Source organism: Aeromonas sp. S41-2 (genome assembly GCF_027705845.1).
Classification (GTDB): Bacteria; Pseudomonadota; Gammaproteobacteria; order Enterobacterales; family Aeromonadaceae; genus Aeromonas; species Aeromonas hydrophila.
In genome coordinates this window covers 57,200-518,572 of the sequence record NZ_JAPDCG010000002.1, presented here as the reverse complement: position 1 = coordinate 518,572, position 461,373 = coordinate 57,200, and the positions used below count along the sequence as shown (strand labels likewise).

Annotated in this window: 399 protein-coding genes, 5 tRNA genes, 4 pseudogenes and 1 riboswitch (2 of these 409 only partly in view); of the genes and pseudogenes, 185 read left to right on the top strand and 223 right to left on the bottom strand. The window is 60.3% G+C overall.

Annotation, left to right across the window (positions count from 1 at the left end):
* The 6 genes from rsxC to gloA all read left to right on the top strand — a co-directional run.
* Positions 1-69: the end of an electron transport complex subunit RsxC gene (rsxC, locus tag OKC44_RS06830; RefSeq protein ID WP_270811772.1), read on the top strand. Its footprint begins 2,487 nt before the window's first position; only the last 69 of its 2,556 coding nucleotides appear in the window; its start codon lies beyond the left edge, outside the window; it ends in the stop codon at positions 67-69.
* A 3-nt stretch (positions 70-72) separates the two neighbouring features.
* On the top strand, positions 73-1,125 hold the full coding sequence (gene rsxD / locus OKC44_RS06825) for an electron transport complex subunit RsxD (RefSeq protein WP_011706452.1): 1,053 nt from the start codon (positions 73-75) through the stop codon (positions 1,123-1,125).
* A 34-nt stretch (positions 1,126-1,159) separates the two neighbouring features.
* Positions 1,160-1,792, top strand: coding sequence for an electron transport complex subunit RsxG (gene rsxG / locus OKC44_RS06820; protein WP_011706453.1), 633 nt, complete (start codon positions 1,160-1,162; stop codon positions 1,790-1,792).
* Positions 1,793-1,808: 16 nt separating this feature from the next.
* Entirely contained in the window at positions 1,809-2,567 is a 759-nt protein-coding gene (locus OKC44_RS06815; protein ID WP_270811769.1) for an electron transport complex subunit E, read from the top strand.
* A 14-nt stretch (positions 2,568-2,581) separates the two neighbouring features.
* Entirely contained in the window at positions 2,582-3,223 is a 642-nt protein-coding gene (gene nth / locus OKC44_RS06810; RefSeq protein WP_017408071.1) for an endonuclease III, read from the top strand.
* 132 nt (positions 3,224-3,355) lie between these two features.
* Positions 3,356-3,769 carry a lactoylglutathione lyase gene (gloA, locus tag OKC44_RS06805; RefSeq protein ID WP_016351107.1) on the top strand — a complete coding sequence of 138 codons (414 nt, stop codon included), beginning with the start codon at positions 3,356-3,358 and terminating at the stop codon, positions 3,767-3,769.
* A 65-nt stretch (positions 3,770-3,834) separates the two neighbouring features.
* On the opposite strand, the gene OKC44_RS06800 is transcribed toward gloA, so the two are convergent.
* Both OKC44_RS06800 and OKC44_RS06795 read right to left on the bottom strand, forming a co-directional pair.
* Positions 3,835-4,710 (bottom strand): flagellar protein MotY, encoded by an 876-nt coding sequence (locus tag OKC44_RS06800; RefSeq protein WP_024944879.1) that lies wholly within the window; start codon positions 4,708-4,710, stop codon positions 3,835-3,837.
* A gap of 68 nt (positions 4,711-4,778) precedes the next feature.
* The gene (locus tag OKC44_RS06795) at positions 4,779-6,752 is read right to left on the bottom strand and encodes a methyl-accepting chemotaxis protein (protein ID WP_270811767.1); all 1,974 of its coding nucleotides are present in this window, start codon (positions 6,750-6,752) and stop codon (positions 4,779-4,781) included.
* Between the two features lie 148 nt (positions 6,753-6,900).
* Here OKC44_RS06795 and rnt point away from each other — a divergent pair, with 148 nt between their 5' ends.
* Positions 6,901-7,560 (top strand): ribonuclease T, encoded by a 660-nt coding sequence (rnt, locus tag OKC44_RS06790; protein ID WP_029300258.1) that lies wholly within the window; start codon positions 6,901-6,903, stop codon positions 7,558-7,560.
* Positions 7,561-7,807: 247 nt separating this feature from the next.
* Positions 7,808-9,130, top strand: a complete 1,323-nt coding sequence (locus OKC44_RS06785) for a Na+/H+ antiporter family protein (protein ID WP_065477001.1) — start codon at positions 7,808-7,810, stop codon at positions 9,128-9,130.
* Positions 9,131-9,496: 366 nt separating this feature from the next.
* Here OKC44_RS06785 and OKC44_RS06780 read toward each other — a convergent pair whose 3' ends face one another.
* The 4 genes from OKC44_RS06780 to ydiJ form a co-directional block, all read right to left on the bottom strand.
* A complete protein-coding gene (locus OKC44_RS06780; protein ID WP_026080084.1) occupies positions 9,497-11,392 on the bottom strand; it encodes a DEAD/DEAH box helicase in 1,896 nt (631 codons plus the stop codon).
* 180 nt (positions 11,393-11,572) lie between these two features.
* On the bottom strand, positions 11,573-12,034 hold the full coding sequence (locus tag OKC44_RS06775) for a hotdog fold thioesterase (protein WP_241417713.1): 462 nt from the start codon (positions 12,032-12,034) through the stop codon (positions 11,573-11,575).
* A gap of 126 nt (positions 12,035-12,160) precedes the next feature.
* Positions 12,161-12,649, bottom strand: a complete 489-nt coding sequence (locus OKC44_RS06770; RefSeq protein ID WP_017408064.1) for a hypothetical protein — start codon at positions 12,647-12,649, stop codon at positions 12,161-12,163.
* Positions 12,649-15,708 (bottom strand): D-2-hydroxyglutarate dehydrogenase YdiJ, encoded by a 3,060-nt coding sequence (gene ydiJ / locus OKC44_RS06765; RefSeq protein WP_270811760.1) that lies wholly within the window; start codon positions 15,706-15,708, stop codon positions 12,649-12,651. The genes OKC44_RS06770 and ydiJ overlap by 1 nt, the downstream gene beginning before the upstream one ends.
* A 169-nt stretch (positions 15,709-15,877) precedes the next feature.
* On the opposite strand from ydiJ, the gene OKC44_RS06760 reads away from it, so the two are divergent.
* From OKC44_RS06760 to OKC44_RS06750, 3 genes are all read left to right on the top strand, one after another.
* Positions 15,878-16,804, top strand: a complete 927-nt coding sequence (locus OKC44_RS06760) for a cation diffusion facilitator family transporter (RefSeq protein ID WP_011706465.1) — start codon at positions 15,878-15,880, stop codon at positions 16,802-16,804.
* Between the two features lie 314 nt (positions 16,805-17,118).
* A complete protein-coding gene (locus OKC44_RS06755; protein WP_270811759.1) occupies positions 17,119-18,654 on the top strand; it encodes a TerC family protein in 1,536 nt (511 codons plus the stop codon).
* A 188-nt stretch (positions 18,655-18,842) separates the two neighbouring features.
* A complete protein-coding gene (locus tag OKC44_RS06750) occupies positions 18,843-19,964 on the top strand; it encodes an alkene reductase (RefSeq protein WP_270811757.1) in 1,122 nt (373 codons plus the stop codon).
* An 88-nt stretch (positions 19,965-20,052) separates the two neighbouring features.
* Here OKC44_RS06750 and OKC44_RS06745 read toward each other — a convergent pair whose 3' ends face one another.
* Complete coding sequence (locus tag OKC44_RS06745; RefSeq protein WP_270811755.1) at positions 20,053-21,072, bottom strand: adenosine deaminase; 1,020 nt, start codon at positions 21,070-21,072, stop codon at positions 20,053-20,055.
* A gap of 214 nt (positions 21,073-21,286) precedes the next feature.
* On the opposite strand from OKC44_RS06745, the gene OKC44_RS06740 reads away from it, so the two are divergent.
* The 6 genes from OKC44_RS06740 (at position 21,287) to OKC44_RS06715 (ending at position 27,456) form a co-directional block, all read left to right on the top strand.
* A complete protein-coding gene (locus OKC44_RS06740; RefSeq protein WP_011706469.1) occupies positions 21,287-22,036 on the top strand; it encodes an HAD-IIA family hydrolase in 750 nt (249 codons plus the stop codon).
* Between the two features lie 69 nt (positions 22,037-22,105).
* Positions 22,106-23,680 (top strand): cation:proton antiporter family protein, encoded by a 1,575-nt coding sequence (locus OKC44_RS06735; protein ID WP_101149464.1) that lies wholly within the window; start codon positions 22,106-22,108, stop codon positions 23,678-23,680.
* A 125-nt stretch (positions 23,681-23,805) separates the two neighbouring features.
* Complete coding sequence (locus OKC44_RS06730; protein WP_017784880.1) at positions 23,806-24,174, top strand: cupin domain-containing protein; 369 nt, start codon at positions 23,806-23,808, stop codon at positions 24,172-24,174.
* A 193-nt stretch (positions 24,175-24,367) separates the two neighbouring features.
* Positions 24,368-26,032: an asparagine synthase B gene (gene asnB, locus OKC44_RS06725; RefSeq protein ID WP_024944497.1), complete on the top strand. Its 1,665-nt coding sequence runs from the start codon at positions 24,368-24,370 to the stop codon at positions 26,030-26,032.
* A 179-nt stretch (positions 26,033-26,211) separates the two neighbouring features.
* A complete protein-coding gene (locus OKC44_RS06720; protein WP_270811749.1) occupies positions 26,212-26,712 on the top strand; it encodes a thioredoxin family protein in 501 nt (166 codons plus the stop codon).
* 120 nt (positions 26,713-26,832) lie between these two features.
* Positions 26,833-27,456, top strand: a complete 624-nt coding sequence (locus tag OKC44_RS06715; protein ID WP_270811744.1) for a glutathione S-transferase family protein — start codon at positions 26,833-26,835, stop codon at positions 27,454-27,456.
* A gap of 78 nt (positions 27,457-27,534) precedes the next feature.
* On the opposite strand, the gene maiA is transcribed toward OKC44_RS06715, so the two are convergent.
* The 6 genes from maiA to OKC44_RS06685 form a co-directional block, all read right to left on the bottom strand.
* Positions 27,535-28,173: a maleylacetoacetate isomerase gene (maiA, locus tag OKC44_RS06710; protein ID WP_039214563.1), complete on the bottom strand. Its 639-nt coding sequence runs from the start codon at positions 28,171-28,173 to the stop codon at positions 27,535-27,537.
* A 72-nt stretch (positions 28,174-28,245) separates the two neighbouring features.
* Complete coding sequence (locus OKC44_RS06705) at positions 28,246-29,244, bottom strand: fumarylacetoacetate hydrolase family protein (protein ID WP_029302746.1); 999 nt, start codon at positions 29,242-29,244, stop codon at positions 28,246-28,248.
* Between the two features lie 11 nt (positions 29,245-29,255).
* Positions 29,256-30,416 (bottom strand): homogentisate 1,2-dioxygenase, encoded by a 1,161-nt coding sequence (locus tag OKC44_RS06700; protein ID WP_011706477.1) that lies wholly within the window; start codon positions 30,414-30,416, stop codon positions 29,256-29,258.
* Positions 30,417-30,463: 47 nt separating this feature from the next.
* Positions 30,464-31,561 carry a 4-hydroxyphenylpyruvate dioxygenase gene (hppD, locus tag OKC44_RS06695; protein ID WP_017408053.1) on the bottom strand — a complete coding sequence of 366 codons (1,098 nt, stop codon included), beginning with the start codon at positions 31,559-31,561 and terminating at the stop codon, positions 30,464-30,466.
* Positions 31,562-31,798: 237 nt separating this feature from the next.
* A complete protein-coding gene (locus tag OKC44_RS06690) occupies positions 31,799-32,467 on the bottom strand; it encodes an HAD family hydrolase (RefSeq protein ID WP_270811742.1) in 669 nt (222 codons plus the stop codon).
* A complete protein-coding gene (locus OKC44_RS06685) occupies positions 32,464-33,123 on the bottom strand; it encodes a TIGR01621 family pseudouridine synthase (RefSeq protein ID WP_044800257.1) in 660 nt (219 codons plus the stop codon). Before OKC44_RS06685 ends, OKC44_RS06690 begins: the two co-directional genes overlap by 4 nt.
* A gap of 86 nt (positions 33,124-33,209) precedes the next feature.
* On the opposite strand from OKC44_RS06685, the gene OKC44_RS06680 reads away from it, so the two are divergent.
* Positions 33,210-34,793: a GGDEF domain-containing protein gene (locus OKC44_RS06680; protein ID WP_270811739.1), complete on the top strand. Its 1,584-nt coding sequence runs from the start codon at positions 33,210-33,212 to the stop codon at positions 34,791-34,793.
* Positions 34,794-34,858: 65 nt separating this feature from the next.
* On the opposite strand, the gene OKC44_RS06675 is transcribed toward OKC44_RS06680, so the two are convergent.
* The 4 genes from OKC44_RS06675 to OKC44_RS06660 form a co-directional block, all read right to left on the bottom strand.
* Positions 34,859-36,412 (bottom strand): methyl-accepting chemotaxis protein, encoded by a 1,554-nt coding sequence (locus OKC44_RS06675; protein ID WP_219280127.1) that lies wholly within the window; start codon positions 36,410-36,412, stop codon positions 34,859-34,861.
* Between the two features lie 157 nt (positions 36,413-36,569).
* Positions 36,570-37,256, bottom strand: coding sequence for an AcvB/VirJ family lysyl-phosphatidylglycerol hydrolase (locus OKC44_RS06670; RefSeq protein ID WP_017408048.1), 687 nt, complete (start codon positions 37,254-37,256; stop codon positions 36,570-36,572).
* 9 nt (positions 37,257-37,265) lie between these two features.
* Positions 37,266-39,815, bottom strand: a complete 2,550-nt coding sequence (gene mprF / locus OKC44_RS06665; RefSeq protein WP_219313193.1) for a bifunctional lysylphosphatidylglycerol flippase/synthetase MprF — start codon at positions 39,813-39,815, stop codon at positions 37,266-37,268.
* Between the two features lie 477 nt (positions 39,816-40,292).
* Positions 40,293-41,918 (bottom strand): MCR-3-related phosphoethanolamine--lipid A transferase, encoded by a 1,626-nt coding sequence (locus OKC44_RS06660; protein WP_101150900.1) that lies wholly within the window; start codon positions 41,916-41,918, stop codon positions 40,293-40,295.
* 379 nt (positions 41,919-42,297) lie between these two features.
* Here OKC44_RS06660 and OKC44_RS06655 point away from each other — a divergent pair, with 379 nt between their 5' ends.
* Together OKC44_RS06655 and OKC44_RS06650 are read left to right on the top strand one after the other, a co-directional pair.
* Positions 42,298-43,074 carry a COG4705 family protein gene (locus OKC44_RS06655; protein ID WP_270811726.1) on the top strand — a complete coding sequence of 259 codons (777 nt, stop codon included), beginning with the start codon at positions 42,298-42,300 and terminating at the stop codon, positions 43,072-43,074.
* Positions 43,075-43,159: 85 nt separating this feature from the next.
* Complete coding sequence (locus tag OKC44_RS06650) at positions 43,160-44,374, top strand: MFS transporter (RefSeq protein WP_270811723.1); 1,215 nt, start codon at positions 43,160-43,162, stop codon at positions 44,372-44,374.
* Positions 44,375-44,445: 71 nt separating this feature from the next.
* Here the strand turns inward: OKC44_RS06650 and OKC44_RS06645 are convergent.
* Positions 44,446-44,533 (bottom strand) — tRNA-Ser (locus tag OKC44_RS06645).
* Positions 44,534-44,716: 183 nt separating this feature from the next.
* Between OKC44_RS06645 and OKC44_RS06640 the strand changes: the two genes are divergently transcribed.
* From OKC44_RS06640 to OKC44_RS06630, 3 genes are all read left to right on the top strand, one after another.
* Complete coding sequence (locus OKC44_RS06640) at positions 44,717-45,373, top strand: Bax inhibitor-1/YccA family protein (protein ID WP_016351136.1); 657 nt, start codon at positions 44,717-44,719, stop codon at positions 45,371-45,373.
* A 163-nt stretch (positions 45,374-45,536) separates the two neighbouring features.
* Complete coding sequence (gene yccS, locus OKC44_RS06635; protein WP_270811720.1) at positions 45,537-47,690, top strand: YccS family putative transporter; 2,154 nt, start codon at positions 45,537-45,539, stop codon at positions 47,688-47,690.
* Positions 47,691-47,710: 20 nt separating this feature from the next.
* The gene (locus OKC44_RS06630) at positions 47,711-48,055 is read left to right on the top strand and encodes a TusE/DsrC/DsvC family sulfur relay protein (RefSeq protein WP_011706490.1); all 345 of its coding nucleotides are present in this window, start codon (positions 47,711-47,713) and stop codon (positions 48,053-48,055) included.
* Between the two features lie 57 nt (positions 48,056-48,112).
* On the opposite strand, the gene OKC44_RS06625 is transcribed toward OKC44_RS06630, so the two are convergent.
* The 7 genes from OKC44_RS06625 to OKC44_RS06595 form a co-directional block, all read right to left on the bottom strand.
* The gene (locus OKC44_RS06625) at positions 48,113-48,913 is read right to left on the bottom strand and encodes an SPOR domain-containing protein (protein WP_039213273.1); all 801 of its coding nucleotides are present in this window, start codon (positions 48,911-48,913) and stop codon (positions 48,113-48,115) included.
* A gap of 74 nt (positions 48,914-48,987) precedes the next feature.
* On the bottom strand, positions 48,988-50,247 hold the full coding sequence (folC, locus tag OKC44_RS06620) for a bifunctional tetrahydrofolate synthase/dihydrofolate synthase (RefSeq protein WP_270811718.1): 1,260 nt from the start codon (positions 50,245-50,247) through the stop codon (positions 48,988-48,990).
* Between the two features lie 2 nt (positions 50,248-50,249).
* On the bottom strand, positions 50,250-51,113 hold the full coding sequence (accD, locus tag OKC44_RS06615) for an acetyl-CoA carboxylase, carboxyltransferase subunit beta (protein ID WP_011706493.1): 864 nt from the start codon (positions 51,111-51,113) through the stop codon (positions 50,250-50,252).
* Between the two features lie 119 nt (positions 51,114-51,232).
* Positions 51,233-52,042, bottom strand: coding sequence for a tRNA pseudouridine(38-40) synthase TruA (truA, locus tag OKC44_RS06610; protein ID WP_011706494.1), 810 nt, complete (start codon positions 52,040-52,042; stop codon positions 51,233-51,235).
* A 178-nt stretch (positions 52,043-52,220) separates the two neighbouring features.
* Positions 52,221-54,419 carry a FimV/HubP family polar landmark protein gene (locus tag OKC44_RS06605; RefSeq protein WP_270811715.1) on the bottom strand — a complete coding sequence of 733 codons (2,199 nt, stop codon included), beginning with the start codon at positions 54,417-54,419 and terminating at the stop codon, positions 52,221-52,223.
* A gap of 275 nt (positions 54,420-54,694) precedes the next feature.
* Complete coding sequence (locus OKC44_RS06600; protein ID WP_270811712.1) at positions 54,695-55,711, bottom strand: aspartate-semialdehyde dehydrogenase; 1,017 nt, start codon at positions 55,709-55,711, stop codon at positions 54,695-54,697.
* A gap of 142 nt (positions 55,712-55,853) precedes the next feature.
* Entirely contained in the window at positions 55,854-56,984 is a 1,131-nt protein-coding gene (locus OKC44_RS06595; RefSeq protein ID WP_270811709.1) for a 4-phosphoerythronate dehydrogenase, read from the bottom strand.
* A 323-nt stretch (positions 56,985-57,307) separates the two neighbouring features.
* Between OKC44_RS06595 and OKC44_RS06590 the strand changes: the two genes are divergently transcribed.
* Positions 57,308-58,054, top strand: a complete 747-nt coding sequence (locus OKC44_RS06590; RefSeq protein WP_270811706.1) for a phosphatase PAP2 family protein — start codon at positions 57,308-57,310, stop codon at positions 58,052-58,054.
* 71 nt (positions 58,055-58,125) lie between these two features.
* Here the strand turns inward: OKC44_RS06590 and OKC44_RS06585 are convergent, their stop codons facing one another.
* Positions 58,126-58,956, bottom strand: coding sequence for a MetQ/NlpA family ABC transporter substrate-binding protein (locus OKC44_RS06585; protein WP_043168457.1), 831 nt, complete (start codon positions 58,954-58,956; stop codon positions 58,126-58,128).
* Between the two features lie 444 nt (positions 58,957-59,400).
* Here OKC44_RS06585 and OKC44_RS06580 point away from each other — a divergent pair, with 444 nt between their 5' ends.
* The 8 genes from OKC44_RS06580 (at position 59,401) to OKC44_RS06545 (ending at position 67,454) form a co-directional block, all read left to right on the top strand.
* Positions 59,401-59,763, top strand: coding sequence for a VOC family protein (locus OKC44_RS06580; RefSeq protein WP_270811702.1), 363 nt, complete (start codon positions 59,401-59,403; stop codon positions 59,761-59,763).
* 60 nt (positions 59,764-59,823) lie between these two features.
* Positions 59,824-60,414, top strand: a complete 591-nt coding sequence (locus tag OKC44_RS06575) for a HEPN domain-containing protein (protein WP_044800289.1) — start codon at positions 59,824-59,826, stop codon at positions 60,412-60,414.
* A gap of 15 nt (positions 60,415-60,429) precedes the next feature.
* The gene (locus tag OKC44_RS06570) at positions 60,430-60,636 is read left to right on the top strand and encodes a hypothetical protein (RefSeq protein WP_080722256.1); all 207 of its coding nucleotides are present in this window, start codon (positions 60,430-60,432) and stop codon (positions 60,634-60,636) included.
* A gap of 250 nt (positions 60,637-60,886) precedes the next feature.
* A complete protein-coding gene (locus OKC44_RS06565) occupies positions 60,887-61,261 on the top strand; it encodes a hypothetical protein (protein WP_270811693.1) in 375 nt (124 codons plus the stop codon).
* A gap of 15 nt (positions 61,262-61,276) precedes the next feature.
* Positions 61,277-61,816, top strand: a complete 540-nt coding sequence (locus OKC44_RS06560) for an isochorismatase family protein (protein ID WP_270811691.1) — start codon at positions 61,277-61,279, stop codon at positions 61,814-61,816.
* 485 nt (positions 61,817-62,301) lie between these two features.
* Positions 62,302-64,176 carry a serine protease Asp gene (gene asp / locus OKC44_RS06555; RefSeq protein WP_045789489.1) on the top strand — a complete coding sequence of 625 codons (1,875 nt, stop codon included), beginning with the start codon at positions 62,302-62,304 and terminating at the stop codon, positions 64,174-64,176.
* 17 nt (positions 64,177-64,193) lie between these two features.
* Positions 64,194-64,652 carry a serine protease chaperone gene (locus tag OKC44_RS06550; RefSeq protein ID WP_270811686.1) on the top strand — a complete coding sequence of 153 codons (459 nt, stop codon included), beginning with the start codon at positions 64,194-64,196 and terminating at the stop codon, positions 64,650-64,652.
* A 420-nt stretch (positions 64,653-65,072) separates the two neighbouring features.
* Complete coding sequence (locus OKC44_RS06545; protein ID WP_270811684.1) at positions 65,073-67,454, top strand: beta-glucosidase; 2,382 nt, start codon at positions 65,073-65,075, stop codon at positions 67,452-67,454.
* A gap of 95 nt (positions 67,455-67,549) precedes the next feature.
* Here OKC44_RS06545 and OKC44_RS06540 read toward each other — a convergent pair whose 3' ends face one another.
* Positions 67,550-68,527 carry an AraC family transcriptional regulator gene (locus OKC44_RS06540; RefSeq protein ID WP_270812141.1) on the bottom strand — a complete coding sequence of 326 codons (978 nt, stop codon included), beginning with the start codon at positions 68,525-68,527 and terminating at the stop codon, positions 67,550-67,552.
* A 300-nt stretch (positions 68,528-68,827) separates the two neighbouring features.
* The gene (gene ppsA, locus OKC44_RS06535) at positions 68,828-71,206 is read right to left on the bottom strand and encodes a phosphoenolpyruvate synthase (RefSeq protein ID WP_270811681.1); all 2,379 of its coding nucleotides are present in this window, start codon (positions 71,204-71,206) and stop codon (positions 68,828-68,830) included.
* Positions 71,207-71,514: 308 nt separating this feature from the next.
* Here ppsA and ppsR point away from each other — a divergent pair, with 308 nt between their 5' ends.
* Positions 71,515-72,327 (top strand): posphoenolpyruvate synthetase regulatory kinase/phosphorylase PpsR, encoded by an 813-nt coding sequence (ppsR, locus tag OKC44_RS06530; protein WP_005302533.1) that lies wholly within the window; start codon positions 71,515-71,517, stop codon positions 72,325-72,327.
* 89 nt (positions 72,328-72,416) lie between these two features.
* On the opposite strand, the gene OKC44_RS06525 is transcribed toward ppsR, so the two are convergent.
* Positions 72,417-72,704 carry a hypothetical protein gene (locus OKC44_RS06525; protein WP_270811679.1) on the bottom strand — a complete coding sequence of 96 codons (288 nt, stop codon included), beginning with the start codon at positions 72,702-72,704 and terminating at the stop codon, positions 72,417-72,419.
* 362 nt (positions 72,705-73,066) lie between these two features.
* Between OKC44_RS06525 and OKC44_RS06520 the strand changes: the two genes are divergently transcribed.
* Positions 73,067-74,443, top strand: a complete 1,377-nt coding sequence (locus OKC44_RS06520) for an amino acid permease (protein ID WP_270811676.1) — start codon at positions 73,067-73,069, stop codon at positions 74,441-74,443.
* A gap of 246 nt (positions 74,444-74,689) precedes the next feature.
* Here OKC44_RS06520 and OKC44_RS06515 read toward each other — a convergent pair whose 3' ends face one another.
* The 9 genes from OKC44_RS06515 to OKC44_RS06475 form a co-directional block, all read right to left on the bottom strand.
* Positions 74,690-75,394, bottom strand: a complete 705-nt coding sequence (locus OKC44_RS06515) for an SIMPL domain-containing protein (protein WP_029300114.1) — start codon at positions 75,392-75,394, stop codon at positions 74,690-74,692.
* A 56-nt stretch (positions 75,395-75,450) separates the two neighbouring features.
* A complete protein-coding gene (locus OKC44_RS06510) occupies positions 75,451-76,008 on the bottom strand; it encodes a hypothetical protein (protein ID WP_270811669.1) in 558 nt (185 codons plus the stop codon).
* 86 nt (positions 76,009-76,094) lie between these two features.
* Positions 76,095-82,811 carry a retention module-containing protein gene (locus tag OKC44_RS06505; protein WP_270811667.1) on the bottom strand — a complete coding sequence of 2,239 codons (6,717 nt, stop codon included), beginning with the start codon at positions 82,809-82,811 and terminating at the stop codon, positions 76,095-76,097.
* A 265-nt stretch (positions 82,812-83,076) separates the two neighbouring features.
* Positions 83,077-85,002, bottom strand: coding sequence for an EAL domain-containing protein (locus tag OKC44_RS06500; protein ID WP_011706510.1), 1,926 nt, complete (start codon positions 85,000-85,002; stop codon positions 83,077-83,079).
* Between the two features lie 3 nt (positions 85,003-85,005).
* A complete protein-coding gene (locus OKC44_RS06495) occupies positions 85,006-85,728 on the bottom strand; it encodes a transglutaminase-like cysteine peptidase (RefSeq protein WP_270812139.1) in 723 nt (240 codons plus the stop codon).
* A gap of 158 nt (positions 85,729-85,886) precedes the next feature.
* The gene (locus tag OKC44_RS06490; RefSeq protein ID WP_270811665.1) at positions 85,887-87,203 is read right to left on the bottom strand and encodes a TolC family outer membrane protein; all 1,317 of its coding nucleotides are present in this window, start codon (positions 87,201-87,203) and stop codon (positions 85,887-85,889) included.
* 35 nt (positions 87,204-87,238) lie between these two features.
* A complete protein-coding gene (locus tag OKC44_RS06485; RefSeq protein ID WP_270811662.1) occupies positions 87,239-88,657 on the bottom strand; it encodes an HlyD family type I secretion periplasmic adaptor subunit in 1,419 nt (472 codons plus the stop codon).
* Complete coding sequence (locus OKC44_RS06480; RefSeq protein ID WP_016351166.1) at positions 88,650-90,794, bottom strand: type I secretion system permease/ATPase; 2,145 nt, start codon at positions 90,792-90,794, stop codon at positions 88,650-88,652. Before OKC44_RS06480 ends, OKC44_RS06485 begins: the two co-directional genes overlap by 8 nt.
* A 403-nt stretch (positions 90,795-91,197) precedes the next feature.
* On the bottom strand, positions 91,198-92,133 hold the full coding sequence (locus OKC44_RS06475; protein WP_270811659.1) for a TIGR01212 family radical SAM protein: 936 nt from the start codon (positions 92,131-92,133) through the stop codon (positions 91,198-91,200).
* 613 nt (positions 92,134-92,746) lie between these two features.
* On the opposite strand from OKC44_RS06475, the gene gltB reads away from it, so the two are divergent.
* Entirely contained in the window at positions 92,747-97,204 is a 4,458-nt protein-coding gene (gene gltB / locus OKC44_RS06470; protein WP_270811656.1) for a glutamate synthase large subunit, read from the top strand.
* A 12-nt stretch (positions 97,205-97,216) separates the two neighbouring features.
* The gene (locus OKC44_RS06465) at positions 97,217-98,632 is read left to right on the top strand and encodes an FAD-dependent oxidoreductase (protein ID WP_044800304.1); all 1,416 of its coding nucleotides are present in this window, start codon (positions 97,217-97,219) and stop codon (positions 98,630-98,632) included.
* 80 nt (positions 98,633-98,712) lie between these two features.
* On the opposite strand, the gene OKC44_RS06460 is transcribed toward OKC44_RS06465, so the two are convergent.
* From OKC44_RS06460 to soxR, 6 genes are all read right to left on the bottom strand, one after another.
* On the bottom strand, positions 98,713-99,474 hold the full coding sequence (locus OKC44_RS06460; RefSeq protein WP_029303878.1) for an amino acid ABC transporter ATP-binding protein: 762 nt from the start codon (positions 99,472-99,474) through the stop codon (positions 98,713-98,715).
* Positions 99,471-100,127 carry an amino acid ABC transporter permease gene (locus OKC44_RS06455; protein WP_196246059.1) on the bottom strand — a complete coding sequence of 219 codons (657 nt, stop codon included), beginning with the start codon at positions 100,125-100,127 and terminating at the stop codon, positions 99,471-99,473. Before OKC44_RS06455 ends, OKC44_RS06460 begins: the two co-directional genes overlap by 4 nt.
* A gap of 57 nt (positions 100,128-100,184) precedes the next feature.
* Positions 100,185-100,958, bottom strand: coding sequence for an amino acid ABC transporter substrate-binding protein (locus OKC44_RS06450; RefSeq protein WP_223952099.1), 774 nt, complete (start codon positions 100,956-100,958; stop codon positions 100,185-100,187).
* A 267-nt stretch (positions 100,959-101,225) separates the two neighbouring features.
* A complete protein-coding gene (locus tag OKC44_RS06445; protein WP_016351173.1) occupies positions 101,226-101,636 on the bottom strand; it encodes a nuclear transport factor 2 family protein in 411 nt (136 codons plus the stop codon).
* A gap of 9 nt (positions 101,637-101,645) precedes the next feature.
* Entirely contained in the window at positions 101,646-102,224 is a 579-nt protein-coding gene (locus OKC44_RS06440) for an O-methyltransferase (protein ID WP_206818070.1), read from the bottom strand.
* 68 nt (positions 102,225-102,292) lie between these two features.
* The gene (gene soxR / locus OKC44_RS06435) at positions 102,293-102,760 is read right to left on the bottom strand and encodes a redox-sensitive transcriptional activator SoxR (protein ID WP_270811642.1); all 468 of its coding nucleotides are present in this window, start codon (positions 102,758-102,760) and stop codon (positions 102,293-102,295) included.
* A gap of 66 nt (positions 102,761-102,826) precedes the next feature.
* Here soxR and OKC44_RS06430 point away from each other — a divergent pair, with 66 nt between their 5' ends.
* On the top strand, positions 102,827-103,822 hold the full coding sequence (locus OKC44_RS06430; RefSeq protein ID WP_270811640.1) for a questin oxidase family protein: 996 nt from the start codon (positions 102,827-102,829) through the stop codon (positions 103,820-103,822).
* A 19-nt stretch (positions 103,823-103,841) separates the two neighbouring features.
* Here the strand turns inward: OKC44_RS06430 and OKC44_RS06425 are convergent, their stop codons facing one another.
* The 7 genes from OKC44_RS06425 to OKC44_RS06395 form a co-directional block, all read right to left on the bottom strand.
* The gene (locus OKC44_RS06425; protein WP_162516484.1) at positions 103,842-104,276 is read right to left on the bottom strand and encodes a protease; all 435 of its coding nucleotides are present in this window, start codon (positions 104,274-104,276) and stop codon (positions 103,842-103,844) included.
* A gap of 64 nt (positions 104,277-104,340) precedes the next feature.
* Positions 104,341-105,384, bottom strand: a complete 1,044-nt coding sequence (locus OKC44_RS06420) for a M35 family metallo-endopeptidase (protein WP_270811636.1) — start codon at positions 105,382-105,384, stop codon at positions 104,341-104,343.
* Positions 105,385-105,653: 269 nt separating this feature from the next.
* A complete protein-coding gene (locus OKC44_RS06415; protein WP_270811633.1) occupies positions 105,654-106,292 on the bottom strand; it encodes a DUF2913 family protein in 639 nt (212 codons plus the stop codon).
* A gap of 99 nt (positions 106,293-106,391) precedes the next feature.
* On the bottom strand, positions 106,392-107,687 hold the full coding sequence (locus OKC44_RS06410; protein ID WP_016351179.1) for a DEAD/DEAH box helicase: 1,296 nt from the start codon (positions 107,685-107,687) through the stop codon (positions 106,392-106,394).
* A gap of 251 nt (positions 107,688-107,938) precedes the next feature.
* The gene (gene speG / locus OKC44_RS06405) at positions 107,939-108,472 is read right to left on the bottom strand and encodes a spermidine N1-acetyltransferase (protein ID WP_016351180.1); all 534 of its coding nucleotides are present in this window, start codon (positions 108,470-108,472) and stop codon (positions 107,939-107,941) included.
* 98 nt (positions 108,473-108,570) lie between these two features.
* A complete protein-coding gene (locus tag OKC44_RS06400) occupies positions 108,571-109,221 on the bottom strand; it encodes a DedA family protein (RefSeq protein WP_045527294.1) in 651 nt (216 codons plus the stop codon).
* 230 nt (positions 109,222-109,451) lie between these two features.
* Positions 109,452-111,035, bottom strand: coding sequence for a CHASE4 domain-containing protein (locus OKC44_RS06395; RefSeq protein ID WP_049045544.1), 1,584 nt, complete (start codon positions 111,033-111,035; stop codon positions 109,452-109,454).
* A 221-nt stretch (positions 111,036-111,256) separates the two neighbouring features.
* Between OKC44_RS06395 and OKC44_RS06390 the strand changes: the two genes are divergently transcribed.
* The gene (locus OKC44_RS06390) at positions 111,257-112,213 is read left to right on the top strand and encodes a hypothetical protein (protein ID WP_101616793.1); all 957 of its coding nucleotides are present in this window, start codon (positions 111,257-111,259) and stop codon (positions 112,211-112,213) included.
* Positions 112,214-112,437: 224 nt separating this feature from the next.
* The gene (locus OKC44_RS06385; RefSeq protein ID WP_270812137.1) at positions 112,438-113,301 is read left to right on the top strand and encodes a nuclease-related domain-containing protein; all 864 of its coding nucleotides are present in this window, start codon (positions 112,438-112,440) and stop codon (positions 113,299-113,301) included.
* Between the two features lie 45 nt (positions 113,302-113,346).
* Here the strand turns inward: OKC44_RS06385 and OKC44_RS06380 are convergent, their stop codons facing one another.
* The 5 genes from OKC44_RS06380 to dapB form a co-directional block, all read right to left on the bottom strand.
* The gene (locus tag OKC44_RS06380) at positions 113,347-114,600 is read right to left on the bottom strand and encodes a DUF1615 domain-containing protein (RefSeq protein ID WP_442865703.1); all 1,254 of its coding nucleotides are present in this window, start codon (positions 114,598-114,600) and stop codon (positions 113,347-113,349) included.
* Between the two features lie 92 nt (positions 114,601-114,692).
* Positions 114,693-116,351 (bottom strand): 2-isopropylmalate synthase, encoded by a 1,659-nt coding sequence (leuA, locus tag OKC44_RS06375; RefSeq protein ID WP_270811627.1) that lies wholly within the window; start codon positions 116,349-116,351, stop codon positions 114,693-114,695.
* 485 nt (positions 116,352-116,836) lie between these two features.
* Positions 116,837-120,073: a carbamoyl-phosphate synthase large subunit gene (gene carB / locus OKC44_RS06370; RefSeq protein ID WP_270811625.1), complete on the bottom strand. Its 3,237-nt coding sequence runs from the start codon at positions 120,071-120,073 to the stop codon at positions 116,837-116,839.
* A gap of 16 nt (positions 120,074-120,089) precedes the next feature.
* Positions 120,090-121,226 (bottom strand): glutamine-hydrolyzing carbamoyl-phosphate synthase small subunit, encoded by a 1,137-nt coding sequence (carA, locus tag OKC44_RS06365; protein WP_215783764.1) that lies wholly within the window; start codon positions 121,224-121,226, stop codon positions 120,090-120,092.
* Positions 121,227-121,914: 688 nt separating this feature from the next.
* Positions 121,915-122,727: a 4-hydroxy-tetrahydrodipicolinate reductase gene (dapB, locus tag OKC44_RS06360; RefSeq protein ID WP_270811621.1), complete on the bottom strand. Its 813-nt coding sequence runs from the start codon at positions 122,725-122,727 to the stop codon at positions 121,915-121,917.
* A gap of 310 nt (positions 122,728-123,037) precedes the next feature.
* Here dapB and OKC44_RS06355 point away from each other — a divergent pair, with 310 nt between their 5' ends.
* The 4 genes from OKC44_RS06355 (at position 123,038) to serA (ending at position 127,412) form a co-directional block, all read left to right on the top strand.
* On the top strand, positions 123,038-124,372 hold the full coding sequence (locus OKC44_RS06355) for a Na+/H+ antiporter NhaC family protein (RefSeq protein WP_016351189.1): 1,335 nt from the start codon (positions 123,038-123,040) through the stop codon (positions 124,370-124,372).
* Positions 124,373-124,504: 132 nt separating this feature from the next.
* Positions 124,505-125,104: a 5-formyltetrahydrofolate cyclo-ligase gene (locus tag OKC44_RS06350; RefSeq protein WP_270811620.1), complete on the top strand. Its 600-nt coding sequence runs from the start codon at positions 124,505-124,507 to the stop codon at positions 125,102-125,104.
* A gap of 185 nt (positions 125,105-125,289) precedes the next feature.
* On the top strand, positions 125,290-125,943 hold the full coding sequence (gene rpiA / locus OKC44_RS06345) for a ribose-5-phosphate isomerase RpiA (protein WP_270811619.1): 654 nt from the start codon (positions 125,290-125,292) through the stop codon (positions 125,941-125,943).
* Between the two features lie 236 nt (positions 125,944-126,179).
* Positions 126,180-127,412, top strand: coding sequence for a phosphoglycerate dehydrogenase (gene serA / locus OKC44_RS06340; RefSeq protein ID WP_024946386.1), 1,233 nt, complete (start codon positions 126,180-126,182; stop codon positions 127,410-127,412).
* A gap of 200 nt (positions 127,413-127,612) precedes the next feature.
* On the opposite strand, the gene OKC44_RS06335 is transcribed toward serA, so the two are convergent.
* Positions 127,613-127,993 (bottom strand): diacylglycerol kinase, encoded by a 381-nt coding sequence (locus OKC44_RS06335; RefSeq protein WP_011706544.1) that lies wholly within the window; start codon positions 127,991-127,993, stop codon positions 127,613-127,615.
* Positions 127,994-128,148: 155 nt separating this feature from the next.
* On the opposite strand from OKC44_RS06335, the gene OKC44_RS06330 reads away from it, so the two are divergent.
* A complete protein-coding gene (locus tag OKC44_RS06330; RefSeq protein ID WP_011706545.1) occupies positions 128,149-129,213 on the top strand; it encodes a 3-deoxy-7-phosphoheptulonate synthase in 1,065 nt (354 codons plus the stop codon).
* A gap of 6 nt (positions 129,214-129,219) precedes the next feature.
* Entirely contained in the window at positions 129,220-129,678 is a 459-nt protein-coding gene (gene aac(6'), locus OKC44_RS06325) for an aminoglycoside 6'-N-acetyltransferase (RefSeq protein WP_139389996.1), read from the top strand.
* Between the two features lie 21 nt (positions 129,679-129,699).
* On the opposite strand, the gene OKC44_RS06320 is transcribed toward aac(6'), so the two are convergent.
* The 3 genes from OKC44_RS06320 to OKC44_RS06310 form a co-directional block, all read right to left on the bottom strand.
* Positions 129,700-130,485 carry an ATP-binding cassette domain-containing protein gene (locus OKC44_RS06320; protein WP_270811606.1) on the bottom strand — a complete coding sequence of 262 codons (786 nt, stop codon included), beginning with the start codon at positions 130,483-130,485 and terminating at the stop codon, positions 129,700-129,702.
* Entirely contained in the window at positions 130,472-131,479 is a 1,008-nt protein-coding gene (btuC, locus tag OKC44_RS06315; protein ID WP_103828718.1) for a vitamin B12 ABC transporter permease BtuC, read from the bottom strand. The genes OKC44_RS06320 and btuC overlap by 14 nt, the downstream gene beginning before the upstream one ends.
* A 100-nt stretch (positions 131,480-131,579) precedes the next feature.
* Positions 131,580-132,311, bottom strand: a complete 732-nt coding sequence (locus tag OKC44_RS06310) for a substrate-binding periplasmic protein (RefSeq protein WP_029300033.1) — start codon at positions 132,309-132,311, stop codon at positions 131,580-131,582.
* Between the two features lie 113 nt (positions 132,312-132,424).
* Between OKC44_RS06310 and OKC44_RS06305 the strand changes: the two genes are divergently transcribed.
* The 4 genes from OKC44_RS06305 (at position 132,425) to OKC44_RS06290 (ending at position 136,150) form a co-directional block, all read left to right on the top strand.
* The gene (locus OKC44_RS06305) at positions 132,425-132,781 is read left to right on the top strand and encodes a DMT family protein (protein WP_005302630.1); all 357 of its coding nucleotides are present in this window, start codon (positions 132,425-132,427) and stop codon (positions 132,779-132,781) included.
* Positions 132,782-132,841: 60 nt separating this feature from the next.
* Positions 132,842-133,981, top strand: coding sequence for a type IVa pilus ATPase TapW (gene tapW / locus OKC44_RS06300; RefSeq protein ID WP_011706550.1), 1,140 nt, complete (start codon positions 132,842-132,844; stop codon positions 133,979-133,981).
* Between the two features lie 282 nt (positions 133,982-134,263).
* On the top strand, positions 134,264-135,535 hold the full coding sequence (gene glgC, locus OKC44_RS06295; RefSeq protein WP_011706551.1) for a glucose-1-phosphate adenylyltransferase: 1,272 nt from the start codon (positions 134,264-134,266) through the stop codon (positions 135,533-135,535).
* Between the two features lie 135 nt (positions 135,536-135,670).
* Positions 135,671-136,150, top strand: a complete 480-nt coding sequence (locus OKC44_RS06290) for a WbuC family cupin fold metalloprotein (protein ID WP_270811603.1) — start codon at positions 135,671-135,673, stop codon at positions 136,148-136,150.
* 100 nt (positions 136,151-136,250) lie between these two features.
* On the opposite strand, the gene OKC44_RS06285 is transcribed toward OKC44_RS06290, so the two are convergent.
* The 3 genes from OKC44_RS06285 to OKC44_RS06275 are packed head-to-tail and all read right to left on the bottom strand — an operon-like array spanning position 136,251 to position 139,046.
* Complete coding sequence (locus tag OKC44_RS06285; protein ID WP_011706553.1) at positions 136,251-136,493, bottom strand: FeoC-like transcriptional regulator; 243 nt, start codon at positions 136,491-136,493, stop codon at positions 136,251-136,253.
* Positions 136,490-138,763 (bottom strand): Fe(2+) transporter permease subunit FeoB, encoded by a 2,274-nt coding sequence (feoB, locus tag OKC44_RS06280; protein ID WP_270811601.1) that lies wholly within the window; start codon positions 138,761-138,763, stop codon positions 136,490-136,492. Before feoB ends, OKC44_RS06285 begins: the two co-directional genes overlap by 4 nt.
* A 55-nt stretch (positions 138,764-138,818) precedes the next feature.
* Positions 138,819-139,046: a FeoA family protein gene (locus tag OKC44_RS06275; RefSeq protein ID WP_005302641.1), complete on the bottom strand. Its 228-nt coding sequence runs from the start codon at positions 139,044-139,046 to the stop codon at positions 138,819-138,821.
* A gap of 119 nt (positions 139,047-139,165) precedes the next feature.
* Here OKC44_RS06275 and OKC44_RS06270 point away from each other — a divergent pair, with 119 nt between their 5' ends.
* From OKC44_RS06270 to OKC44_RS06240, 7 genes are all read left to right on the top strand, one after another.
* Entirely contained in the window at positions 139,166-139,495 is a 330-nt protein-coding gene (locus tag OKC44_RS06270) for a translation initiation factor (protein ID WP_005302642.1), read from the top strand.
* Between the two features lie 256 nt (positions 139,496-139,751).
* Positions 139,752-140,309, top strand: coding sequence for a TMEM165/GDT1 family protein (locus OKC44_RS06265; protein WP_010633534.1), 558 nt, complete (start codon positions 139,752-139,754; stop codon positions 140,307-140,309).
* A gap of 202 nt (positions 140,310-140,511) precedes the next feature.
* Complete coding sequence (locus OKC44_RS06260; protein ID WP_024945953.1) at positions 140,512-141,450, top strand: DUF2157 domain-containing protein; 939 nt, start codon at positions 140,512-140,514, stop codon at positions 141,448-141,450.
* Entirely contained in the window at positions 141,443-142,450 is a 1,008-nt protein-coding gene (locus OKC44_RS06255) for a DUF4401 domain-containing protein (protein WP_236766711.1), read from the top strand. The genes OKC44_RS06260 and OKC44_RS06255 overlap by 8 nt, the downstream gene beginning before the upstream one ends.
* Entirely contained in the window at positions 142,447-142,944 is a 498-nt protein-coding gene (locus tag OKC44_RS06250) for a GDYXXLXY domain-containing protein (protein WP_045527357.1), read from the top strand. The genes OKC44_RS06255 and OKC44_RS06250 overlap by 4 nt, the downstream gene beginning before the upstream one ends.
* Before the next feature lie 73 nt (positions 142,945-143,017).
* Entirely contained in the window at positions 143,018-143,764 is a 747-nt protein-coding gene (locus tag OKC44_RS06245; RefSeq protein WP_236766710.1) for a substrate-binding periplasmic protein, read from the top strand.
* 101 nt (positions 143,765-143,865) lie between these two features.
* The gene (locus tag OKC44_RS06240; protein ID WP_011706560.1) at positions 143,866-144,612 is read left to right on the top strand and encodes a substrate-binding periplasmic protein; all 747 of its coding nucleotides are present in this window, start codon (positions 143,866-143,868) and stop codon (positions 144,610-144,612) included.
* A gap of 62 nt (positions 144,613-144,674) precedes the next feature.
* Here the strand turns inward: OKC44_RS06240 and OKC44_RS06235 are convergent, their stop codons facing one another.
* From OKC44_RS06235 to OKC44_RS06225, 3 genes are all read right to left on the bottom strand, one after another.
* Complete coding sequence (locus OKC44_RS06235) at positions 144,675-145,688, bottom strand: sensor domain-containing diguanylate cyclase (protein ID WP_042862974.1); 1,014 nt, start codon at positions 145,686-145,688, stop codon at positions 144,675-144,677.
* Positions 145,689-146,026: 338 nt separating this feature from the next.
* Positions 146,027-146,176 carry a hypothetical protein gene (locus OKC44_RS06230; RefSeq protein WP_270811596.1) on the bottom strand — a complete coding sequence of 50 codons (150 nt, stop codon included), beginning with the start codon at positions 146,174-146,176 and terminating at the stop codon, positions 146,027-146,029.
* 197 nt (positions 146,177-146,373) lie between these two features.
* Positions 146,374-146,682, bottom strand: a complete 309-nt coding sequence (locus tag OKC44_RS06225) for a hypothetical protein (RefSeq protein ID WP_073350809.1) — start codon at positions 146,680-146,682, stop codon at positions 146,374-146,376.
* 1,366 nt (positions 146,683-148,048) lie between these two features.
* On the opposite strand from OKC44_RS06225, the gene OKC44_RS06220 reads away from it, so the two are divergent.
* Both OKC44_RS06220 and OKC44_RS06215 read left to right on the top strand, forming a co-directional pair.
* Positions 148,049-148,699 carry a hypothetical protein gene (locus OKC44_RS06220; RefSeq protein WP_236766709.1) on the top strand — a complete coding sequence of 217 codons (651 nt, stop codon included), beginning with the start codon at positions 148,049-148,051 and terminating at the stop codon, positions 148,697-148,699.
* A gap of 503 nt (positions 148,700-149,202) precedes the next feature.
* Positions 149,203-150,099, top strand: a complete 897-nt coding sequence (locus OKC44_RS06215) for a hypothetical protein (RefSeq protein WP_270811593.1) — start codon at positions 149,203-149,205, stop codon at positions 150,097-150,099.
* Positions 150,100-150,314: 215 nt separating this feature from the next.
* Here the strand turns inward: OKC44_RS06215 and cysS are convergent, their stop codons facing one another.
* Positions 150,315-151,691 (bottom strand): cysteine--tRNA ligase, encoded by a 1,377-nt coding sequence (gene cysS / locus OKC44_RS06210; protein ID WP_017782367.1) that lies wholly within the window; start codon positions 151,689-151,691, stop codon positions 150,315-150,317.
* Positions 151,692-151,881: 190 nt separating this feature from the next.
* Here cysS and OKC44_RS06205 point away from each other — a divergent pair, with 190 nt between their 5' ends.
* From OKC44_RS06205 to lpxH, 3 genes are read left to right on the top strand one after another with little or no spacing between them, the layout of a single operon-like run.
* Positions 151,882-152,379: a peptidylprolyl isomerase gene (locus OKC44_RS06205; protein WP_005302674.1), complete on the top strand. Its 498-nt coding sequence runs from the start codon at positions 151,882-151,884 to the stop codon at positions 152,377-152,379.
* Positions 152,369-153,088, top strand: coding sequence for a DUF4269 domain-containing protein (locus tag OKC44_RS06200; RefSeq protein ID WP_236766707.1), 720 nt, complete (start codon positions 152,369-152,371; stop codon positions 153,086-153,088). Before OKC44_RS06205 ends, OKC44_RS06200 begins: the two co-directional genes overlap by 11 nt.
* Positions 153,085-153,810 carry a UDP-2,3-diacylglucosamine diphosphatase gene (gene lpxH / locus OKC44_RS06195; RefSeq protein WP_236766706.1) on the top strand — a complete coding sequence of 242 codons (726 nt, stop codon included), beginning with the start codon at positions 153,085-153,087 and terminating at the stop codon, positions 153,808-153,810. The genes OKC44_RS06200 and lpxH overlap by 4 nt, the downstream gene beginning before the upstream one ends.
* A gap of 86 nt (positions 153,811-153,896) precedes the next feature.
* Here the strand turns inward: lpxH and netD are convergent, their stop codons facing one another.
* The 4 genes from netD to pdsA form a co-directional block, all read right to left on the bottom strand.
* Positions 153,897-154,850: an Nrf-like electron transfer protein NetD gene (netD, locus tag OKC44_RS06190; protein ID WP_236766705.1), complete on the bottom strand. Its 954-nt coding sequence runs from the start codon at positions 154,848-154,850 to the stop codon at positions 153,897-153,899.
* A gap of 48 nt (positions 154,851-154,898) precedes the next feature.
* On the bottom strand, positions 154,899-155,567 hold the full coding sequence (gene netC / locus OKC44_RS06185; RefSeq protein WP_113994343.1) for an Nrf-like electron transfer protein NetC: 669 nt from the start codon (positions 155,565-155,567) through the stop codon (positions 154,899-154,901).
* A complete protein-coding gene (gene netB / locus OKC44_RS06180; RefSeq protein ID WP_226031508.1) occupies positions 155,564-156,193 on the bottom strand; it encodes an Nrf-like electron transfer protein NetB in 630 nt (209 codons plus the stop codon). The genes netC and netB overlap by 4 nt, the downstream gene beginning before the upstream one ends.
* 149 nt (positions 156,194-156,342) lie before the next feature.
* Positions 156,343-156,954, bottom strand: a complete 612-nt coding sequence (gene pdsA, locus OKC44_RS06175) for a periplasmic diheme shuttle PdsA (protein ID WP_021469996.1) — start codon at positions 156,952-156,954, stop codon at positions 156,343-156,345.
* Between the two features lie 247 nt (positions 156,955-157,201).
* On the opposite strand from pdsA, the gene OKC44_RS06170 reads away from it, so the two are divergent.
* From OKC44_RS06170 to OKC44_RS06160, 3 genes are read left to right on the top strand one after another with little or no spacing between them, the layout of a single operon-like run.
* Positions 157,202-159,316 (top strand): OmcA/MtrC family decaheme c-type cytochrome, encoded by a 2,115-nt coding sequence (locus OKC44_RS06170; RefSeq protein WP_039214189.1) that lies wholly within the window; start codon positions 157,202-157,204, stop codon positions 159,314-159,316.
* 56 nt (positions 159,317-159,372) lie between these two features.
* Positions 159,373-160,344, top strand: a complete 972-nt coding sequence (locus OKC44_RS06165; RefSeq protein WP_236766704.1) for a DmsE family decaheme c-type cytochrome — start codon at positions 159,373-159,375, stop codon at positions 160,342-160,344.
* 11 nt (positions 160,345-160,355) lie between these two features.
* Positions 160,356-162,347 carry an MtrB/PioB family decaheme-associated outer membrane protein gene (locus OKC44_RS06160; RefSeq protein WP_236766703.1) on the top strand — a complete coding sequence of 664 codons (1,992 nt, stop codon included), beginning with the start codon at positions 160,356-160,358 and terminating at the stop codon, positions 162,345-162,347.
* A gap of 156 nt (positions 162,348-162,503) precedes the next feature.
* On the opposite strand, the gene OKC44_RS06155 is transcribed toward OKC44_RS06160, so the two are convergent.
* Entirely contained in the window at positions 162,504-164,585 is a 2,082-nt protein-coding gene (locus OKC44_RS06155; protein ID WP_236766702.1) for a methyl-accepting chemotaxis protein, read from the bottom strand.
* 548 nt (positions 164,586-165,133) lie between these two features.
* Between OKC44_RS06155 and OKC44_RS22190 the strand changes: the two are divergent.
* A pseudogene (locus OKC44_RS22190) lies at positions 165,134-165,898 on the top strand (PAS domain-containing protein); the annotation flags it as partial.
* Between the two features lie 87 nt (positions 165,899-165,985).
* Positions 165,986-166,423 (top strand): methyl-accepting chemotaxis protein, encoded by a 438-nt coding sequence (locus OKC44_RS22185; protein ID WP_370736470.1) that lies wholly within the window; start codon positions 165,986-165,988, stop codon positions 166,421-166,423.
* Positions 166,424-166,652: 229 nt separating this feature from the next.
* Here OKC44_RS22185 and OKC44_RS06145 read toward each other — a convergent pair.
* From OKC44_RS06145 to OKC44_RS06095, 11 genes are all read right to left on the bottom strand, one after another.
* Positions 166,653-166,739, bottom strand: a tRNA-Leu gene (locus OKC44_RS06145).
* Between the two features lie 41 nt (positions 166,740-166,780).
* Positions 166,781-166,854, bottom strand: a tRNA-Cys gene (locus OKC44_RS06140).
* Positions 166,855-166,888: 34 nt separating this feature from the next.
* Positions 166,889-166,964 (bottom strand) — tRNA-Gly (locus OKC44_RS06135).
* Positions 166,965-167,145: 181 nt separating this feature from the next.
* A complete protein-coding gene (gene pgsA, locus OKC44_RS06130) occupies positions 167,146-167,700 on the bottom strand; it encodes a CDP-diacylglycerol--glycerol-3-phosphate 3-phosphatidyltransferase (RefSeq protein ID WP_011706577.1) in 555 nt (184 codons plus the stop codon).
* Positions 167,701-168,012: 312 nt separating this feature from the next.
* The gene (gene uvrC / locus OKC44_RS06125; RefSeq protein WP_236766700.1) at positions 168,013-169,863 is read right to left on the bottom strand and encodes an excinuclease ABC subunit UvrC; all 1,851 of its coding nucleotides are present in this window, start codon (positions 169,861-169,863) and stop codon (positions 168,013-168,015) included.
* 188 nt (positions 169,864-170,051) lie between these two features.
* Complete coding sequence (uvrY, locus tag OKC44_RS06120; RefSeq protein ID WP_011706579.1) at positions 170,052-170,696, bottom strand: UvrY/SirA/GacA family response regulator transcription factor; 645 nt, start codon at positions 170,694-170,696, stop codon at positions 170,052-170,054.
* A 212-nt stretch (positions 170,697-170,908) separates the two neighbouring features.
* Positions 170,909-171,670 (bottom strand): 3-deoxy-manno-octulosonate cytidylyltransferase, encoded by a 762-nt coding sequence (gene kdsB / locus OKC44_RS06115; protein ID WP_236766699.1) that lies wholly within the window; start codon positions 171,668-171,670, stop codon positions 170,909-170,911.
* Positions 171,667-171,855, bottom strand: coding sequence for a Trm112 family protein (locus tag OKC44_RS06110; protein WP_011706581.1), 189 nt, complete (start codon positions 171,853-171,855; stop codon positions 171,667-171,669). The genes kdsB and OKC44_RS06110 overlap by 4 nt, the downstream gene beginning before the upstream one ends.
* A 121-nt stretch (positions 171,856-171,976) precedes the next feature.
* Positions 171,977-172,978: a tetraacyldisaccharide 4'-kinase gene (lpxK, locus tag OKC44_RS06105; protein ID WP_139388138.1), complete on the bottom strand. Its 1,002-nt coding sequence runs from the start codon at positions 172,976-172,978 to the stop codon at positions 171,977-171,979.
* Positions 172,978-174,747, bottom strand: coding sequence for a lipid A ABC transporter ATP-binding protein/permease MsbA (gene msbA, locus OKC44_RS06100; RefSeq protein ID WP_011706583.1), 1,770 nt, complete (start codon positions 174,745-174,747; stop codon positions 172,978-172,980). Before msbA ends, lpxK begins: the two co-directional genes overlap by 1 nt.
* 188 nt (positions 174,748-174,935) lie before the next feature.
* Entirely contained in the window at positions 174,936-177,227 is a 2,292-nt protein-coding gene (locus tag OKC44_RS06095; protein WP_269154149.1) for a DNA internalization-related competence protein ComEC/Rec2, read from the bottom strand.
* Between OKC44_RS06095 and OKC44_RS06090 the strand changes: the two genes are divergently transcribed.
* The 3 genes from OKC44_RS06090 to OKC44_RS06080 all read left to right on the top strand — a co-directional run bounded on the left by OKC44_RS06090 (position 177,165) and on the right by OKC44_RS06080 (position 179,802).
* Positions 177,165-177,683 (top strand): DUF2062 domain-containing protein, encoded by a 519-nt coding sequence (locus OKC44_RS06090; RefSeq protein WP_011706585.1) that lies wholly within the window; start codon positions 177,165-177,167, stop codon positions 177,681-177,683. The genes OKC44_RS06095 and OKC44_RS06090 overlap by 63 nt on opposite strands.
* A complete protein-coding gene (locus OKC44_RS06085) occupies positions 177,677-178,171 on the top strand; it encodes a DUF2062 domain-containing protein (protein WP_045527395.1) in 495 nt (164 codons plus the stop codon). Before OKC44_RS06090 ends, OKC44_RS06085 begins: the two co-directional genes overlap by 7 nt.
* Before the next feature lie 122 nt (positions 178,172-178,293).
* Complete coding sequence (locus OKC44_RS06080) at positions 178,294-179,802, top strand: helicase HerA-like domain-containing protein (protein WP_236766697.1); 1,509 nt, start codon at positions 178,294-178,296, stop codon at positions 179,800-179,802.
* Positions 179,803-179,878: 76 nt separating this feature from the next.
* Here OKC44_RS06080 and OKC44_RS06075 read toward each other — a convergent pair whose 3' ends face one another.
* The 3 genes from OKC44_RS06075 to OKC44_RS06065 form a co-directional block, all read right to left on the bottom strand.
* Positions 179,879-181,069, bottom strand: a complete 1,191-nt coding sequence (locus OKC44_RS06075; RefSeq protein WP_044799700.1) for an amino acid aminotransferase — start codon at positions 181,067-181,069, stop codon at positions 179,879-179,881.
* A 175-nt stretch (positions 181,070-181,244) separates the two neighbouring features.
* Positions 181,245-182,186, bottom strand: a complete 942-nt coding sequence (locus tag OKC44_RS06070; protein WP_179101314.1) for a hypothetical protein — start codon at positions 182,184-182,186, stop codon at positions 181,245-181,247.
* 213 nt (positions 182,187-182,399) lie between these two features.
* On the bottom strand, positions 182,400-183,473 hold the full coding sequence (locus OKC44_RS06065; protein WP_077095399.1) for a porin: 1,074 nt from the start codon (positions 183,471-183,473) through the stop codon (positions 182,400-182,402).
* Positions 183,474-183,855: 382 nt separating this feature from the next.
* Here OKC44_RS06065 and dinG point away from each other — a divergent pair, with 382 nt between their 5' ends.
* From dinG to OKC44_RS06050, 3 genes are all read left to right on the top strand, one after another.
* Positions 183,856-185,928 (top strand): ATP-dependent DNA helicase DinG, encoded by a 2,073-nt coding sequence (gene dinG / locus OKC44_RS06060; protein ID WP_236766657.1) that lies wholly within the window; start codon positions 183,856-183,858, stop codon positions 185,926-185,928.
* A gap of 173 nt (positions 185,929-186,101) precedes the next feature.
* Positions 186,102-186,761, top strand: coding sequence for a YccT family protein (locus tag OKC44_RS06055; RefSeq protein WP_017409874.1), 660 nt, complete (start codon positions 186,102-186,104; stop codon positions 186,759-186,761).
* Between the two features lie 84 nt (positions 186,762-186,845).
* Positions 186,846-187,742: a histone deacetylase family protein gene (locus OKC44_RS06050; RefSeq protein WP_236766656.1), complete on the top strand. Its 897-nt coding sequence runs from the start codon at positions 186,846-186,848 to the stop codon at positions 187,740-187,742.
* Between the two features lie 173 nt (positions 187,743-187,915).
* Here the strand turns inward: OKC44_RS06050 and OKC44_RS06045 are convergent, their stop codons facing one another.
* Positions 187,916-189,064, bottom strand: a complete 1,149-nt coding sequence (locus OKC44_RS06045; protein WP_202005297.1) for an MFS transporter — start codon at positions 189,062-189,064, stop codon at positions 187,916-187,918.
* Positions 189,065-189,436: 372 nt separating this feature from the next.
* Positions 189,437-190,387: a ribosome biogenesis GTPase YlqF gene (ylqF, locus tag OKC44_RS06040; RefSeq protein WP_016351290.1), complete on the bottom strand. Its 951-nt coding sequence runs from the start codon at positions 190,385-190,387 to the stop codon at positions 189,437-189,439.
* 331 nt (positions 190,388-190,718) lie between these two features.
* On the opposite strand from ylqF, the gene OKC44_RS06035 reads away from it, so the two are divergent.
* From OKC44_RS06035 to OKC44_RS06000, 8 genes are all read left to right on the top strand, one after another.
* Complete coding sequence (locus tag OKC44_RS06035; protein WP_045527414.1) at positions 190,719-192,110, top strand: alkaline phosphatase; 1,392 nt, start codon at positions 190,719-190,721, stop codon at positions 192,108-192,110.
* Positions 192,111-192,121: 11 nt separating this feature from the next.
* Entirely contained in the window at positions 192,122-193,528 is a 1,407-nt protein-coding gene (locus OKC44_RS06030) for an alkaline phosphatase (RefSeq protein ID WP_414429619.1), read from the top strand.
* A gap of 52 nt (positions 193,529-193,580) precedes the next feature.
* Positions 193,581-194,261: a hypothetical protein gene (locus OKC44_RS06025; protein WP_236766655.1), complete on the top strand. Its 681-nt coding sequence runs from the start codon at positions 193,581-193,583 to the stop codon at positions 194,259-194,261.
* A gap of 41 nt (positions 194,262-194,302) precedes the next feature.
* Positions 194,303-195,073, top strand: a complete 771-nt coding sequence (locus OKC44_RS06020; protein WP_414429618.1) for a substrate-binding periplasmic protein — start codon at positions 194,303-194,305, stop codon at positions 195,071-195,073.
* A gap of 231 nt (positions 195,074-195,304) precedes the next feature.
* The gene (gene rnk, locus OKC44_RS06015) at positions 195,305-195,700 is read left to right on the top strand and encodes a nucleoside diphosphate kinase regulator (protein ID WP_011706600.1); all 396 of its coding nucleotides are present in this window, start codon (positions 195,305-195,307) and stop codon (positions 195,698-195,700) included.
* A 189-nt stretch (positions 195,701-195,889) separates the two neighbouring features.
* Positions 195,890-196,480 carry a transcriptional regulator UhpA gene (gene uhpA, locus OKC44_RS06010; protein WP_011706601.1) on the top strand — a complete coding sequence of 197 codons (591 nt, stop codon included), beginning with the start codon at positions 195,890-195,892 and terminating at the stop codon, positions 196,478-196,480.
* Positions 196,477-197,997, top strand: a complete 1,521-nt coding sequence (uhpB, locus tag OKC44_RS06005; RefSeq protein WP_236766653.1) for a signal transduction histidine-protein kinase/phosphatase UhpB — start codon at positions 196,477-196,479, stop codon at positions 197,995-197,997. Before uhpA ends, uhpB begins: the two co-directional genes overlap by 4 nt.
* 27 nt (positions 197,998-198,024) lie before the next feature.
* Positions 198,025-199,353, top strand: a complete 1,329-nt coding sequence (locus OKC44_RS06000) for an MFS transporter (protein ID WP_215783683.1) — start codon at positions 198,025-198,027, stop codon at positions 199,351-199,353.
* Between the two features lie 4 nt (positions 199,354-199,357).
* Here OKC44_RS06000 and OKC44_RS05995 read toward each other — a convergent pair whose 3' ends face one another.
* Entirely contained in the window at positions 199,358-200,497 is a 1,140-nt protein-coding gene (locus OKC44_RS05995) for a GGDEF domain-containing protein (RefSeq protein WP_236766652.1), read from the bottom strand.
* A 501-nt stretch (positions 200,498-200,998) separates the two neighbouring features.
* Here OKC44_RS05995 and OKC44_RS05990 point away from each other — a divergent pair.
* The 3 genes from OKC44_RS05990 to OKC44_RS05980 all read left to right on the top strand — a co-directional run bounded on the left by OKC44_RS05990 (position 200,999) and on the right by OKC44_RS05980 (position 203,564).
* Entirely contained in the window at positions 200,999-201,787 is a 789-nt protein-coding gene (locus OKC44_RS05990) for a transporter substrate-binding domain-containing protein (protein WP_016351298.1), read from the top strand.
* 90 nt (positions 201,788-201,877) lie between these two features.
* On the top strand, positions 201,878-202,837 hold the full coding sequence (locus tag OKC44_RS05985; protein WP_041213497.1) for an amino acid ABC transporter permease: 960 nt from the start codon (positions 201,878-201,880) through the stop codon (positions 202,835-202,837).
* On the top strand, positions 202,821-203,564 hold the full coding sequence (locus OKC44_RS05980) for an amino acid ABC transporter ATP-binding protein (protein ID WP_236766651.1): 744 nt from the start codon (positions 202,821-202,823) through the stop codon (positions 203,562-203,564). Before OKC44_RS05985 ends, OKC44_RS05980 begins: the two co-directional genes overlap by 17 nt.
* Before the next feature lie 104 nt (positions 203,565-203,668).
* Here OKC44_RS05980 and OKC44_RS05975 read toward each other — a convergent pair whose 3' ends face one another.
* Complete coding sequence (locus OKC44_RS05975; protein WP_130633374.1) at positions 203,669-204,436, bottom strand: substrate-binding periplasmic protein; 768 nt, start codon at positions 204,434-204,436, stop codon at positions 203,669-203,671.
* Between the two features lie 229 nt (positions 204,437-204,665).
* Between OKC44_RS05975 and OKC44_RS05970 the strand changes: the two genes are divergently transcribed.
* Positions 204,666-205,505, top strand: a complete 840-nt coding sequence (locus OKC44_RS05970; protein WP_236766650.1) for a sterol desaturase family protein — start codon at positions 204,666-204,668, stop codon at positions 205,503-205,505.
* A gap of 85 nt (positions 205,506-205,590) precedes the next feature.
* On the opposite strand, the gene OKC44_RS05965 is transcribed toward OKC44_RS05970, so the two are convergent.
* The 9 genes from OKC44_RS05965 to tadA form a co-directional block, all read right to left on the bottom strand.
* Positions 205,591-206,991, bottom strand: coding sequence for a basic amino acid/polyamine antiporter (locus tag OKC44_RS05965; RefSeq protein WP_130632029.1), 1,401 nt, complete (start codon positions 206,989-206,991; stop codon positions 205,591-205,593).
* 9 nt (positions 206,992-207,000) lie between these two features.
* Positions 207,001-207,903: a homocysteine S-methyltransferase family protein gene (locus OKC44_RS05960; RefSeq protein WP_236766649.1), complete on the bottom strand. Its 903-nt coding sequence runs from the start codon at positions 207,901-207,903 to the stop codon at positions 207,001-207,003.
* Positions 207,904-208,172: 269 nt separating this feature from the next.
* Positions 208,173-208,715, bottom strand: coding sequence for a hypothetical protein (locus tag OKC44_RS05955; RefSeq protein WP_017409856.1), 543 nt, complete (start codon positions 208,713-208,715; stop codon positions 208,173-208,175).
* Positions 208,716-208,734: 19 nt separating this feature from the next.
* The gene (locus OKC44_RS05950; RefSeq protein WP_011706614.1) at positions 208,735-210,054 is read right to left on the bottom strand and encodes a hemolysin family protein; all 1,320 of its coding nucleotides are present in this window, start codon (positions 210,052-210,054) and stop codon (positions 208,735-208,737) included.
* Positions 210,055-210,246: 192 nt separating this feature from the next.
* Positions 210,247-210,957 (bottom strand): phosphate signaling complex protein PhoU, encoded by a 711-nt coding sequence (phoU, locus tag OKC44_RS05945; protein WP_005334097.1) that lies wholly within the window; start codon positions 210,955-210,957, stop codon positions 210,247-210,249.
* A 176-nt stretch (positions 210,958-211,133) separates the two neighbouring features.
* A complete protein-coding gene (pstB, locus tag OKC44_RS05940; RefSeq protein ID WP_011706615.1) occupies positions 211,134-211,952 on the bottom strand; it encodes a phosphate ABC transporter ATP-binding protein PstB in 819 nt (272 codons plus the stop codon).
* 109 nt (positions 211,953-212,061) lie between these two features.
* Entirely contained in the window at positions 212,062-213,711 is a 1,650-nt protein-coding gene (pstA, locus tag OKC44_RS05935) for a phosphate ABC transporter permease PstA (RefSeq protein WP_011706616.1), read from the bottom strand.
* 32 nt (positions 213,712-213,743) lie between these two features.
* Positions 213,744-215,981 carry an ABC transporter permease subunit gene (locus OKC44_RS05930; RefSeq protein ID WP_236766648.1) on the bottom strand — a complete coding sequence of 746 codons (2,238 nt, stop codon included), beginning with the start codon at positions 215,979-215,981 and terminating at the stop codon, positions 213,744-213,746.
* 206 nt (positions 215,982-216,187) lie between these two features.
* The gene (gene tadA, locus OKC44_RS05925) at positions 216,188-216,727 is read right to left on the bottom strand and encodes a tRNA adenosine(34) deaminase TadA (RefSeq protein ID WP_168755974.1); all 540 of its coding nucleotides are present in this window, start codon (positions 216,725-216,727) and stop codon (positions 216,188-216,190) included.
* A gap of 272 nt (positions 216,728-216,999) precedes the next feature.
* Here tadA and OKC44_RS05920 point away from each other — a divergent pair.
* The 4 genes from OKC44_RS05920 (at position 217,000) to aceA (ending at position 221,235) form a co-directional block, all read left to right on the top strand.
* A tRNA-Pro gene (locus OKC44_RS05920) sits at positions 217,000-217,076 on the top strand.
* A gap of 299 nt (positions 217,077-217,375) precedes the next feature.
* Positions 217,376-217,522: a hypothetical protein gene (locus OKC44_RS05915; RefSeq protein ID WP_162837656.1), complete on the top strand. Its 147-nt coding sequence runs from the start codon at positions 217,376-217,378 to the stop codon at positions 217,520-217,522.
* Positions 217,523-218,238: 716 nt separating this feature from the next.
* The gene (gene aceB, locus OKC44_RS05910; RefSeq protein WP_236766647.1) at positions 218,239-219,846 is read left to right on the top strand and encodes a malate synthase A; all 1,608 of its coding nucleotides are present in this window, start codon (positions 218,239-218,241) and stop codon (positions 219,844-219,846) included.
* Between the two features lie 75 nt (positions 219,847-219,921).
* Complete coding sequence (gene aceA / locus OKC44_RS05905) at positions 219,922-221,235, top strand: isocitrate lyase (protein ID WP_011706620.1); 1,314 nt, start codon at positions 219,922-219,924, stop codon at positions 221,233-221,235.
* Positions 221,236-221,484: 249 nt separating this feature from the next.
* Here the strand turns inward: aceA and hda are convergent, their stop codons facing one another.
* From hda to upp, 3 genes are all read right to left on the bottom strand, one after another.
* Entirely contained in the window at positions 221,485-222,186 is a 702-nt protein-coding gene (gene hda / locus OKC44_RS05900) for a DnaA inactivator Hda (protein ID WP_016351307.1), read from the bottom strand.
* A gap of 215 nt (positions 222,187-222,401) precedes the next feature.
* Positions 222,402-223,430, bottom strand: a complete 1,029-nt coding sequence (locus tag OKC44_RS05895; protein WP_236766646.1) for a DUF2066 domain-containing protein — start codon at positions 223,428-223,430, stop codon at positions 222,402-222,404.
* Positions 223,431-223,573: 143 nt separating this feature from the next.
* A complete protein-coding gene (gene upp / locus OKC44_RS05890; protein ID WP_005302745.1) occupies positions 223,574-224,200 on the bottom strand; it encodes a uracil phosphoribosyltransferase in 627 nt (208 codons plus the stop codon).
* A 175-nt stretch (positions 224,201-224,375) separates the two neighbouring features.
* On the opposite strand from upp, the gene purM reads away from it, so the two are divergent.
* The gene (purM, locus tag OKC44_RS05885) at positions 224,376-225,413 is read left to right on the top strand and encodes a phosphoribosylformylglycinamidine cyclo-ligase (protein WP_016351309.1); all 1,038 of its coding nucleotides are present in this window, start codon (positions 224,376-224,378) and stop codon (positions 225,411-225,413) included.
* Between the two features lie 32 nt (positions 225,414-225,445).
* On the top strand, positions 225,446-226,084 hold the full coding sequence (purN, locus tag OKC44_RS05880; protein ID WP_236766645.1) for a phosphoribosylglycinamide formyltransferase: 639 nt from the start codon (positions 225,446-225,448) through the stop codon (positions 226,082-226,084).
* Positions 226,085-226,202: 118 nt separating this feature from the next.
* Here purN and OKC44_RS05875 read toward each other — a convergent pair whose 3' ends face one another.
* From OKC44_RS05875 to OKC44_RS05855, 5 genes are all read right to left on the bottom strand, one after another.
* Positions 226,203-226,964: a Nif3-like dinuclear metal center hexameric protein gene (locus OKC44_RS05875; protein WP_236766644.1), complete on the bottom strand. Its 762-nt coding sequence runs from the start codon at positions 226,962-226,964 to the stop codon at positions 226,203-226,205.
* Between the two features lie 147 nt (positions 226,965-227,111).
* A complete protein-coding gene (locus OKC44_RS05870) occupies positions 227,112-228,455 on the bottom strand; it encodes a sigma-54-dependent transcriptional regulator (RefSeq protein WP_236766643.1) in 1,344 nt (447 codons plus the stop codon).
* A 61-nt stretch (positions 228,456-228,516) separates the two neighbouring features.
* Entirely contained in the window at positions 228,517-229,551 is a 1,035-nt protein-coding gene (locus tag OKC44_RS05865) for a sensor histidine kinase (protein ID WP_024944839.1), read from the bottom strand.
* A gap of 106 nt (positions 229,552-229,657) precedes the next feature.
* Positions 229,658-231,079 (bottom strand): sigma-54 dependent transcriptional regulator, encoded by a 1,422-nt coding sequence (locus OKC44_RS05860; protein WP_029303977.1) that lies wholly within the window; start codon positions 231,077-231,079, stop codon positions 229,658-229,660.
* A gap of 278 nt (positions 231,080-231,357) precedes the next feature.
* Entirely contained in the window at positions 231,358-232,230 is an 873-nt protein-coding gene (locus tag OKC44_RS05855; RefSeq protein WP_201355708.1) for a DUF2726 domain-containing protein, read from the bottom strand.
* A 211-nt stretch (positions 232,231-232,441) separates the two neighbouring features.
* On the opposite strand from OKC44_RS05855, the gene OKC44_RS05850 reads away from it, so the two are divergent.
* The 3 genes from OKC44_RS05850 (at position 232,442) to ppx (ending at position 236,579) form a co-directional block, all read left to right on the top strand.
* Complete coding sequence (locus OKC44_RS05850) at positions 232,442-232,954, top strand: glycine cleavage system protein R (RefSeq protein ID WP_201355707.1); 513 nt, start codon at positions 232,442-232,444, stop codon at positions 232,952-232,954.
* 75 nt (positions 232,955-233,029) lie between these two features.
* Positions 233,030-235,099, top strand: coding sequence for a polyphosphate kinase 1 (gene ppk1 / locus OKC44_RS05845; RefSeq protein ID WP_203091188.1), 2,070 nt, complete (start codon positions 233,030-233,032; stop codon positions 235,097-235,099).
* Positions 235,089-236,579 (top strand): exopolyphosphatase, encoded by a 1,491-nt coding sequence (ppx, locus tag OKC44_RS05840; RefSeq protein ID WP_236766642.1) that lies wholly within the window; start codon positions 235,089-235,091, stop codon positions 236,577-236,579. The genes ppk1 and ppx overlap by 11 nt, the downstream gene beginning before the upstream one ends.
* Before the next feature lie 64 nt (positions 236,580-236,643).
* On the opposite strand, the gene mgtE is transcribed toward ppx, so the two are convergent.
* The 14 genes from mgtE to OKC44_RS05770 form a co-directional block, all read right to left on the bottom strand.
* Positions 236,644-237,987: a magnesium transporter gene (gene mgtE / locus OKC44_RS05835; RefSeq protein ID WP_236766856.1), complete on the bottom strand. Its 1,344-nt coding sequence runs from the start codon at positions 237,985-237,987 to the stop codon at positions 236,644-236,646.
* A 120-nt stretch (positions 237,988-238,107) separates the two neighbouring features.
* Positions 238,108-238,277: riboswitch (M-box (ykoK) riboswitch) on the bottom strand.
* A 214-nt stretch (positions 238,278-238,491) separates the two neighbouring features.
* Positions 238,492-239,700, bottom strand: a complete 1,209-nt coding sequence (gene flgL, locus OKC44_RS05830; protein WP_102988367.1) for a flagellar hook-associated protein FlgL — start codon at positions 239,698-239,700, stop codon at positions 238,492-238,494.
* 4 nt (positions 239,701-239,704) lie between these two features.
* Positions 239,705-241,705, bottom strand: a complete 2,001-nt coding sequence (locus tag OKC44_RS05825; protein ID WP_236766641.1) for a FlgK family flagellar hook-associated protein — start codon at positions 241,703-241,705, stop codon at positions 239,705-239,707.
* Positions 241,706-241,708: 3 nt separating this feature from the next.
* Positions 241,709-242,800 (bottom strand): flagellar assembly peptidoglycan hydrolase FlgJ, encoded by a 1,092-nt coding sequence (flgJ, locus tag OKC44_RS05820; protein ID WP_236766640.1) that lies wholly within the window; start codon positions 242,798-242,800, stop codon positions 241,709-241,711.
* A gap of 44 nt (positions 242,801-242,844) precedes the next feature.
* On the bottom strand, positions 242,845-243,942 hold the full coding sequence (locus tag OKC44_RS05815) for a flagellar basal body P-ring protein FlgI (RefSeq protein ID WP_011706637.1): 1,098 nt from the start codon (positions 243,940-243,942) through the stop codon (positions 242,845-242,847).
* 8 nt (positions 243,943-243,950) lie between these two features.
* Complete coding sequence (gene flgH / locus OKC44_RS05810; RefSeq protein WP_236766854.1) at positions 243,951-244,622, bottom strand: flagellar basal body L-ring protein FlgH; 672 nt, start codon at positions 244,620-244,622, stop codon at positions 243,951-243,953.
* Between the two features lie 14 nt (positions 244,623-244,636).
* Positions 244,637-245,425 carry a flagellar basal-body rod protein FlgG gene (flgG, locus tag OKC44_RS05805; RefSeq protein ID WP_011706639.1) on the bottom strand — a complete coding sequence of 263 codons (789 nt, stop codon included), beginning with the start codon at positions 245,423-245,425 and terminating at the stop codon, positions 244,637-244,639.
* A 14-nt stretch (positions 245,426-245,439) separates the two neighbouring features.
* Positions 245,440-246,186, bottom strand: a complete 747-nt coding sequence (gene flgF / locus OKC44_RS05800) for a flagellar basal-body rod protein FlgF (RefSeq protein WP_011706640.1) — start codon at positions 246,184-246,186, stop codon at positions 245,440-245,442.
* Positions 246,187-246,321: 135 nt separating this feature from the next.
* Positions 246,322-247,656, bottom strand: coding sequence for a flagellar hook protein FlgE (gene flgE, locus OKC44_RS05795; RefSeq protein ID WP_146061381.1), 1,335 nt, complete (start codon positions 247,654-247,656; stop codon positions 246,322-246,324).
* Between the two features lie 10 nt (positions 247,657-247,666).
* Positions 247,667-248,395, bottom strand: a complete 729-nt coding sequence (locus OKC44_RS05790) for a flagellar hook assembly protein FlgD (RefSeq protein WP_011706642.1) — start codon at positions 248,393-248,395, stop codon at positions 247,667-247,669.
* 15 nt (positions 248,396-248,410) lie between these two features.
* A complete protein-coding gene (flgC, locus tag OKC44_RS05785) occupies positions 248,411-248,830 on the bottom strand; it encodes a flagellar basal body rod protein FlgC (RefSeq protein WP_011706643.1) in 420 nt (139 codons plus the stop codon).
* On the bottom strand, positions 248,830-249,228 hold the full coding sequence (gene flgB / locus OKC44_RS05780) for a flagellar basal body rod protein FlgB (protein ID WP_011706644.1): 399 nt from the start codon (positions 249,226-249,228) through the stop codon (positions 248,830-248,832). Before flgB ends, flgC begins: the two co-directional genes overlap by 1 nt.
* 63 nt (positions 249,229-249,291) lie before the next feature.
* On the bottom strand, positions 249,292-250,116 hold the full coding sequence (locus OKC44_RS05775; RefSeq protein ID WP_011706645.1) for a CheR family methyltransferase: 825 nt from the start codon (positions 250,114-250,116) through the stop codon (positions 249,292-249,294).
* A gap of 18 nt (positions 250,117-250,134) precedes the next feature.
* Positions 250,135-251,046: a chemotaxis protein CheV gene (locus OKC44_RS05770; RefSeq protein WP_011706646.1), complete on the bottom strand. Its 912-nt coding sequence runs from the start codon at positions 251,044-251,046 to the stop codon at positions 250,135-250,137.
* A gap of 222 nt (positions 251,047-251,268) precedes the next feature.
* Here OKC44_RS05770 and flgA point away from each other — a divergent pair, with 222 nt between their 5' ends.
* The 3 genes from flgA to OKC44_RS05755 all read left to right on the top strand — a co-directional run bounded on the left by flgA (position 251,269) and on the right by OKC44_RS05755 (position 252,698).
* Entirely contained in the window at positions 251,269-251,874 is a 606-nt protein-coding gene (gene flgA / locus OKC44_RS05765; protein ID WP_016351323.1) for a flagellar basal body P-ring formation chaperone FlgA, read from the top strand.
* A 90-nt stretch (positions 251,875-251,964) separates the two neighbouring features.
* Positions 251,965-252,285: a flagellar biosynthesis anti-sigma factor FlgM gene (flgM, locus tag OKC44_RS05760; RefSeq protein WP_011706648.1), complete on the top strand. Its 321-nt coding sequence runs from the start codon at positions 251,965-251,967 to the stop codon at positions 252,283-252,285.
* A complete protein-coding gene (locus tag OKC44_RS05755) occupies positions 252,285-252,698 on the top strand; it encodes a flagella synthesis protein FlgN (protein ID WP_041217323.1) in 414 nt (137 codons plus the stop codon). The genes flgM and OKC44_RS05755 overlap by 1 nt, the downstream gene beginning before the upstream one ends.
* Positions 252,699-252,755: 57 nt before the next feature.
* Here the strand turns inward: OKC44_RS05755 and yfcE are convergent, their stop codons facing one another.
* Together yfcE and OKC44_RS05745 are read right to left on the bottom strand one after the other, a co-directional pair.
* Positions 252,756-253,298 (bottom strand): phosphodiesterase, encoded by a 543-nt coding sequence (gene yfcE, locus OKC44_RS05750; RefSeq protein WP_236766639.1) that lies wholly within the window; start codon positions 253,296-253,298, stop codon positions 252,756-252,758.
* 10 nt (positions 253,299-253,308) lie between these two features.
* Positions 253,309-254,946 (bottom strand): peptide ABC transporter substrate-binding protein, encoded by a 1,638-nt coding sequence (locus OKC44_RS05745; RefSeq protein ID WP_236766638.1) that lies wholly within the window; start codon positions 254,944-254,946, stop codon positions 253,309-253,311.
* Between the two features lie 225 nt (positions 254,947-255,171).
* On the opposite strand from OKC44_RS05745, the gene OKC44_RS05740 reads away from it, so the two are divergent.
* Positions 255,172-256,077 carry a DMT family transporter gene (locus OKC44_RS05740; protein WP_029299790.1) on the top strand — a complete coding sequence of 302 codons (906 nt, stop codon included), beginning with the start codon at positions 255,172-255,174 and terminating at the stop codon, positions 256,075-256,077.
* An 11-nt stretch (positions 256,078-256,088) separates the two neighbouring features.
* On the opposite strand, the gene rsuA is transcribed toward OKC44_RS05740, so the two are convergent.
* Complete coding sequence (gene rsuA, locus OKC44_RS05735) at positions 256,089-256,781, bottom strand: 16S rRNA pseudouridine(516) synthase RsuA (RefSeq protein WP_016351327.1); 693 nt, start codon at positions 256,779-256,781, stop codon at positions 256,089-256,091.
* Positions 256,782-256,955: 174 nt separating this feature from the next.
* On the opposite strand from rsuA, the gene OKC44_RS05730 reads away from it, so the two are divergent.
* The gene (locus tag OKC44_RS05730; protein ID WP_101615498.1) at positions 256,956-258,152 is read left to right on the top strand and encodes an HD-GYP domain-containing protein; all 1,197 of its coding nucleotides are present in this window, start codon (positions 256,956-256,958) and stop codon (positions 258,150-258,152) included.
* On the opposite strand, the gene OKC44_RS05725 is transcribed toward OKC44_RS05730, so the two are convergent.
* Entirely contained in the window at positions 258,149-258,337 is a 189-nt protein-coding gene (locus OKC44_RS05725; RefSeq protein WP_024942451.1) for a hypothetical protein, read from the bottom strand. The two genes, OKC44_RS05730 and OKC44_RS05725, sit on opposite strands and share 4 nt — an antisense overlap.
* Positions 258,338-258,436: 99 nt before the next feature.
* Positions 258,437-259,087, bottom strand: coding sequence for a fructose-6-phosphate aldolase (gene fsa / locus OKC44_RS05720; protein ID WP_236766637.1), 651 nt, complete (start codon positions 259,085-259,087; stop codon positions 258,437-258,439).
* 128 nt (positions 259,088-259,215) lie between these two features.
* On the opposite strand from fsa, the gene OKC44_RS05715 reads away from it, so the two are divergent.
* From OKC44_RS05715 to OKC44_RS05695, 5 genes are all read left to right on the top strand, one after another.
* Positions 259,216-260,112: a glycyl-radical enzyme activating protein gene (locus OKC44_RS05715; protein ID WP_236766636.1), complete on the top strand. Its 897-nt coding sequence runs from the start codon at positions 259,216-259,218 to the stop codon at positions 260,110-260,112.
* A 52-nt stretch (positions 260,113-260,164) separates the two neighbouring features.
* On the top strand, positions 260,165-262,597 hold the full coding sequence (locus OKC44_RS05710) for a formate C-acetyltransferase/glycerol dehydratase family glycyl radical enzyme (protein ID WP_270811532.1): 2,433 nt from the start codon (positions 260,165-260,167) through the stop codon (positions 262,595-262,597).
* A 92-nt stretch (positions 262,598-262,689) separates the two neighbouring features.
* On the top strand, positions 262,690-263,436 hold the full coding sequence (locus OKC44_RS05705; protein ID WP_011706659.1) for a DeoR/GlpR family DNA-binding transcription regulator: 747 nt from the start codon (positions 262,690-262,692) through the stop codon (positions 263,434-263,436).
* 127 nt (positions 263,437-263,563) lie between these two features.
* On the top strand, positions 263,564-264,454 hold the full coding sequence (locus OKC44_RS05700; protein WP_270811531.1) for an EamA family transporter: 891 nt from the start codon (positions 263,564-263,566) through the stop codon (positions 264,452-264,454).
* Positions 264,455-264,575: 121 nt separating this feature from the next.
* Entirely contained in the window at positions 264,576-266,426 is a 1,851-nt protein-coding gene (locus OKC44_RS05695) for an extracellular solute-binding protein (RefSeq protein WP_270811528.1), read from the top strand.
* 114 nt (positions 266,427-266,540) lie between these two features.
* On the opposite strand, the gene OKC44_RS05690 is transcribed toward OKC44_RS05695, so the two are convergent.
* Positions 266,541-266,933 carry a DUF2750 domain-containing protein gene (locus OKC44_RS05690; RefSeq protein WP_005302792.1) on the bottom strand — a complete coding sequence of 131 codons (393 nt, stop codon included), beginning with the start codon at positions 266,931-266,933 and terminating at the stop codon, positions 266,541-266,543.
* 93 nt (positions 266,934-267,026) lie between these two features.
* Positions 267,027-267,584 (bottom strand): hypothetical protein, encoded by a 558-nt coding sequence (locus tag OKC44_RS05685; protein WP_029303994.1) that lies wholly within the window; start codon positions 267,582-267,584, stop codon positions 267,027-267,029.
* 250 nt (positions 267,585-267,834) lie between these two features.
* Here OKC44_RS05685 and OKC44_RS05680 point away from each other — a divergent pair, with 250 nt between their 5' ends.
* The gene (locus OKC44_RS05680) at positions 267,835-268,083 is read left to right on the top strand and encodes a TIGR02647 family protein (protein ID WP_011706664.1); all 249 of its coding nucleotides are present in this window, start codon (positions 267,835-267,837) and stop codon (positions 268,081-268,083) included.
* Here OKC44_RS05680 and OKC44_RS05675 read toward each other — a convergent pair.
* From OKC44_RS05675 to OKC44_RS05645, 7 genes are all read right to left on the bottom strand, one after another.
* Positions 268,070-268,375 (bottom strand): hypothetical protein, encoded by a 306-nt coding sequence (locus OKC44_RS05675; protein ID WP_171280817.1) that lies wholly within the window; start codon positions 268,373-268,375, stop codon positions 268,070-268,072. The two genes, OKC44_RS05680 and OKC44_RS05675, sit on opposite strands and share 14 nt — an antisense overlap.
* 121 nt (positions 268,376-268,496) lie before the next feature.
* Positions 268,497-268,706, bottom strand: coding sequence for a cold-shock protein (locus OKC44_RS05670; RefSeq protein ID WP_005331438.1), 210 nt, complete (start codon positions 268,704-268,706; stop codon positions 268,497-268,499).
* Between the two features lie 204 nt (positions 268,707-268,910).
* Positions 268,911-270,011 (bottom strand): dihydrolipoamide acetyltransferase family protein, encoded by a 1,101-nt coding sequence (locus OKC44_RS05665; RefSeq protein WP_171280818.1) that lies wholly within the window; start codon positions 270,009-270,011, stop codon positions 268,911-268,913.
* Positions 270,008-270,994 carry an alpha-ketoacid dehydrogenase subunit beta gene (locus OKC44_RS05660; protein WP_043158947.1) on the bottom strand — a complete coding sequence of 329 codons (987 nt, stop codon included), beginning with the start codon at positions 270,992-270,994 and terminating at the stop codon, positions 270,008-270,010. The genes OKC44_RS05665 and OKC44_RS05660 overlap by 4 nt, the downstream gene beginning before the upstream one ends.
* The gene (gene pdhA, locus OKC44_RS05655) at positions 270,991-272,082 is read right to left on the bottom strand and encodes a pyruvate dehydrogenase (acetyl-transferring) E1 component subunit alpha (protein WP_016351338.1); all 1,092 of its coding nucleotides are present in this window, start codon (positions 272,080-272,082) and stop codon (positions 270,991-270,993) included. The genes OKC44_RS05660 and pdhA overlap by 4 nt, the downstream gene beginning before the upstream one ends.
* Before the next feature lie 280 nt (positions 272,083-272,362).
* Entirely contained in the window at positions 272,363-273,388 is a 1,026-nt protein-coding gene (gene astE / locus OKC44_RS05650; RefSeq protein ID WP_270811519.1) for a succinylglutamate desuccinylase, read from the bottom strand.
* 275 nt (positions 273,389-273,663) lie between these two features.
* Positions 273,664-273,873, bottom strand: a complete 210-nt coding sequence (locus tag OKC44_RS05645; protein ID WP_011706670.1) for a DUF1127 domain-containing protein — start codon at positions 273,871-273,873, stop codon at positions 273,664-273,666.
* Positions 273,874-274,395: 522 nt separating this feature from the next.
* Between OKC44_RS05645 and OKC44_RS05640 the strand changes: the two genes are divergently transcribed.
* Positions 274,396-275,289: a DNA replication terminus site-binding protein gene (locus tag OKC44_RS05640; protein WP_270811517.1), complete on the top strand. Its 894-nt coding sequence runs from the start codon at positions 274,396-274,398 to the stop codon at positions 275,287-275,289.
* 134 nt (positions 275,290-275,423) lie between these two features.
* Here OKC44_RS05640 and OKC44_RS05635 read toward each other — a convergent pair whose 3' ends face one another.
* The 34 genes from OKC44_RS05635 to OKC44_RS05470 all read right to left on the bottom strand — a co-directional run bounded on the left by OKC44_RS05635 (position 275,424) and on the right by OKC44_RS05470 (position 319,340).
* The gene (locus OKC44_RS05635) at positions 275,424-279,266 is read right to left on the bottom strand and encodes a DEAD/DEAH box helicase (protein ID WP_270811515.1); all 3,843 of its coding nucleotides are present in this window, start codon (positions 279,264-279,266) and stop codon (positions 275,424-275,426) included.
* 214 nt (positions 279,267-279,480) lie between these two features.
* Positions 279,481-280,134, bottom strand: a complete 654-nt coding sequence (locus OKC44_RS05630) for a YceH family protein (RefSeq protein ID WP_043121705.1) — start codon at positions 280,132-280,134, stop codon at positions 279,481-279,483.
* A gap of 151 nt (positions 280,135-280,285) precedes the next feature.
* Positions 280,286-282,007: a PglL family O-oligosaccharyltransferase gene (locus OKC44_RS05625; RefSeq protein WP_270811512.1), complete on the bottom strand. Its 1,722-nt coding sequence runs from the start codon at positions 282,005-282,007 to the stop codon at positions 280,286-280,288.
* A gap of 59 nt (positions 282,008-282,066) precedes the next feature.
* The gene (locus OKC44_RS05620) at positions 282,067-283,029 is read right to left on the bottom strand and encodes an IS1595 family transposase (protein ID WP_270811511.1); all 963 of its coding nucleotides are present in this window, start codon (positions 283,027-283,029) and stop codon (positions 282,067-282,069) included.
* A 143-nt stretch (positions 283,030-283,172) separates the two neighbouring features.
* On the bottom strand, positions 283,173-285,260 hold the full coding sequence (locus OKC44_RS05615) for a YjbH domain-containing protein (protein ID WP_270811509.1): 2,088 nt from the start codon (positions 285,258-285,260) through the stop codon (positions 283,173-283,175).
* Positions 285,260-286,006, bottom strand: coding sequence for a capsule biosynthesis GfcC family protein (locus tag OKC44_RS05610; RefSeq protein ID WP_270811508.1), 747 nt, complete (start codon positions 286,004-286,006; stop codon positions 285,260-285,262). The genes OKC44_RS05615 and OKC44_RS05610 overlap by 1 nt, the downstream gene beginning before the upstream one ends.
* Positions 286,003-286,734, bottom strand: coding sequence for a YjbF family lipoprotein (locus OKC44_RS05605; RefSeq protein WP_270811505.1), 732 nt, complete (start codon positions 286,732-286,734; stop codon positions 286,003-286,005). The genes OKC44_RS05610 and OKC44_RS05605 overlap by 4 nt, the downstream gene beginning before the upstream one ends.
* A 30-nt stretch (positions 286,735-286,764) precedes the next feature.
* Positions 286,765-287,016, bottom strand: coding sequence for a hypothetical protein (locus OKC44_RS05600; RefSeq protein WP_073350927.1), 252 nt, complete (start codon positions 287,014-287,016; stop codon positions 286,765-286,767).
* Positions 287,017-287,112: 96 nt separating this feature from the next.
* Positions 287,113-288,078 (bottom strand): Wzz/FepE/Etk N-terminal domain-containing protein, encoded by a 966-nt coding sequence (locus OKC44_RS05595; protein WP_270811501.1) that lies wholly within the window; start codon positions 288,076-288,078, stop codon positions 287,113-287,115.
* A gap of 73 nt (positions 288,079-288,151) precedes the next feature.
* The gene (locus OKC44_RS05590) at positions 288,152-290,776 is read right to left on the bottom strand and encodes an SLBB domain-containing protein (protein ID WP_270811499.1); all 2,625 of its coding nucleotides are present in this window, start codon (positions 290,774-290,776) and stop codon (positions 288,152-288,154) included.
* Between the two features lie 139 nt (positions 290,777-290,915).
* Complete coding sequence (locus OKC44_RS05585; protein ID WP_270811498.1) at positions 290,916-292,004, bottom strand: LPS O-antigen chain length determinant protein WzzB; 1,089 nt, start codon at positions 292,002-292,004, stop codon at positions 290,916-290,918.
* Between the two features lie 47 nt (positions 292,005-292,051).
* The gene (rfbC, locus tag OKC44_RS05580) at positions 292,052-292,591 is read right to left on the bottom strand and encodes a dTDP-4-dehydrorhamnose 3,5-epimerase (RefSeq protein WP_270812129.1); all 540 of its coding nucleotides are present in this window, start codon (positions 292,589-292,591) and stop codon (positions 292,052-292,054) included.
* Positions 292,592-292,776: 185 nt separating this feature from the next.
* A complete protein-coding gene (gene rfbD, locus OKC44_RS05575) occupies positions 292,777-293,664 on the bottom strand; it encodes a dTDP-4-dehydrorhamnose reductase (protein WP_270811496.1) in 888 nt (295 codons plus the stop codon).
* Positions 293,664-294,689: a dTDP-glucose 4,6-dehydratase gene (gene rfbB / locus OKC44_RS05570; protein ID WP_270812127.1), complete on the bottom strand. Its 1,026-nt coding sequence runs from the start codon at positions 294,687-294,689 to the stop codon at positions 293,664-293,666. The genes rfbD (OKC44_RS05575) and rfbB (OKC44_RS05570) overlap by 1 nt, the downstream gene beginning before the upstream one ends.
* Before the next feature lie 252 nt (positions 294,690-294,941).
* Positions 294,942-296,903 (bottom strand): polysaccharide biosynthesis protein, encoded by a 1,962-nt coding sequence (locus OKC44_RS05565; RefSeq protein ID WP_270811494.1) that lies wholly within the window; start codon positions 296,901-296,903, stop codon positions 294,942-294,944.
* A 60-nt stretch (positions 296,904-296,963) separates the two neighbouring features.
* On the bottom strand, positions 296,964-298,139 hold the full coding sequence (locus OKC44_RS05560) for a DegT/DnrJ/EryC1/StrS family aminotransferase (RefSeq protein WP_270811492.1): 1,176 nt from the start codon (positions 298,137-298,139) through the stop codon (positions 296,964-296,966).
* Entirely contained in the window at positions 298,133-298,792 is a 660-nt protein-coding gene (locus OKC44_RS05555; RefSeq protein ID WP_270811490.1) for an HAD family hydrolase, read from the bottom strand. The genes OKC44_RS05560 and OKC44_RS05555 overlap by 7 nt, the downstream gene beginning before the upstream one ends.
* Positions 298,779-299,747 carry an ATP-grasp domain-containing protein gene (locus OKC44_RS05550; protein ID WP_270811488.1) on the bottom strand — a complete coding sequence of 323 codons (969 nt, stop codon included), beginning with the start codon at positions 299,745-299,747 and terminating at the stop codon, positions 298,779-298,781. The genes OKC44_RS05555 and OKC44_RS05550 overlap by 14 nt, the downstream gene beginning before the upstream one ends.
* Positions 299,737-300,336 carry a sugar transferase gene (locus OKC44_RS05545; protein WP_270811486.1) on the bottom strand — a complete coding sequence of 200 codons (600 nt, stop codon included), beginning with the start codon at positions 300,334-300,336 and terminating at the stop codon, positions 299,737-299,739. Before OKC44_RS05545 ends, OKC44_RS05550 begins: the two co-directional genes overlap by 11 nt.
* Entirely contained in the window at positions 300,333-301,562 is a 1,230-nt protein-coding gene (locus OKC44_RS05540; protein WP_270811484.1) for a glycosyltransferase family 4 protein, read from the bottom strand. Before OKC44_RS05540 ends, OKC44_RS05545 begins: the two co-directional genes overlap by 4 nt.
* Before the next feature lie 39 nt (positions 301,563-301,601).
* A complete protein-coding gene (wecB, locus tag OKC44_RS05535) occupies positions 301,602-302,738 on the bottom strand; it encodes a non-hydrolyzing UDP-N-acetylglucosamine 2-epimerase (RefSeq protein WP_270811483.1) in 1,137 nt (378 codons plus the stop codon).
* Positions 302,739-302,749: 11 nt separating this feature from the next.
* Entirely contained in the window at positions 302,750-303,859 is a 1,110-nt protein-coding gene (wbjC, locus tag OKC44_RS05530; RefSeq protein WP_270811482.1) for a UDP-2-acetamido-2,6-beta-L-arabino-hexul-4-ose reductase, read from the bottom strand.
* Positions 303,860-304,906 carry a polysaccharide biosynthesis protein gene (locus OKC44_RS05525; RefSeq protein ID WP_270811481.1) on the bottom strand — a complete coding sequence of 349 codons (1,047 nt, stop codon included), beginning with the start codon at positions 304,904-304,906 and terminating at the stop codon, positions 303,860-303,862.
* A gap of 25 nt (positions 304,907-304,931) precedes the next feature.
* The gene (locus OKC44_RS05520) at positions 304,932-305,933 is read right to left on the bottom strand and encodes a glycosyltransferase family 2 protein (RefSeq protein WP_270811480.1); all 1,002 of its coding nucleotides are present in this window, start codon (positions 305,931-305,933) and stop codon (positions 304,932-304,934) included.
* A 63-nt stretch (positions 305,934-305,996) separates the two neighbouring features.
* Positions 305,997-307,088 carry an O-antigen polymerase gene (locus OKC44_RS05515; protein WP_270811472.1) on the bottom strand — a complete coding sequence of 364 codons (1,092 nt, stop codon included), beginning with the start codon at positions 307,086-307,088 and terminating at the stop codon, positions 305,997-305,999.
* A 97-nt stretch (positions 307,089-307,185) separates the two neighbouring features.
* On the bottom strand, positions 307,186-308,010 hold the full coding sequence (locus OKC44_RS05510) for a glycosyltransferase (protein ID WP_270811470.1): 825 nt from the start codon (positions 308,008-308,010) through the stop codon (positions 307,186-307,188).
* The gene (locus OKC44_RS05505; protein ID WP_270811468.1) at positions 308,011-309,279 is read right to left on the bottom strand and encodes a flippase; all 1,269 of its coding nucleotides are present in this window, start codon (positions 309,277-309,279) and stop codon (positions 308,011-308,013) included.
* A gap of 65 nt (positions 309,280-309,344) precedes the next feature.
* Entirely contained in the window at positions 309,345-309,890 is a 546-nt protein-coding gene (gene rfbC / locus OKC44_RS05500) for a dTDP-4-dehydrorhamnose 3,5-epimerase (RefSeq protein ID WP_270811466.1), read from the bottom strand.
* Between the two features lie 62 nt (positions 309,891-309,952).
* Positions 309,953-310,831: a glucose-1-phosphate thymidylyltransferase RfbA gene (gene rfbA, locus OKC44_RS05495; RefSeq protein ID WP_270811464.1), complete on the bottom strand. Its 879-nt coding sequence runs from the start codon at positions 310,829-310,831 to the stop codon at positions 309,953-309,955.
* Between the two features lie 112 nt (positions 310,832-310,943).
* Positions 310,944-311,831, bottom strand: coding sequence for a dTDP-4-dehydrorhamnose reductase (gene rfbD, locus OKC44_RS05490; protein ID WP_270812124.1), 888 nt, complete (start codon positions 311,829-311,831; stop codon positions 310,944-310,946).
* A complete protein-coding gene (rfbB, locus tag OKC44_RS05485; protein WP_270811463.1) occupies positions 311,831-312,973 on the bottom strand; it encodes a dTDP-glucose 4,6-dehydratase in 1,143 nt (380 codons plus the stop codon). The genes rfbD (OKC44_RS05490) and rfbB (OKC44_RS05485) overlap by 1 nt, the downstream gene beginning before the upstream one ends.
* Before the next feature lie 604 nt (positions 312,974-313,577).
* Positions 313,578-314,987: an efflux transporter outer membrane subunit gene (locus OKC44_RS05480; protein WP_270811461.1), complete on the bottom strand. Its 1,410-nt coding sequence runs from the start codon at positions 314,985-314,987 to the stop codon at positions 313,578-313,580.
* Positions 314,980-318,129: an efflux RND transporter permease subunit gene (locus OKC44_RS05475; RefSeq protein ID WP_029299709.1), complete on the bottom strand. Its 3,150-nt coding sequence runs from the start codon at positions 318,127-318,129 to the stop codon at positions 314,980-314,982. Before OKC44_RS05475 ends, OKC44_RS05480 begins: the two co-directional genes overlap by 8 nt.
* Positions 318,130-318,146: 17 nt before the next feature.
* The gene (locus OKC44_RS05470; protein ID WP_029299706.1) at positions 318,147-319,340 is read right to left on the bottom strand and encodes an efflux RND transporter periplasmic adaptor subunit; all 1,194 of its coding nucleotides are present in this window, start codon (positions 319,338-319,340) and stop codon (positions 318,147-318,149) included.
* A 143-nt stretch (positions 319,341-319,483) separates the two neighbouring features.
* On the opposite strand from OKC44_RS05470, the gene OKC44_RS05465 reads away from it, so the two are divergent.
* From OKC44_RS05465 to OKC44_RS05455, 3 genes are all read left to right on the top strand, one after another.
* Complete coding sequence (locus OKC44_RS05465; protein WP_016351373.1) at positions 319,484-320,125, top strand: TetR family transcriptional regulator; 642 nt, start codon at positions 319,484-319,486, stop codon at positions 320,123-320,125.
* A 162-nt stretch (positions 320,126-320,287) separates the two neighbouring features.
* On the top strand, positions 320,288-320,881 hold the full coding sequence (locus tag OKC44_RS05460; RefSeq protein WP_270811458.1) for a class I SAM-dependent methyltransferase: 594 nt from the start codon (positions 320,288-320,290) through the stop codon (positions 320,879-320,881).
* A gap of 195 nt (positions 320,882-321,076) precedes the next feature.
* Entirely contained in the window at positions 321,077-322,255 is a 1,179-nt protein-coding gene (locus tag OKC44_RS05455; protein WP_043121647.1) for a dicarboxylate/amino acid:cation symporter, read from the top strand.
* A gap of 47 nt (positions 322,256-322,302) precedes the next feature.
* Here the strand turns inward: OKC44_RS05455 and OKC44_RS05450 are convergent, their stop codons facing one another.
* The 7 genes from OKC44_RS05450 to rnm all read right to left on the bottom strand — a co-directional run bounded on the left by OKC44_RS05450 (position 322,303) and on the right by rnm (position 327,914).
* A complete protein-coding gene (locus OKC44_RS05450; RefSeq protein ID WP_270811455.1) occupies positions 322,303-322,671 on the bottom strand; it encodes a glyoxalase superfamily protein in 369 nt (122 codons plus the stop codon).
* A gap of 113 nt (positions 322,672-322,784) precedes the next feature.
* On the bottom strand, positions 322,785-323,657 hold the full coding sequence (gene tesB, locus OKC44_RS05445; RefSeq protein ID WP_270811453.1) for an acyl-CoA thioesterase II: 873 nt from the start codon (positions 323,655-323,657) through the stop codon (positions 322,785-322,787).
* Between the two features lie 200 nt (positions 323,658-323,857).
* Positions 323,858-324,781, bottom strand: a complete 924-nt coding sequence (gene rluB / locus OKC44_RS05440) for a 23S rRNA pseudouridine(2605) synthase RluB (protein ID WP_011706718.1) — start codon at positions 324,779-324,781, stop codon at positions 323,858-323,860.
* Complete coding sequence (scpB, locus tag OKC44_RS05435) at positions 324,774-325,370, bottom strand: SMC-Scp complex subunit ScpB (protein ID WP_270811450.1); 597 nt, start codon at positions 325,368-325,370, stop codon at positions 324,774-324,776. The genes rluB and scpB overlap by 8 nt, the downstream gene beginning before the upstream one ends.
* A gap of 35 nt (positions 325,371-325,405) precedes the next feature.
* Positions 325,406-326,317: a segregation and condensation protein A gene (locus tag OKC44_RS05430; RefSeq protein WP_043158898.1), complete on the bottom strand. Its 912-nt coding sequence runs from the start codon at positions 326,315-326,317 to the stop codon at positions 325,406-325,408.
* On the bottom strand, positions 326,310-326,930 hold the full coding sequence (locus OKC44_RS05425) for an L-threonylcarbamoyladenylate synthase (protein WP_253626257.1): 621 nt from the start codon (positions 326,928-326,930) through the stop codon (positions 326,310-326,312). The genes OKC44_RS05430 and OKC44_RS05425 overlap by 8 nt, the downstream gene beginning before the upstream one ends.
* A 102-nt stretch (positions 326,931-327,032) precedes the next feature.
* A complete protein-coding gene (rnm, locus tag OKC44_RS05420) occupies positions 327,033-327,914 on the bottom strand; it encodes an RNase RNM (RefSeq protein ID WP_168756044.1) in 882 nt (293 codons plus the stop codon).
* Positions 327,915-328,351: 437 nt separating this feature from the next.
* Here rnm and OKC44_RS05415 point away from each other — a divergent pair, with 437 nt between their 5' ends.
* The 18 genes from OKC44_RS05415 to OKC44_RS05335 all read left to right on the top strand — a co-directional run bounded on the left by OKC44_RS05415 (position 328,352) and on the right by OKC44_RS05335 (position 342,452).
* On the top strand, positions 328,352-329,986 hold the full coding sequence (locus OKC44_RS05415) for an anthranilate synthase component 1 (protein ID WP_101613927.1): 1,635 nt from the start codon (positions 328,352-328,354) through the stop codon (positions 329,984-329,986).
* Positions 329,979-330,578 carry an aminodeoxychorismate/anthranilate synthase component II gene (locus OKC44_RS05410; RefSeq protein ID WP_005359135.1) on the top strand — a complete coding sequence of 200 codons (600 nt, stop codon included), beginning with the start codon at positions 329,979-329,981 and terminating at the stop codon, positions 330,576-330,578. The genes OKC44_RS05415 and OKC44_RS05410 overlap by 8 nt, the downstream gene beginning before the upstream one ends.
* Before the next feature lie 15 nt (positions 330,579-330,593).
* Positions 330,594-331,607, top strand: a complete 1,014-nt coding sequence (gene trpD / locus OKC44_RS05405) for an anthranilate phosphoribosyltransferase (RefSeq protein ID WP_005302896.1) — start codon at positions 330,594-330,596, stop codon at positions 331,605-331,607.
* Entirely contained in the window at positions 331,607-333,127 is a 1,521-nt protein-coding gene (gene trpCF, locus OKC44_RS05400) for a bifunctional indole-3-glycerol-phosphate synthase TrpC/phosphoribosylanthranilate isomerase TrpF (RefSeq protein WP_201355646.1), read from the top strand. Before trpD ends, trpCF begins: the two co-directional genes overlap by 1 nt.
* A gap of 80 nt (positions 333,128-333,207) precedes the next feature.
* A complete protein-coding gene (trpB, locus tag OKC44_RS05395; RefSeq protein ID WP_011706727.1) occupies positions 333,208-334,401 on the top strand; it encodes a tryptophan synthase subunit beta in 1,194 nt (397 codons plus the stop codon).
* Positions 334,398-335,204, top strand: a complete 807-nt coding sequence (gene trpA, locus OKC44_RS05390; RefSeq protein WP_201355645.1) for a tryptophan synthase subunit alpha — start codon at positions 334,398-334,400, stop codon at positions 335,202-335,204. The genes trpB and trpA overlap by 4 nt, the downstream gene beginning before the upstream one ends.
* A gap of 583 nt (positions 335,205-335,787) precedes the next feature.
* Positions 335,788-336,318 (top strand): hypothetical protein, encoded by a 531-nt coding sequence (locus tag OKC44_RS05385; RefSeq protein WP_148248293.1) that lies wholly within the window; start codon positions 335,788-335,790, stop codon positions 336,316-336,318.
* Between the two features lie 703 nt (positions 336,319-337,021).
* Positions 337,022-337,261 carry a hypothetical protein gene (locus OKC44_RS05380; protein ID WP_201355644.1) on the top strand — a complete coding sequence of 80 codons (240 nt, stop codon included), beginning with the start codon at positions 337,022-337,024 and terminating at the stop codon, positions 337,259-337,261.
* Positions 337,262-337,423 carry a DMP19 family protein gene (locus OKC44_RS22180; protein ID WP_353736700.1) on the top strand — a complete coding sequence of 54 codons (162 nt, stop codon included), beginning with the start codon at positions 337,262-337,264 and terminating at the stop codon, positions 337,421-337,423. It abuts the gene before it with no gap.
* A gap of 278 nt (positions 337,424-337,701) precedes the next feature.
* Positions 337,702-338,028 (top strand): DMP19 family protein, encoded by a 327-nt coding sequence (locus tag OKC44_RS05375; protein ID WP_101613925.1) that lies wholly within the window; start codon positions 337,702-337,704, stop codon positions 338,026-338,028.
* A 151-nt stretch (positions 338,029-338,179) separates the two neighbouring features.
* Entirely contained in the window at positions 338,180-338,398 is a 219-nt protein-coding gene (locus OKC44_RS05370) for a CPCC family cysteine-rich protein (RefSeq protein ID WP_101613924.1), read from the top strand.
* A gap of 674 nt (positions 338,399-339,072) precedes the next feature.
* Positions 339,073-339,492 (top strand): hypothetical protein, encoded by a 420-nt coding sequence (locus OKC44_RS05365; RefSeq protein WP_144034704.1) that lies wholly within the window; start codon positions 339,073-339,075, stop codon positions 339,490-339,492.
* A 216-nt stretch (positions 339,493-339,708) separates the two neighbouring features.
* Entirely contained in the window at positions 339,709-340,086 is a 378-nt protein-coding gene (locus OKC44_RS05360) for a DUF6896 domain-containing protein (RefSeq protein WP_101613923.1), read from the top strand.
* Between the two features lie 106 nt (positions 340,087-340,192).
* Positions 340,193-340,654, top strand: coding sequence for a DUF6678 family protein (locus tag OKC44_RS05355; protein WP_101613922.1), 462 nt, complete (start codon positions 340,193-340,195; stop codon positions 340,652-340,654).
* Positions 340,655-340,719: 65 nt separating this feature from the next.
* Positions 340,720-341,007 carry a hypothetical protein gene (locus OKC44_RS05350; RefSeq protein ID WP_101613921.1) on the top strand — a complete coding sequence of 96 codons (288 nt, stop codon included), beginning with the start codon at positions 340,720-340,722 and terminating at the stop codon, positions 341,005-341,007.
* A 178-nt stretch (positions 341,008-341,185) separates the two neighbouring features.
* Entirely contained in the window at positions 341,186-341,365 is a 180-nt protein-coding gene (locus OKC44_RS05345; protein ID WP_101613920.1) for a hypothetical protein, read from the top strand.
* Positions 341,366-341,467: 102 nt separating this feature from the next.
* On the top strand, positions 341,468-341,710 hold the full coding sequence (locus tag OKC44_RS05340; RefSeq protein WP_005302916.1) for a DUF3297 family protein: 243 nt from the start codon (positions 341,468-341,470) through the stop codon (positions 341,708-341,710).
* Between the two features lie 199 nt (positions 341,711-341,909).
* Entirely contained in the window at positions 341,910-342,452 is a 543-nt protein-coding gene (locus OKC44_RS05335; protein ID WP_101613919.1) for a beta/gamma crystallin-related protein, read from the top strand.
* A gap of 69 nt (positions 342,453-342,521) precedes the next feature.
* Here the strand turns inward: OKC44_RS05335 and OKC44_RS05330 are convergent, their stop codons facing one another.
* Positions 342,522-342,965, bottom strand: a complete 444-nt coding sequence (locus OKC44_RS05330) for an inhibitor of vertebrate lysozyme family protein (protein ID WP_101613918.1) — start codon at positions 342,963-342,965, stop codon at positions 342,522-342,524.
* Between the two features lie 182 nt (positions 342,966-343,147).
* Positions 343,148-344,359 (bottom strand): NupC/NupG family nucleoside CNT transporter, encoded by a 1,212-nt coding sequence (locus OKC44_RS05325; RefSeq protein WP_101613917.1) that lies wholly within the window; start codon positions 344,357-344,359, stop codon positions 343,148-343,150.
* A gap of 483 nt (positions 344,360-344,842) precedes the next feature.
* Here OKC44_RS05325 and OKC44_RS05320 point away from each other — a divergent pair, with 483 nt between their 5' ends.
* Positions 344,843-345,997: an ElyC/SanA/YdcF family protein gene (locus OKC44_RS05320; protein WP_211090001.1), complete on the top strand. Its 1,155-nt coding sequence runs from the start codon at positions 344,843-344,845 to the stop codon at positions 345,995-345,997.
* 192 nt (positions 345,998-346,189) lie between these two features.
* Here OKC44_RS05320 and cas5 read toward each other — a convergent pair whose 3' ends face one another.
* The 4 genes and pseudogenes from cas5 to OKC44_RS05300 all read right to left on the bottom strand — a co-directional run.
* Complete coding sequence (cas5, locus tag OKC44_RS05315; RefSeq protein WP_222850622.1) at positions 346,190-346,456, bottom strand: CRISPR-associated protein Cas5; 267 nt, start codon at positions 346,454-346,456, stop codon at positions 346,190-346,192.
* A gap of 875 nt (positions 346,457-347,331) precedes the next feature.
* Positions 347,332-348,831, bottom strand: coding sequence for a histone-like nucleoid structuring protein (locus OKC44_RS05310; RefSeq protein WP_239991373.1), 1,500 nt, complete (start codon positions 348,829-348,831; stop codon positions 347,332-347,334).
* Positions 348,832-349,223: 392 nt separating this feature from the next.
* Positions 349,224-350,428, bottom strand: a protein-coding gene (locus tag OKC44_RS05305; RefSeq protein WP_086008128.1) for an IS3 family transposase whose coding sequence is annotated in 2 segments (ribosomal slippage) — positions 349,224-350,110 and positions 350,110-350,428 — 1,206 coding nt in all. Because the reading frame shifts where the segments join, the coding sequence is not laid out codon by codon here.
* A 94-nt stretch (positions 350,429-350,522) separates the two neighbouring features.
* Positions 350,523-351,091 (bottom strand): annotated as a pseudogene (locus OKC44_RS05300) (transposase); the annotation flags it as partial.
* A 241-nt stretch (positions 351,092-351,332) separates the two neighbouring features.
* On the opposite strand from OKC44_RS05300, the gene OKC44_RS05295 reads away from it, so the two are divergent.
* Together OKC44_RS05295 and OKC44_RS05290 are read left to right on the top strand one after the other, a co-directional pair.
* A complete protein-coding gene (locus OKC44_RS05295) occupies positions 351,333-351,536 on the top strand; it encodes a helix-turn-helix transcriptional regulator (RefSeq protein WP_101613914.1) in 204 nt (67 codons plus the stop codon).
* Between the two features lie 373 nt (positions 351,537-351,909).
* Complete coding sequence (locus tag OKC44_RS05290) at positions 351,910-352,890, top strand: YagK/YfjJ domain-containing protein (RefSeq protein ID WP_225319273.1); 981 nt, start codon at positions 351,910-351,912, stop codon at positions 352,888-352,890.
* 267 nt (positions 352,891-353,157) lie between these two features.
* Here the strand turns inward: OKC44_RS05290 and OKC44_RS05285 are convergent, their stop codons facing one another.
* Complete coding sequence (locus tag OKC44_RS05285) at positions 353,158-353,967, bottom strand: DUF2877 domain-containing protein (RefSeq protein ID WP_016351398.1); 810 nt, start codon at positions 353,965-353,967, stop codon at positions 353,158-353,160.
* A gap of 252 nt (positions 353,968-354,219) precedes the next feature.
* Here OKC44_RS05285 and OKC44_RS05280 point away from each other — a divergent pair, with 252 nt between their 5' ends.
* The 6 genes from OKC44_RS05280 to OKC44_RS05255 all read left to right on the top strand — a co-directional run bounded on the left by OKC44_RS05280 (position 354,220) and on the right by OKC44_RS05255 (position 360,625).
* Entirely contained in the window at positions 354,220-354,885 is a 666-nt protein-coding gene (locus OKC44_RS05280; protein ID WP_101613913.1) for a cysteine hydrolase family protein, read from the top strand.
* Positions 354,886-354,979: 94 nt separating this feature from the next.
* On the top strand, positions 354,980-356,527 hold the full coding sequence (gene fdrA / locus OKC44_RS05275) for an acyl-CoA synthetase FdrA (RefSeq protein WP_103828451.1): 1,548 nt from the start codon (positions 354,980-354,982) through the stop codon (positions 356,525-356,527).
* Between the two features lie 8 nt (positions 356,528-356,535).
* Positions 356,536-357,948 (top strand): DUF1116 domain-containing protein, encoded by a 1,413-nt coding sequence (locus OKC44_RS05270; RefSeq protein WP_270811425.1) that lies wholly within the window; start codon positions 356,536-356,538, stop codon positions 357,946-357,948.
* Between the two features lie 2 nt (positions 357,949-357,950).
* Positions 357,951-358,907: a carbamate kinase gene (locus tag OKC44_RS05265; protein ID WP_113994569.1), complete on the top strand. Its 957-nt coding sequence runs from the start codon at positions 357,951-357,953 to the stop codon at positions 358,905-358,907.
* 62 nt (positions 358,908-358,969) lie between these two features.
* A complete protein-coding gene (locus OKC44_RS05260; RefSeq protein WP_103828454.1) occupies positions 358,970-359,365 on the top strand; it encodes an allophanate hydrolase-related protein in 396 nt (131 codons plus the stop codon).
* A 15-nt stretch (positions 359,366-359,380) separates the two neighbouring features.
* Positions 359,381-360,625, top strand: a complete 1,245-nt coding sequence (locus OKC44_RS05255; RefSeq protein WP_113994568.1) for a cytosine permease — start codon at positions 359,381-359,383, stop codon at positions 360,623-360,625.
* A 56-nt stretch (positions 360,626-360,681) separates the two neighbouring features.
* Here the strand turns inward: OKC44_RS05255 and OKC44_RS05250 are convergent, their stop codons facing one another.
* Both OKC44_RS05250 and OKC44_RS05245 read right to left on the bottom strand, forming a co-directional pair.
* Positions 360,682-361,515 carry a LysR substrate-binding domain-containing protein gene (locus OKC44_RS05250; protein WP_270812119.1) on the bottom strand — a complete coding sequence of 278 codons (834 nt, stop codon included), beginning with the start codon at positions 361,513-361,515 and terminating at the stop codon, positions 360,682-360,684.
* Between the two features lie 426 nt (positions 361,516-361,941).
* Positions 361,942-362,286 (bottom strand): helix-turn-helix domain-containing protein, encoded by a 345-nt coding sequence (locus OKC44_RS05245; RefSeq protein ID WP_016351406.1) that lies wholly within the window; start codon positions 362,284-362,286, stop codon positions 361,942-361,944.
* A gap of 271 nt (positions 362,287-362,557) precedes the next feature.
* Between OKC44_RS05245 and OKC44_RS05240 the strand changes: the two genes are divergently transcribed.
* The 13 genes and pseudogenes from OKC44_RS05240 to OKC44_RS05180 all read left to right on the top strand — a co-directional run bounded on the left by OKC44_RS05240 (position 362,558) and on the right by OKC44_RS05180 (position 369,257).
* A complete protein-coding gene (locus OKC44_RS05240; RefSeq protein WP_016351407.1) occupies positions 362,558-362,923 on the top strand; it encodes a hypothetical protein in 366 nt (121 codons plus the stop codon).
* Between the two features lie 17 nt (positions 362,924-362,940).
* Complete coding sequence (locus OKC44_RS05235; RefSeq protein ID WP_016351408.1) at positions 362,941-363,627, top strand: hypothetical protein; 687 nt, start codon at positions 362,941-362,943, stop codon at positions 363,625-363,627.
* Positions 363,628-363,711: 84 nt separating this feature from the next.
* Positions 363,712-364,275 carry a lecithin retinol acyltransferase family protein gene (locus tag OKC44_RS05230; protein WP_103828456.1) on the top strand — a complete coding sequence of 188 codons (564 nt, stop codon included), beginning with the start codon at positions 363,712-363,714 and terminating at the stop codon, positions 364,273-364,275.
* Between the two features lie 35 nt (positions 364,276-364,310).
* Positions 364,311-364,736, top strand: coding sequence for a DUF2787 family protein (locus tag OKC44_RS05225; RefSeq protein ID WP_016351410.1), 426 nt, complete (start codon positions 364,311-364,313; stop codon positions 364,734-364,736).
* Positions 364,737-364,746: 10 nt separating this feature from the next.
* Positions 364,747-365,175, top strand: a complete 429-nt coding sequence (locus tag OKC44_RS05220; RefSeq protein WP_016351411.1) for a hypothetical protein — start codon at positions 364,747-364,749, stop codon at positions 365,173-365,175.
* Between the two features lie 343 nt (positions 365,176-365,518).
* Positions 365,519-366,016 (top strand): RadC family protein, encoded by a 498-nt coding sequence (radC, locus tag OKC44_RS05215; protein ID WP_016351413.1) that lies wholly within the window; start codon positions 365,519-365,521, stop codon positions 366,014-366,016.
* Positions 366,013-366,555, top strand: a complete 543-nt coding sequence (locus OKC44_RS05210) for a hypothetical protein (RefSeq protein WP_016351414.1) — start codon at positions 366,013-366,015, stop codon at positions 366,553-366,555. Before radC ends, OKC44_RS05210 begins: the two co-directional genes overlap by 4 nt.
* 110 nt (positions 366,556-366,665) lie before the next feature.
* On the top strand, positions 366,666-367,172 hold the full coding sequence (locus tag OKC44_RS05205) for a hypothetical protein (protein WP_016351415.1): 507 nt from the start codon (positions 366,666-366,668) through the stop codon (positions 367,170-367,172).
* Positions 367,172-367,387 carry a hypothetical protein gene (locus OKC44_RS05200; protein WP_016351416.1) on the top strand — a complete coding sequence of 72 codons (216 nt, stop codon included), beginning with the start codon at positions 367,172-367,174 and terminating at the stop codon, positions 367,385-367,387. Before OKC44_RS05205 ends, OKC44_RS05200 begins: the two co-directional genes overlap by 1 nt.
* Positions 367,384-367,746 carry a hypothetical protein gene (locus tag OKC44_RS05195; protein ID WP_016351417.1) on the top strand — a complete coding sequence of 121 codons (363 nt, stop codon included), beginning with the start codon at positions 367,384-367,386 and terminating at the stop codon, positions 367,744-367,746. Before OKC44_RS05200 ends, OKC44_RS05195 begins: the two co-directional genes overlap by 4 nt.
* Positions 367,747-367,825: 79 nt before the next feature.
* The gene (locus OKC44_RS05190; protein WP_016351418.1) at positions 367,826-368,368 is read left to right on the top strand and encodes a hypothetical protein; all 543 of its coding nucleotides are present in this window, start codon (positions 367,826-367,828) and stop codon (positions 368,366-368,368) included.
* Position 368,369: 1 nt separating this feature from the next.
* Positions 368,370-368,690: a hypothetical protein gene (locus OKC44_RS05185; protein ID WP_115600526.1), complete on the top strand. Its 321-nt coding sequence runs from the start codon at positions 368,370-368,372 to the stop codon at positions 368,688-368,690.
* Positions 368,691-368,873: 183 nt separating this feature from the next.
* Positions 368,874-369,257 (top strand): annotated as a pseudogene (locus OKC44_RS05180) (type IV toxin-antitoxin system YeeU family antitoxin).
* Positions 369,258-369,290: 33 nt separating this feature from the next.
* Here the strand turns inward: OKC44_RS05180 and torD are convergent.
* From torD to torC, 3 genes are all read right to left on the bottom strand, one after another.
* Positions 369,291-369,950, bottom strand: coding sequence for a molecular chaperone TorD (gene torD / locus OKC44_RS05175; protein WP_024945044.1), 660 nt, complete (start codon positions 369,948-369,950; stop codon positions 369,291-369,293).
* A 99-nt stretch (positions 369,951-370,049) separates the two neighbouring features.
* A complete protein-coding gene (torA, locus tag OKC44_RS05170; protein WP_085735651.1) occupies positions 370,050-372,542 on the bottom strand; it encodes a trimethylamine-N-oxide reductase TorA in 2,493 nt (830 codons plus the stop codon).
* A gap of 27 nt (positions 372,543-372,569) precedes the next feature.
* Positions 372,570-373,736 (bottom strand): pentaheme c-type cytochrome TorC, encoded by a 1,167-nt coding sequence (gene torC, locus OKC44_RS05165; RefSeq protein ID WP_085735649.1) that lies wholly within the window; start codon positions 373,734-373,736, stop codon positions 372,570-372,572.
* Positions 373,737-373,881: 145 nt separating this feature from the next.
* Between torC and torR the strand changes: the two genes are divergently transcribed.
* On the top strand, positions 373,882-374,595 hold the full coding sequence (gene torR, locus OKC44_RS05160; protein WP_016351422.1) for a two-component system response regulator TorR: 714 nt from the start codon (positions 373,882-373,884) through the stop codon (positions 374,593-374,595).
* Positions 374,596-374,631: 36 nt separating this feature from the next.
* On the opposite strand, the gene OKC44_RS05155 is transcribed toward torR, so the two are convergent.
* Together OKC44_RS05155 and torT are read right to left on the bottom strand one after the other, a co-directional pair.
* Positions 374,632-375,036, bottom strand: coding sequence for a GFA family protein (locus OKC44_RS05155; RefSeq protein WP_016351423.1), 405 nt, complete (start codon positions 375,034-375,036; stop codon positions 374,632-374,634).
* Between the two features lie 37 nt (positions 375,037-375,073).
* A complete protein-coding gene (gene torT, locus OKC44_RS05150; RefSeq protein WP_043119178.1) occupies positions 375,074-376,120 on the bottom strand; it encodes a TMAO reductase system periplasmic protein TorT in 1,047 nt (348 codons plus the stop codon).
* 70 nt (positions 376,121-376,190) lie between these two features.
* On the opposite strand from torT, the gene torS reads away from it, so the two are divergent.
* Positions 376,191-379,004: a TMAO reductase system sensor histidine kinase/response regulator TorS gene (gene torS, locus OKC44_RS05145; protein ID WP_257703065.1), complete on the top strand. Its 2,814-nt coding sequence runs from the start codon at positions 376,191-376,193 to the stop codon at positions 379,002-379,004.
* Between the two features lie 6 nt (positions 379,005-379,010).
* Here torS and OKC44_RS05140 read toward each other — a convergent pair.
* The 7 genes and pseudogenes from OKC44_RS05140 to cyoA form a co-directional block, all read right to left on the bottom strand.
* Positions 379,011-379,515 (bottom strand): annotated as a pseudogene (locus OKC44_RS05140) (IS1595 family transposase); the annotation flags it as partial.
* Positions 379,516-379,624: 109 nt separating this feature from the next.
* Positions 379,625-380,986 (bottom strand): MFS transporter, encoded by a 1,362-nt coding sequence (locus OKC44_RS05135; RefSeq protein WP_045789370.1) that lies wholly within the window; start codon positions 380,984-380,986, stop codon positions 379,625-379,627.
* A gap of 189 nt (positions 380,987-381,175) precedes the next feature.
* Positions 381,176-382,072, bottom strand: coding sequence for a heme o synthase (gene cyoE / locus OKC44_RS05130; protein ID WP_045789369.1), 897 nt, complete (start codon positions 382,070-382,072; stop codon positions 381,176-381,178).
* A gap of 11 nt (positions 382,073-382,083) precedes the next feature.
* A complete protein-coding gene (locus OKC44_RS05125; RefSeq protein WP_005302933.1) occupies positions 382,084-382,413 on the bottom strand; it encodes a cytochrome o ubiquinol oxidase subunit IV in 330 nt (109 codons plus the stop codon).
* Positions 382,413-383,024, bottom strand: coding sequence for a cytochrome o ubiquinol oxidase subunit III (locus OKC44_RS05120; RefSeq protein WP_045789368.1), 612 nt, complete (start codon positions 383,022-383,024; stop codon positions 382,413-382,415). The genes OKC44_RS05125 and OKC44_RS05120 overlap by 1 nt, the downstream gene beginning before the upstream one ends.
* A 4-nt stretch (positions 383,025-383,028) precedes the next feature.
* The gene (gene cyoB, locus OKC44_RS05115) at positions 383,029-385,005 is read right to left on the bottom strand and encodes a cytochrome o ubiquinol oxidase subunit I (protein ID WP_045789367.1); all 1,977 of its coding nucleotides are present in this window, start codon (positions 385,003-385,005) and stop codon (positions 383,029-383,031) included.
* The gene (cyoA, locus tag OKC44_RS05110; RefSeq protein WP_080761608.1) at positions 385,005-386,075 is read right to left on the bottom strand and encodes a cytochrome o ubiquinol oxidase subunit II; all 1,071 of its coding nucleotides are present in this window, start codon (positions 386,073-386,075) and stop codon (positions 385,005-385,007) included. Before cyoA ends, cyoB begins: the two co-directional genes overlap by 1 nt.
* A gap of 609 nt (positions 386,076-386,684) precedes the next feature.
* Here cyoA and OKC44_RS05105 point away from each other — a divergent pair.
* Both OKC44_RS05105 and OKC44_RS05100 read left to right on the top strand, forming a co-directional pair.
* Entirely contained in the window at positions 386,685-388,610 is a 1,926-nt protein-coding gene (locus OKC44_RS05105) for an NAD(P)-binding protein (protein ID WP_024945054.1), read from the top strand.
* Positions 388,607-389,806 carry a cytochrome c gene (locus OKC44_RS05100; protein WP_045789366.1) on the top strand — a complete coding sequence of 400 codons (1,200 nt, stop codon included), beginning with the start codon at positions 388,607-388,609 and terminating at the stop codon, positions 389,804-389,806. The genes OKC44_RS05105 and OKC44_RS05100 overlap by 4 nt, the downstream gene beginning before the upstream one ends.
* A gap of 62 nt (positions 389,807-389,868) precedes the next feature.
* Here the strand turns inward: OKC44_RS05100 and OKC44_RS05095 are convergent, their stop codons facing one another.
* Both OKC44_RS05095 and OKC44_RS05090 read right to left on the bottom strand, forming a co-directional pair.
* A complete protein-coding gene (locus tag OKC44_RS05095) occupies positions 389,869-390,204 on the bottom strand; it encodes a DUF3634 family protein (protein WP_016351434.1) in 336 nt (111 codons plus the stop codon).
* Positions 390,205-390,326: 122 nt separating this feature from the next.
* The gene (locus OKC44_RS05090; protein WP_016351435.1) at positions 390,327-391,295 is read right to left on the bottom strand and encodes a nucleoside hydrolase; all 969 of its coding nucleotides are present in this window, start codon (positions 391,293-391,295) and stop codon (positions 390,327-390,329) included.
* Positions 391,296-391,578: 283 nt separating this feature from the next.
* Here OKC44_RS05090 and OKC44_RS05085 point away from each other — a divergent pair, with 283 nt between their 5' ends.
* On the top strand, positions 391,579-392,136 hold the full coding sequence (locus OKC44_RS05085; protein ID WP_044800412.1) for a HutD family protein: 558 nt from the start codon (positions 391,579-391,581) through the stop codon (positions 392,134-392,136).
* Positions 392,137-392,161: 25 nt separating this feature from the next.
* Here the strand turns inward: OKC44_RS05085 and OKC44_RS05080 are convergent, their stop codons facing one another.
* Complete coding sequence (locus tag OKC44_RS05080; protein ID WP_041217886.1) at positions 392,162-392,365, bottom strand: hypothetical protein; 204 nt, start codon at positions 392,363-392,365, stop codon at positions 392,162-392,164.
* 191 nt (positions 392,366-392,556) lie between these two features.
* Positions 392,557-392,997: an azurin gene (azu, locus tag OKC44_RS05075; RefSeq protein ID WP_016351438.1), complete on the bottom strand. Its 441-nt coding sequence runs from the start codon at positions 392,995-392,997 to the stop codon at positions 392,557-392,559.
* A gap of 329 nt (positions 392,998-393,326) precedes the next feature.
* Here azu and OKC44_RS05070 point away from each other — a divergent pair, with 329 nt between their 5' ends.
* Positions 393,327-394,367 carry an FAD:protein FMN transferase gene (locus OKC44_RS05070; protein ID WP_045789365.1) on the top strand — a complete coding sequence of 347 codons (1,041 nt, stop codon included), beginning with the start codon at positions 393,327-393,329 and terminating at the stop codon, positions 394,365-394,367.
* A gap of 156 nt (positions 394,368-394,523) precedes the next feature.
* On the opposite strand, the gene OKC44_RS05065 is transcribed toward OKC44_RS05070, so the two are convergent.
* Positions 394,524-395,729, bottom strand: a complete 1,206-nt coding sequence (locus tag OKC44_RS05065) for an MDR family MFS transporter (protein WP_045789364.1) — start codon at positions 395,727-395,729, stop codon at positions 394,524-394,526.
* Positions 395,730-396,054: 325 nt separating this feature from the next.
* Between OKC44_RS05065 and OKC44_RS05060 the strand changes: the two genes are divergently transcribed.
* The 9 genes from OKC44_RS05060 to OKC44_RS05020 all read left to right on the top strand — a co-directional run bounded on the left by OKC44_RS05060 (position 396,055) and on the right by OKC44_RS05020 (position 410,297).
* The gene (locus OKC44_RS05060) at positions 396,055-397,701 is read left to right on the top strand and encodes a tetratricopeptide repeat-containing response regulator (RefSeq protein WP_024945060.1); all 1,647 of its coding nucleotides are present in this window, start codon (positions 396,055-396,057) and stop codon (positions 397,699-397,701) included.
* Between the two features lie 54 nt (positions 397,702-397,755).
* Positions 397,756-398,718 carry an ion channel gene (locus tag OKC44_RS05055; RefSeq protein ID WP_247141295.1) on the top strand — a complete coding sequence of 321 codons (963 nt, stop codon included), beginning with the start codon at positions 397,756-397,758 and terminating at the stop codon, positions 398,716-398,718.
* 115 nt (positions 398,719-398,833) lie between these two features.
* Positions 398,834-399,640 carry an exodeoxyribonuclease III gene (gene xthA, locus OKC44_RS05050; protein WP_266140902.1) on the top strand — a complete coding sequence of 269 codons (807 nt, stop codon included), beginning with the start codon at positions 398,834-398,836 and terminating at the stop codon, positions 399,638-399,640.
* 338 nt (positions 399,641-399,978) lie between these two features.
* The gene (locus OKC44_RS05045) at positions 399,979-401,178 is read left to right on the top strand and encodes an efflux RND transporter periplasmic adaptor subunit (protein WP_266140929.1); all 1,200 of its coding nucleotides are present in this window, start codon (positions 399,979-399,981) and stop codon (positions 401,176-401,178) included.
* A 9-nt stretch (positions 401,179-401,187) separates the two neighbouring features.
* A complete protein-coding gene (locus OKC44_RS05040) occupies positions 401,188-404,316 on the top strand; it encodes an efflux RND transporter permease subunit (protein WP_016351445.1) in 3,129 nt (1,042 codons plus the stop codon).
* 181 nt (positions 404,317-404,497) lie between these two features.
* Positions 404,498-404,935, top strand: coding sequence for a hypothetical protein (locus OKC44_RS05035; RefSeq protein WP_065476668.1), 438 nt, complete (start codon positions 404,498-404,500; stop codon positions 404,933-404,935).
* A 283-nt stretch (positions 404,936-405,218) separates the two neighbouring features.
* Positions 405,219-406,751, top strand: a complete 1,533-nt coding sequence (locus tag OKC44_RS05030; RefSeq protein WP_266140903.1) for an efflux RND transporter periplasmic adaptor subunit — start codon at positions 405,219-405,221, stop codon at positions 406,749-406,751.
* Positions 406,748-409,876, top strand: a complete 3,129-nt coding sequence (locus tag OKC44_RS05025) for an efflux RND transporter permease subunit (RefSeq protein WP_266140904.1) — start codon at positions 406,748-406,750, stop codon at positions 409,874-409,876. Before OKC44_RS05030 ends, OKC44_RS05025 begins: the two co-directional genes overlap by 4 nt.
* Positions 409,877-409,934: 58 nt before the next feature.
* The gene (locus OKC44_RS05020) at positions 409,935-410,297 is read left to right on the top strand and encodes a copper-binding protein (protein WP_266140905.1); all 363 of its coding nucleotides are present in this window, start codon (positions 409,935-409,937) and stop codon (positions 410,295-410,297) included.
* Between the two features lie 118 nt (positions 410,298-410,415).
* Here OKC44_RS05020 and OKC44_RS05015 read toward each other — a convergent pair whose 3' ends face one another.
* From OKC44_RS05015 to OKC44_RS05005, 3 genes are all read right to left on the bottom strand, one after another.
* On the bottom strand, positions 410,416-411,204 hold the full coding sequence (locus OKC44_RS05015; protein ID WP_219305431.1) for a hypothetical protein: 789 nt from the start codon (positions 411,202-411,204) through the stop codon (positions 410,416-410,418).
* A 228-nt stretch (positions 411,205-411,432) separates the two neighbouring features.
* Entirely contained in the window at positions 411,433-413,127 is a 1,695-nt protein-coding gene (locus OKC44_RS05010) for a pyridoxal phosphate-dependent decarboxylase family protein (RefSeq protein WP_029299620.1), read from the bottom strand.
* 188 nt (positions 413,128-413,315) lie between these two features.
* Positions 413,316-414,332: a lipoate--protein ligase A gene (locus OKC44_RS05005; RefSeq protein WP_266140906.1), complete on the bottom strand. Its 1,017-nt coding sequence runs from the start codon at positions 414,330-414,332 to the stop codon at positions 413,316-413,318.
* 444 nt (positions 414,333-414,776) lie between these two features.
* Here OKC44_RS05005 and OKC44_RS05000 point away from each other — a divergent pair, with 444 nt between their 5' ends.
* The gene (locus OKC44_RS05000; protein ID WP_266140907.1) at positions 414,777-417,206 is read left to right on the top strand and encodes a diguanylate cyclase domain-containing protein; all 2,430 of its coding nucleotides are present in this window, start codon (positions 414,777-414,779) and stop codon (positions 417,204-417,206) included.
* Between the two features lie 60 nt (positions 417,207-417,266).
* Here OKC44_RS05000 and OKC44_RS04995 read toward each other — a convergent pair whose 3' ends face one another.
* The 5 genes from OKC44_RS04995 to OKC44_RS04975 are packed head-to-tail and all read right to left on the bottom strand — an operon-like array spanning position 417,267 to position 422,718.
* Positions 417,267-420,464, bottom strand: a complete 3,198-nt coding sequence (locus tag OKC44_RS04995; protein WP_266140908.1) for an efflux RND transporter permease subunit — start codon at positions 420,462-420,464, stop codon at positions 417,267-417,269.
* On the bottom strand, positions 420,457-421,494 hold the full coding sequence (locus OKC44_RS04990; RefSeq protein WP_266140909.1) for an efflux RND transporter periplasmic adaptor subunit: 1,038 nt from the start codon (positions 421,492-421,494) through the stop codon (positions 420,457-420,459). Before OKC44_RS04990 ends, OKC44_RS04995 begins: the two co-directional genes overlap by 8 nt.
* A gap of 36 nt (positions 421,495-421,530) precedes the next feature.
* Positions 421,531-421,977 (bottom strand): YeeE/YedE family protein, encoded by a 447-nt coding sequence (locus tag OKC44_RS04985; RefSeq protein WP_266140910.1) that lies wholly within the window; start codon positions 421,975-421,977, stop codon positions 421,531-421,533.
* A 13-nt stretch (positions 421,978-421,990) separates the two neighbouring features.
* Positions 421,991-422,404, bottom strand: coding sequence for a YeeE/YedE family protein (locus tag OKC44_RS04980; RefSeq protein ID WP_266140911.1), 414 nt, complete (start codon positions 422,402-422,404; stop codon positions 421,991-421,993).
* On the bottom strand, positions 422,401-422,718 hold the full coding sequence (locus OKC44_RS04975) for an ArsR/SmtB family transcription factor (RefSeq protein WP_130631995.1): 318 nt from the start codon (positions 422,716-422,718) through the stop codon (positions 422,401-422,403). Before OKC44_RS04975 ends, OKC44_RS04980 begins: the two co-directional genes overlap by 4 nt.
* 88 nt (positions 422,719-422,806) lie before the next feature.
* On the opposite strand from OKC44_RS04975, the gene OKC44_RS04970 reads away from it, so the two are divergent.
* The 3 genes from OKC44_RS04970 (at position 422,807) to OKC44_RS04960 (ending at position 424,715) form a co-directional block, all read left to right on the top strand.
* Positions 422,807-422,992 (top strand): YgaP family membrane protein, encoded by a 186-nt coding sequence (locus OKC44_RS04970; protein ID WP_039213421.1) that lies wholly within the window; start codon positions 422,807-422,809, stop codon positions 422,990-422,992.
* 416 nt (positions 422,993-423,408) lie between these two features.
* Positions 423,409-423,783 carry a hypothetical protein gene (locus OKC44_RS04965; protein ID WP_017410711.1) on the top strand — a complete coding sequence of 125 codons (375 nt, stop codon included), beginning with the start codon at positions 423,409-423,411 and terminating at the stop codon, positions 423,781-423,783.
* 203 nt (positions 423,784-423,986) lie between these two features.
* Positions 423,987-424,715, top strand: a complete 729-nt coding sequence (locus tag OKC44_RS04960; RefSeq protein WP_024945078.1) for an MgtC/SapB family protein — start codon at positions 423,987-423,989, stop codon at positions 424,713-424,715.
* A 76-nt stretch (positions 424,716-424,791) separates the two neighbouring features.
* Here OKC44_RS04960 and OKC44_RS04955 read toward each other — a convergent pair whose 3' ends face one another.
* The 8 genes from OKC44_RS04955 to grpE form a co-directional block, all read right to left on the bottom strand.
* Positions 424,792-425,817 (bottom strand): substrate-binding domain-containing protein, encoded by a 1,026-nt coding sequence (locus tag OKC44_RS04955; protein WP_266140912.1) that lies wholly within the window; start codon positions 425,815-425,817, stop codon positions 424,792-424,794.
* 27 nt (positions 425,818-425,844) lie between these two features.
* Positions 425,845-427,260, bottom strand: a complete 1,416-nt coding sequence (locus OKC44_RS04950) for a glycoside hydrolase family 32 protein (RefSeq protein WP_266140913.1) — start codon at positions 427,258-427,260, stop codon at positions 425,845-425,847.
* Positions 427,260-428,624 carry a sucrose-specific PTS transporter subunit IIBC gene (locus tag OKC44_RS04945; protein ID WP_266125234.1) on the bottom strand — a complete coding sequence of 455 codons (1,365 nt, stop codon included), beginning with the start codon at positions 428,622-428,624 and terminating at the stop codon, positions 427,260-427,262. Before OKC44_RS04945 ends, OKC44_RS04950 begins: the two co-directional genes overlap by 1 nt.
* A gap of 83 nt (positions 428,625-428,707) precedes the next feature.
* On the bottom strand, positions 428,708-429,664 hold the full coding sequence (locus tag OKC44_RS04940) for an aminoimidazole riboside kinase (RefSeq protein WP_266140930.1): 957 nt from the start codon (positions 429,662-429,664) through the stop codon (positions 428,708-428,710).
* 115 nt (positions 429,665-429,779) lie between these two features.
* Positions 429,780-431,270: a carbohydrate porin gene (locus tag OKC44_RS04935; protein WP_266140914.1), complete on the bottom strand. Its 1,491-nt coding sequence runs from the start codon at positions 431,268-431,270 to the stop codon at positions 429,780-429,782.
* A gap of 263 nt (positions 431,271-431,533) precedes the next feature.
* On the bottom strand, positions 431,534-432,676 hold the full coding sequence (gene dnaJ, locus OKC44_RS04930; protein WP_011706780.1) for a molecular chaperone DnaJ: 1,143 nt from the start codon (positions 432,674-432,676) through the stop codon (positions 431,534-431,536).
* A 254-nt stretch (positions 432,677-432,930) separates the two neighbouring features.
* On the bottom strand, positions 432,931-434,859 hold the full coding sequence (gene dnaK, locus OKC44_RS04925) for a molecular chaperone DnaK (protein ID WP_011706781.1): 1,929 nt from the start codon (positions 434,857-434,859) through the stop codon (positions 432,931-432,933).
* 303 nt (positions 434,860-435,162) lie between these two features.
* The gene (gene grpE, locus OKC44_RS04920; RefSeq protein WP_011706782.1) at positions 435,163-435,738 is read right to left on the bottom strand and encodes a nucleotide exchange factor GrpE; all 576 of its coding nucleotides are present in this window, start codon (positions 435,736-435,738) and stop codon (positions 435,163-435,165) included.
* A 269-nt stretch (positions 435,739-436,007) separates the two neighbouring features.
* Here grpE and nadK point away from each other — a divergent pair, with 269 nt between their 5' ends.
* The 9 genes from nadK to OKC44_RS04875 all read left to right on the top strand — a co-directional run bounded on the left by nadK (position 436,008) and on the right by OKC44_RS04875 (position 447,949).
* Positions 436,008-436,892: an NAD(+) kinase gene (nadK, locus tag OKC44_RS04915; protein WP_005303013.1), complete on the top strand. Its 885-nt coding sequence runs from the start codon at positions 436,008-436,010 to the stop codon at positions 436,890-436,892.
* A 111-nt stretch (positions 436,893-437,003) separates the two neighbouring features.
* Positions 437,004-438,668, top strand: coding sequence for a DNA repair protein RecN (gene recN / locus OKC44_RS04910; RefSeq protein ID WP_011706784.1), 1,665 nt, complete (start codon positions 437,004-437,006; stop codon positions 438,666-438,668).
* A 554-nt stretch (positions 438,669-439,222) separates the two neighbouring features.
* On the top strand, positions 439,223-440,116 hold the full coding sequence (locus tag OKC44_RS04905; protein ID WP_266140915.1) for a DHHA2 domain-containing protein: 894 nt from the start codon (positions 439,223-439,225) through the stop codon (positions 440,114-440,116).
* A 360-nt stretch (positions 440,117-440,476) separates the two neighbouring features.
* Complete coding sequence (locus OKC44_RS04900) at positions 440,477-440,917, top strand: universal stress protein (protein ID WP_011706786.1); 441 nt, start codon at positions 440,477-440,479, stop codon at positions 440,915-440,917.
* A gap of 215 nt (positions 440,918-441,132) precedes the next feature.
* Positions 441,133-442,296, top strand: a complete 1,164-nt coding sequence (locus OKC44_RS04895) for an efflux RND transporter periplasmic adaptor subunit (RefSeq protein ID WP_266140916.1) — start codon at positions 441,133-441,135, stop codon at positions 442,294-442,296.
* Positions 442,293-444,236 (top strand): MacB family efflux pump subunit, encoded by a 1,944-nt coding sequence (locus OKC44_RS04890; RefSeq protein WP_253626298.1) that lies wholly within the window; start codon positions 442,293-442,295, stop codon positions 444,234-444,236. The genes OKC44_RS04895 and OKC44_RS04890 overlap by 4 nt, the downstream gene beginning before the upstream one ends.
* On the top strand, positions 444,233-445,606 hold the full coding sequence (locus OKC44_RS04885) for an efflux transporter outer membrane subunit (RefSeq protein WP_266140917.1): 1,374 nt from the start codon (positions 444,233-444,235) through the stop codon (positions 445,604-445,606). The genes OKC44_RS04890 and OKC44_RS04885 overlap by 4 nt, the downstream gene beginning before the upstream one ends.
* A 171-nt stretch (positions 445,607-445,777) precedes the next feature.
* Entirely contained in the window at positions 445,778-446,584 is an 807-nt protein-coding gene (locus OKC44_RS04880; RefSeq protein WP_266140918.1) for a siderophore-interacting protein, read from the top strand.
* Between the two features lie 258 nt (positions 446,585-446,842).
* On the top strand, positions 446,843-447,949 hold the full coding sequence (locus OKC44_RS04875) for a 3-deoxy-7-phosphoheptulonate synthase (RefSeq protein ID WP_266140919.1): 1,107 nt from the start codon (positions 446,843-446,845) through the stop codon (positions 447,947-447,949).
* Positions 447,950-448,530: 581 nt separating this feature from the next.
* On the opposite strand, the gene OKC44_RS04870 is transcribed toward OKC44_RS04875, so the two are convergent.
* Together OKC44_RS04870 and OKC44_RS04865 are read right to left on the bottom strand one after the other, a co-directional pair.
* Positions 448,531-448,941: an H-NS family histone-like protein gene (locus OKC44_RS04870; protein ID WP_017410727.1), complete on the bottom strand. Its 411-nt coding sequence runs from the start codon at positions 448,939-448,941 to the stop codon at positions 448,531-448,533.
* A gap of 416 nt (positions 448,942-449,357) precedes the next feature.
* Positions 449,358-449,780: a GNAT family N-acetyltransferase gene (locus tag OKC44_RS04865; RefSeq protein WP_266140920.1), complete on the bottom strand. Its 423-nt coding sequence runs from the start codon at positions 449,778-449,780 to the stop codon at positions 449,358-449,360.
* 186 nt (positions 449,781-449,966) lie between these two features.
* Here OKC44_RS04865 and OKC44_RS04860 point away from each other — a divergent pair, with 186 nt between their 5' ends.
* A complete protein-coding gene (locus OKC44_RS04860) occupies positions 449,967-450,467 on the top strand; it encodes an SRPBCC family protein (protein ID WP_011706794.1) in 501 nt (166 codons plus the stop codon).
* A 76-nt stretch (positions 450,468-450,543) separates the two neighbouring features.
* Here the strand turns inward: OKC44_RS04860 and OKC44_RS04855 are convergent, their stop codons facing one another.
* Both OKC44_RS04855 and puuR read right to left on the bottom strand, forming a co-directional pair.
* A complete protein-coding gene (locus OKC44_RS04855; RefSeq protein WP_266140921.1) occupies positions 450,544-451,821 on the bottom strand; it encodes an NAD(P)/FAD-dependent oxidoreductase in 1,278 nt (425 codons plus the stop codon).
* A gap of 51 nt (positions 451,822-451,872) precedes the next feature.
* The gene (gene puuR / locus OKC44_RS04850) at positions 451,873-452,484 is read right to left on the bottom strand and encodes an HTH-type transcriptional regulator PuuR (protein WP_076360156.1); all 612 of its coding nucleotides are present in this window, start codon (positions 452,482-452,484) and stop codon (positions 451,873-451,875) included.
* Positions 452,485-452,794: 310 nt separating this feature from the next.
* On the opposite strand from puuR, the gene OKC44_RS04845 reads away from it, so the two are divergent.
* The 6 genes from OKC44_RS04845 to OKC44_RS04820 all read left to right on the top strand — a co-directional run bounded on the left by OKC44_RS04845 (position 452,795) and on the right by OKC44_RS04820 (position 459,248).
* Positions 452,795-454,258, top strand: coding sequence for an NAD-dependent succinate-semialdehyde dehydrogenase (locus OKC44_RS04845; protein WP_197918488.1), 1,464 nt, complete (start codon positions 452,795-452,797; stop codon positions 454,256-454,258).
* Between the two features lie 149 nt (positions 454,259-454,407).
* A complete protein-coding gene (gene gabT / locus OKC44_RS04840) occupies positions 454,408-455,697 on the top strand; it encodes a 4-aminobutyrate--2-oxoglutarate transaminase (RefSeq protein ID WP_266140922.1) in 1,290 nt (429 codons plus the stop codon).
* Positions 455,698-455,932: 235 nt separating this feature from the next.
* Positions 455,933-456,058, top strand: a complete 126-nt coding sequence (locus OKC44_RS04835) for a hypothetical protein (RefSeq protein ID WP_254902341.1) — start codon at positions 455,933-455,935, stop codon at positions 456,056-456,058.
* Positions 456,055-457,398 carry an APC family permease gene (locus OKC44_RS04830; protein ID WP_011706801.1) on the top strand — a complete coding sequence of 448 codons (1,344 nt, stop codon included), beginning with the start codon at positions 456,055-456,057 and terminating at the stop codon, positions 457,396-457,398. The genes OKC44_RS04835 and OKC44_RS04830 overlap by 4 nt, the downstream gene beginning before the upstream one ends.
* Positions 457,399-457,755: 357 nt before the next feature.
* Entirely contained in the window at positions 457,756-457,905 is a 150-nt protein-coding gene (locus tag OKC44_RS04825; protein ID WP_162837661.1) for a hypothetical protein, read from the top strand.
* Complete coding sequence (locus tag OKC44_RS04820) at positions 457,905-459,248, top strand: APC family permease (RefSeq protein ID WP_011706802.1); 1,344 nt, start codon at positions 457,905-457,907, stop codon at positions 459,246-459,248. The genes OKC44_RS04825 and OKC44_RS04820 overlap by 1 nt, the downstream gene beginning before the upstream one ends.
* 98 nt (positions 459,249-459,346) lie before the next feature.
* On the opposite strand, the gene OKC44_RS04815 is transcribed toward OKC44_RS04820, so the two are convergent.
* Positions 459,347-459,727 carry a hypothetical protein gene (locus tag OKC44_RS04815; RefSeq protein ID WP_043121510.1) on the bottom strand — a complete coding sequence of 127 codons (381 nt, stop codon included), beginning with the start codon at positions 459,725-459,727 and terminating at the stop codon, positions 459,347-459,349.
* Between the two features lie 248 nt (positions 459,728-459,975).
* Here OKC44_RS04815 and OKC44_RS04810 point away from each other — a divergent pair, with 248 nt between their 5' ends.
* A complete protein-coding gene (locus OKC44_RS04810; RefSeq protein WP_041218483.1) occupies positions 459,976-461,130 on the top strand; it encodes a sodium:phosphate symporter in 1,155 nt (384 codons plus the stop codon).
* A 156-nt stretch (positions 461,131-461,286) separates the two neighbouring features.
* A protein-coding gene (locus tag OKC44_RS04805) for an FKBP-type peptidyl-prolyl cis-trans isomerase (protein WP_016351483.1) crosses the window boundary here: on the top strand, positions 461,287-461,373 show its 5' portion. Its footprint extends 384 nt past the window's final position; the window shows 87 of its 471 coding nt (coding positions 1-87); it begins with the start codon at positions 461,287-461,289; the stop codon falls past the right edge of the window.

Here is a 461,373-nt window from a genome sequence, read left to right as displayed (position 1 = left end):
GCCCGCAAACTGGCGGCCGAGGCAGCAGCCCAGGCCTCTCCTTCTCCATCGACCGACAAGAGCCACTGATCCATGTTCAATATCGCGAGTGCGCCGTTTGCCCACAACCGCAAACAGACCCAAACCCTGATGTTGCTGGTGATCCTGGCCTGCCTGCCCGGTTTTCTGGCGCAGAGCTGGTTCTTTGGCTGGGGCACCCTGATCCAGATCCTGCTGGCGCTGGTCACGGCACTGGGCTCGGAGGCACTGGTGCTGCGCTTGCGCGGACGCCCCGTCAAACCGGCCCTGCTGGATGGCAGCGCGGCCCTGACCGCCGTGCTGATCGGTCTCTCCCTGCCGCCGCTGCTGCCCTGGTGGATGCTGGTGCTGGGCACGGCGTTTGCCATCATCATCGCCAAGCACCTCTATGGCGGGCTGGGTCAAAACCTGTTCAACCCCGCCATGGTGGCCTATGTGCTGCTGCTGGTCTCCTTCCCGGTGCAGATGACCAGCTGGCTGCCACCCTCCAGCATCGCCGCCTATGACATCGGCTTTGGCGATGCGGCCTCGGTGATCTTCACCGGCTTCAGCCTCGACGGTTACAGCATGGCGCAGCTCAAGCAGGGGGTGGATGGGCTGACCATGGCCACGCCGCTCGACACCCTGAAAACCGGGCTGACTCAGGGCCTCACCGCCGGCGAGGTGATGACCCACACCGTATTCGAAGGCTGGGGCGGCATCGGCTGGAGCTGGGTCAACCTCGGCTACCTGCTGGGCGGCCTGTTCCTGCTGCAGCAGAAGGTGATCAACTGGCGCATTCCGGGGGCCATCCTCGGCTCCTTGCTACTGGCGGCCACCCTGGGTTATCTGATGACCCCGGATGCCACCGCCACTCCCATGTTCCACCTGTTCAGCGGCGCCACCATGCTGGGGGCCTTCTTCATCGCCACCGATCCGGTGAGTGCCAGTACCACCCCGCGCGGCCGCCTGGTCTATGGCGTGCTCATCGGCGTGCTGGTCTATGTCATCCGCCGCTTTGGCGGCTATCCGGATGCCTTCGCCTTTGCCGTGCTGCTGGCCAACCTGTGCGTACCGCTGATCGACAGCCTGACCCGCCCGAAAGTCTACGGAGCCCGTCGCAAATGATCCTCGCGCACACCTCACCCTCAGGAATGATGCAATGTTAAAGAGCATGCGCAAAAACGGCGTCACTCTAGCCCTGTTTGCCCTCGCCTGCACCGCCGTGGTGGTGCTGACCAACGAGCTGACTCAGGGGCGGATCGCCCATCAGCAACAACTGGAGAAACTGCGCACCCTCTCCGCCCTGCTGCCGGAGGGGAGCTATGACAACGATCTGGTCGCCAGCTGCAAGCTGGTGCAGAGCAGACGCTATCTGGGCAGCGATCAAGCCATGCCGCTCTACACCGCGACCAAGCAGGGTGAAATCACCGGCTATGCGCTGGAAACCGTCGCCCCCGACGGCTACAGTGGGGCCATTCGCCTCATCGTGGGCACCGATGCCAAAGGCGCCGTGAGCGCGGTACGGGTGTTGGCCCACAAGGAAACCCCCGGCCTTGGCGACAAGATCGAGCTGAAGAAGTCGGACTGGATCAACAGCTTCGTCGGCAAGTTTCTCAGCCACGACAACGAGGCCAGCTGGGCCGTAAAGAAAGACGGCGGCGAGTTCGATGCCTTCACCGGCGCCACCATCACCCCCCGGGCCGTGGTCAAGGCGGTGAAGAACCTGTTGCTGCTGCAACAGGAGCACCCAGAGTTGCTGCGCGACGCCCCCGCCTGTGACGCCACCCCCTAACGCCGGAGCACAAGCTATGGAACAAGTCGATGTGATTGACGGGCAGAGCCCGCTCAGCGAGAGCAATGGCCGCCGCGAAGAACTCAAGGAGCTGATGCTGCAGGGGCTGTGGAAGAACAACTCCTCGCTGGTGCAGGTGCTGGGCCTCTGCCCCACCCTGGCGGTCTCCTCCACCTTCACCAATGCGCTGGGGCTCGGCCTTGCCACCATGGCGGTGCTGGTCAGCTCCAACCTCGCCATCTCGCTGGTGCGCAACCTGGTGCCCAAGGATATCCGCATCCCGGTCTACGTGATGATCATCGCGGCGCTGGTGACCAGCGTGCAGTTGCTGATGAACGCCTACACCTACGGCCTCTATCAGGCGCTTGGCATCTTCATCGCCCTCATCGTCACCAACTGCGTCATCATCGGCCGGGCCGAGGCCTATGCCTCCAAGAACCCGCCGCTGCTGGCGGCCCTCGACGGCTTCATGATGGGGCTCGGCTTTACCCTGGTGCTGCTGGTGCTGGGTGGGCTGCGCGAGATCATCGGCATGGGCACCCTGTTCGACGGTGCCGACCTGCTGCTGGGAGAGTGGGCCAAGTCACTGCGCATCGAGCTGTTCCACGCCGATGCCAGCCTGCTGCTGGCAATCCTGCCCCCTGGCGGCTTCATCGGTCTCGGCCTGATGATCGCCGGCAAGAACGCCATCAACGACTGGATGGGTCGCAAGCAGAGCGCCGAGAAGGCCCACTGCAGCGTGCCGGCCGCGGGTGCCCGCGCGACCCAGCTCTGAGCCAAGAGAGAGCCATGAACAATCAGAAACGTAGGCAGATACTGGAGCGACTGCGGGACGACAACCCCCACCCCACCACCGAGCTCAACTTCAAGACGCCGTTCGAGCTGCTGATCGCCGTGCTGCTGTCGGCACAGGCCACCGATGTCAGCGTCAACAAGGCCACCGACAAGCTCTACCCGGTGGCCAACACCCCCCAGGCCATGCTGGAACTGGGGGTAGACGGGGTCAAGGAGTACATCAAGACCATTGGCCTGTTCAACACCAAGGCCGAGAACGTCATCAAGACCTGCGCCATCCTGCTGGAGCGCCACGGCGGTGAAGTGCCGGAGAACCGCGAAGCCCTCGAGGCCCTGCCCGGGGTCGGCCGCAAGACCGCCAACGTGGTGCTCAACACCGCCTTCGGCTGGCCCACCATCGCCGTCGATACCCATATCTTCCGGGTCTCCAACCGCACCGGCTTTGCGGTGGGCAAGAACGTCGATCAGGTGGAAGAGAAGCTGCTCAAGGTGGTCCCTGCCGAGTTCAAGCTGGACGTGCACCACTGGCTGATCCTGCACGGGCGCTACACCTGTCTGGCTCGCAAACCGCGCTGCGGTTCCTGTATCATCGAGGACTTGTGCGAGTACAAGGAAAAGGTCTACCCGGAGAGCTGAACACGGCTGCCGGCTCGCAAGCGGCGCAGCCATGGCGCCGCTTCTGGCGAGCACCGGCTTGAGCCAAGCGCCGGTATCCGCTCCCCTGGGCGGCACCCATACCACAAGAACCACTACCCGGAGAATTGAGCAATGAGAATCCTGCATACCATGTTGCGCGTCGGCGATCTGCAACGCTCCATCGACTTCTATACCCGAGTGCTGGGGATGAAACTGCTGCGCAAGAGCGAGAACAGCGAATACAAGTACACCCTGGCCTTCGTCGGCTACGGTGACGAGAAAGATGAAGCGGTGATCGAACTCACCTACAACTGGGGTGTCAGCGAGTACGAGCTGGGCTCGGCCTACGGTCACATCGCGCTGGAAGCGGACGACATCTACGCCACCTGCGAGGCGCTGCGCGCCGCCGGTGCCAAGATCACCCGCGAGCCGGGCCCGGTCAAGGGCGGCACCACCGTCATCGCCTTCGTGGAAGACCCGGACGGTTACAAGATTGAGCTGATCGCCAAGAAGGATGCCGGCAGCGGCCTCGGCGACAGCGTCTAAACCAGCCCGATCCCCAGAAAAACCAAAAGAGCGCCAAGGCGCTCTTTTTTATGGATTCGTTTTCCTCAGATGGCGCCGTTGCGGCCCATGTTGATCACCACCCGCCGGTTCTTGGCACGACCATCTTCGGTTTCGTTGGAAGCGACGTGCTGCTTCTCGCCGTGCCCCTCCACCGAGATCTTGCCGGGTTCGATGCCCAGATCCACAAACACCTTCTTGATGGCATCGGCCCGTTTCTCGGAGAGCTTCTGGTTCGGCCAACGGCCGCCATAGCTGTCGCTGTAGGCATCGATCACCACCACGTCGATGCTCTTGTCCACCTTCACATACTCGCCGATCATCGCCAGCCGCCGCTTGGAAGCCAGCGACAGCTCGTCACTGTTCTTGTCATAGGTGAGCACGCTGAAGGCGATGTCGTTGAAACTGTAGGGCAGCAGGCCATTGAGGCAATCCACGAAGGCCTGATATTTGACCCGGAAGTTGACCGAGGAGAGCGAGACCCGCACCGGTCGATTCTGCCGATACCAGTCGCGGTACTGGAAGGTCGGCATGCGCCCCCCTTCCAGCTCGTCCAGCATGGTCCAGGCGGTCTGCCCCTCCACCAGCCCGTCAAACTGCTGGTAAAAGCGCAGCTGGCTCACTTCCCGCCCGGCGATGCCGGGGCGCCAGACCGGCGGCATGATGCCCAGGCTGACCGTCTGGGTCTGGGCCTGCTGGCGCAGCCCCTTGAGCTCGAAATCCAGATTGATCTTGCGACCGGCGCGGCTGACGAATGCCCCCGTACCCCAGTTGGGGATGGGGTGCTCGAGCCGGCACTCCACCTGGGTGTCGGAGGTCAAGCGCCAGACGGATTGATCCAGGCCGGCACCGAATTCGGTGACTCCCGCCTGTAACTGCATACTCACGGATATGCTGACCAACCCCAACATCCAAGCGTTCAACTGCCTGCCCTCCACACGATCTCAGGTTAGATATCGGCAGGGGCAGGACAAGCTTTAGGGCAAACCGATCAGTGGGTCGAGGCGGCGTCCATCAATTTGAAGCGGGCGATACGCCCCGCCAGCTCCCGCGCCAGCTGATCCAGCTCGGCGCTGTTTTGCTGCAGGGTTTCCGAGTGCTGGCGATGCGCCTCGTACACCTCGCGAATGGTCATCACGTTGTGCTGGATATCGTCGGTGACATAGCGCTGCTCCTCGGTAGCGGTAGCCACCTGGGAGGTCATGTCGCTCACCTTGCGCACCTCGTTGACGATGTCGGTCAGCTCGCTGCCCGCCCGCTTGGCCTCGGTCACGCTCAGCCCCGCCTGCTCGGTCCCCAGGTGCATGGCGGTGACCGCCTGATTGGCCCCCTGCCGCAGCCGCACCAGCATCCGCTCTATGTCGTCGGCTGCCTGCTGGGTGCGCGACGCCAGCGCCCGCACCTCTTCCGCCACCACTGCAAAACCGCGGCCGGATTCGCCGGCGCGGGCCGCCTCGATGGCGGCGTTGAGGGCCAGCAGGTTGGTGCGATCCGAGATCTGCTTGATGAGGTTGAGGGCCTCGCCTACCGATTCGGTGTCCTGATGCAGGCTGTCCACCAGCTGCTGGGTATCACTCAAGGTACCCGCGACCTGCTGGATGGCATCGATGGTCTGATCCACCTCTTTGTCACCCTGCCGGGCCCGGCCGATGGCCTGCTGGGTCGCCAGCGAGGTCTGGGTCGCGTTGCGCGCGATCTCGGCCACCGTCGAGGCCATCTCGGTGGCGGCCGTTGCCACCAGATCTACCTGGCCAAACCCCTTGGCCACCCCGGCGTTGACTTCGGCAATGACGTTGGCCGAGGCGGCGGCGCTGCGGGCCAGCACCTCGCAAGAGCGGCGCACCGCCAGCATCAGTCCCTCCAGATGTTCGAGGAAATGGTTCAGATCCCGCGACAGCGCACCCAGTTCATCACCGGATCGCCAGTTGACCCGCACCGTCAGATCGTTCTCCTGCACCAGTCGCTTGAAGGTATGGTGCAGGGCCATGAAGCCCAGGTGCAGATCCCGCACCACCCGCCAGCAGACGAAACTGGTGAGCAGCACGCACAGCAGGACTCCGGTGGCGGCCCACCAGAAGTCACTGGCGCTCTTCGCCCGCATCAGGTCAACCCGCTCGGACAGCTGCTGATAGAGGCGATCTTCGCTCTCCTTGAGCAGGCTGATCTTGTCGGTGCTCAAGGCAAACCAGGCCTCTGCATCCACCCCGAAGCCGCCGCTGGCCGCCTTGTCCAGCGCCAGCTTCTCCATGGCGGCCACCTTGCTCACCACCGGCGAGGCCAGGCTGTCGGCCAGCAGCTGACGCTGGGAGGGGCTCGCCACCGCCTGGAAACGCTCGAGATAGGTATTCTGGGCCGCCAACAGGGAGATGAACTGCTGCAACAGCACCGGTGTGAAGCTGTCGCGGCCGAACACGTTGCTCAAGGTTGCCCGCTCCAGCCCCATCCGCTCCTTGCTCTGCAAGAAGGCGGCATAGGCATTGGTCTGCAGCGCTATGGTGGCATCCCGGCTATTGATGCTGATCTGATCCACCACCGCCAGCAACTGGGTGATCATCCGGGTATAGAAGCTGACCTGCTCCGCCACCTCGACTCCCAGCGCACTGACCCGCTCGCGCATGGCGGTGAGCCCGGCCAGCTCCTGCTGCACCTCTTTGAGCGCCAGCAGGGCGGGATCCTCACGAAAGCGCTGCAGCAGGGTATCGACCTGCTTGCGCTGCGCCGGCAGGGCATCGCGGAACTTGTTGCCACCGGACCCCAGGAAGCCGGCCGACATGCCGCGCTCCTTTTGCAGCTCGTGGGCCAGCTGCGCTGCTTCCCGCACCACCGCCAGTGCAGCTTGGGCCTGACTCATCTCCTGCTCGACCCGATAACGCTCATAGACGTATCGGCCGGAGAAGAACAGCAAGGCCAGCAGTGGCAGGCAGACCACCAGCAACATCTTGTGCGCCAATCCCAGCTTCTTCATCGTTGCTCCCCATTCCATTGTTGAAGTGGTCAATTATAAGCCCGCGTATCGATAATAGAATCGGCCAGCGTGCCAATGGCGGCCGATGAGGGACAAAGGCCGGCTTTTTTGCCATAATGCCGCCTCATTTCACGCCGACCGAGATACCATGACCGACGCTGTTCACACCCTCAAGGGCCGTTTTCGTGGCTTTTACCCCGTCGTCATCGATGTTGAAACCGCCGGGTTCAATGCCAGAACCGACGCCTTGCTGGAAATCGCCGCCTATACCCTCAAGATGGACGAGCAAGGCTGGCTCGTGCCCGACCAGATCTTCCATTTTCATGTCGAGCCGTTTGAAGGGGCCAATCTGGAAAAAGCGGCGCTGGAGTTCACCGGCATCGACCCCTTCAATCCGCTGCGCGGCGCCGTCAGCGAGAAAGAGGCGCTGACCGAAATCTTCAAGGGCATCCGCAAGGGGATGAAGGAGCAGGATTGCGGCCGCGCCATCATAGTGGCCCACAACGCCACCTTCGATCACGGCTTCGTCATGGCCGCCGCCGAGCGGGCCGGCCTCAAGCGCAATCCATTCCATCCGTTTGCCACCTTCGACACCGCCGCCCTCTCCGGCCTGGCGCTCGGCCAGACGGTGCTGGCCAAGGCGTGCCAGAGCGCGCGCATTCCGTTTGACAATAAAGAGGCGCACTCCGCCCTCTACGACACCGAGCGCACCACCGAGCTGTTCTGTCATATCGTCAACCGCTGGAAGAGCCTGGGTGGCTGGCCCCCGGCCCACCCGGACGAGGTGGCCGACGACGCCAGCGAGTAACGACGCCCCCTTCCCAAGAGGCTGCCACGGCAGCCTCTTTTCTTGCGCCATCTGGTTTGACCAGGATGTCGAGAAAAGGTCCATCCAGCACCGTTTTTTACCTCTCCCGACTCATTACCTGGTTTGAACCGCCGGGAATGCTGTAGATAGGCCATTCACCTGATTTTTTACTCGACATTTGTCACATTTTTCGCAAACTAACTGCCTTTCACACGACAGACAGCAACACAAACTATAAGGAAAGCAAATGAATCCTGTTGTTATCGCGGTGGCGCTGATGCTGGTGCTCAGCCTGCTGCGGATCAATGTGGTGGTCTCTCTCGCCATCGGCGCCATCGTCGGCGGCCTGATCGGCGGTCTCTCCCTCGAGCAGACCCTCAGCACCTTCAGCGGTGGCCTGGGTGGCGGCGCCGAGATCGCCCTCTCCTACGCCATGCTGGGGGCCTTCGCAGTCGCCATCTCCCGTTCCGGCATCACGGATCTGCTGGCGCGCAAGGTGATCAGCCAACTCGGCAAGGATGCCAGCAGCTCCCGCATCCTCTGGGTCAAGACCCTGCTGCTCAGCTCGGTACTGGGGGTCTCCATCTCCTCCCAGAACCTGATCCCCGTCCATATCGCCTTCATTCCCATCCTGATCCCGCCGCTGTTGCACGTCATGGCCCAGATGCAGATCGACCGCCGTCAGGTGGCCTGCGTCATCACCTTTGGCCTGACCGCGACCTATATGCTGCTGCCGGTGGGCTTTGGCGGCATCTTTCTCAACAACATCCTGGCCAAGAACCTGATCGACAACGGCGTGCCGGTCGAGCACAGCCAGCTGCCGCTGGCCATGGCCATCCCGGTGCTGGGCATGTTCGTCGGCCTGCTGATCGCCGTCTTCTTCAGCTACCGCAAGCCTCGCCAGTATGATCTGGAGAAGATCCTGGCCGCCGAGCCGGAGACGGTCGATCTCAATCTCAACCACATCTGGGTCGCCCTGCTGGCCATCGCCGTGGCGCTGGGGCTGCAGCTGATGACCAACAGCATCGTGCTGGGAGCGCTGGCCGGCTTCGTCATTTTCACCTGTGGCGGCGTCATCAAGTTCCGCGAGAGCCAGGATGCCTTCACTCAGGGGGTGCGCATGATGTCCCTCATCGGCTTCATCATGATCTCCGCCGCCGGCTTCGCCGCCGTGATGAAAGAGACCCACGGGGTGGAGAGCCTGGTACAGGCCGTCTCCGGCATGATGGCGGGCCATAAGGGGCTGGCCGCCTTCCTGATGCTGCTGGTGGGCCTGCTTATCACCATGGGGATCGGCTCCTCCTTCTCCACCGTGCCCATCATCGCCACCATCTATGTGCCGCTGTGCCTGCACCTCGGCTTCTCTCCCCTGGCCACCATCTCTTTGGTCGGCACCGCCGGCGCCCTGGGGGATGCGGGCTCTCCCGCCTCCGACTCGACCCTGGGCCCCACCTCGGGTCTCAACGCCGACGGCCAGCACGACCATATCTGGGACAGCGTGGTGCCCACCTTCATCCACTACAACATCCCGCTTATCATCTTCGGCTGGATTGCCGCCATGGTGCTCTAAGCCCCTCAAGATGCATAAACATAAAAGGCGACCCCAGGGTCGCCTTTTTGCTGCCTTCACCGCGATGGCATAGGTCCGGACAAGTCAGCCCGGGCGCCCCTCTCAGCCTGCTCTTGCTACGGCCCCTTTTCCTTTTATGCTGACGCAGCTTGCACCAGCCATCGGCCATACCTGCACTTGCCCGCCTCTTCCTTTCAGCCCCATCCCATTTCACACAGCCAGGACGATGTCAGGCCAACCCATCGGCGATATCAAGGGTGCGCCATAAACTTACCCGTCCACATCCCCCCATGCGGCGCCTCCTGGTGAACGACGGGCAACAAAAAGGCCGCTCGATGAGCGGCCTTTTTAGCTAGCAGTCAGGGTTTAGCTGTCGCGGCGCTTGCCACCGAATTTGCGACCCTTGTCGAAACCGCCTTCACGGCGATCCTTGTTGAAGGGACGATCGCCCTGCGGACGGCGATCCTTGTTGAAAGGACGGTCGCCACGGAACGGACGATCACCACGGGGCGGACGGGGAGCAGTGTTGCTGCCGGCCGGCACTTCGGTGTAGCGGCTGATCTGCAGCGGACGCTGGCAGACACGGGCCTTCTTGATCACTTCCAGCACGTCGGCGCTCATGCCCTTGGGCAGATCGACGGTGGAGAAGTCATCGGCGATGTCGATGTTGCCGATGAAGCGGCTCTCGATGTTCGCTTCGTTGGCGATGGCACCCACGATCTGGCCCGGCTTGACACCGTGATGGGCACCCACGTCGACACGGTAGCGCTCCATCTCCACGTCCGGGTTGTCTTTGAGCGGACGCGGCTCCAGGGACGGCATGCGACGAGCCGGGCGATCGCCACGGTCGGCGAAATCACGGCCACCACGGTCGTTGAAGTCACGACGCTCGAAACCACCGCGATCGTTGCCGGCGTTGAACACCGGATCCGGAATGGAGTCATCCAGCAGCAGCGGTTGGTCGCCCTGTACCAGCTTGGCCAGTGCGGCAGCCAGCTCCAGCGGATCGGCAGAGTCTTCTTCGATCAGCTCGTTCACCAGGTTCACGTAGATCTCGAGCTCTTCGCCCATCATGGTTTCGCGGATGCGCTCCTTGAACTTGGCCAGACGGTGCTGGTTGATGTCCTCGGTGCTCGGCATCTTCATCGGCTCGATGGCCTGACGGGTTGCGTGCTCGATGGCGCGCAGCATGCGACGCTCGCGCGGTGCCACGAACAGGATGGCTTCGCCCTTGCGACCGGCACGACCGGTACGGCCGATACGGTGAACGTAGGATTCGGTGTCGTAGGGGATGTCGTAGTTCACCACGTGGGTGATGCGCTCAACGTCCAGACCACGGGCGACCACGTCGGTGGCGATCAGGATGTCCAGCTGGCCCTGACGCAGCTTGTCAACGGTACGCTCACGCAGCTTCTGCGGGATGTCACCGTGCAGCGCTTCACAGGCGTGACCACGGGCGGCCAACTTGCCAGCCAGTTCTTCGGCGGCGTTCTTGGTGCGTACGAACACCAGCAGGGCTTCGTAGGGTTCGACTTCCAGCAGACGGGTCATGGCGTCCAGCTTGTGCAGACCGGTCACCTGCCAGTAACGCTGGCGGATAGTGGTAGCGGTCGCAGTTTTGGAGGCGATCTTGATCTCTTTGGGCTGCTTCAGGTGCTTCTGGGCTACACGACGGATCTGCTCCGGCATGGTGGCGGAGAACAGGGCAACCTGACGACCGGCCGGGCACTGTTCCATGATCCAGTCCACGTCGTCGATGAAGCCCATGCGCAGCATCTCGTCCGCTTCGTCCAGCACCAGGGCTTTCAGGCCAGAGAGGTCCAGGTTCTTGCGACGGATCAGGTCCATCACACGGCCCGGGGTACCCACGACAACCTGAGCACCGCGGCGCAGAGCGCGGGTCTGGGTTTCGTAGGAGGCGCCGCCATAGATGGGCAGCACGTGGAAATCAGGCATGTGGTGGGCATAGCGTTGGCACGCTTCAGCCACCTGCAGAGCCAGTTCACGAGTCGGTGCCAGCACCAGGATCTGGGTGTTGCGGTTACCAGCTTCCAGACGAGACAACAGAGGCAAGGCAAAAGCAGCGGTCTTCCCTGTACCGGTTTGCGCCTGCCCCAGCAGATCGTGGCCCGCCATCAGGTGGGGAATTGCTGCGGCCTGGATGGGGGACGGGCGCTCATAGCCCACGTCCTGCAGCGCTTTCAGTACAGGCGCGGCCAGTCCAAGCTCACTAAAAAGGGGCAGTTGTTCGGTATCAGACATAGATTCTTCCAGATTAAGGCAGGCGGCTAACACCGCGGAATAGCAAAAAGGCGGCGATTATAGCGCCACTTTGTTCTGCTGTCTTGAAAAATGTGATAAGCCTCTCAAGACGTTGGCAATTATAGAGGGATCTTGCGACTATGGCTTGCTTATTTTTCACTCATGGTGCGTTATTGCAGATCACGCTTCGCCAGAGTCCTTGTCCCGCTTGTGTTTGAGCACCGCCATGGTCAACCGGCTGGTGCACAATAAACGACCACGTTCATCGCGAATTTCTATCTGCCACACCTGAGTCGTTGCCCCCAGATGCAGCGGCGCGCAGCGCCCCGTCACCACCCCTTCCCGCTTGGCCCTCAGGTGGTTGGCATTGACCTCCAGCCCCACACAATAACTGTCAGGCCCGACCGCCATGTTGGCCGCCAAGGAACCCAGCGTCTCCGCCAGCACCACGGAGGCGCCGCCGTGCAGCATGCCGAGTGGCTGATGGGTGCGGTGATCCACCGGCATGGTGGCCTCCAGCCAGTCGGGACCAAAGGCGGTATAGACGATGTCGAGGTGGGCCATCAGGGTGTTGCGGGAGCTGGCGTTGAGCCCTTCAAGGCTCATGGGCTTGCGCCAGATGGGACTGTTTTCTTGACTCATGGTGAGCGGACTCCTTGCGTGATCAACGGGTTATCACTGCGCCGTAGCGGCAAACCAGCAGTGTCGGCGAAAAAGGAGCAAAAAAAAAGATGCCCACGCCGGGGCATCTTGCATCGAGGTTGATCCTCACCAGGGATAGGTCACCCCTGGCCACTCGGCCCAGGGCTGGTCCCGCCCCGGCAGGCGCGGCGCGGGCCACTGCCATACCTTGCCGAGCCAGGCGCGCAGTTCGGCCTCCAGTTCGGCATCGGTGAGCGGCGCCTCGGCTACCTTCCAGAAGAAGAGCTCCACCGCCACCTCCGGCAACACCGAGGGATAGAGGTAAACCCCGCCCCAGAACTCGGGCTCCCGCGCCGGGCTCCAGAGGCCATAGGCAAAGGAGCGCTTGGCCAGGAACTCGGAGTGCTGCCACTCCAGATCGGCCTCGTGCTGGCTCAGGCTGAAATTGGCGGAGGGCCACACATCGTCCGGGCGAAACAGCTGATGAAGCTGCTCGCGCTCGCGCAGCATGGCGACGAACTCCACCACCGCCTGGGTCGGATTGACCGGCAGCAGCAGGAAGTGCGGGTGCCGATAGGCTTGCGGCACCCGAAACCGCTTGGGCAGGGTCAGCATCAGAGCAGTTCCAGCAGGGCCTGCAGCGGGTGCTTGAGCTTCTCCCCCTCCATCCGCTTGACCTGGCTGCGGCACGAGTAACCGGTGGCCAGACAGCGAGCTTGCGGCAGGCGAGCAAGGGGCTCGGCCCAGCTCAGACCATAGATCCCCTTGGAGTTCTCCACCTGTTTGGCGTCGTGACCATAAGTGCCCGCCATGCCGCAGCAACCCACCGACACCGGTTGCAGGGTGGCACCGAAGCGGCGGAACAGGGAACTCCAGTCACCGTGAGTTGACGGCTTGGCAGTCTTCTCGGTGCAGTGGGCGAACAGATACCAGGGCTCGGCGCTGGCGTCCGCTTCCCGCACCGGCAGCACTTCTGCCGGCAGGGAGAGCAGCCACTCCTGGGGCAGCAGCACCTGGAAGTCACCGCGGGCGGGGCCGAGCGCCTTCACGTATTCGTCCCGATAGCAGAGCACCAGGGAGGGATCGACCCCCACCATGGGGATGCCGAGCGCCGCCACCTTGTTGAGGAACTGGGCGCTGCTGGCAGCGGTACGGGCAAAGGCGCGCAGGAAACCCTTCACGTGCTGGGGCTTGCCGTTGGGCTTGAACGGCAGCAGATAGGGCTGCAGGCCGAGCTTGCTGGCGAGCTTCACCAGATCACGCACCACGGGGGCGTCGTAGTAGCTGGTGAAGGGATCCTGCACGATGAGCACCACTTTTTTACGCTGCTCGGGGCTCATGGCCTCCAGGCCCGGCAGGTCGAAATAGCGGGCGCGATGGTCGCGCAGCTCCTCGGCCAGGGTCGGTACGCTCAATAGCGGCACGTCCACCATGCCGATGCTCTTCTCGGTCGCCTTCTGGGCCCACTCCTTCTCGAGGAAGAAGTTGACCAGTTTCGGCGCCTTGGCCAGCAGGGGGGCGTAGCTTTCCACCGTGCCGACGAAGTAATCCTTGGGGCCGCGCAGATAGCGGCTGTGGTAGAGCTGCATGAAGCGGGCACGGAAGGTGGGCACATCCACCTTGATGGGGCACTGGCTGGTGCAGGCTTTGCAGGCCAGACACCCCTCCATCGCCTCCATCACCTCGTGGGAGAAGTCATACTCGCCGCGGGCGCGGGCCACCGTATTGCGGAACTTGTCGACGATCTGCTTGAAGCGCAGACCACCGCTTTGCAGCGCCACCTCCTCACTCAGCGGATCGAAGCCCTGCTGTGCCAGCTGGCGCAGCCATTCGCGCATCAGGCCGGCCCGCCCCTTGGGAGAGTGACGACGGTCGCGGCTGATCTTGACCGAGGGACACATGGGGGAGTCGGTCTCGAAGGTGAAGCAGAGACCATTGCCGTTGCAATCGAGGGCCCGGGTATAGCTGGTGCGCACCGCCAGCGGGATCTGGCGGTCGAACTTGCCGCGCTTGGGCCCATCCACCGACACCAGCTCGGCGCCGCTGCCATAAGGCATGCAGATCTTGCCCGGGTTGATGCGGTTGGCGGGGTCAAACGCCCCCTTGACCCGTTGCAGCTCCTCCCACAGCTCGCCGAAGAAGGCGGGGCTGTATTCGGAGCGAAAGCCCTTGCCGTGCTCGCCCCACATCAGGCCGCCATATTTGGCGGTGAGTGCCACCACCTGATCGGAGATGCGCCGCAGCAGCACCTCCTGCTCGGGGTCGCACAAGTCCAGCGCCGGGCGCACGTGCAGCACCCCGGCATCGACGTGGCCGAACATGCCGTAGTCAAGGCCGTGGGCATCGAGCAGGGCACGAAACTCCATGATGAAGTCGGCCAAGGATTCCGGCGGCACGGCGGTGTCTTCGGTGAAGGCCACCGGCTTCTTGCGCCCTTCGGCGTTGCCGAGCAGCCCCACCGACTTCTTGCGCATGGCGTAGATGGTCTCGATGCTGGCCAGGTGGTTGCACACCTGATAGCCGATGATCCCCGCCTCCCCCTTGGCCAGCAGGCCATCGATGCGCCGGCACAGCTCGGCCACCTTGGCCTTGTGCTCATTCTCGTCGGTGTCGGCAAATTCGACGATGTTGAGCCCCTGCAGATCCTTGCCCGGCACCTCCTGAATGAACTCTTTGACCGAATGCCAGATGATGTCGGCGCGGGCCAGTCCCAGCACCCGGGAGTCCACCGTCTCCACCGACAGCGCCTGGGCCTCTACCATAAAGGGGGCATTGCGCAGGGCCGACGGGAAGCTGTCGTACTTGACGTTGACGAGCGTGCGGTAGCACGGGATGGGGGTGATGTTGAGCCTGGCCTCGGTGATAAAGCCCAAAGAGCCTTCCGAGCCGCACAGCACCCGGCTGACGTCCAGGGTGTCGGTATCGGGTTGATAGAGGTGCTTGAGATCGTAACCGGTCAGAAAACGGTTGAGCTTGGGGAAGGTGGCTTCGATGTCGGCGCGCCGCTCGCGGCCGATGCGATAGAGGGTGCGATAGATCTCCCCCTCCCGGCTCTCCAGCGCCAGCTTGTCCGCCAGACGCTGGCCGGTCACCGGCTCGGTGGCCATGAGATCGCCGTTTTCCAGCACGGCTTTGAGGCCGAGCACGTGATCCGAGGTCTTGCCGTACACCAAGGAGCCCTGCCCCGAGGCGTCGGTGTTGACCATGCCCCCCAGGGTGGCGCGGTTGGAGGTGGAGAGATCCGGCGAGAAGAAGTAGCCGTGGGGCTTCAAATAGGCGTTGAGCTGATCTTTGACCACCCCGGCCTGGGCCCGCACCCAGCCCTCTTCCAGATTAATTTCCATGATCTGGTTCATATGGCGCGAGAGATCGACGATAATGCCGCCGCCCAAGGATTGACCATTGGTGCCGGTACCGCCGCCGCGAGGGAAGAAACTCAAGGTTGCGTACTCGGGCCCCTGGGCCAGCTTGAGCATCACCGCAATATCGTCCGCACTGCGCGGATAGAGAACCGCCTGAGGTACTACCTGATAGACGCTGTTATCCGTCGCCATCGCCAACCGGCTTGCATAAGACTTTTCGATATCACCACGAAATGCTGATCGCGCCAGCAACTCAAGAAACTGCAGGGTTGTAGGTGACAAACTGTCCTGGTAATCGAGTCTCGGGATCATGAATCCTTGTTCCCTTCCTTTGCTTGATGCCGGAACTCCGGCGACAACGACCGTTCGGGCCAGCCTCTTCGCGGGCCCCCGAACCAGTCCGCTCACATGTGAGCGGGCAGTATATCAGCTAGAAAACCGCTTGCGCGCGCAATCTTCACCATTTGAAAGGAGGACTTTTATGGCTCATTACAGCCATGTTATCAGTACGCTTATTCGCACCGAAAAACAGGCGCTGACCCTGTCGCTGTTTGGTTGCATCACCTTTGCCATTTTCGGGATCGGCTATGGCCTGTTCGTCGGTTCCAACGCCATCATGCTGGACGGCATCTTCACCCTGTTCAGCATGGGCATGACGGGGCTTGGGCTCATCACCGCCTACCTGGTTACCCGCCCCTCCGACGCCCGCTTTCAATACGGCTACGCCCACTTCGAACCCATCGCCAACGTCATCAACGGCACCATCATTCTGCTGCTCTGCCTGGCGGCACTCTACAACGGCCTCACCACCCTGCTGGCGGGCGGACGGGAGATCGATCTCGGCCACGCCCTCATCTATGCCGTCGTCTCCACCTTCTTCTGCGGCATCATCTACCGGGTCGAGGCCGACGTGGCCGAGCGGGTCAACTCCGAGCTGGTGCGGGTGGACTCCAAGGAGTGGCTGGTCGACACCCTGCTCAGCACCACCCTGCTCATCGGCTTCGTGGTCGCCATCGGCCTCGATGCCATCGGCTACGGCCACTACAACCGCTACATAGATCCAGTGCTGGTCTCGCTGCTGGCCCTGTGCGCCACCCTCATTCCCATCAAGGTGCTCGGTCGCAACCTGCGGGAAGTGCTGAAGATCGCCCCCAAGGGGGATGTCTCCCGGCTGGTGGCCAGCGAAGTCGAGGCCCTGCGCCTGCGCCATGGCATCGAGTGCTACAGCCATCTGGCGAAAAGTGGCCGCCGCTTCGATCTCGAACTCAACATTCTGGTGGCGCCAGGTCAGGAGTGGCCCGTCGAGCGCCAGGATGCCCTGCGCCAGGAGCTCTGGTCCCGCCTCGGCGATACCCTGGGAGACGCCTGGCTGTCGGTCTGCTTCACCCGCGAGAAACGCTGGCTGTAAGCCGCACGGCGGGGCTTGCCTGGCAAGCTCCGCCCGCTCCTGTCGCCCCGCTCGGTTAATACCCCTTTCCCCTGCGCTGCCCGCCCCCTCTTGCCAAATACGGGATTCCCGTTATCATCAGGGCTCACTTTTAACCCGAGGTTTTATTGCCCATCATGGACAATCCCCGAAGTTGCCCTTCGTTTCTTCCCGTCAAAGCCTATCTTTATCTGCTTAATCAGCGCCTCTGAATAACGCCATTGCCTTGCTGTCACTGCGGCCATCGTACGCCGTGCTTACTCTCTGCTCTGTCTGTTTTTTATTGAGGTCACTACATGGAATTGCTGCTGGATCCCCACATCTGGATCGGTCTGTTTACCCTGATCGTCCTGGAAATCGTGCTCGGGATCGACAATCTGGTCTTCATCGCCATCCTGGTGAAAAAGCTGCCCCCCGCCCAGCGGGACAGGGCCCGCGTCATCGGCCTGTCGCTGGCCCTGCTGATGCGCCTGGGGCTCTTGAGCGTGATGTCCTGGCTGGTCACCCTGACCACCCCCATTTTGCACCTGTGGGATCACCCCTTCTCCGGCCGGGACCTGATCCTGATGGGGGGCGGCCTGTTCCTGCTGTTCAAGGCCACCTCCGAGCTGCATGAGCGGCTGGAAGCCAAGCCGCCCGAGGACGGGCCGGTCGGCGTCTACGCCAGCTTCGGCGTGGTGATCACCCAGATCCTGGTGCTGGATGCCATCTTCTCGCTGGACTCCATCATCACCGCCGTCGGCATGGTGGAACACCTGGGCGTCATGATGGCGGCCGTGACCATCGCCATGCTGGTGATGGTATTCGCCTCCAAGCCGCTGACCCGCTTCGTCAACGCCCACCCCACCGTCGTGGTGCTCTGTCTGAGCTTCCTGCTGATGATCGGTTTCAGCCTGGTGGCGGAAGGGTTCGGCTTCCATATTCCGAAGGGTTATCTCTACGCCGCCATCGGCTTCTCGGTGCTGATCGAATTCTTCAACCAGCTCTCCCAGCGCAGTGCCGAGCGCCACGAGGCCAAGCAGCCCCTGCGCGAGCGCACCACCGCCGCCATCTTCAAGCTGATGGGCAGCAAGGCATATCAGGACCGGCCGGACGACGATCTGGACGCCCCCGCCGCCGAGCCGGTGAGCTTTGGCGAGGAGGAGCGCTACATGGTGACCGGGGTGCTGTCGCTGGCCGAACGCTCCATTCGCACCATCATGACCCCGCGCTCCGAGATGGCCTGGATCGACGTCAACGACTCCAACGACGAGATCCGCGCCCTGCTGCAGCAGGAGCCCCACAGCCTGTTCCCGGTCTGTGACGGCGATCTGGACGAGGTGATCGGGGTGGTCAAGGCGCGCGACCTGCTGTTTGCCCTCAACGAAGGACAATCCTTGAGCGAGCTGGCCAAGCAGAACGACCCCATCATAGTGCCGCAGACCATCAACGTGATTAAGCTGCTGGCGGAGCTGCGCCAGGCCAAGGGCAGCCTCATCCTGGTGGCCGACGAGTTCGGCGTGATCCAGGGGCTGGTGACCACCCATGACCTGCTGGAGGCCATCGTCGGCGAGCTGCCGGATGAAGATGAAACGCCGGACATCGTCCGCGATGGGGAAGGCTGGCTCATCAACGGCAGCACCAACATCCACCATGTGGAGCAGGTGCTGGAACACGAAGGGCTGGTGAGCGAGAGCGACGAGTACGTGACCCTGGCCGGCATGCTGCTCTCCCACTTCGGCACCCTGCCCGCCCCGGGCCAGCGGCTGCAACTGCAGCAGCTCGGCTTCGAGGTGGTCGAGGTGAGCGAGCGGCGCATCGAGCGGGTGCGCGTCATGCCGCTGGAGGCCTGACGCCATTGCGCGAACCATGCTGAACAAGGGGGCCTTGCTGGCCCCCTTCTTTATTCAGGCGCCTCCCCCTGCCACTCCCTCTTTTCACCATTGCTGTCATCAGCACAATTCTTTTCTGCAATTACCCCTCTTTTTCGCAAGGGATGCCGGCACTAGAGTGAGCCCATCATCACCATGAGGAATTCACCATGCACCACGATCACCTGTTCTGCCCCCTGCGTCTCGGCCAGCTGCACCTCAACAATCGCATCGTCATGCCCCCCATGACCCGCTCCCGCGCCAACCAGCCCGGTGACGTGGCCAATGCCATGATGGCCACCTACTACGCCCAGCGCGCCGGGGCCGGCCTCATCATCAGCGAAGGCACCCAGATTGACCCCATGGGCAAGGGCTACGCCTGGACGCCGGGGATCCACAGCGCCGAACAAGTGGCCGGCTGGAAGCTGGTGACCGACGCCGTCCACGCCAAGGGCGGCACCATGTTCGCCCAGCTCTGGCACGTGGGCCGGGTCACTCATCCCGACAACCTCGGCGGTGCCCAGCCCATCTCCTCCTCCGCCATTCAGGCGAAAGGGGTGCGGGTGTTCGTCGACAACGGCAGCGATGCCCCCGGGTTCGTCGAAACCGTCACCCCGCGCGCCATGACCCAGGCCGATATCGACGCGGTGGTGGGGCAGTTTCGCCAGGCGGCCCGCAACGCCATGCTGGCCGGCTTTGACGGCATCGAGCTGCACGCCGCCAACGGCTACCTCATCAACCAGTTCCTCGACTCCGAGTCCAATACCCGCACCGACGGCTACGGCGGTTCGCTGGAGAACCGGCTGCGCTTCTTGAAAGAGGTGACCGAGGCGGTCTGCAGCGAGATCGGGGCCGACCGGGTCGGGGTACGCCTCGCGCCGCTCACCACCCTCAACGGCACCGTCGATGCCAACCCGCAGGAGACCTACCTGGCCGCCGCCCGCCTGCTGGGCCGGCTCGACGTGGTCTACCTGCACATCGCCGAAGCGGACTGGGACGATGCCCCGCTGATGGCGGAAGGCTTCAAGCAGGGGCTGCGCGATGCCTTCCCCAACACCCTCATCTATGCCGGCAAGTACGACGGCGAGCGTGCCCGGGCGGCGCTCGAGGCGGGTTGGGCCGACATGATAGGCTTCGGTCGCCCCTTCGTGGCCAACCCCGACCTGCCCGAGCGGCTGCGCCACGGCTATCCGCTGGCCCCTCACGACCCGGCTACCCTGTTCGGCGGCGGCGAAAAGGGCTTGATTGACTACCCGACCTATCAGGCGGCCCCCCAGCCCCACACGGCCTGAGTCAAACCCGCCTAGTCATAACGAGACGCGCCCACCATCACTGGTGGGCGCATCGTTTTCTGCCTGTCATGCTTGCCGGCACCGCAGGTTAATGGAGGCTGACCCCGTAGCAGGCGGCGTAGCTTCTGATCTCCCGGGTCAGCCGCGCCTTGTCGGCCAGGCTCAGCCAGCTCGCCTCCACCGCGTTCAGTGACAAGCGGCAGAGCTGGTTCATGCTGGCCCCCAGCTCATGGGCCAGGGCGTGGAAGTTGGCATTCATGTAGCCGCCAAAATAAGCGGGATCGTCGGAGTTGATGGTGACGCACAGCCCCTGCTCCAGCAGAGCCAGTACGTTGTGGTGGGCCATCTTGTCAAACACCTTGAGCCGGGTGTTGGAGAGGGGGCAGACGGTGAGCGGCAGCCGGGTATCGGCCAGATAGCGCAGCAGATCGGGATCGTCGACGCAGCGCACCCCGTGATCGATGCGCCGCACCTCAAGCTCCCGGATGGCCTGCCAGATGTAGTCCGCCGGCCCCTCTTCGCCGGCGTGGGCCACCACCGGCAACCCCAGCTCGCGGCAGCGGGCAAAGACCCGGGCAAACTTGCTGGGCGGGTTGCCCTTCTCCCCCGAGTCGAGGCCGATGCCGTGAATGCGCGACAGAAAGGGAGTAGCCTGCGCCAACGTGGCAAAGGCATCCTCCTCGCTCAGGTGGCGCAAGAAGCTCATGATGAGCCGCCAGCTGATGCCAAACTCCCGCTCTCCGCGCTGCAGCGCCCGCTCGATGCCGCCCAGCACGGTGGCGAAGGGCACGCCGCGGGCGGTGTGGGTCTGGGGGTCGAAGAAGATCTCCACGTGCACCACCTTGTCGGCGGCGCAGCGTTCCAGATAGGCCCAGGTGAGGTCGAAGAAATCCTGCTCGGTGATGAGCACGCTGGCCCCCAGGTAGTAGAGATCGAGGAAAGATTGCAGACAGTCGAACTCATAGGCGGCGCGCACGCTGGCCACGTCGGGCCAGGGCAGGGCCACGCCGTTGCGCTGGCCCAGGGCAAACATCAGTTCCGGCTCGAGCGAGCCTTCGATATGGAGGTGCAGCTCCAGCTTGGGCAGACCGGCAATAAAGTTATCCATGATGACGGCTCCATCGGTTCACAGACAGCGGGACCAGCCAGTGGCAGAGCGGATCCCTCCCCTCTGTCGTTCATTGTGCACCTATCTCTGTTTATGGGGGAGACTTGTCATCAAACAGACTTATAATGGCGTCACAAAAACAACATAACTATCTGAAGAACTTGAGAGTTGGCGCAACTTTCCGCCGCCTCTTGCGCCTACACAAGGAGTCCCCATGAAGAAAAACGTCATCTGCGACATCGACGGCGTCATCCTGCACAACAACGATCTGGTGCCCGGTGCCGACCGCTTCGTCCACCGCCTGCTGGAGCAGGGCAGCAAGCTGCTGTTTCTGACCAACTACCCGGCCCAGACCCAGAAAGATCTGCAAAACCGCTTCCGCTCCGCCGGGATCGAGGTGCCGGAGGAGTGCTTCTACACCTCCGCCATGGGCACCGCCGACTTTCTCAAGCGCCAGGACGGCAAGAAGGCCTATGTGATCGGCGAAGGGGCGCTGACCCACGAGCTCTACAAGGCCGGCTTCACCATCACCGACATCGACCCCGACTTCGTGGTGGTGGGTGAGACCCGCAACTACAACTGGACCATGATGCAGCTGGGGGCCAAGTTCGTCGATCAGGGGGCCCGCTTCATCGCCACCAACCCGGATACCCACGGCCCCATGATGCACCCGGCCTGCGGCGCCCTGTGCGCCCCCATCGAGCGGATGACCGGCAAGAAGCCGTTCTACGTCGGCAAGCCTAGCGCCTGGATCATCCGCGCGGCGCTCAACCGGATGGAGGCCCACTCCGACGACACCATCATCATCGGCGACAACCTGCGCACCGACATTCTGGCGGGCTTCCAGGCCGGCCTCGAGACGGTGCTGGTGCTCTCCGGGGTGAGCAAGGTGGCCGACATCGACCGCATGCCGTTTAGACCGAACCACATCTTCGACTCAGTGGTGGATATCGACATCGTCTGATCCCTGCCGGCTGACGGGCCGGCCTGGCGCACGGCCCAGGTCGGCCTCGTTCCCCCTGAAGGACACGCAATGGAACCTGTCATGATCGCCGTGGCCTTCGGCTGCGGCATGCTGGTCAACCTCATCGGCCTGCCGCCCCTGCTGGGCTTTCTGGCGGCCGGCTTTCTGCTCAACGGCATGGGCTATCAGAACACCCCGGCCCTGAACGAAATTGCCGATCTGGGCGTCACCCTGCTGCTGTTCACCATCGGCCTCAAGCTCAACGTCAAGATCCTGATGCGGCGCGACGTCTGGGGCACCACCAGTTTGCACCTGCTGCTCTCCACCCTACTGTTCACCGTGGTGCTGCTGGTGTGCAAGGGGCTCGGGCTGGCGCTGGCCATGTCGCTGGACTGGCGGCTGGCACTGCTGCTGGGCTTTGCCCTCTCCTTCTCCAGTACCGTGTTTGCGGTCAAGGTGCTGGAGGAGCGCAGCGACATGAACGCCCTCTATGCCCGTCTCGCTGTCGGCGTGCTGGTGATGCAGGATCTGTTCGCGGTGGCCTTTCTGGCGGTCTCCAGCGGTCAGTGGCCCAGCATCTGGGCGCTCTGGATCCTGGGGCTGCCGCTGCTGCGCCCCTTGCTGCTGAAACTGCTGGAGCGGGCCGGTCACGGTGAGTTACAGGTGCTGTTTGGGATCTTCCTGGCGCTGGTGGTGGGAGCTGCCGGCTTCGAGGTGGTGGGGCTCAAACCGGATCTGGGGGCACTGGTGATCGGTATGCTGATCGCCTCCCACCCCGCCTCCGCGGGGCTGGCCAAGTCGCTGTTCAACCTCAAAGATCTGTTTCTCATCTGCTTCTTTCTCACCATCGGCCTCAACGGCCTGCCGACCCACGACACCATGCTGCTGGCGCTCGCGTTGGTGCTGGCCCTGCCGCTCAAAAGTGCGCTCTACTACCTGGTCTACAGCGGCGCCCACCTGCGGGTGCGCACCGCCCTGCTCTCCACCCTGGCGCTCACCAACTTCTCGGAGTTCGGTCTCATCGTCGCGGCCATCGCCGCCAAGGCGGGCTGGATCTCCCACGAGTGGCTGGTCGCCCTCTCCCTGGCGCTGGCGGCCAGCTTCATGATCTCGGCTCCCCTCAACGGCCAGAGCGAGCGCATTTACCATCGGCTCGGCAACTGGCTGCGCGGTATGCAGGCCACCACCCTGCACCCGGAGGACAGGCCCATCGAGCTCGGCGATGCCGAGGTGATCATCCTCGGCATGGGGCGGATCGGTCAGGGCGCCTACTTCGAGCTGGAGAACAAGTACGGCACCGTGATCCTCGGGGTGGAGAACGACAGCGAGAAGCTGCCCACCCTGCGCGCCCAAGGCATGAACGTGATCGAGGGGGACGCCACCGATACCGACTTCTGGGACAAGGTGCTGCTCTCCAACCAGGTCAACCTGGTGCTGCTGGCCATGCCTCACCACTCGGGCAACCTCTACGCCATCGAGAAACTGCGCAGCCACGGCTTTACTGGCAAGATTGCCGCCATCGTCCGCTTCGAGGACGACATCGCCTCCCTCAAGGAGCAAGGGGTGGATGCGGTGTTCAACGTCTACGACGAAGCGGGCAGCGGCTTTGCCCGTCACGTCATCAAACGGCTGCAGCCACGCTGACGGGCTGCGGCCCCCTTGGCAAGGGAGGCGCTATCGTTTACGTTATGCGCAACCTCGTTTAATAAAACGAACAATCAAGGGGCCTGGATGGCCCCGTTTTTTTTATCCCTTGCCAAGGAGGCAGCATGAAGACCCTTAACGACTGGATCCTGCTCGACCGCCACGAGGCGGCCCCCACCCCGCTGATGCCCGCCCCCGAGCGCCTGCGCGCCGGCAATCCGCGCCAGACGGTATGGAACCACTACTCCGACCCGAGCCAACAGTTTCACGTGGGCTTCTGGGCTTGCGAGCCCGGCCGCTGGGCCATCCACTACACCGAGCACGAATACTGCCAGCTGCTGGAAGGCGAGGCGGTGATCCACGATGGCCAGGGCGGCAGACTGCCCCTCAAGCCCGGCGATCAGTTCGTCATCCCGGCCGGCTTTGTCGGGGAGTGGGAGACCCTCACCCCCTGCCGCAAGCTCTATGTGATCTTCGAGCCCGCCGCGACTTGACGTTTGCGTCAACCCAGGCCGCCGTAGCCACCCTTTTTCAGGCCGACCGGGTTGACGTGTACGGCATGATTTTCTGCGGTTTTCCCGCTTGCAAAAGGTTTTTGCACTAGGCATTGTGATTGGCGAGGAATGTAAATGGAATTTCGAGCCCGAACGTGGGGGGCTCATATAAAAATCAAGAGGATTACCGCCAATGTGTTCTATTTTCGGCATTCTGGACATCAAATCCGATGCGGCCGCGCTGCGCAAATCGGCGCTGGAGATGTCCAAGCGATTGCGCCACCGCGGTCCTGACTGGTCCGGCGTCTACAGCTCCGACAAAGCCATTCTGGTGCACGAGCGCCTGGCCATCGTCGATCCGGGCAACGGCGCCCAGCCGCTCTACAACCCCGAGCGCACCCACGTGCTGGCCGTCAACGGCGAGATCTACAACCACAAGGAGCTGGAGAAGAACCTCAAGGTCGACTTCCAGTTCCAGACCCACTCCGACTGCGAGGTGCTGCTGGCCCTCTACAAGGAGAAGGGCCCGGCGTTTCTGGACGATCTCAACGGCATCTTCGCCTTTATCCTCTACGATGCAGAGCAGGATGCCTACCTGATTGGTCGCGACCACATGGGGATCATCCCCCTCTACACCGGCCGCGACGAGCACGGCAACTTCTACGTCGCCTCCGAGATGAAGGCGCTGGTACCGGTCTGCAAGAGCGTCGAAACCTTCCCGCCGGGACACTACCTGTGGAGCAAGGATGGCGAACTCAAACAGTGGTACAAACGCGACTGGATGGAGTACGGCGCGGTCGAGCACAACGTCAGCGACAAGGCAGAGCTGAAAGCCGCGCTGGAAGCGGCGGTCAAACGCCAGCTGATGTGCGACGTGCCCTACGGCGTGCTGCTCTCCGGCGGGCTGGATTCGTCCGTCATCTCCGCCATCACCAAGCTCTATGCCGCCCGTCGGGTTGAAGACGATGGCAAGAGCGAAGCCTGGTGGCCGCAGCTGCACTCCTTCGCCGTCGGCCTGGAAGGTTCGCCGGATCTCGCCGCCGCCCGCAAAGTGGCTGATCACCTCGGCACCATCCACCACCAGATCCACTTCACCGTGCAGGAAGGACTGGATGCCCTGCGCGATGTCATCTATCACCTCGAGACCTATGACGTCACCACCATCCGCGCCTCCACGCCGATGTATCTGATGGCCCGCTACATCAAGGCGATGGGGATCAAGATGGTGCTCTCCGGCGAAGGCTCGGACGAGTTGTTCGGCGGCTACCTCTACTTCCACAAGGCACCCAACGCCCGTGAGTTCCACGAAGAGAACGTGCGCAAGCTCGCCTCTTTGCACCTCTATGACTGCCTGCGCGCCAACAAGTCGATGGCCGCCTGGGGTGTCGAGGGTCGCGTGCCCTTCCTCGACAAGGAGTTCATGGACGTGGCGATGCGCCTGCAGCCTGCCGACAAGATGTGTGGCAAGGGCAAGATCGAGAAGCACATCCTGCGCGAAGCGTTCGAGGATCTGCTGCCCCACGAAGTGGCATGGCGCCAGAAGGAGCAGTTCTCCGACGGCGTGGGCTATTCGTGGATCGACAGCCTGAAAGCCATGGTCGAGGAAGAGGTGACGGATCAGATGTTCGAGGCGGCCGCCTTCCGCTTCCCCGTCAACACCCCGCTCACCAAGGAGGCCTACTTCTACCGTGCCATCTTTGACGAGCACTTCCCGCTGGAGTCCGCCGCCCGCACCGTGCCCTACGGCAAGTCGGTTGCCTGCTCCACCCCGACCGCGCTGGAGTGGGATGCCAAGTTCAAAGAGATGGCCGACCCGTCCGGTCGCGCCGTGATGGACGTCCACCAGCAGGGTTACTGATCTGCCGGCGACCTTCCTTGCCTGAATACCAAGCCCCTCCTGCGAGGGGCTTTGTTTTTTCCCGCCGACCCATTCCCGCTTTTTGCATAACAAGCGCCCATCTCGCCCTTGGCGGCCGGGCTCGCTCGTGTCACATTGTTGCGGCTTGGAAGCAACCACAACAACACAAGGAGCACGTGATGAACCGACTGCTATTGCCGCTGGTGCTTGGCACCGCCCTGTTTCATGGCGAGGCGTACAGCGCCGGCCACCTCTGGAGCCAAAGCCTGCCCGATTACAGCCAGGGCTATGACGAGCAGCGTGACCCGGCCCGCGATCTCGCCGCCGCCACCACCAAGGCCAGTGCCGAGGGCAAGAAAGTCCTGCTGCTGGTGGGCGGCGAGTGGTGCAGCTGGTGCCAGGAGATGAACCACTTTCTGGACCAAAAACCCGATCTTGCCAGTCAGCTCAACCGCACCTTCGTGGTGGTCAAGGTGAACGTCAGCAAGCAGAACAAGAACGAATCCTTCCTCAAAGGGTATCCCGAGTATCTGGGGGTGCCCCACTTCTACGTGCTGGATGCCAAGGGCAAGCTGCTCGAATCCTTCAACACCGGGCTGCTGGAGAAGGGTGACAGCTACGACGGGGAGAAATTCGGCAAGTTCATCGCCTTCTTCCAGCCCAAGACCACCCACGGCTGACTCGCCAATCGATGCAATCAGGGCCCTGCACGGTCAGTGACGGTGCTGGGCCTCGATGGCCTTGCAAGCAGGGGTTGTAGGCCTGCGGGAAGCCGGCCATCCCCCGACAAGGACGAAAAGATGTTACGGATACTGGGCAAAGCCTCCTCCATCAATGTGCGCAAAGTGCTGTGGACCTGCGCCGAGCTGGATCTCCCGTTCGAGCTGGATCAGTGGGGTACCGGCTTCAAGCCGACGGACACCCCGGCGTTTTTGGCACTCAACCCCAATGCCATGGTGCCGGTCATTCAGGATGACGACTTCACCCTGTGGGAGTCGAACACCATCATCCGCTACCTGGCGACGCGCTACGGCGACAACGCGCTCTATCCCGCCGAGGCGAGAGCAAGGGCCCGGGTCGATCAATGGATTGACTGGCAGGCATCGGACTTGAACAGCGCCTGGCGCTACGCCTTCCTGTCGCTGGTGCGGCGCTCCCCCCAGCATCAGGACAGCCAGGCCCTTCACGCAGCTTGCCTGCAGTGGTCTCACTGCATGGAGATCCTGGAGAGACAGCTTCAAGCAACCGGGGGATATGTGGCCGGCCCCCACTTCTCGCTGGCGGACATTCCCATCGGGCTGTCGGTCAACCGCTGGCTGGAGACGCCCTATGATCGTCCGCAACTGCCGGCCGTGAACGACTACTACCAGCGACTAGGCGAGCGGCCCGGCTTTCGGCGCTATGGCTGCAACGGAACGCCCTGAGGCGAACGGGAAGGGAGGGAGTTGGCAGAGTGAACACGGCAGGCCGGGCCGGGATGACCGGCCCCGGCCTGCCGTATATCAGGGCTGGGCATCCGGCTGCTGCTCTGGCGCGGCCTTGATAAAGGCCTGCAACTGCTCGCAGTTGGCGACGATGCGATTGATGGTGGGGTAGTCTTCCAGCGACATGTCGTAGCGGCGAGCGTTGTAGACCTGGGGCACCAGCATGCAGTCCGCCAGGGTCACCTCGTTGCCGACGCAATAGATGCCGGCGGTGGTCATCAGCAGCTGCTCCAGCGCGGTGAAGGTTTCGTCAATCCAGTGACGATACCACTCGTCGCGGTGTGCCTTGCCCTGCCCCAGCGATTGCTCCAGATAGTTGAGCACCCGCAGGTTGTTGAGGGGGTGGATGTCGCAGGCGATCATGTTGACGATCTGGCGTACCCGGGCGCGCTCCTGCGGGGCCGAAGGCATCAGCGGGTGGGCGGGATAGGTTTCGTCGAGATACTCCATTATGGCCACCGACTGACCCACCTGCACCTCGCCATCCACCAGAAACGGTACCAGCCCCTGGGGGTTGAGCCGGCGATAAGCCTTCTCGCGCTGCTCGCCCTGCCGCAGATTGACCGGATGCTGCTCATAATCGAGCCCCTTGAGCTGCATCACGATCCGTACCCGATAACTTGCCGATGAACGCCAATATCCAAACAACTGCAACATAATCTGTCCCTGTGTTGGCAGGTGCAAGGGCACCTGCCGCTCACCAGCCGGCCTCGTATCCATGCTGGCCCCTCACTTCGTCTGACTGGCCCCCGCCGGCGTGACCCGCTGCAAAATGGTGCCAAACAGACTCATCCCGTTGCGATCCTGCATCGCGATGGACACTGTATCACCAAAGCGCAGAAAGGGTGTAGTGGCTTGACCTGACTCGATAATTTCCAGCATTCGCAGCTCGGCGAGGCAGGATGAGCCACGGCTTCGGTCGTAGTTGGAGACGGTACCCGAGCCGATGATGCAACCCGCCCCGAGCGGCCGGGTCTTGGCGGCGTGAGCGATCAGCTCATAAAAGTTGAAGGTCATGTCCACCCCGGCGTCGGGAGCCCCGAACAGGGCGCCGTTGAGGTGGGTTTCGAGGGGCAGATGCACCTTGCCGTCGCGCCAGTCATCCCCCAGCTCGTCCGGGGTGATGGCCAGCGGCGAGAAGCTGCTGGAGGGCTTGGACTGGAAGAAGCCAAAGCCCTTGGCCAGCTCCCCCGGGATGAGGTTGCGCAGGCTGACGTCGTTGACCAGCATCAGCAGCTTGATGTGGCCGGCGGCCGCCTGCGGGCTGGTGCCCATCGGCACGTCGTCGGTGATGACGGCGATCTCCGACTCGAAATCGATGCCCCACTCCTCCGACCCCATCGGGATGGTGCCACGGGGCGGCAGGAAGCTGTCCGAGCCCCCCTGATAGATCAGGGGATCGTGCCAGAAGCTTTCTGGCATCTCGGCGCCGCGGGCCTTGCGCACCAGCTCCACGTGGTTGACGTAGGCGCTGCCGTCGGCCCACTGGTAGGCGCGCGGCAACGGAGAGAGACAGGCCGTCTCGTCGAACGGGAAGGCGTCGGCGCAGGCGCCATCGTTGAGCTGCTGATAGACGGCAGTCAGTTTGGGCGCCAGTTCGGCCCACTCGTCGAGGGCCGCCTGCAGGGTGGCGGCCAGCTGCGGCACGCGCACCGCGCGACTCAGATCGCGACTCACCACCACCAGGGCGCCGTCCCGTTTGCCATTGTTCAGGGTTGCCAGTTTCATAGGGATTCCTCTTATTTGCCGTTCGTGGCTGGCGTGAGTTCCGGGCGCAACCAGCTGGTGACGTAACGCGGGTTCTCTACCCCGTCACACAGGCTGCCGACGTTGAGCGCATCGCGGGTATCGAGCATCACCGCCACCTCGTCGGTGAACTTCTTGGCGTAAGCCTGACCCGCCGCAAATGCCTTGGGATGGGGACCGTGGGTGAACCCGGCGGGGTGGAAGGTGACCATACCCCGCTCGATATTGTCCCGACTGAAGAAATCCCCGGCGTGGTAGAAGAGCACCTCGTCGTAGTCGTCGTTGCTGTGGTAGAAGGGCACCTTGAGGGCGCCAGGATCGCTCTCGATGGGGCGCGGCACGAAGGTGCAGACCACGAACCGGCTCGCCACGAAGGTGGAGTGCGCCGAGGGCGGCAGGTGGTAGCGGTGGCTCATCAGCGGGCGGATATCCCGCCAGTTGAGGCGCACCACGCAGAGATCCCCGTGCCAGCCTTGTGCATCCAGCGGGTTGAAGGGCCAGGTGATGACCGACACCTGGTTGTGACGCTTCACCTGCAGCGACCAGGGGTTCTCATCCTGCTGGGCCAGGAAGCGCTCGTTGATGGCCGGCACGTCCAGCGCCGCCGGGTCGAAGATGGCGTGATTGCCCACCAGCCCCTTGTCCGGCAGCTGGTAGCTGTCGTTGGTCGCCTCGATCATCAGGATGAACAGGGGCGCCGTCGGCTCGATGCGCCACATGGTACCGCGGGGGATCACCAGGTAGTCGCCATCACGCAGGGTCAGATGACCGTAGTCGCAATAGAACTCGCCGCTTCCCTCGTGGATGAACAAAAGCTCGTCGCCATCGGCGTTGCGCACCAGAAACGGCATGGGCTCATGCAGGCGCCAGATGCGGTAGCGGCAGTGGGGGTTGCTCAGAATATCAGGCATCACCCAGGGGGAGAGGGAGCTCACCTCCTCGCCGAGGGCATTGAGATCGAACAGGCGCGGGCGCAGCGGCCCCTCCCAGTTGACCCAGTCGGTGGGGGCATGCTTGTGGTGCATGTGGGTGGCCGGCCCGAAAAAGCCGGAGCGGCCCAGTTCGCGCTCATAGATGGCCTGCTCGGGCAGGTCGGCATGAGCCTGGCGGGAGTGTGTCCCCTCCCGGTGGGGAAAGTTAATCCAGTTGCGCATCACCAACCTCCCTTGCTTGACAACCAACCCGCCCGTGGCGGTTCCCGTTACGCATCATTGAGCACCCCGCGGCGGATCTGATCCAGCTCGATGGATTCGAACAGTGCCTGGAAGTTGCCCTCGCCAAAGCCTTCGTTGCCCTTGCGCTGGATGATCTCGAAGAACACCGGGCCGATCACAGTGTCGGTGAAGATCTGCAGCAGGATGCCATCCTTGGTGGGGGAACCGTCGATCAGGATGCGCAGCTCTTTGAGCGCCGCCAGATCCTCCTGGTGCCCCTCGACCCGGCTGTCCACCTTCTCGTAGTAGGTGTCCGGGGTCGGCATAAAGCCGGTACCACGGCCACGCAGGGTGCGGATGGTGTGGTAGATGTCGCTCGACGCCATGGCGATGTGCTGGATCCCCTCCCCCTTGTACTGACGCAGGTACTCCTCGATCTGGGACTTGTCGTCGGAAGATTCATTGATGGGGATGCGAATTTTGCCGCAAGGGGCTGTCATGGCGCGGGAATGGAGCCCGGTCAGCTTGCCCTCGATGTCGAAGTAGCGGATCTCCCGGAAGTTGCCGATCCGCTCGTAGAAATTGGACCAGACATCCATGTTGCCGCGCTGCACGTTGTGGGTCAGGTGGTCAATCTCGTACAGCCCGGCATCCACCTCGGCCATGCGCGCCTGCCAGTCGGGATAGAAGACGAAGTCCACGTCATAGATGGAGCCCTTGTCACCGTAGCGGTCGACGAAAGAGAGGGTGCTCTCGCCGATGCCGTAGATGGCGGGGATGTTGAGCTCCATGGGGCCAATCTTGCCGACGAACGGCTTGGCACCCTTGCCGATGGCGTACTGCTGGGCCTTGCCGGCATCGCTCACCCGAAACGCCATGCCGCAGACGCTCGGCCCGTGCAGGCTGGCAAACTGCTCGGCCTGGGAGTGGGGCTCGGCATTGACCACGAAGTTGATGTCCCCCTGACGGTAGAGCCAGCACTGCTTGTGCTTGTGCTGCGCCACCTCGGCAAAGCCCAGCGAGACGAACAGCGCCTTGAGGGCGGCAATCCCTTTGGCATCCGGCGCCGTGTACTCGACGAATTCGAAACCATCGGTGCCGAGCGGATTGATGGTGTGAGTACGGGCAGAAGAAGTGGTCGTCATGATGCGCTCCTTGCGATTGACTGATAACGAAGAGGGTCACACCGGGGCGCTGCGGGCAGCCGCCACCGGCATTGTTAACAACTTGTTTCATTAGAGGTGGCGGCGCGGCGGAAGAGAAGGGGCGGCGTTCAGATAGTTTGCCGGGGGGGATGGTCAAAGGATGTAAATAGATTGTGACATTAAGGCCGCAGCCTTGTGGCGCGCTCGGTGGCGCCCCGCAAGGCTGTCAGCTTTGCCTTACAGGGACCAGTATCTGGGCTCGATACGGGGCAATGCCTGCCGCGCCTGTTGCAACCGCGCCGGGGTGGGATTGATGAGCCAGGCCGCCTGCCCCTCTGCCAGCAGCGGCAAGTCGTGCAGGCTGTCGCTCAGGGCCAGGGTGGCGCCGAGGGCGTGGATCCCGGGCAGGATCTTGTGGCGGCCGTGGCAGTAAAAACGCGGCATCAGGCCGCCGAGGCGATAGTGCATCCGCGAACCCAGAATGCGATGGGGCAGACGGCCGGGCAGTTGCTGATGCAGTTGCCCCCGCACCAGGGCGCGAGGGCTGGCGGAGAGCACCCAGCAGCGCAGCCCTTCGGCCAGCAGCAGGGCGCGCGCCTCACGAAACAGCCCAGGCCTCGTGCGGCAGTAGGCTCGCACCAGGCGTCGCCACCCCAGCGGCGACAGCCCGAGGGTGATGGCCCACCAGATCAGTGAAATGCCGCGCCGACGCTGGCTTGGCAGCAGATAGACCAGCCCGCCCAGCGCCATCACCGGCCACAGCAGCAGCGGCCAGATGCGGCGGCGCAGGATGAAACGCAGCAGCCCGGCATGGCTGTCATCCGGCGCCAAGGTGTCGTCAAAATCCGCCAGGATCCAGCCGCTGGCGGGCAGATCCGGCACGCCTGGCACTGTTGTCCCCTTCATTCGGCCAGCCCCGCGATGGCGGCGTGCAACTCGGGCAGCACAAACAGCGTTCCTTCGTCGGGTGGACAGACGAAGTCGAACGCCTCCCCCGCCAGGGTGAACGCGAGGCGCCAGGCGTGCAGATAGCCGCGATCGGCCGCCGTGCCGCCGTAGCGCTCATCCCCGAGGATCGGCGCCCCCACGCTCTTCAAGGCCACCCGGATCTGGTGAGTCTTGCCGGTTTGAGGCTTGATCCGGTAGAGCCGCAGACCCTCTCGCACCGAGACCGAATCGAACCAGCTGATGGCCGGGTTGTCCTGGCTGCGCGCCAGCATCCAGCTGCCACCCCGTCCCTTCTGCATGTCCCCCTTCACCCAGCCCTGCTTCTTCTTGGGCTTGCGATCGGAGAGGGCCAGATACTGCTTGCTCACTTCCCGCGCGGCAAAGGCCATGCTGAGGGCCCGGTTGGCCTCGGTGGTGCGCGCCAAGAGCACCAGCCCGGAGGTCATCTTGTCGAGCCGATGCACCGGATAGAGCAGCAGACCGGTGTCGGCCTTGACCCGGCTGACCAGCCCCGGATGGAGCAGACCTGCCTCGTCGGTCTCGTCATGCATGCCGAGCCCGGGCCCCTTGTTGATAACCATGAAATCTTTGTGCTGCGCTAGTATCCGGTACATCAATAACCCTTTAGAATGTTTTTAATTACAAGAACATGACCCTGCGGGGTCGCACCCCATGAACACTCAGAACAAGACTCGCACGGATGAAGAGATACCTGCTTTGGCTGCTGCTGATTGGCATCAGTCATGCTGTTCCCCTGCGGGCCAGCGAATCCACCCTTGAAGCGCCGGAGCGGGTCGTACTCCAGCTGCGCTGGCTGCATCAGCCCCAGTTCGTTGGCTATCACATGGCCAAGGCCAAGGGCTTTTATGCCAGTGCCGGGCTGGACGTCGAGATACGGCCCGGCGGCAAGGACATCAGCCCGGTAAAAGAAGTGCTGAGCGGGCGGGCCGACTTCGGGGTCGGCAACACCGAGGTGCTCACCAGCTACGCCAGCGGCCAGCCGCTGTTGGCACTTGCCAGCGTCTATCAGCACTCCCCGTCCATCTTTCTGGCTCGCCGTGACAGCGGCATTCTCACCGTTGACGACATGCGTGGCAAACGGATCATGATGTTTTCGGCCCATCAGGACGCCGAACTGCTGGCCACCCTCTTCTATCAGGGGCTCAATGAGCACCAGCTCATCCCGCTGCCCACCTCGGTCAATATCGAGGATCTCATCCAGGGCCGGGTCGACATCTTCAACGCCTACCTCAGCAACGAGCCCTTCTATCTGGAGGAGCGCGGCATCCCCGTCTCCGTCATCAATCCGCGCAACTACGGCATCGATTTCTACAGTGACATCCTGTTCACCACCCAGGCACAGGAGCGCGCCCATCCGGATCGGGTGGCCCGGTTTCGGGCCGCGAGCCTGGCGGGCTGGCGCTACGCCCTCGCCCACCCGCAAGAAGCCATCGCCCTGCTGCGCAAGGAGTATGGCGTCAACCGCAGTCAGGCCCACATGGAGTACGAGCTGCAGGTGAGCAAGGAGATGATCCAGCCGCTCTATGTGGAGATCGGGTATATGAATCCCGATCGCATGACCCACATCATGCAGCAGCTGGTCGAGATCGGGCTGGTGTCCAAGCCGGTCTCCTTGCACGAGTTTCTCTATCAAGCCCCTTCCGAGCAGTGGATCTTCTGGCGTCCCTGGTTCCTGCTGAGCCTGGCGGCCTGCGTACTGATCCTGCTGCTGGCCCTCTATCTATTGATGTGCAACCAGCGGCTCAATCGCGAAATCGCCCTGCGCCGCCAGCGGGAGGAGGAGATCTGGCAACTGGCCCGCCGCGACCCGCTCACCGGCCTGCCCAACCGGCTGAGCCTGATGGAGCGGCTCGATGCCCAGGTCAAGGGTCCGGCCCCCGGCTGCCTGCTGTTTTGCGACCTCGACGACTTCAAGCAGGTCAACGACAACTTCGGCCACAGCCAGGGCGACGCCCTCCTCTGCCAGCTGGCGGAGCGGATCAGCCGCAGCCTCGGGCCACAACACTTCTTCGCCAGACTGGCCGGCGACGAGTTCGTGCTGCTGTTGCCGGGCCATGAGCAGGCGCAGGCCGACGCCATCGCCGAGCAGATCAGGGTCACCATGCAGTCGCCGTTCGAGGTGGAAGGAGTTCCGCTGGCGGTCGGCATCAGCGTCGGCATCAGCCAGTACCAGCCGGGCTGGCGCGCCGAGCAGTGGCTGATCCAGGCCGACCGCGCCATGTACCACGACAAGGGGGCCCCGCTGGCTGAGTCCCCAGGCTGATCCAAACTCCGACAGCACAAGGCCACCCGCGGGTGGCCTTGTTGTTGTATGGATGGCAGCGGTGACTAGCCGAAGGTCTGCCCCAGGGACTTGAGCTGTCTGGCCTTGGTCAGCAGGATCTCGCTCGACTCGTCCACGTCGTGCATCTTGCTGCTGTTGGCATGGGAGTGCTGGGAGATGAGGTTGACGTTCTGGCTGATGTTTTCCACCACCGCCTGCTGCTCCTCCGCCGCCGCCGAGATCTGGGCCGAGAAGTCCATCACCAGCTCGATCTCCGTCAATACCTGATGCAGGCTGTCCGATCCCATCCGGGTCATCTCTACGCAGGCCTGGGTCTGTTGCAGGTTGTTCTGCATCATCCCCTTCCAGCCGTTCAGGGTGCGCTGGATCTGGCCGATGCTGCTCTGGATCTGTTCGGTCGCCTTGTGGGTGCGGGTAGACAGGGTGCGCACCTCGTCCGCCACCACCGCAAAGCCGCGCCCCTGTTCGCCGGCCCGGGCCGCCTCGATGGCGGCGTTGAGCGCCAGCAGGTTGGTCTGATCGGCAATGCCCTGAATTTCCCCCATCAGCACCCCGATGCGATCCGACTCGCTGGCCAGCGCCACCGCCGAGGCAAAGGCGTGCTCCGCCTCCTTCGCCAGATCGGTGATCTTGTGCTCGGTCTCGATCAACTGCTGATCCGTGTGCTGGCAGTGAGCCTTGGCCTCGGCAATCTGGCTGTTGGTGTCCTGGATGTTGCGGGCGATCTCCTGGGCCGTGCTCGCCATCTCGGTGATGGCGGCCGCCATCTGCTGGGTCTGGGCATCCTGCTCGGCGATGTCCGAACTCGCCTCGCTGGAGGCACTCTTCAGATGCACCGCCAGATCCTGCAGGGCGTGAGTGGCATCATCCACCCGGCCAAGCACGGTGCGAATACGGGCCTGCAGCAGCTTGATGTGAAAGTCGGCGATGGCGCTCGGCTCCTGACCCGAGTAGATGAGCCGGGTCAGGCTGTCGTACTCGCCGGCCAGTTGCTGCAGGTAACGGGGGGTGGTGATGAGTTCGTGGCGATAGAGCAGCCCCAGCAAGATCAGCGGCAGCGCCATGTAAAGCGCAGCCCAGCCGCCCAGTTGCACGGTGCCGAGCCAGCTCAGCGCCAGCAACCCGGCCACCGCGACCCCGTGGCGCAGCCGCGCCAGCGAAATCCTGGGCTTGCCGCCGCCCTGCTCCGCCGCCCGCAGCCGCGCATAGGTACGGGCTGCGATCTGCTTCATTTGCGGATCGGCCCGGCAGCGCACCGACTGGTAGCCGCTGATCTTGCCCTGCTCGAAGATGGGGGTGACGTAGGCATCCACCCAGTAATAACGACCGTCCTGGCAGCGGTTCTTCACCATGCCGCGCCATGGCTGGCCCTGCTTGAGTTTGCCCCACAAGTCGGCAAATGCCGCCTTGGGCATGTCGGGATGGCGCACCATGTTGTGGTGCTGCCCCACCAGCTCGGCCCGGCTGTAACCGGCGACCCGGCAGAAGTTGTCATTGGCGTAGGTGATCACGCCCCGCAGATCCGTGGTGGACACCAGCTGTTCATCAGCTGCGAAATCCACTTCCTGATCAACAAGATGGCCTTTTTGTTCGCGCATGTAGCCCCCACTCTTACGTTGTTGCTCAGTAGAGTGTTGGGAAGCAATCAGCGCCTGTAAAGGTCAATGCAAAAAGATTCTGACGGGGCGAGAACGGATCGGGCCGGCAAGAAATAATCATTGATTCAAATCAACATTTCCTGCCGACGCACGATATTTATTGCAGTGAAAGATGGCTGGCAATGGTCTTGAACAGCACCGGGTAGTCATCTTCGAAATGGTGCGAACCGGGCAGGGTCACCGTGGTCACGTTGGGCTGCTGCAAACGGGGACAGAGCCGCACCGGCGAGTCGTCATCCGCCCCCTGCACGCAGAGCATCGGCAGGGTGTGGATGGCGTTGACCTCGGGCTGGGTGGGATAGCTGCCCGCCTTATCGTGGGTCACCATGTCGCTGACGTGGATCTCGAAGTCGGAGGCGGTCGAAGGCGAGAGCATCACGGCCCCGACCAGGCTCTTGCGATAAGGTTCGGGCAACCGGTTGATGACGAAGGGCACTATCTCGGCACCAAAGGAGAAGCCCACCAGCAGCCAGCGCTGGCGCCCCCAGCGGGACTGGTAATCATCCAGGATCCGCACCAGATCGGCGGTGACCTGCTGTGGATCCTTCTTCTTCCAGTAGTAGGTGAGCGAGCTCCAGCCCACCACCGGCATGCCGTGCTGCTGCAGCTGGGCGCTGAGCCCCTTGTCCAGCGCCGCCCAGCCGCCGTCACCGCTCATGAACACCACCATGGGTGCGCTCGAGGCTTGCGCCACCGGCAGCTCCACCAACCCCAACTCCTCTTTCACCGGCGCGGCAGAGAGCGAAAAGGCGCAGCACGCCAGCAGCAATAACAGGATTTTCATGGCCGACTCCTATTTTTTGATGAGCCCGAACGGGCCTCGGCTGATCAGGGATATCAGGTTGGTCAGCACCCTCGGCAGCACCAGCTTGCTGGTACAGAGCAGGTAGCGCGGCTCCCAGTCCGGCGAGAACTTCTCCTTGTAGCGTCTGAGCCCCTGGAAATTGTAAAAACGGCTGCCCCGGGTGAAGATGGTGTTGCCAAGCCGGGTCCAGTAGCCGCTCAGGGGGTGATCGTTGAAACCGGACATGGGCGCCATGCCGAGGTTGAAGCTGGCGTAGCCCTCGGCCTTGCCCCACAGCAACAGCTCGACGAACAGGAAGTCCATGATGGGCGCCGTGCCCGTGTCCAGGCTGTAGCGCATCAGATCGATGGAGAGGCTCGCCTTGTTGTCGCTGACCCAGAGGTTGGCAAAACCGACGATCTGCCCCTCGTGACGCACCAGTGCGGCCGGACTCAGGCTGAGGTAGGTCGGCTCAAAGCTGCCCACCGAGAAGCCCTTCTCCTTGCCCTGCTTGCTCTGCAGCCAGGTGTCAGACACCTCTTTGAGGCGTGGCAACAGTGCAGGCACGCATTCAGGCGCCACCACCTCGAACGACAGCCCCTCCCGCTTGCCCTTGGCATGGCTCTGGCGCAGGTTGCGCAGCCGGCTGCCAGCCAGCTCGAAGGTCGCCAGATCGACGATGGCCTCCTCCCCCAGCTTGAACGGGATCAGGCCCAGCTCCAGGTAGAGCGGCAGGTAGCGGGCCGACACCTGGTAGAACACCGGGCTAGCATCGTGCTGATCGCAAAGCTCGCGAAACTGCCAGAGCAGCTCCTCGATAAGCTCAGGCTGACCGATGGGATCCCCCATCACGATCCAGCCATTGCCCTCGACGCCGTACATCAAAAACGCCTCGCCGCCGGGATGAAACAGCAGCGACTTGTCGCCAAGCTGGGCCAGGTAGCCATGACCGCCCCCCTCGCGCAGCACCAGGGCATGAGCGCGTGCCAGCTCCTCCGGCTCCGGCTTGCGCCCGGAGACCCGCAGCGGCGCCAGCAGCTGGGCCACCCCGACCACGGCCAGCACGGCCACCACGCTGCCCATGGCCCGTAGCCCCCGGGAGGCGGCGCCATGGGGCGAGAAGTGGAACCAGAGGGCGTGGTCATACTCCACCTGACGGTAGGAGAAGAGCAGCAGCCAGAGCGCCCCCAGCAGCACGGCCCCCACCGAGATGAGCCAGCCCGGAGTGAACTGGGCGTGCAGCAGGGAGCCCTTGCGATAGAACAGTGATCGGCAGGGAGTGATGATGAGCAGGAACAGCCCGAGCAGCAGGGCCGACTCCCAGTCGAACCCCTTGAGCAGGGAGAAGATCATCCCCAGCCCCAGCAGCAGCTGGGTGATGCGAAACGCCGCATCGTGGCGCCGGTAGAGGCTGCGGGCCAGCAGGATCAGTAGCACGCCGCTGACGCTGCCCAGCACATGGGAGAGCTCCAGCAGGTGCAGTGGCAATACCTGCAGGAACATCTCGATGCGTCCGCGCATGGTGGGGATCATCCCCGAGCAGAGCAGCAGGCTGCCCGCCGCGAACGCCCCCAGGCTGATCAGCGCCGGCAGGAACTCGCGCACCGCGGTCATGATGCCCTGCAACCGGCTCCAGCGCGCCTTCTGCTGCAGCAGCTCCTGGCTGGTGAACAGCAGCAGGGCGCACAGGAAGGGCAGCACGTAATAGATGCAGCGATAGAGCAGCAGGGAGGCCAGTAGCTTGTCCACCGGCAGGTATTTGGCCAGCAGCAGGCTCATGCTCGCCTCGAATACCCCGATCCCGCCGGGCACATGGGCCAGCACCCCGAGGAAGCTGGCCAGCACGAAGGCACTGAGCAGCACCGGATAGGAGACGCTGTCCGCCGGCAGCAGCACATAGAGCACGGCGGCGGCGGCCATCCAGTCCAGCAGCGCCACCAGCAGTTGCAGCAGCCGGGTTCTGAATACCGGCAACACCAGCTCGTGGTCACGCCAGACCAGCGCGGGCTTTGGCCAGAACAGATAGCCAAGCACCGCCAAGAGCGCCAGCCCACCCGCCACGTTGAGCAGCTGATCGGCCCACAGCGGCCAGTCCGGCAGCAAGGTGGTAGCCTGCCCCACCAGCAGTGCCGTGCCCCCCCAGGCCAGCAGGCCGAGGAAGAAGGTCACCGAGCAGAAGACGATGATCCTGGCCACCTCCCCGGTGCCGAGCCCCAGCGACGAGTAGATGCGATAGCGCACCGACGAGCCGGTCAGCAGGGCGAAACCCAGGGTGTTGGAGAAGGTGTAGGCGATGAACGAGGTGACCCCCACCTGCTGCCAGGGCAGCCGCTTGCCGAGGGCGTGCACCGCCAGCATGTCGTAGCAGCAAAGACAGGCATAGCTGAGCAGGGTCAGCAACAGGGCACCGCCCAACAGCGGCAGCGGCAAAGACCAGATGGCCAGCCGGATGTCGTGCCAGTGCCAGAGGTGAGTCAGACGATAGAGCACGGCCAGCGCCGCACCCAACAACAACAAGCTACATAACGGGCCTAACCAGATAAACAGATGACGCCGCATTGCCGATCCCTACCGACGCGAGGCCATGGCCATGCGCGTCACGTTGCTGAACATGGCCACCCGCAGCGGGAAGCACAGACTGCACTCCTTCGCGCCTTGGCCTTCAAATAGATGTGTTATGGGCCGTGGGCGGCGAACGGTCGGCACGGATGACATGGTCAGTTTGGCCCTGGCTGCCCGGAAAATGCCCCCGCCCAGCATGGCATCCCACTTTATATCGACTTTTTTGCAAAAGACGAGTCTTGCCCTCGAAATAAAATTACTCAGCTGCTGGCAGATTAATTCGCCGCTTATCCTGGCGGTCAGCCCCGCCACATCCCGTTGGCGAACAGCACAATTAATGAGCAGTGACATCATACACCAGATAACGTGCTTTACCCGACCCATCTGGTCAGGTTGGCAAGCCGCTCACGGGTCATCATCAGGCTGCGCCCAAATAAAAAGGGGAGCCAGGCTCCCCTTTATCTCAATATGGCGTTACTGCACGCTGCGACACTGGCTGAAGATATCCAGCTGCTGGTCATATACCGCCGTATTCACATCCCAGATCCCCAACATGGACGAGAACAGGTTGTCGTGGGAATAACGGGTATTGGCTGCCTTCTGCTGCAGACAATCGAGGTTCATCCCCTTCTCTTTGGAGAAACCGGGCGACATCCACACCTGCATGGGTACCCGGGTCTGATCATCTGGCGCAAACTTGTAAGGGGTGCCGTGCAGATAGAGCCCCAATGCCCCCAGTGACTCGCCATGGTCGGAAATATAGATCAGCGCCGTGTTGTATTTGTCTTCATATTTTTTCAGCCGTTCGATCATGCTGGCAATCACAAAATCGGTGTAGCGAATGGTGTTGTCGTAGGTATTCTCCAGCTCCTGATCGGTGCAGTTTTCGATATCGCTGCGCTGGCAATCCGGCAGGAAATGGCGATGCGACCCCGGATAACGCTTGTAATAGGTCGGGCCATGGCTGCCGATCAGGTGGAAGCCCACCAGCTTGTCCCCCTTCATGCCGGCCAGCTCGTCGTCCAGCCCCTCCAGCACCACCTCGTCATAGCAGGTGTTCTTGTCGCAGAACTTGGGGTGATCCTTGGGCTTGACCACCATGTTCGGCACCCGATCGCACACGCCCTTGCAGCCGCCGTCATTCTCCTTCCAGAAGATGGAGATACCGCTCTTTTGCAGCACATCCAGCAACCCTTCGCTGTTGCGGGCCTGGTTGCCGTCGAACTGGTTGCGCCCCATGTTGGAGAACATGCAGGGCACCGAGACCGCCGTCGCCGTGCCGCAGGAGCGCACGTCGTTGAAGGAGATGATCCCCGCCTGCTTGCTGGTGAAGGGGTTGGTCTCCTTGTGATAGCCGTTCATGGAGAAGTTCTTGCCGCGCGCCGTCTCCCCCACCACCAGGAACATCATGGTCGGCTTCTCCTTGCCGGCCACCCGCTTGGCGTCGTCGCCCATGCGCTGGAACGGCACCGGCTCCGCCAGATAGCGTTTGTAGAGATACTTGGTGGTGCTGTACATGTAGTTGGCCGGCGTGATCTCCCGGTTCAGCGTCTGGTTGTTGCGCCCGACCGAGGCATAGTCCTGATAGTAGGCCGCGGCGATGAGCCCCAATACCACCAGCGAGGCCAGCATGGAGAGGCCGCGCTGCAACAGGCCCTGATACCATTTGGCCGGATACTCTATCTTGACGAAGAACAGCAGTACCGCCGGCAGCACTCCGGCCAGCAATACCCAGACCACGATGGGCACGCTCAGGTAGGAGTAAGCCTCGCTCTGGTTGGTCTCAAAGATGTTCTGGATCATGTCGCCATCAAACAGCACCTTGTATTTCATCATGGTGTAGCTGGCAATGGCACCGGTGATAAACAGAAAGGCAAAGAAAGGCTTGATGAAATAACGCACAGAGAATGGCATGAATACAAAGTTCAATGCCGCTACCAATACGATGGGAATGGAGATGGCAAACCCGATTTTAAAATGCTCAAGCTGCGTCAATATCTCATAAAAATGCAGCAGAACTGGCCAGTTGAGCAAGAAGGCAAAGATAAATGCCAACAACAAAATAAATGGAACAATTCTTATTCTAAGAAAAGAAGGCATGCATATCTCCCTGTTACGCTTCTTTATTACACGTCGAAATAGCCGAACCAGAGTCGACACGCCGATATTTGGCGCCGGATAGTAACAGCGTGCTGAAAACACCAAATATACTATTTTCAAATATCCTCAATAATGTGATGTATATCAACAAGCATCAGCAAACCGACAGCCTAGCCGACGATACTTAAGGAAAAATTAAGATACCCGTGTTATGCAGTCGCTCAAAAAACAGTCACACATATACGACTCACCTCCCCGCCTGGCGCTCGCACCACTCTTTCTCAGACGACCGCTCGTCCTTAAGTTTTGCTTAAGACTGCTCGGCGAGGCTGTTCCCTGACGAGTCCTCGTCACACGACAGATGCGAGAGAGGGTTAACATGCACAACAGCAGCGCAGCAATCAGCAAGGTGCCAGCGATCACCCTGGCGTTCTGGGTCATCAAGATTCTGGCGACCACCCTGGGGGAGACGGGGGGTGACGCCGTCTCCATGTCGATGGAACTCGGTTATCTGGTGAGTACGGCCATCTTTGCCGTGATCTTTTTCGTGTCGGTCAGCGCGCAGATCGCAGCGACCTCCTATAACCCCCTCCTTTACTGGACCACCATCATCGCCACCACCACGGTCGGCACCACTCTGGCAGACTTTGCCGATCGCTCGCTCGGGCTGGGCTATGCCGGTGGTTCTACCCTGCTGCTGGCCTTGCTGATGGGCTCCTTCCTGCTCTGGTATCGGCTGCAGGGCAGCATCTCCACCGGCAGCATTACCACCCCGCGCACCGAGCTGTTCTACTGGGTCACCATCATGTTCTCCCAGACGCTGGGCACCGCACTGGGTGACTGGACCGCAGACGAGGCCGGCTTTGGTTATGCAGGCAGTGCCGTGCTGTTCGGCGGCATGCTGGTCGCCATCGTGGCAACCTACTACCTGACCCGGGTGTCGCGGACCCTGCTGTTCTGGGCCGCCTTCATTCTGACCAGGCCGCTGGGAGCCGTGGTGGGGGATTTTCTGGACAAGCCGCTCAGCAAGGGCGGGCTGGAGCTGAGCCGTTACTCCGCCTCCTTCACCCTGCTGGCCGCCATCGCCACGCTGGTGCTGATCTCCACTCTGCGCAACCGGCAACCGGTTCGGGCTCAACTCGATATCGAACAGTAATCACGCAGCAAGCCAGCCCGGCCGCCTCTGGGTCGCCGGGCTGGCTATGCTCTGTGGGAATTGATGCGAGGCAAGGCTCCCCCCGATGACGACAGGCAACAGACAAGACCCAGCCCCTCCCTCCCGCCGGATCCCGCGCGGGGTCTGGGTGCTGGGCTTCGTCAGCCTGCTGATGGACATCTCGTCCGAGATGATCCACAGCCTGCTGCCCCTGTTCATGGTAACTGTGCTCGGCAGCAGCGCCCTCACCATCGGGCTCATCGAAGGGATGGCGGAGGCCACGGCACTGGTGGTCAAGGTCTTCTCCGGCACCTTGAGCGACTATCTGGGGAGACGAAAGGTGTTGGCTTTGCTGGGTTACGGGCTGGGAGCCCTGACCAAGCCGCTGTTCGCCATCGCCACTGGCAGCGGGTTGATACTGACCGCCCGCCTGCTGGACAGAATTGGCAAAGGCATTCGCGGCGCCCCCCGTGATGCACTGGTGGCCGACCTCACCCCCCTTGAGCTGCGCGGCGCCGCCTTTGGCCTGCGCCAGTCCCTCGACACGGTCGGTGCCCTGCTGGGGCCACTGCTGGCCGTGGGATTGATGCTGCTCTGGCACGATGATTTTCGCGCCATCTTCTGGCTGGCGGTCATTCCTGGGCTGGCCTCGGTCACCCTGCTCGCCATCGGCCTGCGGGAACCCAGAGAGAGTGATGGGCGCGAGCGCCGCAACCCCCTGCGACGCGACAACCTGCGCCGGCTGGGTAAACCCTATCGCTGGGTGCTGCTGATCGGCACCCTGTTTACCCTGGCCCGCTTCAGCGAAGCCTTTCTGGTGCTGCGTGCCCAACAAAGCGGCATGGCGCTGGCGCTGGTGCCGCTGGTCATGGTGGCGATGAATCTGGTCTATGCCCTCAGCGCCTACCCGTTCGGCCGCCTCTCGGATCGCATGAGTCACCGCACGCTGCTGATCTGGGGATTACTGGTACTGATTGCCGCCGACCTGGTGCTGGCGGCCAGCACCCACTGGGGCGTGTTGCTGGCAGGGGTGATGCTGTGGGGCATTCACATGGGAATGACCCAGGGGCTGCTGGCCGCCATGGTGGCCGCCACGGCCCCGGCGGATCTGCGCGGCAGTGCGTTTGGCTTCTTCAACCTCGTCTGCGGCCTCGCCATGTTGCTGGCCAGCCTGCTGGCAGGCATGCTGTGGGACCATCTGGGCCCCGCCTTCACCTTTTACGCCGGCGCCGCCTGCTGCCTGCTCACCCTGCTGATACTCAGCAAATACCAGCCGCCGCCATCCACCACGGCACCATGACCCGAAAACACCGGCGGCCGGATAGCAAAAAGTCCCGGCAACCAAATTGGTTGCCGGGACTTTTCTAAAGATGGCGGAGGAGGTGGGATTTGAACCCACGGATGGTCGCCCATCGCCGGTTTTCAAGACCGGTGCATTCAGCCGCTCTGCCACCCCTCCGAACGGCGTGCATACTACGTCAGCCCCTTGTTCATATGCAATACATATTTGATTTGGGATAGTAGGGGGCAACAGGCTGGGGTGGGGCTTGAAATCAGCGCTCGTCATCCCGACATTCAGTGCATACAATGCGTTAACGAGGCGGATTGCCGCCTCACCCCGGAAATCAAGAGGACACCCAAGATGGATACCCGTTCTATCTATACCGGCACCCAGAGTGCCGCGCGCGATACCAACAAGGTACTGCGCAACACCTATATGCTGCTCTCCCTCACTCTTGGCTTCTCTGCCGTGGTGGCCGGGGTAGCCACCGTGATGAACATGCCGCCCCTGCACTGGGCCATCTTCCTCATCGGCGTCTACGGTCTGATGTTCCTGACCGAGAAGAATCGCGAAAACGGCATGGGGCTGGTGTTCACCTTCGCCCTGACCGGTCTGCTGGGCTACAGCCTCGGCCCCATCATCAACATGTACATGAACAACGGCGGCGGCGAGATCGTGATGACCGCGCTCGGCGGCACCGCACTCACCTTCTTCGGTCTGTCGGCCTATGCCCTGACCACCAAGCGTGACCTCTCCTTCATCGGCGGCATGCTGTTCGTCGGTTTCTGGGTGCTGCTGGTGGCCATGATCGCCAACATCTTCCTGCAGATGAGCGCCCTGAGCCTGGCCCTGTCTGCCATGTTCATGCTGTTCTCCTCCGGCGCCATCCTGCTGACCACCCAGCAGATCGTGCGCGGCGGCGAGACCAACTACATCTCCGCCACCGTCACCCTGTACGTCTCCATCTACAACATCTTCCTGAGCCTGCTGAGTCTGCTTGGCGGCAACCGCAACTAATCAAACACCCCGCTTCGGCGGGGTTTTTATTGGCACCTGTTTCTGTCAGGATAAGTTGTAAATCAAGGATATGAAGCGAAGTGGCCCTGATCCAAATCAGGGCCGTTTCGTTGTTGACCGGTTATGCTCTGGTTTTCGTTCCGCTCAAGGGTTGCGCTCTCCCATGCCCATGGATTTCTCTGGCCTGTTGCGCCGTTTGCTGACTGACAGTCATATCTATTTCGCCCTCAAGGTACTGCTGGCCATCATGGGGCTGCTTGCCTTCACCCTGGCGACCGGCGACATCCAGCTCACCGTGCTGCTCTCCCTCGGGGTGGTGGCCGGCGCCATCGCCGAGACCGACGACAGTCTGTGGGGCCGGGTCAAGAACCTCGCCATGACCCTGCTCTGCTTCCTGTTCGCCTCCCTGTGCGTGCAGTACCTCTTCCCCACGCCCTGGCTGTTCGCCCTGGGGCTCGCGGGCTCCACCTTTATCTTCGTGATGGTGGGGGCGCTCGGTCAGCGCTACGCCACCATCAGCTTCGGCTCCCTGCTCATCGCCATCTACACCATGCTGGGGGCCGCCAAGGCGCCGGATCTCTTCTATCAACCGCTGGCCCTCGGCGCCGGAGCACTCTGGTATGGTCTGGTATCGCTGGTCTGGCTCTGGCTGCTGCCCTACAAGACCCTGCACGAACAGCTGGCCCAGAGCTACTTTGCCCTCTCCCGCTATCTGCTGGAAAAATCCCGCTTCTTTCCGGCCGACGAGCACGGCGCCCAGGCCATTCGTCACAACCTGGCCCAGCTCAACATCAACCTGGTCAACGCCCTGACGCTCACCAAGTCGGCGCTCAACGCCCGTCTCAGCACCCGTCACCGGGCATCCCCCGAGCTGGCCAGCTTGCTGCGCCTCTACCTGCTGGCGCTGGAGATCCACGAGCGGGCTACCTCCAGCCACTACCCCTACAGCAAGCTGGAGGCCGAGCTCAAGCAGGGCATCGTGCTTGACGGCTTTCAGGAGGTGTTCCTGCAGCTCTCCGAGGCGTGTCAGCGGCTCGGCTACGCCATTCTGGTGCACAAGCCCTATGCCCACAACAAGCGCATCCACTGGACGCTGGAGGCCCTCGGCGACCAGCTGGAGTTCACCCACCTCAAGCAGCACTACCCGAAAACCCTGCTGACGCCGATGAAGTTTCTGCGCCGCAATCTGGCCAGCATCAACCAGCTGCTGCAAAGCGCCGAGGAGTTGCAAAATCCCGAGCAGGCCCCGCAGAGCCTGCCGCCTCTGGCCCGGCCCGCCCGCCTGCCGCTGCTGACCCAGCTCAAACAGCACCTCACCCCCAACTCCATGGTCTTTCGCCATGCCCTGCGGCTCTCGCTCGGGTTGGTGGTGGGCTATGGCATCCTGCAGGCGTTCCACCTGGACAAGGGTTACTGGATCCTGCTGACCGTGCTGTTCGTCTGTCAGCCGAGCTACAGCGCCACCCGTCGCCGGCTGGTACAGCGCATGCTCGGCACCTTCGCCGGCCTGCTGGTGGGGATCCCGGTGCTCTGGCTGTTCCCCGAATTGCACGTACAGCTGGTGGTGATGGGGCTGGCCGCCTTCCTGTTTTTCACCCAGGTGCGCAGCAACTACAGCGCCGCGGTCTGCTTCATCACCCTCTACGTGCTGATGGCGTTCAACCTGCTGGACGGCATCGGCTTCGCCATCCTGGGGCCGCGCATGCTCGATACCTTCCTCGGCTGCCTGCTCTCCTACGCCCTGGTGGCCTGGCTGTGGCCGGACTGGCAATACAAGCGGCTGCCGACCCTGATCGCCAATTCGCTCTCGGCCAACGCCCGCTATCTCTCGGCGGTGCTCGCCAGCCTGCAACAGCAGCGGGATGAGTCCATCGACTACCGGGTAGCGCGCAAGAGCGCCCATCTGGCAGACAGCGAGCTGGCCATGGCCTGGCAGAGCATGCTGGTGGAGCCGCAAAAGCGCCGTCGTTTTCTCGACCTCTGCTTCACCCTCACCTGGCGCAACCACGCCCTGCTCTCCTATATCTCGGCGCTGGGGGCCCATCGCGACAAGCTGGAGGCCATCGGCGAGCTGGGCGAGATCAGCCGTCACCTGAGCCACACTCTGGAGCGGGCTGCCGGTCACCTGGCGGGAGAGATGCCGGAGCAGATCGAGGGGCAGTGCCCGGTCATCACCCCGGACAGCAGCGAGGAGCAGCTGATGCTGACCCAGCAGCTCAACCTCATCAGCCAGCTGGCGGATGAGTTGCTCACCCTGGCCAACGAGAGCCGGTTGCTCACCCGGGAACAAGGCGCTACCATGCCCGCCCAATCCTGACAGGCCACAAGGAGCCCACCATGTCCGAGCATCACCAGCTGGAATTCAACGGCCAACTCATCGAAACCGATGCCAAGGGTTATCTGCTCAACAGCAACGACTGGAGCGAGGCGCTGGCACTGGTTCTGGCCGAGCAGGAAGGTATCGTGCTGGAGGAGCCGCACTGGGAAGTGGTGCGCTTCGTGCGCGCCTTCTATCTGGAGTTCAACACCTCCCCCGCCATCCGCGCCCTGGTCAAGGCGATGGAGAAGCAGTACGGCCCCGAGAAGGGCAACAGCCGCTACCTCTACAAGCTGTTCCCGGAAGGCCCCGCCAAGCAGGCCACCAAGATTGGCGGCCTGCCCAAACCGGTGAAATGCATCTAAAAAAATACCGCGCTCATCCAAGATGCAGCGCGGTATTTTTTTACCTTGTCGACCCTGTTAGGGGTTGTAAGCCACCACGGAACCACTCAAGCCGGTCATCTGACCGATGCGACTCTGCATGCCCTGCAGCTTGGCCTTGGAGACATCCGGTCCGATGAAGACCCGGTTGAGCTGACCCTGGACCGGCGTGCGCGGCGAGGTGTGCGCCGAGTAGCCCGCAGCCCGCAGCTTGCCCACCAGCGCATTGACGCTGTCTACGTTCTTGAAGGCGCCGAGCTGCAGGATCCAGCTGCCCTGGGCCGGTGCAGTAGCCGCTGGCGCCGGGGCAGTCGTTGTGGTCGGTTGTCCCATCTTGCTGGCGATGAGATCGTCCATCGACTTGATCTGGCCCGCCTGCGGCTTGTTCTCAACCGGTTTTTGCACCTCGACCGGCTTGGGCGGCACCACCTTGGGCTTGGGCTGCTCCACCGGTTTCTTGGCGATCACTTCAGGCTTGGGCTGGGGCTTGACCACTGGCGGAGTAACGGGCGGGGTCACCGGCTTGGCGGCCGGTTGTTGCACCGGCGGCTGGCCCTGCTTGGCCCCCAGGGTTACCGGCTCAGATACCTCCTCCACCTGCCACTGCTCGGCGGCAGAGGCCTGCTGCTGACTGGCCAGGTGCTCCGCCGGCAGGGTGCTGGCGGCCGATACCTGCAAGGCGGGCTTGGCGGGCTCCAGCTCCGGGCGCAGCGGGATCTTGGCAAACGCCTCTTCCTTCTGCTCCAGCTTGTGGCCGTCCATCAAATCCGGCAGAAAAATGACAACCAGGGCCACCAGGATGACGGTGCCCACCAGACGGTTTTGAAACTTAGAGGCCAAGTTGAATCCTACCTTTACGTAACTCAATATGCGATTTGGCTCCCCGCCAGAGGGCCGGGGAGCCGGGGTGTGGCCTAGACGGCGACACCCGCCAGAATGTCGGCAACAGTGTAAAACGAACCAAACACAATGACCATATCATCAGGACTCGATGCGGCCAACGCAGCAGCATAGGCCTGCCCCACGCTGTCAAAGGTGGTCGCCGGCCCCCGCTCGCTGCCAAGGGCGGCCGCCAGCTGGGCCGCGCTCGCCGCCCGCGGGCCGGTCAGACTGGCCAGATACCATTCACCGATGAGACCATCAAGCTCGGCGAGCGACCCCGCCATGTCCTTGTCCTTGAGCATGCCGACCACGGCGCGGCGCACGCCGGTGCAGGGCATCTTGCGCAGCTGGGCTGCCAGATAGGCGGCTGAATGGGGGTTGTGGGCCACATCGACGATGACCAGCGGCGCGCTTTGCAGTTGCTGCATCCGCCCGGCCAGCCGGGCATTGACCAATCCTTGCCGAATAGCCTCTTCCGGCAACGGCAGACCGAGGGACTCCAGCGCCGCCAGCACGGTGACCGCGTTCATCAGCGGCAGGGCCGGTTTGGGCAGGTCGCGCCACTGATGAAGGCCGTGATAATCCCAACCGGTGGCGTGCTCATCGCCACGAAAATCAATGCCGACCTGACGCAGGTAGGCACCGAGGCGGGCCGCCTCGCTGGCGATGGTGACGGGCGGATTGGGCTCACCGCTGATGGCGGGTTTGCCGGCGCGATACACCCCCGCCTTCTCCACCGCCACCGCCTCGCGGGTATCCCCGAGCCAGTCACAGTGATCGAGCGCAATGGAGGTGATCATGGCGACATCGGACTCCACCACATTGGTGGCATCCAGCCGACCGCCCAGCCCTACTTCCAGCAGCAGCACATCCGGCGCGGCGCGCCGGAACAGCCACAAGCCCGCCAGGGTGGCGAACTCGAAGAAGGTAAGGGCAATCTCGCCGCGGGCCGCTTCTACCTCAGCAAAGGCGGTGCAGTGATCGCTGTCGGCCAGTTCGGCCCCGTTGATCCGCACCCGCTCGGTGAAGCGCAGCAAATGGGGAGAGGAGTAGACGCCGACCTGGTAGCCGGCTTCCATCAGTATGCTGGCCGCCATGGCACAGCTGGAGCCCTTGCCGTTGGTGCCCGCCACCGTGATCACCTTGAACGGCTGTTGGGTAAGACCCATGCGGCGGGCCACGGCGCCGACCCGATCCAGCCCCATGTCGATGTTGACCGGGTGGATCTGCTCCAAATAAGAAAGCCAGTCGACCAGCGACCGGCTTTGGGATTGTTGCATGTTGGAACTCATCTTCACTCTTCGATGACGTGAGTATTCAGCATTTTGGCGAGCAGGCTGGCCAGACGGTTGCGCATCTCGCGGCGATCGATGATGAGGTCGATGGCGCCCTTCTCCAGCAGGAACTCGGAGCGCTGGAAGCCTTCCGGCAGCTTCTCGCGCACGGTCTGCTCGATGACGCGCGGACCGGCAAAGCCGATCAGTGCCTTGGGCTCGCCCACGTTGATGTCACCCAGCATGGCTAGACTGGCGGAGACGCCACCCATGGTGGGGTCGGTCAGCACGGAGATATAGGGCAGACCGGCCTTGGACAGACGGTCCAGCGCCGCACTGGTCTTGGCCATCTGCATCAGGGAGAACAGCGCCTCCTGCATGCGGGCACCACCCGAGGTGGAGAAACAGACCAGACCGCGACCTTCCTTGATGCTCTCCTCGACGGCGCGCACGAAACGGGCACCCACCACGGAGGACATGGAGCCACCGATGAAGGAGAACTCGAATGAACAGGCGACGACCGGCACCCCCTTGAGGGTCCCCTTCATCACCACCAGCGCATCTTTTTCTCCCGTCTCTTTCTGGGCGGCAGACAAACGATCCTTGTAGCGCTTGGAATCCTTGAATTTCAAGACATCCTGCGGCTCCAGCTCGGCACCGATCTCGGTGCGGCCCTGCTCGTCGAGAAAGCTCTCGAGACGGGCACGGGCGCTGATGCGCATATGATGATCACACTTGGGGCACACTTCGAGATTGCGCTCCAACTCTGCCCGGTAGAGCACCTGTTCACAAGCACTGCACTTGGTCCACACCCCTTCCGGAATGTTGTGACGACGAGGTGTAGTGATCTTGCTCTTGGGAAGGATCTTCTCAAGCCAGCTCATGGAATTCCTTAATGCTTTTGTGCCTGACAAAACGCATCGAGCCTAGATTGTTCAATGACTTAATAGCTCGATGGCAATAAATGACGGATCATTAAACCACAAATTTTCGGGGCCAGTTACTAAAAACTGGTCGTACCCGGTGCCGAGTCCGGCAGCCACAACGGGCCCAGCGGCATCTGCGGCAACCCCAGCTCCGCCGGGTAATCCACGTCCACCAGATAGAGTCCACCCGCCTTGGCAGTCGGACCTGCCAGGTTGCGATCCCGGGCTGCCAGCACCTCGGCAATCCACTCCACCGGCTGGAGCCCCTGCCCCACCAGCAGCAGGGAGCCGGTGATGTTGCGCACCATGTGATGCAGGAAGGCGTTGGCCTTGATGTCGAGCACGATATAGGGGCCGGAGCGGCTGACACACAGGTGCGTCACATTGCGCCAGGGGGTGTTGGACTGGCAGGCGACGGCCCGGAAGGTGCTGAAGTCGTGCTCCCCGAGCAGGCTCTGGCCCGCCTGGTGCATCAGATCGGCATCGATGGTTTCGTGGTAGTGACTGACGCCACTGCCGAGAATAGCCGGCCGGTAGTTGTGGTTGTAGATGACGTAGCGGTAGCGACGGGCGGTGGCGCTGAAACGGGCATGAAACCCCTCGTCTACCTGCTTGACCCAGCGCACGGCGATGTCCGGCGGCAGGTTGGAGTTGAGACCCAGGGTCCAGGCCCCTTCGGCGCGATTCGCATCGGTATCGAAGTGGATCACCTGGCCGGTAGCGTGGACACCGGCATCGGTGCGCCCTGCGCACTGGATGGAGACGGGGTGATTGGCGATCCGGCTGAGGGCCTTTTCCAGCTCCTCCTGTACGCTGATCACTTCGCGCTGACGCTGCCAGCCGAAATACCGGCTGCCGTCGTATTCAATACCTAGGGCAATTCGCATGGATAAACTTGTCTTCTGATGAAAAGGGGCGGTGAACGAAACGGGGCGGATTATACGCGTCTCGCCTCAAAAATCCCAAATAGCCGCGTCCAGGCCAGACCAGGCGCCAAAACACCGATGCCAAAAACAAGGGGCAGCCCATCGGCTGCCCCTGCTTTCATCACTATGCGCTGGCTCTCTAACCAAGGCGTTTGAGCAGCTTCTCGGCCTCGGCCCGTTGATGCTCGGTGCCCTGCTCCGCGGCTTCTTGCAGCAGTTCGCGGGCGCTATCCTTGTCGTCGATCTCGAGGTAGGCACGGGCCAGATCCAGCTTGGCACCCACACCGCCATCGTCGGCATCCACGTCAAACCCGGTGGACTCCGGCAGCACCTCGGGGAAGCCATCCAGCCCCACATCCAGCGAGAAGCCCTGATAGGGTTCCTGCTCGGTGGTGGTAGCATCTGCCTCGGCCAGCAGCTTGTCGATCTCGACATAGCCGCTCTCCTGGGCCTGCTCCCGTGGCTTCACCTCGCCCGGATGGGACTCCACCTCGGCGAAGGCGTCCTCGAAATCGGCCAGGGCCAGCTCGTTGGGATCCCACTCCAAATCTGCAGCGGCCTCCTGTTTCCCCTTGGTCGGCTCGGGCTCCAGCCCCAACTCCGCCAGCAGCTCATCGGCACTGGCATCGGCCGTGGCACTGGTAGCCTTGTCGGCGCCTGGCTCGGCAAAGGCGGTCTCGAAGTCGCTCAAATCGAAGGAGGCGAGATCCTCGTCGCTGACCATGGGGTCGGCATCGGGCTGACCGTCATCGCTGCCGTCCAGCGCCAGATCGGCTTCCAGGTCTGCATCCAGCTCGGCGAACAGAGCTGCCTGCAGCTCCTCTTCGCTCATGATCTCGTTGCCAGCCTTGGGCTTGGGATTGAATTCGCTGGCAAGATCCAGATCCGGCTCGGAGTCGAGGGTGATGGACTCGTCATGGGCCAGATCCAGCTCGGGCACCAGATCCGGATCCCGGATGGCGGCCTTGGCAGGCGGGGTCGGCTCGGCATCGAAGCTGGCCAGGTCCATCTCGCCGTCGTCGCTGAATACCAGGTCGGCCGGCGCAGCAGGCTCTTCCACCGCCATGTAGCCATCCGGCGTGTTGAGATCCGGGCGCGGTCTTACCGGCTCGTCGTCGGTGATGCCGACCGTCATCAGCTCGTCAAATTCGCTGCTCTCCTGATCCATCACCATGGCGGTGGATTCGGACAGGCTCTTCTCCTGCTCCTCCAGCTCGCGACGTGCCCGCGCCCGCAGCCACAGGGTCACCAACGCCAGCACCAGCAGCACCGGCAACAGGATGATCATGGCCAGGTTGAGCGGCGAGGAGAGCAAGTCCATCAGCCAGTTCTGCTTGGGCTCGGGGGCCGGTGCCACCGGTGGAACCGGCTTGGCCTTGAGCTCGGCAATCTCTTTTTGCAGCGCAGTCTGATCCTGCAACTGGGCCTTGAGGGTCTCCACCTCTTCGGTCAGAGATTGCAGCCGCAGCTTGAGCCTGTGGTTCATCTCGGTGACCTGGCCGAGCTGGGCGTTGGCATCTTCCAGCGCCAGCGCCATCTCGGTGGAGGGCTTGCCGACCGGTTGATTGACATCGGCCGGCAACGGCGCCGGTGCGCTGGCCGTGGCGGCGCTGGTGGCAGCCGCCTGGCTGGCTACCGGCTCGGGAGCCTTCGCGACCGCCTTCACCTCGGTGGCCGGCTGGGGTGTCTCCACCTTGGGTGCCGGGGCCGGAATGGGCGCCGCCTTGGCGGGCGCGACCTTGGCTACCTCGGGTTTGGCCGGCTCGGCCGCCTTGGTCGGGGCCGCTTTGGTGGCCACCGGCTTGGCCGGCTGAGTATGCTTGCTCGCCAGGTATTTCGGGCTCAGCCCTTTCCAGCTGGCGTTGTCACTGCGGAATTTGGCGCGGGCCTCGGCATCGGTGATGACGCTGGCCTCGGCGGTGGTGGGCAGCTGGATGCGCGAGCCCACCAGAATGTGGTTGATGTTGCCGTCGGCGAAACTGCGGGGGTTCTTCTCGTAGATCGCCACCATGGTCTGGTAGACGCTGACACTGCTGGAGGGACGGTACTTGCTCGCCAGGCTCCAGAGGGTGTCGGTGGGACGAATGGGGCCATAACTGCCGGCATTGCTCGCGACCTGCCGCACGATCGGCTGGGCCGTGGCTCGGCTGGGTTGGGACGTGGCGCGGGGAGCGGCGACGGGTTGTGCCAGCGGCTGGGAATTGACGGCGGGCGGAGCCGGCTCGTCCGGGCCTTTGAGCTCAACAAAAAAAGGCTCCCGCGCCGAGTCTTCGGCCTGGGCCGTGCCCAGCAGACCCAATGCGAGTAGCGTTGCCAATGTTATGCGGGAATGTCCCATATTCGTTCCTTCGTATGACGGCCCTATCACATTGAAAAATCTGGATAGTTACCCCAAAACAGTCGGTTCAATATAAATCAGGCTCAGGTTGCAAGCCAGCAGTCCGACACATTTAGCACCCAACTTGCCCCTGAGTGTAGGAAAAAACTTAATCAGTTGATATCGCGAAAAATTCTCGGGGCTGCAGAGTGCGCCCCCGGTCACATCCACCCCATGGGTGCACAGGCTGGCAGCCTGGCGGATTTCCCTCCCCGCCAGGCCAATGGACTCGACGATCAGAGGTAATCGCGCACCAGCAGTTCGGCAATCTGCACGCTGTTGGTCGCCGCGCCCTTACGAACGTTATCGGCCACGATCCACATATTTATACCGCAGGGGTGAGAAATATCCTGGCGAACCCGGCCCACCAGCACCTCGTCCTTGCCGGTGGCGTCGCGCACCGGGGTCGGATAGTCGTTCTCGTCGTCAAACAGGGTGACGCCCGGCGCATTGCGCAGCAGCTCCTTCACCTGTTCGGCGTCGAGCGGCTGATGCAGCTCGACGTGGACCGCCTCGGCATGGCAGTAGAACACCGGCACCCGCACGCAGGTGGGGTTCACGGCGATGCTGGCATCCCCCAGGATCTTCTGGGTCTCCCACACCATCTTCATCTCTTCCCGGGTGTAGCCGTTGTCGGTGAAGCTGTCGATCTGCGGGATCAGGTTGAAGGCGATCTGCTGCGGGTAGAGGCTCGGCTCCACCGGACGACCGTTGAGCAGATGGGCGGTCTGGCCGGCCAGCTCGCTCACCCCCTCCTTGCCGGAGCCGGAGACGGACTGATAGGTCGCCACGTTGATACGGGAGATACCTACTTCATCGTGCAACGGCTTGAGCGCCACCAGCATCTGGATGGTGGAGCAGTTAGGGTTGGCGATGATGTTGCGGTTGCGAAAATCGGCCAGCGCATCCGGGTTCACTTCCGGAATGACCAGCGGGATGTCTTCGTCGTAACGGAAGCAGGAGGTGTTGTCGATGACGATGCAGCCGTGCTCGGCGGCAATCGGTGCCCACTTGGCAGAGACCTCGGCCCCGGCGGAGAAGAGGGCGATCTGCACCTGGCTCCAGTCAAACTCCTCCACATCCAGGATCTCGACGTTCTTGCCGGCAAAACGCACCGTGTCGCCGGCGCTGCGGCTGGAGGCCAGCGGATAGAGGGTGGCGATCGGGAAGGCACGCTCTTCCAGGATCTCGATCATCGCCTCGCCCACGGCGCCGCTGGCGCCCAATACCGCTACGTTGAATTGCTGACTCACTGCTGTTCTCTCCTATGATGGTGCCGGTGACGCGCGCTGGCATCACCGCTGGCAGGCGGACCTGCCTGATAGCGGGTCTGGCGTCGGGCCAGACCGGGTATGGGCGGGACAAGGCTCCCGTCCCTTCAAGTATGTAAAGTGTTCAGTCTGGCTGACAGACAAACCCGAGCCGGGCCAGGGCATCGCCGGCAAACGGCCCCTTCAGCTGCAGGGAAGAGAGCTCGCGCCGCTCCGGATAGTGTTTGCGCTGCTCATCGAAACTGCCCGCCACACCGAGCCGGTTGCGAAAACGGGCGTCATCGCGGCGCACGTCATAAATAAGGTGGACCAGTTGCTTGATCAAGGCCTGATCCGCCGGCTGGCCCGGTGTCACCTCCCGCACCTCGGGGGTCGGCAGCAAACTCTGCAGATCCTGGCGCGGCGTGCGCCCCAGTTGCCGGCAGAGTGCCTCATAGAGCATCCAGGTGCCGCGGGCCTTGCCTTCCAGGCTGTAACCCGCGATGTGCGGGGTCGCGAGCTCGGTGTGGGGCACCAGGGCCTGCAGCGGCTCCGGCTCCCCTTCCCACACGTCCATCACCAGCCGCAGCGGCGCCTGGCTCTGCTGGCGCGCCAGCAAGGCCTGGTTGTCCCACACCTCGCCACGGGAGGCGTTGATGAGGATCTGCCCGGCCGGGCGGGCGGCAATCTGCGCCGCATCCAGCAGGTGGAAGGTGGCGTCCGGCCCCTGGTGGGTGATGGGAACGTGGAAGCTGACGATGTCGGCGCCAAGGGCCTGCTGGTAGTCGACAAACTGCGCCGCCTCGCTGGCCTCGGCGGCGCGAGCACGGGGCGGATCGCAGCGCAGCACCCGCATGCCGAGCGCCTCGGCCTTGCCTGCCACACACTCGCCGGTGTTGCCGGCACCGATGACCGCGAGGCTCATCGCGCCCAAGTTGAGCTCATGGCGCTCGGCCAGCACCAGCAGGGCGGAGAGCACATAGTCGCCGACCGAATATTTGTTGCAGCCAGGGGCGCTGAAGAAGGGAATGCCCCGCTCGGCCAGCAGCCCCTTGTCCACGTGATCGGTGCCGATGGTGGCGGTGCCGGCGAAGCCCAGTCGTGGGCAGCTGGCCAGCAGTGCGGCGTCCACCCGCGTGACGGAGCGCACCAGCAGCACGTCGGCCTCTTGCAGATCCGCCGCCTGCATCTGCCTGCCGGGCAGCGGGATGACCTCGCCAAATTCGGCAAACAGCTCACGGGCGTGGGGCATATTTTCATCAACAACGATCTTCATCGGGCTCTCTCACTTCACTAGCGGCCACAAGCGCGCCATTCTAGCTCAAACAGACCGAAGTTTCAGATGCTTATTCATCCATGAGCGGCCGCCGCCGCGACATTCTGGCGGGAACCAGCGCGCTGCTGATTCATCTCTGCTCAACCGAGTGGCGCGGCCTGCACAAGCACCCTCGGGAGCTCCCCCTTGTCACCAGCCGGATTGCACTAGTCGGGTCGGCCATCACCACGCTCATTTGTAACCCCGTGTTACAGCGCGCAGGGCGCGACTTGACCGACCGGACTGGGCTGGCACAATGACGCCTCTTTTTTTGCTGCCCAGGAATGGGCACCTTGCCGAGCCCCGTTATGCCGACTCACGCCTCTTCCCTGCCGCGCCGCCAGGTGCTGTGTTTCAGTGCCGCCCTGATCCTGCCGCTGCTCCTGCTGGCCTGCCTGCCCTGGCAACCGTTCATGAGCCAGGCCCTGCACTCGGACTGGCTCTGGTGGCCCTACGCCCTCACCCGCATGGTGGATGTGCCCGGCATCGCCGTCAGCATCCTGGCCCTGCTGCTGCTGACCCGTCACAAGCTGACGCTGAGCCTGCCGGCGCTGCTGGCCCTCGGCGGCGCCCTGTTTGCCGTGCTGGCCGGCGACTGGCTCATCAAGAGCCTGATCAAGCATCTGACCGAGGAGCCCCGCCCCTACCTGCTCTGGCTGGAGAGCCAGCAGCTGATCCCCGCCATCCAGCAGTTCTACGCCGGCAAGGTGGAGGTGCGCAGCGAGCAGGTCCATGCCGCCAGCCAGCTGCTGGCACTGCCCGAGTGGCTCGCCAACCACTGGCAGGCGGAGGTGAACTACGCCTTCCCTTCCGGCCACAGCATCGCCGCCATGAGCCTGGCCCAGTTCTTCGGTCTGATCTGGCTGGCGCGCGCCCCTGCCGGTGCCTGGCTGCTGCCACTGTGGGCCATCGGTATCGGCCTGTCGCGCATGCTGATCGGCATGCACTGGCCGCTGGATGTGCTGGCAAGCGCCCTGCTCGGCAGCCTCACCGCGCTGTTCGCCGTCCGCTGGTGGCTGCGCCATTACTGACATCCGCACGCCACAAAAAAACGGGCACCCGCGGGTGCCCGTTTTTTTTACAAGTCTGTGATGCTGGCCACTCAGTTGCTGGCGCTCGCTCCTTGCCACCCTTCGGGGTATTTGTAACCGACAAAGCGCTTGGCGGCATAAGCCTTGAAGGCAGCCGAGTTGTAGGCCGCAGCCACGTCTTTGGCAAAGGGCTTGTCCGCATCGGCACTTTTTACCACCACCCAGTTGATGAAGTCGTAGCTGCGCTCAAGGAACAGGCCTGAGCTGAAGGGAATGCCGCTTGAGGCGGCAAAGTTGCCGTTGATGACCGAGAAGTCCACGTCTTCGCGCGAGCGGGGCAGTTGGGCCGCCTCCAGCAGCACCAGCTTGAGGTTGTGCGGGTTTTTCACCACGTCGAACTCGCTCGCCTTGAGCGGGTTGATCCCCTCCTTCAGGGTCAGCCAGCCCAGATCCTGCAGCATCAGCAGCGCCCGCGCCTGATTGGTGGGGTCGTTCGGAATGGCCACCGTGCTCCCCTCCTTCACCGCCTTCAGCTCTCCCAGTTTGCCGGCATAGAGGCCCATGGGGCCGGTCGGTACCTGGGTGATGGGGGCAAGCGACAGCCCCCGATCCTTGGCAAAGCTCTCCAGGTAGGGCTTGTGCTGGAAGCAGTTCACATCCAGCGAGCCGTCGGCCAGCGCGATATTGGGGGTCACGTAGTCGGTGAACTCCACCAGTTTGACCTGATAGCCCTTGGCTTCGAGCTGCGGCTTGATGGAATCGGTCACCATGTCGGCAAAATCCCCTACCGTGGTGCCGATGACGATCTCCTGTTTGGCTGGATCGGCAGCCAGCGCGGCCAATGGCAGAGTACCGGCCAGCAGGGCCAGGGCGGAAAGGGCAAAGAAGGAACGACGCTGCATAAAAACTCCCTGTAAACATCTCAACGGCTGGTGCGATGGCAGAGTCGTGCTTGAACCACCGCAACCATCTAGCCATCCAAACGGCTAATTAAGCACACCATAACAGAGCCGTTTCTCTTCGCCAAGCAACAAAACCGGGCAAGCTTTACCGGATGGCAGTGAAGCCCGGCACTCGGCTCTGCCGGGTACCCATGACAAGAAATCTTTGATAAACCACACAGTTATTGCTTGACCCCCTCCCCAAACGGGCCTCAAGTGACTTATTGTGGTCATTCGGTACCATTTTGCGTCAGGGTGCCAGGTTCGCTTTGTCAGGCTCACCCTGTGGAAGAAGGCGCGCACTGACAGCGCCATTCAGGCACGGTAGCGGCGATGTGAGCACCAGACCCTTATGATCGCAATTAACAGAGGAGATAGTTTTATTCAGCCAGCCAAGGAGTTGCCGTGATCGATCACGTTGAAATCAAGACAATGCATTTTGACGACTGCAAGCACTTCTATCAAACCGTGCTCCGCCCACTGCATATGGAACTCAAGTGGGCAGATGACGCTGCTGCCGGTTTTGGTCTGATCGGTCATGACAAGGTGAGCTTTTTGATCGAGAAATTCGACCGAAACACCCCCTGCCATCTTGCCTTCAGCGCCACGACGTCAGCACAAGTCGATGCTTTTCACTTGGCAGGTATTCAAGCAGGCTTTCGCTGTAACGGACAACCGGGACCTCGCATTCACTATTCCCCTGATTATTACGCCGCATTTTTGCTTGATCCAGATGGGAACAATATAGAGGCCGTGGTACATATTTAATTACTATAACTGTCGATATTGAGCAGGCCTAAATAGCTTAAAAAAATAGGGGCAAGGAATATGTCAAAAGCGATTCAAGGATTTGAGTATTCAATTAAAGATGCCGAAGAGCTGCTAGCCCATTTCGACGGTATCAATGCCAATCCCCCACCACCCAGCAGTGAAGTTTTAAAACGCGCAGGTCTGGTAATGGCACTCACTGCTTGGGAAACCTATGTGGAAGATCGGCTGGTTGAGGAAATGCATAAAAAATTAGCCATAGTACAGGGCAGTTACTTGGGTGATTTTATCCTGAAGAAACTGCATGCAGATTTAAAGTCATTTCATAATCCAACCTCAGATAAAACGAAAAAAATATTTATGGATTATCTTGGGTTTGATGTCACAGAGGGGTGGCGCTGGTCGAATTACGAGCCTGATAAAGCGCGCTCAACACTCAATCAATGGATTAAAAAACGTGGTGAAGCTGCGCATCGTTCTAAGCCTATCAGCACTGGCGTACTAGCCCCCCATCTTATAAAACGCGATGAGTTGGAAAAAGTTATCCGATTTATCAGAGACCTGGTCAAGTCTACCGACTGTTATATAAATGAAAAAATTGATCTGCACCACGCTGCAGTTTTTGAACGCCAAAACCAGCTATCAACCTGATTGAGGAGCCAATAAATGGAATGGTTAGTTGCATTAATTATTTTTGTCGTGATAGGTGCCATTTTTGGAAAGCCATCCTCTTGCAGTATCTGTGGTCAGTCTATAAAAAAGACATATTATAAATGGACTATCAGTGGGAAAAAGCAGACTCTTTGCCCTAAATGCAATTCACAGATGGAGCGGAAAGTTAGCAAAGAGGCGTTTAACCGTCGCTTTGGTTAATGTTCTGCCTCCGGTTAACGGGTCGATATTGAGTATTTCAACTGGTGGCCCAGCGGGTTTAACTGTCACAACATTTACAATTTGAATTACTTTATTTTTGACCAGTGCCGGTATCGCCGGTAGGTTTAGACTCTATCGACAGAGCACTGTGACTCATGTTTTATGCGTCACCTTGTCAGTCGCGAACGACATGGAGAGCTCGCTAAATCATCAGCAGGGAGCAAGACCACGCCATATTCAAGGAGTATTCATGACCCCCAAACAACATCTGCTCACCAAGGCCATCTTTGTCGTTGCGACCATGCTCTCCCTCGCCATGATTGCGTTCGTTGCCTGGGCCGTCGTCACGGTCAGCCCGCTCCACCCGGCTGACATGGCACCATCGCAGAGTCTCAGCCTTGGCCTGGCAACCGCCATCGCCCTGTTTGTGCTCGCCTTCAACTATGTGGCCTACCGCGGGCTCACCGAACAGGTGACGGCCTTCAAGGTGGTCTTCTGGTGCTTCGTCGCCCTGCAGTTGTTCGCCTTTCCGATCGGTACTGTCATCGCGCTGACCCTTATCTATCTGTGGAACCAGTCGCGCGCATCCCTCGCCCGCCCACTCGGCGCCACTGTCTCACTCTGATCCTGGAGAGTATCCATGCTGACCACCACGAACACCGGCCTGCTGGTCGTCGATCTTCAAGGCAAACTGGCCCGGCTGGTCGAGGGGAGCGACGCCCTGATCGCCAACACCGCCAGACTGGTGGCGGGGGCCAGACTGCTGGGCCTGCCGGTTGTCTGGCTGGAGCAGAACCCGGACAAGCTCGGGGCCACCGTGCCCGAGCTGCAGTTGATGCAGACAGGCGATCTTGTGCTGCCCAAGCACAGCTTCGGTGCCCTGGGGGAACCGGCACTGGCCGACGCCCTCGCCCGCCAGGGCGTCAGCCACTGGCTGGTGTGCGGCATCGAGGCCCATATCTGCGTCTACCAGACGGTACAGGGACTGCTGGACACGGGCAACCAGGTGTCGCTGGTGGTGGATGCGGTGTCGTCGCGCAGCGCCGCCAACCGGGAGCTCGCCATCCACAAGCTGGCAGCGCACGGGGCCGAACTCACCTCGGTGGAGATGTGCCTCTACGAGCTGCTGGGCGATTGCCGCCATCCGGCGTTTCGATCCATTCTGGCGTTGATCAAATAGCTCTCCTGCCGACCGGCCTCTCCGTCCGGTCATCCGGAGTTTCGCGCCATTCTGGCGCTGATCAAATCGCCTTCCCTGCCGACCAGCGGCTTCATCCCAAACGGCGCCATTGGCGCCGTGTGGCTTGCCTGCACTGACCCTCACTCTGCTTTCGATCTCGGCGGCCCCCCCGCCAGCACGGGGCGCCTCCCATTTCACGCCGCTCCGCACACCCCTTTCGCACCGGCATCCTCACCAAACGTTAATGAACAGTTACTAATAGGTTGTTCTACAAAGATAAATATCAACAATAGCCAGCTGAGAAAAGTTCTCAATACACCACATAAAAGGATTCACAGGAACCCCCACATGGTCTGTAAAATATTTGTTGTGGGATTTTTTTGAGCCTTATCTCAGAATCAGAACGAGTGCTTTTTGACTCTGTTTTTCCCGTGTATAGATGCCAGTCGCACCCAGGACGGTGCGATATAAGATGGAGTTTATTAATGAGAAAAACATCGTTAGCGTTGGCAATCTCGGCCCTGCTCTCGGCCCTGCCCATCGCTTCAGTTCAGGCGAGTGAGAGTTGTACCCCATTGACCGGCAAAGAAGCCGGCCTCGATACCGGCCGCAGCAGCGCAGCGCGCTGCCTGCCCGGCATCAACCCGCTGCAGGATCAGCAGTGGCACCTGCTCAACAGCGGCCAGAATGCCTTCAGCTCCCGCGGCGGCGTGGCAGGCAACGACCTCAACCTCTGGTGGGCACACCGTACCGGCGTGCAGGGTCAGGGCATCAACGTGGCCGTGGTGGATGACGGCCTGGCCATAGCCCACCCGGACTTGGCCGACAATGTGCGCCCCGGCTCGAAGAACGTGGTGACCGGCAGCAGCGACCCCACCCCGACCGATCCGGACAGTGCCCACGGCACCTCGGTCTCTGGCCTGATCGGGGCGGTCGACAACGGCATCGGCACCCTGGGGGTAGCCCCCCGTGTCCAGCTGCAGGGGTTCAACCTGCTGGATGAGCGCAGCAAGCAGCTGCAGAAAGACTGGATCTATGCGCTGGGCGGCAGCACCGCCACCGCCGACAACCGGGTCTTCAACCAGAGCTACGGCATGAGCCTGGTGGATCCGCAAAGCGCCAGCGGGCTGGATCAGGTTCAGCTCGATCGCCTGTTCGAGCAGCAGACCCAGCAGGCACAGGGCGCGGCCTACATCAAGGCGGCAGGCAACGGCTTCAACCGCATCGCCGCGGGCGACTACATGTTCAGCCGCACCGGCGTCCTGCCCAAGCTGCCGTTCGAGAACAGCAACATAGACCCCTCCAACAGCAACTTCTGGAACCTGGTGGTGAGCGCCATCAACGCCGACGGAGTGCGTTCTTCCTACTCCAGCGTCGGCAGCAACGTCTTCCTGAGCGCCCCCGGCGGGGAGTACGGTACCGATGCGCCGGCCATGGTGACCACGGATCTGCCCGGTTGCGACATGGGCTACAACCGCACCGACGATCCCAGCACCAACCGGCTGCACAACAACCCGCAGCTGGATGCCACCTGTGACTACAACGGCGTGATGAACGGCACCTCGTCGGCCACCCCCAACACCTCGGGCGCCATGGCACTGCTGATGTCCGCCTATCCGGATCTGTCGGTGCGGGATCTGCGCGATCTGCTGGCCCGCAACGCCACCCGCATCGATGCCGGCCAGCAGCCGGTCCAGGTCAGCTATACCGCCGCCAACGGTCAACCCCGCCAGGTCACCGGCCTGGAAGGGTGGGAGCGCAACGCCGCCGGCCTCTGGTACAGCCCCACCTATGGCTTTGGTCTCATCGACGTGAACAAGACCCTGACCGCCGCCGCCAACCACACCCCGCTGCCGCCGCTGGTGCAGTTGCCGGCTCAGAAGGTCACGGTGCCGCGCAGTGAAGGGAGCATCGCGGATGTGGGCAGCAGTGCCACCCGCTCCAGCACCCAGGTGGCGCAAGCCTTGACCGTGGAAGCGGTCCAGGTCACCGTGAGCCTGGATCATCAGCGCCTGCCCGACCTGCTGATCGAGCTGGTCTCCCCGTCCGGTACCCGCAGCGTGCTGCTCAACCCCAACAACAGCCTGGTGGGGCAATCCCTCGACCGGCAGCAGCTGGGTTACGTGCGCACCAAGGGGCTGCGCGACATGCGCATGCTCTCCCACAAGTTCTATGGCGAAGCGGCCCAGGGCGAGTGGCGACTGGAGGTGACCGACGTCTCCAACAGCAGCCGCCAGCTGACCCTGGTTGACCTCAACACCAACCGCCGCAGCACCCTGACCGAGCGCAACAACAGCCAGCCGGGTCAACTGCTCAACTGGTCCCTGCGGGTGATCGGCCACGACGCCGCCCGCTCATGATCACAAGGAGTCACAAGATGAAACACAGCTTACTCGGCCTGGCCCTGGCCGGCCTCCTGGCTTCGGCCGGCGTGCACGCCGCCGATGAGTCGGTGGTGATCGACGGCAAGCAGTACCGCACCATCGAGGTGAACGGTCAGACCTACCTCACCCCGGACAACGGCAGCAAGCAGCGGGTCACCCGCAGCGCAGACGGCAAGGCACCCCGGCAAACCCTGCGCAGCGGCGACGTGCTGCTGCAAGGGGTGGCCAGCCCGCAGCTCACCGCCAGCGGCACCCTGCTGGTGGAAGCCGATGACAACCAGGCCAGCGCGCTGGCCAGCCGTCACGGCCTGCGCTTCAAGCAGAGCAGCGGCGGCATCGCCCTGCTGGAAGCCAAGCCGGGCACCGATCTGAACGCCGTCGCCACGGCGCTCAAGCAGGAGGGGGTCAAGGTGCAGATTGAACTCGCCGGGGCCCTCAAACAGCCCAAGTGAGCCATCCCAGGCCATTGCCCGGGCATATCAGCTGATCTTCGAGGGGGCCGCCGGCCCCCTCGCGCGTTGCTCGCGAGCATCCTCATTGGCCATCAGGCCATCCGTTTTCCCAATCTCCCCGGCCCTTCTCCCCTCTTGCCACCTTCAGCCCTTGGTTTGGCACCGCCTTTCGATGCGACCTTGCTCACAACTCGGCCCCTTTGCTCCCGCCGGCACATTTCTCGCTCCCCCGGGGCAAGGCGGCCATCGCCCGACTTGTTAACCTGCCTGCAGCCAAACGCCGGCCCACGGGCCCGTTCGGCCTTCCTTGCGATATCCAATGGCAGCCGCCAGCAGAGCGGTCCAGCCCAGGCGAATGCCTTGCGCCCGGTGTCGATATCTCCTTTTTATTTTTATTCAGACAGTTACGAGGACGTCTTCATGCCTATCACCACAAAATTGAAAGCGGTTTCACTGGGTGTCAGCCTGGCGCTGGCCGGCCTGCTGGTCGGTTGCAACCAGAATGACTCGGATCCCCTGGTCAAGGACGATGCCTATTACCGTGGCCAGGCCGAGGCCATGGTGGCCAAGCTGACCCTCGGCGAGAAGCTGGACCTGCTCTCCGGCCCCGGTTACGGCAGTGCCAACGGCGCCATCAACGTCAAACAGGACGTGCCCGGCGTGGCGGGTTACATCAACGGCGTGCTGCGCAGCGCGGACGGCATCGACATTCCGGCCCTCAAACTGGCGGACGGGCCGGCCGGGGTGCGGATCAACGCCAACCGCGATGGTGACAGCACCAGCTACTACGCCACCGCCTGGCCCATCGGCTCGCTGCTCGCCTCCAGCTGGGACGTCAAGCTGGTCAAGGCCGTCGGCGAAGCCATGGGGGACGAGGTGCGCCAGTACGGGGTCGACATCCTGCTGGCCCCGGGCATGAACATCCAGCGCAACCCGCTCAATGGCCGCAACTTCGAGTACTACTCGGAAGACCCTCTGCTGACCGGCAAAATCGGCGCCGCCATGGTCAACGGGGTGGAGAGCAACGGGGTGGGCACCACCATCAAGCACTACTTCGGCAACAACTCCGAGACCAACCGCAACCAGATCAACGACATCGGCGAACCGAGAACCTTCCGCGAGATCTACCTGCGCGGCTTCCAGATCGCGGTAGACGAGGCCCAGCCCTGGGCGGTGATGACCTCCTACAACAAGGTCAACGGCACCTATGTCAACGAACGCAGGGATGCGGTGACCGACCTGCTGCGCGGCGAGTGGAAGTTCGACGGCCTGGTGATGTCCGACTGGTTTGCTGGCGACGTGGCCAACAACGCCTACAAGCAGGTGCTGGCGGGGCAGGATTTGATCGAGCCGGGCAACGTCAAGGAGCAGTTGCAGCAATCCATCGAGCACGGTGATCTCGACGAGGCCAAGGTGAACGAGGCCGCCATCCACATCCTGACCCAGGTGATGAAGAGCCCCTCCTACAGCCAGCTGGCCATCAGCAACAGCCCGGATCTGACCGCCCACGCCAAACTGGCCCGTCAGGCCGGTGCCGAGAGCATGGTACTGCTGCGCAACGACGCCGCGGCCTTGCCGCTGGCGGCAAGCAGCACCCTGGCCAGTTTTGGCATCAACCAGATCAACACCTACAAGGGCGGCACCGGCAGCGGGGATGTGAACGCCGCCAGCACCACCACCATCGCGCAGGGACTGGCGGCACGCTTCCCGGTCAACGAGGCATTGCAGAGTTACTACCGCGATTTTTACGAGAACAACAAGGTCTATCACGAGGGGCAATTTGGCGCCAAGGGCTACTACACCTGCGCCGAGGCACCAATCAGCGGCGAGCTGGCAGCCCTGATCGCCAATGCGGCCGCCACCCAGCAAGCCGCCGTCATCAGCATCGGCCGCCAGGCCGGGGAAGGGGCGGATCGCAGCAGCGGCAAGGGGGACTATCTGCTCGGTGATGACGAGCGTGCCCTCATCGACGCAGTGAGCAGCGCCTTCCACGCCCAGGGCAAGAAGGTAGTGGTGGTGCTCAACGTCAACGGCGTCATCGACACCGCCCAGTGGAGCGACAAGGTGGATGGCATCCTGCTGGCCTACATGGCTGGTCAGGAGACCGGCCACGCGGTGGCGGACGTGCTCTCCGGCGCGGTCAACCCGAGCGGCAAACTGGCCCAGAGCTTCCCGCACAGCTACGCCAGCGTTCCCTCCGCCGGTACCTTCCCGGGCGAGGACACCGACGGGGACGGCGAACCGGACGATCTCTACTACAACGAGGGGATCTACGTGGGCTATCGCTACTACAGCACCTTCGAGCAGGCGGTCTCCTACCCGTTCGGCTTCGGTCTCTCCTACACCAGCTTCAGCTACACCAGCCCCGCCATCGCCAGCAATACCCTGGAGGGCGGCAGTGCCGGCAGCCTGGTGCTGACCGCCACCATCACCAACACCGGTGCCGTGGCAGGCAAGGAGGCGGCCCAGGTCTATGTGACCGCCCCCGAGGTCAAGCTGAAGAAACCGCTCATCGAACTCAAGGCCTTTGCCAAGACGGCGCAGCTGACACCGGGGGCCAGCGAACAGCTGAGCTTCACCATTCCGGCCAGCATCCTCGCCAGCTTCGATGAGGCCAGCAACCAGTGGATCGTGGAGCCGGGTCGCTACAGCGCCTACATCAGCCCCTCGTCGGATGTCTCCGCCAGCACGCCGGTCAGCTTCACGGTGAGCAAAGAGATAGTAGTGAGCAACACCACGCCGGGGGCACTGGCACTGCCGGCCGGGGTGGATCCCGCCAGCGTCACCACAATCACCCGCTAACAGGGACAGGCACGGCCGGGCACCCAGCCCGGCCTTGCCCGAACATTGCCCAGCAATGACCCAACAACGGGACCGGCCTTGCACCGGTCCCGTTGTTATTGGCGGGCGTTGCGATAGGCCAGCGGCGTCATCCGGGTGTTGGCCTTGAAGAAGCGGTTGAAGGCGCTCTGGGACGAAAAACCGACCCGATCGCTGATGTTCTGCAGCGGTTGATCCCCCTCGCCCAGCAAGCGGCAGGCTTCGCTCACCCTCGCCTCCCTGAGCAGGGTGGAGAAGCTGCTTCCCTCCCCCTGCAATTTGCGATTCAGGGTCCAGCGGCTGACATTCATGGCCGCGCACACCTCCTTGAGCAGGCTCTCGTCGCTCTCCAGCTCCCCTTCCCGGATCTTGTGGCGGATCCGCTCCCCCACCAGATAGGCAAAGGGGGCCCGCTCGGCGATGTCGGCGCAGATCTGCGCCAGCTGGGCCAGTTGCAGATGACCCAGCGGCTCGTTGTAGCAGTGGCTGGGACAGTCGAGTTGGGCGTTGTCGATGGTCAGGGTGTTTTCCCCCTGCTCCCAGCGGCAGCGAGTGGCGAAGAACTGATCCAGCAGTTGATGGCGCGGTGGCGGCCGTCCCGTGAAGCCCACCGAGACCCGGGGATCCGCCAGATAGACCCGCAAAATCCGGTAGAGCATGATGAAGTTGGGGATGGCCTGACTCGCCCCCAGGCTGGTAGGCCCCTGATTGACATACAGGTATTGGCTGGCCTGCGTTCCCCGCCGCACCCACAGCTCGTCACAACTGCCGATGATGGGGCGATAGGCCAGCAGCACCTCGAGTGCCGCCCGCGGCGAGGGCTGGTTCAGACACAGGCTGATGAGCGGCGGATAGTGCTGGTAGAGCTGGCCGATATCGTAGGAGAGGATGGTTTCGTGAAAACTGGCCAGATAGGGCTGCATCAGTTGCAGCATCCGGTAGTGGCTGTGGGCCGGCAGCCTGCCCTGCTCGCGCTCGATGTCGAACGACGTGAGGCCGCCCGCCATCAGAATGGCATCGGGATCCCCCCCCTGCTGCTGGCAGGCTCCCAGCATTCGTCTGATCACCTGGTTTGATACGCTCTGTGACATCTGCCGTCCTGGCCTCCGTGCTGACAGGAAACTGCTCGTGATCCCCCGGCCCGCCACTGGCGGCGGGCCTGCCACCCCGTGCAGCGGGCTGGCGCGACCATTATGGGGCGGTTGCAAAGCGAGCAGATGTAACGGAGTGTAAAAGCACGCGCCAGCGCGCCATTTTGGGCAGATGTGGCCGCCATATCGGACCAGTTGCGTCAGGTTCAGCCATGAAAAATGGCGCCCGTGGGCGCCATTTTGGTGGGAGCTGTGTAGCCTGCGTCAGTTCGTCTTGTGCTGCTCGGCCAGATAGAGCCAGGTGTCAACCACGGTATCCGGGTTGAGGGACACCGAGTCGATCCCCTGCTCGACCAGCCAGGCGGCGAAGTCCGGATGATCGGACGGCCCCTGGCCGCAGATCCCCACGTACTTGCCCGCCTTGCGGGCGGCGGCAATGGCCATCGCCAGCAGCGCCTTGACCGCCTCGTTGCGCTCGTCGAACAGGTGGGCGATAAGGCCCGAGTCCCTGTCAAGTCCAAGCGTCAGCTGGGTCATGTCGTTGGAGCCGATGGAGAAGCCGTCCACGTGCTCGAGGAACTTGTCTGCCAGCAGGGCGTTGCTCGGGATCTCGCACATCATGATCACCTTGAGCCCCCGCTCGCCACGGCGCAGACCGTTCTCGGCCAGGATGTCGATCACCTGCTCCGCCTCGCCCACGGTGCGCACGAAGGGGATCATCACCTCGACGTTGGTCAGCCCCATCACATCACGCACCCGCTTGATCGCCTCGCACTCGAGGGCAAAACAGGGGCGGAAGCTGTCGGCGATGTAGCGCGACGCACCGCGGAAACCGATCATCGGGTTCTCTTCATGAGGCTCGTAGTCACGGCCGCCCACCAGGTTGGCGTACTCGTTGGACTTGAAGTCCGACATCCGCACGATCACCCGCTCCGGCCAGAAGGCGGCGGCCAGGGTGGCGATGCCCTCGGTCAGCTTGGCGACGTAGAACTCGCGCGGGCTCTCGTAGCCGGCGATCATCTTGCCGATGGTGGCCTTGAGCTCGGGGCTCTGCTGGTCGAACTCCAGCAGCGCCTTGGGGTGCACCCCGATCATCCGGTTGATGATAAATTCGAGCCGTGCCAGCCCCACCCCGGCGTTCGGCAGCTGGGCGAAGTCGAACGCCCTGTCCGGGTTGCCGACGTTCATCATGATCTTGATGGGCAGGCGCGGCATGTTGCCCACCTCGGTCACCGCCACGTCGAAGTCGAGTTCGCCGTCGTAGATGAAACCGGTATCCCCTTCCGCGCAGGAGACGGTAATGAGCTGGCCCGGTTCGATGCGCTTGGTGGCATCACCGCAACCCACCACCGCCGGAATGCCCAGTTCGCGGGCGATGATGGCGGCGTGACAGGTGCGGCCGCCCCGGTTGGTGACGATGGCGGAGGCCCGCTTCATGATGGGCTCCCAGTCCGGGTCGGTCATGTCGGTGACCAGCACGTCGCCGGGTTGCACTTCGTCCATCTGGCTGATGGAGGAGATGACCCGCGCCGGACCCGCGCCGATCTTGTGGCCGATGGCGCGCCCCTCGATCAGCACCTTGCCCGCTTGCTTGAGGGCGAAGCGCTCGAGGGTGTTGGCCTCCTGGCGGCTGCGCACGGTTTCCGGACGAGCCTGGACGATGTAGAGCTTGCCATCCTGCCCGTCCTTGGCCCACTCGATGTCCATCGGGCGGCCATAGTGCTGCTCGATGATGAGGGCCTGCTTGGCCAGCTCCATCACCTCGGCATCCGTGATGCAGAAGCGGCTGCGCTCGGCCTCATTGGTGTCGACGATCTGTACCTGGCGGCCGTGGCTGGCATCGCCAGAATAGGTCATCTTGATGAGCTTGGAGCCGAGGGTCTTGCGCACCACCGCCGGGCGTCCTGCCTTGAGGGTCGGTTTGTGCACATAGAACTCGTCGGGGTTGACCGCGCCCTGCACCACCATCTCGCCAAGGCCCTGGGCGCCGGTGATGAACACCACGTCGTTGAAGCCCGACTCGGTATCCAGGGTGAACATGACGCCGGAGGCGGCGAGATCCGATCGCACCATGCGCTGGATCCCGGCCGACAGGGCGACCCCCTTGTGGTCATAGCCCTGATGCACCCGATAGGAGATGGCGCGGTCGTTGAACAGTGAAGCAAACACATGCTTGACGGCAATCATGACGGCGTCGATGCCGCGCACGTTGAGGAAGGTCTCCTGCTGGCCGGCAAAAGAGGCATCCGGCATGTCCTCGGCGGTAGCGGAGGAGCGCACCGCAAAGGACGCGTCAAGCCCGCCGCTGAGCTTGTCGTAGGCAACCCGGATCGCCTGTTCCAGCGCGCTCTGGAACGGGGCTTCGATCACCCAGTCACGGATCTGCTGGCCGGCCCGGTTGAGGGCGGCGATGTCGTCCACATCCAGGCTGTCGAGCAGATCGTGGATCTTGCCGTTGAGGCCGCTTGACTCCAGAAACTCGTTAAACGCAAAGGCGGTGGTGGCAAACCCGCCCGGCACGGATACGCCGGCACCAGAGAGGTTGCTGATCATCTCGCCAAGGGATGCATTTTTGCCGCCAACTCGTTCTACATCCTGCATTCCGAGTTGCTCGTACCAGAGTACGTACTGTTGCACTTGCATGTCTCCAGGTTGGTGGGCACTGTGCCGCCATGGCACCTTGTGCGCCAGTTTATGTGCGTTATTGTCTGTTTCTACTGTTGCCAACGACCATGAAAACGTTTTCTACTTATTGTCAAAAAAATCCCCGAGCAAGATTTGGGGATGGTCGAATGACACAGACATTCTACAATGCCAACACAAAAAGGTAACGACTCAGGTTTGCAAGCCACTTCACAACTTGGGCACGGCAGACCGGTTGACAAAAACGATATGGTTTCGAGAGATACTTCTTGCTTGCCAGCTCGCCGACCCCCTCACAGGAGCCCCCAGTGCACACCGTATTCTATGTTTCAGACGGCACCGCCATCACCGCCGAAGTGTTCGGCCACGCCGTGTTGAGCCAGTTTCCGCTGGCCTTCGAGCAGATCACCATCCCCTTTGTCGAAACCCTGGAGAAGGCGCGCCAGGTACGGATGCGCATCGACGAGCAGTTCCGCCAGACCGGGGTACGCCCCATTTTGTTTCACACCATTGTCGATCATCAGGTGCGCGAGGAGGTGCTCAAGGCCCAGGCCAGCAGCCACGACTTTCTCAACACCTTCGTCAGCCCGCTGGAACACGAGCTCGGAGTAAAGGCCGAGCCCAGGCTGCACCGCACCCACGGCATGGAGAACCGCAAGCTCTATGACGATCGCATTGAGGCAGTCAACTTCGCGCTGGCCAACGACGATGGCATCACCACCAAGGAGTATGAGGAGGCCGACATCATCCTGATCGGGGTCTCCCGCTGCGGCAAGACGCCGACCAGCCTCTATCTGGCGCTGCAGTTCGGCATTCGCGCCGCCAACTACCCCTTCATCGAGCAGGACATGGGAGTCCTGGATCTGCCGGCCGCCCTCAAGGCCAATCGCCACAAGCTGTTCGGCCTCACCATCGCCCCTCAGCGGCTGCACGAGATCCGCAACCAGCGCCGCGCCAACAGTCGCTACTCCTCGCTGGAGCAGTGCGAACAGGAGCTGGCCTGCGTCGAGCGGCTGTTTCGCCAGGAGGCGATCCGCTTCCTCGACACCAGTTCACACTCGGTGGAGGAGATCAGCGCCAAGATCCTCGAGGCCACCGGTCTGCGCCGTCAGCTTTATTGAGAAGCCTGCCCGCCGGCAAGCTGACGACACGGCACACGCCAATAAAAAAGCGCCGGATACGGTTGTATCCGGCGCTTGTCGACTGGACCTCAGCGGGGCTGGGAGCCCGAGCGGTTCAGCTCTCTGTTGTTCATCAGCATGGCGTAGAAGTTGAGCACACCGTGACGCCGGCGTACCCGCTCGGTCAGCCAGAGGGCCGGCAGCAGGCCGATGGCACCGGCGATCAACAAGACCGTTCGCAAGTGCATCACCAGATAATCATCACCCTGCACGGCCCACACCAGCAGACACCCCACCGCCATGGTCAGCAGCAGGGGCGAAAGCCACACGGTGAGCCACAGCGCGACGGCCAGCAAACTGCCAATAATACGTTGCATGAAGTGCATCCTTGTTGCAAAGGAGGCTTCATAAAACAGGAATTGCCGACAGAGTCAACCAAACCGCGCCCAACTGCTCACAATACAACCAAACACTTCCCTGCCAGCTTCACCGCTCCCTAAAAACCTGCCTTTCGCCGAAAAAACCAGCGAATGATGAGGAAAACAGGTGCATCCGCGATGGATTATCACTATTCTGCTTCCGTTGGTAGTCGCCATAAAAAACAGAAAGCGACTCACTGTAACGAAATAAATACGGATTTCGTCACGTTTCAGGCACGCTTTGCCGTGCACGGTCACATGGATTGACCCGACGGACGAGATGACAGACGAATGACTTCAGAAGACGTAAGGAAGGAAGAATGGATCTTCAACAAAACGGCGAGGAGCTGAAACGCGGTTTGAAAAACCGCCATATCCAGCTCATCGCACTGGGCGGCGCCATCGGCACCGGCCTGTTTCTCGGCATTGCCCAGACCATCAAGATGGCGGGCCCCTCCGTGCTGCTTGGCTATGCCATCGGTGGTTTTATCGCCTTCCTGATCATGCGCCAGCTGGGCGAGATGGTGGTGGAAGAGCCGGTAGCCGGCTCCTTCAGCCACTTCGCCTACAAATACTGGGGTGACTTCGCCGGCTTTGCCTCCGGCTGGAACTACTGGGTGCTCTACGTGCTGGTGAGCATGGCCGAGCTGACCGCGGTGGGCATTTATGTCCAGTACTGGTGGCCCGAGATCCCGACCTGGATGTCGGCGGCCTTCTTCTTCGTGCTGATCAACGCCATCAACCTCTCCAACGTCAAGGCGTTTGGCGAGATGGAGTTCTGGTTCGCCATCATCAAGGTGGTGGCCATCATCGGCATGATCGGCTTTGGCGGTTACCTGCTGGCTAGCGGCAACGGCGGTCCGGACGCCAGTGTCAGCAACCTGTGGGCCCAGGGCGGCTTCTTCCCCAACGGCATCAGCGGTCTGGTGATGGCGATGGCGGTGATCATGTTCTCGTTCGGCGGGCTCGAGCTGGTCGGCATCACGGCTGCCGAAGCCGACAATCCCGAGAAGAGCATCCCCAAGGCCACCAATCAGGTGATCTACCGGATCCTCATCTTCTACATCGGCGCCCTGGCCGTGCTGATGTCCCTCTACCCCTGGGGCAAAGTGGTGGAAGGTGGCAGTCCCTTCGTCATGATCTTCCACGCACTGGACAGCAATCTGGTGGCCACCGTGCTCAACATGGTGGTACTGACCGCGGCTCTGTCGGTTTACAACAGCTGTGTCTACTGCAACAGCCGCATGCTGTTTGGTCTGGCCAAACAGGGCAACGGCCCGCGCAGCCTGCTCAAGACCAACAAGAGCGGGGTGCCGGTGGTGGCCATCTCCGTCTCCGCCGCGGCCACCCTGCTGTGCGTACTCATCAACTACCTGATGCCGGGCAAGGCGTTCGAGCTATTGATGGCGCTGGTGGTCTCCGCCCTGGTCATCAACTGGGCCATGATAAGCCTGGCACACCTGAAGTTTCGCAAGAGCAAGCAGGCCGAAGGCGTGGTTCCCAAGTTCAAGGCGTTCTGGTACCCGTTCGGCAACTACCTCTGTCTCGCCTTCATGGCCGGTATTCTGGTCATCATGTATCTGACCCCGGGCATCCAGATCTCGGTACTGCTCATCCCGGTCTGGATCATCGTGCTGGCCATCGGCTATCAGTTCAAGCAGAAGCGCCGGGCTCGCGTCGCGGCCGACCTGGGCTGATGGCATCAGCCTCATCCCCCTCAAAAGCCGGTCACTGACCGGCTTTTTTCTACCCAGATATTACCGCTGCAAGTAGGCATCACCCGCCTCCCCTCTTCAGTCCACCATGACCATTTGAGCACGCGCTCAGATAGCGGCCATCGCCAGCTCTCTCTTTGGCAAGCATCCTTACTCGTCTAAAAACAACAAGCCCGAGACAGAGAGCTCGGGCTTGTTGCAAAAAGGCAGGTAGAAAACCGCGCAGGATTATTCCAGCAAGAAGACGGCTTCCACGTTGTCCGTGATGGTGATCTGCTGCTGTTGGTAGCTGTTTTCCATCATGTCGGCGGCAGGTGCCATGGCGGCAGCCTTGAGGGCCCGGCTGTAGATCGGCATGGGGCTATTGTTGCGGTACTCGACGCTGTAAACCTTGCCGAGTTTCATGCCAAACGCCTTGGCCAGAGACTCAGCCTTGGTTTTGGCATCTTCAACCGCTCCGAGGCGCGCCTGCTCCTTGATGGTTTGCGGCGCCTTGAGCCCGTACTCAATCTGGGACACGGATTCCAGCCCGGCCTTGAGTGCGGTGTCCATCAGCTCGCTCAGCTTGTCGAGTTGATAGAGTTTGACCGCGAGCTGGCGCTGGGCACGGTAGCCCACCAGTTCCGGCTTCTTGTTTTGCGGATACTGGTATTCCGGAGAGATCACCAGATTGCCCGCCTCAACATCGCTGCGCTTGATGCCCAGCCCTTCCAGCTGGCCAAAGAAGGCGGCAACCTTGCCATCCACCTGCTGCTTGGCCTTGATGCCCTGTTTTTCCAGCGCCGTCACGGAGACATTCAGCGTCAGCATGTCGGGCTCGGCTTTTTGCTCGGCATAACCGCTCACCACCAGATGGGGGGCTTGCGGCACTTCAAGGGCAAACAGGGGGGCACTGATAACCAGGGCTGACAGGGTAAGCAGGGGACGCCACATAAAAAAAGACCTCAATCTATTGGAGTGAGGTCATTATGCCCGTCGTCGAATGGGATTCATATATCGTGCAACGGCGGGATCTGATCCAGCACCTGATTGGTCATATCGATATTGATGCTGATCTCGCCACCCGGCAGCCCCTGATTAGCAGCCGCCAGTGGCGTGGCGCTGCGGGAACCCAGCAGCACATCATCATCAAAATGGAAGGAGTCCCACGACAGAACATGTCCGGCCAGCGGAGCTACCGGCTCCGTCATCGTGGTGGTCACCAGGGGGGCACAGTCGATGTTGTCGGAGTGGCCGAGCAGATCCTGCAGGTACACATCGCTCAAACTCTGCAACGTATACTCCTGCTGCCCCTGTTCATGACCGACCAACACCATCATGTGGGGTGGCGCTGCATCGACGGCTGGCGTGAATGAGATAGTGGCCGCCGCAAAGTCCACATTCAGTGAACCAGCAACCTCGCCATCATCGCTCTCCAGATCCAGCGCATCAATCCGATCACCCGCCATCGTGGCGTGATAGCCAAACTGGCCGGTACAGGTAATGCTGCCCTGCCCGTCCCAGCTATAGCGAATGCCATCGATATCGACCCAATTAAATGACTGCATGGTGACCCTCTCCTGTACTGCCGCTATCTTAGCCGCCCCCTCAGTCAAAAAACAGGGGCCAGGTATTACCCGGCCCCCTTGGCTGGTTACGGATCAACCTTGAGGTTGCCGTCATCCAGCAGTTGCTTGATGATGTCGTGGTTGGTCGTCAGCCCACCGCTGTGATCCAGATCCAGGCTGCCCTGGAACTGTACCGTCAGTTGTGAACCACCGCTGGTAAGCCCATTTGTATCAATGGTCAGCTTGTTGGTCGCAGTATCAAACTTCAAGTAGTTGTCCAGTGCCGTCGCCAGATCGTTGTTGTTGGCAGCCGAGGGAACACCAACCAGCAGATCCGACAGATCCAGTACATCACCACCGCTGGTCGGATTACCCAACGTAAAGTCGGTAATGTTGTCGGTACTGCCATCCGCATCACCAGCAAGCCACTTGAAGGTATCGCTACCAGCACCACCCGTCATGGTATCGCCACCCAAACCACCGATCAGAATGTCATTGCCCAGTCCACCAATCAGCGTATCGTCACCAGCCAAACCAAAGAGCGTGTCGTTCCCTTCACCACCCTGAATCACATCCGCCAACGCCGACCCGGTTAAGGTGGAGCCAGCTTCAATGGTTACATGCAGATTGGTGGTGGAAGTTGCATCGTTATCAGCATCCTTAACCCCGACCTGGAAGTCCAACTCGGCATCCAGTGTGGTATTTTCCGAAGTAATCAAACCGATATCAGAGACCTTCACAACATCGCTGTCGGTCTGGTTACTGAAGTCTGTGGTCGTATATGAACCACCCGAATCACCGAAGGCCGCATTGAAATTCAGCGCAGTGGTGGTGGTAATACCCTCGACACTGGTCAGGATCTGCGCACCGTAGATTTGCCAGTTCTCACCTACTCCGTTGTAGTCATTGTGCTCGATAACAATAGCTCCATCGTTGTTATCCAGAGTAATGCCGTAAGCCAACAGAGCGGTCAAAGTTGCAGCACTACTACTTGATTTAGCGATATCACTGTTGCTGATCACCAGAGCCCGTGTGGTGGTTATGCCACCGGTGCCGATCAGTTTCAGCACCACCACCAAGTCTTCACTATTGATACCGTCGAACTTCAGGAAGATACCTTCCGCTCTGCCATCGGGGTTGGCAACAACTGTACCGGTCGGATTGGTAGTGTGGAATGTTAAATCCAGCACCTCACCCTTACCAATTGTATCGCCGCCCACACCGTTCGCCGAGTTCGAGACGCTGACCCAAGAAGATGCCTGAGTAAACAACTCGCCATTAGCAAATACATTGGTATTAGCGCCACCGGTTTGCAGATTGTTGGTTCCCGAACCCCCACCGGGCTCTGCCGCCCCCCTGAACTGGACATAAAAATCATTGTCCAGCCTGGCCACGGACACATCCGGCTGCGAGCTATCCGGCACACTGCCACCAGATGCATAGCCCGTAATACTTAACGAGGCACTGGTTTTGAGCACACTGAAGCCTTCGATCGGTTCATCCAGCGATAAAGTGTAAGTACCATTGATCTTGTCGAAGGTCAGGGTACCGGTTGCCTCCTGCGTGATTCCTGGACTGGCCGGATTCGGCGCGTAATTGAACTCAATATCAAAGGTGGCCGAACTAGCGTTCTCCGACACCCAGGTGACCAATTGCGAAGTGATGGCCCTGCCACCAACGGTTCCCGTCAGGCCGATGGTATTGAAATCCGAGTCAGATGACGAGAACGGCCCTGTGCCGCGGCTATCCGCACCAGTGCTGTAATCGAAAACACCTGTGCCACCGCCCGGGTTGCTGCTGTTGGAGTACACCAAGTTGGTGCTGGCCTGGATAGTCGGTACATCATCTTCTACCTGAATTAGCAGATCACCAGCCAGCGGCAGCGGGTTGACCCCATCGGAAGCGCGAATGACCCCAGTCAGATTCAGCGTCAGAAGCTCGTTGTCATCACCATTAGCATTCGGATGATCTAGCGGCCCAAGCAGGGTGAAGGTGTAAGAGCCATTGCTCTGCACCACCAAGGTGAAGACTGTTGCCGCACCAGCCATCGCTGTCAGGGTATTCCCAGAGAAGCCGTAGGTCACCGTCACTCCGTCCGAGGTCAGGGATGGCATGACATTGGGTGTGGAATCCAGACTGAACAGGCCGCTATTCGTACCAACCAATAGTTCAACCAGGCTTCCTGATACGGTCGTCGTCTGGGCATCTCCATCGGTGATGCCGCCAGTCAGCTCGTCCTCGTCCACCTTACCGATAACCGGGGCAGCATCTTCGATGTTGATCGTCAGAGTAGCGCTCGCTTGATCTCCATCCTTGTCAACGATCACATACTCGAAGCTTTCGCTGGTATCCGCGGCAACGCTTTGTGGCGAGGTGTAACCCCAGATGCCCGTGGCGAAATTAAAACTCAGCTTGCCACCCAGTGCCGTCGTAATGTTAGTTAGCTGCTGATCTCCATCCAAGACTCCATCCCAGAAATAAGTCGTGCCATCGATCTTGATGGACATGATCCGCCCCGGGCCATCAGCTCCGTATGAATCATCGTCACCACCACCTACTGCGTTGTTGTTGCCAAGCAGAACGTTACCGCTGACAAAGTTGCCCGAGATCTGACCAAGCAATGTATTAATCAGGCCACTAAAGTCAGTTACCAGAATCGGGGTTCCACTGCCATCAAGATCGACATCCTGCAAACGGGTGGTGTTAATACCATCTCCTACACCAATAGCGGTGACGTTGATGGCATTACTATCGACAAAGGTGTTCCAAGCCGTTGCCGTCGCGTTGCTCAGCGAGTTGCCGCCTGTACCTGTTTGCTCATTAGGGTTGCCATCACTGATAAAGAAAACCTGGTTGCTCCAACCCTCTATTGGGGCATATGACACCATGGTTTGCTGGATAGCATCGGTAAAGTCGGTATCGCCGTTAAACGGTCTATTGGCGATGATTCCATCTACTAAAGCATTGAACGCAGCGAGCGATGTCACCGGAGCATATGCCAGTGAGTCCGAAGAAAACGCCACTATGGTGATTTTCACATCGCCATCGGTACCGTTGAACAGTGCCTGCCCTGCTGCCTTCACAGCGTTCATCATGGTGGTGAACTCGCTGTTGCTGATACTACCGCTGGAATCCAACACAAAGGCAACATTGAAGTCCTTGCCACTGGACTCAGCAACAATAGCGGTGTCGTTCTTCGCCACCGGCGAATCATCATCGACGTTGATAGCCAACGTGCCACTCGCGGTATCGCCATCGCCATCAATCACTCGATAGTTCAAGGTAAACGCCTGGTTGTTCTCCTGATCAGCGTTCGCATGCTGAATAGGCGCATTCTGCGTCACGCTATACGCCCCAGTAGCCGAGTTCAGGGTTACTGTCAGCACTGTGATCGCCCCCTGTTTGACCAACATGGCGCCGGAGGGATTAGTTTCATAAGTAAACCCAGCAGGTGCCCCCGTGGTCAGCCATTGCATACTGCCTGCACCATCAGCCCCGAAGTTATGAGCAAGGATACCGTTAGTGTTTACCGCATTGTTATCGTCATTCGGACCACCCGGAATACCGTTGGCCAAGGCGTCGTCATCGAGTTGCACGGTTAGATTACTGGTCACGCTCGGTACATCGTCCTCGAAGCGGATGTTGCCGCCAAGGTCCGCACTCACCGTCCCGGTCGCGGTGTCGTTGTCGCCATCCACCACCGTCACCGTCGCACTCAGCAGTACCTTGCCATTGGCCAGGCTGATGAGGTTGTTGTCGTTGCTGTTGTCCACGTCCTCCGGCAGATGGTCCAGCTCCGCCGACTGCGTCAGCGTCACCGTGCCATTGCTCGCCACGCTGATGCGGAACACCTCCCCGGCCGAGGTCAAGCCAACGATGTCGCTGCCTACCTTGGTCAGGGTAATGACCAGCCCATTGCTGATCAGCCCGCTGTTACTGTTGGTCACGCTCAGGCTGTAACCGCTCACCGTTATGGTACCCGGACCGTCCGCGCCATAGCTCGGTACCGCCGCTGCCAAGAACGCCGCAGCAAAGCTGCTGGTCGCAGTGTCACTGGCCGCATCGATGGTCTGTGCATCCTGGGTGGTCAGGGTGATGCCAGCGTCCGCCACCACGTTGATGGTCACGCTGGGGCCGTCATCCTCAAAGCGGAACACGCCGTTGGCCCCCAGGTCCACCGCGGCACTGGCACTATCGCCATCGGCGTCGGTCACGGTCTGCACCAGGGTCAGCACGCCCTGACCCAGCGTCAGCGCCACGCTGTCATCCGCACTCGTGGTGTTGCCGTGCCAGACGTTGTCCAGCAGGGCCAGGGTCACTTCCCCGGTGCTCGGGTTGATGGTCAGGGTAAAGTAGTCCACCCCACCGGCACTGCCGGTGATGATGCTGCCCACCTGATTGAGCACGATGGCGGCGCCCTGCCCGTTGCCCGCGGTCGGGTCGACCGCATACAGGCCGCTCGCCACGTTGCTGCCGGTCAGCGCCAGGCTGTAGCCGATGCTGCCCGCCCCGTCAGCCCCGAAGGCTGGGTTGAACTGGGCCTGCACATTGGCCGCGCTCAGAGTGGCACTGGCCACTCCGTCAGTGCCGGCACCTCCCAGGCTGACCAGGCTTTCATCCACGCTCGCCCCCAGGCTCGGCGCGTCCACCGCCAGCCCAGCCCGCGGGCCGTCATCCTCAAAGCGGAACACGCCGTTGGCCCCCAGGTCCACCGCGGCACTGGCACTATCGCCATCGGCGTCGGTCACGGTCTGCACCAGGGTCAGCACGCCCTGACCCAGCGTCAGCGCCACGCTGTCATCCGCACTCGTGGTGTTGCCGTGCCAGACGTTGTCCAGCAGGGCCAGGGTCACTTCCCCGGTGCTCGGGTTGATGGTCAGGGTAAAGTAGTCCACCCCACCGGCACTGCCGGTGATGATGCTGCCCACCTGATTGAGCACGATGGCGGCGCCCTGCCCGTTGCCCGCGGTCGGGTCGACCGCATACAGGCCGCTCGCCACGTTGCTGCCGGTCAGCGCCAGGCTGTAGCCGATGCTGCCCGCCCCGTCAGCCCCGAAGGCTGGGTTGAACTGGGCCTGCACATTGGCCGCGCTCAGAGTGGCACTGGCCACTCCGTCAGTGCCGGCACCTCCCAGGCTGACCAGGCTTTCATCCACGGACACTGCGCCCAATCCTTCAGAATTGGTAGTAAGGGTGACACTGGGAACATCATCCAGAATGACCACATCCAGGCTGCCGCTGGTATTGTCACCATCGGTATCAACCAGTACGACGCTGAAACTCTCACTCAGCGAATTATCATTGGCAGGTTGGGTGTGGGTTTCACTTCCCCCCAGGGTGTAGCTGTAGTTCACGCTACCCGTGCCGGTCACGGGATTGTAATTAATGCCGGTAACGATCAGTTGGTTACCTAGTGGGCTGGTAATGGTTTGCGGGAAGGCTGTAACAGCTTGCCCGTTGGTGACCAAGGCGACGCCTCCCAGTGTCAGACTCTGCACACCATCGGCTGCACTGAAGGTAAAAATACCGCTCTGAGTCACAGCGGCTGCATTCGGATTACTCCCTCCTGCCAATGAAGCTTCATTTAATGTCAGTTCTCCGCCCTCCAGCTGCAGACCGGCAAGCTCAACCGGCTCATCAACAGGAGTGATCGTGATAGTCAGTATGGACTGTACTGAATCTGTACCATCTGTGACGGTATAACTCACCGTCGGAACAGGGCCGTCATAATTGGTGGCTGGCGTAAACTGATAACTGCCATCTGCATTGACCAGCAGGGTACCGACCCCTGCCAGAGTGACGGGGGTGCCCAGAGTCGTGTTGGCAACCCCACCCCAGCTAAATCCGGTGACAGTAGCAGCCTGAGGCCCATCATTATCGACGGTGTTGTCAAGCAAATTGCCCGATACTGCCGCATCCTCCGTCACCACGATGTTCTCACCCTGATCAGCAAGATCATTGACTGGTGTGATAGTGAGTTCCAAGGTGGATTGGACCGTATCGGTGCCATCGGTAACCGTGTACACGACTGGGGGAACAGCACCGTCGTAGTTGGGTGCCGGGGTAAATGTGAAGCTGCCATCGCCATTGACAACAAGCGTACCGATCCCGTCGATTGTCACACTGGTTCCGACAGCCACATTGGCGTTGCCTCCCCAACTGAAGAGCAGAACCGACGCAGCTGACGGTCCATCGGTATTGACCGTGTTATCCAGCAAATTGCCATTCAACACACCGTCTTCCGCCACAACCAGCTGCTCGCCCTGATCCGTCAGTTCATTGACCAGCAAGGGCTCTACTACTTGCTGTGTATCTACGACCGGCTCTGTCTGATATGTGGTGTCAAAGCCTGCGGCAGCAATGGTTGCATCGCCAATACGGTCAATAGTGACAAAGCCACCATTGCCACTGGCTCCGGCTACACCACCGATCCCGCCACCACCACCGGCAGCAGGTGCCCCACCAGCAGCAGAAGCTTCAAAGTTTTGTGTCGGGTCTACCCCTTGCAGAATTGATTTTTGCAATGCAGCGATATCAGGAGAAGCCGCAGTACCGGCATCAGGGGATTGAGGTTGACCAGGGGCTGGTACGTCATGAGCGGGAGCATCTGGAGTAGCGGCGGCAGGAGAATCGTCATAGGGAGCCAATACCAGTTTGGCGTCATCTGCAATATTAAGCTTGGCTCCTGGCTGGAGGATCTCGCCTTTTTGCAATGGGCGGCTGCTTCCATCAGCCAGCACGATTTGAACATTGCCTTCAATGGAAGAAACCACAACCGTTTTGTCGATGATTTGAGTGCGCATATCCTTTGCTCCAACGTGACAGATCTCGATGTCTACACCATAGATGTCTGTACGCTTCGCATCCGTTGCAAAAATGTATTGAATTTGTTCCGTCTTGGGTGGATGCAATGTATTAAATCGAAGGGTCTTTTTTATAATGTCAAATCAATCACTTGGTGACGTCTCAAGCGAATCTCAAACAGAAGGGGGCCCTAAAAATACCTATTCTTATTCATCTTTAGAATAAAAAAAGGGCCCTTATGGGCCCCTTTTGATTTGATAACGTTCAAGCCAGCGGGAATGCAGGATGAACAAAACCCTGATAACCATCGATATGCAATTTAGCAAGCAGCTCAACCTGATGTTGATCTTCAACCCGGGTCGCAATGGTTGTAACTCCTGCATTGTGAGCGGCGCGGCACACTGCTGCCAGGAAAGAGGTATCCGCCCCCGGCTCCATCACCTGACTGGTATAGCCATGATCAACCTTGACATAGGCTGGAGCCAGCTCTTCCAGATATCCCAGTGACTGGAAGTGACGTCCATAATGATCCACCCCCCACTGGAATCCATGTTCTTGCAAGGCCTTCACCAAGGCGGTGACATGATCTTTATGCTTCATGATGGCAGCTTCCGGGATTTCAAACAGCAGCCGTTCTTGCAGCTCGGCATGATCCGTCAGATAGCCGGTCAACCACGCCCTGAACTCATCGGAGCACAGCGAGCCAGCGGTAATATTGACCGCCAAGACCAGATCCGCCTGTTGCTGGAGCAATGGAATAGAAGCTTCAAGTATCGCTTGATCGAATTCGCCGCCCAATTTGAACTGTTCGATGGCAGGCAAGAATTGACCGGCAAAATAATCAGTGCCATCACGAGAAATAGAGGCAAACAATTCCGCATGCAAACGAACGCCGTTATCAAATCGGCAGGCAGGTTGCGCCTTGAAGCGCCACAAGTGCCGAGCGATGGCGTCTTGTACCAGATCGCGCCAAGCCAGACGTCCCATCAGCCCTTGATCAACACCGCCCTCCATGACTACTGCGCCACGACGTTCATTACGCGCTTTGCCCAAGGCGTTGTCGGCCTTGGTCAGCAACGCTGACAAATCGTCATTGCCATCCCTGCCTGCAATACCGATAACAGAGAGTGCACCACCCTCACCCATGGGGTTCACAACCAGGTCGGCAATGCGACTATTGATCACTTCCGCCAAATCTTTCAGCTGGGCCAGATCATCGGTAGGACACAGCAAGGCATATTCCGTGGCCGAAATCCGTGCCAGTGCCGACCCATCCCAGCCTTTCAGCTGCTCCTTCAGAGCCTGTGCTATCGACTTGACCATGTTGTCGCGAGCGGCAAACCCCTCCTCACGGTACAGGTCATCCAGCATATCGACAGCGACCAGCATGACGCCGCCTTGTCCCGCCTCGGCAATCCATGCGTTTACCTGACCCACGAAATAAGCCCGATTGCCCAAGCCGGATACAGCGTCCACATAAACCCGCTCCCGCAATTTTTCAGCTTCATCAGCCTGTTCCTTGAACTGCAGGGCCAGCTTGCTGGAAAGTGTATTGATGGCTTGTACCACCTGTTTCAATTCATGGGTCTTGGGTTCAGGAATGGCATGGCCAAAGTGGTGCAGCTCGATCTCCACCGCCTGCTCGCAGATCTGCTTGAGCGGCTTGAGCAAATAGTTGAGCGCACGCATCAACAAAATGGTGGTGATGAGAAAACCTATCAGAAACCAGCTCGCCAGTTCGCTCATACCACGCCACAGCTCGTAATAGGCTTGCCCGGGGTGACCAACAACCTTCAATTTGCCCAGTTGCAGCCAGCCAGAGGTCAGAATCGATTCGTTGGATACTTCCGGAAACAGGCCCAAATTAATGAACCACTGCGGCACCCCCTGAATATTGTTGGTATTTTCCTGCTCAATGACATCCTTGGAAGCCAACAAGTCCAGACGGACCAAGCGATAATATCCCCCATCAAATATCGCCTGGATGACGGATTCAGCCCCCACCTTGTCACCATTTTCCAGATAAGGTGTCAACGCCAACCCCAGGGATGTGGCGGTGTTGATGACTGTGGTTTCCTGCTGCTGCGCCAGATAGGTACGAGTCGAGTTGAATTGCACCCAATAGGTGGCTGCAAACAACAACCCGAACAGGATCAACATGGTGGCCAGTAATTGTCTGTAGAGCGTCATAGGTTAATCATCCAAATTCAACACAGGCTGAGCCAATCGCCCCGAAGTCATGCGATTGCGTAAATCATTCCATAATCCCAGGCGTGAGGACTGTCCAGCCAGTTCCCCTTGACCACGCGCCTTCATCAACCACAAGTGACTACCGTTAAAGCTGTATATCGGCATCAGATCCCGGCGCTGGCTGGCTGGCCGGATCGACCCAATCAAGTTATCCAAAATCACGGGGACTGAGGATGGCGTGTCATAGTAAGCAACCACCATATGAAACTGGTTGTAATCCAGTGCCTTGACATAGACCATCCGCATTTTTTCATCCGGCACCCCCAATTCCAGCAGGGTAAAGTACTTTGAAATGCTGAAGTCTTCACAATCACCACCCGCCGCGCCTAAAAATTCCAACGGGGTCGCCCAATAGTCTTTTTTGCGCCACAACTTGATGTCGTCGATAAAGCGCATCTGGTTGAAAAACTGGTTTACCTTCTCCAGTTTCTGACGGTCTGTCAGACCGGCGGCACGATTCTGCATGACCAGCGTGCGCCAAGTCGTGACCCGTTTGCCGGCTCTGACACCGTACGTTTCCTGTGCCCGCTGTACCAGTTTGAGATCTTCGGGGGTAAGAGGCTGGCTGGCAGAAAGCAGCAAAGGCAGAGAAACCAACAGCAGCCAGAGTGACCCGCGCAACCAGCGCGCACGCAAAAACGGAGCCAAGCCGAAACTTGACGCCATGCCGACACTGCCTGCCCGATACTGCTCAGTCACATGCATCTTCAAAAGATCCACTGGCTGTTACAACGCTGGCCAGAAGTGGCCGTCAGAGACAAGGGATGGCGGCAGCCCGGCTGCAGCCATCCCTTTCACTCGCATCAAACCTGATGCGCACTCCATTACTGTTTAGCTTGCCAATCGGCGGGCTGCTTCACATTAAACGCATTGAGCAGACTGCCAGTAGCATTGAGGATCCGATAATCCGCCAGCAAGGAGTCGTACTCTGCCGTGATGTAGCTGCGACGGGCCTCAAACAGTTCGTTCTCGGTGTTCAGTACGTCCAGCAAGGTACGCTGGCCCAACCCGAACTGCTTCTTGTACGCCTGTACGGTGTCATAGCTGGCATCCACATGCTCTTTCAGGAAGGTCTTCTGTTTGGTCAAAGACTCTTTGGCGTTCCAGGCTAGGCGGGTTCCCTCTTCAACCTGACGGAAAGCATTCATATGAATATCTTTCGCCTGGGAATAGAGAGCGGACGTCGCCTTGCTCTGCGCCAGATCGGAACCTCCACGGAACAGGTTGTAACGCATGCGCACCATGGCGGTCAGATCGTCATTGCGTCCCTTGACTGCATCAATGTCCTCGTTCCAGTTCTGATCCACTTCAAACGTGACGTTGGGATAAAAACCGGACTTGGAGCCTTCATGCTGATACTTGGCGGCTTCGATATCCTGCAAGGATGACAGCAAGGTCGGATGCACTTCGGTCGCCGTCTTCAATGCGGCATCCAGGCTGCTCGGAATGAGCTGAGCATCCGGCACCGGCTGTACCAAATCTTTTGGCATCTCATTGACTACCCGGATGAACTCGCTCTCGGCATCCCGGTAGTTGTTTTCGGCAGCCGCCTGATTGGCATAGGCCCTGGCGACACGACCATCAATCTGAGTCTGGTCTGCCGTGGATCCCAAGCCTGAATCGGTCCGCTTGCTGATGTCGCTGCGGATCTGCTCGTGAGTTTCCAGGTTCTGTTTGGACAGCTCCAGGATCTCCTGCTGACGCAGCATGTTGAGGTAAACCTCAGCCACGCGCAGGGCTGTATTCTCCGCCTCGGAGATCATGGCCAGACGCTGAGCATTGGCTTCGGCATCGGTACGAGCCACGTTGCTGCTGACGTTGAAACCATCAAACAGCATCTGGCGCAGGCTGATCCCTGACTCTTTACGAGTCATTGAATCGTCGCTATTGCGATTTAAGCGAGTTGACGGGCTGTCAGTCTTCTCATAGCCGACACCGCCGCGCAGATCGATGGTGGGATAGTAACCACCTTTGGCCCCATCATGCTGATACAGTCGCGCCTGATAGAGATCAAAAGCTTCCTTGATTTTGGGATGGGTAGCCAGTGACTGTGCCACTGACTGTTCCAGTGTTTGGGCCTGGGTAAGGCCCGGGAACAGCACGGCGCCACTTACTAACATGGCAACAATCGTCTTCTTCATGGTATCTCCAGTCATGTTGTTTTTAGATTGTTGGCTTATCGTTCTCTCAGTGCCGACTGCTTTGCCCGTAAAATCGGCTTAAGCAAATAGTCTAGGACACTTTTTTTACCAGTAATAATATCTGCACTGGCTAACATACCGGGGATGATGGGAAGTGCGTTAAGCTCATCGCCCAAGTAACTTTTCTCGGTGCGTACTCGTACCAGGTAAAAGGAGTTGCCATCTTCATCCTGGATCGAGTCGGCACTTATCTGTTCAACCTTGCCATGTAATCCTCCATAAATTGTGAAGTCATAGGCAGTAATCTTGACCACGGCCTCCAGCCCTGGCCGCAAGAACGCGATATCTTTGGGCGACACTTTGGCCTCGACCAGCAGAGTGTCTTCCAGCGGAACAATTTCCATCAGATCCATGCCGGGTTGCACCACCCCCCCCAGCGTGTTGATCTTGAGCTTCTTGATGGTGCCCTTGAGCGGCGCAATGACGCTGGTGCGATCCACCCGATCCCGCAGCCCAACCTGGCCTTCGGACAGCTGGCTCAATTTGCCTTGCCGTTCATTGAGCTCAGTCTGAGAATCGGCCCGGAATTTCAATGCAATGTCGTTGCGCTTGGAGATGGTCTCCCGCAACACGGAATCGAGCTTGGGAATAAGCAGCCGGTTGCTCTCCAATTCCCCCTGCATTTCGTTGACCTGCCGTTCCAACTTGATCAATTCAACCTGGGGCACGATCCCCTCTTTAGCCAAGGGGCGGCTGATATTGAGCTCCTGCCGCGCCAGATCCACGCTACGCGCCACCGTCCTGATCTTGGCGTTGAGCTCTATGGTCTCCTGCTCTTTCTGTTCAATCTGTTGCCCCAGAATATAGAGCTGGTTGTTCAAGTTGTTGAGGCGCTCATCCTGAACTGATTTTTCTCGAGCCGCATATTCGGCAAAGACGTTTTCGAAACCGTCCGGGAAATCGATGGGTTGCTTGTCGACCACGACCTGCTCACGCCATCCCAGATTGAGGCCGGTCTTGACCACAACGCTCTGGATTTCGGAACGCAGCCTGGCAATATCCCCCTTGAGAGTCACCAGCTCCTGCTCCCGTTCACGAAAATCGGAGCGGAAGCGAGTGTCATCGATGCGCAAGAGCGGCTGCCCTTTTTCAACGATGTCACCCTCTTTGACGAAGATCTCCTTGACGATCCCCCCCTCCAGGTTCTGGATCACCTGCAATTGACGGGAAGGGATGACCTTGCCCTGTCCAACGGTGACCTCATCGAGCTCGGCCCAGGCAGCCCAGACGATGGCGCTCATGAAAAACAGGAAGCAGGCCCACAGCAATGCCCTGGCTCGAGTCGGGGTACTCAGCAGTACCGCAGCCGCACCGTCATCGACGAACTCAAGGTGCTCCGGCGCCGGCAGTACGGTATCGTATGGCGCCTTCTTGAACAGGCCAAATTTAGCCATTGGACGCCTCCTGCACACGCACCTTGCCCTCTTTCAACTGTTGCAGCACAGCCTCTTTAGGCCCATCGGCCACCACCTGCCCCTGTTCAACCACGATGACCCGTGAAGCGACATCGAGCATGGAGGTTTTGTGAGTGATCAGGATCAGGGTTGTTTCCGGCCCCAATCGTGCCAGCTCATGCTTGACCTGCATCTCGGACTGGTTATCCATGTTGGAGGTGGGCTCGTCCATCACCAGAATGGGGGGGTCGTTGAGCAAGGCTCGCGCCAGCAGGATGGCCTGACGCTGACCACCCGAGAGCTGACGGCCTCCTTCGCCGATTTGCCGATCCAACCCGTTGGGATCCCGATTGGTAAAATTGGTGACGCCAGCCCGTTTGGCGGCCCGCATGACCCGCACATCGTCCACCAGTGGATTGCCCAGCATGATGTTGTCACGCACCGAGCCAAAAAACAGGGTCACGTCTTGCGGGACACAACCAATGTTGCGCCGGATAACCGAGGCCGGCAGTTGATCCAGCTCGAACCCATCGAGTCGCACCGAGCCATCGGTGGGCCGATACAAGCCCATCAAGATCTTCTCGAGCGTGGTTTTGCCCGCCCCGATCCGGCCTATGATGGCCACCTTCTCACCCGGCTCGATACGCAGATTGATGTTGTGCAGCGTGCTGGTTTCCATCCCCGGGTACTTGAACGAGACATTGTCAAATTCGATCCGACCGGAGATCACGGGATGGTGGATATACTGTTTGCCCTCTTCCTGCTCACCCGGTGTCACCATGATTTTTTCCAGGATTTCCAGTGCGGACTTGGCCTGGTTGTAACGGGTGGAGAGCACCGACAACTGCACCATGGGCGCAATGGCACGGCTTGACAGCATGACGGCAGCAATCATGCCCCCCATGGTGACCAACCCTTCCGAGATCTGATAAACACCGACAATCACCAGTGCCACCGTCACCACCTGCTGGATGTAACTGGCCAGCGAGGACATGGAGTTGGTGATGCGGCGGGTCTGCACGCCCCAGGTCGAGATATGGGAGACGGCCTGCTCCCAGCGATGCTGGAACATGCTCTCGGCCCCGAAAATCTTGACGGTCTCAAGGCCTGAAATGCTCTCGATCAGATTGGCATTCTTCTGGGAGGCAAGCCGCGATCCCTCTTCGATGGACTGCTTGAGCGGCGCCTGAATATAGAAGCTGTAAATAATGAGGATCAGCATGGCGACGATCGGCACCACGACCATAACCCCGGCGAAAATCCAGATGATGAACAGGAAGAAGACCGCGAACGGCAGGTCAATGAGGGTAGAGACGGTGGCGGAGGTAAAAAACTCCCGTACCGATTCAAACTCCTGCAGATGTTTGGCAAACGCACCGGTCGAGGCCGGCCGCGACTCCATCCGCATGCCCATTACCTTGGCGAAGATCTTGGCCGACAACAGCACATCCGATTTTTTACCGGCAATGTCGATGAAGTAGCTGCGCAGCTGACGCATCACGAAATCGAAGGTGAACACCACCATGGCCCCGACCGCAAGCACCCAAAGGGAATCGAATGCCAGATTGGGCACTATCTTGTCGTAGACGTTCATGGTGAACAGCGGGCTGGCGATGGCAAACAGGTTGATCAGGATGGACGCGATCAATACATCCCGATAGATGCCACGGGATTCAAACAGAGTGCTCCAGAACCAGTGCCCGTCACGGGTCTCCAGCACCTTGGGGGAGCGCTCATCAAATTTGAACTGCTTTTTGACAAAAAACAGTCGGCCCAGATACTCATCACCCAGCTGGGCCGCACTGAGCCACTGGGCCGCATCTCCCGCCTGAGGAAAGATGACCTTTCCTTGACTCCTGTCTTCATTCCACTCCAGCAGAATGCAGGCGCCGCCATTGCGCATCTGCAACACGCAAGGCAGCAACAAGGGGGAGATTTCGGCAAGCGGCTGGATCACTTCCCGGGCCGACAGTCCGCCCCGCTCGGCGGCACGGCCAAACAGGTTAGGTGTCAGCAGGCCGGACACCAGTGGCAAACCGGTCGTCAGGGCATCCTTGCTGTTGGGCACCCCATAAAAGCGGGTCAGAAAGACCAGGCACTCCAACAACTCGTCAATACGGTTAGTTTCTGCTTGCATAGCATCCTGTCACTGCATGATTGGGCCGGCTCTATCGCCACACCGATATTCAAGCTTCACGGGCGCAGTTTGGCGCAGACGATCCCGTGACATAAAGAACAGAGCTCCCCAAGAAGGGATCAACAGCCTGATATACATTAAGCACAGGTACATGACACTGAATGTCATTGGCAGACCTGATAGGCATTACACCCAAAGGCGAGACGGGCAGTTTGGCTGCGGATCGCGACACAAGATGGCGCCACCTCCGATATATCCCGTCCAAATTGGAAATAATACAAGCTTATTGATAATGATATCTTTTTCAAGCCAAGTACTATATCAAGACAATTTTACCGAAACTATACCGCAAAGACTGAATTTCATCTAATAACTCACTGTTTTTTTGATGAAATCTGATTACCTAGCCGATATTGCCAGAAAGCGAAAAAGGGCGCCCCAGCGCATGACCCTGGGCGCCGGAGCGGGCCAGTTCACTAGCAATGTCAGCCATGGCTGTCCAGCGATTCTCGCACCAGGCCGGCGCCAACAGAGTCGGACGGCGTGCCGATGCCGAGATGCGGTGGTACACCACCTCGGGCGGCGTGTGCTGGATCATGGCCACCGCCGCTTCCACATACTGCGCCAGGCTCGGCACCTCCAGTCGACCCGCCTGCCACGCCTTGCCAAGGGTGCTTCCCTCTACCACGTGCAGCGGGTGCAGTTTTATCCCCTCCACCCCCGTCTCCACGATGCGCTGCAGCGTATTCAGGCTGTCCATGGCGACTTCACCGGGCAGACCGACGATCAGGTGGGCGCACACCTTGATGCCGCGCTGATGGGCCCTGGCCACCGCGTCGGTATAGGCGGCATAGCCATGACCCCGGTTGATGCGCTGCAGCGTCTTGTCGTTGGCGCTCTGCAGCCCCAGCTCCAGCCACACCTCGTAACCCCGGGCCTGATAACCGGCCAGCAGGTCCAATACCGCATCCGGCACGCAATCTGGGCGCGTCCCAACACACAAGCCCACCATGTCGCTCACCGACAGCGCCTCTTCATACATGCGCTGCAGGTACTCCACCTCGGCATAGGTGCTGGTATAGGCCTGAAAGTAGGCGAGATAACGTTTGGCCCGGGTCACTTCATCCCGGCGAGCCAGCAGTTGCTGCACCACCGAAAGCTGCTGGGCCGACTCGTCGGCAAAGGAGGAAACATTGCAGAAAGTGCAGCCGCCACGGCCCAGCGTGCCGTCCCGGTTCGGGCAGGTGAAGGCACCGTGAATGGAGAGCTTGTGGATCTTCTGGCCATGGCGTTGCTTGAGATCCTGGCCGAATGTATTGACGAGTTCGTGTAACTGCATGACACCTCCAGTAAAGGGGCGTCATTGTACGAGCTTGACCGCGCGCAGCGCTGCGCTGGATCAAGAGAGGATATAGTCGGGAAAACATATAAATATTCACCAATAACCGGATAAATATCAGCAAATGGGTAGTTATCGACGCTTTCGAGACTCATCCCCAATTTGACGAAGGCTCAACACCACCACAAAACCATCTTCTAACAGTTTGTTGAATAATGAAAATTCTCTCATAGACGGTGGTTTTGCAAATGCAAGTCACCTGCTTCGTTATTGTGATCTCGGCCATTCACTTGTCGAGTGGATTGGTAAAATTACTACAAATCCTTGTCCCCATTGAGTCAACCAGCAAAGCCCAATATGACAATACAAAATTCCACAAAAACAAAAATAACCAGAGCAATCGCCAGTTAATACCCCATATAGACCCGTACCCCGACATTTTGTTATGAGTTTGTGATAATGAAAACAGCCGGGATGTCCAATTGACCTTGCCGAAAAATCCCATTAGTTTGGAGATTCGCCACCTCAGGCGGACGGAACCACAAGAGCCAATCGCAATTTATGCAGTCTGTTGATGACAGTGCGATGCAAGGCCGAGCAAGGGAGAAATGCAATGTCACTATATGATCCAAAGCTGGAGAGGGATAACTGTGGCTTCGGCCTGTTGGCCCACATGGAAGGTGAAGCCAGCCACAAGCTTGTCCGTCTCGCGATGTCAGCATTGGCTCGCATGCAGCACCGTGGCGGCATCTCCGCCGACGGCAAGACCGGCGACGGCTGCGGTCTGTTGCTGCAAAAACCCGACAGCTTCTTCAGAGCTGTCGCCGAAGAGAAGGGATGGCACCTGGGCCGCAACTACGCGGTCGGCATGCTGTTTCTCAACCCCGATCCCGTTTTGGCGCAAGCCACTCGCGACATCATCGACGAAGAGCTGGAGAAGGAGACCCTGAGTCTGGTCGGTTGGCGCAAGGTGCCTATCGATACCAATGTACTCGGCCCCATCGCCAAGGCCTCCCTGCCCAGCATCGAACAGGTCTTTGTCAACGCCCCGCCCGGTTGGGTCGACAAGGATCTCGAGCGGCGCCTCTATATTGTGCGCCGCCGCATCGAGAAACGCATCAGCGACGACTACTTCTACGTGGTCAGCCTCTCCAACCTGGTCACCGTCTATAAAGGGCTGTGCATGCCGGTGGATCTGCCGCGTTTTTATCTGGATTTGGCCGACATTCGCATGCAGGCGGCCATCTGCGTATTCCACCAGCGTTTCTCCACCAACACCAGCCCGCGCTGGCCGCTGGCGCAGCCGTTCCGCTACCTTGCCCACAACGGCGAGATCAACACTATCGCCGGCAACCGCCAGTGGGCCAAGGCGCGCAGCTACAAGTTCGCCACCCCGCTGATCCCCGATCTGCAAGAGGCCGCCCCCTTCGTCAACACCACGGGGTCGGACTCCTCCAGCCTCGACAACATGCTGGATCTGTTCCTGGCCGGCGGCATGGACCTGTTCCGTGCCATGCGCCTGTTGATCCCGCCTGCGTGGCAGAAACACCCGAACATGGATGACGACCTGCGCGCCTTCTATGACTTCAACTCCATGCACATGGAGCCCTGGGATGGCCCGGCCGGCATCGTCATGACCGACGGTCGCTACGCCACCTGCGCGCTCGACAGAAACGGCCTGCGTCCGGCCCGCTACGTCATCACCAAGGACAAGTTCATCACCCTCGCGTCCGAGGTCGGCACCTGGGATTACACCCCGGACGAAGTGCTGGAGAAGGGCCGGGTCGGCCCGGGCGAGCTGTTCGTGGTCGACACCAGCAACGGCAAGATCTGGACCAGCTTCGAGATCGATGACGATCTCAAGAGCCGTCACACCTACAAGCAGTGGATGGACAAGCACTGCAAGCGGCTGGTGCCGTTCGAGCAGATGGATGACGCCAGCACCGGCGCCCGCGAGTTCTCCGACGATCAGCTGAAAACCTATCAGAAGCTGTTCGGCTACTCCTATGAGGAGCTGGATCAGATCATCAGGGTACTGGGTGAAAACGGCCAGGAAGCGGTGGGCTCCATGGGGGATGACACCCCGATGGCGGTGCTATCCTCCAGCCAGCGCACCCTGTACGACTACTTCCGCCAGATGTTCGCCCAGGTCACCAACCCGCCCATCGATCCGCTGCGGGAAAACCACGTCATGTCGCTGGCCACCTGTATCGGCCGCGAGCAGAACGTGTTCAACGAGACCTTCGGCCACGCCCACCGGGTGCTGTTCCAATCGCCGATCCTGCTCTACTCCGACTTCCACCAACTGCTGGCACTGGAAGGGGAGCACTATCGCCATCAGGTGATCAGCCTCAACTTCAAGCCCGAAGAGGGACTGGAAGCGGCCATCCTGCGCATCTGTGAAGAGGCCAAGGCTGCCGCCAAGGCCGGTACCGTGCTGCTGATCCTCTCGGATCGGGACGTCAGTGCCGACACCCTGCCCATCCCGGCCGCCATGGCGGTGGGAGCGGTACAGCGTACCCTGGTGGACAACAACCTGCGTTGCGACGCCAACATCCTGGTGGAGACCGCCAGCGTGCGCGACCCGCACCACTTCTCGGTGTTGCTGGGCTTTGGCGCCACCGCCATCTACCCCTACCTCGCCTACGAGACGCTCGCCAAGCAGGTAGAAGAGGGCGTGCTCAAGATGAGCCTGCGCCAGGCCATGCTCAACTACCGCAACGGCATCAACAAGGGGCTCTACAAGGTGATGTCCAAGATGGGCATCAGCACGGTGGCCAGCTACCGCTGCTCCCAGCTGTTCGAAGCGGTGGGCCTCTCCAAAGCCGTGGTCGAGATGTGTTTTCGCGGCGTATCGAGCCGCATTCAGGGCGCCGATTTTGCCGACATCCAGCAGGATCAGTTCAATCTGGCCCGTCAGGCCTGGCTGGCCCGCAAGGCCCTCACTCAGGGCGGCCTGCTCAAATTCGTCCACGGCGGTGAGTACCACACCTACAACCCGGATGTGGTGCAAACCCTGCAGACCGCGGTGCGCTCCGGCAACTATGCCGATTACAAGGAGTACGCCCGTCTGGTGAACGAGCGCCCGGTCGCCACCCTGCGCGATCTGCTCACCCTGAAGAAGGTCGACAACCCGGTGGCGCTGGAGCAGGTGGAGCCGGCCGACAAGCTGTTCCCCCGCTTCGACTCCGCCGCCATGTCCATCGGTGCGCTGGGCCCGGAAGCCCACGAGGCGCTGGCGGTGGCCATGAACCGGCTCGGCGGTCAGAGCAACTCGGGTGAAGGCGGCGAGGATCCCAAGCGCTTCGGCACCGAGAAGAATTCGCGCATCAAGCAAGTGGCCTCGGGGCGCTTTGGCGTCACCCCCCACTACCTGATGAACGCCGACGTGGTGCAGATCAAGGTGGCCCAGGGCGCCAAGCCCGGCGAAGGGGGCCAGTTGCCCGGTGACAAGGTGACGGCCCAGATCGCCAAGCTGCGTTACTCGGTGCCCGGCGTGACCCTGATCTCGCCGCCACCCCACCACGACATCTACTCCATCGAGGATCTGGCCCAGCTCATCTTCGACATCAAGCAGATCAACCCGAACTGCCTGGTGTCGGTGAAACTGGTGTCCGAGCCCGGCGTTGGCACCATCGCCTGCGGCGTGGCCAAGGCCTATGCGGACTTCATCACCGTCTCCGGCTACGACGGCGGTACCGGCGCGAGCCCGCTCACCTCGGTCAAATACGCCGGCTCCCCCTGGGAGCTGGGCCTGGCCGAGACCCAGCAGGCACTGGTCGCCAACGGCCTGCGCCACAAGGTGCGGCTGCAGGTGGATGGCGGCCTCAAGACGGGTCTGGACATCATCAAGGCGGCCATTCTCGGCGCCGAGAGCTTCGGTTTTGGCACCGGCCCCATGGTGGCGCTGGGCTGCAAATACCTGCGCATCTGCCACCTGAACAACTGCGCCACCGGCGTCGCCACCCAGGATGAGAAACTGCGTCGCGAGCACTTCACCGGCCTGCCGGACATGGTGATGAACTACTTCAAGTTCATCGCCGAGGAGACCCGCGAGCTGATGGCCCAACTGGGCGTCACCCAGCTGACCGACCTCATCGGTCGCACCGATCTGCTGGAAGCGCTGCCCGGCCTCACCGCCCGTCAGGCCAAGCTGGATCTTTCCGGCATCTTGGCGGCCCCAGTTGCACCGGCAGGCTCCAGCCTGTTCAGCCAGCAGCACAACCCCACCTTCGACAAGGGGCCTTTGAACCTCAAGATGGTGGAAGATCTGCTGGAGGCGGTGGAAAACATGAGCGGCGGCGAGTTTCGCTACGACATCCGCAACACCGACCGCTCGGTAGGGGCGCGTCTGTCCGGCGAGATCGTCAAGCGGCACGGCAATCAGGGCATGGCGGCCGATCCGGTGCGGGTCCACTTCAACGGCACCGCCGGCCAGAGCTTCGGCGTCTGGAACGCGGGCGGCCTTGAGATGATCCTCACGGGGGATGCCAACGACTACGTGGGCAAGGGGATGACCGGCGGCAAGCTGGTGATCAAGCCCCACGTCGGCGTGGCATTCAAATCCCACGAGGCGGCCATCATCGGCAACACCTGCCTCTACGGCGCCACCGGCGGCAAACTCTATGCCGCAGGCACTGCCGGCGAGCGCTTCGCGGTGCGCAACTCAGGGGCCCTCGCGGTAGTCGAAGGGATCGGTGACAACGGTTGTGAATACATGACCGGCGGCATCGTCACCGTGCTCGGTACCACCGGCGTCAACTTCGCGGCGGGCATGACCGGCGGCTTCGCCTACGTGCTCGACGAGTGCGGCAACTTTGCCAAGCGCACCAACCCCGAGCTGGTAGAACTGCTGGACGTGGCGGACCTCGCCATCCATCAGGAACACCTGCGCGGCATCATCACGGCGCACCTCAATGAAACCGGCAGCTCGCGCGCCGAGGAGATCCTGGCCAACTTCGACTCCTATGTGCCCAAGTTCAGGCTGATCAAACCCAAGTCCAGCGACGTCAAATCGCTGCTTGGCCACACCAGCCGTTCCAGTGCAGAACTCAGAATCCAGGCGCAATAAGGAGGGAACCCTATGAGCCAGAACGTATTTCAGTTTATCGACGTGCAGCGGGTCGACCCGCCCAAGAAGCCGCTCAAGATCCGCAAGATCCAGTTCGTGGAGATCTACGAGTCCTTCAACCAGGCCCAGGTCGGCATGCAGGCGGATCGCTGCCTCGACTGCGGCAACCCTTACTGCGAGTGGAAGTGCCCGGTCCACAACTACATCCCCAACTGGCTGAAGCTGGCCAACGAGGGACGTATCCTGGAGGCGGTGGAACTCTCCCATCAGACCAACAGTCTGCCGGAGGTGTGTGGCCGGGTCTGCCCGCAAGACAGACTGTGTGAGGGTGCCTGCACCCTCAACGATCGCTTCGGCGCCGTCACCATCGGCAACATCGAAAAATACATCACCGACAAGGCGTTCGAGATGGGCTGGAAGCCCGATCTCTCCAAGGTGGTCAAGACCGGCAAGCGGGTCGCCGTCATCGGCGCCGGCCCGGCGGGCCTCGCCTGTGCCGACGTGCTGGCACGGGGCGGTGTCACCCCGGTGGTGTTCGACAAGTATCCGGAGATCGGCGGTCTGCTCACCTTTGGCATCCCCTCCTTCAAGCTGGAAAAAGAGGTGATGCAGCGTCGCCGCGAGATCTTCGAGGGGATGGGGGTGGAGTTTCGTCTCGAGACCGAGGTGGGCCGCGATGTCACCTTCGCCGACCTGCTCGGCGAGTTCGATGCAATCTTCCTCGGGGTTGGCACCTACAAGTACATGAAGGGCGGCTTTGCCAACGAGGAGGCACCGGGAGTCTACGACGCCCTGCCCTACCTCATCGCCAACGCCAACCGGCTGCTGGGCTTCGAGAAGGCGCAAGCCGATTACATCGACTTCGCCGGCAAGCAGGTGGTTGTGCTCGGCGGCGGCGATACCGCCATGGACTGCGTGCGTACCGCCATCCGTCAGGGGGCCGACAAGGTGATCTGCGCTTATCGCCGCGACGAGGAGAACATGCCGGGCTCTAAGCGGGAGGTGAAGAATGCCCGCGAAGAGGGGGTTGAATTCATGTTCAACCTGCAGCCGGTCGGCGTCGAGCTGGACGCCCAGGGCCGCACCTGCGGCATCAAGGTGGTGAGCACCGAGCTCGGCGCTCCCGATGCCAATGGCCGCCGCAACCCGGTGGTGATCGCCGGCTCCGAGCAGGTGCTGGCTGCCGATGCGGTGGTGATGGCGTTCGGCTTCCAGCCCAACCCTCAGCCCTGGATGGCAGAACACGGCATCGAGCTGGACGGCCGGGATCGCATCAAGGCCTCGGAGCAGGCCGAACATGCCTTCCAGACCAGCAACCCCAAGGTGTTCGCCGGTGGCGACGCGGTGCGCGGCTCCGATCTGGTGGTGACCGCCATCTATGAGGGGCGCAAGGCGGCCGAAGGGATCATGGACTACCTGGCCGTGTGATCTGCCGTCGCAACCACGCCATCATGCAAACAGCCCCGCTCGTGCGGGGCTGTTTTTTTATGTCGCTCAGCCACAACCGGCTAGATGCTCCAGCTCTCCGGCAGCCGCTCGGTGAGGGTGGAGATGTATTCGAAGGTACGTGCCCGCTTGGGGGTGGTGAACATCTGGCGCGCACTGCCCGCCTCCACCACCTCACCCGCCTCCAGGAAGACCACCTGCTGGGCGATCTGGGCCGCCAGACGCAAGTCATGGGTGGCGATCAGCATGGTGGTGCCCTCACTGGCCAGCTGGCGCAGCACGGCCACCACCTCCTGGGCAAGCTCGGGATCCAGCGCCGAGGTGGGCTCGTCACAGAGCAACACCTTGGGGGCTGGCGCCAGCGCCCGGGCAATGGCCACCCGCTGCTGCTGACCGCCGGAGAGGGTGGCAGGCACCGCCTGGGCCTTGTGCCTGAGCCCCACCTTGTCGAGCAGTTGCAGGGCGCGCGCCGCCGCCCGCTCCCTGGGCCACTTCAACACAGTCACCAACCCTTCCATCACGTTCTCCAGCACTGTCATGTGCGGGAACAGCTGGAAATTCTGGAACACCATGCCGGTCTGCTGGCGCAGGCTCAGCACGCTCTGGCGGGACAGGTGATGGGCAAAGTCGAGCTCGCTGCCCCCCAGCACCAGCTGGCCCGCGTCCGGTCGCTCCAGCAGGTTCACGCAGCGCAGCAGGGTACTCTTGCCGCTGCCGGAGGGGCCGATCAGGGCGGTGACGCTGCCTGCGGCCATCGCCAGCCCTACCCCTTTCAACACTCGCTGCCCCGCAAACTGCTTCTCGATGCCACTCAAGCGGATCATAGGGCGACCTCCCGGGTCTCTTTATATACCAGTCGCTGCTCCAGCTTGTCTTGCAGGGTGGAGAGTACCGAGCTGAACAACAGGTAGATGAGGGCCGTCTCGACATAGAGGATGAGCGGCTCATAGGTGACGGAGGCAAGTCGCTGAGCCGCCTGAAACAGCTCGGGCACCGTCACCGCCGCCGCCAGCGAGGTGTCTTTGACCAGGGAGATGAAGGTGTTGGAGAGCGGCGGCACCGCGATGCGCGCCGCCTGCGGCAGGATCACCCGCCACATCACCTGGGGCCAGTTCATGCCAATGGAATAGGCTGCCTCCCACTGCCCCTTGGGGATCGCTGCCAGGGTGGCACGGATGATCTCCGAGCTGTAGGCACCGATGTTGAGGGTGAAACCGATGACGGCGGCGGTGAAGGCATCCAGCACTATGCCCGCGCTCGGCAGACCGTAAAAGATCAGAAACAGCTGTACCAGCAGCGGGGTGCCCCGAATAAGCCAGACATAGAAACGGACCAGCATCACCAGCGGGGCCGGACCATATAATCTGGCCAGCGCCACCGACAAGCCGAGCACGATTCCCAGCACGAAGGTAATCAGGGTAAGTGGCACGGTAAAAATAAGCCCCGCACTGAGCAGGGGCCAAAAAGAGTCGATCATTAACTGCAACCAGGCCGGCACGTTAATATCCTCAGTTGTTATTATGTTGCCCCGATATTATTGCGAGACGTCGGTGCCGAAATATTTCTGCGATATTTTCTGATATGCGCCATCCTGCTTGGCATTGCGCAGCGCCTGATTGATGGCAGCCAGCAACTCGGGTTGTCCCTTGGCGAGCAGGGCCCCCGATTGATCCCCCTTGGCCTCGGTGGCCGCCACCTTCAACTTGGCGTCCGGCTTCTGTTTCTTGAAGTCGAGGAAAGAGAGGCTGTCGTTGAGGGTGGCATCTACCCGCCCGGTCAACACCAGTTCAAGGGACTGGTTGAATCCCTCGGTGGCCACCACCTCGGCGCCCGATGCTTTCGCCAGCTGGGCGAAGTTGCTGGTCAGCGACTGGGAGGATTTCTTGCCCTTCAGATCCGCAAAACTCTTGATGCTGTGGTTGTCGCTGTGCACCACGATCACCGCCTTGGAGGTGATGTAGGGGTCTGAAAAGTCATATTTTTTCAGCCGCTCCGGGGTGATGGCCACTTCGTTGAGCACCAGATCGTAGCGTTTGGCATCCACCCCGGCGATGAGCCCGTCCCACTTGCCTTCGACGAACTGCGGCTTCACCCCGAGACCGCGAGCGATCAGTTCGCCAATCTCAACGTCAAAACCCACCAGCTTGCCGCTCTTGCCGTGATAGGTGAAGGGAGGATAGGCCCCTTCGGTGCCGATCTTGATCACCCCGGCCCGCTGGATCTCGGCCAGGCTTGATTGTGCCTGTACCGAGGTCATCAGTGCCAGCGGAAGTGCCGCCATTAAAAACAGGGAGTGCCGTTTTTTCATTATTCACCTCGTTATATTTATGAACATCCAGAACGCTTTCCAACCACCACAAAATAAAATCAGCCGGTTATCATGTTTAAATTAATTATCGGCAGAGATAACTTTCATAATGCTTGCCGGCGGTATGGATGAAACATAACGTGGCTCATGGCATGACCCAACCATGAAATACGGGGATATTTAGCGAAATAATGGATAACGAAAAAATAGTGGCCGGACTGGCCGAGGAATAGCCCCGCTGGCGGCGCTCCGCCAGCGGAAACCATGTCAGGCGGGTTGCGACTCCCGCGGGATGCTGGTGACCCAGTGACGACGCCAGTGCGGCGCCTCGTAGAGATCGGGCCAGAATTCGGTCTGATGGCAGATGGTATTGCCACGCACCGTGTGGAAGGTGATGGCACGCGCCTCGACTTCCCCGTCGGTGATCACCACTTCGGTCACCACCTCCCGCCCCTGCTCCAGCAGGCGGACGACGTCGAAATTCCAGGGCCCGGCCGCCGGGTAGCGTCGATTGATCTCGACGAAGTTGGCCCGTCCCTCGATCCGCTCCCCCGACTGGGGCCAGTCACAGAGGAAGTCATCGCTCAGCCACCTGGAGGCCTTGACGAAATCGTTGCTCTGCATGGCCTGCCAATAGGCCTCCACCACTGCTTTTGGTTCCATGGTCTTGTTTTCCATGCCTTTCCCCTACAACCGCACCACCAGCCACTCCCCCTTGCCCACCGGCACCAGCGAGGTCGCAAAGGCCGGATCCTGCTCCACCTCTGCCATCCACTCGGCCAGCTCCTCGCGATGGGAGATGGCATTGTCCACCACCAGCAGACCGCGGGGGGCCAGCAGGCGCTGGATCTCGGGCCACCAGGCCTGGTAGTGCTGGCGATCGGAGTCGAGGAAGATGAGCGGGTAAGCGGCCGTCGGCAAGGTGGGCAGCAGCGTACCGGCTTCCCCTGCCAACTGCTCAATCCAGGGTTCAAGCCCGGCCCGCTGAAAGTTGGCGGCCGCCATGGTCCGTTTGCCCTCGTCCAGCTCGATGGTGGTGACCCGACCTCCCAACCGTTTGACTGCCTCGGCCAGCCAGAGAGTGGAGTAACCGTTGGAGGTGCCGATCTCCAGCACCGCATCGGCCCCCCTCGTCTGTACCAGCACCGCCAGCAGCTCGCCGGTATCGCGGGTAATGTTGAGCATCTTGCTGCCACGGGACTGTTGCGCGCCGTCATTCTGCTCGCCAAACAGCTCCAACTCCCGTTTCAGTTGTTCCAGTGCCATGTCTCCTCCTTGACGGTGTAAACGAGTCGGCCCGGTGCATGGCATGGCTGGACCGCCCCTCATGTTCATCATGTTGCTGTCGGCCCGCTCGGTGCCGTATCCCCCAGCAGGTAGCGGGGACCCTCGCCCTGCCCGGCGGCCTGATCATCCGGATTGTAAAGTGCGCAGTGCTCCAGCGAGAGGCAACCGCAACCAATGCAGGCGCCAAGCTTCTCCTTGAGCTGCTGCAGAGCCGTGATGCGCCGATCGAGCAGGCTCTGCCACTGGCCGGCAATGCCGTCCCAGTCGCGGCGATCCGGGGTGCGCCCCTCGGGCAGGCCGGCCAGGGCCTCCCCTATCTCGCCCAGGCTCAACCCCATGCCCTGCGCCACCCGGATGAAGGCGATGCGGCGCAGCACATCCTGCGGATAGAGCCGCTGGCCCCCCTCGCTGCGCACGCTGCCAATCAGCCCCTTCTGCTCGTAGAAGCGCAGGGCGCTGGCCTTGACGCCCGAGCGTTTGGCTATCTGGCCGATGGCCAGCCATTTGCGTTCCATCGCCACGCTTGACCTCAAGTTAGCTTTAACTTGCACAATCCTGTCTCCCCTTATGAAAGGAGTCAAATGATTATGCATCATCTTCATCATCTGCTCGATGCCAATCGAGCCTTTGCCCTCAACGGACGCGACACCACCAACCACTGCCCGATGGCATTGCACGCCCTGCACGAGATGGGCGCCAATCCCCGCCAGCTGCAGCAGTTCTTCGAACACTGGCAGGCCAACCATGCCCTGCCGGGGGGTGAACAACAGCAGGGGGATGAGGAGGAGCTGCAGTTTGTCCGGCTGCGTCAGCAGTTGGCAACACGGCTGGGCGACGAGGGGGGGCTGCCCACCTTTGCCAGCCTGCTGGAGCAGGGTCTTTCACCGGCCGGCGGCGCCTTCCATCCACTGATCCGCTTTGCCTGCGCGCTGGAAAATGGCCATCAGGGAGAGCAGGCCGCCGCACTGGCCGCCTGGCAGTGCAGACCCTTGCGGGTGCCGGCCGGGCAGCGGGCGCCGGTGCAGGATATCGACGCTCTGCTGAGCGCGCTGGCCCGGCAGTGGGAAGGCGCATGCTGGCAAGGCGAGTGGATCACCGAGCGACTGCGGCAGGTGACGGATGCGCCGACCTGGGCGGCCGGATTGCCGAGCGGGGTATCATCATCGGATCTGCTGGTGCAGCTGGCCGATGCGGCCCTCGCCCTCTACTGGCAGACCAGCAATTTTACCGTGCTGCACATGGTGACCGGCAGTCGCGCCGCCGCCATCGTCGCCCGCCACCTGCCCGCGCCATGGCAAGCGCGCTGGCAGACTTTGATGTGGCAGGCAGTGGCGGCCGCCTATGTCACGGTCGGCGCGCCGTCACTGCAGACGCCGGTCTGGCCCGATACCGGCAAGCTGTCGTGGCAAAAGGTGCTGGCCAGGGCAGTGGCGAGCCTCGATGATCATGTGATCAAGCTGGTGCATTGCTGCTGGCGAGAGGGGCTCGCCAGGCCTTTGCTGGCAGACCGTTATCTGGCGGTGGCCGCCCGCGCGGCAGGGCTGCTGGCGCCTCTCACCGGGCCGGATGCCATCTAGGTAGTACGCAGGGGCTGCCCTAGGAGGCGGGCAGCCGGGTGAAGTGAATGACGGGGCAGCGGGGAGCCACGCCCCGGGTCAGGGTCAGCGGCTGGGCGTGGTAGCTCAGTTGGTAGCGGCCGGGGTGGGAGAGATCGTAGACCAGGGTCAGATCCGCGTCGGCCTGGCTCTGCTGACCGGCCCCCAGCAAGAAGAAATCCTCGGCGCCCGGGTTGCCCCGCTTGGCCAGCGGGCCCTTGTAGGGTATCGGCCGATCATCGAGGGTGAGATCGATGGCATCGGCAAACCAGCCTTCGAACGGTGTGAACCAGCTCAGCACCTCGAGCGGCCCCTCCCCCCGATTGGTCAGGGTCATCACCAGCGGCAGCGGCTCGTTGACCCGGCTTTGTGCCTTGACCGACAGATCGCACTGCAGGGGGGCCAGCGCCAGGGTGGTGAGCAAGAGTGTCATCATGGTCGCTCCTTCCTATGACAAACGGCATGGACAAGAAGGGGCCTTGCGGCCCCCGGTCGGCAAATCAGTTTTCGCTCGGCGTATTCTCGGCGAAGTACTCGTGGTTGTCGGCGTTGTTGAGCGCCTTGACCGGATCCGTCTTCGCCAGGTTGCGGGCATTGACCTGACCGTAACCCAGATCGTCGGTGCCCGCCACCACGTTGAAGTGGCTCAACTCGTGGACGATGGTGCCGGCACGGGAATCGGTCCCGCTGACCGGTGCGGTCCAGAAGCTCTTGCAGAGGTAGACCTTGTAGGGCTGATCCGGATAGACATAGGCAAAGTAGCTCTGCTTGCAACCGCAGTCGAAGGTGAGCGGCTTGTTGTCGATGGCATCCTTGATCTTGCTGAAGTGGGTCTCGGCCTGATCCCAGCGCGATGCATCATAGGCGCCAAACCAGCTGCGATAACGCTGGCCTTCCGGCTTGTCTACCGCCAGGTAGCTGCTGGAGTTGTTGGTGATGCCGCTGGCCGCATCGAGCGCCGCCAGGATGTCGCTCTTCTGGGTGTTGGTGCAGCGGCCGCTGAAGCTGACCGAGGCGGTCACCGCCTGCGGCTCGGCCAGGGGGGCCGCCTTGGCCAGCACCCGCTCGTCACTCACTCCGTCCACCCACAGGGTCACCACATTGGATTCGCTCGTCTGGGCCTGCTTGGCCTTGGCGGCTTTCGCCTCTTGCGGCAACGTCGGCAGCAGGTAGCGGATGCTGTACTGGCCCTGGGCACTCATGTCGTAGAGACCGGAGACCTCGGCCTGCACCGTCAGGCTCTGGCCGGCCTTGAGCAGCTGGAAGTCCTTGTCGGTCGGGGCTGCCCGCTTGATCAGGGCCCCCTCGTAGCTGACCGGCTGGCCGTCTCGCTCCACCACGAACAGGGGGGCATCTTCGCTGCCCGGCAGTTGCCATTTGAGCAGGCGAACCGGCTTGTCCCCGCTGTTGGTCAGGGTCAGGTTGACGCGCACGTCGTCACTGTTGCCATCCACCAGGGTGAGCTGGGCGTCGAGCCCTGCGGCGCAGAGCGGGGAGGCCAGCACGCCGGCCAGCAACAGGGCAATGGGAGTCGCTTTCATCATGTTTCCTCATTCATTGAGTGTCGCCTTGTCAGGCGGTTTGCTTCCTTCAAGGCCCTCTTTGGGGCCCACTCACCCTAGAGCAGTTTTTTTCTGCGACCATCCCACCATATGGGGGACGCCCCCCAGGATAGGGGGAATGCCAGATACCCCCGCTTGCTGCGACAAGAGTCGCGCCGCCCTCCCCCTTTCTCATGCCTGCCACCCCGCCCCGCGCCCATAAAAAACCCCGGCACTGGGCCGGGGTCTCAGACAAATGAAGCAGACCCAGCTCACGGGCCTACCAGCAGCGCCAGTGCTGGCTGCGCGTTGCCCGGCACCAGCCGGTAAGCCTTGTGGTGCTTGACCAGGGTGGTTTTCTTGTTGCCCTGGCTCAGCAGCAGGCGGTGGGCAAAGGCCGCCCGTGCCAGCCGGGCCTCGTCGCCGCGCACATAGAGGGTGAGCGGCTTCACCAGCTCGCCGGCCTCGATGTAGCCCTGATACTCGCTGGCGCTGATGATGAGGCTCGGCTGACCGCCCGATTGCAGGCGCAGCTTGGCACTCACCTCGCTGTCGGTAATCACTAGCCAACCCTCGGCCGCGAGCTCGGCCAACAGAGCGGCCAACCGGCTGCCGAGCCCGGTCGGCTCGGCCATGGCCCGCTCATACTGGCCCATGATCCGCTCAAGCAGCCCCTTGAGATCGGCGCCGGCCCCCAGGGTGCGGCCAAGCTGCACCCAATCCTTCAAATCCTCCATCACCAGTCGGGAGAAGCGCTTCTCCTTGAGGGAGTCGGCCATCCAGGTGCAGAGAAAATGGCTCTCTTGCGCCGGGGTACGCTTGCCAGCCTTCTGCTCCGCAGTGCGGGCCAGTTCGGCCAGACTCTGGCTGGCCATCTCGAACAGGGCCTGATTGTAGGTAGGAGCGGTCATAAGCAATCCTTGAGTTGACTACCAGGGGTCAACACCGATGACAGAGATGGCAAAGGCGCCAGTGGCGCCTTTGCGGTTCAATAGAGCGGCCTGCGCGCCTTATTTCGGCTGGCGCGGCTTCTTGGCGGCAGCCAGACGCTTGAGGCGCTGGCCCTGCAGCTTGGCCTCGGCCATGGCCTGGGCGGCGGCGTTGTCTTCCCGCTGCGGGCGCTTGCCGAAGCGGCGACGCTCCTGCAACTGCTTGATCAGCTCGTCGCGGCTGCTCACCTCGTAGCCCGGCACCATGATGCGGCGGATCTTCTGGCCGATCAGCGCCTCGATCTCCAGCAGGGTGCGCTCTTCTTCACGGCTGACGAAGGAGATGGCCATGCCGCTCTTGCCGGCGCGGCCGGTACGGCCGATGCGGTGCACGTAGTCTTCTGCCAGGAACGGCAGATCATAGTTGACCACGTATTCAAGATCCGGGATGTCCAGGCCACGGGCGGCCACTTCGGTGGCCACCAGCACCCGCAGCTTGCCTTCGGTGAACTCGCGCAGGGCGCGGCGACGGCTGCCCTGAGCCTTGTCCCCGTGCACCACGGCGGACTTGATGCCGTCGAGGTTCAGCTCGGCCACCAGCTCGTCGCAGCTCTCGCGGGTACTGGCAAACACCAGCACCTGCGGCCAGTTCTGCTTGCCGATGAGCTCGGAGAGCAGCTCGCGCTTGCGCTTCTGCTCCACCGGATAGACGGTGTGGCTGACGGTATCGGCGGTGGAGTTCTGCTTGTTGACGCTCACTATCTGAGGCTTGTCCAGCATCAGGTTGGCCAGCTTCTTCACCGCCTCGGAGAAGGTGGCGGAGAACAGCAGGTTCTGACGGGTCTTGTTGACCGCTTGCAGGATCTGCTGCACATCGGCACTGAAGCCCATGTCGAGGATACGGTCCGCTTCGTCCAGCACCAGGCACTCGACACCGGAGAGACTCAGGTTGCAGGCGGTGAGGTGCTCCAGCAGCCGGCCCGGGGTCGCCACTATGATGTGAGCGCCTGCTTTCAGTTTTCTGGCCTGCACATCCTGCTTGCCACCGCCGTAGATGGTGAGGGTGGTGATATCCAGATGCTTGGCGAAGTCATTGATGTTGCTCGCCACCTGGGCCGCCAGCTCGCGGGTCGGGGTCAGGATCAGCACCCGGGCGTTGGACGGCTGCACCGGCGCCGGATTGTCCACCAGCCGCTGCAGGATGGGCAGGGCAAAGGCGGCGGTCTTGCCGGTACCGGTCTGGGCGCTGGCCAGCACGTCACGACCACGGCGAATGGCCGGGATCGCCTGCTGCTGCACAGGGGTCATCTCCTGATAACCGCACTCTGAGATGGCGCGCAAAATCTCGGGGGCAAAATCGAACGATTCAAATCTCATAATGGGTTCCTGTGTTCCAGCTGGACTGTGGCTGGCTTGGTTAGCTCGGCATGAGCGAAAAGTCGGTGCAGACCACCGACGGCTGTGCCTGACATCAAGTCAGAGAGTGGCCGGAAAATGGCGGGCGCGAAGTGTAACAGATAGATGGCGCAAATTCTGCCTCAAATACGCGCCCTTTTCATGGGGCCAGAGCTGCCTGGCTGGCAAGGCGAACACGCCCCGCCAGCAGCCCTTCATATCCGTGCGGGAGTTCAACCACCTCGACCATTCTGGGCCAGGAAGTCTCTTTGGAACAGGCACATGCGAATGGCAGTGCGGTATTGGCCATCGATGAAGAACTCCTCTTTGAGCTCCCCCTCCGGCTCGAAGCCCAGCTCCTGATAGATGTGGATCGCCCGGGCGTTGTCCCGATCGACGATGAGATAGAGCTTGTGCAGGTTGAGCACGTTGAAGCCGTATTTCATTGCCTTCAAGGTGGCGGTCTTGGCATAGCCCTTCCCCTGATGGGCGGGGGCGATGATGATCTGGAATTCGGCGCGGCGATGGATGCTGCGGATGTCCACCAGCTCCACCAGCCCCACGTTGTCCCCCGCCACCTCGAGGATGAAACGGCGCTCGTGCTGGTCGTGGATGTGCTTGTCATAGAGCTGGGCCAGTTCCATGTACGCCTCGTAAGGCTCCTCGAACCAGTAGCGCATGATGCTGGCGTTGTTGTTGAGTTGATGGACGAACTTGAGATCCTCGCGCTCGAGGGGGCGAAGGGTCAAGGTGTCGTGGGATGACATAAGGTACCTGCTTGCAGCGTGAAGGGGCGCCGGCCAGCGAGGGGCGCGGCGCCATGAAGAATGAGAGCAACAGATGGCGGGGCCCCTGCCCCGGCCGGTCAGCGAATGCGGTTGGTCGGGCGCTTGAGCAGCCGGATGGCGATGGCGGCCATGGCGATGACGAACAGACCGAGGGAGGTCACCAGCAGGCACTTGGTCAGCAGCTCGTGATACTGGGCGAACAGCGGGGCCGCCATCACCGCCTTGCCCACCAGGCTCAGCACCAGCGCCCAGAGGAAGGCGCTGGCAAAACTGGCGATCATCACCCGCGGCAGGTGCAGCCGCGAGACCCCCATCAGCATGGGCGTCAGCACCCGCACGAAGGGCACGAAACGGGAGGAGAACATGGCCCAGAAGCCGTAGTTGTGCAGCAGGCGGGAGGCCCGTGGCAGGCTGCCGTCCGGGATCATCCGCTCCACGTGGCCCATGAAGGCGGTGCCGTGCAGCGCCTGCCCCTGCACATAGGCAATCAGGCTGCCCAGCCCCGCCGCCAGCGGCATGTAGAGCAGCGTCACCTCGGGGCCGAGCACCCCCATTCCCACCAGCCCGCCGGCCAGCAGCACCAGGCTGTCGCCGGGCAGGGGCAGAAACACGAAACTCGATTCGAGAAAAAGGATCACCACCAGGCAGGTGACGAGCAGGCCCACCGCCTGCATCTGGATCAATTGGTCAAAGTCCTGTTGCCATATGGCAAGCAGCATGTCCTGCATCTGGTGACTCCCATCAACTTCGTGAGCATCCATCCTGGGCGGCCTGACGGCCTCCGGTGCGGCAGACCCTCCCTGTCGCCAACCCCTTTTCTCCCTGAGGGTGGCCCGTTATACACCCGGCCAAGTGAACAAGAAATTAATACAGGTCATGGATAGGGGAGATAATCGGCCAGGGCCAGCAAAAAAATCGGGCCCGCTCCGGCTGGAGAGGCCCAGACAGCAAAACAGTGTCAACTGCGCTTGAGGCGCTGCAACTTGGTGAGGGTGAGCAGGGTCTGGGCCGAGAGATCGCACACCGACAGCACGAAGGCGAGTTCGTCGGGATGCCATACCTCGCTCAGCCTGGCCCGCTCGGCGATGATGAAGCCGAGCAGCTCATCTCCCTGCTTGAGGGGGGCCATCAAGATGGTGCCGGAGAGCCCCTCCAGCCCGAGCTGGGCCAGCATGGCACCAAAGCGCGTCAGATCGTAGGGCTCGCGCAGGATGAGGCAGGGCTCATGCTCGGGTTTGGAGACCTCGTAGCGCCCCTGGATCAAGGCATAGGGCAGGTGAAAGCCCTGCTGGTGATGGAGCTTAGGCAAAAAGAACAGATCCTGGCAGTACATGCTCTGCTTGTCTTCGGCACTGAACCAGACGCTGGCCCGCGCCGCGCCGGTGCCGGAGCAGATCGCCTCGTTGATGTGGCGCGCCGCCTGGCCCGGATCCTCGCCGCTCAGCAGATCGCTCTTGGCCAGATGAATGAGGGCACCGTGCTGCAGTTTCTGGCGGGCTTCGCTGTCGAGCTGGCGCTGACGCAGGCTGTCCAGATGATCGAGCATCCGATTGCAATCGATGGCCACCTGGGAGATCTCGTCGTTGCCCTCCACCAGCAGCCGGCGCACCGCGCCGTCGTCGCCGATGAGCCGCAGATTGGCGCTCAGCCGCTGCAGACGGGCGGCGATATAGCCGTTGAGGATCAGCAGCACCAGAGCCCCGAACAGCAAGGTCCCCAGGCTCAGCAGCCAGAAGATGTGGCGCTCGATGGCCTTGCCCTCCAGCATCAGATCCCGTGGCAGGGTAAAGCGAAAGATGAGGGGGGAGTCCTCCTGCAGGGTATCGATCTGGGCCAGAGTGAGCAGTCGCTCCTCCTGCGGCAGGATCAGGCTGTCGTTGGCCCTGAGCCGGGCCAGGGTGGTGACCCCCAGGCTGGTGGCCAGCTGCTGCGGGCTCAAAAAGGAGAGCGAAAGATTGGTGCGCTTTTGCAGCTGATGGACCAGCCGGGTGGTGAAGGCCTTGAGCAGCAGCAGGGTGCCGCGACTCGGCCCCTCCCCCTCGCTGGTCAGGATCTGGGTGGCGGCCAGCAGGTAGTAACGCTCGCCGTCAAACCAGATGCCGGCATTGGGCTTGAGGCTGCCGTAGCGCACCAGATAATCGGTCAGAGGCGCCAGCTGGGCCGGGGTCTGTGTCACCAGCTGGCCGCCATGATAGGCAAACGCCGCCTGCGGCTGCTTGTCGGCATCATAGAGGGCCACCAGATCCACCCCCAGGGTCTCGAAGGTGCGCACGTTGAGATTGGCCGCCAGATAGGCGGGATCGCGGCTCACCATGTAGGCGTAGGTCTCGTCCCACTCGGACCAGTCCTGCCCCAGCATGGTGAGCTGACCAAGTTCGGCCTGCACCACGGCCCGGACCCGCTCGCGGTTGCGCTCCACGCTCATGCGCTCCAGCTCGCCAAACTTGTTGCCGACCACATAATGAAGGCCGACATAGCCGACCCCCAGCAACAGCAGCAGCGTCAGCACTATGGTCAGCGTAATCTTGCGGCTGATCTTCATCTTTACCCACACTCCCGGACAGGTGACCCATTGAGTTTAATGGATTTTGCCTCTGCGCCTGTTCCTTGCGCGAAAAAGCTCGCCAGGGCGACCAACCTGCACTGCCATGGGGTGAATGGGTACAAATGGCGTCATCCGGCTCACGGTGGGGCTGCCAAGCGAGCAAATAATCGCTACAGTGTAACCGTGCCTCATCGGAAGAGGCTTCACGGGATCCCGGCATGTTCACACCTCTCCCCCTTCCACTGCGCCCCGCTCTGCTGCTTGGCCTGCTGTGCAGCTGCCAGGCCATGGCCGACGACGACTCGCGGGTGCAACAGCGCGCCAACGCCGTGGTGTCGCTGATGACCTTCACCGTGGTGCCCGACATCACCGCCAGCAACATCAACATCGGCAGTGGCACCAATCAATCCTCGGCCCTCAACATGACCCAGATCGGCGGCGGCGCCACCATGAGCGAAAGCGTCCCGATTTATCTGGAAGGAACCCTGGGATTCAGCCGCTACGATCCCCAGTTCGTGGTCAGCAACGGCAGCGAGAGCCGCACCGTTCCCACCAAGTGGAACAGCCTGACCGCCACCGGCGGGATCGGTTGGGACATAGGGCTGCACCGGGACAGCCACGGCGGCAACTGGGTGCTGCGCCCCATCGGCAACGTCACCCTCGGCACGGTGGCAAGCGATCTGCGCATCGGCAACTGGCTGCTGGGCCAGTACACCGGCAAGAACCTCGATTTTCTCGATGGTGGCCGACTCGACGTCTACGGCCTTGGTGGCGCCATGATGCTGGACTACGAGCTGTTTTCCCCCGGCCAGGACATCGACGCCGAGCTGCGTTACTCCTATCAGCACCTGCAGAGCTTTGGCGGCACCGCCGCCAGCGTGACCGGCCAGGCCAACGCCGAAAACCTCGGCCTCTATCTGCGCCGGCGCGCCCCCATCGGCAATCTGACGCTACTGGGCAAACCCGTGCGCTACGTGATGGAGGGAGCCCGCACCGAATACCTGGGCAAGCAGCGCGGCCTGCTCGGCTTCAATTCCCTCAACTCCCTCGGCCTCGGGGTGGAGCTCGACAGCAGCAAGTACGATATCTTCGTCACCCGTACCCGGCTGGTGGCCCGCTATATGTTCAGCCACAACACCAGCGGCTACGGCGTCGGGCTGGCGATGAGCTTCTAGGCCACTCCCTGCGGCTGCTTCCCTCTCTGGCGTTGGCACAATAAAGAGTGATGCGCCACTCAGTTGGTGCAAGCCGTCACACATTCCCTCTGGTCAACTCGCTACAGTAGTTCACTTCGGCACCCCATTTTCCGGATGGCACCAATCTGTGGTGCCACACCAGGCTCACGCCAATCAGAGTGCCCCGTCGCCAGGGAGAGGTATCGGGAGCGAGGAGAGATGACATGGACGTTACCGCCCTGATGGCCGTTCTGCTGAACCAGCTCTGGTTTCTGCTGCCACTGCTGTTGCTGGCCACCATCGCCAAGAGCCCCTGGTTCAAGGGCATGATCGGGGAGTGGCAGCTCAATCTCAGCATCCGGCTCTTTCTCGATCGGCAGGAATATCATCTGCTGAGCAATGTCACTTTGCCGCTCGAGCAGGGCAGCACCCAGATCGATCAGGTGCTCGTCTCCCGCTTCGGGGTATTCGTGATAGAAACCAAAAACATGAAGGGGTGGATCTTCGGCGATCCCAGACACAAGCGCTGGACCCAGCAGCTGTTTCGACGCAGGCACGGCTTTCAAAACCCGCTGCATCAAAACTATCTGCACCTGATGACCCTCAAATCCCTGCTGGGGCTGGCGGATCATCAGTTGCATTCCATCGTCTATTTTATTGGCGACTGCACCTTCAAGACCCCCATGCCGGAGAACGTCATGCGTCGCGGACTGGTCAGCTATATCAAGAGCAAGACCACTCCCGTCTTGAGCACCGCCGACGTCGATCGGATTGTCGACACCATTCAGCAAGGCCGCTTGACCGCCAGTTGGCAAACCCACCGGCAGCATGTCACTCAGCTCAAGGCTCGTCATGCCAGCGCATCCGCCAACCATGTTTCCACCCGCGCACCTGTCAGGCAACCCGTTGCAAACCCACCTTCACAAAGCGTATCGCCACCGGACAATCCCCCCCCGATCTGCCCCAGATGTGGCAGCACCATGGTATTGCGCACCGCAACTCGGGGGGAGAACAAGGGCAATCAGTTTTGGGGATGCAGTGGATTTCCAAAATGTAGAGGCATTTTGCAGGGGAATTCATCCACTTAACGACATAAAACAAAGGCGGCCTATTGGCCGCCTTTGTTATGGCAGTTACAGCGACCCCAGCCGCTTCAGGCAGGTTTGCTGGCGCCACTGCACCCGCTTGGCAAACCAGGCGGTGGTGAGGTTGCGGGTGATCTTGGGGCTCTTGAGCGAGATGCCCGGCAGCACGGCGCGGGGCAGCCGGCTGCCTGCCTTGCGGTCGGCCAGCACGAAGACCCTGTGGTAGAGATCGCTTTGGGCAAACTCGCTGGTGTCGCCGAGCTTCAGGCTCTGGTGGATGGCCTGCTGGCTCATGCTGAGCTGGCCAGCGATGGTATGAACCGCGAGCTCGGTCTTGCCCGGCAGCTCGGAGTCGTAGCGAATGAGATCCCCATCCAGCGCCAGCGGCTTGCCGCTCAACCGGCTCACCGCCGCCTGGAAGGCGGCGTTGCGGCTGGCATACCAGCCGGCATTGAAGTCGGCATAGCGGTAGAGGTGATCCGGATACTGGGCCGGGTAGTTGAGCAGGTGGCGGGTGCCGAACCAGATACCGCCACGGCGACTGAACACCTCGTGGCGAATGGACTCCTTGATCGGGTAGGGATAGCCGTCGGTGTTGGCCTCGGCAAAGGCGATGCTCACCTGCATGGGGCCGCCGGTGCGTACCGGATTCATGTTGCCGAACAGGGTCTTGCCCATGGGCACCTCCCCTATCATGTCCTCGAAGATCTCGCTCATCTCCCGCTCGGTGCGCAACTTGTCGATGCGCTCGGCGTAAGTTTTGCCGGTGGGCGAGTTGATGGAAAGCGCGGTGCGCACCACGAACTCGGGGATCAGCAGCTTGCCGGCGCGGGCGTTGATCTCCTTCCAGGCGATCTTGCCAAGGCCCGGCACCACGGGGTCGGCCTGAAAGGTGGACTCCTGCTCCGCCACCGCCAGCACGGAGCAGACGTTCTCGTCGGTCACCGCCAGCTCCTGTTTGGCGAGGGCGGTGACGATATCCTGGGCCCAGCCGTTGCGATCCACGGTGCGGGCCGGCAGCAGCCGCACGATGCGTGACTGCATGCTGGCGGGCGCCCGGGGGACCTGGGCCTTGGGCAGCGGAGCGGGTCTTGCGATGGCCGGCCCGGTGACGGCGGCGCTGCCAGGCTTGCTGGCATCGCCCTGACTGACGGGTTCACTGGCACAGGCGGCCAGCAGCAAGGTGGCCAGCAGCGGGGCCAGATAATGACGACAGACGATGAGATGAGACATGAATACTTCCCGGTGGATGAGGCGTCCCGGCCCCCGCAAAGGGTATCCGGACGCAGACAGGCAGGGCATTGTAGAGGATTGGGACGGGGAGCTGAAGCCATCAATGACAAGGGCCCCCGCCTGCATGGCGAGGGCCCCCAAGGGTCGAGGCGGCGCCGGGATCAGGCGCTCTGGCGCAGCGCCTCTATCTGGGCGGCGCCATTGATCACCGCCTGCAGGGAGGCGCTGACCACGTCGCGGCCGATGGCTACCCCGCAGGTGCGGGTCCCATCCACGCTCAGCAGCACGTAGGCGGCGGCGCGGGACTCGGTACCGGCGCTTAAGGCATGCTCGGAGTAGTCCAGCACGTCGATGTGCATCCCGGTCTGGCGCTGCCAGCCGTTGACCAGCGCCGTGATGGCCCCCTCCCCTTCACCACTCAATTGCAGCGAGCCGCTCGGGGTCTGCAGCTCGAGGCGCAGGCTCTCCTGGCTGTCGCGACCGAGCTGGAAGCGACCGATGCGATAGCCGTGGGCGGGTTCGAGATAGTGGCGCTCGAACAGGGTGCGGATCTGCTCCGGGCTTACCTCGCTGCTGCAAGCCTCAGCCTCGGCCTGTACCCGGCGACTGAAGTCAATTTGCAGCCAGCGCGGCAGTTGCAGGCCAAGGTCGCGCTCCAGCAGGTAGGTGACCCCGCCCTTGCCGGACTGGCTGTTGATGCGGATCACCGCCTCGTAGCTGCGGCCGAGATCGGCAGGATCGATGGGCAGGTAAGCCACGTCCCAGTAGTGATCCGGCTTCTCCGCCGCCAGCGATTTGCGGATGGCATCCTGGTGGCTGCCGGAAAACGCCGTGTAGACCAGCTCGCCGGCATAGGGGTGACGCGGGTGCAGGGCAATCTGGGTACAGGCCCCCACGGTGGCAACGATGGCATCCATGTCCGCCAGGTTGAGTTCGGGGTCGATCCCCTGGCTGTAGAGGTTCATGGCCATGGTGACGATGTCCATGTTGCCGGTGCGCTCGCCGTTGCCGAGCAGGGTGCCCTCGATGCGATCAGCCCCCGCCAGCACCGCCAGCTCGGCGGCGGCCACCCCGCAGCCCCGATCGTTGTGGGTGTGAATGGAGATGCTCACCTCGGGGCGCGCCTTGAGGTTGCGGCAGAACCACTCCACCTGATCGGCAAACACGTTGGGGGTGCTCACCTCCACGGTGGCGGGCAGGTTCAGGATCATCGGGCGGGCAGCCGGCCGCCACTGGTCGATCACCGCGTCACACACCTCGACGGCGAACTCCACCTCGGTGCTGCTGAAGCTCTCCGGCGAGTACTGAAAACTCCACTCGGTGCCCGGATTGCGGGCCGCGTACTCGCGCACCCAGCACGCCCCCTGCACGGCGATGGCCTTGACCCCTTCGCGCCCTGAGTTGAACACATAGTTGCGCTGGGTCGGGTTGACCGAGTTGTAGACATGGACGATGGCGCGCTTCACGCCCTTGAGGGCCTCGAAGGTGCGGGCAATCAGATCTTCACGTGCCTGCACCAGCACCTGGATGGTGACGTCGTCCGGAATGAGGTTGCGGTCGATAAGCTCGCGCACGAAGTCGAAATCGGGCTGGGAGGCGGCCGGAAAGCCCACCTCGATGTGCTTGAAGCCGATGTGCACCATCAGCGCCCACATCTGCAGCTTCTGCGCCACCGTCATCGGCTCGACCAGCGCCTGGTTGCCGTCGCGCAGATCCACGGCGCACCAGAGCGGCGCCCGCTCCAGCACCCGGTTGGGCCACTGGCGATCCGCCAGATTGATGACGGGGGCACGGCGATATTTGCGATGATCGAAGCTCATATTCTGATTCCCTTGGCAGATGTCCTGGCGGTACGGCTGGGCTGATTGACGGGGACAAGGAGGGGAAGCGGGTTGGCGCGGTAACGCTGGCCCTGGCCGGTCGTGTTGCGGTAGCCCCACGCCCGGTTTCCTGTGGCCCCTTCCGGTAAGAGGGGGCCGGCCGCACAACCCGATAAGGCTGCGGGCCCGATCTGCTCGCCCCTGCGTTGGCAGGCGCAGACGACCTGGGTCGATAAATCCTGTGACGAGAAACCAGTATAGAGAGGCGACGCGGGCGAGAGATTGCAAAGAACGCTGTTAAATACATCTATTGCGCAATCATTGCGACACTTTCTGCTTCACGGTGGCGAATATCACCCAGAGCCTGTTGTTCGGTGACACCCGTTGCCATCACGGCCCAACCTGTTTGCCAATAAAAAACCCCGCCATCGCTGGCGGGGTTTTATCGGGTCACAAAGGAGGCATTCCTCCTTCATCACGCGGTCTTAGCGGCTTTTCAGCTGGCTTTCGACCTTCTGGTGCAGCTCCTGCACCGAGTTAACGTTGGCGGTGGCATCCACGCTGATGGCCATGCAGGTGGCAAAGGCGGCGTGCAGCGTGGTGGTGTAGGCCACCTTGTGCTGCAGGGCGCCGCGACGCAGCTGCTTGGAATCCTGGATGGCCTGGCGACCCTCGGCGGTGTTGACGATGTAGGTGTACTCGCCATTCTTGATGCGATCCAGAATGTGCGGGCGCCCCTCGTGCACCTTGTTGACCAGGCGCGGGTTGATGCTCGCCTCGCCCAAGGTCACGGCGGTGCCGTGAGTGGCGTCGAGGTCATAGCCCAGCTCCAGCAGCTTGGCGGCCAGGTTCACCACCCGCTCCTTGTCGCTGTGGCGAACGGAGAGCAAGGCACGCCCTTCACGCGGCACCTGGTGACCGGCACCCAGCTGCGCCTTGGCATAGGCCTCGGCAAAGCTGCTGCCCACGCCCATCACTTCACCGGTGGAGCGCATCTCTGGCCCCAGCAGCGGATCCACGCCCGGGAACTTGGCGAACGGCAGTACCACTTCCTTCACCGAGTAGTAGGGCGGGATGATTTCAGTGGTAAAGCCCTGTTCCTTCAGGCTCTGACCGGCCATCACGCGGGCGGCAATCTTGGCCAGCGGCGCACCGGTGGCCTTGGAGACGAACGGCACGGTACGGGCGGCGCGCGGGTTCACCTCGATGAGGTAGATCTCGTTGTCTTTCACCGCGAACTGCACGTTCATCAGACCGACCACGCCAAGCTCCAGCGCCAGTTTGCGCACCTGCTCGCGCATCTCGTCCTGAATGGCCTTGGACAAGGTGTAGGGCGGCAGGGAACAGGCGGAGTCACCGGAGTGGATGCCGGCCTGTTCGATGTGCTCCATGATGCCGCCGATGACCACATCCACGCCGTCGCAGATGGCGTCCACATCCACCTCGGTGGCGTCGTCCAGGAAGCGGTCCAGCAGTACCGGCGACTCGTTGGAGACGCTCACCGCCTCGGCGAAGTAGCGGCGCAGGTCCTGCTCGTCATAGACGATCTCCATGGCGCGGCCACCCAGCACGTAGGAGGGGCGCACCACCAGCGGGTAGGTAATGCGATCGGCGGTCAACACCGCCTGCTCCAGCGCGGTGACGGTGCCGTTCTCCGGCTGCTTGAGGCCGAGGCGCTCGACGGCAGACTGGAAGCGCTCGCGATCTTCGGCGCGGTCGATGGCATCCGGGCTGGTACCGATGACCGGCACGCCGTTCGCTTCCAGTGCACGGGCCAGCTTGAGCGGAGTCTGGCCGCCGTACTGGACGATGACGCCCTTGGGCTGCTCGACGCGCACGATTTCCAGCACGTCTTCCAGGGTAACCGGTTCGAAGTAGAGACGGTCGGAGGTGTCGTAGTCGGTGGAGACGGTCTCCGGGTTGCAGTTGACCATGATGGTCTCGTAACCGTCTTCGCGCAGGGCCAGCGCCGCGTGTACGCAGCAGTAGTCAAACTCGATGCCCTGACCGATGCGGTTCGGGCCGCCACCGATGACCATGATCTTGTCGCGGTTGGTGGGGTTGGCCTCGCACTCCTCGTCATAGCTGGAGTACATGTAGGCGGTGTTGGTGGCGAACTCGGCGGCGCAGGTATCGACCCGCTTGTAGACCGGGAAGATGTTGTGACGGGCACGCAGCTTGCGCACTTCCCCTTCTGCCACGCCGAGGATCTTGGCCAGACGGGCGTCGGCAAAGCCCTTGCGCTTGAGGGCGCGCAGGAAGTCGGCATCCAGACCGGCCATGCCGCGCTCTTTCACCTGCTCTTCGAGTTTGACCAGCTCTTCAATCTGTACCAGGAACCAGGGGTCAATCTTGGTCAGCTTGAACACACCGTCCATGGAGAGACCGGCGCGGAAGGCGTCGGCGATGTAGAAGATACGCTCGGCGCCGGCATCCTGCAGCTCGTGGCGAATGCGGGTCAGGGAGTCAGGAGCGTTCAGGTCAACCATGGGGTCGAAGCCGGTCTTGCCGGTCTCGAGGCCACGCAGCGCCTTGTGCAGGGACTCCTGGAAGTTGCGGCCGATGGCCATCACTTCGCCGACGGACTTCATCTGGGTGGTCAGACGGTCGTTGGCGCCGGCGAACTTCTCGAAGTTGAAGCGCGGCACCTTGGTGACCACGTAGTCGATGGCCGGCTCGAAGGAGGCCGGGGTGCGACCACCGGTGATGTCGTTCATCAGCTCGTCCAGGGTGTAACCGATGGCGAGCTTGGCGGCGATCTTGGCGATGGGGAAGCCGGTCGCCTTGGAGGCCAGCGCAGAGGAGCGCGACACCCGCGGGTTCATCTCGATGATGACCATGCGGCCATCTTTCGGGTTGATGCCGAACTGGACGTTGGAGCCACCGGTCTCGACGCCGATCTCGCGCAGCACCGCCATGGAGGCGTTGCGCATCAGCTGGTACTCCTTGTCGGTCAGCGTCTGGGCTGGCGCGACCGTGATGGAGTCACCGGTGTGGATGCCCATGGGGTCGAAGTTCTCGATGGCGCAGACGATGATGCAGTTGTCGTTGCGATCCCGTACCACCTCCATCTCGTACTCTTTCCAGCCGATCAGCGACTCGTCGATGAGCAGCTCCTTGGTCGGCGACAGGTCCAGACCGCGCTCGCAGATCTCGACGAACTCTTCCGGGTTGTAGGCGATGCCGCCGCCGGAGCCGCCCATGGTAAAGGAGGGACGGATGATGCAGGGGAAACCCACCATCTGTTGCACGCCCCAGGCCTCTTCCATGTTGTGGGCGATGCCGGCGCGCGGGCACTCCAGGCCAATGCTGCGCATCGCCTTGTCAAAGCGGGAGCGGTCTTCTGCCTTGTCGATGGCATCGGCAGTGGCGCCGATCATTTCCACACCGAACTCGGCCAGCACGCCGTGCTTTTCCAGATCCAGCGCGCAGTTGAGTGCGGTCTGGCCACCCATGGTGGGCAGGATGGCGTCCGGGCGCTCTTTCTTGATGATCTCGCGCACCACTTCCCAGGTGATGGGCTCGATGTAGGTGGCGTCGGCCATCTCCGGGTCGGTCATGATGGTGGCCGGGTTGGAGTTCACCAGAATGACGCGGTAGCCCTCCTCGCGCAGGGCCTTGCAGGCCTGGGCGCCGGAGTAGTCGAATTCGCAGGCCTGGCCGATGACGATGGGGCCGGCGCCGAGGATCAGGATGCTCTGTAGGTCGTTACGTTTTGGCATGGCTTCTCTTTTCCTCTTAAGCGCGATACTGCTTGATCAATTCAATAAAGTGGTCGAACAGACCGGCACAGTCGTGCGGGCCCGGGCTCGCTTCGGGGTGACCCTGGAAGCTGAAAGCCGGCCGGTCGGTGCGATGGATGCCCTGCAGTGACCCGTCGAACAGGGAGACATGGGTCGCGCGCAGGCAAGCCGGCAGGGTCTGCTCGTCCACCGCAAAACCGTGGTTCTGGGCGGTGATCATGACGGTGTTGTCGTCCAGGCTCTTCACCGGGTGGTTGGCACCGTGGTGGCCGAACTTCATCTTGATGGTCTTGGCGCCGGAGGCCAGACCCAGCAGCTGGTGACCCAGGCAGATGCCGAACACCGGGATATTGGTCTTGAGGAAGGCCTCGATGGCCTCGATGGCGTAGTCACACGGCTCGGGGTCACCAGGGCCGTTGGAGAGGAAGATGCCATCGGGGTTCAGCGCCAGTACCTCGGCAGCCGGGGTCTTGGCCGGCACCACGGTCAGGCGGCAGCCGCGGTCCACCAGCATGCGCAGGATGTTGCGCTTGACGCCAAAGTCATAGGCTACAACGTGGTATTTGAGCTGGTCGGCAGCCGGGGTGACGTGCCCCTTGCCAAGCTGCCAGCTCCCTTCGGTCCAGTTGTACGCCTCGCCAACCGTGACCTCTTTGGCCAGGTCCATCCCCTTCAGGCCGGGGAAGGCGCGGGCCTGTTCGAGGGCATAGGCTTCATCTATCTGTTTACCCGCCAGGATGCAGCCGGCCTGGGCGCCTTTCTCGCGCAGGATGCGGGTCAGTTTGCGGGTGTCGATGTCGGCGATGCCAACGATGTTGTGAGACTTGAGGTATTCGGAGAGGGATTGCTGATTGCGGAAATTGGAGGCAAGTATCGGAAGGTCCCGGATGATCAATCCCTGCGCGTGGATTTGACTGGACTCTTCATCTTCGCTGTTGGTGCCGGTGTTGCCTATATGGGGGTAAGTGAGGGTGACTATCTGACGGGAATAAGAGGGATCGGTGAGGATTTCCTGATAGCCCGTCATCGACGTATTGAAAACCACTTCACCAACGGAACATCCCTCGGCGCCTATCGACACGCCTTTGAACACAGTTCCATCTTCCAGCACTAGCAATGCAGTGTGATTCAAGACAACCTCCAGTTATTTAGCTTTAAATTCAGCAATTTACCTGGGTGTTGCGGGCTCGGTTCCGGCCTTGGACAGGACTCGAACCCGGCAGATTTCTGGCAAATTGGGCGCATTCTACTTAAAAACGATCGCATTTCAACGTCTTTTCTCATCTGAAATGCATCTAAATTCAATAAACAAGCAACATTACCCATTATCTATGCACTCACTCGCTTTGCAACCCCCACCCTGAAAAGAAAAGGCAAAAGTTGCTATCAATCCAGACCAAGAGGCCAACATTGACACAAAAACCAATTTTTAATCCTTAAAAAACAATACAATGAAGTTTCATATAAAAAATCTTAATGCCTGCAAACAGCTTTTTTAGGGAGGATGAGTGGCCTTTAAAAATGGAAAACGTTTTTCTGTGTTTGAATTTTTAGTCTGTTTTAATGGATGTAAAAAAATGCCCTGACAGGGGCTATTGAGGCCCAATTTCGTTACCAGCCGATGACATTTGTGCAATGGCAGATCCGGCGCAGCAGCAGAGAGGAAGGATTTATGCCATTTCGCCTGAAAATCGCTGCGTAAGCGGCATTTATACAAAATCACCAATAAAAAACCCCGCATGAGCGGGGTTTTTAACAGATGAACGGGCCGGGCAGCCTCTTCGTGCGCACCACGGGGCCCCTGTTGTCAGCTGATCTGGTTACTTGAGGCCGAGCACGTCCTGCATGTCATAGAGGCCGGCACCCTGCCCCTTGAGCCACTTGCCGGCGCGCACCGCACCATTGGCGAAGGTGAGGCGGCTGGAGGCCTTGTGGCTGATCTCCACCCGCTCGCCGATGTCGGCGAACATGACGGTGTGCTCCCCCACCAGATCGCCGGCGCGAATGGTGGCAAAGCCGATGGTGTTGCGATCCCGCTCGCCGGTGATCCCCTCGCGGCCGTAGACGGCGCACTCTTTCAAGTCACGTCCGAGCGTCTTGGCCACCACCTCGCCCATGGAGAGCGCGGTGCCGGACGGTGCATCCACCTTGTGTCTGTGGTGCCCCTCGATGATCTCGATGTCGGTGTAATCCCCCATCACCTTGGCGGCCTGCTCCAGCAGCTTGAACACCAGGTTGACGCCGACCGAGTAGTTGGAGGCGAAGACGATGCCGATCTCGCCGGCGGCGGCCTTGAGCGCCGCCTTGCCCGCGTCGTCAAAGCCGGTGGTACCGATCACCATCTGCTTGTGGTGGGCCCGGGCGAAGGCCAGGTTGGCCAGGGTCACCTCGGGGCGGGTGAAGTCGATGATGAGATCAAACTCGTCCCGTACCTTGTCCAGGCTGTCGCTGATGATGACGCCGAGCCGACCCAGCCCGTTGAGTTCGCCGGCATCCAGCCCGATCACGGCGGAGCCCGGTCGCTCCAGCGCCGCCCCGACCATCACGCCTTCGGCATGGCTGATCGCCTCCAGCAGCACCTTGCCCATACGACCATTACAGCCCATCACGGCCACACGGATCGGATTGTCCATCTCCACCCTCTCATCTCTATTAAGGAAAGAGACCGTTTTACCAGCCTGCGCCCGCTTTGAAAAGCCCGCCGTGGCCGCCGTTAGCCACCCGAAAATTCAACAACATATCTCTTTAAATCCGAATATTTAACGGATTTAATCAATTAAGCAAAATCACCAGACAAAAAGCAGTATCCATCTGGACGGCTATCTTGACCCGGCGGGCATGACTCACTACTGTAGACGCCCCATAGCGGCAGGATGCCCGCCACGCTCACCCCACTGCGGGCTGGCTGAGACAGGGAGGTCATGTTCAACCATCGAGGAACACATGATCCAGACTCAACCCAGCGCCAGAGCCCTGCTGCCTCTGCTGGTCTTTCTTGCTCTCTTTATCGGTACCGGCACCTGGCTGACCCTGCAGGGGGTCGAGTTCGCCTTCTATCAGCTGCCCGCCCCCGTCGCCGCCCTCCCCGCCGTCATGCTGGCGCTGGTGCTGGGCAAGGAGGGGTTCAACAAGAACCTCGAGACCTTCTTCAAGGGGGTCGGTGACAGCAACATCATGGCGATGTGCCTCATCTATCTGCTGGCGGGTGCCTTCGCCACCGTGGCCAAGGCCACCGGCGGGGTGGATGCCACGGTCGCGCTCGGCCTCTCCCTCATCCCCGGCTGGTTCCTGCTGCCGGGGCTGTTCCTCATCTCCGCCTTCATCGCCACCGCCATGGGTACCTCCATGGGGACCATTGGCGCCGTGGCACCGGTGGCGCTCGGTGTGGCCCAGGCTGCCGGCATCGATCCGGTGCTGATGGCCGGTACCATCCTCTCCGGCGCCATGTTTGGTGACAACCTCTCCATCATCTCCGACACCACCATTGCGGCCACCCGCAGCCAGGGCTGCGAGATGAAGGACAAGTTTCGCGAGAACTTCAAGATTGCCGCCCCGGCCGCCATCGGGGTGATCTTGCTCTATCTGACCCTGGGATCGGTCGGGGATGCTCCCGCTACCGAGGCCCATGTCGAGCTGCTCAAGGTGATGCCCTACCTGCTGATCCTGGTGCTGGCCCTCTCCGGCATGAACGTCTTCATGGTGCTGGGGCTCGGCATTCTGGCGGCCGGCGGGGTCGGCCTGCTGGGAGATTACCCCCTCGGCCAGTTCAGCAAGGACATCTATCAGGGCTTCACCGGCATGCAGGAGATCTTCCTGCTCTCCATGCTGATCGGCGGCCTTGGCGCCCTGATGGAGCGCCAGGGGGGGCTAGCCTGGATAAGCGCCCGCATCAGCGCCCTCATCGCCCGCTTCACCCGTCAGCATGACGGCGAGCAGAACGAGAAGGCGGCCGAACTCGGCATCGCCGGGGTGGTGAGCCTCACCAACCTCTGCACCGCCAACAACACGGTGGCCATCATAGTCGCCAGCAAGGTGGCGAAGGAGCTGGCGGATCACCACGGGGTCACCCCGCGCCGCGCCGCCTCCATGCTCGACATCTTCTCCTGCGTGGTGCAGGGGCTCATCCCCTGGGGTGCCCAGGCACTGCTGCTGGGCTCCATCTTCGCCCTCTCGCCGCTGGCGGTGGTGAGCATGAGCTTCTACCCCATGGCGCTGGCGCTGGCTGCCCTGGTGGCGGTGTTCGTCAAGCACCAGATGCGCAAAGCCGCCCACGCCTGATAGTGCGGCCGCCGGGTCCCCGAGGATCCGGCGGCCGAGCCGCGCTGTTCAACCCGGCGCGGCCTTGTTAAGGTGATCGCCTGTCAGCGCGATCCGCTCGTCGCCCCCCGCCCGTTCATCAGAGGAGCCCCCATGCCGGATACCCAGCCTGAAAGACAATCCCTGCGCCAGCTCATCCGCCAGCGCAGAAAGAGCCTGACCCAGGCCGAGCAGCAGCAGGCGGCCCAGCAGCTGGTTGCCCAGTTCAAGCAGCATCCCGAGATCCTGGCGGCCAGACGCATCGCCCTCTATCTGGCCAACGACGGTGAGCTCAACCCCCTGCCCGCCATCCACTGGCTGTGGGCCCAGCAAAAAGAGGTCTACCTGCCGGTGCTGCACCCCTTTACCCCGGGCCACCTGCTCTTCTTGCGCTACACCGCCACCAGCCCCATGACCCGCAACCGTTACGGCATCGCCGAACCGGAACTCAACATGCAGCAGGTGGTGCCCCACAGCACCCTCGATCTGATTTGCACGCCGCTGGTGGCATTCGATGCGGCGGGCAACCGGCTCGGCATGGGCGGCGGCTACTACGATCGTACCCTCGCCTGCTGGCATGAACATCGGCTCGGCCCCAAGCCGCTGGGGCTCGCCCACGACTGCCAGCAGGTGGACGCGGTGCCGCAGGAGGAGTGGGACGTTCCGCTGCCCCAGATCATCACCCCCAGCCGCTGCTGGCACTTTCCCGGCTAGGACCATCGGCCCCCTCTGCCGCGATCGTCACGCCCTGCTGCCACAGCCATGGTGCGATGACATGGCACAATAAACAGGCAAACGATTTACATCTTGCGAGTTTTTGGCCCGGAACGTGAGCTGGGTGGTCGCTCTAGGGGGGCGGCTTGGATATAATGCGGCCGCTTTTTTCCAAAGGATCGATCATGACTCAAGATGAAATGAAGAAGGCGGCCGGTTGGGCTGCGCTCAAGTATGTGGTTCCCGGCACCATCGTCGGGGTAGGCACCGGCTCTACCGTCAACCACTTCATCGATGCACTGGCGACCATGAAGGACGAGATCAAGGGGGCGGTATCCAGCTCCGTGGCCTCCACCGAACGCCTCAAGGGCTTCGGCATCACAGTGTATGACCTCAACGAGATCGACGCCCTCTCCGTCTACGTGGACGGTGCCGACGAGATCAACGGCACCCGCGACATGATCAAGGGCGGCGGCGCAGCCCTCACCCGCGAGAAGATCGTCGCCGCCGTGGCCGACAAGTTCATCTGCATCATCGACAACACCAAGACGGTCGACGTGCTCGGCATCTTCCCGCTGCCGGTGGAAGTGATCCCCATGGCCCGCGAATACGTGGCCCGCGAGATCAGAAAACTCGGCGGCAACCCGGTCTGGCGTGAAGGGGTGGTCACCGACAACGGCAACCACATCCTGGACGTGAAAGGCATGGCCATCACCGACGCCAAGGGGCTGGAAGTACAGCTCAATGCCATCGTCGGCACCGTCACCAACGGTCTGTTCGCCCACCGTGGTGCTGACGTGGTGCTGATCGGCACCCCGGACGGCGTGGTCATCAACTGACCCCGTTCAACGGTGGTGGTCCCCGACCATAGCCCCGCAATGCAAGACGGCGCCCCATGGCGCCGTTTTTATTGGTTGCTCAATGAGTTGCAAACCCTCGTTTACAACTATCGTTGAAAACTTCAAAGAATTTGACTTTCGTCACAAATATTCCCTCTCCCAAACGTTTTTGCTACTTTACGGTTTTCTTCACACACCATATCTGCACTCACTTTTGCAAACATAGAGGGATCGTCATGACTGCCAAGTTTTCACTGGACAAGGATAAAATCAAGGTACTGCTGTTGGAGGGGGTTCACCCCAACACGGTGGAAACCTTTCGTGCCGCAGGCTACACCAGTGTGGAGTATCTGAAGACCTCTCTCTCCGAAGAAGATCTGATCGAGCGCATTCGTGACGTGCATTTCGTGGGGCTGCGCTCGCGCACCCAGATCACCGAGAAGGTGCTGGATGCCGCCAACAAGCTGGTGGCCATCGGCTGCTTCTGCATCGGCACCAACCAGGTCGAGCTCGACGCCGCCCATCTGCGCGGCATCCCTGTGTTCAACGCCCCCTTCTCCAACACCCGCTCGGTGGCTGAACTGGTGCTGGGCGAGATCCTGCTGCTGCTGCGCGGCATCCCGGAGAAGAACGCCAAGTGCCATCGCGGTGTGTGGGAAAAGCTGGCCAACCGTTCAGTGGAAGCCCGTGGCAAGAAGCTCGGCATCATCGGCTACGGCCACATCGGCACCCAGCTCGGCATCATCGCCGAGAGCATCGGCATGAAGGTCTACTACTACGACATCGAGAACAAGCTCTCGCTCGGCAACGCCATCCAGGTGCCGAGCATGGTCGAGCTGCTCAACATGTCAGACGTCATCAGCCTGCACGTGCCTGAGACCGCCTCCACCAAGGATCTGATCGGTGCCGAGCAACTGCGCATGATGAAACCGGGCGCCATCTTCATCAACGCCTCCCGCGGTACCGTGGTGGATATCGATGCCCTGGCCGACGTCATCAAGAGCGGTCACATCTCCGGCGCCGCCATCGACGTCTTCCCCAGCGAGCCCAAGTCCAATGACGAGGAGTTCCTCACCCCGCTGCGCGGGCTGGACAACGTGATCCTGACCCCCCACATCGGCGGCTCCACCCAGGAAGCCCAGGAGAACATCGGGCTGGAAGTGGCCAACAAGCTGGTCAAATACTCGGACAACGGCTCCACCCTCTCCGCCGTCAACTTCCCCGAGGTCTCCCTGCCCGGCCACAAGGGCTCCAGCCGCCTGCTGCACATTCACCGCAACCAGCCCGGCGTGATGAACCAGATCAACCAGATCTTCGCCGACGAGGGGATCAACATCGCCGGTCAATACCTGCAGACCAGCAGCCACATCGGCTACGTGGTGATCGACGTCGAGACCGAGCACAGCGAGAAAGCGCTGGCAAAGCTCAAGGAGATCGGCGGCACCATTCGTGCCCGTATTCTGCACTGATTGGCCTGCAGAGCCGCCCAGCAAAAAGCCCGTCGTGATGACGGGCTTTTTTATGCTGCGATGCTAAGCGCACATCCGCATCCTTGCTCTTTTGCCCCTTCTCCCCTCGCGGGAGAAGGGATGAGGGGGAGAAGAGACCTCCCTCACCCAGTCATCTCCCAAAGGAAAGAGCAATGACGCGAGAGAAAATGCGGCCTGACTTACCACCAACCCAGCAGGTTGCGGCCAACCAAAGCGCCCCACACCAGGGCGTTCAGGGCCAGCGCGATAAAGACGGCGGCGGAGCCCAGATCCTTGGCGCGACCGGAGAGCTCATGATGTTCGGAGCCGATGCGATCCACCACCGCTTCGACCGCGGAGTTGAGCACCTCGACGATCACCACCAGCCAGCTGATACAGACCAGCAGCAGGATTTGCTCGAGGGTATCGCCGATCCAGAACGCCAGCGGCATCAACAGCAGGATCAGCATCAGCTCCTGCCGGAAAGCGGCCTCGTTGATCCAGGCTGACTTGAGCCCCTTCATGCTGTAACCGGTTGCATTGATGATGCGGGTGACCCCGGTTGCCCCTGGCTTTGCCACGCTATCTACCTCATTTGGAATCGTTTTGGGGCTCACATCCTATCAGAGCCCCTCGAGGTTTCCATCAGGGGTTTTTTGCTTTATTTTATCCCTTTGCCTCTTCGGCACTCAGTCATTGCTACTGCCCACGCCACCCATTTCGAGAATCGAGTCGTATGTCCATTCACACCGATGAATTGCGCACCCGTCGCCTGGAGTCCCTGATCACTCCCAGCGAACTGGCGCACGCCTTCCCGTTAAGCGACACCGTTGCCCAGAATCTGCTGGATGCCCGCCGCGAAGTGGAAGCGATCCTGGCCGGTGAGGATCAGCGCCTGCTGGTCATCGTCGGTCCCTGCTCCATTCACGATCCGGCCGCCGCCCACGAGTACGCCCTGCGCCTCAATGCCCTGCGTGAGCAGTATAAAGAGAGCCTGTGCATCGTGATGCGCACCTATTTCGAGAAGCCGCGCACCATCGTCGGCTGGAAAGGCCTCATCAATGATCCGCGCCTCGATGGCAGCTTCGACGTCAACGAAGGGCTGAAACTGGCCCGCAAGCTGCTGGTGGACATCAACGCCCTCGGCATGCCCACCGCCACCGAGTTCCTCGACATGGTGACCGGCCAGTACATCAGCGATCTCATCACCTGGGGCGCCATCGGCGCGCGCACCACCGAATCCCAGGTGCACCGCGAGATGGCCTCCGCCCTCTCCTGCCCGGTCGGCTTCAAAAACGGCACCGACGGCAACACCCGCATTGCCATCGACGCGGTGCGCGCCGCCCGTCACAGCCACATCTTCTATTCCCCGGACAAGGACGGCAAGATGACCATCTACCGTACCGCCGGCAACCCCTATGGCCACGTGATCCTGCGCGGCGGTCACCGCCCCAACTACGATACCGCCAGCATCGATGAAGCGTGCGAAGCGCTGGCCGACGTCGGCCTGCCCGAGCGGCTGGTGGTGGATTTCAGTCACGGCAACAGCATGAAGGATCACCGTCGCCAGCTGCTGGTAGCGCAGGACATCTGCGATCAGCTGCGCCGCGGCCGCACCGGCATCGCCGGCATCATGGCCGAGAGCTTCCTGGTGGAAGGGCGGCAGGATGTGGAGAACGGCTGCGCCGTCACTTTCGGCCAGAGCATCACCGATGCCTGTCTCTCCTGGAGCGACACCGAAACCCTGCTGGCCATGCTGGCCGAGGCCGCCCAGGTGCGCCTTGCCAAGCAGCAGGGCTGAGTGCGGATGACAAACGCCGACTGGCGGATAGTGCCTCTCGACGAGACGCTGCTGGCGCAGTGGGCAACCCTGCGCCAGCAGTTGTGGCCGCACCACGAAATGGCGGCCCATCTGCAGGAAGGGGCCGAGCTGCTGACCGCAGCCCATCTCAACGCCTTTCTGGTGCTGGATGCGCAGAGCCAGGCGGTGGCCTTTGCCGATGCCGCCCTGCGCCGCGATTACGTGAACGGCTGCGAGAGCAGCCCTGTGGTCTATCTGGAAGGGGTCTATGTGCAGCCGGCTTCACGCCGGCGCGGGTTGGCCCAGGCCTTGATCGCCCGGGTGGCCCAGTGGGGCCGCGAGCTGGGTTGTCGCGAGCTGGCCTCCGATGCCGCCATCGACAACCTCGCCTCCCAGCAGCTGCACCAGCGACTCGGCTTTGCCGAAACAGAGCGGGTCGTCTTCTTCAAAAAGGCCCTCGGCTGACGCCAGGGCCTTGCTTGTCTCTCACAGGCTCGGCATAAACCAGACCCGGCCGCCCGCCTCGATGCGATCGGTCTTTATCTGAAACACCTGCGCCAGCAGCGCCTCGTCCACCAGCTCGACGCCCCCCTCCCGCACCACCCGTCCCTGTTGCAGACAGAGCAGGCGATCGGCCCAGTCGATGGCCAGGTTGATGTCGTGGATGGCGAGCACCACCAGCAACCCCTGCCCGGCCAGCTGCTTGAGCAGCCGTAGCAGCGCCAGCTGATGATGCAGATCCAGCCCCGCCAGCGGTTCGTCCAGCAGCAATACCCGCCCGTCCGGATTGAGGCTCGGCCACACCTGCAGCAGGGTGCGGGCAATCAGCACCCGCTGCTGCTCCCCGCCAGACAGCCGGCTGAAGTCTCGCGCCAGCAAGGCTTCCAGCTCCAGCGCCTGACACAGCGCCTGAATCGCCTCGTTCTGTCTGCTCGCAGGTTGAGCCTCATCGAGCACCAGGCTCAGCACCTGAAACACCGGGATATGGAACAGCTGGGGCTGGCGCTGGGGCAGCATGGCGCGCCGCTGTGCCAGCGCCGGCCAGCTCAAGTCCGCCAGCGACGCCCCGCCGATGCGCACCTCCCCTTGCCCCGGCAAGAGGCCGGCCAGGGCGCCGAGCAGGGTCGACTTGCCGCTGCCGTTGGGGCCGAGCAGGGCCACCAGCTGGCCCCCCTGCCAGGCAAGGTCGAGAGGGGCGAGCCGGTTGGCGACGGCCAGGGCGCGGGCCGCCAGCAAGGGAGGCTGACCCCCGAGGTGATCAGGTGCTGGCATGGGCATCTTGCCTCAACAACAGATAGATGAAGAGCGGAGCGCCGACCGAGGCGGTGATGACCCCGATGGGCAGCTCCCCCGCCTGCAGGGCGGAGCGGGCAATGAGATCGGCCGCCAGCAGCAGGGCGCCGCCCCCCAGCGCCGAGGCGGGCAGCAGAAAGCGCTGATCGCTGCCGCCACAGAGCCGCAGCAGATGGGGCACCACCAGCCCGACAAAGCCGATGACGCCGCACAGCGCCACCGCCATCCCGGTGAGCAGGCATACCGCCAGCACCAGCCGCACCCGCATCTTGTCCACATCGAGCCCCATCAGGCGGGCCTGGGTCTCTCCCAGCAGCAGTTGCTGCAGTGCTTTGCCCTGCCAGCCAAGCCAGCCGAGGGCGAGCGGGAACAGCAGCCACCACCAGGCCAGTTGCTGGCTGCCGTAGGCCAGGCTGCCCATCATCCAGAACATGAATTCACGCAAGGAGCCGTCATCGGCAAAGTACATCAGCCAGGTCATGGCGGCGTTGGTGAGGATGCCGATGGCGACCCCGAACAGCAGCAGCCGGGCATGGCCGAGCCGGGCCCGGCGCGCCAGCCGAATGAGCAGCATGGTCACCAGCAGGGCGCCGCCGAAGGCCGCCAGCGACAACCCCCAGCCCGGCAGATAGACGCCGAGGGCCTTGGCCACCGCCATCGCCACCATGGCGGCCAGTCCCGCCCCGCTCGAGACGCCGAGCAGGCCGGGTTCGGCCACCGGGTTGTGCAGCATCACCTGCAGCACGGCGCCACCGCAGGCGAGCGCCGCCCCCGCCAGCAGGGCCAGCAGGGCGCGCGGCAGGCGCAGCTCCAGCAGGATGCGCTGCTCGAGATCCCCCAGCGGCTGCCAGGGCAACAAGACGAATTCGCCCCAGGCGAGGGAGCAGAGGAACAGTGCCAGGGTCAGCAGCAGCAGGCCGAGCAACCAGCGCCGCTGCCAGCGCTGCTGGCGGGCGAGCAAAGAGAGATACACAGAGGCTCTCCGAAGGTGAGAAGGAGCCAGCGCCAGAGCTTGTCGAGCAGCTGGCGCGAGTCATGAAAAACGCATGATAACAGCGTGTTACTACCCGAGGTCAAGGCTGGTAAGGCTTGGCGAGGGCGGCAATTTCGCCGCTTGCCACCAGCTCCTGCAGCGCCAGTGCCAGCGGTTGCTGCAGCGCCTGATGGGGGGAGTGCTTGCTCATGCCCAGATAGAGCACCACAGGTTGCGGCGGCTGGTAGGCCGCCTTGAGCAGGCCGGCCTCGTTGTCCTGGCTCAAGGCGTAGTCCACCTGGCAGTCGGTGCCGATCATCAGCGGCAGGTGACCGCGCTGCACCATGCGCAGCAGCTGATCCTCGGTGGGCACCCCGTGCTTGTCGAGCCGGTTGTCGGCATCAAAGGGGGCAAAATAGGCCGAATTGAGCACATAGCCCACCTTCTTCCCCTGCAGGTCGGCGTAGGTGCGCAGGGTCGATACCGCCGCCGCCTTGCCGTAGAAGGCCGGCCGGCACTGATAGTAGGCCGGCTGCAGATAATCGATGAAGGCCGCCCGCTCCGCCGTCATCGCCAAGCCTATCATGAGGTCCACCTGGCCGGTCTGCATCTGCTTGAGCGCCCGCCCCCAGGGCACCCGTTTTACCTCGAAGCGGATGCCGCTGCGGCGCTGCAACTGCTGCAAGATGTCCATGTCCAGTCCGCCGAAGCGGCCGTCCGGCTGCACGATCCGAAACGGCGGCCAGACATCGGTGGCCACCGTCAGGGTCGGCGCCCCATGCACCAGGCAGGCAAACAGCAGACCAAGCACACCCCAGCTTGTCTTGCCCATCCCGTACAACCCTCTGTGACTTCATCCTTGATGGATTAAAAATACCCTGCCGCCCCACTTATGAAAACCCGTGGTTCGGAGATAAAATGCGATTGATTTTAAAGGAGAACCTAATGAACCCTATCTTTACCAGCATCGGCCTGCTGCTGTGCAGCAACGTCTTCATGACCTTCGCCTGGTATGCCCACCTCAAGAGCATGAATCACAAACCCTGGATCATCGCCGCCCTGGTGAGCTGGGGCATAGCGCTGTTCGAATACCTGCTGCAAGTGCCCGCCAACCGCATCGGCCACACCGTGCTCTCCGTCGGCCAGCTCAAGATCCTGCAGGAGGTGATCACCCTCACCGTGTTCGTCCCCTTCTCCATCTTCTATCTGAAAGAGGATCTGAAATGGGATTACCTGTGGGCCGGCCTGTGCATCCTGGGCGCAGTGTTTTTTGTCTTTCGCGAGAAACTCACCGGCGCCTGACGCTGTACACTCAATGACATTCGATGTAATTGCATCTGCTTGATAGACGAGGCAAAACCAATGGAATTGCGAGACATGCTACAGATCCTGGCCAAGCAGGATGGCTCCGACCTCTATCTGTCGACCGGCGCCCCCCCTTGCGCCAAGTTCAACGGCGGCCTGCGTCCGCTCAGTGAAACGCCGCTCGAGCCCGGCGAGGTGGCCAGAATAGCCGACGCCATCATGGACGGCGAGCAAAAGCAGCAGTTCGAGCGGGAGCTGGAGATGAACCTCGCCATCTCGCTGCCCCAGATCGGCCGCTTTCGGATCAACATCTTCAAGCAGCGCAACGAAGTGTCGCTGGTGGCGCGCAACATCAAGACCGAGATCCCCCGCTTCGAGGATCTGAAACTGCCCCCCGTGCTGCTCGACACCATCATGGAGAAGCGCGGCCTGGTACTGTTCGTCGGCGGTACCGGCTCGGGCAAGTCCACTTCGCTCGCAGCCCTCATCGACCATCGCAACCGCAACAGCGGCGGCCACATCATCACCATCGAGGATCCGGTGGAGTTCGTGCACCGTCACCGCAAGAGCATCATCAACCAGCGCGAGGTGGGGGTGGACACCCGCAGCTTCCACGCTGCCCTCAAGAACACCCTGCGCCAGGCGCCGGACGTGATCCTCATCGGCGAGATTCGCGATCGCGAGACCATGGAGCATGCGCTGGCCTTCTCCGAAACCGGCCACCTGGCCATCTCCACCCTGCACGCCAACAACGCCAACCAGGCGCTGGATCGCATCATCAACTTCTTCCCGGAAGAGCGCCGCCCCCAGCTGCTCAACGACCTTGGCAACAACCTCAAGGCGTTTGTCTCCCAGCGGCTGGTCAAAACCAGCGACGGTGGCCGCCGGGCGGCGGTGGAGATCATGCTGGGCACCCACACCATTCGCGACATGATCAAACGCGGCGAATTTGGCGGCCTCAAGGAGGTGATGGAGAAATCCAAGGCCCTCGGCATGGTCACCTTCGACAGCGCCCTGTTCGATCTGGTGGTAGAGGGGGTGATCGACGAGGAGGAGGCGGTGAAGAACGCCGACTCGGCCAACAACCTGCGCCTCAAGATCAAGCTGTGGAAGGAGAAGGGCCAGATCGCGAGCAGCAGCGATGCCACCGGCTGGAGCCTCGAGCCCACCAAGGACGAGAAAGACGATCTGTTCTGACCTCGCCCGCCTCTGACGGCGCCTGCAAACACCCGCTTCGGCGGGTGTTTGCACAAGAAACGCCCGCATCTGACCGCCCTTCAAGGCCACCGCCTTCCCCGCCAGCCCAGCGCCGCCGTGACATCTGGTGAACTATCGCGCCATCTGCGACAGATTTTGTCATCACAAATGACAAAACCATCACTTCACCAAAAAACCGTGTGAGAAGTGTGAGTGAAAGCACTTTCATACTGGCTTCAAAGGAGGCAGTATCAAGGGGTTCTATCAATAAAGGGGTATTCAATGTTGTTACAACCTGCCAATACAGCACAGTCCAGACAGTTGCTGAACGAGACCATGGCCTTGGTTCTCGCAGGAGGGCGGGGCAGTCGCCTCAAACAGTTGACGGACAACAGGGCGAAACCGGCAGTGCATTTCGGCGGCAAGTTCCGCATCATCGACTTCGTACTCTCCAACTGCATCAACTCCGGCATTCGCCGGGTCGGGGTGGTGACCCAATACAAATCCCACAGCCTACTGCGCCACCTGCAGTCCGGCTGGTCCTTTCTGCGCTACCAGATGAACGAGTTCATCGACCTGCTGCCCGCCCAACAACGGGTGGACGAGGTCAACTGGTATCGCGGCACCGCCGATGCGGTCTACCAGAATCTGGACATCATTCGCGATCACGGCCCCAAGTATGTGGTGGTGCTGGCGGGGGATCACATCTACAAGATGGATTACGCCGCCATGCTGCTCGATCACGTCAACATGGGGGCCAGGGTGACGGTGGCCTGCATCGAGGTGCCGCGGGATGAGGCGAGCGCCTTCGGGGTGATGGCGGTGGATGGGGATCGCAAGATCAATGCCTTCGTCGAGAAACCCGCCAATCCGCCCGCCATGCCGGGCAAGCCCGACACCGCGCTGGCCTCCATGGGGGTCTACATCTTCGAGGCCGACTACCTCTACCAGTTGCTGGAAGAGGATCTCGCCAACCCGGCCTCCCACCACGATTTCGGCATGGACGTGATCCCGCGGGTGGTGCAAGAGGGCACCGCCTACGCCCACCCGTTCAGCATGTCCTGCGTCGGCTGCTGCCCGCAAAAGCGCCCCTACTGGCGCGATGTGGGCACGGTGGATTCGTTCTGGGAGGCCAACATGGATCTCGCCTCCGTCACCCCGGAGCTCGACATCTACGATCAGGACTGGCCCATCTGGACCAGCCAGAACATGACCCCGCCCGCCAAGTTCGTGCAGGACAGAAACGGCCAGCACGGCATGACCATCAACTCCATGTTTGCCGGCGGCACCATCGTCAGCGGCTCCTTCATCGTGAGCTCGGTGCTGTTTACCAATGTGCGGGTCGACTCCTTCTGCACCCTGGATCAGGCGGTGATCTTCCCCGGGGTCGAGATAGGCCCGGGCTGCCGGCTGCGCCGGGTGGTGATTGACAAGGGCTGCAAGCTGCCGGAAGGGCTGGTGGTGGGGGAAAACGCCTGCGAGGATGCCCGCCGCTTCTACCGCTCCGAGCAGGGCATAGTGCTGGTCACCAAGGAGATGCTGGCCAGATTGTGAGGCCGAACAGTCATAGCAGAGGGAGTCATAGAGGCTCCCTTTTTACATTTGCTTACCGCTCGCCCCTTGCCTGACAGGTTGCCGGGCATGCTACTCTGCGCTCGGCCCTGCCTTCGTCTCACCATGGAATCGCATATGAAAAAACTGGATGTTGCCCGCCTTGCCAGCCTCGCCGACGAGGCCGCCCACTCCCCGCGCCTGCGCATGAACCACAATCTGCATCAGGAGCTGGCCGACCCCATCCAGCGCCTGGCCATCGCCATGGAGCCGGGTACCTATATCCGCCCCCATCGCCACCTGCAGACCTGGGAGCTGCTTACCGCACTGCAAGGCCGCTTCGTGGTGCTCAACTTCGATGACGAGGGCACCGTCACTGCCCGCGCCGTGCTGGGGGAGACGACCTCGGTGCTAGAGACCCCCATCGCCAGCTGGCACGCGGTGCTCTCTCTGGATCCCGGCGCCGTCATCTTCGAGGTGAAACACGGCCCCTACGCTCCTTTCCGGGAAGAGGACTTCGCCCCCTGGTCACCGGCGGTGGACGACATCGCCGGCCAGCAGGCATTGATGGCCTGGTATCGCCACGCCGAAGTGGGCCAGCGCTGGCCGGGGCGCTGACCTGCCCCCGCCTACCCAAACCGGCGAACACGCACCAATAAAAAAGACCCGCCAGTGGCGGGTCTTTTTGATATCTGAATGCGGGGGTTCGGGCGTGAGCTCAGCCTTTTTGCACCAGACCAATCTGGCCCGGCTCGCACCACTCGAACATCACCTCCTGGCTCTTGCCGCAGCAGGAGCCACCGCACACCTGGGTCTCCCGCTTGGCGACCCGCCCCTTGCGCATCCAGACGCCGAGCATGGCCTCCACCGCATCTTCCGAGGTGTGGAAGTGGCGGGCCAGCTCGCGCCGGCTCACCTTCTGCTGCGCGGCGAGGTACTCCCCCAGCTCGCGCAGGATCACAGGGTCACCACCTTGCGGGCGACGATGTCGCCGTGCCGACGGCCGGCCCACCAGAGCAGCAGCAGCGAGCCGCCGTAGCTCGCCACCCAGAACAGGCTCTGCTCGGGGTGCGCGGCAAAGGTGGCCAGCTGATAGAAGACGGTGGCGCACATGAAGGCCATGTAGTTGCACCAGGCGGCGGTCAGCAGGGCCCACTGACGGCCGGTTTCCCGCACCAGGGCGCCCATGGCGGCGGCGCAGGGCATGTAAAGCAGCACGAACAAGAGGTAGGCGAAGGCACCGGCCGCCCCGTCGAAGTGGCTCTGCATGTTGCCGTAGGTGGAGACGTCCACCTCCTGCGCCTCGGCGGCGGCTTTCTGGTCATCCAGGTTGCCCACCGCCAGCCCCATGGGGTCGGTCGGGTCGATGTCGGCCAGATTGGTGGCGACCGCGGCGATCGCCTCCTGGAAGCTGTTCACCAGGGAGAACTCGCTCGCCTCCTCTTCCCCGTCACCGCTGCCGGCGTAGAGGCTGTTGAGGGTACCGACCACCGCCTCTTTGGCGAAGATGCCGGTGACGATGCCGACCGTGGCCTGCCAGTTGTCATCGCGCACGCCGATGGGGTGCAGCACCGGGGTCACCGCCTGGCTGATTTTGCTCAGCACCGAGCTCTCCTGATCCTGGTGACCGAAGCTGCCGTCGGTGCCGAGCGAGTTGAGCACGCTCAGCACGGCGACCACCAGCACGATGGTTTTACCGGCGCCGAACACGAAGGATTTGAGCTTCTGCCAGGTCTTGATGCCGACGTTGACCGGGCGCGGCCACTCGTAGTCCGGCATCTCCATCAGCATGGAGTCGCTCTTGCCAGGCAGCAGGGTGCTGCGCAGCAACAGGCCGGTGAGCACGGCCACCAGAATGCCGATGAGGTAGAGACCGAACACCAGGTTCTGGCCGGATTCGGGGAAGAAGGCCACCGCGAACAGGGCGTACACCGGCAGACGGGCACCGCACGACATGAAGGGGGCCATGGCCGAGGTCATCAGCCGCTCGCGCTCGGAGTTGAGGGTGCGGGTCGCCATCACCGAGGGCACGGTGCAGCCAAAGCCCATCAGCATGGGGACGAACGCCTTGCCTGGCAGGCCGAGGCGACGCATCAGGGCATCCACCACAAAGGCGGCGCGGGCCAGGTAGCCGGAGCTCTCCAGCACCGCCAGGAACAGATAGAGGCAGCCGATCACCGGAATGAAGGTGGCGACGGTCTGCAAGCCCACCCCGAAGCCGTCCGCCAGGATGGCCCCCAGCCAGTCCGGTGCATGGACCAGCCCCAGCAGGTAGTGCACCCCGTCGACAAACAGGGCGCCGCCCATGATGTCGAAGAAGTCGATGAAAGCGCTGCCCACCTTGATGGCGAACATGAACATCAGGTACATCACCAGCAGGAAGAAGGGGATGCCGAACCAGCGGTTGAGCAGCACCCGATCGAGCCGCTCGCTCTGGGCGGCGGTGAGCTTGCCCTTCTGCTGGCACGCCTGGGCGGCCCACTGGTGGATGTGGCCGTAGCGGATGTCCGCCAGTTGCAGGTCCACATCCTGCCCGTGGTGGGCGCGGGCCACCACGTTGGCGGCAGCGGCCTGCTGACCGGGCTGCAGGGTCTCCTGCATCACCGCATCCTCTTCCAGCAGGCGCAAAGCGCGGCCACGGGTGGTGAGGTGGTGCGGGGCGAGCAGGGTTTCGAGCTCCGCCAGATCTTTTTCCAGCTCGCTACCGTAGTCCAGCAACAGCGCCGGCTGCGGCTGGCCGATGAACTGCTGGATCTGGTTCTTGAAGGCGGCGACCTGCTGGCGGTTGTGGGCCGAGAGGGCCACCACCGGGCAGCCGAGGGTGTTGGCGAGCTTGCTCTCGTCGATGGTGATGCGCCGCTTTTGCAGAATGTCCATCTTGTTGAGCACCACCACCATGGGCAGCCCCAGCTCGCGCAGTTGCAGCGTGAGGTAGAGGGAGCGCTCCAGGTTGGCGGCGTCGATGACGTTGAGCAGCAGATCCGGCTGCTGGCCCTCCACGAAGCGGCTGGCGATCTGCTCGTCCAGGCTCCCCTCCTGGTTGGCCAGGCTGTAGATGCCGGGCAGGTCCATCAGTTTGTAGGCGTGGCCCTGGGCACTGAATTCGCCCATCTTCTTGTCGACGGTGACGCCGCTCCAGTTGCCCACCTGCTGGCGGGCCCCGGTCAGGGCGTTGAACAGGGAGGTCTTGCCGCTATTGGGGTTGCCGACGGTTACCAGGGAGTAGTTCATACCGGTTCAACCTCGATAGTGCTTTGACCAAGACGATTGTTTTGTGAGGTGTGTTTCATACCGGTTCGACCTCGATTTGCTGGGCCAGACTTTTTTGCATGGAGAGGCAGATCCCCTGACACTGGATCTGCAGCGGATCCCCGAGCGGGGCCGCGCGCAAGTAGATGACTTCAGTCTGGGGCAACAAGCCCATCACCATCAGCTTGCGCCGCAGGGGACGGGTCAATTGATTCATGTTCTTGATGCGAGCACTCTGTCCCGGTGACAACTGCGCGAGTACCATGACTGACTCCTGAAGTTAAACAATAATAATTCTCTTTTACTTGGGGCATTATAATCCGTGTTTTCAACGCTTATTTGAGTAAAATCAAACTCCGCTTAGCTAACCCACAAATAACTGCCATGAGTCACGACAACAACAGCCGCCTGGTTTACAGCACGGACGGCGGCATCATCAAAGAACAGAGCCAGCCGCAATCCGCCTCCCCCTTCCCCACCGACGGGGTGGTACGCATCCGCCGCGAAACCAAGGGGCGCAAGGGCGCCGGGGTCATCACCATCCACGGCGTCCCGGCCGAACAGCAAAAGAGCATCGCCACCCTGCTCAAGAAAAAGTGCGGCACCGGCGGCGGCCTGAAAGAGGGGGTGATCGAGATCCAGGGGGATAAACGGGATCTGATCAAGGCCGAGCTCGAGAAGGCCGGTTTCAGCGTCAAGCTGGTGGGCGGCTGATCCCCGCGCCGCCCGGCTTGCGTCACTTTCGCTTTTTCCCTAGAATGCCCGCTCCCATCGAGGGGGAGTAGTCTCGCCAGCCGGCCCCAAACCGGTTCGCGACCCTGATCAACATACTTGGTGCCAACTCACCATGGTCAGGGTGATCCACGCCAGCCGCGGATTTGACAAGACCTTTGACGGGCCAGTGCCAATACCGGGGACGGATGGCGCAGGCTTGTCTCAGGTATAACAATTCCGTCCCCCGGTCATTTTTATGGAAGCCTTGTTAACCTCAACCCTCAGCGTGGCCATCGCCGAAATCGGCGACAAGACCCAGCTGCTGGCGCTGTTGCTCATCTGTCGTTTTCGCAAGCCCTGGCCCATCATCGCCGGCATGCTGGCAGCCACCCTGCTCAATCACGCCGGCGCCGCCTGGCTTGGCGAGTTCATCAGTCGCTGGCTCGATCCCAAGGTGATGACCTACCTGGTGGCCGGTGCCTTCATCGCCATGGCCGCCTGGATCCTGGTGCCGGACAAGATGGACGACGAGGAGAGCCCGCTCGACAAATACGGCCCCTTCATGGCCACCTTCGTGCTGTTCTTCATCGCCGAGATCGGCGACAAGACCCAGATCGCCACCGTGCTGCTGGCGGCCAAGTATGACTCGCTGACCCAGGTCATCACCGGCACCACCCTCGGCATGATGCTGGCCAACGTGCCGGTGGTGCTGCTTGGCAAGCTGGGGGCCGATCGCCTGCCGCTCAAGGGGATCCGCATCGCCTGCGCCATCCTGTTCGTGGGCCTCGGGGTGAGCACCCTGCTGTTCGCCTGACCCGGCCGGATCAGAAGGTGGCGAGGCAAGGGTGAGCACTTGCCAACGCCGCTCCCGCGCCCATGTCGTGTCCTTGCAAGCAAGCCCCGCCCTTTGGCGGGGCTTTTTGCATCCGCTTGCCGGGCTGGTCGCGCCCGCAGACGGGGGCTGCCAATCGGCGCCATGGCCGTGGCATAATGCGGCAAACCTGATGGAGCATCCCATGCACTTCACTTCAAGACAGACGCTGCTCGACTGGGTCAGGCGTGGACGCCTCGAGCGGGCCAGTCTGCCCGCCGCCCTCGCCCTGTGCGAGCTGCCCCCCGGCCCTGCCCGCTGGCAGTGGCTGTTCGATCGGCTGCTGCTTTGGCTTGGCAGCCTGTGCCTCGGCGCCGGCCTGGTATTCTTCGTCGCCTTCAACTGGCAGGAGCTGGGCCGCCTCTCGCGCCTCGCGCTGCTGGAGCTGCCGCTGCTCGCCATGCTGCTGTTGCTGTGGCGCAAGCCCCTCGCCGACAGCCAGCGCCAGGCGCTACTGCTCGCCATCGCCCTCAACATCGGCGCCCTGCTGGCGCTGGTGGGACAGACCTACCAGACCGGCGCCGATCCCTGGCAGCTGTTCGCCACCTGGGCGCTGATGCTGCTGCCGCTGGCGGCGCTCGGCCAGAGCCCGCTGCTGTGGACCTTGAGCTGGCTGCTCGGCCAGCTCGCGCTGGTGCTCTACTGGCGGCTCGGCCTGTTCAACTTCTTCTTCGCCTTCAACGAGGAGGCCCTCGGCTGGTGCCTGACCCTGTTCAACGCCGCCCTCTGGGGCATACTGCTGCTGGTGCCCGCTCACTACCGGCTGATGCCCTCCTGGCTGGCGGGGCTGGCCGCCGGGTTCGGCGTCACCCTGCTGACCCTGCTGGCGCTGTTCGATGTCGCCTCTCCCTGGGTCTGGCCGGCCTGGCTCGGTTGGCTGGCGGCCGCCTACCTGCGCTGGCACCACAGATTCATCGCCGGGCTCGCCATGGGCTGCCTGAGCCTCATCGTGGTGCTGCTGACGGCGCTCGGCAAATGGATGGAGCCGGACGTGGACGGCTTCCTGCTGCTCTGCCTCATCGCCATCGGCCTGTCGGTGGCTGCCAGCCGCTGGCTGCAACAACAACGGAGGCCCCATGAGTGATCTGACTCCCTGGCAGCGACTGCAACGGGCCCAGCTGGTGGAAGGGGATGCCCCCCGTGACGACCAGCCCCACTGGTCGAGCCGCTTTCTGCTCGGCATGGTGGGCTGGATTGCCGCCCTGTTCCTGCTGTTCTTCCTGTTCATGTCGTTCTCCCAGCTCACCCGGGATGCCGACAGCGCCCTGCTGATGGGCGTCGTGCTGATGGTCATCGCCTTTTGCCTCAACCGCTTCGCCACCCGCAGCGATCTGTGGGATCAGTTCGTGCTGGCGCTGGCGCTGGCCGGCGACGCCTGGCTGCTCTACGGCCTGCTCGATCGGCTGGATCTGCACTCGGCCCCGCTCTGGTTCGGCCTCGCCCTGCTGTCGCTGGCCATCGCCGCCCTGTTCGAGCACTGGCTGATCCGGCTGTTTCACAGCTTCGCCGCCGCCATCCTGCTCACCCTTGCCCTCGCCTGCCTCGGCCTGCAACTGCTGGCCCTGCCGCTGGTGATGACGGCGGTGGCCCTCTGCTGGCTGCAGGCCGAGCGCGATCCACTGCGCCATCAGCTCTATGAATCCCTCACCCTGGGGCTGGCGCTCTCCCTGCTGGTGCTGGGGCGCCTGCACCACCCGCTGTGGGACGGCGGCGCCAGCATGCTCGACGAGCTGGGCCACTCCCGCCTGCCGCTCTGGCTCAACCCGCTGCTCTGCGCCGCTCTGCTGCTGAGGCTGATGGTCAGGCTGAAACTGCCGCTGCTGTACGGGCTGCCGCTGGTGCTGATCAGCGCCCTCATCCCCGGCATGGGAGCCGGCGCCCTGGTGCTGGTGCTCGGCTTTTATGCCGGCAGCGTCGGTCTGATGACCCTGGCCGGCCTGCTGCTGGTCGGCTTCGGCTCCCTCTATTACTACGATCTGGGGCTGACCCTGATGACCAAATCCTGGCTGCTGCTGGGCTCGGGCGCCCTGCTGCTCGGCGCCCGCCAGCTGCTCAAACGGCTGAGCCTGCGGAGCCCCTCATGAGACGACTCGCCCTGCTGCTGACCGGTATCACCATTCTGGCGGCCATCAACGTCACCGTCTGGCGCTACGAACGCGCCATGAGCAGCGGCGAGGTGGTGCTGCTGCGCCTCGCCCCGGTCGACCCGCGCTCCCTGATGCAGGGGGATTACATGCGCCTCAACTACGAGCTGGCCCGCCAGCTCGGCAACCGGCAACAAGATGAGGCCCCTGCCGACACCCTGGTGATCCGCCTCGACGAGCAGCAGGTTGCCAGCTGGGTAGAAGGGGGCAAGCCGGATCAGCTGGCCCGTGATGAGCGGCGGCTGCAGGTGCGCCGCAGCGACGGCCAGTGGCTCATCGGCCCCGACGCCTACTTCTTCGAAGAGGGCACCGGCGAGCAGTACGAGGCGGCGCGCTACGGCGAATTTCGCCTGCAGGAGAGCGGCAAGGCGCTCTTGGTAGGGCTTCGCGATGAGCAGCTGAAACCGGTGGGAAATACCAGAGCGCGCTGGTAACTACTGGCAATATCAGGCTTTTTTGCCCACACTAGGGCAAGATGGATCGCCCGCGCTACGCCAAGGAATGCCCATGAGGATAAGGTTTTGCGGTTGCCTGCTGCTGTTGTCATGCCTTGGCACGGCGCAGGCCGAGCTCGGCAAGCTGGAGTACCTGACCGAGGAGTATCCCCCCTACAACTTCACCGACCAGACCGGTCAGCCCGGCGGGCTGGCGGTGGAGCTGCTGCTGCTGATCTGGCAGCGCACCCAGACCCCCGCCCAGCCCATTCGCATCCTGCCCTGGGCGCGGGGTTACTACCTGCTGACCCAGAAACCCAACGTGGTGCTCTTCTCCACCGCCCGCACCGATACCCGCGACCCCCTGTTCAAGTGGGTATGCCCCATCGGTTACTCCGAGTACGTGCTGCTGGCCCACAAGCGCCGCCCCCTCACCCTCAGCGCGGTCGAGCAGATCAACGACTACCGCATCAGCGCCGTGCGCGCCGATGCCTCCGAACAGCTGCTGCTCAACCGTGGCATGGACGAGAGCCGCATCATCTCCGCCAACCGGCTGAGCCAGGCGCTGAAGATGCTGGTGTCGGGTCGCGCCGATCTGCTGGCCACCGGCAAGCTGGCAGGCTATGACGCCATCAAGGCGCTGCAGCTCGATGCCAATGACTTCACGGTGGCCTTCGTGCTGGATGCCGAGGAGCTCTGCTACGCCTTCAGTCGCCAGGTGGACGACAGCGTCATCAAGCAGTTCCAGCGCGCCCTCACCCAGGCGCTCGCCTCTTCGGAATATCAAGAGCTGCGGCTCAAATACCTGCCCGCCCCCTGAGCCAGGGCAAGTACCTCTCGCCAGCAGTGCGCGGCGAGTGGCGATTTGGCGGGCTTTGATAACACTTGAGAATGACGCTACACCCCACCAGGATGGCCAACATGAAAAAATGGATTGGATTCGCCGCACTCGCGTTTGTCACCCTCGCCCAGGCCAGCCCGGAGCTTGGCAAGCTGCACTACCTCACCGAAGAGTACAAACCCTACAACTTCTCCAACGAATCCGGCGCCCCCACCGGGCTCGCCGTCGAGCTGCTGCAGCAGGTATGGCAGAAGACCAACACCCCGCAGCAGCCCATCACCATCATGCCCTGGGCACGGGGTTATTACTTGCTGACCCAGAAACCCAACGTGGTGCTCTTCTCCACCGCCCGCACCGAGGCGCGGGATCCGCTGTTCAAGTGGGCCTGTCCCATCGGCTATGCCGAAATCGTGCTGATGGGGCTGGCCAAGAGCCCGGTCAACATCGCCAAGCTGGAAGATGCCGAAAAGTACAACATAGGGGCGGTGCGGGCCGACGTGGGGGAGCAGCTGCTGCTCAACAACGGCTTTGACGAGCAGAAGATCATGACCGCCAACCGCCTGCCCCAGGCGCTCAAGATGCTCACCTCGGGCCGGGTCGATCTCATCTCTACCAACAAGACCACCATGCTGGATCTGATCGCCTCCCAGCAGCTGGATCCCGCCCAGTTCAAGGTGTTCTGGATGCTGAGCTCGGAGCAGTTCTGCTTCGCCTTCAGCCACCCGGTGAGCGACGAGCTGGTCAAGGAGTTCCAGAGCGGCCTGACCCAGGTGCTGGCCAGCAGCGAGTTCCAGCAGATCCAGGCCAAGTACTTCCCCGCCCGCTGAGGGGCGGCATGAAAAAGGGGCCCACCGTGGCCCCTTTTGTTTGCCTGTTTTCGCCTGCGCAGTCAGCTCGGCCGACGGCGCTGGCGCTTGACCTCGTACATGCAGGCATCGGCCAGCCTCAGCGCCTCGTCCACCGTGCTGCTGGCCGGATCGATGGCCACCACCCCCACGCTGGCGCCGGGATAGTGCAGCAGACCGGCGGGCACCTCGAGCTGCACCAGGCTCGCCTCGAACAGCCGGCGCTGAAAGCCCTGCACCGCCGCCTCCCGCGTCTCTTCGCCGCACTGTGGCCCCATCCCCACCGCCACGAACTCGTCGCCCCCCACTCGCGCCAGCAGATCGCTGCCGCGCAGCACGGTTGACAGCGCCCCGGCCACCCGCTGCAACAGCAGGTCGCCGGTGTCGTGGCCATGGGTGTCGTTGATGGCCTTGAAGCCGTCGAGATCGATAAAGCCGAGCAGCAGCGGATGCTCGACCCGCTCCGCCAGTGAAAACAGCCGGTTGAGCTCGTGCATCAGCGCCCGCCGGTTGGGCAGCCCGGTCAGCGGATCGCTCAGCGCCTGGCGCGACAGCTCGTGGTTGGCCTGCTGCAACTGCTGCAGCAGCTGTTCGCGCTCCACCTGTTCGGCGATCAATCGGGCAAAGAAGGCGATCAGGTGATCCGAGCCCGCCGTCAGCGGCTTTTGCTCGGCACTGGCGGCGCACAGGGTGCCATAGAGGGAGCCCGAAGGGGTCTGCACCGGGCAGCTCAGGTAGGTACGAATGCCAAGGGCCCGCGCCGCCTGGGAATCTCCCCAGCAACTCGCCACATCCTCGGTGTAGAAGCGCCCTTCGTCGAGGGCCCGCCGGCAGAGGGCATCGCCCCACTGCACCGAGCCCCCTTCGGGGATCTGCAAGGTGGCGGCGTTGCGGGCAAAGCGGATATGTTGGGTGTCGTGACCAAGGTCGATTTCGGTCAGATAGGTGGATTCAAGCCCGGTGACCGTCTCGAGCATCTCCAGCAGCGGGCGGGTCAGGCTCTCCAGATCCCGCGCCCCGGTCACTTGCAGCGACAACGCCTGCAATATTCTGTCCATGCACACCTCCCTGCTTGCATGTCTATTCCTGAAACGATAGCCAACCTCGGGGGCCCTTCACAAGCCACGCGCCCCCGCCGTGGCACAATTTTTGCGGTTTTGGCGGCCTTTGTCGTCGAACGAACCTCGATTGTCCGACAACGCGCTCCGTTTGCAGCCAACGCAAAGTCGGCCAAATCTGAGCCGTGGTGAGCGCCCCTGTCAAAGGAAGCGGCGCCTGTCGTGCGGCATTATTGGCTGCGGCGGCTTGGCGGTGGCACGAATGCTGTCGAAGATTGGGTCCATGATGGCCCCAGGTGCTCATCGCCTTTGTCGGTGGCGCTGTCCCGCTTTGCTCATCACTGCGCCCGGCGCTCTGCTTGTCTGCTTATCAGCCAGACGCGGCGCTCATCTTCCATCACACCCCGGCCACGGGTCAACCGCCGGTTGCCACTTTGCAGCAAAGGAGAAAAACCATTTAATTCTGATAGTTGCATCACTAATTTCATGGATTTGGATGGCCCCGCCGAGGCGGGTTCCGTAAGATGACCATCGGCCCCTGTTGGCCCCGAGTATTCATGGATGGTCAAGGGCGCAAGGTGGCGGCGACAGTCAGGGGCGGCAGCGTCTCTGGCGGATAGCGCGCGGACTGTGAGCCAGCCGCCTTGTTTGGCCCAACGCCCGATACGGCTTGGCGCTATTCGGGTTATTTCACCCGCATCAGGCGATGGCGGATGTCACCCAGCTCGACCTGGATCACCTGGGAGCGCTGCATGGCATCGACCCGCTGCAGCATGTCGGCGCTGTACTGCTTGCGCCGCATCCACTGCATGGGCTCCTCGAAGCTGCCTTCGTTGACGATAAAGGTATCCGTGTAGGTGTCGTTCACTATGCTGACCACCCAGATGCGCTGCTGAAACTCCGAGAGCTCGGCAAAGAGCGCGGCGCCACGGGTTGCGAGCCAGCGCCCTGCCCGAGTGATCTTGTTTTTACTGCCAACGAGCCGGTTTGCCATAACTGATAAGGGTTGGATAAAGGACGGTTGGGCATCCTAGCATTCCAGAGGATGGGGCACCAAGCAGCGGGAGGGTCACCTCTCCCACCACGGGATGAGGCGCAGGGTGCAATCAGCCTGTGGGGTCGATTAGCAAAGCGTAATCGTCCGCGGCAACCATCCCCTCTCCCCTTGTGGGAGAGAGGTAGGGTGCCAATAAGCGAAGCGCATTGCACCAGGGAACGATCCCCTCGCCCCTTGGGGGATAGGGCTTGGGATCAATGGGTGGGGTCGAGTAGGGTCGATTAGCGGAGCGTAATCGTCCGCGGTAACCGTCCCCTCTCCCCTTGTGGGAGAGGGTTAGGGTGAGGGGGGCTAACGTCATTCCCCGACGGAATGTCGCCCAACGCCTGAATGGCATGGCTTCGTCGTGCAGGACACGAGGACTCCGTCCTCGATGGGGTTTCGCCGCCGCTGCGCGGCTTGGCGAGTGACTTTGGAAAGACCCAAAGTCACCAAAGGTCTAGTCCCCCACTTGTTCGCCCTCCTGCGTCGGGTTCCCTCGGTTCAGGCAAAAGGTCTGGCGGAACGACGCAGACGGTACATCCCTGAACCTCCTGCGTCTGCGCCGTCGTCCATGACGGCGCTCCTGACCTTGTGCCCTTACCTCGGCGAACAACAGGGGGCAACACCCAACCCGTAACCCCAAGACCAATTAACAGCGTCGGTCTATGTCTATTCGAGACCGTGATCGGGAGAATAGTTATCTCTCACCCGATATAATTCCATTATCGGGAATTCCATTACATTAATGGCCCGATAGCTATCATCCACATCCATAAAAAATTCTTTATATAAGGAAATCATTGATGAGCAGCTCTGAAGGTAAACCAGAGTCAAAATTCGATCTATTTATCAAGAAGGCCACACCTGTTTTTTTACTAGGCCACATATATCTATTTTATTTGATGTTCACATACAATATGTCTACATATGCGGTCCAGATACATATTATGAACTATCTCTTTATTATATTCTGGCCATTAATAAACATTGTTGCCGAATTAGCTTTATTAGTTACCATGCGCTGGAGGTATTTTTCCATCAATACAATATTTTGTGTCATAGCTATCTTGTCATCTATGTATTTACCTCTCTATCTTAGATAGCAAAATGTAGAGAATATTGGTGAAGCATTATTGTACATCCAAATGGTACTACGTAGCTGGGGGAGTGACTTTGGAAAAACCCGAGCTCTTTGGCAAATAACATCGAAGGTCTTCTCCCCCACCTGCTAGTCTTCCTTCATCGAAAGCACCGGTTCACCCGTTTTCCACACGGTCAGCATCGACTTGAATATATTTAAATCTAACAACAACGAGGTTTTATGAAGTATCTATTCACTTTTATCTTTCCATTATTTTTAAATAATGCACTTGCTGAAGAACCGAGTCAAGAAAATATCACTGCTAAGGTGATTAGCGAGGCTACTGGTGATTTGGATAAAGATGGCATCGATGAAAAAGTCATTGTTCTGGACACCGGGTTGGACGGTGAAATAGGAACACAAAGAACACTTCTTATATATAAAAAGAAGCAAGATAAGTGGGCCTTATGGCACTCTTCGCAAGGCCCCCTACTAGATAGCGCCCATGGTGGCATGATGGGGGATCCATTCATGAGTATTGAAATACAACGAGGGGCTATCGTCATTGAGCATTTTGGTGGTAGCCGTCAAAAATGGAGTTACATTCATAGATATCGCTTTAATAATAAATCATGGTATCTAATTGGTGCCACAATAAATTATGGAGCGCCATGCGAAGGGTTCTTTGAGTTCGACTTCAATGTAACGACTGGCAAAGCCACTTATAAAACATATCAAGATGGTTGTGCGGACGAAGATATTTCACCAAGTTTTAAAACTGAACAGAGAGATATCTCTATACCCGTTACTAAGCCTATTGAAATGGATGGATTCTACCCAGGTTCGAACAAACTGAACATAAAAGAAATTGGAAAAGAAATTTATTACTAGCCTATCCCTAGAACATTGCCGATCAACTCCTTGACTGCAATCCGAGGAAAATATAAAAGACAGATTGCAGACTGTGTGACTAACTGCATTCTCGATGGGGTTTCGTCGCCGCTGCGCGGCTTGGCGAGTGACTTTTCTTTGCTTGGCCAAAAAAGTCACTAATCGAGCGGCCACCCCCGCTTGTTCTCCCTACTGCGTAGGGCTCCCTCGGTTCACCCATTTGTCCCACGGCATGCGCCGATGGACTATCCCTTGCCCAACGGCGCTCGCTGGGTGTCCTAGAAAAATAAGCTACGATCGGGAGAAAAGTTATTTCTACTCACCCTCGACCGCTAACAAGTAAAAACAAAGTTCTCACACCAATACAACAGAGCAGAACCCCTTAGATGAAGGGGTCAAGCAGAAAGTACTGATGCAATTGAAAGTCAACTTAATTGTTACTCCCCGTAAAATTCTAAGAGTGAATAAAGAATTTATTCAATGCTTTTCAAGGAAGATATAATATGTCTGTACTATATTTAGAAAAGAATTTAAATTTACTATCAACATGCCTATCAACAGCATTCAAATTTGGAGTATTTACAGGGGGCTCATGTGTTATTTTATATTCTTTAAGAATTGGACACTTCCCTCAAGATTTATCTCTTGGGGATGGCATACTGTTTTTAATGGCTGCAGCTTGCTTTGGAATAGTCTATATTTTCTTTACAATAAGTTTAATTTCCCTTGGAATGTTAATATCTCCACTAATTAAAATAATTACAAAGCTAGCCATCAAACTATCATCTATTTTTCGTAAAAAGCCTTTTCGACAACGATTTGAACTTGCACCAATTGAATGGCCATTCATATTCTTATCGATCTTCGCAATATTCTTCATTTTCATTCTAGGTGGCAATGAACCAACCGCATACTGGAATTTACCATTAGTATCTATCACTCTCTATCTATTGTATTCAGCATATCAATCGAATGGTTCAAAACTTAATAAGCTCATATCATTAGAAAGCGCAGCGATTCATACAAATGAAAAAGATAAAATACATGAAATAGGGTGTCCAAATAATATCAGAAAAAATCAAATGCTAATAATTACCGCTATGTTCGCGATTCCACTATTAATTGGAGGCGTTTCTGGACAGCTACTTGATGCAGCAATGCGAGCAGCTCACGTACGCGTAGATAATTCTATTGTATATGTCAAAGAGCCTTACTCATCACTTATTCCAGCTCACTTTGAAATAGCCTCTGACGGTATTCCAGATGGATATAAAAAATTCAAAGGAATTTTAATATCGTTTAAAGGATTTGGGAAAACCACTGTTATCAACTTTACAGAAAATAAAAAAACAAGGCAACTTGAAATACCTAATGAAAGCTTAATCGCTGAAGAACTATAAAATAATAGTTTTGAAGTAAGATATTCCATTCAATATTTTTCACCCCAGCGGTCAGAGTCGACTAACTGAGAGGCATGCCATGGTAGTAGTTCAATACATACTAAAAAACGTTAAGCTTTAATATTCTTAGACATCGCAAAAAAACCGCAGCCGAAGGGCTGCGGTTTTTTATTAGGTCAACCTGTTGGCACCAGGCGCCAACAGGACAACCGGCCTTAGGCACGGCGCCAGCTGGTCTTGCCGGCGCTGTCTTCCAGCACGATGCCCATCTCGGTGAGACGGTTGCGGGCGGCATCGGCCGCGGCCCAGTTCTTGTCGGCACGGGCCTGATTGCGCTGGGCGATCAGTTGCTCGATTTCGGCAACCTCTTCATCCGCTTCATCCCCCTTCAAGAAAGCATCCGGATCCTGTTGCAAGATGCCGAGCACGGCGCCCAGCTCGCGCAGGCGGGCGCCCAGCGCGGCAGCAACGGCCATGTCTTCACCCTTCTGGCGGTTGATCTCGCGCACCAGGTCGAACAGCGCGGAGTAGGCTTCCGGGGTGTTGAAGTCGTCGTCCATGGCTTCCTTGAAGCGGGCCACCTGCTCATCACCACCGGCAGCGGCAGCCGCCGGCAGGTCGCGCAGGGCGGTGTACATGCGCTCCAGCGCGGCGCGGGCTTGCTTGAGGTTATCTTCCGAGTAGTTGAGCTGGCTGCGGTAGTGGCCAGACATCAGGAAGTAACGGACGGTTTCGGCGTCGTAGTGAGCCAAGACGTCGCGGATGGTGAAGAAGTTGCCAAGGGATTTGGACATCTTCTCTTTATCCACCATCACCATGCCGCTGTGCATCCAGGTGTTGACATAGTCGCCACCGTGGGCGCAGCAGGACTGGGCGATCTCGTTCTCGTGGTGCGGGAACTGCAGATCGGAGCCGCCGCCGTGGATGTCGAAGTGGTTGCCAAGGTGCTTGGAGTTCATGGCAGAGCACTCGATGTGCCAGCCAGGACGGCCCGGGCCCCAGGGGCTGTCCCAGGTCGGCTCGCCGGGCTTGGACATCTTCCACAGCACGAAGTCGAGCGGATTGCGCTTGGCATCCACCACGTCGACGCGAGCGCCGGCCTGCAGCTGTTCCAGATCCTGGCCGGAGAGCTTGCCGTAGTCGGCGTAGGAGTCGACGATGAACATCACATCGCCGTTGTCCGCCACGTAGGCGTGCTCTTTATCCAGCAGGGATTGCACCAGCTCGATGATCTCGCCGATGTGCTGGGTGGCGCGCGGTTCGACGTCCGGGCGCACCATGCCGAGGGCATCGAAGTCGGCGTGCATGTCGCCGATCAGGCGCTCGGTCAGATCGTCACAGGTGACGCCGGTTTCGGCGGCGCGCTTGATGATCTTGTCGTCCACGTCGGTGACGTTGCGCACGTAGTTGAGCTGATAGCCGCTGTAGCGCAGGTAACGGGCCACCACGTCGAAGGCGACGAAGGTGCGGCCGTGGCCGATATGACAGTGATCGTAGATAGTGACGCCACACACATACATGCCCACCTTGCCCGGGTGGATAGGTTTGAATTCTTCTTTTTGACGAGTGAGTGTGTTGTATATCTTCAGCATCTTATGACCACTGCCTGTGAGTAAAATGGCCTGCCATTCTACCCGCATCGCGCGTAGAAAACGAGGCAGAAAACGTGCCGGATCAGGCGCACCATCTATGCCGCAGGGCCCTGATGGGCTAGAATTGCCACCACTTTATGCCATACACCTGCGGGCACCTGGTCGCCCGCATCAAATGAAAGGACATATCATGGTCACTCTGCACACCAATCACGGCGACATCACCCTCACCCTGAACGCTGAAAAAGCCCCGGAAACCGTGGCCAACTTCCTGCAATACTGCCGTGACGGTCACTACGACAACACCATCTTCCACCGCGTCATCGACGGCTTCATGATCCAGGGCGGCGGCTATGCCCCGGGCTTCGAAGAGAAAGACACCCGCGCCCCCATCAAGAACGAAGCGGCCAACGGCCTGTCCAACAAGGTCGGCACCATCGCCATGGCCCGCACCATGGAGCCGCACTCTGCCAGCGCCCAGTTCTTCATCAACGTGAACAACAACGACTTCCTCGACTTCAAATCCGCCACCACCCAGGGCTTCGGCTACTGCGTGTTCGGTGAAGTGACCGCCGGCATGGACGTGGTCAACAAGATCAAAGGCGTCAAGACCGGCAACTACGGCCGCATCCACCAGGACGTGCCGACCGAAGACGTCGTGATCACCAAGGTGACCCTTGCCGAGTGATCTCTGCCTTCTGCGAGATGAACTGACTGCGGCCCCGGCCGCAGTTTTTCCATCTGCGAAGGCCGGCCCCATCGACTGGCGCCGTCTCGATTACCTGGCCCACGGCAACCCGCGCCAACGCTCGGCCCATGCCCTGCTCACTGCCGGGGTGTGGGATGCGCTGGCAGCGCAGTGCAGCGATCTGGCGCTGGTGAGCACGGTCGCCATCGGGCTCGACAGGCCCGGCAGCGATCTCGACATCGTCTGCCGCCACCCGGAGCCAGCCACGTTTGCAGCGGCGCTGGCCGCCCAAGGCTGGCGGGTTGCGCAAAAGGGCGCTGACATCTGGCTCGCCGAGCAGACCGTCACCGGCGCCGATGGCCACCCTTGGCTCCTTGAGCTCTACCTCACCCCAGAACCCCTCGAGCGCCTCAACGGCTGGCGCCACCTCAGCCTGATGGCCGCCCTGCTTGAGCGCTTCGGCGCGGCGTTTTATCACCAAGTGCTGCGCCTGCGCCTTGATGAAGGGCTCAAAGGAGAGGCGGCCATGTGCCGTTTGCTGGGCCTTGCCGGCGACCCGTATGCCGCGCTGCTCACCCTGGAGGGCAGCGAGCTTGCCTCACTGGTGTGGCAGCCGGAGGCGATGGGCCCCCACTGCACTGCTAACTCCAATACCAGTTCCACTTCCACTTCCAGCCACCTCAACAGGGCCCAGCGCACTTTCTCATGAGCACCCTCTTTATCAGCGACATTCACCTGTGTGCCCAGCGGCCCGACATGACCGCCACCCTGGTGCGCTTTCTGGCGCACGACGCCCCCGGCGCCGATGCCCTCTACGTGTTGGGCGATCTGTTTGAATTCTGGATTGGCGACGATGATCCCAATCCCCTCCACGGCGAGGTGGCCGACGCCTTTGCGGCCCTGAGCCAGCAGGGGGTGCCCCTCTACTTCATTCATGGCAACCGCGACTTCTTGCTGGGCCAGGCCTTTGCCAAGCGCGCCGGCATGACATTGCTGGGGGATCCCTGCGTCATCGAGCTCTACGGCGAGCGGGTGGTGCTGAGCCACGGCGATCTGCTCTGCACTCTGGATGAGGGCTACCAGAAGTTTCGCCGCATCACCCAGCTCAAATGGCTGCGCTGGCTGTTCCTGCGCCTGCCGCTCGCACGCCGCCAGGCCATCGCCCACAAGATGCGTGGCCAGAGCCAGATGGAAAATGCCCACAAGAGCCAGACCATTATGGACGTGACCCCGGCGGCGGTGGACGAGATGCTGCGCCAGCACGACTGCCGGATGATGATCCACGGCCACACCCACAGACCCGCCATCCACGACTTCAACCTCGACGGCGCGCCAGCCCGGCGTATCGTGCTGGGGGACTGGTTCGAGCAGGGCTCGGTGCTGGTCTGTCGCCCCGGCGAGCAGCGCCTCGAGCAGCGCGCGCTGATCTGACCAAGCAGGCTGGCAGCAATAAAAAAGGCGGGAAGATCCCGCCTTTTGTTTGCCTGCTATCTACCTACGCAGCGGCTACACACCAGCTACATCACCGTCATCTGCCCCGCGTAGAGGATGAAGTAGCGCAGCAGCAATATCCCCACCAGGCTCAGGCTGCAGATAAGCACCAGCCGGGCCGGTTGATGGGCCTTGGCCGAACTGCCCGCCAGCCCCAGCAGCTGGGGCAACAGGATCCCCAGCCCGATGACCCCGAACCAGAACACCTGGGACCAGAAGCCGCCACCGATGGCCGCCCACATGGCCGCTTCCCGCTGGCCGCCACCAAAGTAGAGGCCGGTGAAGAAGCAGAGCAGCAGGAACAACTCGATGGCGACGATGGGCCGCTCGAAGCGGTGCACGAAGCTCACCCCCTGGCTGTGGCCATCCTCCCGAAACAGGGTGACAGCCAGCAAGATGGTGGAGGCCACCCCCGAGCTGATGCCGGAGACCAGAAACAGCGCCGGCAGGATCGGGTTGTTGAGCATGGGGTAGGTCTTGAGGGCTGAGAGCAGAAAGCCGGTGTAGGCCCCCAGCAGCACGGCCAGCAGCAACAGCAGCGGCGCCAGCAGCCGCTCGAAACGGGCGAGCCAGCCGATCAACCCATCCACAAAGGCGAGCCTGTCCACCAGCAGCCGTCGGCGCAGGGCCTCGATCTCGGCTCTGAACACCACCGCCAGCCAGGCAAACAGCACCGCCATGTAGATCTGGAACAGCATGACCCCCATCGACATCACGGAGTCGAACTGGTAGTGGAACATCAGCTTCCAGAAGGTCCAGGGACGGGCCAGGTGGAAGATGAGGATAAGCAGCCCCAACACGACGCTCACCGGCGCCAGAATGGCGGTCGCCTTGATGATGCCGCTTTCGCTGCCGGCCCCCTGCCGGCGCAGCAGCACCGAGAGGGTGGCCGAGCCTGCCGAGATACCGAGCAGGAACAGGTAAATGGCGATGGGGCCATCCCACACCAGCGAGTCGAAGTGAAACGCATCATGCCACATGGTGCCTCCCTCCCGTCAGCCGGTCTGCGTCATACAGATGAGATGGGATCATGACTTCACCTCCCCTTTCGGCACCCGGTACATCTTGGGCGAAGTACCGAGGAACTGCTTGTAGCGATAGGTGGTCTCCTGCACCAGCTGTTTGGCGATAGGGCTGTTGGGATCGTCCAGATTGCCGAACACCAGCGCCTTGGTCGGGCAGGCTTCCACACAGGCGGGTTGCTTGCCCGCCGCCAGATTGGTCTTGCGGCAGAAGTCGCACTTGTCAGCAACCCGGGTGACCGGGTTGATGAAGCGCACCTGATAGGGGCAGGCGGCCAGGCAATAGCGACAGCCGACGCAGAGGTCGGGGTTGATGTCGACGATGCCATCCTCCGCTCGGATGTGGGAGGCGCCGGTCGGGCAGACGTGCACGCAGGGGGCGTTGTCGCAGTGCTGGCAGGATTTGCGAAAGAAGCGGTACTCCTGCGCCGGATACTCTCCCACCGGGCCGCTGCGCAGGATCTGCAGACGGGCCACCCCTGCCGGCACCTGGTTCACCTCGCGGCAGGCGTCCATGCAGGCGGTGCAGCCGATGCAGGCCGTCTCGTCGTGGATCATGCCGTAGCGCACGCCCTTGATGGTCATGCTGTTGGCCAGGGCGCGCGGCGCCCCCGTCAGCAGGATCAGGGCGCCAGCGCTCATGCCCACCATGAAGTCGCGGCGGGTCGTGCTCATGCGCCCTCCTTGACGGCACCGCCGAGACCTGCCTCGTGCTGCTTGCGGTGACAGTCGACGCACAGCTTGATGCGCGACTTCTCGGGGATCCCCACCATGGGCTCCTTGGCCGGGTGCAGCTGGTGACAGCTGGTGCAGCTCACCCGGGTGGCGTGCACATCGTGGGCCCACAGCGCCTTGCGCAGATCGTCCGGCTCATGGCAGCTCATGCAGACCCCATTCTGCTGGCTCAGCGGGAAGGCGTCATTGCCAAAGCGCATCACATCGACCATGCCGCCGCGCTGTTTACGGTGATCGGCCGACGCATTGCCGTGGCAGTTGGTGCAGGTGACCTGCTCCCCCGTGTTGGGGTTGGTGACCTGGCCATGCTTGCCATGCATCCCCTCCTCCCCGTCGTGGCACTTCTCACACTTGGCGAAACGGGCTGCGGCCTTCTTGGCGGCGGCTTTCTTTTTTTCCGCCTTGGCCTGCCGTTCGGCCAGGGTGGGTTGCGCTGCCTGGTCGGCACTGGATGTGGCACTCGGCGCCGCTGGCGTGACATCGGCTGCCTGCGCGCTGGCCAGCGCCAGCTGACCCGCTCCCAGAGCGAGGGAGGCGAGCAGCAGCCACTTGATGATCTTTTTCATAGGAAACTCCGAAACGGTGGCACCCGAAGGGTGCCGTCTGCCCGCCTGGCAACAAAAAGGAGCTGGTGACAGCTCCTTTGACGGTCATGAACACGAGACCACACCCCGCCAGAAGCGGGGTGGCTGCGTCAGCGGGAGGGGCAGCGACGTTACTGCTGGCTGGCGTAGTACTCGGCCAGCGCCTTGAGGTCGGCATCGCTCATGGCGATGATGGCCTTGTTCATCTTCTCGTCGTTGCTGCGCTTGCCGGCCTTGAACTCCTGCAGGGAGGTCAGCAGATAGCCCTTGGGCTGGCCGGCGAGGATGGAGGCCTCGTCTTCGGCCACCGAGCCGCCTTCGGAGTGGCACTTCTTGCAGCCGGAGTCGTCGTGCAGTTTCTGCCCCGCCTTGGCCAGCGCCGCATCGAACGGCTGCTTCATCGGCTTGTAGGGCAGTTCGGCATAGTGCGCCGCCAACTCGTCGATCTGCTCGTCGCTAAGGCCCTTAACAATGTCGGTCATGTTCCCCTTCTTGCTGGTATCACCGGTGACATGATTAACGGTCTTGGCCGGCCGGCCGTCCAGGTAGGTGCGCATCTGCTCGGCAAGATTTGATTCTGCCAGCCCTGCAATAGTCGGAATATCGTTCTGGGTGCTGATCCCCTGATTTCCATGACATGAGTTACATGTATCCACTAATGAGTCCAGGCTGGCATGTGCGGTGCCAATAGAGCCCAAAAGCAACGACAGTCCCAGTATTTCCAGCTTCACACTGCGTTTCATTTCTTATCCCTCTTCCAGAAAAGGTCTATAAACCCCAGTAAAAACAGACATTTTTATACTCAAGGTTGATTTTCGATCCGTTTTTGAGACTTAGATCAACGCTGTCTAATATATAAACCTTACAATTAAGATGGAAATGATTTATACCGTATTTAGTCCTCTTTTGACCCTTAAGTGGTATCTTTTTGGGAATTTTTTGAGCTGGCTCATATATGGAACAATAAGTCCGATAAAAAAGGATAAAACAATGAAATACTGGAAAGTATTGGTGGCTGCAGCAATGGTGTTCACCCTCTCCTCCTGTGGGGGCGGCGGTGATGGCAATGACCAGACGGATCCACCTCCCCCTCCTCCGGGAACCCCAGATTCGCTGGTGATCTCGGCCTCCACCCCACAACTTGGCGAGAGCGGTCAGCTCTCGGTGCAATTCAAGGTAACCGACAAGCAAGGCAAGGGTTATGAGCTGGGAACCACCCTTCCCTCCTTCACCCTGGCCAAGGTGATCCCCGGCCGCGACGCCAAACGGGAAGACCCTGTCATCTGGAAGAGCTTCATCTACAGCACCAAGAACAACCGCCCCACCGGCGAGAACGGCGGCAAGCTGGAAGCCCTTGGCAATGGCCAGTACCGCTACACCTTCTCCTTCAATGCCACCACGGTGCGCGACCCTTATCCGAGCGATTCGCAGGACAACAACGGCTTGATCCGCTGGGATGAGGCAGCGACCCACCGCCTCGGCATCTACTTTGGCGGCAGCAACGGCATTCCGGTCACCGACTACGTGCTGGACTGGGTACCGGCCGGCACGCCGCCGCTGCTGACCCGCGACATCCTGGAGCAGCAGAGCTGCGACAGCTGCCACATGAAGCAGCCTATTCACCACAGCAACCGGGCCGATCCCAAGCTCTGCGTCACCTGCCACAACGAGAGCGTGCCCGGCAGCGGGCGGGGCGATCTGACCACCCTGGTGCACAAGCTGCACGGCAACCTGGATGCGACCGCCACCAAGCTGGTGAGCCACTTCCCGCAGGATCCGCGTAACTGCGACACCTGCCACAAGGGCGTCACCCCGACCACCCCGGATGCCAACAACTGGCAGCACGCCCAGGAGAAACCCTGCGGCGCCTGCCACGCGGACTCCACCACGGCGACCGGCTACGTCAGCCACATCAACGGCAAGATCACCAGCGGCACCCTCTGTACCCAGTGCCACGCCGAGACACCCGGCAACACCAAGTCCCCCAGCAGCGTGCACATGGGCTACCTCGCCAACGAGGCCGCCGGTCGCGACAAGCTGGTGTTCAAGTTTGACGACGTGCGCTACGCCGCGCCCAACATCGAGGTGGAGCTGACCGTGACTGCCAACGGTACGCCAGTCGAGACCATGGACGGGGTGCTCAAGTACATCAAGTACGGCGATCTGGCCAAGGCTCCCTACGTGCTGGTCAACTGGGATCAGGGCAGCGGCTTCGAGCTGGGCTACACCAACCCGCAGACCTTCGTCGCCGGCAACAAGATTGACTTCACCAAGTGCGAAAGCCAGGGCGGCGGCAGCTTCCTGTGCCGTAAAGAGGTGGGTAACGAGGTGACCGGCACCTTGGCGGCCACGGTCGCCGAACTGCAGGTGTGCGTGGCCCGCAAGGCGGATCGCAACGGTGCCTTCGCCGCCGGGGATCTGCTCCCCTGCAGCAGCACCGCCAGCGCCCTCTCCTACGTGGCCATCAACCCGGTCAAGGCCTACTTCCGGGTCGAGGGCGGGGTCGACGGCAGCTATGTGCTCAAGGCAGGCGCGGATCTGGCCTCCTGCAACGGCTGTCACAAGGATCTGGCAGTCCACACCGAGGGCAACGCGGGCTCGGCTCACGCCTCCAAGGACTTCGCCCAGTGCACCAGCTGTCACAACGCCACCCGCACCTCCTTCTATGCGGGTGTGCCGGGGGATCTGAAGTACCACGTGCACTCCTTCCACGCCTTCGGCTCCCATCGCAGCGGTGATGCCACCTTCCCGGGCAAGCTGAACAACTGCGAGTCCTGCCACACCAAGGGTCAGTACAACCTGCCCAACCAGCAGAACGAACGACCCTCGCTGGTGGCGACCACGGCGGACAACAAGCAGCCCAAGTTCTTCAGTCCGACCCTGGTGGTCTGCGCCAGCTGCCACCTCAAGTCGCCGCTGGGGCTGGTCAAGCCGGACAGCCCGGTCGCCGGGGATGAGTGGGCCACCCACATGAAGAACAACGGCGCCATCTTTGGTGCAGAGACGATAGAGGCCGCCACCGGAGTTGAACAGTGCGCGTCCTGCCATGCCGTCGGGCAGGAACAGGGCGTCGACAAGGTTCACAAGGTGTATGACTTCCGTTGAGACCACCAGGCCGGGGGGATGCCTCCCCCCGCCCCTTTGCCGTTGAAGGACACGATATGAAAAGAATCACCCCGCAGTGGCTCCTGGCGGGTTTGCTGGCACTCGGTTGCCTGCCGGTCTGGGCCAAGAGCGATGCCCAGCCGGCGGCCGATGCCGATCCGCGCCTGCAGGTCGAGGCCACCCTCGACCAGAAATTCGACCAGGGCAAATACTCCCCCAAGGGGGCCGATACCTGCCTCAAGTGCCACGATGCCGACTCGCGCAAGCCCGCCACCGGCATCTTCCACAATGTGCACGGCAACCTCGGCAACCAGAACGGACCGATAGCCGACAAGCAGTGTGAAGCCTGCCACGGCCCCGCCGGCAACCACCCGCGCAATCCCCGCAAGGGGCAGAAGCGGGAACCCATGATCACCTTCGGTCCCGACTCGCCGGTCCCGGTGGAGAAGCAGAACAGCGTCTGCCTCTCCTGCCACACCGATACCCAGCGGATGGGCTGGCATGCCAGTGCTCACGCGGTGGAGGATGTTTCCTGCACCAGCTGCCACAGCCTGCACCAGGCCAAGGATCCGGTGATGGACAGCAAGCTGCAGGTGGAGACCTGTACCAGCTGCCACGCCCAGCAAAAAGCCGATCTGCACAAGCGCACCAGCCACCCCATTCTCAATGGCGAGCTGCCCTGCTCCAGCTGTCACAACCCGCATCAGTCGCAGAACGAGGCCAGCCTCAAGCAGCCCAGCCTCAACGAGAGCTGCTACGAGTGCCACGCCGAGAAACGGGGCCCCTTCCTGTGGGAACACGAACCGGTGACCGAGGATTGCTCCCTCTGCCACAGCCCGCACGGTTCCATAAACCAGGCGCTGCTCAACAAGCGGGTGCCCCAGCTGTGCCAGGAGTGCCACAGCGTGCCCCATGCCAACGTCTCCATCCCCGAGGGGGATCTCAAGGTACGTGGCGGCAGTTGCCTGAACTGTCATAACCAGATCCACGGGACCAACCATCCCAACGGTCAATCACTGCGGCGCTGAGGAGAGAAGTCATGAAATACTCAACACTTTGGCTCTCCCTGTTGGCGGTCTGCTCGGCCCAGGCGGCCGAGGAGCCGCTGGCAGTCGGGGATTACGCCCTGCAGCAGAGCAAACCGGCCAAAACCGAACGCTGGAGCTGCAAGTCCTGCGAGCGCGATGAGGGCTGGTTTGGCGAGGTGGGGCTGGGTGCCGGCTATGCCAACGACGATGGCGCCACCCGCTTTCGCAACTGGGTTCCCAGCCAGCAGGACAGCGGCATGCTCGGCATCTTCAACGCCGACCTGCAATACCGGGGGGAAGGCTCCCGCTACGGCAGCCTGGAGGTGAAAAACCTCGGCATGGAGCGCTTCAGCCTGACAACCGAACAGGGCCACTACGACGGCATGCGCGCCCGGCTGGGCTACTCGGAGTCCCCCTTCTACTGGAACAGCCACGGCCGCAGCGTCTATCAGCCGGGCGAGAGCCCGCTGACCCAGGGGTCGCTGGCCGAGTTCGACAAGGAGGTGGTGCGCAAGAAACTGACCGCCGGGCTCGCTTATACCCCGAAAAGCCCGTGGCGCCCCTACGCCGATTTTTCTCATGAGAAAAAAGAGGCCACCCTCGCCTACTACCAGGCGAGCGTGCCCGGCATCGGCAGCGGGCCAGGCCTTTTGCCCAAGCCCATCGACGGCAGCTCGACCACCCTGGTCAAGAGCGGCGTCAGCTACCTGGGAGAAGGTTGGCTGGTCGATCTCGCCTACAACGGCTCCCTCTACCGTACCGATGACACGGCGCTCTACTATGGCAGCGTTGCCGATCCTTACGCCAACGAGCGCGCCTACGAGCCGGACAACAACTTCCACCAGCTGAGCCTATCCGGCCAGTACAACTGGGACCGGCAGAGCCTGACCGGCCGCGTGCTCACCAGCCAGGCCACCTCCAACGGCAGCCTGACCGCGTTTCGCAACGCCCCCATCAGCCAAGATGACTTCCACGGCGAGGTAAGCACCCTGCAGGCCGACGCCAAGTGGGTGGGTCGCTTTGGCCGGGATCTCACCCTGCGCGCCGGCGGCGAGTATCGGGACCGCAAGGACAAGTCCGATGAATACGCGGTGGTCGGCAAGCAGCGCGGCAAGAGCGATCGCACCCGCAGCAAGGCGGATCTGGCGGCCGACTACCGGCTCAGCCGCTCGGTCAAGCTCACCACCGGCTATCAGTACAAGGCCGATCAGCGCGAACAGGCCGACCGGCAGGACACCGATGAGCACACCCTGTTCCTCAAGGGGCGCTACCGCCCGGCCGGGGCGCTGCAACTGGGCGGCAAGCTCGCCTGGAGCACCCGCGACGGCTCGGACTGGCGCCACGACAGCGCCGGTGGCAACGGCAGCCCGACCCTGCGCCAGTTCTATCTGGCGGACAGGGACAGGGTCGAACTCAGGGGGGATCTCGGCTATCAGTTCAGCGAGGGAATGGATGCCCGCCTCGAAGGGTGGTGGGCCAGAGATGATTACAAGGAGCCGGACATAGGGCGCAGCGAGGGCAAGGATTATGGCATCGACCTGAGCCTCAACCAGCAGTTCGACGACAACCTGAGCGGCCACCTGTTCAGCAACCTGCAATGGATCACCTCCAGCCAGAACCACGCCTACACTGGTGCACCTGACTGGGATCCCTACAGCACGGCGGTGCGCGACGAGATCACCACCCTCGGGCTCGGGCTCACCCAGAAGAAGGCGTTTGACCGGGATCTCGAGCTCGGGCTCGATTACAGCTTCGCCTATGGCCGCGGCAAAACCGACGCCAGCAAGGGCTATGACTACCCGGATCTCACCAGCAAGCAGCACCGGCTGGAAGGCTACGCCCTCTATCAGCTCACCAAGCAGCATTCGCTGCGCTGGGATGTGCGCTACGAATACTTCCAGGACGTGGATTACCTCTACACCGGCGAAGAGCGCAACCTCGGCAACCTGAACCAGGACTACAACGGCTACTTCACCGCCGTCTCCTGGCTCTACAAGTTCTAAAAGCGCGATTGCGCGCCGGATAAGGGCTGACACCCTGGGTTGTCAGCCCAACAATAAAGAAGGGAGCCCAGGCTCCCCTCTTTTATCATCTCGTCTTCGTTCTCTAAATTACCCTCAGCACCCTGTCGCCATCCACCTGTCGGGCTCGACACGGAATCAGCCGGTATAGGTCGGCTCCAGCGCATAGTGCTTGAAGCAGGCCTCCAGCTGGCTACGCGCCTGCGGTGCCACCTCGATGAACTCCAGCCCGTATACCTCGCCCTCTTCCGCCTGACGGGACCACATCACCCTAGCCTTGATCGCCAGCGGCGTCTGGTTGCGATACAGATCGATGGAGGGCTTGGGGGTGTAGATCTTGAGCTCCACCTCGGCGCGCTTGTCCAGAGCCAGGGGTTGTACCGTGCGCAGCCGCAGGCCGGTGACGCTGAAATCCTCGGTGATCGACTCGTGGAACCCGCCCCCGGCCTGTACCTTCACCATCATGTGCTGGTACATGCGCGGCGCCCGGCGCAACTCGTGCTCGCTGCGATCTGCCCCGCTCTCGGCCTCGAAGCGGAACTGCTCCATGATGTCGCGCAGCTGGCTCGACTCCTGGTAGAGGGTGCGGCTGATGATCCCGGTGGTCTGCACCTTCTCGGTGTTCTCCGCGAGCGCATGCAGCAGGTCGTGCAGATGGGCATTGAGCGAGGAGAGCTTGCCCATCTGCTCGTCGCTGGTGCCGCGGATCTGATCCGCCGCGCCGACGCTGCGCTCGATCTCCGTCATCAGGCCGTTGATGGACTGGCTCGCCTCGTGCGCCTTGTCCATGGTCAGGTGAGTACGGGCGATGACGCTCTTCACCGAGGACTCATTCTCGCCGATGAGCCGGCTCAGGGTCGTGACGATCTCGTTGATCTCCTTGGTGGCCTGACCGGCATTGTTGGCCAGCTTGCGCACCTCGTCGGCCACCACCGCAAAGCCGCGGCCATACTCCCCGGCCCGGGCCGCCTCGATGGCGGCGTTGAGGGCCAGCAGGTTGGTCTGCTCGGTGATGGCGGTGATGGACTGGGTGATCACCTGAATGCGCTGGCTCGCCTCGCTCAGCTGGCGGGTCTTCTGCTCCGCCTGTTGCGCCTCGGTCACGGCGTGGCGCATCTCTTCGATGTTTTCACTCATCACCCGGGTGCTGCGATGGGCACTCTGATAGGCAAGCTCGGCCTGCTGCCCCACCTGGCTTGCCAGGCCGGAGACCGCCTCGGCGGCGCAGGAGAGATCATTGCTGGCGCGGGTCACTTCCGCCGAGTGGTGCTGCTCCAGCTGGGAAGCGTCGGTGATGGTTCTCGAGATATCGGAGATCTGATAGGAGGACTGGGCCAGCTGCCGGGTCCGCAGGTCTATCTGGCGCATGTGGCGACTGAGCTGCGCCGCCATCAGCCGCATGGCTCCGAGCACGCTGTGATTGTCTGCCGAACGTGTCTGGATGGTGACGGTGAGGTTGCCCGCCGCAATCTCGGCGGCCACCCGCGCGGCATAATCCGGCTCGCCGCCCAGGGTGCGCATCAGGTGACGGTACTGGATGAAATAGGCCAGCACCACGAACAGCAGGGAGACCAGCCCGGCGACCAGCCCCATCAGCAGGGCCAGCGCCTTGGCCTCGTCACGGCTGGCGACGGCACGGGTGATCCTGCTGTCCAGCTGATGATCAATACGCTCAAGCCGCTCGTTGATGTTTATCACCATCTGATCAAAGCCACCCTGGCTGCTCATCATCAGGTTGCCCGCCGCCTGGCCCTGGCGACTGTAGGTATCCACCATGACAACCCCTTTCTCATACAGCCCCTTGACCGTCTCCTGCATCGGCAGCAGCTCGTCGCTCAAGTCCGGCAGGCTGCGCATCAGGGTATTGAGATTCTGCAAGGCGGTATCGCGGAACGTGGTGGCCTCGGCGAGGCTCTCTTCTGTGTTGCCAGTCACCGCCGCATCTGTGATGAACTGCTGGATCTGCACCAGGTCATAACGTGTCTCCTTGAAGATGAGGTGAGCCTGATTGAAGCGCTCGACCTTCTCCTGTGCACGCAGCTGGGCCTGGCTGCTCCAAAAGGAGACGATGGATGCCACGATCAGCGGCACCGCCACCAGGATCCCCCCCAGGATCATCATCCGTTTGACCGAATGCCTTCCTCGGGGCGCATGCGACACCGCATGTGCCTCGGTCTGGTCGAAGGCGGTGTCCTGTAAGAGTCCTTGTGCAGTAGCCATGGCATCACCTCATCCTGGTAGCAGAGCGTCATTGGGCCATCGCAGCAAGGCATTCAGCTGCAAAGAGCCGATCCGTTTTGTCGACTCAAGCAAAACCCAAGCCAGAAAAAATGGCCGGATTTTCCCCCCTCTTCCGCCCCCAATGCGGGCAACTTGCCACAAGGCCCGCCCAAAGCCCGCAAAACGCAATGCAAACTGCAATGAAAGCGGCTTTTTCTGCTCGAGTCGCTCCCTCGGACCATCACGCCTTTCCCTGATCGGTTTAGCTCCCTTTACCATGCTTGGCTCACAGACGCGGCTTCCCGACCTGGGGTGAGCCGCCGCCAACGCCGGCCATATTGACGATCAACACACTATTGGCAGGTACCCAGCTCAGGGGTCAACACCATCCGTTGGCGCACCATGGCGTATTAGGCCTGGTTTTTGTATGGAGTAGCTCGAGTCAGTGGTCGGCGGGTGTTGCACTCACAAGCGGAGCCTTATGCCTGCAAGGTGTAAGAGGTGGATTGAAGGCTCATTGAATGATTTGACCTGGTTGGGGAGTTTCTATGTTCAACGCAAAACTCAAGAACGAGCTGGCAGCGGAAAGAGCAAGGGCCTTGCAGAGCGAGGCGCTGAACCACGCCATGCATGGTCACCTGCCGATGATCGAATTCACCCCCGAGGGCCATATCCTCGATGCCAGCCCGCTGTTCCTCAGCACCGTCGGCTACAGCCTCAAGGAGATCGTGGGGCAGCACCATGCCATCTTCTGTCGAAAAGAGGACTCTGACTCCCCCTCCTATCGGGAATTCTGGAGGAAGCTGGCCAATGGCCACAGCCAGCAGGGTACCTTCCAGCGAGTCGGCAAGCACGGCCAGGAAATCTGGCTGGAAGCGACCTACTTCCCGGTCAGCCAGGATGGCAAGGTCAACAAAGTCGTTAAAATCGCCTCCGATGTGACCTTGCAACATGACCTGCTCATGACACAGAAAGCGATATTCGAAGCGCTGGACCGCTCCCTTGCGGTCATCGAGTTTGAGCCAAACGGCGTCATCATCAACGCCAACCGCAATTTTCTCGACACCATGGGCTATCGACTCGATGAAATAAAAGGTCGTCAGCATCGCATGTTCTGTGATGAGTCGTTTTATCGGGAACACCCTGACTTCTGGCAGGAACTGGCTCAGGGAACCTTCAAATCAGGTCGCTTTCAGCGCTTTGACAAGCAAGGTCATGAAATCTGGCTGGAAGCGACCTACAACGCAGTGCGGGGCAGCCATGGCAAGGTGATCAAGGTCATCAAGTTCGCCTCCAACATCACCTCGCAAATCAAAAAAGATCAGGCCGTGCAAAATGTGGCCAAAGTGGCCAACGAAACCTCCGTCACCACCAAGGCTTCCGCCATCAAGGGTGAGGACATGCTGACCACCGTCGTCTCCACCTCTGACAACATCGTCACCCAGATGGAAAATGCCAGTTCGCTGATGAGCAAGCTGCATGCCCAATCTCAAAATATCACCGCCATCGTTTCAACCATCAGCAGCATTGCAGATCAGACCAACCTGCTGGCACTCAACGCCGCCATCGAAGCCGCACGAGCCGGTGAACAAGGCAGAGGCTTTGCCGTCGTGGCTGATGAAGTTCGTCAACTGGCGGCAAGAACCTCTCAATCCACCAACGAGATAGCGAGCGTGGTCAGCCAGAACCAGCAGCTCACCCATCAGGTAAGCGAACAGATCCAATCCGCGGCTGATGGCGCCATCCATGGACAAAGGCAGATCGATGACGTCGCAAAAGTGATGCAAGAGATAAGAAATGGCGCCGAAGAAGTGTCGACCATCATCTCGGAACTCTAGAAAAAGCAGCGAGGGTCACCTTAGGAGCTCAACTTCCTGATAGACGAGGCCGACTGGCTGCTCATCCAGGTGGTACACGACCTCACCAACCAGGGCTGCACCAACCGCCGGCAGCTCGAGGTGAAACTCGACGAGCTACCGGAATAAATCTGTGTGGTTCAAATGTGGACACTGGGGGAAAACAAAAAGGCCGCTATTGCTAGCGGCCTTCGTAACTCTTTGATTTTAATGGTGCCCGAGGCCGGAATCGAACCGGCACGACGCGAACGTCGAGGGATTTTAAATCCCTTGTGTCTACCGATTTCACCACTCGGGCACCGTAATCGGTATCAAGCTCGCGCCGCGGGCTTGTCAATATGGAGGCACGTTCCGGAGTCGAACCGGACTAAACGGATTTGCAATCCGCTGCATAACCGCTTTGCTAACGCGCCATGCAAAAGAGAAAAACTCTCTCTTGTCTGAATTTGGAGCGGGAAACGAGACTCGAACTCGCGACCCCGACCTTGGCAAGGTCGTGCTCTACCAACTGAGCTATTCCCGCAATGGTCTGGCTGACTGCCTGACTACGAGGACGCATTCTAGCGATGTTCCTCGCCCAGTCAACCAAAAATGTTTAATACCCTGATCGTTCGGGTGTTTTTTGCCCTTTTCCTGCATTTTCAACGTTCACGACCGTTTCCCTGCCCCAAGTGCGGGGAAACGGTGCTTAGTGCCAACGCAGACTAGAAGCGGGAGTGGTAGGTCAGATCGCCCCAGGCGGCCTTCATGTACTGGAACATGGACCAGAAGGTGAGCACGGTGGCCACATAGAGCAGCACATAGGCGAGCCACACCATCCAGATGTCGTACTGCCAGATGAGACCGGTGAGCGACACCATCTGGATCATGGTCTTCCATTTGCCAATCCAGCTCACCGCCACCGAGGAGCGCTTGCCCAGCTCGGCCATCCACTCGCGCAGGGCGGAGATGATGATCTCGCGGCCAATCATGGTCATGGCAGGAATGGTCACCCAGATGGTGTTGTAGTGCTCGACGATCACCACCAGCGCCGCCGCCACCATGATCTTGTCGGCCACCGGATCGAGGAAGGCACCGAAGGCAGTGGACTGATTCAGCTTGCGGGCAAGGTAACCGTCAAACCAGTCGGTCGCCGCCGCCAGGATGAAGACGATGGCCGCCGCCAGATAGGACCACTGATAGGGAAGGTAGAACAGGATGACGAAGACGGGGATGAGCAAGATCCGAAAAAACGTCAGCAGATTAGGAATATTTGTCATTATTTTCAGCCACTTCTTGTATGCCGCTACATGGTAGCCCCAAGCCGATCACGGATGCAACCGGACAGGCGCCCGCCTTGGTCTATGAATCCATCAACAACCTCAGGATGCGGGCCATTATGGCATTTACGGGCCCCCTGCGTCACGGCTCTTGTGTGCCGGGATCCCCGAAGTGAATGAACCCAGAGTGAATGATGTGACTCAACTCGCCCCTTGCCGATTTCTTGGGCGACAGCCCCTGTTTGCCGTCAGGGCAAACAGGGGCAACATGGACAACATGGAGGCGCATGCCCCCCTCTCGGCTACCAATGGCTAGAGCGAGTGCAGGGCGTCGTGGATGGACTGGGCCAGCTCCTGGCTGATGCCTGGCACCTTGGCGAGCTCCTCCACTCCGGCTTTTTTCACCTCCTGCAGCCCGCCCAGGTACTTGAGCAGCGCCTGCCGCCGTTTCGGCCCCACCCCCGGAATGTCCTCCAGAGTACTGGTGGTGCGGGCTTTCGCCCGTCTGGCGCGGTGGCCGGTGATGGCAAACCGGTGGGATTCATCGCGAATGTGCTGAATAAGGTGCAAGGCGGGCATATCTGCTGGCAAATGCAGCTCTTCGTGACTCTCCCCCAGGATCAGGGTCTCCAGCCCCGCCTTGCGGGTCACCCCCTTGGCGATGCCCACCAAGAGCGGATATTTGCCCCCCAGAAACTCCAGCTGACGGGCCAGGATCTCCTCGGCGCGGCGCAGCTGGCCGAGACCGCCGTCGATAAACAGCACGTCCGGCACCTTGTCCGGCTCCTGCTGCTTGCCAAAGCGGCGTTCCAGCGCCTGCTCCATGGCGGCGTAGTCATCGCCGCCGGTGATGCCGTCGATGTTGAAGCGGCGATATTCCGATGAGAGCGGTCCCTCCCGGTTGAACACCACGCAGGAGGCCACGGTGCGCTCCCCCATGGTGTGGGAGATATCGAAGCACTCCATGCGGGCGATGGGGCACTCCAGCTCCAGCAGCTCCTCCAGCTGGTCGTAGCGGGCGGTGGTGGTGCTCTTGTGGGCGAGCCGCGAGCGCAGCGCGGTCTGGGCGTTGATGGAGGCAAGCTTGATGAAGCGGGCCCGCTCGGCGCGGGTACGGCTCACCACCCGCACCTTGTAGCCGGCGGTCTGGCTCAGGGTCTCGGCGATGACGTTCTCGTCTTCGAGCGCCACGTCCAGCAGCACCTCGCTCGGGATCTGCCGCCCCCCCTGCCCCGACAGATAAAACTGCAACAGGAAGGATTGCACCACCTCGTCGAGCTGGGTATCGGCCGGCACTTTCGGGAAGTAGCTACGCGAGCCCAGCACCTTGCCCTGGCGGATGAAGAGCACGTGGATGCAGGCGGTCCCCTGCTCGAAGGCCACCCCCACCACGTCGAGTTCGTCCAGCACGTTGCCGCTCACCGACTGCTGCTCGGTCACCCGGCGCAGCGCCTGGATCTGATCCCGGTAGCGGGCCGCCTCCTCAAAGCGCAGATCGCCGCTGGCGGACTCCATCTTGCCCACCAGCTCGCCTATCACCTGCTGGTTCTTGCCCGCCAGAAACAGCTTGGCCAGCTCAACCTGCTGGGCATATTCGGCCTCGCTCACCAGCCCGGCCACGCAGGGGCCGGCACAGCGCTTGAGCTGGTAGAGCAGACACGGGCGGCTGCGGTTGGCATAGACCGCATCCTCGCACTGGCGCACCGGGAAGATCTTCTGCATCAGGTGCAGGCTCTCGCGCACCGCACCGCCGGAGGGGTACGGGCCGAAGTACTCCCCCTTCACCTTGCGGGCACCGCGATGGACGCCGATGCGCGGGTGCTGGTGCGCGGTGATGATGATCCAGGGGTAGGACTTGTCGTCGCGCAGCAGCACGTTGTAGCGAGGCTGGTACTGCTTGATGAGGTTGTGCTCGAGGATCAACGCCTCGGTCTCGGTGTGGGTGACAGTCACCTGCACGTCGGCGATCTGGCGCACCAGGGTGCGGGTCTTGATGCTGTCGACGTTGGCCCGAAAGTAGGAGGCGAGCCGTTTTTTCAGATCCTTGGCCTTGCCCACGTAGATGACGGTGCCGCCGCTGTCGTACATGCGGTAGACACCGCTCTGGTGGGTGACAGCACTGAGAAACGCCTTGCTGTCGAAGAGGGGTTCAGACGAGGTCATGCTGGCTCCGGCAACGGGGATCGAGGCGCTGGATCTGGGGGATCGCGGCAAACGGAAGATTGAAAGAGAGACTCATCGGAAACCTAGCTCAACGGATGAAAGCAGAAGACGGCACAGAGCATACTGCGCCAGACCGGCAAAAAGCAAAAAGGCGGCACAGGCCGCCTTTGATGGCTACACGCCGCCCGTTACAGGGTATCGGCATCCAGCATGCCATAGCGAATGGCCAGATGAGTCAGCTCCACATCGCCATTGATGTTGAGCTTGCTGAACAACCGGTAGCGGTAGCTGTTGACCGTTTTCGGGCTCAGGTTGAGCTGTTCGGAAATATCGGTCACCTTCTGCCCCTTGGTGATCATCATCATGATCTGCAGCTCGCGCTCGGAGAGGGACTTGAAGGGGTTCTCGTCGGCCGAGGCAAACTGGCTCAGGGCCATCTGCTGGGCGATCTCCGGGGAGATGTAACGCTGACCGGAGTGGACCAGGCGAATGGCGTGGATCATCTCGTCCGGCGCGGCCCCCTTGGTGAGATAGCCGGCGGCACCCGCCTGCATCACCTTGGTCGGGAACGGATTTTCTGAATGAATGGTCAGCACTATGATGCGCACATCGGGCCGGATCCGCAGGATCTTGCGGGTCGCCTCCAGGCCGCCGATGCCCGGCATGTTCATGTCCATCAGGATCACGTCGGGATGGTGCTGACGACAGAAAGTGACTGCGGTTTCCCCGCTCTGCGCCTCGCCCACCACCTTGATCCCGCGGACATCTTCCAGAATGCGTCTTATCCCTGTACGCACCAACTCATGATCATCGACCAGGAATACATTAATCACCCAAACACCCCGTTTTTTATCTCGTTATATGCCAGTTAGGGTTAACACGGCGTCTTGCATCATAACCAAACTCGCTGATTTGGCAAACCATGGCCGGGAAAAGTTTGAAAGTGCTCATAAATGGTGTTTTGAATCAAATAATTATATAAAGATTAAACACAAAAAACGGCGCCCGCAGGCACCGTTCAGAGTCATTTTTGCTGTTGTCGGCATCAGTTCGCCAGCAGCGCGCGCACCTTGTCCAGATCGGCCTGGGTATCCACCCCGACCGGCGGCGCCTCGAGCGCCTGGGCCACGTGGATCTTCTCCCCGTACCAGAGCACCCGCAGCTGCTCCAGCGCTTCGATCTGCTCGAGCAGGCTCGGCGCCCAGTCCACATAACGCTGGATGAAGCCGGCGCGATAGGCGTAGATGCCGATGTGGCGCTGGTAGTGATCGCCAATCTGCTCGCGATTCGCGGCAAAGCGATCCCGATCCCACGGAATGGAGGCGCGACTGAAGTAGAGCGCGTAGCCCTCCTGGTCGGTCACCACCTTGACGGCGTTCGGGTTGAACACCTCTTCGGCGTCCTGGATCGGCACCGACAGGGTGGCCATGGGCGCCGTGGCGGAGGCCAGGTTGTCCGCCACTTGACGGATGATGACCGGCGGAATGAGCGGCTCGTCCCCCTGCACGTTGACCACTATGGTGTCGGCGGCAAAGCCGTAGTGACGGCACACCTCGGCCAAGCGCTCGGTACCGGACTGATGATCCTTCGAGGTCATGCACACCTCGAAACCGGCCTGCCCGGCGCAGGCGGCCAGCGCCTGCTGCACCCGCTCGTCATCGGTGGCGACGATCACCCGATCGGCGCCCGACTGCAGGGCTTTTTCCACCACGTGCTGCACCATGGGCTTGCCGTGGATGTCGGCCAGCGGCTTGCCCGGCAGCCGGGTGGAGGCGTAGCGGGCCGGAATGACGACGACGAAGCTCATGACGACAGCTCGTCGCTGCTGAGCGGACGGGCGCGGTTCTCCAGCAGCACCGGGATCCCCTCCTCCAGCGGATAGGCCAGCTTGTCGAAACGGCAGACCAGTTCATGCACGGCCTTGTTGTAGTGCAGCTTGCCCTTGCAAACCGGGCAGGCAATGATGTCGAGCAACTTGATGTCCAAAGCCAAAACGATACTCCTTCAACGATGTCGCGCCAGCGGTTTCATCACGCCGGCGATGGATGTCGAGCAACCAGATATTTCATGCGGGGCATGATAAGCCCCTGCTCCCCCACGCGGGCGAGAGAGATTAACCTTGTGCCTTGGTTGCGCCTTGCCCCTTCCCGCTCGCCCCCAGCTTGTGCAACAGGGTATCGAGCAGGGAGGCGGGCAACTCGGCGCTGACCGGCAGATACCACCAGTTGTCGAGGGCAAAGGAGCGGCACTTGACCGCATCCTTCTCGGTCATCAGCAGCGGCTTGCCGGCAAAGCGGCCCACCAGCTCGTCCCGATCGAAGGGGTGGTGATCGCCGTAGGCCACCCGCTGATCCAGCTGGTAACCGAGCCCCTCGAGAGTGGCGAAGAAACGGGGCGGATGACCAATTCCCGCCAGCGCGTCGACCGGGCCCGCCAGCGGCGTGGCCAGCGGGGCCTCGTCGCACACCCGGCGGGGAACGTCGGCCACCAGCCTCATCGGATACTCTCCCCGCCCCGGCTCGCCGCCGTTGCAGATGATGGCGTCCACCCGCTTGAGCCGGGTGATCGGCTCGCGCAGCGGCCCCATGGGCAACAGGCAGCCGTTGCCGAAACGACGCGCCCCATCCACCACCACCAGCTCGATGTCCCGGGCCAGCGCATAGTGCTGCAGGCCGTCGTCGGTGATGATGATGTCCACTTCGCCGCTCTGCTCCAACAGACGTACCGCATCGGCCCGTTTCGGGTCAACCACCACCGGGCAGCCGCAGCGCCGGGCAATCAGTACCGGTTCATCCCCCGCCTGCGCCGTGGTGCTGGCAGCATCGAGCCGGTACGGGTAATGGGGCGCCTTGCCGCCATAGCCGCGGCTCACCACCCCGGGGCGATAGCCGCGGGCCTGCAACTGCTCCACCAGCCAGACCACTACCGGGGTCTTGCCGTTGCCGCCCACCGAGATATTGCCCACCACGATCACCGGCAAGGAGGAGCGATACCCCTTGCGCCAGCCGTGGCGATAGGCATAGCGGCGGGTGCCGCTGATGATGGCAAACAGCAGGGCAAAGGGGGCCAGCAACCAGCGCCAGCCACTCTTTGCATACCAGAGCCGCTCCAGCATCAGGCGTTGCCACCTGCGGTGGCATGGCCGAACTGGATGGCGCGCAGCTGGGCATAGGTACCCTGCTGGGCCATCAGCGCCGCGTGGTTGCCGCGCTCGACGATATGGCCTTCATCGATCACCAGGATCTCGTCCGCCTTCTCGATGGTGGAGAGGCGGTGAGCGATCACCAGCGAGGTGCGCGCCTTGCACAGCTCGTCGATGGCCGCCTGGATGTGGCGCTCGGACTCGGTATCCAGCGCCGAGGTCGCTTCATCCAGCAGCAGCACGGGGGCATCGCGCAGCAGGGCGCGGGCGATGGCGATACGCTGACGCTGACCGCCGGAGAGCGACGCGCCGTTCTCGCCGACCACGGTGTCATAACCGTTGCTCATCTTGCTGACGAACTCGTCGGCGTGGGCGATGCGGGCCGCCTGCTTGATCTCGTCGAGGCTGTATTTCTCTTCCGCGGCGTAGGCGATGTTGCTCGCCACCGTGTCGTTGAACAGGTGGACATGCTGGGAGACCAGGGCGTACTGCTTGCGCAGCTCGCTCAGGCGGTAATCGCGGATATTGACGCCATCCAGCAGGATCTCCCCCTGTTCGATGTCGTAGAAGCGGGTCAACAGGCTGGCGATGGTACTCTTGCCGGAGCCGGAACGCCCCACCAACGCCACCGATTTGCCCGCCTCCACCTTGAAGCTGACGTTGTGCAGCGCCGGGGTGTCCTTGGTCGGGTAGGTGAAGGTGACGTTGCGAAACTCGATCTCGCCGCGGGCGCGCTCTAGGGTACGGGTACCGGTATCCTGCTCCGGCTCGGTGTCGAGCAGGCCGAACAGGCTGTGGCAAGCGGTAATGGCGCGCTGGAACTGGTTGTTGACGTCGGTCAGGCTTTTCAGCGGCTTGAGCAGCATCATCATGGAGGTGATCATGACGGTGAAGGTGCCAGCAGTCAGCTCGCTGCGCACGCTGTCGATGGTGGCAACATAGAGGAAGGCCGCCAGCGCGATGGAGGCAACCATCTGCACCACCGGGCTGCCGATGGCGTCGGCGGCGACCATCTTCATGGTCTGCTGGCGCATGTTGTTGCTGACCTTGAAGAAGCGCTTCTCTTCCACCTTCTGGCCACCGAACATCAGCACCTCTTTGTGCCCCTTGAGCATCTGCTCGGTAGAGGTGGTGATGTCACCCACCGCCTGCTGGATGTGGCGGCTGATCTGCCGGAAACGGCGGCTGATGAGGCCGATGATGATACCCACCACGGGCCCCACTACCAGGAAGATCACCGACAGCTGCCAGGAGTGCCAGAACATCAGACCGAGCAGGCCGATCACGGTCGCCCCTTCCCGCACCAGGGTGACCAAGGTGGTACTGGCGGCCGAGGAAACTTGGCTGGCGTCATAGGTCACCTTGGAGAGCAGGTGACCGGTGTTCTGGCGGTCGAAGAAGCTCATCGGCATCGCCACCATGTGATTGAACACCTGCTGCTGCAGACGCATCACCACGTGGTTGCCGACCCAGGCCATGCAGTAGTTGGAGAGGAAATTGGCGACGCCGCGCAGGGCCACGATACCCAGAACGAAGAAGGGCATCCACTTGAGCACGGTCGGATCGTTGCCGTTGATCCCCTGGTCGATCAGCGGCTTGATGGAATAGACGAAGGTGGTATCCACGGCGGCGTAGCCCAGCATGCCGATGATGCCGCCGATCAGGCCAAGCTTGCGATCCCGGACATAACCGAGCAGACGCTTGAAGACGGGCCAGCTGTCTTGTGAGGTTTCTTGTTGCATGAATAGCCGTTAATAAGGGAAATGACGGGCTATTCTAGCCAAAGCGCAGGATTACACCAAGCGGTGCCCATCACCAAGGCGGGAAATGACGGTCGTTATCCCAGCCAAAGCGCAGGATTACACCAAGCGGTGCCCATCACCAAGGCGGGAAATGACGGTCGTTCTCCCAGCCAAAGCCGGGTTTACGCTCAGCGATCAGGCCAGAATGCAGGCCGCCACCAGTCACCCTTGCGGCGAAACCAGGGGCCCTGCTCCCGCTCGGCCCGGATCCGCAGCTCACCTGGCGCAGGCTCGACCAGAATTTCTCCGTCCAGCCCGGTGACCCATTGCTGCGCCTCCTGGTAGCGGGCCACCACCTCGGGGCGGGGAAATCCCCACTGGTTCATGAAGCCGGCGCTGTGCACCACATAGCGGGGGGCCACCGCCGCCACGAAGGGTGCCGTGGAGGAGGTGCGGCTGCCGTGGTGAGGGCTCACCAGCAGGGTGCTGGCAAGCCCCTCCCCTTCCAGCGCCAGCAGCCGCTGCTCCGCCTGCCGCTCGATGTCGGCACTGAGCAGGATGCGGTGCTCCCCGTCGCGGATCTGCAGCACACAGCCATCGTTGTTGTGACCACGCCCCGGTTGCTGCGGCCAGAGCACCGTCATCTCGAGCCCCTGCCAGCGCCACTGCTGGCCGCGCCGGCACAGGGCCGTGAAGCGGCCAAAGTCGAATGATGAGAGCTCGTGGCGTACCGGCAGGGCCTGCAGGATGGCGCGCCGATTGCCGGCGTGATCCCGGTCCTTGTGACTGATGACCAGATAATCCAGCACCCGCACATCGAGCCGGTTGAGCAAGGGCAGGATCACGGCATCCGCCATGTTGTAGCCGCCCGGGTAGCGATCGCCGGTGTCGAAGAGGATGCCGCGCTCACCTCGGGTGATCAGTACCGCCAGCCCCTGCCCCACGTCCAGCACCCTCAGTTGCCAGTGGGTCGGTGCCGGCCAGGCCGCCAGCAGCAGGGCCACGCCCCCCGGCAACAGCAGCGGACGGCCGCCCGGCACATGCCAGGCGCACCAGAGCAGGGTCAGCAGCGCCGTGAACGGCAGTACCCAGCCCGGCACCAGCCACCAGAGCTGCCACTGGCTGGCCAGCCGGGTCAACGCCCACAACACCCACTGCAGACCGACATCGGCCAGCCAGAACAGCAGGTGGGCCAGCTCCCCTGAAAGCGGCGCCAGCAGCACCCCGATAAGCGCCAGCGGTATGATGCCGATGCAAAAGAGCGGCAGTGCCAGCAGATTGAGCAGCAGCGACAGCGGGGCAATCCCCTCGAACAGCGCCAGTTGCAGCGGCAGCAGCCCCAGCAGCAACAAGCCCTGCAGGCGAATGAGCCCGGGTTTGGCCTCCAGCAGGCTCGCCACCAGCAGCAGGGCCACCGCCAGGAAGGAGAGCCAGAATCCGGCCGAGTAGAGGGCGAAGGGATCCCAGAGCGTGAGCACCACGAAGGCCCACAACCAGATGCGATGGGCCGGCCACTCCCGCCGTCGCCAGCGCAGCAGACTCCACACCAGCACCATGATGAGGGCCCGTTCGGTGGCCACCGCAAAACCCGCCAGCCAACTGTAGAGGGCGGCAAACAGCAGGGCGACCAGAATCGCCCCCCGCAGCCCGAACAGCCGCCCCAGCCACCAGCCGAGCACCGCCACCAGCGCGATGTGCTGTCCCGAGATGGCGATGATGTGGGTCAGCCCGCTGCCGCGAAACAGGCTCCACTGCTCATCCGTGATGCCGCCCTGCTCGCCGAAGGTGAGCGCCGCCAGCAGCGGGCCCTGGCTCAGCTCCTGCCAGCTGGCGGCAGCGCGGGCCAACCAGCGCTCACGCAGCCCCATCTGCGCCGGTTCAATCTGGATCACCCGGCGCAGGTTGCCGGTGGCGGTGATCCCCTTGCCGAGCAGCAGGCGCCGCCCATCCATCCCCGCCTCGTTGGCCAGGCCGTGGGCCGGTTTGAGAGAGACCACTAGCGTGAGGCGACTGCCTGCCGTCATGGCGGGCAGCGCCTGATAGGCATTGATGCGCACCAGCAGCGCCGGAGTGAGCGCCTGCTCGTCGAGCCTGTTCACCCGCAGCACCAGCCGGATAAATTTATCGCCCTCGGGTTCTGCACTTTGCAGCAGTGCGGTTATGATGTGGCTCGTTTTTTTGCCGAGCTGATCCAGCCAGGCAAGCCGGTAGTGCAAACTCCCCTGCATCCAGAGGATGCCGCACAGCAAAAACAGCAGCCGCCAGCAGCGGTAACCGGCCAGGGGGAACGCGAGCAGCAGCATCAGGCCACCCCATTCCCATGAAGGCAACCATGGCCAAAGCAGTGAGGAGCTTGCCCCGAGGGCAAACGACAACAGACGCAGATCCATGGTGCAAGTATTTAGCAAGGTTTCAATATGCCCAAACGACTCATACAACGCTGGCTGCCTGATCCGGCGACACTCAAGGAACACAAGCACTTGCGGCTGTTTGGCAAGCTGCTGCTGGATGCCAACCTGTGGCACCTCAATCGGCGCTCGGCGGCCGGTGCCTTCGCGGTGGGGCTGTTCATGGCCTGGGTGCCGCTCCCCTGCCAGATGTTGCTGGCGGCCGGCGGCGCCATTGCCTGCCGGGTCAACCTGCCGCTCTCGGTAGCCCTGGTCTGGCTCTCCAACCCCTTTACCATGCCGCCACTGTTCTACGGTGCCTATCTGACCGGCTGCCAGCTGCTGGGGCAATCCTCCCAGCACATCGAGATCGAGTTCACCTGGGCCTGGCTGGTGTCGGTGTTCGAGACCGTGGCCCCGCCGCTGCTGCTGGGTTCGCTGGTACTTGCCCTGCTCAGCTCCCTCATCGGCTACGCCCTCATTCGTACCTGCTGGCGCATCAGCACCGTGCGCCAGTGGCAGAAACGCAAGGTGGCCCGCGCATGCTGAATCGCTGGTTTGCCCGCTTCAAGATTGACCCCGATACCCTGCGCCAGCAGAAGTGGTTCTCCCTGTTTGGCGAGCGCCTGCTCGCCCCCGCCCTTTGGCAAGGGGGGCCGCGCGCCCTGAGCGGGGCGGTGGCGGCCGGCATCTTCGCCTGCTGGTTTCCCATCCCCATGCATTCACTCATCGCGGTCGGGCTGGCGCTGGCGTTCAGCCTCAACCTGCCGCTGGCGCTGCTGGCAGTCTGGTTCAACAACCCGCTGACCCTGCCCTTCATGTACCTCTACGCCTATCGCACCGGTTGTCTGGTGCTGCACAAGACGCCGGAACCGTTTCACCTCAGCTGGACCCTGCACTGGCTGGAGCACGAGGCGGCCACCCTGGTGCCCCCCTTCCTGCTCGGCAGCCTGCTGCTGGCGGTGCTGACCGCCGCCACCGGCGGCCTCCTCACCCTGCTGCTGTTGCGCCTCGGCAAGCTGGTCCGTAGTCGCTAGCCCGCCCGCCTCGTCAACCTCTGGCGCGCTGACGAGGCACTGCCTTGCCATCCCCGGATCCTGCCACCACACTCCTTGTAACCCGTTGTTTTTCGTCCCCCATTTGCCACAAGGAGCCCACCATGGCCGAACCGCTCACGCTGGCCCATGCCAATGGTCATCCCCTCGCCCTGCTGCCGGCCATGGCCAATCGCCACGGCCTCATCACCGGCGCAACAGGTACCGGCAAGACCGTCACCCTGCAGGTGCTGGCGGAGGGGTTTTCCCGCCTCGGTGTGCCGGTCTTTCTGGCCGACGTGAAGGGGGATCTGAGTGGACTGGGCGCCGCCGGGGCAGGCTCGGCCAAGCTGGACGCCAGGCTGGCCCAGCTCGGCATTCCGGCCCCCGCCTTTGCCGCCAGCCCCACCCTGTTCTGGGATCTGTTTGCCGAACATGGCCACCCGGTGCGGGCCACCGTCTCCGACATGGGACCCCTGCTGCTCGCTCGCCTGCTCGGCCTCAACGATACCCAGAGCGGGGTGCTGGAGCTGGTGTTCAAGGTGGCGGACGACGAGGGGCTGCTGCTGCTCGATCTCAAAGACCTGCGCGCCATGGTGCAGTTTGCCGGCGACAACGCCAAATCCCTCACCACCCGTTACGGCAACGTCTCCACCGCCTCCATCGGCGCCATCCTGCGCAACCTGCTCACCCTGGAGAGTGCGGGCGGCGATCACTTTTTCGGCGAACCCATGCTGGACATTCAGGATCTGCTGCAGACCGATGAGGCTGGCCACGGCCATATCAATGTGCTGGCCGCCAGCAAGCTGACCCAATCCAGCCGCCTCTATGCCTGCTTCCTGCTCTGGCTGCTCTCCGAGCTGTTCGAGCAGTTGCCGGAGGTAGGGGATCCCGACAAGCCGGTGCTGGTGTTCTTCTTCGACGAGGCGCACCTGCTGTTCAACGATGCCCCCAAGGCGCTGCTGGAGAAGATCGAACTGGTGGTACGGCTCATCCGCTCAAAAGGGGTGGGCGTCTACTTCGTGACCCAGAGCCCGGCCGACATCCCCGACAGCGTGCTGGGGCAGCTTGGCAACCGGGTGCAGCACGCCCTGCGCGCCTTTACCCCGAGTGATCAGAAGGCGGTGCGGATCGCCGCCAATACCCTGCGGGCCAACCCCGCCTTCGATGCCGCCGGCGTCATCACCGAACTCGGTGTCGGCGAGGCGCTGGTCTCTCTGCTCGACGAGAAGGGGCGCCCCTGCATGGTGGAGCGCGCCTTCATCGCCCCGCCGGCCAGCCGCATCGGCCCCTTGAGCGACGCCGAGCGGCAGACGCTCATTCAGGGCTCATTGCTGCACGGCCGCTACGAGACGCCGGAGGATCGCGAGTCGGCTTTCGAGCGGCTCAACGGCGCCAAGCTGACAACCACTGGCGAACAAGGCAACGAGCCGTCATCCAGCGGGGAAGGCGGCCTGCTCGATGCCCTCAATGGCATCCTGTTTGGCCGCACCGGCCCCCGTGGCGGCCAGCACGACGGCGTGGTGCAGACCGCCGCCAAGAGCGTGGCCCGTACCATCGGCAGCGAGGTGGGTCGCCAGCTGGTACGCGGCGTCCTCGGCTCCCTGCTGGGGGGCGGCAAACGCCGTCGCTGAGACCGCACCAGGAAATGAAAAAGCCCGCCGGGTCTCCCCGGCGGGCTTTTTACTGAACGGATGCCGATGGTGGTGCTTACAACACCTTGGCGATGGCATCGCACAGCGGATCTATGTTGGCGCGGGTGATACCGGCCACGCTGATCCGGCCCGAGCCGACGATGTAGATGGCAAACTCGCTCTTGAGGCGCTCCACCTGATCCTTGGAGAGACCGGAGAAGGAGAACATGCCGTTCTGCTCGCGGATAAAGCTGAAGTCCTGGTTCACGCCGCGCGCGGCCAGTTTTTCCACCAGCAGCTCACGCATCTCGCGAATACGCACCCGCATCGCCGCCACTTCTTCCACCCACTCGGCATAGAGGGCCGGATCGCTCACCACGGCGGTGACGACGGCGGCGCCGTGTGACGGCGGGTTGGAGTAGTTGGCACGAATGACAGTCTTGACCTGAGTAAAGGCCACATCGGCAATCTCCTTGGTCGCACTGACCAGAGTGAAGGCGCCGACCCGCTCGTTGTAGAGGCCGAAGTTCTTGGAGAAGGAGCTCGCCACCAGCAGTTCGTCGTGGCACTCGGCAAAGATGCGCAGACCTTCGGCATCCTCTTCGATACCACGGGCAAAGCCCTGATAGGCGAAGTCAAACAGCGGCAACCAGCCGGCGGCAGCACTCTGCTTGGCCAGTGCGCGCCACTGATCAGCGGTCGGGTCAATACCGGTCGGGTTGTGGCAGCAGCCGTGCAACAGCACCAGATCGCCTGCCTGCACTTCAGCCAGCGAGGCCTGCATGGCGGCAAAGTCGAGGCCCTTGCTGGCCGCATCGTAGTACTTGTACCACTTGACGGTCAGACCCGCGGCCTGGAACACGCTGACGTGGTTGGCCCAGGTGGGATCGGAGATCCAGATGGTCTTGGCTAGGCCGTTACGCACCACGAACTCGGCGGCGATACGCAGGGCACCGGTACCGCCCGGCGCCTGAGCGGTCTTGGCCCGGCCGCTGGCGACCAGCGCAGAATCTTGCCCGAACAGCAGTTGCTGCACGATGCGGCCATATTCGATATTGCCTTCGATACCGAGGTAATTCTTGGTCTTCTCGTCGGTCAAGAGCTTCTGCTCGGCTTTCTTGACGCAGTGGAGAATGGGGGTGGCACCGGTCTCATCCTTGTAGATCCCGACCCCCAGGTTGATCTTGTGGCTGCGAGAGTCAGCACGGAAGGCTTCGGTCAGGCCCAGGATCGGATCCGCTGGGGCGGCAACAACCTTTTCAAACATGGTATTCCCTGTATTCCGTTGAGTTCGTTGGCTGGCAAAGCGTGTTGGCACACCGTCCGTGACACGCAAAACACGTGGCAAACAAAAGCGCCCATCTGGCGAGCGCTTCGTCAACTCTTTATATCACCGTGCAGAGTGGGGGCAAACCGCTTTTTCGGCCGGATCTGCGGCAATCTCAACCGATGGCATGCCAGCCCGATGCCAGGGCACACACCTCGGCCGACAAGCCGCGGTTGGACTCCACCAGATCGCTGCACCACGCCCGCAATGGACGGGGGATCCGGCTCGGTTCCCAGGGGCGCGCGTCCTGCAGAGGGGCGGCATAGGCCTCCTTGATGGGAGCCAGATCCCGGGGCAGCCACCAGCTTGCCGGACGCCCCAGTCGCTGGGCCAGCGCCTGCACCCGATCCACCCCGGCAGGGTCGAGAGCGGTGAGATGGCTCCACAGCACATTGGGCGGCAAAGCGGCCACCACCTGCTGCAGGGCTAGGGAGGCAGATGGGGGTGCCCACACCAGCAAGCAGCCTGACTCAAGAAGAAGCTCGGCAAAGGCGCCGACGCTGTCGGTGGTGATCACCCGCTTGATATTCCCTTCCCCCCACAGGATCTTGCCAAGATCCTCAAGGGTGCGCTCAGGTAGGGCCACTTCGCCGAGGGCCTGCAGCCAGGGCGCCGCGTCGATCAGGGTACCGCTGCTAAAAAAGAGGCTGAACGGCTGGGCGGAGCGCAAGCGCAACAGCTGATCGGCACAGAGCCGAATGCCCTTGTCCTCAAAGTCGATCTGCTCGTTGGGGGTGAAGTTCACATCTGACTTGCGATAGAGCGCCGCCAGCACCCGCTCGTTAACCTGCTCCCCCAACTGCCAACCCTGAGCATGAAGCCACTCCTCAGGCTCGGGGAGAGCGGTGGCGATCTCGGCCAGCATCAGCTCGCGGGTGAGATAGCGCCGTCCGGCCGGGGTCAGCTCATAGCGGTGATTGCCAAGGGGGAGCAGCAGCTGATTGTCCTTGAGCATGCCGATGAGGGGCTGCCACTGGCGACCGCGGATAACCTGGGGCGCCTCATCCAGCAACTGCTGAGCCAGCGCTCGCCACTCGGGGTGACTGAAATCGATCACACGCATCCTTCCCTGTCGGCAGACCATCTTTCAACGAATTGAATAATCTAGCGATTTACGACTAAGGAGCCAAGGGCGGAAAAGAGACAACGTGACCTGGCGCAGGGCCAAACGGCGGAGGGAATAAGGTGAAAGGCAGATAAAACAAAACGGCCAAGCAAGCTTGGCCGTTTCATCAACTCTTTCAACGTTCCCTACGAGAGGGAAGCGTGATTAGAAGTTGTATTGCATACCAACAGTCCACTCGTCATCTTGCTGACTCAGGCCTTGGATTTTGTATTCGGTGTAAGCTTTCAGCTTGGAGTTGAAGGCGTATTCAACACCCATGGAGGTGAAATCTACGGTGTCTTCGTAAGAAGTTACACCTTCCACTTTCGCTTCAGCGAAGTTGTAGCCAGCCAGGAAGGTCCAGGCGTCTACGTTGTAGGAAGCAGCCAGCTCGTAGCCACGCGCCTTGGCATCGTTGAAGCCGTCGAACTTGTAGGTGGATTCGTTATACAGGGCAGCGAAGTAGAAACCCTGATAGGTGTAGCTTGCGGCAACAGCCCAGTCATTCTTGTCGGTCAGATCAGCACGGCTGAAAGTACCGTTTTCGGAAGTGATGGTGAGGGTGGAGGCATCTTCGAAGCTCTTGGACTCGTAACCTGCTGCCAGACCCAGACCAAAGTCGAAGTCATAGGTTGCGCCCAGGGTGTAGCCGTGGTCCATTTTACCTTCAACACCAGACCAGCCAGCGTAGTTCGCATCATAGCTGCCGTTGTTGGTGATGTAGCCACCCTTCAGGCCAAAACCGTTCCACTGACCGTTATAGATAGCCTGACCTTCTTGACGACCATCATAGACGTTGGCCATGTCACCGTAGTCGTTGAAGATATCGGTCTTGGCGACGGTTGCATTGTAGAAAGCAGTTTCTGTCTGACCAAACAGGAACTGGCCATACTGGGAACCATCGAAGCCAGCATAGATGTGACGAGCCTTCAGCTCACGCTTATCGCTGCCATAGGAGTTTTCGGAGGCCAGTTGCCACTCAGTTTTGGCAACGCCAGACCAGGTGTCATTCAGAGCCATTTTGCCGGACCAGCCCAGACGGGCATAGGTGGTCAGCTCACCATCATTCTTGGAGTAAGAATCTGCGTCTGCATCGTAGGAGTCGTACTCGCCGAAGTACTGGGCATGTACACGACCGTAGATGTCGAAGGTGGTACCGTCTTTGTCATAGATGACGGCAGCGTTAGCTGCGGATGCAAACAGAGCCGGGATAGCAATAGCCAGAATTGTCTTTTTCATAGTTTCCAATGCCTACTGTAATTAAACACTAAGTTGTTGTTATTCCCTGTGTTAGCGATGTACTTTGCATCACTATGGCGCCGAGACTAGCACCGGGTTTTCCAATCCGCAATGAAAAAACTTGGAACTTTTTGAGAAAACCATAGTCATAGGGAAAAAATTGTGAGCTGAATCCCATATTGTTTGCCCTCTCAGGGAAAACGTTTACAGCGATACGCGCTGCCTGAAACGCCCTTTTTTGGTGGTTTATTGCACGCACAATCCACCCCATGACATAAGTGCGGATCCCGGCCCATAACCCCTGCCTCACCTTGCCTCGACCCAGGCCGCCTGTTGCGGGTATCCTGTGACCATTCATCCCAGACACGGTCACACCCCATTCATGCTATCGACTCGCCTCAAAGCCACCATTCGCAATACCTATCGACAGATTGCCGATGGTTTACCCGGTTTTGTGCCGCGCAAGGAGCAGAATTTTCTGGTGGCCGAGATAGCCAAGACACTGACCGGGGAATATGACAAACAGCGTCGCATCCTGGTGGCCGAAGCCGGCACCGGCATCGGCAAGTCTCTCTCCTATGCCCAGGGGGCCATCCCGGTGGCACGGCTCACCCAGAAGAAGCTGGTGATCTCCACCGCCACCGTGGCGCTGCAGGAACAGCTGATCCACAAGGACCTCCCCTTCTACCACCGCCACAGCGAGCTGCCGTTTCGCTTCATGCTGGTCAAGGGGCGCCAGCGCTACTGCTGCGAGCACCTGCTGGAACAGGCCGCAAGCGGCAGCGAGATGGCCAACTTCGAATTCGACTTCGGCAGCCTCAGCAAGCACAAGCCATCAGACGCCGACAAGAGCTGCTATCAGGCGCTGTGGCAGGCCTACACCGACGGCAAATGGGATGGCGATCGGGACAACTGGCCCAAACCCATCACCGATCTCTGCTGGGATCGCATCGCCGCCGACCGCCATACCTGCAACAAGGCGCTCAGTCATCATCAGCACTGCCCCTTCCACCGCGCCCGCAACGACATGGATGCGGCCGATGTGCTGGTGGTCAACCACGCCCTGCTGCTCTCCGACCTCACCATGGGTGGCGGCATCATATTGCCGCCGCCGGACGAGTGTATTTATGTGCTGGATGAGGCCCACCACCTGCCCACCATCGCCCGCGATCATGGCGCCGCCTCGGCCAGCGTCAAGGGTTCGCGGCGCTGGCTGGAGAAGCTGGCGCAGGGTGCCGGCAAGCTGGCCAGAACCCTCAACAAGGAGAGCCTGCTCGATCCCCAGCTCAAGCTGCAAGATGCGCTGGCCTCCCTGCAGCCGGATCTGAAGGCGCTGGAACAGTGGCTCGCCGCCAACGACCGGCTGTTCAATGAGGAAAAACACTGTCGCTTCGCCGATGGCGTCTTGCCAGACCCTCTGCCGATGCTGGCTGAGAACCTGAAGGAGGCGAGCAAGAAGGCTCTGCGGGCGCTGGACAGAATGCAGGGCGCCATTGGCGAGGCGTTGAAAGATGGCGAGATCCGCCGCAAGGAGGCCGAACCCCTGCTGGCGGAGAGCGGCTTCTATCTGCAACGACTGGAGGGGTTTTGCGCCCTGTGGGAGATGTTGGGGCGGCACGTGGCACAAGGCAAAACGCCGTTGGCCCGCTGGATGGTCAAGAGTGATGACGGCGACATCTGGCTGCATGCCTCCCCCATCGAGGTCGGCTATCTGCTGGAAGAGTGGCTCTGGTCCAGGTGTCTTGGCGCCGTGCTGGTGTCGGCGACCCTGACCGCCCTCTCCTCCTTCAGCTATTTCCGCCACCAGGTGGGGCTCAAAGAGCACGATGGTACCCGCTATCTGCGCCTGCGCTCCCCCTTCGATTACCAGAAGGCCGAGCTCTATCTGCCCAAAATGGAACACGAGCCCAGCGCCCCCGCCTTCACCCAGGAGCTCATCAGCACCCTGCCCCGTCTGCTGGCCGGCAAGGAGGCGAGCCTGGTGCTCTTCTCCTCCTACCGGCAGATGAACGAGGTGGCGGTGGGTCTGCGGGCCAAGGGACTCTCCCTGCTGGTGCAGGGCGAAGCCTCCCGCAATGCCCTGCTCACCCTGCACAAACAAAAATGCGATGGCGGCCAAGCCAGCATCCTGTTCGGCACCGGCAGCTTTTCGGAAGGGCTGGATCTGCCCGGCCACTACCTCACCAACCTGGTGATCACCAAGCTGCCGTTCGCGGTGCCCAACTCGCCGGTGGAAGAGGCCACCGCCGAGTGGGTCGAGAAGCGGGGCGGCAACCCCTTCCTGCAGCTGACAGTACCTGAGGCGTCGCGCAAGCTCATTCAGGCCTGCGGTCGTCTCATCCGCAAGGAGGCGGACAGGGGCCGGGTCACCATCCTCGACCGACGTCTATTGACCAAGCGTTATGGCAAGGGGTTGCTCGACGCGCTGCCCCCCTTCAACCGTCGGATTGAGTAAGACAGGGGCCCATTGGCTCGGTCAGAACCCGTACCGTGGCTTGCGTTCGCTTTAAGCATCGAGGCCGAGAGGCAACCCAGGCGCCATAAACGCCTATTGCTGCCCTTGGGCAAACCTGTAAAAATGAGCCCCTGTTTTTCAGTGGGCACTCGCCGACTGTTCAAGGAGATGAAATGAAACTGACTGTTCTGGTGCCGGCCCTGGCTGGTCTGTTGTGGGCAGGTAGTGCCCTGGCCGATGCCCAATTGGAAGTGACCAACCCCTACGTCGTACAGCTGGTCGATGGCCAATCCATCAATCCCAAGCTGCTCGACAAGACGAGTACCTATCCTATCAAAGCTGGCAAGCACCAACTGGTTGTCGCCTTTGAAGGCAACTACTCCAGCCGCAGCGAGACCAAGCTGGTGACCGCCGAGCCCCTGGTGATCAACTTCACCGCCGCCGACAACCAGAAGCTGGTGTTGGACTACAAGAAGCCGCGCAACGAAGCTGAAGCCAAGCTGTTCGTCAAAGAGCAGAAAGTCGCGCTGAAAGACAAGAGCAGCAACCAGGTCGTCGCCAGCGAGCAGTTCGTGCTGCCGAAAGTCGAAGGCTTCCAGCTGACCCGTGACTATCAGCAAGAGCTGCTGAACATGGGCAAGGCCTTCAACCAGCCGGCCACTGTTGCCGTCTCCACCGCCGCCGTCATGGCCGCCAACAGCGCCCCGGTGCAAGTAGCCCCGAGCAAGGCTCAGAGCAACCCGGAAGCCCTGACCCAGCTGCAAAACTGGTACAACAAGGCCGATGCGGAAACTCGCAAAGCCTTCCAGATCTGGGTGATCCAGCAGCAGTAATGGCGTGCGAGCACTCGTTTCGTGCGACAAGGGGAGCCTGGCTCCCCTTTTTCATATCTGCCTCTCTGCCAAGGCCCTGCCGTCATGTCACTGCGCATCTTCTATCACCCCCTCTACTCCGCCCTGACCCTGCCAGCGCGCCATCGCTTCCCGCTGGCCAAGTACCAGGCGCTGTTCGAGCGGCTCGGCCGCCTCGGCTATCCGCTGGCAGAAGCCGCCCCCGCCACCCCTGAGCAAATCAAACGGGTGCACGATGCCGCCTATGTGGAGGCAGCCCTCACCGGCACCCTTGATGCAGGCGCCATTCGCCAGCTCGGTTTTCCCTGGTCGCCCCTGTTGATTGAGCGCACCCTGCGCTCGGTGGGAGCTACCCTGGCGGCCAGCCGCCACGCCTTGGAGCAGGGTTGCGGCCTGCAGATCTCCGGCGGCTATCACCACGCCCACCGGGACGTTGGCAGCGGTTTTTGCCTCTTCAACGATCTGGTGATCGCCGCCCAGGTGTGCCTGGACGAAGGGCGCTGCGAGCAGGTATTGATCATCGATCTCGATGTACACCAAGGGGATGGCAGCGCAGCACTGTGCCAGGGGCGGCGCGACATCATCACCCTCTCCCTGCACGGGGAGCACAACTTCCCCCGCCACAAGCCCGCCTCCCACATGGATTTTCCCCTGCCAAGCGGCATGGCGGACGATGCCTATCTCACCACGCTGGCAGAGGCGCTCAACCTGGCGCTGCGACTCTACACCCCCGACCTCATCCTCTATCAGGCCGGGGTCGATGTGCATAAGGACGACGAGCTTGGCTATCTCGCCTTGAGCGATGAAGGGGTCCGCCAGCGCGATGCCATGGTCTTTGACTGCGCACTGCGGCACGGGCTGTCCATCGCCGCCGTGCCGGGCGGCGGCTACCGGCGCGACTGGCAGCAGTTGATCCCGCTGCATATGTCCTTGTTTGAAGAGGCGAAAAAGCGTTACGGCTAACCGTTTATCTCTTCGTCAATCTCTCCATGAATCTCTAACTGGCAACCGTTGCAAACAACAAGGCGGCCCTGGGGCCGCCTCTTCTATATACCGGGTACCCTATTGATACCGGGCACCCTAGCTCCGTCTTGCCCCCATGTAGGGAAGCGGGGCTGGGATCCTGCCGCCCCCGTTCAGGCGTGGGCCACCGGCGTCGGGTGTTCACCCAGCTTGCGCAGCAACATCAGCAGATACACGCACGACACGCCGGCGATCACGATGAACAGCTGATTGTCCGAGTAGTGCTGCATCAACAACGCGGTACAGGCCGGTCCGAGCAGGCTGCCGATGGTGTAGCTCAGCAGCAGCGCCTGGTTCATCGCCACCAGCTGATGGTGCTCAACCTTCTCGCAGGCCCATGCCATGGCCACCGGGTAGAGGGTGAAACCGGCTGCGCCCAGCACAAACAGCGCCGGGCCCATCGCCACGCCGCTGAGCATGGCCCCGCACCCCAGGATCACCACCAGCACCTGTACCCGCAGCACCGGCAGGCGCCCGAACCGATCTGCCAGACGGCCCACAGGCCACTGCCCCAGGATGCCCGCACTCACCATCACCGCCATCCAGTAGCCGATGCCGGCATCGCTCACCCCGCGGTGGTTCAGATAAAGCGGCATCAGGCCATACAGCGACCCCAATACCATGCCGGAGATGATGCAACCATCGACCCCGAGCCGCGCCTGCCGCAGCCGCAGCATAGGCCAGACCCGGGTGCTCCCTTGTTGCTCATTGCGCTCACTGACGATGCGGGTGAACAACAGCGGCAGGATAGCCGCCAATACCAGCCCGGTCGCCCAGGGCAGAACCTCCATCAGACCAGTCGGCAGCTTGCTGACCAGCAGCTGTCCAAGCACGGTCCCCAGGTAATAGACCATCATGTAGGCGGCCAGCAGCCGCCCTCGATTGCGCGCGTTGCCGCTGCACATCAGCGCGCTCTCCACCACCACCCAGATCATGGCGCAGCCGATGCCGGCGAGGAACCGCCAGCCGAGCCAGCTCCAGAAACCGAGGGTAATACCGAGCCCGACACAGCCAGCGGCAAAGAGGGCGGACGCCAGGTAGTAACTGCGGTTGAACCCGTAGCGTTTGATCAGTGCCCCCGCCAGCAGGGTGCCCAGCAGGTTGCCGCTGAAATAGGAGGAGCTGACCATGCCCACCTGCCAGGTCGGCAGATTGTCATGGGCCAGCCAGAGCGGCACCAGGGTGTTCAACACCGCGATGGCCAGCGTGAGCAGCAGCAGGCCGCAGAGCAACAACAGCACTGGCCGGGTGTAGGTGGTCATGGGTAATACCGTGAGGAGAGTCAAAATGCGAGCGCATCATGCCACCGCCAATGCCATTGTCAATCGGCGTTAATTGGCGCAGGGGATGTTTTTTTCGTGCAGGCAATAAAACCTCATTTGGCACCGCTCAGCGCTTGCTCGGCAGCCCGGTTCATCCCCTTGATTAACGAGTAGTTTGGCGGTCTTGCTGGGGCATGACCGGTCGTTCATCCCCATCGACCTGGCGCGGCGCTATCAACAGGGCCGCGGAGCGCACACACAAAAGCGCCCCACCTCAGTGGCCAAGCCACCCCGTCACTGATGCTCAATCTGCCCAAAAACGAAGAGGCGACCCCAGGGTCGCCTCTTCGTGAGTACTTAGCACAACGCCGGTTAGCGCTGACGCTTCTTGGCGTACTTGCGACGTGCTCGCGCCTGACGCTCCTCTTCCCGCTCCGCCTTCTCCTTGGCCTTCTGTTCGGCCTCGGCCTCGGCTTCCACAATCTCGACGCTCACCATCGCCGGGGTCTCCAGCGAGATGCGACCCAACAAGCCTGAGCGGAACTCGTTGACCAGGATCTCGGACGCCTTGTGCAGATCGGCCAGGCCGCCCTTGCGCATGAAGCCGCGCTGGCGGGCGATAAGCTCCAGCAGCTCGATCTCGGTTTCCGGCAGCTCGCTCAGCTGGTAGCGCGCCTGGATCCGCTCCGGGTAGGCCTTGATGAAGTAATCGGCGGCAAACATGGCGATGTCGGCGTAGTCGAACACCGTGTCCTTGATGGCGGCCGTGATGGCCAGCCGATAACCGCAGGAGGGAGGATTGAGCTTGGGCCACAAGAACCCCGGGGTATCGGTCAGGATGACGTTGTTGTCCAGCTTGATCCGCTGCTGGGACTTGGTCACCCCCGCCTCGTTGCCGGTGCGGGCGATGATGCGCCCGGCCAGGGTGTTGATCAGGGTGGATTTGCCCACGTTGGGAATACCCATGATCATGGCACGCACGCCGCGCAGCTCCAGATTGCGCTCCGGCAGCATCTCGTGGCAGAGGGTCAGCAGCTGCTTGATCTTCTCCGGCTCCTGCTGGGTCAGGGGCAACGCCTTGATCCCCTTCTCCTGCTCCATGTGGGCCACCCACAGCTCGGTGATCTCGGGGTCGGCGAGATCCGCCTTGTTGAGCACCTTGATCACCGGAGTATCGCCGCGCAGCTCGGGCACCAGCGGGTTTTCGCTGGAGAAGGGGATGCGGGCGTCGAGCATCTCGATGATGACATCGACCTGGGGCATGACCTCGGCAATCTCTTTGCGGGCCTTGTGCATGTGGCCGGGGAACCAGTTGATGGACATATCCGTTACTCTCATCTAGGGACTGCGGGCGCTGGCTTGCGGTGGCGCGAGCGGCGAGCGGTGCGGACGCTGGGCGTCGCAAGGGGGCGCATTTTACCTGCACACGCCCTGATTTGACAGGCCATTCTAGCCGCCAGCCCGCAATCCGGCCAGATTCTCCCCCACCCGGCCCCCTCGCCCACCGGTGCCCAGTACTTCGGCTGCATTAATATAAGCTATTGATACAACATAACATTCATGCAACACCTTCATCGGATTGTCATCCCGTTTCACTAAAAGTGTCATCTGCGACCTCTAGGCTGCGCTCAGGTTTTACAAGGAGCGAACCCCAATGAGAAAGATGGCAGGACTTGCATTGATGATCGGCGCCGCCCTGGCCGCCGGCTGCAACTCCAACAACGACAGCAGTGCGCCCGCCCCCGGCGCCAAGAACGTGATCTTCTTCCTCGGCGACGGCATGGGTCTCAACACCCTGACCGCCGCCCGCATCTACGGCGTCGGTGAAGAGGGCAGCCTCACCATCGATACCCTGCCGGAGACGGCCTTCATCAAGACCTTCTCCCACGATGCCCAGGTGACCGACTCGGCCCCCTCCATGTCCGCCTACATGACCGGGGTCAAGAGCAACAACGGCGTCATCAGCATGGACAGCGACGCCACCCAGGAGAGCAACTGCAGCAAGAGCGCCGGCAAGCCGGTCACCACCCTGCTGGAACTGGCCAAGGCCGCCGGCCGCGGTACCGGCGTGGTTACCACCACCCGGGTGACTCACGCCACCCCGGCCGCCACCTATGCCCACCTCTGCAACCGGGATCTGGAAGCCGACATCGCCGCCCAGCTGGTGCCCGGCGGCGTGGGTTACAACAGCGCCCTCAAAGAGGGGGTGGACGTGGTGCTCGGCGGCGGCAGCAGCTTCTTCCTGCCCAAGGCCGACAAGGGCAAGCGCGAGGATGGCCGCAACCTCATCGATGAGATGAAGGCCAAGGGCTACCAGTTTGCCGGCAATCTGGACGAGTTGAACAAGGCCGAGGCGGGCAAGCCGCTGCTGGGGCTGTTTGGCTCAAGCCACATGAAATATGACCTGGATCGCCCCGCCAGCGAGCCTTCCCTGGCCCAGATGACCCTGGCTGCCATCAAGCAGCTCAAAGACCAGAAGCAGGGCTACTTCCTGATGGTGGAAGGGGGCCGCATCGACCACGCCCTGCACGACACCAACGCCAAGCGTGCCCTGCAGGACACCCTCGCCTTCGACAACGCCATCAAGGCAACTCTCGACGAGGTGAAGAAAACCGATCCCGAGCTGAAAAACACCCTGATCGTGGTCACCGCCGACCATGACCACACGCTAGTCCTGAATGGTTATGCCAAGCGTACCGGCAAGACCACCGCCGACAACCCAGGCGTGCTCGGGCTGGTGAAGAACTACGAAACCGGCGAGCCGAGCAAGGATGCCGATGGCATGCCCTACACCATCATCGGCTTTGGCAACGGCTACAACCGGGTGGACGGGCCGCGCAGCAGCGTGGCGCCGCTGGACGACGCCACCGTCTCCGCCAACGACTATCACCAGGAGGTGGTGGTCAAGGTGGGCGAAATCGGCAACGAGACCCACGGCGGCACCGACGTCTTCCTCGGCGCCATCGGCCAGGGAGCGGATAGCTTCCACGGCTCACTCGACAACACCGCCGTGTTCGGCAAGGTCAAGGCTGCGGCCGGGCTGTAAGGAGCATTCCCATGAAAAGAGCCATCAACCAATCCATGAAGCAGAATCTGCATAAAACCCTGGTCAGCACGGCCCTGCTGGCCGCCCTCGGCGGCGCGGCCCAGGCACAGGCCGCCGACGCAAAAAACGTCATCCTGTTTATCGGCGACGGCATGGGCCCCACCGTGCTCACCGCCACCCGCCTCTACAAGGTGGGGGAAGAGGGCAATCTGGAGATGATGAAGCTGGCCCGCAGCGCCCGCATCAAGACCTTCTCCAACGATGCCCAGACCACCGACTCGGCCCCCTCCATGGCGGCCTACACCACCGGGGTCAAGATGAACAACGAGGTGATCGCCATGAGCAGCGACACCAGAGCCGTCGCCCCCGGCAAGGACGCCAACGGCAACAAGGGCGTCAACAACTGCGCCAGCGACAACGGCAAGCCGGTGCCCACCCTTCTCGAGCTGGCCAAGGCGGCGGGCAAGTCGGTGGGGGCCGTCACCACCACCGAGCTGACCCATGCCACCCCGGCCGCCACCTACTCCCACATCTGCCATCGGGATGCCGCCTACGCCATCGCCGAGCAGGCGGTACCGGGCGGCGCCGGCTTCAACCAGGCGCTGGGGGACGGGGTCGACGTGCTGATGGGGGGCGGCGCCAACCACTGGACGCCCTACAACAGCACCAGCAACAAGGGTGGCCGCGCCGACGGACGGGATCTCACCACCGAGCTGACCGCTCAAGGCTATCGCTACGTCACCACCAAAGATGAGCTGGCTGGCGTCAACTCGGGCAAGGTGCTTGGGCTGTTCAGCGCCAAGTCCCACCTCGACTACGAGCTGGACCGCGTCGCCAAAGGGGCAGCCAATACCCAGCCGTCGCTCTCCGAGATGACCGCCAAGGCGATCGATCTGCTCAGCCAGAACAGCCAGGGTTACTTCCTGATGGTGGAAGGGGGCCGCATTGACCACGCCCTGCACGGCACCAATGCCAAGCGCTCGCTCACCGACGCAGTGGCACTGGACGACGCAGTCAAGACCGCGCTCGGCAAGGTGGATTTGAAAGATACCCTGATCGTGGTCACCGCCGACCATGACCACACCATGACCATCAACGGCTACTCCGCCAAGGGCAACAAGGTGCTGGATCTGGTGAAAAATGGCGATGGCTCGACCCAGAACGACGTGGATGGCAAGCCGTTCACCACCCTGGTGTTCGGCAACGGCCCCAACCGCCCCGACGTGCGCCCCACCCTCACCAGCGATCAGGTGATGGCGGACGACTACCTGCAGGAGACCGGGGTCAAGCTCGGCTCCGAGACCCACGGCGGCGGCGATGTCATGCTGTTCGCCGACGGTGCCGGCAGCAGCCGCTTCAAGGGGACGCTGGACAACACCCGGGTGTTCGGCAAGCTGAAGGAGGCGCTCGGCCTGTAAACGGCAGGGCCCGGCAGAGTGCCGGGCTCTGCTCGTTCGAGCGATCACCCATATGCGACTGTTACTTCCGTTGTGGCTGCTCGCCAGCAGCCTCGCTTTTCCCCTCCTGGCCGATGAAGTCCCCGATCTGGCCGCCCGCATCCGTTATCAGGACAGGGTCACCAGCAGCGACGGCATCAGCAAGGAGAGCCAGTGGCAGGAGAAGTGGCTGCGGGTTGGCGATCAGGTGTGGAGCCAGCGGCTCATCCCGCTGCCCCTTGCCCGCGCCTATCACGCCACTCACGATGCCACCCCGGGCCACCAGCACTTCACCCACCAGATGGCGGCGCGCTGGGTAACCCGCGACCAGCAGGGGATGCTGCAACTGCGCTACGCCGACAACTGGCACAACCAGCTGGTGGAGGTGCCGGAGGAGGAGTACGGTCAGGTGGCTTTCAAACCCGACTGGCCGCGGATCCGCCACCTCATCAACCCGGCCCTGTTGCAGGAGATGACCCCCCTTGATGAAAGCGCCCCCGAACAGGCGCGCTGGTATGAAAAACGCGAGGGCAACCAGCGCACCCGCATCCTCTGGTCGAGCCGCTGGCTGTTGCCGCTGGTGGTGGAGTCGGCGAGTCTAGACGGTTATCGCAGCTACCGGATGGAGGTGACCCTCAAATCCCTGCCCAAAACCCTGCCCTGGCAGCAGCTGGAGGGTTACCAGACCCTGGATCTGCGGGATTTCTTCGACTGACGGGACGCCCCGAATGGGGTGAGCTGATTTGTGCTGACGGGATGTTACACTCTGTGTACTCATCCCGGATCCGGCCTGCCATGCGTACTTCCCTGCTCTTGCTGCTTTGCACCCTGCTCTTCCCCGCCGTCCAGGCCCAGGCCGTGGTGGTCATCGCCGCCGAGATCCCCCCCTATGTCATTCGCTCCTATCAGGGCGCCCCGAGCGGCATGGCCATCGAGGTGCTGGAGGAGGCGGCCCGCCGCCTCAAGGAGCCGCTGACCATCGAGCTGATGCCACTGGCCCGCGCCCTCAGCCAGACTCGCCACCGCCAGGACGTGCTGCTGGTGCCGCCGGTGCGCAGCCCCCAGCGCGAGCCGCAGTTCCTGTGGATTGCGCCGCTGCTGGACGAGGCCTTCGTGCTGGTCAGCCATCGCCAGTACCATCCGGCCCCCATCACCAGCAAAGAGCTGCCCGGCCTCACCGTCGGCGTGATGCGCGGTTCCTATGGCCAGAGCCTGCTGCAACCCTACCCGCAAGTGAAACAGGCGTTGGTGGCCGAGGAGATCCACAACGCCAGCAAGCTGGCGCTGGGCCGCATCCAGGGCTGGGCGGTGGCCTGGAACAGCGCCCGCTACAACCAGCAGCAGGCCGGCCTGCCGCTGGCGGATCTGGTGCGCGGCGACACCCTGCAGCGGGCCTCGCTCTATTTGGCCGCCAGCCCCCGTTTCCCGGCCGCCGAGGCGACCCGCTGGCGCAAGGCCATCGCCACCATGCACGACGATGGCAGCCTGGCGCGCATCATCAAGCAGTACGATTACCAGGCCCCCTGACAAGCTTGTCAGGATAATTGCCAAAGCAGTCCAGAATGGTTATGGTATCCCCATGAAAGCGCTCATTATTTTATCAAGCCAGCTCACACCCCGTTGAGCCCCCGCCCTCGCCTCCGACAGCGAGTCGTTCGGGGGCATCGCATTCCCGATCTGTTTTTTCGTATCGCACACTCTTTTTCGACCAGCTTGCCCGTCATCCTGGTCCTTTAACCCATTGATAAGGAATATCTTATGAAACAGCCTCATCTCGTGATCTCCAGCCTGGATCTCGACCGCATCGAGCAACTGCTCGGCAACCATCCCCAGCACCTGGCCCTGCAGGAGGAGCTGGATCGCGCCGAGATGCGCGAACCGGCCGACATGCCGCCGGACGTGGTCACCATGAACAGCACGGTGCGCTTCAAGATGCCGAGCAGCGGCAACGAGTTCTGCCTGACCCTGGTCTACCCCAAGGACGTGCAGGGTGACGAGTCGAAGATCTCCGTGCTGGCCCCGGTCGGCAGCGCCCTGCTCGGCCTGAAGGTAGGCGACAGCATCGCCTGGCCTGGCCCGGCCGGTCGCACCATCGAGGTGGAGATCCTGGAAGTGGTCTATCAGCCGGAGCGTGCCGGCGAGCTGCACCGCTAATCCTCCCGGGTACGTGCCAAGCCGCTGGCGCAGGCCTGCGCACGTGCCCGCCCCTGATCCCGATCAAGCTTTGCCACGGAAGCGCCGCCGATCCCGCTCACATGCCCTGCTTTCTCTTGAGCCCGGACGAGGCGGCAGGTATCTTGTTGGCCGCGCCAGCACCCTGGCCGCAGATTTCAGGCTGACATCATGATAAAGATTGCCCTCATCGACGATCACCAGATCGTCCGCTCCGGCTTTGCCCAACTGCTCAATCTCGAACCCGACCTGCGGGTGGTGGCCGAATTCGGCTCGGCCGCCGAGGCGCTGGCGGGACTGCCCGGCAGCGGCGTGCAGCTGTGCGTGTGCGACATCTCCATGCCGGACCAGTCCGGGCTGGATCTGCTCAAGCGCCTCCCTTCCGGCCTCGCCGTGGTGATGCTGTCGGTGCACGACAGTCCGGCGTTGATCGAACAGGCGCTGCAGGCCGGCGCCAAGGGGTTCCTCTCCAAGCGCTGCAGCCCGGATGAGCTGATCGCCGCGGTGCGCACCGCCGCCCATGGCGGCTGCTACCTCACCCCGGACATCGCCCACAAGCTGGCCTGCAACAGCCAGGATCCGCTCACCAACCGGGAGCGGGAGGTGGCCCAGCTGCTGGCACGGGGCCTGGAGGTGAAGGCCATCGCCGAGCAGCTCGGTCTCTCCCCCAAGACGGTGCACGTGCACCGCGCCAACCTGATGGACAAACTGAAAGTCAGCAACAACGTGGAGCTGGCCCACCGCATGCTGGACAGCTGGTGATCCCCCGTCTTGCCAGCTATGTCGCCATCTCGCTGGCGGCTTGCTTCATCTTTGCCGCTGGCTGGTTCTGCCTGTGGAGCATCGGCCTGCACCTGGCAGGCTCGCCCATGCTGGCGGCCCTGCTGTTCCCCTTCGGCCTGCGTCTGGGGCTGCTGCTGCAAAGCCCGATCTCCTACTGGCCGCCGCTGCTGCTGTGTGAATCCCTGCTGCTCTACTGGCTCAACCAGGAGGTGGGGCTGCCGCTGTGGCCGCTCATTCAGGCGGGCAGCCTGCTCACCCTGCTGCCGCTGCTGATCGCCCGCCGCCAGCCGGTACGCAACGACTGGCAACAGCTGCTGGTGCTGCTGGCCACCGTCACGGTGGCAGCGGGGCTACAATCCCTGCTCTGGCATCTGGCCGGTGAGGATGGCCTCACCGCGCTGCTGCTCACCCTCACCGGCGGGCTGACGCTGACCTCCACCTGCATGCTGATCTGGCACTACCTCACCCGCGCCACCTGGGTGCCGCTCGGGCCGACCCTGGTGGATCAGCCGGTGGACTGGCGTTTTCGCCATCTGGTCTGGTATCTGCTGCTGTTCGTGCTGAGCCTCTGGCTGCAGCTCGGCCTGCCGGACTCGCTGGTGCGCTTCACCCCGTTTTGTCTGGCCATCCCCATCATGGCCATGGCCTGGCGCTACGGCTGGCAGGGGGCCCTGCTCGCCACCCTGATGAACACGGTGGCGCTGATGGCCGGCCAGGCCTGGCACGATCATCCGCTCGACCTGCTGCTCTCCCTGCTGGCCCAGAGCCTCACCGGCCTGCTGCTGGGGGCTGGCATCCAGCGCCAGCGCGAGCTCAACCAGGCGCTGACCCGCCAGCTCGCCCACAATCGCCAGCTCACCGAGCGGTTGCTGGAGACCGAAGAGAGCATCCGCAAGGAGGTGGCGCGCGAGCTGCACGACGACATCGGCCAGACCATCACCGCCATCCGCACCCAGGCTGGCATCGTGCGCCGGCTCGCCCCGGACAATGCAGGGGTCGGCCAGAGCAGCGCCCTCATCGAGACGCTGTCGCTGGGCATCTACGACGCGGTGCGCGGCCTGCTCGGCCGGCTGCGCCCCCGCCAGCTCGACGACATGAGTCTGGAGCAGGCGGTACGCGGCCTGCTGCGGGAGCTGGAGCTGGAGCGCCACGGCATCGTCACCCGGCTCGAGTGGCAGCTGGCGGACGCCGGCCTCTCCGATGCCCAGCGGGTCACCCTGTTTCGGGTCTGTCAGGAGGGGCTCAACAACGTGGTGAAACACGCCAATGCCAGCTCGGTCACCATTCGGGCCCACCGCCAGGGCGAACGACTGACCCTGCTGCTGGAAGACGACGGCTGCGGCCTGCCGGAACACCGTACGCCCCAGGGCTATGGCCTGCTCGGCATTCGCGAACGGGTGCAGGCACTGGGAGGCGCATTGCAGCTCTCCTGCGTGCACGGCACCCAGCTGACCGTGACCCTGCCCGGCCGCAAACGGGAGGAGAGTCATGAGTAACCCCCTGCTGCAAGGGAGGAGCATCTGATGCTCGGCTTCATGAGAAGCGCACCGCCCCAGCCCCTCATCCGCGATCAGGCCGAGATCGACGCCTGTTATCGCCACTGGCGCCTGCACATCCTGCTGACCATGTATCTGGGCTACGCGGTCTTCTACTTCACCCGCAAGAGCTTCAACTTCGCCATGCCGGACATGCTGGCCAGCGGCATGCTGAACAAGGCCGACATCGGCATGCTGTGGACCCTGTTCTACATCACCTACGGTTGCTCCAAGTTCTTCTCCGGCATCATCAGCGACCGCGCCAACCCGCGCTACTTCATGGGCCTCGGGCTGATGGCGACCGGGGTCATCAACATACTGTTCGGGCTCTCGTCGTCGCTGTGGCTGTTCGCCGCCCTCTGGGTGGCCAACGCCTTCTTCCAGGGCTGGGGCTGGCCCCCCTGCTCCAAGCTGCTCACCAGCTGGTACTCGCGCAGCGAGCGCGGCTTCTGGTGGTCAGCCTGGAACACGGCCCACAACGTGGGCGGCGCGCTCATTCCCCTCATCGTCAGCACTCTGGCCCTGCAGCACGGCTGGCGCTACGGCATGATAGTGCCCGGCCTTATCGCCATCCTGGCGGGGTTGTTCCTCTGCTGGCGGCTGCGCGATACCCCGAGCGCCATGGGACTGCCCACGGTGGGCGAGTGGCGCAACGATGCCATGGAGCTGGCCCAGCAGACCCAGGATGCCGGCCTCTCCCATCGCCAGATCCTGCGCAAATACGTGCTCGGCAACCCCTATATCTGGCTGCTCGCCTGCTGCTACGTGCTGGTCTACGTGGTGCGCACCGCCATCAATGACTGGGGCAATCTCTACATGACCGAGCAGCGCGGCTTCAATCTGATGAGCGCCAACTCTGCCATCTCCATGTTCGAGGTGGGGGGCTTTATCGGTGCCCTGGTGGCGGGCTGGGGATCGGACAAGCTGTTCAACGGCAACCGCGGGCCGATGAACCTCATCTTTGCGGTGGGCATATTGCTGGCGGTGGGATCACTCTGGCTGATGCCCTTCTTCAGCTATGTGATGCAGGCGGCCTGTTTCTTCACCATCGGCTTCTTCGTGTTCGGCCCCCAGATGCTGATCGGCATGGCGGCGGCCGAGTGCTCCCACAAGAATTCGGCGGGGGCCGCCACCGGCTTCGTCGGTCTGTTTGCCTACATGGGGGCGGCGCTCTCTGGTTATCCGCTGGCGAGGGTGCTGGAGATCTGGCACTGGCAGGGCTTCTTCGTGGTGATCTCGGTGGCCGCCGGCGTCTCCGCCCTGCTGCTGCTCCCCTTCCTCAAGGCGCAGGCGCCACGCCCCCGCGACGCCGATTGACCGGCTAGGCTTGCGCCAGCCGGCAGACCCGGTTCTTGCCCTCCCGCTTGGCCTGATAGAGGGCGCGATCCGCCTGGCTGAACAGGGTGTCGAAGTGCCAGCTGTGCTGGCAGCATACCAGCCCCATGCTGACGGTGATGCCGATCCCTTGCATGTCCTGCGCCGCCAGAGAGCGAATGATCTGCTCGCAGCGCTGCTGCTGCGCCGTTTCATCCTCCTGCGGTAGCAGCAACACGAACTCCTCGCCGCCAAAGCGACTGGCCACCAGCTCTTGCTGAGCGCCGAGATAGGCCCCCACCGCTGCCAGCACCTTGTCCCCCATCTCATGACCATGGCGATCGTTGATCTGCTTGAAGTCATCGAGATCCAGCACCGCCAGGGCGCCGAACTCGGTCATCCGGCGCCGGGCCATCAGCTCCATGAAGCCGCGCCGGTTGAGCAGGCCGGTGAGCGGATCGTGGCTCGCCTGCTGGCGCAGGGCCAGTGCCCGGTACTGGGTGCAGAGCAGCAGCACGCCGAAGGTGGAGAGGTAGCTGCCCATCAGCATGGAGAGGAAAGGCAGCACGTTGACACCGCTCTGATCCATCAAGACTCTGGCGTCCCCCTGCAGCAGAAATGCCATGCGCAGCAGATTGAAGCCATAGAGCAGGATGTTGACCACGGTGAACACCAGTACGGCGGGCAGATAGGCGGGATAACCGTGCCGCCAGATGAGAAAGACGATCACCGCCCCCAGCACCATGTAGCTCAGGCAAGCCAGCAGCACCCGGGGGGCCATCTGATCGTTGAAGGCAATGCTCCAGCTCAGGATCAGCACATAGATCAGCATGAACCAGCCGCTGGCAGACCAGCTGAGGGGCTGGCCGAAGAAACGCTGCAGCGCCAGCGGCATCAGGGCGATGCAGACGGTGATCAGCAGATTGGCCAGCCAGATCCCCGCCAGACTCGGCATGAAGGCCTGCAGGGTAAAGAGGCTCTGGGCCGTCAGTGCGAACAGACTGGACCACCACCAGTATCCGAGTCCGGGGATCTCCCTGTGGGTCGACCAGATGATGGAGAGGGTGATGAAGCCGAGGCTGTAGCCACCCAGCGCCATGATCATCAGGGTGAATACATCCAGCTTGAGCAGTATTGAGGCGTCCATACCAGTGCCACTAAACGAAGGTAACTGAGTATATTGGAAGCGCAAAACAAGACCCAGCGGTGTCTGACTAAATCCTCAATTAAAAATCATCTGGTGGGTGGTAATCGCACTCGCTAAATTCATTCGAATCTGTTTTTTGGCACTTGGCGGCCAGGTGAGCAACAATTGACACTGCTGATGGCGGGCTGGCCTGTAACAAAATGTGCTGAATACATTTTTGGCTTGAACCCGCCTCATTAGATAGATATGTTGTTTTCGTGTGATTTTATGAGTGTCGCCACGGGGAAAAAGCGCCACTAACCTATTGAGTCATCTGGCACAATCGGAATTTGGTACATTTTTCACTCAGCTCGTGGCAAATAGAATCTCATATGGGGCTTTTGCCTCAATCAAGACAATAATCCTGTCTTGCCCTGTTGCCGGATGCAGCAGTCTCTTGTGCCACGGAGTCGCACGGGATCAGGTTCAAGGCCGAACACACTTTTGACAGAGACGTCACTTATGATCAAAAAACTCATTCTTTCTACCCTGCTGCTGTGCGGGCTGGCCAACGCGGCGCCCACTTCCACCCTGGATGCCGTGCTGGAGCGCGGCGTGCTGCGGGTCGGTTTCGACGCCGGCTATCAACCCTTCGAAATGACCAACAAGCAGGGCCAATACATCGGCTTTGACGTGGATCTGGCCAAGATGGTCGCCAAGGAGATGGGCGTGAAGGTCGAGTTCGTCAACACCGCCTGGGATGGAATCATTCCGGCCCTTTTGACCGACAAGTTCGACGTCATCATGGGCGGCATGACCGTCACCCCCCAGCGCAACCTGCGCGTCAACTTTGCCGACCCCTATATCGTGGTCGGGCAGACCATCGTCCTGCGCAAGGACAAGGCCGGCGAGATCAAATCCTTCACCGACCTCAACGATCCCAAGTACAAGATCGCGGTCAAGCTCGGCACCACCGGCGAGCAGGCAGTCAAGCGTCTGATCCCGAAAGCCACCCTGCTGCAGTTTGAAACTCAGGATGACGCCAAGCTGGAAGTGATCAACGGCAAGGTCGATGCCTTCGTCTACGACCTGCCCTACAACGCCATCTTCGCCACCCAGAACAAGGGCGCCGTGGTGCACCTCGACAAGCCGTTCACCTTCGAACCGCTGGCCTGGGCCATCCGCAAGGGCGACCAGGACACCCTCAACTGGTTCAACAACTACCTGCGCCAAATCAAGGGCGACGGCAGCTACGACCGCCTCTACCAGAAGTGGTTCGAGTCCACCGCCTGGCTGAACCAGCTCAAGTAACCTCGCAAGGGGCGGCCCGCCGCCCCTTCACGCAGATCCCCACACAATAACTACAACGAGGTTGCGACAGTGCACAACCCAACAAGACAGATGGAAAAACAACCCAATCAACTGCTCTGGCACGGGATCTTCCTGCTGATCGTGCTGGCCGCCATCTTTGGCATCTACAAGGCCGTGCAATCGGTGGATTACACCTGGCGCTGGGAGCGGATCCCCCAGTACATCGCCTATCAGGCGGAACAGAAAAATTACGCCGAATTTGACGGTACCGTGGTCGCCGGCACCACCGAGGCCGACAAGGGCAAGCTGTTTTTGCAAAACGATCTCGATCCCAACCAGCGCCAAGCCATCGCCATCAGCGGCGGCCAGGTAGCGGAAGGGGACACCGTCTTTCGCGGCGACACCCTCGACACCCAGCTGAGCTGGACTGCCGGCCCCATCGCCTGGGGCGTCTGGGTCACGGTCAAACTCTCGCTGGTGGCGGGCATCTTCGCCATCCTGCTTGGCACCCTGGCCGGGCTGGCCCGACTCTCTCCCAATCCCGCCCTGCGCAACCTGGCGGTCACCTACGTGGAGCTCATCCGCGGCACCCCGCTGCTGGTGCAGATCTTCATCGTCTACTTCTTCATCGGCACAGTGCTGAACCTCGACCGATTCACCGCCGGGGTAGCGGCACTGGCAGTCTTTACCGGCGCCTACGTGGCGGAAATCGTCCGTGCCGGTATCAGCTCCATCCACAAGGGGCAGATGGAAGCGGGCAGAAGCCTCGGCATGACCTCGGCCCAGACCATGCGCTACGTCATCCTGCCGCAGGCCTTCAAGCGAGTGCTGCCGCCGCTGGCGGGTCAGTTCATCAACCTTATCAAGGACTCCTCGCTGGTCTCTGTCATCTCCATCACCGATCTCACCAAAGCAGGGCGCGAGGTGGTGAGCTCCACCTTCAGTCCGTTCGAGGTGTGGTTCACCGTGGCCCTGCTCTATCTGGTGCTCACCGGCACCCTCTCCTTCCTGGTGCGTCGTCTGGAGGTGAAATATGCGCGCAGCAACTGATCCGATTATCAAAGCCAGCGGTGTAGAAAAGTTCTACGGCACCGAGGTGCACGCCCTCAAGAACGTCAGCACCCAGGTCGCCGAGGGGGAAGTGGTGGTGATCGTCGGCCCCAGCGGCTCCGGCAAGTCCACCTTCCTGCGCACCCTCAACCAGCTGGAGACCATCAACGACGGCAATATCGTGGTCGATGGCATCAGCCTGACCGAGCCGGGGGACGTCAACAAATTGCGGGAAGAGGTGGGCATGGTGTTCCAGTCTTTCAACCTCTTCCCCCATCTGAACGTGCTGGACAACATCTGCCTAGCCCCGCAGAAGGTGCGCGGACTGTCGTGTCGCGATGCAGAAGACAGAGCCAAGGCCCTGCTGCTCAAAGTCGGTCTGTCGGCCAAGGCCGAGAGCTATCCCTCCCAGCTCTCCGGCGGTCAGCAACAGCGGGTGGCCATCGCCCGGGCACTCGCCATGCAGCCGCGCATCATGCTGTTTGACGAGCCCACCAGTGCGCTCGACCCCGAGATGGTGGGCGAGGTGCTGGACGTGATGAAGGGGCTGGCCCGCGAGGGGATGACCATGGTGGTGGTCACCCACGAGATGGGCTTTGCCCGTGAGGTGGCAGATCGCGTGCTCTTTATGGAGAGCGGCGAGCTGCTGGTAGACGAGAAGCCGACGGACTTTTTCGACAATCCCCCCTCCCCGCGCCTGCGCCAGTTCCTGAGCCAGGTGCTGTAATAGCGCCGGCGATAAAAAACAGAAGAGGGAGCCCATGGCTCCCTCTTCTGTTTATACCGAAACCCTGTGTTTATCGGCTGAATCTGACTGGCTCCCTTATCAGTTCAGCGCGAGGACTTTCCCAGATAACGCTCCACTATGGTTCGGATCCCGTCCCGCTTCTTGAGTTCGTAGAGCCGCTTGTCGAACTGCTCGGCAAAGTCCTCCTTGAAGTCGAATTCCCCCTTGCGGCTGTAACCGAGAAACCCCTGCTCCTTGCTGAGCACCGGCCCTTGCTTGAGCTGGGACATGTCGGCCACCGCCAGCTGGTTGCCCTTGATCATGTTGAGCAGCTCATAGAGCAGGGAGAGGCGGTCGTTGACGGTACAGTCTACCCGGCCGCGCACTATCTTGAGCAGGTTCTCCCGATTGCTCTTCACCTCCTCCAACCCGATCTTCTGCTGCTGGACGGCCTGCCAGAAGGGGGCACCACCTATGGTGAAACCGGCATTCATGCCAAAGCGCAGCCCGTAGTAGTCGGCCGGAAACTGCGCCTGCGGGGTATTGACCGCCACCCCGGCACCGCACATCACCACCAGCTCCTCGTCGAGCAGGGGTTGGGAGTAGGGCCACATCCAGGGGCGGCTGTCGGGCTGGTAGTAGGGTGGGAAGATGGCGAAGGCACTGCCCTGTTCCACCATGCTGAGACCCCGTCGCCAGGGCATGGCCTTGAGCACCACCTCGTACTCATCCATGGAGGCCGTCACGCTGCGCACTATGTCGGCATAGATCCCCTTCACCTCCTCCCCCTCCTGCCAGGAGTAGGGCGGATAGTTGGCATCGGCCAGGATCTCGACCCGGGTCTTGGCCTGCGCCAGCAGGCAGACTCCCATCAACAAACAACACCACAGCCGCATCATCTGCCACTCCAGAGGTAGAAAACCTCATCAAGCATAGTCATTGCGCCATGGCTCAGAGGGTCATCACGCCCTTTCATGGCAATGCGTTTGCGGACTCCCGCCGCCAGCGTCAGATGGCGACGGCCATCGGGTGAAAATTGTTAATGAAAGATTAAATTCATCCTTTATGCTGGAGAGCAATTGCTCTGACTGGATACCCGACATGGATGTGCAACTGATCCTGCTCTACCTCTCGCCGCTCTTTCTGGCCTTCATCGGCTGGGAGATGCTCTACCTGCGCAAACATGGCGCCGCCTATCCCACCGCCGGCTACCAGTGGAAGGATCTCTTCGCCAACGCCACCCTGGCGCTGATGCACCAGGGGGGCGACGCGCTGACGGCCATCGCCATCGCCTACCTCTACGACGCCCTCTGGGGCTGGCGGCTGCTGGATATCGATCTCAACATCTGGAGCCTGCTGCTGCTCTTTTTGTTGCAGGATCTCTGCTATTGGCTGTTCCACTTCGCCAGCCACCACGTGCGTTGGCTCTGGGCCTCCCACGTGGTGCACCACAGCTCGGAGCGGCTCAACCTCTCCACCGCCTTTCGCCAGAGCCTGATGTACCCGGTCTCCGGCATGTGGCTGTTCTGGATCCCGATGATCCTCATCGGCTTCCCGCCCGAGGCAGTGGTGGCCACCGTGCTCTTGAGCCTGGGTTTTCAGTTCTTCGTCCACACCCAGATGGTGGGCAAGCTCGGCAGGCTGGAGTGGGTTTTTAACACCCCCTCCCACCACAGGGTGCACCACGCCAGCAACGCCAAATACATAGACCGCAACTTCGCCGGCGTGCTCATTATCTGGGACAGGCTGTTTGGCACCTTCGTGGAAGAAGATCCGGCCGAGCCGTGCCGCTTCGGCATCACCAAGCCCATCCACAGCTTCAACCCGCTCACCCTCACCTTCCACGAGTGGCGCGACATGCTGCAAGAGGCCCGCGGCCTGCCCTGGCGGCAAAAGCTCGCGGTGCTGTTTGGCAAGCCGGCCGGTCCTGCCAGCCGCTAAGTCCTTGCCGCAGCTAAAACAAGTGCATGTCGCAGACAAAAAGAGAGCGCCCCTGGGCGCTCTCTTGCATTGGGTCACCACCCGGTCAGACGTGAGCAAAAGACCAGATGGCGGGGATCAGGCTCAGCAGCGTCACTCCGGCCAGCAGCCACTCGCGCCCGCTGAGTCGCAGCTCGGCCCCCAGCTGGCGGCGGCTGTAGAGAAACAGCAGCAGACCCGGTCCGTAGAGCAGCAAGGAGAGCAGCAGGTACTCCACGCCGGCGGCGTAGAGCAGCCAGAAGCCGTAACCACTCGACACCAGGGCCACAGCCCGAACTAGGCCATTGCCCTCCCTACGCAAGGAGAGCTTAAGCAGGAACAGACCGATCAACAGGTAGGGTACCAGGATCATCGAGGTGGAGATGAGCAGCAGGTTGGTGTAGCCCTTGCCGAGCAGCCACACCAGCAGCAGACAGCCCTGCACCGTCAGGCTGGTGAGCCACAGCGATGCGATGGGGGTGCCGTTGCGGTTCTGGCGCCGGAAGATGGCCGGGAAGGCGCCGTGGCGCGCTGCGCTGAACGGCACCTCGGCCGAGAACAGGGTCCAGCTCACGTAGGAGGCCAGTACCGAGACGATGAGGCCGACGCTGATGAACAGCTTGCCCCAGGAGCCCGTCATCTGGGCCATCAACCCCGCCATGGAGGGGTTGGGCAGGGCCGCGAGCTCGGGGCGACTCAGGATCCCGAGCGCCAGCACCGAGATGAGCACATAGAGCAGCAGCGCCAGCACCACCCCGAGCACGGTGGCCGTGCCCACGTCCCGCTTGTGTCTGGCCCGGGCCGACAGCACCGCCGCCCCCTCGATGCCGGTGAAGACCCAGAGAGTGATGAGCATGGTGTTGCGCACCTGCTCGGAGACCGGCGTTGCCAGGGTGCTGCCCTGCTGATCCGCCGCAAAGGTGACCGGGTCGAACCAGTAGCAGGCAAACAGGATGAACAGCAGCAGCGGCAGGCTCTTGGCCAGGGTCGCCACCAGGTTGAACAGGGCCGCCTGCTGCACACCGCGGGCCACCAGCAGGTGCACCGCCCAGAGAATGCAGGACTCGCCGATGAAGGCCGCCAGGGTGTTGCCCTCGCCAAACCAGACCCGCTCCGGCGTGTCAACGAAGCTGCCCAGCGCCGCGAAGGCAATCACCAGATAGCCCACCACGCCGATGGTGGCGCAGAGCCAATAGCCCCAGGCGGAGAAGAAACCCACCAGATCGCCGAAACCGGCGCGGGCATAGCTGTAGATGCCGCCATCGAGATCCGGCCTTAATCGCGACAGATACAGAAAACTCATGGCGAGCGCCAGGATGCCCACCCCGGTCACCCCCCAACCGATCAGTACGGCGCGCGCGCCGGCCACCTCGGCCATGTTCTGCGGCAGACTGAAGATCCCCGCTCCTACCATGGAGCTGAACACCAGCGCGGTGAGGGACCAGAGCCCGATCTTGCTCTCTTTCATGGGCTCTCCTTAGCGCAGCCGACTGCTCAGTGCCTGGATATGCTCCGGCCCGATGCCGCAGCAACCGCCGATAAGGTTTGCCCCGGCAGCGCGCCAGCGCTCGGCCCAGCCAAAGTAATCCAGCGGTCCCAGATCGGTGCGGATCTCGTCCAGCCCGTCGTTGGCGGTCGCTTCCTTGGGCTGGGGCGGGAAGGCGTTGGCATAGGCGCCGAGCCGGATGTCGCTGCGGCCCAGCGCCTGCAACGCGGCACCGGCCACCTTGAGCGCCCCTTCGATCACCTCGGGCTGACAGCAGTTGAACAGGATGGCGTCCACCCCGGCCGATGCCAGCGCGGTCACCGCATCGGCCACTCGCTCGCCGGAGCGCAGGGTTGGCTCACTGCCCGGCGCCTCGTCTTCCAGGGTGAAGGAGACCCAGAACGGCTTGCCATCCTCGAGCAGCAGGGCCCGGATAGCCAGCGGCTCGGCGATGAGGCTCATGGTCTCCGCCAGCCAGAGATCCACGTGGGGGGAGAGCGCCCGAATAAGCGGGGTCGCCAGCTCGCTCGCCCGGCCCGCATCGAACAGGTCGGCGCGATAGGAACCAAACAGCGGCGGCAAGGAGCCGGCCACCTGCACGCGACCCGGCTGCTCGTCAGCCACCTCGCGGGCCAGCTGGCCGGCCAGCGCCGCCAGCCCTTCCCCCTCTGCCACAAAACGCGCATCACCAATATGAAACGGTACCAGCGCATAGCTGTTGGTGGTGATGACCCGGGCCCCGCTCGCCACATAGGCCTGATGCACCTCGCGCACCGTCTCGGGGGCCTCCATCAGGGCCAGCGCCGACCACTCCGGCTGGCGAAACGGCGCACCCCGCCGTGCCAGCTCGCGTCCCATGCCGCCATCCAGTACCCACAAATCCTTTGTATCCATCTCTGTCTCTCTGCGTGTCCCCGTCGTGACGGGTATTTATTGTGTGGAGCTACGATTAGCCATCAAAACATCTAGATGGCTACAGTGCCGTTGCATCATGACTCAAAGTAGAGGAAGAGGCAATCGGGTGCTACGAACAAATCTGAACAAGCTCAGGGAGATAACGGCAAAGGAAGGGAGGTATGGCTGTTGAAGGCTCAACACCAGGATGAGAAACGACAAGAGGCCACCCGAAGGTGGCCTCTTGTGGCAACAGAGGATCTGGCGGCTCAACGTCCGGCCAGTACCCGCTTGGTCTGCTTGACCCAGTCGGACACCCGACCCTGCTGGGGATACCCCTGCCAGATCTGCTCCCACTGGGCGGGGCTGAGCGGGCGGCCCAGCCGGCGCTGCACCCCGGCATAGAGGTAGTCGTGAGCCGTGGTGCGTGCCTGGGCCGAGGTGAGGAACTTGGCCACCGGATCGGTCAGGCGCACGTCCCGCATGCCCAGCAGCGGGTAGTCGCTGTGCACCGCCGCCAGCATGGTCTCGCGCATGGCCGACTCGATGTAGCCGCGGGCAAACAGGGCGGTCACCGACTCGAGCGATCCTTGATCCGGGCCGTGATACTCCTCGTCGAACACCGGACTCGGCTCCGCCACGGCGCTTTGCACCACCGCATCCGGGTCCTGCTGCGGCACCACCACGGCCGCCTTGGGGGCAACCGGTTTGGCGACTGTGGTGGCCTTGCGCGGTGCGCTCTGGCTGCAGGCACCGAGTGCCAGGGCGAGCGCCACACAGGCCAGCGCACGGGAATGAGACTGCATCTTCATGATTGCTAACTAGCTCCTTTTACGATTCCTGAGCGGGTTTCTCGGCCGGCGTGGGCTCGACCCGGGTGACCAGCAGCTGGTCAATCTTGTAGCTGTCGATGTCCACCACTTCGAACTTGTAACCGGCGTATTTGACCGAATCGGTTCGCTTGGGGATCTTGCGCAGCATGTACATGATGAAGCCGGCGATGGTTTCATAATTCTGGTTTTCCGGGAACTCCTCGATGTCGAAGGCGCGCATCACGTCGGAGATGGGGGTCACCCCGTCCACCAGCCAGGAGTTCTCGTCCCGCTGCACGATCTGCTCTTCCACCACGTGGGTGGCCCACTCGCCCATGACGGTGCTCATCAGGTCGTTCATGGTGACGATCCCCACCACCAGGGCGTACTCGTTCATCACCACGGCAAAGTCGCCACGATGGTTCTTGAAGTACTCCATCGCCTCGTAGAGGTTGAGGGTGTCGGGGATGATGATGACGTTCTGCACCAGCGAGCCGCTGTTGAGATCGATGCTCTGGCCGCTGATGACCCGGATCAGCAGCTCCTTGGAGTCAACGAAGCCCTTGATGCTGTCGAGGTTGTGGTCACACACCAGAAACTTGTTGTGGGGGTGTTCGGCAATCTTGGCCTTGATGCTCTCCTCGCCCTCTTGCAGGGTGAAGTAGATGAGGCTCTCGCGCGCGGTCATGGCGGAGGTGACACCGAGGGACTGCAGCTCGAACACGTTCTCGATGAGCTGGTGCTCCTCGCGCTGGATGACGCCCGCTTCGGCGCCTGCATCCATCACCGCATAGATGTCGTCGGAGGTGATCTCGTCGTTGCGCACCATGGAGATGCGCAGCAGGCGGAACAGGCCGTTGGCCATGCCGTTGAACAGCCACACCAGCGGCATCAGCAGGGTGACGCACAGCAGCATGGGGCGTACCACCACCACGGCGATCCGCTCCGGCATGGTCATGGCGAGGCGCTTGGGCATCAGATCGGCGATCAGGATGAACATGCCGGTGACGAACACGAAGGAGGCTGCCGAGCTGATCTCGCCAAGCCAGGGCCCCTGATAGAACTCGGAGATGAACTCCTTGATGGCCGGGTTCAGGGCAGACTCGCCCAGGATACCGCCCAGGATGGCGACGGTGTTGAGCCCGATCTGCACCACGGTAAAGAAGTTGCCCGGCTGGGCCTGCAGTGCCAGTACCTTTTCGGCATGGCGGTTGCCCTCATCGGCCATCACCTGCAACTTGATCTTGCGGGAGGCGGCGAGGGAGATCTCGGAGAGAGAGAAGAACACGCTGCCGGCGACCAGCAGCATCAGGAAAAATAAACTATCGGCAAAACTCATGATTAACCTATTGCAACAGCCGCCTTAGCACAAGACGGCAAACTGGGTCCGGGAGACCGGACCGTGAGTCAATCCGGGACTCACACAGGGGGCATATTCTAGCAGAAAAGCGCCAAGCGGGTGGCGATATCTTGCACTGACTGAAAAGGCAACAAAAAAGGCGCTCAAAGCGCCTTTTTATGCATCTCAGACTCACCCTTTCCCCAGCAGGGTGCCCAGATCGTCCGCCTTGGTGTGGCGCACGTCCTTGCCCTTGACGTAATAGACGATGTACTCGCAGATATGCTGGCAGCGATCCCCCACCCGCTCGATGGCCCGCGCCGCCCACAGCACGTTGAGCACCTGCGGTATGGTACGCGGATCTTCCATCATGTAGGTCATCAGCTCGCGGATGATGGACTCGTACTCCCGGTCCACCTTGTCATCTTCCTTGTAGACCGCCAGCGCCGCGTCCAGATCCATGCGGGCGAAGGCGTCCAGCACGTCGTGCAGCATCTTGATGGTGCGGCGCCCCATGTTCTCCAGCGACACCAGCGGCGGCTGCGGCTTGTTGGCGTTGTCGGTCAGCATGCGGGCGATCTTGTCCGCCACATCGCCGATGCGCTCGAGATCGGTGATGGTCTTGATGATGGCCATCACCAGCCGCAGGTCGGAGGCGGTGGGCTGGCGCTTGGCGATGATGCGGGTGCACTCCTCGTCGATCGCCACTTCCATGGCGTTGACCTTGTGGTCGTTGGCGACGATCTTGCGCGCCGCGTCCAGATCCTGATCGTGGATCGCCGCGATGGCGTCGGTCAGCTGCTGCTCCACCAGCCCGCCCATCACCAGCACCTGGTTGCGCACGCTCTCGAGCTCGGCATTGAACTGACCGGAGATGTGTTTGTTGAGGTTCATATTGTCCATACAAATAATCCTTGATGCTCCGAGTATGCCTTAGTCGTTGAACTGACCGGTAATCTGTTTGTTGATGCCCATCTTGCTCATCTCAATAACCCTTGTTGCACCAACACGCCTTAGTCGTTGAACTGACCGGTAATCTGTTTGTTGATGCTCATCTTGCTCACCTCCATCGCCAGCACTTAGCCGTAACGACCGGTGATGTAGTCTTCAGTCTTCTTCTTGGCCGGGGTGGTGAAGATGGTGTTGGTGTCCGAGTACTCGATGAGCTCACCCATGTACATGAAGGCAGTCTGATCCGAGACCCGCGCCGCCTGCTGCATGTTGTGGGTCACGATCACCACTGTGAACTGGCTCTTGAGCTCGTTGATCAGCTCCTCGATGGTGAGGGTGGAGATGGGGTCGAGCGCCGAGGTCGGTTCATCCAGCAGCAGCACTTCCGGCTCGATGGCGATGGCACGGGCAATCACCAATCGCTGCTGCTGACCACCGGAAAGACCGAAGGCGTTGTCATGCAGCCGATCCTTCACTTCGTCCCACAGGGCGGCGCCGCGCAGGGAGCGCTCGGCCGCCTCGTCCAGGGTACGGCGATCATTGATGCCCTGCAGGCGCAGGCCATAGACCACGTTCTCGTAGATGGACTTGGGGAAGGGGTTGGGGCGCTGGAACACCATGCCCACCTGACGACGCAGGGCGGAGACATCGACGCTCTTGTCGTAGATGTTGTGGCCGTGCAGCTGAATTTCGCCCTCGATGCGGCAGATCTCCACCAGGTCGTTCATCCGGTTGATGCAGCGCAGCAGGGTGGACTTGCCGCAGCCGGAGGGGCCGATAAAGGCGGTGACCTGGCCCTTGGGGATCTTCATGTTGACGTTGAACAGCGCCTGCTTGTTGCCGTAGTACAGGTTGAGATCCTTCACTTCCAGCGCGGTCTGCTCCGGGCTCAGGTTGAGCAGGTCGGTCGCGGTGTGCTGGCTGGATGCGGTCGTTACGTTGATCATCTGTTACCTCAAAATCTGTCGGTGGCGGCGGGCACTCTCATTGCCCACGGCCGGAACGCTTGGCTGGCAGGGAACCCCGTTCCCTGCCCGTCTCTGTGGTGCTGGTCTATCAGTGTTCCAGCGACCGGAATTTTTCACGCAAGTGGTTGCGGATACCGATGGCCGTCAGGTTGAGGCCGACGATCACCGTCACCAGCAGGAAGGAGGTGGCATACACCAGCGGGCGCGCTGCCTCGACGTTGGGGCTCTGGAAGCCGACGTCATAGATGTGGAAGCCCAGATGCATGAACTTGCGCTCCACGTGCAGGTACGGGAAGTTGCCGTCCATCGGCAGGGTCGGTGCCAGTTTCACCACCCCCACCAGCATCAGCGGCGCCACTTCACCGGCCGCACGGGCGATGGCCAGGATGAGGCCGGTCATGATGGCCGGGCTCGCCATCGGCAGCACGATACGCCACAGGGTCTCGGCCTGGGTGGCCCCCAGTGCCAGCGAGCCCTGACGGATGGTGCTCGGGATCCGGGCCAGCCCCTCTTCGGTGGAGACGATCACCACCGGCAGGGTCAGGATGGCCAGGGTCAGCGCCGACCAGATGACACCGGGGGAGCCAAAGGTCGGGCTCGGCAGCGCTTCCGGATAGAACAGCTGGTCCAACGAACCACCGAGGGTGTAGACGAAGAAGCCCAGACCGAACACGCCGTACACGATGGAGGGCACGCCCGCCAGGTTGATCACCGCGATGCGGATGATCTTGGTCAGGCTGTTCTTGCCCGCGTATTCATGCAGATAGACCGCCGCCACCACGCCGAGCGGGGTCACGATGATCGCCATCAGGAACACCATGAAGACGGTGCCGAAGATGGCCGGGAACACCCCGCCCTCGGTGTTGGCCTCGCGCGGATCGTCGGAGACAAACTTGCCGATCTGGTGGAACCAGTAGCCCACCTTGGCCGGCAGACTCATGTCGTTGGGCCACACCACGTCCAGCACCTTGGACATGGGCATGGTCACCAGCTCGCCGCGCATGTCCTTGACCGTGATGCTGTCTCTGTCCGCCTGGGCACGCAGGGAGAACAGCTCTTTTTCCAGCACCTGATAACGGTCGTTGAGGGCCTGACGCTCGCTCGCCAGCTCGGCTTTAAGCTGATCGGTCAGCTTGTCGTCCAGCTCGGCCTTGCGCTCTTTCAGGCGCAACCGCTCCAGTTGATAGTTGATGCTGCCGATGTCCCCTTTTTGCAGATCGTCGGCCTGCTCGGAGAGACCGTTGGCCCGCGCCAGCACGCGCTGCAGGGCAGGATGCAGGTTCTCGGTCAGCGCCTTGCCATCCTCTTTCACCCCGACGATGTAGCCGTAGAAGTTGCCGTTGGTGGCACGCTCCACCATGGCCAGCTCGGTCGGCAGGCTCTGGGACTTGATGTCGGTCTCCAGTACCCAACGGAAGTCCAGGTCGACGAACTCGCGGTTGCCGGTCTTGACCAGATAGCGGGTCAGCAGCTCGCGCTCTTCCCCCTCCAGCGGCAGACCGGCGGCCCGTAGCCGCTCTACCGGCACCAGCTCGCGGTCGTTGATCTCGCCAATCAGCACGCTCTTGTTGCCCTGGGCGTCTTCCAGTTGCCACTCATAGATGGGATGGGGCCAGAAGTAGACCAGCCCACGCCAGCCGATCAGCAGCAGCAGACCCAGTACCGCTACCAGACTCAGGCTGACGGCGCCGCCGGTCATCCAGATCCAGGGGGCCCCCGATTTAAACCACTTACCCATTGTCGATTCCTCGGTCCTTTCAGAGCAGCCCATCACAGAGAGCTGTATTTTTCACGCAACCGCTGACGGATGAACTCGGCCAGGGTATTGAACAAGAAGGTGAACACGAACAGCACGAAGGCAGCGAGGAACAGCACCCGATAGTGCGAGCTGCCCACTTCCGATTCCGGCATCTCCACCGCGATGTTGGCGGCCAGGGTGCGCAGCCCCTGGAACATGGAGAAGTCCATGATGGGCGTGTTGCCGGTAGCCATCAGCACTATCATGGTCTCGCCCACCGCGCGGCCAAGGCCCATCATCACCGCCGAGAAGATGCCCGGGCTCGCGGTGAGGATCACCACCCGGCTCAGGGTCTGCCAGGGGGTTGCCCCCAGCGCCAGCGAGCCCTGGGTGAGGTGCTTGGGCACCGAGAAGACCGCGTCTTCGGCGATGGAGAAGATGGTCGGAATGACCGCGAAGCCCATGGCGATGCCCACCACCAGCGAGTTGCGCTGGTCGAACTTGATGCCCATCTCGTGGGTCAGCCAGATGCGCGAATCACCGTGCATGAAGGCGTTCTCGATGAGCGGGCTCACCGCGAAGGCGCCCCAGCCAATCAGCAGCAGCACCGGGATCAGAAAGATGGCGTGCCACCCTTCCGGCAGCCAGGATTTGCCGCGCTCCGGCAGGTAGTTCCAGATCAAGGCGGTCAGCAGCATCCCCATCGGCAGCAGGATCAGCAGCAACACCACGCCGGGCAGCGCCCCCTCGATGATGGGTGCCAGCCACAGACCGGCCAGGAAGCCGAGGATAACGGTCGGCAGGGCCGCCATGATCTCCACGGTCGGCTTGACGTATTTGCGCAGCCCCGCCGACATGAAGTAGGCGGTGTAGATGGCGCCGGCGACGCCGAGCGGCACCGCAAACACCATGGCATAGAAGGAGGCCTTGAGGGTGCCAAACACCAGCGGCACCAGGCTCAGCTTGGCTTCAAAGTCGTTGCTGGCGGAGGTGGACTGCCACACGTACTGGGGCTCGGGATAGCCTTCGTACCACACCTGTTGCCAGAGAGCCGACCAGGTCACCTCGGGGTGCTCGTTCTCCACCGCGAACAGCTTGAAGGCATCACCCTGCTGCATCAGCAGCACGTTGTGACGGGGGGAGATGGCCAGGGCCGACAGGGCGCCGCCCTCCACCTTCTCGCTCAGCAGCTTGGTCTCGCCAGTGGCGTGGAAGAAGCTGACGGTGCCCTCTTTGTCGGCACTGATGAAGCCCTTACGAAAGTGTTCCGGGGTCAGCTGCGCCACGGCACCATCGCCCTTGAAATCACGGATCTGGGTGAACTGGCGCTTGCCATCCCGGGCCACTTCGAACCACTGGGAGATGACGCCGTTGTCGTTGCCCACCAGCAGGGAGGAGGCGCCGGAGAGCAGCTCGACCTGGGTCACGTTGGCGTTGGGGGCATTGATCTCCATGACATCGCGCAGGGAGATGTCATTGAGGTTGTGAATGTCGTAGACAGAGAGGCGGTTGCCTTCGCGCACGAACAGAATGCGCAGGTTGGGGGTCAGCAACATCTGATCCACATGGCGCGGCAGGGACGGGATGCTGTAGTTCTGGGCGCTCCACTCGATGTCACCGGAGAGGAAGTTCTCCTCGCCGCTCATCACCGCCATCACGCCACGACCATCGGCGGTCACGGCGGCGGTGGCCATCTTGTCCTTGGTGGCTTCAAACACCATGAGCGTCAGCGCCTTGCCCTGGGGGTCCACCACCACCGGCTCTTCGCCGAAGGGGGACTGCAGGCTGGGCTCGATGACCCGCACATCGTTGGGATAGGAGACCTTGAAATAGGGCTGCACCACCTGGGCCTTGCCATCGGCAAAACCATAGGCGATGAGCTTCTGGCCTGGCGCGGGCGGGGCAACGGCGGTGATGTCACCCTTCACCTGTGCCTGACCCAGCACCTGGCCCACCTTGACCTTGCCATCCCCCTGGACGGCGAAGAAGTTGACCTGGCCTTTGTCGCTGAAGCGATAGCCAATCTCGTTCTGCTCTTCCACCCCGAGCCAGGCGGTCTTGCCCGCCACGGGCAAGGTAAATGACGCGGTCGGCTCCATCGTGGCGCCATTGAAGATGGGTTTCACCACATAGAGCAGATAGAAGAAAATGAGCAACAGGGCAACCAGCACCAGAGCACCACCCGTGGTGACCCCGTACTTGGCCAACTTATCCTTGATACGGCGCTTTCTGCTGCCCGCCATACCTAAGTTTATCGATTCCGATGACATGCAAAACCTCAATGTGAGCTAGGCTTGGCGGCATTATATGGCGGTTGCATGACAGTTTTGTTACATCAAGGCCCTCTGGGAAGAGGTTATTTTAAAGGGGAATTCAGACCAGAGTTCGCTGGCAAACAGCATTGCCAACCATATGTTTTATAAGAAGATTCAGGATAATGTAACGCGCGAAGGCGGCCTCGCCGACTTCGCCGTTCTCAGTCGGCGGGGCCGCCGCTTTGTTGCAGTGCCAATCTGGCGGCCTTTTTCTCGGCGCGCCGCCGCCGAAAGAAATCCGACAACTGGGCCGAGCAGGCATCGGCCAGCACACCGCCGGTCAGTTCGACCCCGTGGTTGTGGCGCGGGTCCTGCAAGATCTCGAACACCGAACCCGCCGCGCCGGTCTTGAGGTCACGGGCACCGTAGACCACCCGCTTGACCCGGCAGTGGATGAGGGCACCGGCGCACATGCAGCAGGGCTCCAGAGTGACATAGAGGGTGGTATCGAGCAGACGGTAGTTTTGCAGCCGAACGCCGGCGGCCCGGATCGCCATCACTTCGGCATGGGCACAGGCATCGTGCTCGCTGATGGAGCGGTTCCAGCCCTCCCCCACGATCTCGTCACCCAGCACCAGCACGGCCCCGACCGGGATCTCGCCGATCCCCTCCGCCCTCTCGGCCAACGCCATGGCATGGCGCATCCAGCGTTCATCCTGCTCGCGCTGGCTCACTGATTCTGTGACGTCTGATGGTTTCACACCCTGGCTCCTCTCTGTGACGGGTTGTCGGCCACTCACTTGCAGCTTGATTGCCTGCCGGCCATTGACCGCAACCGGGTAATGCCACCAAGCAGCATGTGGCGGGATCCCCGGCAATACGGGGCGGCGATTATGCCAAATCTGCGCCACAGCCCCAAGTCGCATCTTGCCTGCACAATAAAGAAGCAGTCAGCATCTCCCTGATAAAAAAGGAGTTGCACCCATTTGCTCAGATCATTAGACTTCCCTCCGTCAGCTCGAACTGACCTCGTCGGTGTGTAGCGCAGCCAGGTAGCGCATCTGCATGGGGTGTAGAGGGTCGGAGGTTCGAATCCTCTCACACCGACCAATTTCCCCGAAAATAGCCCAGTCTCGCGACTGGGCTATTTTTTTGCCTGCTTTATATTTCCGCCACATATTTCCGCCAAAACTGTCGTAGCGCGTCAGCCGACCCGCTCAATGCTCTTCCTGGGTGAGCCTGTCGCAGAGTCACCACACAGTTGTGGTACAAATTTCATTCAGAACCACTTGAAACCTTTCAAGAGTCCCGCTAGGATACGCAACTTTTCCGCCGGCAGTTCAAACAGGGAGGTGGGAGCGCGGGTGATGGAGTCACCGACCGGCTTGCAATCAATGAGGCAAGCACCCATGACCAAAGCAGTTGAAACACAGCCCGAGTACGCCCCTCTGCCCCAACCGGCTACCGAGTCGGCAACCAATCAGTATGCCACCGAACACGGCCCGGTCGTGCGGCTCGATGTCGTCGATCTGGCGGCCCCGGACGATGATTACTGAGTCGACGGCGCAGACATGTCGCTTTTGAACTACCGGGAGAAAATGGCAGTGGCACTGGAAATAGCGCCCCGTTTTACCTCCTTTGAGGGCCAGGATGGCCCGCTGACACAAATAACAACAAAATGCTGCATAACTAAATAACAGTAGTCATATCAACTACCACATCCCCTCCCCGCCCCCAGGCGCCTCATCCACCCAAGTGATACAAACCTACGTTATTGCGCCTCACTTTCTCCTCTTCTGCCGACCAGATCCCATTCGACCCCTTTTAGCTTTGGTTGTTTTAAACAAGCGTTCTCTCCTTAACACCAGCAGGAGTTAAATGCCTGCTGGGTTTACACCTTTCATTTCATACATGTGTTTTTTAGAAGCTTGGAGTTAGGTCGGGATTTGTTTTTGCATTTGTAATTTTATTACGTAATAACTTACACCCCTGCGTCCCTGCCCCCCCTCACCATCCGCCACCGGCAGGGGATGAAAAACAAGAGCATAACCATCTGCATAGAGTTTTTACGCTAATCATATAAATTGTTCATAAACATCAACTTAATATCATGAGCAAAACGTGCGTTTTAAAAAACCTGTTGACGAATAGAGCAATATTTCGCACCTTATGAATCGTGTTACCCCGTTGTTACGGGAAGTTTGAAAAAACAGGGATCGACTTTAGTCGTAGTTAATTAGTTCAAAATGTAATTCTCAAAGGAGTGAACCCTATGTCGGCACCGGCCCAGACCCACTGCAGCGCTCGTCTGCGCATCCAGGGCGAGACGCATCCCGATTACGCGCAAATTCTGACGCCGGATGCGGTGGCCCTGGTATCCGAACTGGTGGAACGCTTTGCTCCCCAACGGGACGAATTGTTGAAACAACGTGTGGCGCGCCAGGCCCGTATCGACGGCGGCGAGCTGCCCGATTTTCTGCCTGAAACCGCCCACATCCGCGCCGGAGACTGGACGGTGCGCGGCATTCCCGCCGACCTGCAAGATCGCCGCGTGGAGATCACCGGCCCGGTCGAGCGCAAGATGGTGATCAACGCCCTCAACGCCAACGTCAAGGTATTCATGGCGGACTTCGAGGATTCGCTGGCACCGGCCTGGAACAAGGTGATCGAGGGTCAGATCAACCTGCGCGATGCGGTCAATGGCACCGTCTCCTACACCAGCCCGGAAGGGAAGGCCTACACCCTGAACGCCGATCCGGCCGTGCTTATCTGCCGGGTGCGCGGTCTGCATCTGCCGGAAAAACATGTCACCTTCGATGGAGCCCCCATTCCCGGCGGCCTGTTCGACTTCGCTCTCTACTTCCTGCACAACTATCAGGCGCTGCTGGCCAAGGGCTCCGGCCCCTATTTCTACGTACCCAAGCTGCAGAGCCATCTGGAAGGGCGCTGGTGGAGCGAAGTGTTCGCCTGGACCGAGGACAAGTTCGGCCTGCCCCGCGGCACCATCAAGGCCACCGTGCTGATCGAAACCCTGCCGGCGGTGTTCGAGATGGATGAGCTGCTCTATCAGATGAAGGATCACATCGTCGCCCTCAACTGCGGCCGCTGGGATTACATCTTCAGCTACATCAAGACCTTGAAGAACCACCCCGATCGCGTCCTGCCGGACCGTCAGGTAGTGACCATGGACAAGCCCTTCCTCTCCGCCTATTCGCGGCTGCTGATCAAGACCTGCCACAAGCGCGGCGCGCTGGCCATGGGTGGCATGGCGGCCTTTATCCCGGCGAAAGATCCTGCCGTGAATGAACAGGTATTTGCCAAGGTGAAGGCTGATAAAGAGCGTGAGGCCAACAACGGCCACGACGGCACCTGGGTGGCCCACCCCGGCCTCGCCGATACCGCCATGGCGGTGTTCAACGCTGCTATCCCGGCTGGCGCCAGCAACCAGATAGGCGTGCTGCGCGAGCAGGATACCCCCATCACGGCCGCCGAGCTGCTGGCCCCCTGCGAAGGTGAGCGCACCGAGGCCGGCATGCGCACCAACATCCGGGTGGCGCTGCAATATCTGGAAGCCTGGATCAACGGCAACGGCTGCGTGCCCATCTACGGTCTGATGGAAGATGCCGCCACCGCCGAGATCTCCCGCACCTCCATCTGGCAGTGGATCCGCCACGGCAAGAGCCTGTCGAACGGCAAGGTGGTGACCAAGGAGCTGTTCCGCCAGATGCTGGCCGAGGAGCAGGAGGTGGTCAAAGCCGAAGTGGGGGCCGAGCGCTGGCAGGCAGGCCGCTTCGCCGAGGCAAGCGAGCTGATGGAACAGATCACCTGCGCTGATACTCTGATCGATTTTCTGACGCTGCCCGGTTACGAGCGGCTCTGAACTACGGGCCTCCCCAGCGGGGCTCGCCAATAACAAGTCAATGGAAACGTGAAATCAATGAAAGAGGGAACTGATATGGCACTGACCCGTGAGCAACAGATCCAGGCTATCGAGAAAGACTGGGCGGAAAACCCCCGCTGGAAAGGGATCAAGCGCGGCTACAGCGCCGAAGACGTGGTAAACCTGCGTGGCAGCCTGCAACCGGTGCACACCCTGGCCCAACGCGGTGCCGACAAACTGTGGGAACTGATCCACGGCGGCGCCAAGAAAGGCTATGTAAACTGCCTCGGCGCGCTGACCGGCGGTCAGGCGGTGCAACAGGCCAAGGCGGGCATCGAGGCAATTTACCTCTCCGGCTGGCAGGTGGCGGCGGACAACAACCTCTCCTCCACCATGTACCCGGATCAGTCCCTCTACCCGGCCAACTCGGTGCCGTCGGTGGTGGAGCGCATCAACAACTCCTTCGCCCGTGCCGACCAGATCCAGTGGGCCAACAAGGTGGGCCCGCAGGACAAGGGCTTCATCGACTACTTCCTGCCTATCGTGGCGGATGCCGAAGCCGGTTTCGGCGGCGTGCTGAACGCCTTCGAGCTGATGAAGGGGATGATTGAAGCGGGCGCCGCCGGCGTGCACTTCGAAGATCAGCTGGCATCAGTGAAAAAATGCGGCCATATGGGCGGCAAGGTGCTGGTGCCGAGCCAGGAAGCGGTGCAGAAGTTGATCGCGGCCCGTCTGGCAGCCGATGTCTGCGGCACCACCACCCTGGTGATCGCCCGTACCGACGCCAACGCCGCCGACCTGCTGACCACGGACGCCGATCCGTACGATGCCGGCTTCCTGACCGGTGAGCGCACCTCAGAAGGCTTCTACAAGGTGCAGGCCGGTATCGAACAGGCCATCTCCCGCGGTCTGGCCTATGCCCCTTACGCCGACATGGTGTGGTGCGAAACTGCCAAGCCGGATCTGGACGAGGCGCGCAAGTTTGCCGAGGCCATCAAGGCCCAGTACCCGGACAAGATCCTGGCCTACAACTGCTCGCCGAGCTTCAACTGGAAGAAGAACCTGGACGATGCCACCATCGCCCGCTTTCAGCAGGAGCTGTCCGACATGGGCTACAAGTACCAGTTCATCACCCTGGCGGGTATCCACAACATGTGGTTCCACATGTACGAGCTGGCCTACCAGTACGCCCGTGGCGAAGGGATGAAGCACTATGTCGAGATGGTGCAGCAGCCGGAATTCGCCGCTGCCGAGCGGGGTTACACCTTCGTGGCACACCAGCAGGAAGTGGGTACCGGTTACTTCGACAAGGTCACCACCGTCATTCAGGGTGGCCAATCCTCGGTGACCGCGCTGACCGGCTCGACCGAAGAAGATCAGTTCCACTGATAGGCGGAACTCTTTGAGAGAGTCCTTGAGATAGCAAAACCCCGGCCAGTGGCCGGGGTTTCTTTTTTGAAAGGCCCTTCTCCCGAAGGGAGAAGGAACAAAGCGATAGAACCTGTTCACGGTCTGTGACGAGAGGTCGTCAGCAAGGTGAAGAGCAGCGCAGGAACCGGAGTGTATATGGATACATGAGGATTCCGAGCAGCACATGAGCCTTGCTCACGGCCTCACAGTAAGAACGTGACCAGGTTCTCAGAGCTCGAGGATCTCTTTGACAAAGGGAATGGTCAGCTTGCGCTTGGCACGGAAGGAAGCATTGTCGAGCTGATTGAGAGTGGTGAGCAGGGTGCGCATGTCGCGCGAGAGGCGGTTGAGCAGGAAGCGGCCCACGTCGATGGGCAGTTTGAAGCCCCGCAGCTCGGCACGCAGCTGCAGGGCACTGAGCTTGCCTTCATCGTCCAGCTCGTCGAGATGGAAACTCACTCCCCAGTCGAGGCGCGAGGCGAGATCCGGCAGTTGCAGCCCCAGTTTGCGCGGCGCGCTGCAACCGGTCACCACCAGGGTACCCTCGCCCTTCTCCTGCCAGCGGTTGTAAAAATCGAACAGGGCCCGCTCCCACAGCGCATTGCCGGCGATCGCCTCCAGGCTGTCGAGGCAGACCAGCGGCAGGCTTTCGAGGGCGTCGAGCATGCTGGGGTCGAGCTGTTCGAACTGATCGAGGGAGAGATAAGCGGCTGCGGCGTCGCGGGCATTGACCTCGGCGCAGGTAGCATGCAGCAGATGGGAGCGGCCCGATCCCTTGGCCCCCCAGAAATAGAGGAAAGGCGAGCCCTGACCAATGGCCGCATTTTTGAGGGCGGTGATCAGATGAGCATTGTTGCCGGGATAAAAACTGACGAAGGTTTCATCATCCGGTAGTTGTACGGCTAAAGACAGTTGGGCCGGTTGCTTCACTCGTTGGGCTTTGACTGTGACATTTGCGGGCAAGTGTATCATCGCGAAGGCGGATAGAGAACCGCCCGGACGATGCCGGGCGGTGTGGATCCTCATAAAGGATCCAGGCTGCGACCATTGCTAACGAAAGCGGCTACTCCTTGGCCGGCGCGAAAAACCGCACCCTGGGCCCACGCTGGTTGTGCGCGGACAGCCGGTCAGGATCCTCGCCAGGATCAGGGCTGCGACCATTGATAGCTCAGCCCCTCGGGGGTATCCGCCAGCTGGCGCAGCCGGCTCTCCAGCTGCAGCCCGCGGATGAGCTCGGCCTTGTCCCCTTGCAGGCTCAGGTTGAAAGTCACCTTGTCCCCCTCCAGTTTGCCAATCTCCACCTTGGTGACGCTGGCCATCCCCTGCAACATCTTCTGCACCGTGATCATGCCGTCGATGCCAGACAACCCCTCCACCACCAGTGTCTGGCTGGAGGCGACACCCGAGATGCGCGCCCCGTAGTTCTGCACCAGCCAGCCTGCCAGGGCATCGGCGAACGTCTGCGCCACCTCGGCCTGGGTGCCGGCGCCCTCACCCTTGGTCAGTTCGCTCAGGTCACCGCCCGCTTTGGGGCCGTAGAGTCCCCAGTCAATGTTCCACTTGCCCTCCTCCTTGCCATCGGGCGTCAGCTTGCCCAGCACCACCATCTCGGCGCCGTAACGCTGGCTCGCCTTGAGGATGGGGTCGGCGAAGCGGCCCCAGACGTCGGTGGCGTTGACCGCCATGTTGTCATCCAAGTCCATCAGCGGAATGCTGACCGGCAGCCCCATGGCCTGGGCCTGGGTACGCAAGGCGGCAGCCCAGCCATCGCTGGACTGATCCGGCAGAATGCGCCGCTCCCCTTCATTGATCACCAGCCAGATGGCCACTTGTGGCCGAGCCGGGCCCAGCAGGGCGAACTTGCTCTCGGCCACCAGGGCATTGACCTTGGCCACGTCGAAATCGGCCTTGAGAAACTTTACCGGCCCCACGTCCTGATAACCGTAGTGCTGCACGAACTCGCCGGGGGCCGCCAGCGCCTTGACCACCGCCGGCTGGGTCAGGATGTCGCGCTTGCCGGTCACCTTGATCAGCACCTCGCCCAGGGCCTGGGACTGAGCTGCCGCCATATCGCCGCTGGTGGGCGCCTTGCCCTGATAGAGATCGGTCACCTGGGCGGCCGACACCATGAATGACAAGCCGCAGCAGAGGGCGGTCACAACACGTTTGAGCATGAGAGGAGTCTCGAAATGGGAGATGGTGCTTATGGTAGCGGCAAGGCGCGCATGGCAGCAAGCCGGGGCGGGAGAAACAGCGGAGCCGGCGGGGTGCCGGCTCCGTTTGCGCGCCTGCTGGCGCGCGATGAGGCGATCGAGGCTTACTTGGTGCCGAAGATCTTGTCGCCGGCGTCGCCCAGACCCGGAACAATGTAGCCCTTCTCGTTCAGGCCCTGATCGATGGAGGCGCAGAACAGCTCCACGTCCGGGTGAGCGGCTTCCAGCGCCTTGATGCCTTCCGGCGCGGCAACCAGCACCAGCACCTTGATGGACTGGCAGCCCTTCTTCTTGAGCAGGTCGATGGTGGCGATCATGGAGCCGCCGGTGGCCAGCATGGGGTCGATGACCAGCGCCAGACGCTCTTCGATGTTGCTGACGATCTTCTCGAAGTAGGGAACCGGCTGCAGGGTCTCTTCGTCGCGGTAGATACCGACCACGCTGACGCGGGCGCTCGGCATGTGCTCCAGCACGCCATCCATCATGCCCAGACCGGCACGCAGGATGGGCACCACGGTGACCTTCTTGCCCTTGATCTGGTCAACTTCCACTGGCCCATTCCAGCCATCGATGGTAACCTTCTCGGTTTCGAAGTCAGAGGTCGCTTCGTAGGTCAACAAACTGCCCACTTCCTTGGCCAGTTCACGGAAACGCTTGGTGCTGATATCGCCTTCACGCATCAGACCGATCTTGTGCTTGACCAGGGGGTGTTTGACTTCAACGACTTTCATTATTATCTCCTCTAACTGCCGCAAAAAAATCGCGGAATCATACAACAAAAGCCGCCGCTTGTAGAGCATTTCCGCGCAAAAACGCGCAAACGATTTCCTTTCTGGTTTTTCACCGCCACTGTTAGAATACGCCCCGAATTTTACCCTCCACTTCTTTATATGACGGGGAATACGCGTGACTGACAAAACCTCACTGAGCTACAAGGATGCTGGCGTGGATATCGATGCCGGCAATGCACTGGTTGAACGTATCAAGGGCGTGTCAAAGCGCACTCGTCGTCCTGAAGTCCTTGGTGGTCTTGGCGGCTTTGGGGCCTTGTGTCAAATCCCTGCGGGCTACAAGGAGCCGGTGCTGGTCTCCGGCACCGACGGGGTGGGCACCAAGCTGCGCCTCGCCATCGACCTGAAGAAGCACGACACCGTCGGCATCGACCTGGTGGCCATGTGCGTCAATGACCTGATCGTGCAGGGCGCCGAGCCCCTCTTCTTCCTCGACTACTATGCCACCGGCAAACTGGACGTCGACACTGCCGCAGCCGTGGTCACCGGCATCGGTGCCGGCTGCGAGCAGTCCGGTTGCGCCCTGGTGGGCGGCGAAACCGCCGAGATGCCGGGCATGTATGAAGGGGAAGACTACGACATCGCCGGCTTCTGCGTCGGTGTGGTGGAGAAGAGCGAGATCATCGACGGCAGCAAGGTCGGCGAAGGGGATGCCCTGATCGCCCTGGCCGCCAGCGGCCCCCACTCCAACGGCTTCTCGCTGGTACGCAAGATCCTGGAAGTCTCCAAGGCCGACGTGCAGCAGCCGCTGGGTGACACCACCCTGGCCAACGCCCTGCTGGAGCCGACCCGCATCTACGTGAAACCCGTGCTCAAGCTCATCAAGGAGTGCGAGATCCACGCCCTGTCCCACATCACAGGTGGCGGCTTCTGGGAGAACATCCCGCGCGTGCTGCCCGCCAACACCCAGGCGGTGATCGACGAACAGAGCTGGCAGTGGCCGGCGGTGTTCAGCTGGCTGCAGCAGGCCGGCAACGTCACCCGCCACGAGATGTACCGTACCTTCAACTGCGGCGTCGGCATGATCATCGCCCTGCCAGCAGATCAGCTGGAAAAAGCGCTGACCCTGCTCAAGGCCGAAGGCGAGAACGCCTGGCATATCGGCCATATCGCCAAGGCGGCCGATGGTGAGGAGCAGGTCATCATTCAATGAATGACCGGATCAACAGCCAAATGACCTCCCCCATGAAGCGCATCCTGGTGCTGATCTCCGGCAACGGCAGCAACCTGCAGACCATCCTCGACGGCTGTGCCGATGGCAAGATTGCCGGTGAGGTGGTCGGTGTCATCAGCAACAAGGCCGATGCCTATGGTCTGGTGCGTGCCAAAGAGGCGGGGGTGGCCACCGCCATCCTCGCCCAGCAGCAGTTTGCCAGCCGGGAGGAGTATGACGCGGCCCTGTTGGCGCTGATGGCGGACTATCAGCCCGATCTGGTGGTACTGGCCGGGTTTATGCGGATCCTGAGTGCCGACCTGGTGCGGCACTTTGCCGGGCGGATGATCAACATCCACCCCTCCCTGCTGCCCAAGTATCAGGGGCTGCACACCCACCAGCGTGCCATCGAGGCCGGCGACGACGAACATGGCGCCAGCGTCCACTTCGTCACCGAAGAGCTCGACGGCGGCCCGGTGATCCTGCAGGCCCGCGTCCCCATCTTCGAAGGGGATGATGCTGACGAGGTGGCGGCCAGGGTACAGGTGCAGGAGCACAGCATCTACCCGCTGGTGGTGCAGTGGTTCTGTGAAGGGCGCTTGCAGATGCAAGCAGGGTCTGCCTTGCTCGATGGTAAGCAGCTTGGCCCGGCAGGCTATGCCAGCGAGTAATCGCTAACAACAGCATGCAAAATAGAACAAGGGAGGCCCAGGCCTCCCTTGTCATTTCTATCTACCAGCGCATTTGCTGCAGTCACGTCTGATAACCCCACGACGCGGCTAATCAAACCTAGACCGGATTGTCGATATCGATAAAGGTCACCTCCAGCCCGTGCACTGTGGTCAGCCACTCCCCCAGCGCCTTGACGCCGTAACGCTCAGTGGCGTGGTGACCGGCGGCGTAGAAGTGCATCCCCATCTCGCGGGCGGTGTGGATGGTCTGCTCGGAGGCTTCGCCGGAGATGAAGGCATCGATGCCCTGCTCCGCCGCCAGATTGATGTAGCTCTGACCGCCGCCGGTGCACCAGGCCACGGAGCGGATAAGCTCGGGGCCGCTGTCGCCGCAATGGAGCGGCTCACGGCCGAGCCGCTCGGTAATGAGCTTGGCAAAGTCAGACCCGCTCATGGGCTCTTCCAACTTGCCCACCATGGCGACGCTCTTGCTGTTCCAGGGCTCGAGGCCGCGGCGCACCTTGATGTCGAGCAGCTTGGCGAGCTGGGCGTTGTTGCCCACCTCGGGGTGCACGTCCAGCGGCAGGTGGTAGGCAAACAGGTTGATGTCGTGGGTCAAGAGGGTCTTGATGCGGCGCTGTTTCATGCCGGTGATCTGGGCCGGTTCACCGCTCCAGAAGTAGCCGTGATGGACCAGGATGGCGTCAGCATCGGCGGCCACGGCCGCATCGATCAGGGCCTGGCTGGCGGTGACGCCGGTCACCACCTTGCGAATGCGCTCACGCCCCTCCACCTGCAGGCCATTGGGGCAGTAATCCTTGATGGCATGCGGTTCGAGCAGATGGTTGAGTACGGTTTCGAGTTTTCGATGAGAGATCATAGGGGTCCCTTATAAAGGCGCCGACCCCTGTGCTGTGCTGCAGACAGGAATCGGGCTCATAACGCCGAGGCCCCATGATAATCGAGGCTGGCCACCAAGACCATGATGCCTCCCGCACTGCGGCCCATGGCAGGGCCTGGAATGGCTTCAGGCCGGCAGGTCGATCCCCGCCTCGCGCATCTGGGCCAGCTTGTAGCGCAGGGTGCGCGGGCTGATGCCGAGCCGGTCGGCCACCGCCTTGCGGCTGCCGTTGCAATCCTGCAGGGTGTCGAGAATGATCTGGTGCTCCTGCTGCTTGAGCTCGCTGCCCAGGTGTTCGCTGCCACTGCTGCGTTCACTGCCGACAAGGCGGATCTCTTCTTCCTCCACCTCTTCCAGGATCAGGTGTTCGCAGCCGATGAGGCCGTCGGGGCTCAGAATAAGGGCGCGCTGCACCACGTTGTCGAGCTCGCGCACGTTGCCGGGCCAGGGGTGAGCCAGCAGCCGCTCGCAAGCGGCCTCGGTCAGCTGCGGCGTCGGCAGTCCCTGCTGGGCGGCATGCAGCGCCAGCAGGTGCTCCGCCAGCGGCAGTATGTCGCCGGGACGCTCCCACAGCGCCGTCCAGCGCAGCGGGAAGACATTGAGCCGGTAGTAGAGATCCTCGCGAAACAGGCCGTCCTGCACCGCTTTTTTCAGATCCCGGTTGCTGGTGGCGATGACCCGCACGTCGAGCGGGATCATCTTGCGACTGCCGAGCCGCTCCACCTCTTTCTCCTGCAGCACCCGCAGCAGCTTGGCCTGCAGCCCCAGATCCATCTCGGTGATCTCGTCGAGCAGCAGGGTCCCCCCCTGGGCCTGCTCGAACTTGCCGGGGCAGCCCTGTACCGCGCCGGTAAAGGCCCCCTTCTCGTAGCCGAACAGGGTCGCCTCCAGCATGTTCTCCGGAATGGCGGCGCAGTTAATGGCGACGAACGCCTGCTCGGCGCGGCTGGAGTTGTCGTGGATGTAGCGGGCCAGCACCTCTTTGCCCGTCCCGCTCGGACCGGTCACCATCACGGTGGCCTCGCTTCTGGCCACCCTGGTCGCCAGCTGGAACAGCTCGGCGGTCTTGGGATCGCCGTAGACCACGGCCCGCTTCTCCACCTTCTGGGCAGGCACATAGCGGCTGACCTGGTTGAGCAGCACCTCCGGCGAGAAGGGCTTGGCCAGGTAATCGATGGCGCCTTCGCGCATGGCGCGCACCGCACCGTCGATGTTGGCGTAGGCGGTCATCAACAGCACCGGCACCTGGGGATATTGCTGACGAATGTTGGCCAGCAGGGTCAGGCCATCCATGCCTCCCATCTGGATATCCGAGATCACCATGTCGAAACTCTGGCGCGACAGGGCCAGCAAAGCCCGCTCGCCACTGTCCACTTCACGGCACTCATAGCCGCCGAGCAACAGGGTATCCACCAGCGCTTCGCGAAGGCCATTGTCATCTTCCACTACCAGGATCCGGGCCTGAGTCATGCTACACCTCCCACCACAGCCAACCTGGCCGCTGCAATATTCATTTCCACGAGCCTGACGCTCATGCTACACCCCCCAGCTGCACCGCTTGCTGGTGCAGGGGGAACGACAGGGTAAAACAGGTTCCCTCGCCGGGTACCGAGGCCACGCTGACCTCGCCCTGATGGGCACGGACCACGGATTGCACCACCGCCAGCCCAAGGCCGGTGCCCTGGGAGCGGGTGGTGAAGAAGGGTTCGAAAATCTGGCTGAGCAGATGAGCGGGCATCCCCTTGCCGTTGTCGAGAATGCGCAGCTCCACCCGGGTGCCGCTGCGCACCGCGCTCACCAGAAGCGAGGTGGCACCGGCCTGCTGGGCATTGGCAATGAGGTTGTTGACCGCCCCCGCCAATGCGCTGCTGTTGGCCAGTAGGCAGAGATCGGGCTCCGGCGCCTCCATGTGCAGCTCACAGCCCTGCTGGCTGCAAAATGCCTCGGCGCCGGCCTGCACCTCGGCCAGCAACCCCTGCACCGACGTCGGGGTCACCACCTGGTTGTCGCCGTTGCGGGCAAACAGCAGGATGTCGCTGATCTGTTTCTCGAGATCCTGCAGGCGCGCCATCAGCTTTTGCTGGAACTGGCTGCGAGATTCCGGTTTGAGGGTGCGGTTGGCCAGGTTGGCGGCATAGAGCATGGCAGCGGAGAGCGGCGTGCGGATCTGGTGGGCCAGCGAGGCGGCCATGTTGCCAAGGGCGGACAACCGCTTCATGTGGTTGATGCGGTCTTGCAGCTGGCGGGTTTCGGTCAGATCGTTGATGAACACCAGCTGGCCCGGTTGATCCGGCAGCGGCTGGGTCGAGAGCTGAACCCGGCGCCCATCGCGCAGGGAAATTTCGTGACCGTCATCCTCGCGGGGCTGGAAGCAGCGGTCGATGATCTGGCGCCAGGCCTGACCTTCCAGCGGCTCCCCCAGCAGCGCCTTGGCGGCCGGGTTGGCGCGGGTGATCCGGCCCTCGCCGTCGAGCAGCAAGACACCGGTGGGCAGCGCCGTGAAGATGGCGTAAAGCTGGCTCACCTCGTGAGACTGGAGCGGGGTATCCTGCGGCTGGGCTGTCATAAAGCTGACCTCAAACTGGCGACTGAGTCAGCTTATTCAATTTCCATGCCACTAAAATTCACATATAAAATCAAAGCCTTGAAGCTAGGCGTCAAGGCTTTGACCCTTATGCTTCCTTGCTCATCCCGTATTTTTTCATCTTCTCCACCAGGGTGGTGCGGCGCATGCCAAGCAGGTCGGCGGCACGGGCCACCACCCCGTCCTGGGACTCCAGCGCCTGGCGGATCAGCTCCACCTCCAGGTCGGCCAGCATCTCCTTGAGGTTGACCCCCTCCTCCGGCAGCTGCATGGCGCGGGCGTGGCTGGCGGGCAGATCCAGCTCGGGCGGATCCTGGAACACGGCGGCCAGCGCATCGCGTTCGTCCATCTCGGTCAGCCGCTCGTCCCGCGGCTCGCACGGCAGCAACCGATAGCGGCTCGGCAAGTCAGCCACGTCGACGATCTGCTGCGGGTAGAGGATGAGCAGCCGCTCCAGCAGGTTGGAGAGCTCGCGCACGTTGCCGGGCCAGGGATACTGCATCAGGGATTCCATGGCGCGCTGGGTCAGGCGGATCATCCCCTGATGCAGCTCGGCATGGCGGTTGAGCAGCTCCTGCAGCAGCAGCGGGATGTCGTCGGCCCGCTCCCGCAGCGGCGGGGTCTCGATGGGGAAGACATTGAGGCGATAGTAGAGATCTTCGCGAAAACCCTGGGTACGGATCATGGCTTCCAGATCCCGGTGGGTGGCCGCGATGATGCGCACATCCGCCTGGATGGGCTTGCCGCCGCCAACCCGATCAAACAACCGCTCCTGCAGCACCCGCAGCAGTTTGACCTGCATCGGCAGCGGCATGTCGCCAATCTCGTCGAGAAACAGGGTGCCCCCCTGTGCCAGCTCGAAGCGGCCGCGCCGGGCCGCGATGGCGCCGGTGAAGGCCCCCTTCTCGTGGCCGAACAGCTCGCTTTCCAGCAGCTCAGCCGGAATGGCGCCGCAGTTGATGGGCACGAAGGGGCCCTGGCTTCGGCCGGACAGTTCATGGATGGCGCGCGCCACCACCTCCTTGCCGGTACCCGATTCGCCGAGGATCAGCACGTTGGCATCGGTCTCTGCCACCTGGCTGATGAGCCGACGCACCTCCTGGATCCCCTTGCCCTTGCCCACCAGCAGGCGCAGCAGCGCCTGCCCCTTGTCGTGGGTCTGTTGACGAGGATGGAGGGAGACGAAGGCCTGGCAAAAGTGCAGATGGCGGGTCAGGGATTCGTAGGTGAAAGGCGCCTCGGCCACCCCGATGAAGTTGCTGTTGGGGAAGTCGGCCTCCACCAGCGACAGGAAAGGCACCCGGGGGAATCCGGTCAGCAGCTCGCCCAGCGGGCGGCCGTTGAGGGAACCGGTCAACACCCCCTGCAGCGGGCCGGATGACTCAATGGCCACATCCAGATCGCCCTCGGCAACGTCCTGCCAGGGGATCCCCATGAACGAGAGAACTGTCCCCAACTGCTGGCGCCGCTGCGCATCGGCGTCAACAATCAACACTCCCATTGCCATCATATCCATCCCTCTATTCTCGACGTAACTTATTGTTTTATTGTGCTTATGTGGTCAAACCACGCACTTTATGCAGGATGCACAAAGTGCCAAAATTCCGACGCATTGTCAAAATTTGTCGCATTTCACCTAAGTTTATCGACCCAACGGCGCAACAAGATAAATTTTGTCGCCTCTTTTCTTGGGTACGGTGGGCAGGCAGCGGGCAAACAAGAGAGGCAGGAACACGAGCTGGTGCGCCAGTTTGCGGCCGGCAGCAGGCCGCAAACTGGCGGTGGGGATCAATGGCGGGCGTGAGTATGGGGGGCGGCGTAGCGACACTCGGGGAAGCGGCTGCAGGCCAGGAACAGCCGGCCCGCATGGGGGCCCTTCTTGGCTTCCCGTTCCACCAGCGGCGCATCACAGCGCGGGCAGTGCGGCACCTGATGGGGATGCTCGTCGTCTTCTTCCTCCTCCACCTCGGCAAACAGATTCTCCACCAGCTCGGCGTCGGCCGCCGGCAGCGGCGCACTGCGCGGTGATACGATCGCCTTGATGGGGGCCACGGCCGGGGCACGACCGCCATGGCGAGGCTCTTCCACCTCGACCCGATCCAGTTGCAGGGGGCTGAAGGTGGGCTCGCGGCGATCACCTGGCAGCAGATCCTCATCCGGGGCACGGCGGGGACCGCTTAGCAGCGGCAGGATCTGTTCGCGCAGCTCCTCGACCTGATAATGGCTGCTTGCCGGGATCTGCAGCAGCGGCAGACCGGCGCTGTCAAAGGCCGCCTTGAGGAAACTGTCGCGCACCTTGCGCTTCTGGTGGCGATGGGAGCTGTCATCGAGCTCGATGGCGCAGATGAAGGAAAGATCGGAGGGGTGGCAGAGCAGATAGTCCACGTGCTTGGCGCTGATCTTGTTGAACGCCTGCTGCCACTTGCTCTTGCCCATGCCCGTCTCCGGCGTCAGCACATCGGCCACCCGCACCTTGGCAAAGACCCGGGCTTGGTCGCCGACCGCCAGATCCAGTACGCCGAGGAAGGAGCGCTCGGCGGGGCTGAACAGGGTCTCCTGCAGATCATAGGGCAGCGCCTTGCCCTTCTTGCCCCTGCTCCAGAAGATCGCCAGCAGCAGCAACACCAACAACACCAATCCCGATACGACAAGGCTATTCATACGCGCACATCCCGTTCACAAGAGCTATCCGGTTCACAATACAAAACAGGGGCATCACTCTACCACGGTGCAGCGGGCGCAGGCAGTGCAGAAATGGCGCCAACCCCCTCCCAGCGGTGCTTTTTCGCCATATTTGCGGTGGGCGGGGCTTCATATGGCCTGTGACAGCAGGCACAATGCTACGGAGTACCCATTTTCCAAGGAGAGCAGGATGCAAAAGCAATTGGTCGTGACCGTGATAGGCGCTGACAAGCCCGGTATCGTTGAGAGTCTGGCGGACGTCATCACCCACCAGCAAGGCAACTGGCTGGCCAGTTCCATGAGCGAGCTGGCGGGACAATTTGCCGGCATCCTGCACGTGAGCGTGCCTGACGAGCACTACCGCAGCCTGTGCGAGGCGCTGGTGATGCTGCCTGGCCTCACCGTCAGCTTCGCCGAAGGCCAGCTCAGCCAGGAGCCGGAACGGCAGGTGATGGTCAGCGTCACCGGCAACGACCGGGCCGGCATCGTCCACGAGGTAGCCAGCATCCTGCGTCAGCTCAACATCAACGTGGCCGACCTCACCACCGGCTGCGAGCCGGCCCCCCACTCCGGCTCCCCGCTCTTCTACGCCCATGCTCTGGTGGCGCTGCCGCCCCGACTCGAACTGGGGGATCTCATCAGCGCGCTGGAGTCGCTGTCGGACGATCTGGTGGTCGACATCGATCAGGCCATCATCGACTGAGCGGATGGTCATCAATCTGTCATATTTCCACGCCATAACTGCCGCGCAGACGCGACCTGACCACAGAGGCATCACATGAGCACCGACAAGCAGTATGAAGAGAAGGAGCTGAGTTGGCTCTCATTCAATGAACGGGTGTTGCAAGAGGCAATGGACAAGACGGTCCCGCTCATCGAGCGGGTCCGCTTCCTCGGGATCTTCTCCTCCAACCAGGACGAGTTCTTTAAAGTGCGGGTATCGGACGTCAAGCGCCGCATCCTGATCAACGAAGTGCACGGCGGCGACGACGAGGCCAAAGTGCTGCTGCGCGCTATCCAGCAGAAGGTAATGGCGCTCGGCGAGGCGTTCGACAACACCTACAAGGAGCTGTTGATAGCGCTCGCCCGCCACAACATCTTCCTGGTCAACGAGTACCAGCTCTCCGAGTCCATCCAGCAGTGGCTGCGGGTCTTCTTCAAGGAGAAGGTGCTGCGCCACATCATCCCGATCCTGCTCAACAAAGAGGTCAACCCGGTCAAGTTCCTGAAAGACGAGTACACCTATCTGGCCATCGAGATGAAGAAGAACGGTCAGGTGATCCAGTACGCGCTGGTGGAAGTACCGACCGACGATCTGCCCCGCTTCTTCCAGCTGCCGCCGGAGGGCACCCGCCGCAAGAAACAGATCATCATCCTCGACAACGTCATCCGCTTCTGTCTCGACGAGATCTTCAAGGGCTTCTTCGACTACGACGAGATAGCCGCCTACGCGGTCAAGCTGACCCGGGATGCCGAATACGATCTCTCCGACCAGCTGGATCTGAGCCTGGTGGACAAGATGAGTGACGGCTTGAAGCAGCGTCTCACCGCCATGCCGGTACGCTTCGTCTACGAGCGGGAGATGCCGGCGGCGATGATCAGCTTCCTGAAGCTCAAGCTGCAAATCAGCTCCTACGACGCCATCATGCCGGGCGGCCGTTATCACAACTTCAAGGATTTCATCGGCTTCCCCAACGTGGGCCGGGATTATCTGGAAAACCCCAAGCTGCCGGCGCTGGATTGCCGCGATTTTGACGGCTTCGTCAACGCCTTCGACGCCATCACCAAGCAGGACATACTGCTCTACTACCCGTACCACAAGTTCCACCACTTCACCGAGCTGGTGCGCCAGGCGGCGTTTGATCCGGCGGTCAGCGCCATTCGCATCAACATCTACCGGGTGGCCAAGAAGTCGCGGATCATCCACTCCCTCATCGACGCCGCCAACAATGGCAAGAAGGTGACCGTGGTGGTGGAGCTGCGCGCCCGCTTCGACGAGGCGGCCAACATCGACTGGGCCAACATCCTGACCGATGCCGGCGTCAAGGTGGTGTTCGGGGTGCCGAGCCTCAAGATCCACTCCAAGCTCTGCCTCATCACCCGCCACGAGCAGGGTGAGGCGGTGCGCTACGCCCACATCGGCACCGGCAACTTCAACGAGAAGACGGCGAAGATCTATACCGATTTCTCCCTGCTGACCCGCCACCCGGACATCACCGCCGAGGTGGAGGGGGTGTTCGAGTACATCGAATACCCTTATCGGCGCTACAAGTTCAACCACCTGCTGGTCTCCCCCATCAACAGCCGCCGCCAGCTCTACCGGCTCATCGACAACGAGCTCTCCAACGCCAAGGCGGGCCAGCCGAGCGGCATCACCCTCAAGATCAACAACCTGGTGGACAGAGACCTCATCAACCGGCTCTATGCCGCCGGTCAGGCCGGGGTGCCCATCCAGATGATCATCCGCGGCATGTGTGCTCTGCGTCCGGGCGTGCCGGGCCTCAGTGACAACATCAGGGTGATCAGCATCATCGACCGCTTCCTCGAGCATCCGCGGGTGATGGTGTTCCACAACAAGGGCAATCCCCAGCTCTATATCTCCAGCGCCGACTGGATGAGCCGCAACATCGACGGCCGTATCGAGGTGGGTACCCCCATCTATGACGAGCGGCTCAAGCAGCGCATCCTCGACATTCTCGAGCTACAACTGAGTGACACCTGCAAGGCGCGGGTCATCGATGCCGACCAGAAGAACGAATACGTGAAGCGGGGCAACCGTCGCAAGATCCGTTCCCAGGTCGCGATTTACGACTACCTCAAACGCATAGAGTCAAACAATGGACAATAGCCTGTACGCCGCCGTCGATCTCGGCTCGAACAGCTTTCACATGGTCATCGCCCGCCTCACCGAAGGACGGCTGCAGATCGTCGATCGGATAAAAGAACGAGTCCGGTTGGCAGAGGGAATGGACGGCCAGCGCCGCATGTCTGCCGAAGCCATGACCCGGGGCCTCGACTGCCTCGCCCTGTTTGCCGAGCGGCTGACCAACATCAAGCCGGATCAGATCCGCATCGCCGGCACCTATACCCTGCGCCGAGCCAGCAACGCCCGCGAGTTCGTGAGCGAGGCGGCCAAGGTGCTCAACCACCCCATCGAGATCATCAGCGGCCAGGAAGAGGCGCGCCTCATCTATCAGGGGGTCGCCCATACCCAGCACATCGAGGGCCAGGTACTGGTGGTGGACATTGGCGGCGGCAGCACCGAGCTCATCATCGGCGAGGGCTTCGATCACAAGGCGCTCACCAGCCGCAAGATGGGGTGCGTCAGCTTCACCCAGAGCTTCTTTGCCAACGGCAAGCTGAGCGAAAAAGCCTTCAACAATGCCGTGCTGGAAGCCCAGCACCAGCTAGCCCCCATCATCAACCAGTACCGCAAGCTGGGCTGGCAGAGCTGTCTCGGCAGCTCCGGCTCCATTCGCACCGTGCGCGATGTGTTGCAGGGGGAAGAGTGGACCGATGGCGCCATCACCCTGGCCGGGCTGGAGCGGCTCAAGCAGGAGATGATCAGGCACAAGCGGGTCAGCGATCTCAAGCTGGCCGGCCTCACCGAGGAGCGTCAGGAGGTATTTGCCGCCGCAGTGGCCATCCTGCTTGGGCTCTTCACCTCGCTGCCCATAGAGCGGATGGACTATTCCGATGGCGCCCTGCGTGAGGGGCTGCTGTACGAGTTCGAGGAGCGCCTACAGCATCACGATATCCGCGAGCGCACCGCCCTCGCGCTCTCCACCCACTATCGCATCGACAAGCGTCAGGCTGGCCGGGTCGAACAGAGCGTGCTGACCCTGTTCGATCTGCTCAGCGGCCCCTGGGAGATGACGGAAGAGCCCTATCGCGCTATCCTCGGCTGGGCGGCGCGACTGCACGAGATCGGCCTTGCCATCAACTACAGCGGCATTCACAAACATTCCGCCTATATCCTGCAGCACACCGACCTGCCCGGCTTCAACCAGGACGATCAGGCCCTGCTGGCCGCGCTGGTACGCTTTCACCGCAAGGGGCTCAAGCTCTCCGAGCTCCCTTCCCTGCCCAACCACGATGAACAGACGGTCCTGCGCTGCATCCGCATCCTGCGCCTCGCAGTCGCCGCCCACCACAGGCGCCAGGACAACCTGCTGCCCGATTGGCATGTGCAGGCCGCCGGCGATCAGCTGGTGGTCACCCTGCCACTGGACTGGTGCGACGAGAACAAATTGCTGATGCAAAATCTGGAGAAAGAACACCGCTACTGTCAGGAGCAGGGCTGGCCACTGTTGTTCCAGCTCGGCTGACGCCGGCTCGGCGAAACAAAAAAGGCAGCCCACGGGCTGCCTTTTGCATTTTCCGGATGGCGGCTTACTGCAGCTCGGGCAGCAGCAGCTTGGCGATTTCGAAGTAGATGATAAGACCGGTACCATCCACCAGAGTGGCGATGAAGGGGGCTGACACCACGGCCGGGTCGATGCGGAATCGGCGCAGCACCATGGGGATCACAGAAGCGACGGTGGCGCTCCACAGCACGATGGCGATGATGGTCAGGGTAACGACCATGCCGATCTCGGGACCAACCCCTAGGCTCCAGGCCCGTACCCAGGCGGCCAGCGCGATGGCGGCCGAGATGAGCAGACCGGTGGAGATCTCTTTTTTCAGCACGGTGCCGAGGTTGCGCAGGCTCACCTCCCCGACCGCCATGGCTCGCACTATGGTGGTGGTGATCTGGGTACCACTGTTACCGCCGGTGCCGATCAGGAGCGGAATGAAGAAGGCCAGCGCGATGGCCGCTTCCAGCTGCTCTTCAAACGCCCGCAGCACGGTACCGGTATAGGCTTCGGCCACGAACAGGATCAGCAGCCAGCCCACCCGCTTGCGCCACAGTTGCCAGGGGGTCGCCTGCAGATAGGGAGTGTCGAGCGGCGAGGAGCCACCCTGCATCTCCGCATCCTCGGTGGATTCGAGCTCCAGGATGTCGGCGGCATCGTCCACGTGGAAGATCCCCACCAGCTTGCCCTGATCCTCGACCGGCAGGGTCGAGATGTCGCGGTCAATCAGCAGGCGGGCAGCCAGTTCCTGATCCGCCCGAGCGTTGATGCGCACCGTCTCCCGGTCCATCAACTCGCTCACCGGCAGTTGCGGGTCGGCAATCAGCAGGGATTTGAGCGAGATGCTGCCAAGCAGGCGGTGGTCGTTGTTGACCACATAGAGGTTCTGGAACAGCTGGGCGTTGTCCCAGGCATCGTGGATCAGCTGCTTGGCGCTGCCCACCGTCTCCTGATCGCCGATGGCCAGGAATTCGTGGCGCATGTTGGCGCCCACCGATTCGGTCGGCCAGTCGAGCAAGGAGTAGAAGGTGGACTGCACCTGCTCCGGGAAGCGGGCAAGCAGCATGGTGCGATCACTGCTGCCCAGCCGACGCAGAATGGCCAGCATGTCGCGGCGGGGCATGGCCCCCTGCAACACGCTGACGATGCTGGCATGCAGCCGCATCAGCAGACGCCCGGCACAGTCTGCCGAGAGCGAACTGAGCAGCGCCGCCCCATCGGCAGTGGGCAGGGTATCGAAGATGCAGTTGAGCTCTTCCGGACGCAGGGTCAGCAGCTGATCGGCACGCTGAACCGGATCCAGGTTGTGCTCCAGCCAGCCCTGCAGGGCAGCCAGATCGAGCAGTTGGTGACGATTGAGTAGAGTCTGTGTTTTCTTCATCACAAATGACCTCATGTGATTTCAGGCAAGCCTGAGCGCGAACGGTGATCCGTCGCCGTCTGAAAGAAAACAGCAATTTGATTGACGAGTAATAGGCAGGAAATGACGCCGTCCGGCGTGTCATCATCCCCACGTACCAGCTTTAGCACTGCATAACGTATCCGGCATGCCGGAAGCCACTTGGGTTTACACCTTAATCCGATGAAAACTGTCCTGATCTTGGGCGTCTCTGGACGTCGTGAGATCAGTGGCCTGTGTTTATACAGGAGCCTCGCCTAACGAGATGCTGCAAATATGCGCACAACCCTCTGTTGTGCGGGCTGCATGATTATCGAATGCTCAATAGGAGTCAACCCGTCGCAATGCGCTAAATAGCCCGTGGCAACAGCTTGTTACAATTGGCCGGCATGGGGAGTTGAATGAGGATAAACGAGCGGGGAGAACAGGGGCCAAGCGGGTAACCATCGCTCGCAGCCATCAGCGCCGCGAGCGATGGGTGACCGATCAACGAATGTAGTCGAACAGGGTTAGCTTGCTGATCTTGCTGAAGGAGAGCTGGGTGGCGCTCAGTGCCGCATCCTCTTTTGACAGGGTGGCAATCACCTCATAGAGATCCGTTTCGGAGACCTTGGCCCTCGCCTGCTGGTTCAAGGTGCTCAGCCCTTCGTTTGAGCCCATCACCTGCTCCAGGCTATTCAACCGACTGCCAACTCCCCCTAACCCCTGATCCATGTTCTGGCGGGCATTCTTCATGTGGGCGGTGGCGTCCGCCACCTTCAGCTGGAAGGTATCCGGCGTGATGTTGGGATCCCGCAGCGCCGTGATGAAATCGGACATGCCATCGAGGATGTTGTTGTTCTGGGGTGGATCCAGCACGAAGTTTTGCGCCGCGCCCCCCGCCGGCAGCGACAGGGTCAGCTCCAGCCCGTTGAAGGGGATCTTGTTGCCCGCCACATAGTCACCGCTTTGCAGCAAGGCACCGCCGCCATCCCTGATCTCATAGGTATCCGGCGTACCGGCGATGGTGTTCACCGTATACTGGTTGCTGGCGAGTGAGGAATCATAGTTGTTGCGATAGAAGCTGTCGAAGTTGCCCTGATCGGCCACCCCGACCTGAATATTGGCGCTCCCCGCGCTGCTGGTTCTGCGGGTCGGCACTATCTCGAACAGATTGAAGCCGGAATCGTTGGCAGGGATCTGCACCGTCGGCGACACCTGAATGTTGCGCTGGCCGGTATCCCCCTGAAAGACATAATTGCCGCTGGCATCCTTTATGAAGGGCTGGGTCTTGCTCTGGTTGCCGCCGAAAATATATTCGCCCTGGGAGTTCTTGCTGTTCATCAGGTCGAACATCTGCTTTTGCAGCCCCTCCAGTTCGCTGGCGATAGCCTTGCGTTCTTCTAAATCCATAGCTGAATTATTTGACTTCTGGATCAGGGTCTGGGCACTGGTCATGGCGGTGTTGAGGGCGGTCAGCACCGTCTCCTCGTGGCCCAGGCTGTTTTCCAGCAGGCTGCCGTTGACCCCGTACTGCTTGAAGAGATCGATCTCCTTGGTCAGCGCCAGCTTCTGGCTCATGCCGGAGGGGTCTTCCCCCGCCGTCTTGAACTTGTTGCCGGTCATCAGCTGCTCATAAGCCGTGCTCAGCCGTTCGTTGGCGCCGTTCAGCGAGGAGAGGTTGCGGTCATAGACCATGTTGGTGGTGATACGCATCGATTTACCTCACTGATGACAACAGGGTATCGAAAATGGTCTTGGCGGTGCTGACAATCTGGGCGGAGGCGGCATAGGACTGCTGATAACGGATCAGGTTGGCCGCCTCCTCTTCCAGACTGACGCCGGAGACACTCTCGAAAATGCCCTTGCTCTGGATCAATTTCGTTTCGTCGGCCTTGAGCTGGCTCTTGGCCTGGCTGGTGGTATTGCCCACCCCGGTCACCAGGCTGGAGTAAGCCTCGTTGAAGGTCATCTTGTCGTTGCTGGTGCCAGCGTTACTGCTCTTGCGCACCAGATCCTTGTTCTGCAGATCCGCCAGTGCCAGCCCGTTGGCGTTGTCGGCAAAACCGTCGGTGTTGTAGCTGAGGGTAAAGCTGTCCTTGGCCTTTACCTGGCCAGTGATGCTGAACTCATAACCCGGAGTCTGGGCCGGGGTGGCGTAGACCTTGGGCCCGCCCAGCGGACTCTCGAGGGCGGCCATCAGGTTCTGCCCCTTGCTGGAAGCGGGGGCTACCCCAATCAGCGTGGTACCGTCCGCCGCATAGACCTCGTAGTTGCCGCTGCCGTCTATCTTCACTACCTGGGGTGAGGCCGGATTCAGGCTGTTGGTGCCAAAGCCGGAGCCGGCACCGGTATTGGTGATGCCATTGAGCTTGATCTCGCCCGCACCGAAGTTGTTCTTGCCTTTGTCGGCCTTGAGCGGCGATGCCAGCGCCAGATCTTCGGCCCGGGTTGCCAGCTGACCCAGGCCGGCTGCCGCCCGCTTGGTCGGTTGCAGCAGGATCTTATCCCCCGCCGCCGGGGTGCCGGAGAGATCGATCTGGATGCCGTGACCCGCCACCTGCACAGTGGCTGGCGGCGTAGTACCTGTGGTCAGCGAAGTGCGGTTGCCATCCTTGTCCACCGAGAACACCTCGTAACCGGTAGCGCTGCTGAACTGCACTTCGTAGTCGAAGGTGGTCACTTCCGTGCCCTTGCCGGGCACGAAGCTCACCTTGGCGGCGCCGCTGCCGGTGTTCTGGCTGTAGGCCAGACCATCGCTCGAGCCGAGGGAGAAGAGATCCCCCCCCAGCTCGTTGTCCAGATCCATCCCCAACCGGTTTTGCTGGTTCATGGCATCGGCCATGGCGGCCGCCAATTGACCCAGTTCGCGCTTGGACGGTTCCAGATCGTTGCGGGCGGAGAAGAGACCGCCGAGACCGCCACCAATATCCTTGTTGTTCAGGGTGATCTTGTTGGGGTCCATGTTCAGCTGCAACTCGGGCTCACGGGCATCGGGATTGCCCGGCACCACGCTGAACTGGGCAACGCTGCCGTTGAGTACCAGGGAGTGGCCGGTGCTCATGTTGACCAGCATGCTGCCGTTGTCCTGCGGCACGGTGCGGATCTCCATCTTCTCGGAAAGCTGGCGAATGGCCTCGTCGCGCTGGTCGAACAGCATCAGGTTCTCTTCCGGCGTGCCCTGGGTGCGAATGATGGCCTGATTCAGATCGTTGATGCTGTTGATCAGGCTGTTCACCCGCTTGGCCTCATCACCGATGGTGGTGTTGATGGTGTCGGTCTGCTTGTCCAACTGGGCCGACAGGGTGTGAAAGCGGTTTACCATGCCACTGAGTTGGCTCAGGGTGGTCTTGCGGCCGGAGATGTCGGCAGGGGCTTCGTTGGCGGTATGGAAGCCCTCGAAATAGGAGCTGATGGCGGCGCCGACGCTGTTGCTGGTGTCTCCCAGCAGGCTGTCGGTGTTGGCGAGCTGCTGATAACGTGTGGAGGAGGCATAGAAGGCGGACGTGTCGCGCCTGACCTCCCCCTGGGCATAGGCGTTGATGACCCGCTCGGTCAGCATGTCGCCGGTACCGAGTCCGTTGGCATTGGTATAGATCAGGGTCCGTTCACGCACATAGCCCTGGCTATTGACGTTGACGATGTTGTTACTGGTGGTCTGCAGCAGTCGCTGCTGGGCCATCACACCCGAGGTACCAATTCCAAGCAGATCGCTTGCCATGACTTACAGCTCCATTTCTGTATTGTTGGTCGCGGAGTAGCCGGCAATGGCATCACTGCGCAATACCTGTTTCAGTTTCCTGGCGTAGTGCGGGTCGGTGGCATATCCAGCCTGTTGCAAGGCTTCGAAATAACGGTCCGGACTGTCCACCTTGGCCAGGGCTCCCTTGTAGCGGGAACCCGAGGTCAGGAAATCGACATAGTCGTTGAAGCTCTCCTCGAACGACTCGTAGGAGCGAAACGCCGCCTTCTGGCGCGATGCCACTCCTTTCTCGTATTCCAGGGTGCTGACCACCGTCTTGGGCCCTTCCCAGCGCGGATCGGCCTTGATGCCGAACAGGTTGTGGGTCACCTGCCCCTCCCCGTTCTTGATCACCCGCTTGCCCCAGCCACTTTCCAGCGCCGCCTGGGCCACCAGTACTGCCGGGCTCAATCCCAGCTTGTCGGCCGCCTTCTTGGCCAGCGGCATCAGCCGGTTGACAAACTCTTCAGGGGTGTCAAACACCTGTGTCGTTTCATCGAGCGCCTTGGCGCCGCGAATGCCGTGCCCCACTTGCGCAGGCCCCATCGGCGGTATGGTGCGGCGACTGCGATGAGCCGTTGCCAAAGGCTGCACATCGCCACTCATCTCCTTGTCAGCAAAATCTTTGCCAACTTTTGAAGCTGAGATGAGATCGTTGGTGGCAGAGGTGGGCGCTTGATAGGGTTTATAGACCCGCTCGGTACGCTGCGGCATCTTGAGCACCCGCCCATCGTGGTGGGTAAAGGTCTCCGGCGAGAGCTGCTTGGCCACCATGGCAGCCAGGCCAATGCCACCCTTGCTCGACATGTCGGCGACCCGCTGTTCGTCCAGCATCCCCTCATAGAACTGGGTGTAGCTGCTGTTGAAGGGGCTGTCCTGGGTCAATACCTGGTTGGCCTGGCGCATACTTTGAAATAGGGTCTGGGTAAAAATGGACTCAAACTGGCGAGACGCCGCCATGAGCGCATCCGCCTTGCCCTCCTTGCTCTGGCTTAGCTGGCGCAGGCGATCCAGGTTCTGGATATCCTGCACCATGCCCAGATTCACGCCGCTGTTGGTATCTAACTCTGCCATTTTGCTTACCTCATTGCCGCCCGTGGCAACCCCTTGCCGCTTTATTACAGTATGACCAGCTGGCCTTCGATGGCACCGGCCTGTTGCAGCGCCTCCAGGATCGCCATCAGATCGCCGGGGGCCACCCCGACCTGATTCACCGCCCGCACCAGATCATCCAGGGTAGCCCCGGTATCCAGCTTGAACATGCGCCCCTGCTCCTGCTGCACGTTGATAGTGGAGTTGTTGGTGACCGCCGTCTGCCCGCCCGAGAGCGGATTGGGCTGGGACACCTGCTGATTTTCCGCGATGGTGACCGTCAAGCCGCCATGGCTGATGGCCGCCGGTTTGAGCCGCACCTGGCTGCCGATGACGATGGTGCCGGTACGGGAGTTGACGATGATCTTGGCTGCCTCGCTGGCCGGGTCCACCTCCAGGTTCTCGATGGTGGCGAGGTAGGAAACGCGCTGGCCTGGGTCCCGCGGTGCGTAAACCTTGACCGAGGTGGCATCGAGCGCCTGCGCCGTATTGGGGCCAACCAGATCGTTGACCACGTCCGCCAGTCGGCGCGCCGTGGTGAAGTCGGGGCGGTTCAGGTTGAAGGTGATGGTATCCCCCTGGCTGAAGGAGTTCGGGACTTCCCGCTCCACAGTGGCCCCATTGGCAATGCGGCCCACGGTCGGGGTATTGATCACCACCTTGGAGCCGTCGGCCCCCTCGGCCCCCAGCCCGCCAACCACCAGACTGCCCTGCGCCACCGCATAGACCCGGCCATCCAGCCCCTTGAGGAAGCTTTGCAGCAGGGTGCCGCCACGCAGGCTCTTGGCCTCGCCGATGGCCGACACGGTGACGTCTATGGTCTGGCCCGGCTTGGCAAACGGCGGCAGATCCGCATGAATGGCCACCGGTGCCACGTCTTTGATCTTCGGCTTGATGTTGTCCGGCACCTTGATGCCGAAATTGTTCAGCATGGTGCGAAAGGTCTGCTCGGTGAAGGCGTTGCTCTTCTCACCCGTGCCCGGCAGACCGACCACCAGACCGTAGCCGATCAGCTGGTTGCTACGTACCCCTTCCACCGAGCTGATGTCCTTGATCCGGGAGGCATGGGCCATCCCCAGGGGCAACAGGCAGCAGAACAGGGCAACAAGACGGAGCGACTTCATAACACCTCCTAGAGCGGCCACCAGGGGCCATTGAAAAAGCTGGTGAGCCACCCCTGTTCCTGGGTATTGGCCAGATCACCGGTGCCACCGTAATGGATGCGCGCATTGGCCACCTTCTGGGATGAGACGCTGTTGTCGGTGGTCACATCCTCGGGGCGGATCATGCCGGTGATCCGGATATATTCGTTGCCGTTGTTGAGCATGATCCACTTCTCGCCGCGCACCAGCAGGTTGCCGTTGGGCAGAACCTTGGCCACGCTGACGGAGATGTTGCCCTGCAGGCTGTTGCTCTGATCCGCCTTGGCCTGCCCCTTGAAGGCGCCGTTCTGGCTGATGGAAGCCGACAGATCGTAGGGACCGGCCGTCACCGGCACACCGCCCAACACAGCCGGATTCATGGTGAATTTGTTATCCTTGCCACTCTGGGTATTGGCCTTCTTGGAGGCGGAAGTGGACTCAGCCAGCTCTATGGTGATGATGTCGCCCACCTTGTGCGCCTTGATGTCCGAATAGATGCCGTTGACCTGATCGGGCTGGAAGATGGCACCGGTCGGTCTGACCGAGACCGGCTCCGACTCCCCGTAAACGGGGGCAAACTCGGGATCATCGGGCTTGGCGGTATTGGGCGTGCTGCTGCAGCCCCCCAACGCCAGCAGTCCCAGCATCCATATCGCTTTCATCATGCGCCTCCTACTTATGTGCGCTGGATCAGGAAGGACATCATGCCATCCACCGCCGAGAGAACCTTGGAATTCATCTCGTACACCCGCTGGGCCTGGATCAGGTTCACCAGCTCTTCGGTCACGTTGACGTTGGAGGTCTCCAGCATGCCCTGCTTGATCACCCCCAGTCCGTCCGTCCCGGCGACACCCTGCACCGGCGCACCGCTGGACTGGGTCTCGACGAACATGTTCTCGCCCATGGGCTGCAGGCCCGAGGCGTTGACGAAATCAGTGGTATTGATTTGGCCCACCACCTGGGAGGCGCCATCCCCTTTGAGCTGCACCGACACCTGACCATCCTCGCCAATCGTCACGCTCTGGGCGTTCTCCGGGATCTGGATCTCCGGCTGCAACGGGTAACCGTTGCCCGGTGTGACGATGGTCCCTTCACTGTTGAGGGTGAACTGGCCGTTGCGGGTATAGGCCGCGCTGCCATCGGGCAGCTGGATCTCGAAGTAGCCGCGGCCGCTTATCATCAGATCCAGCGAGTTGTCCGTGGTTTGCACGTTGCCCTGGCTGTGGTTCTTCTGGGTGGCCACCACCTTGGCACCGGCCCCCAGCATCAGGCCGGAAGGGCGCTCGGTGTCGGCCGATGAACGGCCACCGGGCTGGTTGATGTTTTGATAGAGCAGATCCTCGAAGATGGCCCGGGATTTTTTGTAACCCACGGTGCTGGCGTTCGCCAGGTTGTTCGAGGTAACCGAAATGTTGGTCTGCTGTGCATCCAAGCCGGTCTTGCTGATCCAGAGTGCAGGGTTCATGTAAAACTCCTTGGTTAGCTGATACGCAGCAGCTGGGTTTGAGCCTCGTCATTCTCTTCCGCGGTCTTCATTATTTTGACCTGGGTTTCAAACTGACGTTGCAACCGAATAAGGTTGGTCATTTCATCGACCACGTTGACGTTGCTCCCCTCGAGGGAACCGGCGATAAGGCCGACAGTGGCCGATGCCGCTTCATTCTGGCCATCCTTGCGACGGAACAGGCCGTCCTGCCCCTTCTCCACCGCATCCACCGCCGGATTGACCAGCTTGATGCGCTGGAAATTCTCCGGCAGGTTGGCGGCAGCCCCTTCCGGACGGCCACTGATGGTGCCGTCCCGGTTGATTTCAATTTTCTCCATCGGCAGCGGCAGCACGATGGGCTGACCGCCGTCATCCACCACGTTCAACCCGGTGGAGGTTTGCAGGTTGCCGGTCGCGCTCAGCTGCAGATTGCCCATGCGGGTATAGGCTTCGCCGCCCTTGGGATCCTGCACCGCAATCCAGCCCTGGCCGTCGACGGCAACGTCAAGATCCCGACCCGTGGTCATCAGCATGCCATGCTGCAGGTTCTGGCCTGGCCGCTCCGCCATGGCGAACACCCGGGTGGGCAGCCCCTCGCCAAACGCCTGCATGCTGCGCGCCTGCTCGAAGTCGGACTTGAAGCCGGTGGTATTGGCGTTGGCCAGGTTGTTGCTTCGAACAGCCAGGCTGTTCATGCTCTCCTTGGCGCCCGACATGGCGATGTATAGCAGGTGATCCATGGGATCCTCCGTCAAACTGATGACTCTGACAGAGGAACTGCAATTTGAATGCCAATCCCCATTACCTCGGGTCGCCAAGGCGGCAAATACCCATGAAAAAGGGCGCCGAAGCGCCCTTTGTTAACAAGAGGATGATTAGCGGATCTGCAGTATGGTCTGCTGCAGGGAGCTGTTCACTTCCAGCGAACGGGAGTTGGCCTGGAAGTTGCGCTGCGCGGTGATGAGGTTGACCAGCTGGGAGGTCAAATCCACGTTGGATTGCTCCAGCGCAGAGGACTTGATGCTACCCAAGGTGCCCGAGTTGGGGGTGCCGGGCAGCGCATCGCCAGACAGCAGAGACTGGCGCCAGGAGGTATCACCGACCTGGGTCAATCCTTGCGAGTTGGCGAATTTGGCAAGTGCCACCATGGCAACCTTCAATGTCGTCGCATTGCTGTAGGTCGCCGACACAATACCGTCCGGCGTAATCTCGACCTTGGTCAGATTACCAACGGTGGCACCATCCTGGGTCAGTTTGGTGACGTTGAAAGGCGAGCTGTATTGAGTGACATCACCGAGACGGATCTCCAATGTCTGGGTGGGATCGGCACCGTTGTTGATGATCCCGGCCGTCGTGCCAAGGGCGACGGTTTTGATCGGATCTAATGGGACAGTCAGCGTGGGATCCAGTTTACCGCCGGAGGTAAACGTCATCTTCACGCCAGTGGGGATACCTGCAGCCGGGCTGGGTGAACCACCGGCGATATCGATGGGCTTGTTCCCTTCATACATGTACATGCTCCAGGTACCCGGTGTCAGCGGTGTTCCCGGGGCAGCCGGATCCTCATGGCGGACAAAATATTTGGTGATCACATGGGGGGCACCAAGCGAATCATATATCGTCACCGAGGTTGAGTGGGCAAAGGTAGCCGAGTTGGTCGGATCAAACGCAGCCGGTGACGTTGGTTTGGTTTTCGACTCGATACTCAGGTTGAAACTGGCTTCCACCAACTCGGTCATTTTGGGCTCACCCGCTCGATCCGGTATTTGAATCGGTTTGGTGGCGTTGATGCTGACCGCCTTGGGCGTCCCATCCGTGTTGATTTCATAACCTTGCAGATAGTTGCCCTGGTTGTTGACCATATAGCTGTTTTCATTCAGCTTGAAGGCGCCGGCCCGGGTAAAAGTACGATCCAGGTTGGTCAGACCGTCCGACGTCACGAAAAAGCCGTTGCCCTGAATGGACAAATCAAGGGCGTTGTTGGTGAACTGCAGTGCCCCCTGGTGAAACTGCTGTGCCACCGCACCCGTTGCCACACCGTTGCCGACCTGGGTCTTGGCATTGACGAAGATGGAGTTGGCGTATACATCCGCAAACTCGGCACGAGACTCTTTAAAGCCCGTGGTATTGACGTTGGCAATGTTGTTGGCGGTAACGTTCAGATCTTTTTGTGCCGCGTTGACACCGCTCAAGGCATTGTTAAATGACATATCCAGCTCCTTAGATCGATGCTGTTGGCGTGGGGGTTGATGGTGTTTTCACCGTACCTGCAATCTGCAAGATACTGTTCAGGCTTGTTGTACCGAGGCCTTTCAAATTGAGCTGAGTCGGATTGCTTGCCGTACCCAGGATCACGCTGTCGACCTTGCCATAGGCAAAGATCGGGACACTCTCCGACTTCCCGTCCACAGTACCGTTTGCCTTGAGGGTGTATTTGCCCTCTTTGGCCGGGTTGCCGTCTTTGTCCTTGCCATCCCAGACGATTTCGACGTTGCCCTTCTGGTCACCTTCCAGCGGAAACTCCTTGATGACCTGCCCGCTCTCGTCTTCGATGGTGATCTTGACGTTCGAATACTTGTTTTCTGTACCCACGGCGACCACACCCGGCAAAGAGCCGTCTTTTTCCAGGTAACCCACATTGCTCTGCAGCAAGACGTTTTGTCCCACCAGCGCCGAGGCTTGCAGCGCCTGACTGGAAGTCATCAGGCTATTGAGGCTGCCAATCTGGTTGGAGAGGCTGCTGATCCCCTGTGACGTCGACATGGAGGTCATCTGGGAAAGCATCTGGGCGTTGTCCACCGGCTTGAACGGATCCTGATAGGAGAGCTGCATGGTCAGCAGCTTCAGGAACGACTCCTGATCCAGCTCCTTCTTGGGCGTCGACGTCGTGCCCGTGGTCTGGGTGGTCGTACGGCCGATGCCGTTCACGCCACTGGTTGTATCTGCCATCTATGCGTCCCCCTGTCAGGACTTGCCGAGGTTGAGCGTCTGCTGCAGCATCTTCTTGGCAGAGTCTGCAACCTGCACATTGGTTTGATAGCTGCGCGAGGCGTTGATCATGTCCGCCATCTCTTCCACCATGTTGACGTTGGGTTTGAAGATGAAGCCGTCTTTATCCGCCATGGGGTGATTAGGGTTGTACTCCTTGAGCAAAGGTGCCTCGCTCTCGACAATCCCCTTAACTTCAACCCCGGCCGACGCCTGCTTGTCCGACATGGCCTGATCCAGCTGGGCGGCAAAAATTGGCCGCCTGGCATGGTAAGTTTTTTCCACGCTGGAGCTGACGCTGTCGGCGTTGGCCATGTTGCTGGCTACCGTATTGAGGCGAACAGACTGTGCACTCATGGCCGAGCCTGCAATGTCAAAGACCTTGAACAAACTCATCACTGTTCTCCTTTCAAGGCCTTCAGCAGGCCGCTGATCTTGCTGTTCATAAATTCAAGGGAGGTCTGGTATTCAAGGCTGTTGCGCAAAAACTCGCTGCGCTCCTGCTGCACGTCGACCGTGTTGCCATCACCGGTATCGGGCTGCAGGGGATTGCGATATTGCGTAACGCCTGGCGCATCCATCTGCAGGGCGAAATGCTTCTCACTGGTCGTGGCAAGGCCAAAGCCCTGTTGTTGCTGGGCCTCTTCCAATGCTTGCGAGAAGTTGATATCCCGAGCCTTGAAGCCCGGCGTGTCCGCGTTGGCAATGTTGCTGGACAACACCTCTGCACGCTTGGAGCGAACGCTCAGCGTGTATTGATGAATACCAAATGCCTTGTCGAATGAAATTGCCATAGCACACCTCCTGCTTGATAAATTGTTAGCAAGAGGTGTGCCAAAGAGGGATTTAGGCGGGGATCATTTAACCTTGTAGACGATGCCGGGGTTGCACCGGATCATCTCGAACCTGTCGGTCAACCCGGCCAGCGACTCAGAAGCCCCCAGCATCAGATAGCCGCCGGGATTGAGGCTGGCAGCAAACTGGTTGAGGATCTTCGACTTCACTTCCGGTGCAAAATAGATGAGCACGTTGCGACAGAAGATGATGTCGAACTTGCCAAGCAGGCTGTAACTTTCCAGCAGGTTCAATGGCCGGAAGGTGGTCAATTTTCTGACACGCTCCACCACCCGCATCTTGTTGTCGCCGTAAGGTTCGAAGAACAGCTTCTTGCGCTCGGGCGACAGACCGCGAGCCAGCGCCAGACTGTCGTACACCCCTTCCTTGCACTGATTGAGCATGGTGCTGGAAATATCAGTCCCGACGATCTGTACCCCACCTGGCAAGGTGCCTGGTTTTTTTACCTGCTGTTCCAGGGCCGTCATGGCAATAGAATACGGCTCCTGCCCAGAAGAGGAGGCAGCAGACCAGATCTTGATCGGTCTGCCACTCTTGCCGAGCTCGGGAAATATCTTGTCCGTCAGCAGCTGGAAGGGGTAAGTATCGCGAAACCACAAGGTTTCGTTGGTAGTCATGGCATCAACCACTGCCATTTTCAGGTCACGCTCACGCACACTCATCGCTCGAGTAACCAGATCAGACAGACTCTCAATACCAAACTGAGTCATCAAGGGTGAAAGCCGACTCTTGACCAGATACTGTTTGTTGTCACCCAGCACGATTCCGCTCTGTACCGCCAGAAAATTGCTGAATTGTTTGTATAAGTCGTCCGAAAGTGTCTTCATGCAGTTTGTTCTTCTTGATTAGAGTGCGCCTTGTACGGCCTTGGCCAATTCATCCGGCTGGAATTTGGCAATGAAATTGTTCGCACCAACTTTCTGCACCATGGCCTGATTGAACACCCCACTGAGGGATGTGTGCAGAATAACATGTAAGTCCTTGAGATTGGGATTGTTGCGGATCTCGGCGGTAAAAGTATAACCATCCATTTCCGGCATCTCGATGTCCGAAATCACCAAGGCGATCTGATCCTTGATGGGACCGTTTTTGGACATCTCCAGCAACATGTTGAGCGCTTCACGCCCATCCTTGGCCAATACGCACTGCACGCCGATGGCTTCGAGCGCACGCTGAACCTGCTTGCGAGCAACGGAGGAGTCATCAGCCACCAACACCGGACGTCCCAGGGTCGGATGCTCCACGCTGGCTTCCACCAGCTCTTTGCTGACCTCGGTCGATACCGGCGAGATTTCGTTGAGAATGCGTTCCACGTCCAGGATTTCGACCAACTCACCGTCGACCTCGGTCACTGCCGTCATGTAGTTGATGCGCCCCGCCCCTTTCGGCGGCGGTAGGATGGATTCCCAGTTCATGTTGATGATGCGCTCGACCGAGTGCACCAGGAAGCCCTGAATGGAGCGGTTGTATTCGGAAATGATGATGAAGCACTTGGTCAGATCTTCGATCGGACGCTTGCCCATCGCCATGCTGAGGTCGATCACCGAGATGGTTTGGCCGCGAATATGGGCCACCCCGCGAATGCAGGAGTTCAGCTTGGGCATGACAGTCAAGGGAGGACACTGCAACACTTCACGTACCTTGAATACGTTGATGCCAAATCTTTGACGTCCGTTAAGACGAAACAACAATAACTCCAGCCGGTTTTGCCCAACTAGCTGGGTACGTTGGTTGACCGAGTCCAGGATACTGGCCATAAACACTCCCTAAAAACGCTTGGCATTAATCATGCATGCGTGTTGGCTTGCGTCAGACTATCGATGTCACTGCGAACGAATTCTGAAGCAAGCATAGTTAAATATGGTGATATACGTGAACAACTTATCGGCCAGCGAGCGAAAATGATTAGTAGACTTTTCCTCACCTTACTGCTGTTTTGCGGCATTTCTCACGCCACGGCATCCGAGGTGACCAGTTACTTGCAAGAAAAGGCGCAGGATTTTGTGCTCGGCCAGCTCGATGTCCCGCTCGATGCCCAGGTGCAGGTGCAGGCAGCCTCCATCGATGAGCGCCTGCCATTGAGTCGCTGCGACGAACATCTTGCCATCACGCTGCCGGCCAAGATGGAGATCCGCCGCAATACCACCGTCTACCTCAAATGCGAGGAAGAGAAGCCCTGGGATCTCTACCTGCCGGTGCGGGTCAGCATACAGAAGCCTTATGTGACCGTCTCCACCCCGGTGGCCAAGGGCGATATCCTGAGCGAAGGCGTGTTGACGCAGGCCTATCAGGATCAGACCCTGATCCGCGGCGACTATCTCAGCGATACCACGGCGCTCATTGGCGTGCGCAGCAAGCGCGAACTCAAGCCAGGCCAGCCTATCCGGCTCAGTCAGGTCTGCGTGGTCTGCAAGGGCGATCAGGTGACTCTCAGCGCAGAAAATAGCAGCATGCAAATCAAAACCATGGCCCGAGCCTTGCAAGATGGCAGCTTCGGAGACATGATCAGGCTCGTCAATATCCGCTCAGGCAAAACGGTGCAGGGTAAAGTCAACGCTGTTGGCTCCGTGGTGGTCACCTTCTGAGTGTTTTTCAGATCACTTTTTTTCTAAAGTTATGGCGATGACCACCGATAAACAGGTAAGCGAACAGCAAAGCAGACGAAGGTAAACACTATGGCTATTAACAATATCAACAACTTGGCGAACAACCGGTTGCAAAATACCGGGAGCAGCCAGGGTGCCAATACCAAACCAGCAACCTCGTCCCCCGATAACCGTGCGGCGACCGTCAAGACTGACTCCGTCTCCTTGACCAGCGAGGCGCAGCAATTGCAACAGATGCAGAAGAACCTCAACTCAGCTTCCACCGGCAATGAAAGCCGGGTCGAGAGCCTGAAGAAAGCCGTGGCCAATGGTGAATATCAGGTCAACAGCGAAGCTGTGGCCAAGAAGATGTTCAGCTTCGAATCCAACCTCGACAAGTTGCTGGGATAATGGATTTACCTTCGCTGCTGCACACTCAAGACAACTACCTCTCCCAGATGCAAGGCTTGCTGGAGGAGGAGTTCAACCTGCTCAAGCAGCACCAGGCGCTGGCGCTGCCCGAGCTGGCAGAGCGCAAGCAGAAGCTGCTTGCCGATATTGAAGAGCTGGACAAGGCCATGGCGCTGCTGCCAGACCTGAAACAGCAACTGAATGCCTACCCCGAGCAGATGCGCACCCTGCGTGAAAAACTCGACGCCTGCCAGGAACAGAACGATCTGAACGGGCGCCTGCTCGAGCTCAGCATCGTCTCCAACCGCCGGCTGGCCAGCTACCTGAGCAAGCTGCGGGATCGCAACTCCCTGACCTATGACGCCAAGGGCAATACCCGCTCCGGTACCCGCTCCATCGGCATCAAGGCCTGACTTCCCCGTTATGACGGCTGGCTGCTCCGCAGCACGCCCCTCCCAATCCCTTCTCTTTTACAGTTCCAGCCGCAACAGCTCTTCGCTGTCCGCACAGGCGTGAATACCGAGCACCCCATCCTCGTAACGGCCATAACTTGCCGCCAGGTTGCCGCGTGGAAAACAGATGGATCCCGGGTTCATCAGCACCAGCTCCCCTTCACGCTGCAACACGGGCAAATGGGTGTGACCGCTGATGAACAGGCTGCCGGCAGGCAGCGGTACCTCTGCAGGCCGATAAAGATGGCCGTGGCTGACGAACCAGCGCCGACCATCCACCAGCATCTGGTTGTAAGGGGCTGTGATGGGGAAATTCAGCAGCATCTGATCCACTTCCGAATCACAGTTGCCCCGTACCGCCATGATGCGGGAAGCCAGTGTATTGAGTCGCTCGGCCACGGCCGCAGGGGCATAGCCCGGCGGCACCGGGTTGCGCGGGCCGTGGTTGAGCAGATCGCCGAGCAGCAGGTAGTGATCCGGCTGCCAGGGGGCAAGCTGGTCCAGCACCCGCTCCAGCGCACTCAGGCTGCCGTGCAGGTCGGAAAGAATGGCAATTTTCATGGCAAGCTCCTTACTGCTGGCTGAAGTAGAGATCCTTGGTGGCGATCGCCCCCTTGAGGTTCTGCACCGGCAGGCCGCGCAGGGTGGGATCCACCAGCCGCATCTGGTTGTAGTGATAGACGGGAATGGCCGGCATCTCGTCCATCAGCAGCTGCTCGGCCTGGTGGTAGAGCCCGGTCCGCGCATTGCCATCCAGGGTATCAGCCGCCTGCTGCAGCAAGCCGTCGAAGGTCGGGTTGCAGTAACCGCTCTCGTTCTGGGGATCCTGGCAGCGGAAGCTGTTGAGCATGGCAGAGGGCTCCACGTAATCCCCGAACAGGAAGGAGCGGGCCAGCATGAAATCGCCGCTGTCTTTGGCCACCTGATAGGCATTCCACTCCATGTTGCTGAGCGTCACTTCGACCCCCAGCGGCTTCCACATGGATGCGACCGCCAGCGCCAGCTTCTTGTGATTCTCCGAGGTGTTGTAGGTGAGCGTCAGCTTGAGAGGATGCTGACTGTCATAGCCCGCCTGGGCCAGCAGGGCTGCCGCCTTGGCCAACCGGGTCGGTTGATCCTGCAGGGCCAGAGGGGAGCTCAGCGCCTCATAGCCCGGCATGCCGGGCAGCAGCGACCAGGCGGCCTGCTCTCCCTGCCCGCTGACCTTCTCGGTCAACAGGTGCCGATCTATGGTCATAGCCAGCGCCTGGCGCACCCGCACGTCCTGCAGCTCGGGGCGACGCAGGTTGAAGGTGTAGAGGTAGGTGCCCAATAGCGGCAGTCCCCAGATCCGCTCGGGGGTCGCCTCCTTGGTCTTCTGGTAATACTCCAGCGCCACCTTGTTGGTGAGCTGGATCTCCCCCGCCTCGTAGCGCAGCCGCTCGGCATGCTGGGAGGCGAGCGGCAGGTAGGTCACCCGCTGGATCCGGGTGTGGGCATCATCCCAGTACTGGACGTTGCGCTCGGCCTCGATACGCTCATTGGGCACCCAGTTCACCAGCTTGTAGGCACCGTTGCTGACCAGCTTGCCAGGCTGGGTCCACTGCTTGCCAAACTGGCTGACCGCTTTCTGGTTGACCGGCACGAAGGGGCGCTGGCTTATCAGCTGCAGGAAGTAGGGCACCGGCCGCTCCAGCGTCACTTTGAGGATCTGGTCGCTTTCCGCCTCCACCCCCAGGGTGTTGAGATCGAGCGCGCCGGCGTAGATGGACTGGGCATTGTTGATGCCGGTCGCCAGCAGCAGGCCGGCTGAGGGCGAGGCCTGGGCCGGGTCCAGCAGACGGCGCCAGGCATAGACGAAATCGGCGGCGGTGAGCGCGTCACCATTGGACCACTTGAGCTGGGGGCGCAGGAAGAAACGCCAGACCAGCCCGTCCTCGCTGGTCTCCCAGCGCAGGGCCTGGGCCGGCACGATCCGCCCCTGCCCATCTTCGCTCACCAGCCCCTCGAACAAGTCCACCAGCACCACTTCACCGGGAAAACCGGAGCGGATCTGGGCCGGATCGAGGGACTCGGGTTCGGCGCCATTGCCCTTGACCAGGGTCTGGCGATCAGACAGCGCAGGCTCCTGGGATACCGTGGTCGCCTGCAGCGGCGGCGCCAGCAGCAGGCCCAGCAGCAAGGGAGAGAGCCAGCGACGGGCTGGCCGGGAAGCGGGGCACAAAACCATGACATAAACCTCGTTCAAAACACTTATTTCAAGAAGGGGGAAGGCCGGCGGCGCGCCTGAATACGAATGCATGATGCCGCGCTTGTTATCCCCGAAGACGCCCCGTATTGTATCGGGCTTGCCCAAGAGATGGAGTCTCTCGGGCTATTTTTTTCCGTAGTTTTTTATGAGGTGCGAGCGGTTGTCGCCTGCATCCTGCATCTGGCTACATTTTCAGGAGTTTTTATGGGGTACGAGTGGCTGGCACTGGCAGCAGCCAGTTTATGGGCGGTAGCTGCCCTCATCTCCGTCAAACCGGCGCGCCACCTGGGAGCATTTGCCTACAGCCGCTGGCGTATGTTGCTGGTCAGCCTGATGCTGGGGTCGGCTAGTCTGGCCACCGGCGGCTGGCAGACCCTGACCCAGAGCGCCCTGCCCCTGCTGGCACTGTCGGGGCTAATCGGTATCTTCGTCGGCGACACCGCCCTGTTTGCCTGCATGAACCGGCTGGGGCCAAGACGCAGTGGCCTGCTGTTCTCCTGCCACGCCCTCTTCTCCGCCCTGCTCGGCCTCTGGCTGTTTGGCGAGCAGCTCGGTGGCTGGCGACTGGTGGGGGCCATGCTGGTCTTTGCCGGCGTCATGCTGGCCATCCTGTTCGGCCGCCGTGGCAATGCTCAGCAGAGTGAATGGGAACAGGTGCGCGGCCATCTCGTCATCGGCATCGGTCTGGGCCTGACCGCCGCCTTCTGTCAGAGCCTGGGTGCCATCATCGCCAAACCGGTGATGATGAGTGGCACCGTGGATGCGATCAGCGCCTCCGGCATCCGCATGGGCAGCGCCCTGCTGGCCCACTGCACCCTGCGGGCGCTGAGAGTACCGCTGTCATTGCCGCACAACCCCATCAACCGCCAGGTATTGGGGATGATCGGCATCAACGGCTTTCTGGCGATGGCCATGGGCATGACGCTGATCCTGGTCGCCTTGCGCCAGGGGGACGTCGGCATGGTGGCGATCCTCTCCTCCACCACGCCGGTGATCCTGCTGCCACTGCTGTGGTGGCACTCGGGCCAGCGCCCTTCCCTGGCGGCCTGGGCCGGCGCCCTGCTGGCGACCCTTGGCACCACGCTGGTACTGGGAGCCAGCGGACACTGACTCCCGACGGGTCAGAACCGGGCGATCTCGTCGGCGGTGAGCTCGCGATATTCGCCCGGTGCAAGCTCTTCATCCAGCGTCAGGTCGCCCACCCGCTCCCGGTGCAGTCCCACCACCTTGTTGCCGATGGCGGCAAACATCCGCTTCACCTGATGGTACTTGCCCTCGTGGATGGTCAGACGCGCCTCGCACTCTCCCAGGATCTCCAGCTGGGCCGGCCGGGTCTTCTCGGTCTCGCTGCGCAGCAGCACCCCTTCGGCAAACAATGCGATGGCATCCGGGCTGACCGGGTCGGCCAGCCAGACGTGGTAGGTCTTGGCACACTCGTGACGAGGGGAAGTGATGCGATGGGACCACTGGCCGTCATCGGTCACCAGCACCAGACCGGTGGTGTCGAGATCGAGCCGTCCCACCACGTGCAGCTTGCCCATGGCCGGCTCGTCCATCAGGAAGAACACGGTGGGGTGATCCGGGTCTTCGTTGGAGCAGACATACCCTTCCGGCTTGTGCAGCATGAAGTAGCGGTTGCGCTGATCCAGGGTCAGGGTGACACCGTCAAATTCCACCTGGCTCTGCTCGTTGATGTGGAAGGCGGGCTGCTTGACCACGATGCCGTCCACCATCACCTCTCCCTGCCGGATCAGTTTGCCCGCCAGCGAGCGGGTCAAGTCGGAACAATCGCAAAGAAATTTATCGAGCCGCATGCACAACCTCAGAGTCCATCAAGAAAGGGGCGTCATTATATCGGCCGGGGCCGACAACTCCAGCACTAAGCGCCGCGGCCGCCACGCATGTCGCCATGACGAACCGGGGCGCCGGTGTTAGACTGCCAACAGAGGGCCTAACGTTACGCATAATAATAAAGTTCAGGAAGCCGTATGAAGTCGCAAACACCTCATCCCGTTATTCCCGTCAACCAGCTGCAACCCGGCATGTACGTGATCGCCATCATCAGCCAGACCGGCGGCATGGAGATTGCCCAGATGGGGCTGGTGACCACCCGCCAGCAGATCAACGATCTGGTCAAGCGCGGCGTACTCACGGTGCGGGTCGATCTCGCCCGCAGCAAGCTGCCCGGCATCGAGCAGGTCATCTCTCCCGATCCGGCCATCTCCTCGACCAGCACCCAGCGTCCCTCCGGCAGTGGCAACGGCGAGGGGCGCGAGCTGAAGATCCGCCGGCTTTATCAGGAGGCCCGCGAGCTGCAGGGCAAGTTCATCCGCCATCTCAAGGCGGGAGAGCCCATCGACATCACGCCGCTGGCGGCGGTCGCCGAAGAGATGGTGGACACCATGTTCACCCACGGTGACGCCATGCTCTGCCTGGCCCGCATTCGCGCCAAGGATGCCTACCTGATGGAGCACTCGATGAACGTCGCCATCCTGCTGGCGAACTTCGGCCGCTATCTGGACCTGGATCGCAGCGTGCTCAAGGAGCTGACCCTGGGCGGCCTGCTGCACGACGTGGGCAAGATCATGACCCCGGACGAGGTGCTCAACAAGCCGGGCAAGCTCACCGACGAGGAGTTCGCCGTCATGCGCCAGCACGTGGTGCACAGCTACGAGATCCTGAGCAACACCCCCGGCATCACCGCCACCATGCTGGAGGTGGCCGCCAACCATCACGAACGGCTCGACGGCACCGGTTACCCGCAGCGACTCAAAGGCGAGCAGCTCTCGCTCTATACCCGCATGAGCGGCATCGTCGATGTCTATGACGCCGTTACGGCGGATCGGGTCTACAAGCAGGGGATGCAGCCGACCCAGGCCTTTCGCATTCTGCTCAAGGGGATCAACCACCACTTCGATGCCGAACTGGTCACCAAGTTCATCAAGTGCATGGGGGTCTATCCGGTGGGGACGCTGGTGCAGCTCTCCAACCAGCGGCTGGCCATCGTCATGCAGCGCAATCCCCATGAGCCGCTCAAACCGGTGGTGAAGGTGATCTATCACGGGACCCAGCGCCACTACCTCGAGGTGCAGTGGCTGGACCTGGCCAAGAACGGGGTGCAGGAAACCATCGAGAGCACGGTCGATCCCAAGGAGTTCGGCATCAACCTCGCCAACTTCGTCTAGTCGGCATCCCCCTCCCGCAACCGCTCGGCGCAGTGCTGGATGAGAAACTCCTCATCCAGCGGCGACAGATCAAAGCGGATGCAGGCTTCTTCGATGGCCCGGATGTCGTGTTGATGGTGCTCGCTGAGCCAGCGCACGGCGCGGCGCAGATCTTCACCATGGGGCAGCAGGGTATGGTCGCTCATGGGGCACCTCCGATCAGCCATCGATACCGGCCCGCAACAGCGGGCCCTCTCTTCTAGCTTAGCCCGCCTGCCGCCCCTTCATCCTGCCTTCAAGCAGCCTCAGGCAAACGCCCGCTGCCAATCCTCGTCAAACTTCGCCAGCGCCGCGTCCACCGCCGGTACCCGCAGCAGCTGTTCGGCCACATCGAGCGGCAATGTGATGGACTGGCAACCCGCCAGCAGGCAGTCAAGCGCCTGGCGCGGAGTGCGGAACGATGCCGCCAGCACCTTGCTGTGCGGCGCGTGCAGCGCCAGCAGCTGTTGCAGCTCCTGTACGGTGGCGATGCCATCGCCCCCCTGGGCATCCAGCCGGTTGACGTAGGGCGCCACATATTCCGCCCCCGCCACCGCCGCCAGCCAGCCCTGCAGCGGGGTATAGACCGCCGTACCCAGGGTCGGCACCCCGTTGGCCGTCAGGGTCTTGATGGCCGCCAGCCCCTCTTCACATACCGGGATCTTGATCACCAGGTCCCGGTCCAGCTCACGCAGGGCAAATGCCTCGCGCACCATCTCGGTCTCGGTTCTGGCCATCACCTGGGCAAACAGCCGCGCCTTGGGCCCCAGCACCTCCCGCAGGGCGGGCAGCAGCTCGGTCAACGGCATGCCGCCTGCCGCGGTAATGGACGGGTTGGTGGTGACGCCGGCCAGCGGCAGGATCCGTGACCAGCGGCGCACCGCAGCCACATCGGCAGTATCGAGATAAAGCTCCATCTCTGACTCCTTAATGGGATGTTCAATCTGTCGCCATTCTAGCGAGATAACATCCGCACATTGTTTGATCAAAATCAAATCAACTTTCGAACGAAAGAAAATAGAATGCAAAAACAAAAGGAGGCGGTATGATTTTCGACCTGCAACGCTATTCAACCCATGATGGCCCCGGCATTCGCACCCTGGTGTTTCTCAAGGGGTGCTCGCTGGCCTGTCGCTGGTGTCAAAACCCGGAAAGCCGCTCTCCCAAGCCGGACATACTACTCGACCGGCGCCAATGCATCGAGGGATGCCGGCTCTGCAGCGACGCCTGCCCGGCAATCTTGCGTGACAGCCAGGGTGTCCAGCTCACCCGCTCAGACCTCGGCAATCAGGATGTGGAACGGCTGCGCGGCCTCTGCCCCAGCGAAGCGCTGCAGGTGTGCGGCCGGGAGGAGAGCCTGGACACCCTGATGGCCACCATCCTGCGGGATCGCCCTTTCTTCGAGCGCAGTGGCGGCGGGGTCACCCTCTCCGGCGGCGAGCCCTTCATGCAGCCCGAATTTGCCGCCAGCCTGCTGGCCCGCTGCCAGGCCGAGGGGCTGCATACCGCGGTGGAAAGTTGCCTGCACGTCCCCTGGCACCAGATTGAACCTAGCCTCCCCCACCTCGACCTGCTGCTGGCGGATCTCAAGCATGTGGATGAGGAGCGCTTCTTCGACTGGACCCGTGGCAAGGTCGCCCTGCCCCTGGCCAACCTCAGGCGTCTGGCCGAGCGCGGCGTGGCCATGCAGATCCGGGTGCCGCTCATCCCCGGCTTCAATGCCGACCGCGCATCCATCGAGGCCATCACCCAAGCCGCCGCCACTCTTGGCACCGTACAGGAGATCCACTTTCTCCCCTACCACACCCTGGGCGCAGGCAAGTACGCCCTGCTCGACCAACCCTATCAGGCCCCACCGCAACCACTCGATGACCCGGCACTGCTCGCCTTTGCCCATGAGTGTGCCCGTGCGCAGGGGCTGACCCCGCTCACCCGGGGCTAGCAACACCCCATGGCATCAGCCACTCACTGTCCAATGACCAGAGGATAAGACCATGACCCAGCTCGACCTCACCACCCTGCCCCCGCGGATCCGTGCCCACAAGGAGAGCCTGATCCACATCGTCCAGCCGCCGGTCTGCACCGAGCGGGCCCGCCACTACACGCAAGCCTATCAGGCCCATCTGGCCCGGCCGCTGCCGGTGCGCCGCGCCCTGGCGCTGGCCCACCACCTCAAGGAGCGCACCATCTGGATCAAGCACGACGAGCTCATCGTCGGCAACCAGGCGAGCCAGGTGCGGGCGGCGCCGCTCTTTCCCGAATACACGGTGGGCTGGATCGAGAAGGAGATCGATGAGCTGGCGGACCGCCCCGGCGCCGGCTTTGCGGTGAGCGAGGCAGACAAGCTAGCCATCCACGCCCTCACCCCCTTCTGGCGCGGCCAGACGGTGCAGGATCGCTGCTACGGCCTCTTTACCGACGAGCAGAAGGGGCTGCTGGAGAGCGGCATCATCAAGGCCGAGGGCAACATGACCTCGGGGGATGCGCACCTCGCGGTCAACTATGAGCAGCTGCTTGCCCTCGGTCTCGACGGCCTCAAGGCCAAGGTGGCCGAGCGGCGCGGCCGGCTCGATCTGGCGGACTGGGCCGATCTGCAGCGCGAGCAGTTCCTGCAGGCCGTCGCCATCACCTTCGATGCTGTCAGCCAGCACATCGAGCGTTACGCCGCGCTGGCCCGCGACATGGCCGCGCAAGAGCCGCGTCCCGAGCGCCGCTGCGAGCTTGAGACCATCGCCCTCAACTGCGCCCACATCGCCCACCGGCCTCCCGAGACCTTCTGGCAGGCGCTGCAGCTCTGCTACTTCATCCAGCTCATCCTGCAGATCGAGTCCAACGGCCACTCGGTGTCGTTTGGCCGGATGGACCAGTACCTCTACCCCTGGTATCGCCGCGAGGTGGAATTGTCGGAATCCCTGCCGCGCACATGCGCCATCGAGCTGCTGCAAGGGTGCTGGCTCAAGTTGCTGGAGGTAAACAAGATCCGCTCCGGCACCCACTCCAAGGCCTCCGCCGGCAGCCCGCTCTATCAAAACGTCACCATCGGCGGCCAGAACTGGCGGGATGGCAAGGCCCATGACGCGGTCAACGGCCTCTCCTACGCGATTCTGGAGTCCTGCGGCCAGCTGCGCTCCACCCAGCCCAACCTCTCGGTGCGCTACCACGCACGAATGAGCGAGGATTTCCTCGACGCCTGCATCCAGGTGATCCGCTGCGGCTTCGGCATGCCCGCCTTCAACAACGACGAGGTGGTGATCCCCGAGTTCATCAAGCTCGGCGTAAGCGAGGAGGATGCCCACCACTACGCCGCCATCGGCTGCATCGAAACCGCAGTGCCCGGCAAGTGGGGCTATCGCTGCACCGGCATGAGCTTCATCAACTTCGCCCGCATCCTGCTGGCGGCACTCGATGGCGGCCGCGACGCCACCACCGGCAAGGTCTTCTTGCCCCAGCCCCAGTCACTGCGGCAAGGCTCGTTCGGTCACTTCGACGAGGTGATGGCCCGCTGGGACGAGCAGGTGCGCTACTTCACCCGCAAATCCATCGAGATCGACTGCGTGGTCGACAGCGTGCTGGAGGCCCAGGCCCACGACATCCTCTGCAGCGCGCTGGTGGATGACTGCATCGAGCGCGGCAAGACCATCAAACAGGGGGGCGCCGTCTATGACTGGGTCTCCGGCCTGCAGGTGGGGATCGCCAATCTGGGCAACAGCCTGGCGGCGCTGAAGAAACTGGTGTTCGAGCAGGGGGTGGTGGATCAGCGCGAGTTGGCCGAGGCGCTCGAGCAGGATTTTGCCGGGGTCAAAGGGGAGCAGCTGCGCATGCGCCTCACCAATGCCGCCCCCAAATATGGCAACGATCTGGACGAGGTAGACATGCTGCTGGTGCAGGCCTACCAGAGCTACATCGACGAGCTCAAGGAGTTGCACAACACCCGCTTCGGTCGTGGCCCCATCGGCGGCACCTACTATGCGGGCACCTCCTCCATCTCGGCCAACGTGCCGTTTGGGGCGGCCACCATGGCCACCCCGGATGGCCGCCACGCCCGCACCCCGCTGGCGGAAGGGGCCAGCCCAGCGTCGGGGTCGGATCGCCTAGGCCCCACGGCGGTGTTCAACTCGCTCGGCAAGCTGCCCACGGCGGCCATTCTCGGCGGCGTGCTGCTCAACCAGAAGCTGAGCCCGACCAGCCTTGAAAACGAGCGGGACAAGGCCAAGCTGATGAGCCTGCTGCGCACCTTCTTCGAGGTACACAAGGGGTGGCACGTGCAGTACAACATCGTCTCGCGCGAAACCCTGCTGGCCGCCAAGGCCCATCCCGACCAGTATCGGGATCTGGTGGTGCGGGTGGCGGGCTATTCGGCCTTCTTCACCGCCTTATCCCCCGATGCGCAAGATGATATCATCGCCCGCACCGAGCACAGTCTCTGACGGGCCCCACCAGGGGCAGCTGTGCCCCTTTATGACCAGCAAGCCACCCGCGCGGTGGCTTGCCGCTATCCACTGCCAGCCAGCGAGGCCCCATGAACCCACGCCACCAACTGATCCTCACCCTGGTCCATCAGGCCCGCAAGATGAGCGTGAGCGAGCTCTCCCAACGTACCGGGGTCTCGGAGGTGACGGTGCGCAACGACCTGACCGCCCTCGAAAAACAGGGACTGCTCAAGCGCGTGCACGGCTCGGCCATGGCGCTGGAGAGCGACGACCCCGACGCCCGGATGAACATCAACTACCTGCTCAAGGAGCGCCTCGCCGAGCGAGCCGCCCAGCTGGTGGAGGATGGCGAGACGGTCTTTATCGAGGGGGGCAGCGCCAACGCCCTGCTGGCCCGCCATCTGGCCCTGCACAAGCGGGTCACCATCATCACCATCAGCAGCTACATCGCCCACCTGCTGCGCGACACCCAGGCCCAGGTAGTGCTGCTCGGCGGCCTGTTCCAGCATCAGAGCGAGAGCGTGGTGGGGCCGCTGACCCGACTGTGCATCGAGCAGGTACACTTCTCAAAGGCCTTCATCGGGGTAGACGGTTTTCATCCCGAGATGGGCTTCACCGGCCGCGACATGATGCGGGCCGACGTGGTCAACAGCGTGCTGGCCAAGGGGGTGACCAATGTGGTCATCACCGACAGCAGCAAGTTCGGTGCCATCCACCCGAGCCCGCTCGGCACGCCAGGCCAGATCGGCGTGCTGGTCACCGACGATGCCCTGCCCGCCCCCATGCGGGCCACCCTGGCCGCACGCGGCATCACAGTGCACTGCGTCGCCGCCTGAATCGCACCTTGCCCCCCGTTGCCGGGTTGCTCCCCCGCCTGGCGGCTTGACGGCGCCCACCGAGGCTGGGGTATGCTCGTCCTCTTTTGGCCTCTCCTGCCAGAGGCCACAGACCGAAGGACGCCGCATGCACACCAAGGACAAATTTCTGGCCGCTCTGGTCATCCTCTGCTGGGGGCTCAACTTCGTCGCCATCAAGTGGGGGCTGGAGGGGATTCCCCCGCTGCTGCTGGGGGCGCTGCGCTTCGTCGGGGTGGTCTTTCCCGCCATCTTGCTGGTTCCCAGACCCGCCATGCCGTGGCGCTGGCTGCTGGCCTATGGCGGAGCCATCAGTCTGGGGCAGTTCTCCTTTCTGTTTTGCGCCATGAAGTTCGGCATGCCGGCGGGCATGGCCTCGCTGGTGCTGCAATCCCAGGTGGTGTTCACCCTGCTGTTCGCCATGATCTGGCTGGGTGAGCGCTGGCAACCCCACCACTGGGTGGCCCTGCCGCTGGCGGGAGCCGGCCTCTATCTCATCGCCACCCATGGCGAAGGCAACCTGACCCTGCTCGGCTTCGTGCTGACCCTCTGCGCGGCCGCCTGCTGGGGGCTTGGCAACGTCATCAATCGCCAGATCGGGCTGCGCTACCAGACCACGCTGCCCAGCCTTATCGCCTGGGGCGGACTGGTGCCCATCCTTCCCTTCCTCGCGCTCTCTTGGTTGTTCGAGGGGCCCGAGCTGATGGCCAGCAGCCTGCTCAACATCAGCTGGCAGGGGTTCCTGTGCGTGCTCTATCTCTCCTTTGTCGCCACCTGGCTCGGCTACGGCCTGTGGGGACGGCTGCTGATGCGCTACCCGGTGGCGCAGGTGGCCCCTCTCTCCCTGCTGGTGCCCTGCGTCGGCATGGTGGCAGCGGCACTGCTGCTGGATGAGCACCCCACCCCCTTGCAGTGGCTGGGCTCGGCCCTGGTACTGCTGGGATTCGTGGTGCATCTGCTGGGTGGCCGGCTGCGCTGGTTCAAGCCACAGGCCACCTGATCCTTATTTGCCCGTCGCCATTGACCAGGGCGGGGAAACTTTCCATGATGAGCCAGCCCCCATCGGGGCTGGAGCCACCAGCGAGTGGCCTGCAGGACGCAGCCATCAGGAGAGCAAGGACATGCCATCGACCTTCACTGCAAACCCCCGCATCATCCCGCGCCTTCTGCGCACCAGTGCCATTGCCCTGATCCTCTGTCTGAGCCACTACGGCTGGAGCGCCACCCTGCCAGCCGGTCTGACCTGGGAGAGCAACAACGCGGATCCCGCTTTCGCGGATCCGGCCGCCAAGCGGGGCGGCACCTTTCGCGGCTTCATGACCAGTTTTCCGCTGACCCTGCGGGTGTACGGCCCGGACTCCAACGGCGGCTTCGCCGGCTATATGCGAGAAACCAACCTGCCGCTCATGAGCACCCATCCCGTCACCGGCAATCCCATGCCGATGCTGGCCAACGAATGGGCCTTCGGGCCTGACCACAAGACCCTCTATCTGCGCATCAATCCCAAGGCTCGCTGGTCGGACGGTCAACCGGTCACCGCCGATGACTGGCTGTTCACCCTCAAGCTGCTGCGCAGCAAGGAGATCAATGACCCCTGGTACAACAACTACTACAGCACCCAGATAAGCGAGGTGACCAAGTTTGATGATCACACCCTGGCCATCTCCAGCGGCACGGCCAAGAGTCGCCAGGATCTGCTGGAATCCCTGCCCTTCAGCCCGGCCCCCAGCCACGCCATCAAGATCACCGCAGACTGGGTCAAGGTGTACAACTGGAAGCTGCTGCCGGTGACCGGCCCCTATCAGCTTGGCGAGGTGAAGAAGGGCAAGTCGGTCACCTTCGAGCGGGTCAAGGATTGGTGGGGCAATGACGAGCGCTACTTCCAGCACCGTTTCAACCCGGATCGGATCGAGCTCAAAGTACTCAGGGATCAGAACATCGCCTGGCAGCACTTCCTGCGCGGCGAGCTCGATACCTTCCCGCTGGTGATGCCCAACTGGTGGCACGACAAGAGCAAAACGCCGGAGTTCGCCAAGGGCTATATCGAACGCCTCTGGTTCTACAATCAGACCCCTCAACCCCCAACGGGGCTCTATCTCAACACCGCCGATCCGCTGCTGCGCAATCTCGATGTGCGGCTTGGCATCCAGCACGCCCTCAACCTCGACAAGATGCTCACCACCCTGCTGCGGGGGGATTACCAGCGCCTCAACAGCTATGGCTCCGGCCAGGGGGAGTTCACCAACACGGATCTCAAGGCCCGCCCGTTTGATCCCGAGCTGGCGCGCCACTACTTCGCCAAGGCCGGTTTCACCAAACCCGGCCCCGACGGTACCCTGCAAAACAGCCAGGGCCAGCCGCTGACCCTGGCCATCACCTACACCACGGCGGAGCATGCCCAGCGCCTCACCCTGCTGCGTGAAGAGGCCAAGAAGGCGGGGCTCAACCTCGAGCTCAACCTGATGGACGCCTCGGCCGGCTTCAAATCGATGCTGGAGAAAAAACACCAGAGCGCCTGGATGGCCTGGTCAGGCAGCCGCTATCCCGCCTACTGGGAGTTCTTCCACAAGATCAACGCCAACAAGCCGCAGACCAACAACATCATGAACATCGATGACGACGTCATCACGGCCCTGGTGGAGCAGTACGACAAGGAGTTCGACTTCGCCAAAAAAGCGGCGCTGTCGCGCCAGATCCAGCAGCGGCTCTATGAGCTGGCCAGCTTCGTACCCGCCTACCAGGTGCCCTACACCCGGGAGGGGGCCTGGCGCTGGATAAAACTGCCCAAGCTGCCGGCGACGCCCAAGAGCGAGGTGCTCTACTGGCCGCTGGACGGCAGCAACAGCGGCTACAGCTACGGCGGCCTGTTCTGGATTGATGATGAGGCCAAGACGCAGACCCAGGCCGCCATCAAGGCGGATCAGGCCTTCCCGGCCGTCACCCGGGTTGATACTACCTATCAGCAGAAATAGGGGCCTGCGCAGCCTGCCTCTTTGCCAAGGTTGGCCTAGGCCACCAACAAAAAGACCCCGCACAGTGGCGGGGTCTTTTTTGCAACCGGGGTTGCCAGCTGGAAGCAGCGGCGATTAACCGCGCTTGGCCTGCTTTTGGGCGATGGCGTCGGCCACGTCGGCCGGCTCCAGCACGATACCTTCCTGATCCGGGGTCGGGAACACGGCAACGCACAGTTCATCCTGCTCCATGCCGTCGATCCAGCGCTCCAGCCACACCTTGAGGGTGATGGACTGTGGCTTGCAGTCGGCCCACTCCCCTTCGGCCCACGCCTTGGCGTATTCCGGGTGCGGCCATACCGGGATGCAGTCTTCATCGTCGGTGGTCAACATCATGACGCCGTGCTCGTCGGTCAGAACGAACAGCTCTTCGTGCTCGACCAGCTTGCTGATGAAGTGATCAAAGCGGTAGTCCGCGTTCAGTTGCAGCGCTGCATTGCGCTCGGTGTCGCTCAGTTCATAGCTCATCGGTCAAGTCTCTTGTGCAATAAAGGGCGCCATGTTCACATCTTGCCGGCGCCTTGTCCAGTATGAGAGATCGGTCACCGATTTTTCGCGATCTCATCCCAGCTCGGGGGTCACCAGGGTGATCTCCGCCATCTCGCTCAAACGCTGGCGCAGCCAGTAGGCGGACTCCACCTCGACGAAGCAGAGCTGCTCCCGTCCGGCCAGGGCTGCGGCCAGGATCTGCTCGAAACGGGCCTGTTGTTGCGCTTGCCAGGCGGCGGCCAGCTTGCCGCCATGGGCCTCATCAACCACCTCGCGGCGCAACTCGAACAGGTTGTCGGTGATCGGGCTGTTGATCTTGGCCGGGCTGTGCCAGTACATCAGCAAATTGTCCATCATCTCGCTGTCGTAATTGGCCAATGCATCCAGCTCGGGTGTCGCCCCCTCTTCACCGGTGGCAAAATCACACCAGGCCGCCGTCAGCGGTGCCAGGGTCTGGGCGGCTGCCCCCTTGCCATGCTGACGCAGGGCGGCGACATCCGCTCCCTTGCAGGCCGGCAGCCAGACATCGCCCTGATGCTGTTCGAGCAGGGGCAACAACAGGGAAGCGGGATAGACGGGGAAACGCGTCCCCAGTGTGTGCAGCAGTGATACCAGTGTGATCTTGACCATGGAATACGCCTTGAACCGAAGGCCGATACGCAGTGTTCGGCCAGAAAGACAAAGGAGGCTCCTATCCTACCATGTTTGGCATGGCAGGGGCGGACTCAACTACACCTCCAGCAAGCACTGGCAGGACGACCAAAAAAGCAGCGTTTGAGCACGTATGGAAAGGAGAAAGCCCAATAGTTTGAACCAGCGCCCACTAAAGTGGATCCGGGAATGCTAGTTTGCATACATCTTTAGCGTAAGGAGTGCATTCATGATCGGGATCGACCAGGTTTCTAACGAGTTTGTAAACGATTTGAAAATACTGGCATGTTTTGATCCGGCCAACATGAGCCTGGGGATCAAGTTGCGCAGCGACATGTCCGACGAACTCTGCCAGGCAGCGTCACGTCTGCATCAACAGGGGCTCATCAGCGCGGAAGATGGTGGCTATCTGACGCCATTCGGCATGACCATGGTAGAGCACCTGCAGCACCTGCTGGTCGCACTCAAACCGCTTTGATCGCTTTGGGAGCCCACAGCGAAAAGTTGAGCAGCTCCCAGCGTTTCCCCTGACGCAGCAGACAGGCAAACAACAAAGGACCTTCGGGTCCTTTTACTTTGCCATCGACCATCCACTCCCCCACCCGTTTTGGCAATGGTTGAGCCTTGATCTCGTCGGGCAGGGAGCCACCGCCCACACGCACCTCGACAAACTGCTGGCATACGGCTTTTGCTTCGACCTCGAAGATATCTTGCCCCTGTACATCAGCAGAGGTAATCAGCGTGGCGGCAAACAGAAGAGATGGCAGCATCGTGGAGGCAACGAGAGAGTAGGAAGTAGCACCGTTCACTCTCTGTAGATGGGAGTGAAACGTCCATAAACAAAAAGCCGTGGAACCAGAGGCACCACGGCTTTCTTAAATTCTGTAAGAATTACAGAGCAGTTACGTTCTCAGCCTGCGGGCCTTTCTGACCTTGGGTCACAGAGAACTGTACGCGCTGACCTTCAGCCAGGGTACGGAAACCGTTACCGCTGATAGCGCTGAAGTGAACGAAAACGTCCGGGCCGTTTTCTTGCTGGATGAAGCCAAAACCTTTGGTTTCGTTGAAAAACTTAACGGTACCGGTGATCATGTTAGACATATCTTTAAACCTGTATTCAAAATAATTACTTATGCTTTTCAGCGGATAAAGCTCAAAAAACGGGATTAACTTATGAACAACAGGAAAAGATGTAAAACATCATATTCATTGACATAACTATCGCCCTTTCAAGCTGGTTTAGATTATACGTGGCTTTGGGGATTACGCAAACAATTTGTGCCCTGCCACGGCAGGGCACACCTGTCACAATGCGGGGGCTTCCAGCGCCTTTACCAGAGCCTTGAGGAAGCGTGCCGCTTCACCGCCGGTGCAGGCTCTGTGGTCAAACGTCATCGACAACGGCAGTGCTCTGACCGGGCGTGCCTCCCCATGAATGAACACGACTTTCTCGAACAATTTGCCCGCCCCTATGATGGCCACCTGAGGCGGCGTCACGATCGGGCTGGCATAACGCCCCGCGATGGCGCCGAAGTTGGTGAGAGTGATAGTCGCCCCCTGCAACATCTCGCGCGGCACGGCGCGCGCCTTCACGTCGGCAATCATGCGATCCAGCCCTTGGCGCAGATCGGCCCCTTCCCGCTCGGCCACGTTTTCCATGACCGGCACGTAGAGCCCATGCTTGGAATCCACCGCAATGGCCACGTTGACCTCTCTGAACAGCCGCCTTGACAAGGTGTCGCCGTCAAACCAGGCGTTCATGGAGGGTTCCGCCCGACAAGCCACGCCGATGGCCTTGATGAGGCGCACTGTGACGTCCTCATCAGGGCGCCAGTGACGCAAGTCCACCTCATCGGTGATGCTGACCGGCACTACCGTTTTATGGGACAGCTCCATCGCCTTGGCCATGGCCCGGCGCGAGCCCTTGAGGAACTCGTTGCCACTGCTCTGCTGGGCCTCGAATGCCTGCTGCACGTCCTGCTCGGTCACCATGCCGGCACTGCCGCTCCCCTTGAGCCGCTCGATATCCAGCCCCAGTTTCTGGGCCAGCAGGCGCACGGCCGGCATGGCCTGCACCAGAGCACCGCCGGGAGCAATGACTCCCACCACGAAGTGATCCTCGATGTGCTGCTGATGGGCATTGACCTTGCCGACGACGGTGCCGTCATCCTCGCCGCCTTCAAACTCCACCAGCGGTGCGCCGATGTGCAGAATGTCCCCCTCCTGCCCGCACAGCCTGGCAATGACCCCCGCCACTGGCGAAGGTACATCCACCAGCGCCTTGGCCGTCTCTACTGACAACAACACCTGGTCGACGCTCACGGTATCGCCGGCGCTGACCTTCCATTCGACGATCTCGGCTTCGGCCAAGCCTTCACCCAGATCCGGTAATTTGAAAAATTTCATAGCCACTGGTTCTCCATCAGCTGATGAGCCGCATCGGCAATGTCCTGCTCGGTGATGAGGTAGTACTCTTCGTTGCGGTAATAGGGGACGGCGGCATCCACGCCGGTGAGCCGCTTGGGCGGTGCCTTGAGGGAGGTCAGCGCCTCCTCGGTGACCCGCGCCACGATCTCGGCGCCGACCCCGAAGCTGCCGCACGCTTCGTGCACTACCAACAGGCGACCGGTCTTGCGAACCGACGCCAGAATGCTCTCCATGTCCAGCGGCTTGATGGTGGCGAGATCCAGCACTTCGCATTGAATGTCCTGCTCCGCCAACAGGTTCGCTGCCCGCATTACCTCCTGGATGCAGGCTCCCCAAGCAACGACCGTGATGTCGCGGCCAGGACGCAGGGTAAAGCAGACATCCAGCGGCAGACCGATGCCGTCATCCACTACGTCGGATTTCATCGAGCGATAGATGCGATCTGGCTCGAAGAACATCACGGGATCCGGGTCGCGAATGGCCGACAACAGCAGACCATAGGCCCGTTTCGGGCTGGAGGGGATCACCACCCGCAGCCCGGGAATGTGGGCGAACAGGGCTTCCACGCTCTCGCTGTGGTGTTCGGGGGAGTGAATGCCGGCGCCGTAGGGGGAGCGGTAAACAATCGGACAGGTGATGCGGCCCCGGGTGCGATTGCGCATCCGCGCTGCCTGGCAGATGATCTGCTCCATGCCCGGGAAGATGAAGCCCTGGAACTGGAACTCGGCCACGGGCTTGAGCCCCTGAGTAGCCATCCCGACCGCCACTCCGGCGATCAGCCCCTCAGCCAGCGGAGTATCGATCACCCGCTTGAAGCCGAACTTGTCGCGCAGGCCCACGGTGGCGCGAAACACCCCGCCGTTGACCCCCACATCCTCGCCAAGCACCACCACGTCCGGGTCCCGCTCCATCTCGTGATGCAACGCCAGATTGACGGCCTCGAGCAACGTCATATCACTCATGCTTCCTCCCCGCTGTGCTGCTGCATGCCCTTGGCGATGATGCGCTGGCGCTGCGTGCGGTAATCCTTCGGCAACTCGGCAAACTGGTAGTCGAGCAGGGTTTCCGGGGCCTGCGCCGCCGTATTTTCATACACGGCCACGGCGCGCTCGACCTCGCGAGCCGCCTCGGCCAGCAATGCCTGCTCCTGCTGCTCGTCCCACCAGCCCTGTTCAAACATGAACTGGCGCAGCCGCTTGACCGGCTCCTTGGCCCAGGCGGCTTCCACCTCGGCAGCTTCCCGATAACGGGTCGCATCGTCGGCCGTGGTGTGATCCCCCAGCCGATAGCTGACCGCCTCGATCAGGGTCGGTCCCTTGCCGCTGCGGGCGCGCTCGACGGCGCTGCGGGTGGCCTCATAGACGGCGACCACGTCGTTGCCGTCCACCTGAATGCTGCGCACGCCGGCCCCTATGCCCTTCTGGGCCAGGGTGGGAGCGCTCGACTGCAGCTTGCGCGGCACCGAGATGGCCCACTGGTTGTTGTTGATGATCATCACCATGGGCAGGTGCCAGACGCCGGCACAGTTGAGCCCCTCCAGGAAGTCGCCCTTGGAGGTGCCGCCATCGCCGATGGTCACCACGGCGACCCTGGCTTGATTGCGCAGTTTGAAGGCCGCGGCGATGCCGGCGGCATGAGTGATCTGGGTGGCGATGGGCACGCAGATGGGCAGGTCCTCGGAGAGTTCGCCATCCGCCTTGTAAAAGACGCTGCCACGCTCGTCCCCGCCCCAGTACTGCAGGTTTTTCTCCATGGGCACGCCCCGTACATAGAGGGTGGGCATGTCCCGGTAGTAGGGCACATAGACATCCTGCGGCTGCATGGCGAGCCCAACCCCAATCCCGACCGCCTCGGCGCCCAGGTGGGAGGGAAACGTACCAAGCTTGCCGGTTCGCTGCAGCGCGATCGCTTTCTTGTCATAGCTGCGCACCATCACCATGTTGCGGTAGAAGGTGTGCAGTATCGCCTTGTCCAGCCAGGTCGGTAGTGTGGCGACCGGGCGCCCTTCCTCATCGAGGTAACGAAGGAAAGGGATGTCGACATGGGTCATAACTGGCTCCTTGCCGTTGTCAACGTCACCACCATGAGGTGACCCTTTGAATGTAAATAGATTGTTAACCAAAGGGCAATGAGATTTAGCCAGGTAAGACCAGTAGAAACTTCTTTAATTTCAGAAAGAAGCTGGATTTTTCGGCTGAGAGAAAACGAAACAGGGAGCCGCATCGGGCTCCCTGTCAGGATGGGGCGGGATCGCTCAAGGCTCCCGAAAAGGGCTGCACGCCCGCCAATGCCGGTGGCAGCCTGCCATTGCCATCAAAAGTGGCGCCGGATTACTCCCACAGCCGGGTCGGTACCACCAGCAACACGGTACGCTGGCCGATGGCCACGTTGGCGTTGGGGAACACCACTGCCTCCCGCGGTTTCTCTACCGTGTAGCGCAGCTCGCCATCCTCGGCCAGCACGAAACCCTGGGGAAATTCGGTGAAATTGTCCACATCGCTGGCAAACAGGAAACGAAACTGCTCCGAGCGCTTGTTGATCACCCGGTCGATGGCAAAGATGGTGAAGTCATCCGCCCGCCAGGGTTCCAGCACCACCTCGTCCCGGGTCACCAGATCCTGCAGCGCCTGCCGGGTTTCGATGAAACGGGTCATGTCGTTCTCGCCAAACGGGCGCACCTTGCCCAGCTCCACCGTGAAGGCGTGAGCACCGTGGCGGTGGGAGCTGTAATAGCTGAAGGTGGTGGTGGGGCCGCTGGAGAGCAGAATGGTGCGCACGCCGCAGGTGCCGAGAAACTGCACCTGCTCCTTGCAATGGGGCCGCTCGTGGGGGAAGGGATAGACGGCAAATTTCTCGTGACGCGAGCCGCGAATGGCAGTGTGCAGGTCGTAGTGGTAGCGCGGTCTGGCCGGATCGGCGAAGAAGCGGCTCACATACTGCTCGAGGCGCATGGCGCGGATCCGCTCCTGGTTGCACAGCCCCTCCCCCTTGCTGTGGGCACCGGAGAAGAGCCGGTTCATGTTCTCCTCCACTTCGCGCACGCCCAGGTTCATGGCCGCCGGGTTGCCGAACAGGAACAGCACCCGGTGACGGGCCCTGAGCTCGCCACTGAGCAGGCGGCTCAGCAGCTGGTTGCAGATCTCGATGGGGGCCGTCTCGTTGCCGTGGATGCCGCAGGAGAGCACGATATCCTTGCGCCCGCCCGGCAGGTCGCCGGCGCCGCTGGCAGGCTCCAGGCAGAGCACCCCCGTATCCCACACACTCGCGCGAGCACCATCCGGCAGATCAAACGAGAACGGCTCAAGCTGCCACTCGTGGCGGCGAGTCAGGGCCAAAAAGTCATGCTGGGGAATCATCCATCTCACCCTTTTGTCAGGAACGCTTGGCCGGATTATACGCAAGGCCCTCGGGCTTAAAATCAATTTTTAAACAAATTCAAACAGTAATGTTACAAGTGTGGGAGGGAGGAACATCACGAGGGAACAAAAGGGGTCGGCTACAGGCCGTGAGAGAGGGAAACGGGTACAACGAAGAGAACGGGCCCAGGCAAACGGGGCTGTCTGTCACGCCATGGCGGCGCTGGCTGGCAACAGTGAGTCAGCAGTAAAACGAGGCATCCTTGCCCGGCAGATCAACCACGCCAGAACGGCTTGGTGGTCTCTTGATAGCGATCGGCTTCGTTCAGACCGATGTCCTTGAGCAGGTACTCGGGCAGCTCGGAGAGCTGGCGACGGCTGCGGCTGCGTTCCAGCCAGGTCAGTACGGTCATTTTGACGCGAGCAGCCAGATTCAGTTGGCTGGAATGCTGGTAACCGGCTTCGGTATAAGTCATGTTGGCCATGATGTGGCTCCTCTTTACGATGTCTGCGCGGGGTGCGAATTTGTTGCGCAAAGCTTAGTCAGGGGGGGTAGCCGACTCAATTGACGAATTTTGATAGCAGACATTATTAAAACTAATGGTTGATGTCGTCATGAGCATGAATCTAACGCATTGATTAATAACAACTTAATTGTCTTTTCGTCTGTACAGAATACCCTGCAGCATATTCTCCTGCATGGATCCCTTCTAACTATGCAGTTTCCTCTACTGGCTATGCATTCACTGTGGGCACAAGCAAGGCGGGCAACCTGGCCTTTACATTCAGTTGTTAACCAAGCGATCTTTTATTGATCCTTTATTAACAGCTAGATACAAAGATTTTACCCTCAAATGACTCCGATCTTTTGTCCCTCTCCAACCCCCCTGGAACGCAGGCACTTGGCACCCATGCCGCAGGCTGATATGGTTATTTATACAGTACTTTCACTGCCCTGCGATCAGCCCATTCACCAGGGCTGACAGGGGCAAACACAGGACATGCCGATGGAGACATTTACCCCCACAGCCGCCTTGCGCCAGCAGATGGAGCGGCTTGAACAGGCGCTGGACAGCCTGGCCGCGCAGCTGGAACAGCTTGAGTTGCTGGAGGCCCACGTCTATCCCCTGCCCGCCGTACCGCAAGGACAGGAGCATGAGCCCATCGAGCAGATCGAGGTAGGCTATCTGGGCGAAGAGTCCGCACTGGCCGCGACCCTCAGCGCCTATCGGGATCACAGTGCCCGCCCCGGCTGCTCCACCAAGGCCACCCACCGCCTGCCGGGCTGGCTGCGCTTTCCTGCCGCCTGTGCCCCCCTGCTGCGGCCGCTGATCGATGAGGTCAACGGGTGCAAGCTCGCCTTCAAGGCGCTGGTGCAGCAGGCTGGCGGGCGGGATGAGAAGTTCGAGCTGGTACACAGGGCGCTGCCCGGGGTCATTACCCTGCAGGTCTATCGCAAGCTGACTTGGCTTGAGGGAGAGCTGCACTCGCTCGGCTTCACCTGGGCTGACAAGCAGAGCATCAGCCGGCTCAGCCGGGAACAGGTGCTGGAGATGCTGGAGCGCAGCCGCCGCTATATTCCGGCGCTGTCGAACAATGAGGAGTGGAGCAAGATGGTGGATCAGGAGGTGTACGACATCCGCCGCCTGCCAGCGGACGCTGAGCTCAGGATCCGCCGGCCGGTCAAGACCCACCCGATGATCAACCTGCTCTGGCAGGACCGGGAGCCTCGCAAGCAGCAGCTCAAGGCGAGCCTGCCCCTGCTGCTCTGCTCGGACACCCAGCCCGCCGTCACCCACCTTGGCCACTACCCGCCCAAGCTGCGCCAGGCCCGGCGGGATCGCAAGATTGGCGGCGAGCCCATCATAGAACGGCTGCATCTCTACCTCTATCAGGGATAACCGGCCCGAGCGGCTGTGTGGCCCCGCCCAGGCGTCACGTGCGCCAAACGACAAGCCAAACAACACGTACCAAACAACAAGGGGAGCATCATTGGATGCTCCCCTTGTCTGTTGCCCGAGTCAGCTGATCGCCATCAGCTCATCAGCAAGGCCCGCAGGCTCTCTACATCCAGCCCGCGCACTTCCGACTGGCCGCTCAGCAGGCCGTCGGCCAGCGCCCGCTTCTCATCGTGCAGGGCGACGATCTTCTCCTCCACCGTCTGCTCGCACACTAGGCGATAGACGGTCACCGGCTGGGTCTGTCCCATGCGGTGGGCCCGATCGCTCGCCTGATCTTCCACCGCCGGGTTCCACCAGGGATCCAGGTGCAAGACGGTATCGGCCTGGGTCAGGTTGAGGCCCGTGCCCCCCGCCTTGAGGCTGATCAGAAACAGCGGCACCGCCTCGTGGCGAAAGCGCAGGATGGACTCCTGCCGTGACTTGGCCGAACAGCCGCCGTCCAGGTAGCAGTAGTCCCACTGCTGCAGCTCGATGCGGGCCCGCAACAGGCTCAGCAGATCGACGAACTGGCTGAACACCAGCACCCGATGACCATTGCCGATGGCCTCCTCCAGCAGCGCCATCGCCTCGTCCAGCTTGCTGCTGGCCTGGGACCACTCCGGCATCACCAGCTGGGGCGAGCAGCAGAGCCGGCGCAGCCGGGTCAGCCCGCTCAGCACGTGCATCAGGGCGCGGCCGTCGGCACTTTGTACCTGCTGCACCACTTCGCGCCGGGTTGCCTCGTAGAGCTGACGCTCTTCGGGGGAGAGGCTGATGTGATGAATGATCTCGGTCTTGTCCGGCAGCTCGGTCAGCACCTGCTGCTTGAGGCGGCGCAGAATGAAGGGGCTGATCACTGCTCGCAGCAGCGCCATGTGCTGGGGATCCTTCACCGCCTTGCCGAAGCGGCGCTTGAACTCGCCGAGGCTGCCGAGCAGACCGGGGTTGATGAAGGTGAACAGGCTCCACAGCTCTCCCAGGTGGTTCTCGATGGGCGTACCGGAGAGGGCGAGCCGAAAATCGCCGTCCAGCTGGAACAGCAGCTTGGCCCGCTGGGTACCGGCATTTTTGATCTGCTGCGCCTCATCCAGCACCATGGAAGACCAGCGGCGGGCCTTGAGCGCCTCCGCCAGACTGCCGAGCATGCCGTAGTTGAGCAGGATGATCTGGCCCGCCTTGGCTTCACGGATCATCCCTTCCCGCTCGGAGGGGTTGTCAAACACCACCACCTCCAGCTCAGGAGCGAAGCGCGCGACCTCCTCCTGCCAGTTGGTGACCACTGACTTGGGTACCACCACCAGCGCCGGGCCCAGATGCTGGCGCATGCGCAGCACGATGAGCGCCTGCAGCGTCTTGCCAAGGCCCATGTCGTCGGCCAGACAGGCGCCAAAGCCGTGGTGGGCCAGGGTCGCCAGCCAGCGAACCCCCTCCTTCTGATAATCCCGCAGCGGCCCCATCAGCTCGGCCGGGCACTCCACCTCCTGTTGCCACTCCTGTTGCAGGGAGTGCCAGGCGGCATCCCCCTCGGTGGTGATGACGGAGAGCAGGCGGGTCAGCGGGTAGGCCAGCTTGTGATTGATGCGCTGCTCTTCGTCGAGCATGGCGCCCAGCATGGTGAGCCGCTCTACCAGCTTGTCGCTCAACATCAGGCTGGTCTTCTCGTCCAGCTGAACGGTGCGCTGACCCGGGGTCAGCTGGCGCAGGATGAGGCGCAGGTCGAGGATCTGGTGCTCATCAAGCGAGAGCGCCCCCTCCACCTGGAACCAATCCTGGCGCCGCTCGATCCGCAGGCTCAGGGCGGCTTCATCGAGGCTCTTCAAACGCGCGCTGTCCTGATGCCAGTGAATGACCACGCCGGCATCCACCAGCTCCGGCAGGGCGTTGACCAGCGCCAGTGCCTGCTCTCCTTCAAGTCGCCACTCGCTGCCGGGCAACTCGATGGGCAACTGGTTGCGCAGCCGCTGGGCCTCGTCCTTCTCGGCCGCCAGATCCCGCTGCCAGTAGTGATAATCCTTGATCCCCTGGCGCACGATGGCCTCGCCCTTGCCAAGGGGCTGCGGCGGCAAGTCGTCGAACCGGGTCACCAGCCGGACCGCCAGCTGGCCATCCTGCCAGTCGAGCTGAACCGAGGCCACGCCGGGCCAGGGAGCCAGCTCGGCATTGCCGTGCAGGCCCGCCACCTGGCTGTGCCAGGGCAGCCCCGCAATGCCGTCCAGAGTATGCTGCAGTTCCGCCAGTCCCTCGGCCGGCAGCAGCGGAATGGCCTCCAGCGCGGGCAGCCGGTCGAGCAGCGGCTGCGGGGTGAGGATGAGCTGCCACAGATCCTGCGCCAGCGGCAGTATGTGGGCCCCTCGCGCCGCGGCAGCCGGGCTCAGCACGGCGCTCATGCCCTGCTCGGTGGCCACTATCTGCAGCAAGGGTGCCGTGATGGCCAGCTGCAGCTTCTGCCCTCTGGCATTGAACAGGCGGGAATGGTTGGCAAGAGGGGCCCACACCTCGCGCGGCAATCGCCCAAGCGTGCGCGGCAGCGTGCGGACCAGCACCCAGTCCTCCTCGTCGAGCAGATTGGCGTACTGGGTGGAGAGCAGGGTGGGATCGACCCGGCGCCCGGCAGTCCACTCCCCCTTGGTGCTCTGTTTCTGGATCTTGCACTCGAGTTCGGGCCCTTCCGCATGCAGCAGCCAAACCAGCCGCTCCTGCGGCTTGCGCACGCCGCTGGCGCGCCCCAACCCTTGCAACCAGTTAAGCCAGCTGGCGGAGGCGGGCGTCTTGTCCTCGGTGTCCTGCTCGTCGGCCTCTTGCTCACCGCTGGCGGCACGCAGTTGCTGCAGCGGCGGCTGCTGCGCCCCCTGCCCCAGCAACAGCCGCAGCAGATCCTGGCAGAAGGCCATCAACCTGTGGCGGGGCGCGGCATCCAGCACGTGGGAGAGATCCCATTTGTGCAGGATGGCCACCTGGGGGCTCTGCTCCCCATGCCGGGCAAGGGCGCAGAGATCGAGCCAGAGGTAGCCCCAGTGCAGCTCTTCCGGCGGCAATTGCAGGGTATCGAACAGCCCGACCGCCTGGCCGTGGCGATCACCCGCCCACTGCCCCAGCAGATCCGCCAGCAGCGGAAACTGGTTGGCCAGGCTGCGCTGCCACTTCTTGCGCTGCTCGCTGGCGAGCACGGGATCGGCCTGCTGCAACCAGCCAAGCCAGAGCAAGGCACTGAAGGTCAGTGGCCACTTACCCTGCCCATCCTCTTGCCCCTCCTGCGCCTGCCAAGCCCCAAGCGCTGCCAGCAGGCGTTCGGCCAGGGGCTGCTCTCCTCCCTGCTCCGCCAGTTGTTGCAGGGCGGGCCAGTGAGTGTTTGCTTTCCCGCTCAGCTCGCCACAGAGCCACTGCCACTCGGCAGCAAAGCCATCGCTCAGCTTGGCCAGCTCGGCGGCACACTCTCCGGCCGCCTGGGCCAGCGGCCACTGCTCATGGGGCTCGGCATCCAATAGCGTTTGCAGGGCGAAGTGCTGCAGCATCAGCCGCTGCCACTGGGGGCTCGAGCCTGCCAGCAACCGATGGGCATCGGGCAGATCGAGCAGGCTCAGCAGATCGGCCGCCAGATAGTAAGCAGGGGCTTGTCCGGCCTCCCCCAGACAGAGCTCACGCACCAGCGCCTGTGCCATCTCCTGGCCGGTGACCGACGGCACCCGCGCCCAGTTGGGCATGGGACAATCGCCGCGGCGTACCGCCAGGATCAACGCCAGGGTTCCCTCTGCCGTCAGACTCCACTGTTGCTCCCCACGCAGCCGCACCAACCCCAGCAGTTGCAACTGACTCAACTTGTCGAGCAGGGCCTGCCCAAGCGGCAGCTGTTCTTGCAAATAGCGGGTACTGGCAGTGCGCTGCAACTGCAGCTCACCGAGCAGGGCATAACAATCTGAAGAGAGAGTGGACGCAGACATCGAGACTCACGGGCAGGTGCAAAAGCGGAATTTTAACGGGAAAGCGACGGCGGCTCGACCCTTAACGACGAAATAACGCAAAAAAGCTGCGGCATCCCGGTCAGGGGCGGGCCAGAGGCAAGGTGGGGCTAGGGGGTTCAGCGGATGGAGATGACAGAAAAGGCACATAAAAAAAGGCGCCTGGGCGCCTCTTGATGCACATATTGCCAGCGCGTCAGCCTTCCAGCTGCGCCAGACGCTCGGCCAGCACCTGCAGCTGCGCCTTGAGGCTCTCTACCTCCTCCTCCAGCGCCGTCAGTCGATCCGCCGCGGGCGAGGCATAACTGCTGGCGGGGGCCGCCTCGGCCAGCGCCTGCAGATCCACTTCGCCACTGAACAGGTGGGCGTAACGGGACTCCCGCTTGCCCGGCTCGCGCGGCAGCTTGACCACGTAGGGCCCCTGCTCGGCCAGCTTGGCCAATACTGCATCGACCTGGGTCACGTCGTCGAAGCTGCACAGGCGGTTGGTGCGCGAGCGCAGCTCTCCCGGCGTCTGCGGGCCACGCAGCAAGAGTTCGCAGATAATGCCGAGCTCCTGGGCCGTGAACTTAAGCTCGCCGAACTCGGTGTTGCAGAAGCGGTGCTGATAACGGGGAACCCGGGCATTGAAGCCGGCGGTATTGACCACCAGCCGCTTGCGGATCAGCTCATCCACCACGGCCCGGATGTCGAGCTCGGACAGCTCCAGCACCGGCTCGCGGTTGCTCTTCTGGTTACAGGCATTGACCAGCGCATTGAGAGAGAGGGGGTATTGATCCGGGGTGCAGATCTCTTTTTCGATCAGACAGCCGATCACGCGGGCCTCCAACGGGCCAAGCACTAACTCCATTTCATACTCCCTACTGAACAAGACGTTGAGGCCACTATCTTAGCCATGGCGCCTCTGCCGTCCAGCAGCGGCCGCCATTTTTGCGAGGCGATGGGGCAGTTGATGAAACATCGCGCAGCCTGCCGGCCCCACATGGCCTCGACAGCCGCTATCAGGCCGAGGGTTTGCGCTCCAGCGCCGTGGCCACGGAGGTGGCGGCCGAGCCGGTCAGCAAGGGATCACCCGGATAGAGCGCCAGCGCCTCGCGGCGCAGTGCCCGGGCCTCCTCTTTTCGTCCCAGCGCATCCAGCGCGATCACCATGTTGGCGTAGATGTTGGCTCGCGGCGTGTGGTGCACAAATGCCTGACCCCACTCTAAATACGCCTCCAGCTCTGCGTGATTGTTGGCCTGCAAGCCCACCATCAACCGCACCGAGTTGACGTCAAACTCGACCCGGGTCAACCAAGCCATGGGATTCACGACGTCGAGCAGCAGGGTCGGTTCCTTGTAGCCGCCGCGCTCGTACTTGGTGACCACCCAGGCGGTATGAATGGCGGTCAGCATGAAGGGCACCACCAGCAGGGGAATAATGATGGCCACGAAGCGCAACAACAACCAGGGGCGATAGACATACTCGCGCCAGCTGGCACGGCCCGAAGCCTGCAGCCCCTCCTCCACTTCTGCATCCAGCACATACACCAGCAGCAGCAGGGCCCACCACAGGGCGATGGCGTGATAAAGCGGATACTCGGTCTGGGTGTGCAGCAGGATGGGGGTCACCAGGGCCAGTAACGCCGCTCCCTTGACCCAACCGGCCTTGAGCACGCGCCACAACAGAGCGCCGCCCATCAGCACCATGCCGATCATGGGGGCCAGCCCCCCTTCCACCGCCCAGTAGAGGAACTCGTTGTGGGGGTGATCGAGGTTGTAAATAACCATGCCGATATTTGGATCTACTTGCCGGGCCTCTGTGTAGACGTGGAAGAATGTGGATTCAAATCCACCATACCCAACCCCCAGTAACCAATGTTGAAGGAGTAAATGCAAAGTAAAGGGCCAGATATCTGACCGGGCCCCACCGGAGAGATATTCATTCATCCCCCGCTCGACACCTGACACCCAATACTGGGAAGCAAGCCCGGCAGCGACACTCAGTAGAACCAAGCCGAATATTCGCACCAACAGACCTTGTCGATGTAGCTGTGGCGCGAGCAGGATCAACGCCAGTAGCCCCCCCAACTGCCCCACCCGAGATTGCAGCGCCACCAGCAGCAGGCTGGCCGCCAGGATCACCCCATAGCGCAGCCCCTTGAGCCAGGGGTTTGCATTACCGCGCAGTTCCAGCCAGCCGGCCAGCACAAGCCCGGTCGCCATGAAGGTCGCCATCACATTGGGTTGTTGAAAGATGCCGTAGGGGCGGTTGGCGCGGGTGTCATACCCCAGCCAGTTACCCGGGATCAGCAGGTAGTACTGCACCAGGCCGAGCAGCGCCTCTATGGCCACCGCGCCCAGCAGCAGATAGAGCAGCTGGTCACGAGACGCCCGCACCAACTGCCACTGATAGAGACAGAACAGAAACAGCAGACCGGCAAACAGCCCCAGCAACCGGGGAATGGCGTAATCTTTGAGGTCAAAGCCGGGATAGGCCATGGGCAGCAGCAGCAGCAACGCCCCCAGCCAGAGGCAACCCTGCAAAGAGGAGAACACCAGCCGCTGCTGTAGCGTCACCTGCCACAGCCCCAGACCGATGACCAGGCTGGCGAAGATCCACCCCCAGGCATTGAACGGCAGATAGAGCCCGGCCCCACCGGGATTGTGCATGAAAAAGTGCATACCCAACAACCAATAAACAACAAAGAGTACACCAAACACGCCATTTATGTTTTTAATCATCATGCATTCCTAGCATAATTTCTGCAGATTACCATATATCTTGGGTAGATAATAAAAGGCTATGTCCCAATTACGTGTTGCATAGGGCGCCCCAGCGCCTCATGCAAGCAACGTGAGATATTCACTTCCCGCCCATAGCGTTCCAACATCCTTCGCCAGCCTAGATAATTCCTCAGATAGTGGGTCGCGACCCCATGGAACCGCTCCATCCACTCCTTCAATCGCCTGTGGTACCCGTTCACATGTTGGATGTGATATGCACCCACCACCCGCTCTCCCGCTCGATTGCGCACCACTTGGTGTGTTATCCCCAGTCCCTCGCTGAAACTCGCATACACCCCGGCACCATCGCTGCACAGGACGGCATCCGGGGCGATAAGCGGCTCAAGCACCACCTTCACCGCCTTGGCATTCAACTGTTCCAACTGGAAGTCAGCCAGGTGGCCTGCCCGGTCTTGCACCACCATCACCGGGATGTAATCCGGCCCTGTGCCTCGGGTACGGCCTTTGCCGCCACGCTGGCGGGCCGGGCGGGGCAACCCGCGCTGTCCTTTGAACGACTCTAAAAAGAAGGTCTCATCGACCTCGACGATACCCTCTTCCCGTACCGCCTGGTGGCTGGCCATGGCCTTCAGGAAGCGGTGACGCCACAAAAAGGCGGTGTTTTTACCGACCCCACAGCGGAGCGCCGCCTGCCGGACGGTCAGACCGTCGATGAGGGCCTGTGCATAATCTTCCCAGCACTGTGGCTTGCCAAGTCGGGCGAGAGGCGTGTTGGTGAGCACGGAACTGGTGCGCAAGCACTGCTTGCAGCGATAACGGCGCAGCCCTCGAGACCAGCCCCAGGGAGCCAGTTGTGTGGCCTCGGCCTGACAGTGAGGGCAGCATTGGCATGCGGGAAGTTGAGTGGCCAACGAGGTGATGGGGTGAGGGGTGGTGAGTTCATGTTGCGCGAGACGACGCTGACGCAAAGTGAGCAATGGGAAGAGGGACAGTAGATGTTGAAAGGCTTGGGTATCCATGATGGCGGCCCTCAAGGTGATGACCTACTTCAAGGTTAGCCTTTCAACACATAACTGGGACAGAGCCTAATAAAAGGGCGAGCAGTTTGCAACTGCTCTCTCTGTTTTATAAAGAAAGATCTAAGCCCTATGGCGACTTTCGATTACTGCAACTCTGTCAAACCGTAAAGACCACTCTTGCGGCTCAACATTTGGCCTCCGTCCCGTGTCAAAGGAACCCAGCCAATGCTTCCTTTCGCGGTTGTTGGTTTGAGCAGCATCAAATCAAAAGGTATCGTGACATAAATACCTTTGGTAAAGCTACCTTCACCATACTCATCCGCAGAGACATCTGTAAATGTTGCATACCCCCCCAGGATAACGCCTGAATCAAACCGTTTGGAGAAGTCGAATGTAGCACCTTTGTCACCAGCCAAATACTGACCAACGGCGATTTTGGCGGTGACATTACTCATGAATGGTAACTGCCAATACGCAGTAATATGCCCGGTCATTACATCATAATCAGCCATTTTCAGGGTATTGTTCCAGTCACGCTGTTTTACCCAGTTTGCATCAACGCCAATGGCCCAAGTCTTACCGTATGGACGATAGAGCACCTCACTCCCTACGCCGGCATACATCATCTCCAAATATCCACCATAAGCTTGCCCGTACCAATCTTGAGTAAGTGGTTGCATATGGGTTAACTGTAAGTTGTTGAGTAATACATTTGAAGAATCTACATACTCACGAATCCACGTACGAACTCGTGGTAAGGCTGCGCCATCTGAAGGAGGAGCTTTATAATTGAACTCATCGTAGTTATTCACCAGATTGACAAACAGCGTACCTTGCAAGCTGTTGTTTTTATTTATACGCCAATCGGCATTTGTGTTAATGCCTAACTGATACATATAGAAAGACTCTGCACCACCAAATGATTGCGTCAGATCTGGATCAAAAGAATATGAAATAGCTTTGCGCTCAGCTGCATAGATGGGTTTCCCCTGAATTTTTCTTGGTGTCTGTATTGTTGATTTTTCATGCTGTTCCTCTCCCAATACCTGTACCACATTTGCACGACGAACAGATGGAAGATCGATACTGGTCTCTTGTAACTGGAAGTTCGCCTTACGTTCAACAACATTCAGCTCATCGACCGTCCCCGGCAAATAATTAGCTGCTAACAAAGAGGTTCTCTTTATCGCCTCGCTCTTATTGCGATACTTGCTCTGCTTACCGATGACAGTCACAGAATTGGTGGTTGTGTAAAACTCTGTATCCTGCCAACCAGCATTCTCTTTCAAATCGGTAGTTAGCGCCTTCCACTTCACATCAGTCATGGTGGCAGGAACTTGGTCAGGCTGATAAATGGGTCTCGGCTGGTCAATATGAGCAGGTTTCATATCATTAAAGTTAGTCCGAAAAGTCACCCCCCACATCAAGGTGTTTCCTCTCTGCCAGCTTAGATGGCTGTCCAGATTTTCGAAAACGCGGTACACAGCCCCGACATTCCAAGGTGAATCTTGATAAATATGGCCAGCGAACTCCTTGCTATAATCATTGCCATCATATTCCAGCTTCAACCTGAGTGGCAGCCATGGCGTTTGATATTCAACACCGCCAAAGAGTGCTGCCGGCCCATGAAACAAGCTATCCAACTCAAATTTACCACCATTACCAGAGAAGCTATTATTTCTTTGACACCAGCTATCTTTATACTCACAAAATGGGTTTTTAATATTACCACTTTCGGCCATATTTCCCCAGCCGATACCGATAGTAAAATCAAATGGTCCATACCGTTTGCTAGCTGTCACAAATTCACTATCAAAGAGCCCCGTACCCATTAGATCTCTAAAGCCTACAGACACTTGTGGCAGATAGTTAGATTCTTGCCAAAGACGGAACTTGAAATCCATCCCTTTGTCTTTATAGGTTTGATCACCACTAAAATCTTCGTGGGGGCTGTACTTTTTTGTTCTTACATCGGTATATCTCAGTGTTGCTTCAAACCAGTCAAATGGCTGCGCAGAGATAGACCATCGACGATATTGGTCATTATCAACATAGTTAGCACTGAATTCACCTGTTTTGGCCATTCGTGCAGTAGGCATTTGAAGCAGACCCGCACCACCAAAGTCACCTTGCGATGGGCCATAAGGATCAAAAACTGATTCAGCAGCGCACACAGCTCCAGAAACAACCCCAGAAACAAAAAGCGCAATATAATTAATTTTAGGCGACATTATTCAGGCACTCGATTAGCAAGCAAGCTAGCAATACGAATATTGATATCTCTATACTGCTCAGGCAAAATGTCAGGATTAAAACCGACAAACAGTGTAGCACCAGCCATTGGTTCTCGATGTAGCTGATTCCAGTTAGCCACAGGAACACGACTGATAGTACTATCAGGCTGGATCAGAAATGCTTCACTTGGCTCAGCCCCAGCTAACAAGCTGTAACCCTGCCAATAGCCAGCCAAACTAGCACCAGACTGTAAAGGCTGTTTACTACGACCATTAATCAATCCTACGAAGTAGATAAAATCAGGTCTTGGAGCAACAAAAAGCGTGTAGTTCCCTTTCAACAGCGGATTACCTTCAGGGTCAACTCTAGTCTTGGCTGGGTCTAAAAGTACTGGTAAACGACCACTGATAGGAATTCTATCCAGCTCTTGTAGTAACTGCTGAGTTGACTGGATCAATGCGCCTTTGTCGCCCTCTCGCATCCAAAATACCTGGAGAGCTTTAAGATCCTTTAGCAATTGTTCTTTAGTCACCTGAAATGCCGCTATGGTCTTTTCATTCGCTATTTGTGCAGTACGCCAATAGATATTATTGGGCAATTTAACATTAAATAACAGGTCTGCAAGTCTGGCTCCATCATGGAGCTCAATCTTTGCTGTAGCATGACGTTCAAAAATCACGTCTACATCAGCTTTAGCCAAAGCAAAAAATGGTATGAGACCGATAATAAGGTATCTTTTCATAATGCAAACGGCTTTAATATTGTCATTTCAATCACCGGTAAGTTCGGCCCCAATTGCTGCTGGCTTTTTAATATTCTGCCAGTACCATGTTCAAACCAATAATAATTATGCCAAGAGTTCTGACCCTGTCCGACACTGACCAATTCATCAATCAGCACGACATCATGTGATTTATCAAGAATTAACAATTTTTCCGGTACAGCAGATATAAACTTAGCCTGTATGTTATACCCACTCACATAATCCTTTTCCCATTCGGCAGTATACTGCCAAGACATAGCATCTAGGTTCAAAGATTTATCAGGTGCATTTACCATTTTTTGCAATGGATCAGGCCAAGATGATGCCACTAAATAGAGATCATTTTCCAAACCCAATGTCTTGTGCAGTCGACCTGATTTGGTAACAAAAAGCTTATTATCAGAGCTCACCCAGCTCAATGAACCATCAGGATCTGCAAACGCAAGCACTACCAATGCCTGTGGATTATCACCCACTCGCAGATAGGCGCTGGCATAAGGTAATTCACGTACTTTTTCAGACGTAACCTCCACATCATCCACTCCCAAAAGGGCATAGCGGAGAGTTGCATAGGTATCCGAACTGGTGGCAGAACAGCCACACAAGAGTAATAACCCCAAAGACATAAACAAACGAAGAGAAAACATAGCTGGGTTACTCAGTGGAATGGGAAAATAATTGCAAAGCGACAAAAATAAGGCTGCCAATGTGGCAGCCTTATTACAATATCAAACAACTTATTTAGTAGCAGTTGTTGTGTTAGTGCTGGTACTGGTGGAGTCGTCATTGGCATTAGCCACAACAACTGCCGCCAGTGCGGCAACACCAACGCCAACAGCAACTGCGGCAGTGGTACCAATAGCAGCGCCAGTGGCAGCGGCGCCACCAGCAGCACCACCGGTGCTAGCAGCACCTGCAACTTCTTCAGCTGCTATTGCATTTGAAGAGAGAACCAACATAGCAGCCAGAGTCAAAGCTGATTTTTTCATTACAAATTTCCTTATTTACACATGACTTAAAGCACTAACAGGATATCTTGAAACAGAGCAATTGGCCAGTGTGAGTCGCTCAGATGAGCCCTCTCATCAGTGACGAGGTGAACAACCGATTACATGGCGTACCAGTACAATCATAACGCCTAACATGCCGCCAAGCAGCGTCCCCAATGCGGCGATCAACGCACGTTTGGGTTTCGCTTTTTCCTCGGCAACTACGGCAGGATCAAGGGTTTTAAAAACGTACTCTTGATTTACTTCAGTCAACATCAAGGTTTTGGTCTGATCCTCGATCAGCTGGTAGAACACCTTTTGCATATCTGCGACAGGGGTTTTCTCAAGCTGTGCTTTTAGATAGGCAATGTTACGTGTCGCATCAGTTTGATCCCGCACCTTCATTGCCTCATTGAGATCAGCTACCAACCAGTCAACCCACTGCTTCGCAGACTCGGGGGAGTAGTACTCCACCGCCACCGTAACCAATCCTGATTTTGCATCCAGACTGATACTTGCAAGTGCGCGAAATGCCTTAACCAGCTCCCAATCTGTTGGTTCCACGGACTTGCCAGGAGGCATTTCACGCACCCACTTTTTGCCGGCGACATCGTAGGTATCTTCATCAATCACCAATTCACCAGTCGCCTTGTCTGCTTTAGTAACAGCCATCAACGGCACTTCCAACTGATGTTGGCGGATAAAATGACTTAAGAATTGACGGGATTTCCCAATTTCGACCGCAATAGCCATCTTGTCTGGACCACCGCCACCACTGAGATTTACACCAGCCAAGCTAGCAAGACCGCCAAATTGGGCAGCCATGGCGGCAAGTCCACCTCCTTGCTGCTCCGTAGATGGGGCAAGCAAAGCCTCTGAACGATAAATATTTGGCAGTGAGAGTGCAAAGATGACAGCTATTACCGCACCAACCAAGGTACTGGCGACTATCCACCACTTACCACGCCAAAGCGCCGCGAATAATTCACGCAAATCGATTTCATCTTCCTTCCCTCCGTTTATTGCCAAGGTTAAAGGAGGATATTCTTTTACTTGTGCCATAACAAACCAGATCTCAGAAGAGTCAGGCGGCCTTCACCACCTGACTGAATGGGTGACCAAATAAACGATGCAATTACTTGATTGCACTCCACGCGACACCCAGTTGATAGAGGACCTGTGTTGCAGAGGTCATTATACTCAGGTTATCCAGATAATCAGAATCAACTGGTACCACGATGGTATCACCCGGCTCCAAGCTCTTGCGACCACCAAACCAGCTATCACCTGGCAGCATCACGCTACCATTGGCCTTGATCACGTAAATACGGTCGGTATCAGCCTGCTTCTTGGTTCCCCCGGCACGACTCAGGTAATCATTGACACTCAGGTTCCCATCGTAAACATGGGAAGAGGGGAATTGCACCATCCCCTGAATAGAGACCACATTTTGTAACGCAGGCACATAAAGCTTGTCGCCATCTTGCAGCATCACATCAGCCTGCTTGTCTCCAGACAAAATCGCTGGCATATCGATAGTCATACGACCGACAGCCTTGCTGTTTTCCAGCTGATTAACCACCGTCATCGCCTCTGCAGGCGAGCTGTTGTAGTTAGCAATACTGGATTGACGACGCAGTGTCATGGTCGCAATCTCTTGCTTGAGTTCATCACGCAACAAAGCGATGCGTTCTGCTTCCTGTTTACGCAGCGCTTCACGAGCAAAGACAGCACCATTCGGATTGGCATAGGGAGTAATACCACCGACACGCTGGATCAAATCCTGCAAACGTTCTCCACGACGCACCGTATAGGTTCCAGGATACTTCACCTCGCCAAACACCTGTACGGTAGCCTCTTCACGCCATTGGGGATGAGGCAACACGTTCAAACTGTCTTTTGATTGCACCAAAGGCGAACCGGTGACCCGATTTGCGGTTGCCAAATCCAGACGCTGATTTTCAATTGCAATATCATTCCCTCGCTCACTCACGCGAGATAACTCAATCACATTCGCCTGTTCGTTAAACCCGCCCGCGGCCATGATCAAATCATGGGTTCGACTATAAGGCGTCAAGGGATAGACCCCCGGATATTTAACCTCACCACGAACTTCAGCAATCTGTACCGGTTTACCTTGTGCTGCTTGAGCTTTCAAACGCTCAATAACCGGAGCAAGCAAAGCTTGACGAGAGGCACCAACTAACGCCTCAGTCTTAGTCGTATTAGACACACTAGCCAAAGTCATCTTATCTTCTTTAGCCAATTGAGCACGACTAACATCAGCACCTGTACTGTCGTCTACCTCATTGGCTTGCTGCTCAATGCGCTGGTTAGCCTGATTGTCGATACTTGTCGAAGAGCTCTGAGAGCTCGCCACCTGCTTCAGTCGGTCGGTTGCATCATTGCTAAAAATAAGCACCTGATCACGCGGCCTCAAACGAATGTCATCCTCCCCGCCCGGAATTTGCAATGCACGGCCCAGATTGAATTGCAATACCTCGATATTACGTTGGGCATCCACTTCACGCACAACCAAGGCATAATTCAAGTCAGTGACCGATGTCAGATCGCGGTCGGCACTTTGTAACACACGACTGATCCGTATTCCAGGCTGAAAACTGAAGACGCCTTCACGAACTACGGCACCTTTCACCACGATCGCCTGGCTATATTCGGTACTGCTCGGCTTGACCGTAACTTTGTCACCATCACGCACGACAAACTGACGATCATGCTGATTTGACAAGTTCAGGTTAAATACCCGCATCCCGGTTTCACCGTAACGGGTCACCGAAACCTCTTTGAGTGCAGAAGCCTTCATGCCGCCCGCCAACCCAAGCACATTAACCAGGGCTGCAGGGCCGCCCAATTCATAAATAGCGGGGCGTTTAACCAAACCATCGATACTAACCTCACTGCCTTTGGCAGGAATAAACACCGTATCACCAGAGCGCAGACGGATATCCTGGCTGGTGTCGCCCCAGATCAACATTTTGTAGAGGTCAACATCGATCACTTTTTGCCCTGCACGCTTGACCTGGATCTTGCGCAACGACCCTACCGTATCGATACCGCCAGCGGCTTGCAAAGCCTGGGTCACGGTAGCCATGCCATTGACGTTGTAAGCACCGGGTCGATAGGCATCACCCATCACAAAAACCTGCATAGTGCGCAGAGCGCCAAAACTGATAAACGCCTCTACACCAATTTTTTGCTCTTTGATCCGGTTTTCCAGTTCACTGCGTAGTTGCTGGAAAGTCTGACCACTGGCTGCAATAGGGCCAAGGGAAGGGAAATCGATAAATCCCTCACGGCCAATCGCTAGGGTAAAACTTGCATTCTCCTTGCCATAGAGCTGAACTCGGATCTCGTCACCCGGCCCCATCACATAGTCATCAGCAACAGGCATATCCACTACGGGCGCATCGGTGAGCGGTTCCCCCGCAAAGACGCTATAACCAAAAGGCTGCAACGCCCCCTCTTGCGCCACGCCTGCAACCAAAGGCCGCTGGGACTCTTGGCTGTAATCCACTTCACGTGGAGCAGCTACAGGAGCAGTTTTGACCGGAGTGACACTGCTTTGGCTGGTACTCCCTCCCAATTGGGACGGGTCGATACCATACTGGGCAGCCAGCACCTGCTGCTGGGCAGGAGATAATTGTTTAAATTTGGCCATCATCTCGGGCGTAATTTGTGGCGCAGCCATAAGCGGCAAGCCCATCAAAGCCAGTGAGATAAGCAATCCCTTTTGTTTCATTTTTAGTTATTCCACCCAAGACCCATAAAAATCAATACCATAATAACCATGAGCAAAAACAACGGCATGGTAGCATAAAACACTAACAAAATCATATCCAAGTGAGTAGAATTAAAACGCCTATGCTCAACCAAAAAAATCACGCCCCATCGGATCGACGAAAGGCATGCCGGACCAGCACAATTACGACGCCCAGCATGCCACCCAGCAGGGTAGCCAATACAACAATTAGCGGGCGCTTGGGTTTGTCACAAGTAAACGGTTCTTCCGGTGAATCGATTATATTAAAAGACTGAAAATCAGCCTTTTTAAGTTTCAACGCTTTTAGACTACTTAATTGCAGGCGAATTTTTCCTAATTCAGGATTAAGCAGTTCAGGATCTTTAATCTCATTCAATATTTTAAATTTTTCAGCTAAGCCTTTCGTTCCTAACTGAATATTGAAAACCTCTTGGCTATCAATCCGCTCAAGAGGCTGATCTACACCAGCAGCCTTACTGATACGCAAACTATATCCAACCCGCTGAAGTTCTTCCTGCCTTTTTAGTAATGTATCAGCTTTGACACTGTCATATTGTGCAGCCAGCGTTTTTATTCTGTTTTGCCATATGGATTGCAACTCTGCATTTTTGCGTTTGAGTTGCTGCTGTTGAACAAATTCTATATACTTTTCTAGTCTCTGCAGAGCAAGCTCAGGCGTTTCAGCAGAGACATTTAAAGTTATATCTTGGCTTGTTTTATCCAGATCCTTAGCAGATATGGTATCAGCTAACTTACTCATTAACACAAGTTCACTGCGCTTATCGGATACTCCTGATTTCTCCATCTCGGCTGCGTAGACACCTTCTTGCGTCAAAAACGCCCGCTTATTATTCATGCTGTTAAAAGCTGAGATAAAACTTTTGTAAATAGCGGATTGCTCAAGCGAGGAAAATACAGCTGTCGATGGAGGGACCCCGTTGCTGGACATGATTGCTTGTATTTTGTCCACAGCTAATTGTAGTTCCGCTACTTGAGAAACTGACGGCTCAGAAATAACAGCCTGACTGGTCCATACCTGACGCGCAGTCATGGCGTAAACAATACCCGCGACAGCAAACGCACCGGTCACCAACAATATAAGTACTTTTTGATGCCACAACACAAGTAGCAGCTCTCGCAGATCGATCTCGTCTGATGCAGATATATGTACCAACTGATTTGGAATAACTGGCGTTTTATTGCTCATATCTCTCTCTTGTTATCAATATTAAAAATATTACGATTGGAGCACTCTTAAAGTACCGCAACAAAACAGGGGGCCAGGCGATCTTTATCCGATAGCAATAAGGGTCGCTGTTCAGATAATGGCCACTGAATAGCCAAATCAGGACTATCCCATCGAATTACTGCTTCATCATCGGGATGATAATAATCTGTACATTTATAAAAGACATCTGCAGTCTCGCTTAACACATAAAAGCCATGGGCAAAACCGGGAGGGATCCACATAAGTTCACCTCGCACTGCATCCAGTATATGGCCCACCCAATGACCATAGGTCGATGATGCAGGGCGAATATCTACCGCCACATCAAAAATTCGGCCAGTGATCACATGAATTAATTTACCTTGAGGATGTGAGCATTGGTAATGCAATCCTCGCAAGGTACCCCCAACTGAACGGCTCAGATTATCCTGAACAAAAGAATAATGCCCACAATAATGTTCAAACTCTTTCTGGCGAAAAGACTCACGAAAATCACCACGATGATCAGAAAATATTTCTGGCATCAATATCATTACGTCTGCTAATTGTGTAGCCTTAAATATCATTAACACATCACCAACATTTAAAACGCCTTGGGCGTTGATTATTCACATCAATGAGGTGGATTCAACCCCTCACTGATATTTTCCTGACTGACCAATCGCCCCCTTCATGCACCACCACTCATCACATGTATATTGTTCAGGGCAAACGGCAACAATCCTGACTCCAGGAGGCCCTGACAAGTGATTTACTTGCCCAGGATCTCGGTCAACATCCGCGCCACACCGACGGTCCAGTCCGGTAGCACCAGATCGCAGGTGCGCTGGAATTTACTGGTATCAAGGCGGGAGTTATGGGGGCGTTTGGCCGGGGTCGGGAAAGCGCTGGTCGGCACCGCATTGAGCTGCGTGACTGCCAATTCAACCCCAGCCTCTCTGGCTTTGGCAAACACCAGCTGGGCGTAGTCAAACCAGGTGGTCGTACCGGAAGCAATCAGATGGTACAGCCCGGCAACGTCGGGTTTGCTCTGCGCCACGCGGATCGCATGGGCGGTGCAATCGGCCAGCAATTCGGCACCAGTCGGGGCGCCGAACTGGTCATTGATGACTGACATCTCGCTACGCTCTTTGCCAAAACGCAGCATGGTCTTGGCAAAGTTGGCGCCGCAGGCGGCATAGACCCAGCTGGTACGGAAGATCAGGTGACGGGAACAAAGCGCGGCGCCTTGCTCACCCGCCAGCTTGGTTTCGCCGTAGACGTTGAGCGGTGCGGTCGCATCGATTTCAACCCAGGGGCGCTCACCGCTGCCATCGAACACATAGTCGGTGGAGTAATGCACCAACCAGGCACCCAATCCTTCCGCTTCTCTGGCAATCGCCACCACACTGGTGGCGTTGAGCAGCTCGGCAAACTCACGCTCGCTTTCGGCCTTGTCGACTGCGGTGTGGGCTGCGGCGTTGACAATCACGTCCGGCTTGACCAGACGTACCGTTTCGGCCACCCCTGCCGGGTTGCTGAAATCGCCGCAATAGTCAGTCGAGTCAAAATCAACGGCTGTGATGCGCCCGAGCGGCGCCAGTGCACGCTGCAGCTCCCAACCGACCTGACCGTTTTTGCCAAACAGCAGAATATGCATCAGGCACGCTCCCCATCGTTCTGTTCAATGGGAGAATAATACTGCTCAATCCAGGACTGGTAGGCGCCGCTCTTGACGTTGTTGACCCACTGCTGGTTATCCAGATACCACTGCACAGTTTTGCGAATGCCAGATTCGAAAGTTTCTTGCGGTTGCCAATCCAACTCGGCGCTCATCTTGCTGGCATCAATGGCATAGCGGCGATCGTGGCCGGGACGATCCGCCACATAGGTTATTTGCTCGCGGTAAGAACCCGCTTTGGGCACCATCTCGTCAAGCAGATCACACACGGTATGCACCACGTCCAGATTCTGCTTCTCGTTGTGACCGCCGATGTTGTAGGTCTCTCCGACCATGCCCATGGTCACTACCTTGTAGAGTGCGCGCGCGTGATCTTCTACATAAAGCCAGTCACGAATTTGGTCACCCTTGCCATAGACCGGCAGCATTTTGCCATCCAGCGCATTGAGGATCACCAGCGGGATCAGCTTCTCGGGGAAGCGGTAAGGACCGTAGTTGTTAGAGCAGTTGGTGACGATGGTCGGCAAGCCGTAGGTACGGCGCCAGGCACGCACCAGATGGTCACTGGAGGCTTTGGAGGCCGAATAGGAGCTGCTCAGATCCCCATACACCTCATCGGTGGAGATATGGTGGAAGCTGTGCGCCTCGTCCAGACCATTCCAGTAAGCGCGAGCCGCTTCCAGCAACATATAGGTGCCAACGATATTGGTCTCGATAAAGTCAGCAGTACCAGTGATGGAGCGGTCAACATGGCTCTCGGCAGCCAGGTGCATCACGGCATCCGGCTGGTGCAGGGCAAACACCCGATCCAGCTCGGCGCGGTTGCAGATATCCACTTGCTCAAACGCATAACGCTCACTCCCGGAAACATTGGCCAATGATTCTAGGTTGCCGGCATAGGTGAGTTTATCGAGATTGATCACGGAATCCTGGGTATCACGGATGATATGGCGCACCATGGCTGAACCGATAAAGCCTGCGCCACCGGTAACGAGAAGTTTCAACATATATGGGCGAGAATCTCTATGAGGTCAACTGACAAAACATGGTTGGAAGTGCCCCCTGACAGGCCATTTTCCGTGATGAGAGCAGAGGATACTCTCGACCAATACTGGCCATTGATGATGGACATGTCGTCCTTCTGGCCATCATCTGGCCATCATCTGGCCATCATCTGGCCATCATCTGGCCATCATCTGGCCATCATCTGGCCATCATTCACAGGAGGTCACGGGGCATGCCATAAGACAAGTCGCTTAATGCATTGGCTGATGACTCTCTGAATTAAGAAAATCAATGTCCTCAACCACACTCAGGCACGGTTCATACGGCAAAGTGTTTTTTGCCTGCCACACCAGATCACAGATCCCGTCAGTGGGATTAAAACCGGTCGGCATACTTAACAGCAGGCTACGGATCTGTTCATGATCAAAGCGGAAACACGCGCTATCAAGCTCGGCCAAAAACACCCGTAGTTGTGGCCAAGGCAACATTAACTCAGAGGCTTTCATAATTCGGGGGTGGGCCGTACCCTCAACCTGCTCGCCAATTAGCAGCTCTTCAAACAGCTTCTCGCCAGGTCGCAAACCGGTGATCTTCACTTCAATATCGCCAGAGGGGTGCTTGTCACTCTTGAGCTTCAGGCCACTCAAGCGGATCATCCGGTGCGCCAAATCAATGATCTTGACCGGCTCACCCATATCCAACACAAACACATCTCCACCCTGCCCCATAGCACCCGCTTGGATAACCAACTGCGACGCCTCAGGAATGGTCATGAAATAACGAATGATATCGGGGTGGGTCAAAGTCAAAGGGCCTCCATCGCGGATCTGCTTGCGAAACAGTGGTACAACAGAACCAGACGAGCCCAGAACATTACCAAAACGCACCATACAAAAGCGGGTTTGTCGCTGTGCGGCAGCCAACGATTGCAGCACCAGTTCGGCCAATCGCTTGGTGGTGCCCATGGTGTTAGTGGGGCGCACTGCCTTATCAGTCGAAATCAACACAAAGGTTTCAACCTTGGCCTTGATAGCCGCCTGTGCACAATAAAGGGTTCCAAACACATTATTGCGCACCCCCTCAACCACGTTGTATTCAACCAGTGGGACATGCTTATAGGCAGCTGCATGATAAACCGTCTGGATCTGGAAGGTGCTCATCACCGCTTGCAAACGATGTTGCCGCTGCACCGACCCCAACAATGGCATTATCTCAACCTGCAACCCTTCTTGTTGGCTGATTTCTTGCAGCTCTTTATCAATGGCATACAAGCCATATTCAGACAGCTCAAACAACACCAGTTGCGCGGGCTTGCAACGGATGATCTGGCGACACAATTCAGATCCGATAGAACCGCCGGCCCCAGTCACCATCACCCGCTTGCCAGATATGTTGGCATTGATCAGCTCAGGAATTGGGGCAACCGCATCACGCCCCAACAGGTCTTCGATACTGACCTCTTTAAGCTCATCGATATGAGCATTCCCCTCAACCAGATCCGCCATACCAGGGATAGAGAGCACTTCACATGGGCACTGTTCCAGTCGGTTAATTACCGCTTGCCTGACACTACGTGAAGCACTTGGCATGGCCAACAAGATCTTTTTAATATCGAAGCGCTCGATCAACGTCTCGATAGTGTCGGTGCTGTAAACATTGACGCCCTGGATCACGGCTTTCACCAAAGCGGGATCATCGTCGACAAATGCCACAGGTAAGTATTCCTGCCCTTGATTCAACGCCAACTGCAACTGCCGCCCAGAAGATCCTGCACCGTAGATCAGCACAGCAACCCGTTGTTGGCCACTGCGTTGAACCAGTGCCCGAAAAAAAAGCCGCACACCACCTATCAGCAACACCGAAAAAGCAAAATAGATCACCGATACCGTTCTAGGAAGTGGAACATCCATAAAAAACGCCAGCATGACCAACGACATTGTGGACAGTAAAACGCCGAGTGATACCGTCCACAACACCTTGAAACCGACGTAGCGTAAAACCGCGCGATACAGCCCCAACCGCATAAAAATCACAATGGTGATCGGCAGCAACAACGCCAGCATTTGCCAGTGCAACACACTCTGCAATGGAATATTGGCATCAAGACGCACCCAATAACTGCCCCAGAAAGCCAACGTTAACAACGTTAAGTCAACAAGGACACTAATAATACGTTTATATAGCCGTGGCATACCAATAAAAGTCGTCAACATAAATTCACCGTGCTATGTAAATGGCGATGCCATGATCTGGCAGCATCGCCAATAAAAATATCAGCGACTTGCTAATGCCAACACTTCTGCCAACTCTTGGCAACTACGCAACATTTCATCAGTGCTCAAGGTTGGGTGCACCAGCATCATCAAACTGGTTTCGCCCAATAACTTGGCATGTGGCAAACGTTGTTGTGGCCGCCATGGCGTATTGTCGAAGGCTTTTTCCAAGTAAACTTCGGAACAACTGCCTTGATAGCAAGGCACGCCACGAGCTGTGATTTCATCAATGATCCGATCACGACTCCAACCTTCTGCCAAATAGTCCTCATTGACGAAGAAATAGTGCTTGTATTCGGCGTGAATGAAACCGGCAGGCACGTCAACCAACCGCAGCAATGGATAATTGGCTGCGACGGCATCTAACTGAGCGGCGTTGGCAATACGTTTGGATGTCCACTCCTCCATTCTTTTGAGTTGAATACGGCCAATAACTGCCTGCATTTCCATCATGCGCCAATTAGTGCCAAAACTGTCGTGCACCCAGCGAAAACCGGGTGCATGTTGCTTGTGATAAACCGAATCATAACTTTTGCCGTGATCTTTATACGACCACATGGCATGCCACAGCGCTTTATCACTTGTAGTCACCATGCCCCCTTCACCACCGGTGGTCATAATTTTATCCTGACAGAAGCTCCAAGCCCCAACATGACCAATCGAGCCGACACTGCGCCCTTTATATTTAGCACCGTGTGCTTGAGCACAATCTTCAATCACATAAAAGCCATGCTCTGCAGCCAGTTGCATTATCGGATCCATATCCGCAGGCATCCCCGCCAGATGTACGACAATTACAGCCTTAGTATTTGGGGTAAGCACCTTTGCAATTGACTCAGCGGTAATGTTTTGACTGTTAAGATCAACATCAGCAAACACAGGATTGGCACCGGCAGTAACAATTGCGGAAGCCGAGGCTAAAAAAGTGCGCGGGGTAACGATAACATCATCCCCAGCCACGACGCCCAATGCCTTAAGGGCAACATCTAAAGCCAAGGTGCCATTTGCAAGCGCAATCGCATAATCAGTATCCACCCACGCAGCAAATTCTTTTTCAAACTCACGGCATTCATTGCCAGTCCAATAATTCACCTTATTGGATAAAACAACCTGACTAACAGCATCGGCTTCTTCTTGGGTAAAAGAGGGCCAAGGAGAAAACTTTGTATTTAACATATAAAATCCTGCAGCTCATAAAAATTATTGACCCAAAATTTGGGCAAATGATCACTATCAACGGAATTAATTATCTGAGGGTGAATATTCTGACCTGAATCCTTTATTCCGATCGTTATCCAACCCAATTTATTAGGACCAACAAAGTCCTTTGTTAAATTATCTCCCACATACACAAAACCACTCGCATCTAAATATTTTTTTTGTAAATATTCAAATCGTCCTAATTGCGGTTTAGTCTCCTGCCATTCCTCAGAAACTAAAATCTCATAATGATCAAGTCCTAACGAGCTTATTTTTAACCTTTGTGACACTGAGCGACCATCTGTAATGATTGCAATTGCCTTGGAAAATGGCTCAACCTTCAATAAAAAATCTACAACCCCCTCACGTAAAGTAATATCTGGAGCATGTAATCTATAAATCCAGATAAAACTATCTTTCAGTGCCAATGGTAAACCGAGGAAGTAACAAATTTCTGAAAGCACATCCTTATTCCCCTTAACTGCATCATCTATTACTGAATAAATATCTTTATCGTATAGAGATTTTATAACCTTACATATAGCCTGATAACCAGAAGTCTGATATTCAAGTTCAGAGAATAATGTGTCGTCAAGGTCAAAAACCCAAACTAAGTTATTCGGTAGCATTACGAATCAAAACCTTTGCATCATATCTGAGCATCATTAATCCAGATTCCCACCCATCAAAGAATGCCAGACTCAAGCCCAATAAATACTCGTTTATGAGCCACTGAGGATAATGTGCCCCTGACTCATATGCTAATGGATAACCACCACCAAAACGAGGATTAATCTCTAGACCTTTAATTTCCTGAGACTTTTCATTTACAAAGAATTGAAATGTAATACAACCTCTAGCACCGGGGAGATACATCAGTTTAGGTAAAAGATAATCATAAACAAAATTTTTCTTGGTAATACCTTTGCTTACCTCTCCCCCCCTAATTTCAAGTCTTTTTCTAGGAATAAGACAAATTAAATTACCGTTATCAGTATAATAGCCATCTACCGTATACTCACTGAATGTTTTCGGTATTAATTCCATAAACATATTTTTATCGTCAGTAAGAACATTCTCAGTTAACTCACTGGGACTACTAACAGCAAATGCACCGACGCTACAACTTCCGTCATATGGTTTACAAAAACAAGGGTATTTTAACTTGCTTTTGTTATATATTTCAGGTTGATCTATATCATGCTCAGCAAAAAACTTCGCTGTCATCCTCTTATCACGGCAATACGAAACAAATTCAATCGATGAAATAACAATTTGAATTCCCTTCGCTAAAAATGACTCTCTAGCATTTGATAACAACAAAAGTTCAGTATCAATTGTTGGTACAACCAAACCTACATCATTTTCAGAACAAATATTTTCCAAGGTACTTAAGTAATCATCACATGATACTCGTGGAACTTTAAAAAAACCATCCGCAACCTGACAAGCAGATGAAAGTTCAGGAGCCATATCAGTACAATAGACATTGCCATGAGGAAAAATGGTTTTTAAATCTCTCTGAAACTCCTGAACCAGCTCAACTCGCCTACCCGCAGAAAGTATTAAAACATTACTTTTCATTATTTTTCCCTTCGAATTCAGGCATCGTGACATGATCATTTGCAGATATACCATCTTTGATTAAAACTTTTTTTACCGTCAAGAGCAGAATTTTAAAGTCCAACCAAAATGAACGGTTATCAACATACCACACATCCAGTTTGAACTTATCTTCCCAACTAATTGCATTACGGCCATTGATCTGAGCCCAACCGGTGACACCGGGGCGTACCCCATGGCGGCGCGCTTGTTCTTTGCTGTAAAGTGGCAGATATTGCATCAACAGGGGTCTTGGCCCAACCAAAGACATGTCACCTTTTAATACATTCCACAGCTCAGGCAACTCATCCAAACTGCTGCTGCGCAATTTATTGCCAAACGGTGTCATTCGCTCAGCATCCGGCAAAATGTTACCATGTACATCCGTTGCATCTTTCATGGTACGAAACTTAACCATCTCAAACGGTCTACCATTTAAGCCAGGCCGAGTTTGCCGAAACAACACAGGCGAGCCAAGATTCTTGCGGATTTTCCATGCAACCAAGGCGATGATGGGAGAAAACAATAATAGTGCACCAAAGGAGGCAACTATATCAAATAAACGCTTCATTTTACCTCCTCAAATACCGCAACGAATTTTTTAACGCCACGCGCTAACGACAGGTGTTTATGATAAAACTCATGGGCATTACTTGCCATTTGCTGACGTTCATCAGCATTAAGTGCAACCAATTGCTCAACGGCGTTGGCTAATGACTGAGCTGAATTGGCTTTACAGCATACCCCAGCCTGGGCATTTTCTATCAACTTGGCAGCATCGCCATCAACCCCCATCACAATTGGCTTGCCAACAGCTAAATAAGCTTGAGTGCGCGAAGGAATGGTAATGGAAAAAAGCTCATCATCAGTTAAATGCACTAACAATGCATCCGCTGCTTTTAATAAAGTACCCACCTCTTGCATGGTAACTCTTGGTAAAAAAAAGATATTATTCAGTTGCAACTCCGCAACTTGTTGCTGTGCTGCAGCTTTTGCAACTCCATCACCAATCAACACAATATTAGCACTAACATTACGCTGACTAAGTAAATGCGCGGCTTCGACGATGGCAGGTAACCCTTGTGCAAAACCCAAATTCCCCGCAAATACAATATTTAATTTATCATTGGCAGGGAGTGATAACGGTGTTGCACGGGAATGTATCAATGCACTTTCATCACACCAATTATAAATTATTTCAATTTTTGAATCAGGAATACCTTTGGCTACCAATCTTTTTTTAAAACCTGGTGATAGCACCACAATTTTCGCAGCCCGACGATAAACAAAGTGACAAACTTTATCGACAATTGCCAGTGCCTTCGGATTTGTAAGCATCCCTGTTGCCGCTAGCGTATCCGGCCACAAATCCTGAATATCAGTAATAAAGGGCGCTCGTCTAAACATGCCAATAAAAAGAGCCGCAAGCGAGGTAGTGAGTGGGGGATGGTAGCTATAAATAACATCAGGCTTGCTTACCTTAATCAAACCACATAGTAGGGAACTTGCAGCAAAAGAAATATAATTAAAAATTCGTTTAAATGCAGAACCATCATGGCTTGGGTATAGCGGTACACGATGAACTACAACGCCATCGATTAGCTCTTTTTGATAGGCGTTTATCTTATAGCCATCATAGACTTTGCCACCAGGATAATTAGGGAAACCTGTGATAACCTCTACTTGGTGCCCATTATCAACCAACGTTTTAGCAAAAAGCAAGCCCTTGAAAGTTGGTTCAGGATCAAACCACTGCGTAACAATTAGAATTTTCAAAGCAACACCAACCATTATCATAAGTGCAAGAAAAAATCGCTTTTTCTTGCACTGTTTTTATTAATACTGCTTCCATACCACGCGCATGACATAATCGCGGTAACTGTGCACAATACGCACAATCTTGTCGGACACATTCGGCATGCTGTAGTCTGCAACAGGTCGCAATAAACGCTCATTCCCGGCCGGTTGCGAATCCAATACTTGCAGTGCTTGAAATACCCGCTCGACGTCTAGCCCTACCATCATGACCGAAGCCTCTTCAAACGCTTCTGGCCGCTCATGGGCTTCCCGAATATTCAGTGCCGGGAAATTCATGATGGATGACTCTTCGCTGATAGTACCGCTGTCTGATAAAACCGCCGTAGCGGATTTCTGCAGTTTGTTATAGTCGTGAAAACCTAATGGTTTTAATAACTGCACCAAGGGGTTAAACTCAAGCCCTTGCTCCTCGATACGCTTACGGGTTCGCGGATGGGTGGAAACAATCACTGGATAGCCATATTTTTCAGCCAAACCATTCAAGATCTGGCCCAACTTTCTCAGATTTTTCGGTGAATCGACGTTCTCTTCACGATGGGCGCTGATCACAAAAAATTTGCCTGCTTCGAGTTGCAAGCGGCTTAATATATCTGAACCGTCAATCTGCGGCATGTAGTGGTTGAGCACTTCAAACATCGGGCTGCCGGTTTTAATGACGCGGTCAGCAGGTATACCCTCAGCCAATAAATAGTCACGAGCAATACTGCTGTAGGTCAAATTAATATCGGCGGTGTGATCCACTATGCGGCGGTTAATCTCCTCCGGCACGCGCATATCAAAGCAACGGTTACCAGCTTCCATATGGAAGGTGGGAATTTTACGACGCTTGGCTGGGATGACAGCCATACAACTGTTGGTATCACCGAGAACAAGCATGGCATCGGGATTAACCTCAGCCAATACCTTATCCACACCAATGATCACATTCCCTATAGTTTCAGCTCCGGTTCTGCCAGCTGCACTCAAAAAATAATCAGGCTTGCGTACACCCAAGTCATCAAAAAAAACTTGATTTAATTCAAAATCATAATTTTGACCAGTATGAACCAAAATATGTTCGCAATGTTCATCTAACGCGGCTAGCACTCGCGATAGACGGATAATTTCTGGGCGCGTGCCCACGACGGTCATTACTTTCATTTTATTTTTCATCATAGTCAACAGGCTCATGCTAATGGGCAGGCAATAGTGTCAGGCTTGCTACGGTCAAAAACCTCATTTGCCCACAGCATTACGATTAACTCTTCTTCACCGATATTAGTGATATCGTGCGTCCAACCTGGTACGGTTTCGATTATTTTATACTCACCAGCATCAACGGAAATTGAATATTCCTCACCAGTAATGATCTGCTTAAAGCGATATTTTGCAATCCCTTTAATTACTAAAAACTTTTCATTTTTGGTGTGATGATAATGGCCACCACGAGTCACTCCAGGATGAGCGGTGAAAAAAGAAAATTGCCCTGCAGATGGCGTTTTTAACATCTCAACAAAGCTGCCGCGTGGATCGGTATAACCCGGCACAGTATAGGAAAACTCACTGGGTGAATAATAACTTAAATAGGTAGAATAAAGGGCTCGCATTAGCCCGGTCCCTACCTCCTCAGTAGTCAAGTTAATTCGGCTTTGTTTAAATTTCTGCAAAGTTTCAGCCACGGCCCCAACTGTGGTGTGATAAACAGGCTCAACTTCTTTATAACCACCTTGTCGATTATCATCCCTTAGCAAAGTGATAAAGTTGGCACACACATCATCGATATAGACCAACGCCAAAGGCGCATTGGCATCATGAATTGTGATGGGCAAATTATGCACAGTATTGTGACAAAAAGTAGCAACTGCGGAGTTATAGTTTGGGCGACACCATTTACCAAACACATTGACCAAGCGATACACATACGCTGGGCTACCCGTTTGACGCATATAATCAAGGGCGACTTGCTCTGCGGCCGCCTTGCTTTTACCATAGGCATTGTCGCGATCAGCCTGAATGGATGACGTTAATACCAGCGGAATGTGGCGGCCAGTCTCAATTAACAAGGAAACCAGGCTTTGGGTTAAATCGGTATTTCCTTGAGTAAATTCAATTTCATCTTTAGGTCGATTAACACCAGCCAAATGAAATACAAATTCAGTTTTGGCAACCATATCAGCTAGATCAGCATAAGAATGGTCTTGGTCAAAACATATCACATCAGTAAAACCTTGTTCGGCTAAATATATCCGCAGGTTTTTGCCAATAAATCCGTTGGCGCCGGTGACAAGAACTTTCATTTATACCCCTTCTGGCACGAGCAGGCTACCAGCCTCAATATCCCTAATAAAATCGAGCTTATGCAGCAATTTGACCATACCAGCAACATCTAAACGCTCGGTATTGTGGGAGTTGTAATCTTCAACAACCGACAAATCCTTTTCGCCCTCTTCATTATACTTGGAGTAGTTCAAATCACGATTGTCCGATGGAATACGGTAATAGCCGCCCTGGTCTTCAGCTACAAACATCTCTTCACGGCTACACAAGGCCTCATAAAGTTTTTCGCCATGGCGGGTACCAATCACATTGACATGATGATCAGGCTTTTTTGTTATTCGCAGCAACGCTTTGACCAGCACGTCGATAGTGGCTGCCGGTGCTTTTTGCACAAAAATATCACCGTTCGTGCCATGTTCAAAGGCGTGCAACACCAGATCGACCGCGTCATTGAGCGTCATCATAAAGCGAGTCATATTGGGGTCGGTGACAGTCAGCGGGTCACCGCTGATGATTTGGCGTAAGAACAAGGGAATAACAGAACCACGGGAAGCCATCACGTTGCCATAACGAGTAGCGCTGATCACAGTCTTGGCCGGATCAACGTTACGTGATTTAGCTACAATCACCTTTTCCATCATTGCCTTGGAGATCCCCATAGCATTGATAGGATATACTGCCTTGTCGGTGCTTAGACAAACAATCCGTTTCACTTCATTTTGAATCGCCGCTTCCAATACATTCTCAGTACCCAATACGTTGGTCTTCACTGCCTCCAGAGGATGAAACTCACAAGATGGTACTTGCTTAAGTGCTGCAGCATGGTAAATGTAATCCACATCACGGGTCGCATTTAAAATGCTTTGATAATCACGCACATCACCAATATAAAACTTCAACTTGGAGTTATTGTATTTTTTGCGCATATCATCTTGTTTTTTCTCATCACGAGAAAAAATACGAATTTCTTTGATATCGGTATTTAAAAAACGTTCTAGTACTGCATTACCAAAAGAACCAGTACCACCAGTAATTAATAACTTCTTATTGTCAAACACACTTGCCATATTTAAACCTCATTGAAATTTTTATTCAACCCGCATGACGCAGTAACTTCTTCGCTATGGAATTAATTTTACCTGATATTTTACTAGGTAAAAACGTCACGAAAACGAACAAAAATGATGGCACTATAAAAAATGGTAATCTCGAATTTAAGTATGCTCTTATGAAATCGAAGTAGATACTTAGTCCATAAGAACGAGCCCTCAGGCCATAAGAAATCAATCTTTTCTTATATTCTTTCAAAAACAATTTATTAATCATTGGCTCTGTAGAAAGTGATAGCTTCGTAACAACAGCCAGAAGAAATTTCTGATAGTTTAAATTAGATGATATTTTATTTCTATCTGATAAAATATCGCTATTTTTAGCTGAAGAGTTCTTACCGAAATAATTTTCGCCATCGCCACCTAAGTGAAGCACCCCACTAGGAATGGCGCCATATGACCTAGTCTTATATATAAGACTTACAGCTAAATACACTTGAGTATATATGCAGTTAGACAAAAACTCCCTATCTAAACTTAGTTGCAATACTGTTTTACGGTGAAATATAAGGCCAGAAAATAGAATTGAATTATATATTATCTCAGGGAATTCAGACAACGCCACATGTTCTTTGTATGAATAATCAAATGTGCGGTTAACAACATCTATTGAGTGATCTGTGTACGGTGTAAAGTATATTTTCAGTTTTTTCTCATATATAGCTGCAATCAAATTATTTATTTCGCAACCAGCCACATAATCATCATCACTTAATAAAAATATGTACTCCGCATCATTAATGGTAAATGCATCCAATAAGTTTCGATCATACCCCATATTTTCATTGTTTTTATGAAAAATAACATCTACACTAATTTGGTCTTTATAAGCATTATAAATTTCTTTGATATCATCAATTTTAGGCGACATATCATCTTTAATGATGATATTAAAATCATTTTGTTCTACACCAACAAAATTATCTAGAATACGGCGAATTTGATCTGGTCTATTATAAGAAAGTATAACTACAGAAAGCAACATAATGTTCACACCTGAATATATATTTGTATAAAGGATTTATCTATACCTTTTGGCACTTGAATACTAACTTCTACATAAGTTAATTCTATATTTCTTAATAAAAAACCATGGAATTAATGCAGCAACCCACAATCCTAGCGAACTCAAATACACATCAAAAAAAACAGACATAAAGATGGGGTATAATGAAAGTGTATATAAATAAAGAGAGAATGATGAACCTTTTAATGCATATAAGTATATTTTTTTATGTAAAGCCCCGTAAAGCATCCCAAAAAAAATGATGCCATAAATACCCAAATCACAGTACATGAAATAAAATAGCGTATAGACATTTGTCACAAAAGGTTCAGGCGTATAAATTGCTGGGGGAGGTGCATTGTAATCAATACCGATAAAATCTAGGATACCTGGCGACAATAGCATAATTGTATTATTTTGAGGCACATGCTCTGTCATATAAGAAAAACCATACAAAGGGATGGAAAAATACTTCAGAATAGAATCTATTATTGAAACAAATATATTTCCATCTCCACCTTTATCAAAGGCTAAGATAAAAATAGAGAACGTCAAAATAAATAAAAAAACAAACAAACACAAATTTCTTTTTACATTAACTCCATTTAAAATGTATATTAGAAATCCTAAGAGGTAAATAAGTAAATAATTTCTTCCTGTTGTTATTATTGAAATAAAAACAACAATAACAAACCAAACAGCGAACATATATTTACCACTATAATTAAAAAACATTGCCGTAGCAAAAAAAACATATAAACTAAGCAACCTTATGAAATAATAAATATCATTTTTTGTCTCGTACGCCTTAAATATCAATTGTCTATAGGTTGCGAAATTAATAGCATTTTCAGCTGACACTCGTAAATAAAAAATGGCCAAGACCACCACCAGACTAACAAGCACAATCAAGTTCATTTTATTCGAAATAATAGCTTTATATTTTTCTGTCTTTACATTAGGTATTGATTTTTCTAAAAAATAAAATCCAAATGAAAATGCAATTACATATACAATAACAACAACATATGTTGTTAACGAGAGAGCCCCATATGTTTCATAAAAAAACAGATGAAGGAACATATTAAATGAAAACAATGTAACCAGCACATAAAATGGATTTAAAAGGCGCATTATCAGCCCCAAAATTAAATTATTAACAACTAATAAATATGATGTGGCAGCTAAACATGCTCCCTACAACAGCATACACGCCCCTTCCTTCAGCAGTTTACTTAGCTGGAGATACCAACCTCACATAAACTTGCACCATACAATATATAGCTAATTGCCTTATAAAAATATATGAATATTTCCATTTTCTATTAACGATAGAGCTAAATAGCAATCTAGAAAGAGAGTCAAGTGTATCTCTAACCCTATTGGGATTATATCTCCTAGCAAGAAATTTTCGCCCAAAAAGTTTATATACCACATCATCTTGCTCAGCCACATGATCAAATCCAGGAGTAAAACCACAGACTCCTATTTTATACTTATTGATGACCGAATCTAAGCAAAATTTATAATCAACGCCATCAACGAAATAGGATATATCATACCAGCCAATACTTCTAAGTGCATCTAGATTGATTAAACTACCACTATTTATTACCAAGTTAGTTTCACGAAATGAATATAAAACAACATCATCATCAATAATATTTTCTTCTTTGGAATTAAAGTTAATAACACTAAACTTCCCTAGCTCTTTTTTGTTCTTCTCATAGAAATTAACAATAAAGTTAAGTGTATCCGCTGAAAAAACTGTATCCTGGTCAAAAAAAAGCAAATGTGAATAACCGTCATAATATGCTTGAGCACATATCGCAGACATACCGATACCTAAACCAATATTCTGCCCTAACGTTAAATAGTGGAAGCCATCTTGATTTTGATGATTATCTCTTAGTGTTGATCTTTGAGGTGTGTTATCTAATACATATAAATCGAATCCCAACCTAAGAGCGATCTCGATACGCTTGGATAAGTTAACTGTCGGATTATAAACAATTATACCTATTGCAATTTTTTTATCTTTCAATTTTTCTTTCATTTAATAAAATACCTTGCGAGCCAAAAGAAACATCAAAATCATATCTAAACCAGCTCTACATACCCAAGTCCATGCAGCACCGGTTATACCAAAATGGTATACACCTATAATTAGAATCGGAATATATATAACAAACTCACACAAATGAACTATCGATGTAGCTTTGACATTACCACTTGCTTGCACGGTAGCATGGGGGATTTGTGCAATACTATTAAAAAGAATACCAATAACTAAAATTGATGCTACATGCCAAGATTTATCCGCGAAATCTTTATCAATCCATATCTCGATCCCCATTTTAGAAAAAATGGCAATCACCATACAAAAACAAAACATTACAACAAAAACCAATCTAACACATTGTTTAAATAAAATCTTTGCTTTGTTTTTATCATTGCTTAGCAACGAAGATATTTGTGGAAACAGCGCACTTGTTAATGCTGCAGGTATAATTAACAACCTAATAATAACTTCAAAGGGGACTGTGTAATACGCCAGTACGCTTGCTCCTACTACAGCTGAAAGTATGAATCTATCAGCAGTAACCATAAGTGGACTCAGTATATTCGAAAGCGTCATCCATGACCCAAAAGCTGCAAACTCGCTGATGATAGACTTATAAGACGTTAGTTTTATATACTTGACCTCGAGCACTTTTGATACATATAGTATATGTAATAACAATACGATGAAGCGTACAAATACCAAACTAACAACTATTATCGGAAGGTCAGCACCAAATAAATATACAGATATTGCAGGTAATGCGAAGTTTCCTACACCAAGTAATATCCTTAAGTAATTTACATATGAGAATTGCAAGTATGCTTCAAGTATCCCCTTAAACCCAGACGTCAATGTAGTCAGTGGAATACCTAACGAGGCTATCAACAAAGATATCGCAACCTGGCCCTGAAAATCTTGGTTTACGTTTAACCAATAAAAACCTAAAGGATAAGCCAATAAGGCAAGGATAGAACCACCAATAACACCTAGATAACAAATTAAAATAATACCGACACTCGCTACATTGGATAGATATGCTTTGCTCTCACTATACCTTAGCTTAGAAATAAGCTGGGTTAATGCACGACCCAAACCAAAATCAAAAAGACTGAAGTATCCAATCAGCACCCACACGAGGGTTAATATACCAAAAAGTTCAACTCCAATCTCTTTTAACAGATAAGGAATGGTTATACCTCCGACTAATAAAGGAGCACCACTTCCTATTAAATTCCAAATAGTATTTTTTCTTATTGACATTTACAATAAAACACCATAAAGATATACCTACATCACGCCTATTTGACGCGCCATTAATTTCAGATTTACTTCTGGAGTATAAAATCTATCACCTTACCATTTTTATCTTTATTAGAAAGTATTGGTTCTAAGTCTATAGGCCATGAAATAGCCAAATTTTTATCATCCCAAAGAATAGAGCTTTCTGATTCAGGGTGATAATAGTCAGTGCATTTATACACAAACTCCGCATTATCACTTGTGACATAAAATCCATGGGCAAACCCTTCAGGGATCCACAATTGCCGCTTATTCTCAGCTGATAGATGAACCCCAACCCACTGGCCGAAGGTCGGTGAGCGTTTGCGGATATCGACCGCCACATCAAACACTTCACCCGCCACACAGCGCACCAGCTTGCCCTGGGCATGGGGAGGCAATTGATAATGTAAGCCACGCAATACCCCTTTCGACGATTTGGAGTGATTATCCTGCACAAAATTAACCGGATATCCTACCGCCTCTTCAAACAACTTGTGATTGAAACTCTCAAAGAAAAAGCCACGCTCATCACCAAATACTTTTGGCTCAAAAATAAGTACGTCAGGAATCGTTGTCTTGATTACATTCATCTGTCTATCCACATTTGATTCAAATTTTATGGGGGAGCATTTTCCCTCCCCCCTATATCACATCAGGCTTTGGCAACCATTCTTAACAAATATTGTCCATAGGCATTCTTTGCCAATGGCACGGCGAGATCTCGAACCTGCTCGGTAGTAATAAATTTCTGGCGATAGGCAATCTCTTCTGGGCAGGCCACCTTCAACCCCTGACGGGTCTCGATGGTCTGAATAAAGTTGCTCGCTTCAATCAAGCTTTCATGGGTACCGGTATCCAGCCAGGCATAACCACGGCCCATCATGGCCACCGACAGATTGCCTTGTTCCAGGTAGATACGGTTCACATCAGTAATTTCCAGCTCACCACGGGGCGACGGCTTCAGGCTCTTGGCAATATCCACCACGCTGTTGTCGTAGAAATAGAGGCCGGTCACCGCATAGTTGCTCTTGGGCTCCAGTGGCTTCTCCTCCAGAGAGATAGCGGTACCCTCTTTATTAAATTCAACCACCCCATAACGCTCGGGGTCATGCACATGGTAGGCAAAGACGGTAGCACCACTCTCTTTGGCCGTGGCTGCTTCCAGCTGCTTCTGCAGGTCATGGCCGTAGAAGATGTTGTCGCCGAGCACCAGCGCACAGGGGTCTGACCCGATAAACTCTTCACCCAGAATAAAGGCTTGTGCCAACCCGTCCGGACTTGGCTGCACCTTGTACTGCAAATTCAGACCCCACTGGCTGCCATCACCCAGCAATTGCTCAAAGCGGGGAGTATCTTGCGGCGTGCTGATGATCAAAATATCGCGAATTCCCGCCAGCATCAGGGTGCTGAGCGGGTAGTAGATCATCGGCTTGTCATAGATGGGCAGCAGCTGCTTGCTCACTGCCATGGTCACAGGATAGAGACGGGTGCCAGAGCCACCGGCCAGAATAATGCCTTTACGTTTGGTCATGATGCTTGTTTCTTATTTTTAAATTGCAAAAGAAAAGGGTGGCTTGCGGCCACACCTTTCTGTTTTATCCCTGCCAGCCAGAGAGGCGTTCAACACATCTCTGGCCAGTGATTTATTTGCCCAGGATCTCGGTCAACATCCGCTCCACACCGACGGTCCAGTCCGGCAGCACCAGCTCGAAGGTACGCTGGAATTTGCTGGTATCAAGGCGGGAGTTATGGGGGCGTTTGGCCGGGGTCGGGAAGGCACTGGTCGGCACCGCATTGAGCTGCGTGACTGCCAGTTCAACCCCGGTCTCTCTGGCTTTGGCAAACACCAGTTGGGCGTAATCAAACCAGGTGGTGGTACCGGAAGCAATCAGATGGTACAGCCCGGCGACCTCGGGTTTGCACCGCGCCACGCGGATCGCATGGGCGGTGCAATCGGCAAGCAACTCGGCACCGGTCGGAGCGCCGAACTGGTCATTGATGACCGACATCTCGCTACGCTCTTTGCCAAAGCGCAGCATGGTCTTGGCAAAGTTGACACCCCGAGCGGCGTAAACCCAGCTGGTACGGAAGATCAGGTGACGGGAACAAAGCGCGGCCCCTTGTTCACCTGCCAACTTGGTTTCGCCGTAGACGTTAAGCGGTGACGTTGCATCGGTTTCTACCCAGGGGCGCTCACCGCAGCCATCGAACACATAGTCGGTGGAGTAATGCACCAACCAGGCACCCAATGCTTCCGCTTCTTTGGCGATAGCAGCCACGCTGGTTGCGTTAAGCAACTCGGCAAATTCACGCTCGCTCTCCGCCTTGTCGACTGCGGTATGGGCCGCAGCGTTGACAATCACGTCCGGCTTGACCAGACGTACCGTTTCGGCCACCCCTGCCGGGTTGCTGAAATCACCGCAATAGTCGGTGGAGTCAAAATCAACGGCAGTGATACGCCCCAGCGGCGCCAGTGCACGCTGCAGCTCCCAGCCGACCTGGCCATTTTTGCCAAACAGCAGAATATGCATCAAGCACGCTCCCCATTGTTCTGTTCAATGGAAGAATAATGCTGCTCAATCCAGGATTGGTAGGCACCGCTCTTGACGTTGTTGACCCACTGCTGGTGATCCAGATACCACTGTACGGTTTTGCGAATGCCTGACTCGAAAGTCTCCTCAGGCTGCCAATCAAGCTCGGCGCTCATCTTGCTGGCATCGATGGCATAGCGGCGATCGTGACCGGGGCGATCCGCCACATAGGTGATTTGATCGCGGTAGCGTCTCCCCTCACCCCGCCCCTCTCCCCCAAGTGGCGAGGGAGACAGAGGAACCATCTCGTCGAGCAGGTCACAAATGGTATACACCACCTCCAGGTTCTGCTTCTCGTTGTGGCCACCGATATTATAGGTCTCTCCGACCAAGCCCGTGGTCACCACCTTGTAGAGCGCGCGCGCGTGATCTTCCACATAGAGCCAGTCACGGATCTGGTCACCCTTGCCATAGACAGGCAGCGGCTTGCCATCCAGCGCGTTGAGAATGACCAGCGGGATCAGCTTCTCGGGGAAGTGGTAAGGACCGTAGTTGTTAGAGCAGTTGGTGACGATGGTCGGCAGCCCGTAGGTACGCCGCCAGGCGCGGACCAGATGGTCGCTAGAAGCTTTGGAGGCAGAATAGGGGCTGCTGGGGGCGTAAGGAGTGGTTTCAGTAAAGAGCGGCAATGCCTCACCGGCAGCCACTTCATCCGGATGGGGCAGGTCGCCATACACCTCATCAGTGGAAATATGGTGGAAACGGAAGGCCGCCTTGCGAACCTCGTCAAGGCCGTTCCAGTAGGCGCGTGCCGCTTCCAGCAACATATAGGTGCCGACAATATTGGTCTCGATAAAGTCAGCCGGGCCGGTGATGGAGCGATCAACATGGCTCTCGGCGGCCAGATGCATCACGGCATCCGGCTGGTGCAGGGCAAACACCCGATCCAGCTCTGCACGGTTGCAGATATCCACCGGCTCAAACGCATAACGCTCGCTTGTCGATACATCGGCCAAGGATTCTAGGTTGCCGGCATAGGTGAGTTTATCGAGATTGATAACGGAATCTTGGGTATCACGGATAATATGGCGCACCACGGCAGAGCCGATAAAGCCTGCGCCACCGGTAACAAGAATTTTCATTGATATGCGTTCTCTTGCGAAGAGTTGATATGGATGCGGTTGCGGGCTGAGCCAGAAATACAAGACCGCGTATAGGGTCTTTTAACATCACCAGAATGTGTATTGATGAGTGCTATTCAATCAAGTTAGCGACAAATGCTGTGGCTACCGCCCCTGGGTTACAGCCCCCAGTTTGCTGCTTTTAACCTGATTGTGCTTGCTGTTGGTCATCATGCCCTCCAGCATTGTTATATGTTGACAGCGCCGATTCGTAATCACGGTTGACTACATCAAAGATGCCACATTTGTGCAACACCTCTAAAACCGCACTGCTTTATCCCGATTGAACGTCGGATTCTATCCCTTTTTTTATAGAAATGAATAGTTAAAAATGGGCGATGCTGGCGATTTCGATAAAGATTCGATAGAGAACAAGTGGGTTCTTATGAGCACCAATCGAGTAATGTGATAATAAGCGCGTGTATTACGCTCACAAATCATTGCTAGATAAGGAAAAAAAAACGAAACCCTGCTGTTATAAGTACTAACCACATAAAAAACAGGGCGAACCTGATGGTTCGCCCTGTGACGGTAAGATAACGCAAGGAGAGATCTGTGGCTACTGTCAGCTTTTTCCTTTGCCACCCTCGGTATCGGTGGCTTGCCAGCCGCCGCCGACGGCTTTGTAGAGCGCGACCTGGTTGCTGAGCTGCGCCAGACGGGTACTGATCAGCCCCTGCTTGGCACCGAACAGCGAACGCTGGGCATCGAGTCGGGTGAGATAGCTGTCCACCCCCTTCTCGTAGCGCACCTCCGCCAGCTTGAAGTAGGTCTGGTTTGCCTCCACCAATGCCTGCTGCGCCTGCAGTTGCTGCTGATAGTCAGCCTGGGCACCGAGCGTATCCGCCACTTCCTTGAACGCGGTCTGGATGCTCTTCTCGTAGCTCGCCACCGCCTGCTTGGTGCTTACCTCGGCCACGTCCAGATCCGCGATACGCTTGCCGCCGTCAAAAATCGGCAGGTTGATCTGCGGCATGAAGGTCCAGGTGCCGGTGCCGCCGTCAAACAGTCCGCTCAGCTGGTTGCTGGCGGTGCCCGCCGTCGCGGTCAGCGAGATGCTCGGGAAGAAGGCCGCACGGGCGGCGCCGATATTGGCATTGGCCGCCTTCAGGCTGTGCTCGGCCGCCAGGATGTCCGGGCGCTGTTGCAGCAGGCTGGATGGGGCACCCACCGGGATGGCCGCCAGCTGCACCTCAGCCAGGGTCGCCGGCTGGGTCATCAGCGCGGGAACGCCAGTCCCGAGCAGCAGCGCCAGGCCGTTGCGATCCTGCTTCACCTGCCGTTGATACTGGGCCAGGCTCACTTTGGCACTCTCCAGCGCGGTACGGCCCTGGGCCAGCTCCATTTCGGAGGCGGCCCCCAGCCGGTACTTGTGCTCGGTCAGACCATAGCTCTCCTGCTCGGTGGCCAGGGTCGCCTCGCTCAGCGCAAGCAACTCCTGATCCGCCAGCAGGGTGAGATAGGCGTTGGCCACCGAGGCGATCAGCGCAATCTGGGTGCTGCGCTGGGTCTCCACCTGCGCCAGATAATTTTCCAGCGCCTGATCTTTGAGGCTCTGGATCCGGCCGAACAGATCCAGCTCGTAGGAGGTGATGCCGATGTTGGCACCGTACTGGCTGCTGATGGTGCCCTGCCCCGTGCTGCTGAGATCGTCCGATCCCTGCTGGCGGGTACCCGAGCCATTGGCCGCCAGGGTCGGCAGCTGGGCCGCCCGCTGGATCCGGTATCTGGCCTCGTAGGCCTCCACGTTGAGGGCCGCGATGCGCAGATCCCGGTTGTTCTCAAGAGCCGTGGCGATCAGCTGCTGCAGGGCAGGATCGAGGAACTGCTGGCGCCAGGGGGAGACCGCCGCCTCCCCTGCCGGGTTGCTCTGCCAGGCGGCGCCTTGCGGCAGCGTTGGGCGCTGGTAATCGGGGGCCATGGAACAGCCCCCCAGCAGCAGGGTCACGCTCAGGGCGATCAGGGTCTTAGTCATGTTTGATCTCCTCGGCATGGGCCAGACGCGCCTGCTTGGTGCTGTGCTTGGTGAAATAGCGCATCACCAGCACGAAGAACAGCGGCACGAAGAAGATGGCCAGCACAGTGGCACTGATCATCCCCCCCATCACGCCGGTACCGATGGCGTTGCGGCTGCTGGCGCCGGCACCGGTACTGATCACCAGCGGCAATACGCCGAGGATGAAGGCGAGCGAGGTCATCAGGATCGGACGCAGACGCAGGCGCGCCGCCTCCACCACGGCTTCGCTCAGCCCCATGCCCCTGTCATAGAGCTCCTTGGCGAACTCGACGATGAGGATCGCGTTCTTGGCCGACAGGCCTATGGTGGTCAGCAGACCCACCTGGAAGTAGACATCGTTCTCCAGCCCGCGCAGGGTAGCGGCCACAATGGCCCCCAGCACCCCGAGCGGCACCACCAGCATCACCGAGAACGGAATGCTCCAGCTCTCGTAGAGGGCGGCCAGACAGAGGAACACCACCAGCAGGGAGATGGCGTACAGGGCCGGTGCCTGAGAGCCTGCCTGCCGCTCCTGATAGGAGAGACCGGTCCACTCGATGCCGATACCTTCCGGCAGCTGCTTCACCATCTGCTCGATGGCGGCCATGGCGTCACCGGTACTCTTGCCCGGCGCCGCTTCCCCGACGATCTCCATCGCCGGCACGCCGTTGTAGCGCTCCAGCCGGGGCGAGCCGAAGCTCCAGTCGGTGCTGGCAAAGGCGGAGAAGGGCACCATCTGACCGGCGCTGTTGCGCACGTACCAGAGCTTGAGATCTTCCGGGTTCATCCGAAAGGGGGCATCCGCCTGCAGATAGACCTTCTTGACCCGGCCTCTGTCGACGAAGTCGTTCACATAGGCAGAGCCCCAGGCACTGGAGAGCGTGCTGTTGATGTCGCTGATGGAGAGCCCCTGCGCCAACGCCTTCTCGTAGTCGATCTTGATGTCGAGCTGGGGGGTGTCTTCCATCCCGTTCGGGCGCACCCGCACCAGGTTGGGATCCTGCGCCGCCATGCCGAGCAGCTGGTTGCGCGCCGCCATCAGCTTGTCGTGGCCCACGCCGGCCCGATCCTGCAGGAAGAAGTCAAAACCGGTCGCCGTCCCGAGCTCCGGGATCGGAGGCAGGTTGAAGGCGAACACCTGGGCTTCCTTGATGCTGAACAGGTAGCCCATGGCACGGCCAATGATGGCATTGGCGCTGCGATCCGGCGTGTTGCGCTCCTTCCAGTCTTTCAGCTTGATGAACGCCATGCCGCTGTTCTGACCGCTACCGGCGAAGCTGAAGCCCGCCACCGTCAGCACGGAGTCGACGTTATCCTTCTCGTTTTTCATGAAGTAGTCGCGCATGTCGGCCAGCACCACCTCGGTGCGCTGCTTGGTCGCCCCAACCGGCAGTTGCACCATGGACATGATGACCCCCTGATCCTCTTCCGGCAGGAAGGAGGTGGGCATGCGCATGAACAGGATGGCCAGTACCGCCAGCATGGCGGCGTAGATGATGCCGTAGCGCACCCCCTGCTTGACCACCTTGCGCACGCCGCTCTGGTAGCGGTTGGCGCTGGCGTCGAAGGCCCGGTTGAACCAGCCGAAGAAACCGCGCTTGGCACCGAACTCGCCATGCTTGATGGGCTTGAGCAGGGTGGCGCACAGGGCCGGGGTCAGGATCAGCGCCACCAGCACCGACAGCACCATGGCCGAGACGATGGTGAGCGAGAACTGGCGATAGATGGCACCGGTCGAACCGCCGAAGAAGGCCATAGGCACGAACACTGCCGAGAGCACCAGGGCGATCCCCACCAGGGCACCGGTGATCTGGGTCATGGACTTGCGGGTCGCCTCGAGCGGAGAGAGATCCTCCTCGCTCATCAGGCGCTCCACGTTCTCCACCACCACGATGGCGTCATCCACCAACAGGCCGATAGCCAGCACCAGACCGAACATGGTCAGGGTGTTGATGGAGAAGCCGAACGCCGACATGACGCCGAAGGTCCCCAGCAGCACCACGGGCACTGCGATGGTCGGGATCAGGGTGGCGCGGAAGTTCTGCAGGAACAGATACATCACGCAGAACACCAAGAAGATCGCCTCCACCAGGGTCTGTACCACCTCCTCGATGGAGATCTTCACGAACGGCGTAGTGTCGTACGGGTAGACGATCTCCATGTTGGCCGGGAAGTAGGTGGAGAGCTCATTCAGCTTGCCACGCACCTTCTCGGCGGTATCCAGCGCGTTGGCACCGGTCGCCAGCTTGATGGCTACCGCCGCGGTGGACTGACCGTTGTAGAGCGCCTCGGCATCGTAGCTTTCGCCGGCCAGTTCGACCCGGGCCACGTCTTTGAGCCGCACCTTGGAGCCGTCCTGGTTCACCCGCAGCAGGATGTCGTTGAACTCCTCCACGGTGGAGAGCCGGGTCTGCCCCATGATGGTGGCGGTGAACTGCTGATCGGTCACCGCCGGGGTGCCCCCCAGTTTGCCGAAGGCCACCTGGGTATTCTGCGCCTTGATGGCGGCCTGCACGTCACCCGGGGTCATCTGCACCCGGTTGAGCTTGTTGGGATCGAGCCAGACCCGCATGGAGTACTGGCTGCCGAACAGGGTGATGTCCCCTACCCCGTCCAGACGGCTGAGCGGCTCCTTGATGTTGGCCACCACGTAGTCGGCCAGGTCATCGTTGGTCATGGCGCCATCTTTGGAGATGAAGGCGGCCACCATCAGGAAGCTGCTGGAGGTCTTCTGGACCCGGATCCCCTGCTGCTGCACCTCTTGCGGCAACAGCGACATGGCTTGCTGCAGCTTGTTCTGCACCTGCACCTGGGCGATGTCGGGGTCGGTCCCCGGCTGGAAGGTGAGGGTGACCGATACCCGGCCGGAGGAGTCCGACTGGGAGGACATGTAGAGCAGGTGATCCAGCCCGGTCATGTTCTGCTCGATGATCTGGGTCACCGAGTCTTCCACCGTCTTGGCGGAGGCCCCCGGGTAGCTGGCGGAAATGCCCACCGCCGGCGGCGCAATGCTAGGGTACTGGGCGACCGGCAGCTTGATGATGGCCAGGCTCCCCGCCAGCATGATCACCAGGGCGATCACCCAGGCGAAAATGGGTCTGTCTATGAAAAATCGTGCCATGAGGCGACTACTCCATCCTACTTGTTGGCCGGGGCATTGGCCGGCGCCTGGGCAGACTGCGCAGCGGCACTCTGTTCAGCAGGTGCCACGACGACCCCGGGTTTTACCTTTTGCAGGCCGGCGACGATCACCCGTTCGCCCGCCTTGAGACCGGATTCCACCACCCAGTCACTGCCGACGATGCGGCCCAGCTGCACTTCACGCAGCTCCACCTTGTTGTCCGCCGTCACCACCATTACGGTGGCGCCGCCTTTCGGGGTACGGGTCACCGCGGTCTGCGGCACCAACAGCCCTTCGGCGCGCTCGCCCTCCTGCAGGGTGGCACGCATGAACATGCCCGGCAGCAGCAGCTGATGAGGGTTGGGGACGATCACCCGCAGGGTCACCATGCCGGTGGTCTCATCCACGGTCACGTCGGAGAACTGCAGCGAGCCCTCTTCGCCGTAGGTGGAGCCATCTTCCAGCTGGAAGCTCACCCGGGCGCCTTTCTGCTCGTCTTGGGTCAGCTTGCCGGCCGCCACCTGGCGCTTGAGGCGCAGCAGATCGGCGGTGGACTGGCGCACGTCCACATACATGGGATCGAGCTGCTGGATGGAGGTGAGGCTGTCGGCCTGCTGGGCCGTCACCAGGGCACCCTCGGTCACCGCGGACTTGCCGATGCGGCCGCTGATGGGGGCCGTGATGCGGGTGTAGGCCAGGTTGATGTTGGCGGTCTGCAGCGCCGCCTTGGCGGCACCGATTTCGGCCAGCTGCTGCTTCCAGGCCGCGTCGGCGTCGTCATACTCCTGGCTGCTGATGGCTTTCACCTTCACCAGCTCGGCATAGCGCTTGGCCTTGAGGCGGGCACTCTGCTCGTTGGCCTGCGCCTTGGCCAGGTTGGCCTTGGCACTGGCCACCGCAGCCTGATAAACGGCGGGGTCGATCTGGTACAGCAGCTGGCCGGCCTTGACGTCGCTGCCCTCGGTAAAGAGACGCTTGAGAATGATGCCGCTCACCTGGGGGCGCACCTCGGCGACCCGCAGCGGGGCGCTGCGACCGGTCAGCTCGGTGGTGAGCTGCAGTGGCGCCGTGTGCAGGGTGACGACATCCACCGCGGCCGGCGGCATCGCACCGGGCCCCTGCTGGGCACTGCCCTGTTCGCCGCAAGCGGTCAGCAGACCGCTCGCCAGCAGCGCAAGGCCGACTGAACGTGCGAGAATATGTTTATGCATGGAGAACCTGAGCCTCTGTCTATCAATGAATAACCACAGGGTTTATAGGACCCGGTTGGTAAAATCGGAAAGATGAGGCAATATACATACATTCATAAATGTATGTAAGTGACTTTTTTTACTTTTACAAGGTGCGCGCAGAGATGGCCAGAAGAACCAAAGAAGAGGCGCAGCAGACCCGCTGCCACATCATGAGTACGGCCCTGGATCTGTTCTGCTCACACGGCCTGGCCAAGACCAGCCTGACCGACATCGCCAGGGCCGCCGAGCTGACCCGGGGCGCCATTTACTGGCATTTCAAGAACAAGGAAGAGCTGTTCGTCTCCCTCTGGGAGGAGCTATGCCAACCCCTCTCCCATCAGCTCGATGCCTGCGTCTCCGAGCTGGAGCCCGACCCCCTCGGCAAGCTGCGCACCTTCCTCAAAGGGGTGATCATCAAGATAAGCACCGAGCCCGCCCATCAGCAGATGTTCACCATCATGTTCAACCTGGAGTCGCTGGAGGGGGAAGCCATCTCCTTGCGCGAACACATGCGCAGCCAGTCCAGCAACTTCTTCCGGGATCTGGAAACCACCCTGGGCAATGCGGTGCGCCTCGGCCAGCTGCCGCAGGGGCTGGATCTGCAGCGGGCCGCCACCCTGCTGCACTGCACCCTGGATGGCTACATCATCAACTGGCTGCACTTCCCGGAGCGTATCGATCTGCGCCAGGAGGCCGACTTCCTGCTGGACAGCCTGTTCGCCCTGATCGCCCTGCCAACCGGCCCGGCCGCCCGTCGTCCCTGAGCCAGCAAGGCAGAACACTGGCGGCCCTTATCCGGCGCAGACAACCCCTCACTTCCTTCCATCTCCTGCCATCACTTTGGCGCCCCGGCGCCAAATTGGCTCAAGTTTGCTATAGTCACGCCCCCGAAATTGAGTTGCGCCCCCCGAACCAAGGTGCCCGCCATGTCCCGTTCATCCTCCTCTTGCCCTCCCGCCTCCATTGCTACGCCCTCAGCCGACCCATGGTCAGCGGCACGCCAATCGTTTCTGGCGCTGCTGCCAGCGGGCGCCCACCTGCTGGAGGCAGGCTGCGGCGAAGGCGACGATCTCTGCTTCTTTCGCCAGCAGGAGCTGGTGGTGACGGCCTTCGATGCCAGCCTGGCACAGGCCAGGGTAGCCTCGCGGCGCAGCGGCCAGCCGGTGCGGGTCTGCCGCATCGAGCAGTTGCATAGCGTGGTGCCCTATGACGGCATCTGGGCGCGCGGGGCCTTGCCGGCGATCGCGCCAGACGAGCTCAGCGACGCACTGGCCCATCTGGCCGGCCTGCTCAAGCCCGCCGGAGTGCTCTACTGCACCTTTCCCCACCCCAGTGGCCAGATCGTTGCCGCCGGCAACACACCTGGTGCTACCGCAGCCGAGGTGCACCTCTGCCAGACCCGGCTCGATCAGGACGGTCTGCGCCAGCTCATCGCCCCGCTGCCGCTGCAACTGCAGCAGTGCTGGGAGAGCGAGCAGGCAGATGGCCGCTGGCTGCATGCCCTGCTGATCCGCGCCTGAAAGGGCGCGCCAAATTAATCACCAACCTTTCTTCGCGCTCACCTCGTCAGTGGCTATCACCACCACGATCACATTTAACAATATTTAACTCGACATTAACGCATGCACGACAGACATGATGCGGATTTTGTGTTAAAAAGCGGCATTAAAATCAAAATTAAATAACAAATCAGACACTAACACCTGGATTTACTTATGAAACTTGTCCTCAAACTGGTTGCCGGCATCCTCGCCGGTCTCTTGCTCGGTCTCTACGCCCCGGAATGGGTCGCACGCGTGCTGTTTACGGCCAAGACAGTCATAGGTCAGCTGATCACCTTCACCATTCCGCTCATCATCCTGTTCTTCATCATGAGCGGCATCGCCAGCCTGCCAAAGAACTCCGGCAAGCTGCTGGGCAAGACGGTTGCCCTCTCCTACTGCTCCACCATACTGGCGGGTCTGTTCGCCTTTACCGTGGCCAGCAACCTGATCCCGCGCCTGACCACCGCCGCCGAGCCCACCGCCGAGAGCGCCATCAAGCTCGCCTCCTACATCAACCTGGAGATCCCGCCGCTGTTCGGGGTGATGTCGGCGCTGGCCGCCGCCTTCGTGTTCGGCATCGGCATCAGCGCCACCCAGGCCACCGATCTGCGCCGGGTCGCCGATCAGGGTCGTGACATCATCGACCGCCTGCTGGCCAAGGTGATCATCCCGCTGCTACCGTTCTACATCGCCGGCGTCTTCGTCGAGATGACGGTGGAAGGCACCGTATTCGCCACCCTGAAGACCTTCGGCGTGGTGCTGGTGATGGCCATCGTCATGCACTGGCTCTGGCTCTCCGTGCTGTTCGTCGGCACCGGTCTGGCCCTGGGCCGCTCTCCGGCCCAGCTCATCAAGAACATGCTGCCGGCCTACTTCACCGCGCTGGGTACCATGTCCAGCGCCGCCACCATCCCGGTCGCCCTGCAGGCCAGCAAGAACAACGGCGTGAGCGACGGCATCGCCAACTTCACCGTGCCGCTGTGCGCCACCATTCACCTGTGTGGCTCCACCATCACGCTAGTGACCTGCGCCACCGCAGTGATGTTCCTCTCCGAGCATCTGGCCATTCCGGGTATCGACACCATGCTGCCCTTCATCATGATGCTGGGCGTCATCATGATCGCCGCGCCGGGTGCCCCGGGTGGTGGCGTCATGTCCGCGCTGGGTCTGCTCACCTCCATGCTGGGGTTCGGTGAGGCCTCCATCGCCCTGATGATCGCCCTCTACCTGGCCCAGGACAGCTTCGGCACCGCCTGCAACGTCACCGGCGACGGCGTCATCGCCCTGTGGGCCGACCGTTTCGCCCAGAGCGACGAGCCAGCGCTCAGCGCCGAGCAAGACGCCGCCTGATAAAGCAAGCAGATAAAAAACGGGAGCCATCGGCTCCCGTTTTTTTATTAGGCGTTTTCTTCCGGCGGCAGCGGCTCGGTAAACACCAGCCGGTTACCGAAGGGATCCCGGACCTGCAGCTCGCGGTAGCCCCAAGGCATGGTCTCAATGGTGGGGTTCGCATAGGCATAACCCTTAGTCCGCCACTCGGCCAGCAACGCATCGAGCTTGTCGGTCGAGAGCCGCAGAGCCGCTCCCGGGCAGGCATCCCCGTGATGCTCGGAGAGGTGGATGACCCAGTCCCCTCGAGAGACCTGCAAGTAGAGCGGCATATCCGGGCCAAACCTGTGCTCCCAGTCGATGATAAATCCCAGGTAGTCGAGGTAAAAGTCACGCAACTTGCCTTCATCGAAGCTGCGCAGGATGGGTATGATCATGATGTCTCTCCTCTGCCGTTTGGGTAGTCGGGGTAAAGCCCCAAAGTCTGGCCTGCGCAAAACTGCGCAGGTCAGACACCATCATGGCGTCCCTCTTCGGCCATTTTGCCGGCTCATGGGTTACTGCCACGGCGGCGGATCACCCCTTCCTGCGCCGTGCTCGCCACCAGCACACCGTCGCGGGTGAAGAACTGGCCGCGCACCAGGCCGCGACCGGCACTGGCGCTCGGGCTGTCCACCACGTAGAGCAGCCAGTCGTCCAGCCGGAAGTCCCGGTGGAACCACATGGAGTGATCGATGGTGGCCACCTGCATGTCCGGCTCCCAGTACGATACGCCGTGGGGCTGCAGGGCGGTGAACAGGAAGTGGAAGTCGGAGGCATAGGCCAGCAGGTACTTGTGTACCCGCTGATCGTCCGGCATCTGGCCATTGGCCTTGAACCAGACGTGGCGCAGCGGCTCGTGCACGTCAGGGCGGATCGGGTCGACCAGGGTCACCGGGCGAATTTCGATGGGCTTCTCGCACATGATCTTGTCGCGCAGGGCGGGCGGGATCTGCTGCTCGTAGGGGCGCACCAGCTCCAGTTCGCTCTTGAGCTGCTCGGGCGGCGTGATCCCCCCCGGCATGGCGATCTGGTGTTCAAAGCCGTCCGCCTCGACCTGGAAGGAGGCATTGAGATAGAAGATGGGCTTGCCGCCCTGAATGGCCTTGACCCGGCGGGTGGAGACGGTCTGGCCGTCGCGGATGTTCTCCACGTCGTAGACGATGGGACGGTTGGCATCGCCGGGGCGCAGGAAGTAGGAGTGGAAGCTGTGCACCTGGCGATCGCTTGCCACCGTCTGCTTGGCGGCTGACAAGGCCTGCCCCATTACCTGTCCGCCAAACACGGCCCGCAGACCGAGATCCTGGCTCTGGCCCCGAAACAGGCCCTCCTCGATTTTTTCGAGCGCCAGCAACGCCAGCAGCTCATCAAGTACCTTGCTCATTATTATCTCCTGTGTCAGTGCGGGAAGGCTAACAAGCCCGCCCGTGCCGAGCAACCACCCCCGCCCCTGCCAGTCGCCTGCCCGGCCCCATTAATTCAGCCTTACGTGAATTTGAACAATAACGAACTCAAAAGGCGCCAACAAAAAGGCCCGCCGAAGAGGCGGGCCTGTTGCAGTGCGACCTTGCGGCCACGCAGCGCTTACTTGCTGCCGGTACCCGAGTTGCGGGTGGAGGAGGTCGGCTTGCGACGGGCCGTGGTGGCACGGGCGCGCGGCTCCTTGCCCTGCATCTCCTTGTGGCGCTTGACGGCGCGACGGATCTGGGCGGCCTGCTTGTGACGACTGGTTTTGCCATCCTGCTGCAGATCGACCTTGGACTCGGTCTCGTTGGGCAGGTTGACCAGGCCACGCAGGTAGTTCACCTCGGGCAGTTTCAGCTCCTGCCAGCCACCGCGCGGAATGCCGCGATCCAGCTGCACGTCGCCGTAGCGGATGCGCATCAGGCGGCTCACCTGCACTTCCTGAGATTCCCACAGGCGGCGCACTTCACGGTTGCGACCCTCGGTCAGGGTGACGTTGAACCACTGGTTCAGACCCTCGCCGCCAGCCGGCTTGATCTTGTTGAACTTGGCCATGCCGTCTTCCAGCTGCACACCCTTGCGCAGGCGCTGCAGCATGGCTTCGGTGATCTCGCCAAAGACCCGCACCGCGTATTCCCGCTCCACTTCGTGGCTCGGGTGCATCAGCCGGTTGGCCAGCTCACCGTCGGTGGTGAACAGCAACAGACCTGAGGTGTTGACGTCGAGGCGGCCGACCGCGATCCAGCGGGCCCCTTCCATCTTGGGCAGACGATCAAACACGGTGGGACGACCTTCCGGATCGTGACGGGTACACATCTCCCCTTCCGGCTTGTGGTAAGCCAGCACGCGGCAGATCACTTCCTCTGCGGCACGGGTCTTGATCTGGTGACCATCCACCCGGATCACGGCGTTCACTTCGACGCGATCCCCCAGTGTGGCGACCTTGCCATCCACACTGACCCGACCTGCGGTGATCAGGGCCTCCATCTCACGACGGGAGCCGTGACCCGCGCGGGCCAACACTTTTTGCAGTTTTTCACTCATCGGGGTTACCTGATTGTTGATCGCTGCCCGCAGCTGCCAATGTCAGCGTGGACAACGAGGGTTGCAGTTCGGGATCAAGCTCAGGGAGCTGCTCCAGACTCTGCAGATTAAAATAATCCAGAAATTCTCGGGTGGTGGCGAGCAGCTCCGGGCGGCCCACCACCTCCTTGTGACCGATGCTGCGCACCCAGCCACGTTCTTTCAGGGTATTCACTATCTGGCTCGAGACCGCCACCCCGCGGATGGCTTCGATCTCGGCCCGGGTGATGGGCTGACGATAGGCGATCAGCGTCAGCGTCTCCATCACGGCGCGCGAATAACGAGGAGCCCGCTCGCTCCAGAGCCTGGAGAGCTCCTCGGCGTACTCCTGGCGGGCCTGAAAGCGCCAGCCGGAGGCGACCTCCTTGAGCTCCACTCCCCGTTCGCTGTAATCCTGTCTGAGCTCCGCCAGCAACAGCTGGACGTAGCGGCTGGTGACCGGGTAGTCCGCCAGTACGCTGCTCTTGAGCTCGTTGACGTTGAGCGGGCGTCCGGCGACGAACAGCGCCGCCTCGATCAGCGTCTTGAGTCGTTCAGCCGGCAGCGCCATGGTCCGCTCCTCGCAACATCGGCCTCTTCAACCGTTCAGTGGGCAGCGCCACGCTCGCTCTCCTCATGCTGGCCGGCCAGGGCAAAGTGGATCGGCCCCAGCGGTTCCGCCTGCAGGATCCAGATCAACTGCTCCTTGCACAGCTCCAGCAATGCCAGAAACGTCACCAACACCCCCATGCGCCCCTCTTCGGCGCGCAGCACCCGATCCAGGCGCAGGGTCTGGCCCAGCGAGAGCATGGCAAGGATCTCCGCCATGCGCACCCGGGTCGGGATCTGCTCACGGCGGATCTGGTGATGTTCAAAATGAGTCGCGCGTTTTACCACACTTTGCATGTAAAGGGCGAGCTCAACCAGCGAAACATCGGGCGTCAATGGTTTGAGATCGCCAAAATCCGGCGGCAGGGCGGTGGCGATGAAGATCTCCCGCTCCAGCCGCGGCAGCTCGTTGACCCGCTCCGCCCCCACCTTGTAGCGCTCGTACTCCTGCAGCCGGCGAATGAGGGTAACGCGGGGGTCTTCCCCCTCCTCTTCATCTTCCAGCTCAGGCGCCTTGGGCAGTAGCAGACGGGATTTTATCTCCGCCAGCCAGGCCGCCATCAGCAGGTATTCGGCCGCCAGCTCCAGATTGAGGCCCTGCATCAGCTCCACGTACTCCATGTACTGGGCGGTGATCTGCAGGATCGGCAGGTTGAGGATGTCGAGCTGCTGGCGCCGGATGAGATAGAGCAGAAGATCGAGCGGCCCCTCGAAGGTATCGAGAAACACCTCCAGTGCATCGGGCGGGATAAACAAATCCTGGGGCAGCTCGTGATAGGGCTGCCCCAGCACCCGGGCGATGGGAGACGGGACGGCCTGGGGGGGAATGGCCTCCCCCGCCGGGTTCGCCACCCTCTCGCCCGCCATGGGCGTGGTCGTCACCGGCACAGGATCGGCAGTATCACTCAAACGGAGTCGGGTCCCCGGCACCACGCCGGCGCAGTACAGGCTCGTCGTCGGAGAAGTCCACCACGGTAGTGGGCTGCTCGCCCAGATAACCGCCGTTGACCACCAGATCCAGCTGCTTGCCCAGCTTGTCGAAGATCTCCTCCGGGTCGAACTCCGCCATGTCAGATTCCGGCAGGATCAGGGTGGTGGAGAGCAGCGGCTCGCCGAGCGCTTCCAGCAGCGCCTGGGCAATCTTGTTGTCCGGCACCCGGATGCCGATGCTCTTCTTCTTCTCGTTCATCAGGCGGCGCGGCACCTCCTTGGTGGCCTTGAAGATGAAGGTGTAGGGGCCGGGGGTGTTGTTCTTGATCAGGCGAAACGCCGTGTTGTCCACCTTGGCATAGGTGGAGATCTCGGAGAGATCGCGGCACACCAGGGTGAAGTCGTGGTTGGGATCGATGCGGCGGATGCGGCAGATGCGCTCCAGCGCGCCCTTGTCGCCCATCTGGCAACCCAGCGCATAGCCCGAGTCGGTGGGATAGACGATGACGCCGCCGTTCTGAATGATCTGTACCGCCTGGCTGATCAGGCGGGCCTGGGGGTTTTCCGGATGTACGTAAAAGTGCTGACTCATGACTCGTTCTCGCAATGGGGGCGGCAATGCCTGCCCGCTTGATGGCCGTGAAGCCGGGCTCCACGACACTACCTTAATCTGTTTGACGCCCGCCGGCGCCTCTCAACGGCTGGCCAGCAGGGCGGCGTGCTGCTCGGCGCTCAGGCCGAAGTGGCCGGGATGGGCCAGCCAGAGCGGCGTGCCCTCCTTGGGCAACCAGAGGTGGCGCCCCAGCTCGGTCCAGTTGGAGGGGAAGTGAAAATCCGATCCCACCGAGATGTAGAGGTCGTGCTCCTTGGCCCACTGGCCGAGATTCGCCCGCTCCTGCGGGCTCTGCTGGGGCAGCGAGACCTCCATGGCATCGCCACCGGCCGCCTTGAAGGCCACCAACAGCCGCTTGATCCACTTGGCGGTGAGGTCGTAACGACTCGGGTGGGCCAGCACCGCCAGGCCGCCAGCGGTGTGAATGGCGCTGATCGCTTCGCCCATCTCGGGCCACTCGGCCGGAGCATAGCCCTTGTTGCCCCGGCTCAGGTACTTTTTGAAGACCTTCTGCATGGTATCGGCTACCCCGCGCGCCATCAGCACCCGGGCAAAGTGGGCCCGAGTGACGGCGGCGTCGCCGGCCAGCTGCTTGGCCTCTTCATAGGTGCCGGAGAGCTGGCACTTCTCCAGACGACGCCCTATTTCCTGGGCGCGCGCCTCCCGACGGGCCAGCTGGCCGGCCAGAAACGCCACCAGCTGCGGATTTTTTTCATCCACCCCCAGCGCCACGATATGAATTTCGTGATGCTCCCAGCCGGTGGAGATCTCGACCCCGCTCACCAGCCGCAGCGGCAGTTGCTCGGCGTCGATGGTGCGGCGCACCTCATCAAGCCCGGCAAGGGTATCGTGGTCAGTGACTGCTAACACTTCGACCCCTTGTGCGGCGGCGCGGCGCACCAGTTCGGCTGGGCTCAGCACGCCATCCGAGGCCGTGGTATGGCAGTGTAGATCGAATCTCATCAGATTATTCCGCTCTCGTGATCAGGTCACCATGGGTACACATTCGGTGAAAGAAGGCTAAAAAGCGACTTGACTTGGCCGCGGCTTTATCGTTTTCTGTAGGCACTTCATTGCAAACATCTTTTTACAGGACTTTATCATGCAAACGACTTCCATCCTGACCATCTGGTGGTGGCACACTCCCTGACATGCGGGCGTGTGGTCGTTGCTGTACCTGTAAATCTGACAGCAAATAAAGAACCCAAAGAAAAAGCCCGCTGACCCCAGCGGGCTTTTTTATTATCCGGCAAATGGACCTGTGATGAAACCGAGAATTCAGACAAGCAACCTGACCTGGCGATGGCGCCCCTGAACCAGCCACCCCAGACCCATTAAATTTTCAAGGAATTCAACGTCATGAACATCGGTAAACAGCATCACACGCAAGGGAACGCACTATGACAGCCAGCCATCGCCTTCCTCTGGGTGAATTCGATACCCTCACCCTCAACGCCCCCTACGTGGCCGATCCGCTGGCACTCTACAGCGAGCTTTGCCAGGGTCGCCCCAACAACCTGCTGCTCGAATCGGTCGAGATCGACTCCAAGGCCGGCAAACAGAGCCTGCTGCTGGTGGACGCCTGCCTGCGCATCGAGTGCCGTGGCCGCACCGTGCGGGTGCGCAGCCTGAACGACAACGGCGCCCAGCTGCAGAGCCTGCTGGCCGAGCGTCTGCCCGCCGCCGTTGCCCAGAGCATGGTGGCCGGAGAGTTGCAGCTCGACTTCCCGGCATCCGATCGGGAGCAGGATGAAGACAGCCGTCTCAAGGGGATCAGCGTGCTGGACGTGCTGCGCACCCTGCAGCGGGAGCTCGATTGCCAACTCGGTAAAGAAGCCCTGTTTATGGCCGGCAGCTTCGCCTACGACCTCATCGCCTCCTTCGAGGATCTGCCAGAGGTACCGGAGGGGAGCAACGACTGCCCCGACTACTGCTTCTACGTGGCCGAGACCCTGATCACCATCGACCACATCGCACGTTCCACTGCGCTGCTTGCCTGCATCTTTGGCGGCGACAGCGACGAGAGCCGGGTGGAAGACAGATACCACCGCCTGAGCGAGCGCCTCGCCCAGTTCAAGCACGCCTGCCAGCAAGCCCCCGCGCAGGCCCCGGCCACCCCGGCCCTCGCCGGCGGCATGAGCGTGGACAAGAGCGACAAGCAGTTCTGCGCCGAGGTGGAGAAGCTCAAGGGCTTCATTCGCCGCGGTGACATCTTCCAGGTGGTGCCGTCCCGCTGCTTCTCCCTGCCCTGCCCCAGCCCCGTCGCCGCCTATCGCCGCCTCAAACAGACCAACCCCAGCCCCTACATGTTCTACGTGCAGGATGAGGGCTTCACCCTGTTTGGCGCCTCGCCGGAGAGCGCGGTGAAATTCTGCGCCACCAGCCGCGACGTGGAGATGTACCCCATTGCCGGTACCCGCCGCCGCGGCTTCAACCCCGATGGCAGCATCAACCGGGATCTCGACGGCCGCATCGAGCTGGAACTGCGTCAGGACGAGAAAGAGGTGGCCGAGCACCTGATGCTGGTGGATCTGGGCCGCAACGACATCGCCCGCATCTCCGAGCCCGGCACCCGCTACGTCAAGGAGCTGCTGAAAGTGGATCGCTACAGCCACGTGATGCATCTGGTCTCCAAGGTGGTCGGCACTCTTCGCTCGGATCTCGATGCCCTGCACGCCTATCAGGCCTGCATGAACATGGGCACCCTCACCGGCGCCCCCAAGATCCGCGCCAGCGAGCTCATTCGCATGGTGGAAGGCAAGCGCCGCGGCAGCTACGGCGGCGCGGTCGGCTACATCAACGGCGCCGGCGAGATGGATACCTGCATCGTGATCCGCTCCGCCTTTGTCAAAGAGGGCGTGGCCCATGTGCAGGCCGGTGCCGGCGTGGTCTATGACTCCAAGCCCCAGGCCGAGGCGGACGAGACCCGCGCCAAGGCGGCGGCCGTGCTGGCCGCCATCGCAGCCAGCCATGGCACCTCCCTGCAAGCCCTGAGCGCCCAGCAGGAGCAACATAAGGACGTGAGCCATGACTAACATCTTCCTGCTCGATAACTTCGACTCTTTCACGTACAACCTCGTCGACCAGTTCCGCTCCCTCGGTTATCCGGTGCGGATCTACCGCAACAGCCTGCCGGCCAGCCGCATCATGAGCGAGATCGCCGCCTGCGAAGGGGACGCCGTGCTGGTGCTCTCGCCGGGGCCGGGCGCCCCCCATGAAGCGGGTTGCCTCATCGACCTCATCAAGCTGGCCCGCGGTCAAGTACCCATCCTCGGCATTTGTCTCGGCCATCAGGCCCTGTGCGAAGCCTACGGCGGCACCGTCGGCGCGGCGGGCGAGATCGTCCACGGCAAGCGTTCGCTGATTGAGCACAACGGCCACGGCGCCTTCGCCGGTCTACCAAGCCCGCTGCCGGTGGCCCGCTACCACTCGCTGGTCGCCACCTATGTGCCGGAAGAGCTGACGGTGATTGCCCACTATCAAGGCATGCCCATGGCCATCGAGCAGCAGGATGAACGGGTGCTGGGTTTCCAGTTCCACCCGGAATCCATCATGACCTCGGAAGGGGCCCGTCTGCTGACCCAGGCGCTCGCCCATATCACCCGTCCAGAAAGCAGCGTGCGGTAAGGTAAGGAGACCAACATGCATCATCATCTCAACACCCTCTATCAGGGTCAGTCTCTGAGCCGTGAAAGTACCCGCGACGCCTTCGGCCAGGTGGTACGTGGCGAAGTGGATCCCATCGTGCTCGCCAGTCTCTTGACCGCCCTCAAGATCAAGGGGGAGACCCCGGAGGAGATCGCCGGCGCCGCCGAGGCCCTCTTGGCAGAAGCGCGTGACTTCCCGCGTCCGGACTATGAGTTCTGCGACATCGTCGGCACCGGTGGCGATGGCCTCAACACCATCAACGTCTCCACCACCTCGGCGCTGGTCGCCGCCGCCTGCGGCCTGAAAGTGGCCAAGCACGGCAACCGCTCGGTCTCGAGCAAGTCGGGTTCGAGCGATCTGCTGGACAAGATGGGCATCAAGCTCGACATGAGCCCGGCGCAGGCGCGCCGCTGCCTGGACGAGCTCGGCATCTGCTTTTTGTTCGCCCCCCAGTATCACGCCGGGGTGCGCCACGCCATGCCGGTGCGTCAGGCCCTCAAGACCCGCACCCTGTTCAACGTGCTGGGGCCGCTTATCAACCCCGCTCGCCCCACCTATCAGCTGATGGGAGTCTATGCCCCCGAGCTGGTGCGCCCCATCGCCGAAACCCTGCTGGCTCTGGGGCTGAAAACCGGTATGGTGGTGCACGGCGCCGGGCTGGATGAGATTGCCATCCACGGCCCGACCCAGGTGGCCCAGATCCGTGACGGAGAGATCCGCGAGTTTCTGTTAACCCCGGCTGACTTTGGCCTGGAGACCTACCCGGTCAGCGCCATTCAGGGCGGTGAGCCTGAAGAGAACCGCGCCATCACCGCCGCCATTCTGGAAGGGCGTGGCACCCCGGCCCACAACGCCGCCATTGCCGCTAACGTGGCACCGCTGCTGCTGATGGCAGGCAAGGCGAAAGATCTCAAGAGCGCGGCGGCCGAGGTGCTGGCGGTGCTGGCAAGCGGCAAGACGGCGGAGCTCGCCGCTCGGCTGGCCACCTTGAGTCATCAGGAGGCATGATGTCAGCCACGACTCTGCACAGCAGTCATTCAGTACGCCCGCAGGGCAATAGCCAGCTTCGCAAGGATAACGAGATGTCAGACCTTATTGCCCCCCATGCTTTTCTGAACATGGCCTCCATCAGCCAGACCATCCTCGGCAAGATCGTGGCGGCCAAGCAGGAGTGGGTTGCCGCCCGCAAGCTGGCCCAGCCGCTGGAGAGCTTCCAGAGCACGCTCACCCCCAGCGATCGGGATTTCGTCGGGGCGCTCAAGGCGGGCTCCACCCGCTTTATTCTGGAGTGCAAGAAGGCCTCCCCCTCCAAGGGCTTGATCCGCGACGACTTCAGCCCGGAGGCCATCGCCGACATCTATGGCAAATACGCCACCGCCATCTCGGTGCTGACCGACGAGAAGTTCTTTCAGGGGGATTTCGCCTTCCTGCCGCGGGTTCGCAGCCGTGTTCAGCAGCCGGTGCTCTGCAAGGATTTCATGATTGACCCCTATCAGGTCTATCTGGCCCGCCACTATCAGGCGGACGCCATCCTGCTGATGCTCTCGGTGCTCACCGACGAGGGCTATCGCGCCCTGTTCGCGGTCGCCAAGGAGCTGGGCCTTGGCGTGCTCACCGAGGTGAGCAACGAGGAGGAGCTGACCCGCGCCATCGCGCTGGGGGCGCCGGTGATTGGCATCAACAACCGGGATCTGCGCGACTTGAGCGTCGACCTCGCCCGCACCAAGCAGCTGGCCAAAGACATTCCAAGCGATCGGGTAGTGATCAGCGAGTCCGGCATCAACCACCGCGCCCAGGTGGCGGATCTGCGCCACCATGCCAAGGGCTTTCTGGTGGGCTCGTCCCTGATGGCCGAGCCGGATCTGGAGGCTGCGGTGCGCAAGCTCACTCTGGGCCAGAACAAGGTGTGCGGCCTCACCCGCGCCGAGGATGCCGCCGCTGCCCATCAGGCGGGCGCGGTATTCGGGGGTCTTATCTTTGTAGCCAAAAGCCCGCGTTATGTGGACATCCCTGCCGCCCGCGCCGTGATGGCGGGCGCGCCGCTCGCCTATGTCGGGGTATTTCGCAATGCCCAGCCCGCCACCATCGCCAAGACGGTGGAAGCGCTTGGCCTCGCCGCGGTGCAACTGCACGGGGATGAAGATGCCGCCTATATCGAGGGCCTGCGAGTACTGCTGCCGGCTGGCTGCCAGATCTGGAAGGCCGTCGGCGTCTCTCTTGGCAAGGAAAGTGGCGAGCCGCTGCCCGCCCTCGACTACCCGGCCGATCGCCTGCTGCTGGATACTGTCGTGAAAACTGCGGTCGGCAGCCAGAGCGGCGGCACCGGTCAGGCGTTCGACTGGGCCCTGCTGGCCCATCTCGATAAAGCCAAGCTGATGCTGGCGGGCGGCCTTAACCCCGACAACGCCCTGCAAGCCGCGCAAGTGGGCTGCCTCGGCCTTGATTTCAACTCCGGGGTGGAGAGTGCCCCGGGCCAGAAGGATGCGCACAAGCTGGCGGCCGCGTTTGCCGCCCTGCGCCAACTGTAAGCGCGCCCTGTGAGGCCACTACTGAATCACTGTTTCGTAATTGATGTTCCGTTTTCGACTCAAGGTATAAGGAAGAAACCATGACCCTGCTCAACCCGTTTTTTGGTGAATTTGGCGGCATGTACGTGCCCCAGATCCTCATCCCCGCCCTGCTCCAGCTGGAGAAGGCCTTTGTCGATGCCAAGGATGATCCGGCCTTTATCGCCGAATTTCAGACCCTGCTGACCGAGTATGCCGGTCGCCCGACCCCGCTCACCCTGACTCGCAATCTGACCAAGGGCACCAAGACCCGCCTCTATCTGAAGCGTGAGGACCTGCTGCACGGCGGCGCCCACAAGACCAACCAGGTACTGGGTCAGGCGCTGCTGGCCAAGCGGATGGGCAAGAGCGAGATCATCGCCGAGACCGGTGCCGGTCAGCATGGTGTGGCCACCGCGCTGGCCTGCGCTCTGCTCGGCCTCAAGTGCCGGGTCTATATGGGTGCCAAGGATTGCGAGCGCCAGAAGCCCAACGTCTTTCGCATGAAGCTGATGGGCGCCACCGTGATCCCGGTGCACTCCGGTTCCAGCACCCTCAAAGATGCCTGCAACGAGGCGCTGCGCGACTGGGCTGCCAACTACGAGTCGGCCCACTACCTGCTCGGTACCGCCGCCGGCCCGCACCCCTTCCCCACTATCGTGCGGGAGTTCCAGAAGATGATCGGCGAAGAGGCCAAGGCCCAGTGCTTCGAAAAGGAAGAGCGGCTGCCCGATGCGGTGATCGCCTGCGTCGGCGGCGGGTCGAACGCCATCGGCATGTTTGCCGACTTTATCGATGAGCCGTCGGTGCGCCTCATCGGTGTCGAGCCGGGTGGTCATGGCATCGAGAGCGGCGAGCACGGTGCGCCGCTCGGTCACGGCAGCAAGGGGGTCTTCTTTGGCATGCACTCCTACCTGATGCAGGACACCCAGGGTCAAATTCAGGAGTCCTACTCCGTCTCGGCGGGGCTGGACTTCCCCTCCGTCGGCCCGCAGCACGCCCACCTGGCCGCCATCGGCCGCGCCGAGTACCCCTCGGTGACCGACAAGGAGGCGCTGGACGCCTTCCAGGAGCTGGCCAAATCCGAAGGCATCATCCCGGCGCTGGAGTCCTCCCACGCGCTGGCCCATGCCCTCAAGATGGCCCGCAGTGAACCGGAAAAAGAGCAGGTGCTCATCGTCAACCTCTCCGGCCGTGGCGACAAAGATATCTTCACTGTTGCCGACATTTTCGAGAAAGAAGGAACCTTGTCATGAACCGTTACGCACAACTCTTCTCCCGTCTGGACAAGGCCAATCAGGGCGCCTTTGTGCCGTTCGTGATGCTGGGTGACCCCACCCCCGAATTGTCGCTGGCCATCGTCGATGCGCTGGTCGCAGGGGGCGCCGATGCCCTCGAGCTCGGCATTCCCTTCTCCGATCCGGTGGCGGACGGCCCCACCATTCAGGGCGCCGCCCTGCGGGCATTTGCCAGCCACACCACCCCGGACGACTGCTTCGAGCTGCTAGGCCGTATCCGCGCCAAGTACCCGCAGCTGCCCATTGGCCTGCTGGTCTACGCCAACCTGGTCTATGTGCGCAAAATTGACGGCTTCTACGAGAAGTGCCAGCAGGCGGGCGTAGACTCGGTGCTGGTCGCCGACGTGCCGGTGCAGATGTGCGCCCCCTACAAGGCGGCTGCCGACAAGTGCGGTATCGACAGCATCTTTATCGCTCCGCCCAATGGCGACGCCGAGACCCTGCAACAGGTGGCGGAGCTGGGTAATGGTTACACCTATCTGGTGAGCCGCGCTGGCGTCACCGGTGCCGAGACCAAGGCCGGCATGCCGGTGGAGGGCCTCATCAATACCCTGCGCGAGTTCAATGCTCCCCCTGCCCTGCTCGGCTTTGGCATCAGCGAGCCGACTCAGGTACGTGAAGCGATTGCCGCTGGCGCCGCCGGTGCCATCTCCGGCTCCGCCGTGGTGAAGATCATCGAGACCCACCACCAGAATCCGGAGCATATGCTGAACCGTCTGAAAGAGTTTGTGGAAGGGATGAAGGCGGCGACCAATCGATAAGGGGCGGCATGGGTCACATGCCATTGACCATGTCTGCAAAAAGGGAGCCTGATAGGCTCCCTTTCTATTTTTTGCTTGTTGCCGCTCCCAGCGTCTTTGTCCCCTCTCCCCTTGGGAGAGGGTGAGGGGAATTCCCCCCCCCCCCATTAACCCAACAGCTCACTTAATCAACAACCTTCACTAATTGGTTGAACCAGCTCAGATTTCTATCAACTCCCTCTTTCCATGTCTCAATCCGGCCCCTTAAAATAACCAAACGACAATCTATCTCTCGGGAACATGTCATGGAAGCGATTGTTGCTATCTCGTGGCTGAAAAGCAGCTAACTGGGGGAGGACGGTAGCTTTACATGCACTTGCCATGGACGGTTCCTTATTTGACAGTGGTAAGGTATAGGGCAAAAAAAGGAGGCCAAGCGAATACGTTCAAATATCATAGGCAGACTGGTAATATTTTTATTTAATTTGATTTTTTAGTGGTAACTATCAGGGCTGTGCGGAGCTATATGGAAGATTCTGCTATCGAATTAGTACCAATTTCTATCTAATCACTGTGAGGCCAAAACTCGAGTTTGGAGACGACTATGAAATTTATTTTCCAACTTTTAATACTACTAATGTTCGCTCATCCTGCATTCTCTGGGAACCTTGAACGCCCAGAAATTAAGCATGCCGAGATGATTGCAAAGAAAATAGGTACAGCAATATTTTCAGGCGACTATGAGTTTGTTATCTCTAATATGCACCCCACGCCAGTTCAACTTATGGGCGGGCGGAATAAGGCAATAGAAATGACCAGAGCAGCATTTGCTGGCATCAAAGAGCAAGGGATGGAATTATCAGAATATTTGGTAAAACCAGCAACTAAAGCAGTTTATAGCGGTAAGTTTATATATGTGGTCTTCCCAACTATTCTTACCTTGAAATCGGAAAAGGTTAGGACTGTAGGTGATGGATATATACTGGCGTATTCGGATGACCAAGGAAAAAATTGGAGCTTTGCAGATGGAGCAGGCTTGAAGAATCCTGAAGTAGCCGCTATGGTATTTCCTGAGTTGCCTGCTGAATTGTCACTTCCGATAATTCCACCACCCTCAGTTGAAATGCTTCCCTAAAAGCTATTCCCTTGATTTATGACCTAACAATTATATCAAGACTGTTTGTCCCCTGGCGCGGCCAAACAGTCCGTAGGTTCTAATAGCTCAGCGTATCTGGACGTTCACGGATTGGATATGATGGCTCGGCTTCACTGCGCAAGATGCGAGTGCTTCGCCCTCGACAAGGTTTCGCCCGCCCTTCTGGCGTGGGCGAGTGACTTTCCTTTGCGTGGCCAAAGAAAAGTCACCAAAAGAAAGGCCACCCCCGCTTATTCGCCCGACTGACGTCGGGCTCCTTCAGCTCACCCTCTTGTCCAATGGCACGCGCCGATGGGCCGTCCATGGCCCAGCGCCGCTCGCTCGGCATCCTGCCTCGCGGCCTGGACAAGAGGCCTCGCCTCAGCAAACAAGAGGGGGATCAACACCGTGCCAGCCACAGCCCCGTCTAACAACAGATATGCTCCCTCTCCCCTTGGGAGAGGGCTGGGGTGAGGGGAGCGTGCATTTCCAGCCAAGCAAGATGCTCAATCAGCCCACGCCTTAATGACTAATGTATTGATCCAAAACAGATTCCCACCAAAACATGCTTCTCAACGCGCCCCCTCCCCCTTAAGATACCCGAATGACAATCAACCTCTCGGAAGAACGCCATGAAAGCGATTGTTGCTAGCTCACGGATGAAAAGCAGCGAACTGGGGGCTGAAACTCAGGGGCGGTAGCCATGCCGACGCTTGCCATCACCGACGAAGAAGCCAAGCGAATACGTTCAAGTGTCAGAGGCAAAGCGGAGTTATATGGAAGGCACTGCTATCGGATTAGTGCCGCCTTCTATCTAATCACTGTTATGCCCATGCACTTCTCAGACTTTTCAGATAATGAAGAGCCGGCATTTGATGTCTTCCATGCCTGCCATGAAATAGTTTTTACAGGCAGTGATGGAAATACTGAATATCTAGAATGAATCAACCCAGAAGCACAGTTAGTTTATTTGCTGTGGTATTTTGATGGTGAAGTCCACAACGGCGGCTTTGACCAGCTATTTTTTAATTCACTTGGCGACCATTGTTTAGAGATTTTAGCGGGGCTCAAAAGTCAATGCCATCCATTCTTATGGATTACTTGAAAAGGAAATACGCTGTTTTTCAGAGTCTAAACCCTCGTTAGGCCGAGATAAAAAATGGAAGCAACTTGCACGTTATGAAGGTGATGAAAACTATGAAGCAGATTTAGAAAGTTTAGATACCGAACTCTACATATATGAAGACAATCTTACTGAGCTCTTACATAAATTCGTTAGGGAAAATAAGGTAGTGTCTTTAAATGTATAACAAGCGCATGCTTCGGACAAATTTCCGCTTCGCTTCTATTTTCCGCAAATGCGGACATTATGTTTGAGGTGCTATGAAATCTCTAACTGTTGATGAAATACTTGATAAAGGGATTGGCGATGAAACCAACCTTTCGGAACAAGAGTGGCCCATTTTCGCGGTGGCGTACTTAGAATCAATAGCGGATATGGAGGGCTGGGATCATTTTTTTACATACAGTATGGAATTGTATCCTCTAGTCTTAAGGGCTCTAAAGCTTGCAGGTGATTTCAACTCGCTGAAAATTATTGATAATTATCGAAAGCACTTTGAAAGCTTTGGCGTCGACTTCGAAGCGAATGAAATAGATACGTTTTTGTGTTTTACATCGGATGAATATTTTAGTGAATGTACTGACTAGCGCGAAGAGTTTTCGCAAGCAGCTGAACAACGCTGGGAACTAATTATCCAATACTACCTCAACGTTGGGGTGGCATTAAAAACATAACAAGCAAAGTCAGCCGACGCGTACCGCGTAGCTGCTTTGATCGTTATACATTATGGAGAGACTGTTGAAATATACCTGCCCTTGCTGTGGCTATAAAACTTTGGATGAGCCTGCTATAGGTACGTTCGATATTTGTGAGCTTTGTGGCTGGGAAGATGACTTGGTACAAAACTCAGACCCTGATTATGAAGGTGGAGCTAATGTTAGCAGCTTACGTGAAGCTCAACATGCTTTTATAAATAAAGCTATAGATTCCCAAGGATTTATTAAAGATTCTGCTTGAAAAATATTAGAACCACCATAAAAATAATCACGCTCAAAATCTGCAAAAAAAATCCTACCGTTAACAGTAACGGGGAAGTAAAGAATGTATAAACAGAAACTAATGATTCATCTATTCATAAAGAATGGTTTATGTGTTTTTTTTATCCAGGATATAAGAGGCCTAACAAATGGTTCAAATTGCTCGCAGGGACAGGCTAAAGCCTGTACCTTAACAAAACGTTATGCAGTATAAATAGAGGACAAGCGAAGTTAACGTGAGACAGCCAGTGGAGATACCTTTCACGAAGGAGGCCACGATTCAAATGCTGAAGTGGGGAGCGATGCCCGAGTCTTATCCTTACTCTTATAAGGCAATCGCGGAGTGGTGTGATCGGTTTTGGTGCCAGTACCTTGAGGTCGATGCGGAGCCTGAAATTGAGAAACTACTTCCGAGCCTCACCGAGGCCGAAACACAGTGGGACTTGTACTTGACCAATATCTATTCAATTTACGAATTAAGATCCGGTAATTTTTAGCAAGTACAAACATCCTTTTTTCATCACAATCCATGCCGCCTATAAATGCAATAAATCCATCTTCATGAGTATATTTCAATCAGGCATATTCAGATATTCCGGTACGGGCCCGGTATCTGATGGTGCAATCATGCTCTCAATCTGAGGCTCATCAAAAATGAACCCCCTTTTTTTATCCGAAAGACATCCTGTTTCCCATAAGGCGGCCATTCTTGCTGATGAAGGGACTTCGGTCTGGCTCTACATGACAGACTCCGGGTCTGATTACCCTGCAGCGGACTGTTGGCTGCTCAATACGGTACCATCCCCTGAACATCTAAATGAGTACTGCGGCAACAACGCACCGCCGGCAATCCTCAAGTTTGTTGTTCCTGGTAGTGAAGGTGATGCCCCCCTCGAAAGCGATATTGAGCTGCGTTGGGCGCCTGACGGTCATTCCGTCGCCCTGTTGGTCAAGGGTACTCCACTGGGGTTTATTGCACAGGGAAACAAACATGGCTACAGCAAGAATCTGGTGACTGCCAGTCCATTTGGCATGCCATTTGAACAAGAGCTTTATGAGCGGCTGTTCCCATGATCACTCCTGTCTTGTCTGCCTGTCATTCAAGACGTTCATAGCCTTCACTGGTCTGAATTGAAAATCCCCATCTTGCCAAGATGGTCGGGTAATATTGCAGCCAAATCCCAAACACAGAATGTGCCGCAGAACAAATTTCTGTTATCCATGTCGACCGCTAGATATGTTGCCGCCGCTGGATATAAAACGCCATAACATAGAATCTGAGAGGGCAAAATGGATAATCTTGAAAAAATCAAAAACCTTATTCCGCTATGGTATGCACAAAGGAAGTGGGCTGAAGAGCTGCTTGTGCGTGTTTTTCATCTGGCCTCCGCAGAGGAAATATTGGAGCCAAAGCATAGGGGAAGAATGACCATACCAGGGACTCATTGGGTCTATCGTACTCATGGTGTTGGTGTCGATATATACCGAACTGCTTCTGTCGGTGGAATAGACTTTGATTTCAACAAGCCAGATCCCGACGAATGGCGCTTAAAAATATTCTTTGAAAAACAGTACAATGAAGGCAACCTCTCTTTCACCGCGTACCGCGAGCTGTATGAGGACGAAGAACTGCTTGACCGCGTTATAAAAATGGCGCTTGACAGGTGATCTACAACACCTGTCGTTTATCAAACCAATATCTGGTTTTAGTGGGTCTTGTCACGACACGGCGGCGTAGATTTCCCTGGCAAGGTGTCATTCGATCTGGAGGATAATGATGGACATTCGACATAGAGAGCCAGTCAAAGAGTATGTTATCAAGGCAGGCATGACGTCTGTTTCGAACAATTCCAAATGGAATAGTCTTTTTGCGTTGCTGCATCAGAGCAACAGGTTCTTCCAATACCGGCGAACGGATCTGGATGGTTCCACATTTCCAGAAGATGGTAAGAGCTATACACCAGAACTGGCCCAATATTGGGGCAACTTCTGGGCCATGGAGTTCCTGGACGTCCTGGCATACCAGGCTCACTCCAGAGGGGCATTGCTGGCACCGGACATTGAAGATTTCACGGATGAAGCGATTCATATTGCGAGCCAGGCCGGTGTCAAATTTACCATGCTGGAGCGTGGTATCCGGGTCTGGGGCCATGTGAGAAAAGAGAGCCATCCCGTTTTCGTCTGCATGCACAACAAGCCTCTACAGGCACAGCGGCAGGACCACTGCGCGAACTAACGTACTGTGTTGCCCCTTATTTTTCTGCATTGCGCAAACGACTTTGATGTTGCAGGTAAAGCAATATGCCCGATGAAATACAGCTGGCATTTACGCCAGACAATGTAAAACAGGTGTTGACATGGGGCGCCCATCCAGAAAGTACACCTCACCATCATGAGTCCATTGCTCACTGGTGTGAGGCTTTCTGGAACACATTCGCTGATATAGATGCCCCCGCAGATATTGATGCCGTGATGCCCATACTCGCGGAGGTAGAAACGAACTGGGATATCCACGTTGCGTTGAATAAAGAGTCTGCCTCCATGCCTGCTGAATGGTTTGTCGCATGGTTATCTCAACTACCGGAGTGACAAGGCAACTCCCCGTCAGGCCGGAATCGCAAAATAACACGCACGTGACAGAGTAGAGTGCCGGAAGAAAATGACCCATCGTTGAATAATACCAACTGGAATGGCTGATTAACGTAGCGAAAGGCTAGCGACAAGCGCCTGATCCTCCATATTTCGCATCCAATAAGTGAATCGCCCCATGATAAGAACTCTTATCCAGCTTCTGTTAAAACCGTTTCTGGCGGCCACCTTCCTCTATCTTTGCAGCCTGCCGGAGGATCTCTATTTCGACCCGCCGCTCTGGAGCTATGTCGTCATGTTTCTTGTCACTCTGGCTGGCACTGCCTATGGCAGGACCACGGTTTGGCGCTCCTCCTGACCGACCTCATCACAGATTCTCAAGGCTGCGCCGACGCTGCCTTGAGCCCGGCGGGGCCATTGTCTACAATGGCGCACTTTGCATCCACAACAGGTAATGACCATGAGCGACAACAAACCGGCCCTGCCCGACCGCCTGGCGGCCAACCCGCGCAGCCCGCACCATGTGGCGGAGTGCTTCCAGCACGAGATCGGCATTCGCGTGAACGGCAAGGAGCGCACCAATGTCGAGGAGTACTGCATCAGCGAAGGTTGGGTGAAGATCCCCTCCCCCAAGGCCAAGGATCGCTATGGCAACCCCATGCTGATCACCGTCAAGGGCACCGTCGAGGCCTTCTACGCCTAAGCCGCCCTGACCGCGCGCCCCGCGCTGGGCCCGCCGCCATGCTGTTCAGAACACCGGCCTTGTGCCGGTGTTCTGCTTTGGGCCTTTCATCTTGACGCCTGTGGCGGGCAAGGAGTGTCGCAGCAGGCGCCGATCTCTCTTGCATCAAGGCGGCGTCTCGGCAATCCTTGCCGCCCCTTGAACTGGCAAGATCTCATCCATGAACAAGCTGTTTGTCCTGCTGGCGCTGTTGACCCTGAGCACAGCGGCCCACGCCGATATCCTTATCAATCCCCAGATCGTGGTGAACGGCCAAAGCAATGACGGCGGGCGTATCCACGTCTGTACCCTGACCCCCTTCAACAGCGTCTATGCCGATGCGGGGCGCAGCGAGTGGCTGGCGCGCCAGAAGGTGAGCCGCCGCTGTCAGCAGGGCCAAGGCAACAACAGCCTGTTTTGCGAGGCGGCCAAGGCGAGCTGCCTGACAACCCGCTTGGACGAAGGGGACGACGCCAGCACCCTGCTGGTATTCGACGGCGCCCATCAGAGCGGCGACTCCCTGCGCATCGACCGGGATATTGCGGATCTCGGTCGCTACGGCTTTGCCAACCGCATCTCCTCCTTCACCGTACCGGCTGGCTGGGTGGTGCGCTTCTTCGAGGAGACCGACTTTCGCGGTGGCTACTATACCCGCAAGGGCGGCGAGCAGGAGGCGACCGACTTCAACAACCGCATCCGCTCGGTGCGGATCCTGAGCCGCTAGCGCCTGGCCCCATCACCTCTTCGCCATAAAAAAACCTCTGCCTGGGCAGAGGTTTTTGCTTTTCGAGGCTTACTGCCAGTTGGGGTCGGCCTCAACCTGCTTCATCAGGGCGGCCTGCATCCCCTTGTCCGGCTGGCCGAGCCAGGTGTAGCGGGCGAACTTGGACGGGGTTTCGCGGGCGGCGTCGCTATCTGGCAGATCGATCAGCACGCCCCACACCCGCTTGGCCTTGGCATCCACCAGCAGCTGCATGTAGTGGCTGGCGCAGTCGTGAGGTTTGCAGACCGAGCCGCTCTGATACGGGGTGCCGGCCACGGCTTCGAGCGGGGAGCTGGTGCCGTTGCCGCTGCGCACCCACTTGGGCAGGTTCTTGATGCCCTGAGTCGCCTTGGCCCAGGGGGCCTTGAAGTCCGCCGACAGCAGCAGATCCGAGGTATAGGTGGCGGCGGCAAACGCCGGTACGGCGCCGACCAGCAGCAGGGAGAGCGCCAATGCGCGCGAGAGACGGGTCATGGTGTGATTCCTTGTTATATGAATGCCTGAACGGGCACGGACTGGCCGTGCGCCATCACGCTACCGCCTGTGCCCGCCCCTGTCGAGCCCACGCCGTGCCGAGGCGTCAATGGCTGGCGCCAGATGGACGACACCCCGCCGCGCCAGTGGTGAGACGGGGTGTACATGGGGGCAAGGGTCGCTTAGCCGAGGGAGGCGAACAGCCCCGCCAGGGTGGCGCTCATCAGGTTGGCCAGGGTTGCCGCCAGCACCGCCTTGAAGCCGAGGCTCGCCACGTCGTGGCGGCGCTCCGGCGCCATGGTGCCGATGGAACCAAGCTGCACCGCAATGGAGCCCAGGTTGGCAAAACCACAGAGGGCGAAGGTGATGATGATCTGGGTATGGGCGCTGAGATCCTGCTTGATGTTGGCAAAGTCCAGGTAGGCGACGAACTCGTTCATGATCACCTTCTGGCCGATCAAGGATCCTGCCGCCATCATCTCGCTGGCCGGCACGCCAATGAGCCAGGCCACCGGGGCAAACAGATAGCCCAGCAGCTGCTGCAGGGAGAGATTGGCCCAGCCGAACCACTCGCCCACCGTGGTGAGACCGGCGTTGATCATGGTGATGACGCTGACAAAGGCCAGCAGGATAGTGCCGATGGCCACCGCGATCTTCATGCCGCTCATGGCGCCGCCCGCCAGGGCGTCGATGGCGTTGCTGTAGTCGCTCTTGTCGAGGGTGATCTCGGCCTGCTCGCGCACCTGCTGCTGCTCCGGCACCAAGAGTTTCGCCATCAAGAGGCCACCCGGCGCCGCCATGAAGGAGGCGGCGATCAGGTATTTCAGATCCACACCCAGACCGGCGTAACCGCCCAGCACCGAGCCAGCCACCGAGGCCATGCCGCAGGTCATCACCGCAAACAGCTCGGAGCGGGTCATGCCGGCCAGGAAGGGGCGAATAAGCAACGGCGATTCCCCTTGCGAGAGGAAGATGTTGCCGGTGGCCACCAGGGATTCGGCGCGGCTGGTGCCGAGCAGGCGGTGAATGCCGCCCCCCAGCACCCGGATCACCCACTGCATGATGCCGAAGTGATAGAGCACGGCGATCAGCGCGCTGATGAAGATCACCAGCGGCAGTACCCGCACGGCGAAGATGAAGCCGTTGCTGGCCAGATCGCCAAACACGAAGCGGATGCCGCTGTCGGCAAAGCCGAGCAGGGCGGAGACGCCGTTGCTCATGGCGCCGAGCATGATTTGACCGGGGGGGAAGTAGAGCACCAGGGCGGCAAAGCCGGTTTGCAGGGCGAGGGCCCCGAGCACGGTCCGCCAGCGGATGGCACGGCGGTTTTCACTGGCCAGCCAGGCGATAAACATCAGGGCCAGCATACCGACCAGACTCAATAACAGCGTCATCTTGCACCTATGAAGAGAGAAGTTTCATACGGCAAGTCTGCAGACAGGCATCGCAGGGAGCGGGCGGGAGAGGTGCCGACCCCGCGACACGCAGACCACAAACCTACAGGTTAGTGGCGGGTCCCATCCTGGGGTCATTCACGTTCCGGGTGACGGCGAGTATCGGGTGACGCCAACCAGGACGCAGGGGGAACTGCGGCCGGGTGGCAGGTCGGGCGGCGATGGTACAGTGATCGCCGTCACAGAAAAAGCGGTAAAACGATTGGCCCAGCCAACTTTTTCACGGCAACGGTGAGCCTTACCCAAAATGCGGCAGGATTGCGCCGCAACTGAGCAAACCCACAGGGAAAGCACTCCTTACAACCTCCAGATGCGGCAGGCGCCGCCCCCTTCCCCGGATAACCGAAGCGGTTCACGTTTTTTCACGCCACGACGCGGTACACTGGCCAATCACCAAGCTTATGTTTTTATTGAAAAAGCCCCATGGTCCTGGAATGGCCTGGTGCCATCAACCTTCGGTGGAACGCCATCATGATGAAAAGAACCGCGATTGCCCTGACGCTGGCCGGCCTGCTGACACTGCCTGCCGTGCTCCCTTCCGCAGCCTGGGCTGCCCCGGTACGCTCCCTGCAAAAGGAGCAGAATTACGACCAGTACATCAGCAAGCGCCAGGTGGTGGATCAGCTGCTGGCGGACGCCTGGCAGATCTTCAAATCCCCCGCCCGCATTTCCACCGCCGGCTTCACCGCCAAGATGCCGAGCAACATGGAGCAGGTGACCGAGCTGCTGCTGCAGGCCTACCAGCTCGAGCCCTATCGCACCGACCTGCTCATCTCGGCGGCCAACGCCCAGATCTACAACGGCAACGTGGACAAGGCCATCGGCCTGTTCGAGCAGGCCCTCAGCACCGCGCCCGATGACATCGACCTGCTGAGCTACCTCGCCACCTGGCAGACCTTCAAGCACAACGAGGCCGCCGCCAAGGGGTATCAGAGCAAGCTGGCCAGCCTGAACCCGGGCCGGGCCGCCGATCTGCAGCGCATCTTCGATACGGTCGAGCGCGTCATCGCCACCCCGCTCAAGGAGCAGGGGGAGCGCTCACCCAAGCCGGGCAACCGGGCCATCGTCACCCTGGGTTATGCCCTCAATCCCGACGGCTCCATGCACGACATCCTGCTGGGCCGGCTGGAAACCACCCGAGCGCTGGCCAAGGCCAACCCGGCGGCCCTCATCATCCTGACCGGCGGCGTGCCCCAGAACCGTCAGACCGAGGGCAAGCTGATGGCCGACTGGCTGGTTAAAAAGGGGATCGATCGCTCCCGCATCATCGAGGAGAACTACGCCACCAGCACGGTGGAGAACGCCCTCTACAGCGGCTATGCCCTCGCCCGCCACCAGATCGAGTACGCCACCCTGGTGAGCTCCGCCAGCCATGTGCGCCGGGGCCAAACATTGCTTGAGATCGCCTGCTGGCAGAGTGGGCCGGCCGGGATCCGGATAGACAGCGTCAGCTATCCCGACAAGTCGCTCTCCGAGCTTGCCAAGGTGAGCGACAGCGAGCTGCTCGGCATCTACCGCGACGCCCTGCGCACCTATGGGCTCTGGAGCTACCGCTCTGCTCCCCTGCTGGAGCGCTGATCCCGGGTGGGCCGCTCTCGCCCGGCTCGTTGCCTCTGCGATCTTTTTGCATCACAAGGCGTTATTAATAGCGCTGTCCCAATTATTTGTTGAAAGGATAACCTTGAAGTAGGTCATCACCTTGAGGGTCTCCATCATGGATACCCAAGCCTTTCAACAGCTACTGTCCTTCTTCCCATTGCTCACTTCGCGTCAGCGTCGTCTCGCGCAACAAAGGCTCGCGGGGAGCCAGCTCCCCGTTCTGGTGACAACGGGCAAAGCTGTGGACCTGCATATCGAGAGCAGCAAAATGGGCGAGTAGGGATGTCTGGGGCCACCAATCCCCAGGGCAGGGCAGACCATCCCGAGGACCCAGGACTTGGTCGGGAAGTTCAGGGTCTCACGCCGTCCAAAGCGGGAATCGTGCCCCCAGCTTTGTAGCGGCCCCTCCAGCCATAGTAGCAGGTAGGGTTGATTCATGAGTTACTCCACATGACTTTGCAGCTTAGCGATCAGGTGATCCACACATCCTCCCCACTCCTAATCTCTCAGCTTGCCAAACAGGCTGCCGGTGAGAGCCTCTTTCTTGGTGAGGTAGTCTTCGAGTGTCAACAGCAGTCGGATTCTGACCCATCGGTGGATCACTTTCCCACTGCTGCTAACACTATGGGAGTGGGCTGAGAAGCTAGGTCCATATTGCTACTACGGAAGTTTGGCCAAGATTCTGTTGTCGTTCGGTGCAAGAACTCAAGAAGATCGGCTATCAGCTCCCGAAGAATGGAATCTAGCCGAAGGTACATAGACAGTACCTGCATCCAAATCAAAAACAGGTAATAAAATCGTGAGACCAATACCTGATTTTATTCGGCCGACGATAGACGCCTTGCTGAAAGCAGCTGCCGCACAGTCACCCTCATACTTGCTAGGAAGCTCAAGTGACCAGAGGCTGTCAGTCAGTGGGAAAGAGGGATTTGGAAACGGATCGGGCATACTACTCCCTTGGAGCGACGGAGCTTAGCTACCCGGCTAAATGAGGCTGGGATCGCCGCTCATGTTGTGGAGCAGATATTAGGTCATGCCTTACCCGGAGGCATGGCTCACTATGTTCATACAGTTCGGTTACCGGAACAAAAAATGGCGCTGGAGTTATGGGGATGAATTTTTAAACCATCAGAAAAAACGGCTGACAATATTGTGCATCTACAAGTTGGATAGGGTTTATTAAGTCTCTAGTTTTAGACTTTGCCTATGGAGGTTACACTGAGCGTAACCTCCATTTTTATTCATATCATACCCTCATGGAGTGTTTAAACCAGATGGCCAATTTATAGCGAATAGATCATCATCATATTGCGCTATATCTTCACTGGTGTTGATTTAATTATTTTCTGTAATGGGTTGTCAGTGCTTTTATTATTTCCACTTTTTCCAAATGAACGAAGATGTTTTTCATTAGGCTTGCGCACTATCGCATAAGCCAATATGTCCTGAATGAATAAGTCGTTTAAAGATTTAGCCAGCATGTCACGACCGCTTTTATTTTTAATTGGGAAGTTGTCTATTTCACCGCTATATTTAAAAACATCACCGTTGATTACATTGCTTCTCCACATGTTACCGATCTCTTCTACGATATCAAAGCTCTTCCCCCAGTCTGGTTTTAAAAATAAAAATAGATGAAGATAATACTTCCTTATTGAGCAATAATCGACTTTCCAAATATACCCATCTATATACTTCATAACTGGTTTTTTTGCTCCTCGCCTAAATATTGCATCTCTGCCATCAAATAGCTTTGTTAGCTTGTAATAGTATAAGGAGTTAGGGCTTTTATAGATTTCATAAATTTCTTTTTCATATTTTGAATCATATCCATCATCGAAAATGCAGTTAAATCCTAAACAGCACCTTATCACATGCGTAGAATCGCCATCGACCTTTCTATTTATGAAGTCAGTGATAGAGTTTATATTCTTTCTTACATTGTAAAGTCTTTTAGAAACCTCTTCTTTATAATGTGGAGAGTTATAGGTTGCATTGAATTTATTGATGAAAGCGGTCATCAGATCGATTGAGAAATACTCTTCAAAATCATCTCTATATGTGATGTCAATGCCATTCTCATTTACTATCTTTATGAATATAGATACTGCGGGATGCACATCAAAGTGTTCAAGATAATCCTGGTTATTGAGAATGTTATTTACGTTTGACCTCAACAAAATTCTTATTTTATTTTTTATTTCTACTTTCTGCTGAGCACTATACACAAGTGCTTTATTTAGATTAACCTCATCCTGAACGGTTAATTCTAATCGATTGTTGTTTTTAAATTGCCTCCCAATTTTAAATTGTTCATGGTAGCTATATTCCCTAACAGATGAAATAAATAACAATATATTATAAATATGTTCGAAGTTACTGTAATCTTCAGTTGCTATAATTTTTTGATAGTAAGTTACTTCGCTAGACTTATTATTTTCAATAAAATGACCGATAGGTGTGTCGTTCTCAATCTGCAATCCATTCTTACTAAGCCCTTCATGTCTAATTGCCAGATGTGGATTCTTTCTAGTTCGCTGTGCAGCGAGGAGCCATTCTTTATCACAGTCGTATATTGAATATGGCCTTTCTGTTGTTTTTATTTTACTATTTTTATCTTTATTATTGTCGGTTTTACTTCCTCGCAAAACACGTTTGATTTTAGTTGGTTGCTCCACTTTATTATCATCAGCGAACATATCATCATTTATTTTAATGTCTTCTTTTTTATGCTGTGTTGGGGGGGCGCGAAGCTCACTTTTGGCTTTTACACCAATATGATGATGTGGTCTGTATTTTTTATTTCTTGCCATATTTAACCTTCTTTATGGTGTGTTAATTCCAGCATAACCTTCAATTCTATAGATTTATGTAGCCACATCAACAAGGTTGCACTAAGGATGTGATGCAAGCATCACTTAACTTATATCATGGTTGCACTTAGTATATTTTGAGCTGCCCTTATCCAGGTGGAGGCTCTTCAGTTCTCTTTGCTGCGGATAGATGAATAGCATCTATCGGTATAGCCCTAACCTAGGGGCCTGCAATTTTGCATTACCTACAATCCATGTATCAGCTGCCTGGATTGGTCACTTTATGTAGCGTTATAGCAAGCAGTTTGGATAGGAATTACAGTTCACACTCTTCTAACTTCTAACTTCTAACTTCTGGATTTGACCCCATAGATCCAGACACTTTTTCCCGCTTAGGGTTGTGATACCCGACTGCGCAGAAATTCCCGTGGTGAACGGTATCCCAAGGCGCTGTGCGGGTGGTGCTCGTTATAATGCTCAAACGCAATAGCCAAATTGCCTACCGCTGTTCGGCTATCCGGTTTTGGCATCATCTCGATATAGTCTCGCTTCATCGTCTTCACGAAGCTCTCCGCTATACCGTTACTCTGTGGGCTTCTCACTGCTGTCGTTCTGGGCTCCAACCCGATTTCTCGTGCAAACGCGCGGGTCTCATGGGCGCGATACGCCGAGCCATTATCAGTCAGCCACTCCACCGGTGATGCCGGCAACGAATCCCCAAAGCGACGTTCGACAGACCTCAGCATGACATCTTGCACAGTGTCACTATCGTAACCCCCAGTACTGGCCGCCCAGTCCAACGCCTCCCTATCGCAGCAGTCCATGGCGAACGTGACTCGTAGTTTTTCACCGTTATCGCAGCGAAACTCGAAGCCATCTGAGCACCACCGTCGATTGCTCTCCTTGACGGCAACACACCCCTTATGTGCCTGCTGGGCCAATGGTGCAGCTGGTTTTCTTTCCAGCAGCAAGCCATGCTCGCGCATGACGCGATATACCCGCTTAGCGTTTACCACAGGTTGTTCTGTTGCCTCAGACTGACGCCGTAACAGCGCCCAGACCCGGCGATAGCCATAGGAGGGAAGCTCTGCCATCGCCTCCATGATACGGCCAAGTAAGGCTGCATCATCACGCTGGCGATGATGACGACCATCTTGCCAACCCGGTTTTCGATGAACACGAACGGATAGCTGCGCACGCGATACATTAAGAGCCTGGCTCACAGCACTTAATCGTCGTCCCCCGGCAACAAGGGCGCATGCGCAATCCATTTTTTTGCTCGACCATACTCCACGGCTTCTTTGAGGATCTCGTTCTCCATGGTCTTCTTCCCGAGCAGACGCTGAAGCTCTCGGATCTGCTTGATGGCAGCAGCCAACTCGGAAGCAGGAACAACATCCTCACCGGCGGTGATCGCCGTGAGAGACCCTTCTTGGAATTGCTTACGCCATTTGAAAAGCTGGTTTGCGTTGACGTCGTGCAAGCGAGCAACATGAGAGACGGTCATCCCGGGCTCAAAGGTCTGCTGCACGATGGCGATCTTTTCTTGTGGAGTCCGGCGTCGACGGCGCTCGGCCCCTGTTAACACTTCGACCATCTTCTCGTTGTGACTAGTACTGAACATAGCTCCAAGACTACCTCTTAAGTTAAGAGGGGCGAAGTGTCTGGATCTTCAAGGGGCCAATCTATGTTGCCTCAGACTGACGCCGTAACAGCGCCCAGACCCGGCGATAGCCATAGGAGGGAAGCTCTGCCATCGCCTCCATGATACGGCCAAGTAAGGCTGCATCATCACGCTGGCGATGATGACGACCATCTTGCCAACCCGGTTTTCGATGAACACGAACGGATAGCTGCGCACGCGATACATTAAGAGCCTGGCTCACAGCACTTAATCGTCGTCCCCCGGCAACAAGGGCGCATGCGCAATCCATTTTTTTGCTCGACCATACTCCACGGCTTCTTTGAGGATCTCGTTCTCCATGGTCTTCTTCCCGAGCAGACGCTGAAGCTCTCGGATCTGCTTGATGGCAGCAGCCAACTCGGAAGCAGGAACAACATCCTCACCGGCGGTGATCGCCGTGAGAGACCCTTCTTGGAATTGCTTACGCCATTTGAAAAGCTGGTTTGCGTTGACGTCGTGCAAGCGAGCAACATGAGAGACGGTCATCCCGGGCTCAAAGGTCTGCTGCACGATGGCGATCTTTTCTTGTGGAGTCCGGCGTCGACGGCGCTCGGCCCCTGTTAACACTTCGACCATCTTCTCGTTGTGACTAGTACTGAACATAGCTCCAAGACTACCTCTTAAGTTAAGAGGGGCGAAGTGTCTGGATCTTCAAGGGGCCAATCTAACTTCTAACTTCTAACTTCTAACTTCTAACTTCTAACTTCTAACTTCTAACTTCTAACTTCTAACTTCTAAAGAGAATGATGCGATACCCTGTTTTTTTTAACTGGCGCGCTCTTCTGATGAACAACTACCTCATCATCAGGAGTACATCATGAACAACCCCATCAAAGTCCTGCGCATCAAAGATCTCACCAACAAGATTGGCATGGTCAGGTCTACTATCTATGACTGGCTTAATCCCAAGCCTCCTCGTTATGACGAGACCTTCCCTAAACCTTTCAAGATAGGGCAGTCCTCTATTGGCTGGTTTGAGCACGATGTTGATAGCTGGCTTATTGGTAGAAGCCAGTCTTGAGTGCATTTTTTCATCCCTAGTGAGCTCCATAACTTCCAGCGTTATCAATCATGCCTTGATAGGCTAATTGGTTAGGGAAATAACCATTCCTTCTTATATATGTTTTTGGGTGTTTTCGTAGGTGGGATAGGCGCATCACGTTTAGGTTTATTTATTATTTAACATCACTACCATTCAATACTATTCCTACGCTATGTACAGTCACCCATATACAACCAATAACCATTACCACTATCGCATACCATTACACAACTCCCATATGGTGGTCATGCTACCACCAGCATAGGTAGCCAATACCACTCCACCAATCGCCGCTATATACACGAGTGTCTATCACACAGTGTAGGGTTACTCCTGCCTAAGCGAGGCCATCATGTTTAACTCAGTCAGACTATTAGATATCCTATCCATACCAGACCTGCTCCAAAATACAACGCCTCCTATTGTCATGGCTGTTGATTCAGCCCCAGGTAAGTCACGCATTACTTGCATTGACCGTAAGCTATCAACCCAACTCTTTAATACGTTGAATACTGTGTGTGATTATTTTTATTGTCATGAGGAGATATCGTCAGCGCATCCAACGGTAGCGCTATTCCTAACGCATATGCGAGAGGTGTTTGGGTTGCACCTCATCCATGAGCGATATCTCGATAGTGATGAAGGCAATGAATTAGCCAAGGATATCAATAACGCGCTGTATGCGTTTCTAAGAGAATGCAAGAGTAAGGCACACCGAAAGCGTCTCAAGAACCTTAAACGCGTTGAGAACCGCAATCAGCTCAGTATAGCGACGTATGTTAATAGCCTATTCGACCAGCATGCCAAGCTATTAATCATCCGATTGGATATCGGCTATCACGAAGACTACTACGACCAGTTAACGTTAGACCTCGTGACGAATGACCGGAATAGTTACCTTCGTCGAATACAGAATAAATATCCTGCATTGGTGGGGTATATCTGGAAACTTGAGTACGGTGTTGATAGATATTTTCATACCCACATTACGTTCATTTTTAATGGGGCAGTACACCAACGAGATATCTCGCTGGGTAGAACACTGGGGGAGCTGTGGGAGGTCATGACCGACAATGACGGGAGCTATTACAACTGCCAAGTCAGGCGGGAGGAATATCAACGATGGGGCACTGATGGCATTGGGATGGTCCACTACAGCGATACAACCAAGTGTCAAAACCTGATTAATGCGCTGAGTTATCTGACCAAGCTGGATACGCAAATACTGGCGATATTACCAGCCGGTCGTCGGACCTTCGGGCGTATGGAGAGACCATCGCCCCAACCTCGCCTTGGCAGGCCAAGGCGCTCCAGCTATGCACTTACATACTGAATTACCCTTGCTTGCACAGATATAGGGGGGGGAGCAGCATCGCTCGTTTACAGACGCGGTAATATACCGATTCCAACCGTTGCTGGCGGGAAACTTTAGTCTCTGACAATACAGTTGTCAGGTAGGAGACGCGATGGCGTATGTGAGCACGATAAGAAAGCCACATTCCCTTGATCTGCCAATAAGAAGAAAGCTCCGAGTGTAGCGGGCACTTTAGGCTGGTGAGGCCATTACAGGCTGTTCGATTTAGATTAAACCCACAGTTTTTCAACCGTTTGCCAGTGCAAATCTAATCCCACATAACATGTCGTGGCCTGACGAGTGTCCATAATCCGCAATGTTCTTAATGGCGCACATAACATCTTCTTTTCGGGCTGTCACCAGTTGCAGCAAACGCTCACCATAATGACCTGCTGTCCCCATTTTAAGCATCACAGAACTGATCTCCGTTGTGCGTGTTAGAAGGGGTAACAAAGCAGCGATAAGCTCATCCCTCCCTTGAAATGCAGTCCACTCCAGAGCAAATAGAATCCCAAGCAGAAAGTCATCGCCAGAGGGTGTCAGGCCATGCCCATAACCCAGCAAAGGGGTGAGAACAGGACCCAGCTCCACCTTGGTGCCACCCAACCAATTTTGCAGGGCTGTTAATGGAGGAAACAGATAGTCATGGTCTGCTCCATGCCATTGAGCCCAAAAACCACCTGCAGGAGGGGCTAATGACAAGAAGTGATCCAACGAAGGTAACAGGCATGGCATGCTCCCCTGACCCGAGGTTAGGCGGGTCGACTGCCACTGACAATCGACAAGCCGGATCTTACAGTGAGGCCCCACCAGTGTATTCTCGTGCCAAAGCCAGCGACTCCCGGGCTGCATGTCATCAGGTAACAATCCAGTCGCCAGCTCCATCCCTGCCGGGGGCAAAGCCACGCCATTTATCACCAAAGTCAACCATTCACCTTGGTCCGAGATAAAATTGCAGCTTCGCTGAAAACGAGAGTGAACGGTCAACACATCCTGCTTTGGCATCGCCAGGAGTCGCTGACAACCACGAATGACAGAGAGAGAACGCTGTGACAAAAGAGGCTCCTTGAACATGGATTGGCGAGGGGGATCACAGTTCTATGATCTGCTTCACTAACTGCTGAACAGACAGTCATGTGATACCGGTATGGTGCAATGCCAGCAATGACCGGACTCTTAGCCATTGTGCCACCAGCGTTAATTACCATCCTTCAAATCTTTTGTCGGTTGGGCTCAATTTCTTTCTGCGCACCCCCTCAACCCCCTCCATAGACTGGCCATGAATCATCCACCTCGTAGGAGAACACCATGAACAAGCGTATCAGTGCACAGCCCTTCGATTTCACCTTCGACCCGGCCACCACAGCCCTCATCGTGATCGACATGCAGCGTGATTTCGTCGAACCAAATGGATTTGGTCATGCCCTCGGTAACGATGTTTCCCTCGTGCGCCGGGCTATCGAGCCCTGCCGCAAAGTACTGGATGCGGCTCGAGCCAAAGGCATGTTGGTCATCCACACACGTGAAGGTCATCGTCCAGATCTGACCGACTGTCTGCCTGCCAAGCTGGTCCGTGGCGGCAAGCGTTTCATCGGGGAGCCAGGCGCCATGGGTCGCATCCTGGTGCAAGGTGAAGCGGGCCACGACATTATCCCCGAGCTCTACCCCATCGCTGGCGAACCGGTGATCGACAAGCCGGGCAAGGGGGCGTTTTACTCCACCGACCTGCACCTGATCTTGCAAGCCTGCGGCATTCGCTCCCTCATCATCTGCGGCGTCACCACCGAGGTCTGTGTGCAGACCACCGCCCGTGAAGCCAACGACCGTGGCTATGAGTTGGTGATCCCGGCAGATTGCTGCGCGTCCTACTTCCCCGAATTCCACAGGATCACCCTCGAGATGATCCAGGCCCAGGGCGCCATCGTCGGCTGGGTTAGCGACGCAGAACAACTGGTCGCAGCCCTAAAAGACTGACCCCCGGGGCCTATCGCCCCACCTTCTATTGACTGACAGAAGGCCCGTGACCGGGTCAGGGCCTTCTGCACCCGTTTACTACGGAAACGCTGACATGTTGCACTACAAAATCTATTCAAATCTCTACAAGGACTCTGTCTCGCTGATGCAGGTCTCCTCCCGTCTGAGTGGACTGGAGGGCGTGCGTCAGGCCTCCGTCGCCATGGCAACCGATGCCAACCTCGATCGGATGCGCGATGCAGGAATGGCGATCACTGTTGCGGCCAAACCCAGCGATCTGCTGATCGCCCTGCTGGCCGATGAGGCCGTTGGCGAACAGGCGCTGGCACTGGCCGACGAACTGCTGCGCCCTGCACCGGTTGACGACACCCCTGGAGCTGTCGGCCAGCGGCCTGCCACCGCTCTGGCCATGGGCAAGGAGCGTGACAACGACGCCAACCTCGCCCTCATCTCGGTACCCGGTCGTTACGCTGCCGCCGAAGCACTCAAGGCACTGCACCTTGGCATGAACGTCATGCTGTTTTCCGACAACGTGCCCGAAGCACAAGAGCTCGCCATCAAGGCGTTCGCCGCGCAGCGCGACTTGCTAGTGATGGGTCCCGACTGCGGCACCGCCATCGTTAATGGCATGCCGCTGGGGTTTGCCAATGTGGTACGCCGCGGCACCATTGGCCTGGTAGCGGCATCCGGTACAGGCCTGCAAGAAGTGAGCTGCCGTATTCATCATCTGGGCGAAGGTGTCTCCCAAGCACTCGGCACCGGCGGGCGCGATCTGCATGAGGAGATCGGTGGCCTGAGCATGCAGCAAGCGCTCCGGATGCTGGCCGCCGATCCCGGCACCCGCCTTATCGTCCTGATCTCCAAGCCGCCCTCAGAAGCCGTGAGCCAACAGGTGCTGACCCAGGCCCGTGAGTGCGGCAAGCCGGTTGTGGTGCATTTCCTTGGCGCCGACTGTGCCGCATTGGCAGCACAAGGCGTCCTCCCCGCTACCAGCCTGCAACATGCAGCTGATATGGCCGTTGCCATTCTGCGCAATGAACCTCTGCCCTCCTCCACCAACCTTGATGACGCGGCACTGGATCAGGTGCAAAGCACACTCGGCGCCATGGCACCAGGGCAGCGGGATATTCGCGGCATCTTTGCCGGCGGCACCTTCTGCTACGAAGCACAGCTTGCCCTCATTGCTGCCGGTCTCGAGTGCGAATCCAACGCACCAGTTAAAGGCGCAAGCACGCTGCAAGACCCCGCCCGTGGTTATGGCCACAGCTTGGTGGACATGGGTGATGACGAATTCACTCAAGGCCGTCCTCACCCCATGATCGACCCAACCCTGCGCAACGCACGTCTGTTGCAAGAGGCCGCCGATCCCACTACCGCCATCTTGCTCTTTGATGTGGTACTGGGCTATGGCGCGAACCTCGATCCCACTGGCGAACTACTTGCCACGCTGGTGCATGCGCGCCAAAAGGCTGGGCAGGCAGGCCGCCAGCTCATCACCATCGCCCACGTCTGCGGCACCGAACTCGATCCCCAACCGCGCCAGCAGCAGATCGATCGCCTGCACGATGCGGGGGTGCTGATCGCCCAAAGCAACATGCAAGCCGCCCAGCTTGCCGCCCGACTGGCCCTGCAACTGAAGTGAGAACCAAGATGAGCATTCAATCCGCCAACTCCCTGTTTCAACAACCACTCCGGGTTTTGGGGCTGGGCCTGCAGAGCTTTTCTGACAACCTGACCAACGCCGGTGGTCAGATATTGCATCTGGCCTGGCAGCCGGTCGCAGAAGGGGATGATGCCGCCAACTGGACGCTGGCCACCCTACTGGAAGATCCGCGTATTCAGGCTGCCAACGAGCAGGCTATGCAACGCTACCTAGAAGCCCAACCCACCCTGGTCGGTGTGAGTGTCGCCAGCCGCGAAATATCAGCCCTGAATGGCAAACGCCGCATCCTGCACGCTGGCCCTCCCATCGATTGGAGCGAGATGTGCGGCCCGATGCAGGGCGCCATCGCAGGTGCCATTGTGTTCGAAGGCTGGGCCAAGGATGTCGACAGCGCCATGGCTATGGCCGCTCGGGGCGATATCGCACTCGAGCCCTGCCAGCACTATCAGGCTGTCGGCCCCATGTCCGGCATCATCAGTCCTTCTATGCCCGTCTGGGTGGTAGAAAATCGTGCCCACGGCAACCGTGCGTTTTGCAACTTCAACGAAGGGCTCGGCAAGGTCCTGCGTTTTGGCTCCAACAGTGATGAGGTGCTGAAACGCCTGCGCTGGGTGGGGGACGTACTGGCCCCGACCCTGGCCGCAGCACTCGAGCAATACGGCAAAATTGAACTCAAGCCTCTTATTGCCCAAGCCTTGCATATGGGTGACGAGTGCCATAACCGTAATGCGGCAGCCAGCGGCCTGCTGTTTAAGCGGCTTGCTCCAACCCTCGCCAGACTTGAGCGTGGACCCGAGGTGCTGGAGTTCATCGCAGCCAACGATCACTTCTTCCTCAACCTCTCGATGGCCGCCTGCAAGGTGATGCTCGATGCGGCGCACGGGGTGCCTCACAGCACCATGGTGACCGTGATGGCCCGTAACGGCGTCAACTTCGGCATCCGCCTCTCCGGCACTGGCGATCGCTGGTTCCAGGCTCCGGCCAACCCAGTAAATGGCCTATTCTTCCCTGGCTACGGCGTCGATGATGCGGCCGCCGACCTTGGCGATTCCGCCATTACCGAAACGGCAGGGATTGGCGGGTTCGCCATGGCCGCTTCACCTGCCATCGTCAAGTTTGTTGGCGGCACCCCAGCTGATGCCATCGGTCACAGCATGGCGATGCAGCAAATCACGCTGACCCAGCATCCAGCCTTTACCCTGCCTGCACTCAACTTTGCCGGTTCAGCAACCTGTATCGATGCCCGCAAGGTCGTAGATCGCATCATCCTGCCTGTCATCAACACCGGCATCGCTCACAAGCAAGCTGGCGTTGGCCAGATTGGCGCGGGGATCACTACTGCCCCGCTCTCCTGCTTTGTCAGCGCTCTCTCGGCCATCGCTGGCAGTCTGGAGGAATAAGCATGCAGAAGAAGAAACTTGCGGTTGTTGCTGTTGGCGGCAATGCCCTGATCCGAAGCAATGACGAAGTGTCACTCGATCAGCAATACGATGCGGTAGTCGAAACAGCGCGCCATGTAGCGGACCTGATTGCTGCGGGCTGGCAGGTGGTGTTGACCCACGGCAATGGGCCACAGGTGGGCTTTATTTTGCGCCGAAGCGAGCTGGCCAGTGCGCAAGTGCCGACCGTGCCGCTCGAGTACGCCGTTGGCGATACCCAGGGCGCTATTGGCTTTATGTTCCAAAACGCCCTCGGTAACGAGTTGCGGCGCAGTGGGCTGGCACACACCAAGGTCATCGCACTGGTCACCCAGACCCTGATTGATCGCTGCGACCCGGCCTTTACTCATCCCGACAAACCCATTGGTGCACACATGAGTCAGCCGATCGCCGAGCAGCTAGCCGCAGAGCAGGGGTGGCAGATTGCCGAAGATGCCGGGCGCGGCTGGCGACGAGTGGTCGCCTCACCAGCACCACTTGGCATCGTTGAGACACCCACCATACGAGCCCTACTCGAGCAGGATGCGCTTGTCATTGCCTGTGGCGGTGGCGGCATTCCTGTGGTGAGGGAAAAAGACGGTTCCCTGCAGGCCGCCCAAGCGGTCATCGACAAGGACCGCGCCTCTGCCCTGCTCGCTATCGAGCTGCAAGCCGACATGCTGTTAATCCCGACCGGTGTCGAACAGGTTGCCATCCATTTCGGAACACCAGAACAACGTTGGCTCGAGACCCTGAACCTTGCAGAGGCAACTCAACTGCTAGCCGACGGCCACTTCGGTGCCGGTAGCATGGGCCCCAAAGTAGAAGCCATGTTGAGCTACCTCAAAGGATGTCCTGATGGGGTGGGTCTTATCACTAATCCGCCTTCCATGGGCAAGGCAGTGCTTGGCCAGGCTGGCACCCGTTTTCTTGGTCACTGACGACAAAAGAGGCTACGGCCCCACCACAAGATACACAGCACCACACTATTTAAGGAGTACTCATGTCTGACAACAAGGTTCTGCTCGCAGTCAACGGCACGCTGATGCGCGGCCTGGAACTGAATCCCAACATGCTGGCCGTCGACGCCGAGTTTGTCGCCGAGTCATCCACCACCGCGGATTACCGCTGCTGGAGCATCGGCGATCGCCACCCCGGCATGCTCCGCTTCCCTGGTGAAGGTGCCGAGATTGCACTGGAGCTTTGGGCTGTGCCGCCCGCAGGACTTGGCAACATCCTGCAAAAAGAGCCGGCTGGTCTCTCGATTGGCAAAGTCACCCTCAAGGACGGTCAGGAAGTGCTGGGCGTGCTGGCCGAGCCTTGGCTAGTTGAGGGCGAACGGGAGATCACTGAAACAGGCGGCTGGCGCAATTACACAGGTCACCACCACATCAACTAAGCAAGGGAGAGCATCATGCGCAAAACCGAAACAAGCCCGGGAACTGCATCCGGCCTGCATATCACCATGATCCTGCTGGGTATCGCCATGACCCCAGTCCTGCTCTCATCATCCAGCTTGGGTAACCAGTTGCTGGAGGGGCAGCTGATCAGCGTCGTTGCATTGGGGGGTGCTATCCTGGCCATCCTCTCTGCCATCACCATCAGCGTAGGAGAAAAGGCCCGACTACCAACCTATGGCATAGTCAAATTCTCTTTTGGCAATAAGGGCGCCATTGCCATCAACATTTTGATGGCAATCAGTCTGTTTGGCTGGATCTCGGTCACAGCCAACATGTTTGGTCACACGGTACAGGATCTGCTCGCACAGCAAGGCGTATCTGTCCCGGCGCCCCTGTTGGTGACAATTGGATGTGTGATATTCACCATATCGACTGCTTTCGGTTTTGCCGTGCTTGGCAAAGTGGCCCAGCTGGCCGTGCCAGTGATTGCTCTGATGCTCTGTTATATCCTGAGCGTAGTTCTCGATACCCCGCCCGCGCCTGTCACCGAAACCTTGAACGGAATGGAGACTGGCGTCGCGGTGTCCAGTGTGGTCGGTACCATTATCGTCCTCGTGGCAACCTTGCCCGATTTTGGCAGCTTCGTGCATAACCGAAAGCATGCCCTTATCACCGCAGCGCTCACCTTTATGGTCGCTTACCCACTTCTGTTCTGGGCCGGGGCCACCCCGAGCAACATCACGGGGCAAGGCTCCCTATTGGGAGCAATGGCACCGCTCGGCGCAGCGCTACCCGCGGCTCTGCTGCTGGTCTTTGCCTGCGTGACCGGTAATGCCGGCAATATGTTTCAGGGTACACTGGTGGTCTCGACCCTGCTTGAACGCATCCCCAAGTGGCAGATCACCATCGCACTGGGTGTGCTGGCGACCCTAGTTGGCAGCATGGACATTATGAGCTGGTTTATCCCCTTCCTGCTCTTCTTGGGTATCGCAACGCCGCCGGTGGCCGGCATCTACATCGCCGACTTCCTGCGCTATCGCAGCCAAGGGTATGACGAGCGCCTGCTGGCCCAAGAGCCGGCGATCAAATGGATCACCTTTGTAGTCTGGATCCTCGGCTCGCTAGTCGGCTTTTTGACCGCCAACAGCGTCATCACACTGACCATGATCCCGTCGCTGGACTCCATACTGGTCGCCAGTCTGGGTTACCTGGCCCTGAGCCGCCGTCCGGCCCTCATGGTCAGCAAGCGGACAAGCTGAGTTCCGCATATAGTCAAAAGGCCGCATCTGCGGCCTTTTTTATGAACAGATCGGCACTAGCCAAGTGGCCCAAGCAAGCCTTGCAGCAAGGCCGGATCGCGTAATTGCTGTAACCACCAGCTAAAACAGGGGCGCGTGTGCTGACGCTGCCAGGCCAGGAACAGAGGCGTGGATTGCTTCGGAGATTCCACCGTCATCACCTGCAGGCGACCATCATCAATCAACGGCTGGCCAAAATGACGCGGCACAAAACCAATACCGACCCCCTCAGTCTGAAGCGAGAGTTTGCTGTGAAAATCGGGTACCTGTAGCGCTTTCTGGCCGCGCAGCAACCAAGCTTCTTTGGGCTTGAGCTGCACAGAGGTATCTCGAATGCAAATCGCCGGGTAACGGCGCAGGGCGCGTTCAGTAATAGGCTGGGGTAACTTGGCTACCGGATGGTTCGGGCTTACGGCAAAGACCCATTCCACCATTCCCATCGGTTCTGCACCTATTTCGCTGTTGGCAATCACCTGATTGGGTGCACCGACAGCAATATCGGCACGTTTCCCCAACAGGGCATCCCACACCCCATCGTGAACATCAATGGCCAGCTGAATTTCAGTTTGGGGGAAAAGCTGCTCGCATTCATGTAGCAAATGGGTAAGCGGCGCCAACGAGAGGATGTTGTTAAAAGAGAGGCGTATCGAGGGTTCAACCCCCATGGCAATCAGGCGAGTTGAGTCCTCCAGACTGTTAAGCTCTCCTAAGATCAACTCACCACGCTTGATGAAGTGGTAGCCAGCCTCAGTAAGCACCAACTGCTTTCCCTGACGTTCGAACAGACTGACACCGAGAGAGTCTTCAAGTTTGTGCAGGGTGTAACTGAGCGCGCTCGGTACCTTGTGCAGTTCTTAGGAGGCGGCGGCAAAGCTGCCACAGCGGGCAATGACAATAACAACTTTGATCGCGTCGGCAGTGATTACCATGAAGTACAGCTCCTTTTTGGGGATGCATTGTAACATCTCCCTCACTTCGCAACGGGACAATGAATACTGGGGGGGATTCAAAATACTTGATTAACCGTGTTGCCACTTGCCTTCTTGAGCGGTACCAACGCAATTAATCATTGGCTTCATCACGGCTATAGTTCCAACTGCCGCATTAATAGACCTGATTAGTCTGCTATCAGTGCGATTGAAAAGTAACTCAGATAGATATCATCAGGAGACACCAAGCAAAGATCGCCGTAAGTCCGCTTGGGAGCACCATTGCGGCCTCCCAAGTTATCGGTCCTGGTATCCCATCGGTCTGTCATCGATGCGCACTGTGAGTCATTAAGGCGCCAGTCGCGCCACCAGCTTATCAACCACCTCCAGCACCAGCGCTCTGTCAGCTGTATCGAGTTTGGCCAACTGTTGGCTGAGCACAATGCCTTGTTCGGTAGGGCGGTTGCTGGTCTCACGCAGGAAGTCTGCGAGCTCACAGCCAAACAGCTGAGCCAGCTCAGCGAGCCGCACGACGGTCGGCACCACGAGACCTCGCTCCATCCGGGAGACGGCTTCCATACCTATCTTTAAGTGCTCTGCCACTTGCTCCTGAGTCAGTCCTGCCAGCTGGCGTTGGCGTCCAATCGCTTTGCCCACGCTCTTGGCCAGCTCTTCAGAGTTGATGCTTGTCATAAGTCCTCCAGTCAACCCTGATAGTTGACTATGGACTTTCATTGACATTAAGGACCCTTTGCGATGAGGATCACCCTATTAGATCTAATTCACTGGAATAGTCACCCCAACATCGAAAGGAGTTCAACACGACCTAACCTCAATCTATCCCCTTGGTGGCATTTGGCTATCAGCCCTCACCACCATTAACCCATTACGTTTACACCCATTAGCCCGACAGGCTCGCCTCGTCGGTCAGGCATCCGTTTGCCATTTTTATTAAGGAGAGATCATGAATCGCACACTGTTTTATCCCTTACTGCTGGCTTGTGGCCTATCACTGAGCGCTTGCGATACAGCATCCGCTAATAGCCCAGAATTCAGTCTGGAAGTGGAATACACCGCTATCGGGCGACCTCAGATAGTCGTCACCTCGCTCAACGATCAAGTCACTATTCAGAAGGTGCTGATTAATGGCGGCAAGAGTAAATGCCGGGTGATGCTGCGCAATGACATCGGTGGTCAGCTTGGGGGGACCCATTTCCCGTTCAAGCTCAATTACACCGAAAGCTGGCGGCTGGTCATGACCGAGCCGTGCCGATTGAGAGAGGTCACCCTTTTCACCAATCTGGGCAATGCCTCTTACACCATTGAATAAGTCGTCTGGAGAGTGACATGACAGAAAACATCAAACTGGCCCTGTGGTGCACATGGTTATCGCTGTTTGCCTTACCGGCCTGGGCTGCGCCCCAGTTCACTGTGCCAACGGTCACTAAACGGGTACCGGCCAACGTTGATGGTACCCTCAATTTCGCCAGCATGCAGTTTTGGATAGAGACCTCGAAAGGGGAACGAATCATGCTGATGCCGCTGGATGAAGATGAGCCAAGGCTCATACCCAGGGTCAGCCAGCCGGTTTCACTGAACGGTTTTATGCTGACCTATTCAGATGGCAGTCGTTACTTCGAGCCCTCCTTTGCACCTGCGTCAGTTGCATCAAGTACCACGTCATTTACCATCGTGAAAAATGACGAGGACAGTATCGTCATCCGGTATGGGGATGACGTGCTGCTGCGCACCGATGAATATGACGCCATCAAGCTCACGCACCGATTGCCGCTGGCCAACGGGCAGGCGGTCTTGTTTGAGCTACACAGTGGCGGAGTGGCATGCCCGGTGCTCTATCAGTTGGCTGTCGCCCAGACGGGTGTGTTGACCATGCTTTCACAGCCCTTTGGTACCTGTAGTGATGAAGGCAAGCTGACCCCCGCCCCCAACGGTTTCACCCTCGACCTGCCCGGCAATCCTCGTCAGCGCTGGGTATGGGATACCAACAGCTTGACGCTGCGCAAGCAGTCCTGACCACCAGCCTCCACACATTCACCACCATCAGGGCACCCGAAGGTGCCCTCTGTTTTATGCCGCATTTTATTTAAGGAACTGTTCATGTCATTACCACAACCGGGGGACCACCTCGTTTCACTCCGCACAGGTTACCAGCACCACGGTCTCTATCTAGGGGGCCATCAGGTCATCCACTACCAGGGGGTCAGTGCCGGTATACATTCCGGTCAGATAGCTATCACCACGCTTGCCGAGTTTAGCCAAGGGCGGGGCTATCGCATCCAGCACCATAGCGCACGAGCCTTCAACCGGGAGGAGAGTATCGACCGTGCTTACTCCCGCCTAGGAGAGGCACACTACAGCACACTCTTTAACAACTGCGAGCACTTTGTGCTTTGGTGCATCGAGGGCTTTCACTACAGCAAGCAGATAAACCAACTCATTGCCACGGGGTGTATCGCACATCAGGCACTTCGCACTGTGGCTCGGCAGCCTACCCTTACGGCCCTGCCTGGCATGGCCACCAACACGGTACTGACCCCGTCAGCAACTACCGCTGTGACCGCTGCAGTAGGTACGTTGCTGGGAAGCTCAGCCACCTCGCTGGCGGCCCCCTTGGCAGCCACCTACGGCCTCTACCGCGTCTGGCGCTGGCTCAGGGATTAACGGTTCTCACATTCGATACGAAAGGACACACCATGATGACCATGCCATTTCACCTGGCAGGGATGGCCCTGCCGATTTCTCCCGAACTGTCTGACTTGCTGCGCAGCGTCGTGCGGGAACAACGGCTCGACCTCACCCACCTCTCGACACTGACTTTTAACTTTCGCAGCCCCGGCTACAGTGCCGAAACAGGTGGCATCCATCCGTTAGAGCTGCGACTGATCCGGGGGTTGCACGGCTGGGTCTTCGATTACATCACTGACTTCAGTTATCAGAGGCTGGGCCAGGATGCCGAGCTCTGCAAGGAACTCGACTTCAACTTCTCTTGCGACAAGCACTATCTGCAGGGCTGGGGACCACTGCCCGGCGTGGAAGCACGGGAACTGTTTACCCTGTGGCAGCGCAATTTCATTAGCTACGCCCAGTTGGGGTATTTCACCGTCACGGTCAGCGGAGATTAGGAGGTGTGTAATGACTAACAAACTGCCGCTCTCCTACTACTCATGCCAGTGGCTAGGGCTGGTCGCCGCCAAAGCCAAGCTGCAACCAACTCGCCAAGGCGAGCGCTGGTTGCTGCACCTCACCCCTGGTAGTCCAAATGCCCGCACCGTCACACTGCATCTGTGCTGGTCTGGCGTGCAGTGGCAACTGTTATCCCTCACCAATGCCGAGGACTGGCACACCATGAGCCAGCCTATAGATGAAATCTGTGTGGACCCTCAGCGTCGCTGTTTCTGGCGCTGTCAGGCAGGTCCAGTCCCGCTCTCTGACCAGCCCCGTGTATTGGGGAGCTTTTTGAGCAACCTGCAGCGCACCTGCATTCATCACGGTTATCGCGTGGAGAGTGACCCCTTACCCCAAGAGGAGGCGCACGATGCCCAAACAACCGATAGCCGTTGAGCTGGAAGATGGCGAGACGCAGGTGGTGCGTGACAGTGGCCTAACCGTACAAGGCACCTGCGTGCAGTGGAAACCAGCGGGCTGGCCTTGGCCACCTGGGTCGCTGACTACGACGCCATCGGTACCGCCTACCAACTGGCGGAACGGCTGAGCGTTGCGCTCGCAGCCCCCTCACCGTGCAGGTCCCCGGCATCGCTGATACCGATGAAGCAGGAACCCACCGCTAGGGAAGGCGTCACCACCCAGGCCAACTGAACTACCTTCAAAGTGAACCAACAACCTCTTTGCATTTAGCCCCGGGATGCCTCGCGCTGCCGGGGTTTTTCTTTTTCTGGAGACCACCATGCGTTACCACAAACTCAAAGCTGGGGAATGCCCCGGCACTTATGTCGTCACCGAGCCGGTGACCGAGCAAGACCTGCTGCGTATCGCCAACCAGATTGCTCGCAAGCGACTGGCCAAAGGCACCGCCATCACCAACACCACCGAGGCCGCCAAGCGGCTGCAAACCCTGCTGCAGGACCGGGAGCACGAAGTGTTTGGCGCACTGTTCCTTGACTCCCAGTATCGCATACTGGCTTTTGAGGAGCTGTTTCGTGGCACCTTGGACAGTACCAGCATCTACCCACGGGAAGTGGTCAAGCGTGCCCTGCGACTCAATTGCGGGGCCATCATCGCAGTCCACAATCACCCCAGCGGTGACCCGGAGCCCAGTCACTCAGACCGGGTCTTCACCCAAGCCCTCAAAGAGGCCTTGGCGCTGGTCGATGTACGATTGCTTGACCATCTGGTGGTCGGTGCCGAGGGAGTCGTCTCGCTGGTCGAGCGAGGTCTGCTATGAACCTTACTTCAGCGAAATCACACCTCACCGCCCTCGATATCCTCATCGAGTTGCGCTGTTGGTTGACAGACAACGTCGAGATGCAAGCAGAACCCACCATCGTGGCTCATCAGCCCAATTGCTACCGGCTCACCCAGGCTGACTGTATCGAGGCCATTGATGCACAGCTCCATCAGCTGCGCCAAGAAGAGACAAACACCATGCGATTACCCAATCCCTATTCTCTGGAGGAAACCCTAGGCAAACTGCGTCATAGCCTGGCAGCCGCCAGCAACGAGGAGGCGTTGACATTGCTGGAGAAGGCCGTCACCAAGGCCTGTGACGACGAGGTTTATGCCAAGCAGTTTGAAGAGACCTTGCCGCGGGGATCCACCATCGAGATCCGTGACTGCCTCAGTTACTTTGGCGACTACTTCGAGCGATCCCGAGACACACCGCCCTATTTCCCGCACCACGATGCCGTCAATGGCATTGATTGTGCATTCTACGCCATCCTGTTCGATGTGGCTCACCCAAGCGCAGTACTGGTGCACGAATAACGCCAGCATCCCCAAACCTGGATCATCAGCGCCACAATCCGGATATCCCGATATCACCTAAAGGGCCACCTCACTGCAGGTGGCCTTTTGCATTTCAAGGAGCTATTACCATGTCTGCCTTCATGATCGACCGCCAGGATTACCTGGCCTTTGCCGTACAGTTGCACCGCTTTTGCAATGCTCCCATGCCACCGCACTACACCCTTGAGTTGCTGCGATCCTTCTGGTGGCTGCCGCCAGCAGGCACGACCAGTACCTGGACGTGGCGGGTTGACCGGTTAGTGCGACTGATGATGCTCGCCAATCGGCGGGCGGTCTGGCATCGCTATCAGCTAGGACGTCAGCAGGAACGCAAGGAACCGCGCCAGCACCGTTCAAACAAGCTGAGTCCGCTTAAACCTGCCCATCATTACCACCAGGAATCGCTCACCGATAGCGAGCTGGTGGCGCTGTACAAATTCACCTGCTGCACCCTGTACCAATCGAGCGAATGGAGTGGGAGCACCGAGCAGGCTCCCCGGCTTGTAAAAGTAATACAGCAGTTGCAGCAGGCGCTGGCGCAAGACGTGCTGACCCGGCTGTCACTGTGGGAGCAAGCACCCTGGGGAGAGATGTAATGGTTCTCTCCATCACCCTGACGGTGACAAGCTCACTATCGAACTCAAGCGCCCACCTGGCTCAGCGCATCGCCGATGACATGGCACACCTGCATCATCGTCTGGGAGATGCGGTGAGCGATGAACTGGGCATCAATATCAGTTATCTGGTCGAACAGTTTGCGCTGCTTGCAGCGGCCTACCGTTCACCAGCTGAAATGGAGAAACAACAATGATTGAGTTCAACGACAGCTTTAGCCAAGCCGCCGTAGCGGAGGCCATGTGTGCCCATTCAGGACTCGCCAAGCTCATCAGTCAGCAGTTGATGCTGCCGGGCTTTGCCTATGCCCACGATGTGGAGGGGCGGCGTATTGCAGGCCCGCTGGTGGCGCCCAACCCGGTGTTGCACAAGACCACGCTCTTTGTCAGCCCACGGGATATGCGTGAGCACCTGCCACGAGAGATTAACTTCGCACGCTTTCGCTGCTCCTGTAATGCAGCGGGTCAGCCGGTCGGTGAGTGGCAACGGGTAATTGTCGGGGCCTACGTCAACCACGGTAGTAATGACAAGCCGGATTGGAGTAGTCACACCTGAGCCACGGCCACCAGCACAAACAAGACCCCATACAACCCCTCACTCCGAGGGGCTGTTTGCATTTTAAGGAAACCCCACCATGCATGACTTACGTGATTACAACACCCTGTCCGCTCGGCAGATCACTGCTGCCATCGGTCAGCTCAACCACAACACCGCCCCGAAGATAATGACCCACTTGGCATTGCGGGCCACACAACCACACTCGCTAGGTAATGGCCGTAGCAGAGCCAAAGCCCTCAAGCTACTGCACCGGGTCAAGAAGGCCCGCAAGGCGGGCTGTATCCCGTTTGAACTCACCGTGACGGGTTGCCGCATCGACCGAGGGAGCCATCAGGCAGACCGCTACTACTACGACCGAACACTACTGGCCCAGGGCTGGCAGCAATACGACACCGAGGAAGATGCATGGTATTTCGGCATCTGGATTCACACAGAGAAGCTCGAAACCTTTACCTACGCCGAAGGGGATACCTGCCATGTGATAGCACCGAACGTCGAGGCGTTTCGCTCTGAACTGGCGCGGCTCTACCAGTACTACCAGCAAGCCCCTGCGTTTATCAGTATCGACCCGGACGTAGGCGTTGTGACCCACCACTTTGAAGCCAAACCGGAGGTGTGAGATGGCAAAGAACATCACTATCAAGGTGCCCGGCAAACATCCGCAAACCGGGGAACACACTACCTTCGAGCTCAAGGGGCAACGCATGGATATCGACATCGGCGGCCAGGCCGTGCCCTTCCTGATTCACGGGAGGGGCATAGGGACGTCGCTCACCCACATCCCGAGCGGCCACCGCATCGCCCTGCTCGGTGGCTGGCTCACAGCGCGTTACGAAATACCTGAAAATAAGCCCAGCAGAACGGCCTGCGCCCAGACTGATTGGTGGCCCAGTACGGCTCACTGCTCTTGCTGGACCGGCTCAATGGCTAGCGGTTATTAATGAGACGACTGACATCGCTCGTTGACACCCCTCCGTCTCGTTTATCCCCAAACAGCATAAAGGGCCAGCCCTCATAGGCTGGCCCTTTGCATCATTGGGGTCACCGAACACAACCTGCCTTATCAACAGGCTCGAGGTGCATCGCGATGCCCCCGAGCATAACAGGCTGCATCTGCTCAACCTATGGCCATGCCCCATCCCACATGTCCTGCCACACACATTCACATTCCTGAGATCCAAGCTTTCACACTGCCTTCCAGCATCAGCTGGGGTCTGCCGCATGAGATCTCACCACGCTTTGGCGATCGTCTGATACAGAGCCGCTACCGATTCGATTTTTTATCCGAGCGAACCAGTCTGATCGGCAAATAGACTAAAGGAAATATAGATAGGCTCGACAATGCCTTTGCAGTCATTATCAAACAACTGGAGACCAAGTTACTGGCCGGTGAACTGGACGCCCAACGTCAGCAATGCATCACAATCAAGCATGATGGGGTCCCCTGTGAAGTTGATACCTTCTGCAGCCATAGTTACCTCTATATCGTAATTGGCTCTATTGAGTAATATTATTTCAATTGTTCTCATCCATTCATGGCATTAATACACATATTTGAGCTCATCCAAGTAATTGGTATCCATTTTGAGAAACAATCCAAGCAAGTGTGCACTGGCGCCATAAAAGCCAAACTGGTCGGCAGCGCGACAGGCGCTTTCGAACTTGTCGAACCACCCCAGCAGGTGGCCGTGCAGCAGCGCTTCCTGCTCGTCGAGCCAGCGTTCCCGCTCGGCCGCGCTCTTGGCTTCCGCCGCGCGGATGATGAGATTGCCCATCAGATCCAGCTCGATGGCCAGATGATCCGCAGGCTCTTTGTATTTATCGCTGACATTGATACCAAGGCGATCGAGGCGGGCTTGCATCTCGGTCATCGGGGCCTGCATCAGCAACTTGGCCTCGCCGCGGTAGAGCGATTCGTAGGGCAGGGCGCCCTGTTTGGGATCCACCAGAAACAGGCCGGCGAAGTCGGCGGCCAGTTCCAGCTGGCGATCCGGGCGCACCAGCAGGCGCGCGATGGCGTCGTTGAGTTCGGCCACGGCTTCGCGCATTGGATCCTGGGTGGAGAGGCTTTTCAGGAAGCTTCGTACATCATAGGTGTCATATTCGGCGATCTGCTCATCACTGAGCTCGGCGGCGAACAGGGTGGAGAACCACCAGTAGAGTTCGGCCCGGCGTTCGCTGGTAGCCATAAATTCCTGCATTTTTCCTCCGTGGATGGCAATCAGGAGCCATAGAGGCTCCCGATTCTAACGACGTTAAAAATAAAGAAAACTCAAGGGGGCGCTTTCGTCCCTTTGGGGTCAGAGTGCCGGGAACATGGGGTCGATGCCCTTGGCAGATTCCGGCGCGCCGAAGGCAGTGACGGCGGGAGCCTGTCCGCGGAACTTCTCGATCTCCACCAGCGCGGTATGGGCCGTGGTGGCCTGCGCCAGGCTGGAGGAGCCGATGTCGGCAGTCAGCACGTTGGGATCGCCGTAGGTACAGAGCGTACCTACTTTGCCGCCTTCTTGCGGACCATACCAGGCACCTTCCTGAATGCGTACCACGCCGGGGGCGTAATCATCGCTTACCACCAGACCAGCCAATACCTGACCGCGGCCGTTGAATACCCGCACCAGATCGCCGTCCTTGAGGCCACGGGATTTGGCATCCTGTGGATTCATATAGACTGGCTCGCGACCCTGTACCGTGTAGGTGGCGCGGTAGTTGTCGGAGGAGCAGAGCTGGCTGTGCAGCCGCTTGTCCGGGTGGCAGGATTGCAGGTGCAGCGGATACTGTTTGCTGCCCGGCCCGCCGTGAGAGCGCTCGTAGGGCTCGATCCAGACCGGGTGACCCGGACAATCCCCATAGCCGTAGTCAGCGATGGTCTTGGAGTAGATCTCGATAAGGCCGGACGGGGTGCCGAGCGGTTCTAGATCCGGCTCCTGACGGAACGACTCGTGGCGTACCCAGGGTTGGCCCGCCGGGAAGGTGACGAAGCCTTCCCCGTGCCAGAACTGGCTGAAACGGGGCAGACGAATGCCGATGCCGCGGCCCTGCAGGCGGGCGTCGTCATAGATGCTCTGGATCCACTCCAGCTTGCTCTTGCCACCGGTGAACTCGGCCTCGCGACCGAAGCGACGGCAGAGATCGGCAAAGATGTCGTAGTCATCGCGCGCCTCGAACAGCGGCTCCACTACCTTGTACATGGCCAGAATGCCCGCGTTGGAGTGGGAGCCCCACTGCTCGATGTCATCGCGCTCATAGGTGGTGGTGGCGGGCAGCACGATGTCGGCGAAGCGGCAGCTGGCAGTCCACTGGTGATCGATGCTGACCACGGTTTCCAGCTTGCGCCAGGCGGCGACCATCTTGTTGCGATCCTGCTGGTGGTGGAACGGGTTGTTGCCGCAGAACACCGCCATCTTCATGTGGGGGTAGGTGATGGTCTGGCCGTTGAAGGCGATCTGCTTGCCCGGATTGAGGATGCAGTCGATGAAACGGGCCACCGGAATGAATTTGGAGTAGCCCTTCCAGTCGCCGTCATGGCGCGGCTTGACCCCGGGAATGACCGAGCTGAAACCGGACATGATGGGGCCGCTGGAGGTGATGGTACCTGCCCCGTTGTAGTGCCAGCCAAAGCCGTAACCACCGCCTGGCAGACCGATCTGGCCAATCATCGAGGCCAGAACCACCAGCATCCAGGCGTACTGCTCGCCGTGGTGCATGCGCTGCACGCACCAGCCGCCGATAAGCTGGGTACGGCCGCTGCTCATGGTGCGGGCCAGCTCGCGAATGGTCTCGGCAGGGACGCCACAGATGGCGGCGGCCCACTCGGCATCCTTCACCTGACCATCGCTGGTGCCCAGCAGGTAGGGCAAGAACTTGTCAAAGCCGGTGGTGTAGTCTTTCAGGAACTTCTCGTCGTGACGCTTCTCGCTGTAGAGGGTGTGGGCGATGCCCAGCATCAGCGGCACATCGGTCTGCGGATTCAGGGTCACCTGATCGCAATTGAGGTACTTCTGGGTCTTTGATTTGACCGGATCGATGCTGATGACCCGGATCTCGCCTTTGGCCACCTTCTCTTTCAGCTGCGCCCAGTAGTCGTAGACGCTGTGATCCGGCACCAGCCAGCCCACCTGCAGGTTTTTGACGGGGTCGGAGCCCCAGATGACGATGGTCTTGCTGTGCTCCAGCACCAGCGGCCAGGAGGTCTGCTGCTCGTACACCTCCATGGCGCCCGCCACGTGGGGCAGGATCACCTGAGCGGCGCCGGTGGAGTAGTCACCGGCCTTGGCCAGATAGGTGCCATGCAGGTTCATAGCGCGTCCCAGCATGGCGCCAGCGGAGTGCAGTTTGCCCACCGACTGCCAGCCGGAGTGACCGGCGTAGAGGGCGCTCGGGCCATAGATTTTCTGCACCCGCTCCAGCTCGTGATAGAAAAAATCGAGCGCCTGTGACCAGGTGACCCGCACAAAGCGGTTCTGGCCGCGTTCGCTGGTGTCGGACTGGTGGCCCTTACGCAACCAGTCCAGTCGCACCATGGGGTAGCGGATGCGGGAGGGGTTGTAGACCACTTCACTCAAGGCCTTGAGCATCTCGGTGGGGTGCTTGTCATGCTCGAATGGCAGGGTCTCGACCCAGCGGCCATCGACCACCCGGGCGCGGAAGGCACCCCAGTGGGAACCGGACTGCACCAGCTTGTCGCCGGACTCGGCGGCCATCACGGCGCGACCGAGCAGGGAGGGGCCGATCAGGGCAGAGGCGCCGCTGGCCAGCAAGCCGCCCAGAAAACCACGACGGGAAATATTGATCATCTTGTTATTCCTCTTTCGAATCCGGACTTAGTGGCTGCCCTGACCACCGGTATCGGCGGCATGGTTTTGCAGGTATTTGAGCAGGGTGCGCTCCTCTTCCTTGCTCAGGCGATAGTAGGCAGACATCGCCTTGAGTCCCGAGATCCAGCCGTTGGCAGTGAAGTGAGCGGGATCCGGTGCGCCGTGGCAGGAGTTGCAGGTGGATTTGTACATCTCGCCGGCGTAATCCCAGATCGGTTTGAGCGAGGATTCAAAGCCCTTGCCATCGACCCAAGCCTGCACCTGAACCTGTTCCCACTTGATATGGGTGGCGCTGTCGGTCTCCTGCTTGAGCACTTTCTCGCTCGCTTTCAGTTCGTCACGGATGGTGGCGACGAAGACCCGCTTGCCCATGTATTCGCTCAGCACCCGGCCCTTGCCGTCGCTCTCGCGCCACCCTTCGATGGTCACCTTGAGGCGATCGCCGCTGCGGTCTACGACGTCGATGCGGGAGGCTGGCAGCAGTTTGCCGACCGGGTCGGTGCTCTGTTCGCTGGCATAGAGATCTTTTTCACCCAAGTTGTAGAGGGTCTCGGCGGCTGGCGCCTCTTGCGCGTCGTTGACCAAGGTGGCGTAAGTGGCCCGGAAGCCGCCCGCCATGTTGGGCAGTTCGTGGGCGATCCCCTTGTGGCACTCGATGCAGTTCATGTTCTTCGCCGCCGCATCTTTCATCGCCAGCGCTGCTGCCGGGGACTGCTTGGCGTGATCCATGTTGTCGTAGCTGTGGCAGGACTTGCAGGTCTTGGAGTTCTGGCTGCTCATCCGAGCCCACACCTTCTCGGCCAGATGCAGGCGCCGGTCCTCGAACTTCTCCTGGGTGTCGATGCTGTAGCCTATGTACTCCTGATAGAGGTCGTTGGCTGCCTCCATCTTGCGGGCCACCTTGCCGACAAAGTCCTTCGGCTGGTGACAGTCGGTACAGACCGCCTGTACCCCGGAGGCATTCTTGAAGTGGATGGACTCCTTGTACTCCGGATAGACGGTGTCTTTCATGGAGTGGCAGGAGATACAGAATTCGAGGCTGCTGGTTTTCTCAAAACCATAGTGCAGGCCGACGGTACCCGCGAGGGTGACGCCGACGCCCACCAGAAGTAGCGCCAGTACCGACCAGCGACGGCTGGGGGTGCGCAGGAAGTGCCACAGTTTTTTCATCATGCTCTCTCACATCACTTTTTTGATGGGAGCCATGATAGGGAGGTGTTGTGAACAGGGTTACCGCCACAAATTAATGAAATAGGGGTATTTATGACAAAATGTGAATAGAATAATCCTCCCTTGTCGACCTTCGTGAACCCTGCCCATGAGCTACCACATTCTGGTTGTTGAAGATGATGCGGTGACCCGCGAGAAGCTGACCGGCTATTTCGAGCGGGAGGGTTATCGGGTGACTGCGGTCGAAAACGGCCAGGAGATGCGCGCCGTGCTGGCGGAACAGACGGTCGATCTGGTGATGCTGGATATCAATCTGCCGGGGGAAGATGGTCTGCTGCTAACCCGTGAACTGCGGGCGCGCAGCACGGTGGGGATCATTCTGGTCACCGGCCGCAGTGATGCGGTGGACCGGATTGTCGGCCTCGAGATGGGGGCCGACGACTATGTCACCAAGCCGTTCGAGCTCAGGGAACTGCTGGTGCGGGTCAAGAATCTGCTGTGGCGGATCTCGCTGTCGGCCGCCGCGCCGAGCGAGCCTGCGGTCGTTGACGATGCGGTGCGCTTCGGCCCCTGGCGTTTTGACATTCCCCGCCGCCAGCTCAGCAAGGATGGGGTGCCGGTGCGTCTGACCAAGGCTGAATATGAAGTGCTGGTGGCCTTTGTCGCCCATGCCGGGCGGGTGCTCAGTCGGGAGCGGATCCTGACTCTCATCAGCCATCGTGGCGATGGCCCGAGCGATCGTACCATAGACGTGTTGATCCGGCGGCTGCGCGGCAAGATGGAAGTAGATCCGCGAGATCCCCAGCTGTTTGTCACCATCCACGGTGAAGGCTATCTGTTTGCCGGCGAGATAGCCTCCTGACCCCGTTGCGGTGGCCTTGGCCTGTTTGGCCGGGTATCAGACCGGCGGGCGAGTTTCAAATTGCGGGCAGTCGTCGCCAATCTGGTGCCAGGGGGCCTTGGAGCCGACAAAGATGTGAAACGCGGGCCGCTGGCTCGGCACATCGTCCAGCACCCCGAGGCGCAGGTTGATCTTGCCGCTGCTGCTCTTCTGGCTGAACAGGCTGGAGCCGCAGTGACGACAGAAGGCCAGGGTGGTCTCTGCCGATTTCCGGTAGCGGCCGATGGCCTCTTCCCCCTTCACTATGGTGACCTTGTTGCCATCCAGTCCGCCGACCGAGGCGTAATCACCCCCTGAAAACTTGCGGCATTCGCTGCAGTGGCAGTTCCCCATATAGTCGAACTGATCCGGCAGGGTCAGGGCGACGGCGCCGCACAGGCAGCTGGCATGTAACTCTTTCATCTCTTCTCCTTGAGTGTGCTAATCGGATTTTGGACGGCTATTCGACCCGATAAACGGGACGAAAAGCGCCATCCGAGAGGGAATCGGCGGGATCAGCCAGTGGTGCAGACAGCGTCAGAATGGGTGGCCCCATCACCCGCGGGCACTGCTCGGCACTGGCATCAGGGTGTTGCAGCAGGCAGGCCGCCTGAGCCACTGCAAGGCGCCCCTGCAGCCGCATCTGATCGCTGTTGGCGGCCAGGATTTTGCCCCGGCGCAAGCCCCGCTGTACGCCGTGGCTGAAGTAAGTGCTCAGCACCTGGGGCCTGTCGAGATGGCGCTGTGCCAGCTCGTTGACCGCCACTTCGGCGGCGATGGCGCCCCCCACCAGATAGTCGAGGTCGGAATAGCGGGCCAGCATCTTCTGCACCAGGGTACGCTGGATTTCCCGGCTGTTGTCGCCGCGCTCGGTGGTGACCAGCTTGATGGCGCTCCCCTTGATGGCATCGGCAAAGCCCGGCTCGACGAAGTTGTTGCCGCCGCTCGCTTGCGGGCCGGGGAAGAGGGCGACCGAGACCGGTTTGCTGCCTGCGGGGTGGCGCTGCGCCAGCCAGTGGCCAATCTGCCACCCCATCTGGTACCAGGAGACCCCCACCTTCGCCTGCACCAGACCGCTGGGTAGATCGTTGACCAACCCAAAGACCGGCAGCGGCGTGACCTTGATTGCCTCGCGCAAGCCCTGATAGCTCACCGCGCCGAGCAAGATGGCGTCGCTCCCTTCCTGCACGCAGCGCTGCAACTGCTGGCGCTGCTCGACGAGGGCGCCATAGCCCCCCGCTTCATGGATCTGCAACTTGACTCCCAGCCGCTTCGCCTCGTCCACCATGCCCTGATTGACCGAGAGCCAGTAGGCGTCGCGCAGATGGGGGTAGAGGGCACAGAGGGTCAGTGGTTTGGTTGCGGCGGCGGGTTCCGGCCACTGCTGGCGTACCGGTTGGCCGCTGAATTCACCGCTGGGCCAGAGATCCACCGCAAAGGCGAGAGTGGCTCGGGGAAGCATTAGCAACCAGATCAGCAACAACGGGGAGAGATAGACGCTTCGCATGGTCAGAGGTTTTGTTAAAGTGTTGGGCCATATTATCCGGTCAAAGCCGACCACAACCAAGGGACTTCCCGTGAGAATCTTTTCCGGCCTGGGTGGCAAGTTGCTGCTGGCCTTCTCCCTGATGGCATTACTCACACTGAGTGCCTCCCTGCTGGGTTGGGTGGGGCTTAGCCATCTGCGCCAGCTGGAGCAAGGGGTGCAGCAGACTCTGGCCGACCAGGAGCTGGCGCGCACGCTCTCTCGTCTCAGCAGCGAGGTCCAGAGCGCATCGCGGCTGCTGGCCACCGCGACCAGCGAGCAGGAGCGGGAGCATCAGGGGCGCTTGCTCACCCTGCAGGGACAACAGCTACAACAGGTACTGGCACAACTTGGCCGTGGGCAGGGTTCAACAAGCCTCGATCAGCTCAGTCAGAGCATCATCGGCAATCTGGGTCAGCAGGGCTGGCTGGTGGGAGAGCGCCTGACCCTGATGACGCAGGGGGAGGCGCAGCGGGCCCGTCTGGTGGCGGCGGCCGGACAGATTGCCGAGCTGGCACGCAGCCAGATGGAGAACGCCGAAACCGTGATGGTGGCGGGATTGGGTTCCCTCTACCAACAGCAAGGCGTGCAGGCGGCCCGGACGCTGGACCGCCTGCTGGAGCAGGATCTCGACTGGCAGGAGCAGATGACCGAGCTGCGTCATCGCACCCTGATGCAGCAACAGCGCATCGAAGAGATGTGGCGCAGCGATCGACAAGAACAATTGCAAACGCTATTGCAAGAGGGGCTGCGGGAGTTGGCCATCTTGCAACTGCGGGCCGGAGCGGTGACCGATCCGGCTCGCCGGCAGGCGGTGGAACAGGCGCTGACCGTGCTGGCGCAGAGCGACAAGCTGGTGCAACTGCGCAGTGACTGGCTCGGCAAGGGGGAGGCGCTGCAGGTGCTGGCCAATGCCAATGAAGCCCTGATGAGCAGCCTCAACCAGCAGGTCGGTGAGCTGGTCAGCCGTGCCCGCGATTCGCTGGGGCAGAGCCAGCAGGCGTTAAGTCAGCGCCTCAGGCTGCTGGAGCAGGCGCTGATGGGCATTGGCCTGTTTACGCTGGTACTGCTGATGCTGTTGATGTGGCGCATGGTCTATGGCCGGATCGTCTGGCCGCTGCAACGGGCGGTGGCGGGGATGAGCCGGTTGGCGCGCGGAGATCTGGCTCCCCTTGAGCCGATCGCCAGCACCGGGCGTGATGAGCTGGCGGAGCTGGGACGGGCCCTGCAGGTGTTTCGTGACAATGCGGTGGAGCTGGGCCGCTATCAGCGAGAGCTAGAGTCGTGGGTCGAGGAGCGCACAGGCCAGCTCAGCCACGCCAACGAGCGGCTCAATGAGGAGGTGGAGAAGCAGCGGCAGGCCCGCGCCGAGGCCGAGCAGGCCAACCGGGCCAAGTCGGTGTTTCTCGCCACCATGAGCCACGAGATCCGCACCCCCATGAACGGCATTCTGGGCGGTCTGACGCTGCTGGAAGATACCCACCTCAGCGAGACCCAGCAGCGCTATCTGGCCGCCATCGAGCATAGCGGCGAATCCCTGCTGGAGATCCTCAACGACATTCTCGACTACTCCAAGATCGAGGCAGGCCATGTGGAGGCACGCCGTGAACCCTTCCCCCTGTTCCAGCTGGTGAATGAGCTCAGCGCGTTGTTTCGGCCAAAGGCAGCGGCCAAGGGGGTCACCCTGGCGCTGGAATATGCACCCGAGCTGGCGCCTGTGGTCGAGGGGGATCTGGGCAAGCTGCGGCAGGTGCTCGGTAACTTACTCGGCAATGCAGTCAAGTTTACCGCCCGTGGCCAGATTACCCTGATGGTAGCGCCGCTTGTCTGCCAAGGCCCTTGCGCCGAGCCCTGCATCCGCTTCGTGGTGCGCGATACCGGCCCCGGCATTCCGGCCGATGAACAGGAGGTGGTGTTCGAGGCGTTTCACCAGCGCAAGCGCGATATGGGCCATCAGGGCGGCACCGGGCTGGGACTGGCGATCAGCCGCAAGCTGGTGGCCGCCATGGGGGGCGAGCTTATCCTAGCTAGCGAACCGGGCAAGGGGAGTGAATTCAGCTTCAGCCTACCCTTGCAACGCTCGAGCGCCCAGCTGCCTGCCGAGGCGCAACCGCTGCACCTTGGTCAGTCCCGCGACATCCTGCTGGTGGAGGATAACGAGATCAACCGGTTGGTGGCGCACGGCATGCTGACCCGCCTCGGCCATCGCGTCACCCTGGCGGAGGATGGTCGCAGCGCGCTGGCGCTGGTGACCGAGCGCCCCTTCGAGCTGGCGCTGCTCGATATCAACCTGCCCGATATGGACGGGATGACCCTGCGCGAGGATCTGGCTGCCATCAGTGAAGAGATGCATGAGCGCCCGTTGCCTGCAATCGCCATCTCGGCCCAGATGTATCCGGAGGATATCCGCCGCTGCCTTGCAGCCGGGTTTGTCGATTTTGTCGGCAAGCCGGTGCGGCTGGCCGCATTGGCAACAGCCATTGTTCGTCAGTTTCAGGATAAGAGTTTACCACAGGCCAAAATGGCGCCGGTCGAGACCAATCCTATGAGGCACTGGAACATCAATCCAGTGTTGGATACCGACTTGCCTCTGCTCGGTATGGTGAAAATAAGGGAACTCATCGAGTTATTTGAAACACAAGGTACGATTATTATTGCTGAAATTATAGCAAGCGAGCCTAAAGAACGGGCATCACTGATACACAAACTTAAAGGAAGCGCCTTAAGCCTTGGTCTTGATATGTTTGCGAAACATTGCTCAGACTTAGAATCAGCTATTGGAAATCCTGTCGAACTGGAAACAACATTTAAAGTAGCCGTCAGAAACTTAGAATGTTGGCTCGAAGCAAATCATGAAGCCCCATAAATTAGGCTATGTCCCAATTACGTGTTGCATGGGGCGCCCCAGCGCCTCATGCAAGCAACGTGAGATATTCACTTCCCGCCCATAGCGCTCCAACATCCTGCGCCAACCCAGATAATTCCTCAGATAGTGGGTCGCTACCCCATGGAACCGCTCCATCCACTCCTTCAATCGCCTGTGGTACCCGTTCACATGTTGGATGTGATATGCACCCACCACCCGCTCTCCTGCACGATTGCGCACCACTTGGTGTGTTATCCCCAGTCCCTCGCTGAAACTCGCATACACCCCCGGCACCATCGCTGCACAGGACGGCATACGGGGCGATAAGCGGCTGAAGCACCGCCTTCACTTGCCCTGGCATTCAGCCGTTCCAACTGGAAGTCAGCCAGGTGGCCTGCTCGGTCTTGCACCACCATGACTGGGATGTAATCCGGCCCTGTCCCCCGGGTACGGCCTTTGTCTCCACGATGGCGGGCCGGGCGGGGTAATCCGGCTGTCCTTTGAACGACTCAAAAGTGTCTAGAGAGGCCGGGGCGATTCACAACGCCAGCAGTGCATTACTACACAACACTAAGGTTTCACTTCAGGATTGGCGGGCTTTTTCATGCAGGCGGGCGTCTTCAGGCGGCGACCAGCGACTCCAGATCGTGCCGGCTCAGGCGCTTGCTGTCCACCTTCACATAGACGGAGCGCTCCGCAGCGGCCAGCAGCACGTCGCTCACCCCTTCGCAGGCACGGATCTTCTGCTCCAGCGCCGCGTCTGCCGCCACCCCTTCCGGCAACACGATGCGCAGGCTGCTCACATAGGGGGGCTCGGCCATGGTGAGGCTGACCCCGAGCCAGACGAGGGCCAGCGCGGCGCAGCCGCCAAACACCAGGGCGCCGCCGCCCAGGCTGTAGAGCAGGCCGCCGAGGCTGCCGCCGATGGCCACCCCGATGAACTGGCTGGTGGAGTAGATCCCCATGGCGGTGCCCTTGTAGCCGGGGGGCGACTCCTTGCTAATAAGAGAGGGCAGCAGTGCCTCCATCACGTTGAAACCGATGAAGAAGATCTGCAGCCCGGCGAGCAGGCCCCACAGCTGCAGGCCGCTTTGCCAGAGCACCAGCTCGGCGATGAGCATCACCAGCACGCAGATCTGGAACACCCGCTTCATCTTTCTGCGCTTCTCGGCATAGATGATGAACGGCACCACGCTGACGAAGGCGATCAGCATGGTGACCAGATAAGCCTGCCACTGGCTGTCGCGGGGCAAGCCGGCGCGCTCCAGCAGCGGCGGCAACGCCACGAAGCTCGACATCAGCAGGGTGTGCACGCAGAGGATGCCGAAGTTGAGCTTGAGCAGGCGCGGGTTGGTCAGCACGGTGCGCATCCCCCCCTTCACCATGCCGGACTCGCGATTGAGTAGATGGCCGCTCGGGGTCGGCACCAGCCAGAGGGTGACGGCGATACCCCCCAGCGCCAGCAGGGCGATCAGCCAGAACAGGCCGGAGAGCCCCAGTGCATGGGTGATAAGGGGGCCGGTCACCATGGCGATGGCGAAGGTGATGCCAAAGCTCACCCCGATAAAAGCCATCGCCTTGGTGCGGTTCTGCTCGCGGGTGAGATCCGACAAGAGCGCCATCACGGCAGCCGAGATGGCGCCGCTACCCTGCAGGGCGCGGCCAAGGATCACGCCCCAGATGGAGTGGGTCAGCGCCGCAATCACGCTGCCGAGGGCAAACATCAGCAGGCCGCCGACGATGAGGGGCTTGCGGCCCACCTTGTCGGAGAGCAGGCCGAACGGGATCTGGAACAGCGCCTGGGTCATGCCGTAGATGCCGATGGCCAGGCCGATGAGCGCCTCGGAAGCCCCCGCCAGCGACATGCCGTAGGTGGTCAGCACCGGCAGCACCATAAACATGCCGAGCATGCGCAACGAGAAGACGGAGCCGAGCGCCCAGGTGGCACGGCGCTCGCCCCTCGTCATGGTGAAATCATTCATGATGGCCTCGATAGGTCAGGGAAAAGGAAGACTCAAGGGGTGGCCGACACGTGCCATGCCACACCCGACACAAGGGAAAAGTGCCCGACGGGGCGGCCCCATAATAACAGAGCCGGGAAGGTTCCCGGCTCTGGATTCTACTGATTTTCCCGCGTCGCATCACAACACGGAGCATGACAGGTATGCACCTTAGGGCAGCATGCTCACCAGCACCGCACGCTCGGCCTCCGGCTGGAAGTCCACCGACATCATCACGCTGAGGCAGGTGATGGTAACGATGGAGAACATGAACAGCTTGCGCGCCCAGAGGGAGTCATCCACCGCCGCCTTGTAGCCAGACAGCGCCATCCCCAGCCACCAGACGCTGACCGCGGTGGCCACCACCAGATACTTGTAACCGGCGTAACCGCCGAGGAACAGCATCAGGGTCGGCACCATGAAGGCCAGGATGTAGAGGGTGATGTGGAGCTTGGCCACCGGGATCCCCTTCACCACCGGCAACACCGGGATGTTGGCCGCCTGGTAATCCTTGAAGCGGAAGATGGCGATCGCATAGGAGTGCGGCATCTGCCACAGGCTGAAGATCGCCAGCAGGATCAAGGCGCCAGAGTCGAACTGACCGCTCACCGCGCAGTAGCCGATGACCGGCGGCGCCGCGCCGGAGAGGCTGCCGACCAGGGTGCCGTAGACCGAGTGACGCTTCATGTAGAGGCTGTAGACCCCCACATAGACAATGAAGCCCAGCACCGCCAGCAGGGCGGCCAACGGATTGGCCGCAAAGTAGAGCAGTGCAATGCCCGCAATGCCGAGCGCGGTGGCGTACCAGAGCGATACGCCGGGGGCGATCAGACCCTTCACCAGAGCACGGTTCTTGGTGCGCTCCATGATGCAGTCGATGTCCCGGTCGATGTAGTTGTTGAACACGCAACCGGAGGCGACCACCAGTGATACACCAGCCATGGTCAGAATGAACAGGGGCACATCCAGGCTCCCCTTGGAGGCCAGCAGGAACCCTCCGATAACCGAGATGAGGTTACCGAAGATGATGCCCGGCTTGGTCACTTGCAGGTATTGCTTCATCATCATTGCCAACCTGCTCAGTGAACCATCATGTTGATGTTGAGGTTGTACATGATCCACAGGGAACCCACGACCACGATGGCGATGATGAGCACGGTAAAGATCAGTGCCACCAGGTTCCAGCGCTCCTCGGACGAGGTGTTCATGTGCAGGAAGTAGACCAGATGCACGAAGATCTGCACCACTGCCATGCCGACCACGGTGGCCAGCACGGTGGTGTGGGAGGCAGAACCGTCCATCACCATCCAGAACGGCACGGCGGTCAGGATCAGGGACAGCACGAAGCCGATCAGGTAGCTCTTGGCGCTGCCGTGGCTGGCGCCGTGATTGTCAACGGAATGACTCATTACATGACCCCCATCAGATAGACCACGGTGAAGACGCAGATCCACACCACGTCGAGGAAGTGCCAGAACAGGCTCAGGCACATCAGACGAGTACGGTTGCGATCGGTCAGCCCCTTCTTGGCGACCAGCACCATCATCACGATGATCCAGACAAGACCGCTGGTCACGTGGATACCGTGGGTGCCCACCAGGGTGAAGAAGGCAGAGAGGAAGCCACTGCGATCCGGACCGTAGCCCTCGACAATCAGGTGATGGAATTCATAGATCTCCATCGCGATGAAGCCGGCGCCGAACAGGAAGGTGATGAACAGCCAGGTGTTGACCGCCGCGACCTTGTTCTTGTTCATGGCCAGCATGCCGAAGCCGAAGGTGATGGAGCTCAGCAGCAGCAGCATGGTTTCGGCAAACACGAACGGCAGTTCGAAGATGTCCTTGCCGCTCGGGCCGCCGGCAGTGCCGTTGACCAGGACCGCATAGGTCGCGAACAGGGTCGCGAACAGGATGCAGTCACTCATCAGGTAGATCCAGAAGCCGAATACCTTGTTGGCACCGGCATCGTGGTGCCCATCCTCATGGGCACCCTGGGTGTGATGTAGAACGTCAGTCGCCATGGAATTAAGCCACCTTGTTGATATTTTCAAAATGCTGACGCTCGATCCGCTCGATCTCGTCAACCTGCACGTAGTAGTCCACGTCATCGTTGAAGCTGTGGATGATCCAGGTGGCGATCATGCCGACGAAGCCGGCGATGGCCATCCACCAGATGTGCCAGATCATGGCAAAGCCGAACAGGGTGCTGAAGGCGGCGATGATGACGCCGGCACCGGAGTTTTTCGGCATGTGGATCGGGTCATAGTGCTTGGGCTGCTGATAAGCGGAACCGTCCTGCTTGGCTTCCCAGAACGCATCCAGTCCCTTGATCTTCGGCTCGATGGCGAAGTTGTAGAAAGGAGGCGGTGAGGAAGTGGACCACTCCAGGGTACGACCGCCCCAGGGATCGCCGGTCAGGTCGCGGTTCTTCTCGCGGTCGCGGATGCTGACCACGATCTGGATCACCTGGCACAGTACGCCCAGCGCGATAAGGGCGGCGCCGCAGGCAGCCACCACCAGCCAGCCGTGGAACTCGGGATCGATGTTCTGGCTGACGCGACGGGTCATGCCCATGAAGCCCAGTACGTAGAGCGGCATGAAGGCGACGAAGAAGCCGGTGATCCAGCACCAGAAGGCACGCTTGCCCCAGACGTCATCCAGCTTGAAGCCGAACGCTTTCGGGAACCAGTAGGTGATACCGGCGAAGCAACCGAACACCACGCCGCCGATGATGACGTTGTGGAAGTGGGCGATCAGGAACAGGCTGTTGTGCAGCACGAAGTTGGCGGCCGGCACGGAGAGCAGTACCCCGGTCATGCCACCCACGGTGAAGGTGATGATGAAACCGACGGTCCACAGCATGGGCGAGGTGAACTCGATGCGACCGCGGTACATGGTGAACAGCCAGTTGAAGATCTTCACCCCGGTCGGGATGGAGATGATCATGGTGGTGATGCCGAAGAAGGCATTCACGTTGGCGCCCGACCCCATGGTAAAGAAGTGGTGCAGCCAGACGATGAAGGAGAGCACGGTAATGGCGATGGTCGCCCACACCAGCGAGGTGTAACCGAACAGCTTCTTCTTGCAGAAGGTCGCCACCACTTCGGAGAAGATCCCGAAGACCGGCAGTACCAGGATGTACACCTCGGGGTGACCCCAGGCCCAGATCAGGTTGATGTACATCATCATGTTGCCACCCATGTCATTGGTAAAGAAATGGGTACCCAGGTAACGGTCTGCGGTGAGCAGGGCGATGGTGACGGTCAGGATCGGGAAGGAGGCGATGATCAGCACGTTGGCGCACAGGGCGGTCCAGGTGAACACCGGCAGGCGCATCATGGTCATGCCAGGGGCGCGCATCTTGATGATGGTGGCGAAGAAGTTCACGCCGGTCAGCAGGGTCCCCAGACCCGAAATCTGCAGACTCCAGATCCAGTAATCGACCCCGACCCCCGGACTGAACTCCAGCCCCGACAAGGGCGGATAGGCCAGCCAGCCGGTCTGGGCGAATTCACCGACCCCGAGGGAGACGTTGATCAGCACCACGGCCGCGGCGGTGAACCAGAAGCTCAGGTTGTTCAGGAAGGGGAAGGCGACGTCACGGGCACCGATCTGCAGCGGCACCACGATGTTCATCAGACCGATCACCAGCGGCATGGCCACGAAGAAGATCATGATGACGCCGTGGGCGGTGAAGATCTGGTCGTAGTGGTGCGGTGGCAGTATGCCCTCGCCACCGGCCGAGGCCATGACCTGCTGGGTACGCATCATGACTGCATCGGCGAAGCCGCGCAGCAGCATGACCATGCCGAGGATGAGATACATGATACCGAGGCGTTTGTGGTCCACCGAGGTGAGCCACTCTTTCCACAGATATTGCCACTTGCCGAAATAGGTGATGAGCCCGGCGACGGCCAGGCCCCCCAGAATGATACCGGCTATCGTGACCATGATGATGGGTTCATGGTACGGAATAGCGTCGAGTGTTAATTTTCCAAACATCAGTTAGTACCCGCTTTCACAGTCTTGTCGGCCGGCATGTGGCCGGCGTGGTCCATCTGCTCGCCCTGGGCCTCATGGTGCATGGCGTCGCCGTGCTCCATGCCTGCGTGGTTCATGGAGGCATCATGCTCCATCCCCTCGTGGCTCATGGACTCGTCATGGGACATCGCGGCCTGCTTTTCGCCGTGTTGCATGGCGGCGTGCTCGCCGTGCTTCATGTCACCCATGAACTTGTTGATGATGTTGACGAACAGCTTGGGATCGGCGCTGGCGAAATACTCCACCGGGTGGTTTTCGCTCTTCTTGGCCAGGGCATTGAACTCATCCATGGTGTTGAGCGCCTTGGAGGAGGCCTTCACCTTGGCAACCCAGGCGTCGAAACCGGCTTGATCCTGCGTCGCGATGGCGTTGAACTTCATGCCTGAGAAACCGGCGCCGCTGTAGCCGCCCGAGATGCCCTTGTACTGGCCTGCCTCGTTGGCGATCAGGTGCAACTTGGTCTGCATGCCCGCCATGGCGTAGATCTGGCCGCCCAGCTGGGGAATGAAGAAGGAGTTCATCACGGTGTCGGACGTCACCCGGAAATTGACCGGGGTGTTGACCGGGAATGCCAGCTCGTTGACCGAGGCGATGCCCAGTTCCGGATAGACAAACAACCATTTCCAGTCAAGGGAGATGACATCGACCTGGATCGGTTTCACCTCAGATTCCAACGGTTTGTAGGGATCCAGAGAATGGGAGGTTTTCCAGGTGATCACCGCCAGGATGGCGATAATGATGACGGGTACGGTCCAGACGACCGCTTCAATCTTGTTGGAGTGGGCCCAGTCCGGTGCATAGGTGGCTTTGGTGTTGGACGCTCGGTATTTGTAAGCGAACGCCACCGCCATCACAATCACCGGCACCACCACAATCAGCATCAAGCCGAGTGCGGTCAGTATCAGTGACTTCTGCTCCAGACCAACTTGTCCCTTGGGGCTCATCAGAGCCATGTCGCAGCCGCTCAGCAAGCCGGCAGTCGCGAGCAACAGCAAAGCGCCCAAGCCCCTCTTTACATCAAAAGGTCTCATGCAATGTCCTCATCTTCGCAGGGCTAAAGTTGTAAGAAAAACGCAGCATTCTATTTCACCCGGGGGGGATGTGAACAACATGAAAAATTAATCTTTCACTTGTGTGTGGATTGCGATTTCTGTGTGTTGCATGTTAATGCCTTGACGTCATGAAAATTATCAAAACCACCTCGACCCCCTTTCATCGCCAGCTGGTGCCATTTCACCCTGTATCTGTTTATTAAACAGACATCCCGCGATTTAACCCTTTACTTAACAAGGACAAATGACACCCCTTTGTGGCTAGCCGGCGAAATTCCGGGCTGAAATCCGTGCACAATTGGCCGCTCAGGACAGAACAATTGAGGGACTCGAAATTAACCATAATTAATCAAATTAAATTTCAATTAATTCCATGAGGTTGGTGCGGCTTTACCCGCAAACATGCACACCACATACGTCTCATGCGACCTGGCCGATCACAGGGTCCATCATTTTGTTTAATAAGTTATTATCAAACCCATGGACTCCATCCGGATATGGCGGTAGGTTGCGCCCCTTCGTTACTCGCCAGTCACGAATTCAACCTTATCCCATTTCTCACTTGACTCTTCATACACAGGGATTGCCATGAGCATCACACGCAGAGACTTTCTCAACGGCGTCGCCATCACCATTGCGGCCGGGGTTGCCCCCATCAAGCTGCTGCAAGCGGCCGAAGGCGGCACGGCACTGGCTGAAAAAACGCTGGTCTACCCGCCCGCCCTCACCGGGCTGCGCGGCAACCACCCGGGCTCCTTCGAACCGGCCCACAGCATCGCCCGCGACGGCAAACAGTATGACTTCGCCAACATTCCCCTCGAGGGCGAATACGACCTGGTGATCGTCGGCGCCGGCATCAGCGGTCTGGCGGCTGCCTGCTTCTATCAGCAACTGCTCGGCGCGGACAAAAAGATCCTGCTGCTCGACAACCACGACGACTTCGGTGGCCACGCCAAGCGCAACGAGTTCACCACCCCCGACGGCCTGCGGCTGGGTTACGGCGGCAGCGAATCCCTGCAATCGCCGCGCTCCGTCTACAGCCCGGTGGCACTGGGGCTGCTCAAGGCGCTCGAGGTCAACATCGACGAGCTGGCCAAAGGCTTCCAGCAGACCTTCTACCCGGATCTGGGCCTGAGCCGCGGCGTCTACTTCGACGAGAAGCACTTTGGTGTCAACAAGGTGGTGAGCGGTGACCCAGGCCACAACGTGGCCGACGATATCCCGCGCGATCGCCTGAATGGCCGTCCGCTGGCGGAGTTTATCGGCGACTTCCCGCTCGATGAGAGCGACAAGGCCGCCCTGCTGGCGCTGCACGAGGAGAAGACCGACTACCTGAGCGGCATGACCCAGGCGGAAAAAGACCTCTGGATGACCCGCAACAGCTACACCACCTTCCTGCGCGACAAGGTGGGCCTGAGCGAGCGGGCCATCACCTACTTCCAGCAACGCACCAACGACTTCCAGGCGGTCGGCATCGACGCCACCGCCTGCGCCGATGCACGCCTGTGCGCCCTGCCCGGTTTTGGCGGCATGAACCTGACCCCGCTCGATGCCGAGGAGCAGGCGGAGCTGGACGATCCCTACATCTTCCACTTCCCGGACGGCAACGCCGGCCTGACCCGTTTGATGGTGCGCAAGCTCATCCCGCAGGTAGCCCCCGGCCACACCATGCAGGACGTGGTGCTGGCCAAGTTTGACTACAGCAAGCTCGACCTGCCCGAGCACAAGGTGCAGCTGCGCCTCGGCAGCACGGCGCTGCAGGCCAAAAACGTGCCGCTCAAAGACGGCAAACAGGGAGTGGACGTCACTTACATCAAGGAGGGGAAACTGCACCGGGTGCGGGCCAGGCAGTCCATCATGGCCGGCTACAACATGATGATCCCCTACATGGTGCCCGAGATGGCAGAGCCCCAGAAGGAGGCGCTGCGCCAGAACGTCAAGGCGCCGCTGGTCTACACCAAGGTGGTGATCAAGAACTGGCAATCCTTCGTCAAGCTGGGGGTGCACGAGGTCTACTCCCCGGCCGCCCCCTACAGCCGGGTCAAGCTCGACTACCCGGTCAACCTCGGCGGCTACGAGCATCCCAAGAACCCGGATCAGCCCATGTGCCTGCACATGGTCTACGTGCCGACCCTGCCGGGCAGCGGCCTGTCGGCCCGCGAGCAGTCCCGCAAGGGGCGCGCCATGATCCTCGGCATGCCGTTCGAGCAGCACGAGCAGATGATCCGCGAACAGTTGCAGGGGATGCTGGGCGGCGCCGGTTTCAACCATGAGCAGGATATCCTCGCCATCACGGTCAACCGCTGGTCCCACGGCTACTCCTACATCACCAACACCCTGTTCGATGACGAGGAGCAGTGCGACAAGTGGATCGAGCTGGGTCGCCAGCCGGTCGGCAACATCACCATCGCCAACTCCGACTCGGACTGGAGCCCCTACGCCCACTCCGCCATCGATCAGGCCTGGCGCGCCGTCAACGAGCTGGTTGCCATGCACAAGGGAGGCGCCAAATGAACCGCCCCCTGACCCTGACAGCCAGCGCCGTGCTGCTGGCCCTGCCCGCCTTCACCCTGCAGGCCGCGCCTGCCATGTCGGCCGGCGAATACGTGGCCAAGCTGGGGGACTGCGCCGCCTGCCACACCAGCGAGGCAAGCAAGCCGCTCGCTGGCGGCAAGGGCTTCCCCACCCCCATCGGCACCGTCTACGCCACCAACATCACCCCCGACAAGACCCACGGCATCGGCAACTACAGCCTGCCCGAGTTCATCAAGGTGATGCGCGAAGGGATCACCCGCAGCGGCTATCCCCTCTACCCGGCCATGCCCTACACCGCCTACGCCAAGATGAGCGATGAGGATCTCACCGCCCTCTACCACTACCTGATGCAGGATGTGCAGCCGCAGGCTGTTGCCAACAAGGAGAGCGACATCCCCTGGCCGCTCAACATGCGCTGGCCGCTCAACGGCTGGAACTGGGTCTATCACGATGACAGTCGCTTTACCCCGGTGGCCGGCAAGAGCGAGGAGTGGAATCGCGGCGCCTATCTGGTTCAGGGGGCGGGCCACTGCGGCAGCTGCCACACCCCGCGCGGGCTCGGCATGCAGGAAAAAGCCCTGACCGAGGCAGATCCCCTCTATCTGAGCGGCGCTACCCTGGATGGCTGGTATGCCCCCAACATTCGCGGCACCCGCTATGACAAGCAGGCGCTGATCGATCTGCTGAAAACCGGCCGCAGCCAGCATCAGGCCGTCAGCGGCCCCATGGCGGAAGTGATCACGCACAGCAGCCAGTATTTCAGCGACATGGATCTGGCCAGCATCGCCACCTACCTGACCGAACTCGGCGACGACGCGGCGGCCAGCAAAGGCAACCGGGCCTACGCCAGTGCCGGCGGCAAGGCGGACTACGCCATGTACTGCTCCACATGCCACGGGGTCAACGGCCAGGGCAATGACCACGTCATCCCCTCGCTGGTGGGCAACCAGACCGTGCTGGCCGAGGACCCGAGCAGCCTGCTCAACGTGCTGCTGCACGGCGCCGAGACCCCGGTCACCCAGGGCAACATCGGCTACCACATGCCGGGTTACGGCTGGACCCTCAACGATCAGCAGATCGCCGAGCTGGTCAACACCCTGCGCGCCTCCTGGGGCAATGAAGGGGTGGCCATCAAGCCGGAGACGGTCAAGGCCCAACGCGCCCTCCACCAATAACTTGCGCCGACCATAACGAAACGGGCCTCCAGTGGAGGCCCGTTTGCTATGTGAGTGACGACTCACCCCTTGCGCGGTTTGGAGCCGGAGAGCGGCGCCGCCCCCAACCGGTAGTCACCATAGGGGAAGATATTGCGAAAGCGCTGGGCCACCGGCTCGGGGATGGAGCGGGAGAAGACCAGCTTGACCCCATCACCATCGCGCTGACCCAGGATGCGCCCGCGCACCGTCTCGTGGCGCAGGATCTGCCTGGCCTGCTCGATGAACGCCGGCGACACCTTGCCCCGCTTGACCTGCACCTTGCCTGGCGCAAGCCGGATCTCGAACAGGGCGCCACGCCCCAGCTTCATCAACCACCAGATGAGGGCGATCGCCACCAGCAACGACAACCAAGCCATCCTGCTTCTCCTTCTTCACACAGTTGCGGACAGTATAAGCCGCAACTGACCCCCGATTGTTTGGCGCGGATCACAGCCGCGCCTCAAGCCCGGCCGCAGGCTACCCTGCTCGCCAAGCGCCCCTAGCGGCTGCGGCCCCAGGCTACCAGCGTCTCCCGATAGAGCGCCAGCAGCGCCTGATCCCGCACCGCCACCCCGACCTGCTGGGCACGATAATCGGCCCAGCCGTCGTGGGGATGGGACTTGCCGTCAAATTTCTGCAGGGTGTGACCGATGGCGGGCCCCTCGTTGATGACCCGCACCGGCCCCTCGCGCAGGGTGAACAGGGTCGGATCGATCACGTAGGCGATGGCGGACGGGTCGTGCACGTGGCAGCCGTCGAGCCCGATCCGCTCCGAATAGAAGCGCAGGTAGAAGCGGCTGACATCCCACAGAAAGCGCCCCGGCTCGCCCGCGTCGTCGCGCAGCGCGTCGAGATAGGCGCTGCTGAAGAAGCTCTGCTGGGTCACGTCCAGCCCGATGATCACCACCGGCCAGTCGGCGGTGAATACCCGGTCGGCGGCATCCGGATCGTCGTGGATGTTGGCCTCGGCATAAGGGGTCACGTTGCCACGATGACCGTTGACGCCGAAGGCGCCCCCCATCACCACCACCTGCTTCACCAGGCCGGTGATCTCGGGTGCCTCTTGCAGCGCAAGCGCCAGGTTGGTGAGCGGGCCTATGGTGACCAGGGTGATCTCGCCGGGAGCGGCCTTCACCGCCTCGACGATATACTGCCAGGCCGGCCGGGGATCCGGCGCCAGGGTCACCTCCCCCGCCGTCACGTCCCCAAACCCGCTCGGCCCGTGCACCACGGTGGTCGGGCCCACCGGCTCGCGCCGCAGCGGGGCGGCCGCCCCCTGTGCCACATCTGCCTTCATGCCATATTGCTGCTTGAGCCAGAGGGCGTTGCGGGTACCGTTCTCGATGGTGGCATTGCCAAATACGGTGGTGATGGCGAGCAGCTCGATGGCGGGGTGGGCTTCGGCAAACAGAATTGCCATGGCGTCATCGATACCGGGATCGGTATCCAGAATGATCTTGTGAGTCATGGGGCCTCCTTGGGCAACAGAGCAGCCAGTGTAGCGAGCCGCCGCCGCTTTAACAGCGCCGGGATCACAGCCTGAGGCTTTGCCCTTGCCCGCCTTGCCCAACTGGCGGTATTTCATACAGGGATGACCACGCGGCAGGGGACAAGGAGAGGCGAAGCGGGTGGCATCGGCGAAATAGTGGGCAAGCGGATGGCAGGTGAGTGCCGCAGCCTTGTGGAGCGGTGGGCGGGGTGGTATCACTGGGCCACATGATTCACCCCGCTCACCACCTGCCGAGGCGCCATTGATCACCCTGATAAAAGAGTCCGACCAGCTGAAGATGCCCTGGAAGAACAAGCAGGGCACCACAGCCCAGATCCTCATCTCTCCTGCCGGCACCAGCCTCGACAGGCTCGATTTTGCCTACCGGCTGAGCTCAGCGCCCATCAAGGGGGCCGGCCCCTTCTCGAAATTTCCCGGCTATCAGCGCATCCTGCTGCCCATCAGCGGGGCCGGCTTCGTGCTCAACGGCCACCCCTACGCCACCTTCGAGGCGGCCCACTTCAGCGGGGATGACGACACCCACTGCGAACTGCTGAAAAAAGAGGTGACGGATCTGGGGCTCATCTATGATCCGGCCCGCCTCAGCGCCAACGTGCGGGTGCTCAACCTGCCCTTCCCGCTCACCCTCACCCTGGAAGCGGACAAGACCTATCTCTGTTACCTGTTGAGCGGCCAGCTCACGGCGGCGGGCCACCCCATGGCGGTCAACGAGACTCTGCTGATCAGCGGCGAGCAGAGCATCCACTTCGACTGCCAGAAGAAGAGCGCCATCGCCTTCTTTACCCTGCAGCCCAAATAGGCGGCAGGAGCAGGCCTGACACCGGTCAGCGTTTGGGCGCCCGTCCGCCGCTGTCGAGACAGGCCTGCATGGAGTCGTAGGGGGTGTAGTGCTTGGTGCGGCTGTAATAGGTGCCGCCCTGGGGATGGCAGATACCGTTTCTGCTCTTCTTGACCGGCGGCTCCGCTGCCAGCGCGATGGCGCATGCCAGCAGCAGGCAACTGCTGATCACCCATTTCATGGCTTTCATGACGACCTTGCTTCCTCTCGAGCGGGCCCAGCAGGCCCGAAAGGCGCCTATTTTACCCTCTCACTCCTCCGCTCACCCGGCGCCGGATCATAAAACGGCGCGCGATAGCGCCCGCACTGACATCCAACCGACGCCGCAAGCGGGCACAAAAAAGCCGGGCATTGCCCGGCTTCTGGGTCGACAAGCTGTGTTTAGCCGACCTTGAAGGTGCCCTTCATCATGGCGAAGTGGCCGGGGAAGGAGCAGAAGAAGGTGAGATCTTTGCCGGCCAGGCCGTCGGTCTTGAAAGTGACGCTGGTGCTTTCGCCGCCGCCCACCAGTTTGGTGTGGGCCAGCACGCGCGGGTCATCCTTGGGCAGGTAGTTGTTGTCGGCACCGGCGCTCATGCCTGCGGTGGCCACGGCCTGATAGTCGGCGGTGTTGGCCAGCGCCCAGTTGTGGCCCATGGCGGTCACCGGCATCTTGCCGGTATGGTTCAGGGTCACGGTGACCTCTTTGCAGGTGGCCGGGACGCTCATCTCCTTGAGGTTGTACTGCATGGCATCATTGCCTTCGATGACCAACGCGCACTCATCGGCCAGAGCCGGGGCCGCCAGGGTGCTCAGAAACAGCAGGGTAATCGCCTTTTTCATCATCCTCTCCTTTGATTGGCAATAGATGGCAACACAATTGCCTGCGGGCTCGCACCATGGCTGGCAAACATGCTGTCAAAATCGACCTTATTCTACTCAACTGTCGTCATTCGGCTATGTCTTTAGCGCAAAGCTGCGGGTCAGGTCACCAGATTGCCCCCCTTTTTTGTCTGGACGAACCGGCCGCGCCACCCACTAACCACTCTTTGTTTAATTATCCCCCGCACTTTTGTCCAGCCGCGGCTCGCCCACCGCCGTCCCCTTGGCTAAGCTGGCGACCCCGGCACGCTTGTCTCCCGTGCCATCCGTTTCAGCCAAAGAGATCCGTCATGTCGCTTCTTGCTCGCCCGGCCCACCGTGGCCTGTTGTTGACCCTGCTGCTGATGCTGACCGCCTGTCAGCCGGCCCCGACCCAGACCCGCATTCAGGGCAAGACCATGGGTACCTTTTACGCGGTGACCCTGAGCGACCCCTTCCCAGGCGGCGAGCCGGCGCTGCAGCAAGAGGTCGATGCCCTGCTGGTACGCATGAATCACGAGATCTCCACCTACGACCCCAACTCCCTCATCTCCCGCTTCAATCAGGGCAGCGGCCAGCCCCCCATGGCCATTCCCGCCACCATGGCCAACATCGTGCAGCAGGGCATCGACGCCGGCCATCTCACCGCAGGCAAGCTCGACGTCACCGTGGGCCCGCTGGTCAACCTGTGGGGATTCGGGCCGGACAAGCGGCCCGTCAAACGGCCCAGCGCCGAGCAGATTGCCAGCGCCCGCCACAAGGTAGGCATCGACCGGCTGACATTGGTGCCCGAGGGGGATCACTTCCTGCTCGGCAAGCGCATCCCCGATCTCTACCTCGATCTCTCCACCCTGGGCGAAGGAGCGGCCTCTGACGAGATTGCCGACCTGCTCGAGCAAAAAGGGGTGCACAACTACCTCATCGAGGTGGCCGGCGCCGTACGCAGCAAGGGCAACAACGCCAAGGGCAAGCCCTGGCGGGTGGCCATCGTCGAGCCGTCCGACCAGCCCGGCGCCTTCTCGGATGTGGTGATCCCCAACGGCATGGCCCTCAGCACCGCCGGCAGCTATCGCAACTACTACGAGCTCGACGGCAAGCGCTACTCCCACATCATCGACCCCGCCACCGGCCAGCCCATCACCCACAAGCTGGTCTCCGCCAGCGTCATCACCCCGACCGCGCTCGAGGCCGACGCCCTCGACACCGCCCTCATGGTGATGGGGCCGGAGCAGGCGATGGCCTTTGCCAAGGCGCACGGTCTTGCGGTCTATCTCATCGTCAAGACCGAGCAGGGCTTCGCCGCCAGCCATACCCCCCAGTTCGCCCCCTACCTGATGGCCAAACAGCCATAAATCCGCTGCCATCACCCAGCCCCCATAAAAAAGAGGCCCCGCACTGCGGGGCCTCCTTGTCTTCACGTCGGCGCGAGTCGATGGGAGTGCGCCAAGGCGCCGGGGCCACCGGCGGCTTGGCATCAGGACTGTGACCATCGACCGGATGCTTGCATGCTACTCCCCACAGCCGGCCGAGTCGGCAGACGGGCGCGCCACCCGGTTGCCCGCCCCGTAGAGAAGAAACACCAGCACGCAAATCGCGGTCATCACGGCGAACAGGGCCGGGCCGCCCCACACCTGCAACAGCCAGCCCCCCACTAGGGGCGAGAGCGCCCAGCCAAGCCCGGCCAGCGCGCTGGCCCCGAAGTAGCTCCCCTTGAGGTGGGCCGGCGCCATCTCGTCGATCAGCACGTTGAAGAGCGGGAACAGCACCGCCTCCCCCACGCTCAGCAAGAACACCGCCACCAGCCAGGGCCACAGCAGAGCTGGGCTCGACAGGGCAAACAACACCTGGGCGGACGCCATCAGCAGGATGGAGAACTGCAGCCGCAGGCTCACCCGCCAGCGCCGGGTCAGGTGCAGCAGCGGAAACTGCAGGGTGATGATGGTCAGCGCATTGGTGGCCACCAGCAGGGCCACCAGGGTTTCTACCTCGGGGGCGCCGGCGCGGGTCAGGTACTGGATCAGCGGCGACTCCACCTGGGCGTAGACCAGCATCATCAGCAAGTTGGCGAGGATGAACAGCATGAAGGCCCGATCCCGCCCCACCACCCTGAGCATGGCCCCCAGGGTGAGGCCCGCATCCGGCCGGCCAGCGCACTCGCGGCGAAAACCGAGCAGGAAGGCGATGCCGAGCAGGCCATAGCTGACGGCCGTCACCACGAAGGTCTCCTGGCGCGCACCCAGCCCCACCATGACGCCGATGAGGGGCCCCACCCCCGCCCCCACGTTGAGCAGGAAGTAGCGCAGGTGCTGAGCCAGCTCCCGCTGCGCCTTCTCGGGCAGCAGATCCCCCATCAGCGCCTTGCCCGGTGTGTCGATGAAGGCGTAGGAGAGACCCGAGCCAAACACCCCGAGGGCGATGAGCCAGAGGGAGTGGCCAAACCCGAGCAGCAGGTAGGCGCCGCACGACAGGGCGCAGCCGAGCAGCAGTATGGTGCGCCGGCCGAGCCGGTCGGAGAGCCAGCCGACGTAGAAGCCGATGAGGCAGGAGAGCACGGCCGCGCCGCCCAGCAGCATCCCGATGCCGGACGCCGACAAGTCATACTCCCGGTAGAGCAGGATCGAGAGAAAGGGCCAGACCATGAAGAAACTGGTGCGCACCATGAAGGTGCCCAGGATCACGATCCAGACCAGCGGAGGAAAGGGGGGCAGGCGCATGGGAACTCCTTGTCGCGCAATGTCAGCTGATCCGCAGGGGAAAGCGTTCAGTGGTATCAAAAGACACCTGAGCGCACAATCCCCACCCTGAAAAAAACCGCTAGGAGGGGCGAGCTTAGCGGCCATCGGTGGGCGGCTTCGCCGTCCAGGCGAGGCAGGCGTTCGCCGTCTGCTCTTTCCCAGTTCACCCCCTATTTGGTCCGGCAGAAGCCATGAATGGCGGGGCTTGGCGGAAAAACCGCGGCAGTGCCCCATGTTCAATTGCCTGTCTGCGCGCTTTGGTGGCACACTTCTGTTATCCGCCCGTAGCGCCCTGACCAGACAGATGCAGACACCGGAATCCGAGCCAGAGAAAAAAGCCCCACCCAAACCGAAGCGCATCCTGCTGGTCAACGAACAGCGCTCCTTTCAGGTGATGATGAAGGCGATGCTGATCAACATCGGCATCAGCCGCATCACCTATGCCAACTCGGCCGAAGAGGCGAGACGGCGCTGCCAGAAAGAGACCTTTGACATCTACCTGCTCGATTACGAACTGGGGGTCGGCGAGAACGGCCGCCAGCTGCTGGAGAGCCTGCGGGATCAGAAGCTCATTCCACCCCAGAGCGTGGTGATCATGGTGAGCGGCGACAGCTCCCGCGCCATGGTGCTGAGCGCGCTGGAGGCCGAACCCGACGAATACCTGATGAAGCCCTTCTCCCAGGAGCAGTTTTCGTTTCGCCTCAAACGCGCCCTCGCCCGCCGTCAGGCGCTGGAGAGCGTGTTCAGCGCCCTTGCCAAAGAGGATCTGCCCACCCTGCTCGCCGCCTGCGCCGAGCGGGCCGACGCGGTGCCGCGCTTTGCCAACTTCTGCCGCTGTCTGCAGGCCGACACCCAGCTCAAGCTGGGCCAGGCCAAGGAGGCCCGCAGCCTGATGCGCCAGCTGCTGGCCGGCCAAGAGAACAGCTGGGCCCGGCTCACCCTCGGCAAGGCGTGCCACACCCTGGGGCTGAACGAAGAGGCGGTGAGCCACCTGCAGGCCACCCTCAAGAACACCCCGCTGATGGTGGAGGCCCATCTCTGGCTGGCAGAGTCCCAGCTGGCGCTCGGCAATGACGAACAGGCCCAGCAGGAGCTGAAGCGGGCGGTCGACATCTCGCCCCAGTCGGTGCAGCTCTCCCGCCGGCTGGCGGAGGTCTGCCTGCTGCGCCACGACTACGCCCAGGCCAAGGACGTGTTGCTGTCGCTCATCGACCTGTCGCGCAACTCCATCCATCGCACCCCCCACTACCTGGGGGCTTATATCCAGTCGCTGACCCTCTACGCCCTCAACAGCAACGACATCTACCACATCGCCAACCTGCAAAAGCAGGTCAACTCGGCCCTGTCGCGCATCCGCGATTCGCTGATGATGTCGGAGTTCAACTATCCGGTGTTCGAGCAGATCTGCCAGGCCCGGGTGCAGATCGCCCTGGGGGAGCTGCTCAAGGGCAAGAAGATGCTCTACCGCGCCAACCAGAACTGGCTCGATCAGCCAGCCACCATGCCCCCCAGCCTGCTGGGCGAGACCATCCTCGCCCTCTATCAGCTCGGCGAGTTCGAATATGCCGAGAGCCTGCAGGCGCTGCTGGCCGAAGACGAGGATCGGCTGCTCACCACCTGCATTCAGGCCACCCGCGATGACAAGACGGTGCTTGAGCGTCGCCAGCGCTACCAGCAGCTCAACGAACTGGGCATCAAGGCCTATCAGAGCGGCGAGCTGGAGCAGGCGCTCGGCCACTTTCGCGAGGCGCTGCGCCGGGCCCCGGCCAATACCGGCGCCGCCCTCAACAAGATCCAGGTGCTGCTGCAGCTGATGCAGAAAAACCGCAAGAGCCCGGAGTTTGGCGCCGAGTGCAAGGAGACCCTGGAGGTGCTGGACGGCATCCCCCTCAATCCGGCCCAGCAGGATCGTTTTCGCAAGCTGCGTCAGGAGTTTACCCAGCTCAGCTGACCAGGGCCCGCTCGCCTATGCTGATACTGACTCGGCAAAGGGAGGAGAGTGGCGATGGCCATGTGTCGATATCTGGTGGCGGACGGTCGCCACTGCAGCGAAGAGGCGGGAGACCATGATCTGTGCCGCTGGCACGATCCCCACGCCAATCATCAGGATCCCCACACCGCCCGCGAGCTGGAGCACTACATCCAGCAGGGCGGGCTGTGTCACGGCCTGCAACTGGCCCGCGCCAATCTGGCGGGCCTCAACCTGGTGAAAAAAGGGGCCCCGCAGGGGTTCCTGCTGGAGCAGTGCAACCTCTACCGCGCCAACCTGCAGGGGGCCCATCTCTACGGCATTCGCATCAAGGGCGGCAGCCTGATGAAGGCGGATCTCAGCGAAGCGAACCTGCACTGCGCCACCCTCGACGACGTCAACCTGCTCGGCATTCGCTGGCACAACACCCGCCTCGACAACCTGGATACCGGCAAACGGCTGATGCAGGAGCGGCGCGGCCGCAAGGATCGCGACCCGGTGCAGGCCCGCATCTGGCTCAAAGAGGCCGAAGAGACCTATCGCGATCTGCGCAAAGCCTCGGAGGCGCAAGGTATCTTCACCATGTCCGGCCGCTACATCCAGCAGGAGCTCACCATGCGCCGGCTGCAGTTGCCGTTCTGGTCGACCCAGCGCTTCACCTCCTGGATCGTCGATCTGTTCTGCGGTTACGGCGAGGCCCCCATGCGGGTGGTGCTCTTCTCCCTGCTGCTCATCTTCATCTGCAGCATCTTCTACTTCTTCTTTGGCCTGAGCTTCAACGGCAACCACCTCATCTATCGGCCCGGCGCCCCTGTTGAGCAGAACGCCATCTTCCTGCTGGAGTGCCTCTACTACAGCGTGGTGACCTTCACCACCCTGGGTTATGGCGACTTCACCCCCATCGGCCTCTCAAGGCTCTTCGCCGCCTTCGAGGCCTTCACCGGCAGCTTCACGCTGGCGCTGTTTGTGGTGGTGTTTGTCAAGAAGATGACCCGCTGACGCCTCTCCCTGCCAAGCGGGCCGGCCACTGGTACAGGCCCGCGCCCCGAACTTGCATCCACCGCCGATTCCTAGTCCAATAGCCACTTATAAAAATGACATGAGCATCCCGGACATGAAGATCATCTCTTTCAATATCAATGGCCTGCGCGCCCGCCTGCACCAGCTGCAAGCCATCATCGACAAGCATCAGCCGGATGTGATCGGCCTGCAGGAGATCAAGGTACACGACGAGGCCTTCCCGCTGGCCGACGTGGAGGCCATGGGCTATCACGTGGCGTTTCACGGCCAGAAGGCCCACTACGGGGTGGCCATCATGAGCAAGCAGAAGCCGGTCAAGGTGGAGAAAGGCTTCCCCACCGACGATGAAGAGGCCCAGCGCCGGATGATCATGGCCACCTTCGAGCGCGAAGACGGCTCCCTCATCAAGGTGATGAACGGCTACTTCCCGCAGGGTGAAAGCCAGGATCACGAGACCAAGTTCCCGGCCAAGCAGAAGTTCTACGAGGATCTGCAGCACTATCTGGAGACCCACCACACGCCGAATGACCAGCTGGTGCTGATCGGGGATATGAATATCTCTCCCACCGATCTCGACATCGGCATCGGCGAGGCCAACCGCAAGCGCTGGCTGCGGGATGGCAAGTGCTCCTTCCTGCCCATCGAGCGCGAATGGATGGAGCGCCTGAAAGGGTTCGGCCTGACCGACACCTTCCGCGCTGCCAACCCTACCGAGTGCGAGCGTTTCTCCTGGTTTGACTACCGCTCCCGGGGCTTTGACGAGAACCGGGGCCTGCGCATCGACCTCATCATGGCCTCCGACGCCCTCAAGGACACCGTGACCGAGACCGGCATCGACTACGAGCTGCGCGGCATCGACAAGCCTTCGGATCACGCCCCCATCTGGGCCAGCTTCGCCTGATAACGACAAAAGAGGGGGCATTTGAAGCCCCCTCTGTGACCAAGCCCCCACTTCCCCCGCTTTTTCCTTCTTATAATTCCCTCCGGGTCCCCTGCTCCCCAGCAAGGTCACAATGCAGGGTCTGCCAGACTGACACAAATTGTCGCGGCCCCCTCCGCCACTGCGCGATCGACACTGACAACTTTCAGTGTCGAGCAGCCTGGGTTCAATATTCGTGCTCTATCATTAGAAAACTGTCAGTAATCCAATGAGTTAAATTTGTAACCATGCAGTTAACCATGTTCATGAAGAAAAAGGCTGGGCGCGGCAATCGCGCACCATCCCACAGGAGTGTGATGATGAAGGTGCAATACGTCAGGGAAGAGATGTTCAAGCGCGGCTGTATCGCCCTGGCACTGGCCAGCGCACTGACCGCCTGTGGTGATGAACCGGCCACCGGAGCCCAGGCGCTGCCGCCGGTGCCCGTGGTGGTGGCCGAGGTCAAGCTGACCGACGTGCCGATGACCACCGAGATGGTGGGCGAGACCGCCGGTTTTCGCGAAATTGACGTGCGTTCCCGGGTGAGCGGCATCCTGCTCAAACGCACCTACATCGAGGGGCAGCCGGTCACCGCCGGTCAGGCGCTGTTCCTGATCGATCCCGAGCCCTACAAGGTGGCGCTGGAGCAGGCCAAGGGCACCCTGGCCCAGGAGCAGGCCCGCCTCAACAAGGCCCGCGCCGACCGGGATCGCATCATCCCGCTGTTCAAGCGCCAGGTAGTGAGCCGCAAGGACTATGACGACACCATCGCCAACTACGAGGCCGCCATCGCCAGCCATCAGGCCGCCCAGGCCAAGGTGAAAGAGGCCGAACTCAACCTCAGCTACACCCAGGTCACCGCCCCCATCAACGGCATGGCGAGCAAGAGCTCCCAGTCCGAGGGCAGCCTCATCTCCACCAGCGGCGAAAATGGCCTGCTCACCACCATCACCCAGTTCGATCCCCTCTACGTCAACTTCTCCTACTCGGAGCAGGATCGCCTCAACTTCGAGAACTCGGTGAAAAAGGGATTGATTGAAGCCAAGGATGCCACCAACTGGCGCACCCACATCCGGCTGGCGGACGGCTCCGTCTATCCCGAGGCGGGCAAGCTCAACTTCTCCGACAGCCGGGTCGACCCGCAGACCGGCACCATCCGGGCCCGCGCCATCTTCGACAACAAGGACGGCGTGCTGCTGCCAGGCCAGTTCGTGCGCATGACCATCGATCTGGGCACCCGCAAAAATGCCATCCTGGTGCCGCCGCGCGCCATCGTCCAGTCCCAGGCCGACCGCATGGTGATGGTGGTGGACAAAGAGAACAAGGTGGTGCCCCGCCCGGTCAAGCTGGGTTCCGTGGTCGACAGCGGCGTGCTGATCGACAGCGGCCTCGAGCCCGGTGAGCGCTACATCGTCGAGGGGCTGATGAAGGCCCGTCCCGGCGCCGTGGTCAAGCCCGTCACGGCCTCCGAGATGAAGGCGATCACCACCAAGATGGTCGGCCAGGCCGCGGCCAAGTAAGGAGTTCGTATGTTTTCCAAGTTCTTCATCGAACGCCCCATCTTCGCCAGCGTGATTTCGATCATCATAGTGCTGGGCGGGTTGGCGGCGATGCGATCGCTCCCCATCGAGCAGTACCCGCAGATCACCCCGCCGGTGGTGTCGGTCACCGCCTTCTATCCGGGCGCCACCCCCGAGGTGATCTCCCAGACGGTGGCCGCGCCGCTCGAGCAGCAAATCAACGGCGTGGAGCGGATGCTCTACATGCAGTCGGGGTCGGCTTCCAACGGCCAGATGAACCTCAACGTCTACTTCGAGATCGGCACCGATCCGGATCAGGCCACCATCAACGTCAACAACCGGGTCTCGGCCGCCATGGCCCAGCTGCCGGAAGAGGTGAAGAAGCAGGGGGTGACGGTCAAGAAGAAATCGACCTCGATCCTGCAGGTGGTCACCCTGCAATCGCCTGACGGCACCTTCGATACCACCTACCTGTCGAACTACGCCTTGCTCAACATCATCGACGAGCTCAAGCGGATTCCCGGGGTCGGTGACACCACCCTGTTCGGCGGCACCGACTACGCCATGCGCATCTGGCTGCGGCCGGATCGACTGGCCCAGCTCGAACTCACCCCGAGCGACGTGATCGGCGCCATCCGCGAGCAGAACACCCAGTTCGCGGCCGGCAAGATCGGCGCCCAACCCACCACGGCCCCCATCGACTTCACCTACACGGTGCAGACCAAGGGACGGCTGGAGGATGTGCGCGAGTTCCAGAACATCATCATCCGCTCCATGCCGGACGGCTCGAAGATCAGGGTCAAGGACGTAGCCAGGGTCGAGCTCGGCGGCAAGGACTACGACCTGCTGGCCAAGGCCAACGGCAAGCCGGCCATCGGTATCGCCACCTATCTGCAACCGGGCGCCAACGCCGTGGCGGTGGCCGATCAGGTGCACGCCACCATGCTGCGCCTCAAGGAGCGCTTCCCGCAGGACATCGAATACCAGATCCCCTACGACACCACCGAGTTCGTGAAGATCTCCATCGAGGAGGTGGTACACACCCTGTTCGAGGCGATCGTGCTGGTGTTCGTGGTGGTCTATCTGTTCCTGCAGAATTTCCGCGCCACCCTGATCCCCTGTATCGCGGTGCCGGTGTCGCTGATCGGGACCTTCGCCGGCATGCTGGTGCTGGGCTTCTCCATCAACCTGCTGACCCTGTTCGGCATGGTGCTCGCCATCGGTATCGTGGTGGATGACGCCATCGTGGTGCTGGAGAACGTCGAGCGGATCATGCAGGAGAAGAAGTGCTCGCCCAAAGAGGCGGCCATCCTCGCCATGCAGGAAGTCTCCGGCCCGGTGGTCGCCATCGTGCTGGTGCTGTGCGCCGTGTTCCTGCCGGTCGCCTTCATGGGCGGCATGACAGGGGTCATGTACAAGCAGTTCGCCATCACGGTGGCGGTGTCGGTGGCCATCTCCGGTCTGGTGGCGCTGACCCTGTCGCCGGCCCTCTGTGCCGTGTTGCTCAAAGAGGGCCACCACAAGCCGGCCCGCTTCTTCGTCTGGTTCAACAACGCCTTCGACGGCCTCACCCGCCGTTACGTGCGCGGTGTCGCCTTTCTCAACCGCCGGGTCGGGGTGGCGTTCACCATCATCGCCTTCATCCTGGTCTCCATCTACGGCCTGCTGATGAAGGTGCCGGGCGAGCTGGTGCCGAACGAAGATCAGGGCTACCTGCTCTCCGCCGTCATGCTGCCGGATGCGGCCTCCCTCACCCGCACCCAGGCGGTGGCGAACGACTTCGACCAGATGGCGATGGCCAACCCCAACGTGAAGGACGTCATCACCTTTTCGGGCTTTGACATCCTCTCCAACGCCATCATCAGCAACAGCGGCATCAGCTTCATCACCCTCAAGGACTGGAGCGAGCGGCAAGGTGCCGGGCAGGATTCCTTCTCCCTGGCCAAGACCTTCCAGGGCATGAGCCTGATGGGGCTGGCGGACGGCTTCGTTGCCTCCTTCAACCCGCCCCCCATCACCGGCATGTCCACCACCGGCGGGCTGGAGGCCTACCTGCAAAACCGCAGCACCGGCAATGCCCAGTCTTTCTCGGCCGAGGTGCAGCGCTTCCTCGAGGCGGCCAAGCAGCGCCCCGAGTTCGCCAGCGTGACCAGCACCTACCGCGCCAACGTGCCCCAGGTCTATCTCGATCTGGATCGCGAGAAGGCCAAAGCGCTGGGGCTGCCCATCAACGCTGTGTTCGACACCATGCAGGCCACCTTCGGCCAGGTCTATGTCAACGACTTCAACCAGTTCGGCCGTACCTATCGGGTGCAGTTGCAGTCAGAGGCGGACTACCGCGCCAAGAAGAGCGACATCCGCAACGTCTATGTGCGCTCCGACAAGGGGGAGATGATCCCGCTCAGCAGCCTGGTGACAGTGCGTGATGCCACCGGCCCCGAACTGGTGGAGCGCTTCAACATCTTCCAGGCGGCCAAGATCATGGCGCAGCCGGCGCCGGGCTACAGCTCCGGCCAGGCTATCGCCGCGCTGGAAGCCGTGGCCGACGAGTCCCTCGGCAACGACGCCAAGCTGGAGTGGACCGGCTCCGCCTATCAGGAAAAGGCGGCCGCCGGCAGTGCGGGCACCGCGTTCGGCTTCGGCATCGTGATGATCTTCCTCATCCTGGCGGCCCAGTACGAACGCTGGAGCCTGCCGTTTGCGGTGATCACCGCCGTCCCGTTCGCCCTGTTCGGCGCCCTGCTGGCCACCTGGCTGGTGGGTCTGACCAACAACGTCTACTTCCAGATAGGGTTGGTGACCCTGGTGGGCCTCGCGGCCAAGAACGCCATCCTGATCGTGGAGTTCGCGGTGATGAAGCACGAAGAGGGCATGAGCCTCATCGAGTCGGCACTGGAGGCGGCGCGGCTGCGTTTTCGCCCCATCGTCATGACCTCCCTCGCCTTCATCCTCGGCTGTGTGCCGCTGGTCACCTCCAGCGGTGCCGGGGCGGCGAGCCGCCATGCCCTCGGCTGGCCGGTCATCGGCGGCATGCTGGCGGCGACCTTCATCGCCATCTTCTTCATCCCGCTGTTCTTCCGCCTCATCATGCGGCGCTCGGAGCGCGCCGGCGGCAAGACGGCGCAACCCAAGTCGTAAGTCGAGTGTCACAGCCCCCGCCATGCGGGGGCTTTTTTTATCCGCCAGGCGGGCCAACACCTCGCAGCCGGGCCCGAGCCGCGAGCGGGATCACGAGGCCAGCATCCCGTTGCCCACATACCTTGACCTTGCTCTCAAGGTAAGGTTTACAGTGCCCCCAGTCATTGTCAGGATTTTCCCCATGCTCGTAGCGAGATTGCCCATCGAACACATTGCCCGGCTGTTGCTGGGGCTGATGCTCGTCTGCAATCTCACCCTCTGCATCGGCTGGCACGGGGTGGATGCCCTCAACGCCGCCATGACTCACGGCAATCAGGCCATGAGCGACAGCGCCATGCAGGGGCTCTCCTGCCACGGGGCTAGCCCGGATGCGGGAGCGCAAGATGCCGCCAGCCAGGAGTGCCAGATGCACGGCGGGCTCACCTCGACCGGCACTCCCGGCCTGCCGCTGCTGGCCGCCCTGCTGACCCTGCTCGCTCTGCCGCTGTTGCTGCTGCCCCTCGGGACGGCGAGCAGCGTGCTGGACAACTGGTTGCGGGATCCCTTCCTGCGATCCCGCGGCACCCACCCTCCCTCCTGGCCGCGCCGACACCTGATGTTGTCGGTGCTGCGCCACTAGAAAGATCTTCTCTCGCGGCAGCGGCAAGCCTCGGCTTGTCCGTTTTCTGCCGCCTTGCCTGACCCTGCGCCCTGGCCAAACCGGCCCGCGCGCAGGGAGCCGTGCGCGCTGACACAGCTGCGCCCCGTTTGCCGCCTCGTGATGATGCCCTGCCCGCGCACACCACCACACCAGCGGCCTGACAGAAGAGAAGAGATACCATGTCATCCACCCCCGTTACCCGGTCTGCCTGCGCGCAGCCGTGCCCGCCCTCCCTTCGCCTCCCGCGCGCCGGAGGCTTGTCATGAACAAGACGTTGTTGATGTCCGCCCTGCTGCTGGCCCTCGGTGCAGGTGGCGGCTACTGGGCCGCCAAACAGACCACCGCTGGCACCGCTGCCAAGGAGAAGACGCCGCTCTATTGGGTCAACCCCATGGATCCGCGCGACAAGCGCGATGCCCCCGCCAAGGACAACATGGGGATGGACTTTATCCCCGTCTATGAGGAAAAACAGGGCGGCTCACCCGGCACAGTCACCATCAGCCCCGAGATCCAGCAGAACCTGGGGGTACGGCTCGCCAAGGTGGAGAAGCTCCCCATCCACCAGCAGATAGAGACGGTGGGCTACGTCGGCTATGACGAGGACAGGCTGGAGGCGGTCAACGCCCGCATGGCAGGCTGGATCCGCACCCTCGCCATCAAGAGCGAGGGGCAGCAAGTGAGCAAGGGGAGCCTGATTTACGAGCTCTATGCCCCGGATCTGGTCAACGCCCAGCACGAGTATCTGCTGGCGCTCAACACCGCCAACCCCCTGCTGCTGCGCGCCGCCGAGGGCAAGCTCAAGTCCCTGCAGGTGCCGGCGGATCAGATAGCGGCCCTCAAGCGCAGCCGACAGGTGCAGGAGACTGTGCGTATCTATGCCCCGAGCAGCGGTTATGTTTCCGAGCTGAAGGTGCGCGAGGGCCAGTATGTGGAGCCCGCCGCAGCGCTGTTTAACATCAGCACCCTCCAGCAGGTGTGGGTGAGCGCCGAGGTGTTCGAGCGCCAGGCGGCCCAGCTGAAGGTGGGCGATCCGGTCACCATGACCCTGGATTACGCCCCCGGCCGCCACTGGCAGGGCCGGGTCGATTACCTCTACCCGACTCTGGATGCCGCCACCCGCACCCTCAAGGTGCGGCTGCGCTTTGCCAACCCGGACGAGTTCCTGAAACCCAATATGTTCGCCAAGGTGAGCATTCGCACCGGGCAGGGCGAACCCCGGCTGGTGGTACCGAGCGAAGCGGTGATCCGCACCGGCAGCCAGGACAGGCTGGTGTTGGCGCTGGGGGATGGCAGCTTCAAGTCGGTCGCCGTCACCCTGGGCCCACAGTTTGGCGACAAGGTTGCCATCCGGGAGGGCGTTGAAGCGGGGGACAGCATCGTCAGCTCGGCCCAGTTTCTGCTCGACTCCGAATCGGCCATCGATTCAGACTTTCAGCGCATGACGGCGGTGCGCCCCGCCCAGGTGTGGACCCAGGGCGAGGTTGAAAGCATCGATCTGGCCAACCGCACCCTGATGGTCTCCCACCAGCCCATCCCCGAGTGGCAGTGGCCCGCCATGGAGATGGAGTTCACCGTGGCGGACGGGGTCGACATCAGCAAGCTGGCCGAGGGGCAGACCCTGCACCTGCAGGTAATGCAGGAGGGGGATGAGTACCGCATCACCAGCATCCATCAGGAGCAAGCGCCGGCAAATGGCGATGCCACCAAGCCCGCAACGGATGAGATGGGCAAGATGGAAGGCATGGACCATAGCCAGCATCAGATGGCGATGCCCGAGATGGAGAAGAAGTCATGATCCCCTCGATTATTCGCTGGTCCATCGGCAACCGCTTTCTGGTGCTGCTGCTCACTGTCATGCTCACCGCCTGGGGGCTCTGGTCGGTCAAACAGACCCCGGTGGACGCCCTGCCGGATCTCTCCGACGTGCAGGTGATCATCAAGACGGCCTATCCGGGCCAGGCACCCCAGGTGGTGGAGGATCAGGTGACCTACCCGCTCACCACCGCCATGCTGGCGGTGCCGGGGGCAACCACGGTGCGCGGCTACTCCTTCTTCGGCGACTCCTTCGTCTATGTGCTGTTTGACGACAACACCGACCTCTACTGGGCCCGCGCCCGGGTGCTGGAGTATTTGAGCCAGGTCGCGCCCAATCTCCCCGCCTCCGCCCGTCCCCAGCTCGGCCCCGATGCCACCGGGGTGGGCTGGGTCTATCAGTACGCCCTGGTGGACAGAACCGGCAAGCATGACCTCAGCCAGCTCACCTCGCTGCAGAACTGGTTCCTCAAGTACGAGTTGCAGACGGTGGAGGGGGTTTCCGAAGTCGCCACCGTGGGAGGCATGGTGCGCCAGTATCAGGTGCGGGTCGACCCGGACAAGCTGCGCGCCTACGGTATCCCGCTCTCCCTTATCGAAACCGCCATCAAGCAGGGCAATCAGGAGACCGGCGCCTCCGTCATCGAGATGGCGGAAGCGGAGTACATGGTGCGCTCCAACGGCTATCTCAAGAGCGTCGAGGATCTGAAGCAGATCCCGCTCGGTACCACTGTGCGCGGCGCCCCGCTGCTGCTGGGTGACGTGGCGGATGTGGTCACCGGCCCCCAGAGCCGGCGCGGCCTGGCCGAGCTCAACGGCGAGGGAGAAGTGGTGGGCGGCATCATCGTCATGCGCTATGGCGAGAATGCCCAGCACACCATCGACGGGGTCAAGGCGCGGCTGGCGGAGCTGAAAAGCAGCCTGCCAGAGGGGGTGGAGGTCGTCACCGTCTACGATCGCTCCGACCTTATCCAGCGCGCCATCGACAACCTCTCCGGCAAGCTGGTGGAGGAGTTCGCGGTGGTGGTGCTGGTCTGCCTCGCCTTCCTGTTCCACCTGCGCTCGTCACTGGTGGTGGTCATCTCCTTGCCCATCGCCATCCTGACCGCCTTTATCGTCATGCACCTGCAGGGGATCAACGCCAACATTATGTCGCTGGGCGGCATCGCCATCGCCATCGGCGCCATGGTGGATGGCGCCATCGTGATGATCGAGAACGTCCACAAGCACATGGAGCGGGAGGCGCTCACCGACAAGAACCGCTGGCGCATCATCACCGAGGCGAGCATAGAGGTCGGCCCCGCCATCTTCTTCTCCCTGCTGATCATCACCATCAGCTTCCTGCCGGTGTTCGCGTTGGAGGCGCAGGAAGGGCGGATGTTTCACCCCCTCGCCTACACCAAGACCTACGCCATGGCGGCGGCGGCCGGGCTCGCCATCACGCTGGTGCCGGTGATCATGGGCTACTTCATCCGTGGCAAGGTGCTGGCGGAGCAGGCCAACCCGCTCAACCGCTGGCTGAGCCAGGGCTATGTACCACTGCTGAAAACCGTGCTGGCCCGCCCGAAAACCACCCTGGCCATCGCCGCCGTGGTGACGGTGGCGGGCTTCTGGCCGCTCAAGTACCTGGGCTCCGAGTTCATTCCGCCGCTTGATGAGGGGGACATCATGTACATGCCCACCACAGCAGCAAATATCTCGGTGGGCAAGGCGCGGGAGATTTTGCAGCAGACCGACAAGCTCATTCGCACCGTACCCGAGGTGCAGAACGTGTTCGGCAAGGCGGGGCGCGCCGAGTCGGCCACCGACCCCGCCGACCTGGTGATGATGGAGACCAGCATCCAGCTCAAGCCTCGCGACCAATGGCGCCCCGGCATGACCCCGGAGAAGCTCAAAGAAGAGCTCGACTCCCTCATCCGCTTCCCCGGTCTCACCAACGCCTGGGTGCCCCCCATCAAGACCCGCATCGACATGCTGGCCACCGGCATCAAGACCCCGGTCGGCATCAAGATTGCGGGGCCGGATCTCAAGGTGATCCAGCAGCTCGGCCAGCAGCTGGAACAAGTAGTCGGCAAGGTGGAGGGCGCCTCATCGGTCTACGCCGAGCGAGTGGCCGGTGGTCGTTACGTCAAGGTGGATATCGACCGACTGAAGGCGGCCCGTTACGGCCTCAATATCGCCGACGTGCAGGCGGTGCTCGCCACCGCGGTGGGCGGCATGGAGGTGGGCCAGACCATCGAGGGGCGCGAGCGTTACCCCATCAACCTGCGCTATCCCCAGAGCTATCGCGATTCGGTGGCGAGCCTGGAGCTGCTGCCGCTGGTGACCCCGAGCGGCGCCCGCATCGCGCTGGCGGACGTGGCGCAGGTCTACATCAGCGACGAGGCGCCCATGCTGCGCAGTGAAAACGCGCGCCTCAACGGCTGGGTCTACGTCGATATTCGCGGCCGCGACATCGGCTCCTTCGTCGATGAAGCCAAAGCACAAGTGGACAAGCAGCTGGTGCTGCCGGCGGGCTACGCCCTCACCTGGTCCGGTCAGTTCGAATACATGGAGCGGGCCAAGGCGCGCCTCGCCTACGTGGTGCCGCTCACGGTCGCCATTATCGTGCTGCTGCTCTATCTGGCGTTTCGCCGCTTCCAGGAGGTGCTGCTCATTCTCACCACCTTGCCGCTGGCGGTGGTGGGCGGGATCTGGACCCTCTGGCTGCTCGACTTCAACCTCTCGGTGGCGGTCGGGGTGGGCTTTATCGCCCTGGCCGGGGTGGCGGTGGAGACCGGGGTGCTGATGCTGGTCTACCTCAACCACGCCTGGGATGACCTCATTGCCAGCGGCAAACCGGACCAGGCGGGCCTGCACCGGGCGGTGATCCACGGCGCCGCCCTGCGCCTGCGCCCCAAGATGATGACGGTGGTGACCATCATCGCCGGCCTGTTGCCCATCATGTGGAGCCACGGCACCGGCTCCGAGGTGATGCAGCGCATCGCCGCCCCCATGATCGGCGGCATGGTGAGCGCGCTGGTGCTGACCCTCTTGGTGCTGCCCGCCGCCTACTACCTGTGGCGCAGCCGGCACCTGGGCACGACCGAGCACCAACCCGCCGGCTAACCCGGTGGCAGCGCCCTTTTTGACAACCAAGAATCTGAATCAACGACGAGGAAACACCATGAACTACAAGACGCTGACCCTGACCCTGCTGTTTGGCCTTGCCACCCACACCGGCCTGCAGGCCGAGGAGATGATGAACCATGCCGGCCACGACATGGGTCAGATGAGCCAGATGGAAGGCATGAACGAGATGGGCGAGATGGCGATGACCCAGGGGGTCATCAGCCGCATCGACGCGGCCAACGGCAAGGTCGGCATCAAGCACGAGGCCATCGACAACCTCAAGATGCCCGCCATGACCATGGTCTTTCGGGTGGCCGATCCGGCCCTGCTCCAGGATCTGAAAGTGGGAGATGCGGTGCGCTTTCACGCCGAGAACCCGGCCGGCAAGCTCACCGTGACCGCCCTCCAGAAACAGTAAGCGGAGTCATTTCAATAAAAGACGGCGGGGTCATCCCGCCGTTTTCTTTTACTGCGCCATCTACTGCGCCATCCGCTACTGCACCATCCGCTACGGCACCATCCGCCGAGCGACGTCCTCAGCCGTTCGGATAAGCCTGAGCGATATTCGCCTGAGCTATCCCGAGCAGCTGAACAGACATGTCCTGCAATACATAGAGGTCGCGGCGACGGGTCCAGGGTTGATCGGATTGCTCGTCATACCAGACGGGCAGTTCGATCCCCTCCGGGGCATGGCTCGCCACCTTGCGGGCACGGCAGGTGATGATGCAGCGTTTGACATGGTCGCGGTGACCGATGACGGCCGCCGTGCCGAGGGCGGCGGCCTCTCCACCGGCATAATCCCTGACGATGGCCTCCACCACCCCGTCCGTGCTGAGGTAGACCAGCTTGCCCTCATCATCCCAGTAAGGCTCGATGGAGATGACATCACGGGCCGGGATATCGGGATAGCGGGCCGAGTCGAGGAAGCGGGCGATCTCCCACTGCACATACATGGGCACCGGCTTTTGCCGATAGAGGGCCGCGCAGCAGGCGGCCAGCGCCTCGTTCATGGGGCCGGGCTCGGCCAGTTCATCCGGGTTGCCCGAGGCGTTGGGGCGGTTGCCAAAGGCAAAAGCGATGACGCAGTGGGCCTGGTCGATGGCGACCCGGGACGGGGTCATGTTGAAGCAGGCCTCCTCGATGAAGGGGGCCAGCTGGCGAGCCGTCTGCTCGTCGTGCAGCTCGGCGCTCAGCCGGTCGGTCAGGGTGGTGCGAAAATCCGCCACACTCCCCTGGCTGTCATTGCTGCTGTTGCAGCCGGCCAGGGTGGCGACCAGGGGGGTACTCAACAGCCCCAGGGTGACTCTGCGTCTGTGCTTGTCCATAACGACTCCTTTGTTGATGTCCACGGCTGAAAATCAACCCGTTGGAGTCCATACCGTACGGAAAAAACAGGGGGATAAAAGTCAGAAAGGGAGACAGAGGGGCGCAACGTGCAGCGCCTCACACTTCCCGGGCAATTCGCAAGCAAGCCCTTTTGATTCAATTGTTTGGCGTATCAAAAAAACAGGGCGTAGGGGGAAACCCGCCTGCGCCCCATCACTGCCGCACCATCAACCGCGGATATGGTCGATAAAGGCGTCGATCTGTTCGCGGCCACAAGCCGGGTTCATGAAGACCGCCTTCTCCCCGGCGATGTAGGAGTACTTGCCGCGGGCGTCATAGTCGGAGTGAGCGATGGCCTCCACCCAGTTGGTGTAGAGCCCCACCTTGCCGCGCCCGGTAAACAGGCTGCGGTGGTAATCGGTGTTGCGCTGCAAGCGCGCCTTGTAGGCCGCATCCGGGCTGCGCGCCAGCTCGAAGGCGAACTCGGCGTCGGGGTCCTGCACCCACTCGGGGTTGTAGATCTTGAAGCCCACGCTCGGCCCCTGGTTCTCCTGCGCCACCAGCTTGACGTTGCCGAGCTGGCTTAACCGGAAACGGAAGTAGTTGGCGTTTTGCAGACAGTGGGCCAGCACGGTGCGATAGCCCTCCACCCCCAGGTAGTTGAGCGCCGCATAGGCACCGAACAGGCCGCTCGCCCCGCGGGAGCACTCGATGGTGGACTGCAGGTGGGTCTGGCCCTGAATATCCCGCTCAAAGTAGGAGAAGTTCTCCGGGTCGTTTTCCATCGCCTTGAGATCATCCTGCTCCTTGATCATCACCAGGCTGGAGGTGTAGGGCACATAGCCCCACTTCTGGAAGTCGACGGTGAAGGAGTCGGCGTATTTGAGCTCGGCAAAGCGGCTCACGTTGCGCTCGATCCCCGCCAGGGTAGCGCTGTTGATGGCCAGCGGGTTGGCGGCAAAGTCGTAGTCCAGGAAGAAGATCATCGACCAGCCGATGGCGGCGTCGACGTGGATGTGCGGCTTGACCGCCACCTCGAAGCGCTCGCAGAGCCGATCCCGCAGCTCGACCACGGGTTTCACCTGGTCCACCCCGAAGGTGTCGGTGGTGCCCATGGTGAGCATGATGGTGGGCACCACGTGTTTCAGAGCGAAGCAGGCGGTCAGGGTGCGTTCCAGGTGGTCGAGATCGATGTCGTTGTTCTCGCCGACCTGGATGCGGATGGTCTTGTTCTCGATGTCGACACCGAGCAGGGAGAGGTTGGTGATGTTGGAGTAGTGGCCGCCCTGGGAGTTGATGATGCGGTAATCCTGATAGTGGCCGAGCCCCTTGTGCTTGGCCTGTGGCAGGCTCTTGCGGATGCCGAGCAGGTAGCCGTAGAGGTTACAGAAGGTCCCCCCCTGGGTGAAGATGCCGGTGGCACGGGCCGGATCGTAACCCGCCAGCAGTGCTATCTGACGCACTACCTTCTTCTCCAGCTCCTCGGCCACCCCGGCATACTCGGAGTAGACCAGGTTGGGGTTGGCGAGAATGCCCATCTGGGCGCCGTAGATGGCGGGATCCGCCGACATGGTGATGACGTTCTCGACGCTGGAGGGGTTCTCCCAGTCTTTCGACAGGGCGCCGGCAAACAGCAGCTCGGCCATGGGCTCGCCCGGGGTACGCATGGTGGCTGGCACCGGCATGGTCTCGCACAAGTCGGCGAGGCGGGCACGGCCATCGGGCCAGGCATTGAGCCGCGCCGCCGGGGCCAGGCCACGGGCGCGGAACTCGTTGAGGGTGGCAAAACCGGGTTCACGAAAGACCGGCCAGAGATCGGGGTTGCGCGAGAAGAAGTTGGCTTTGACTGTGGCAAAACGACGTTCGAATTCGGGGTGGATGGCGTTGACGCCTTCATCTTTCAAATAAACCAAGTCACTCATTTTTATACCATTAGTACAGCAAATGTGCAGTCCTTATACCCCCTGGTCGCCGTTTGAAACAGCGACAATATCTAATGGCCTCCCCTACTTTTTGTCATGCATGAGGGCGGACGGCGGCTGGCAAAAAGGCGCCTTTCGGGCGCCTCTTTTGATTTTGTGATCCACCCGCCCCATCGGCGAGAAAAACGTCAGCGCAGCGCCGCCAGCAACCAGCGAGAGAGCTCCTCCAGCTCGCTCTGGCGAGCCATAAACTCGCTGCGCCACTGGCGCAGCAGGTCGTCGAGGGCATCGGCGCGGTAGGCCGTGCCGGGCAGCCGCGCGGCCAGCGCATCGAGCGGCGCCGGATCCAGGCTGTCGCTGAAGATCTGCGCCCGCCCGATCACCCCCTTCTCCACGTCAAAATGCAGCTCCACCCCGCCCCAGCCGAAGCGCTCGTCCAGCTGATGGCTGAAGGCCGGCGCATGGCCGAAGTTCCACTCCCAGCTGCGCTGGCGGGCGAAGGTGTCGGCAAAGCCGGGCAGATCGGGCATCTGCTCGGGGGAGATATGCTCGGGCTGCACCCGCTCGCCGTAATGGTTGAAAAAGGCCTCCTGCAACGCCTCGCTCACCTGTTGGTGATCGAGGCCCGGCAGCAGCTCGCAGAGGTTGGCCACCCGGCTGCGCACCGAGCTGATGCCCTTGGCCGCCAGCTTCTTGGGGTCGGGATTGAGGTAGTTGGCGAGCCGGCCGAGGTCGGCGTCCAGCAGCAGGGTGCCGTGGTGAAAGCCGCGATCATGGGTCTCCCGATAGGCCGAGCCAGACACCTTGCGCTCCCCGTCCGGGGTCGCCACCAGCAGATCGTTGCGCCCGGAGGCGAAAGCCTCGACCCCGAGCCGCTTGAGCGCGTCCAGCACGATGGCGGTGGAGATGCTCTTGTCATACTCCGGCTTGCCCGCCATGAAGGTGAAGCAGCTGTTGCCAAGGTCGTGAAACACGGCGCCGCCGCCGCTGCTGCGCCTGGCCAGGGTCACCCCGTCCTCCTCCATGCGGCGGGTGTTGCACTCCTTCCAGGGGTTCTGGGCCCGGCCGATCACCACGGTATTGGCGTTGCGCCACAGGAACAGCACCCGCTGGTTCGGATCCATCTGACGGAAGATGCACTCCTCCACCGCCAGGTTGAACAGGGGGTCGTGAGAGTCGGACAGCAACAGACGCAATCGGGACATGAGAAGGCCTCATCGGGATGGAAGAGTCGCTATCATAACACCGGGGTCGACAGGATCCGGCCCCCTTCTGCCTGTTTCGGCCCGCTACTGACTGATAACGCAACAAATGAAAGATCGACACAATCTGACAGCAACATGAATGTATCCGTTGATACGGCGACACAGGCTGACGCATTGCGCTGAAAATTAAGTAATCACTCACTGATATTGAGGTAAACGGCTGGCAAATACGATTAAAATGCGACCGTTTTTATTGGTCATATGGCTCCGTAATTATTCGCATAATTGCCAAAAATACCGAGCAAGAAAGCCAAATGTGATGAGTGACACAGAAATCTTTTTTTCTGTTGCGCATCCCCCATTCCAGCGCCCTTTCGCCCCCTTGCGGGCAACAAGGAATTGTTTGACTCTAGGACTGACCCCCGTCTCCCGAGAGGAATGAGTATGAGTGTCGTAAATTCCTCCCTTCATCGCCTGCTCCGGTATCTGCCCATGCTTGGTTCAGCGATGTTTTGCACCCTTTTCTCCCTGCCATCCAAGGCGGTGGACAAGATAGTGGTGCAACTGCCCTGGCAACATCAGTTCCAGTTTGCCGGTTATTACGCGGCCCAGGCCAGAGGCTTCTATCGAGATGCCGGGCTGGATGTCACCTTGCGACCCGCCGTCACCGGCACCAATGTGGTCAACGAGGTGATGTCGGGCAATGCCCAGTACGGGGTCAGCGGCAGCGATCTGCTGCTGGCGCGCGCCAGTGGCCAGCAGGTCGTGGTGCTGGCCTCCATGCTGCAGCATTCCCCGCTGGTGCTGCTCACCCTGGAGCGGCCCGACATTCGCCAACCGGCGGATCTGGCGGGCAAACGGCTGATGCTGGAGCCCGGCTCCCAGGAGCTGCAGATCTACCTCAATCGCCATGCCCCGCCGGGCAGTTGGAGCAAGCAGCCTTATGAACAGGGGCTGAAGGCGTTGCTCGCCGGCCAGGTGGACGCCATCAGCGCCTACAGCACCACTGAGCCCTTCTATCTGGCCCGGATGGGGATCCCCTACCGAGTGTTCTCCCCCCGCAGCATCGACTTCGATTTCTACGGTGACAACCTGTTCACCTCGGAGCGCGAGCTGAACAACCGGCCGGAGCGGGTCTACGCCTTTCAGCAGGCGAGCCTCAAGGGGTGGCGCTATGCCATGGAAAATCCGGCCGAGATGATCAACTGGATCATGGAGCAGTACCCGAGCGGTTATGGCCGCGAGCAGCTGGAGTTCGAAGCCAGCGCCACCCGGGAGCTGATGCAGCCAGATCTGGTCGAGCCCGGCTACATGCAGCCGGAGCGCTGGCAGCAGATCGCCAGAAGCTACCTCGAGGCCGGCCTGCTCTCGGCCCTGCCAGACCTCGAGCACTTCCTCTACAACCCGGATCGGGAGCGGATCCGCCAGCAGCGCCAGCTGCTCGACAAGAGCGTGGCGGTGGCCATGCTGGTGACCTTCTCCCTGCTGACCCTGCTCGGCATCTTCTGCTACCTCTACCTGCGCCTGCGCCAGGAGGCGCGCGACCGCCAGCGGCTCACCCGCGAGCTGGCCCAGAGCGAGCAGCACTACCGCTTCGTGGCGGAGAACAGCGCTGACGTCATCTGGACCATGGACACCGCCACCCTGCGCTTTCGCTACGTCAGTCCGGCCATCTTGCCGCTCAGCGGTTACGAAGCGATCGACGTGCTGACCCTCCCCATCAGGCAGCTTATTCCGGAGACATCCAGAAAGCAGCTGCGCGCCGAGCTGAGCGGTTCCCTCGCCGCCTGGCAACGCGGCGACCACGAGCAGACCCGCTGTGTCATTCGTACCCAGCTGCGTCACAAAGAGGGACATCTGGTGGCCACCGAAACGGTCACCACCCTGCATGGCAACGAGCAGGGGGAGCCGGAGGCGATTCTGGGGGTGACCCGTGACATCACCGAGCGGGCCGCCCGCGAGGAGATGATGCGCCGGCTCGCCTTCTACGATCCCCTCACCAACCTGCCCAACCGCCGACTGCTGCAGCAGCGGTTGAAGGAGGCCATGGAGGGCGAAGCGCAGCTGGCCCTGCTGTTCATCGATCTCGACCACTTCAAGCCGATCAACGACACCTTCGGCCACGAGACCGGCGACGTGCTGCTCAACATGGTGGCCGAGCGGATGCGCCACTGCGTGCGGGAGCGGGATCTGGTGGCACGGCTGGGAGGGGACGAATTCGTGATCCTGCTGCCCGACACCGGGGACGAGGCGCTGGCGGTGGCCGACCATCTGCACCAGAGCCTGCGCCATCCGTTTCGCATCGACGAGGAGCAGGAGCTGCGCATCTCCAGCAGCATAGGGGTGGCGCTCTATCCGGAGCACGGCACCGACCCCAAGACCCTGATGCACCACGCCGATCAGGCCATGTATCAGGCCAAGGGCAGAGGGCGGGGCAGGGTCTGTCTGTTCACCGCCGGGCTGGATCCGGAGCAGGGCTCGCTGGTGTGGCAGAGCAGCCACGAATGCGGCCATCCCCGCATCGATGCCGAGCATCGTCAGCTGTTCGTGCTGACCAACCGGCTGCTGGAACACATGAAGGATCACCAGGAGCACCCGGCCCTGTTCCTGGAGTGCATGGAGAGCCTGTTCGACGTGGCCCGCCACCACTTCGCCTTTGAAGAGCAGATGCTGGCCGAACTCGGCTACCCGGAGCTGGCCAGCCACCAGCAAGACCACCAGCTGCTGCTGCAAAAAGCCAGCCAGCTGATGACCGCCGCCAGGGCGGGCACCCTGGGCAACGACGAGTTGCTCAACTTCATCATTCAGGAGCTGGTCGTCGGCCACATGAGCCAGGCCGATCGGCGCTACTTCCCGCTGATGAAAGGACGCTGACCCAGCGCCCCAGCCACCTGAACGTGTGAAACGAGAAGGGCCACCGAGGTGGCCCTTCTGTCATTGTGCGCCAGGCTCATCTGCCGCGATCGCGACCCCAGGGCGCGACATCAGGCTGTAGTAGAGCAGCGGGATCACCACCAGGGTGAGCAAGGTGGAGACCAGGATCCCGAAAATCAGGCTGATGGCCAGCCCGTTGAAGATGGGATCATCGAGGATAAACAGGGCCCCGATCATGGCCGCCAGCGCGGTCAGCATGATGGGTTTGGCCCGCACCTGCGCCGCTTCAATCACCGCCTGCTCGAACACCACTCCAGCGCTGCGCTGCTGCTCGATAAAGTCCACCAGCAGGATGCTGTTGCGCACTATGATCCCGGCGAGCGCGATCATCCCGATCATCGAGGTGGCGGTAAACTGGGCCCCCAGCAGGGCGTGGCCCGGCATCACCCCGATGAGGGTGAGCGGAATGGGCGCCATGATGATAAGCGGCACCAGATAGGAGCGGAACTGGGCCACCACCAGCAGGTAGATGAGGATCATCCCCACCCCGTAGGCTAGCCCCATGTCGCGGAAGGTCTCATAGGTGATCTTCCACTCCCCGTCCCACAACAGCGCCACCTCCCCCAGCTTGTCGGGCTGCTGCACGTAATACTGGGGCAGCGAGATGTCGGCGCCGGCGGCAAACATGCCATAGAGCGGGCTGTCGGTATGACCGCCCATATCGGCCACCACCATCACCATGGGCTGCATGTTCTTGTGCATGATATAGCTGGGGGCCACCTCATCACGGCGACTCACCAGCTCGGAGACCCGCACCAGCTGGCCGCTCTGGCTGCGCACCTTGAGGGCCAGTACACCCGCCAGATCCCGTTTGTCACCGGGGGCCAGCTCGATGCGCACCGGCACCGGATACTTGGCGTCCTGACTATGAAACCAGCTGGCATCCTGATAACCCACGCCCCCGTTGAGGGTCGCCACCAGATCCCCGAGATCGACCCCGAAACGGGCCGCCTTGCTGCGATCCACCACCAGCCGCCACTTGGGTTGCGGGTCGGTCAGATAGATATCTACGTCCACCAGATCCTCGGTGGCCACAAAGCAGGCCTGAACGGCGCGCGCTGCCGCTTCACGAGCAGCAGGCGTCGGGCCATACACCTCGGCGACGATGGGTGACCAGACCGGCGGGCCGGGGGGTACCTCCACGACTTTCAGGTTGCCCCCCGCCGCGCTGGCGATGGCCTGCAGCGGCATACGCACCGACTGGGCAATCTGGTGGCTGCTGCGATGGCGCTCATGCTTGTCCACCAGATTGACTTGAATATCCCCCACGTTGGCGCCGCTGCGGATAAAGTAGTGACGCACCAGGCCGTTGAAGTTGATGGGGGCCGCGGTGCCAGCGTAGATCTGGTAATCCTTCACCTCCGCCACCCTGGCAAGCTCCCGCCCGACCGCCAGCAGGGTGCGCTCTGTCTGCTCCAGGGTCGCCCCCTCCGACATGTCGAGCACCAGCTGGAATTCCGACTTGTTGTCGAAGGGGAGCATCTTGAGCACCACCCACTGCACCATGGGCATGGCGGCGGCGCCCGCGACCAGCAACAGGATGGCCAGCCAGAGCTTGCGCCTGGCCCTCCTGGCGCCAGCGCCCATCAGGAAAGGGGTCATCAGCCGCTGGAAGAGGCTGGCCTTGGCCTCACCGTGGGTACCGTACGTCTCCCCCTTGAGCAAATGGCTCGCCAGCCAGGGGGAGAAGATAAAGGCCACCAGCAGGGAGATCAGCATCCCCATGCTGGCATTGATGGGGATAGGGCTCATGTAGGGGCCCATCAGCCCGCTGACAAAGGCCATAGGCAGCAGGGCCGCGATCACGGTCAGGGTCGCCAGTATGGTCGGCCCCCCCACCTCGTCCACCGCCCCCGGAATCAGATCCTTGAGCGACCCCCTGCCCAAACCGCGATGGCGGTGAATGTTCTCCACCACGACTATGGCGTCATCCACCAGAATGCCGATGGAGAAGATCAGCGCAAACAGCGACACCCGGTTGAGGGTAAAACCCCACGCCCAGCTGGCAAACAGGGTCAGCGCCAGGGTGATGACGATGGCAACGCCCACCACCAGCGCCTCGCGCCACCCCATGCTCACCAGCACCAGCAGCACCACCGCCGTGGTGGCAAAAATCAGCTTGCCGATGAGGGTGTTGGATTTGGTCTCGGCGGTGACGCCGTAGTCACGGGTCACCGTCACCTCGACCCCGGCAGGGATGAGCCGATTCTGCAAACTCTCGACCCGCGCCTCCACCCGCTTGGCCACCTCGACCGCGTTCTGACCCGGCTGCTTGCCAATGGCCAGGGTCACCGCCGGATAACTGGCCTGCCCCTGCCCCATCCAGCTGCGCTGCACCGGGGTCTCCTCCCCGAGCGACACGCTCGCCACATCGCCAAGGTAAACCGGCTTGCCGCCCTGCTGCCCCACCACCAGCTCGCGGGCTTCTTGTTCACTTTGCAGGAACTGCCCCACCTGCACCTTGATCTCCCGGTTGTCCTGCACCACGGCCTGCTCGCTGCCCACCTGATTGGCGGCGGCAAGCCGCTGGTTCAGCTCGCTCCAGCTGATGCCATGGGCGCTGAGGGCCGCCGGATCCGGCATCACCCGCAGTACGGCGTTCTGGCTCCCCAGGCTGTAGATATCGCGGGTGCCGGGCAGTCGCTTGAGCTCGGTCTCCAGCTCGTGGGCAACCCGGGTCAGCTCGGCGGCGCCCAGTTGCTTTTGCCACTCCTTGCTCCAGAGCGTCAGACTGACGATGGGGACATCGTCGATCCCCCGGGGTTTTACCAGTGGCTGACCGACCCCGATCCCCTGTGGCAGCCAGTCGCGGTTGGAGTCGAGCTGGTTGTTGAGATCGACGATGGCCTGCTCGCGGCTCACCCCCACCTTGAACACCACCACCAGCAGGGCGCCATCAGGGCGAGAGAAAGAGTAGAGGGTATCGACCCCCTTGATTTGGGAGACCACCTGCTCGGCAGGGGTGGTGACGAGAGACTCCACCTCTGCCGGGGTGGCTCCCGGGAAGGGAATATAGACATCGGCGAAGGTGACATCGATCTGCGGCTCCTCCTCCTTGGGGGTCACCAGCACCGCAAACAGACCGAGCAACAGCCCCACCAGCGCCAGCAGCGGGGTGATGGCCGAGCCCTGAAACAGCGCAGCCAGTCGGCCCGCTGGCCCCAGCCTGCCTTTATTGCCGTCAACATCCTTACTCATGGGCCACCGCCTGCTGGCGAGCCCAGCCATCCGCCGCGACCTGATCGCCACTCTGGACGCCAGCCAGAATGTCGCACTGCGCCCCCTGACAGTGACCCACCCGCACCGGCGTCAGCGCCCAGCCATCCCCCTGTTTGAGGTAGAGACCGCTGAACTCACCCTGTCTGAGCAGGGCCTGCTCCGGCACCTGCAACACCTGACGCTCACCCTGCTTGAGCTGCACCTTGAGCCACATGCCGGGCAGCGCCCCGGCGGTTTGCGGCGGCAGGTCGAGGCGCAGCCTGAAGGCGTGGCTCTGGCTGTCGGCATAGTTGAAGCGGGTCAGTTTGAGGGGGGTAACGGTGTTGCCATCCGGCAACAGCACCTGCACATCCGCTGGCTGACTGGCAAGGGCGAGCGCGGATTGGGGCAGCTCTACCTCCACCCGCAGCGCATCAAGAGAGAAGCCAGAGAGCAGCGGGGTACCGGGAGCCACCGTCTCCCCCAGCTCCACCAGCCGCTTGGTCACCACCCCGGCGTAGGGGGCCAGAATGCGGGTATAGCCGTAGGTCTCGCGCGCCTGAGTGAGAGCCGCCTCGGCGGCATGGACCTCAGCGCGAGCGGCGCTATCGGTCGCCTGGGCACTGTCGAGCTGGGCGCGGGTGATCACCCCTTTGGCGATCAGCGCCTGAAAGCGGGCAAGCTGGCGCTCTGCCTCCACCTGCTGGGCCTGCGCCCGGGCCAGCCGCGCCTGCGCCCCCGTGACGGCGGCAAACTGCTCCTTGCCGCTGATCTCCAGCAGGGGTTGCCCGGCCACCACCTCATCGTTCACATCCACCAGCATGCGGGAGACCCGGCCGCTGGTCTGGGCCGCCACCGTCCCCTGATGGATGGCACTGACGGTGCCATCCAGGGTGAGCCAGTCGGTCACCTGACGGGGGGCAAGGGTCAGGGTTGCATCACCATTCACCTCGGCAGACAATGTTATCGGAGAGACAAGAGCGGAGACCACGGCCAGCATGGTGGCCCCCAGCACGCGGATCTGTTCCATGATATTCCTCCTTCCCCGACACCAGGGGCAATCCGTTCAGGCCGAGCGGGGGTGGCAGCGCTTCTCCCGCACCTTCACCCAAACCCGATCAACAAGCAAAATCCCGGCCACCATGGCGGCGACAAACAACAGTACCATGGGCTGGCCACTGGAAATGAGACTCAAGCCTGGCCCAGGGCAGATCCCCGCCAACCCCCAGCCAATGCCGAACAGGGCAGAGCCCCCGATGAGGCGGCGGTCCAGTCTGGGGGCCGGCACGCTGGCCATGGGTTCCCCCAGCAGGCTGCGCTTGAGCGGTTTGACCAGCAGGAAGTAACCCGGCATGAACGCCAGCAGTGCCCCGCCCATCACGAACGCCAGGCTGGGATCCCAGTGACCCGCCAGATTGAGAAACCCGATGACCCGGGCCGGATCTATCATGCCGGAGATGGCAAGACCCAAACCAAACAGCAGGCCCGCAAACAAACTTGTCAGCAATTTCATGGCGATCAGCCCCTTACAACAGATGATGAGTGACGAAGACGGTGATAAAGCCGGTCGCCATGAAGGTGAGGGTGGCGATGATGGATCGCACTGAAAGCCGCCCCATGCCGCAGATGCCGTGGCCGCTGGTGCAACCATTGCCAAGGCGAGTACCGATGCCGACCAGCAGCCCGGCCAGCAGCACCAGTGGCCAGCCTGGCAGCGTGCTGAATGTGGGCATGCTGGCCCAGCCCAGACTCAGCGCCAACCAGGCCCCCGCCCCCAGTCCCAGCAAGAAGAGCAGTCGCCAGGGCGCCCTGTGTTGCAGCGCACCGGCCAGAATGCCGCTGATCCCGGCCACCCGGCCGTTGAACAGCATCAGGATCAGGGCCGCAAGCCCCACCAGCATGCCGCCGCCCAGAGAGAGCAGCCATTGGCTTTTCATCATCGAGATTCCTTATTTTCTGAGTGACAAAAATGGGTTTGCAGCGCCGCCAGCACATCGATGGCCGCCTCGCTCACCAGCGAGTAGTAGATCTGCTGGGAGACCTTGCGCGAGCGGATAAGGCCCTGGCGCTTCAATACCGACAGTTGCTGGGAAAAGGCCGACTGGCCGAGCTGGCTGTGAGCCAGCAACTCCCCGACCCCCTTCTCCCCCTCCACCAGCTGGCAGAGCACCAGCAGCCGCTCGGGATGAGCCAGCGCCTTGAGCAGGGAGGCGGCAGCTGTCGCGTGTCTGTTCATCTCGTCGAATTGACTCATGGGAGTAAATTAGCAATTTCTGATATTTGGTTCTATTGTATAAAGCGACACTAAATTAGCAATATCTAAATTAACTAAGGAGAAGGTCATGACGGTAGATAACGGAGTCAGAGTCGTCGCGGGCTGCATGTTGCTGCTCTCGCTGCTGCTCACCGCCTGGGTGCACCCGGGCTTTGTCTGGCTGAGCGTCTTTGTCGGGGTCAATCTGATCCAGAGCGCCTTCACCGGCTTCTGTCCGGCCGCGATGCTCCTCAAGCGGCTGGGGCTGAAATAGCGTGACGGGTAACGAGGGGGAAAGCAGAAGGTGGAACGAGAGCGGTGAGGATGCTCACCGCGCTTTCATCGTCCTAGCGGTAGCCAGCCGGCCCCGATTATTGACAAACTTGTATCTAAATGTTGCTGAAAGGGTGATGAGGCTTTACCTCCCCGCTCTAGATGAGTACCATCAGGCCGTCAATCAACAGCGGAGACCATCAGTGGGCAACTCATCAAGTGACAGTTGTAGACCGACCCTCGTCGTCGGTACCCGGGTCGCGAGCTAGCCGCAGGTCTTCCTCTGCCGCATGCTCGCAGCCCTGCGAGAAGCGGAAATCCACTCCCTTCTTCTCTTTTTTACACTTGACGTCAGGTGACCTGGCTTTGCCATGACACTTTGCCTGCATAGTTTCTGCTTCCCACAAGGAGGCTGCTATGCGTTTTGTTTCAACTCTGTCCGTATCCAACCGGACTCACCCCCTGCTGAGCAGACTGGGCCGCGGCTTGCTGCCGCTCTGGTTGCGCGGCAAACGGCGCCAGCACCACTACCGGCTGCAGATCCGTTGCGAGGATCGGGCCGACATGGAGCAGGTGCTGGATCTGGTGAACCACACCCTGCAACCGGCGGGCCTGCAACCTCTGCAGTCCCTGCGACCCGGTCGCAGCGGCGGGCGGGAGCTGGTGCTCAACCTGCACTGCACCCCGCCCCAGCGTCGCTATCTGGTGCAGTTCGTGCATCAGGTGGGGGTACATCACCCGGTTCGCTGGGAGCTGCATCCCCGCCGCGACCCCGAACTCGTGCTCAATTGATCGTGCACGACTGATATCCGGGGCCAGCCATGCTGGCCCCTTTCAATCCGTTTCACCGCCCTGCCCGCCATCCTGGATGGACGGGCCGGGCGCCTCGTGCGTGTTTCTCGTCAATTCATGGCCTGCACGCACGGGGCCGTTGGCGGGGGTACCGTCCCCTCGCCCGCCTTCAGAAAGGCCATCTGCAACAGAAGGAGTACGCCATGAGAATGTGGCAGCAATTCGACATGATCTCTCTGCTCGACACCCTGGCCAGCCTGCTGCTGGCCTTCGTGCTGGGCAGCCTGGTGGGGCTGGAGCGCCAGTACCGCCAGCGCACCGCGGGCCTGCGCACCAACGTGCTGGTGGCGGTGGGCGCGGCCCTGTTCGTCAACCTGGCCCAGCGCATCTATGACCTGCACGGCGGCACCTATGGGGTGGTGCACGTGGTGGCCTACATCGTCTCCGGTATCGGCTTTCTCGGCGCCGGCGTCATCATGCGTGAATCCGGCAACATCCGCGGCATCAACACCGCGGCCACCCTGTGGGGCGTGGCGGCAGTTGGCGCCGCCAGCGGGGCCGGGCTGGCCATGGAGGCGATCCTCGGCGCCCTATTCGTGCTGGCCGCCAACACCCTGCTGCGCCCGCTGGTCAACCAGATCAACCGCCGCCCGGTGGACAACACCGACACCGAGGTGACCTACCGGGTGACCGCCCTCACCCAGCGCGAGTACCAGAAGGAGGTGCTGCACTGGCTGGAAGAGATGCTGGAGCAGGCCAACTACCCGTTGAGCGAGCTCGACATCGAGCCCTTCGGCGAGCGGGATCTGGAAATTTCGGCAGTGCTGCTGGCCACCTCCATCGATGGCGACGAGCTCGACGCCCTGATGGTAAAGCTCGGCATCCACCCCCACATCAAGCAGGTGTTCTGGCGCGCCAGTACCACCGACTGACACCAGACTCCACCATTGAAAATGCAAAAGCCCCACTATTGTCAGCGGGGCTTTTGCTTTTCAGGATGCGGGGAGCTCAGGCGACCCGGGCAGCCCGCTGACTGCGCCAGCGGATGCGCGGATTGATCACCTGGGCGGTCTGGGGCAGCGGATTGCCCGCAATAAGCTTTTGCATCAGCTCGAAGGTCGCCCGGGCCAGGGCCGGGCAATCCTGGGCCACCGAGTCGATGCGCATGGGGATGCAGTCGAGCAGGTCGTGATCATCGAAGGTACAGAGCCGCATACCCGTCTCCATCAGCCCCGCCTCGTTGAGGTAGCGCAGCACCCCCTCCAGCAGGGTAAAGGAGGCGGTGAAGAGCCCCTTGGGCGGCGCGCCGAGCTCGGCCACCAGCTCGGCCATCAACTGATAGCCCGAGCTTGGCTGGTAGTCGCGGTGGCGCACCCGGGTCGGGTCCGCCTCCAGCCCGGCGCGGTGCAACCCCAGCTCATAGCCCGCCAGCCGGTGGCGGCTGGGGGAGAGATCCAGCAGGCCGCCGAAGTAGTAGATCTCCTCGCCGCACTGGCCGGCCATCTCCTGCACCAGCTCGGCGGTGGCCTTGCAGGCATCGGAGATCACCATGGGCAGACGCGACTCGCCGATGTGACGGTCGAGCTGCACCACCGGCAGGCGGTCGTGAATGCGGGCATAGATGTCGTCGCTGTGGCCGCTGGAGGCGACAATCAACCCGTCCACCTGGCGGCTGATGAGGTTGTCCACCACCCGCTGCTCCAGGGTGGGATCATCCTCGGAGCAGGCGATGAGCAGCTGGATCCCCGCTTCCCGGCAGTGCGCCTCGAGGGCGCGGGCGATGCTGGCAAAGCCGAAGTTGGTGAGGTCGGGGATCACCAGCCCCCAGGTGTAACTGCGGGTCTCGCGCAAGGCGCGGGCATGAAAGCTCGGCTGGTAGTGGCACTCATCCGCCACCGCCTGGATCCGCTTGCGGGTGTCATCGGCGATGCGGTACTCCGCACTCTTGCCGTTGAGCACCAGACTGGCGGTCGCCTTGGACACCCCCGCCAACTCGGCTATCTGGGCAATCGTGATCCGTTTCTTCTTCTCCACCTGGCCTCCCGGCAAACTGACACCGGGCTATTGTACTAGGCAGGCCGCCAGCGGCCAGTGATCGAGGCAAATTTTGCCGCCCGCGACCGGTTTGCCCGGCGCAAGCTGCGGCCCCGGTCCCGGGAAGTAGCGCGCCGACAGGGTATGGCGGCCGCCATCCACGAAACACTCGAGACTGGAGCGATCACACAAGACGGTGATACCGCCGCCCAGCCAAGGGCAGCATCGCTCCTCCCACTCTCCGCTCTGCCAGTTCAGGCGGCGCAACACCAGGCGCCCCGGCTGCCAAACGAGCTCGGCCACGGCGCCAAACCAGAGGCTCCCCTCACCGCACAGCGCCAGATCGAGCCAGGCCGAATCGATGGCCAGCCCCGGAAACTCGCCGAGCTCCCCCTCGAAGCGGGTCTGCTCCCCCTTCAGTGCCGCCAGCTCCGCCACCGGCCGCTGGCAGAGCCAGTTGCCTTGCCAGAACAGCTCCCGCGGGCAGCTCATCTGGTGCAGCCAGCCATAGGGGATGGTGGGCTGGCTCATCTCGTTCTCTTCGGGCAGTCCCAGCCAGCCGAACAGCAAGCGCCGCCCCCGGCTATCATGCATGGTCTGGGGGGCATAGAACTCGAAGCCTCGGTCCAGCTCGTGGAAAGCCCCGTGCACGAAGTGCGTGCCATCGAAACTGCCCGCCAGCCAGCCGCACTGGTAGAGGTTGCGATAATCCTCTCCCCGGGGGGCAATCCCCTGCGGGCAGCTGATCAGCACATGGAGCTCACCAAGCGCAAACAGATCCGGGCACTCCCACATATAACCAAACTCACCGAGCCCCCCGCGCCCGCTGCCGGCGATGGGGCCCACCAGCGTCCAGGCATCCAGCACGTCGCCGCGATAGAGCAGCACCTCCCCCCTGTCGTCCAGGGTGCGGGCTCCCAGTACCATCAGCCACTGCTGGCCGTCGTGCCACACCTTGGGGTCGCGCACATGGCCGCTGTAGCCTGCAGGCAATTCCAGCACAGGCCCCAGCTTCTCGAAGCCCCCCTCATCGTCGGCGCGGGCCAGACACTGGTAGGCGGTGCGGCTGCCGTCCGGGTATTTGACGTTGCCGGTATAGATGAGAGTCAGGCGCCCCTGCTCATCGCTGACCGCCGAACCCGAATAGCAGCCGTGGCTTTCATACTCCTCGGTGGGCAGCAGCGCCACCGGCTCGTGCTGCCAGTGCAGCAGATCGGTGGAGGTGACATGCCCCCAGCCCTTGTTGCGGTGCTCGCAACCGAGCGGGTTCCACTGGTAGAAGAGGTGGTAGCGCCCGTCGTGCTCGATGAAGCCGTTGGGGTCGTTGAGCAGCCCCACCGGGGCTGCCAGGTGCCAGCGGGGCCGATGGGGATCGGCCGCCGCCTTGAGCTGTCCGGCCAGCAGCGACCGGACAATCTGGTTGAGCAATGCTACGTCCTTCATCACTCCACCTTGTACTTGAGCAGGTAGGAGGCGGCGAAGGCGGCGCCAAAGGCGATCACCAACCCGACAATGTAGTGGATGAGGCTCATGGGCTGGACGATGGCCATGCCGGGAATCCCGGTCAGCCCCACCGCCGTCATGCCCACCTTGGCCGCCACCACGTAGGCGCCGCCGCAGGCCCCGCCAAACAGACCGGCCAGGAAGGGCTTGATATAGCGCAGGTTGACGCCGAAGATGGCCGCTTCGGTGATGCCGAGCAGGCAGGACATGGCCGCCGGCACCGTGATGGCCTTGATCTTGACGTCGCGAGTCTTGAAGTAGACCGCAAGACAGGCCCCGCCCTGGGCCACGTTGGCCATGGCCCAGATGGGCAGCAGGAAGTTGACGCCGATCTGCGGATTGGCCAGCAGCCCCGCCTCGATGGCGTGGAAGCTGTGGTGGATACCGGTGATGACGATCAGCGAATAGGTGCCGCCGAACACCAGCCCCGCCAGCCACCCGGCCTGCTCATAGAGGGCGCTCAGGCCGAACGAGATGCCATCCCCCAGCACCCGCCCGGCGGGGCCGATGAAGAGCAGCGCCACGAAGCCGGTGATGATGACGGTCAAAAACGGGGTGAGGATGAGATCGAGTGCATCGGGGATGCGCTTGCGCAGCTGCTTCTCCAGGTGGGACATGAACCAGACCGCCAACAGCACTGGGAAGACGGTTCCCTGGTAGCCGATCATGGCCACGTCCAGCCCGAAGAAGTCCATGGTCTTGAAGCCACCGGCCACCCCCCAGGCGTTGGTCAGCGCCGGGTGGGTGAGAATGCCGCCGAGGGTTGCCCCGAGGTACGGATTGCCGCCAAACTCCCGCGCCGCCGTAAAGCCGATGAGGATCGGCAGTATGATGAAGGCCGCCGAGCTGAACATGTCGAGCATCACAAACAGGGCGCTGTCGGCATTGACCCAGCCGTAGGTGCGCACCATGCCGAGCAGACCCATCAGCAGGCCCGAGGCGACGATGGCCGGAATGATCGGCACGAAGATGTTGGAGAGGGTCCGCGCCAGCCGCTGGGCCACATTGAGCTTGGCCGTCGCCATGTCGGTCAGCTCTGCCTTGCTGGCGGTGCCGGTACCGGTCAGCGCCACGAACTCCGCATAGACCTTGTTGACCAGACCGGTGCCGAAGATCACCTGGATCTGGCCCGCGTTGCTGAAGCACCCCTTGACCCCCTCCAGCTTGTCGATGGCGGCCTTGTTCACCTTGCTGTCGTCCGCCAGCACCAGCCGCAGCCGGGTGGCACAGTGGGCGGCGCTGACGATGTTCTCCCTGCCCCCGAGCAGGGGCACCAGATCCTTGGCTATCGCACTGATATTCATATTCTTCCTCTTATGACCCGCCACGCTGGCGGGCCCTTGTCACATGAGAGTAGGGGCTGTCGAGCCGGGCTTCTAGCCGCGGATCAACAGCCGCTTGCGCCTGATCGCAAAAAGGCATCCAGTTCGGAGCGGGTCGGCAGCGCCGTCATCGCCCCCTTGGCCGTGGTGGCGAGCGCCCCGCAGCCGTGGGCCTGGGCCAGAATGGCGGGCAGTTCAGCCAACGTCGGCAGCGATGAACGCCCGGACAGGGCCGCCAGCAGACCGGCGACGAAGGCGTCCCCCGCCCCCGTGGTGTCGAGCGGGGTCACTTTCGGCCCTACCCACTCCAGTTGTTCGCCACCCAGACGGGCCACCACACCGGCCGCCCCCCGGGTCACCAGCACCAGCGCCGGCCCCGCTATGGTGGCGAGCCCCGCCGCCAGATCGTCCAGACCGCTCAGCAGTTGCAGCTCCTCCACCGAGAGCTTGACCACGTCTGCGAGGGCCATGGCCTCGCGCACCACGGGCAGCATCTCGGCAGGGTTGCCCCACACCTCTGGCCTCAGGTTGGGGTCGAAGCAGACCCGCCCCCCGACGGCCCGGATGGTCGCCATGGCTTGCAGGCAACTGCTGCGCACCGGCTCGTTGGCGAGCGCGATGGAGCAGGTGAGCAGCCACTGACCGGCGTCGAAGCGGGGCAACTCATTTGGGGTGAGGAACTGGTCGGCGCTGGGACGCACCATGAAGGTGAAGCTGCGCTCTCCCTCGTCATCCAGTGCCACCAGCACGGTAGAGGTGCGATGGTCAGGATCGAGCCGCAGCGCAGCGATATCCACCCCCTCCCCGCTCAGGGAGTCGGCCATAAAGCGGCCGAACGGATCGGCACCGACCCGGCCGATAAAGGCCGCCTCACCGCCAAGCCGAGCCACACCAACCGCCACATTGGCCGGCGCGCCACCCGGACACTGGAGGTAGTGCCGCTCCCCTTCCGGGATCAAGTCCACCACCGCATCCCCCATTACCCACACACGATTCGTCACCTTGCTACTCCACTGCTGCATCGGATCGACTGCCAAACCCGGATTCTGTTCTGTTGGCTGGCATTATCAGCTAAACCGTTTTAGCCAACCAATAGATCCCGGCACCAGCTGCCATTTTTGTGATCGGGATAACGAACTAGAACCAGGTTTCCATCTGCACGCCAAAGTTCCATTCACCGCCGGCGGTGAAGTTGCTCTGGCCCATGGCATCGTTGCTGGCGTAGTGGTCGAGCTCGGAAGACCAGTCCATCCAGGTGACGAACACCCGCAACTCGGGCCGCTCGAAGAAACCGGCGGTCTGCGCCTTGAAGGTGGGGGCGAAAGTGAGCTTGGTGAAGTCGCCGCTCACCGCCTGGCGACCCTTGTAGCCCTTGGGATCCAGGTCCATGTACTGCCAGGTAGCCTCGTAGACCAGCTCGACGTTCTGGCTCAGCACCTGGGCCAGCCGGCCATTGAGGGTCACCCAGCCGTATTCGTCCCCCTTCACGTAACGATCCTTGCTCTGCTCGGCCAGCAGGGCCGGGGCGATACGCCAGCGCGGGGCAAGGTCGGTGGCACCAAACACGGCGACCCGCACCGCATCGGCGTCCGGCAGCAGCTCGCTGTCGGAGCCCAGCCCCTTGAGCTCGGCACCCAGGCCATGGCCATACAGCACGGCCGCCTTGGAGAAGCCGGGGTTGATGCCAAAGAAGCTGTCGGCGTGGTAGGCCAGCAGAGTGTGCGCCCCCTTGTTCGCCGCTTCGCGGCCCGCGCCGCCATCGTTGGTGCGTGCCTCGTTGTCCTTGGCGGAGAGGCCGTTCACCATCCACTGCCAGTTGCCAACGCGGTTGTTCATGGTGAGGATGTAGCTCTCGATGTCGGAGAGGCCGCTGGCGCTGATGTCGCCGTAGTCACGCCCGTAGAGAGAGAAGTTGGCCTTCCAGCTGTCGGCCAGCTGCACGTCGTAGACGCCGCCGCCGGTGCCGGCCAGGAACACCACGTCCGAGTCGAGCCAGTGGATGTCGAAGTTGTCCCGGTCAAAGCGCTTGCCCGCCCACAGCACCGCATTCTTGAAGGGGCCGTCGAAGCTCGCCAAATTGCCGATCTCGGCAAAGACCTGACGGGTGTTGAGGCTCGAATCGCTGGCGGTCCAGTCGTTGCTGGTCTCCACCCCGTCCGCCAGCATCAGCTTGTAGCGGGCCCAGCTGCCATCGGCGAAGGTCTGGGTCTTCAGCAGGTTGGCCTCCATGTAGGTGTCATCCTCGTTGCCAAGGCGACCCACGGCGCCGCCTACCGAGCCGGCCGGGGTGACGTAGGGGCCGCCGCGGCCCCCGTTGCCATTGCCGTTGACCAAGAGGCCCGAGCGGGCATAACCGTGGAACTCGAAGCCCTGGGCCCCGGCGGTCTGCTTGTCCACCTTCTCGCTCTGGGCCTTGGCCACCACGGCCGTTTCGCGGGCTTCGTTTGCCTTGCTCTGGGCCTCATCGGCCCGCGCTTCCGCGGCTGTGGCTCGCGCCTCGGCTGCCTGCACCCGCGCCTCCAGCGCCGCCAGACGGGCCTCGATACCGCCATCCGCCGCCCACAGCGGGCTGCTCATCCCCAATCCCAGCGCTACCGCCAGCGCCAACTTGTTCTTGCACATCGTCATCGTCCTCACCTGTCATCTGTTGCCCGGTCGGGCCTGTTGTTATCGACGACGAGAGCATAGCTAAACCAATTTAGCTAACTCAATATGCCAGCTAAACCGTTTCAGCCACAGTGTGAGCGGGATAACATTCGTACAGCAGGAATTGGCGGAAGTTGTGAGGAAGATCCCTCATCGGGATCCACTCAACAAGCGGGGATCTTGCTAAAACAGGGACAAAAAAAGAGCCGGCACAAGGCCGGCTCTTTATCTCTGGGTCGCGAAAATCAGCTGGTCAGATCGTCGAAGAAGCGTTTCACCCCTTCGAAGAAGCCTTCCGATTTCGGCTTGTGGGTCTTGGCGGCGGCGCCGCTGAAGGACTCGTCCAGCTGGCGCAGCAGCTCTTTCTGGGACTCGGTCAACTTGACCGGGGTCTCCACCACCACCTTGCACATCAGATCCCCCACCTGGCCGGAGCGCACGGACTTCACGCCCTTGCCCCGCATGCGGAACATCTTGCCGGTCTGGGTCTCCGGGGTGACCTTGAGCTTGACCCGGCCATCCAGGGTCGGCACTTCGATCTCGCCACCCAGGGCTGCCGCGGTAAAGCTGATGGGCACTTCGCAGTAGAGGTTGTTGCCGTCACGCACGAAGATTTCGTGCTCCTTGACGTGTACCTGTACGTACAGATCGCCCGCCGGTGCACCGGCTTCCCCCGCTTCCCCTTCGCCGGAGAGACGGATGCGATCGCCGGTGTCGACGCCAGCCGGGATCTTGACCGACAGGGTCTTGGTCTTCTGGTAGCGACCCTCGCCATGGCACTTGCGGCACGGATCCTTGATGATCTTGCCGCGACCATGGCAGTGCGGGCACGCCTGCTGCACCGCGAAGAAGCCCTGACGCATCTGCACCTGGCCGGAGCCGTGGCAGGTCGGGCAGGTCTGGGCCGAGCTGCCGGTATGGGCACCGGAGCCGTTACAGACTTCACAGTGGACCAGGGTCGGCACCTTGATCTCCTTGGAGACCCCGCGTACCGCCTCTTCCAGCGTCAGCTCCATGGTGTAGCGCAGATCGGAGCCACGGGCCGGGCCACGACGGCCACCGCCACGGCTGCCACCAAAAATATCGCCAAACACGTCGCCGAAGATGTCGCCGAAATCGGCACCGCCGCCAAAGCCGCCGTGGCCACCGCCACCCTGGCTCTGATCCACGCCGGCATGGCCGTACTGGTCATAGCGGGCACGCAGATTGGCATCGGTCAGGATCTCGTAGGCTTCCTTGACCTCTTTGAACTTCTCTTCGGCCCCGGCATCGCCCTGGTTGCGGTCAGGGTGATACTTCATGGCCAGACGCTTGTACGCCTTCTTGATCTCGCGTTCGTCGGCATCCTTGGATACCCCGAGCACTTCGTAGAAATCGCGCTTCGACATACTTATCCTGTTGCTATATCAGCAGTTACGCAGACGGGCGTTGGTTACCCAACGCCCGTAAATTCATTGACGAATCTGCTCACACTCTTACTACGAAGCCGTGATCAAGGCTCATGTGCTGCTCAGAATCCTCATGTATTCACATACACTCCGGTTCTTGCGCTGCTCTTTACCTTGCTGACGGCCTCTCGCGACAGACCGTGAACAGATTCTGAGCCGATGGGAGAAGCCTGCTTCGCCCATCTGGGTCGGGCTTACTTCTTGTCGTCTTTCACTTCTTCGAACTCGGCGTCGACCACGTCGTCGTCAGCCTTGGCGGAAGAAGAGGACTGACCGGCATCAGCACCGGCGGCACCTTGCGCCTGAGCCTGCTGCTGGGCAATTTCCATCAGCTTCTGGGACGCTTCCAGCAGTGCCTGCTGTTTGGCTTCGATGGCAGCCTTGTCGTCACCCTTGATGGCGCTTTCCAGCTCGCTCAGTGCGGCTTCGATCTTGGTCTTGTCGTCGGCAGGCAGGGCTTCACCGGCTTCGGTGATCTGCTTGCGGACGGAGTGGACCAGACCATCAGCCTGGTTGCGGGTCTGCACCAGCTCTTCGAACTTCTTGTCCTCGGCCGCGTTGGCTTCGGCTTCGCGTACCATGCGTTCGATCTCGTCATCAGACAGACCAGAGGAGGCCTGGATGGTGATCTTCTGCTCCTTGTTGGTCTCCTTGTCTTTGGCGGAGACGTGCAGGATGCCGTTGGCGTCGATGTCGAAGGTCACTTCAATCTGCGGCAGACCACGCGGTGCCGGACGGATGCCTTCCAGGTTGAACTGGCCCAGAGACTTGTTGTCGCTGGCGCGCTTGCGCTCACCCTGCAGCACGTGAATGGTCACGGCAGACTGGTTGTCTTCGGCAGTGGAGAACACCTGGGACTTCTTGGTCGGAATGGTGGTGTTCTTCTCGATCAACGCAGTCATCACGCTACCCATGGTTTCGATACCGAGCGACAGCGGGGTCACGTCCAGCAGCAGTACGTCGGTCTTGTCACCGGACAGTACGGCCCCCTGGATGGCAGCACCCATGGCCACGGCTTCGTCCGGGTTGACGTCTTTGCGCGGCTCTTTGCCGAAGAAGTCGGCAACAGCCTTCTGCACCATCGGCATGCGGGTCTGACCGCCTACCAGGATGACGTCGTCGATCTCGCCAACGGCCAGACCGGAGTCTTTCAGAGCGACACGGACCGGCTCCAGGGAGTCTTTCACCATGTCTTCCACCAGGGATTCCAGCTTGGCGCGGGTCACCTTGATGTTCATGTGCTTCGGACCGGTGGCATCTGCAGTAATGTACGGCAGGTTCACGTCGGTCTGCTGGGCGGAAGAGAGCTCGATCTTGGCTTTCTCGGCTGCGTCTTTCAGACGTTGCAGGGCCAGTTGATCCTTGCGCAGGTCGATGCCCTGCTCGCGCTTGAACTCTTCAACCAGGTAGTTGATGACGCGGTTGTCGAAGTCTTCACCACCCAGGTGGGTGTTACCGTTGGTCGCCAGTACTTCGAAGGTGGTCTCGCCTTCCACTTCGTCGATCTCGATGATGGAGATGTCGAAAGTACCGCCACCCAGGTCATACACGGCAACCTTGCGCTCGCCCTTGACCTTGTTCACGCCGTAGGCGAAAGCCGCAGCAGTCGGTTCGTTGATGATGCGTTTTACATCCAGACCGGCGATGCGACCGGCATCCTTGGTAGCCTGACGCTGGGCATCGTTGAAGTAGGCCGGCACTGTGATGACCGCTTCGGTCACCGGCTCGCCCAGATAATCTTCGGCGGTCTTCTTCATTTTTTTGAGCACTTCGGCAGAGATCTGCGGCGGTGCCATTTTCTTGCCTTTGACTTCTACCCAGGCGTCACCGTTGTCAGCCTTGGCGATGGCGTACGGCATGATCTCCAGATCGCGCTGTACTTCGTCATCTTCGAAACGACGGCCGATCAGACGCTTGATAGCGAACAGCGTGTTCTTCGGGTTGGTGATGGCTTGGCGCTTGGCCGGCTGACCAACCAGGATTTCGCCGTCATCGGCATAGGCAATGATGGACGGAGTAGTACGGTCGCCTTCCGCGTTCTCGATCACGCGAGCATGGTCGCCATCCAGAATAGCGACGCAGGAGTTGGTAGTACCCAGGTCAATACCGATGATTTTACCCATTTGACGAATCTCCAAATACTTTGAATAAACTGGCGAGGGGCTCGCCTTAATGCGTTAACGGCTAGGTGGGGGCTGCCAATCTGGCTTTCAAGCTCCCGGCATCAAATTTTTTGTGCCGCCGTGGCCTTGCATCCTATATGGGGTCGCAAGCCGCCGCTTCAAGCCCTGCCCTGAAAAAACCTGCCTTCATTCATTGCCATTGGCAGGATGAAGACCGGCTATCTGTGCCCCCGGCGACCACGCGGCCGGGGCACTTGCCAATAAAAAGCCCGCCGAGCGGCGGGCTCAGCACAGCGATGGGGCTCAGGCCGGGGCCTTGGAAACCATCACCATGGCCGGACGAATGACGCGGCCGTTGAGCTCGTAACCCTTCTGCATCACCGCAATGACGGTGTTGGGGGCAAGCTCGGCGTTTTCGATCATGCTCATCGCCTGATGGGCATTGGGGTCGAACGGCTGATTGAGCGGATCCAGCGGATTGAGGCCGAACTTGCCGACCGAGCTCTGCATGGATTTCAGGGTCAGCTCGACCCCTTCGATCATCGGCTTGAGCGCCTCGTTTTCCTTGTCGGCCAGCTCGATGGCACGCTCCAGGTTGTCCAGTACCGGCAGCAGCTCGGCAGCGAACTTCTCCAGCGCGAACTTGTGGGCCTTCTCCACGTCCTGGGCCGCACGGCGACGCAGGTTTTCCATCTCGGCGACGGCACGAATGGCACGCTCGCGCTCCTCGAGGGAGGCTTGCTGGGCGGCATCCAGTTGTGCCTCAAGCTCGGCAATGCGGGCCTGCTCGGCTGTCACTTCACTGTCTACATCGGTCGGCTCGACTGGCTGGGCTTCCACTTGCTCCATCGCTTCAACCTTTTGTTCTTCGTGGTTCATGACATCTCCAATTCCGGGGTTACTTATTGAGGGCCCGACCACCCGGTTGAGCGACCGGACGGCAATGGGCCGACTATGTTGGCGCTATTATGGGGATGGATCCCCGGCTTTCAAGGGGAAAAGGGCGCCATTATCGCCAAGAGCGTGCAGCGGCGGGCAATTTGGGGCTTTTTCCCGGCATCCGCTGCGGCCGGACCAGCCGGTGGCAGACAAATCCCCCCCAAAGCGCGGTATACTCCCCCCAATACTCATCCCAGACCCGACAGACTATGGATTCTCCGTTCAAAACCATCGCCCTGATTGGCAAACCCCACCACGAAGGGGCCAACCAGACCCTGACCGGCCTGCATCAATACCTGACCACCCGCGGTTTTCGGGTACTGGTGGAGAGCCGGGTGGCCCATGCCCTCGGCATCATGGACGAGAACGTGATGGATCTGGTGCAGCTGGGCCAGCAGGCGGATCTCGCCATCGTGGTCGGCGGTGACGGCAACATGCTGGGGGCCGCGCGGGTGCTGTCGCGCTTCGACGTGGCGGTGATCGGGGTGAACCGGGGCAACCTCGGTTTTCTCACCGATCTCTCGCCGCAGGATTACCTGCTGCCGCTGGAGCAGGTGCTGTGCGGCCACTACAAGAGCGAGCACCGCTTCCTGCTGGAGGCGGCGGTCTATCGCCACGGCGAGCGCAAGTCCAACAATCTGGCGGTCAACGAGGCGGTGCTGCACCCGGGCAAGATTGCCCACATGATCGAGTTCGAGGTCTACATCGACGGCAGCTTCATGTACAGCCAGCGCTCGGACGGCATCATAGTGGCCACCCCCACCGGCTCCACCGCCTACTCCCTGTCGGCGGGCGGCGCCATCCTCACCCCCAAGCTCAATGCCATCACGCTGGTGCCCATGTTCCCGCACACCCTGAGCAGCCGTCCCATCGTGCTGGACGCCGACAGCGAAGTGCGGCTGCTGGTCTCACCGGACAATCAGGATGACGCCATGCAGGTGAGCTGCGACGGTCAGGTGACCCTGGCAGTCCACCCGGGGGACGAGATCCTCATCAAGAAGAGCAGCCACAAGCTGCATCTGGTGCATCCGCTCGACTACAGCTACTTCCACGTGCTGCGCAACAAGCTCGGCTGGGGCAGCAAGCTGTTCTGACGCGCGCTTGACGTTCCTGCGCATCCTGTTGCGGGTCGACTCTTTACTGTATGGAAAACCAGTATATACTGGATGCATACACAGTAATGTTGGCCCATACAGGATGAGACCATGCTGACCCAGCTGACCGTCAACAACTTCGCCATCGTCAAGTTTCTCGAACTCGATCTGCAACCGGGCATGACCTGCATCACGGGTGAGACCGGGGCCGGTAAATCCATCGCCATCGACGCCCTGGGCCTGTGCCTGGGGGAACGGGCCGAGGCCGGCATGGTACGACCGGACAGCGACAAGAGCGAGGTCAGCGCCCGCTTCCTGCTGGACGGCAACCCGGCCGCCCGCGCCTGGCTAGCCACCAACGAGCTGGAAAACGAAGGGGAGTGTATCGTGCGGCGGGTCATCTCCGCCGAGGGACGCTCGCGCAGCTACATCAACGGCGTGCCCGTCCCCCTCACCCAGCTCAAGAACCTGGGCCAGCTGCTGGTCAACGTCCATGGCCAGCATGCCCACCAGATGTTGCTCAAACCCGACTACCAGCTCGCCCTGCTCGATGGCTACGCCGGCCACCATCTGCTGCTCGATGAGGTGCGTCGCCACTACCAGCAGTGGCGCCAGTTGCAGAACGAACTCAACCGACTCAAGGCCGAGCAGCAGCAGCGGGAGGCCCGTCGTCAGCTCATCGAATATCAGGTGCAGGAGCTGGACGAATTCGCCCTGCAGCCGGGGGAGTTTGAAGAGATCGAAGAGGAGCACCAGCGCCTGGCCAACGGCACCGAGCTGATGCAGGAGTGCGGCGCCTGTCTCGACCTGCTCTATGACAACGAGGAGACCACCATCGCCGGCCTGCTGCAGACCGTCGTCGATCGGGCCGAGAGCCTGGTCGCCATGGATAGCCGGCTTGGCGACGTGCTCGGCATGCTCAACGAAGCGCTGATCGGTGTGCAGGAGAGCCACAGCGAGCTGCGCAATTATCTGGACCGGCTGGAGCTGGACCCCGAGCGTTTCAACGAGCTGGAAGCCCGCCTCTCCAAGGCCATCAATCTCGCCCGCAAGCACCACGTCAAACCGGCCGAGCTGGCCCTGCACCACCAGGAGCTGGCCGCCGATCTGGCGCGCCTCAACTCCGACGAGGAGCGCCTGGAGGGGATGGAAGACGAGCTGGCCGAGGCCCGCCTGGCCTTCGTACAAGCCGCCGAGGCCCTGAGCCAGAGTCGCCAGCGCTACGCCGAGGAGCTCGGCGCCAAGGTGAGTGCCAGCATGCACGAGCTGGCGATGCCGGATGGCCGCTTCGCCATCGAGGTACGCCCCGATGCCCAGAGCAGCCTCTCGCCCCTTGGCATCGATCGGGTGGAGTTCATGGTCACCACCAACCCGGGCCAGCCCATCCAGCCGCTCGGCAAGGTGGCCTCCGGCGGTGAATTGTCGCGCATCAGCCTGGCCATCGTGGTCATCAGCGCCCGCAAGGTCTCGACCCCGACCCTGATTTTCGACGAGGTGGATGTGGGGATCAGCGGCCCGACTGCCGCCGTGGTGGGGCGCCTCTTGCGCCAGCTGGGTGAATCCACCCAGGTGATGGTGGTCACCCACCTGCCACAGGTGGCGGGTAAGGGCCATCAGCACATGGTGGTCAGCAAGCACACCGACGGCAAGACCACGGAAACCCAGATGCAGGCGCTGGATCAAGGGGCCCGTCTCAACGAGCTGGCCCGCCTGCTGGGGGGAGACCAGATCACCGACAATACCCTGGCCAACGCCCGCGAATTGCTGGCCTGCTGAGATACAGGTCAGCCATCTGCACGCGGGGCCCACGGTGAGGAACAGGGACCCCGCGTCACCCCGCCAGCTGGTGACAGCGGTTTGTGGCTTAGCAACTGGTGCATCATCACCATGCCGCCGTTGCCGCATCCTGGAGAGAGCACTCCCTGGCGCTTTGCATGGTCACGGCTGCCTGACCGGGTTGGAGCATCCTTGTCGCTAACCAACCCGAGCCACAGTCTCATCTCTTTGCTTGCCCATCCCTCTATCCACCTCTTGCAACGTGAACCTTGCGGCCATGGGCGAGCCCGCCAGCGCTTGCCACACAGCCATCTCCTCCCGCTTGTCTCCCTGTCCGGGCTTGCCTCCCTGCCCTGCCCCAAGACGATTCAGCAGCAGAAGTGTGCGCCCCTTTGACCACAGGGTTTCGCCCGCCGTAGGGCGGCCTGCGCCGGTTGCCATCAGCAGGGACGGCGCATAGAGTGAAACCAGAGCGGGGGTCAGCCCCTGTTTTCCCATTTGCCCCGCATACCTGATCTTGCCTCAGGTACGTCATCAACCGCAGGAATGGCACCATGCTCCACGTGTTTGGTCACAAGAATCCCGACAGCGACAGTATCTGTACCGCTCTGGTTGCCGCCGACTGGCTCAATCGTCAGGGTCGGCCGGCTCAGGCCTACGCCCTCGGTGAGCCCATTGCGGAAACCCGATTCATTCTGGAAACCGCCGGCGTTGCTGCCCCGCCTCTGCTGCAGGGCAGCGTGGCCAACAAGGAGGTGTTCCTGGTGGATTTCAGCGAGCTGGAGCAGGGCCCAGAAGGGCTGGCCGAGGCGGACGTGCAGGGCCTCATCGATCACCATCGCATCGGTACCCTCATCACCCGGGGCCCGCTCGATGCCTGGATCCGGGCCGTCGGGTGCAGCGCCACCGTGCTGCTGGAGCTGATGGGCTATGACACCCTCTCCCGCGCCCAGGCTCGCCTGCTGCTGGGGGCCATCATCAGCGATACCTTCAGCCTCACCTCACCCACCACCACGGCCCGCGACCGCGCCGCCGTCCATGCCCTGCTGCCGCTGGCCGATCTGGCGCTGGAGCCTTTTGCCCAGACCCTGCTGGAACGGCGCACCCAGCTCGGTGACGCCCCCATGACCGAGCTGCTTGCCGCCGATGAGAAGGCCTACCAGATCGCCGGCTACCAGCTCTATGTCAGCCAGATCTGCGTGATGGATCCCGCCCAGCTGCACAGCCGCCAGGCCGAGCTGGAACAAGCCATGCAAGCGCGGCTGATGCAGGACGAGCTGGATGCCTATGTGTTGATGCTGACCGACCTGGCCAAGGGGGGCAGCCAGCTCTACTTCGCCAGCAACGGCATTCTGCCCGAGCAGCCAACGCATCTGGTTGGTGCCGTCAGCCGCAAGAAGGAGGGGCTGCCCTGGCTGACCCGCTATCTCTCCGGCGAGCAGGTCTGACCCCAGGCGGCGGGCCGGCCTCTGCCGGCTCGCCGCCCACTCCTCTTTTCAGCCCCCTCAATATCTGCCCCACCGGCCCATTCACGGCGCTTCCCGGCCAGACGACTCATGCTTTGCTCACACTTTTAACGCCTCGTATCCCATTTTCCCGCCAAAACCCGGTTTTCCTTCATTTTCCATTCAACTCAGTCTGTTATGATGATGTAAACGAACATGGCCTGGCGATGCATCACCGACACGAGGTGACGCCTGCCGAACAGAGAGCCAGGTTCGTGCTATGCGACACATAGCGGGCACACAGTGGTATGGGACAGGCCGTTTGTCCCCGGTGACCCGCGCCATGCCAAGGGAGAACTGCTTATGACCTCAACCAATATTGTGCTGTTGCTGGAAGGCAAGGATTACGAGCAGGAGACGCTGGCCAAAGCGAGTCAATTGGCACAAGCCATGGGGGGCGAGCTGACCCTGTTGCACCTGACCCACAGCAGCAAGATGCGCCGCAAGAGCCTGTCGCTGTCGGAAGAGGAGCGCAGCGCCCAGGGCACGCTGGATGCCAAGGCCATCATCAGCGAGCTCATCACCACCCTGCAGCATCCGGTGGATTATCAGTGTCTGGTGGTCGATGACGTGGTGCCCGACCTGAAACGCTGGCTGGCTGCCAACCCGACCGATCTGCTGCTGGTCGGCAGCCGCCACCACTGGATGGAAGGCTCCCTCGCCCGCCTGCTCATCTACAAGCTGCCGATCGACATACAGATCTGCCACGAGCCCTACAGCGAGCAGCTCAAAGCCGTCGGTTGATGACCGGGGTGCCCACCCGTGAGGTGGGCACCCTGTTGCCACCTCCCTTTCGGGGTCCTTTTTACCCCGCCATCCCCTGCTTGTCCTCCTCATAGCCCCGGCCTAATGACAAGGCTATCTACATGTTTCCTTACATATTCATCGCTGTTTTTTAAGCCTCGTTTGCTGCAGGATATTGCCCTTGCACGCCTTCGTTCGCTTCTTTCAGGTGAAACATGAACATAACTCCCCAGCAGAGAAAAATTGCCCTGCTCGCCCTCGTCCCCTTGCTCGCCATCGGCTGGCTGCTCTGGCCGAGCAAGACACCCGAGCCGGTGCTGACCGCCCAGGTGACCCGTCAGGATGTGGAACAGACCGTGCTGGCCAGCGGGGTACTGCAGGCCATCGAGCAGGTGGATGTCGGTGCCCAGGTCTCCGGCCAGGTCACCTATCTCGCGGTGGAAGCGGGCCAGAAGGTCAAGCAGGGGGATTTGCTGGCCGAGATCGACCCGCTGATCGCCCAGAACAACCTCAAGACCGCCGAGGCGGATCTCGCCAGCCGCCGCGCCCAGCTCAAGATCAAGCAGGCCCAGCTCAAGCAGAACGAGCTGAGTTGGCGCCGTCAGCAGCAGATGTTCAGGCAGGAGGCGAGCTCGCGCGCCGATCTGGAGAGCGCCGAAGCCCTCCTGGCCGTGACCAGGGCCGAGCTGCAAAGCGCCCAGGCCGAGGTCGAGAATGCCCAGATCAAGGTGGAGCGAACCAAGACCGAGCTCGGCTACAACCGCATTCAGGCCCCCATGGATGGCACCGTCGTCAGCATTGTGACCCGTCAGGGTCAGACCCTGGCCGCCAGCCAGACGGTGCCGACCCTGCTCAAGCTCGCCAACCTGGAGACCATGACGGTCAAGGCGCAGATCTCGGAAGCGGACGTCACCCGGGTCAAGGCCGACATGCCGGTCTACTTCACCCTGATGGGGGACCCGGATACCCGCTACCACGGTACCCTGCGCACCGTCGAGCTGGCTCCCACCAACATCAACGAGCAGGCCACCAGCACCACGGCCACCAGCAACGCCGCCGTTTACTACTACGCCCTGTTCGACGTGCCCAACCCGGATCACACCCTGCGGGTCGCCATGACCACCCAGGTCACCATAGTGCTCGGCGAGCGCAAGCAGGTGCTGACCATTCCGCAGACCGCCCTTGGCAAGAAGCTCGGTGAAAACGAGTACGAGGTCACCCTGCTCAAGGAGGACGATCAGAAGGAGACCCGCCGCATCAAGACCGGCATGAAGGACGACATCAAGATCGAAGTGGTCAGCGGCCTGAGCGAGCAGGAGAAGGTCACCCTGGGTCAGGGCAAGCCGGCCAGCAACAATGACGTGGAGATCATGCTGTGAGCGAGCCGCTGATCCAGCTCAAGGGGATCGAGCGCCGCTATCAGAGCGGGGAGCAGGAAGTGACCGTGCTCCATCCGCTCGACCTCACCATCGAGGCGGGGGAGATGATCGCCATCGTCGGCGCCTCCGGCTCCGGCAAGTCGACCCTGATGAACCTGCTGGGCTGCCTCGATCGGCCGAGCAGCGGCCAGTACCTGTTCCGCGGCCAGGATACCGCCACCCTGGATGCCCTCTCCCTCGCCCGGCTGCGCTGCCACCACTTCGGCTTCATCTTTCAGCGCTACCACCTGCTGCCGCACCTCAATGCCGCCGCCAACGTGGAGATCCCGGCCGTCTACGCCGGTACGCCGCGGGCCGAGCGCCAGGCCCGCTCCCAGGCACTGCTCACCCGGCTGGGGCTCAGCGATCGCAGCCATCACACCCCGAGCCAGCTCTCCGGCGGCCAGCAGCAGCGGGTCAGTATCGCCCGGGCGCTGGCCAACGGCGGCGAGGTGATCCTGGCGGACGAACCGACCGGGGCCCTCGACAGCCAGAGCGGCAAGGAGGTGATGGCCATTCTCAAGGAGCTGCACGCCCAGGGCCACACCATCATTCTGGTGACCCACGACATGGAGGTGGCCAGCCACGCCGACCGGATCATCACCCTGAAAGATGGCCGGGTGCAGGAGGACAGCGGCCGCAAGCCGGCGGCCGTCCCCGTGACCCCGACCGCTGCCCCTGCCGGCAAGGAAGGAGCTGGCCACGACTGGGATCGCTACCGGGAAGCGGCGCGCATGGCGCTGCACGCCATGCTGGCCCACCGCATGCGCACCTTCCTCACCATGCTTGGCATCATCATCGGCATCGCCGCCGTGGTGAGCGTGGTGGCGCTCGGTCAGGGAGCCCGCGCCAAGGTGATCGATCAGATCAACGCCATGGGCACCAACACCATCGACATCTTCCCCGGCAAGGATTGGGGGGACGAGAAGGCGACCAGCATCCAGACCCTCAACAAGCGGGATCTCGATGCCCTGCTCGGTCAGCCCTACCTGGAAGGCGCCAGTCCCCAGATAGCCGCCCCCGGCCAGCTGCGTTATCGCAACAAGACCAGCAGCGGCAGCATAGTGGGGGTCGGCAACGACTTCTTCCGGGTCAAGGGGATGAAACTCACCAACGGCCGGTTGTTCGACGAGCGTGACATCCAGAACCGGGCGGCGGTGGCGGTGGTGGACGGCAAGACCATCGAGAGCCTGCTCGGCAAGCAGGATCCCGTCGGCCAGGTGGTACTGGTCGGCACCCTGCCGGTGCGCATCATCGGCGTGGTGGAAGAGGAGACCGGATTTGGCCGCAGCAGCCAGTCGGTGAACGTCTGGTTGCCCTACAGCGCCGTGATGAGCCGCCTCATCTCCCAGAACCACTTCAGTCAGCTCACCATCCGGGTCAAGGACGGGGTGCAGCCGGCGCTGGCCGAACAGGCCGCCATCGAGCTGCTGACCCAGCGCCACGGGGTGAAGGACTTTTTCACCTTCAGCAGCGACAGCATCATCAAGTCGGTGGAGAAGACCACCGCCACCATGACGCTCTTGGTCTCCGCCATCGCGGTGATCTCCCTCATCGTCGGCGGCGTCGGGGTGATGAACATCATGCTGGTGTCGGTGGTGGAGCGTACCCGCGAGATTGGCATTCGCATCGCGGTCGGCGCCCGCCAGTCGGACATACTGCAGCAGTTTCTGATCGAGGCGGTGATGGTGAGCCTGCTGGGCGGCATGCTCGGGGTCGGCGTCTCCCTCTTCATCGGCCTGCTCTTCTCCCTGTTCGTGGAGAGCATCCAGATGCATTTTTCGCTCTTTTCCATCCTGATGGCGTTTGGCTGTTCCTCGCTCATCGGGATCCTGTTTGGCTATCTGCCCGCCCGCAATGCCGCCCGGCTCGATCCGGTCGAGGCGCTGGCGAGGGAATGACGATGTACCACTTATCCAAACTGGGGCTCTGCCTCACCCTGGCGCTCGGTCTCAGTGCCTGCAGCCAGCAGAGCAGCTATCAGCGGCAGGAGCTGGCGCTGGCCGACCACTGGCAACAGCCGGACGACGGCCTCACCCGGCAGCAGGCCGGCCCCTGGTGGCAAGGCTTCCACGACCCCGAGCTGGATCGGCTGATCGAGGCCGTGCTGGCTGCCAACCCGGACATGCAGGTCGCCGGCCTGCGCCTGCGCAGTGCCCTGCTCGGCGCCGATCTGGCCGACACCAACCTGACCCCCTCGGTCAATGCCGGCATCAGCGGCAATGGCACCAAGGATCTGAAGAGCGGCAAGGCCAGCGGCAGCATGGGCCCCTCCCTGACCCTCGGCTACGAGGTGGATCTGTGGGGTCGGCTCGCCTCGGTGCGGGATCAGGCGAGCTGGGAGGCCGAGGCCTCCGCCCAGGATCTGGCAGCCACCCGTCTGATGCTGATCGGCAAGGCGCTGGAGCAGTACTGGCAGCTGGCCTATCTCGGCTCGGCCATCACCCTCGGCCAGCAGCAGCTCGCCAACTATGAGCGCGCCGAGCAGCTGACCCAGGCCAAGTACCGGGCCGGCGCCGTGACCCGACTCGACCTGGTGCAGGCCAGCCAGCAGAAAGCCGGCAAGCAGGCGGAGCTCAGCTCGCTCCTGATGCAGCAGGAGCAGGCCCGCAATGCCCTGCGGCTGTTGCTCGGCCGCAGCAGCGGCCCGCTGGCGTTCGAACCCAAGGCGCTGCCGACGGCCCCCATCCCCACGCTGGCGGTCGGCATTCCGGCCGATGTACTGGCGCGGCGGCCCGACGTGCGCGCCGCCGAGCTGCGCCTGCGCAAGACCCTGGCGAAGGGGGACGAGATCCGCACCGGTTTCTACCCCACCCTTAGCCTGACCGGCGGGGCCAGCAGCAGCTCGGACACCCTGACACAGGTGCTGCAAAACCCGGTGGGTACCCTGGGCGCCACGCTGGCGCTGCCCTTCCTCGAGTACAACAAGACCCGGCTCGCCATCGCGGGCTCCAGGCTCGATTACCAGATAGCCGAAGCGGAGTTTCGCAAGCAGCTCTACAGCGCGCTGGTGGAGGTGGAGGATGGCCTGGCCGCCCGCCACCACGGCGAGCAGCGCCTGAGCTATCTGGCCGAACAGCTGGCGTTTGCCAAAGAGGCGGTGCGGCTGGCCAGAGCCCGCTACCAGGCCGGCGCCACCGGGGTGCAACCCTGGCTGGATGAGCAGAACCGGTTGTGGGATGCCGAGCTCGCCCTGCTCGGCCAGCAGAAGGAGCAGCTCAACACCATGGCCAGGATCTACAAGGCACTGGGGGGGAGCGATCGCAGCTGAGCTGCCTTGTCTCATGCCCTCGCACCGCGCGAGGGCATGAGGCCTCTCCCTTATTTCTCCCCTTGTGTGCCTTTTCCCCTCGGCCAGGGTCTGACCGCTGGCACACAAAGCAATTGATAATAATTTTCATTTAATGAAAAATGGGCGCCATTATCAGTCAGGAGTATGCCCATGTCCCAGTCCGCCCCGGTCAATCGTCCCCGTCTGCTCACGGTCAAGCACATTCAGGATGTGAGCCCGCACCTGCGCCGGATCTGCCTGACCAGCCCGGAGCTCGCTGACTACCCCTTCACCTGTGGCGGCGCCCATATCAAGATCATGCTGCCCCAGCCGGGCCAGGCCCATGCCGTACTGCCCACCCCCACCCCGCAGGGGCCGCGCTGGGAAGACCCGAGCCAGCGCCCCATCATGCGCACCTTCACCATTCGCGCGTTTCGCCGCGAGGCGCTGGAGCTGGATATCGACTTCGCCCTGCACGGCGATGGCGGTCCCGCCAGCCGCTTTGCCAACGAGGTCAAGCCTGGCGACCTGCTGGCCATCTCGGGCCCCGGTGGTCCGGACTCCATGCTGCAGCCTGCCAGCCACTACTACATGGTGGGGGATCTCACCGCACTGCCCGCCATCAGCGCCATGGCCGAGGTGATGCCCGCCGATGCCCGCGGCCACATCGCCCTGCTGGTGCCCTATCAGGAAGATGTGCAGGATCTGTCGCTGCCCGCCGGGGTGACCCTGCGCTGGTTTGTCGGCTCCCCCGAAGAGACGGAGCCGCTGGTGGAGTACTTCACCGCCCTGCCGCTGGAGGAGCAACAGAGCTACTTCTGGTTTGGCGGGGAAGAGGGATTGGTGGTCCCCATGCGCCGCCACGTACGGCGCACACTCGAGGTGGATCGCACCCGGGTCTACGCCGTGCCCTACTGGCGCCACGGCAAGGATGAAGAGGCCTATCACCATGCGCGTCACGACGTGATGGACAGCTGAACCAGCTGATTTTCCCCTGAAATAACAAGCTCATGGTCTACCGGCCATGGGCTTGATTGCCATTGGTGCGATGCCACCCGCCTGTTCTCCCCCCATTCTGGTATGCCGCTCGGTTGTGCTTGCATTTGCGGCCGACAACAAGATAATGATAATCACTCTCAACAATAACAGGTGATGACGCCCCATTGCAGCTCTCTCGTCCGGGTCCCGGTGTGGAGTGCACGTCATTCACTCCATTTGCACAGCAAGGTAATCCAGATGGCAGTCTTGAACTCGGTAATGCGCGCCTTCGCGGTGGAGGCTCTCCCCACTCCTGCCGACCTGTTGGCACTTCACCCCTGTCCAGCCGACCTGGCAACCGGGATCGATCAGCACCGTCAGCAGGTTCGCCAGATCCTGAGCGGGGATGACGATCGCCTGCTGGTGGTCATCGGTCCCTGCTCCATTCACGATCCCCTCGCCGCCCTCGATTACGCCCGGCGGCTGGCAGTGCTGGCCCACGACTATCGGGATCGGCTGCAGATCGTGATGCGCACCTATTTCGAGAAGCCCCGCACCACGGTGGGCTGGAAGGGGCTGGTGTTCGATCCCCATCTGGACGGCAGCAACGACATAGGTCATGGCCTGCAGCTGGCACGCCAGCTGCTGCTCGACATCAACCAGCTGGGGCTGGCCACCGCCACCGAGTTTCTCGATACCACCAGCTTCCTCTACCTGGCCGATCTCATCAGCTGGGGGGCGATCGGCGCCCGGACCACGGAGTCACAGGTGCACCGGCAGCTGGCCTCTGCCCTGCCCTGTCCCATCGGTTTCAAGAACGGTACCGATGGCAACATCCGGGTGGCCATCGATGCCATCCAGGCCAGTGAAGCCTCTCACCTGTTTACCGCCCCCGGCAGCCAGGGCGGCATGGTGGTGATCAAGAGTGAGGGCAACCCGGCCGGCCACATCATCTTGCGCGGCGGCACCCGCCCCAATTATCACCAGGGCGACGTGGAAGAGGCGGCCGAGCGACTGGCACGGCAGGGGCTCACGCCCCGGCTGATGGTGGATTGCAGCCACGGCAACAGCCAGAAACTGCACAAGAACCAGATCCGGGTGGCAGGAGAGCTCTGCCGCCAGCTGGGGGAAGGCAGCGATGCCATCGCCGCCGTCATGGTCGAGAGCTTCCTGCAGGGGGGCAGCCAGAAACCGGCGCCGCTGACCGAGCTGGTATATGGCCAGTCGGTCACCGATGCTTGTCTGTGCTGGGACGATACCCAGACCCTGCTCGCCATGCTGGCAGAGGCCGTCGAGACACGGCGCCTGCACCCTGGTCGGGCACAACCGGACACCGCCCGCTGGCATGCCCAGCTGGCCAGTTGAACGACCATCAGCAATAAGGCTCCCACAACGGGAGCCTTATTATTTTGCCGATATTCCTGCCCTGTCGACTGCTCGGGTCTACCGATTAAATGACCAGCTCACTCTTTTTCCATGCAAAGTACGCTGACATTTGGATCCGGCTGGAATTAATAATATGTTGGCTCAGGTATTACCCACTGCACGCCGCAGACAAGCGGTTCCCCCAGTCAGGGTGGATAACCACGCCGTAAAACCCGGCGGATTGCGGAGCAAAAAAGAGGCACGCCTTGCGACTGACTTAATGCGTTTCCCATTGCCACATCGTCAGCCAGCTAATACCTGACGGGCTATATGAGTCCAGATATGGCTGACATTCCGATGATCACGATGACAGCAAAAGCGGGCACAGGAAGCCATCGGTACGACCATCTGCAATTAATCGTTCCATCATGGGGCGACCAATTGACGTGCAAAGTGCCGGTCTGAATGCGACACAACAAGGTCGTATCAGGGGAGTTGGGGAATTGACAGAAGATATTTTTGGTGAGCACAAATAATAATGCCGCCTCATGGGCGGCATCATTCATGACTGATCCCGTGGATCAGATCAGGAAATCATTCAGATCCTTGCCCAGTGCCACTTGTTCGGCAATGGCTTTCGGCATGCGGCCCTGACCGGTCCAGGTTTTCTCCTGGCCATCTTCCTGGTACTTGTACTTGGCAGGACGCGGGGCGCGCTTGCTCTTGGTCGCACCAGCAGCGGCAGCCGGGGCGGCGGCGCTGTTCAGCAGCTCACGGGGGTCGATACCGGCCTGCTGCAGCATTTCAGTGAACTCGCTCAGCTTGCGCTGACGCTCTTCCTGTTCGGCACGCTCTTGTTCAACAGACTCGGCACGCTCGTTATATACCAGCTCGAACTTTTCTTTTGCTTCTTGCAGCTGTTCAAACGGCAATTCACGGATGGCAGCGCGCAGGCTGCGAATGTTCAGCAGAACTTTCAGAAACTCGTTCATTACTTCCTCACAGAATTATTTTTGTTTGTCACAGGGATAACACAGCTTGAGAATAGCACGGCTGTTTGATGACAACATAATGATTTTATAGCCGCTGTCACTTTCTTAACAAAAAAGAGCGGCTGAATATACCGCTGACTTTATTCAGCCATTCCCCATTACGTCACACCAGCTCATCTTTTGCCATGCAATTCCCCATACCGGGTATGGCAAATAGCGCAGATGTGCCCCGTTATATTTTCCATCACAGTTGCGACCGCTATTTTTACAATTGGCCACGGTTGTTAAAACCTGACTCACCCACATGAGACTCAAGGTAGACGATTGACACTATATATTACCGGCAGCATCCGCTCGTTACTGCCGGCAATGCAGCTCTACAACCATGATCTGATCAGTCGCAGGGCGCTGGTGCCCTATTCCAGGATCAACTGCCGCCAGGGGCCGGTGATCTCGCAGTGGCCTGTTTCTGCCGTATTCTGCCATCCCAATCGATGATAAAAGGCCAGCGCCGCCGTGTTGTGGGTCGCCACCTTGAGCGAGGCGGGCTTTTGAAAAGAGGCCAACCCGTGACTCAGCAGGGCCCGCCCCACCCCCTGCCCATGCCAGTCGGCCGAGACATACAGGTGGTGAACGAAGCTTTCATCTCCCCAGATGGAGACAAACCCGCAAGGCGCTCCCCCCTGCTCGGCTACCCAGATCTGCTCGCCCCGGGTCTGCTCGTCAAAATCTTCCAGCCGAAAATGAGCGGGATCGACCCAGTGAAAAGTCTGCCGCCGCCCTTTGAGAAACAGCTGCGCCAGCTGGGGAATATCCGTCTCTTGCATGACTCTGATCATCAAAGCGCCCTTGTCATTGTGACTGCCTGATCCCACTCTCAATGGAACACAGGCACCATGTCAAATCGCACGGGCATAATAGTCTCTCGGCGATGGCAGGGGTGTGACACACCTCTGTCCATTTCATGAGCCATGGGACTATACTGCCTGAGTCCCATGTATGGATGGTTTGAGGCTCGCTGATTTATGGATAACAAGCAGATAGAAGGCAACATCTTTGTTCCGGCCCATATCGACGATGTCTGGCGCGCCTGGACAACCGAGAGTGGCCTGCGCAGTTTTCTGGCGCCGGAGTGCCTGATGGTGCCCGAACCGAATGGTCCCTTCGAAATCTATTTCAGACCCGATGCCCCGCTGGGTGAACGTGGCAGCGAAGGTTGCCGGGTGATGGCCGTCATGCCCCACGACCTGCTCAGCTTCAGCTGGAATTTTCCGCCCTCCCTGCCCCACATACGCCTGCAGAAGACCCAGGTCAGCCTGCGATTCGTGCCGGAAGGCCAGGGCACCCGGCTCTACTTCCTGCAAACCGGCTGGGCCAACGACCCGGACTGGGATCAGGGCTACGCCTATTTTCGCGAAGAGTGGCTGGAAACCAGCCTGCCCCGCCTGCAATACCGCTTCACCCACGGCCCCATCGACTGGAACAACCCGCCGGACAAGCAGCAACTGAAATCCCTGGCTCAATAAGAGCCCATATAAAGAAGAACACCGCCAGCTGGCGGTGTTTCTTTTTTCATGGAGATCAGACTCGGCGCACGCTGACTCACACCCCCAGCCGGTCGCGCAAGGTATACCAAGCGGCGCCGGCGGCGGTGAAGGGGATCCGGAACAGGCGGCCACCCGGGAAGGGGTAGTGCGGCAGTTTGGCAAACGCATCGAAGCGCTCCGCCTGACCGCTCAACACCTCGGAGAGCAGCTTGCCCGTCAGATGGGTACAGGTGACGCCATGGCCGCTGTAGCCCTGCATGTAGTAGATGTTGGAGCCGATGCGGCCAAACTGCGGCAGCCGCGACAGGGTGAGCAGGAAGTTGCCGGTCCAGGTGTACTCCACCTTGACGTCCGCCAGCTGGGGGAAGGTTTTCAGCATCTTGGGGATGATCAGCCGCTCGATGTCCGCCGGATCCCGCGCCCCATAGACCACGCCACCGCCATAGATCAGCCGGTGATCGCCGGAGGTTCGGTAGTAGTCGAGCAGGTAGTTGCAATCTTCCAGGCAGTAGTTTTGCGGCAACAGCGAGCGAGCCCGCTCCTCCCCCAGCACCTCGGTGGCGATCACCTGGGTGCCGCAGGGCATGCTTTTGCCGGCGAGCTCAGGCACCAGATTGCCAAGATAGGCGTTGCCGGCCACCACCACGAAGCGCGCCTTCACCGCCCCCTTGGCGGTCTTGACCAGCGCAGGCGTGCCCGGGGTGATGCTGATGACGGCGGACTGCTCAAAGATCTTGCCCCCCTGCAAGCGGATGGCCTCTGCCTCCCCCAACGCCAGGTTGAGGGGGTGGATGTGGCCGCCGCTCTTGTCGAGCAGGGCACCGACGTAGCGATCGCTCGCCACCACCTCGCGCACGCCGTCGGCATCGAGCAGCTCCAGCTTGTCGTTGCCCCACTTCTCCCAGCGCGCCTGCTGCGCCTTGAGCTCGTGCAGCTGCTTCTCGGTCTCGGCGGCGAACACCCCACCCTCCTGCAGATCGCACTGGATGTTGTAGCGCTTGATCCGCTCGCGGATGATCTGGCTCCCCTCAAACAGCATGGAACCGAGCAGCCTGGCCTGATCCGGCGGGCAGTTCGCTTCTATGGTGTCGATGTCACGGCTGTAGGAGTTGACGATCTGGCCGCCGTTGCGACCGCTGGCGCCAAAACCCACCCGGGCCGCCTCCAGCACCACCACCGAATAGCCCTTTTCCACCAGGTGCAGCGCGCTGGAGAGGCCGGTATAACCCGCCCCGATGACGCAGACGTCGCACTCCAGCTGTTCGGTCAGTGTCGGATAGGGCGCGTGTTTATTGGCACTGGCTGCGTAGTAACTGTTTACATGTTCGGTCATGATCCCTGTTTCCTTACCGGTTCTTTTCCCAAACGAGACGATGTCTCGGCACTAGAAGTTGGCCGGGGTGTGAGCGCTGACGATGCGACACACCTGCCCCGACGGATTGCTGAAACTGTGGGGCTCGCCCGTGTCGATCACGTAGCTGTCCCCGGCGCTGAGCGGATAGGCCTGGCCCGCCACCGTCAAGATCACCGATCCCTCCAGCACGGTGCCCACCTCCTCCCCCAGATGCGTGACCTGGCCGCCGGTGTCGGTACCGGGGGCGTAGGTCTCCAGCATGAAGCCGAGCTGGCGGCGGTTGTTGCCGTTGTGTACCAGCTTCATGGAGACCCCCTGGCTGCCCAGCTCGATCAGCTGCTCGGCCTTGATCACCACGCTCGGCGTACCGCCCTCCTCTTCCGCGAAAAAACGCGACAGCGGCAGTTCATAGACACTGAGCAGCTTTTGCAAAGAGGCCACCGAGGGGCTCACCTTGTCCTGCTCTATCATGCAGATGGCGCCATGGGTCAGCCCGCTCAGCTCGGCGACCCGCCGCTGGGAGAGCCCAAGCCGCCGCCGGGTCGCCGCCAGACGCTCACCCATGCTCTGCGCCACCCCTTTGCCCGTCATGGGATTGTCGGTCATGGACTGCCAGCGCGTCTCGCCCTGTGATTGCTGCATTCGGCCACCTCCCTGTGTGCCTGTCAGGTGCCAGCTGGGCACCCGGTTAAAATAGCGAGTCAACCTGACCGGCCTGTTTGTTATCCTGCACAGCACATGACGTTCATTATTTTGCACACCCTGCACCGCAAAAACCGGTAAAATCGCTCCAACAGCTCCATTTCTAGCACGCGAGACACAGTTTACTCAAATATATTTAACACTTGAAAAACATTTCAGCTCAATTTATGGTCTTCCTGTGCTTATTATTCTATACGGTGGCGGCACAGGATGAGCCGGCCCCCTGACCCACAATCGAGGCTTGCTATCTATGTCAGCATCACAACCCGCACTCTCCCTGATCAAATCCCTTGCCTATATAGATGGCCGCTGGTGTGAAGCCGGCGGCGGACGCCGGTTCGAGGTGCACAACCCGGCCACCGGTCAGGTCATTACCCAGGTGCCCGACATGGACGAGGGCGACACCCGCCGCGCCATCGCCGCCGCCCACGCGGCCCAGCCCGGCTGGGCCGCGCTCACCGCCAAGGAGCGCAGCAACCGGCTCTACGCCTGGTTCGAGCTCATCATGGCCAACCAGGAGGAGCTGGCCCGCATCATGACCTGCGAGCAGGGCAAGCCGCTGGCCGAGGCCAAGGGGGAAGTGGCCTATGGCGCCAGCTTCATCCAGTGGTTCGCGGAAGAGGGCAAACGCGCCTACGGCCGCACCATTCCGGGCTTCTCCAGCGATCGCCGGCTGGCCACCATCAAGCAGCCGGTCGGGGTGGTCGCCGCCATCACCCCCTGGAACTTCCCCATCGCCATGATCACCCGCAAGGCCGGCCCGGCGCTGGCCGCCGGTTGCACCATCGTCATCAAGCCGGCCGCCGAGACGCCGCTGTGCGCCCTGGCGCTGGCGGCACTGGCGGAGCAGGCTGGCATCCCGGCCGGGGTCATCAACATCGTCACCAGCCATCAGGCCGCGACGGTGGGCAACGAGCTGTGCAACAACAAGACGGTGCGTAAACTCTCCTTCACCGGCTCCACCCGCATCGGCAAGCTGTTGATGCGCCAGTGCGCCGACACCATGAAGAAGCTGTCGCTGGAGCTTGGCGGCAACGCACCCTTTATCGTGTTTGACGACGCCGACCTCGACGCCGCCATCGCCGGCGCGCTCGCCTCCAAATACCGCAACGCCGGCCAGACCTGCGTCTGCGCCAACCGCATCCTGGTGCAGGCCGGCATCTACGACGCCTTCGCCGAGAAGCTCACCGCCGCGGTCAAGGCCTTCAAGGTGGGCGACGGCATGAGCGAGGGCACCCAGATAGGCCCGCTCATCAACCCGGCCGCCGCCAGCAAGGTGGCCGAGCTGGTCAAACAGGCCACCACCGCCGGCGCCGAGCTGCTGCTGGGGGGCGAAGCCCACCCCGCCGGCCCGCTCTTCTACCAGCCCACCATTCTGGGCAAGGTGGATAAAGCCAACCCCATCCTGCAGGAGGAGATCTTCGGCCCGGTGGCGCCGCTGGTGCGCTTTGACACCGAAGCCGAGGCCATCGCCCTGGCCAACGACACCCCCTATGGTCTGGCCGCCTACTTCTATGGCCGCGACATCGCCCGCGTCTGGCGGGTGGCCGAGCAGCTCGAATACGGCATGGTCGGCATCAACGAGGGGATCATCTCGACCGAATTGGCCCCCTTTGGCGGCATCAAGGAGTCGGGTCTGGGTCGTGAAGGGGCGGCCGAGGGGCTGGAGGAGTACCTCGAGACCAAATACCTCTGCTTCGGCGGCATCCGCTAGGCAGTCACATCGTGCGCCGACGGCCGGGCCTGCAACAGGGGCCCGCCACCCGCCGGCGCAGCCATATCAATTAACAAGGACGAAGTGAGTGCTCCCAAGGGGGCCTCGCCACATTGAGACAGGGGCCCCCGGCCCCTCAGGGAGGAAAGATGAGTCAGTCAGCATCAAACAAGGCGTGGCAAGCGCGCCGCGAAGCGGCCGTGGTCAACGGCGTCGGCACCCTGCTGCCGGTGTTTATCGAGCGGGCGCAAAATGCCGAGCTGTGGGATGTGGAGGGCAACCGCTACATCGACTTTGCTTCCGGCATCGCCGTGCTCAACACCGGTCACAACCACCCGAAAGTGGTGGCGGCGGTACGCGCGCAGCTGGAAAAATTCAGCCACACCTGCTTCCAGGTCACCCCCTACCCCGGCTATATCGAGCTGGCGGAAAAATTGAATGCCCTGGTGCCCGGCCCCACCCCGAAGCGTACCCTGTTTCTCTCCACCGGTGCCGAGGCGGTGGAGAACGCCATCAAGATCGCCCGCGCCCACACCGGCCGCAGTGGCACCATCGCCTTCAAGGGGGGCTTTCACGGCCGCACCATGATGGGGATGGCGCTCACCGGCAAGGTGGTGCCCTACAAGACCGGCTTCGGCCCCTTCCCGGGAGAGGTCTATCACCTGCCCTTCCCGAGCGACTACCTGGGGGTGAGCGAGGCCGATGCACTGGCCGCGCTGGATCTCTGCTTCAGCTCGGATATCGAGCCAACCCGGGTCGCCGCCATCATCATCGAGCCGGTGCAGGGTGAAGGGGGCTTCTACCCCGCCTCCGCCAGCTTCATGCAGCGCCTGCGCCAGCTGTGCGATCAGCACGGCATCCTGCTCATCTGTGACGAGATCCAGAGCGGTTTCTGTCGCACCGGCAAGACCTTCGCCACCGAATATGCCGGCATCGAGCCGGACATCATGACCCTGGCCAAGAGCCTGGCCGGCGGCTTCCCGCTCTCCGCCGTGGTGGGCAAGGCGGAGGTGATGAACGCCGCCAAGCCGGGTGGTCTGGGCGGCACCTATGCCGGCTCCCCCATCGCCTGCGCCGCCGCCCTGGCGGTGCTGGAGGTGATCGAAGAGGAGCAGCTCAACCAACGGGCCCAGGCTCAAGGCGAGCAGATCAAGGCCCGCCTGCAGCAGCTGGCGGAGCGCTTTGACTGCATCGGCGACATCCGCGGCCCCGGCGCCATGGTAGCCATGGAGCTGGTCAAGCAGCGCGATGCGGCCAGACCGGATGCCGACCTCACCAAGCGATTGGTGGCCGAGGCGGGCAAGCGTGGACTGGTGCTGCTGGCCTGCGGCGTGCGCGCCAACGTCATCCGCTTCCTGGCGCCGCTGACGGCCTCGCCGGCCCTCGTCGACGAGGGGCTGGATCTGCTCGAGCAGGCCCTGCTGGCAGCCCAGGGCTGATCAGAACCGTAACATCCGCTCATCAGTGCAAAAAAATGCGTTTTTGCCCCCTTGATATGCTTGTCAAGGGGGCAACACGAATGCACAATGCGCCGCCGCAACAAAGGACCGACCACTTGCTGAGTCAGGTTCTTTTTTTGCGGCAAACAAATCCACAACGAGGCCGGAACCGACCGGAAATGATAGCGAGATGGGTTGCCATCTCACGACACCCGCTTCTCTAGTGAGGAACACCATGGGGTATTTCACTGCTTTCCTGCCGGCCCACGCCGGTCTGCGCCGCGTCTCTGGCGCCCCCTATGCCCAGGTTGATACCGTCAGCCTGATCCCTTCGGCCCGGATTGAGGGGAAAGCACAATGAATGCCCAACCCGTCGGCCTGAAAAAAAGCCTCAAACTGTGGCACGTGGTCATCATGGGGCTGGCTTACCTGACCCCCATGGCAGTGTTCGACACCTTCGGCATCGTCACCGAGATCACCGAAGGCCATGTGCCCACCGCCTACCTGTTCGCCCTCATCGGCATGCTGTTCACCGCCATGAGCTACGGCCACCTGGTACGCAAGTTTCCTTCGGCAGGCTCCGCCTATACCTATGCCCAGAAGGTGTTTCACCCTTACGTGGGTTTCATGGTGGGCTGGGTCTCCCTGCTCGACTACATGTTCATGCCGATGATCAACATGTTGCTGGCCAAGATCTACATGGAGGCCCTGTTCCCGAGCGTGGAACCCTGGACCTACATTCTCGGTCTGGCCACCGTCATGACCCTGCTCAACCTGCGCGGCATCAAGCTGGTGGCCAACTTCAACAGCCTGATCGTCATCATGCAGTTCAGCATCATCGCCGTCTTCATCGGTCTCATCGCCTGGGGTGTCTACCATGGCGAGGGGCTCGGCACGGTGGCGAGCAGCCGTCCTTTCTTCTCCGAGCACATGAATGTGGCCCCTCTGCTGACCGGCGCCTCCATTCTCTGCCTGTCGTTCCTCGGCTTTGACGCCATCACCACATTGAGCGAAGAGACCCCGGACGCCTCTCGCGTGATCCCCCGCGCCATCGTGCTGACGGCGCTGATCGGCGGCGTGCTGTTCATCTCCGTCTCCTACTTCCTGCAGCTGTTCTTCCCGGACATCTCCCGCTTCCAGCAACCGGATGCGGTGCTGCCGGAGATCGCCCTCTATGTGGGCGGCAAGCTGTTCCAGGCGGTGGTACTGGTCTGCACCACGGTGGCGGTGCTGGCCTCCGGGCTCGCCTCCCACGCCGGCGTGTCGCGCCTGCTCTACGTGATGGGGCGGGATCGCGCCCTGCCGAGCCGCTTCTTCGCCTACGTTCACCCGACCTGGCAGACCCCGGCCCTGAACGTGCTGCTGGTGGGGGTACTGGCCCTCTCGGCGGTGTCGTTCGACCTGGAGATGGCGCTGGCGCTGATCAACTTCGGTGCCCTGGTGGCCTTCACCTTCGTCAACCTGGCGGTGATCGCCCACTTCTACGTCAAGCTCGGTCACAACAAGACGCTGCGGGACCATCTGGTGTTCCTGCTGCTGCCCCTGTGCGGGGCCGCCTGCATCGGCGTGCTCTGGCTCAACCTGGAGCCGGCCTCCTTCGAACTGGGGCTGATTTGGGCCGCACTCGGCGCCCTCTATCTGCTGCTGCGGCTCACCGTGTTCCGGGTCCAGCTGCGCCGGCCCGAAACCGACGCCTCCTGAGCCTTCTTTGCGTTCACTGCGCCCGCCCTCTGCGGGCGCTTTTTTTTACCCCTGTCAGCCCTGCGCAACAGCCTTTTTCGCGCGTGACCTGCGTCGCTGCAGCCCCCGTCAACACTGGCTGCCAGCCCGGAGCCACAGCCCGACCTGACCCAGGTCAACAAAATCCCCCGACCGGGGCTTTTTTGCTTGTGTCCTCCCCCCCCTGAGGGCACAATACGCCGCCCCTGAGAGCCGATGTTTTTTGCAGCATCGGTTCTTCGTTTTTTAGGGGAAAACCACATTCACCAAGAGGCCGGACTTTGTACCGGAATTGATATCGAGATTGCCAGGCAATCTCCCGACGTTGTGAGGAAAAACATGGGGCATTTCACTGCTTTCCTGCCGGTGCCCGCCGGCGTACGCCACCCGTCTGTGCCGCAGACCGGCGTCCCCTGTGTCCAGCGACGCGCTGCGTCCCTGATCCCGTCCCCCTTCGCCGACCTGGCGATCGCAGAGGAGAAAGCGTGATGGCCGGTGCCAAGCTGCTCAAGACGCTCACCCTCTTCCAGGTAGTGGTGATGGGTCTGGCTTACCTCACACCCATGGCGGTATTCGATACCTTTGCCATCGTCGGTGACATTACCGAAGGCCGCGTCGCCACCGCCTATCTGCTGGCGCTCGGCGGCATCCTGCTGACCGCCTTCAGCTACGGCCATCTGGTGCGCCGCTTCCCCTCGGCGGGCTCGGCTTATACCTATGCCCAGAAGGTGTTCAACCCCTACATCGGTTTCATGGTCGGCTGGTCCTCCCTGCTCGACTACATGTTCATGCCGATGATCAACATCCTGCTGGCCAAGATCTACCTGACCGCCATGTTCCCCGGCGTCGAGCCCTGGATCTTCATCTTCGGTCTGGTGACCGTGATGACCTTCCTCAACCTGCGCGGCATCAACCTGGTGGCCAACTTCAACGGCGTCATCGTCTTCATCCAGCTCGCCATCATCACCGTCTTCCTCGGCCTGATGGGCTGGGGCATCTATCACGGTGAAGGAGCGGCGACCCTGCTGAGCAGCCGGCCGTTCCACTTCGAGTCGGCCGGCATGGTACCGCTGTTTACCGGCGCCACCATCCTCTGCTTCTCGTTCCTGGGCTTTGACGGCTTGAGCTCGCTCTCCGAAGAGACCCCCAACGCCGGCAAGGTGATCCCGCGCGCCATCGTACTGACCGCGCTGATCGGCGGCATCATCTTCGTGGCCGTCTCCTACTTCCTGCAGCTCTACTTCCCGGATCTGGCCCGCTTCAAGGAGCCGGACGCCGTGCTGCCGGAGATCGCCCTCTACGTCGGCGGTACCCTGTTCCAGAGCGTGGTGCTGGTGTGCACCACGGTCGCGGTGCTGGCCTCCGGCATGGCCGCCCACGCCGGCGTGTCGCGCATTCTCTACGTGATGGGGCGCGATCGGATGATCCCGGAGCGGGTGTTCGGCTACATCCACCCGAAATTCCGCACCCCGGCCATCAACGTGCTGATGGTGGGCGCCCTGGCGCTCTCCGCGGTGTCGTTCGATCTGGACATGGCGCTGGCGCTGGTGAACTTCGGTGCCCTGGTGGCCTTCACCTTCGTCAACCTGTCGGTCATCGGCCAGTTCTGGGTGCGCGAGAAGCGCAACAAGAGCCTCAAGGAGCACCTGCTGTTCCTGGTGCTGCCGCTGCTGGGCGCCGCCACCATAGGCGCGCTCTGGATCAACCTGGAGCAGAGCTCGCTGGAGCTGGGCCTGATCTGGGCTGGCCTCGGCGTCACCTACCTGTTCCTGCGCCTCGCGGTGTTCCGCATCCCCTTCCGTCAGTACGAAGAGGCGGCCGACACCCAGTAAGGGTGGCGGTGACTCGCACAAATGCAGAAGGGGAGCCATGGCTCCCCTTCTTGCTGTGCACGCCGCGCTCGCGGCCCCACCCAGAGCGGGCAGGCTGATCAGCCCTGATTGATCACCGCGGTGGCGGCCGCCTTGAGCGGATCCTTGGCCACCGCCTTCACATCCTGCTGGGTCTGCTTGAGCTGCTGACCGGCCTGATTGACCTTCTGCTGAGTCCCCTGCAGCTGGCTCTTGCCCTCTTTGAGGCCGGCAGTTTTCTGGTCCAGCACGTCCGTGGTGTGCTTCTTCACCTCGGCCTTGGCCTTCTCTTTCTGCTGGCGCACCAGCTTGTCGGTATCGCAGTTGCCCTTGACCCCCAGGGTCGCGTTGAGCGCCTCGTTCTTCACCGCCTTGTCGAGGTTGCACTCGGATTTGAACACGCTCGCCTGCGCACCGGCAGACAACAGACCCAGGGACAGACACAGCACCCATGCACGCATAGCAACATCACTCTCGTTGAGGGAAGGAAAGGGGGCAGCATAGCGCCCTGACTCCCGGCTGCAAGCCGCGCGGGGGATCTGTAGCCAAACCGGCCGGGATCCCGGCCAGCTCCGACACCTCCTGTCCAATGAGCCCCGCCGTCCATGTCATCAAAGCATCACAAAAGTGTCACTTTGTCATATTTCTGTCATGGAGCCTTGGTCTAATGCGCCCGTCCATTTTCACGCAGACTGTCCCAAGAGGCTTCATGCACAGCACCCCATCTTTCGCACAACAGCAGACCCGTCGTACCGGCCCACTGTTCAACTGGCTCGCTGTCATCACGCTGATCTACCTGATCCTGGTTGCCGTCGGCGCCGTCTCCCACGGCTTCAAGGGCTTCTCCGGGGGCGCCGAGGGCGCGGCCCAGATCTTCGCCTTCGCCAACAACCCCTTCGTCGCCCTGCTGCTCGGCATCCTGGCCACCGCCCTGGTGCAATCCTCCAGCACGGTGACCTCGGTCATCGTCGGCCTGGTGGCCGGCGGCCTGCCCATCGGCATGGCCATCCCCATGGTGATGGGCGCCAACCTTGGCACCACCATCACCAACACCATCGTCTCCCTCGGCCATATCCGGGATCGGGGCGAATTTCGCCGCGCCTTTGCCGCCGCCACCGTGCACGACTTCTTCAACCTGCTGGCGGTGTTCATCTTCCTGCCGCTGGAACTGATGTTCGGCCTGCTGCAAAAGAGCGCCGAGGCGCTGGCCGACCTGCTGGCGGGCTCCGCCGACATGTCGATGCAGGGGATGGACTTCATGAAGCCGCTGCTCTCCCCGGCCCTCACCTTCATCGACGGCCTGGTGGCCTTCCTGCCGGGCAAAGGGCCCGCCATCGCCACCATCTGTATCGGCATCCTGCTGATCCTCGGCTGCGTCACCTGGCTCGGCAAGGTGCTGCAGCGGGTACTGGTGGGCCGTGCCAGGGATCTGCTGCACCGGGCGCTGGGCCGCGGCCCGCTGACCGGCATCGCCTCCGGCACCCTGGTCACCGTGATGGTGCAGTCCTCTTCCACCACCACCAGCCTGATGATCCCGCTGGCCGGCGGCGGCGTGTTCAGCACCCGTCAGCTCTACCCCTTCACCCTGGGCGCCAACATCGGCACCACCATCACCGCCCTGCTGGCCGCCACCGCCATCAGCGGCGCCGGTGCCAAGCTGGCGCTGACCATCGCCCTGGTGCACGTGCTGTTCAACCTGTTCGCCGTGGTGCTCATCTACGGGGTGCCCTTCCTGCGCGAACTGCCGGTCAAGGCGGCCGAGGGGCTGGCCCGGGTCGGCAGCGAAAACAAGCTGCTGGCGCTCGGTTACGTGGCAGGCCTCTTCTTCGCCCTGCCCGCCCTGATGATGGTGGCCGCCAAGTAACGACACTGAACCGGGGGGCGCTGCGTCCCCCGGCTCTGGTTCAGGCTTTGCCCGTCCAGTCACATCTTGCCGCCCGCCGGCTCGCCCTCGCCCCCCGGCTGGGATAAGATGCCGCTCTCACTGCCCTCTCGGCATTTCACGACATAGGGATACCCGATGAAATTCGTTTTGATCGCGCTGCTGGTTGCCGGCGTCGCCTACTACTTCTACTCGAGCAGCAACAACAAGAAGCAGGCCGTGGAA

Coding starts and splice junctions, on each gene's coding strand:
- rsxD (WP_011706452.1), top strand. CDS start 73: ATGTTCAATATCGCGAGTGCGCCGTTTGCCCACAACCGCAAACAGACC.
- rsxG (WP_011706453.1), top strand. CDS start 1,160: ATGTTAAAGAGCATGCGCAAAAACGGCGTCACTCTAGCCCTGTTTGCC.
- OKC44_RS06815 (WP_270811769.1), top strand. CDS start 1,809: ATGGAACAAGTCGATGTGATTGACGGGCAGAGCCCGCTCAGCGAGAGC.
- nth (WP_017408071.1), top strand. CDS start 2,582: ATGAACAATCAGAAACGTAGGCAGATACTGGAGCGACTGCGGGACGAC.
- gloA (WP_016351107.1), top strand. CDS start 3,356: ATGAGAATCCTGCATACCATGTTGCGCGTCGGCGATCTGCAACGCTCC.
- OKC44_RS06795 (WP_270811767.1), bottom strand. CDS start 6,752: ATGAAGAAGCTGGGATTGGCGCACAAGATGTTGCTGGTGGTCTGCCTG.
- rnt (WP_029300258.1), top strand. CDS start 6,901: ATGACCGACGCTGTTCACACCCTCAAGGGCCGTTTTCGTGGCTTTTAC.
- OKC44_RS06785 (WP_065477001.1), top strand. CDS start 7,808: ATGAATCCTGTTGTTATCGCGGTGGCGCTGATGCTGGTGCTCAGCCTG.
- OKC44_RS06780 (WP_026080084.1), bottom strand. CDS start 11,392: ATGTCTGATACCGAACAACTGCCCCTTTTTAGTGAGCTTGGACTGGCC.
- OKC44_RS06775 (WP_241417713.1), bottom strand. CDS start 12,034: ATGAGTCAAGAAAACAGTCCCATCTGGCGCAAGCCCATGAGCCTTGAA.
- OKC44_RS06770 (WP_017408064.1), bottom strand. CDS start 12,649: ATGCTGACCCTGCCCAAGCGGTTTCGGGTGCCGCAAGCCTATCGGCAC.
- ydiJ (WP_270811760.1), bottom strand. CDS start 15,708: ATGATCCCGAGACTCGATTACCAGGACAGTTTGTCACCTACAACCCTG.
- OKC44_RS06760 (WP_011706465.1), top strand. CDS start 15,878: ATGGCTCATTACAGCCATGTTATCAGTACGCTTATTCGCACCGAAAAA.
- OKC44_RS06755 (WP_270811759.1), top strand. CDS start 17,119: ATGGAATTGCTGCTGGATCCCCACATCTGGATCGGTCTGTTTACCCTG.
- OKC44_RS06750 (WP_270811757.1), top strand. CDS start 18,843: ATGCACCACGATCACCTGTTCTGCCCCCTGCGTCTCGGCCAGCTGCAC.
- OKC44_RS06745 (WP_270811755.1), bottom strand. CDS start 21,072: ATGGATAACTTTATTGCCGGTCTGCCCAAGCTGGAGCTGCACCTCCAT.
- OKC44_RS06740 (WP_011706469.1), top strand. CDS start 21,287: ATGAAGAAAAACGTCATCTGCGACATCGACGGCGTCATCCTGCACAAC.
- OKC44_RS06735 (WP_101149464.1), top strand. CDS start 22,106: ATGGAACCTGTCATGATCGCCGTGGCCTTCGGCTGCGGCATGCTGGTC.
- OKC44_RS06730 (WP_017784880.1), top strand. CDS start 23,806: ATGAAGACCCTTAACGACTGGATCCTGCTCGACCGCCACGAGGCGGCC.
- asnB (WP_024944497.1), top strand. CDS start 24,368: ATGTGTTCTATTTTCGGCATTCTGGACATCAAATCCGATGCGGCCGCG.
- OKC44_RS06720 (WP_270811749.1), top strand. CDS start 26,212: ATGAACCGACTGCTATTGCCGCTGGTGCTTGGCACCGCCCTGTTTCAT.
- OKC44_RS06715 (WP_270811744.1), top strand. CDS start 26,833: ATGTTACGGATACTGGGCAAAGCCTCCTCCATCAATGTGCGCAAAGTG.
- maiA (WP_039214563.1), bottom strand. CDS start 28,173: ATGTTGCAGTTGTTTGGATATTGGCGTTCATCGGCAAGTTATCGGGTA.
- OKC44_RS06705 (WP_029302746.1), bottom strand. CDS start 29,244: ATGAAACTGGCAACCCTGAACAATGGCAAACGGGACGGCGCCCTGGTG.
- OKC44_RS06700 (WP_011706477.1), bottom strand. CDS start 30,416: ATGCGCAACTGGATTAACTTTCCCCACCGGGAGGGGACACACTCCCGC.
- hppD (WP_017408053.1), bottom strand. CDS start 31,561: ATGACGACCACTTCTTCTGCCCGTACTCACACCATCAATCCGCTCGGC.
- OKC44_RS06690 (WP_270811742.1), bottom strand. CDS start 32,467: ATGAAGGGGACAACAGTGCCAGGCGTGCCGGATCTGCCCGCCAGCGGC.
- OKC44_RS06685 (WP_044800257.1), bottom strand. CDS start 33,123: ATGTACCGGATACTAGCGCAGCACAAAGATTTCATGGTTATCAACAAG.
- OKC44_RS06680 (WP_270811739.1), top strand. CDS start 33,210: ATGAAGAGATACCTGCTTTGGCTGCTGCTGATTGGCATCAGTCATGCT.
- OKC44_RS06675 (WP_219280127.1), bottom strand. CDS start 36,412: ATGCGCGAACAAAAAGGCCATCTTGTTGATCAGGAAGTGGATTTCGCA.
- OKC44_RS06670 (WP_017408048.1), bottom strand. CDS start 37,256: ATGAAAATCCTGTTATTGCTGCTGGCGTGCTGCGCCTTTTCGCTCTCT.
- mprF (WP_219313193.1), bottom strand. CDS start 39,815: ATGCGGCGTCATCTGTTTATCTGGTTAGGCCCGTTATGTAGCTTGTTG.
- OKC44_RS06660 (WP_101150900.1), bottom strand. CDS start 41,918: ATGCCTTCTTTTCTTAGAATAAGAATTGTTCCATTTATTTTGTTGTTG.
- OKC44_RS06655 (WP_270811726.1), top strand. CDS start 42,298: ATGCACAACAGCAGCGCAGCAATCAGCAAGGTGCCAGCGATCACCCTG.
- OKC44_RS06650 (WP_270811723.1), top strand. CDS start 43,160: ATGACGACAGGCAACAGACAAGACCCAGCCCCTCCCTCCCGCCGGATC.
- OKC44_RS06640 (WP_016351136.1), top strand. CDS start 44,717: ATGGATACCCGTTCTATCTATACCGGCACCCAGAGTGCCGCGCGCGAT.
- yccS (WP_270811720.1), top strand. CDS start 45,537: ATGCCCATGGATTTCTCTGGCCTGTTGCGCCGTTTGCTGACTGACAGT.
- OKC44_RS06630 (WP_011706490.1), top strand. CDS start 47,711: ATGTCCGAGCATCACCAGCTGGAATTCAACGGCCAACTCATCGAAACC.
- folC (WP_270811718.1), bottom strand. CDS start 50,247: ATGAGTTCCAACATGCAACAATCCCAAAGCCGGTCGCTGGTCGACTGG.
- accD (WP_011706493.1), bottom strand. CDS start 51,113: ATGAGCTGGCTTGAGAAGATCCTTCCCAAGAGCAAGATCACTACACCT.
- truA (WP_011706494.1), bottom strand. CDS start 52,042: ATGCGAATTGCCCTAGGTATTGAATACGACGGCAGCCGGTATTTCGGC.
- OKC44_RS06605 (WP_270811715.1), bottom strand. CDS start 54,419: ATGGGACATTCCCGCATAACATTGGCAACGCTACTCGCATTGGGTCTG.
- OKC44_RS06595 (WP_270811709.1), bottom strand. CDS start 56,984: ATGAAGATCGTTGTTGATGAAAATATGCCCCACGCCCGTGAGCTGTTT.
- OKC44_RS06590 (WP_270811706.1), top strand. CDS start 57,308: ATGGGCACCTTGCCGAGCCCCGTTATGCCGACTCACGCCTCTTCCCTG.
- OKC44_RS06585 (WP_043168457.1), bottom strand. CDS start 58,956: ATGCAGCGTCGTTCCTTCTTTGCCCTTTCCGCCCTGGCCCTGCTGGCC.
- OKC44_RS06575 (WP_044800289.1), top strand. CDS start 59,824: ATGTCAAAAGCGATTCAAGGATTTGAGTATTCAATTAAAGATGCCGAA.
- OKC44_RS06570 (WP_080722256.1), top strand. CDS start 60,430: ATGGAATGGTTAGTTGCATTAATTATTTTTGTCGTGATAGGTGCCATT.
- OKC44_RS06565 (WP_270811693.1), top strand. CDS start 60,887: ATGACCCCCAAACAACATCTGCTCACCAAGGCCATCTTTGTCGTTGCG.
- OKC44_RS06560 (WP_270811691.1), top strand. CDS start 61,277: ATGCTGACCACCACGAACACCGGCCTGCTGGTCGTCGATCTTCAAGGC.
- asp (WP_045789489.1), top strand. CDS start 62,302: ATGAGAAAAACATCGTTAGCGTTGGCAATCTCGGCCCTGCTCTCGGCC.
- OKC44_RS06550 (WP_270811686.1), top strand. CDS start 64,194: ATGAAACACAGCTTACTCGGCCTGGCCCTGGCCGGCCTCCTGGCTTCG.
- OKC44_RS06545 (WP_270811684.1), top strand. CDS start 65,073: ATGCCTATCACCACAAAATTGAAAGCGGTTTCACTGGGTGTCAGCCTG.
- OKC44_RS06540 (WP_270812141.1), bottom strand. CDS start 68,527: ATGCTGGGAGCCTGCCAGCAGCAGGGGGGGGATCCCGATGCCATTCTG.
- ppsA (WP_270811681.1), bottom strand. CDS start 71,206: ATGCAAGTGCAACAGTACGTACTCTGGTACGAGCAACTCGGAATGCAG.
- OKC44_RS06525 (WP_270811679.1), bottom strand. CDS start 72,704: ATGCAACGTATTATTGGCAGTTTGCTGGCCGTCGCGCTGTGGCTCACC.
- OKC44_RS06520 (WP_270811676.1), top strand. CDS start 73,067: ATGGATCTTCAACAAAACGGCGAGGAGCTGAAACGCGGTTTGAAAAAC.
- OKC44_RS06515 (WP_029300114.1), bottom strand. CDS start 75,394: ATGTGGCGTCCCCTGCTTACCCTGTCAGCCCTGGTTATCAGTGCCCCC.
- OKC44_RS06510 (WP_270811669.1), bottom strand. CDS start 76,008: ATGCAGTCATTTAATTGGGTCGATATCGATGGCATTCGCTATAGCTGG.
- OKC44_RS06505 (WP_270811667.1), bottom strand. CDS start 82,811: ATGCGCACTCAAATCATCGACAAAACGGTTGTGGTTTCTTCCATTGAA.
- OKC44_RS06500 (WP_011706510.1), bottom strand. CDS start 85,002: ATGACGCTCTACAGACAATTACTGGCCACCATGTTGATCCTGTTCGGG.
- OKC44_RS06495 (WP_270812139.1), bottom strand. CDS start 85,728: ATGGCGTCAAGTTTCGGCTTGGCTCCGTTTTTGCGTGCGCGCTGGTTG.
- OKC44_RS06490 (WP_270811665.1), bottom strand. CDS start 87,203: ATGAAGAAGACGATTGTTGCCATGTTAGTAAGTGGCGCCGTGCTGTTC.
- OKC44_RS06485 (WP_270811662.1), bottom strand. CDS start 88,657: ATGGCTAAATTTGGCCTGTTCAAGAAGGCGCCATACGATACCGTACTG.
- OKC44_RS06480 (WP_016351166.1), bottom strand. CDS start 90,794: ATGCAAGCAGAAACTAACCGTATTGACGAGTTGTTGGAGTGCCTGGTC.
- OKC44_RS06475 (WP_270811659.1), bottom strand. CDS start 92,133: ATGCAGTTACACGAACTCGTCAATACATTCGGCCAGGATCTCAAGCAA.
- gltB (WP_270811656.1), top strand. CDS start 92,747: ATGTCACTATATGATCCAAAGCTGGAGAGGGATAACTGTGGCTTCGGC.
- OKC44_RS06465 (WP_044800304.1), top strand. CDS start 97,217: ATGAGCCAGAACGTATTTCAGTTTATCGACGTGCAGCGGGTCGACCCG.
- OKC44_RS06460 (WP_029303878.1), bottom strand. CDS start 99,474: ATGATCCGCTTGAGTGGCATCGAGAAGCAGTTTGCGGGGCAGCGAGTG.
- OKC44_RS06455 (WP_196246059.1), bottom strand. CDS start 100,127: ATGATCGACTCTTTTTGGCCCCTGCTCAGTGCGGGGCTTATTTTTACC.
- OKC44_RS06450 (WP_223952099.1), bottom strand. CDS start 100,958: ATGAAAAAACGGCACTCCCTGTTTTTAATGGCGGCACTTCCGCTGGCA.
- OKC44_RS06445 (WP_016351173.1), bottom strand. CDS start 101,636: ATGGAAAACAAGACCATGGAACCAAAAGCAGTGGTGGAGGCCTATTGG.
- OKC44_RS06440 (WP_206818070.1), bottom strand. CDS start 102,224: ATGGCACTGGAACAACTGAAACGGGAGTTGGAGCTGTTTGGCGAGCAG.
- soxR (WP_270811642.1), bottom strand. CDS start 102,760: ATGGAACGCAAATGGCTGGCCATCGGCCAGATAGCCAAACGCTCGGGC.
- OKC44_RS06430 (WP_270811640.1), top strand. CDS start 102,827: ATGATTATGCATCATCTTCATCATCTGCTCGATGCCAATCGAGCCTTT.
- OKC44_RS06425 (WP_162516484.1), bottom strand. CDS start 104,276: ATGATGACACTCTTGCTCACCACCCTGGCGCTGGCCCCCCTGCAGTGC.
- OKC44_RS06420 (WP_270811636.1), bottom strand. CDS start 105,384: ATGATGAAAGCGACTCCCATTGCCCTGTTGCTGGCCGGCGTGCTGGCC.
- OKC44_RS06415 (WP_270811633.1), bottom strand. CDS start 106,292: ATGACCGCTCCTACCTACAATCAGGCCCTGTTCGAGATGGCCAGCCAG.
- OKC44_RS06410 (WP_016351179.1), bottom strand. CDS start 107,687: ATGAGATTTGAATCGTTCGATTTTGCCCCCGAGATTTTGCGCGCCATC.
- speG (WP_016351180.1), bottom strand. CDS start 108,472: ATGTCATCCCACGACACCTTGACCCTTCGCCCCCTCGAGCGCGAGGAT.
- OKC44_RS06400 (WP_045527294.1), bottom strand. CDS start 109,221: ATGCAGGACATGCTGCTTGCCATATGGCAACAGGACTTTGACCAATTG.
- OKC44_RS06395 (WP_049045544.1), bottom strand. CDS start 111,035: ATGAAGATCAGCCGCAAGATTACGCTGACCATAGTGCTGACGCTGCTG.
- OKC44_RS06390 (WP_101616793.1), top strand. CDS start 111,257: ATGTTCACACCTCTCCCCCTTCCACTGCGCCCCGCTCTGCTGCTTGGC.
- OKC44_RS06385 (WP_270812137.1), top strand. CDS start 112,438: ATGGACGTTACCGCCCTGATGGCCGTTCTGCTGAACCAGCTCTGGTTT.
- OKC44_RS06380 (WP_442865703.1), bottom strand. CDS start 114,600: ATGCCCTGCCTGTCTGCGTCCGGATACCCTTTGCGGGGGCCGGGACGC.
- leuA (WP_270811627.1), bottom strand. CDS start 116,351: ATGAGCTTCGATCATCGCAAATATCGCCGTGCCCCCGTCATCAATCTG.
- carB (WP_270811625.1), bottom strand. CDS start 120,073: ATGCCAAAACGTAACGACCTACAGAGCATCCTGATCCTCGGCGCCGGC.
- dapB (WP_270811621.1), bottom strand. CDS start 122,727: ATGGACAATCCGATCCGTGTGGCCGTGATGGGCTGTAATGGTCGTATG.
- OKC44_RS06355 (WP_016351189.1), top strand. CDS start 123,038: ATGATCCAGACTCAACCCAGCGCCAGAGCCCTGCTGCCTCTGCTGGTC.
- OKC44_RS06350 (WP_270811620.1), top strand. CDS start 124,505: ATGCCGGATACCCAGCCTGAAAGACAATCCCTGCGCCAGCTCATCCGC.
- rpiA (WP_270811619.1), top strand. CDS start 125,290: ATGACTCAAGATGAAATGAAGAAGGCGGCCGGTTGGGCTGCGCTCAAG.
- serA (WP_024946386.1), top strand. CDS start 126,180: ATGACTGCCAAGTTTTCACTGGACAAGGATAAAATCAAGGTACTGCTG.
- OKC44_RS06330 (WP_011706545.1), top strand. CDS start 128,149: ATGTCCATTCACACCGATGAATTGCGCACCCGTCGCCTGGAGTCCCTG.
- OKC44_RS06320 (WP_270811606.1), bottom strand. CDS start 130,485: ATGCCAGCACCTGATCACCTCGGGGGTCAGCCTCCCTTGCTGGCGGCC.
- OKC44_RS06310 (WP_029300033.1), bottom strand. CDS start 132,311: ATGGGCAAGACAAGCTGGGGTGTGCTTGGTCTGCTGTTTGCCTGCCTG.
- OKC44_RS06305 (WP_005302630.1), top strand. CDS start 132,425: ATGAACCCTATCTTTACCAGCATCGGCCTGCTGCTGTGCAGCAACGTC.
- tapW (WP_011706550.1), top strand. CDS start 132,842: ATGGAATTGCGAGACATGCTACAGATCCTGGCCAAGCAGGATGGCTCC.
- glgC (WP_011706551.1), top strand. CDS start 134,264: ATGTTGTTACAACCTGCCAATACAGCACAGTCCAGACAGTTGCTGAAC.
- OKC44_RS06290 (WP_270811603.1), top strand. CDS start 135,671: ATGAAAAAACTGGATGTTGCCCGCCTTGCCAGCCTCGCCGACGAGGCC.
- feoB (WP_270811601.1), bottom strand. CDS start 138,763: ATGAACTACTCCCTGGTAACCGTCGGCAACCCCAATAGCGGCAAGACC.
- OKC44_RS06275 (WP_005302641.1), bottom strand. CDS start 139,046: ATGGTACTCGCGCAGTTGTCACCGGGACAGAGTGCTCGCATCAAGAAC.
- OKC44_RS06270 (WP_005302642.1), top strand. CDS start 139,166: ATGAGTCACGACAACAACAGCCGCCTGGTTTACAGCACGGACGGCGGC.
- OKC44_RS06265 (WP_010633534.1), top strand. CDS start 139,752: ATGGAAGCCTTGTTAACCTCAACCCTCAGCGTGGCCATCGCCGAAATC.
- OKC44_RS06260 (WP_024945953.1), top strand. CDS start 140,512: ATGCACTTCACTTCAAGACAGACGCTGCTCGACTGGGTCAGGCGTGGA.
- OKC44_RS06255 (WP_236766711.1), top strand. CDS start 141,443: ATGAGTGATCTGACTCCCTGGCAGCGACTGCAACGGGCCCAGCTGGTG.
- OKC44_RS06250 (WP_045527357.1), top strand. CDS start 142,447: ATGAGACGACTCGCCCTGCTGCTGACCGGTATCACCATTCTGGCGGCC.
- OKC44_RS06245 (WP_236766710.1), top strand. CDS start 143,018: ATGAGGATAAGGTTTTGCGGTTGCCTGCTGCTGTTGTCATGCCTTGGC.
- OKC44_RS06240 (WP_011706560.1), top strand. CDS start 143,866: ATGAAAAAATGGATTGGATTCGCCGCACTCGCGTTTGTCACCCTCGCC.
- OKC44_RS06235 (WP_042862974.1), bottom strand. CDS start 145,688: ATGGACAGAATATTGCAGGCGTTGTCGCTGCAAGTGACCGGGGCGCGG.
- OKC44_RS06230 (WP_270811596.1), bottom strand. CDS start 146,176: ATGAAATTAGTGATGCAACTATCAGAATTAAATGGTTTTTCTCCTTTG.
- OKC44_RS06225 (WP_073350809.1), bottom strand. CDS start 146,682: ATGGCAAACCGGCTCGTTGGCAGTAAAAACAAGATCACTCGGGCAGGG.
- OKC44_RS06220 (WP_236766709.1), top strand. CDS start 148,049: ATGAAGTATCTATTCACTTTTATCTTTCCATTATTTTTAAATAATGCA.
- OKC44_RS06215 (WP_270811593.1), top strand. CDS start 149,203: ATGTCTGTACTATATTTAGAAAAGAATTTAAATTTACTATCAACATGC.
- cysS (WP_017782367.1), bottom strand. CDS start 151,691: ATGCTGAAGATATACAACACACTCACTCGTCAAAAAGAAGAATTCAAA.
- OKC44_RS06205 (WP_005302674.1), top strand. CDS start 151,882: ATGGTCACTCTGCACACCAATCACGGCGACATCACCCTCACCCTGAAC.
- lpxH (WP_236766706.1), top strand. CDS start 153,085: ATGAGCACCCTCTTTATCAGCGACATTCACCTGTGTGCCCAGCGGCCC.
- netD (WP_236766705.1), bottom strand. CDS start 154,850: ATGTGGCATGATGCGTTTCACTTCGACTCGCTGGTGTGGGATGGCCCC.
- netC (WP_113994343.1), bottom strand. CDS start 155,567: ATGAGCACGACCCGCCGCGACTTCATGGTGGGCATGAGCGCTGGCGCC.
- netB (WP_226031508.1), bottom strand. CDS start 156,193: ATGAAAAAGATCATCAAGTGGCTGCTGCTCGCCTCCCTCGCTCTGGGA.
- pdsA (WP_021469996.1), bottom strand. CDS start 156,954: ATGAAACGCAGTGTGAAGCTGGAAATACTGGGACTGTCGTTGCTTTTG.
- OKC44_RS06170 (WP_039214189.1), top strand. CDS start 157,202: ATGAAATACTGGAAAGTATTGGTGGCTGCAGCAATGGTGTTCACCCTC.
- OKC44_RS06165 (WP_236766704.1), top strand. CDS start 159,373: ATGAAAAGAATCACCCCGCAGTGGCTCCTGGCGGGTTTGCTGGCACTC.
- OKC44_RS06160 (WP_236766703.1), top strand. CDS start 160,356: ATGAAATACTCAACACTTTGGCTCTCCCTGTTGGCGGTCTGCTCGGCC.
- OKC44_RS06155 (WP_236766702.1), bottom strand. CDS start 164,585: ATGGCTACTGCACAAGGACTCTTACAGGACACCGCCTTCGACCAGACC.
- OKC44_RS22185 (WP_370736470.1), top strand. CDS start 165,986: ATGCTGACCACCGTCGTCTCCACCTCTGACAACATCGTCACCCAGATG.
- pgsA (WP_011706577.1), bottom strand. CDS start 167,700: ATGACAAATATTCCTAATCTGCTGACGTTTTTTCGGATCTTGCTCATC.
- uvrC (WP_236766700.1), bottom strand. CDS start 169,863: ATGACCTCGTCTGAACCCCTCTTCGACAGCAAGGCGTTTCTCAGTGCT.
- kdsB (WP_236766699.1), bottom strand. CDS start 171,670: ATGAGCTTCGTCGTCGTCATTCCGGCCCGCTACGCCTCCACCCGGCTG.
- lpxK (WP_139388138.1), bottom strand. CDS start 172,978: ATGCTGGAGCGGCTCTGGTATGCAAAGAGTGGCTGGCGCTGGTTGCTG.
- msbA (WP_011706583.1), bottom strand. CDS start 174,747: ATGCAACAAGAAACCTCACAAGACAGCTGGCCCGTCTTCAAGCGTCTG.
- OKC44_RS06090 (WP_011706585.1), top strand. CDS start 177,165: ATGCCCAAACGACTCATACAACGCTGGCTGCCTGATCCGGCGACACTC.
- OKC44_RS06085 (WP_045527395.1), top strand. CDS start 177,677: ATGCTGAATCGCTGGTTTGCCCGCTTCAAGATTGACCCCGATACCCTG.
- OKC44_RS06080 (WP_236766697.1), top strand. CDS start 178,294: ATGGCCGAACCGCTCACGCTGGCCCATGCCAATGGTCATCCCCTCGCC.
- OKC44_RS06075 (WP_044799700.1), bottom strand. CDS start 181,069: ATGTTTGAAAAGGTTGTTGCCGCCCCAGCGGATCCGATCCTGGGCCTG.
- OKC44_RS06065 (WP_077095399.1), bottom strand. CDS start 183,473: ATGAAAAAGACAATTCTGGCTATTGCTATCCCGGCTCTGTTTGCATCC.
- dinG (WP_236766657.1), top strand. CDS start 183,856: ATGCTATCGACTCGCCTCAAAGCCACCATTCGCAATACCTATCGACAG.
- OKC44_RS06055 (WP_017409874.1), top strand. CDS start 186,102: ATGAAACTGACTGTTCTGGTGCCGGCCCTGGCTGGTCTGTTGTGGGCA.
- OKC44_RS06050 (WP_236766656.1), top strand. CDS start 186,846: ATGTCACTGCGCATCTTCTATCACCCCCTCTACTCCGCCCTGACCCTG.
- OKC44_RS06045 (WP_202005297.1), bottom strand. CDS start 189,064: ATGACCACCTACACCCGGCCAGTGCTGTTGTTGCTCTGCGGCCTGCTG.
- ylqF (WP_016351290.1), bottom strand. CDS start 190,387: ATGTCCATCAACTGGTTCCCCGGCCACATGCACAAGGCCCGCAAAGAG.
- OKC44_RS06035 (WP_045527414.1), top strand. CDS start 190,719: ATGAGAAAGATGGCAGGACTTGCATTGATGATCGGCGCCGCCCTGGCC.
- OKC44_RS06030 (WP_414429619.1), top strand. CDS start 192,122: ATGAAAAGAGCCATCAACCAATCCATGAAGCAGAATCTGCATAAAACC.
- OKC44_RS06025 (WP_236766655.1), top strand. CDS start 193,581: ATGCGACTGTTACTTCCGTTGTGGCTGCTCGCCAGCAGCCTCGCTTTT.
- OKC44_RS06020 (WP_414429618.1), top strand. CDS start 194,303: ATGTTACACTCTGTGTACTCATCCCGGATCCGGCCTGCCATGCGTACT.
- rnk (WP_011706600.1), top strand. CDS start 195,305: ATGAAACAGCCTCATCTCGTGATCTCCAGCCTGGATCTCGACCGCATC.
- uhpA (WP_011706601.1), top strand. CDS start 195,890: ATGATAAAGATTGCCCTCATCGACGATCACCAGATCGTCCGCTCCGGC.
- OKC44_RS06000 (WP_215783683.1), top strand. CDS start 198,025: ATGCTCGGCTTCATGAGAAGCGCACCGCCCCAGCCCCTCATCCGCGAT.
- OKC44_RS05995 (WP_236766652.1), bottom strand. CDS start 200,497: ATGGACGCCTCAATACTGCTCAAGCTGGATGTATTCACCCTGATGATC.
- OKC44_RS05990 (WP_016351298.1), top strand. CDS start 200,999: ATGATCAAAAAACTCATTCTTTCTACCCTGCTGCTGTGCGGGCTGGCC.
- OKC44_RS05985 (WP_041213497.1), top strand. CDS start 201,878: ATGGAAAAACAACCCAATCAACTGCTCTGGCACGGGATCTTCCTGCTG.
- OKC44_RS05980 (WP_236766651.1), top strand. CDS start 202,821: ATGCGCGCAGCAACTGATCCGATTATCAAAGCCAGCGGTGTAGAAAAG.
- OKC44_RS05975 (WP_130633374.1), bottom strand. CDS start 204,436: ATGGGAGTCTGCCTGCTGGCGCAGGCCAAGACCCGGGTCGAGATCCTG.
- OKC44_RS05970 (WP_236766650.1), top strand. CDS start 204,666: ATGGATGTGCAACTGATCCTGCTCTACCTCTCGCCGCTCTTTCTGGCC.
- OKC44_RS05965 (WP_130632029.1), bottom strand. CDS start 206,991: ATGAAAGAGAGCAAGATCGGGCTCTGGTCCCTCACCGCGCTGGTGTTC.
- OKC44_RS05960 (WP_236766649.1), bottom strand. CDS start 207,903: ATGGATACAAAGGATTTGTGGGTACTGGATGGCGGCATGGGACGCGAG.
- OKC44_RS05955 (WP_017409856.1), bottom strand. CDS start 208,715: ATGAAGATGCAGTCTCATTCCCGTGCGCTGGCCTGTGTGGCGCTCGCC.
- OKC44_RS05950 (WP_011706614.1), bottom strand. CDS start 210,054: ATGAGTTTTGCCGATAGTTTATTTTTCCTGATGCTGCTGGTCGCCGGC.
- phoU (WP_005334097.1), bottom strand. CDS start 210,957: ATGGACAATATGAACCTCAACAAACACATCTCCGGTCAGTTCAATGCC.
- pstB (WP_011706615.1), bottom strand. CDS start 211,952: ATGATCAACGTAACGACCGCATCCAGCCAGCACACCGCGACCGACCTG.
- pstA (WP_011706616.1), bottom strand. CDS start 213,711: ATGGGTAAGTGGTTTAAATCGGGGGCCCCCTGGATCTGGATGACCGGC.
- OKC44_RS05930 (WP_236766648.1), bottom strand. CDS start 215,981: ATGTCATCGGAATCGATAAACTTAGGTATGGCGGGCAGCAGAAAGCGC.
- OKC44_RS05915 (WP_162837656.1), top strand. CDS start 217,376: ATGACCAAAGCAGTTGAAACACAGCCCGAGTACGCCCCTCTGCCCCAA.
- aceB (WP_236766647.1), top strand. CDS start 218,239: ATGTCGGCACCGGCCCAGACCCACTGCAGCGCTCGTCTGCGCATCCAG.
- aceA (WP_011706620.1), top strand. CDS start 219,922: ATGGCACTGACCCGTGAGCAACAGATCCAGGCTATCGAGAAAGACTGG.
- OKC44_RS05895 (WP_236766646.1), bottom strand. CDS start 223,430: ATGCTCAAACGTGTTGTGACCGCCCTCTGCTGCGGCTTGTCATTCATG.
- upp (WP_005302745.1), bottom strand. CDS start 224,200: ATGAAAGTCGTTGAAGTCAAACACCCCCTGGTCAAGCACAAGATCGGT.
- purN (WP_236766645.1), top strand. CDS start 225,446: ATGAAGCGCATCCTGGTGCTGATCTCCGGCAACGGCAGCAACCTGCAG.
- OKC44_RS05875 (WP_236766644.1), bottom strand. CDS start 226,964: ATGATCTCTCATCGAAAACTCGAAACCGTACTCAACCATCTGCTCGAA.
- OKC44_RS05870 (WP_236766643.1), bottom strand. CDS start 228,455: ATGACTCAGGCCCGGATCCTGGTAGTGGAAGATGACAATGGCCTTCGC.
- OKC44_RS05865 (WP_024944839.1), bottom strand. CDS start 229,551: ATGACAGCCCAGCCGCAGGATACCCCGCTCCAGTCTCACGAGGTGAGC.
- OKC44_RS05860 (WP_029303977.1), bottom strand. CDS start 231,079: ATGATGGCAATGGGAGTGTTGATTGTTGACGCCGATGCGCAGCGGCGC.
- OKC44_RS05855 (WP_201355708.1), bottom strand. CDS start 232,230: ATGAATAGCCTTGTCGTATCGGGATTGGTGTTGTTGGTGTTGCTGCTG.
- OKC44_RS05850 (WP_201355707.1), top strand. CDS start 232,442: ATGCAAAAGCAATTGGTCGTGACCGTGATAGGCGCTGACAAGCCCGGT.
- ppk1 (WP_203091188.1), top strand. CDS start 233,030: ATGAGCACCGACAAGCAGTATGAAGAGAAGGAGCTGAGTTGGCTCTCA.
- ppx (WP_236766642.1), top strand. CDS start 235,089: ATGGACAATAGCCTGTACGCCGCCGTCGATCTCGGCTCGAACAGCTTT.
- mgtE (WP_236766856.1), bottom strand. CDS start 237,987: ATGAAGAAAACACAGACTCTACTCAATCGTCACCAACTGCTCGATCTG.
- flgL (WP_102988367.1), bottom strand. CDS start 239,700: ATGCGTATCACCACCAACATGGTCTATGACCGCAACCTCTCCTCGCTG.
- OKC44_RS05825 (WP_236766641.1), bottom strand. CDS start 241,705: ATGGCAAGCGATCTGCTTGGAATTGGTACCTCGGGTGTGATGGCCCAG.
- flgJ (WP_236766640.1), bottom strand. CDS start 242,800: ATGGCAGAGTTAGATACCAACAGCGGCGTGAATCTGGGCATGGTGCAG.
- OKC44_RS05815 (WP_011706637.1), bottom strand. CDS start 243,942: ATGAAGTCGCTCCGTCTTGTTGCCCTGTTCTGCTGCCTGTTGCCCCTG.
- flgH (WP_236766854.1), bottom strand. CDS start 244,622: ATGAAAGCGATATGGATGCTGGGACTGCTGGCGTTGGGGGGCTGCAGC.
- flgG (WP_011706639.1), bottom strand. CDS start 245,425: ATGAACCCTGCACTCTGGATCAGCAAGACCGGCTTGGATGCACAGCAG.
- flgF (WP_011706640.1), bottom strand. CDS start 246,186: ATGGATCACCTGCTATACATCGCCATGTCGGGCGCCAAGGAGAGCATG.
- flgE (WP_146061381.1), bottom strand. CDS start 247,656: ATGTCATTTAACAATGCCTTGAGCGGTGTCAACGCGGCACAAAAAGAT.
- OKC44_RS05790 (WP_011706642.1), bottom strand. CDS start 248,395: ATGGCAGATACAACCAGTGGCGTGAACGGCATCGGCCGTACGACCACC.
- flgC (WP_011706643.1), bottom strand. CDS start 248,830: ATGAGTTTGTTCAAGGTCTTTGACATTGCAGGCTCGGCCATGAGTGCA.
- flgB (WP_011706644.1), bottom strand. CDS start 249,228: ATGGCAATTTCATTCGACAAGGCATTTGGTATTCATCAATACACGCTG.
- OKC44_RS05775 (WP_011706645.1), bottom strand. CDS start 250,116: ATGAAGACACTTTCGGACGACTTATACAAACAATTCAGCAATTTTCTG.
- OKC44_RS05770 (WP_011706646.1), bottom strand. CDS start 251,046: ATGGCCAGTATCCTGGACTCGGTCAACCAACGTACCCAGCTAGTTGGG.
- flgM (WP_011706648.1), top strand. CDS start 251,965: ATGGCTATTAACAATATCAACAACTTGGCGAACAACCGGTTGCAAAAT.
- OKC44_RS05755 (WP_041217323.1), top strand. CDS start 252,285: ATGGATTTACCTTCGCTGCTGCACACTCAAGACAACTACCTCTCCCAG.
- yfcE (WP_236766639.1), bottom strand. CDS start 253,298: ATGAAAATTGCCATTCTTTCCGACCTGCACGGCAGCCTGAGTGCGCTG.
- OKC44_RS05745 (WP_236766638.1), bottom strand. CDS start 254,946: ATGGTTTTGTGCCCCGCTTCCCGGCCAGCCCGTCGCTGGCTCTCTCCC.
- OKC44_RS05740 (WP_029299790.1), top strand. CDS start 255,172: ATGGGGTACGAGTGGCTGGCACTGGCAGCAGCCAGTTTATGGGCGGTA.
- rsuA (WP_016351327.1), bottom strand. CDS start 256,781: ATGCGGCTCGATAAATTTCTTTGCGATTGTTCCGACTTGACCCGCTCG.
- OKC44_RS05730 (WP_101615498.1), top strand. CDS start 256,956: ATGAAGTCGCAAACACCTCATCCCGTTATTCCCGTCAACCAGCTGCAA.
- OKC44_RS05725 (WP_024942451.1), bottom strand. CDS start 258,337: ATGAGCGACCATACCCTGCTGCCCCATGGTGAAGATCTGCGCCGCGCC.
- fsa (WP_236766637.1), bottom strand. CDS start 259,087: ATGGAGCTTTATCTCGATACTGCCGATGTGGCTGCGGTGCGCCGCTGG.
- OKC44_RS05715 (WP_236766636.1), top strand. CDS start 259,216: ATGATTTTCGACCTGCAACGCTATTCAACCCATGATGGCCCCGGCATT.
- OKC44_RS05710 (WP_270811532.1), top strand. CDS start 260,165: ATGACCCAGCTCGACCTCACCACCCTGCCCCCGCGGATCCGTGCCCAC.
- OKC44_RS05705 (WP_011706659.1), top strand. CDS start 262,690: ATGAACCCACGCCACCAACTGATCCTCACCCTGGTCCATCAGGCCCGC.
- OKC44_RS05700 (WP_270811531.1), top strand. CDS start 263,564: ATGCACACCAAGGACAAATTTCTGGCCGCTCTGGTCATCCTCTGCTGG.
- OKC44_RS05695 (WP_270811528.1), top strand. CDS start 264,576: ATGCCATCGACCTTCACTGCAAACCCCCGCATCATCCCGCGCCTTCTG.
- OKC44_RS05690 (WP_005302792.1), bottom strand. CDS start 266,933: ATGAGCTATGAACTGAGCGACACCGAGCGCAATGCAGCGCTGCAACTG.
- OKC44_RS05685 (WP_029303994.1), bottom strand. CDS start 267,584: ATGGTCAAGATCACACTGGTATCACTGCTGCACACACTGGGGACGCGT.
- OKC44_RS05680 (WP_011706664.1), top strand. CDS start 267,835: ATGATCGGGATCGACCAGGTTTCTAACGAGTTTGTAAACGATTTGAAA.
- OKC44_RS05675 (WP_171280817.1), bottom strand. CDS start 268,375: ATGCTGCCATCTCTTCTGTTTGCCGCCACGCTGATTACCTCTGCTGAT.
- OKC44_RS05670 (WP_005331438.1), bottom strand. CDS start 268,706: ATGTCTAACATGATCACCGGTACCGTTAAGTTTTTCAACGAAACCAAA.
- OKC44_RS05665 (WP_171280818.1), bottom strand. CDS start 270,011: ATGAAATTTTTCAAATTACCGGATCTGGGTGAAGGCTTGGCCGAAGCC.
- OKC44_RS05660 (WP_043158947.1), bottom strand. CDS start 270,994: ATGAGTGATATGACGTTGCTCGAGGCCGTCAATCTGGCGTTGCATCAC.
- pdhA (WP_016351338.1), bottom strand. CDS start 272,082: ATGACCCATGTCGACATCCCTTTCCTTCGTTACCTCGATGAGGAAGGG.
- astE (WP_270811519.1), bottom strand. CDS start 273,388: ATGATTCCCCAGCATGACTTTTTGGCCCTGACTCGCCGCCACGAGTGG.
- OKC44_RS05645 (WP_011706670.1), bottom strand. CDS start 273,873: ATGGCCAACATGACTTATACCGAAGCCGGTTACCAGCATTCCAGCCAA.
- OKC44_RS05640 (WP_270811517.1), top strand. CDS start 274,396: ATGGAGACATTTACCCCCACAGCCGCCTTGCGCCAGCAGATGGAGCGG.
- OKC44_RS05635 (WP_270811515.1), bottom strand. CDS start 279,266: ATGTCTGCGTCCACTCTCTCTTCAGATTGTTATGCCCTGCTCGGTGAG.
- OKC44_RS05630 (WP_043121705.1), bottom strand. CDS start 280,134: ATGGAGTTAGTGCTTGGCCCGTTGGAGGCCCGCGTGATCGGCTGTCTG.
- OKC44_RS05625 (WP_270811512.1), bottom strand. CDS start 282,007: ATGATTAAAAACATAAATGGCGTGTTTGGTGTACTCTTTGTTGTTTAT.
- OKC44_RS05620 (WP_270811511.1), bottom strand. CDS start 283,029: ATGGATACCCAAGCCTTTCAACATCTACTGTCCCTCTTCCCATTGCTC.
- OKC44_RS05615 (WP_270811509.1), bottom strand. CDS start 285,260: ATGTCGCCTAAAATTAATTATATTGCGCTTTTTGTTTCTGGGGTTGTT.
- OKC44_RS05610 (WP_270811508.1), bottom strand. CDS start 286,006: ATGAAAAGATACCTTATTATCGGTCTCATACCATTTTTTGCTTTGGCT.
- OKC44_RS05600 (WP_073350927.1), bottom strand. CDS start 287,016: ATGAAAAAATCAGCTTTGACTCTGGCTGCTATGTTGGTTCTCTCTTCA.
- OKC44_RS05595 (WP_270811501.1), bottom strand. CDS start 288,078: ATGGCACAAGTAAAAGAATATCCTCCTTTAACCTTGGCAATAAACGGA.
- OKC44_RS05590 (WP_270811499.1), bottom strand. CDS start 290,776: ATGAAACAAAAGGGATTGCTTATCTCACTGGCTTTGATGGGCTTGCCG.
- OKC44_RS05585 (WP_270811498.1), bottom strand. CDS start 292,004: ATGAGCAATAAAACGCCAGTTATTCCAAATCAGTTGGTACATATATCT.
- rfbC (WP_270812129.1), bottom strand. CDS start 292,591: ATGATATTTAAGGCTACACAATTAGCAGACGTAATGATATTGATGCCA.
- rfbD (WP_270811496.1), bottom strand. CDS start 293,664: ATGCATATTCTGCTGTTTGGCAAAAACGGTCAGGTCGGTTGGGAGCTG.
- OKC44_RS05565 (WP_270811494.1), bottom strand. CDS start 296,903: ATGTTGACGACTTTTATTGGTATGCCACGGCTATATAAACGTATTATT.
- OKC44_RS05560 (WP_270811492.1), bottom strand. CDS start 298,139: ATGTTAAATACAAAGTTTTCTCCTTGGCCCTCTTTTACCCAAGAAGAA.
- OKC44_RS05555 (WP_270811490.1), bottom strand. CDS start 298,792: ATGCTACCGAATAACTTAGTTTGGGTTTTTGACCTTGACGACACATTA.
- OKC44_RS05550 (WP_270811488.1), bottom strand. CDS start 299,747: ATGAAAAGTAATGTTTTAATACTTTCTGCGGGTAGGCGAGTTGAGCTG.
- OKC44_RS05545 (WP_270811486.1), bottom strand. CDS start 300,336: ATGAAGCGTTTATTTGATATAGTTGCCTCCTTTGGTGCACTATTATTG.
- OKC44_RS05540 (WP_270811484.1), bottom strand. CDS start 301,562: ATGATAATGGTTGGTGTTGCTTTGAAAATTCTAATTGTTACGCAGTGG.
- wecB (WP_270811483.1), bottom strand. CDS start 302,738: ATGATGAAAAATAAAATGAAAGTAATGACCGTCGTGGGCACGCGCCCA.
- wbjC (WP_270811482.1), bottom strand. CDS start 303,859: ATGAAAGTTCTTGTCACCGGCGCCAACGGATTTATTGGCAAAAACCTG.
- OKC44_RS05525 (WP_270811481.1), bottom strand. CDS start 304,906: ATGGCAAGTGTGTTTGACAATAAGAAGTTATTAATTACTGGTGGTACT.
- OKC44_RS05520 (WP_270811480.1), bottom strand. CDS start 305,933: ATGTTGCTTTCTGTAGTTATACTTTCTTATAATAGACCAGATCAAATT.
- OKC44_RS05515 (WP_270811472.1), bottom strand. CDS start 307,088: ATGCGCCTTTTAAATCCATTTTATGTGCTGGTTACATTGTTTTCATTT.
- OKC44_RS05510 (WP_270811470.1), bottom strand. CDS start 308,010: ATGAAAGAAAAATTGAAAGATAAAAAAATTGCAATAGGTATAATTGTT.
- OKC44_RS05505 (WP_270811468.1), bottom strand. CDS start 309,279: ATGTCAATAAGAAAAAATACTATTTGGAATTTAATAGGAAGTGGTGCT.
- rfbC (WP_270811466.1), bottom strand. CDS start 309,890: ATGAATGTAATCAAGACAACGATTCCTGACGTACTTATTTTTGAGCCA.
- rfbA (WP_270811464.1), bottom strand. CDS start 310,831: ATGACCAAACGTAAAGGCATTATTCTGGCCGGTGGCTCTGGCACCCGT.
- rfbD (WP_270812124.1), bottom strand. CDS start 311,831: ATGCATATTCTGCTGTTTGGCAAAAATGGCCAGGTCGGCTGGGAGCTG.
- rfbB (WP_270811463.1), bottom strand. CDS start 312,973: ATGAAAATTCTTGTTACCGGTGGCGCAGGCTTTATCGGCTCTGCCGTG.
- OKC44_RS05480 (WP_270811461.1), bottom strand. CDS start 314,987: ATGACTAAGACCCTGATCGCCCTGAGCGTGACCCTGCTGCTGGGGGGC.
- OKC44_RS05475 (WP_029299709.1), bottom strand. CDS start 318,129: ATGGCACGATTTTTCATAGACAGACCCATTTTCGCCTGGGTGATCGCC.
- OKC44_RS05470 (WP_029299706.1), bottom strand. CDS start 319,340: ATGCATAAACATATTCTCGCACGTTCAGTCGGCCTTGCGCTGCTGGCG.
- OKC44_RS05465 (WP_016351373.1), top strand. CDS start 319,484: ATGGCCAGAAGAACCAAAGAAGAGGCGCAGCAGACCCGCTGCCACATC.
- OKC44_RS05460 (WP_270811458.1), top strand. CDS start 320,288: ATGTCCCGTTCATCCTCCTCTTGCCCTCCCGCCTCCATTGCTACGCCC.
- OKC44_RS05455 (WP_043121647.1), top strand. CDS start 321,077: ATGAAACTTGTCCTCAAACTGGTTGCCGGCATCCTCGCCGGTCTCTTG.
- OKC44_RS05450 (WP_270811455.1), bottom strand. CDS start 322,671: ATGATCATACCCATCCTGCGCAGCTTCGATGAAGGCAAGTTGCGTGAC.
- tesB (WP_270811453.1), bottom strand. CDS start 323,657: ATGAGCAAGGTACTTGATGAGCTGCTGGCGTTGCTGGCGCTCGAAAAA.
- rluB (WP_011706718.1), bottom strand. CDS start 324,781: ATGAGTGAAAAACTGCAAAAAGTGTTGGCCCGCGCGGGTCACGGCTCC.
- scpB (WP_270811450.1), bottom strand. CDS start 325,370: ATGGCGCTGCCGGCTGAACGACTCAAGACGCTGATCGAGGCGGCGCTG.
- OKC44_RS05425 (WP_253626257.1), bottom strand. CDS start 326,930: ATGAGTCAGCACTTTTACGTACATCCGGAAAACCCCCAGGCCCGCCTG.
- rnm (WP_168756044.1), bottom strand. CDS start 327,914: ATGAGATTCGATCTACACTGCCATACCACGGCCTCGGATGGCGTGCTG.
- OKC44_RS05415 (WP_101613927.1), top strand. CDS start 328,352: ATGACAGCCAGCCATCGCCTTCCTCTGGGTGAATTCGATACCCTCACC.
- OKC44_RS05410 (WP_005359135.1), top strand. CDS start 329,979: ATGACTAACATCTTCCTGCTCGATAACTTCGACTCTTTCACGTACAAC.
- trpD (WP_005302896.1), top strand. CDS start 330,594: ATGCATCATCATCTCAACACCCTCTATCAGGGTCAGTCTCTGAGCCGT.
- trpCF (WP_201355646.1), top strand. CDS start 331,607: ATGTCAGCCACGACTCTGCACAGCAGTCATTCAGTACGCCCGCAGGGC.
- trpB (WP_011706727.1), top strand. CDS start 333,208: ATGACCCTGCTCAACCCGTTTTTTGGTGAATTTGGCGGCATGTACGTG.
- trpA (WP_201355645.1), top strand. CDS start 334,398: ATGAACCGTTACGCACAACTCTTCTCCCGTCTGGACAAGGCCAATCAG.
- OKC44_RS05385 (WP_148248293.1), top strand. CDS start 335,788: ATGAAATTTATTTTCCAACTTTTAATACTACTAATGTTCGCTCATCCT.
- OKC44_RS05380 (WP_201355644.1), top strand. CDS start 337,022: ATGCCGACGCTTGCCATCACCGACGAAGAAGCCAAGCGAATACGTTCA.
- OKC44_RS05375 (WP_101613925.1), top strand. CDS start 337,702: ATGAAATCTCTAACTGTTGATGAAATACTTGATAAAGGGATTGGCGAT.
- OKC44_RS05365 (WP_144034704.1), top strand. CDS start 339,073: ATGAACCCCCTTTTTTTATCCGAAAGACATCCTGTTTCCCATAAGGCG.
- OKC44_RS05360 (WP_101613923.1), top strand. CDS start 339,709: ATGGATAATCTTGAAAAAATCAAAAACCTTATTCCGCTATGGTATGCA.
- OKC44_RS05355 (WP_101613922.1), top strand. CDS start 340,193: ATGATGGACATTCGACATAGAGAGCCAGTCAAAGAGTATGTTATCAAG.
- OKC44_RS05350 (WP_101613921.1), top strand. CDS start 340,720: ATGCCCGATGAAATACAGCTGGCATTTACGCCAGACAATGTAAAACAG.
- OKC44_RS05345 (WP_101613920.1), top strand. CDS start 341,186: ATGATAAGAACTCTTATCCAGCTTCTGTTAAAACCGTTTCTGGCGGCC.
- OKC44_RS05340 (WP_005302916.1), top strand. CDS start 341,468: ATGAGCGACAACAAACCGGCCCTGCCCGACCGCCTGGCGGCCAACCCG.
- OKC44_RS05335 (WP_101613919.1), top strand. CDS start 341,910: ATGAACAAGCTGTTTGTCCTGCTGGCGCTGTTGACCCTGAGCACAGCG.
- OKC44_RS05330 (WP_101613918.1), bottom strand. CDS start 342,965: ATGACCCGTCTCTCGCGCGCATTGGCGCTCTCCCTGCTGCTGGTCGGC.
- OKC44_RS05325 (WP_101613917.1), bottom strand. CDS start 344,359: ATGACGCTGTTATTGAGTCTGGTCGGTATGCTGGCCCTGATGTTTATC.
- OKC44_RS05320 (WP_211090001.1), top strand. CDS start 344,843: ATGGTCCTGGAATGGCCTGGTGCCATCAACCTTCGGTGGAACGCCATC.
- cas5 (WP_222850622.1), bottom strand. CDS start 346,456: ATGAATCAACCCTACCTGCTACTATGGCTGGAGGGGCCGCTACAAAGC.
- OKC44_RS05310 (WP_239991373.1), bottom strand. CDS start 348,831: ATGGCAAGAAATAAAAAATACAGACCACATCATCATATTGGTGTAAAA.
- OKC44_RS05295 (WP_101613914.1), top strand. CDS start 351,333: ATGAACAACCCCATCAAAGTCCTGCGCATCAAAGATCTCACCAACAAG.
- OKC44_RS05290 (WP_225319273.1), top strand. CDS start 351,910: ATGTTTAACTCAGTCAGACTATTAGATATCCTATCCATACCAGACCTG.
- OKC44_RS05280 (WP_101613913.1), top strand. CDS start 354,220: ATGAACAAGCGTATCAGTGCACAGCCCTTCGATTTCACCTTCGACCCG.
- fdrA (WP_103828451.1), top strand. CDS start 354,980: ATGTTGCACTACAAAATCTATTCAAATCTCTACAAGGACTCTGTCTCG.
- OKC44_RS05270 (WP_270811425.1), top strand. CDS start 356,536: ATGAGCATTCAATCCGCCAACTCCCTGTTTCAACAACCACTCCGGGTT.
- OKC44_RS05265 (WP_113994569.1), top strand. CDS start 357,951: ATGCAGAAGAAGAAACTTGCGGTTGTTGCTGTTGGCGGCAATGCCCTG.
- OKC44_RS05260 (WP_103828454.1), top strand. CDS start 358,970: ATGTCTGACAACAAGGTTCTGCTCGCAGTCAACGGCACGCTGATGCGC.
- OKC44_RS05255 (WP_113994568.1), top strand. CDS start 359,381: ATGCGCAAAACCGAAACAAGCCCGGGAACTGCATCCGGCCTGCATATC.
- OKC44_RS05245 (WP_016351406.1), bottom strand. CDS start 362,286: ATGACAAGCATCAACTCTGAAGAGCTGGCCAAGAGCGTGGGCAAAGCG.
- OKC44_RS05240 (WP_016351407.1), top strand. CDS start 362,558: ATGAATCGCACACTGTTTTATCCCTTACTGCTGGCTTGTGGCCTATCA.
- OKC44_RS05235 (WP_016351408.1), top strand. CDS start 362,941: ATGACAGAAAACATCAAACTGGCCCTGTGGTGCACATGGTTATCGCTG.
- OKC44_RS05230 (WP_103828456.1), top strand. CDS start 363,712: ATGTCATTACCACAACCGGGGGACCACCTCGTTTCACTCCGCACAGGT.
- OKC44_RS05225 (WP_016351410.1), top strand. CDS start 364,311: ATGACCATGCCATTTCACCTGGCAGGGATGGCCCTGCCGATTTCTCCC.
- OKC44_RS05220 (WP_016351411.1), top strand. CDS start 364,747: ATGACTAACAAACTGCCGCTCTCCTACTACTCATGCCAGTGGCTAGGG.
- radC (WP_016351413.1), top strand. CDS start 365,519: ATGCGTTACCACAAACTCAAAGCTGGGGAATGCCCCGGCACTTATGTC.
- OKC44_RS05210 (WP_016351414.1), top strand. CDS start 366,013: ATGAACCTTACTTCAGCGAAATCACACCTCACCGCCCTCGATATCCTC.
- OKC44_RS05205 (WP_016351415.1), top strand. CDS start 366,666: ATGTCTGCCTTCATGATCGACCGCCAGGATTACCTGGCCTTTGCCGTA.
- OKC44_RS05200 (WP_016351416.1), top strand. CDS start 367,172: ATGGTTCTCTCCATCACCCTGACGGTGACAAGCTCACTATCGAACTCA.
- OKC44_RS05195 (WP_016351417.1), top strand. CDS start 367,384: ATGATTGAGTTCAACGACAGCTTTAGCCAAGCCGCCGTAGCGGAGGCC.
- OKC44_RS05190 (WP_016351418.1), top strand. CDS start 367,826: ATGCATGACTTACGTGATTACAACACCCTGTCCGCTCGGCAGATCACT.
- OKC44_RS05185 (WP_115600526.1), top strand. CDS start 368,370: ATGGCAAAGAACATCACTATCAAGGTGCCCGGCAAACATCCGCAAACC.
- torD (WP_024945044.1), bottom strand. CDS start 369,950: ATGCAGGAATTTATGGCTACCAGCGAACGCCGGGCCGAACTCTACTGG.
- torA (WP_085735651.1), bottom strand. CDS start 372,542: ATGATCAATATTTCCCGTCGTGGTTTTCTGGGCGGCTTGCTGGCCAGC.
- torC (WP_085735649.1), bottom strand. CDS start 373,736: ATGATGAAAAAACTGTGGCACTTCCTGCGCACCCCCAGCCGTCGCTGG.
- torR (WP_016351422.1), top strand. CDS start 373,882: ATGAGCTACCACATTCTGGTTGTTGAAGATGATGCGGTGACCCGCGAG.
- OKC44_RS05155 (WP_016351423.1), bottom strand. CDS start 375,036: ATGAAAGAGTTACATGCCAGCTGCCTGTGCGGCGCCGTCGCCCTGACC.
- torT (WP_043119178.1), bottom strand. CDS start 376,120: ATGCGAAGCGTCTATCTCTCCCCGTTGTTGCTGATCTGGTTGCTAATG.
- OKC44_RS05135 (WP_045789370.1), bottom strand. CDS start 380,986: ATGAATGATTTCACCATGACGAGGGGCGAGCGCCGTGCCACCTGGGCG.
- cyoE (WP_045789369.1), bottom strand. CDS start 382,072: ATGATGATGAAGCAATACCTGCAAGTGACCAAGCCGGGCATCATCTTC.
- OKC44_RS05125 (WP_005302933.1), bottom strand. CDS start 382,413: ATGAGTCATTCCGTTGACAATCACGGCGCCAGCCACGGCAGCGCCAAG.
- OKC44_RS05120 (WP_045789368.1), bottom strand. CDS start 383,024: ATGGCGACTGACGTTCTACATCACACCCAGGGTGCCCATGAGGATGGG.
- cyoB (WP_045789367.1), bottom strand. CDS start 385,005: ATGTTTGGAAAATTAACACTCGACGCTATTCCGTACCATGAACCCATC.
- cyoA (WP_080761608.1), bottom strand. CDS start 386,075: ATGAGACCTTTTGATGTAAAGAGGGGCTTGGGCGCTTTGCTGTTGCTC.
- OKC44_RS05105 (WP_024945054.1), top strand. CDS start 386,685: ATGAGCATCACACGCAGAGACTTTCTCAACGGCGTCGCCATCACCATT.
- OKC44_RS05100 (WP_045789366.1), top strand. CDS start 388,607: ATGAACCGCCCCCTGACCCTGACAGCCAGCGCCGTGCTGCTGGCCCTG.
- OKC44_RS05095 (WP_016351434.1), bottom strand. CDS start 390,204: ATGGCTTGGTTGTCGTTGCTGGTGGCGATCGCCCTCATCTGGTGGTTG.
- OKC44_RS05090 (WP_016351435.1), bottom strand. CDS start 391,295: ATGACTCACAAGATCATTCTGGATACCGATCCCGGTATCGATGACGCC.
- OKC44_RS05080 (WP_041217886.1), bottom strand. CDS start 392,365: ATGAAAGCCATGAAATGGGTGATCAGCAGTTGCCTGCTGCTGGCATGC.
- azu (WP_016351438.1), bottom strand. CDS start 392,997: ATGAAAAAGGCGATTACCCTGCTGTTTCTGAGCACCCTGGCGGCCCCG.
- OKC44_RS05070 (WP_045789365.1), top strand. CDS start 393,327: ATGTCGCTTCTTGCTCGCCCGGCCCACCGTGGCCTGTTGTTGACCCTG.
- OKC44_RS05065 (WP_045789364.1), bottom strand. CDS start 395,729: ATGCGCCTGCCCCCCTTTCCTCCGCTGGTCTGGATCGTGATCCTGGGC.
- OKC44_RS05060 (WP_024945060.1), top strand. CDS start 396,055: ATGCAGACACCGGAATCCGAGCCAGAGAAAAAAGCCCCACCCAAACCG.
- OKC44_RS05055 (WP_247141295.1), top strand. CDS start 397,756: ATGGCCATGTGTCGATATCTGGTGGCGGACGGTCGCCACTGCAGCGAA.
- xthA (WP_266140902.1), top strand. CDS start 398,834: ATGAAGATCATCTCTTTCAATATCAATGGCCTGCGCGCCCGCCTGCAC.
- OKC44_RS05045 (WP_266140929.1), top strand. CDS start 399,979: ATGAAGGTGCAATACGTCAGGGAAGAGATGTTCAAGCGCGGCTGTATC.
- OKC44_RS05040 (WP_016351445.1), top strand. CDS start 401,188: ATGTTTTCCAAGTTCTTCATCGAACGCCCCATCTTCGCCAGCGTGATT.
- OKC44_RS05035 (WP_065476668.1), top strand. CDS start 404,498: ATGCTCGTAGCGAGATTGCCCATCGAACACATTGCCCGGCTGTTGCTG.
- OKC44_RS05030 (WP_266140903.1), top strand. CDS start 405,219: ATGAACAAGACGTTGTTGATGTCCGCCCTGCTGCTGGCCCTCGGTGCA.
- OKC44_RS05025 (WP_266140904.1), top strand. CDS start 406,748: ATGATCCCCTCGATTATTCGCTGGTCCATCGGCAACCGCTTTCTGGTG.
- OKC44_RS05020 (WP_266140905.1), top strand. CDS start 409,935: ATGAACTACAAGACGCTGACCCTGACCCTGCTGTTTGGCCTTGCCACC.
- OKC44_RS05015 (WP_219305431.1), bottom strand. CDS start 411,204: ATGGACAAGCACAGACGCAGAGTCACCCTGGGGCTGTTGAGTACCCCC.
- OKC44_RS05010 (WP_029299620.1), bottom strand. CDS start 413,127: ATGAGTGACTTGGTTTATTTGAAAGATGAAGGCGTCAACGCCATCCAC.
- OKC44_RS05005 (WP_266140906.1), bottom strand. CDS start 414,332: ATGTCCCGATTGCGTCTGTTGCTGTCCGACTCTCACGACCCCCTGTTC.
- OKC44_RS05000 (WP_266140907.1), top strand. CDS start 414,777: ATGAGTGTCGTAAATTCCTCCCTTCATCGCCTGCTCCGGTATCTGCCC.
- OKC44_RS04995 (WP_266140908.1), bottom strand. CDS start 420,464: ATGAGTAAGGATGTTGACGGCAATAAAGGCAGGCTGGGGCCAGCGGGC.
- OKC44_RS04990 (WP_266140909.1), bottom strand. CDS start 421,494: ATGGAACAGATCCGCGTGCTGGGGGCCACCATGCTGGCCGTGGTCTCC.
- OKC44_RS04985 (WP_266140910.1), bottom strand. CDS start 421,977: ATGAAATTGCTGACAAGTTTGTTTGCGGGCCTGCTGTTTGGTTTGGGT.
- OKC44_RS04980 (WP_266140911.1), bottom strand. CDS start 422,404: ATGATGAAAAGCCAATGGCTGCTCTCTCTGGGCGGCGGCATGCTGGTG.
- OKC44_RS04975 (WP_130631995.1), bottom strand. CDS start 422,718: ATGAGTCAATTCGACGAGATGAACAGACACGCGACAGCTGCCGCCTCC.
- OKC44_RS04970 (WP_039213421.1), top strand. CDS start 422,807: ATGACGGTAGATAACGGAGTCAGAGTCGTCGCGGGCTGCATGTTGCTG.
- OKC44_RS04965 (WP_017410711.1), top strand. CDS start 423,409: ATGCGTTTTGTTTCAACTCTGTCCGTATCCAACCGGACTCACCCCCTG.
- OKC44_RS04960 (WP_024945078.1), top strand. CDS start 423,987: ATGAGAATGTGGCAGCAATTCGACATGATCTCTCTGCTCGACACCCTG.
- OKC44_RS04950 (WP_266140913.1), bottom strand. CDS start 427,260: ATGAAGGACGTAGCATTGCTCAACCAGATTGTCCGGTCGCTGCTGGCC.
- OKC44_RS04945 (WP_266125234.1), bottom strand. CDS start 428,624: ATGAATATCAGTGCGATAGCCAAGGATCTGGTGCCCCTGCTCGGGGGC.
- OKC44_RS04940 (WP_266140930.1), bottom strand. CDS start 429,664: ATGCAGCAGTGGAGTAGCAAGGTGACGAATCGTGTGTGGGTAATGGGG.
- OKC44_RS04935 (WP_266140914.1), bottom strand. CDS start 431,270: ATGACGATGTGCAAGAACAAGTTGGCGCTGGCGGTAGCGCTGGGATTG.
- dnaJ (WP_011706780.1), bottom strand. CDS start 432,676: ATGTCGAAGCGCGATTTCTACGAAGTGCTCGGGGTATCCAAGGATGCC.
- dnaK (WP_011706781.1), bottom strand. CDS start 434,859: ATGGGTAAAATCATCGGTATTGACCTGGGTACTACCAACTCCTGCGTC.
- grpE (WP_011706782.1), bottom strand. CDS start 435,738: ATGAACCACGAAGAACAAAAGGTTGAAGCGATGGAGCAAGTGGAAGCC.
- nadK (WP_005303013.1), top strand. CDS start 436,008: ATGGATTCTCCGTTCAAAACCATCGCCCTGATTGGCAAACCCCACCAC.
- recN (WP_011706784.1), top strand. CDS start 437,004: ATGCTGACCCAGCTGACCGTCAACAACTTCGCCATCGTCAAGTTTCTC.
- OKC44_RS04905 (WP_266140915.1), top strand. CDS start 439,223: ATGCTCCACGTGTTTGGTCACAAGAATCCCGACAGCGACAGTATCTGT.
- OKC44_RS04900 (WP_011706786.1), top strand. CDS start 440,477: ATGACCTCAACCAATATTGTGCTGTTGCTGGAAGGCAAGGATTACGAG.
- OKC44_RS04895 (WP_266140916.1), top strand. CDS start 441,133: ATGAACATAACTCCCCAGCAGAGAAAAATTGCCCTGCTCGCCCTCGTC.
- OKC44_RS04885 (WP_266140917.1), top strand. CDS start 444,233: ATGACGATGTACCACTTATCCAAACTGGGGCTCTGCCTCACCCTGGCG.
- OKC44_RS04880 (WP_266140918.1), top strand. CDS start 445,778: ATGTCCCAGTCCGCCCCGGTCAATCGTCCCCGTCTGCTCACGGTCAAG.
- OKC44_RS04875 (WP_266140919.1), top strand. CDS start 446,843: ATGGCAGTCTTGAACTCGGTAATGCGCGCCTTCGCGGTGGAGGCTCTC.
- OKC44_RS04870 (WP_017410727.1), bottom strand. CDS start 448,941: ATGAACGAGTTTCTGAAAGTTCTGCTGAACATTCGCAGCCTGCGCGCT.
- OKC44_RS04865 (WP_266140920.1), bottom strand. CDS start 449,780: ATGATCAGAGTCATGCAAGAGACGGATATTCCCCAGCTGGCGCAGCTG.
- OKC44_RS04860 (WP_011706794.1), top strand. CDS start 449,967: ATGGATAACAAGCAGATAGAAGGCAACATCTTTGTTCCGGCCCATATC.
- OKC44_RS04855 (WP_266140921.1), bottom strand. CDS start 451,821: ATGACCGAACATGTAAACAGTTACTACGCAGCCAGTGCCAATAAACAC.
- puuR (WP_076360156.1), bottom strand. CDS start 452,484: ATGCAGCAATCACAGGGCGAGACGCGCTGGCAGTCCATGACCGACAAT.
- OKC44_RS04845 (WP_197918488.1), top strand. CDS start 452,795: ATGTCAGCATCACAACCCGCACTCTCCCTGATCAAATCCCTTGCCTAT.
- gabT (WP_266140922.1), top strand. CDS start 454,408: ATGAGTCAGTCAGCATCAAACAAGGCGTGGCAAGCGCGCCGCGAAGCG.
- OKC44_RS04835 (WP_254902341.1), top strand. CDS start 455,933: ATGGGGTATTTCACTGCTTTCCTGCCGGCCCACGCCGGTCTGCGCCGC.
- OKC44_RS04830 (WP_011706801.1), top strand. CDS start 456,055: ATGAATGCCCAACCCGTCGGCCTGAAAAAAAGCCTCAAACTGTGGCAC.
- OKC44_RS04825 (WP_162837661.1), top strand. CDS start 457,756: ATGGGGCATTTCACTGCTTTCCTGCCGGTGCCCGCCGGCGTACGCCAC.
- OKC44_RS04820 (WP_011706802.1), top strand. CDS start 457,905: ATGGCCGGTGCCAAGCTGCTCAAGACGCTCACCCTCTTCCAGGTAGTG.
- OKC44_RS04815 (WP_043121510.1), bottom strand. CDS start 459,727: ATGCGTGCATGGGTGCTGTGTCTGTCCCTGGGTCTGTTGTCTGCCGGT.
- OKC44_RS04810 (WP_041218483.1), top strand. CDS start 459,976: ATGCACAGCACCCCATCTTTCGCACAACAGCAGACCCGTCGTACCGGC.